This window comes from Mycobacterium europaeum (assembly GCF_034555895.2).
Taxonomy (GTDB): domain Bacteria; phylum Actinomycetota; class Actinomycetes; order Mycobacteriales; family Mycobacteriaceae; genus Mycobacterium; species Mycobacterium europaeum.
In genome coordinates, this window is the sequence record NZ_CP157315.1 from 1140674 (window position 1) to 1599196 (window position 458523).

General features: G+C 68.8%; 420 protein-coding genes, 4 tRNA genes, 1 other RNA gene and 9 pseudogenes (2 of these 434 only partly in view). 236 read left to right on the forward strand and 198 right to left on the reverse strand.

Annotated elements, in window-relative coordinates; all coding sequences use genetic code 11:
• The 3 genes in view from U8D42_RS05410 to holA are tightly spaced (at most 44 nt apart) and all read left to right on the forward strand, a layout consistent with a single transcriptional unit that may run on beyond the window.
• Positions 1 to 653, forward strand: the 3' portion of a protein-coding gene (locus U8D42_RS05410) for a ComEA family DNA-binding protein (protein WP_322858974.1). It extends 193 nt beyond the left edge of the window; the window shows 653 of its 846 coding nt (coding positions 194-846); its start codon lies off the left edge, out of view; it ends in the stop codon at positions 651 to 653.
• A gap of 5 nt (positions 654 to 658) precedes the next feature.
• Complete coding sequence (locus U8D42_RS05415; RefSeq protein ID WP_322858973.1) at positions 659 to 2254, forward strand: ComEC/Rec2 family competence protein; 1596 nt, start codon at positions 659 to 661, stop codon at positions 2252 to 2254.
• Positions 2255 to 2298: 44 nt separating this feature from the next.
• Positions 2299 to 3258, forward strand: a complete 960-nt coding sequence (holA, locus tag U8D42_RS05420) for a DNA polymerase III subunit delta (protein WP_322859466.1) — start codon at positions 2299 to 2301, stop codon at positions 3256 to 3258.
• A gap of 13 nt (positions 3259 to 3271) precedes the next feature.
• Here the strand turns inward: holA and rpsT are convergent, their stop codons facing one another.
• Entirely contained in the window at positions 3272 to 3532 is a 261-nt protein-coding gene (rpsT, locus tag U8D42_RS05425) for a 30S ribosomal protein S20 (RefSeq protein ID WP_067918734.1), read from the reverse strand.
• Between the two features lie 147 nt (positions 3533 to 3679).
• On the opposite strand from rpsT, the gene U8D42_RS05430 reads away from it, so the two are divergent.
• The 3 genes from U8D42_RS05430 to U8D42_RS05440 are packed head-to-tail and all read left to right on the forward strand — an operon-like array spanning position 3680 to position 7169.
• A complete protein-coding gene (locus U8D42_RS05430; RefSeq protein ID WP_322858972.1) occupies positions 3680 to 5353 on the forward strand; it encodes a circularly permuted type 2 ATP-grasp protein in 1674 nt (557 codons plus the stop codon).
• Positions 5353 to 6330, forward strand: a complete 978-nt coding sequence (locus tag U8D42_RS05435) for an alpha-E domain-containing protein (protein WP_322858971.1) — start codon at positions 5353 to 5355, stop codon at positions 6328 to 6330. The genes U8D42_RS05430 and U8D42_RS05435 overlap by 1 nt, the downstream gene beginning before the upstream one ends.
• Positions 6330 to 7169 (forward strand): transglutaminase family protein, encoded by an 840-nt coding sequence (locus U8D42_RS05440; RefSeq protein WP_085240274.1) that lies wholly within the window; start codon positions 6330 to 6332, stop codon positions 7167 to 7169. The genes U8D42_RS05435 and U8D42_RS05440 overlap by 1 nt, the downstream gene beginning before the upstream one ends.
• A 41-nt stretch (positions 7170 to 7210) precedes the next feature.
• On the opposite strand, the gene U8D42_RS05445 is transcribed toward U8D42_RS05440, so the two are convergent.
• Entirely contained in the window at positions 7211 to 8050 is an 840-nt protein-coding gene (locus U8D42_RS05445) for a ribonuclease Z (protein ID WP_090420687.1), read from the reverse strand.
• A gap of 195 nt (positions 8051 to 8245) precedes the next feature.
• Between U8D42_RS05445 and U8D42_RS05450 the strand changes: the two genes are divergently transcribed.
• A complete protein-coding gene (locus U8D42_RS05450; RefSeq protein WP_085240276.1) occupies positions 8246 to 8674 on the forward strand; it encodes a CBS domain-containing protein in 429 nt (142 codons plus the stop codon).
• A 14-nt stretch (positions 8675 to 8688) separates the two neighbouring features.
• Here the strand turns inward: U8D42_RS05450 and U8D42_RS05455 are convergent, their stop codons facing one another.
• Positions 8689 to 9288, reverse strand: coding sequence for a type II toxin-antitoxin system PemK/MazF family toxin (locus tag U8D42_RS05455; RefSeq protein ID WP_322858970.1), 600 nt, complete (start codon positions 9286 to 9288; stop codon positions 8689 to 8691).
• Between U8D42_RS05455 and lepA the strand changes: the two are divergent.
• The 3 genes and pseudogenes from lepA (at position 9270) to U8D42_RS05470 (ending at position 12979) form a co-directional block, all read left to right on the forward strand.
• A pseudogene (lepA, locus tag U8D42_RS05460) lies at positions 9270 to 11279 on the forward strand (translation elongation factor 4). The gene U8D42_RS05455 and the pseudogene lepA overlap by 19 nt on opposite strands.
• An 11-nt stretch (positions 11280 to 11290) precedes the next feature.
• On the forward strand, positions 11291 to 12070 hold the full coding sequence (locus U8D42_RS05465) for a sensor domain-containing protein (RefSeq protein WP_322859465.1): 780 nt from the start codon (positions 11291 to 11293) through the stop codon (positions 12068 to 12070).
• A 192-nt stretch (positions 12071 to 12262) separates the two neighbouring features.
• A complete protein-coding gene (locus tag U8D42_RS05470; protein ID WP_322858969.1) occupies positions 12263 to 12979 on the forward strand; it encodes a sensor domain-containing protein in 717 nt (238 codons plus the stop codon).
• Positions 12980 to 13015: 36 nt separating this feature from the next.
• On the opposite strand, the gene U8D42_RS05475 is transcribed toward U8D42_RS05470, so the two are convergent.
• Both U8D42_RS05475 and U8D42_RS05480 read right to left on the reverse strand, forming a co-directional pair.
• Positions 13016 to 15052: a glycoside hydrolase family 15 protein gene (locus tag U8D42_RS05475; RefSeq protein ID WP_085240280.1), complete on the reverse strand. Its 2037-nt coding sequence runs from the start codon at positions 15050 to 15052 to the stop codon at positions 13016 to 13018.
• Positions 15053 to 15123: 71 nt separating this feature from the next.
• Positions 15124 to 16359, reverse strand: coding sequence for an FAD-dependent oxidoreductase (locus U8D42_RS05480; protein WP_322858968.1), 1236 nt, complete (start codon positions 16357 to 16359; stop codon positions 15124 to 15126).
• A gap of 56 nt (positions 16360 to 16415) precedes the next feature.
• Between U8D42_RS05480 and U8D42_RS05485 the strand changes: the two genes are divergently transcribed.
• The 5 genes from U8D42_RS05485 to U8D42_RS05505 all read left to right on the forward strand — a co-directional run bounded on the left by U8D42_RS05485 (position 16416) and on the right by U8D42_RS05505 (position 20731).
• A complete protein-coding gene (locus U8D42_RS05485) occupies positions 16416 to 16610 on the forward strand; it encodes a hypothetical protein (RefSeq protein WP_085240282.1) in 195 nt (64 codons plus the stop codon).
• Between the two features lie 277 nt (positions 16611 to 16887).
• The gene (locus U8D42_RS05490) at positions 16888 to 17934 is read left to right on the forward strand and encodes a sulfate ABC transporter substrate-binding protein (protein ID WP_322858967.1); all 1047 of its coding nucleotides are present in this window, start codon (positions 16888 to 16890) and stop codon (positions 17932 to 17934) included.
• Positions 17931 to 18812 carry a sulfate ABC transporter permease subunit CysT gene (cysT, locus tag U8D42_RS05495; protein WP_322858966.1) on the forward strand — a complete coding sequence of 294 codons (882 nt, stop codon included), beginning with the start codon at positions 17931 to 17933 and terminating at the stop codon, positions 18810 to 18812. The genes U8D42_RS05490 and cysT overlap by 4 nt, the downstream gene beginning before the upstream one ends.
• Entirely contained in the window at positions 18809 to 19621 is an 813-nt protein-coding gene (gene cysW / locus U8D42_RS05500) for a sulfate ABC transporter permease subunit CysW (RefSeq protein WP_322858965.1), read from the forward strand. Before cysT ends, cysW begins: the two co-directional genes overlap by 4 nt.
• Before the next feature lie 21 nt (positions 19622 to 19642).
• Positions 19643 to 20731 (forward strand): sulfate/molybdate ABC transporter ATP-binding protein, encoded by a 1089-nt coding sequence (locus tag U8D42_RS05505; RefSeq protein WP_322858964.1) that lies wholly within the window; start codon positions 19643 to 19645, stop codon positions 20729 to 20731.
• A gap of 15 nt (positions 20732 to 20746) precedes the next feature.
• Here the strand turns inward: U8D42_RS05505 and U8D42_RS05510 are convergent, their stop codons facing one another.
• The 3 genes from U8D42_RS05510 to U8D42_RS29340 all read right to left on the reverse strand — a co-directional run bounded on the left by U8D42_RS05510 (position 20747) and on the right by U8D42_RS29340 (position 23369).
• Positions 20747 to 21490 carry a phosphoadenylyl-sulfate reductase gene (locus U8D42_RS05510; RefSeq protein ID WP_322858963.1) on the reverse strand — a complete coding sequence of 248 codons (744 nt, stop codon included), beginning with the start codon at positions 21488 to 21490 and terminating at the stop codon, positions 20747 to 20749.
• Positions 21487 to 23166: a nitrite/sulfite reductase gene (locus U8D42_RS05515; RefSeq protein WP_322858962.1), complete on the reverse strand. Its 1680-nt coding sequence runs from the start codon at positions 23164 to 23166 to the stop codon at positions 21487 to 21489. Before U8D42_RS05515 ends, U8D42_RS05510 begins: the two co-directional genes overlap by 4 nt.
• Before the next feature lie 110 nt (positions 23167 to 23276).
• A complete protein-coding gene (locus U8D42_RS29340; protein ID WP_431523822.1) occupies positions 23277 to 23369 on the reverse strand; it encodes an Ms4527A family Cys-rich leader peptide in 93 nt (30 codons plus the stop codon).
• Positions 23370 to 23549: 180 nt separating this feature from the next.
• On the opposite strand from U8D42_RS29340, the gene hemW reads away from it, so the two are divergent.
• Positions 23550 to 24722, forward strand: coding sequence for a radical SAM family heme chaperone HemW (gene hemW / locus U8D42_RS05520; RefSeq protein ID WP_322858961.1), 1173 nt, complete (start codon positions 23550 to 23552; stop codon positions 24720 to 24722).
• Between the two features lie 3 nt (positions 24723 to 24725).
• On the opposite strand, the gene U8D42_RS05525 is transcribed toward hemW, so the two are convergent.
• The 3 genes from U8D42_RS05525 to U8D42_RS05535 form a co-directional block, all read right to left on the reverse strand.
• Positions 24726 to 25949 (reverse strand): sodium-dependent bicarbonate transport family permease, encoded by a 1224-nt coding sequence (locus U8D42_RS05525; RefSeq protein WP_322858960.1) that lies wholly within the window; start codon positions 25947 to 25949, stop codon positions 24726 to 24728.
• 219 nt (positions 25950 to 26168) lie between these two features.
• Positions 26169 to 27404 carry a sodium-dependent bicarbonate transport family permease gene (locus tag U8D42_RS05530; RefSeq protein WP_322858959.1) on the reverse strand — a complete coding sequence of 412 codons (1236 nt, stop codon included), beginning with the start codon at positions 27402 to 27404 and terminating at the stop codon, positions 26169 to 26171.
• A 286-nt stretch (positions 27405 to 27690) separates the two neighbouring features.
• Positions 27691 to 27903: a hypothetical protein gene (locus U8D42_RS05535; protein ID WP_085240293.1), complete on the reverse strand. Its 213-nt coding sequence runs from the start codon at positions 27901 to 27903 to the stop codon at positions 27691 to 27693.
• Between the two features lie 509 nt (positions 27904 to 28412).
• Between U8D42_RS05535 and U8D42_RS05540 the strand changes: the two genes are divergently transcribed.
• Together U8D42_RS05540 and U8D42_RS05545 are read left to right on the forward strand one after the other, a co-directional pair.
• Positions 28413 to 29765 (forward strand): salicylate synthase, encoded by a 1353-nt coding sequence (locus tag U8D42_RS05540; protein ID WP_322858958.1) that lies wholly within the window; start codon positions 28413 to 28415, stop codon positions 29763 to 29765.
• 168 nt (positions 29766 to 29933) lie between these two features.
• The gene (locus U8D42_RS05545; protein ID WP_322858957.1) at positions 29934 to 30950 is read left to right on the forward strand and encodes an acyl-ACP desaturase; all 1017 of its coding nucleotides are present in this window, start codon (positions 29934 to 29936) and stop codon (positions 30948 to 30950) included.
• 16 nt (positions 30951 to 30966) lie between these two features.
• Here the strand turns inward: U8D42_RS05545 and U8D42_RS05550 are convergent, their stop codons facing one another.
• From U8D42_RS05550 to U8D42_RS05570, 5 genes are all read right to left on the reverse strand, one after another.
• A complete protein-coding gene (locus U8D42_RS05550) occupies positions 30967 to 31893 on the reverse strand; it encodes a MerR family transcriptional regulator (RefSeq protein ID WP_090420675.1) in 927 nt (308 codons plus the stop codon).
• A gap of 3 nt (positions 31894 to 31896) precedes the next feature.
• Positions 31897 to 33387: a flavin-containing monooxygenase gene (locus U8D42_RS05555; RefSeq protein ID WP_431523823.1), complete on the reverse strand. Its 1491-nt coding sequence runs from the start codon at positions 33385 to 33387 to the stop codon at positions 31897 to 31899.
• A 2-nt stretch (positions 33388 to 33389) separates the two neighbouring features.
• Complete coding sequence (locus tag U8D42_RS05560) at positions 33390 to 34310, reverse strand: ferritin-like domain-containing protein (RefSeq protein WP_322858956.1); 921 nt, start codon at positions 34308 to 34310, stop codon at positions 33390 to 33392.
• Between the two features lie 25 nt (positions 34311 to 34335).
• A complete protein-coding gene (locus U8D42_RS05565; protein ID WP_322858955.1) occupies positions 34336 to 35193 on the reverse strand; it encodes an SDR family NAD(P)-dependent oxidoreductase in 858 nt (285 codons plus the stop codon).
• Between the two features lie 249 nt (positions 35194 to 35442).
• Positions 35443 to 36432, reverse strand: a complete 990-nt coding sequence (locus U8D42_RS05570; RefSeq protein ID WP_322859463.1) for an Acg family FMN-binding oxidoreductase — start codon at positions 36430 to 36432, stop codon at positions 35443 to 35445.
• Between the two features lie 562 nt (positions 36433 to 36994).
• On the opposite strand from U8D42_RS05570, the gene U8D42_RS05575 reads away from it, so the two are divergent.
• Positions 36995 to 37342, forward strand: coding sequence for a cupin domain-containing protein (locus U8D42_RS05575; protein ID WP_322858954.1), 348 nt, complete (start codon positions 36995 to 36997; stop codon positions 37340 to 37342).
• A gap of 30 nt (positions 37343 to 37372) precedes the next feature.
• On the opposite strand, the gene U8D42_RS05580 is transcribed toward U8D42_RS05575, so the two are convergent.
• The 3 genes from U8D42_RS05580 to U8D42_RS05590 are packed head-to-tail and all read right to left on the reverse strand — an operon-like array spanning position 37373 to position 41734.
• Positions 37373 to 39946 (reverse strand): multicopper oxidase domain-containing protein, encoded by a 2574-nt coding sequence (locus U8D42_RS05580; protein WP_322858953.1) that lies wholly within the window; start codon positions 39944 to 39946, stop codon positions 37373 to 37375.
• A complete protein-coding gene (locus tag U8D42_RS05585) occupies positions 39943 to 41034 on the reverse strand; it encodes a hypothetical protein (protein WP_322858952.1) in 1092 nt (363 codons plus the stop codon). The genes U8D42_RS05580 and U8D42_RS05585 overlap by 4 nt, the downstream gene beginning before the upstream one ends.
• On the reverse strand, positions 41024 to 41734 hold the full coding sequence (locus tag U8D42_RS05590; protein ID WP_322858951.1) for a helix-turn-helix transcriptional regulator: 711 nt from the start codon (positions 41732 to 41734) through the stop codon (positions 41024 to 41026). The genes U8D42_RS05585 and U8D42_RS05590 overlap by 11 nt, the downstream gene beginning before the upstream one ends.
• A 94-nt stretch (positions 41735 to 41828) precedes the next feature.
• On the opposite strand from U8D42_RS05590, the gene U8D42_RS05595 reads away from it, so the two are divergent.
• Positions 41829 to 42596, forward strand: a complete 768-nt coding sequence (locus tag U8D42_RS05595; protein WP_322858950.1) for a DUF2249 domain-containing protein — start codon at positions 41829 to 41831, stop codon at positions 42594 to 42596.
• 73 nt (positions 42597 to 42669) lie between these two features.
• Here the strand turns inward: U8D42_RS05595 and U8D42_RS05600 are convergent, their stop codons facing one another.
• Complete coding sequence (locus U8D42_RS05600) at positions 42670 to 42861, reverse strand: ferredoxin (protein ID WP_322858949.1); 192 nt, start codon at positions 42859 to 42861, stop codon at positions 42670 to 42672.
• Between the two features lie 396 nt (positions 42862 to 43257).
• Here U8D42_RS05600 and U8D42_RS05605 point away from each other — a divergent pair, with 396 nt between their 5' ends.
• Complete coding sequence (locus tag U8D42_RS05605; RefSeq protein ID WP_322858948.1) at positions 43258 to 44010, forward strand: helix-turn-helix transcriptional regulator; 753 nt, start codon at positions 43258 to 43260, stop codon at positions 44008 to 44010.
• An 84-nt stretch (positions 44011 to 44094) separates the two neighbouring features.
• Here U8D42_RS05605 and U8D42_RS05610 read toward each other — a convergent pair whose 3' ends face one another.
• The 4 genes from U8D42_RS05610 to U8D42_RS05625 form a co-directional block, all read right to left on the reverse strand.
• Positions 44095 to 45342 (reverse strand): hypothetical protein, encoded by a 1248-nt coding sequence (locus U8D42_RS05610; protein ID WP_322858947.1) that lies wholly within the window; start codon positions 45340 to 45342, stop codon positions 44095 to 44097.
• Entirely contained in the window at positions 45339 to 46676 is a 1338-nt protein-coding gene (locus tag U8D42_RS05615; protein ID WP_322858946.1) for a hypothetical protein, read from the reverse strand. The genes U8D42_RS05610 and U8D42_RS05615 overlap by 4 nt, the downstream gene beginning before the upstream one ends.
• Before the next feature lie 88 nt (positions 46677 to 46764).
• Positions 46765 to 48156, reverse strand: coding sequence for a condensation domain-containing protein (locus tag U8D42_RS05620; RefSeq protein WP_322858945.1), 1392 nt, complete (start codon positions 48154 to 48156; stop codon positions 46765 to 46767).
• Between the two features lie 524 nt (positions 48157 to 48680).
• The gene (locus U8D42_RS05625; RefSeq protein ID WP_322858944.1) at positions 48681 to 48839 is read right to left on the reverse strand and encodes a hypothetical protein; all 159 of its coding nucleotides are present in this window, start codon (positions 48837 to 48839) and stop codon (positions 48681 to 48683) included.
• A gap of 457 nt (positions 48840 to 49296) precedes the next feature.
• On the opposite strand from U8D42_RS05625, the gene U8D42_RS05630 reads away from it, so the two are divergent.
• Both U8D42_RS05630 and U8D42_RS05635 read left to right on the forward strand, forming a co-directional pair.
• Positions 49297 to 49980, forward strand: coding sequence for a maleylpyruvate isomerase family mycothiol-dependent enzyme (locus U8D42_RS05630; RefSeq protein WP_348636959.1), 684 nt, complete (start codon positions 49297 to 49299; stop codon positions 49978 to 49980).
• An 80-nt stretch (positions 49981 to 50060) separates the two neighbouring features.
• Positions 50061 to 50678, forward strand: coding sequence for a TetR/AcrR family transcriptional regulator (locus U8D42_RS05635; RefSeq protein WP_322858942.1), 618 nt, complete (start codon positions 50061 to 50063; stop codon positions 50676 to 50678).
• A 7-nt stretch (positions 50679 to 50685) separates the two neighbouring features.
• On the opposite strand, the gene U8D42_RS05640 is transcribed toward U8D42_RS05635, so the two are convergent.
• Positions 50686 to 52347, reverse strand: a complete 1662-nt coding sequence (locus U8D42_RS05640) for a (2,3-dihydroxybenzoyl)adenylate synthase (protein ID WP_322858941.1) — start codon at positions 52345 to 52347, stop codon at positions 50686 to 50688.
• A gap of 96 nt (positions 52348 to 52443) precedes the next feature.
• On the opposite strand from U8D42_RS05640, the gene U8D42_RS05645 reads away from it, so the two are divergent.
• The 10 genes from U8D42_RS05645 to U8D42_RS05690 all read left to right on the forward strand — a co-directional run bounded on the left by U8D42_RS05645 (position 52444) and on the right by U8D42_RS05690 (position 74832).
• Positions 52444 to 55953 (forward strand): amino acid adenylation domain-containing protein, encoded by a 3510-nt coding sequence (locus tag U8D42_RS05645; protein ID WP_322858940.1) that lies wholly within the window; start codon positions 52444 to 52446, stop codon positions 55951 to 55953.
• The gene (locus U8D42_RS05650) at positions 55950 to 56714 is read left to right on the forward strand and encodes a thioesterase II family protein (protein WP_090420646.1); all 765 of its coding nucleotides are present in this window, start codon (positions 55950 to 55952) and stop codon (positions 56712 to 56714) included. Before U8D42_RS05645 ends, U8D42_RS05650 begins: the two co-directional genes overlap by 4 nt.
• Positions 56707 to 58023: a polyketide synthase gene (locus tag U8D42_RS05655; protein ID WP_322858939.1), complete on the forward strand. Its 1317-nt coding sequence runs from the start codon at positions 56707 to 56709 to the stop codon at positions 58021 to 58023. Before U8D42_RS05650 ends, U8D42_RS05655 begins: the two co-directional genes overlap by 8 nt.
• A complete protein-coding gene (gene mbtD, locus U8D42_RS05660) occupies positions 58023 to 61028 on the forward strand; it encodes a mycobactin polyketide synthase MbtD (protein ID WP_322858938.1) in 3006 nt (1001 codons plus the stop codon). The genes U8D42_RS05655 and mbtD overlap by 1 nt, the downstream gene beginning before the upstream one ends.
• Complete coding sequence (locus U8D42_RS05665; RefSeq protein ID WP_322858937.1) at positions 61025 to 67570, forward strand: non-ribosomal peptide synthetase; 6546 nt, start codon at positions 61025 to 61027, stop codon at positions 67568 to 67570. The genes mbtD and U8D42_RS05665 overlap by 4 nt, the downstream gene beginning before the upstream one ends.
• The gene (locus U8D42_RS05670; RefSeq protein ID WP_322858936.1) at positions 67567 to 71973 is read left to right on the forward strand and encodes an amino acid adenylation domain-containing protein; all 4407 of its coding nucleotides are present in this window, start codon (positions 67567 to 67569) and stop codon (positions 71971 to 71973) included. Before U8D42_RS05665 ends, U8D42_RS05670 begins: the two co-directional genes overlap by 4 nt.
• Positions 71970 to 73265 (forward strand): NADPH-dependent L-lysine N(6)-monooxygenase MbtG, encoded by a 1296-nt coding sequence (mbtG, locus tag U8D42_RS05675; RefSeq protein ID WP_322858935.1) that lies wholly within the window; start codon positions 71970 to 71972, stop codon positions 73263 to 73265. Before U8D42_RS05670 ends, mbtG begins: the two co-directional genes overlap by 4 nt.
• Positions 73243 to 73458: an MbtH family protein gene (locus U8D42_RS05680; RefSeq protein WP_322858934.1), complete on the forward strand. Its 216-nt coding sequence runs from the start codon at positions 73243 to 73245 to the stop codon at positions 73456 to 73458. Before mbtG ends, U8D42_RS05680 begins: the two co-directional genes overlap by 23 nt.
• A gap of 179 nt (positions 73459 to 73637) precedes the next feature.
• The gene (locus U8D42_RS05685) at positions 73638 to 74153 is read left to right on the forward strand and encodes a hypothetical protein (protein ID WP_322859462.1); all 516 of its coding nucleotides are present in this window, start codon (positions 73638 to 73640) and stop codon (positions 74151 to 74153) included.
• Between the two features lie 178 nt (positions 74154 to 74331).
• Positions 74332 to 74832 (forward strand): hypothetical protein, encoded by a 501-nt coding sequence (locus tag U8D42_RS05690; RefSeq protein WP_322858933.1) that lies wholly within the window; start codon positions 74332 to 74334, stop codon positions 74830 to 74832.
• Here the strand turns inward: U8D42_RS05690 and U8D42_RS05695 are convergent.
• The 3 genes from U8D42_RS05695 to U8D42_RS05705 form a co-directional block, all read right to left on the reverse strand.
• Positions 74826 to 75710: a sigma-70 family RNA polymerase sigma factor gene (locus U8D42_RS05695; RefSeq protein ID WP_322858932.1), complete on the reverse strand. Its 885-nt coding sequence runs from the start codon at positions 75708 to 75710 to the stop codon at positions 74826 to 74828. The genes U8D42_RS05690 and U8D42_RS05695 overlap by 7 nt on opposite strands.
• On the reverse strand, positions 75707 to 76306 hold the full coding sequence (locus U8D42_RS05700; protein ID WP_322858931.1) for a carboxymuconolactone decarboxylase family protein: 600 nt from the start codon (positions 76304 to 76306) through the stop codon (positions 75707 to 75709). The genes U8D42_RS05695 and U8D42_RS05700 overlap by 4 nt, the downstream gene beginning before the upstream one ends.
• Positions 76307 to 76384: 78 nt before the next feature.
• Positions 76385 to 76699 carry a type II toxin-antitoxin system VapB family antitoxin gene (locus U8D42_RS05705; protein ID WP_067918923.1) on the reverse strand — a complete coding sequence of 105 codons (315 nt, stop codon included), beginning with the start codon at positions 76697 to 76699 and terminating at the stop codon, positions 76385 to 76387.
• Positions 76700 to 76915: 216 nt separating this feature from the next.
• On the opposite strand from U8D42_RS05705, the gene hrcA reads away from it, so the two are divergent.
• The 8 genes from hrcA (at position 76916) to era (ending at position 85157) form a co-directional block, all read left to right on the forward strand.
• Positions 76916 to 77947 carry a heat-inducible transcriptional repressor HrcA gene (gene hrcA / locus U8D42_RS05710; protein WP_085240317.1) on the forward strand — a complete coding sequence of 344 codons (1032 nt, stop codon included), beginning with the start codon at positions 76916 to 76918 and terminating at the stop codon, positions 77945 to 77947.
• Between the two features lie 58 nt (positions 77948 to 78005).
• Positions 78006 to 79151 (forward strand): molecular chaperone DnaJ, encoded by a 1146-nt coding sequence (gene dnaJ / locus U8D42_RS05715; RefSeq protein ID WP_085240318.1) that lies wholly within the window; start codon positions 78006 to 78008, stop codon positions 79149 to 79151.
• A gap of 18 nt (positions 79152 to 79169) precedes the next feature.
• Positions 79170 to 79931 (forward strand): 16S rRNA (uracil(1498)-N(3))-methyltransferase, encoded by a 762-nt coding sequence (locus U8D42_RS05720; protein WP_085240319.1) that lies wholly within the window; start codon positions 79170 to 79172, stop codon positions 79929 to 79931.
• A 97-nt stretch (positions 79932 to 80028) separates the two neighbouring features.
• Positions 80029 to 81087, forward strand: coding sequence for a PhoH family protein (locus U8D42_RS05725; RefSeq protein ID WP_085240320.1), 1059 nt, complete (start codon positions 80029 to 80031; stop codon positions 81085 to 81087).
• Positions 81088 to 81106: 19 nt separating this feature from the next.
• Positions 81107 to 81640 (forward strand): rRNA maturation RNase YbeY, encoded by a 534-nt coding sequence (gene ybeY, locus U8D42_RS05730; RefSeq protein ID WP_085240321.1) that lies wholly within the window; start codon positions 81107 to 81109, stop codon positions 81638 to 81640.
• A complete protein-coding gene (locus tag U8D42_RS05735; RefSeq protein ID WP_322858930.1) occupies positions 81637 to 82929 on the forward strand; it encodes a hypothetical protein in 1293 nt (430 codons plus the stop codon). The genes ybeY and U8D42_RS05735 overlap by 4 nt, the downstream gene beginning before the upstream one ends.
• A complete protein-coding gene (locus tag U8D42_RS05740; RefSeq protein ID WP_090420626.1) occupies positions 82926 to 84239 on the forward strand; it encodes a hemolysin family protein in 1314 nt (437 codons plus the stop codon). Before U8D42_RS05735 ends, U8D42_RS05740 begins: the two co-directional genes overlap by 4 nt.
• A gap of 18 nt (positions 84240 to 84257) precedes the next feature.
• Positions 84258 to 85157, forward strand: a complete 900-nt coding sequence (gene era / locus U8D42_RS05745) for a GTPase Era (protein WP_322858929.1) — start codon at positions 84258 to 84260, stop codon at positions 85155 to 85157.
• Between the two features lie 96 nt (positions 85158 to 85253).
• On the opposite strand, the gene U8D42_RS05750 is transcribed toward era, so the two are convergent.
• Positions 85254 to 86753 carry an amidase gene (locus U8D42_RS05750; RefSeq protein WP_322858928.1) on the reverse strand — a complete coding sequence of 500 codons (1500 nt, stop codon included), beginning with the start codon at positions 86751 to 86753 and terminating at the stop codon, positions 85254 to 85256.
• Positions 86754 to 86815: 62 nt separating this feature from the next.
• On the opposite strand from U8D42_RS05750, the gene recO reads away from it, so the two are divergent.
• The 3 genes from recO to U8D42_RS05765 are packed head-to-tail and all read left to right on the forward strand — an operon-like array spanning position 86816 to position 89002.
• On the forward strand, positions 86816 to 87607 hold the full coding sequence (gene recO, locus U8D42_RS05755) for a DNA repair protein RecO (RefSeq protein ID WP_085240327.1): 792 nt from the start codon (positions 86816 to 86818) through the stop codon (positions 87605 to 87607).
• Entirely contained in the window at positions 87600 to 88517 is a 918-nt protein-coding gene (locus U8D42_RS05760) for a decaprenyl diphosphate synthase (RefSeq protein WP_322858927.1), read from the forward strand. The genes recO and U8D42_RS05760 overlap by 8 nt, the downstream gene beginning before the upstream one ends.
• A 56-nt stretch (positions 88518 to 88573) precedes the next feature.
• Positions 88574 to 89002, forward strand: a complete 429-nt coding sequence (locus U8D42_RS05765; RefSeq protein WP_322858926.1) for a hypothetical protein — start codon at positions 88574 to 88576, stop codon at positions 89000 to 89002.
• 19 nt (positions 89003 to 89021) lie between these two features.
• On the opposite strand, the gene U8D42_RS05770 is transcribed toward U8D42_RS05765, so the two are convergent.
• The gene (locus U8D42_RS05770) at positions 89022 to 89411 is read right to left on the reverse strand and encodes a Fur family transcriptional regulator (RefSeq protein ID WP_322858925.1); all 390 of its coding nucleotides are present in this window, start codon (positions 89409 to 89411) and stop codon (positions 89022 to 89024) included.
• Positions 89408 to 89785, reverse strand: a complete 378-nt coding sequence (locus U8D42_RS05775) for an ArsR/SmtB family transcription factor (RefSeq protein WP_420845660.1) — start codon at positions 89783 to 89785, stop codon at positions 89408 to 89410. The genes U8D42_RS05770 and U8D42_RS05775 overlap by 4 nt, the downstream gene beginning before the upstream one ends.
• A 246-nt stretch (positions 89786 to 90031) precedes the next feature.
• On the opposite strand from U8D42_RS05775, the gene U8D42_RS05780 reads away from it, so the two are divergent.
• From U8D42_RS05780 to U8D42_RS05790, 3 genes are all read left to right on the forward strand, one after another.
• A complete protein-coding gene (locus U8D42_RS05780; RefSeq protein WP_322859461.1) occupies positions 90032 to 91429 on the forward strand; it encodes a glycine--tRNA ligase in 1398 nt (465 codons plus the stop codon).
• Between the two features lie 219 nt (positions 91430 to 91648).
• A complete protein-coding gene (locus tag U8D42_RS05785; protein WP_322858924.1) occupies positions 91649 to 92848 on the forward strand; it encodes a PPE family protein in 1200 nt (399 codons plus the stop codon).
• Positions 92849 to 93002: 154 nt separating this feature from the next.
• The gene (locus tag U8D42_RS05790; RefSeq protein ID WP_431523824.1) at positions 93003 to 93329 is read left to right on the forward strand and encodes a hypothetical protein; all 327 of its coding nucleotides are present in this window, start codon (positions 93003 to 93005) and stop codon (positions 93327 to 93329) included.
• A 23-nt stretch (positions 93330 to 93352) separates the two neighbouring features.
• Here U8D42_RS05790 and U8D42_RS05795 read toward each other — a convergent pair whose 3' ends face one another.
• Positions 93353 to 95332, reverse strand: a complete 1980-nt coding sequence (locus U8D42_RS05795) for a TPM domain-containing protein (protein ID WP_322859459.1) — start codon at positions 95330 to 95332, stop codon at positions 93353 to 93355.
• 95 nt (positions 95333 to 95427) lie between these two features.
• On the opposite strand from U8D42_RS05795, the gene U8D42_RS05800 reads away from it, so the two are divergent.
• The 3 genes from U8D42_RS05800 to dnaG all read left to right on the forward strand — a co-directional run bounded on the left by U8D42_RS05800 (position 95428) and on the right by dnaG (position 99412).
• Positions 95428 to 96717 (forward strand): deoxyguanosinetriphosphate triphosphohydrolase, encoded by a 1290-nt coding sequence (locus U8D42_RS05800; RefSeq protein WP_322858923.1) that lies wholly within the window; start codon positions 95428 to 95430, stop codon positions 96715 to 96717.
• 64 nt (positions 96718 to 96781) lie between these two features.
• Positions 96782 to 97393, forward strand: a complete 612-nt coding sequence (sodC, locus tag U8D42_RS05805; RefSeq protein ID WP_322858922.1) for a superoxide dismutase[Cu-Zn] — start codon at positions 96782 to 96784, stop codon at positions 97391 to 97393.
• Positions 97394 to 97423: 30 nt separating this feature from the next.
• Entirely contained in the window at positions 97424 to 99412 is a 1989-nt protein-coding gene (gene dnaG / locus U8D42_RS05810; RefSeq protein ID WP_322858921.1) for a DNA primase, read from the forward strand.
• Here the strand turns inward: dnaG and U8D42_RS05815 are convergent.
• Positions 99387 to 99665, reverse strand: coding sequence for a hypothetical protein (locus U8D42_RS05815; protein ID WP_085240335.1), 279 nt, complete (start codon positions 99663 to 99665; stop codon positions 99387 to 99389). The two genes, dnaG and U8D42_RS05815, sit on opposite strands and share 26 nt — an antisense overlap.
• 130 nt (positions 99666 to 99795) lie before the next feature.
• On the opposite strand from U8D42_RS05815, the gene U8D42_RS05820 reads away from it, so the two are divergent.
• Positions 99796 to 99868: transfer RNA gene (locus tag U8D42_RS05820), tRNA-Asn, on the forward strand.
• Between the two features lie 12 nt (positions 99869 to 99880).
• Here U8D42_RS05820 and U8D42_RS05825 read toward each other — a convergent pair.
• From U8D42_RS05825 to U8D42_RS05855, 7 genes are all read right to left on the reverse strand, one after another.
• A complete protein-coding gene (locus U8D42_RS05825) occupies positions 99881 to 101527 on the reverse strand; it encodes an NAD-dependent malic enzyme (RefSeq protein ID WP_322858920.1) in 1647 nt (548 codons plus the stop codon).
• A 95-nt stretch (positions 101528 to 101622) separates the two neighbouring features.
• On the reverse strand, positions 101623 to 102042 hold the full coding sequence (locus U8D42_RS05830; RefSeq protein WP_322858919.1) for a thioredoxin family protein: 420 nt from the start codon (positions 102040 to 102042) through the stop codon (positions 101623 to 101625).
• A gap of 8 nt (positions 102043 to 102050) precedes the next feature.
• On the reverse strand, positions 102051 to 102734 hold the full coding sequence (gene cysE, locus U8D42_RS05835) for a serine O-acetyltransferase (RefSeq protein WP_322858918.1): 684 nt from the start codon (positions 102732 to 102734) through the stop codon (positions 102051 to 102053).
• Between the two features lie 2 nt (positions 102735 to 102736).
• On the reverse strand, positions 102737 to 103669 hold the full coding sequence (cysK, locus tag U8D42_RS05840) for a cysteine synthase A (RefSeq protein WP_322858917.1): 933 nt from the start codon (positions 103667 to 103669) through the stop codon (positions 102737 to 102739).
• A 357-nt stretch (positions 103670 to 104026) separates the two neighbouring features.
• Positions 104027 to 104830 (reverse strand): trehalose 2-sulfotransferase, encoded by an 804-nt coding sequence (gene stf0 / locus U8D42_RS05845; RefSeq protein WP_322858916.1) that lies wholly within the window; start codon positions 104828 to 104830, stop codon positions 104027 to 104029.
• Positions 104831 to 104937: 107 nt separating this feature from the next.
• Entirely contained in the window at positions 104938 to 105213 is a 276-nt protein-coding gene (locus tag U8D42_RS05850; RefSeq protein WP_431523825.1) for a hypothetical protein, read from the reverse strand.
• 109 nt (positions 105214 to 105322) lie between these two features.
• Positions 105323 to 109528, reverse strand: a complete 4206-nt coding sequence (locus U8D42_RS05855) for a bifunctional nitrate reductase/sulfite reductase flavoprotein subunit alpha (protein WP_322859457.1) — start codon at positions 109526 to 109528, stop codon at positions 105323 to 105325.
• A 311-nt stretch (positions 109529 to 109839) separates the two neighbouring features.
• Here U8D42_RS05855 and U8D42_RS05860 point away from each other — a divergent pair, with 311 nt between their 5' ends.
• A complete protein-coding gene (locus U8D42_RS05860; RefSeq protein ID WP_322859456.1) occupies positions 109840 to 110307 on the forward strand; it encodes an LppP/LprE family lipoprotein in 468 nt (155 codons plus the stop codon).
• Positions 110308 to 110490: 183 nt separating this feature from the next.
• Here the strand turns inward: U8D42_RS05860 and U8D42_RS05865 are convergent, their stop codons facing one another.
• Positions 110491 to 112443, reverse strand: a complete 1953-nt coding sequence (locus U8D42_RS05865) for an acyl-CoA dehydrogenase (protein WP_322858915.1) — start codon at positions 112441 to 112443, stop codon at positions 110491 to 110493.
• A 126-nt stretch (positions 112444 to 112569) separates the two neighbouring features.
• Here U8D42_RS05865 and U8D42_RS05870 point away from each other — a divergent pair, with 126 nt between their 5' ends.
• Positions 112570 to 113673 carry an esterase-like activity of phytase family protein gene (locus U8D42_RS05870; RefSeq protein ID WP_431523826.1) on the forward strand — a complete coding sequence of 368 codons (1104 nt, stop codon included), beginning with the start codon at positions 112570 to 112572 and terminating at the stop codon, positions 113671 to 113673.
• Here U8D42_RS05870 and U8D42_RS05875 read toward each other — a convergent pair.
• Together U8D42_RS05875 and U8D42_RS05880 are read right to left on the reverse strand one after the other, a co-directional pair.
• A complete protein-coding gene (locus tag U8D42_RS05875) occupies positions 113632 to 116040 on the reverse strand; it encodes an ATP-binding cassette domain-containing protein (RefSeq protein WP_322858914.1) in 2409 nt (802 codons plus the stop codon). The two genes, U8D42_RS05870 and U8D42_RS05875, sit on opposite strands and share 42 nt — an antisense overlap.
• A 78-nt stretch (positions 116041 to 116118) precedes the next feature.
• Positions 116119 to 116592 (reverse strand): MarR family winged helix-turn-helix transcriptional regulator, encoded by a 474-nt coding sequence (locus tag U8D42_RS05880; RefSeq protein WP_085241948.1) that lies wholly within the window; start codon positions 116590 to 116592, stop codon positions 116119 to 116121.
• Between the two features lie 193 nt (positions 116593 to 116785).
• Here U8D42_RS05880 and U8D42_RS05885 point away from each other — a divergent pair, with 193 nt between their 5' ends.
• From U8D42_RS05885 to U8D42_RS05900, 4 genes are read left to right on the forward strand one after another with little or no spacing between them, the layout of a single operon-like run.
• Positions 116786 to 118756: an ABC transporter ATP-binding protein gene (locus U8D42_RS05885; protein ID WP_142278424.1), complete on the forward strand. Its 1971-nt coding sequence runs from the start codon at positions 116786 to 116788 to the stop codon at positions 118754 to 118756.
• Positions 118753 to 119604 (forward strand): CbiQ family ECF transporter T component, encoded by an 852-nt coding sequence (locus tag U8D42_RS05890; protein ID WP_090420602.1) that lies wholly within the window; start codon positions 118753 to 118755, stop codon positions 119602 to 119604. The genes U8D42_RS05885 and U8D42_RS05890 overlap by 4 nt, the downstream gene beginning before the upstream one ends.
• Positions 119605 to 119634: 30 nt before the next feature.
• Complete coding sequence (locus tag U8D42_RS05895; protein WP_322859454.1) at positions 119635 to 120075, forward strand: SRPBCC family protein; 441 nt, start codon at positions 119635 to 119637, stop codon at positions 120073 to 120075.
• Positions 120068 to 121885 (forward strand): sulfatase-like hydrolase/transferase, encoded by a 1818-nt coding sequence (locus U8D42_RS05900; protein WP_322858913.1) that lies wholly within the window; start codon positions 120068 to 120070, stop codon positions 121883 to 121885. The genes U8D42_RS05895 and U8D42_RS05900 overlap by 8 nt, the downstream gene beginning before the upstream one ends.
• A 62-nt stretch (positions 121886 to 121947) precedes the next feature.
• Here the strand turns inward: U8D42_RS05900 and U8D42_RS05905 are convergent, their stop codons facing one another.
• The gene (locus U8D42_RS05905; protein ID WP_085241943.1) at positions 121948 to 122394 is read right to left on the reverse strand and encodes an Lrp/AsnC family transcriptional regulator; all 447 of its coding nucleotides are present in this window, start codon (positions 122392 to 122394) and stop codon (positions 121948 to 121950) included.
• 122 nt (positions 122395 to 122516) lie between these two features.
• Between U8D42_RS05905 and ddaH the strand changes: the two genes are divergently transcribed.
• Genes ddaH through U8D42_RS05925 form a run of 4 tightly spaced genes read left to right on the forward strand, consistent with a single transcriptional unit; the run spans position 122517 to position 126951 of the window.
• A complete protein-coding gene (gene ddaH, locus U8D42_RS05910; protein ID WP_322858912.1) occupies positions 122517 to 123374 on the forward strand; it encodes a dimethylargininase in 858 nt (285 codons plus the stop codon).
• Positions 123371 to 124606 (forward strand): ornithine--oxo-acid transaminase, encoded by a 1236-nt coding sequence (gene rocD / locus U8D42_RS05915; RefSeq protein WP_322858911.1) that lies wholly within the window; start codon positions 123371 to 123373, stop codon positions 124604 to 124606. The genes ddaH and rocD overlap by 4 nt, the downstream gene beginning before the upstream one ends.
• Positions 124607 to 124630: 24 nt before the next feature.
• Complete coding sequence (locus U8D42_RS05920) at positions 124631 to 126076, forward strand: amino acid permease (RefSeq protein WP_322858910.1); 1446 nt, start codon at positions 124631 to 124633, stop codon at positions 126074 to 126076.
• Entirely contained in the window at positions 126073 to 126951 is an 879-nt protein-coding gene (locus tag U8D42_RS05925) for a universal stress protein (protein ID WP_322858909.1), read from the forward strand. Before U8D42_RS05920 ends, U8D42_RS05925 begins: the two co-directional genes overlap by 4 nt.
• Here U8D42_RS05925 and U8D42_RS05930 read toward each other — a convergent pair.
• Genes U8D42_RS05930 through U8D42_RS05940 form a run of 3 tightly spaced genes read right to left on the reverse strand, consistent with a single transcriptional unit; the run spans position 126948 to position 129953 of the window.
• On the reverse strand, positions 126948 to 128285 hold the full coding sequence (locus U8D42_RS05930; protein WP_322858908.1) for an ABC transporter substrate-binding protein: 1338 nt from the start codon (positions 128283 to 128285) through the stop codon (positions 126948 to 126950). The two genes, U8D42_RS05925 and U8D42_RS05930, sit on opposite strands and share 4 nt — an antisense overlap.
• The gene (locus U8D42_RS05935; RefSeq protein WP_322858907.1) at positions 128282 to 129097 is read right to left on the reverse strand and encodes a carbohydrate ABC transporter permease; all 816 of its coding nucleotides are present in this window, start codon (positions 129095 to 129097) and stop codon (positions 128282 to 128284) included. The genes U8D42_RS05930 and U8D42_RS05935 overlap by 4 nt, the downstream gene beginning before the upstream one ends.
• Complete coding sequence (locus tag U8D42_RS05940; protein ID WP_322859453.1) at positions 129084 to 129953, reverse strand: carbohydrate ABC transporter permease; 870 nt, start codon at positions 129951 to 129953, stop codon at positions 129084 to 129086. Before U8D42_RS05940 ends, U8D42_RS05935 begins: the two co-directional genes overlap by 14 nt.
• Before the next feature lie 75 nt (positions 129954 to 130028).
• Here U8D42_RS05940 and U8D42_RS05945 point away from each other — a divergent pair, with 75 nt between their 5' ends.
• From U8D42_RS05945 to U8D42_RS05965, 5 genes are all read left to right on the forward strand, one after another.
• Positions 130029 to 131558 (forward strand): TldD/PmbA family protein, encoded by a 1530-nt coding sequence (locus U8D42_RS05945; protein WP_322858906.1) that lies wholly within the window; start codon positions 130029 to 130031, stop codon positions 131556 to 131558.
• Entirely contained in the window at positions 131555 to 132928 is a 1374-nt protein-coding gene (locus U8D42_RS05950; RefSeq protein ID WP_085241934.1) for a TldD/PmbA family protein, read from the forward strand. Before U8D42_RS05945 ends, U8D42_RS05950 begins: the two co-directional genes overlap by 4 nt.
• Positions 132929 to 132968: 40 nt before the next feature.
• Positions 132969 to 133835 (forward strand): carboxymuconolactone decarboxylase family protein, encoded by an 867-nt coding sequence (locus U8D42_RS05955; protein WP_322858905.1) that lies wholly within the window; start codon positions 132969 to 132971, stop codon positions 133833 to 133835.
• Between the two features lie 285 nt (positions 133836 to 134120).
• Entirely contained in the window at positions 134121 to 134543 is a 423-nt protein-coding gene (locus U8D42_RS05960) for a hypothetical protein (protein WP_322858904.1), read from the forward strand.
• Positions 134544 to 134617: 74 nt separating this feature from the next.
• Positions 134618 to 135043 (forward strand): hypothetical protein, encoded by a 426-nt coding sequence (locus tag U8D42_RS05965; protein WP_322858903.1) that lies wholly within the window; start codon positions 134618 to 134620, stop codon positions 135041 to 135043.
• A gap of 36 nt (positions 135044 to 135079) precedes the next feature.
• Here U8D42_RS05965 and U8D42_RS05970 read toward each other — a convergent pair whose 3' ends face one another.
• Complete coding sequence (locus tag U8D42_RS05970; protein WP_322858902.1) at positions 135080 to 136333, reverse strand: MgtC/SapB family protein; 1254 nt, start codon at positions 136331 to 136333, stop codon at positions 135080 to 135082.
• A gap of 210 nt (positions 136334 to 136543) precedes the next feature.
• Between U8D42_RS05970 and U8D42_RS05975 the strand changes: the two genes are divergently transcribed.
• Both U8D42_RS05975 and U8D42_RS05980 read left to right on the forward strand, forming a co-directional pair.
• Positions 136544 to 136617: transfer RNA gene (locus U8D42_RS05975), tRNA-Ile, on the forward strand.
• Between the two features lie 378 nt (positions 136618 to 136995).
• Entirely contained in the window at positions 136996 to 138096 is a 1101-nt protein-coding gene (locus U8D42_RS05980) for a cytochrome P450 (RefSeq protein ID WP_322858901.1), read from the forward strand.
• A 227-nt stretch (positions 138097 to 138323) separates the two neighbouring features.
• Here the strand turns inward: U8D42_RS05980 and U8D42_RS05985 are convergent, their stop codons facing one another.
• Positions 138324 to 139340, reverse strand: a complete 1017-nt coding sequence (locus U8D42_RS05985) for a class I SAM-dependent methyltransferase (protein ID WP_322858900.1) — start codon at positions 139338 to 139340, stop codon at positions 138324 to 138326.
• A 399-nt stretch (positions 139341 to 139739) separates the two neighbouring features.
• On the opposite strand from U8D42_RS05985, the gene U8D42_RS05990 reads away from it, so the two are divergent.
• On the forward strand, positions 139740 to 140390 hold the full coding sequence (locus tag U8D42_RS05990) for an HAD-IA family hydrolase (RefSeq protein WP_322858899.1): 651 nt from the start codon (positions 139740 to 139742) through the stop codon (positions 140388 to 140390).
• Here the strand turns inward: U8D42_RS05990 and U8D42_RS05995 are convergent.
• On the reverse strand, positions 140383 to 140580 hold the full coding sequence (locus tag U8D42_RS05995) for a LysR family transcriptional regulator (protein WP_322858898.1): 198 nt from the start codon (positions 140578 to 140580) through the stop codon (positions 140383 to 140385). The two genes, U8D42_RS05990 and U8D42_RS05995, sit on opposite strands and share 8 nt — an antisense overlap.
• 186 nt (positions 140581 to 140766) lie before the next feature.
• On the opposite strand from U8D42_RS05995, the gene U8D42_RS06000 reads away from it, so the two are divergent.
• The 3 genes from U8D42_RS06000 to U8D42_RS06010 all read left to right on the forward strand — a co-directional run bounded on the left by U8D42_RS06000 (position 140767) and on the right by U8D42_RS06010 (position 143735).
• Entirely contained in the window at positions 140767 to 141246 is a 480-nt protein-coding gene (locus U8D42_RS06000) for a hypothetical protein (protein ID WP_322859452.1), read from the forward strand.
• A gap of 556 nt (positions 141247 to 141802) precedes the next feature.
• Positions 141803 to 142789, forward strand: a complete 987-nt coding sequence (locus U8D42_RS06005) for a cytochrome P450 (protein WP_322858897.1) — start codon at positions 141803 to 141805, stop codon at positions 142787 to 142789.
• Positions 142790 to 142829: 40 nt separating this feature from the next.
• On the forward strand, positions 142830 to 143735 hold the full coding sequence (locus U8D42_RS06010; RefSeq protein ID WP_322858896.1) for a TPM domain-containing protein: 906 nt from the start codon (positions 142830 to 142832) through the stop codon (positions 143733 to 143735).
• A gap of 11 nt (positions 143736 to 143746) precedes the next feature.
• On the opposite strand, the gene U8D42_RS06015 is transcribed toward U8D42_RS06010, so the two are convergent.
• The 3 genes from U8D42_RS06015 to U8D42_RS06025 form a co-directional block, all read right to left on the reverse strand.
• Positions 143747 to 144040, reverse strand: a complete 294-nt coding sequence (locus U8D42_RS06015) for a hypothetical protein (protein ID WP_431523858.1) — start codon at positions 144038 to 144040, stop codon at positions 143747 to 143749.
• A 93-nt stretch (positions 144041 to 144133) separates the two neighbouring features.
• Entirely contained in the window at positions 144134 to 144514 is a 381-nt protein-coding gene (locus tag U8D42_RS06020; protein WP_322858894.1) for a heme-binding protein, read from the reverse strand.
• 200 nt (positions 144515 to 144714) lie between these two features.
• A complete protein-coding gene (locus U8D42_RS06025) occupies positions 144715 to 145410 on the reverse strand; it encodes a Type 1 glutamine amidotransferase-like domain-containing protein (protein WP_322858893.1) in 696 nt (231 codons plus the stop codon).
• 121 nt (positions 145411 to 145531) lie between these two features.
• Here U8D42_RS06025 and U8D42_RS06030 point away from each other — a divergent pair, with 121 nt between their 5' ends.
• Together U8D42_RS06030 and U8D42_RS06035 are read left to right on the forward strand one after the other, a co-directional pair.
• Positions 145532 to 148102 carry a SpoIIE family protein phosphatase gene (locus U8D42_RS06030; protein WP_322858892.1) on the forward strand — a complete coding sequence of 857 codons (2571 nt, stop codon included), beginning with the start codon at positions 145532 to 145534 and terminating at the stop codon, positions 148100 to 148102.
• Positions 148102 to 148416, forward strand: a complete 315-nt coding sequence (locus U8D42_RS06035) for an STAS domain-containing protein (protein ID WP_322858891.1) — start codon at positions 148102 to 148104, stop codon at positions 148414 to 148416. The genes U8D42_RS06030 and U8D42_RS06035 overlap by 1 nt, the downstream gene beginning before the upstream one ends.
• 18 nt (positions 148417 to 148434) lie before the next feature.
• On the opposite strand, the gene U8D42_RS06040 is transcribed toward U8D42_RS06035, so the two are convergent.
• Positions 148435 to 148938: a DUF2505 domain-containing protein gene (locus tag U8D42_RS06040; RefSeq protein WP_322858890.1), complete on the reverse strand. Its 504-nt coding sequence runs from the start codon at positions 148936 to 148938 to the stop codon at positions 148435 to 148437.
• A 111-nt stretch (positions 148939 to 149049) separates the two neighbouring features.
• On the opposite strand from U8D42_RS06040, the gene U8D42_RS06045 reads away from it, so the two are divergent.
• Positions 149050 to 149262, forward strand: coding sequence for a DUF3072 domain-containing protein (locus U8D42_RS06045; protein ID WP_090423337.1), 213 nt, complete (start codon positions 149050 to 149052; stop codon positions 149260 to 149262).
• On the opposite strand, the gene U8D42_RS06050 is transcribed toward U8D42_RS06045, so the two are convergent.
• Complete coding sequence (locus U8D42_RS06050; RefSeq protein ID WP_322858889.1) at positions 149263 to 150279, reverse strand: YihY/virulence factor BrkB family protein; 1017 nt, start codon at positions 150277 to 150279, stop codon at positions 149263 to 149265.
• 161 nt (positions 150280 to 150440) lie between these two features.
• On the opposite strand from U8D42_RS06050, the pseudogene U8D42_RS06055 reads away from it, so the two are divergent.
• The 4 genes and pseudogenes from U8D42_RS06055 to U8D42_RS06070 form a co-directional block, all read left to right on the forward strand.
• A pseudogene (locus tag U8D42_RS06055) lies at positions 150441 to 150569 on the forward strand (nitroreductase/quinone reductase family protein); the annotation flags it as partial.
• 93 nt (positions 150570 to 150662) lie between these two features.
• A complete protein-coding gene (locus U8D42_RS06060) occupies positions 150663 to 150956 on the forward strand; it encodes a hypothetical protein (RefSeq protein ID WP_322858888.1) in 294 nt (97 codons plus the stop codon).
• Between the two features lie 123 nt (positions 150957 to 151079).
• Complete coding sequence (locus tag U8D42_RS06065; RefSeq protein WP_322858887.1) at positions 151080 to 152012, forward strand: class I SAM-dependent methyltransferase; 933 nt, start codon at positions 151080 to 151082, stop codon at positions 152010 to 152012.
• The gene (locus U8D42_RS06070) at positions 152009 to 152644 is read left to right on the forward strand and encodes a class I SAM-dependent methyltransferase (protein WP_322858886.1); all 636 of its coding nucleotides are present in this window, start codon (positions 152009 to 152011) and stop codon (positions 152642 to 152644) included. The genes U8D42_RS06065 and U8D42_RS06070 overlap by 4 nt, the downstream gene beginning before the upstream one ends.
• 7 nt (positions 152645 to 152651) lie before the next feature.
• On the opposite strand, the gene U8D42_RS06075 is transcribed toward U8D42_RS06070, so the two are convergent.
• Positions 152652 to 152978, reverse strand: a complete 327-nt coding sequence (locus U8D42_RS06075; RefSeq protein ID WP_322858885.1) for a hypothetical protein — start codon at positions 152976 to 152978, stop codon at positions 152652 to 152654.
• A gap of 261 nt (positions 152979 to 153239) precedes the next feature.
• Positions 153240 to 153872, reverse strand: coding sequence for a chitin-binding protein (locus tag U8D42_RS06080; RefSeq protein WP_322858884.1), 633 nt, complete (start codon positions 153870 to 153872; stop codon positions 153240 to 153242).
• A gap of 302 nt (positions 153873 to 154174) precedes the next feature.
• On the opposite strand from U8D42_RS06080, the gene U8D42_RS06085 reads away from it, so the two are divergent.
• The 3 genes and pseudogenes from U8D42_RS06085 to U8D42_RS06095 all read left to right on the forward strand — a co-directional run bounded on the left by U8D42_RS06085 (position 154175) and on the right by U8D42_RS06095 (position 157423).
• Entirely contained in the window at positions 154175 to 154894 is a 720-nt protein-coding gene (locus U8D42_RS06085; protein ID WP_085241900.1) for a VIT1/CCC1 transporter family protein, read from the forward strand.
• A gap of 136 nt (positions 154895 to 155030) precedes the next feature.
• Positions 155031 to 155876, forward strand: coding sequence for a thioesterase family protein (locus U8D42_RS06090; RefSeq protein ID WP_431523827.1), 846 nt, complete (start codon positions 155031 to 155033; stop codon positions 155874 to 155876).
• Positions 155873 to 157423, forward strand: a pseudogene (locus tag U8D42_RS06095) (class I adenylate-forming enzyme family protein). The gene U8D42_RS06090 and the pseudogene U8D42_RS06095 overlap by 4 nt, the downstream one beginning before the upstream one ends.
• A gap of 9 nt (positions 157424 to 157432) precedes the next feature.
• Here U8D42_RS06095 and U8D42_RS06100 read toward each other — a convergent pair.
• Positions 157433 to 158050 (reverse strand): TIGR03085 family metal-binding protein, encoded by a 618-nt coding sequence (locus U8D42_RS06100; protein ID WP_085241897.1) that lies wholly within the window; start codon positions 158048 to 158050, stop codon positions 157433 to 157435.
• A gap of 121 nt (positions 158051 to 158171) precedes the next feature.
• On the opposite strand from U8D42_RS06100, the gene htpG reads away from it, so the two are divergent.
• Positions 158172 to 160118 (forward strand): molecular chaperone HtpG, encoded by a 1947-nt coding sequence (gene htpG, locus U8D42_RS06105; RefSeq protein ID WP_322858883.1) that lies wholly within the window; start codon positions 158172 to 158174, stop codon positions 160116 to 160118.
• Between the two features lie 104 nt (positions 160119 to 160222).
• Complete coding sequence (locus U8D42_RS06110) at positions 160223 to 160438, forward strand: hypothetical protein (protein WP_085241895.1); 216 nt, start codon at positions 160223 to 160225, stop codon at positions 160436 to 160438.
• Positions 160439 to 160458: 20 nt separating this feature from the next.
• On the opposite strand, the gene U8D42_RS06115 is transcribed toward U8D42_RS06110, so the two are convergent.
• Complete coding sequence (locus tag U8D42_RS06115; RefSeq protein ID WP_322858882.1) at positions 160459 to 161001, reverse strand: hypothetical protein; 543 nt, start codon at positions 160999 to 161001, stop codon at positions 160459 to 160461.
• Between the two features lie 200 nt (positions 161002 to 161201).
• Here U8D42_RS06115 and U8D42_RS06120 point away from each other — a divergent pair, with 200 nt between their 5' ends.
• The gene (locus tag U8D42_RS06120; RefSeq protein WP_322858881.1) at positions 161202 to 162227 is read left to right on the forward strand and encodes a TIGR03617 family F420-dependent LLM class oxidoreductase; all 1026 of its coding nucleotides are present in this window, start codon (positions 161202 to 161204) and stop codon (positions 162225 to 162227) included.
• On the opposite strand, the gene U8D42_RS06125 is transcribed toward U8D42_RS06120, so the two are convergent.
• From U8D42_RS06125 to U8D42_RS06140, 4 genes are all read right to left on the reverse strand, one after another.
• Positions 162217 to 163848 (reverse strand): Nramp family divalent metal transporter, encoded by a 1632-nt coding sequence (locus U8D42_RS06125; RefSeq protein WP_322858880.1) that lies wholly within the window; start codon positions 163846 to 163848, stop codon positions 162217 to 162219. The genes U8D42_RS06120 and U8D42_RS06125 overlap by 11 nt on opposite strands.
• A complete protein-coding gene (locus U8D42_RS06130) occupies positions 163845 to 165182 on the reverse strand; it encodes a magnesium transporter MgtE N-terminal domain-containing protein (RefSeq protein WP_322858879.1) in 1338 nt (445 codons plus the stop codon). Before U8D42_RS06130 ends, U8D42_RS06125 begins: the two co-directional genes overlap by 4 nt.
• A 225-nt stretch (positions 165183 to 165407) precedes the next feature.
• On the reverse strand, positions 165408 to 166160 hold the full coding sequence (locus U8D42_RS06135; protein ID WP_322858878.1) for a sensor domain-containing protein: 753 nt from the start codon (positions 166158 to 166160) through the stop codon (positions 165408 to 165410).
• Between the two features lie 216 nt (positions 166161 to 166376).
• Positions 166377 to 167264, reverse strand: coding sequence for a DMT family transporter (locus U8D42_RS06140; protein WP_322858877.1), 888 nt, complete (start codon positions 167262 to 167264; stop codon positions 166377 to 166379).
• A gap of 336 nt (positions 167265 to 167600) precedes the next feature.
• Between U8D42_RS06140 and U8D42_RS06145 the strand changes: the two genes are divergently transcribed.
• Entirely contained in the window at positions 167601 to 168194 is a 594-nt protein-coding gene (locus U8D42_RS06145) for a TIGR03086 family metal-binding protein (RefSeq protein ID WP_322858875.1), read from the forward strand.
• A gap of 186 nt (positions 168195 to 168380) precedes the next feature.
• On the opposite strand, the gene U8D42_RS06150 is transcribed toward U8D42_RS06145, so the two are convergent.
• Positions 168381 to 168773 carry a DoxX family protein gene (locus tag U8D42_RS06150; RefSeq protein WP_322858874.1) on the reverse strand — a complete coding sequence of 131 codons (393 nt, stop codon included), beginning with the start codon at positions 168771 to 168773 and terminating at the stop codon, positions 168381 to 168383.
• Positions 168774 to 168804: 31 nt separating this feature from the next.
• Complete coding sequence (locus U8D42_RS06155; RefSeq protein ID WP_322858873.1) at positions 168805 to 169935, reverse strand: NDMA-dependent alcohol dehydrogenase; 1131 nt, start codon at positions 169933 to 169935, stop codon at positions 168805 to 168807.
• A 141-nt stretch (positions 169936 to 170076) separates the two neighbouring features.
• On the opposite strand from U8D42_RS06155, the gene U8D42_RS06160 reads away from it, so the two are divergent.
• Positions 170077 to 171252, forward strand: a complete 1176-nt coding sequence (locus U8D42_RS06160; protein WP_322858872.1) for a thiolase family protein — start codon at positions 170077 to 170079, stop codon at positions 171250 to 171252.
• A gap of 56 nt (positions 171253 to 171308) precedes the next feature.
• Here the strand turns inward: U8D42_RS06160 and U8D42_RS06165 are convergent, their stop codons facing one another.
• On the reverse strand, positions 171309 to 171863 hold the full coding sequence (locus tag U8D42_RS06165; RefSeq protein WP_249025912.1) for a hypothetical protein: 555 nt from the start codon (positions 171861 to 171863) through the stop codon (positions 171309 to 171311).
• 158 nt (positions 171864 to 172021) lie between these two features.
• Between U8D42_RS06165 and U8D42_RS06170 the strand changes: the two genes are divergently transcribed.
• Positions 172022 to 172771 carry a 3'(2'),5'-bisphosphate nucleotidase CysQ gene (locus U8D42_RS06170; protein WP_322858871.1) on the forward strand — a complete coding sequence of 250 codons (750 nt, stop codon included), beginning with the start codon at positions 172022 to 172024 and terminating at the stop codon, positions 172769 to 172771.
• 136 nt (positions 172772 to 172907) lie between these two features.
• Here the strand turns inward: U8D42_RS06170 and U8D42_RS06175 are convergent, their stop codons facing one another.
• Positions 172908 to 173813 (reverse strand): haloalkane dehalogenase, encoded by a 906-nt coding sequence (locus U8D42_RS06175; RefSeq protein WP_322858870.1) that lies wholly within the window; start codon positions 173811 to 173813, stop codon positions 172908 to 172910.
• A 115-nt stretch (positions 173814 to 173928) separates the two neighbouring features.
• On the opposite strand from U8D42_RS06175, the gene U8D42_RS06180 reads away from it, so the two are divergent.
• Positions 173929 to 174657: a DUF2652 domain-containing protein gene (locus U8D42_RS06180; RefSeq protein WP_090422459.1), complete on the forward strand. Its 729-nt coding sequence runs from the start codon at positions 173929 to 173931 to the stop codon at positions 174655 to 174657.
• On the opposite strand, the gene U8D42_RS06185 is transcribed toward U8D42_RS06180, so the two are convergent.
• Both U8D42_RS06185 and U8D42_RS06190 read right to left on the reverse strand, forming a co-directional pair.
• Entirely contained in the window at positions 174654 to 175796 is a 1143-nt protein-coding gene (locus U8D42_RS06185) for a MalY/PatB family protein (protein WP_431523859.1), read from the reverse strand. The genes U8D42_RS06180 and U8D42_RS06185 overlap by 4 nt on opposite strands.
• A gap of 66 nt (positions 175797 to 175862) precedes the next feature.
• Complete coding sequence (locus tag U8D42_RS06190) at positions 175863 to 176957, reverse strand: NAD(P)H-dependent amine dehydrogenase family protein (protein ID WP_322858868.1); 1095 nt, start codon at positions 176955 to 176957, stop codon at positions 175863 to 175865.
• Between the two features lie 186 nt (positions 176958 to 177143).
• Between U8D42_RS06190 and U8D42_RS06195 the strand changes: the two genes are divergently transcribed.
• Genes U8D42_RS06195 through U8D42_RS06205 form a run of 3 tightly spaced genes read left to right on the forward strand, consistent with a single transcriptional unit; the run spans position 177144 to position 180220 of the window.
• Positions 177144 to 178121, forward strand: coding sequence for an LLM class flavin-dependent oxidoreductase (locus tag U8D42_RS06195; RefSeq protein WP_322858867.1), 978 nt, complete (start codon positions 177144 to 177146; stop codon positions 178119 to 178121).
• A 17-nt stretch (positions 178122 to 178138) separates the two neighbouring features.
• Positions 178139 to 179200 carry an NAD(P)H-dependent amine dehydrogenase family protein gene (locus tag U8D42_RS06200; protein WP_431523860.1) on the forward strand — a complete coding sequence of 354 codons (1062 nt, stop codon included), beginning with the start codon at positions 178139 to 178141 and terminating at the stop codon, positions 179198 to 179200.
• A 45-nt stretch (positions 179201 to 179245) separates the two neighbouring features.
• On the forward strand, positions 179246 to 180220 hold the full coding sequence (locus U8D42_RS06205) for an LLM class flavin-dependent oxidoreductase (protein WP_322858865.1): 975 nt from the start codon (positions 179246 to 179248) through the stop codon (positions 180218 to 180220).
• An 18-nt stretch (positions 180221 to 180238) separates the two neighbouring features.
• Here U8D42_RS06205 and U8D42_RS06210 read toward each other — a convergent pair whose 3' ends face one another.
• Complete coding sequence (locus U8D42_RS06210) at positions 180239 to 181024, reverse strand: spirocyclase AveC family protein (protein ID WP_322858864.1); 786 nt, start codon at positions 181022 to 181024, stop codon at positions 180239 to 180241.
• A gap of 197 nt (positions 181025 to 181221) precedes the next feature.
• On the opposite strand from U8D42_RS06210, the gene U8D42_RS06215 reads away from it, so the two are divergent.
• Together U8D42_RS06215 and U8D42_RS06220 are read left to right on the forward strand one after the other, a co-directional pair.
• Entirely contained in the window at positions 181222 to 181875 is a 654-nt protein-coding gene (locus U8D42_RS06215) for a TetR/AcrR family transcriptional regulator (protein WP_322858863.1), read from the forward strand.
• Positions 181876 to 181891: 16 nt separating this feature from the next.
• Positions 181892 to 183094, forward strand: a complete 1203-nt coding sequence (locus tag U8D42_RS06220) for a cytochrome P450 (RefSeq protein WP_322858862.1) — start codon at positions 181892 to 181894, stop codon at positions 183092 to 183094.
• A gap of 107 nt (positions 183095 to 183201) precedes the next feature.
• Here the strand turns inward: U8D42_RS06220 and U8D42_RS06225 are convergent, their stop codons facing one another.
• The 6 genes from U8D42_RS06225 to U8D42_RS06250 form a co-directional block, all read right to left on the reverse strand.
• Positions 183202 to 184191 (reverse strand): alpha/beta fold hydrolase, encoded by a 990-nt coding sequence (locus tag U8D42_RS06225; protein ID WP_322858861.1) that lies wholly within the window; start codon positions 184189 to 184191, stop codon positions 183202 to 183204.
• 74 nt (positions 184192 to 184265) lie between these two features.
• Complete coding sequence (locus tag U8D42_RS06230) at positions 184266 to 184760, reverse strand: lipoprotein LpqH (RefSeq protein WP_322858860.1); 495 nt, start codon at positions 184758 to 184760, stop codon at positions 184266 to 184268.
• An 83-nt stretch (positions 184761 to 184843) separates the two neighbouring features.
• Positions 184844 to 185575, reverse strand: a complete 732-nt coding sequence (locus U8D42_RS06235; RefSeq protein WP_322859450.1) for a hypothetical protein — start codon at positions 185573 to 185575, stop codon at positions 184844 to 184846.
• Positions 185575 to 186447, reverse strand: a complete 873-nt coding sequence (locus U8D42_RS06240; RefSeq protein WP_322858859.1) for a TIGR03619 family F420-dependent LLM class oxidoreductase — start codon at positions 186445 to 186447, stop codon at positions 185575 to 185577. The genes U8D42_RS06235 and U8D42_RS06240 overlap by 1 nt, the downstream gene beginning before the upstream one ends.
• On the reverse strand, positions 186444 to 187226 hold the full coding sequence (locus U8D42_RS06245; RefSeq protein ID WP_322858858.1) for an SDR family NAD(P)-dependent oxidoreductase: 783 nt from the start codon (positions 187224 to 187226) through the stop codon (positions 186444 to 186446). Before U8D42_RS06245 ends, U8D42_RS06240 begins: the two co-directional genes overlap by 4 nt.
• Before the next feature lie 7 nt (positions 187227 to 187233).
• The gene (locus tag U8D42_RS06250) at positions 187234 to 188031 is read right to left on the reverse strand and encodes an alpha/beta hydrolase (protein ID WP_322858857.1); all 798 of its coding nucleotides are present in this window, start codon (positions 188029 to 188031) and stop codon (positions 187234 to 187236) included.
• 133 nt (positions 188032 to 188164) lie between these two features.
• Here U8D42_RS06250 and U8D42_RS06255 point away from each other — a divergent pair, with 133 nt between their 5' ends.
• Entirely contained in the window at positions 188165 to 189043 is an 879-nt protein-coding gene (locus U8D42_RS06255) for a hypothetical protein (RefSeq protein ID WP_322858856.1), read from the forward strand.
• A gap of 3 nt (positions 189044 to 189046) precedes the next feature.
• On the opposite strand, the gene U8D42_RS06260 is transcribed toward U8D42_RS06255, so the two are convergent.
• Positions 189047 to 189901: a sulfurtransferase gene (locus U8D42_RS06260; RefSeq protein WP_322858855.1), complete on the reverse strand. Its 855-nt coding sequence runs from the start codon at positions 189899 to 189901 to the stop codon at positions 189047 to 189049.
• 152 nt (positions 189902 to 190053) lie between these two features.
• On the opposite strand from U8D42_RS06260, the gene U8D42_RS06265 reads away from it, so the two are divergent.
• The 3 genes from U8D42_RS06265 (at position 190054) to U8D42_RS06275 (ending at position 192209) form a co-directional block, all read left to right on the forward strand.
• The gene (locus U8D42_RS06265; RefSeq protein WP_322858854.1) at positions 190054 to 190485 is read left to right on the forward strand and encodes a hypothetical protein; all 432 of its coding nucleotides are present in this window, start codon (positions 190054 to 190056) and stop codon (positions 190483 to 190485) included.
• On the forward strand, positions 190469 to 191188 hold the full coding sequence (locus U8D42_RS06270; protein WP_322858853.1) for a TetR/AcrR family transcriptional regulator: 720 nt from the start codon (positions 190469 to 190471) through the stop codon (positions 191186 to 191188). The genes U8D42_RS06265 and U8D42_RS06270 overlap by 17 nt, the downstream gene beginning before the upstream one ends.
• A gap of 541 nt (positions 191189 to 191729) precedes the next feature.
• Positions 191730 to 192209: an MPT63 family protein gene (locus U8D42_RS06275; protein WP_085241866.1), complete on the forward strand. Its 480-nt coding sequence runs from the start codon at positions 191730 to 191732 to the stop codon at positions 192207 to 192209.
• A gap of 37 nt (positions 192210 to 192246) precedes the next feature.
• Here U8D42_RS06275 and U8D42_RS06280 read toward each other — a convergent pair whose 3' ends face one another.
• The 3 genes from U8D42_RS06280 to alsS form a co-directional block, all read right to left on the reverse strand.
• Entirely contained in the window at positions 192247 to 193392 is a 1146-nt protein-coding gene (locus U8D42_RS06280) for a glycosyltransferase (RefSeq protein WP_322858852.1), read from the reverse strand.
• A gap of 85 nt (positions 193393 to 193477) precedes the next feature.
• Positions 193478 to 194275, reverse strand: a complete 798-nt coding sequence (budA, locus tag U8D42_RS06285; protein WP_322858851.1) for an acetolactate decarboxylase — start codon at positions 194273 to 194275, stop codon at positions 193478 to 193480.
• 5 nt (positions 194276 to 194280) lie between these two features.
• Positions 194281 to 195963: an acetolactate synthase AlsS gene (gene alsS / locus U8D42_RS06290; RefSeq protein WP_322858850.1), complete on the reverse strand. Its 1683-nt coding sequence runs from the start codon at positions 195961 to 195963 to the stop codon at positions 194281 to 194283.
• Between the two features lie 82 nt (positions 195964 to 196045).
• On the opposite strand from alsS, the gene U8D42_RS06295 reads away from it, so the two are divergent.
• A complete protein-coding gene (locus U8D42_RS06295; protein ID WP_322858849.1) occupies positions 196046 to 197227 on the forward strand; it encodes an aromatic ring-hydroxylating oxygenase subunit alpha in 1182 nt (393 codons plus the stop codon).
• Positions 197228 to 197265: 38 nt separating this feature from the next.
• Positions 197266 to 197901 (forward strand): TetR/AcrR family transcriptional regulator, encoded by a 636-nt coding sequence (locus tag U8D42_RS06300; RefSeq protein ID WP_322858848.1) that lies wholly within the window; start codon positions 197266 to 197268, stop codon positions 197899 to 197901.
• A 68-nt stretch (positions 197902 to 197969) separates the two neighbouring features.
• Here the strand turns inward: U8D42_RS06300 and U8D42_RS06305 are convergent, their stop codons facing one another.
• The 4 genes from U8D42_RS06305 to U8D42_RS06320 all read right to left on the reverse strand — a co-directional run bounded on the left by U8D42_RS06305 (position 197970) and on the right by U8D42_RS06320 (position 203046).
• A complete protein-coding gene (locus tag U8D42_RS06305) occupies positions 197970 to 199496 on the reverse strand; it encodes an FAD-dependent monooxygenase (RefSeq protein ID WP_322858847.1) in 1527 nt (508 codons plus the stop codon).
• Positions 199489 to 200136 (reverse strand): TetR/AcrR family transcriptional regulator, encoded by a 648-nt coding sequence (locus tag U8D42_RS06310; RefSeq protein WP_322858846.1) that lies wholly within the window; start codon positions 200134 to 200136, stop codon positions 199489 to 199491. The genes U8D42_RS06305 and U8D42_RS06310 overlap by 8 nt, the downstream gene beginning before the upstream one ends.
• A 96-nt stretch (positions 200137 to 200232) precedes the next feature.
• The gene (locus tag U8D42_RS06315) at positions 200233 to 201423 is read right to left on the reverse strand and encodes an AAA family ATPase (RefSeq protein WP_322858845.1); all 1191 of its coding nucleotides are present in this window, start codon (positions 201421 to 201423) and stop codon (positions 200233 to 200235) included.
• A gap of 30 nt (positions 201424 to 201453) precedes the next feature.
• Entirely contained in the window at positions 201454 to 203046 is a 1593-nt protein-coding gene (locus tag U8D42_RS06320; protein ID WP_322858844.1) for a Na+/H+ antiporter, read from the reverse strand.
• A gap of 243 nt (positions 203047 to 203289) precedes the next feature.
• Here U8D42_RS06320 and U8D42_RS06325 point away from each other — a divergent pair, with 243 nt between their 5' ends.
• On the forward strand, positions 203290 to 203742 hold the full coding sequence (locus tag U8D42_RS06325) for a protease inhibitor I42 family protein (RefSeq protein ID WP_090422442.1): 453 nt from the start codon (positions 203290 to 203292) through the stop codon (positions 203740 to 203742).
• Positions 203743 to 203814: 72 nt separating this feature from the next.
• Here U8D42_RS06325 and U8D42_RS06330 read toward each other — a convergent pair whose 3' ends face one another.
• Complete coding sequence (locus U8D42_RS06330; protein ID WP_322858843.1) at positions 203815 to 204582, reverse strand: SDR family NAD(P)-dependent oxidoreductase; 768 nt, start codon at positions 204580 to 204582, stop codon at positions 203815 to 203817.
• 9 nt (positions 204583 to 204591) lie between these two features.
• Complete coding sequence (locus U8D42_RS06335; protein WP_322858842.1) at positions 204592 to 205020, reverse strand: DUF1707 domain-containing protein; 429 nt, start codon at positions 205018 to 205020, stop codon at positions 204592 to 204594.
• A 61-nt stretch (positions 205021 to 205081) separates the two neighbouring features.
• Here U8D42_RS06335 and U8D42_RS06340 point away from each other — a divergent pair, with 61 nt between their 5' ends.
• On the forward strand, positions 205082 to 205705 hold the full coding sequence (locus tag U8D42_RS06340) for a TetR/AcrR family transcriptional regulator (RefSeq protein WP_322858841.1): 624 nt from the start codon (positions 205082 to 205084) through the stop codon (positions 205703 to 205705).
• Positions 205706 to 205769: 64 nt separating this feature from the next.
• Positions 205770 to 205979: a hypothetical protein gene (locus tag U8D42_RS06345; protein WP_322858840.1), complete on the forward strand. Its 210-nt coding sequence runs from the start codon at positions 205770 to 205772 to the stop codon at positions 205977 to 205979.
• Positions 205980 to 206883: 904 nt separating this feature from the next.
• Here the strand turns inward: U8D42_RS06345 and istB (U8D42_RS06350) are convergent.
• Positions 206884 to 207696, reverse strand: coding sequence for an IS21-like element ISMyma9 family helper ATPase IstB (istB, locus tag U8D42_RS06350; protein WP_322861696.1), 813 nt, complete (start codon positions 207694 to 207696; stop codon positions 206884 to 206886).
• The gene (gene istA / locus U8D42_RS06355; RefSeq protein WP_322861695.1) at positions 207696 to 208913 is read right to left on the reverse strand and encodes an IS21 family transposase; all 1218 of its coding nucleotides are present in this window, start codon (positions 208911 to 208913) and stop codon (positions 207696 to 207698) included. Before istA (U8D42_RS06355) ends, istB (U8D42_RS06350) begins: the two co-directional genes overlap by 1 nt.
• Before the next feature lie 418 nt (positions 208914 to 209331).
• Here istA (U8D42_RS06355) and U8D42_RS06360 point away from each other — a divergent pair, with 418 nt between their 5' ends.
• A complete protein-coding gene (locus tag U8D42_RS06360; RefSeq protein WP_322861240.1) occupies positions 209332 to 210219 on the forward strand; it encodes a universal stress protein in 888 nt (295 codons plus the stop codon).
• Between the two features lie 758 nt (positions 210220 to 210977).
• Here the strand turns inward: U8D42_RS06360 and U8D42_RS06365 are convergent.
• From U8D42_RS06365 to U8D42_RS06385, 5 genes are all read right to left on the reverse strand, one after another.
• Positions 210978 to 211598, reverse strand: coding sequence for a DUF5134 domain-containing protein (locus U8D42_RS06365; protein WP_322861239.1), 621 nt, complete (start codon positions 211596 to 211598; stop codon positions 210978 to 210980).
• Positions 211599 to 211665: 67 nt separating this feature from the next.
• Positions 211666 to 213960 carry a copper-translocating P-type ATPase gene (locus tag U8D42_RS06370; RefSeq protein ID WP_322861249.1) on the reverse strand — a complete coding sequence of 765 codons (2295 nt, stop codon included), beginning with the start codon at positions 213958 to 213960 and terminating at the stop codon, positions 211666 to 211668.
• A gap of 61 nt (positions 213961 to 214021) precedes the next feature.
• Positions 214022 to 214327 (reverse strand): DUF1490 family protein, encoded by a 306-nt coding sequence (locus U8D42_RS06375; RefSeq protein WP_322861238.1) that lies wholly within the window; start codon positions 214325 to 214327, stop codon positions 214022 to 214024.
• Positions 214328 to 214839: 512 nt separating this feature from the next.
• Complete coding sequence (locus U8D42_RS06380; RefSeq protein WP_322861248.1) at positions 214840 to 215130, reverse strand: metal-sensitive transcriptional regulator; 291 nt, start codon at positions 215128 to 215130, stop codon at positions 214840 to 214842.
• A gap of 585 nt (positions 215131 to 215715) precedes the next feature.
• Positions 215716 to 216012: a hypothetical protein gene (locus tag U8D42_RS06385; protein WP_322861237.1), complete on the reverse strand. Its 297-nt coding sequence runs from the start codon at positions 216010 to 216012 to the stop codon at positions 215716 to 215718.
• Positions 216013 to 216380: 368 nt separating this feature from the next.
• Between U8D42_RS06385 and U8D42_RS06390 the strand changes: the two genes are divergently transcribed.
• From U8D42_RS06390 to U8D42_RS06410, 5 genes and pseudogenes are all read left to right on the forward strand, one after another.
• Complete coding sequence (locus tag U8D42_RS06390; RefSeq protein ID WP_431523861.1) at positions 216381 to 217847, forward strand: peptidase; 1467 nt, start codon at positions 216381 to 216383, stop codon at positions 217845 to 217847.
• Positions 217848 to 219202: 1355 nt separating this feature from the next.
• Positions 219203 to 219367: a hypothetical protein gene (locus tag U8D42_RS06395; RefSeq protein ID WP_322861235.1), complete on the forward strand. Its 165-nt coding sequence runs from the start codon at positions 219203 to 219205 to the stop codon at positions 219365 to 219367.
• 561 nt (positions 219368 to 219928) lie between these two features.
• Positions 219929 to 220855, forward strand: coding sequence for a hypothetical protein (locus tag U8D42_RS06400; RefSeq protein WP_322861234.1), 927 nt, complete (start codon positions 219929 to 219931; stop codon positions 220853 to 220855).
• Between the two features lie 916 nt (positions 220856 to 221771).
• Positions 221772 to 222140: pseudogene (locus tag U8D42_RS06405) on the forward strand (LysR substrate-binding domain-containing protein); the annotation flags it as partial.
• A 33-nt stretch (positions 222141 to 222173) separates the two neighbouring features.
• Positions 222174 to 222443, forward strand: a complete 270-nt coding sequence (locus U8D42_RS06410; RefSeq protein ID WP_348636960.1) for a TetR-like C-terminal domain-containing protein — start codon at positions 222174 to 222176, stop codon at positions 222441 to 222443.
• Here U8D42_RS06410 and U8D42_RS06415 read toward each other — a convergent pair.
• The 3 genes from U8D42_RS06415 to U8D42_RS06425 are packed head-to-tail and all read right to left on the reverse strand — an operon-like array spanning position 222440 to position 225785.
• The gene (locus U8D42_RS06415; protein ID WP_322861233.1) at positions 222440 to 223714 is read right to left on the reverse strand and encodes an alpha/beta hydrolase; all 1275 of its coding nucleotides are present in this window, start codon (positions 223712 to 223714) and stop codon (positions 222440 to 222442) included. The two genes, U8D42_RS06410 and U8D42_RS06415, sit on opposite strands and share 4 nt — an antisense overlap.
• 49 nt (positions 223715 to 223763) lie before the next feature.
• The gene (locus U8D42_RS06420) at positions 223764 to 224918 is read right to left on the reverse strand and encodes a PPE family protein (RefSeq protein ID WP_322861232.1); all 1155 of its coding nucleotides are present in this window, start codon (positions 224916 to 224918) and stop codon (positions 223764 to 223766) included.
• A 30-nt stretch (positions 224919 to 224948) separates the two neighbouring features.
• Entirely contained in the window at positions 224949 to 225785 is an 837-nt protein-coding gene (locus tag U8D42_RS06425) for a PPE family protein, SVP subgroup (RefSeq protein WP_322861231.1), read from the reverse strand.
• A gap of 152 nt (positions 225786 to 225937) precedes the next feature.
• Between U8D42_RS06425 and U8D42_RS06430 the strand changes: the two genes are divergently transcribed.
• A complete protein-coding gene (locus U8D42_RS06430; protein WP_322861246.1) occupies positions 225938 to 226603 on the forward strand; it encodes an esterase in 666 nt (221 codons plus the stop codon).
• Between the two features lie 2 nt (positions 226604 to 226605).
• Here U8D42_RS06430 and fdxA read toward each other — a convergent pair whose 3' ends face one another.
• Together fdxA and U8D42_RS06440 are read right to left on the reverse strand one after the other, a co-directional pair.
• Positions 226606 to 226932 (reverse strand): ferredoxin, encoded by a 327-nt coding sequence (gene fdxA, locus U8D42_RS06435; protein ID WP_322861230.1) that lies wholly within the window; start codon positions 226930 to 226932, stop codon positions 226606 to 226608.
• 32 nt (positions 226933 to 226964) lie between these two features.
• Positions 226965 to 228326, reverse strand: a complete 1362-nt coding sequence (locus U8D42_RS06440) for an FAD-dependent oxidoreductase (protein WP_322861229.1) — start codon at positions 228324 to 228326, stop codon at positions 226965 to 226967.
• A 102-nt stretch (positions 228327 to 228428) separates the two neighbouring features.
• On the opposite strand from U8D42_RS06440, the gene U8D42_RS06445 reads away from it, so the two are divergent.
• Positions 228429 to 229373 (forward strand): LysR family transcriptional regulator, encoded by a 945-nt coding sequence (locus U8D42_RS06445; protein WP_322861228.1) that lies wholly within the window; start codon positions 228429 to 228431, stop codon positions 229371 to 229373.
• Here the strand turns inward: U8D42_RS06445 and U8D42_RS06450 are convergent.
• From U8D42_RS06450 to U8D42_RS06460, 3 genes are read right to left on the reverse strand one after another with little or no spacing between them, the layout of a single operon-like run.
• Positions 229370 to 230086 carry a sirohydrochlorin chelatase gene (locus U8D42_RS06450; protein ID WP_085241849.1) on the reverse strand — a complete coding sequence of 239 codons (717 nt, stop codon included), beginning with the start codon at positions 230084 to 230086 and terminating at the stop codon, positions 229370 to 229372. The genes U8D42_RS06445 and U8D42_RS06450 overlap by 4 nt on opposite strands.
• Complete coding sequence (locus U8D42_RS06455; protein WP_085241848.1) at positions 230083 to 230826, reverse strand: phosphoadenylyl-sulfate reductase; 744 nt, start codon at positions 230824 to 230826, stop codon at positions 230083 to 230085. Before U8D42_RS06455 ends, U8D42_RS06450 begins: the two co-directional genes overlap by 4 nt.
• Before the next feature lie 55 nt (positions 230827 to 230881).
• The gene (locus U8D42_RS06460; RefSeq protein ID WP_085241847.1) at positions 230882 to 232549 is read right to left on the reverse strand and encodes a nitrite/sulfite reductase; all 1668 of its coding nucleotides are present in this window, start codon (positions 232547 to 232549) and stop codon (positions 230882 to 230884) included.
• A gap of 485 nt (positions 232550 to 233034) precedes the next feature.
• On the opposite strand from U8D42_RS06460, the gene trxB reads away from it, so the two are divergent.
• The 3 genes from trxB (at position 233035) to U8D42_RS06475 (ending at position 235660) form a co-directional block, all read left to right on the forward strand.
• Entirely contained in the window at positions 233035 to 234036 is a 1002-nt protein-coding gene (gene trxB, locus U8D42_RS06465; RefSeq protein WP_322861227.1) for a thioredoxin-disulfide reductase, read from the forward strand.
• A gap of 22 nt (positions 234037 to 234058) precedes the next feature.
• Positions 234059 to 234703 carry a TIGR03085 family metal-binding protein gene (locus U8D42_RS06470; protein WP_322861226.1) on the forward strand — a complete coding sequence of 215 codons (645 nt, stop codon included), beginning with the start codon at positions 234059 to 234061 and terminating at the stop codon, positions 234701 to 234703.
• A 141-nt stretch (positions 234704 to 234844) separates the two neighbouring features.
• Complete coding sequence (locus U8D42_RS06475) at positions 234845 to 235660, forward strand: 1-acyl-sn-glycerol-3-phosphate acyltransferase (protein ID WP_322861245.1); 816 nt, start codon at positions 234845 to 234847, stop codon at positions 235658 to 235660.
• Here the strand turns inward: U8D42_RS06475 and U8D42_RS06480 are convergent.
• Positions 235657 to 237027, reverse strand: coding sequence for an FAD-binding oxidoreductase (locus U8D42_RS06480; RefSeq protein WP_431523862.1), 1371 nt, complete (start codon positions 237025 to 237027; stop codon positions 235657 to 235659). The genes U8D42_RS06475 and U8D42_RS06480 overlap by 4 nt on opposite strands.
• Positions 237028 to 237168: 141 nt before the next feature.
• Between U8D42_RS06480 and U8D42_RS06485 the strand changes: the two genes are divergently transcribed.
• The 3 genes from U8D42_RS06485 (at position 237169) to U8D42_RS06495 (ending at position 241896) form a co-directional block, all read left to right on the forward strand.
• Complete coding sequence (locus tag U8D42_RS06485) at positions 237169 to 238593, forward strand: CehA/McbA family metallohydrolase (protein WP_322861224.1); 1425 nt, start codon at positions 237169 to 237171, stop codon at positions 238591 to 238593.
• Positions 238594 to 238741: 148 nt separating this feature from the next.
• The gene (locus tag U8D42_RS06490) at positions 238742 to 240172 is read left to right on the forward strand and encodes a serine/threonine-protein kinase (protein WP_322861223.1); all 1431 of its coding nucleotides are present in this window, start codon (positions 238742 to 238744) and stop codon (positions 240170 to 240172) included.
• A gap of 113 nt (positions 240173 to 240285) precedes the next feature.
• Positions 240286 to 241896: a WS/DGAT domain-containing protein gene (locus U8D42_RS06495; protein WP_322861222.1), complete on the forward strand. Its 1611-nt coding sequence runs from the start codon at positions 240286 to 240288 to the stop codon at positions 241894 to 241896.
• On the opposite strand, the gene U8D42_RS06500 is transcribed toward U8D42_RS06495, so the two are convergent.
• The 5 genes from U8D42_RS06500 to U8D42_RS06520 form a co-directional block, all read right to left on the reverse strand.
• The gene (locus U8D42_RS06500) at positions 241886 to 242890 is read right to left on the reverse strand and encodes an NAD-dependent epimerase/dehydratase family protein (RefSeq protein ID WP_322861221.1); all 1005 of its coding nucleotides are present in this window, start codon (positions 242888 to 242890) and stop codon (positions 241886 to 241888) included. The two genes, U8D42_RS06495 and U8D42_RS06500, sit on opposite strands and share 11 nt — an antisense overlap.
• Before the next feature lie 57 nt (positions 242891 to 242947).
• Positions 242948 to 244351: a phenylacetate--CoA ligase family protein gene (locus tag U8D42_RS06505; RefSeq protein WP_322861220.1), complete on the reverse strand. Its 1404-nt coding sequence runs from the start codon at positions 244349 to 244351 to the stop codon at positions 242948 to 242950.
• Between the two features lie 67 nt (positions 244352 to 244418).
• Positions 244419 to 245639 carry a threonine ammonia-lyase gene (ilvA, locus tag U8D42_RS06510; protein WP_322861219.1) on the reverse strand — a complete coding sequence of 407 codons (1221 nt, stop codon included), beginning with the start codon at positions 245637 to 245639 and terminating at the stop codon, positions 244419 to 244421.
• A 46-nt stretch (positions 245640 to 245685) separates the two neighbouring features.
• Positions 245686 to 246885, reverse strand: coding sequence for a hypothetical protein (locus tag U8D42_RS06515; RefSeq protein WP_322861218.1), 1200 nt, complete (start codon positions 246883 to 246885; stop codon positions 245686 to 245688).
• A complete protein-coding gene (locus tag U8D42_RS06520; RefSeq protein WP_322861217.1) occupies positions 246886 to 248139 on the reverse strand; it encodes a cytochrome P450 in 1254 nt (417 codons plus the stop codon).
• 88 nt (positions 248140 to 248227) lie between these two features.
• Between U8D42_RS06520 and U8D42_RS06525 the strand changes: the two genes are divergently transcribed.
• Positions 248228 to 248680 (forward strand): VOC family protein, encoded by a 453-nt coding sequence (locus tag U8D42_RS06525; RefSeq protein ID WP_322861216.1) that lies wholly within the window; start codon positions 248228 to 248230, stop codon positions 248678 to 248680.
• A 35-nt stretch (positions 248681 to 248715) separates the two neighbouring features.
• Here the strand turns inward: U8D42_RS06525 and U8D42_RS06530 are convergent, their stop codons facing one another.
• Positions 248716 to 249792 carry an HNH endonuclease gene (locus U8D42_RS06530; protein WP_322861215.1) on the reverse strand — a complete coding sequence of 359 codons (1077 nt, stop codon included), beginning with the start codon at positions 249790 to 249792 and terminating at the stop codon, positions 248716 to 248718.
• 70 nt (positions 249793 to 249862) lie between these two features.
• Here U8D42_RS06530 and U8D42_RS06535 point away from each other — a divergent pair, with 70 nt between their 5' ends.
• The 3 genes from U8D42_RS06535 (at position 249863) to U8D42_RS06545 (ending at position 252205) form a co-directional block, all read left to right on the forward strand.
• A complete protein-coding gene (locus tag U8D42_RS06535; protein WP_322861214.1) occupies positions 249863 to 250189 on the forward strand; it encodes a nucleoside triphosphate pyrophosphohydrolase in 327 nt (108 codons plus the stop codon).
• 141 nt (positions 250190 to 250330) lie between these two features.
• A complete protein-coding gene (locus U8D42_RS06540) occupies positions 250331 to 251089 on the forward strand; it encodes an SCO6745 family protein (RefSeq protein WP_322861213.1) in 759 nt (252 codons plus the stop codon).
• A gap of 165 nt (positions 251090 to 251254) precedes the next feature.
• On the forward strand, positions 251255 to 252205 hold the full coding sequence (locus U8D42_RS06545) for an SMP-30/gluconolactonase/LRE family protein (RefSeq protein ID WP_348636939.1): 951 nt from the start codon (positions 251255 to 251257) through the stop codon (positions 252203 to 252205).
• On the opposite strand, the gene U8D42_RS06550 is transcribed toward U8D42_RS06545, so the two are convergent.
• On the reverse strand, positions 252202 to 253047 hold the full coding sequence (locus U8D42_RS06550; protein WP_322861211.1) for an SDR family NAD(P)-dependent oxidoreductase: 846 nt from the start codon (positions 253045 to 253047) through the stop codon (positions 252202 to 252204). The genes U8D42_RS06545 and U8D42_RS06550 overlap by 4 nt on opposite strands.
• 123 nt (positions 253048 to 253170) lie before the next feature.
• Positions 253171 to 254430 carry a hypothetical protein gene (locus U8D42_RS06555; protein WP_431523863.1) on the reverse strand — a complete coding sequence of 420 codons (1260 nt, stop codon included), beginning with the start codon at positions 254428 to 254430 and terminating at the stop codon, positions 253171 to 253173.
• 248 nt (positions 254431 to 254678) lie between these two features.
• Between U8D42_RS06555 and U8D42_RS06560 the strand changes: the two genes are divergently transcribed.
• On the forward strand, positions 254679 to 255236 hold the full coding sequence (locus U8D42_RS06560; protein ID WP_322861209.1) for a TetR/AcrR family transcriptional regulator: 558 nt from the start codon (positions 254679 to 254681) through the stop codon (positions 255234 to 255236).
• Here the strand turns inward: U8D42_RS06560 and U8D42_RS06565 are convergent.
• The gene (locus U8D42_RS06565) at positions 255233 to 256402 is read right to left on the reverse strand and encodes an acyl-CoA dehydrogenase (RefSeq protein WP_322861208.1); all 1170 of its coding nucleotides are present in this window, start codon (positions 256400 to 256402) and stop codon (positions 255233 to 255235) included. The genes U8D42_RS06560 and U8D42_RS06565 overlap by 4 nt on opposite strands.
• Positions 256403 to 256474: 72 nt before the next feature.
• On the opposite strand from U8D42_RS06565, the gene U8D42_RS06570 reads away from it, so the two are divergent.
• Genes U8D42_RS06570 through U8D42_RS06585 form a run of 4 tightly spaced genes read left to right on the forward strand, consistent with a single transcriptional unit; the run spans position 256475 to position 259004 of the window.
• Positions 256475 to 256903 (forward strand): DUF6636 domain-containing protein, encoded by a 429-nt coding sequence (locus U8D42_RS06570; RefSeq protein WP_322861207.1) that lies wholly within the window; start codon positions 256475 to 256477, stop codon positions 256901 to 256903.
• Positions 256904 to 256933: 30 nt separating this feature from the next.
• Complete coding sequence (locus U8D42_RS06575; RefSeq protein ID WP_322861206.1) at positions 256934 to 257560, forward strand: TetR/AcrR family transcriptional regulator; 627 nt, start codon at positions 256934 to 256936, stop codon at positions 257558 to 257560.
• The gene (locus tag U8D42_RS06580) at positions 257557 to 258213 is read left to right on the forward strand and encodes an enoyl-CoA hydratase-related protein (RefSeq protein ID WP_322861205.1); all 657 of its coding nucleotides are present in this window, start codon (positions 257557 to 257559) and stop codon (positions 258211 to 258213) included. Before U8D42_RS06575 ends, U8D42_RS06580 begins: the two co-directional genes overlap by 4 nt.
• A gap of 38 nt (positions 258214 to 258251) precedes the next feature.
• Positions 258252 to 259004: an Rv3717 family N-acetylmuramoyl-L-alanine amidase gene (locus tag U8D42_RS06585; RefSeq protein ID WP_322861204.1), complete on the forward strand. Its 753-nt coding sequence runs from the start codon at positions 258252 to 258254 to the stop codon at positions 259002 to 259004.
• A 12-nt stretch (positions 259005 to 259016) separates the two neighbouring features.
• On the opposite strand, the gene U8D42_RS06590 is transcribed toward U8D42_RS06585, so the two are convergent.
• Entirely contained in the window at positions 259017 to 259769 is a 753-nt protein-coding gene (locus tag U8D42_RS06590; RefSeq protein WP_322861203.1) for a cutinase family protein, read from the reverse strand.
• Positions 259770 to 260003: 234 nt separating this feature from the next.
• On the opposite strand from U8D42_RS06590, the gene U8D42_RS06595 reads away from it, so the two are divergent.
• From U8D42_RS06595 to U8D42_RS06610, 4 genes are all read left to right on the forward strand, one after another.
• Positions 260004 to 260246, forward strand: coding sequence for an acyl carrier protein (locus U8D42_RS06595; RefSeq protein ID WP_322861202.1), 243 nt, complete (start codon positions 260004 to 260006; stop codon positions 260244 to 260246).
• A 319-nt stretch (positions 260247 to 260565) separates the two neighbouring features.
• Positions 260566 to 262053, forward strand: coding sequence for a flavin-containing monooxygenase (locus U8D42_RS06600; RefSeq protein ID WP_322861201.1), 1488 nt, complete (start codon positions 260566 to 260568; stop codon positions 262051 to 262053).
• Positions 262054 to 262239: 186 nt separating this feature from the next.
• A complete protein-coding gene (locus tag U8D42_RS06605; protein ID WP_158089981.1) occupies positions 262240 to 262389 on the forward strand; it encodes a hypothetical protein in 150 nt (49 codons plus the stop codon).
• Positions 262386 to 262622, forward strand: a complete 237-nt coding sequence (locus U8D42_RS06610; RefSeq protein WP_322861200.1) for a hypothetical protein — start codon at positions 262386 to 262388, stop codon at positions 262620 to 262622. The genes U8D42_RS06605 and U8D42_RS06610 overlap by 4 nt, the downstream gene beginning before the upstream one ends.
• An 8-nt stretch (positions 262623 to 262630) precedes the next feature.
• Here U8D42_RS06610 and U8D42_RS06615 read toward each other — a convergent pair.
• Both U8D42_RS06615 and U8D42_RS06620 read right to left on the reverse strand, forming a co-directional pair.
• Positions 262631 to 263509, reverse strand: a pseudogene (locus tag U8D42_RS06615) (lysophospholipid acyltransferase family protein); the annotation flags it as partial.
• Positions 263437 to 264333, reverse strand: coding sequence for a glycosyltransferase (locus U8D42_RS06620; protein WP_085242245.1), 897 nt, complete (start codon positions 264331 to 264333; stop codon positions 263437 to 263439). The pseudogene U8D42_RS06615 and the gene U8D42_RS06620, both read right to left, overlap by 73 nt.
• 597 nt (positions 264334 to 264930) lie before the next feature.
• Here U8D42_RS06620 and U8D42_RS06625 point away from each other — a divergent pair.
• Positions 264931 to 267807 carry an RND family transporter gene (locus U8D42_RS06625; protein ID WP_276327165.1) on the forward strand — a complete coding sequence of 959 codons (2877 nt, stop codon included), beginning with the start codon at positions 264931 to 264933 and terminating at the stop codon, positions 267805 to 267807.
• On the opposite strand, the gene U8D42_RS06630 is transcribed toward U8D42_RS06625, so the two are convergent.
• Complete coding sequence (locus tag U8D42_RS06630) at positions 267808 to 268128, reverse strand: DUF202 domain-containing protein (protein WP_322861199.1); 321 nt, start codon at positions 268126 to 268128, stop codon at positions 267808 to 267810. It lies immediately after the preceding gene.
• Positions 268125 to 268496: a YidH family protein gene (locus U8D42_RS06635; protein ID WP_431523828.1), complete on the reverse strand. Its 372-nt coding sequence runs from the start codon at positions 268494 to 268496 to the stop codon at positions 268125 to 268127. Before U8D42_RS06635 ends, U8D42_RS06630 begins: the two co-directional genes overlap by 4 nt.
• 6 nt (positions 268497 to 268502) lie before the next feature.
• Here U8D42_RS06635 and U8D42_RS06640 point away from each other — a divergent pair, with 6 nt between their 5' ends.
• Entirely contained in the window at positions 268503 to 269213 is a 711-nt protein-coding gene (locus U8D42_RS06640; RefSeq protein ID WP_322861197.1) for a haloacid dehalogenase type II, read from the forward strand.
• Here the strand turns inward: U8D42_RS06640 and U8D42_RS06645 are convergent.
• The 3 genes from U8D42_RS06645 to U8D42_RS06655 form a co-directional block, all read right to left on the reverse strand.
• Positions 269167 to 269742: an ester cyclase gene (locus U8D42_RS06645; protein ID WP_322861196.1), complete on the reverse strand. Its 576-nt coding sequence runs from the start codon at positions 269740 to 269742 to the stop codon at positions 269167 to 269169. The genes U8D42_RS06640 and U8D42_RS06645 overlap by 47 nt on opposite strands.
• 100 nt (positions 269743 to 269842) lie before the next feature.
• On the reverse strand, positions 269843 to 271141 hold the full coding sequence (locus U8D42_RS06650; protein WP_322861195.1) for a cytochrome P450: 1299 nt from the start codon (positions 271139 to 271141) through the stop codon (positions 269843 to 269845).
• 21 nt (positions 271142 to 271162) lie between these two features.
• Positions 271163 to 271504 carry an MmpS family transport accessory protein gene (locus U8D42_RS06655; RefSeq protein ID WP_322861194.1) on the reverse strand — a complete coding sequence of 114 codons (342 nt, stop codon included), beginning with the start codon at positions 271502 to 271504 and terminating at the stop codon, positions 271163 to 271165.
• 105 nt (positions 271505 to 271609) lie between these two features.
• On the opposite strand from U8D42_RS06655, the gene U8D42_RS06660 reads away from it, so the two are divergent.
• A complete protein-coding gene (locus tag U8D42_RS06660; RefSeq protein ID WP_322861193.1) occupies positions 271610 to 272695 on the forward strand; it encodes an NAD(P)H-dependent amine dehydrogenase family protein in 1086 nt (361 codons plus the stop codon).
• A gap of 111 nt (positions 272696 to 272806) precedes the next feature.
• Entirely contained in the window at positions 272807 to 274531 is a 1725-nt protein-coding gene (locus U8D42_RS06665; RefSeq protein WP_322861192.1) for an Hsp70 family protein, read from the forward strand.
• A 1-nt stretch (position 274532) separates the two neighbouring features.
• Here U8D42_RS06665 and U8D42_RS06670 read toward each other — a convergent pair whose 3' ends face one another.
• The 3 genes from U8D42_RS06670 to U8D42_RS06680 form a co-directional block, all read right to left on the reverse strand.
• Positions 274533 to 274898 carry a hypothetical protein gene (locus U8D42_RS06670; protein WP_322861191.1) on the reverse strand — a complete coding sequence of 122 codons (366 nt, stop codon included), beginning with the start codon at positions 274896 to 274898 and terminating at the stop codon, positions 274533 to 274535.
• A 75-nt stretch (positions 274899 to 274973) separates the two neighbouring features.
• The gene (locus U8D42_RS06675) at positions 274974 to 276068 is read right to left on the reverse strand and encodes an SAM-dependent methyltransferase (RefSeq protein ID WP_322861190.1); all 1095 of its coding nucleotides are present in this window, start codon (positions 276066 to 276068) and stop codon (positions 274974 to 274976) included.
• A 16-nt stretch (positions 276069 to 276084) separates the two neighbouring features.
• Positions 276085 to 277041, reverse strand: coding sequence for an SDR family oxidoreductase (locus U8D42_RS06680; protein ID WP_322861189.1), 957 nt, complete (start codon positions 277039 to 277041; stop codon positions 276085 to 276087).
• 86 nt (positions 277042 to 277127) lie between these two features.
• Here U8D42_RS06680 and lnt point away from each other — a divergent pair, with 86 nt between their 5' ends.
• Together lnt and U8D42_RS06690 are read left to right on the forward strand one after the other, a co-directional pair.
• Complete coding sequence (lnt, locus tag U8D42_RS06685; protein WP_322861244.1) at positions 277128 to 278573, forward strand: apolipoprotein N-acyltransferase; 1446 nt, start codon at positions 277128 to 277130, stop codon at positions 278571 to 278573.
• Positions 278570 to 279292: an SHOCT domain-containing protein gene (locus tag U8D42_RS06690; protein WP_322861188.1), complete on the forward strand. Its 723-nt coding sequence runs from the start codon at positions 278570 to 278572 to the stop codon at positions 279290 to 279292. The genes lnt and U8D42_RS06690 overlap by 4 nt, the downstream gene beginning before the upstream one ends.
• Before the next feature lie 243 nt (positions 279293 to 279535).
• On the opposite strand, the gene U8D42_RS06695 is transcribed toward U8D42_RS06690, so the two are convergent.
• The gene (locus tag U8D42_RS06695; protein WP_085242260.1) at positions 279536 to 280159 is read right to left on the reverse strand and encodes an MBL fold metallo-hydrolase; all 624 of its coding nucleotides are present in this window, start codon (positions 280157 to 280159) and stop codon (positions 279536 to 279538) included.
• Entirely contained in the window at positions 280159 to 281244 is a 1086-nt protein-coding gene (locus U8D42_RS06700) for an S-(hydroxymethyl)mycothiol dehydrogenase (protein ID WP_322861187.1), read from the reverse strand. The genes U8D42_RS06695 and U8D42_RS06700 overlap by 1 nt, the downstream gene beginning before the upstream one ends.
• Positions 281245 to 281276: 32 nt before the next feature.
• Here U8D42_RS06700 and U8D42_RS06705 point away from each other — a divergent pair, with 32 nt between their 5' ends.
• The 3 genes from U8D42_RS06705 (at position 281277) to U8D42_RS06715 (ending at position 283807) form a co-directional block, all read left to right on the forward strand.
• Positions 281277 to 282335 (forward strand): class I SAM-dependent methyltransferase, encoded by a 1059-nt coding sequence (locus U8D42_RS06705; RefSeq protein ID WP_322861186.1) that lies wholly within the window; start codon positions 281277 to 281279, stop codon positions 282333 to 282335.
• Complete coding sequence (locus U8D42_RS06710; RefSeq protein WP_322861185.1) at positions 282335 to 283153, forward strand: serine hydrolase domain-containing protein; 819 nt, start codon at positions 282335 to 282337, stop codon at positions 283151 to 283153. Before U8D42_RS06705 ends, U8D42_RS06710 begins: the two co-directional genes overlap by 1 nt.
• Positions 283154 to 283294: 141 nt before the next feature.
• A complete protein-coding gene (locus tag U8D42_RS06715; RefSeq protein WP_322861184.1) occupies positions 283295 to 283807 on the forward strand; it encodes a DUF3145 domain-containing protein in 513 nt (170 codons plus the stop codon).
• A gap of 17 nt (positions 283808 to 283824) precedes the next feature.
• Here the strand turns inward: U8D42_RS06715 and U8D42_RS06720 are convergent, their stop codons facing one another.
• Positions 283825 to 284307 carry a MarR family winged helix-turn-helix transcriptional regulator gene (locus tag U8D42_RS06720; protein ID WP_322861183.1) on the reverse strand — a complete coding sequence of 161 codons (483 nt, stop codon included), beginning with the start codon at positions 284305 to 284307 and terminating at the stop codon, positions 283825 to 283827.
• A gap of 92 nt (positions 284308 to 284399) precedes the next feature.
• Here U8D42_RS06720 and U8D42_RS06725 point away from each other — a divergent pair, with 92 nt between their 5' ends.
• From U8D42_RS06725 to U8D42_RS06735, 3 genes are all read left to right on the forward strand, one after another.
• Positions 284400 to 285023, forward strand: coding sequence for an NADPH-dependent F420 reductase (locus U8D42_RS06725; protein ID WP_322861182.1), 624 nt, complete (start codon positions 284400 to 284402; stop codon positions 285021 to 285023).
• Positions 285024 to 285094: 71 nt separating this feature from the next.
• On the forward strand, positions 285095 to 285994 hold the full coding sequence (locus tag U8D42_RS06730) for a TIGR03619 family F420-dependent LLM class oxidoreductase (RefSeq protein ID WP_322861181.1): 900 nt from the start codon (positions 285095 to 285097) through the stop codon (positions 285992 to 285994).
• On the forward strand, positions 285981 to 286715 hold the full coding sequence (locus tag U8D42_RS06735) for an SDR family NAD(P)-dependent oxidoreductase (protein WP_322861180.1): 735 nt from the start codon (positions 285981 to 285983) through the stop codon (positions 286713 to 286715). Before U8D42_RS06730 ends, U8D42_RS06735 begins: the two co-directional genes overlap by 14 nt.
• 15 nt (positions 286716 to 286730) lie before the next feature.
• On the opposite strand, the gene U8D42_RS06740 is transcribed toward U8D42_RS06735, so the two are convergent.
• A complete protein-coding gene (locus U8D42_RS06740) occupies positions 286731 to 287645 on the reverse strand; it encodes a diacylglycerol kinase (RefSeq protein WP_322861179.1) in 915 nt (304 codons plus the stop codon).
• On the reverse strand, positions 287642 to 289222 hold the full coding sequence (locus U8D42_RS06745; protein WP_348636961.1) for an FAD-binding oxidoreductase: 1581 nt from the start codon (positions 289220 to 289222) through the stop codon (positions 287642 to 287644). The genes U8D42_RS06740 and U8D42_RS06745 overlap by 4 nt, the downstream gene beginning before the upstream one ends.
• 47 nt (positions 289223 to 289269) lie before the next feature.
• Here U8D42_RS06745 and U8D42_RS06750 point away from each other — a divergent pair, with 47 nt between their 5' ends.
• Complete coding sequence (locus U8D42_RS06750; RefSeq protein ID WP_090422394.1) at positions 289270 to 289845, forward strand: TetR/AcrR family transcriptional regulator; 576 nt, start codon at positions 289270 to 289272, stop codon at positions 289843 to 289845.
• Positions 289845 to 291386 (forward strand): glycerol-3-phosphate dehydrogenase/oxidase, encoded by a 1542-nt coding sequence (locus tag U8D42_RS06755; protein WP_322861177.1) that lies wholly within the window; start codon positions 289845 to 289847, stop codon positions 291384 to 291386. The genes U8D42_RS06750 and U8D42_RS06755 overlap by 1 nt, the downstream gene beginning before the upstream one ends.
• On the opposite strand, the gene U8D42_RS06760 is transcribed toward U8D42_RS06755, so the two are convergent.
• Positions 291383 to 291814, reverse strand: a complete 432-nt coding sequence (locus U8D42_RS06760) for a nucleoside deaminase (RefSeq protein WP_085242269.1) — start codon at positions 291812 to 291814, stop codon at positions 291383 to 291385. The genes U8D42_RS06755 and U8D42_RS06760 overlap by 4 nt on opposite strands.
• Before the next feature lie 123 nt (positions 291815 to 291937).
• Between U8D42_RS06760 and U8D42_RS06765 the strand changes: the two genes are divergently transcribed.
• Entirely contained in the window at positions 291938 to 293485 is a 1548-nt protein-coding gene (locus tag U8D42_RS06765; RefSeq protein ID WP_322861176.1) for an FAD-dependent monooxygenase, read from the forward strand.
• Between the two features lie 71 nt (positions 293486 to 293556).
• On the opposite strand, the gene U8D42_RS06770 is transcribed toward U8D42_RS06765, so the two are convergent.
• The 8 genes from U8D42_RS06770 to aceE form a co-directional block, all read right to left on the reverse strand.
• A complete protein-coding gene (locus tag U8D42_RS06770; RefSeq protein ID WP_322861175.1) occupies positions 293557 to 294444 on the reverse strand; it encodes a hypothetical protein in 888 nt (295 codons plus the stop codon).
• Positions 294445 to 294575: 131 nt separating this feature from the next.
• Positions 294576 to 295997, reverse strand: a complete 1422-nt coding sequence (locus U8D42_RS06775; RefSeq protein ID WP_085242272.1) for an acyl-CoA carboxylase subunit beta — start codon at positions 295995 to 295997, stop codon at positions 294576 to 294578.
• A gap of 47 nt (positions 295998 to 296044) precedes the next feature.
• On the reverse strand, positions 296045 to 297304 hold the full coding sequence (gene kasB / locus U8D42_RS06780) for a 3-oxoacyl-ACP synthase KasB (RefSeq protein ID WP_322861174.1): 1260 nt from the start codon (positions 297302 to 297304) through the stop codon (positions 296045 to 296047).
• A gap of 80 nt (positions 297305 to 297384) precedes the next feature.
• Positions 297385 to 298635, reverse strand: coding sequence for a 3-oxoacyl-ACP synthase KasA (gene kasA, locus U8D42_RS06785; RefSeq protein ID WP_085242274.1), 1251 nt, complete (start codon positions 298633 to 298635; stop codon positions 297385 to 297387).
• A complete protein-coding gene (acpM, locus tag U8D42_RS06790) occupies positions 298632 to 298976 on the reverse strand; it encodes a meromycolate extension acyl carrier protein AcpM (RefSeq protein WP_067917886.1) in 345 nt (114 codons plus the stop codon). The genes kasA and acpM overlap by 4 nt, the downstream gene beginning before the upstream one ends.
• 82 nt (positions 298977 to 299058) lie before the next feature.
• Entirely contained in the window at positions 299059 to 299967 is a 909-nt protein-coding gene (locus U8D42_RS06795) for an ACP S-malonyltransferase (protein WP_085242275.1), read from the reverse strand.
• Between the two features lie 137 nt (positions 299968 to 300104).
• The gene (locus tag U8D42_RS06800; protein ID WP_085242276.1) at positions 300105 to 301433 is read right to left on the reverse strand and encodes a PucR family transcriptional regulator; all 1329 of its coding nucleotides are present in this window, start codon (positions 301431 to 301433) and stop codon (positions 300105 to 300107) included.
• A gap of 155 nt (positions 301434 to 301588) precedes the next feature.
• Positions 301589 to 304378, reverse strand: coding sequence for a pyruvate dehydrogenase (acetyl-transferring), homodimeric type (gene aceE / locus U8D42_RS06805; protein ID WP_322861173.1), 2790 nt, complete (start codon positions 304376 to 304378; stop codon positions 301589 to 301591).
• A 184-nt stretch (positions 304379 to 304562) separates the two neighbouring features.
• On the opposite strand from aceE, the gene U8D42_RS06810 reads away from it, so the two are divergent.
• From U8D42_RS06810 to U8D42_RS06830, 5 genes are all read left to right on the forward strand, one after another.
• Positions 304563 to 305144 (forward strand): hypothetical protein, encoded by a 582-nt coding sequence (locus U8D42_RS06810; protein WP_085242278.1) that lies wholly within the window; start codon positions 304563 to 304565, stop codon positions 305142 to 305144.
• 92 nt (positions 305145 to 305236) lie between these two features.
• Positions 305237 to 305659 carry a DUF3052 domain-containing protein gene (locus U8D42_RS06815; protein ID WP_085242279.1) on the forward strand — a complete coding sequence of 141 codons (423 nt, stop codon included), beginning with the start codon at positions 305237 to 305239 and terminating at the stop codon, positions 305657 to 305659.
• On the forward strand, positions 305659 to 306120 hold the full coding sequence (locus U8D42_RS06820) for a peroxiredoxin (RefSeq protein ID WP_322861172.1): 462 nt from the start codon (positions 305659 to 305661) through the stop codon (positions 306118 to 306120). The genes U8D42_RS06815 and U8D42_RS06820 overlap by 1 nt, the downstream gene beginning before the upstream one ends.
• 46 nt (positions 306121 to 306166) lie before the next feature.
• A tRNA-Val gene (locus U8D42_RS06825) sits at positions 306167 to 306238 on the forward strand.
• 97 nt (positions 306239 to 306335) lie between these two features.
• Complete coding sequence (locus tag U8D42_RS06830) at positions 306336 to 307457, forward strand: epoxide hydrolase family protein (RefSeq protein ID WP_322861243.1); 1122 nt, start codon at positions 306336 to 306338, stop codon at positions 307455 to 307457.
• Here U8D42_RS06830 and U8D42_RS06835 read toward each other — a convergent pair.
• Positions 307454 to 308269, reverse strand: a complete 816-nt coding sequence (locus U8D42_RS06835) for an oxygenase MpaB family protein (protein WP_322861171.1) — start codon at positions 308267 to 308269, stop codon at positions 307454 to 307456. The two genes, U8D42_RS06830 and U8D42_RS06835, sit on opposite strands and share 4 nt — an antisense overlap.
• A gap of 49 nt (positions 308270 to 308318) precedes the next feature.
• On the opposite strand from U8D42_RS06835, the gene U8D42_RS06840 reads away from it, so the two are divergent.
• On the forward strand, positions 308319 to 309266 hold the full coding sequence (locus U8D42_RS06840) for a cobalamin biosynthesis protein (RefSeq protein ID WP_322861170.1): 948 nt from the start codon (positions 308319 to 308321) through the stop codon (positions 309264 to 309266).
• Here the strand turns inward: U8D42_RS06840 and U8D42_RS06845 are convergent.
• Genes U8D42_RS06845 through U8D42_RS06855 form a run of 3 tightly spaced genes read right to left on the reverse strand, consistent with a single transcriptional unit; the run spans position 309248 to position 311250 of the window.
• Entirely contained in the window at positions 309248 to 310096 is an 849-nt protein-coding gene (locus tag U8D42_RS06845; RefSeq protein WP_322861169.1) for an SURF1 family cytochrome oxidase biogenesis protein, read from the reverse strand. The two genes, U8D42_RS06840 and U8D42_RS06845, sit on opposite strands and share 19 nt — an antisense overlap.
• A gap of 1 nt (position 310097) precedes the next feature.
• Positions 310098 to 310589, reverse strand: a complete 492-nt coding sequence (locus U8D42_RS06850; RefSeq protein ID WP_322861168.1) for a low molecular weight protein-tyrosine-phosphatase — start codon at positions 310587 to 310589, stop codon at positions 310098 to 310100.
• Complete coding sequence (locus U8D42_RS06855; RefSeq protein ID WP_420845683.1) at positions 310582 to 311250, reverse strand: HAD-IA family hydrolase; 669 nt, start codon at positions 311248 to 311250, stop codon at positions 310582 to 310584. The genes U8D42_RS06850 and U8D42_RS06855 overlap by 8 nt, the downstream gene beginning before the upstream one ends.
• A gap of 81 nt (positions 311251 to 311331) precedes the next feature.
• Here U8D42_RS06855 and cobC point away from each other — a divergent pair, with 81 nt between their 5' ends.
• Genes cobC through U8D42_RS06880 form a run of 5 tightly spaced genes read left to right on the forward strand, consistent with a single transcriptional unit; the run spans position 311332 to position 315959 of the window.
• Positions 311332 to 312360, forward strand: coding sequence for an Rv2231c family pyridoxal phosphate-dependent protein CobC (cobC, locus tag U8D42_RS06860; protein WP_322861167.1), 1029 nt, complete (start codon positions 311332 to 311334; stop codon positions 312358 to 312360).
• A complete protein-coding gene (locus tag U8D42_RS06865) occupies positions 312357 to 313511 on the forward strand; it encodes a Nif3-like dinuclear metal center hexameric protein (protein ID WP_322861166.1) in 1155 nt (384 codons plus the stop codon). The genes cobC and U8D42_RS06865 overlap by 4 nt, the downstream gene beginning before the upstream one ends.
• The gene (locus tag U8D42_RS06870) at positions 313511 to 314248 is read left to right on the forward strand and encodes a zinc ribbon domain-containing protein (protein ID WP_322861165.1); all 738 of its coding nucleotides are present in this window, start codon (positions 313511 to 313513) and stop codon (positions 314246 to 314248) included. Before U8D42_RS06865 ends, U8D42_RS06870 begins: the two co-directional genes overlap by 1 nt.
• Positions 314245 to 315354 carry a bifunctional RNase H/acid phosphatase gene (locus U8D42_RS06875; RefSeq protein ID WP_090422372.1) on the forward strand — a complete coding sequence of 370 codons (1110 nt, stop codon included), beginning with the start codon at positions 314245 to 314247 and terminating at the stop codon, positions 315352 to 315354. Before U8D42_RS06870 ends, U8D42_RS06875 begins: the two co-directional genes overlap by 4 nt.
• Positions 315355 to 315377: 23 nt before the next feature.
• The gene (locus U8D42_RS06880; RefSeq protein ID WP_322861164.1) at positions 315378 to 315959 is read left to right on the forward strand and encodes a TetR-like C-terminal domain-containing protein; all 582 of its coding nucleotides are present in this window, start codon (positions 315378 to 315380) and stop codon (positions 315957 to 315959) included.
• A 46-nt stretch (positions 315960 to 316005) separates the two neighbouring features.
• Here the strand turns inward: U8D42_RS06880 and U8D42_RS06885 are convergent, their stop codons facing one another.
• From U8D42_RS06885 to U8D42_RS06925, 9 genes are all read right to left on the reverse strand, one after another.
• On the reverse strand, positions 316006 to 316389 hold the full coding sequence (locus tag U8D42_RS06885; protein WP_322861163.1) for a YbaB/EbfC family nucleoid-associated protein: 384 nt from the start codon (positions 316387 to 316389) through the stop codon (positions 316006 to 316008).
• A 33-nt stretch (positions 316390 to 316422) separates the two neighbouring features.
• A complete protein-coding gene (locus U8D42_RS06890; RefSeq protein ID WP_322861162.1) occupies positions 316423 to 317073 on the reverse strand; it encodes a secretion protein EspD in 651 nt (216 codons plus the stop codon).
• 58 nt (positions 317074 to 317131) lie between these two features.
• A complete protein-coding gene (locus U8D42_RS06895) occupies positions 317132 to 317446 on the reverse strand; it encodes an ESX-1 secretion-associated protein (RefSeq protein WP_322861161.1) in 315 nt (104 codons plus the stop codon).
• 12 nt (positions 317447 to 317458) lie between these two features.
• Entirely contained in the window at positions 317459 to 318655 is a 1197-nt protein-coding gene (locus tag U8D42_RS06900) for an EspA/EspE family type VII secretion system effector (protein ID WP_322861160.1), read from the reverse strand.
• Between the two features lie 250 nt (positions 318656 to 318905).
• Positions 318906 to 320369 (reverse strand): PPE domain-containing protein, encoded by a 1464-nt coding sequence (locus U8D42_RS06905; RefSeq protein ID WP_322861159.1) that lies wholly within the window; start codon positions 320367 to 320369, stop codon positions 318906 to 318908.
• Between the two features lie 274 nt (positions 320370 to 320643).
• Positions 320644 to 321678, reverse strand: a complete 1035-nt coding sequence (locus U8D42_RS06910) for a glycosyltransferase family 9 protein (RefSeq protein WP_322861158.1) — start codon at positions 321676 to 321678, stop codon at positions 320644 to 320646.
• A 43-nt stretch (positions 321679 to 321721) separates the two neighbouring features.
• The gene (locus U8D42_RS06915; protein ID WP_322861157.1) at positions 321722 to 321916 is read right to left on the reverse strand and encodes a ferredoxin; all 195 of its coding nucleotides are present in this window, start codon (positions 321914 to 321916) and stop codon (positions 321722 to 321724) included.
• Positions 321913 to 323082, reverse strand: coding sequence for a cytochrome P450 (locus tag U8D42_RS06920; protein WP_085242296.1), 1170 nt, complete (start codon positions 323080 to 323082; stop codon positions 321913 to 321915). The genes U8D42_RS06915 and U8D42_RS06920 overlap by 4 nt, the downstream gene beginning before the upstream one ends.
• A 74-nt stretch (positions 323083 to 323156) precedes the next feature.
• Positions 323157 to 323732 (reverse strand): helix-turn-helix domain-containing protein, encoded by a 576-nt coding sequence (locus U8D42_RS06925; protein ID WP_085242297.1) that lies wholly within the window; start codon positions 323730 to 323732, stop codon positions 323157 to 323159.
• Positions 323733 to 323778: 46 nt separating this feature from the next.
• Between U8D42_RS06925 and U8D42_RS06930 the strand changes: the two genes are divergently transcribed.
• Positions 323779 to 324408: a class I SAM-dependent methyltransferase gene (locus U8D42_RS06930; protein WP_322861156.1), complete on the forward strand. Its 630-nt coding sequence runs from the start codon at positions 323779 to 323781 to the stop codon at positions 324406 to 324408.
• A gap of 3 nt (positions 324409 to 324411) precedes the next feature.
• On the opposite strand, the gene U8D42_RS06935 is transcribed toward U8D42_RS06930, so the two are convergent.
• The gene (locus tag U8D42_RS06935; RefSeq protein WP_322861155.1) at positions 324412 to 325122 is read right to left on the reverse strand and encodes a 2OG-Fe(II) oxygenase; all 711 of its coding nucleotides are present in this window, start codon (positions 325120 to 325122) and stop codon (positions 324412 to 324414) included.
• A 104-nt stretch (positions 325123 to 325226) separates the two neighbouring features.
• Between U8D42_RS06935 and rnpB the strand changes: the two genes are divergently transcribed.
• Positions 325227 to 325627: RNase P RNA component class A (rnpB, locus tag U8D42_RS06940), an RNA gene on the forward strand.
• Between the two features lie 93 nt (positions 325628 to 325720).
• On the opposite strand, the gene U8D42_RS06945 is transcribed toward rnpB, so the two are convergent.
• From U8D42_RS06945 to panB, 3 genes are all read right to left on the reverse strand, one after another.
• On the reverse strand, positions 325721 to 327262 hold the full coding sequence (locus U8D42_RS06945) for a CYTH and CHAD domain-containing protein (RefSeq protein ID WP_322861154.1): 1542 nt from the start codon (positions 327260 to 327262) through the stop codon (positions 325721 to 325723).
• A 127-nt stretch (positions 327263 to 327389) separates the two neighbouring features.
• Entirely contained in the window at positions 327390 to 328577 is a 1188-nt protein-coding gene (locus U8D42_RS06950) for a 1,4-beta-xylanase (RefSeq protein ID WP_322861153.1), read from the reverse strand.
• Between the two features lie 143 nt (positions 328578 to 328720).
• Positions 328721 to 329566, reverse strand: coding sequence for a 3-methyl-2-oxobutanoate hydroxymethyltransferase (panB, locus tag U8D42_RS06955; RefSeq protein WP_322861152.1), 846 nt, complete (start codon positions 329564 to 329566; stop codon positions 328721 to 328723).
• Positions 329567 to 329777: 211 nt separating this feature from the next.
• Here panB and U8D42_RS06960 point away from each other — a divergent pair, with 211 nt between their 5' ends.
• The 6 genes from U8D42_RS06960 to U8D42_RS06985 all read left to right on the forward strand — a co-directional run bounded on the left by U8D42_RS06960 (position 329778) and on the right by U8D42_RS06985 (position 338991).
• Entirely contained in the window at positions 329778 to 331334 is a 1557-nt protein-coding gene (locus U8D42_RS06960) for an alpha/beta hydrolase (RefSeq protein ID WP_322861151.1), read from the forward strand.
• 107 nt (positions 331335 to 331441) lie between these two features.
• The gene (locus U8D42_RS06965) at positions 331442 to 333004 is read left to right on the forward strand and encodes an alpha/beta hydrolase (RefSeq protein WP_322861150.1); all 1563 of its coding nucleotides are present in this window, start codon (positions 331442 to 331444) and stop codon (positions 333002 to 333004) included.
• 91 nt (positions 333005 to 333095) lie between these two features.
• The gene (locus U8D42_RS06970; protein WP_322861149.1) at positions 333096 to 334433 is read left to right on the forward strand and encodes a glutamine synthetase family protein; all 1338 of its coding nucleotides are present in this window, start codon (positions 333096 to 333098) and stop codon (positions 334431 to 334433) included.
• Positions 334434 to 334496: 63 nt separating this feature from the next.
• Complete coding sequence (locus tag U8D42_RS06975) at positions 334497 to 337493, forward strand: bifunctional [glutamine synthetase] adenylyltransferase/[glutamine synthetase]-adenylyl-L-tyrosine phosphorylase (protein WP_322861148.1); 2997 nt, start codon at positions 334497 to 334499, stop codon at positions 337491 to 337493.
• Entirely contained in the window at positions 337490 to 338134 is a 645-nt protein-coding gene (locus tag U8D42_RS06980; RefSeq protein WP_085242304.1) for a PaaI family thioesterase, read from the forward strand. Before U8D42_RS06975 ends, U8D42_RS06980 begins: the two co-directional genes overlap by 4 nt.
• Positions 338131 to 338991, forward strand: coding sequence for a TIGR03619 family F420-dependent LLM class oxidoreductase (locus U8D42_RS06985; RefSeq protein ID WP_322861147.1), 861 nt, complete (start codon positions 338131 to 338133; stop codon positions 338989 to 338991). Before U8D42_RS06980 ends, U8D42_RS06985 begins: the two co-directional genes overlap by 4 nt.
• Before the next feature lie 294 nt (positions 338992 to 339285).
• On the opposite strand, the gene glnA is transcribed toward U8D42_RS06985, so the two are convergent.
• The gene (gene glnA, locus U8D42_RS06990) at positions 339286 to 340722 is read right to left on the reverse strand and encodes a type I glutamate--ammonia ligase (protein WP_007170851.1); all 1437 of its coding nucleotides are present in this window, start codon (positions 340720 to 340722) and stop codon (positions 339286 to 339288) included.
• 220 nt (positions 340723 to 340942) lie between these two features.
• Here glnA and U8D42_RS06995 point away from each other — a divergent pair, with 220 nt between their 5' ends.
• Positions 340943 to 341371, forward strand: a complete 429-nt coding sequence (locus tag U8D42_RS06995; RefSeq protein WP_322861146.1) for an RDD family protein — start codon at positions 340943 to 340945, stop codon at positions 341369 to 341371.
• Positions 341372 to 341400: 29 nt separating this feature from the next.
• Here the strand turns inward: U8D42_RS06995 and U8D42_RS07000 are convergent, their stop codons facing one another.
• Genes U8D42_RS07000 through sucB form a run of 5 tightly spaced genes read right to left on the reverse strand, consistent with a single transcriptional unit; the run spans position 341401 to position 346617 of the window.
• Entirely contained in the window at positions 341401 to 342153 is a 753-nt protein-coding gene (locus U8D42_RS07000) for a DUF4191 domain-containing protein (RefSeq protein ID WP_322861145.1), read from the reverse strand.
• Between the two features lie 57 nt (positions 342154 to 342210).
• Positions 342211 to 343164, reverse strand: coding sequence for a lipoyl synthase (gene lipA / locus U8D42_RS07005; protein ID WP_322861144.1), 954 nt, complete (start codon positions 343162 to 343164; stop codon positions 342211 to 342213).
• Positions 343161 to 343859, reverse strand: coding sequence for a lipoyl(octanoyl) transferase LipB (lipB, locus tag U8D42_RS07010; protein WP_322861143.1), 699 nt, complete (start codon positions 343857 to 343859; stop codon positions 343161 to 343163). The genes lipA and lipB overlap by 4 nt, the downstream gene beginning before the upstream one ends.
• A gap of 19 nt (positions 343860 to 343878) precedes the next feature.
• Positions 343879 to 344790, reverse strand: a complete 912-nt coding sequence (locus tag U8D42_RS07015; RefSeq protein ID WP_322861142.1) for a TIGR01777 family oxidoreductase — start codon at positions 344788 to 344790, stop codon at positions 343879 to 343881.
• 15 nt (positions 344791 to 344805) lie between these two features.
• Complete coding sequence (sucB, locus tag U8D42_RS07020; protein WP_322861141.1) at positions 344806 to 346617, reverse strand: 2-oxoglutarate dehydrogenase, E2 component, dihydrolipoamide succinyltransferase; 1812 nt, start codon at positions 346615 to 346617, stop codon at positions 344806 to 344808.
• Between the two features lie 195 nt (positions 346618 to 346812).
• Between sucB and U8D42_RS07025 the strand changes: the two genes are divergently transcribed.
• Entirely contained in the window at positions 346813 to 348588 is a 1776-nt protein-coding gene (locus U8D42_RS07025; RefSeq protein ID WP_322861140.1) for an SDR family oxidoreductase, read from the forward strand.
• 7 nt (positions 348589 to 348595) lie between these two features.
• Here U8D42_RS07025 and U8D42_RS07030 read toward each other — a convergent pair whose 3' ends face one another.
• The gene (locus tag U8D42_RS07030; RefSeq protein WP_085242313.1) at positions 348596 to 348940 is read right to left on the reverse strand and encodes an aminopeptidase; all 345 of its coding nucleotides are present in this window, start codon (positions 348938 to 348940) and stop codon (positions 348596 to 348598) included.
• Between the two features lie 141 nt (positions 348941 to 349081).
• On the opposite strand from U8D42_RS07030, the gene U8D42_RS07035 reads away from it, so the two are divergent.
• Positions 349082 to 349531 carry an SRPBCC family protein gene (locus U8D42_RS07035; RefSeq protein WP_085242336.1) on the forward strand — a complete coding sequence of 150 codons (450 nt, stop codon included), beginning with the start codon at positions 349082 to 349084 and terminating at the stop codon, positions 349529 to 349531.
• Positions 349528 to 351129, forward strand: a complete 1602-nt coding sequence (locus U8D42_RS07040) for a phytoene desaturase family protein (RefSeq protein WP_322861139.1) — start codon at positions 349528 to 349530, stop codon at positions 351127 to 351129. The genes U8D42_RS07035 and U8D42_RS07040 overlap by 4 nt, the downstream gene beginning before the upstream one ends.
• 3 nt (positions 351130 to 351132) lie before the next feature.
• On the opposite strand, the gene U8D42_RS07045 is transcribed toward U8D42_RS07040, so the two are convergent.
• Together U8D42_RS07045 and U8D42_RS07050 are read right to left on the reverse strand one after the other, a co-directional pair.
• Positions 351133 to 352680, reverse strand: a complete 1548-nt coding sequence (locus tag U8D42_RS07045; protein ID WP_322861138.1) for a leucyl aminopeptidase — start codon at positions 352678 to 352680, stop codon at positions 351133 to 351135.
• 11 nt (positions 352681 to 352691) lie between these two features.
• A pseudogene (locus U8D42_RS07050) lies at positions 352692 to 352943 on the reverse strand (adenylate/guanylate cyclase domain-containing protein); the annotation flags it as partial.
• Positions 352944 to 353120: 177 nt separating this feature from the next.
• Here U8D42_RS07050 and gcvT point away from each other — a divergent pair.
• Positions 353121 to 354230: a glycine cleavage system aminomethyltransferase GcvT gene (gene gcvT / locus U8D42_RS07055; RefSeq protein ID WP_085242316.1), complete on the forward strand. Its 1110-nt coding sequence runs from the start codon at positions 353121 to 353123 to the stop codon at positions 354228 to 354230.
• Between the two features lie 53 nt (positions 354231 to 354283).
• Positions 354284 to 355390 (forward strand): branched-chain amino acid aminotransferase, encoded by a 1107-nt coding sequence (locus U8D42_RS07060; protein ID WP_322861137.1) that lies wholly within the window; start codon positions 354284 to 354286, stop codon positions 355388 to 355390.
• A gap of 111 nt (positions 355391 to 355501) precedes the next feature.
• On the opposite strand, the gene U8D42_RS07065 is transcribed toward U8D42_RS07060, so the two are convergent.
• From U8D42_RS07065 to U8D42_RS07080, 4 genes are read right to left on the reverse strand one after another with little or no spacing between them, the layout of a single operon-like run.
• A complete protein-coding gene (locus U8D42_RS07065; RefSeq protein ID WP_322861136.1) occupies positions 355502 to 356260 on the reverse strand; it encodes an adenosylcobinamide-GDP ribazoletransferase in 759 nt (252 codons plus the stop codon).
• Positions 356257 to 357315: a nicotinate-nucleotide--dimethylbenzimidazole phosphoribosyltransferase gene (gene cobT, locus U8D42_RS07070; protein ID WP_322861242.1), complete on the reverse strand. Its 1059-nt coding sequence runs from the start codon at positions 357313 to 357315 to the stop codon at positions 356257 to 356259. Before cobT ends, U8D42_RS07065 begins: the two co-directional genes overlap by 4 nt.
• Positions 357312 to 357860 carry a bifunctional adenosylcobinamide kinase/adenosylcobinamide-phosphate guanylyltransferase gene (locus U8D42_RS07075; protein WP_322861135.1) on the reverse strand — a complete coding sequence of 183 codons (549 nt, stop codon included), beginning with the start codon at positions 357858 to 357860 and terminating at the stop codon, positions 357312 to 357314. The genes cobT and U8D42_RS07075 overlap by 4 nt, the downstream gene beginning before the upstream one ends.
• A 26-nt stretch (positions 357861 to 357886) precedes the next feature.
• Positions 357887 to 358567 (reverse strand): DUF3043 domain-containing protein, encoded by a 681-nt coding sequence (locus U8D42_RS07080; RefSeq protein WP_322861134.1) that lies wholly within the window; start codon positions 358565 to 358567, stop codon positions 357887 to 357889.
• Positions 358568 to 358758: 191 nt separating this feature from the next.
• Between U8D42_RS07080 and U8D42_RS07085 the strand changes: the two genes are divergently transcribed.
• Positions 358759 to 359838, forward strand: a complete 1080-nt coding sequence (locus U8D42_RS07085) for a glycerate kinase family protein (protein WP_322861241.1) — start codon at positions 358759 to 358761, stop codon at positions 359836 to 359838.
• A 99-nt stretch (positions 359839 to 359937) separates the two neighbouring features.
• Complete coding sequence (locus U8D42_RS07090; protein ID WP_067281389.1) at positions 359938 to 360294, forward strand: HesB/IscA family protein; 357 nt, start codon at positions 359938 to 359940, stop codon at positions 360292 to 360294.
• A gap of 27 nt (positions 360295 to 360321) precedes the next feature.
• Here U8D42_RS07090 and U8D42_RS07095 read toward each other — a convergent pair whose 3' ends face one another.
• Positions 360322 to 360978 (reverse strand): hypothetical protein, encoded by a 657-nt coding sequence (locus U8D42_RS07095; protein WP_322861133.1) that lies wholly within the window; start codon positions 360976 to 360978, stop codon positions 360322 to 360324.
• Between the two features lie 184 nt (positions 360979 to 361162).
• On the opposite strand from U8D42_RS07095, the gene U8D42_RS07100 reads away from it, so the two are divergent.
• On the forward strand, positions 361163 to 362137 hold the full coding sequence (locus tag U8D42_RS07100; protein ID WP_085242323.1) for a carbohydrate kinase family protein: 975 nt from the start codon (positions 361163 to 361165) through the stop codon (positions 362135 to 362137).
• 22 nt (positions 362138 to 362159) lie between these two features.
• Here the strand turns inward: U8D42_RS07100 and asnB are convergent, their stop codons facing one another.
• Positions 362160 to 364112: an asparagine synthase (glutamine-hydrolyzing) gene (asnB, locus tag U8D42_RS07105; RefSeq protein WP_085242338.1), complete on the reverse strand. Its 1953-nt coding sequence runs from the start codon at positions 364110 to 364112 to the stop codon at positions 362160 to 362162.
• A gap of 132 nt (positions 364113 to 364244) precedes the next feature.
• On the opposite strand from asnB, the gene ctaC reads away from it, so the two are divergent.
• From ctaC to U8D42_RS07125, 4 genes are all read left to right on the forward strand, one after another.
• Entirely contained in the window at positions 364245 to 365357 is a 1113-nt protein-coding gene (ctaC, locus tag U8D42_RS07110; RefSeq protein ID WP_085242324.1) for an aa3-type cytochrome oxidase subunit II, read from the forward strand.
• A 13-nt stretch (positions 365358 to 365370) separates the two neighbouring features.
• Positions 365371 to 365790 (forward strand): cytochrome c oxidase subunit 4, encoded by a 420-nt coding sequence (locus U8D42_RS07115; RefSeq protein ID WP_085242325.1) that lies wholly within the window; start codon positions 365371 to 365373, stop codon positions 365788 to 365790.
• Positions 365791 to 365971: 181 nt separating this feature from the next.
• Positions 365972 to 366916, forward strand: coding sequence for an MmpS family transport accessory protein (locus U8D42_RS07120; protein WP_322861132.1), 945 nt, complete (start codon positions 365972 to 365974; stop codon positions 366914 to 366916).
• A complete protein-coding gene (locus tag U8D42_RS07125) occupies positions 366916 to 367560 on the forward strand; it encodes a DUF2561 family protein (RefSeq protein WP_322861131.1) in 645 nt (214 codons plus the stop codon). Before U8D42_RS07120 ends, U8D42_RS07125 begins: the two co-directional genes overlap by 1 nt.
• A gap of 7 nt (positions 367561 to 367567) precedes the next feature.
• Here the strand turns inward: U8D42_RS07125 and U8D42_RS07130 are convergent, their stop codons facing one another.
• Complete coding sequence (locus U8D42_RS07130) at positions 367568 to 367801, reverse strand: hypothetical protein (RefSeq protein WP_085243148.1); 234 nt, start codon at positions 367799 to 367801, stop codon at positions 367568 to 367570.
• 325 nt (positions 367802 to 368126) lie between these two features.
• Between U8D42_RS07130 and U8D42_RS07135 the strand changes: the two genes are divergently transcribed.
• Positions 368127 to 368588 carry a DUF5994 family protein gene (locus tag U8D42_RS07135; protein WP_085243149.1) on the forward strand — a complete coding sequence of 154 codons (462 nt, stop codon included), beginning with the start codon at positions 368127 to 368129 and terminating at the stop codon, positions 368586 to 368588.
• Here the strand turns inward: U8D42_RS07135 and qcrB are convergent.
• The 4 genes from qcrB to ctaE are packed head-to-tail and all read right to left on the reverse strand — an operon-like array spanning position 368585 to position 372985.
• Positions 368585 to 370285: a cytochrome bc1 complex cytochrome b subunit gene (qcrB, locus tag U8D42_RS07140; RefSeq protein WP_085243150.1), complete on the reverse strand. Its 1701-nt coding sequence runs from the start codon at positions 370283 to 370285 to the stop codon at positions 368585 to 368587. The genes U8D42_RS07135 and qcrB overlap by 4 nt on opposite strands.
• Complete coding sequence (gene qcrA, locus U8D42_RS07145) at positions 370282 to 371481, reverse strand: cytochrome bc1 complex Rieske iron-sulfur subunit (protein WP_322861130.1); 1200 nt, start codon at positions 371479 to 371481, stop codon at positions 370282 to 370284. The genes qcrB and qcrA overlap by 4 nt, the downstream gene beginning before the upstream one ends.
• Entirely contained in the window at positions 371478 to 372344 is an 867-nt protein-coding gene (qcrC, locus tag U8D42_RS07150) for a cytochrome bc1 complex diheme cytochrome c subunit (protein ID WP_085243152.1), read from the reverse strand. Before qcrC ends, qcrA begins: the two co-directional genes overlap by 4 nt.
• Before the next feature lie 29 nt (positions 372345 to 372373).
• Complete coding sequence (gene ctaE / locus U8D42_RS07155; protein WP_085243153.1) at positions 372374 to 372985, reverse strand: aa3-type cytochrome oxidase subunit III; 612 nt, start codon at positions 372983 to 372985, stop codon at positions 372374 to 372376.
• Positions 372986 to 373123: 138 nt separating this feature from the next.
• On the opposite strand from ctaE, the gene trpD reads away from it, so the two are divergent.
• The gene (trpD, locus tag U8D42_RS07160) at positions 373124 to 374218 is read left to right on the forward strand and encodes an anthranilate phosphoribosyltransferase (protein ID WP_322861129.1); all 1095 of its coding nucleotides are present in this window, start codon (positions 373124 to 373126) and stop codon (positions 374216 to 374218) included.
• Here trpD and U8D42_RS07165 read toward each other — a convergent pair.
• Together U8D42_RS07165 and U8D42_RS07170 are read right to left on the reverse strand one after the other, a co-directional pair.
• Positions 374156 to 375997 (reverse strand): annotated as a pseudogene (locus U8D42_RS07165) (DEDD exonuclease domain-containing protein); the annotation flags it as partial. The gene trpD and the pseudogene U8D42_RS07165 overlap by 63 nt on opposite strands.
• 14 nt (positions 375998 to 376011) lie before the next feature.
• Positions 376012 to 377082: an IS110 family transposase gene (locus U8D42_RS07170; protein WP_192579510.1), complete on the reverse strand. Its 1071-nt coding sequence runs from the start codon at positions 377080 to 377082 to the stop codon at positions 376012 to 376014.
• A 379-nt stretch (positions 377083 to 377461) separates the two neighbouring features.
• Here U8D42_RS07170 and U8D42_RS07175 point away from each other — a divergent pair, with 379 nt between their 5' ends.
• The 4 genes from U8D42_RS07175 (at position 377462) to pimB (ending at position 381133) form a co-directional block, all read left to right on the forward strand.
• Entirely contained in the window at positions 377462 to 377716 is a 255-nt protein-coding gene (locus tag U8D42_RS07175; protein WP_090422331.1) for a hypothetical protein, read from the forward strand.
• A gap of 182 nt (positions 377717 to 377898) precedes the next feature.
• Complete coding sequence (gene ripC / locus U8D42_RS07180) at positions 377899 to 379050, forward strand: peptidoglycan hydrolase RipC (protein ID WP_322861617.1); 1152 nt, start codon at positions 377899 to 377901, stop codon at positions 379048 to 379050.
• Positions 379051 to 379096: 46 nt separating this feature from the next.
• Positions 379097 to 379936, forward strand: a complete 840-nt coding sequence (locus U8D42_RS07185) for a hypothetical protein (protein ID WP_322861621.1) — start codon at positions 379097 to 379099, stop codon at positions 379934 to 379936.
• A gap of 48 nt (positions 379937 to 379984) precedes the next feature.
• Entirely contained in the window at positions 379985 to 381133 is a 1149-nt protein-coding gene (pimB, locus tag U8D42_RS07190) for a GDP-mannose-dependent alpha-(1-6)-phosphatidylinositol monomannoside mannosyltransferase (RefSeq protein WP_322861616.1), read from the forward strand.
• Between the two features lie 9 nt (positions 381134 to 381142).
• Here pimB and U8D42_RS07195 read toward each other — a convergent pair whose 3' ends face one another.
• On the reverse strand, positions 381143 to 382945 hold the full coding sequence (locus U8D42_RS07195; RefSeq protein ID WP_322861615.1) for an AMP-dependent synthetase/ligase: 1803 nt from the start codon (positions 382943 to 382945) through the stop codon (positions 381143 to 381145).
• 164 nt (positions 382946 to 383109) lie between these two features.
• On the opposite strand from U8D42_RS07195, the gene U8D42_RS07200 reads away from it, so the two are divergent.
• From U8D42_RS07200 to U8D42_RS07220, 5 genes are all read left to right on the forward strand, one after another.
• On the forward strand, positions 383110 to 383499 hold the full coding sequence (locus U8D42_RS07200) for a polyketide cyclase / dehydrase and lipid transport (RefSeq protein ID WP_085243197.1): 390 nt from the start codon (positions 383110 to 383112) through the stop codon (positions 383497 to 383499).
• A 112-nt stretch (positions 383500 to 383611) separates the two neighbouring features.
• Entirely contained in the window at positions 383612 to 384046 is a 435-nt protein-coding gene (locus tag U8D42_RS07205; RefSeq protein ID WP_085243161.1) for an SRPBCC family protein, read from the forward strand.
• Positions 384043 to 385311: an ArsA family ATPase gene (locus U8D42_RS07210; protein WP_090423317.1), complete on the forward strand. Its 1269-nt coding sequence runs from the start codon at positions 384043 to 384045 to the stop codon at positions 385309 to 385311. The genes U8D42_RS07205 and U8D42_RS07210 overlap by 4 nt, the downstream gene beginning before the upstream one ends.
• On the forward strand, positions 385308 to 385688 hold the full coding sequence (locus U8D42_RS07215; protein ID WP_322861614.1) for a hypothetical protein: 381 nt from the start codon (positions 385308 to 385310) through the stop codon (positions 385686 to 385688). Before U8D42_RS07210 ends, U8D42_RS07215 begins: the two co-directional genes overlap by 4 nt.
• A gap of 84 nt (positions 385689 to 385772) precedes the next feature.
• Positions 385773 to 386510: a lysophospholipid acyltransferase family protein gene (locus U8D42_RS07220; protein ID WP_322861613.1), complete on the forward strand. Its 738-nt coding sequence runs from the start codon at positions 385773 to 385775 to the stop codon at positions 386508 to 386510.
• A gap of 13 nt (positions 386511 to 386523) precedes the next feature.
• Here U8D42_RS07220 and U8D42_RS07225 read toward each other — a convergent pair whose 3' ends face one another.
• The gene (locus U8D42_RS07225; protein ID WP_322861612.1) at positions 386524 to 387819 is read right to left on the reverse strand and encodes a glycosyltransferase 87 family protein; all 1296 of its coding nucleotides are present in this window, start codon (positions 387817 to 387819) and stop codon (positions 386524 to 386526) included.
• A gap of 108 nt (positions 387820 to 387927) precedes the next feature.
• Here U8D42_RS07225 and U8D42_RS07230 point away from each other — a divergent pair, with 108 nt between their 5' ends.
• From U8D42_RS07230 to U8D42_RS07240, 3 genes are all read left to right on the forward strand, one after another.
• Complete coding sequence (locus U8D42_RS07230) at positions 387928 to 388794, forward strand: hypothetical protein (RefSeq protein ID WP_208859478.1); 867 nt, start codon at positions 387928 to 387930, stop codon at positions 388792 to 388794.
• Between the two features lie 83 nt (positions 388795 to 388877).
• The gene (locus U8D42_RS07235; protein ID WP_322861611.1) at positions 388878 to 389396 is read left to right on the forward strand and encodes a polyadenylate-specific 3'-exoribonuclease AS; all 519 of its coding nucleotides are present in this window, start codon (positions 388878 to 388880) and stop codon (positions 389394 to 389396) included.
• A 60-nt stretch (positions 389397 to 389456) separates the two neighbouring features.
• The gene (locus U8D42_RS07240; RefSeq protein ID WP_322861610.1) at positions 389457 to 390845 is read left to right on the forward strand and encodes a class II 3-deoxy-7-phosphoheptulonate synthase; all 1389 of its coding nucleotides are present in this window, start codon (positions 389457 to 389459) and stop codon (positions 390843 to 390845) included.
• A 34-nt stretch (positions 390846 to 390879) separates the two neighbouring features.
• On the opposite strand, the gene U8D42_RS07245 is transcribed toward U8D42_RS07240, so the two are convergent.
• Entirely contained in the window at positions 390880 to 392094 is a 1215-nt protein-coding gene (locus U8D42_RS07245; RefSeq protein WP_322861620.1) for a protein kinase domain-containing protein, read from the reverse strand.
• Positions 392095 to 392256: 162 nt separating this feature from the next.
• Between U8D42_RS07245 and U8D42_RS07250 the strand changes: the two genes are divergently transcribed.
• Positions 392257 to 392661 carry an Rv2175c family DNA-binding protein gene (locus U8D42_RS07250; protein WP_085243169.1) on the forward strand — a complete coding sequence of 135 codons (405 nt, stop codon included), beginning with the start codon at positions 392257 to 392259 and terminating at the stop codon, positions 392659 to 392661.
• Here the strand turns inward: U8D42_RS07250 and U8D42_RS07255 are convergent.
• Positions 392655 to 394217, reverse strand: a complete 1563-nt coding sequence (locus tag U8D42_RS07255) for an alpha-(1->6)-mannopyranosyltransferase A (RefSeq protein WP_322861609.1) — start codon at positions 394215 to 394217, stop codon at positions 392655 to 392657. The two genes, U8D42_RS07250 and U8D42_RS07255, sit on opposite strands and share 7 nt — an antisense overlap.
• Before the next feature lie 4 nt (positions 394218 to 394221).
• The gene (idsA2, locus tag U8D42_RS07260) at positions 394222 to 395271 is read right to left on the reverse strand and encodes a bifunctional (2E,6E)-farnesyl/geranyl diphosphate synthase (protein WP_322861619.1); all 1050 of its coding nucleotides are present in this window, start codon (positions 395269 to 395271) and stop codon (positions 394222 to 394224) included.
• 280 nt (positions 395272 to 395551) lie between these two features.
• Here idsA2 and U8D42_RS07265 point away from each other — a divergent pair, with 280 nt between their 5' ends.
• The gene (locus U8D42_RS07265) at positions 395552 to 396445 is read left to right on the forward strand and encodes a mycobacterial-type methylenetetrahydrofolate reductase (protein ID WP_322861608.1); all 894 of its coding nucleotides are present in this window, start codon (positions 395552 to 395554) and stop codon (positions 396443 to 396445) included.
• Positions 396446 to 396459: 14 nt separating this feature from the next.
• On the opposite strand, the gene U8D42_RS07270 is transcribed toward U8D42_RS07265, so the two are convergent.
• Together U8D42_RS07270 and U8D42_RS07275 are read right to left on the reverse strand one after the other, a co-directional pair.
• Positions 396460 to 397107 (reverse strand): LppM family (lipo)protein, encoded by a 648-nt coding sequence (locus U8D42_RS07270; RefSeq protein ID WP_085243199.1) that lies wholly within the window; start codon positions 397105 to 397107, stop codon positions 396460 to 396462.
• A gap of 140 nt (positions 397108 to 397247) precedes the next feature.
• Positions 397248 to 397865 (reverse strand): GNAT family N-acetyltransferase, encoded by a 618-nt coding sequence (locus U8D42_RS07275; RefSeq protein WP_085243173.1) that lies wholly within the window; start codon positions 397863 to 397865, stop codon positions 397248 to 397250.
• A 331-nt stretch (positions 397866 to 398196) separates the two neighbouring features.
• Here U8D42_RS07275 and U8D42_RS07280 point away from each other — a divergent pair, with 331 nt between their 5' ends.
• The 20 genes from U8D42_RS07280 (at position 398197) to U8D42_RS07375 (ending at position 420995) form a co-directional block, all read left to right on the forward strand.
• Positions 398197 to 398601 carry a DUF3040 domain-containing protein gene (locus U8D42_RS07280; protein WP_322861607.1) on the forward strand — a complete coding sequence of 135 codons (405 nt, stop codon included), beginning with the start codon at positions 398197 to 398199 and terminating at the stop codon, positions 398599 to 398601.
• 421 nt (positions 398602 to 399022) lie between these two features.
• A complete protein-coding gene (gene mraZ / locus U8D42_RS07285) occupies positions 399023 to 399454 on the forward strand; it encodes a division/cell wall cluster transcriptional repressor MraZ (protein WP_007170790.1) in 432 nt (143 codons plus the stop codon).
• On the forward strand, positions 399429 to 400619 hold the full coding sequence (gene rsmH, locus U8D42_RS07290) for a 16S rRNA (cytosine(1402)-N(4))-methyltransferase RsmH (RefSeq protein ID WP_322861606.1): 1191 nt from the start codon (positions 399429 to 399431) through the stop codon (positions 400617 to 400619). The genes mraZ and rsmH overlap by 26 nt, the downstream gene beginning before the upstream one ends.
• Complete coding sequence (locus U8D42_RS07295; RefSeq protein ID WP_322861605.1) at positions 400616 to 401797, forward strand: hypothetical protein; 1182 nt, start codon at positions 400616 to 400618, stop codon at positions 401795 to 401797. The genes rsmH and U8D42_RS07295 overlap by 4 nt, the downstream gene beginning before the upstream one ends.
• Before the next feature lie 14 nt (positions 401798 to 401811).
• Positions 401812 to 403860 (forward strand): peptidoglycan D,D-transpeptidase FtsI family protein, encoded by a 2049-nt coding sequence (locus U8D42_RS07300; protein WP_322861618.1) that lies wholly within the window; start codon positions 401812 to 401814, stop codon positions 403858 to 403860.
• Between the two features lie 471 nt (positions 403861 to 404331).
• On the forward strand, positions 404332 to 405864 hold the full coding sequence (locus U8D42_RS07305) for a UDP-N-acetylmuramoyl-L-alanyl-D-glutamate--2,6-diaminopimelate ligase (protein WP_322861604.1): 1533 nt from the start codon (positions 404332 to 404334) through the stop codon (positions 405862 to 405864).
• The gene (locus U8D42_RS07310; RefSeq protein WP_322861603.1) at positions 405861 to 407393 is read left to right on the forward strand and encodes a UDP-N-acetylmuramoyl-tripeptide--D-alanyl-D-alanine ligase; all 1533 of its coding nucleotides are present in this window, start codon (positions 405861 to 405863) and stop codon (positions 407391 to 407393) included. The genes U8D42_RS07305 and U8D42_RS07310 overlap by 4 nt, the downstream gene beginning before the upstream one ends.
• Positions 407390 to 408469, forward strand: coding sequence for a phospho-N-acetylmuramoyl-pentapeptide-transferase (gene mraY / locus U8D42_RS07315; protein WP_085243179.1), 1080 nt, complete (start codon positions 407390 to 407392; stop codon positions 408467 to 408469). Before U8D42_RS07310 ends, mraY begins: the two co-directional genes overlap by 4 nt.
• Before the next feature lies 1 nt (position 408470).
• Positions 408471 to 409928, forward strand: coding sequence for a UDP-N-acetylmuramoyl-L-alanine--D-glutamate ligase (murD, locus tag U8D42_RS07320; protein ID WP_322861602.1), 1458 nt, complete (start codon positions 408471 to 408473; stop codon positions 409926 to 409928).
• Between the two features lie 6 nt (positions 409929 to 409934).
• A complete protein-coding gene (ftsW, locus tag U8D42_RS07325; protein WP_322861601.1) occupies positions 409935 to 411620 on the forward strand; it encodes a putative lipid II flippase FtsW in 1686 nt (561 codons plus the stop codon).
• Positions 411617 to 412837, forward strand: coding sequence for an undecaprenyldiphospho-muramoylpentapeptide beta-N-acetylglucosaminyltransferase (murG, locus tag U8D42_RS07330; RefSeq protein ID WP_348636940.1), 1221 nt, complete (start codon positions 411617 to 411619; stop codon positions 412835 to 412837). The genes ftsW and murG overlap by 4 nt, the downstream gene beginning before the upstream one ends.
• Positions 412834 to 414306 carry a UDP-N-acetylmuramate--L-alanine ligase gene (gene murC / locus U8D42_RS07335; RefSeq protein ID WP_322861599.1) on the forward strand — a complete coding sequence of 491 codons (1473 nt, stop codon included), beginning with the start codon at positions 412834 to 412836 and terminating at the stop codon, positions 414304 to 414306. Before murG ends, murC begins: the two co-directional genes overlap by 4 nt.
• Entirely contained in the window at positions 414303 to 415247 is a 945-nt protein-coding gene (locus tag U8D42_RS07340) for a cell division protein FtsQ/DivIB (protein ID WP_322861598.1), read from the forward strand. The genes murC and U8D42_RS07340 overlap by 4 nt, the downstream gene beginning before the upstream one ends.
• Positions 415248 to 415483: 236 nt before the next feature.
• Entirely contained in the window at positions 415484 to 416638 is a 1155-nt protein-coding gene (ftsZ, locus tag U8D42_RS07345) for a cell division protein FtsZ (protein WP_085243185.1), read from the forward strand.
• 101 nt (positions 416639 to 416739) lie between these two features.
• Positions 416740 to 417456, forward strand: a complete 717-nt coding sequence (gene pgeF / locus U8D42_RS07350; protein WP_322861597.1) for a peptidoglycan editing factor PgeF — start codon at positions 416740 to 416742, stop codon at positions 417454 to 417456.
• Between the two features lie 5 nt (positions 417457 to 417461).
• Positions 417462 to 418250, forward strand: coding sequence for a YggS family pyridoxal phosphate-dependent enzyme (locus tag U8D42_RS07355; RefSeq protein ID WP_322861596.1), 789 nt, complete (start codon positions 417462 to 417464; stop codon positions 418248 to 418250).
• Positions 418251 to 418312: 62 nt separating this feature from the next.
• Positions 418313 to 418978, forward strand: coding sequence for a cell division protein SepF (locus U8D42_RS07360; RefSeq protein WP_322861595.1), 666 nt, complete (start codon positions 418313 to 418315; stop codon positions 418976 to 418978).
• Between the two features lie 157 nt (positions 418979 to 419135).
• A complete protein-coding gene (locus U8D42_RS07365; RefSeq protein WP_007170773.1) occupies positions 419136 to 419426 on the forward strand; it encodes a YggT family protein in 291 nt (96 codons plus the stop codon).
• 312 nt (positions 419427 to 419738) lie between these two features.
• Positions 419739 to 420533: a DivIVA-like cell division protein Wag31 gene (gene wag31, locus U8D42_RS07370; protein WP_322861594.1), complete on the forward strand. Its 795-nt coding sequence runs from the start codon at positions 419739 to 419741 to the stop codon at positions 420531 to 420533.
• Positions 420534 to 420629: 96 nt separating this feature from the next.
• Entirely contained in the window at positions 420630 to 420995 is a 366-nt protein-coding gene (locus tag U8D42_RS07375) for a hypothetical protein (RefSeq protein WP_085243189.1), read from the forward strand.
• 3 nt (positions 420996 to 420998) lie between these two features.
• On the opposite strand, the gene U8D42_RS07380 is transcribed toward U8D42_RS07375, so the two are convergent.
• From U8D42_RS07380 to U8D42_RS07405, 6 genes are all read right to left on the reverse strand, one after another.
• The gene (locus U8D42_RS07380) at positions 420999 to 421685 is read right to left on the reverse strand and encodes a phosphoribosyltransferase (RefSeq protein ID WP_431523829.1); all 687 of its coding nucleotides are present in this window, start codon (positions 421683 to 421685) and stop codon (positions 420999 to 421001) included.
• 44 nt (positions 421686 to 421729) lie between these two features.
• A complete protein-coding gene (locus U8D42_RS07385) occupies positions 421730 to 422095 on the reverse strand; it encodes an STAS domain-containing protein (protein WP_322861593.1) in 366 nt (121 codons plus the stop codon).
• Positions 422092 to 423186 carry a cobalamin B12-binding domain-containing protein gene (locus U8D42_RS07390; RefSeq protein WP_322861592.1) on the reverse strand — a complete coding sequence of 365 codons (1095 nt, stop codon included), beginning with the start codon at positions 423184 to 423186 and terminating at the stop codon, positions 422092 to 422094. The genes U8D42_RS07385 and U8D42_RS07390 overlap by 4 nt, the downstream gene beginning before the upstream one ends.
• Entirely contained in the window at positions 423183 to 424844 is a 1662-nt protein-coding gene (locus tag U8D42_RS07395) for a PP2C family protein-serine/threonine phosphatase (protein WP_322861591.1), read from the reverse strand. Before U8D42_RS07395 ends, U8D42_RS07390 begins: the two co-directional genes overlap by 4 nt.
• A gap of 268 nt (positions 424845 to 425112) precedes the next feature.
• Complete coding sequence (locus tag U8D42_RS07400; RefSeq protein WP_322861590.1) at positions 425113 to 425505, reverse strand: hypothetical protein; 393 nt, start codon at positions 425503 to 425505, stop codon at positions 425113 to 425115.
• A gap of 426 nt (positions 425506 to 425931) precedes the next feature.
• A complete protein-coding gene (locus U8D42_RS07405) occupies positions 425932 to 426651 on the reverse strand; it encodes a YcnI family copper-binding membrane protein (RefSeq protein WP_322861589.1) in 720 nt (239 codons plus the stop codon).
• A gap of 472 nt (positions 426652 to 427123) precedes the next feature.
• Between U8D42_RS07405 and U8D42_RS07410 the strand changes: the two genes are divergently transcribed.
• The 12 genes and pseudogenes from U8D42_RS07410 to U8D42_RS07465 all read left to right on the forward strand — a co-directional run bounded on the left by U8D42_RS07410 (position 427124) and on the right by U8D42_RS07465 (position 439725).
• Positions 427124 to 427663: a hypothetical protein gene (locus U8D42_RS07410; RefSeq protein ID WP_322861588.1), complete on the forward strand. Its 540-nt coding sequence runs from the start codon at positions 427124 to 427126 to the stop codon at positions 427661 to 427663.
• 339 nt (positions 427664 to 428002) lie between these two features.
• Positions 428003 to 428440 carry an amino acid aminotransferase gene (locus tag U8D42_RS07415; RefSeq protein ID WP_322861587.1) on the forward strand — a complete coding sequence of 146 codons (438 nt, stop codon included), beginning with the start codon at positions 428003 to 428005 and terminating at the stop codon, positions 428438 to 428440.
• A gap of 239 nt (positions 428441 to 428679) precedes the next feature.
• On the forward strand, positions 428680 to 429933 hold the full coding sequence (locus tag U8D42_RS07420) for a cytochrome P450 (RefSeq protein ID WP_322861586.1): 1254 nt from the start codon (positions 428680 to 428682) through the stop codon (positions 429931 to 429933).
• Positions 429926 to 430594 carry a TetR/AcrR family transcriptional regulator gene (locus U8D42_RS07425; protein WP_322861585.1) on the forward strand — a complete coding sequence of 223 codons (669 nt, stop codon included), beginning with the start codon at positions 429926 to 429928 and terminating at the stop codon, positions 430592 to 430594. The genes U8D42_RS07420 and U8D42_RS07425 overlap by 8 nt, the downstream gene beginning before the upstream one ends.
• Before the next feature lie 192 nt (positions 430595 to 430786).
• Positions 430787 to 431115: pseudogene (locus U8D42_RS07430) on the forward strand (tyrosine-type recombinase/integrase); the annotation flags it as partial.
• Between the two features lie 679 nt (positions 431116 to 431794).
• The gene (locus U8D42_RS07435) at positions 431795 to 432220 is read left to right on the forward strand and encodes a PAS domain-containing protein (RefSeq protein ID WP_051445881.1); all 426 of its coding nucleotides are present in this window, start codon (positions 431795 to 431797) and stop codon (positions 432218 to 432220) included.
• A gap of 347 nt (positions 432221 to 432567) precedes the next feature.
• Complete coding sequence (istA, locus tag U8D42_RS07440; protein WP_322861695.1) at positions 432568 to 433785, forward strand: IS21 family transposase; 1218 nt, start codon at positions 432568 to 432570, stop codon at positions 433783 to 433785.
• Complete coding sequence (gene istB, locus U8D42_RS07445; RefSeq protein ID WP_322861696.1) at positions 433785 to 434597, forward strand: IS21-like element ISMyma9 family helper ATPase IstB; 813 nt, start codon at positions 433785 to 433787, stop codon at positions 434595 to 434597. Before istA (U8D42_RS07440) ends, istB (U8D42_RS07445) begins: the two co-directional genes overlap by 1 nt.
• 140 nt (positions 434598 to 434737) lie before the next feature.
• Positions 434738 to 435274, forward strand: coding sequence for a hypothetical protein (locus U8D42_RS07450; RefSeq protein ID WP_322861679.1), 537 nt, complete (start codon positions 434738 to 434740; stop codon positions 435272 to 435274).
• A 167-nt stretch (positions 435275 to 435441) separates the two neighbouring features.
• Positions 435442 to 436212 (forward strand): MFS transporter, encoded by a 771-nt coding sequence (locus U8D42_RS07455; protein WP_322861678.1) that lies wholly within the window; start codon positions 435442 to 435444, stop codon positions 436210 to 436212.
• A gap of 208 nt (positions 436213 to 436420) precedes the next feature.
• Positions 436421 to 437599 carry a glycosyltransferase family 4 protein gene (locus U8D42_RS07460; RefSeq protein WP_431523830.1) on the forward strand — a complete coding sequence of 393 codons (1179 nt, stop codon included), beginning with the start codon at positions 436421 to 436423 and terminating at the stop codon, positions 437597 to 437599.
• Positions 437596 to 439725 carry an amylo-alpha-1,6-glucosidase gene (locus U8D42_RS07465; protein WP_322861677.1) on the forward strand — a complete coding sequence of 710 codons (2130 nt, stop codon included), beginning with the start codon at positions 437596 to 437598 and terminating at the stop codon, positions 439723 to 439725. Before U8D42_RS07460 ends, U8D42_RS07465 begins: the two co-directional genes overlap by 4 nt.
• Before the next feature lie 151 nt (positions 439726 to 439876).
• Here the strand turns inward: U8D42_RS07465 and U8D42_RS07470 are convergent, their stop codons facing one another.
• Both U8D42_RS07470 and U8D42_RS07475 read right to left on the reverse strand, forming a co-directional pair.
• On the reverse strand, positions 439877 to 440338 hold the full coding sequence (locus tag U8D42_RS07470; RefSeq protein ID WP_322861676.1) for an Hsp20/alpha crystallin family protein: 462 nt from the start codon (positions 440336 to 440338) through the stop codon (positions 439877 to 439879).
• Positions 440339 to 440754: 416 nt separating this feature from the next.
• The gene (locus tag U8D42_RS07475) at positions 440755 to 441990 is read right to left on the reverse strand and encodes an MFS transporter (protein ID WP_322861680.1); all 1236 of its coding nucleotides are present in this window, start codon (positions 441988 to 441990) and stop codon (positions 440755 to 440757) included.
• Between the two features lie 392 nt (positions 441991 to 442382).
• On the opposite strand from U8D42_RS07475, the gene U8D42_RS07480 reads away from it, so the two are divergent.
• Entirely contained in the window at positions 442383 to 442553 is a 171-nt protein-coding gene (locus U8D42_RS07480; RefSeq protein WP_322861675.1) for a hypothetical protein, read from the forward strand.
• On the opposite strand, the gene U8D42_RS07485 is transcribed toward U8D42_RS07480, so the two are convergent.
• A complete protein-coding gene (locus tag U8D42_RS07485) occupies positions 442544 to 442915 on the reverse strand; it encodes a MerR family transcriptional regulator (protein WP_322861674.1) in 372 nt (123 codons plus the stop codon). The genes U8D42_RS07480 and U8D42_RS07485 overlap by 10 nt on opposite strands.
• A 712-nt stretch (positions 442916 to 443627) precedes the next feature.
• Between U8D42_RS07485 and U8D42_RS07490 the strand changes: the two genes are divergently transcribed.
• Positions 443628 to 443948, forward strand: coding sequence for a helix-turn-helix domain-containing protein (locus U8D42_RS07490; RefSeq protein ID WP_322861673.1), 321 nt, complete (start codon positions 443628 to 443630; stop codon positions 443946 to 443948).
• An 876-nt stretch (positions 443949 to 444824) separates the two neighbouring features.
• Here U8D42_RS07490 and U8D42_RS07495 read toward each other — a convergent pair.
• Positions 444825 to 445406, reverse strand: coding sequence for a DUF6431 domain-containing protein (locus U8D42_RS07495; RefSeq protein ID WP_322861672.1), 582 nt, complete (start codon positions 445404 to 445406; stop codon positions 444825 to 444827).
• A 260-nt stretch (positions 445407 to 445666) separates the two neighbouring features.
• Between U8D42_RS07495 and U8D42_RS07500 the strand changes: the two genes are divergently transcribed.
• Both U8D42_RS07500 and U8D42_RS07505 read left to right on the forward strand, forming a co-directional pair.
• On the forward strand, positions 445667 to 445930 hold the full coding sequence (locus tag U8D42_RS07500; protein ID WP_322861671.1) for a hypothetical protein: 264 nt from the start codon (positions 445667 to 445669) through the stop codon (positions 445928 to 445930).
• 376 nt (positions 445931 to 446306) lie between these two features.
• On the forward strand, positions 446307 to 446843 hold the full coding sequence (locus U8D42_RS07505) for an HD domain-containing protein (protein ID WP_322861670.1): 537 nt from the start codon (positions 446307 to 446309) through the stop codon (positions 446841 to 446843).
• A gap of 10 nt (positions 446844 to 446853) precedes the next feature.
• Here U8D42_RS07505 and U8D42_RS07510 read toward each other — a convergent pair whose 3' ends face one another.
• Complete coding sequence (locus tag U8D42_RS07510) at positions 446854 to 447321, reverse strand: NUDIX hydrolase (RefSeq protein WP_322861669.1); 468 nt, start codon at positions 447319 to 447321, stop codon at positions 446854 to 446856.
• A gap of 6 nt (positions 447322 to 447327) precedes the next feature.
• Positions 447328 to 448128 (reverse strand): helix-turn-helix domain-containing protein, encoded by an 801-nt coding sequence (locus tag U8D42_RS07515; RefSeq protein WP_322861668.1) that lies wholly within the window; start codon positions 448126 to 448128, stop codon positions 447328 to 447330.
• Between the two features lie 254 nt (positions 448129 to 448382).
• Between U8D42_RS07515 and U8D42_RS07520 the strand changes: the two genes are divergently transcribed.
• The 4 genes from U8D42_RS07520 to U8D42_RS07535 all read left to right on the forward strand — a co-directional run bounded on the left by U8D42_RS07520 (position 448383) and on the right by U8D42_RS07535 (position 453585).
• Complete coding sequence (locus tag U8D42_RS07520) at positions 448383 to 448724, forward strand: hypothetical protein (RefSeq protein WP_322861667.1); 342 nt, start codon at positions 448383 to 448385, stop codon at positions 448722 to 448724.
• Positions 448725 to 448808: 84 nt separating this feature from the next.
• Positions 448809 to 450254, forward strand: coding sequence for an FtsK/SpoIIIE domain-containing protein (locus U8D42_RS07525; RefSeq protein ID WP_322861666.1), 1446 nt, complete (start codon positions 448809 to 448811; stop codon positions 450252 to 450254).
• Positions 450247 to 451752, forward strand: coding sequence for a replication initiator (locus U8D42_RS07530; RefSeq protein ID WP_322861665.1), 1506 nt, complete (start codon positions 450247 to 450249; stop codon positions 451750 to 451752). The genes U8D42_RS07525 and U8D42_RS07530 overlap by 8 nt, the downstream gene beginning before the upstream one ends.
• A 186-nt stretch (positions 451753 to 451938) precedes the next feature.
• Positions 451939 to 453585: a recombinase family protein gene (locus U8D42_RS07535; protein WP_322861664.1), complete on the forward strand. Its 1647-nt coding sequence runs from the start codon at positions 451939 to 451941 to the stop codon at positions 453583 to 453585.
• On the opposite strand, the gene U8D42_RS07540 is transcribed toward U8D42_RS07535, so the two are convergent.
• A tRNA-Leu gene (locus U8D42_RS07540) sits at positions 453567 to 453652 on the reverse strand. The two genes, U8D42_RS07535 and U8D42_RS07540, sit on opposite strands and share 19 nt — an antisense overlap.
• A gap of 98 nt (positions 453653 to 453750) precedes the next feature.
• Here U8D42_RS07540 and U8D42_RS07545 point away from each other — a divergent pair.
• The 3 genes from U8D42_RS07545 to U8D42_RS07555 are packed head-to-tail and all read left to right on the forward strand — an operon-like array spanning position 453751 to position 457133.
• Positions 453751 to 455115 carry a M20/M25/M40 family metallo-hydrolase gene (locus U8D42_RS07545; RefSeq protein WP_322861663.1) on the forward strand — a complete coding sequence of 455 codons (1365 nt, stop codon included), beginning with the start codon at positions 453751 to 453753 and terminating at the stop codon, positions 455113 to 455115.
• A 29-nt stretch (positions 455116 to 455144) separates the two neighbouring features.
• The gene (locus tag U8D42_RS07550; RefSeq protein ID WP_322861662.1) at positions 455145 to 455675 is read left to right on the forward strand and encodes a YbhB/YbcL family Raf kinase inhibitor-like protein; all 531 of its coding nucleotides are present in this window, start codon (positions 455145 to 455147) and stop codon (positions 455673 to 455675) included.
• A gap of 54 nt (positions 455676 to 455729) precedes the next feature.
• On the forward strand, positions 455730 to 457133 hold the full coding sequence (locus U8D42_RS07555) for an HNH endonuclease signature motif containing protein (protein WP_348636941.1): 1404 nt from the start codon (positions 455730 to 455732) through the stop codon (positions 457131 to 457133).
• Positions 457134 to 457143: 10 nt separating this feature from the next.
• Here U8D42_RS07555 and U8D42_RS07560 read toward each other — a convergent pair.
• The 3 genes and pseudogenes from U8D42_RS07560 to U8D42_RS07570 all read right to left on the reverse strand — a co-directional run.
• Positions 457144 to 458221, reverse strand: a pseudogene (locus tag U8D42_RS07560) (quinone-dependent dihydroorotate dehydrogenase); the annotation flags it as partial.
• A 26-nt stretch (positions 458222 to 458247) separates the two neighbouring features.
• A complete protein-coding gene (locus tag U8D42_RS07565; RefSeq protein WP_085239798.1) occupies positions 458248 to 458502 on the reverse strand; it encodes a DUF5703 family protein in 255 nt (84 codons plus the stop codon).
• Positions 458499 to 458523 carry the end of a YncE family protein gene (locus tag U8D42_RS07570; RefSeq protein ID WP_322860719.1) on the reverse strand. It continues 1034 nt past the right edge of the window, so 25 of the gene's 1059 nt are visible here — the last part of the coding sequence; the start codon falls outside the window, past its right edge; the stop codon is at positions 458499 to 458501. Before U8D42_RS07570 ends, U8D42_RS07565 begins: the two co-directional genes overlap by 4 nt.

The window sequence follows — 458523 nt, forward strand, 5'->3', positions numbered from 1 at the left end:
GCGCCGGGGCGATCGGGCTGGCGATCGTGGCCGCGCTGGCCGTGCTCGTCACGGTGTTCACGCTGCTGAGGGATCGGCCGGCGCCGGTGATGTCGGCCAAACTGCCGCCGGTCGAGAAGGCGTCGACGACGAGCCCCAGATCGTCGGCCAGCCCCGGCGCCGGCCCCGAGCGGCCCGTGGTGGTCAGCGTGGTGGGCCTGGTGCACAGCCCCGGACTGGTGACCCTGGCGCCCGGGGCGCGAGTCGCGGACGCGCTGCAGGCCGCGGGCGGCGCCGTCAGCGGGGCGGACACCATCGGACTGAACATGGCGCGCCCGCTCGGCGACGGGGAGCAGCTCGTCGTCGGGCTCGCCCCCGTCCCCGGGCAGCCGGCGGCGTTGGGCAGCTCGGTGGCGTCGGGCCCCACCGCGACGTCGAAGCCGCCGCGGGCGGGGGCCGGACCGGTGAAGCCGAAGGCGGGCGAGGTGCTCGACCTCAACACCGCCAGCGTGGAGGACTTGGACGGCCTGCCGGGCGTCGGGCCGGTCACGGCCGCCGCGATCGTCGCCTGGCGACAGGCGAACGGCAAGTTCACCAGCGTCGATCAGCTGGCCGACGTCGACGGCATCGGTCCGGCGCGGCTGGAGAAGTTGCGCGCACTGGTCCGTGTCTGACGCCCGTGCACGGTTCAGCCCTCGTCGAACCGGGCGCGCCGCGCGTCGACGCCCGCCTGGTGCCGGCCGCGGTCACCTGCTGGGTGGTGACCGCCGCCGGCATCTGGTGGCCGATCGGGCGGGCGGTGGCCGCCTGCTGCGTCGTGTTGGCCGCCGCCTCCGGCGCGCTGGCGTGGCACGCCGCGCGCAGTGGGCGGGGAGCCACCGGGCGGCTGCGAGCCGTCAGCACCGGCCTGGCCGCGGTCGGGGTCGTGGGCGCGGGTTTCGGGTTCGCGGTCGCACTGCGCGCCGAAGCGGTCGATCGCCACCCGATCACGGCGGCATTCGGGACCGCCGCCCCGGTGACGGTCACCCCCACCGAGAGCCCGGTGGCGTTGAGCCGCGGCCGGCTCATGTTTCGCGCCACGCTGCAGCGGCTGCGCGACGCTCCGCTGTCCGGTCGCGTCGTCGTCTTCGGCCGCGCGTCGGACATGGAATCGGACGCCGACGGACTGATGGTGGGCCGGCCGCTGCGATTCACCGCGCGGGTCGGCCGGCCCACCCGCCGCGACCTCACCGTCGCGGTGCTCAACGCGTCGGGCCGGCCGGCCCTGGGCACCGCCGGCGCCGTGCAGCGGGCCGCCCACACGGTGCGCGGCCGGTTCGCCGCCGCCGTTCGGGGCACGCTGTCGGTCGAGCAGGCGGCGATGCTGCCCGCCCTGGTCCTGGGGGACACCTCGGCGGTCACCCCCGAGACCGACCGCGACTTCCGCGCGGCGGGCATGACGCATCTGATGGCGGTGTCGGGCGCCAACGTGACGATCGTGTGTGCGGCCGTCCTGTTCTCGGCGCGGTTGATCGGCCCGCGACCGGCCGTCGTCCTCGCCGGGCTGACGCTCGTCGCGTTCGTCGTCCTCGTGCAGCCGACGGCGAGCGTGTTGCGCGCGGCCGTGATGGGCGCGATCGCGCTGGCCGGGATGCTGTTCTCGCGGCGGCGCCAAGCCATCCCCGCGGTCAGCGCCACGGTGCTGGGACTGCTGGCGATAGCCCCGCAGCTCGCCGTCGACGTGGGCTTCGCGCTGTCCGTGGCCGCGACGGCCGCGCTGGTCGTCATCGCCCCGGTCTGGTCGCGGCGCCTGGTGAGCCGGGGCTGCCCCAGGCCGCTCGCCGACGCCCTGGCGGTCGCCGCGACCGCGCACGTGGTGACCGCTCCGCTGGTGGCCGGCATCTCCGGGCGCGTCAGCCTGGTGGCGGTGGGCGCCAACCTCGCGGCAGCCCCGGTGATAGCGCCGATCACCGTGCTGGGCAGCGCGGCGGCGGTGTTGAGCGTGCCGTGGCCGGCCGGCGCCCAGCTGCTGATCCGTTTCACCGGCCCCGAACTGTGGTGGGTGGTGCGGGTGGCGCACTGGTCGGCCGGCGCGCCCGCGGCGACGGTGCCCGTCCCCGCCGGGGTGCCCGGAGTGCTGCTGGTCGCGGGCGCGACCGCGCTGATCGTCGTCGTGGTCACCCGGCTGCGCGGGCGCCGCCGGTTCGGCGCCGCGGTCGGCCTGGCCGCAGTGACGGTTGTGCTGTGCGCGCTGGCCTGGTGGTTGTCCGCGGCCCTGGATCCCCGGGCGGCGTAGTCGGTCCGTCGTGACACCATCGTGGGGTGAGCGAGGATTCGCCGTTGCACCTGGTCCTGGGTGACGAGGAGTTGCTGGTCGAGCGGGCGGTGGCCGACGTGTTGCGCGCGGCGCGCCGGCGGGCCGGCCCGCAAAACGAGGCCGACGTTCCGGTCAGCCGAATGCGGGCGGGCGACGTCAGCACCTACGAGCTCGCCGAACTGCTGAGCCCATCGCTGTTCGGCGACGAGCGCATCGTCGTGCTGGAGGCCGCCGGCGAAGCGGGCAAGGAAGCGGCCGCGGTGATCGCCTCCGCCGCCGCGGACGTGCCGTTGGGCACGATGCTGGTGGTCGTGCATTCCGGCGGCGGGCGCGCCAAGGCGCTGGCCACCGAGCTGCAATCACTGGGCGCGGTCGTGCATCCGTGCGCGCGGATCACCAAGGCCAGCGAGCGGGTAGATTTCGTGCGCAAGGAGTTTCGTGCGCTGCGGGTCAAGGTCGACGAGGACACCGTGGCCGCGATGCTGGACGCGGTCGGCTCCGACGTGCGGGAGCTGGCGGCCGCCTGTTCGCAGCTGGTCGCCGACACCGGCGGGGTCGTCGACGTCGCCGCCGTCCGCCGCTACCACAGCGGCAAAGCCGAGGTGAAGGGGTTCGACATCGCCGACAAGGCGGTGGCCGGCGACGTCGCGGGCGCCGCCGAGGCGCTGCGGTGGGCGATGATGCGGGGCGAGCCGCTGGTGGTGCTGGCCGACGCGCTCGCCGAAGCGGTCCACACGATCGGCCGGGTCGGGCCGCTGTCGGGCGATCCCTATCGGCTGGCCTCCCAGCTGGGGATGCCGCCGTGGCGGGTGCAGAAGGCCCAGAAGCAGGCGCGGTATTGGTCGCGCGACAGCGTGGCGGCGGCGATGAAGGTGGTGGCGACGCTCAACGCCAATGTCAAAGGGGCGGTGGCAGACGCCGACTACGCGTTGGAGTCGGCGGTACGGAAGGTGGCCGAGCTGGCCGCCCACCGGGGCCGGTGAGCGCGGGCCGGGCTCAGAGCTTGTTGAGCGCTCGCGCCAGGGCCGACTTCTTGTTGGCCGCCTGATTCTTGTGGATCACGCCCTTGCTGGCGGCCTTGTCCAGCTTGCGGGTGGTCGCCGCCAGCAACTCGGTGGCCTTCTCCTTGTCGCCGGCGTGAGTGGCCTCGCGGAACGCACGAACGGCGGTGCGAAGCGAAGACTTCACCGACTTGTTGCGCAGGCGAGCGCGCTCGTTGGTGCGGTTGCGCTTCTGCTGCGACTTGATGTTGGCCACGCTTCTTAGTTCCTTACTCCGCTTCGACGATTGTTGGGGCGCCGGAAATCACCACAGCGACTGCCCAGGTTATCAGTCGGTTACGTTTTCTCCCAAAACGGGAACCCGTGGCCTGCCATAACGCCAATTTGAGGCAGCATCTGAAAAGTGAGTCTTCCGAGCCAGCTTGAGGAAAACAGGCGGGGGTTGCGTGCTGCGCGCGCCGAGCGCATCTTCGGCGGGTACAACTCGTCGTCGGACGTCTATTCGATGGCCTTCGACGAAATGTTCGACGCGCACGGCGCCGTCCGGGGCCCCTACAAAGGCATCTACGCCGAGCTCGCGCCGTCGGACGCCTCGGAGCTCAAGGCGCGCGCCGAAGCCCTGGGCCGCGCCTTCCTCGACCAGGGCATCACCTTCTCGCTGTCGGGCCAGGAGCGGCCTTTCCCGCTCGACCTGGTCCCGCGGGTGATCTCCGCCGCGGAGTGGAGCCGGTTGGAGCGCGGCATCATCCAGCGCGTCAAGGCGCTCGAGATGTATCTCGACGACATCTACGGCGATCAGGAGATCCTGAACGACGACATCATCCCGCGCCGGCTGATCACGTCGTGCGAGCATTTCCACCGCCAGGCGATGGGCATCGTCCCGCCCAACGGCGTCCGCATCCACGTCGCCGGCATCGACCTGATCCGTGACGAGAAGGGCAACTTTCGCGTCCTCGAGGACAACCTGCGCTCGCCGTCAGGTGTGTCGTACGTCATGGAGAACCGGCGGACCATGGCGCGGGTCTTCCCGAACCTGTTCGCGACGCACCGGGTGCGTGCGGTCGACGACTACGCGTCGCACCTGCTGCGTGCCCTGCGCAATTCCGCGGCCACCAACGAGGCCGACCCGACGGTGGTGGTGCTGACCCCCGGGGTGTACAACTCCGCGTACTTCGAGCACTCGCTGCTCGCCCGCCAGATGGGTGTCGAGCTGGTCGAAGGCCGCGACCTGTTCTGCCGGGACAACCAGGTCTACATGCGCACCACGGACGGCGAGGTGCAGGTCGACGTCATCTACCGGCGTATCGATGACGCCTTTTTGGACCCGCTGCAGTTCCGCGCCGACTCGGTGCTGGGGGTGGCCGGCCTGGTCAACGCCGCACGGGCCGGGAATGTGGTCATCTCCAGCGCGATCGGCAACGGTGTGGGCGACGACAAGCTCGTCTACACCTATGTGCCGACGATGATCGAGTACTACCTGGGGGAGAAGCCGCTGCTGGCCAACGTCGAGACGTATCGGTGCTGGCTCGACGACGAACGCGAAGAGGTGCTGGACCGGATCGACGAATTGGTGCTCAAGCCGGTCGAGGGGTCCGGCGGCTACGGCATCGTGTTCGGGCCCGAAGCATCCGACAAAGAGTTGGCCACCATGGCCAAGAAGATCCACGAGGATCCGCGCAGCTGGATTGCCCAGCCGATGATGGAGCTCTCGACCGTGCCGACGCAGATCGGGAACACCCTGGCGCCGCGGTACGTCGACCTGCGGCCGTTCGCGGTGAACGACGGCGAGGAGGTGTGGGTGCTGCCCGGCGGGCTGACCCGGGTGGCCCTGGTGGAGGGCTCGCGGGTGGTCAACTCCAGTCAGGGCGGTGGCTCGAAGGACACCTGGGTGCTGGCATCGCGCGGGTCGGACAGCGACCGGGAGCTCGGCGCGGCCGAAGTTTTGCGCTCGCTGCCGGAATCCATTCCCGACCCGGCGCTCGACGGTGGGCAACGGTTGTCGCAAACCCAATCGCAGCCCACCGAGTCGCCCCAGGAACAGCAGCTGCAGCAGCAGCAACGCCGGGGGAAGCGCTGATGCTGGCCCGTAACGCCGAGGCGTTGTTCTGGATCGGGCGCTATGTCGAGCGCGCCGACGACACGGCGCGCATTCTCGACGTGGTCCTGCACCAGTTGCTCGAGGATTCCAGCGTCGACCCCGACCAGGCGTCCCGCCTGCTGCTGCGGGTGCTCGGCATCGATCCCCCCGCCCACGACCTCGACGTGTGGTCGTTGACCGACCTGGTGGCCTTCAGCACCAACGCTTCCGGGGGTTCGTCGATCGTCGACGCCGTCACGGCGGCGCGGGAAAACGCCAAGTCGGCCCGGGAGGTGACGTCCAGCGAGATCTGGGAGTGCCTGAACACCACCTACCACGCCCTGCCCGAACGCGAGCGGGCCGCCAAACGCCTTGGGCCGCACGAGTTCCTGTCGTACATCGAGGGCCGGGCGGCCATGTTCGCCGGGCTGGCCGACTCGACGCTGTCCCGCGACGATGGGTATCGCTTCATGGTGCTGGGCCGCGCGATCGAGCGGGTCGACATGACGGTGCGGTTGTTGCTGTCCCGGGTGGGCGACAGCGCGTCGTCACCGGCATGGGTGACGCTGTTGCGCTCCGCGGGCGCGCACGACACCTATCTGCGCACCTACCGCGGCGTACTGGATGCCGGCCGGGTCGTCGAGTTCATGATGCTGGACCGGCTTTTCCCGCGTTCCGTGTTCTATTCGCTGCGGCTGGCCGAACACAACCTCGACGAACTGCTGCATAACCGGCAGAGCCGGGTCGGCGCCACCGGGGAGGCGCAGCGGTTGCTCGGGCAGGCCCGCAGCGAACTGGAGTTCGTGCAGCCCGGGGTGCTGCTGGAGTCCTTGGAGTTCCGCCTGGCCGGGCTGCAGCGAACATGTCGCGAGGTGGGAGAAGCGTTGTCGGTCCAGTACTTTCACGTCACGCCATGGGTGGCGTGGTCGGACGCCGGTGATCGGGCCCGGCTGGTCGGCCGGCCGGGGGACAACTGATGTGGCGGCTGCGGGTGGTGCACACCACCGGTTACGCCTACCAGTCGCCGGTCACCGCCTCCTACAACGAAGCGCGGCTGACCCCGCGGTCGAACTCCAGGCAGAATGTCATCCTCAATCGCGTCGAAACCATCCCCGCGACCCGCTCATACCGCTACGTCGACTATTGGGGTACGGCCGTAACGGCTTTCGATCTGCACGCGCCGCACTCCGACCTCACGGTGACGTCGTCCTCGGTGGTCGAAACCGAGGGACCCGAATCGCCGGTGACCGACGTCGACTGGAGCGACCTGCGTTCGGAGGCGGTGATCGATCGGTTCGACGAATTGCTCCGCCCCACCGCGCACACCCCGGCGAGCAAGAAGGTCGGGTCCGTGGCGAAGAAGATCGCCAAGTCCCACCGGCCCGTCGAGGCCGTGGCCGCCGTGGCCCACTGGGTGCGCGGCGAGCTGGACTATCTCCCGGGAACCACCAGCGTGCGCTCGTCGGGGCTGGACGCGCTGAACGAGGGCAAGGGCGTCTGCCAGGACTTCGTGCACCTGTCGCTGATGGTGTTGCGGGCCATGGGGATTCCCGCGCGCTATGTGTCGGGTTACCTGCATCCCAAGCGCAACGCGGTCATCGGTGACACCGTGGACGGGCGCAGCCACGCCTGGATCCAGGCGTGGACGGGCGGCTGGTGGAGCTATGACGCGACCAACGAAACCGAGATCTCCGAGCAATACGTCAGCGTGGGAGCCGGTCGCGACTACACCGACGTGCCTCCGCTCAAAGGCATCTACTCCGGTCAGGGGGCGACCGATCTCGACGTCGTCGTGGAGGTCACCCGGCTGGCGTAGTTTTAGACCTAGCCATCGCGCGTCGACGTCCCGGATGATTCTCAGGGGCCGTCGATTTCGACGCGATGCAGATCGTCGCCCAGCTCGATCCGCCCGCTGAACTCCGAAGCGGCCAGCGCCCGCCACTGTTCTTCTTGGCCCGGCACCAGCGCCGGCACGTAGTGGGTCATCACGAGGGTGCCGACCCCCGCGCGGGCCGCCGTGGCCGCCGCTTCCTCAACCGACGAGTGGTAGTCGCAGATGTCCTGCAGCCGCTGTTGCGGGATGTTGCCGACGATGTCCTTGCGGATCACGGTGTGCACCAACGCGCCGGCGCCCGCCGCCAGCTGGTCGAGACCGGCGCACGGCACGGTGTCCCCGGCCAGCACCACCGAAGCCGTCCCGTAGTCGACTCGGAACCCGACGGTCGGCGCCACCGGCCGGTGATCGGTGGGGGCCACCCGGATCGACACCCCGTCGCGGTCCCACACCGTTCCCTCGGTGCATTCGTGGACCTCGACCGCCGGTGGGGCGTTCAGGTCGGCGTGGTGGGCGATCCGGTACTCGATGTCGTGGCGGAACGCGTGCAGCGTCGCCTCCACCGTCTCCGCGGTCCCGGGCGGTCCGATGATCGGCAGTGGTGCGGGGTCGGGTGCGAAGGTGCTGATCCACCGGGTGATGAGCAGGTCGCCCAGGTCCCCGATGTGGTCGCTGTGGAAATGGGTGATCAGCAGCGCCGACAACCCGGCGGCGCCCACTCCCACCGCCGCCGCGCGCTGCAGCACGCCACGCCCGCAGTCCACCAGGAACACCTGACCGCCGGCGCGCACCAGCGTCGATGGCCCGGCCCGGTTGGGGTCGGGGATCGGGCTTCCGGTCCCCAGCAGCGTGATCTCGATCATGGCCCCTATCTTGCAAGGCCCGGCCCCCGGCGGTGGCCCGATCGGCCGATCCCGGTCCGCGTGTCGCCGCTTGGTTTCGAACGAGGACGTCAGGGTATGGACACGGATCGGCTACCGGTTCTCGTCGCGGCTTTTGCGCCGCGCAAGTTCGCCGTAGCCTGATGTGAAGCGGATCACGATCGGCTGGAGGCCTTGATGCGGATTGCAGACGTCTTGCGGAACAAGGGCGCGGCGGTGGTCACCATCAACCCCGATGCGACGGTCAAAGAGCTGCTCGCCGGCCTCGCCGAGCAGAACATCGGGGCCATGGTGGTGGTCGGCGACGAGGGCGTCGTCGGCATCGTCTCCGAGCGCGACGTGGTGCGCCAGCTGCACACCCACGGCGCCAGCGTGCTGTCGCGGCCGGTCTCCAAGATCATGACCGCCACGGTCGCCACCTGCACGAAAGCCGACACGGTCGACTCCCTGAGCGTGCTGATGACCAAGAACCGGGTGCGCCATGTGCCGGTGCTCGACGGCAAGAAGCTGATCGGCATCGTCAGCATCGGCGACGTCGTGAAGACCCGCATGGAAGAACTCGAGGCCGAGCAGCAGCAGCTGCATTCCTACATCACCCAGGGCTGACGCCGGGCGCGCGCTCAGCTCCAGGAGTAATCCGCCCGCAACCGCTCGGCCACCAGGTCGAAGAGCTCACGGTCCAGGATCGCGCCCTCGCGGCGGATGCTCTCCTCGGGCACGTCGAGCACGCGGTCCAACCGGACCCAGCTCTGTCTGCCCTCGTAATCCCACGCGCCGGAACCGATCCCGACCCAGTCGCGGTCTTCGGCGTGGCGCTCCTGGCTGGACACCATCAGTCCGAGCAGGACGCGGCTGTCGCGACCGACCACCAGCACGGGGCGGTCCTTGCCGCGGGTGGGGTCGTCCTCGTAAACCACCCAGGTCCACACGATCTCGCCCGGATCGGCCCGGCCGTCGAGGTCGGGGGCGTAAACGAGCTTGCGCGCGCGCTGCGCGGTGGGGAAGCTCGTGCTGGTCACCGGGCGGCCCGCGGCGATCGTGGGCTGTTGCGGCGTGGCGGCCGCGATGACGTTCGCGGTGATCTTGACGGCCTGCTGCAGTTCCCGCAGCACGGACTGCGAGTTCTGCACGTGCCGGGCCAACCGCGGGGCCCGGTCGAACACCAGGTTTTCCGCTAACCGCTGGAACGTCTTCCACTGGGATTTGCGGGCAGACGCCATATTCGCAGCATAGACGCGCGGCGCGCGCCGCGATTGTGTCCAAGTAGGTCTCGGCGGCCGGCCCTGGATACCCTGGACCTACCCATGAGCCGCTGTTCGAGCGGCCGCACGCGTGTCCAGACCAGGAGATTCCCATCAGCAGTTTCGCCGACAAGACCTTCACCGCGCCGGCGCAGATTCGGAACTTCTGCATCATCGCCCACATCGATCACGGCAAGTCCACGCTGGCGGACCGGATGCTTCAGCTCACCGGCGTCGTCGATGAGCGGTCGATGCGCGCCCAATACCTGGACCGGATGGACATCGAGCGGGAGCGCGGGATCACCATCAAGGCGCAGAACGTGCGGCTGCCGTGGAAAGTATCCGGCGGCGAGCACGCCGGAGAAGAATTCGTCCTGCACCTGATCGACACCCCGGGCCACGTCGACTTCACCTACGAGGTGTCCCGTGCGCTGGAGGCTTGTGAGGGCGCGGTGCTGCTGGTCGACGCCGCCCAGGGCATCGAGGCGCAGACGCTGGCCAACCTGTACCTGGCGCTGGACCGCGACCTGCACATCATCCCGGTGCTCAACAAGATCGACCTGCCCGCGGCCGACCCCGAGCGCTACGCCGCCGAACTCGCCCACATCGTCGGCTGCGAACCCGGCGACGTGCTGCGGGTGTCCGGTAAAACCGGGGAGGGCGTCGCCGACCTGCTCGACCATGTGGTGCGCGAGGTGCCCCCGCCGCAGGGCGACGCCGACGCGCCCACCCGCGCGATGATCTTCGACTCCGTCTACGACATCTACCGCGGCGTGGTGACCTACGTCCGGGTGATGGACGGCAAGATCGTCCCGCGTGAGCGGATCAAGATGATGTCCACCGGCGCCACCCACGAGCTGCTCGAGGTGGGCATCGTCTCGCCCGAACCGAAGCCCAGCGAGGGGCTGGGAGTGGGTGAGGTGGGTTACCTGATCACCGGCGTGAAGGACGTCCGCCAGTCCAAGGTCGGCGACACGGTGACGACCGCCCGGCACGGCGCCACCGAGGCGCTGACGGGTTATCGCGAACCCAAGCCGATGGTCTACTCGGGCCTGTATCCCGTGGACGGCTCCGACTACCCGGACCTGCGCGATGCCCTGGACAAGCTGCAGCTCAACGACGCGGCCCTGACCTACGAGCCGGAAACGTCGGTGGCGCTGGGCTTCGGATTCCGGTGCGGCTTCCTGGGCCTGCTGCACATGGAGATCACCCGCGAACGCCTGGAACGCGAGTTCGATCTGGACCTGATCTCGACGTCACCCAATGTCGTCTACCGCGTCATCAAGGAAGACGACACAGAGATCATCGTGACCAACCCGTCCGACTGGCCCGAGGGCAAGGTCCGCACGGTTTACGAGCCCGTCGTCAAGACCACCATCATCGCGCCCAGCGAGTTCATCGGCACCATCATGGAGCTCTGCCAGTCGCGCCGTGGCGAGCTGGGTGGCATGGACTACCTGTCACCCGAGCGGGTCGAACTGCGCTACACCATGCCGCTCGGCGAGATCATCTTCGACTTCTTCGATTCGTTGAAGTCGCGGACCCGCGGCTACGCCAGCCTCGACTACGAGGAGGCCGGCGAGCAGGAGGCCCAACTGGTCAAGGTCGACATCCTGCTCCAGGGCGAGGCCGTCGACGCGTTCAGCGCGATCGTCCACAAAGACGGGGCATCGGCGTACGGCAACAAGATGACCACCAAGCTCAAAGAGCTGATCCCGCGCCAGCAGTTCGAGGTGCCGGTGCAGGCCGCCATCGGATCGAAAATCATTGCCCGCGAGAACATTCGGGCGATCCGCAAGGACGTGCTGTCCAAGTGCTACGGCGGGGACATCACCCGCAAGCGCAAACTGCTGGAGAAGCAGAAGGAGGGCAAGAAGCGGATGAAGACCATCGGGCGGGTCGACGTGCCGCAGGAGGCCTTCGTCGCGGCGCTGTCCACCGACGCCGCGAGTGACAAGGGCAAGAAGTAGCCGTGATGCCGATGCGGGCCGGTGCTGTGGTCGGTATCGGCCTGCTGGCCGCCGCTTTGGCCACCGGCTGCACCGTCGCCGGGACCGCGCGGCCCGCGCCGGGTTTGAAGCCCCACCCGGTCACCGGGCAGGCGGTCAAGAAGGTGCTCCTCGACGACGCTGAGCTGTCGAAGCTGCTCGGCCAGTCCTTCGGAGCCAAGGCCGAACTTCCGGCGCGGTTCGGCGGCCCCGAGGTGTTGCCTCCGGCCTTCGGCGCGGTCTCGCCGGCCAACTGCGTCGGCGTCACGTCAATGATGGTGAAGAACGCCTACCGATCCGCCGACGTCAAAAATGCGGCGCGGGCGACGTGGTGGAACGTGCGCGGGCCGGCGAAAGTGATCAGCGTGGCCGAGGGCGTGGTCGCCCTTTCCGGACCCGGCGGGGCCGCCGCGCTGTTCCAGCAATTCACCCAGCAATGGCGCGACTGCGACGGCACGACCGTGACCATCGGGCGTCCCAGCATCATCACCGACCGTCCTGCGATCGTCTTCTCCGACGCCATCTCCGACGTGCGCGTCACGGATTCGGTTGTGGCTGCGACCCTTTCGATCGACACCCAGCTGCCCGGCCTACCGTCCAGCGGACCGCGCCCCGAAGCGCGCGCGCTCGGCGTGCGGGGGAACTGCCTCGTCGAGGTCGATGTCGCGTTCTTCGGCGCGACAAATCCGGGGGACGAGGGGACCGGCGATGTGCACCGCAGCGCCGTCGACATCGCGCACGCGATGATGGACGAAGTCAGCGCGCTGAGCTGAGGCGACCCCGGGTCGGACACAAGCTGGGGTTTCGCTGCGGTTGGCCTGTGCTTGACCTGTGCTTTCGGTGCGGCTTTCGGCCGTTCCTGCACCGGCGAACGTAATATCCTGGGAAACAAGTTGAGCCAAGCGAGAAGTGTCCGTGGACAGATGAGAAGCCGTTGGTTACTCGTAGCTTTACTCGGGGTTGCGATGTTGGTCGCCGGCTGCTCGGCGACGGTCGGAGGCGTAGCGCAGCGCGCACCGGCCTCGACGCCGCGATCCGTCGGCGGCCAGACCATCCAGCGGGTGCTGCTCGGCAGGAGTGCGCTGTCGCGAATTGTCAAACAGCCGCTGACCCTTGATCCGGAGTCTCCGCCGCTCGTCGGCGGTCCCGAGAGTCTGCGCGGCAACGGATCGGCTTGGCCCGGCAATTGCATGGGCGTCGCCGTGATGCTGCAGGACGGTGCTTACCGGTCCAGCGACGTCAAAGGTGTCGCGCTTGAGACGTGGCGGCCCGCGGCCAAGTCCGCGCCGGTCACCAGGGTACAAGAGGGTGTGGTCAGCCTGGCCAAGGCTGCCGACGCCAACGCCCTCTTCGAGAAACTCTCGCAAGAGTGGCGAGCGTGCGACGGCAAGGTGTTGAACCCTTCGGGCGGGTCGTTCGGGCTCGAGGTGAAAATCAGCGACGTACAGGTCGCCAGTTCGGTTTCGGCGGCTACCGTTTCGATGGGGTTCAACCTCGCCAGTCCGCTCGCCGAGTCCATACCGGCGGGGCGGGCCCTTGGTGTCCGGGACAATTGCCTCATCGAAGTCGAGGTTGACTACATCAACACCTTCGGCCCGCTCTCTCAAGGGCCGGGCGATGTCAACAGCAGCGCGCTGGATATTGCGCAAGTCATGCGGGACAAGGTGACGGCGCTGAGCTGAGGCGCGCGGGTCGAGCGCAGTTGGGACCGGGACGCCCTACATCGGCGCGTTGGCGGGCTGGAACATCCCGGACCCGTCGGCCTCCTCCTCGGCGCGGATCACGTGCACCACGGCGTTGATCAGCGCCAGGTGGGTGAACGCCTGCGGGAAGTTACCCAGGTGCCGGCCGGTCCGCGGTTCGATCTCCTCGGCGTAGAGGTGCAACGGGCTGGCGTAGGCCAGCAGCCGCTCGCACAAGCGCTTGGCGCGCGCCACCTCGCCGATCTCCACCAGCGCCGACACCAGCCAGAACGAGCAGATCGTGAACGTGCCCTCCTCGCCGGACAGCCCGTCGTCGGTCTGTTCGACTCGGTAGCGCAGCACCAGGCCTTCCTGGGTGAGCTCGTCGGCGATGGCCAGCACCGTGTTGCGCACCCGGGGGTCGTCGGGCGGCAGGAAGCGGGTCAGCACCACGAGCAGCAGCGAGGCGTCCAGCGCGTCGCTGCCATAGCGCTGGGTGAACACCCCGCGGGAGTCCACCCCGTGTTGCAAGATGTCGGCCTTGATCTCCTCGGCGATGTCCCGCCACTGCTGGGCGTAGCTCTTCTCGCCCTGGCGCTCGGCCAGCTTCGCCCCGCGGTCGAGCGCGACCCAGCACATCACCTTCGACGAGGTGAAGTGCTGAGGCTCGCCGCGGACCTCCCAGATGCCCCGGTCGGGTTCCCGCCAGTGCTTGATGGCCTCTTCCACCTGCTTCTTCAGCACCGGCCACAGGCTCTCCGGGATCTGTTCGCGGGATTTGCAGTGCAGGTAGAACGAGTCGAGGATGGAGCCCCAGATGTCGTGCTGGACCTGGTCGTAGGCCCCGTTGCCGATGCGCACCGGCCGGGCATGGTCATAACCCGACAGGTGGTGCAGCTCCTCTTCGACCAGGCTGCGTTCGCCGCCCACGCCGTACATCACCTGCAACGGGTGGCGCTCGTTGCTGTTGGCGCCGGAGACGTCGGCGATGAACGCGAAGAAGTCGTCGGCCTCGCGGTCCAGTCCCAGCGTGTAGAGCCCCCACAATGCAAACGTCGAGTCACGCACCCACGCGTAGCGATAGTCCCAATTGCGTTCCCCCTGCGGGGTTTCCGGCAGCGACGTGGTGGCGGCCGCCAGCAGCGCGCCCGTGGGCGAGTACGTCAGCCCCTTCAACGTGAGGGCGCTGCGCTGCAGGTAGGCCCGCCACGGGTGGTCGGGGAAGTTGCCGATGTTGATCCACTGGCGCCAGCACTCGGTGGTCTGCCACATTCGTTCGGCGGCTTCCTCGTAGGTCTGCGGCGCCGGGTGCTTGGTCCAGCTCAGGGCGACGAACACGTCGTCACCTTCCTTCATCCGCGTGCGTGCCCGCGCTTCGCGGCCCTCCAGCCCGATCCGCAGGTTCGTGGTGAGCCGCAGGGTCGGATGGGCGTCGGGCTGTTTGGCGGCCCGCGCGATGGCCTCGCCGTACGCGTTGGCCGAGTATTCCCACGTGGCACCCACGCGGTGGTAGTCGAACGCGGGCTCGCAGCTCATCATCAGCTCGACGGTCCCGCTGACGCAGCGCACCGTGCGCAGCAGAATGTGCTCGGCATCCCAGTCCATCGGGGTGCGGCGGTGGGTCCGCGACCGGCGCTCGATGTCGTGCCACGGCCCCATCACCAGCGCGTCGCGCACGATCAACCACCCGGTGTGGGTTTGCCACGTGGTCTCCATGATCAGGCTGCCGGGCAGGTACCGGCGGGCCGAGGGCACCGAGACGCCGTAGGGCCCGAGCCGGAAGTGGCCGGCGCTGCGGTCCAGGATGGCGCCGAACACGCTGGGGGAGTCCGGCCGCGGCACACACAGCCATTCGACGGATCCCGCGGGGGAGATCAGGCAGGTCGTCTCCCAGTCCGACAGGAAGGCGTAGTCGGCGATCGGCGGAAACGGGTTCCGCAGTGCCCCGCTGGCGGCCAGCGGCGCCGGTGCGCTGAAGTCGATGGGCGAAGGCAAGACCGCCGGTGCCGCCTGGAACGCCTCCTCGGGCATGGCGTCGGCGGGCTGGTCATCAGGCTGGGCGTGCAGGACCATCCCGACATCATCATCTGTTGAGCGGCCCGGCGTCCATTTTTTGGGCCAGGTGTCGCGCGCCGGTACCCGGTTCAGTTCCGACGTTCGGCGTACCCGGGGGCGTGCTCGGGCAGCGGCCCGATGGCGATCAGGTACGCGGCCAGCCGCCGCAACGCCACCGACCGACTCACCAGGCGCACGGCGCGCGGCGCGCCCTGAGCGCTTCCGGACACCGCTCCCGCGATCACTTTCGCGTGGACAAAGCGTTGCGCGGCCTGCAGCAACGCTGTCGGGGGCCACCGCCTCAGCTGCACCCGGGCCAACTGGCGGGTCGACACCCGGCCCGCGCGGAGCGGGCCGGCGAGGATGCGGGCGGCGGCCACCGCGTCGGCCACCGCCAGGTTGATGCCGATGCCGCCCACCGGCGACATCGCGTGTGCCGCGTCGCCGATGAACAGCGCGCCGTCGGCGTACCACCGGGCCAGCCGGTTGAGCTGCACATCAAGCAATTTCACGTCGTCGAACGATGCCAGCGCGTCGACGCGGTCACCGAGCCAGGGCACCATGCTGATCAGCGCCTTGTGCAGCGCCTCGATGCCCTCGGCCCGCATCCGGGCGTCGGTTCCCTTCGGGATGATGTAGGCGATCTGGTAGTAGTCGCCGCGGTCGATCACGATCACCGCGTGGCCGGAGCGCAGGATGCCGGAAAGCCCGCGCGGGTCGCCGGACACCCGCGGTAGCCGGAACCACCACACGTCCATGGGGACGCCGTAACTTCGCGGGGTCAGGCCGACGGCCGAACGCACCGTCGAATACCGGCCGTCGCAGGCCACCGTCAATTGCGCGCGCATCTGCTTGGTTTCGCCCGACTGGTCGCGGTACGTGACGCCCGCCACGCGGCCACCCTCGCGGATCACGCCGACCACCTCGGTGCTCCGCATCAACCGGAAGCTCGGTTCGGCCTCGGCCGCGGTGGCCACCATCTCGAGGAAGTCCCATTGCGGTACCAGGGCGATGTGCCGGTGCGGCCCGGGCAGGCGGGTCAGGTCGAGATCTACCGGCGAGGTCTGTATCTCCATGCGGATGTTCTCGACCAGCCGGTGCGGAACCTTCTCGAACGCCGGCCCCAAACCGAGTTCGTCGAGCAGTCGCAGGGTGCTCGCGTGCACGGTGTCACCTCGGAAATCACGCAGGAAGTCGGCGTGTTTCTCCATCACCGTGACCCTTACGCCGGCGCGGGCCAACAGCAGACCGAGGATCATTCCCGCCGGTCCTCCTCCGGCGATCAGGCACGTCGTTTCCGCGGATTCGGTGGCTCCGGCTGGCATGCGCCGATCTTGACACACATTGGTTTCCCCGGGGAGGTGCGAATAGTCTGAGTCGGATGAACGCGTTCCTAAATTGGTGGGACGGCAACGAGCTGTGGCTTTCCGGGCTCGCCTTCGTGCTGCAGGCCATGGTGGTGATGCCCGTGGTCCTGGCAGTGGCCTACCTTGGGGCCGCCGTGTCGGACGGCCTGCTCGGTAAGGGCATCGAGCTGATGCGCCGCGCCCGGCACGCCGATGGGGCGGCCGGGTAATTCGTATGCCGCGCTCACACGTGACGCTGGTTCTCGTCGCGCTCGTGGTGCTGGTGGTCGTCGCCTGGCTACTGACGCACTGAGGCGCCGGTCCTGTTAGGCTTCGCGACATGCACGTGGCATCCGGTGTCCTGGAATGCTCTGCCGTCGTGCGCTGTTGTCGCTGACTCCCGATCCCGTGCGGTCTGGTATGGAGTCGTGAATTCTCCACACGCGTTATGCGCCTTTCCGCGTCAACGGGACTCGTAACCACAAGTCCTGCACGGAAAGGCCGCTCATGCTCATCGACGTCGGAAGTGCGCCGCGCCCACGGCCCGTCCGGTACGTCGGGGCGCTGGCGCTGATCGCCGGTGTGGTCGCGGCCTGTAGCGGCGGCCCCAGCGATGTCGTCGGCGGGGGCGGGCCCAGCAACGCACGCACGAGCATCACCCTGGTCGCCTATTCGGTCCCAGAACCCGGGTGGAGCAAGGTGATCCCGGCGTTCAATGCCGCCGAAGAGGGCAAGGGCGTGCAGGTGATCGCCTCCTACGGCGCCTCCGGTGACCAATCACGCGGCGTCCTCGACGGCAAGCCCGCCGACGTCGTGAACTTCTCCGTCGAACCGGACATCACCCGGCTGGTCAAAGCCGGGAAGATTTCCAAAGACTGGAATACCGACGCCACCAAGGGAATTCCGTTCGGGTCGGTGGTGACGTTGTTGGTGCGCAAGGGTAATCCGAAGAACATCAAGGATTGGGATGACCTGCTGCGGCCTGGGGTGGAGGTCATCACCCCCAGTCCGCTGAGTTCGGGTGCGGCCAAGTGGAATCTGCTGGCACCGTACGCGGTCAAGAGTGCAGGCGGCAGCAACCCCCAGGCCGGCGTCGACTTCATCAGCAAGCTGGTGCACGAACACATCAAGCTGCGCCCCGGGTCGGGGCGTGAGGCCACCGATGTTTTCGTCCAGGGCAGCGGGGACGTGTTGATCAGTTACGAGAACGAGGCGATCGCCACGGAGCGCGCGGGCAAGCCGGTCGAGCACATCAACCCCCCGCAGACCTTCAAGATCGAGAATCCGGTCGCGGTGGTGAGCACCAGCCCACACCTGGATGCCGCGGTCGCCTTCAAGAACTTCCAGTACACTGCCGCGGCGCAGGAGGTGTGGGCGCAGGCCGGCTTTCGGCCTGTCGACCCGGCCGTCGCGGCCGAATTCCGCGGCCAGTTTCCCGCGCCGGTGAAGCTGTGGACCATCGCCGACCTCGGTGGTTGGGAGACGACCGACCCGCAGTTGTTCGACAAGACCACCGGTAGCCTCACCAAGATCTACACGCAGGCCACGGGATGACGGCCGCGCTCAGGCCTGGTTCCCAGATCATCGGACCCGAGCCGGGCGGCGACGGGGACCGCCCGGCGGGTGGCGGGCGGGCTTCCCGGGGCAGCGTCACGTCCCTGCGGGTGGGGGTGGCGGCGGTGTGGCTTTCGGTGATCGTGCTGCTGCCGCTGGCCGCCATCGCATGGCAGGCCGCCGGCGGCGGCTGGCACACCTTTTGGTCGGCGGTCACATCGAATGCCGCGCTGGAGTCGTTCCGGGTGACACTGACGATCTCCGCCGGCGTCGCTTTGGTGAACCTGATCTTCGGGCTGGTTATCGCCTGGGTGCTGGTGCGGGACGACTTCGTCGGCAAACGGCTCGTCGATGCCATCATCGACCTGCCGTTCGCGTTGCCCACCATCGTCGCCAGCCTGGTGATGCTGGCCCTCTACGGGAACAACAGCCCGGTTCATCTGCATCTGCAGCACACGGCCTGGGGTGTGGCGGTGGCGCTGGCCTTCGTCACCCTGCCCTTCGTGGTACGCGCGGTGCAGCCGGTCCTACTGGAGATCGATCGAGAGACCGAGGAGGCGGCGGCGTCGTTGGGTGCCACCGCGCCGAAGATCTTCACCTCGGTCGTGCTGCCGTCGTTGACGCCTGCGCTGTTGTCCGGTGCGGGACTGGCGTTCTCGCGCGCGATCGGCGAGTTCGGGTCGGTGGTGTTGATCGGTGGTGCGGTGCCCGGCAAGACCGAAGTGTCCTCGCAATGGATCCGGACCCTCATCGAGAACGACGACCGCACCGGCGCAGCCGCGATATCCATCGTGCTGCTGTCGATCTCGTTCGTCGTGCTCTTCCTGCTGCGGATCGCAGGTGGGCGCGCGGCCAAGCGTGAGGAGCTGGCCCCGTGACCTTGTCGCCCAGGGTCCGGTACCTGATCCGATTCATCGGGCTCGCATACATTTTCGTTCTGCTGGTGGTGCCGGTCACCCTGATCCTGTGGCGCACCTTTCAACCCGGGATCGGCCAATTCGTCGACTGGGTGAGCACACCCGCGGCGATATCGGCGTTGAACCTGACGTTGCTGGTCATCGCCATCGTGGTGCCACTGAACGTGGTCTTCGGCATTCCCACCGCTTTGGTGCTGGCCCGCAACAGGTTTCGTGGCAAGGGTGTCCTGCAGGCGGCGATCGACCTGCCTTTCGCGGTGTCACCGGTCATCGTGGGTGTGGCCCTGATCCTGTTGTGGGGGTCCGCGGGGGCGTTCGGCTTCGTAGAGAGAGATCTCGGGTTCAAGATCATCTTCGGGCTGCCCGGCATCGTGCTTGCCAGCGTCTTCGTGACCCTGCCGTTCGTGGTGCGTGAGGTGGAACCGGTCCTGCACGAACTGGGGACCGACCAGGAGGAGGCGGCCTCGACCCTGGGATCGGGCTGGTGGCAGACCTTTTGGCGGATCACCCTGCCGTCCATCCGATGGGGTTTGACCTACGGAATCGTGCTGACCGTCGCGCGCACCCTCGGCGAATACGGGGCCGTCATCATCGTGTCGTCGAACCTGCCGGGTAAGTCGCAGACCCTGACGTTGCTGGTCTCGGATCGCTATAACCGCGGCGCCGAGTACGGGGCGTACGCGCTGTCGACGTTGCTGATGGGCGTCGCGGTGGTGGTCCTGATCGTCCAAGTGATCCTGGATGTCCGCCGGGCACGGGCGGTCAGGTAGGCCTGACATGGAGACTCGCAGATGACCGTCAACGACACCGGGCCCGTCGACCACGCCATCGTCGTGCGCAATGCCTTTAAGCGCTACGGCGACTTCGTGGCCTTGGACAACGTGGACTTCGTCGTGCCCTCCGGCTCGCTGACGGCATTGTTGGGCCCCAGCGGTTCCGGCAAGTCGACCCTGTTGCGTGCCATCGCCGGGCTCGACCAGCCCGACAGCGGAACGATCACGATCAACGGCTCGGACGTCACGCGGGTGCCGCCGCAGCGGCGCGGCATCGGGTTCGTGTTCCAGCACTACGCGGCGTTCAAACACTTGACCGTTCGTGACAACGTGGCCTACGGGTTGAAGATCCGCAAGCGACCCAAAGCCGAGGTCAAGGCCAAGGTCGACAACCTGCTGGAAGTGGTGGGGCTCAGCGGCTTTCAGAACCGCTACCCCAACCAGCTCTCCGGCGGGCAGCGGCAGCGCATGGCGCTCGCGCGGGCGCTGGCCGTCGACCCGCAGGTGCTGCTGCTCGACGAGCCGTTCGGCGCCCTGGACGCCAAGGTGCGTGAGGACCTGCGCGCGTGGTTGCGCCGCCTGCACGACGAGGTGCATGTGACCACGGTGCTGGTCACCCACGACCAGGCGGAGGCCCTGGACGTCGCCGACCGGATCGCCGTGCTCAATCACGGCCGCATCGAGCAGGTGGGATCGCCGACCGAGGTTTACGACGCGCCGGCGAGCGCCTTTGTGATGTCATTTCTCGGGGCGGTGTCCACCCTGAACGGCAATCTGGTTCGGCCACATGACATCCGGGTGGGCCGCAGCCCCGAGATGGCGATCGCGGGCGGGGACGGCACCGCGGAGTCGATCGGGGTGGTGCGCGCCACCGTCGACCGCGTGGTCGTGCTGGGCTTCGAGGTGCGGGTGGAATTGACCAGCGCCGCCACCGGAGGGCCCTTCACCGCGCAGATCACCCGCGGCGACGCCGAGGCGCTGGCCCTGCGCGAGGGCGACACTGTCTACGTGCGCGCGACCCGCACGCCGTTCATTGCCGCCAAGATGACGGCCGATGACGGCGACGGCCCCGCCGGCGAAGACCAAACCACGCTGACGTCGGCGTGAGGCCTCGGCCCTCCGTTACGAGGCGTGCAGCCCGCACTCGGTCTTCGACAACCCCTGCCAGCGCCCACTGCGCGGGTCGGCCCCGGCGAGGGGCTTGGCCGTGCAGGGCGCGCAGCCGATAGACGGGTACCCGTCGTAGACAAGGGGATTGACCAACACGCCGTGCTCGTCGATGTAGTTCTGCATGTCCTCGTCGGTCCACGTCACAAGCGGGTTGATCTTCACCAGCTTGAAGCCCTCGTCGAAGCCGACCACCGGGGCGTTGGCACGCGTTCTCGCCTCGCTGCGGCGTAGGCCGGTCACCCAGGCCGAGTAGCCATTGAGGGCCCGGCGCAGCGGCACGACCTTGCGCAGTCGGCAGCACTCGCCCGGGTCGCGGCCGAACAGGTTCTTCCCCAGCAGCCGGTCCTGGTCGGCCACCGTCTGCTCGGGGGTGATGTTCAGGACGTGGATGTCGTACACCGATTCGACCGCATCCCGGGTCCCGATGGTTTCGGCGAAGTGATAGCCGGTGTCCAGGAAGACCACCGGCACGCCCGGCCGGACCTTGGACGCCAGATCGATCAACACGGCCTCCTGCATGCTGGAAGTCAGCACGTAATTGCAGGTGGCCCAACCGCGCGGCCCGTTGAGTCCGCCGAAAGTCTCATCGGTCCAACGCAGGACCTCGGTGGCGCTGGCGCCCTCGAGCTCCGCGGCGCCACGCGCCGCCAGGTCCCGCAGTTGCGCCTCGGTCCGTTTCGTTGCCTGCCCGCTCATCGTAAATCGTCCTCATCCGCCCGAATCGCCCACTGCGCGAACCGCTCTCCCGCACTGCGGTGTTTGATGAAGTTGCGCACCACCCGATCGATGTAGTCACCCAACTCGTCACTGGTGACCTTGTGCTGGCGCAGCTTCCGCCCGAATCCGCTGTCCAGCCCGAGGCTGCCGCCCAGGTGCACCTGAAAGCCCTCGACCGAGCCCCCATGGCCGTCATCGACCATTTGGCCCTTGAAGCCGATGTCGGCCACCTGAATTCGCGCACAGGAGTTCGGACAACCGTTGATGTTGACCGTGATCGGCACGTCGAGCGCGGCGTTGACGTCCTCGAGCCGGCGTTCCAGCTCAGGTACCAAGACCTGCGCCCTGCCCCGGGTTTCGGCGAACGACAACTTGCAGTATTCGATCCCGCTGCAGGCCATCAGGTTTCGCCGCCAATGGGACGGTTTGGTCTGCAGGCCCAGCGCCGCCAGGCCGGCAAGCACCTCGTCGAGTCTGTCGTCGGCGATGTCGAGGATGACCAGCTTCTGGTAGGGGGTGAACCGGACCCGGTCCGAGCCCGCCCGCTCCATCAGGTCGGCGATCGCCGAGAGGATGGAGCCCGAGACACGGCCGGCGATCGGAGCGGCCCCGACCGCGTTGAGCCCGTTCTTGAGCCGTTGCACCCCGATGTGATCGATCGGATGCGTGAGCGGCTCGGGGGCCGGGCCGTCGATCAGCGGCCGCTTGAGGTACTCCGTTTCGAGCACTTCACGGAATTTTTCTACGCCCCAGTCCTTGATCAGAAACTTCAGCCGGGCCTTGGACCGCAGCCGCCGGTAGCCGTAGTCGCGGAATATCGACGTCACCGCCTCCCAGACCTCGGGCACCTCGTTCAGCGGCACCCACGCGCCGACCCGCTGGGCCAGCATCGGATTGGTGGACAGGCCGCCGCCGACCCAAAGGTCCAGCCCGGGCCCGTGCTCGGGGTGGTTGACCCCGATGAAGGCGATGTCGTTGATCTCGTGCGCGACATCCTGCAGACCCGAGATCGCGGTCTTGTACTTGCGCGGCAGGTCGGCGAAGTCCGGCTTGCCGATGTAGCGGCGCACGATCTCGTCGATCGCCCAGGTGGGGTCGAGCACCTCGTCGAGTGACTCGCCGGCCAGCGGTGACCCCAGGATGACGCGGGGGCAGTCGCCGCACGCTTCGGCGGTCTGCAGGCCGACGTCGGCGAGTCGCCGCCAGATCTCCGGGACGTCTTCGACCTGGATCCAGTGAATCTGCACGTTCTGCCGGTCGGAGATGTCGGCGGTGTCGCGGCCGAATTCGGTCGAAATCTGTCCGACCGTGCGTAACGCGGCGGCCGACAGCGCGCCGCCGTCGCAACGCACCCGCATCATGAAGTACTTGGCTTCGAGCAGATCGGCGTTCTCGTCCCCGGTGAACGTGCCGTCGTAGCCCTGTTCGCGCTGGGTGTAAAGCCCCCACCAGCGGAAGCGGCCGCGCAAGTCACTCTTGTCGATGCTGTCGAAGCCGGCCTTGGCGTAGACGTTCTCGATGCGCTCGCGCACCTCGAGGGGGGCGCCGGCGCGCTTCATCTCCTCGTTGGGGTTGAGCGGGTCGCGGTCTCCCAGCGCCCACTGGCCTTCGTTACGAGCCTTGTTCTGGGATCCGGCGGGTCGGGCTGTGGTCATTGGAAAAGGTCTCCTTGTGGACATCGCAGGCATAGAAGCACAGCTCACCGGTGGTATCGGCGGCGCAGATCCGATGCCAGCTGGACGTACAGGTGGGCGGGTCTACGACATCAAGGGAGACAGCAACAGCTGCAAACACGCTTGAGATCAATGTGCCGCCGCGCCACGAGCGCAATGCGAAGGCTTGCCTCAGCAACGGTCACGCCTCCATTGTGCCACGCCGATGAATGCCGTTGCCAACAGGTCAAAGATCCACTCGCGGTGAGCGGAATTCCCCGATTAAGTTGGCCGGGCCGGCCGGAACACCCGGGAATGTCCCGCCCGCCCGGTCCCCGGCTGATCGACGCGCCCTACCCGGCGGGCGCACCGTGGGATGATTTGGCATGGCACTTCGCGAGGAACGGGTCGAGCTGCCCGATCTGCAGCTCGTCCCCGGGCGGCCGTTCGGGCTGTACATCCATGTTCCGTTCTGCATAACCCGTTGCGGCTATTGCGATTTCAACACTTACACCCCGGCCGAGTTGGGTGGTGTCAACCCCGACGCCTGGCTGGCGGCGCTGCGGACGGAGCTGAAGCTGGCGGCCGAGCGGCTTCCGGGGCCGACGGTGAACACGGTTTTCGTCGGCGGAGGCACACCATCGCTGTTGGGTGGTACCCGGGTGGCGGCGGTGCTGGACATGGTCCGCGAGCATTTCACGCTGGCAAACGACGCCGAGATCACCACCGAGGCCAACCCCGAGTCGGCCTGGCCGGACTTCTTCGACGCCGTCCGCGCGGCCGGCTACACGCGGGTGTCGCTCGGCATGCAGTCGGTGTCACCGACCGTGCTGGGCGTCCTCGACCGCATTCACACCCCCAACCGGTCGGCGGCCGCCGCCCGCGAAGCATTGGAGGCGGGCTTCGAACACGTCAGCCTCGACCTGATCTATGGCACGCCGGGGGAGTCCGACGACGATCTGCTGCGCTCGGTCGACACGGCCGTCGACACCGGCGTCGACCACGTGTCGGCCTACGCGCTGGTCGTCGAGGAAGGCACCGCGCTGGCCCGGCGGGTTCGGCGCGGCGAGTTGGCGGCTCCCGACGACGACGTGCTGGCGCACCGCTATGAGTTGGTCGATGCCCGGCTGTCCGAGGCCGGCATGTCGTGGTACGAAGTGTCCAACTGGTCGCGGCCCGGCGGTGAATGCCGACACAACCTCGGCTACTGGGATGGCGGCCAGTGGTGGGGCGCGGGGCCGGGAGCCCATGGCCATGTCGGCTCCGTGCGGTGGTGGAACGTCAAGCATCCCAACGCCTATGCGGAGGCGCTGGCCGGTGCGGCATTGCCGGTGGGGGGATTCGAGCGGTTGGACGCCGATGCCCTGCACACCGAAGATGTGCTGCTGAAAACCCGACTGCGACAGGGTCTTCCGCGCGAGGTGTTGACTCCCGGCGAACGCGAGCGCGCCGAAGGCGCGGTCGCCGACGGGTTGCTGGTGTCCGACGCCGACCGGTTCGTCCTCACCCCGCGTGGACGGCTGCTGGCCGACGCTGTGGTGCGCACCGTCCTGGGGTAGCGCTCAGCTCGCCGGAAACCATTGCGCGAGTGCGCGATTCATCTCGACGTAGAGCGGGATCCCGATGGTCACGGTGTAGGAGAACGTCAAACCCAGCGCCGCCGCCAGCGGCAGGGTAGGGCTGGCCTCGGGGATGCCCAACCGCTGGACCGCGGGCAGCGTGATGTAGGACGCCGAACTGCACAATACCGCGAACAGGACATAGGTACCCGGCTGAAAGTGGGTGTCGGTGAGGTTCGCGTAGCAGTAGGCGCCAACGATCCCCAGCAACGCAAACACGTTGGGCGCCAACAAACCGAAGACGATGAATCCGCTGCCCGCGAGTTTGAGATCCCGCAACTTGCGCGACGCCGTCATGCCCATCTCGAGCAGGAAAAGGCAGAGCGCACCCTGAAACGCCGCGACGAAGAGCTCGTTCTGGTCGTGCACCACCTTCTGGCCCTGCAGCGCGCCGATGAACCCGATGGCGATACCACCGACGAGCAGGATGAGCCCGGGGTTGAGAAACACCTCCCGCAAGATGGCTCCCGACATCAGTGGCGCCTTGTTGCGCCCCGGGTTGTCCCCATACCACTCGGGATGCTCTTGCTTTTCCAGCGAGAGCTCCAGCTCCTCCTCGATCCCGCGCTCGAGGTCGTCAGCGCCCGGGGCCCCTTCCCGCTGCTCGGCCACCCCCGGCCCCACCGCCACCGGCGCCGTGTAGCCGTCCTCGTCCGGCATGAACCCGGCCTCGTCCATGCCCCGGTGCCGCAGCCGGGCCACCAGGTAGAGCGCGACCAGGCAACCGGGAATCTCCATGAACGCCAGCAGGACCGGCATGTAGGCGTCGAAGGCGATCCGCAGGCCGGTCAGGACGGCGACGCAGGTTGCGAAGGTGCCCGCCGAGTCCGACCCGTAGTAGCCGGCAACCGCCGCCCGGTCGACTCGACGCAGACTGGTCAGGTATCTGAGCAGTAAGTAGGTGAGCGCGCCCACGAGGACATTCAGCGCGAAGCCCAGAGCAACGAACCCGGCGATGTTGTCGATGTCGGCAGGTTTGACTTTCGCCAGTTCCTCACCGCCCTGCCAGCCGATAGCCACCAGCAGGTACATGGTCAGGCCCTGATAGATCACGTACGGGAACTCGAAGCGCACCTTCAGAATCGGGATGAGGAACCCGAAATAGAAGAACAGCAGCAGCGGCTTGAAGAGATTGTGGATGAAGTTCTGCCACAACTCGTAAAGCATGTGCGCCTCCCGGCGACGCAGTCGGGCCCTGCAGGGGGCGGCAACCGACGCGCGGCGTCAAGGAATTTAGTGGAACCCACCGACGCGGTGGACCCGACCCAACCCGTCGTTACGAACAATTAACAACGAGTGGAACCGGGCGCCGGCCGGCGACCCGCCGCAATCCGTGAACGAAGCCGCGGCCCACGATGACCCGGCGATCGCTCGGCCTGGGCGACCCTAGAACCAGTGTGAGATCAGGCGGTTGACCTCGATGTAGAGCGGGATCCCGATGGTGACGTTGTAGGAGAACGTGAGGCCGAGCGATGCCGCCAACGGCAGGGTGGGGCTGGCTTCGGGAATCGCCAGCCGCTGGACGGCGGGGACGGCGATGTAGGACGCGGCGCCACAGAGCACCGCGAAGAGTACGTAGGTTCCCGGCCGGAAATCGGCATGGGTGAGGGAAGAGTAGATGTGGGCGACCAGGATGCCCAGCGGCGCAAAGATGTTCGGGGCCAGCAGGCCGAAGAAGATGAAGCCGGGACCGGCCGTCCGCAGGTCCTTCAGCTTCCGGGAGGCGGTCATGCCCATCTCGAGCAGGAACAAGCAGAGCACGCCCTGGAACGCCAGGACGAAGAACCGGTCGTCGTCGGCGACCACCTTCTGGCCCTGCAACCCACTGACGAGGCCGATGATGATGCCGCCCATGAGCAGGACCAGCCCGGGGTTGAGGAAGACCTCTTGGAACAGCTCCCGCGAGAGGATGGGCGCCCTTTTGCGTGCGGTGTGCGGGCTCGAGTCGGGCTCCCAGTCCGGGTGGTCGAGTTTCTCCAGGGAGAATTCCAGTTCCTGCTCGATTCCGCGCTCGTGTTCGGCCTCCTCGAGGCTCTGTCCGTGCGGGGGCATCGCAGCGGCGCCGGGTCCGACTCCGACCGTGACCGGCGCGGTGTATCCCGGCTCGTCGGCCATGTTCCCGGCCGCGTCCATCCCGCGATGGCGAAGGCGCGCCACAAAGTACAGCGCCACCAGGCAGCCCGGAATCTCCATGACCGCCAACATGACCGGCATGTAGGCGTTGAACGCCATGCCGACCGCCGTCAGGACGGCCACGCAGGTGGCGAACGTGCCCGCCGAGTCCGACCCGTAATATCCGGCGACCGTCGCCCGGTCGATTCGGCGAAGGGAGGTCAGCCAATTCAGCAGCAGGTAGGCGATGCCGCCGATCAAGAAGTTGAGCACGAAGCCCAACACCATGAATCCGACGATCACTCCGACGCTGCCGGCGCTGATCTTGGCGAGTTCCTCGCCACCGTGCCAGCCGATGGCCAGCAGCAGGTACAGCGTCAGACCCTGATAGATCACATAGGGAAATTCGAAGCGCACCTTCAGGATCGGAATGAGGAATCCGAAGTAGAAGAAGAGCAGCAGCGGCTTGAACAGGTTGTGGGTGAAGTTTTGCCAAAACTCTTGCAGCATCCGATGCCTTCCTCCATGAGTGCGGTGATCAGGAAAGCACCGTCCGCAAGCGGAGCCACCACGAACATCCCGACGACCGTGAAAATTTATCCTCGCGGGTGTCAAACCGCCACTCGGATGTGCAGTACGGCGTTTGGGCGTGTCGGAGCGATCCGGGGCGGCCGAAGGCGGCGAAAGCGCTGGTCAGATGCCTACCCGTGGTGATTTCCGGGACGCGGGGCGGCCGCAAGATAGTGGTGGATTTGGCGTGAAAGTGCTGTGTATTTGCTGAGGAGCTGGCGCAGAGTCAGCGATTGGACGAAATCAGCGACGGCCTCACCCCGACGCCCTTTTTCCGGTGCGTCACCGAAAGCCACGCCATTGGCGAGTAATGGGTCGTGATTTCCTCGAAACCGTCGACCCGGGAAACCCTGAGCACACCCGTCTCTTGATTGATCTCGAGCTCGTCCCCGTCGCCGCCCTGGACCTCTTCGCCGTTCGCAAGGCGGATTACGAACATGGTGTTCCTCTCGGCATCGTTGGGCGGTATTCGTCGATCAAGCGGGTTGGTTCACGATGCGCCCGTCGCCCGACGCGGGCTCACGCAACCCTCGAACGTCCGCACTGGAGTTCACGACGCCACTCCTTTACCCGCGCCGACCGAGCTGGCCGACCACCGCACCCACAGGGTCCCGTGGCCAGCGGTTCACGCGGTTAGGCAGTGATTTTAGGAAACGCTCCGTGATCTAGGCGGGGCGCTGTGCGGCCATAACGTAAACGCTCGGGAAACGTTCGGTGTCGCCGATGCCGCCGCGGCGGGGGCTCTGAGGTTCGGCGACGCCCCTCCCCGCCCTCGCCATCTGCGAAAACGGCAGACCGAACCGGGCATCGAGGCTTTGGGGGTGCGCCGCGTGTCGGGGTGGCCCGCGCGTTGATCACAAGCCTCATTCGGGTGGACGGCGGGCCGTGACCGGCGGCGGCGGGGATCGGTTGCGCGCAGTTACATAGGTTAGGCTACATTTACTAATCGTGACCCAGGTCAGCGTTCAGACGAGTTCCGCCGGCTCCGCGTCGTCACCGATTCCGCTTCCCGCTCACGTCGACCCGGCCGACCTGGCCGCCGAGCTGGTCGCGCGGCTGCCCGAGCGGGTGGGCGAGGAATACGTGCTGTATGAGCGCCGTGGCCAATGGGTGCTGGCCAGCGGCGTGCGCGCGATGATCGAGCTGGACAGTGACGAGGTGCGCGTCATCCGAGACGGGGTGACCCGGCGGCAAGAGTGGTCGGGGCGGCCCGGTCCCGTCCTGGGCGAAGCCGTTGACAGGCTGTTGCTCGAGACCGACCATCTCTTCGGTTGGATCGCCTTCGAGTTCGGCGTCTACCGCTATGGGCTGCAGCAGCGGCTGGCGCCACGAACCCCGCTGGCGCGCGTGTTCTGGCCGCGCACTCGCATCGTGGTGACCCGGGAGGAGGTCCAGCTGTTTGGCGCGACGGCGGAGCATCGCGATGCGGTAATCGGCCTGCTGGGCGACGGTGTGCCCGACGCGCGCCAGGCTCGCGCCCTCGACGTTCTCGCCGACCCTTCGGGCTACCGCGATCGGGTGGCGTCGGCCGTCGGCGAGATCGCCGCCGGCCGCTACCACAAGGTGATCCTCTCGCGGCGTCTGGAAATCCCCTTCCCGCTGGACTTTCCGGCCACCTACCGGCTGGGTCGCCGACACAACACCCCGGTGCGGTCATTCTTGTTGCGGCTGGGCGGGATTCGGGTGGTCGGCTTCAGCCCCGAACTCGTCGCGGCCGTCCGTGAGGACGGGATGGTGGTGACTGAGCCCCTGGCGGGTACCCGGGCGCTGGGTCGCGGTGTGGCGCGCGACCGGCAGGCGCGAGACGATCTGGAATCGAATTCCAAGGAGATTGTCGAGCATGCGATTTCGGTGCGGAGCTCGCTTCAGGAGATGACCGAGATCGCCGAATCCGGCACGGTGGCGGTCACCGACTTCATGACGGTGCGGGAGCGCGGGAGTGTGCAGCACCTCGGGTCGACGGTCACCGGGCGGCTGGGTCCGGCGAACGACCGGATGGACGCGCTGGAAGCGCTTTTCCCGGCCGTCACCGCGTCGGGGATCCCGAAAGGTGACGGGGTGGAAGCGATCCTGCGTCTGGACGAGAGCCCGCGCGGGCTGTATTCCGGAGCGGTCGTGATGTTTTCGGCCGACGGCGCCCTGGACGCAGCCTTGACCCTGCGGGCGGCCTACGAACGCGACGGCAAGGCGTGGCTGCGAGCGGGGGCCGGCATCATCGAAGAGTCCACGCCCGAGCGGGAATTCGAAGAGACCTGCGAAAAGCTGTCCACCCTCGCGCCCTATCTGGTGGCGCGCCTTTAACTCGTCTGATCGGTGGCCGGCGAAGGCCTCCGCGGCGCGGTGAGCGCCCTTTTCCGGCATAGGGACCTTTGGCCCTAGTTCGCGTTTTCCCGGCGTGTCATCTTTATGTAACCGCATGACACAGATACATTGTGCGTTACTTGACGGCACACATAACTGGAGGGCTTTGTGTCCAAAGATCTGACAAACCTGCAGCTACTCCACGAGCTGGAGCCTGTGGTCGAGGGTCTGCTCAACCGCCACCTGTCGATGTTCAAAGAGTGGAATCCGCACGACTACGTCCCATGGTCCGACGGCAAGAATTTCTATGCGCTCGACGGTCAGGACTGGGAGCCCGGCGACACCCGACTGCCCGACGTCGCGCAGGTGGCGATGGTGCAAAACCTGCTGACAGAGGACAATTTGCCCGCGTATCACCGCGAGATCGCGATGAACTTCAGCATGGACGGCCCCTGGGGGCAGTGGGTCAACAGGTGGACGGCCGAGGAGGCCAGGCACAGCACGTCGCTGCGCGACTACCTGGTGGTCACCCGCGCCGTCGACCCGGTGGCGTTGGAGAAGCTGCGCATGGAGCAAATGACCCGCGGCTTCAGCCCGGGGCAGAATCAGCAGGGCGACATGTTTGCCGAGAGCCTGTTCGACTCGGTCATGTATGTGTCGTTCCAGGAGCTGGCCACCCGCGTTTCCCACCGCAACACCGGTAAGGCCTCTCAGGACCCCATCGCCGAGCGGCTGATGGCCAGGGTGTCCCACGACGAGAACCTGCACATGATCTTCTACCGGGACGTCAGTGCGGCGGGTCTGGACATCGCCCCGAACCAGGCGATGAAGTCGGTGCACCGGATCCTGCGCAACTTCAAGATGCCCGGGTTCACGGTGCCGGAGTTCCGGCGCAAGGCGGTGGTCATCGCCGTCGGCGGCGTCTACGACCCCCGCATCCATCTCGACGAAGTGGTGATGCCGGTGCTCAGAAACTGGCGCATCTTCGAACGCGAAGACTTCAGCGGCGATGCCGCGCGGATGCGCGACGACCTCGCGGTGCTGGTCAAGGAGCTCGAGCAGGCCTCCGACAAATTCGAGGAATCCAAGCATCGCTATCTCGAGCGCGAGGCCCGCAAGACCGAGAAGATCACCGCCAGGAAGGTGCTCGAAACGGAGGGGCGGCTGACCCTGAGCGGACACTGACGCCGGAGCCTCACGCTCAGGCCGACGAGCTGGACTCCAGGTAGTCGGAGAGGATGCGGCTCACCAGCGACTCGATGTTGGACTCGATCGACGACGCGAGTGTGGCGGTAACCGTGGCGACGGCTTGGGTCCGGAAACGCACCAGCATGGTGATCAACTCGGCGATCTCGGCATCCGCCGGAAGCGGTTCGCCGGGCTTGATGCGACCCAGCACGTGCTCGGCCCCGGCGCGCACCAGCAGGTCGCTGATCTTGTCGATCTCCGGCACGATCTGCTCGTGTAAGTCGATCAGCTTTTCCAATTCGACGCCGTAGCTGCGGATTTCGTTGAACGCTTCGATCAGCTTCGGGCGGGTCACGGTGGCGTTGCCCCCGTCGACCCGGACAACCTGCAGCGCCACCAGGCGATCGAAGGCCTCCGGGTCGTCGACGAGTCGCTGAGCGTCGACAAGCGGCATGGTCTCCGGTTTCTCGGTGGTCCAGGTGCCCACGATCGCCGTTTCCAGGCCGAGCACGTCACCCAGGTTCTTGCCTTCTTCCCAGGCGCTGAGCATTTCGCGTACGTGCGCGATGGTGTATCCGCGGTCCAGCATCGAGGTGATCAGCCGCAGCCGGGTCAGATGGGTGTCGTTGAACAGGGCGATGCGACCGACGCGCAACGGCGGGGGGAGCAGCCCGCGGTCGCGATAGACCCGGATGTTGCGGGTCGTGGTGCCGGCCAACCGGGCCAGGTCGTCGATCCGGTATTCACCGGATGCGGGGTCGCCGTGGGGATGGCGGACCGCCGCGTCGAAAAGTTGCGAGACCGCCGTCTCGATCAATTGCCGGTATTCCCGCGACTGGCGCCGGACGCGCTTGGGCGCGCGCCGCACGTTGTGCAGCACGCTGGCGATCGTGCCGGGTTCGGTTTTTGACGAACGGTCGAGCGGGCGGTCGGGTGCCATGTGTCAGCCCGACGAGACGGCAGACGCGCGCCGCGCCACCGCTTGGTAATCCTGGTAGCGGAAATCCCTCATCTGGCGAAGATACTGCGTCGCGAAACCCGGGTACATCGAGCCGTTGTATCCGTCCTCGGTGAGGTACCAACTGCGGCAGCCGGACATCCACGTCGTCTTCGTCAGGCGGCGCTGAATGTCGTCGTTGTGGCGGCGCTGGGCGTCTTCCCGCACGTCGAGATAGCGCAGGTCGTCGTCGAGGATGGCGGTGATGCCACGCACCGCGTACTCCAGCTGACCCTCGATGTAGACCAGCAAGGAGTTGTGGCCCGGCCCGGAGTTGGGTCCGGTCATCACGAACAGGTTCGGATACCCGTGCACGTTGATGCTCTTGTAAGCCTGTGCGCCGCCGGCCCATTCGTCGGCCAGGGACCGACCGCCGAGCCCGGTGATCGCCAACGGTGGTCCGGTCAGATGGACGTCGTAGCCGGTGGCGAACACGATGCAGTCGAGGTGGTGCTCGATGCCGTCGCTGGTGCGGATGCCGGCCGGACTCAGGGTGGCGATCGGCCAGTCGATCAGCTTGCAGTTGTCGCGCTGCAGGGCGGGGTAGTAGTCACTGGAGACCAGCATGCGCTTGCACCCCGGGCGGAAGTCCGGCGTCAGCTGGCGCCGCAGCCACGGGTCCTTCACCTGCGCCCGCAGGTGTGCCCGCCCCAGGCGCGCGGCCACCGAGGTCAGCGGCGTGTCCCACACCAGCGCGGTGGCGCTGGCCTCGTGTCCCCAGAACAGGGCCTGACGCGCAAGGTGCTGGGCGGCAGGGACTTTCGCGAACAGGGCCTGCACGGCCGGCGGGGTGGCGGTGTCCAGGCGCGGCAACACCCAGCAGGGCGTGCGCTGGAACACCTTGACGAACCCGGCTTGCTTCACCAACTCGGGGATGATCTGGATCGCGCTGGCGCCGGTGCCGATCACGGCCACCCGCTTGCCCGCGAAATCGTAGCCGTGGTCCCAGCGGGCGCTGTGCACCTTGTGTCCGCGATAGCTGTCCAGGCCGCGAATGTCGGGAAAGCTCACGTCCGACAGCGGGCCGGAGGCCAGCACGACGGTGCGCGCGCGGAATCGCTTGCGGCCCCTGGTGGTTGCGGTCCAGACCCCGGCAGCCTCGTCGAAGGCCAGGCCGCTGACCTCCTGGCCGAATCGGATGTGGCGGCGGATGTCGAATCTGGTCGCCATGTCCTCGAGGTGCCGGCAGATCTCCGGGGCGGGGGAGTAGGTGCGCGACCAGGCCGGGTTCTTGACGAACGAATACGAGTACAGCAGCGAGGGGACGTCGCAGCTGGCGCCGGGATAGGTTGTGTCGCGCCAGGTTCCGCCGACCCGGTCACCGCGTTCCAGGATCACGATGTCGTCGACCCCGGCGTCGGCCAATCGGATGGCCGCGCCCAGTCCGGTGAAGCCGGCCCCGATGATGAGCACCGCGTGGGCGCGGTCGGTTGTCATGGTCAGGCCGCCGGCTTGTAGGTGAGTTCCTTGAACCAGCTGGGCACGGGCCTCAGCAGCGTCTTGGGGTAACGGTCGGACAGCCAGACCATCGAACCGGCCAGGAGCTGATAGGGATGCCGCGGATTGACGACCATGGCGCCATGCCGCTTGAGGAGCTGGTAGGTGGGCACTCGCCAGGTGTGTTCCCCGCGCTCGCCGAGCTGCTTGAACCGCTTGACCGCGTTGTTCAGCCGCTCGGGCTCCAGTCCCATCTCGGCCATCTCGCCGTAGATGCGTTTGAGCAGCGGAACGTACATGAGCATGCCGATGATGAGGCCCGGGGATGCCGTGCGGCCGACGAGTTCGATGGCCAGTCGGCGCGCCCTGGCGTGTCCGATCAGGTCGAGCACCTCGAAATCGACTGCGATGTGCCGCGATTCATCGTTGTTGATCTTCTCGAACACCTGGTGGCACACCGGGTCTTCCACGGTGTCGAGCAAAAACTTCAGCAGCGCACCGTCGAGGGCCACCTCCAGCATCGGGATGACGGTGCCCAGCACGGACAGCGGCATGCTGTCGGCGAACACGTCGAGCCACTCGATGGACAGCCGGATGTTGACGTTCGGCTCGGGTAGTTCCCCGTCGTCGAGCATCCCCCAGCGCTTCATGAGCGCCATCTCGGCGTTGGCGTGGCGCTGCTCCTCGGCGTGGAAGTAGCGGTAAATCTCCGCCAGCGTGGGGTCGGGCGCCTTCTTGGCCAGCGCGGCGAATCCGCGGGCGCCGACGTTCTCGATCCAGCAGAGGTCGGCCATGAAGGCCTTGAGTTTGGGGCGGAATTCGTCCCGGATGGTCTCGGCGCCGGGCGCGCCCCAGTCGATGTCGGCGAGCGCCCATTGGCGATCCTTGATCTTGGCGAGCATGGCTTCCATGTCGATGGCCACCGGGAGCTCCTTTGCGTCGGGTGGATCAGGGCAGGTTGATGCGGGAGATCAGGCCGGCCGCACGCGTATAGGCCTGCGGGGCCATGCGTTTGACACTCCAGCCGATCTTGGCGTCGAGTTGCGGCATGCAGTACAGCTCGCCGCGGTCGTGGGCGTCCAGGCAGATCCGCGCGACCTTGTCCGCCGAGAATCCGGTCCAGCGCATCAGCTTGTTGGCCAGCTCGCTGGATTCCTCGCTGATGCGCCCGGACTCGATGATGTTGGTCTTCACGAAGGTCGGGCACAGCACGGTGACTCTCACCCGAGTGCCGGCCAGTTCGGCGGCCAGGGTCTCGGACAGGGAGAGCACCCCGGCCTTGCTGACGTTGTAGGCGGCCATGCCCGGGGCCGCACCGAACGCCGCCGCGGAGGCGACGTTGATGATGCCGCGGGGTGCCTGCGAGCGACCTGCTTCCCGCAGGATCGGGGTGAACACGTGGCAGCCGTGGATCGGACCCCACAAATTGATGCCCAGCGTCCACACCCAATCGTCCAGCGGCGCATCGCCGATGGCCGCGCCGCCGGCGCCGACCCCGGCGTTGTTGATCACCAGCGTGGGCGGCCCCGAAAACCACTCCTGTGACCGCTCGGCCAGCGCCTGGACGTCGTCGAATTTTGAGACGTCACACCGGATCGCGATGGCCCTGGCGCCCTGTTCGAGGATCGCGTCGGCTGTATCGTGGGCCGCGGTTTCGTCGATGTCACTGCAGACGACCGCGCCGCCGCGGCGCCCGAGCTCGACGGCGAACGCCGCACCGATGCCGCTTCCGGCGCCGGTCACCACCGCCGACGCGCCGCGGCTGGTCTTGGATCTGCCCAGCAGCCAGTCCACGGGTCCGACCATGTCAGTGGACCTCCTCGATGCCGCGGGACCGCAACGACCCGCGGGCCGGAACGCTGTGCGCCATGCCACGCAGTCAATACCAAATGGTGACATTAGTCAATGTCAGTTTTGAGGTGATCTGATGCCGACAGCGGCCCCGATCCGAGCCGCCCGGCGGCGGCGTCAGCGTCTACGAGTCCGGTGCTGCCGCACCGCGCGATTCCATCGTCGCTCGCCAATCAGCTTGGCTGTTCGGCGGTTACGCGGCCGTCAGAAGGTTCGACGGGACCACTGCACGACGTCGGAGAGCGCGCGTCGGGGTGTCGGCGGTAAGGGTGCCGCGCTGTCTGGTGCCCAGCCGAGCCGGAGCAGCATCTGGGGATACCCGCCCGCGCCCCACAGCTCGTCGCGGATAGCGTCGCGCGTTTCCGGGATCTCCAGTGGTTCGGTGATCGGACAGGTGGCCAGCCCCATCGCCGTCGCGGTCAGCAGCAGGGCGCTGGTCGCCTCGCCGACCCGCAGCTGACCCAGCCGGTCGTCCCGTTCGTTGCCGAGCATCAGGATGACGGCATTGTCATCGGCGGGTGAGGCGCCCGGGGGCTGCGCCAGGGCCGGCCCCGCGAAGATGCGGCCGGGTACCGGTGCGCCACAATCATGTTGGGTTGTGTTCCGGGCCGGGACACCGGCCCGGGATCCGTATCGCCCGCTCCACCTGGCGAGCTCGACAAGGTAATCGCGGTCGGTCGCGTGGGCCAGTGCGGCTCGCTTGACGATCTCGTGCAGCCTCTGCATGGCATCGACCTTGCGCAGCGTCACTCCCATTGGTGCGGCCACGGCACCCAGCGAGGCGATATCGCTCGCCGTAACCGGCCGAGCGCTGTAGACCCGCCGATCGGTTCGGCGCCGCGGAATTGCCGTCGCCAGCATCATGTCGGTGTGGTCGGGGGTGTGCGGGGACACCTCGATGGCGGCGAGATGGCTCGGGTCGGCCTGATCGGGTAGGCGTTGCACGTCGGCGCGCCAACCCATCGCCGCCAAAGCGATGACGCAATGGTTCAGCGCTGCACCGCAACTCAAGATCAGATCCCGGCCATCCGGGTCGGCGTTGGATAACTGCATGCGTGAATCGGTGTAGAGGTGCAGGCTCGTGCGATCTACTCGCCACCGCCACGGCTGGGTGTTCTCGATGGAAGGTGCCCGGGTGGCCAGGGTGAGGACCGCACCGACGACCTCGTCATCGGGGAAATGCCGGGCCTGCACCGCAACGGGACGACTCGCTGCTCCCGAGTCGGGGAGGGCGACCGCATCGCCGATACCCGACCATGAAGCGCCGCCACTTTCGTGATGATCGTGGTTCTCCCTCGTGTCGAACACGACGGCCTCCGGCTTGCTCTTCGCTCGAGGCCTTGCCGCCCCCGACCGGTCGGTGACTGCCGGCGGTGACCAAGCCGCTTGCGCTGAACCTATTTAAATGAATAATATCCTCTAAATAGGCGGCGGGCAACCGCGAGAAGGCGCTGGGGCGGACGGCCTCAACGGCCGCAAGACGGTCTTGGCGCACCTCGCCGGCCGCTGCAACTCCCGGGCCGGACGGGTGCTCAGTCTGTTTCCCGTGGAATCGAACTAGCGGTGGCGCGTCCGGTGACAATTGGCAAGCGGCGCAGGAAAATTACGTGGTCCTCGAGAATTGTCACTCGTCGTCGGCGTCTCGCCGGAGTTCGGCCGGGCAAAACCCCGCGAGTGCGTTGATTGCCCGCGCCTGCTCCGTCGCCAAGCCGTCGCGGTGCGGCATATGATTTGCGGCGAGGAAGGAGCCTGTCCGATGGATAAGATCTCGCTCACAGCACTCGCGCGCGAGCAGTTGGCGGCCGCGCACCGAGCCGCCAGTGGCCGTAGCGCACACACTGTTTACGGCGGTCACCAGCACACACTGCGGCAAACCATGGTTGCCTTGACCGCCGGAGCGGCGCTGCACGACCACGACAGCCCCGGCGAGGCTACCTTGCACGTATTGGAGGGACGCATCCGGCTGACGGCGCCCGAGACCAGCTGGGACGGCGCCCCGGGCGATCACCTGGTGATCCCGCCCAGCCGGCATGGGGTAGAGGCCGTCAAAGACTCCGTCATCCTGCTCACCGTCGCCAAAAGTGTTGAGCTGAAGCAGGATTGACGGTAGGGGTGATGCTCCCGTTGCGATGGGTTACCGTCCGGCCACCTCGATGATGCCGTGGGCGCCGCGTTCGGCGTCGACCATCGCGTGTGAGACGAACGGGTATCGACCGGGCTGGCCGAACGTCAATTCGACGAACCCGCCTTGGGCCGCAAACAATCCGAGCGTCTGCGCGCCGCCTGTGCCCGGCCCTCCCTTACCTCCCAGGCGGTAGTCACCCTCGGACCATACGGTGTCGAACTGGCCACCGACGACGTGGAACGACGTGCCTCGGTTCGGGCCCGCGGCGAGCACCCAGATGCGAACGCGCTCGCCCACCCGGGCGGCCAACGGCGCATGGTCGTATTGGCGGGCATAGCCGTTGAACACCACGAGGTCGGGCCTGTCCGCGGCGACCTTGTCGGGGTCGGCGTCTTGGCCGGGTGCGCCCAGGTACATCTCGGACTGGACCAGCACATACTCGCGGTCGACGCGCGGCAGGTCCGGAGGGTCGATGATCACCGCCCCGAACATGCCGTTGGCGATGTGCAATGACATCGGCATCGTCGAGCAGTGGTAGAGCCAGATACCCGCCCGCGTCGCGGTGAACCGGTACACCAGGCGCTGGCCGGGTTGGATGGTCCGCATCGGTTCGTCGGGCGCGAGCGCACCCGCGTGGAAGTCGATCGAATGGCCGGTGCCGGCGTCGTTGACGAGGGTGATCTCGAAGACGTCGCCGATCTTGCCCCGCAACGTGGGTCCGGGTGCGGTACCGCCAAACGTCCAGAGCCGCTGCATGATTCCGGGGGAGACCTCCCGCTCGATCTCGGTCACGGGCAGCGTCACGCGGTGCTCGGCCGTTGCCGGGGGCAGCGTGGCGTCGCGCGCGGTGAAGCCGGGAGCGGGATCTGCGCTGAGGCTGCGCGCGATATCGCCGGCGGAGATCGGCGCGGAGTGCATCGGTTCGTGGTGGCCGGGGTGTGTGACGGGGCCGGTCACCCGGACCGAAAACGTCATGCCCATCTGCCGGTGTCCGGCGACCGCGCACCAGCCGTCGAGGTTGGAGCCGATCACCCCGGCATTGAGGACGGCCGACTCGCCCGGCGCGATCCGTCCGGTGCGGGTGCCGTTGGACAGCACCAGGTCGTGTTGGTCGGTGCCGGTGTTGGCCAGGGTGATCTGTAGCCGGTCTCCGGCGGGAACCTCGACCGTGTCCGGTACGAAACGCATGCCCTCGATCCGGACCGACACCGTGGTGGTGTGGCCCGTGGCGGCGACGGCCAGCCGCGGCGAGGTGCCGATTCCCAGCGACGCGGGGTCCGCGGCCACGGCGGCCGCGGTGACCAGCACGACGACCGCGAGTCCGGCGGCGGCGGTGCCGAGCCGTCGCCGCGGTGGTGCCGGCTGTGGTGGGCCCGGAGGAGAGTGTTTGTCGTGATCGCGGTGTGCCCGCCATACCGCCCGAACCAGCAGTGGCAGGAAGGCCGCGAAAGAGACCAGCACCAGCATCGATGCCGCGACGCGCACCAGGCTGGGGGTCGGAAGAACGCAGAGCAGCAGCCCGGCGTTGGCCACGGTGACCCGCCACGGAGCGCCCCGCTCGAGCTCGGCTCCGGCCGCCCGCGTTGCCGCGCGCCCGCCCATCACGACGGGCGCCAGGTAGGTCAGTGACCCGAGTAGTACCTGCACCAGGAAGCCGGCCAGCACCGGCGCGGTGAGTTCGCCGGCCGCCGCGACCGTTGCCGTCCAGGTCGGCGATGTCGCCAGTGCGGCGGAGGCGACGGCCAGCGACCCGATCAGCCAGGCGACGCCGGCCAATACCGACAAGGTTGCAAAGTCGTTGGGTCGCTTGCGGCGGACCTCGTCGAGGTGCGGCCGCAGCACGATCCCGGCGGCGCACAGATAGCCGAGGGCGCCCAGGCCGGCGATCGGGGGCGATCCCGCCACCGCACCACCGGCGGTCAAGGCCAGGGCGGTCAGCAGCGCCGGCAGGCCGTGGCGAGCGGCCACTTCGACTCCGTCGGCCATCCGGGTGCGCAGCATCGTCGGCCACAGCGTGACCAGCGTGCCCAGCACCGTGAGTCCCACCCAGCCGAACAGATTCAGCGCCGCGTGTGCAATGACGAATCGCTCGTGAACATTGCCGGGCAGCGCCGGGTTCGCCATCGCCACCCCGAGTCCCGCGCCGATCGCCAGACACCCCGTCGCGGCGACGTAGTAACGCACGGTGACGCCGAAGCGGGCGGGCAACGCGGTCCGCAGTTGCCGCAGGAGTGTCGCCCCGTGCGCCAGGGCGACGACGCCGACCACGACACCGCCGGCTAATGTCACCGGCCACCATCGGCCCAGCATGCCGGTGACGACCGCGACGGCCCCGGCGTTGAAGGCCGTGAGGCGCAACACTTCCGCCGTCCGTGCCGGATCGGGCGGTCGTCGCAGCAGCGCATCGGCGAAATGCCGGCTCCAGATCAGGATGGCGTTGCCGGCCGCGCCGAGCCCCAAGAGGTGGACCAGTAGCCAGCCGGACAGCGGAAGGAATCGATGCCCGACGGCCACCACGACGAGCGCTGCGAGCCAGGTGAACACGACCGCCCCGACGCGCAGATGCCATCGCGAGCGATTCATGCCGGCACCCGACTGGCTGCGCGCGTCGCCGAATAGCCGGCCACGGCAATGAATCCCAGGACGGCGACGATGTTCAGCACACCGCCCGCCTGGAGTGCCCAGTGGACGCCGCGCGCGTCACCGACCGCCAGCCGCAGCAGCAGCGACAGGTGCAACAGCGCCGCCGGACCGTACATCAAATGGGTATAGGGCAGCGGGCGACGCAACACCGCGGGCAGGATCACGGGCGCGTGCGCCATGATCATCGACAGCACGAAGCCCAGCATCACCGCGTGCACCACCGCGTCATAGCCGGCGCCGGAATACATTTGGCCGATGAGCAGCCAGGTCAACGCCGGCACCAGTAACCACACGTAACCGGCGAGCAGGCACACCGCCATGTATCGGGTCAGGCCCGTCGCGCGCACGGTGTGGCGCGCGACGTCGAACCGGCCGAGCCATGCCACCGTCGCCAGCAGCGCCGCGCCGAGCAACGGGTAGCCGGGTACCGGCCACAACAAGGCGGCGACGGTGCCGGCGACCATCGCCGCCGCGACGGCGATCAGCAGGCTCTCGGCGGGGGTACCGAGCATCGTCACCCGGGCGAGTTCGAGGCGCTCCCCGACGATCGTGAGGATGAGGAAACCCGACAGCCAGGGCAACAGGTTGGGAACCGGCACGCCGCCCAGCCACAACAGCGCCGCGCCGGTCGCCAACACCGCGCCGGCCGCCTGGACCACAATCGCGACGTCGGCAGATCGCCGCCACAGCGACACGTATACGGCGACCGGCGTCGCGGAGCCGGCGAGTAGCAGCGCCCCGCCAAGGTTTCGGGGCGCCGGTCCGACCAGCAGCACCGCGCCGGCGCCGAGGAATGCCGGGCCCAGGTAGGCCCACCACCGGTGTGCCGCCACGGCTCGCTCCAGCGCGACCACGGTGCCGACGAACCCGAGCACCAGCAGCACGCCGTGCACTTCGGCCAGCCGTGCCGTCGTAATCGGCGCGGGCACACCGAGCAGCGCCAGCGCCGCATCGAGTCCGGCCAACAGCGCGAACCCGCCGGGCACCAGCAGCAGCGCCCGGGGTGGGATCCGTCGGTCAGTCGCCATGTCGCACAACGGGATCGGGCAGGAACAGCCGGCAGGCGCCGGGTTCGGCGAACGGAACGAGATCGAGTCCCCGGGCGCTGGGGGCGCCGAGGCGCTCCAGCATTCCCGCGACGATGCCGAGGTGGACCTGACAGACGACGGTGGGGTACCGGCGGGCCGCGTCGAGCAGCGGGCAGCGGCGCAGCGCGATGCCGCGGCTGGCTGCGGGCGCGTCGGGTTCGTCGTCCGGTGCGAAGCCCAGGCGCGCCAGCGCCCCGACCACGGACTGCCGCGGATCGCCGGCGGCCCGGCTGCGTTCATCGATGAGCTCACGTCCCCATTCGACTCCGGCGGCCCGCGCATCGCGCTCGGGGCGCGCGCTGGTGCGCGCCAGGTGGCCGGCCAGCGCGGTCGCGAGACCCGCGTAATCGCGGACCGCGACCGCGGGGTCGGCGGCCGAGACGCGATACACCGTGGCCGGACGTCCGCGTCCGACAGCGCTCGCCGTGGAGCGCTCCACGAGCCCGAGCCCCACGACCGCGTCGAGGTGTTCGCGAACGGTGTTGGGGTGCAGGTCAAGTGCGGTGGCCGCGTCGGCGACCCGGACGGGTGAGTGCGCGCGCACGTACTCGAGCACCCGCAGCCGCTGCCCGGACAGCGGCACCGGCGAGCGGAGCACCGGCGTCGGTTTGGGACCCAGAACGGCGAGGTCTTTTTTCACGGAATTTAGTGTAGTAAATTGGCGGTGATGCACATAGGGCAATGGGTCACATTCGCTCAGCGGAGCGTTCGGACTCCAAGGGAAGGGAACCAACATGTCAGCCAACGATGTGATCGTCGCGTCCACAGCGGCTGACGCCGAGGCCGTCGAAGCCATCAAGGCGCATCATGCGCAGCTCGCGGGGCGCCTTGCGGTGCTCACCGATGCGATGCTGTGGGCGGTCGAGCGCGGTGCGGACTTCGAGCCGGCGCGAGCCGCGGCCCTGGTCTTCCTGACCGGCGAGCTGCTGCCGCACGCCGCCGCCGAAGAGAAGAGCCTGTACCCGGCAGCCACGCGCATCGAGCGCGCGCGTCCGCTGGTCGAATCGATGATCGCGGTGCACCGCATCATCGGCGCACTCGTCGAGCGCATCCGCATAGAGCCACCGCTGCGCGCGGCCGTGTCCGGCCACGCCCTGCGGGTGCTGTTCGATGCGCACCTAACCGACGAGAACGAGCGGATCCTGCCGATCGTCGCCGGCGATCCGGAGGTCTCGCTGGTCGAAGTGACCGACGGCATGCACGAACTCCTCGGTCATCACCACGCCACCAACGGCGCCGAGCCGTCACACAGTTGCGGTTGTGGCGAAGCCGATGCCGACGATCCCGTGCTCGACGTCCGCGACGTGCCGCACTCGATACGGCATGCCACGGTGTTCGGTGCGTTCGACGCCGTTCCGGACGGCGGCACACTGGTGCTGGTGGCTCCCCATGACCCGATTCCCCTGCTGCGTCAACTCGACCACCGCGCTTCCGGCGGGCTCGAGGTCGAGTATGAGCACCGCGGGCCGGAAGCCTGGCGGCTGCGGCTGACCAAGCGGTAGGCGGGCGCTACTCGGGCCGGCAGCCCGAAATCCGCTGTGGCGAGGCAGGTTTGATTCGGGCGTCAGCCGAATATTAGTCTTCGCGGAATAGCGCCGCGCGGGGGCACGCTTCGATGGCCTGCTCGACAAGCGTCTCCTGCTCGGCGGGGACAGGGTCGGCGATCACGACGGCGTATTCGTCGTCGTCGAGTTGGAAAACCTTCGGGGCGATATTCACGCAGAAGGCGTTGCCCTCACAGCGATCACGGTCTACCACGACGCGCATGGGAATCCTCCTTCAGTCCGACTCGGGTCGTCGTATGGGCCGGATGAGCGATGGTCCACGGGCTGAACGGCTTACGCGTTCGCCTGCTGGCACACCCATCCATCGGGCAGGCCCGTTCCGCCATGCTCATACTCCTTGACCCCTTTCCGGGAGCGTTCAGGTTTTCACAGTACCAATTGTGTAAACCCTAGACGGCGCCACGGGCATTGGCCAGAGCGATTGCCGAAAGCGCGTACCCAGGCCAAGCCGCCGTCGCGAACCGTTGGTCCACGGCCGCAACCGATACCGTCTGCTGCCGCAATCGTTCGTCACGGAGTCGGCGCGGCAGCGAGTGCTATTATTAATGAATAACATCCTCTAAATTGCTGTACGGCAACCGGACGAGAGGGCGTAAGGGTGGGCGAGCGACGCGAGGTCGAGGCCGGACGGCCGCACCGAGCGGGGCGCAACCGGCAGCGCGAACGAGTCCTGGAGTTGGTGCGTCAGCACGATGAACCGGTCGACGCGACCGAACTCGCCGATCGGCTGGGACTGCACGCGACGACGGTCCGTTTCCACCTTGACGCGTTGTGCGGCGAGGGGCTTGTCGAGCGCACCCGGATCACGCGGTCCGGTGTGGGCCGTCCCCGCACCGGCTACCGTGCGGTGCGCGGGCGGCTGGACTACCGAATCCTGGCGGAGATTCTGGCGTTCGAGCTGGGGGATACCGCCGAGAAGCGCCGCAGCCGCGCCGAAGCCGCCGGGTGGCGCTGGGCTGGGCGGATCGCGGACGGCGTCCCGCAGGAAGAACATGCCGCGGAGCAAAGTGTTCCCGACGACGCTGAACCCCGCAAGGTCCTCGGGGCGCGATCGGCGATGATCAAGACGGTGTTCGACCGGATGGGGTTCGGTCCCGAGTTGGTCTCGGCCGAGGAGTCCGCGCCCGGTAACCAGTCGACCATTCGCCTGCACAGCTGCCCGGTCCGGGACCTTGCCCGCGATCGCCCGGAGGTCGTGTGCGCGCTGCATCGGGGGCTGCTGCGGGGCCTGGTCGCGAATTCGGCGGCAGGAAAGGGTAGTTCGGCTGGCTCGGGACGGCGGATGGATGCCGAGCTGCAGCCGTTCGTCGAACCCGAATTGTGTTTAGCCAGGGTGGTCGCGCGCGACTGAGCTAGCTGCGCCCGCGGGCCCAGTGGTCTGGCCGCCCGCGCGGATTTTGGGGCGCGGTGCGCCGCTGCTATGGCCCGGTGATGGTCAGCTCATCCGTGGTCCGCCGAAGCCCGGAACCGTGCCGACCGGGATCACGGCGAGCGCGATGGCGAGAAGAACGAACGAGCGCAACGCTTTCGGCGAGGGTTCCTGTTCGATCTCCGGCCGGCGTGCCGCGAAGAGGATGAACACCACCCCGACATCGAACGCCACGACCGTGAGCCAGCGGGTCCAGTCGTAGCCGGTCAGGAAAACCGGGCCGACCGACAGCAGCGCGGCGATGACCCAGGCGATCCGCCCGCGCAGCGCCGCGGCGAACGCGTGCAGCGGCACGCCCGAAGCGGCGCCGAGGCCCCACATCGTCGCCACGACGGCAGCCGCACCGAACAGCGCGGACATGGCCAGGCCGACTATTCCGATGTGACCGACGGTCCGGATGGCATCGCCGATTCCGCTGTCGTAGTTCGGCATCACATTGCGGCACACCCAGTCGTGGTAATCGGTCTGCCTCGTCCGTCCGTCGATGATGTAGCGCAGCAACGTGGTCGGCGACGTCACCGTGGCGAACGGGTTGGGCATCAGGTGATGGGGAACCGACCCGCACAGTTGCGCCCCGACGTCATGGCGTCCGAAGACCGCCACGGCGACCGACGTGACGACGCCGGGCACCACCGCCAGCAGCGCGCCCAGCCCCCGTTTCAGGGCGCCGCCCAGGACGATGACCGCCAGCACGGCGCCCAACGCGAATTGCAAACCTACCGCCTCGTGCACGAGCGTCAACGCCGCGGTCGCCGCGCCGTAGGCCGCGCACCACGCCGTCGCCACGGCGCGCGAACGTGCGACCAGCAGCGCGCAGGAAAACAGCGCCAGGGCCGCCGCACCGAACAGGTCCGGCCGGGCCGAATAGGCCGCAAACGGGATACCGAAGGGCAGCAACGGAATCAGCATGACGACCAGCAACCTGCGCCCGGACCAAGCTCGACCGGCGAGCACCACGCCCGCGACCGTCGCCAGAGCGCACAGGTACACCGCCGTCGACAGCCACCGCAGGCCCAGCGCGACCGCGAAGTAATGGCCCGGCGCCGCCCGCACCAGCTCGCCGGCGAGCCCCCGGCGCACGAAGCCGTGTGCGTAATCGGCCGCGTAGTAGGACATCCAGTACACGTCGAGCGGAACGACCTTGATGGCGAACCACAGCACCGCCACCGCCCAGGCCGCGATCCCGGCGCCGATACCCACGTACCTGAGGCGGGACGCGTGTTCGTCCGGCCCGAGGTCGACGTTCGCCGTCAAACCCGCCCCTCGTAGCCGGTGGTGGCGGACAGCCGCAGATCGGCCAGGGCGCTGCACGCGATCTCTCGGATGTTCGCCGCGCCGTTGCCAGTGTCGCCGCGGCCCGCGATGACGTTGAGAAACCGGCTGCCGTTGATTGTTCCCGTGCTGCAGAACAATTGGCCTTGCGTGTGCTCGACGCGGCCGGGGGTGATGCCCTGTTCGGCCAGGCGGATGCAGACCTCGGCGGCGTCCTCACCGTCGATGCGGCCAACGGCGGCGTCGAGGCTTCCGAGGTTGGAACAGCCGACCGGAAGCCGGCCGGTCGACATCGCAACCCCTTCGGCGGCCCGGACCAGCCGGCGCGGGGTGTACGGGACGAGCGGCAACGCCGCGAGCATCTCGTTGGGTTGCCGTTGCAGCGACGTCAGCAGCCGTTTCATTTCCGCACGCGCGCAGCTCAAGTCGTGGGTCACCGCCGTTGCGTCAACGGCGAAGGTGATCGAGGTCAGTGCGTTGGCGCGGTCGTCGTTGCCGGTGCGGTCGCTGACCGGGAGCACGACCGTCACCGACTTTCCCTCGGGGAGCACCCTGCCCATCCGGTGGGCCAGGCGGGCCGCGAACGCGACGAAGAGGGTGTTGGCGCTTCCGTTCAGACTGCGCGCTCGCGCATCCCACGCCGCGGCGTCGGTTTGCAACGTCACCGACTCCAGTGCCGTGCGGTCCTCGTCAGCGGGGGACAATGAGCCGGGCCGCCGCTCCCCACGGGGGCCTGCCGGGTTGTTGAGCATGATGACCAGCGTCGCGATCAGCGCACGGATGGCCGCCGGCAGGCCGCGTACGGCATCGGTCAGGTCCGCGGAAACGGCGCGCAGCCGGCCCCGCGAATGCGGCTGCGGGTAGCCGAAATCGCGTGTCTCCCCTTTGACCGCTTCGGTTACTGCCGTGATGAGCCCGAGTCCGTCGACGACGCAATGTGATGCCACCAAGGTGACGGCCGCACCGCCGTCGTCCAACGGCAAGAGGCCCAGGTGAAACACCGGCCCGCACTCGGGATCGACGCGAACCTGTGCGCGCCTTTCGACCCACGCGCCGATCTGCGACCGCGGTTGTCGTGGTTCCAGCGCGATGTCGGGTGAGCGGTTGTCGAGCACCCAGCGATGACGCCCGAACGGCACCGGCGAACGCTCGATGCGGCGGCCGAGCAGACCGGCACCGAGATCGTCGTTGAAGCTTCTCAGCGCATCGAGGTGCACGTCGCGGTCGTACACCCAGGTGCACTGCACCGTACTGCCTTGACCGGTGGCCCGCAGCCGCAAGAAGGCGGCCTGGTCCAGAAACGCCAGCCTGGTCATCGGCGCCCCGCTTCGACCGCTCGAGGCCGGCCCGCGAATGCCGCTGCGCCTTCGGCGCCGAGACCTCCGGCAGGAGAACGGAACTGCATCAGGCGTCGTCGTGCAGCCCGGCGTCCGCTACCCGCCTGAACTCGGCACGTATGGTCTCGACGTAGCGCAGGACGGACGTGCGGGCGACGTCGGTGCCCGGGTAGGCGACCACCAACTGCGTTCCGTCGTGCATGCGGTTGACCCACATACACACCGTCTCCGACAGCCGGTTGTCACCCCAGATCCCCGCCCGCAGGCCGTCGAAGTAGTCGCCGAACGGGAGCTTGCGGATGTCGATGTAGGACAGCATCGGGACCGGCCGGTCCGGAACCTCCAGACGGCCCCACGAGGCATCCGCCATCTCCAGCAAGTGGTAATAGGGCACGGTGCCGAGGGCCGTGTTCGCGTCGAACGATGCCTGGGCGGCGCTGACCACCTCGGCGAAGGAGGCGCCCGCCGTCGGGATCGCCAACGGGACGAAGCTGGCCAACCAACCCACCGTGGTGGCGTGGGCGGGGTCTCGCCGGTTGTCGAAGGGCGTGAGTCCGAAGTACGTGGGCGCGCCGGTCAACCGATGTTCGGCGAGCGCAGCGCAGGCGAACACGCCACCGCTGAACCGTGCTCCCGCGGCGCGGCACGTCGCCTCGAAACGTCGGGCCTGGTCGCCATCGATCAGGTCGAACACGTCGATGGCCCCCGGCGTATCCGCGGAAGCCTCGCCCAGTTCGAGCGGGAACCTCGGCAGCACACCGTTGTTGGCGTCGAGAAAGGAGCGCCAGCGCCGGATTTCGGGTGAATCCTCGTCGAGGGCGGCGGTGTGGGCACGCTGCTTTGCGCTGTATTCGCGGTGACTGGGTGCCGGTGGCAGCGCGGCTTGCCCCTGCTGCAGCGCGGTGAAATACGCCGTCTGGATGTCCAGGAAGATCACACCGGCCGACATGCCGTCGGCGCGGAGGTGGTCGACGGCGATGTAGATCGTGAAACGGTCCTCGCCCTGGATGATTCCGAAGCTGAAGCAATCCCATTGCAGCGGATCGGGCGTGTCCAGGATCAGTTTGCGGATCTCGAGAGGAGCCATTTGTCCGAGATCCGTTGGCGCCAGGGCGATGTTCTCCGGGTCGGCGATTACGTAGCGGAGGATGTCGTCCTTGCCGCGGAGGGCAAACCAGTCGTGGTAGGCGTCATGGCGCCGCACATGGCTATTCAGCGCCTGCGTCATGGCATCGATATCGCAGACACCTCTGATCTCCCAGGCCCCGATGCACAACCGCGGGATGTCACGGCCGAGGCTGACCTGGCGCCGGTAATACCGAAGATGCTGCGACTGCTGGTAACTGACCGGGGCGGAATGATATTGCGCTTCGGCGGCGCGCGCGTAAGTGTCCGCGGTGGGATACCAGGACACCACGGCGCCCTCGGCCGTCCAGTCGTCCACCGTGCCCAGGAACATGCGCTGACCCTTCTTCGTCAGTTGACGGCGTCAATTCCAAACGGCCTTGACGCAATTGCGCAGATGTTGCTGAACGACGTTGTCCTCGCCGCGGTTCGAGCCGATGCCCCCGCATGCTGGCGTAACCATAATGGGCCCCCTTGAACTCGGCAATCCGAGAGGATCTCTGAGCATCCGCCCAATTGCCGTCGTCTTTGCCGCACGCGGTAACAACAACGCGAATGCGCTGAATTCGCGCGCGGTCGATCCCCAAAACAGTGCTCTGACAAGCCTTTATCTCGGCGTCACGACCCGTTCGGTCGATGCCTCCCCGATATCGAGCGCTACCTCGATAAGCCATTCGTGCCGCTGGTGGGCCTGCGGAACGACGCCTCGATCACCGTATCCTAGGAACGGTTAGGGCGGAATAGTACCAGCCAAACTTTTTTGGCGCGCTTCGGCGGCCAAACGCTCAACCCGCCTCGACTTGGTCAGGGGGATATCCGGCGCTGTCGCCCCTGTCCGCGCGCGCTCAATCGCCGAAGTCAGGTAATGCCGACCGCCATTCGCTGACGCATGCGGATTGTTTCGCGTTGTGTGGCAGCGTGTTTCAGCGGACCTTCTTTCGATGCGCATTGTTGACGATGGAGATCCTGGAATGGGCTTTTGCTCAGCACCTCCCACTTCAGGTCGATGGCGCTCAATCGGAGCGCCGCCGGTTATGGGTATCCGGTCGTGGTGTGATCCTCACCACGTCTTCACCGGGAGTCAGACGTCGCTTGCGGCAACGCCTTTGGCCCTATTCGCCTGGCGTGCCGGCCGAAACGGCGCGAAAGTGCCGGAATGCTCGGCGAACTGGCTTGACATCGCGCCGATGAAGCGCTGCCGCTCCCGGAATTCGGCCAACGGTGAGGGCGCCACCGTCGCGGCGGCCAGTGACCCGGACCTGTGCCAGTTGTGGCGGTGTGGCAACCCGCGCCGTGGTGGTGCGGCAGGCAAGGCTCCCCTGGACCGGGGCCGGCCAGCCAGGATCACTTGACAACATACATACAGTAGGTATGTTAATACATATCGTATGTATCAAGGAGGTGAAGGTTCATGAGTGCCACGCTCGAAGCCATCGCGGCGGAACGCGCAATCGTGCTGGACGTGTGTTCCCGCCTGCCCGACGCGACTTGGGCGACCGAGAGCGGATGTCCGGGTTGGACTGTCCAGGACCTGGTATCGCACATGGCATGTAGCTACTGGTTGGCGGTCGACCCGTCGACGCTGCCTGACCCCGGTGGCCTGCCCGCCGAGCGCGCCGCGGACCTTTACGTCGCGTCGCGTCGCTCCATGACCCCGGCGGAAGTGCTCGCCGACTACGAGTCCGTCAGCGCGCGGGGTCTGGACGTGCTGGCCGCGGTCGAGGGCCAAGACGTCGACATACCGATAGGCGACGTCGGAACATATCCGGCCTCGGTCGTGCCCACGACCTTTGTCTTCGAGACCTTCGTGCACCTTCGCTACGACTTGTTCACTCCGGACGGTCCGTTGCGGTCGGATCCGCCGCCCGTCGACGAACTCCGGCTTGCGCCGACGCTGGACTGGATCGAGGCGGCGCTGCCGCAGCAGAACTCCCAGCTGCTCAACGGTTTACGCGGCGGTGTCGAGATCCGCCTCGACGGGATGTGCGCGCGGACGCTGCACCTCGGTGCCCCGGGGGATCCGGCCGCGGAGATCGCGAGCGATTCGCAGGCGTTCGTGCGGTGGGTCACCCAGCGCGGCACCTGGGAAGGACTTGGCGTTCAGGCCGAGGGTGACCCGTCGGCCCTGGACATCGTCCACCGGTTCCGGGTGTTCTGAACGACGCCGCGGCCGACCGTCCCGCGACTTTCACGCGGTGTGTATGACAATGCATACGGACGTGTGAAAGTGAGGGTGGCATGGCGCAAGACGGTCGCCGCACGCAGGCCGAGCGTGCCGCCGACACCCGGGGTGCGTTGATCAGCGCCGCCCGGCCCCTGTTCGCCGCGCGGGGATTCGCGGAGGTATCCCTGGAGACGATCGTGCGCGACGCGGGGGTGACGCGCGGCGCGTTGTACCACCACTTCGCCGACAAGACGGAGCTGTTCGCGGCGGTGTTCGAGCAGGTGGAGGGTGAGATGGCCGCCCGGATGGGGGAGGCCGTCGCGGCGGCGGGGCACTCCGATCCGGTCGAGATCATGCGGCTGTGCGCCGGCCTGTGGCTGGATGCGTGCGCCGAACCCGAGGTTCAGCGCATCGTCTTGCTGGAGGCGCTGGCGGTGTTGGGATGGGAACGCTGGAGCGATATCGGGCACCGATACAACATCGGCTTCGTGACGGCGCTGCTGACCGACGCCATTGAGTCCGGCAGCATCCCGCCCCAACCCGTGGAGGCAACGGCCCTCACGGTCATGGGGGCGCTGCGCGAGGCAACGCTCTACATCGCCCGCGCGGACGATCAGCGCCGGGCGCGCGCCGACGCCGGCGCCGTGATGGACCGGCTCCTCAATGCGTTGCGCGCCAAGGAGCCCGGCTGAACCTCGCTCAGCCCGACGAGCGGTCGTGCGCCGATAGCTGCCCGGCGATCGCCTTCTTGTCGACCTTGCCGATCGGTGTGGTCGGCAGCGTTGACATCGGGAACAACACATCGGGCCGCGCGTGAGCGGCCACCCCGCGCCGGTCCAGGTGCGCGTTCAACTCCGCCAGCGTGATCGGCGGACCGGTGAAAACCACAGCCGCACAGATTCTTTCGCCGAGGTAGGGATCGGGAAGCGGCACCGCGGCCGCCGCGAAGATCTCCGGGTGGCGCAGCATCTGCTCCTCGAGGTCGGCCGCGGAGATCGATTCACCGCCGCGGCAGATGACGTCCTTGACCCGCCCGGTGACCGTCAGATACCCGTCGCGCCGGAGCCGGACCAGGTCGCCGCTGCGGAAGAAGCCGTCGGGATCGAAGCACCGTTCGTTGTCGCGCTCGGCACGGTAATAGCCGTTGAGCGTGTACGGTCCGCGCACCAGCAGCTCGCCTTCCTCGCCCGGCTCGACCGGTTCTCCGTCGGTGTTCACCACGCGCAATTCGTCGGCCGCGCACAACGGCCGCCCCTGGGTGTGGTCGACGATCTCGGGCGGATCGCCCAGGCGGGTGTAGTTGAGCAGCCCCTCGGCCATCCCGAACACCTGCTGCAGCCCCGGGGTCAGGGTGGCACGAATCAGGCGGGCGTCGCCGGGCTCCAGCTTTGCGCCCCCAACCTGCAAAAGACGCAAGGACTTCGGCGTCACCGGCTCCCACTCGCAGGCCTGCGCCCACAGTTTGGCCAGCGCCGGCACCAGGGCGGTGACCGTGACGCCGTGCCGCTCGATGGCGGCGAAGGCGGCCTCCGGGCTGGGGTCGGTGGCGAAGACGGTGGTGGCGCCCACCGTCATGGCGCCGAGCAGGCCGGGGCAGGCCAACGGGAAGTTGTGCCCGGCCGAGAGCGTCACCAGATACACGTCGTCGCCGGTGAGCCGGCAGACCTGGGCGCTGGCGGTCGCGTTGAACACGTAATCCTCGTGGGTGCGGGGGATGAGTTTGGGAAGGCCGGTGGTGCCCCCCGAAACCAACAGCAGCGCAGGCGATCCCGGATCGTGCGGCGGCGCGGGGGACGCGGCGGCGTCCTGCCCGCAGAGTTGCGCCCACGAGGCGAACGGGCCCGGGTCGCCGTCGACGATGACGTGCGCGAGCCCGGGGTGGTCCGCGACGAGTTCGCGCGCCATCGCGCGGTAGTCGAAACCGCCTGCCGCATCGGCGATCACCAATCCCGTGGCCTCGCTGACGGCTGCGAAATGCCCCAATTCCGCCGCCCGGTGGCCGGGCAGACACATCACCGGGATGGCGCCCGCCCGTAACAAGCCGAACAGCGCCACCGCGAACTGGCATCCGTTCGGCAGCTGCAGCAGCACCCGGTCGCCCGGTGCGATGCCCAGGGCGCGCAGTCCCGCGGCGGCGCGGTCGGCGCTCTCGTCGAGCTGCGCATAACTCAAGCCGGCGCCGCCCACGGCGTCGAGCACGGCCGTCCGGCCGGGCCAGCGGTGCGCCGCGTCGCTCAGGATGGTGTCCAGCGTGCGCCCCGCCCAGTAGCCGGCCGCCCGGTAGGCGGCGGCCCGCTCGGCGGGGAACGGCACGAACCCTTCGATGGCCCCGGCCGGGGTTTGCCTTGTGTTCGCGGTCATTGGTCCTCGGATAAGGGGGGCGTAGTAGCGGCGATCCGTGAGTAAGGATAGGGTAACCACAACTTAGGGCAGCCTGTGCTAATTCAGGGAGGGTTCGTGGTGCGTGCCTCGGCGCGCTCGGAGGACGTCCGGGCGGAGGTGGCCGAACTGTTGGGCGTCGGCACCGACGACCTCGAGCCGGGCGCCAACCTCATCGGCCAGGGCCTGGACTCCATCCGCATGATGACCCTGGCGGGCCGCTGGCGGCGCCAGGGCATCGCGGTCGACTTCGCCACGCTGGCGGCCACCCCGACCATCGAGGCCTGGGCCGACCTGCTCGCCACCGATTCCCGGGACGGGGCCGTCGCGCCGCCGCCCGCCGAATCATCGGACGAGGCGGCCGGTGAGCCCTTCCCGCTGGCGCCGATGCAGCACGCGATGTGGGTCGGCCGCCAGGACGGCCAGCGGCTGGGCGGGGTGGCCGGACACCTCTACGTCGAATTCGACGGCGGCGCCATCGATCCCGAGCGCCTGCGGGTGGCGGCCACGGCGCTGGCCCGGCGCCATCCGATGTTGCGCGTGCAGTTCCTGCCGGACGGCACCCAGCGCATCCCCGCCGCCGGGGCGGGCGACGACTTCCCGGTCACGGTCGAAGACCTGCGCCACCTTGGCGGCGACCGAGTCGATCAGCGGCTCGCCGCTATCCGCGACGCCAAATCGCACCAACAACTCGACGGCGCGGTGTTCGAGCTGGCGCTGACCCGGCTGCCCGGCGAGCGCTCGCGCCTGCACGTCGACCTGGACATGCAGGCCGCCGATGCGATGAGCTATCGCACCCTGATGGCCGACCTGGCCGCGCTCTACCTCGGGCGCGAGCTGCCCGCACTGGGCTACACCTACCGGCAGTACCGGCAGGCCATCGAGGCGGAGGAGGCGGGCCCACAGCCGGCCCGCGACGCCGCCCGCGAGTGGTGGGCGCGGCGCCTCACCGAGCTGCCGGACCCGCCGGCGCTTCCCACCACCGGCGACCGCGGCTCGCGCCGCAGCACCCGGCTCTGGCACTGGCTGGACCCGGACACCCGCGACGCCCTGTTCGCGCGCGCGCAGGCCCGCGGGATCACCCCCGCCATGACGCTGGCCGCGTCGTTCGCCAACACCCTGGCGCGCTGGTCGACCACCTCGCGTTTCCTGCTGAACGTGCCGCTGTTCGGCCGCCAGCCCCTGCACCCCGACGTCGACTCGCTGGTCGGCGACTTCACCTCCTCGCTGCTCCTCGACGTCGACCTCACCGGCACCCGCACGCCGGCGGCGCGGGCACAGGCGGTGCAGGACGCGATGCGGACCGCCGCCGCGCACTCCACCTATCCCGGACTGTCGGTGCTGCGGGACCTCGGCCGGCAGCGCGGCACCCAGGTGCTGGCGCCGGTGGTGTTCACCAGTGCCCTGGGACTCGGCGCGCTGTTCAGCCGCGAAGTCACGGCCCAATTCGGCACGCCCGCTTGGATCATCTCCCAGGGTCCGCAGGTGCTGCTCGACGCTCAGGTCACCGAGTTCGACGGCGGGGTGCTGGTGAATTGGGATGTCCGCGAGGGCATCTTCGCCCCGGGTGCCGTCCAGGCGATGTTCGCCTACCACATCGACGAACTGCTCAGGCTCGCCGCCGCCGACGACGACTGGGACGCGCCGGGGCCGGCGCCGCTGCCGGACGCGCAGCGCGCGGTGCGCGACGCCGTCAACACCCGCACCGCCGCGCCCAGTGGAGAAGCGTTGCACGACGGATTCTTTCGGCAAGCCGAGCGGCGGCCCGACGCGCCCGCCGTGCTCGCCGGTTCCGGTGACCTCAGCTACGGGCAGCTGCGCGACCAGGCGCTGGCGGTGGCCGCCGCGCTGCACGCGGCCGGCGTCGGCGCCGGCGACACGGTCGCCGTGGTGGGCCCGAAAACCGCCGAGCAGGTCCCGGCGCTGCTGGGCATCCTGAGCATCGGCGCCGTGTACCTGCCGATCGGCGCCGACCAGCCGCGCGATCGCGCGGAACGCATCCTGCAGACCGGCGGGGTGCGCCTGGCCCTTATGTGTGGCGGGCAGCGGCTGGCGCTGCCGGTGCCCGAATTGATCCTCGCCGATGTGCTGCGCGACGCACCCCTTCGCGCCGACATGCGCTGCCCGAGAATCGATCCCGCCGATCTCGCCTACGTGTTGTTCACCTCCGGCTCGACAGGCGAGCCCAAGGGCGTCGAGGTGACGCACGACGCCGCGATGAACACCGTGGAGTTCATCGCCCGCCACTTCGAGATCGGTCCCGCGGACCGGTGCCTGGCCCTCTCCACGCTCGAAGGCGACATCTCGGTGATGGACATCTTCGTCACCCTGCGCACCGGCGGGTCGATCGTGGTCGTCGACGAGGCTCAGCGCCGCGACCCCGACGCCTGGGCCCGCCTCATCGACACCCACCGGGTCACGGTCTTGCACTTCATGCCGGGCTGGCTGGAGATGCTGCTCGAGGTCGGCCGCGGACGGCTGTCCTCGGTGCGGGTGATCCCCACCGGTGGGGACTGGGTGCGCCCCGAGGTGGCGCGCCGCCTGCGGGCCGAGGCGCCCGGCCTCCGGTTCGCAGGCTTGGGTGGAGCCACCGAAACCCCGGTCCACAACACCATTTTCGAGGTCATCGATCCCGACGAACTGCCGGCCGACTGGACCGCACTGCCCTACGGCGTCCCGCTTGCCAACAATGCCTGCCGCGTCGTCGACGACGCGGGTGACGACTGCCCCGACTGGGTCGCGGGCGAACTCTGGGTGTCCGGGCGGGGGATCGCCCGGGGTTATCGCGGGCGTCCGGACCTCACCGCGGAGCGCTTCGTCGAGCACGCGGGCCGGACCTGGTACCGCACCGGCGACCTCGCCCGCTACTGGCCCGACGGCACGCTGGAATTCGTGGGACGCGCCGACCACCGGGTCAAGATCAGCGGGTATCGCGTCGAACTCGGCGAAATCGAGGGCGCGCTGCGCCGGTTGCCGGGGATCGCGATCGCGGTCGCCGCGGTGGTGCCCGGATCCGGTGCCTCCGAGGTGCTGGCCGCCGCAGTCTGCCCGGAACGCGCCGGGTTGACCGCCGAGCGGATTCGGGAGCTGATGGGCGAACTCGTTCCCGCGCACATGGTTCCGCGTCACGTCGCGCTGGTCGAGCGCATCCCGTTCACCAACGCCGGCAAGATCGACCGCCGCGCCGTCGCGCGCGACCTGGCTGCCCTGGCCCCGCTGTCCGACCGGCCCGGCTACCGCGCCCCGTCGACGCCGCTCGAAGGAGCCCTCGCCGCGCTCCTCGGCGAGTTGCTCGGCGTGGAGCAGGTGGGTCGTGACGACGACTTCTTCGCCCTCGGCGGCGACTCGGTCCTGGCCACCCAGGCGGTGGGCCGCATCCGGACCTGGCTGGACACCCCCCGCCTCATGGTCGCCGACATCTTCGCCACCCGAACCGTCGCGGCGCTCGCCGACCTGCTTTCCGGCCGTGAGCCGGACGGCGCACGGCTGGATCAGGTGGCCGAGCTGTACCTCGAGGTCATCCACATGGACGCCGACGCAGTGCTGTCGGCTGCTCACCAAACCGGGGAATCCGGTAGGGCGCAATGACCTTCAACCCCGTGGTGAGCATGCCCACCGAGTTCGCATCCTGGATCAAGCGGGTGCCCGGCAGGAACGGCGGCCGGCGGCCCGGCGCGACCGTCGTGTTTCCGCATGCCGGGGCGGCCGCGGCGGGCTACCGCGCGCTGGCGACCGCACTGGCCGCCGGCGGCGACACATACATCGTGCAATACCCGCAGCGCGCGGACCGGCTGGACGATCCGGCCCCCGACACCGTGCACGACCTCGCCCACGGCCTGTTCGATGCCGGACCCTGGAGCCGGGTCGCGCCGCTGCGGCTGTTCGGCCACAGCATGGGCGCCGTCGTGGCGTTCGAGTTCGCCAGGATCGCCGAATCCCGCGACACGGCCGTGCAGCGCCTGTGGGTCTCGGCCGGGCCGGCGCCGTCCGCCGTGGCCGGCATGCCCGAACTCCCCACTACCGACGACGGATTGCTCGCCGACATCTCCGATCTCGGCGGCACCGATCCCGAGCTGCTCGCCGACGAAGAGTTCGCCGAGCTGCTGATCACCGCGGTGCGGACCGACTACCAGGCGGTCAACCGCTACCGGTGCGCCCCCGACGCCCGCATCGCTACCGACATCTCCGTGCTGGGGGCGCGCGACGACCACCGCGTCGATCCGGCCGCCTTGCGGCTCTGGCGGAACCACACCGCGGGCGGCTTCGAGATCTTCCTCTACGACGGCGGGCACTTTTATCTCAACGAACACCTCGACGCCGTCGCGGAGCGGGTGAACGCCCATGCCTGACAAAGGGTTCGACGGCGCGTCCGACCCGGTAGCGATCGTCGGGATGGCCCTGGAAGCGCCCGGCGGTGTCGACACCGCCGACAAGTACTGGGAACTGCTGTCACACGGGCGTGAGGCGCTGGGGCCGTTTCCCACCGACCGGGGCTGGCAAGTCGGCGAGCTGCTCGCCGGCTCGCGGCGCAGCGGGTTCAAGGAGATCCACGATCGCGGTGGCTTCCTCTCCGGTGCAACGACATTCGACCCCGAATTCTTCGGCATCTCCCCGCGGGAGGCCGTGGCCATGGACCCCCAGCAACGCGTCGTGCTCCGGGTGTCGTGGCGTGCCCTGGAAAACAGCGGCATCAATCCCGACGACCTGGCCGGACACGATGTGGGGTGCTTCGTCGGAGCCTCGGCCACCGGATACGGACCGCAGATGGCCAGCTTCTCCCGGCACAGCGGCCATTTGCTCGCCGGGACCGCGCTGAGCGTGATCAGCGGCCGGGTCGCCTACACGCTGGGGCTGGCCGGACCGGCGCTCACGGTGGACTCCTCGTGCGCGTCCGCGCTGGCCGCGTTCCACGTCGCCGTGCGCTCGGTGCAGAACGGGGACTGCGACCTGGCGCTGGCCGGCGGGGTCAACGTGCTGGGATCGCCCGGGTTTTTCGTCGAGTTCTCCAAGCAGCACGCCCTCTCCGACGATGGCCACTGCCGCCCCTACAGCGCGCAGGCCAGCGGAACGGTGTGGGCCGAGGGGGCGGCGATGTTTGTGCTGCAACGCAAATCGGCAGCGCTGCGCGCGGGTCGCCACGTCGTCGCCGAGGTGCGCGCCACCGCCGTCAACCAGGACGGCCGCAGCGCCGGGCTGAGCGCCCCCAGCGGGGACGCGCAGGTCCGCCTGTTCCGGCGCGCCATGACGCAGGCCGGGATCGGCCCCGAAGACGTCGGGATGGTCGAGGGCCACGGCACCGGCACCCGGCTCGGCGACCGCACCGAGCTGCGGTCGCTGGCGCAGACCTACGGCGACACGGCGCCCGGTGGCGGCGCACTGCTCGGTTCGGTCAAATCCAACGTCGGCCACGCCCTGGCCGCCAGCGGGGCGCTCGGGCTCGCCAAGGTGGTGGTCTCCGCCGAGCACGGGGCCATCCCGCCGACGCTGCATGCGTCGGCGGCCAGCCCGGAAATCGACTGGGACAGCCAGGGATTGCGCCTGGCGACGGCACTGACGCCGTGGCCCGCGATCGGCGGCCGACGGATCGCGGCGGCGTCGGCATTCGGCATTGCCGGCACCAACGCGCACGTGATCGTCTCCCTCCCCGAGGTCGCGTGATGCTGACCTCCCCGTTGCCCGACAGCCGCGTGCCGGTGGTGCTCTCGGCGCACGACGAAGGGCTGATCGGTCAGGATGCCCGCGCCATCCTGGACTACCTGGGCCGGACCGGCCCAGCCACCGACACCGCCGACGTCGCGTCCACCCTGCTGCGGCTGCGGCGGGTACGGCGGCACCGCGCGGTGGTGCGGGCGCGTGACCGCGGCGAGCTGCTCTCCGGCCTGTCCGCGCTGGCCCGCGACGAAGAGCACCCGCTGGTCACCCGGTCCTCACTCGGCGCCGCCCCGTGCATCGCCTTCGTGTTTCCCGGTCAGGGCAACCAATGGCACTCGATGGGAGCCGATGCCTACCAACGGCTTCCGGCGTACCGGGCCGAGGCCGACCGATGCGCTCAGGCCTTCCGCACCGCCGGGCTGCCCTCGCCGTTGCCCTACCTGACCGGCGGGCTCGACCGGAACTGGTCGCGCACCGAAATACAGGGAGCGCAGTTCACCCACGCGGTCAGCCTGGCCCGCCAATGGCAATCTCATGGCGCGCTGCCCGCCATCGCCATCGGTCACAGCCTCGGCGAGGTGGCGGCGGCGTATGTGGCCGAACGGATATCGTTGCCCGACGCGGCCGGACTGGTCGGCGCCCGCGCCACGATCGTCGACCACTTGGCGGGGCAGTACGCGATGGCGGTGCTCGGCGCCGGGGTCGACGAGGCCGAGCGCCTGATCGGCGAAACGGCGGGCTGGCTGGAAGTTTCGGCGGTCAACGGCCCGGCGTCGACCGTGGTGTCCGGCGACCGCGACGCCGTCGCGGCCGCCGTGCGGCTGGCCCGGCAGCGGGGCGTGTTCACCCACCAGCTCTCGGTGGATTACCCGGGACACACCAGCGTCCTGCGCCAATTGCGCGCCGCGTTGGCGGAGCGGGCGCCACGCTCGGCATTCCGGGACAGCCCGGTGCGGTTCATCGGCTCGACCTTTGGCGCCGAGGTGGGCAGCGACGCGGACTTCTCCCGGTACTGGTATGAAAACCTCTGCAGCACCGTTCGTTTTGACCGAGCCGTGGGGGCGGCCCAGCGGCTGGGCGCGAACGTGTTCGTCGAGATGTCCGCGCACCCCTCGCTGCTGTATCCGCTCGCGGACCTGATCGGCGAGGCGGCGGTGGCCGTCGGCTCCGGTCATCGCGACGGCGCGATCGTCGACACACTGGCGGCGAACATCGCGGCCGTGGCGACCGCCGACCCCGGCTGCCAATGGGCCCGCGCCGTCCCCGGCGGCCTGCGAGCACCGCTGCGGGGCTTCCCGAACGCGCCCATGCGGGCGGTACACCTGTGGGCGGCGCCGGAGCCGCTGACCGCGACCGCTCCGCCGGCCCCGGCACCCACCGTCGTCGTCGAGGACTGGGAGCAAGCGGCGCCATCGGCTGCGCCGGGTGCCGACGTCGGCGTCCTCGCCGTCGCGCCGACGGATGAGCCTCTGACGCGCCGGCTGCTCGACGCCGTTGGGGCGCACGGCGGTTGCCGGGTGGTGCCGCCGACCGACGCGGAGATCCTCGCGGTCATCGCGCCGCGGCTGGACGCGCCGGACCCCGCGGCCGCGGTCGAGCAGATCGGCGGCCGCCCGGACGCCGGCCTACCCGACTACGCCGCGCTGATCGGTCCGCGCTGCCGGACCGTGTGGCTGCTCACCGCGGGCGCCGAAACCGTCGAACAAAACGATTCCGATGCCGTCCCGGCGCAGGCGGCGCTGGCCGCGATGCATCGCAGCGTCGGGTTCGAGTTCCCCGAGCAGACCTTCGGACATCTCGACCTGCCGCACCGGGACGTCGACGCCGTAACGGCGCGCGCCGTCGTCGGCGCCCTGCTCGGCGAGGCGGCCGAGGTGGCGCTGCGGGGCGGCGAATCGCCGCAACCCTACGTCCGGACCTTCCGGGAATGCGCCGACTCGGCGGCCGCACGGCCGCTGACCGCCGACGCGCTGGACCACGTGGTCATCACCGGCGGCAGCGGCGCCATCGGCCTGCAGTATGCGCGATACTGCATCGAGCGCGGGGCGCGGACGGTCACGCTGTTGAGCCGCAACGGCATCGACGGGGACACGCTGCGCCGGCTCACCGAAGGCCACGGCGCCGACGTGCATGCCCCGCGCTGCGACATCACCGACCCCGCGGCTGTGGCGGACGTCGCGGCCCGCCACGCCGGCCCGGGCGCGTCGTTGCTGATCCACACCGCGGGCATCGCCGAGGCCCGCTCCCGGTCCGAGCTGACCGGCGCCCACGTGGCGGCGGTGTGCGGCGCCAAGGTTCGCGGCCTGGCGGTGCTGGCCGAGGTGTGGCCGCTGCGGCCGGATTGCCGAATCCTGGCGTGCTCTTCGGTGTTCGGGGTGTGGGGCGGCCACCATCACGCGGCGTATGCCGCCTCCAACCGGCTGCTCGACGTGTTGGTCGCCGGGCTGCGGCGCAGGGGACGCGACGGCATGGCGATTCGGTGGGGACTGTGGCAAACCGCCGGCGTGGTGGCGGCCGAGGAACTCACCCGCACCCAACGCTCCGGCCTGATCGCGATGGCTCCGGACCGGGCGATCCAGGCGAGCCTGCACCGCTACGACGGTGATCCGCTGATCTTCGACGCCGACCTCGACCGGCTCGGGGTCTTCTTCGAAAGCCAAGGCGTGCCAATGCCGTTCACGCCACCGGTGGAGGAAGCCGACGGTCCCGCCGCCCGATCGCTCGCTGCGGTGGTGCGCGCCGAACTCGTCGCGACGCTGCACCTGGCCGACTCCGTCTCGATCGACCCGGGCGCACCGCTCATCGACCTCGGGGTCGACTCGCTGCTCGCACTCGACCTGCGTAAGCGGCTGCGCCGGACGGTCGGAAGCTCGGTGCCGGTCGCCCGCATGCTCGGCGGTATCACCCTCGACGAATTGATCGACGCATTGAGTGCCGGCCCGGCCGGCGGGTCGCGGGACGGCGCAACGCTCGACGCTCCCGAAGGCAGAAAGGTTGGACTCCCAGCGTGACGGACACCACCGGGACCAGGGCCCGTCTCGACGACGAGCGCCTGGAGATATTGCGCCGCAAGATCACCGAGCGGGGCCTGGGCAGCCCGGCCACCCAGGCGGTCGCGACCGACACACGGCCGCGCATGTCCGCCGGCCAGCACCGGATGTGGTTCGTGCAGTCGGTGGACCCGGACAGCGCGCTGCTCAACGTCTGTGTCTCCTACCGCGTCACCGGCCCGGTCGACCCCGGGCGCCTGCGGCGCGCGGTCGACGCCGTGGCCGCGCGGCACTGCGTGCTGCACACGACCTACGCCATGGGCCCCGATGGCGACCCGTATCCGGTCCTCCGGGACGGGCTGCGGCCCGAGTGGGCGGAGCACGACCTGTCGGAGCTGACCGAGCAGGCCCGCCGGTTGCGGTTGGACGTGCTGGCGCAGCGGGACTTTCGCCGGCCCTTCGACCTGGCGAACGATTCACCGCTGCGGGTGACCGTGGCGCGCCTGTCGGCCGACGAGTTGATGTTGCTGATCACCGCCCACCACGTCGCCTGGGACGACGGCTCGTGGACACCGTTCTTCGCGGACCTGACCCGCGCCTACATCGACCCGGACGCCTTCGCGGGCGAACCCGCGTCGGCGGCCCCACCGCCCGACGACGCCGCGGATCCGGCGGCGGACATCGAGTACTGGCGGCCCCTGATGGCGAATCTGCCCGAACCGCTGGAACTTCCGGGGCCCAACGGGTCGGTGGTGCCCAGCACCTGGCGCGCACAACGCGCCACGAGGCGGTTGCCGGCGGCCACCGTCGACCGGGCTGCGGCGTTGGCGCGGGAAACGGGGGCCACTCCGTACATGGTGCTGATGGCCGCGTTCGCTGCGCTGGTGCACCGCTACACCCAGTCGACGGACTTCCTCGTCGCCGCCCCCGTGCTCAACCGCGGCGTCGGCACCGAATCGGCCATCGGGTACTACGGGAACACCGTGGTGCTTCGGCTGCGCCCGGAGCCCCACCAGACGTTCCGCGAGCTGCTGGCGCACACCCGGGACAGCGCGGTGGGCGCCTTCGCCCATTCGCGCGCCGACCTGGACTGGCTGGTGCGGGAGTCCAATCCCGATCGCCGGCACGGCGCCGACCGGATGACCCGGGTGAGCTTCGGGCAGCGGGAGCCCGACGGCGCCGGCTTCTGCCCGCCCGGCGTGGCGTGCGAGCGCGCGGAGCTGCGCGGCCAGTTCAACCAGCTGCCGTTGAGTGTCATGATCGAGCCGGCCCGCGCCGCTGACGGCTCGGGCGGCGCGCTGGTCGAAGCCGAGTACCTGGTCGAGGTGCTGGACCGGCAGCTGATCGATCAGCTGCTGCGGCACTACGCCGTGTTGCTGGACGACGCGCTGAGCAACCCCGACACCGCACTGTCGGCGTGCGCGCTGATGGACGCCGACGACGCCGAGTGGTTGCGCAGGGCCTCGACCGGTGACGACTTCGAAACGCCCGCCACCACGTTGCCCGCGCTGGTCACCCGCCGGGTGGCGCTGTCGCCCGACGCCGTCGCCGTCGTCTACGAGGGACGCGAGTACAGCTACCGCGAGATCGACGAAGAGTCGAATCGGCTGGCGCACTGGCTGATCGAGCAGGGCATCGGCACCGAAGACCGCGTCGCGGTGCTGCTGGACAAGTCGCCCGACTTGGTCATCACCGCGCTGGGCGTGCTCAAGGCCGGCGCGGTCTACCTGCCGGTGGACCCCACCTATCCGGCGGATCGGCTGGCCTTCATCCTCGGCGACGCCGACGCCAAACTGGTGCTGCGCGAACCGGTTACCGGGCTGTCGCGGTACCCGGCGACCGCGCCCGCCGAGTTGGTGCGGCCGCTCAGCCCGCAGAACACCGCGTACCTGATCTACACCTCGGGTTCGACCGGGCTGCCCAAGGGCGTCCCGGTGCCCCACGCGCCGATCGCCGAGTACTTCGTCTGGTTCGGCGACGAGTACCGCGTCGACGAAACCGACCGGCTGTTGCAGGTCGCATCGCCCAGCTTCGACGTCTCCATGGGCGAGATCTTCGGCACGTTGATCATGGGCGCCCGCCTGGTGATTCCGCGGCCCGACGGGCTGCGCGACATCGGCTACCTCACCGAACTTCTCGGCCGCGAAGGCATCACCTCGATGCATTTCGTGCCGTCGCTGCTCGGGCTCTTCCTGTCGCTGCCCGGCGTCGGCCAGTGGCGCAGCCTGCGGCGCGTCCCCATCGGCGGGGAGGCCTTGCCGGGTGAGATCGCCGACAAGTTCCACGCCACCTTCGACGCGCTGCTGTACAACTTCTACGGTCCGACCGAAACCGTCGTCAACTGCACGAGTTACCCGGTGGAAGGGGCCCAGGGCACCCGGGTGGTGCCCATCGGCCGTCCCAAGATCAACACGCAGGTGCACCTGCTCGACAACGCGCTGCGGCCCGTTCCCGCTGGCGTGATCGGCGAGATCTACATCGGTGGAACACATGTCGCGCACGGATACCACGGCAGGCCGGGGCTGACGGCCGAGCGTTTCGTCGCCGACCCGTTCACTCCGGGCCGCCGGTTGTACCGCTCGGGCGACCTCGCTCGCCGCAACGCCGAGGGGGACATCGAGTTCGTCGGCCGCGCCGACGAACAGGTCAAGATCCGCGGCTTCCGCATCGAACTGGGCGAGGTCGCGGCCGCCATCTCGGTCGATCCCAGCGTGGGACAGGCGGTCGTGCTCGCGATGGACCTGCCCCGGTTGGGCAAGAGCCTGGTGGGATACGTGACGCCGGCCGAGGGCGGGGGTCCGGAAACCGTTGAGGTCGAACGGATCCGCGCCCGGGTGGCCGCCGCGCTGCCGGACTACATGACCCCGGCGGCCTACGTGACGCTCGCGGAGATCCCCATCACGGCGCACGGCAAGATCGACCGCGCCGCGTTGCCCCAGCCGCAGATCGCGGCGGCCGCGCAATACCGCGACCCGACCACTGCCACCGAACGCCGCGTCGCGGCACTGTTTTCCGCGCTGCTCGGCCACGACCGGGTGGGTGCCGACGACTCGTTCTTCGACTTGGGTGGTCACTCGCTGGTGGCCACCAAACTGGTGACCGCGATTCGCTCGGAGTGCGGGGTGGAGCTCGGCATCCGCGACGTGTTCGAGCTGCCGACCGTGGGACTGCTGGCGGAGCGGGTCGATCAGCTCAGTGCCGGCGCGGTCCGCCCGTCGCGGCCCAGACTGGTGGCGACCGTCCACGACGAGCCCCTGCCGCTGTCGGCCTCGCAGCTGCGTAGCTGGTTCGCCTACCGCGTCGACGGGCCCGGCTGGGTCAACAACATTCCCTTCGCCGCGAAACTGACCGGGCCGTGGGACGTCGAGGCCCTGATCGCCGCGGTCGGTGACGTCGTCGCCCGCCACGAGATCCTGCGCACCTCCTACGTCGAGGTGGACGGCGTTCCCTACCAGGTGGTCGGGTCGGGCCAGGAGGTTTCCGTGCGCCGCGCCACCGGCCCCGACGACGCCTGGCTGCAACGGCAACTGGACGCCGAGCGCCGGCACTGCTTCGAGCTGGACCGCGAGGTGCCGGTCCGGGTCGCGGTGCTGCACACCGCCGACAACCCCGCCGAGCACGTGCTGTCGTTGGTGATCCACCACATCGCCTCCGACCACTGGTCGGCCGGCGTGCTGTTCGCCGACGTGATGACCGCCTACCGGGCGCGCCGCGCCGGGGAGGCCCCGTCCTGGGCGCCGCTGCGCGTGCAGTACGCCGACTACGCGGCGTGGCAGGGGGCTTTCCTGGGTGACGCGAGCGGCCAGGAGTCCGCCGTGGCCGCCGGGCAGCGCGAGTATTGGGCGCGGCAGCTGGCCGGACTGCCGGAGGACACCGGGCTGCGGCCCGACTTCCCCCGTCAACCCGTGCCCAGCGGCGCCGGTGAATCCGTCGACTTCCGCATCGACGCGGCGACGCGCGCCAAGCTCGCCGAGTTGTCCCGGGAGCTGGGCATCACCGAGTTCATGCTGCTGCAAACGGCCGTCGCCGTGGTGCTGCACAAGGCGGGCGGCGGCCTGGACGTTCCGCTCGGCACGCCGGTCGCCGGGCGCACCGAGGCCGAATTGGACCAACTGATCGGCTTTTTCGTCAACATCCTGGTACTGCGCAACGATCTGACCGGCAACCCGACGCTGCGCGAGCTGCTCACCCGCGCCCGCGAGACGGCGCTGGCCGCCTACGCCCACCAGGACCTGCCCTTCGACCGCGTGGTCGACAGCGTCAGCCCGGTCCGTTCCCTGTCACGCAACCCGCTGTTCCAGGTCGTCGTGCACGTGCGGGACCAGCTGCCCGCCGCCCGGGTGGTCGAGCAGACGGTCGACGGGGGACCGGACACGGTGTGCACCTCGCTGGACCCCGTATTCGACATGGCGCACGCCGACCTCAGCGTCAACTTCTTCGGCACCGACGGCTCGAACGGCATCGGGTACAACGGCACTCTCATCTTCCGCACGGAGCTGTATGCCAGGACCACCATCGAGCGGATGGCCGGCTGGCTCACCCGCGTGGTGGCCGAGTTTGCCGACAACGTCGATCAGACTTTGCGAGATGTGCAGTTGACCGACGCCGACGAGCGGCGCCGGATGCTGGAGGGCTGGAGCCGCGGTGAGCGCGCGCCGCGGGACCGGCCGCGCACCATCCCCGACCTGCTGCAGCCGAGCCGAACCTGGGGACCCGACCGGATCGCGGTGCGCTGCGGCGACGAGCAGATCGATTACCCTGCGCTGCACCGCCGTTCGGACAACCTGGCGGCGCTGCTCGCCACGCGCGGGGTCCGGCCCGGGACGCTGGTGGGCCTGTCGACGCGGCGGGGACTCGACCTGGTGGTGGCGCTGGTGGCCATCATGAAGGCCGGGGGCGGGTATTTCCCGATCGACCCCGGCTACCCGGGGGCGCGCAAGCTGTTCATGCTCGAGGACGTCCGCCCGCCGGTGGTGGTGGCCACCGCCGACGCGGCCGACAGCATCCCCGAAGCCGCTGGCGTCACCGTGATCTCGCTGGACGACCCGCGCGTCCGCGACGCGATGCAGAACGGGGAGGCCGACCACCGGGCACTGCCCCTGCCGCACCCCGACGACCCGATGTACCTGGTCTTCACGTCGGGATCGACGGGCACGCCGAAGGGCGCGGTGGGCACCCATCGGTCGATGGCCGCCCGGCTGGACTGGCAGCTGCGGCACTACCCGCCGAGAACGGACGACGTCCGGCTGGCGCAGGCCTCGATGACGTTCCTCGAGGGCGGCATGGAGATGCTGGCCGGCCTGGCGGCGGGGGCCACCATGATCCTCGCCGACGATGCCGAGCACCGCGACCCGGAAGCCCTCGGGGACTTGATGACCCGGCATTCGGTCGCCCAGGTGACCGCGGTGCCCAGCCTGGTCTCCGCCCTCGTCGACAGCCGGCCCGGCGCGGTGCGGGCACTGTCCCGGCTGGTGTGCGGCGGGGAACCGGTGAGCACCCCGCTGCTGCAGCGGCTTGTGTCGGTGTGCGCCGGGGCGGACGTCGAGCTGTTGAACAACATCGGCTCGACCGAAACCTCCGGCGCGGTTTGCCGCGGGCGGCTGGAGCCGCCGCATCCGCTGGTGGGCAAGCCGGTCCCGGGGGCCGACGCCTACCTGCTCGACGACGCCCTGCGGCCGGTGCCGGTCGGGGTGGTCGGGGAGCTGTATTACGCCGGCGATCAACTGGCCCGCGGCTACTGGAAGCGGCCCGGGCTGACCGCCGCTCGGTTCGTCGCCAATCCCTTTGCCCCCGAACCGGGTTCGCGCCTGTATCGCAGCGGCGACCTCGCCCGCTGGACCGAGTGCGGCCGGCTGGAATTCGTCGGGCGCTCCGACCACCAGGTGCAGGTGCGCGGTTTCCGGGTCGAATTGGGCGAGGTGGAGGCGGCGCTGGCCGGAGTCGACGGCGTCGCGGCCGCGGCCGCCCGCACCTGGGAGGTGCACGGGGGCACCTCGCTCGCGGGATACGTGGTGCCCCAACGGTCGATCGCCGACGACAGCGAGAAGGCCTCGTTCGCGGCACGGGTGCGCGCCGCGATCGGCACGACGCTGCCCGGCTACATGATGCCGTCGTCGTTGACCGTCCTCGACGCGATGCCCAAGACCGACTCGGGCAAGCTGAACCGGCCCGCTCTGCCGCGGCCGGTGGTCAGCACCCGCGGGCGCGTCGAACCGTCGCGCACCGACACCGAACGGGCACTGGCGAAGGTGTTCGCCGAGCTGCTCTCGACGCCCGAGGTGGGTCGCTTCGACGACTTCTTCGCGCTCGGCGGCGACAGCATCCTGTCCGTGCAGCTGGCCTCGCGGGCGCGCGCGGCCGGCCTGGCCGTCAGCCCGCGGATGATCTTCGAGAACCCGACGGTGCAGCAGCTGGCGGCCGCGCTGGATGCGTTGGGCGCGAACGGCAATGACGCCAACCCGGCCGACGCCCGATTCGAGCCGATGAGCGCGTCGGGGCTGTCGGCCGACGACCTCGCCACCGTGGCGCAGCTGTGGTCGTCGTCGCGCGAGGGTGCGACATGACGGCCACCAAGGACGTCGCGCCCGGCATCGAGGACGTGATGGCGCTGAGCCCGCTGCAAGAGGGCCTGTACTCGCTGACCACGCTGGCCGAATTCGGCGACCGGGAAACCGCCGACGATCCGTACGTGATCGGGATGGCCGCCGACATCTCCGGCGCGCTCGACGCGGCGCTGTTGCGTGATTGCGCGGCAAAGATGTTGGGCCGACACCCCAACCTGCGGGCCAGCTTCTTCAGCCGCGGCATCGCCCGCCCGGTGCAGATCGTCCCGGCGCGGGTCGACCTGCCATGGCGCACCGTCACCGCCACGCCCGAGGACGTGCCGGCGTTGGAGGCCGGCGAACGCCGCCGCCCGTTCGACCTCGAACACGGGCCGGCCATCCGCTTCCTGCTCATCGAACTGCCCGGCGCGCACTGGCGTTTGGTGCTCACCGCCCACCACATCGTGATCGACGGCTGGTCGTTGCCGGTGTTCGTCAACGAGATGATGATGCTGTACCGGTCGGGCGGCGACCTGGCGGCGCTGCCCGTCACCCCGCGGCCCTACCGCGACTACATCGGCTGGCTGGCCAGCCGCGATACCGAAGCCAGCCAACGGGTTTGGCGCCGGCACCTCGAACGCCTCCCGGGCCCCACCCTGCTGGCGGCGGCGCTGGGCTCGGCGGACGACAAGCGGACCGCGCTGCCCCGCCCCACCGAACTGCGGATGCCCGCCCCGGCCACCGCGCGCATGGTCGAGCAGACCCGTTCCCGAGGCATCACCGTCAGCACGCTGATGCAGATGGCGTGGGCGCTGGTGCTCTCGCGGCTGATCGACACCCAGGACGTGGTCTTCGGGGTCACGGTGTCGGGCAGGCCGCCCGAACTGGCCGGCGTGGAGACCATGATCGGTCTGTTCGTCAACACCGTGCCCATGCGGGTGCGACTCGACCCGGCCGCCCCCGTCGGCGAGCAATGCCGCACCGTGCAGCGCACCGCCGCGCTGCTGCGCGAGCACGGCTACCTCGGGCATGCCCAACTGCGCGCGCTCGGCGGGGTCGGGGAGATGTTCGACACCCTGCTGGTCTACGAGAACTTCCCGCTCGACGGGCTGACCGCCGGCACCGAATTGACCGCCGCCGGCGCGACATTCCGGCCGTCGGCGCTGCAAACCCTGTCGCATTTCCCGATCACCGTCGCGGCCCACCTGGCCGGCGGCGAACTGGTGCTGCTGGTCGAAGCGATCGACGGCGCGCTGGGCGACATCCCACCCGCCGCCCTCGGCCGGCGGGTGCTCGTCACCGCCGAGCGGCTGCTGCGGGACTGGGAGCGTCCGCTGCGCCAGGTCAGCGTCCTCTTCGAGGACGAGGCGCTCCCCCCGGGTGCCGCGGGCGGCCCCGCCGCGGCGCCGGTCGGCATCCACACGCGCTTCGCCGGGGTGGTCGGCAGGGCCCCGGACCGCCTCGCGGTCAGCTGGGCCGGCGGCGCGCTGAGCTACCGCGACCTGGACGCCCTGGCCAACGGCCTGGCCGCCCGGCTCGCGGACCGCGGCGTGCGGCCCGAAACCCCGGTCGCCATCCGGCTTTCCCGCGGCCCGCAGTACATCGTCGCGATGCTCGCGGTGCTCAAGGCCGGCGGTGTGTGCGTGCCGATGGAGCCGGGGACGCCTCCCGAACGGGTGGCCTCGATCCTGCGCCAAACCGGCGCGTCCATCGTGCTCGACGAGGAGTCGATGGCGAACCGCGAACCCGCCGGCAGCGACTTTCGGCCCGTCGATGTGCCGCCCGGCCAGGCCGCGTACGTCGTCTTCACGTCGGGCACGACGGGAGAACCGAAGGGCGTCATCGGAACTCACGCGGCGGTGGCGGCCTACGCCGACGATCACCTGGACAAGGTGTTGCGGCGGGCGGCCTCCCGACTCGGTCGACCGCTGCGCATCGCGCACGCGTGGTCGTTCGCGTTCGACGCCGCCTGGCAGCCGTTGGTCGGGCTGCTCGACGGCCACGGTGTGCACGTCGTGGACGAGCCCACCCAGACCGACGCCGAGGCGCTGGTCGCGGCGATCGCCCAACACCGTGTCGACATGATCGACACCACCCCATCGATGTTTGCCCAACTCAGCGCGAGCGGTTTGCTGGCGGCGGTTCCGCTGGCCGTTCTCGCGCTGGGCGGGGAGGCGCTCGGCGCAACCGCCTGGGACCTCATCCGCGCCGAGTGCGCCCGCACGGGCATGACGGCCTACAACTGCTACGGCCCCACCGAGACCACCGTCGAGGCGGTGGTCGCCGCCATCGCCGAGCACGACGAGCCGTCGATCGGGCGGCCGACGTTGCACACCCGCGGCTACGTGCTCGACTCGGCGCTGCGCCCGGTGCCGCGCGGCGCGACCGGTGAGCTCTACCTGGGCGGCGCCCAGCTGGCCCGCGGCTACCTCGGCCGGCCCGCCGAAACCGCCCAGCGGTTCGTGGCCAACCCGTTCGCGGCCGGCGAACGCATGTACCGCACCGGCGATTTGGTGCGTCGAGGCGCCGACGACGCGCTGCAGTACGTGGGCCGCGCCGACACGCAGGTGAAGATTCGCGGCTACCGCGTGGAACCCGGCGAGATCGCTGCCGCCCTCGAATCCCATCCCGGCGTCCGGCAGGCGCGCGTGCTGGTGCGCCGGCGGCGCGGCGCCGCGCTGCTGACCGCCTACGTGGTGGTCGCCGACACCCGCCGGCCACCGTCGCCGGCCGAGCTGCGCGGCACGCTCGGCCCCCGGTTGCCGCGCTACATGATTCCGCAGCGCATCGTCACGGTCGACCAAATCCCGCTCACGGTCAACGGCAAGCTGGACGAGGCCGCGCTGAGCGCCCTCGACGCCGTCGAGGCGGGTTCCGCCCGCGCCGAGCCCGAAACCCCCACCGAAGCCGCGCTGGCCGAACTGCTTTCGGGGCTGCTGGAGCAGCCCCGGGTGGACGTGGCCGCGGACTTCCTGCAGCTGGGCCTGGACAGCATCACGGCCCTGTCGGTGGTGCAGGCGGCCCGCGCGCGGGGGATCGCCCTGCGCGCCAGGCTGATCCTGGAGTGCGCCAACATCCGCGAGCTCGCCGAGGCGATCGACTCCGAAACCGCCACCGCCACGAGCGATGCCGACGACGCCACCGGACCCATGCCCGTGCTGCCCAACGGCCGCTGGCTCTACGAACACGGCGAGCCGCGGCGACTGGCGCAGACCGAGGCCATCCGGCTGCCCGACGGCGTCACCCGCGAGCAGTTGGACACCGCGCTGGCCGGCGTCGTGGCCGGCCACGAGGTGCTGCGCACCCGCCTGGACCGCCCCACCATGACCCTGGTCCCGGCGCAGACCACCGGGATCGACCTCCTCGAAATCGAGGGCGATGGCGACCTGCGGGCCGCGGTCCCCGGACACGTCGCACGGGCGGTCGAGCGCCTCGACCCGGAACGGGGAGCGCTGCTGGCCGCGGTGTGGCTTCGGCCCCCGGCCGGGCCGAGCGTCCTGCTGCTGACCGCCCACGTCCTCGCGATGGATCCGGCGTCCTGGCGCGTGGTCCTCGGCGAATTGCACGCCGCCCTCACGGCATTGGCCACCGGCCACCCACCCGCCCCGGTCCGGGAGCACACCAGCTACCGGCGTTGGGCCGGCGCGCTCGTCGAGCGCGCCCACCGGCTGGACACGGTGCAATTCTGGGCCGCCCAGTCCGGGGGCGCCGACCCCGACCTCGGCGCCCGGCGGATCGACCCGGGCCGTGACCGGGCCCGCGATCTGCAGGTCCGCATGATCGCCGCGGACGCCGACACCACCGGCCGCCTGCTGGACTCCGGGCTGCCGTTGCCGCACCTGTTGATCGCCGCCACCGCGGCGACGGTGACGCGGTGGCGGCAATCGCGCAACCAGGCCACGCCGCCGCCCCTGCTGGCCCTGGAAACACACGGCCGCGCCGACGGTCTCGTCGACGGGCCGGGCGCGCACACCGTCGACACCGGCGACACCGTCGGGCTGCTGAGTTCCATCTACCCGATGCGGGTGACGTCGGCCGACCCCCGCGAGGTGGGCGAGCAACTGGCGGCCATTCCCGGGGACGGCCTGGACTACGGGCTGCTGCGCTACCTGCGCGCCGACACCGCCGAACGCCTCGCCGGGTTGCCCGGCCCGCAGCTGTTGCTGAACTACCTGGGCGCCGCCCACGCCGGCGGGGGGACCGGACTCACCCTGGAGCGCGAGCTGCTCGCCGGGGTGTCGCCGCAACCGGAACCCGATCTGGCGGTACGGCACGAGCTGACCATCGTGGCCGCCATGCTCACGCTCGGCGGACAGCGCGTGCTGGGCGCGCAGTGGCGCACGCTGCCCGACATTCTCGGCGACGCCGATGTGGCCGAGCTGCAACGCCTTTGGATGGAATCGCTGCGGGAGACGGTGACATGAGCACACTTGCGATCCTGGGCGCGGGAGCCAAGGCCGTCGCCGTCGCGGCCAAGGCGTCCGTGCTGCGGGACATGGGCGTCGACGCCCCCGAGGTGATCGCGGTCGAACGCATCGGCGTCGCGGCCAACTGGCAGGCCAGCGGCGGCTGGACCGACGGCGCGCACCGGCTGGGCACCAGCCCGGAAAAGGATGTGGGGTTTCCCTACCGTTCCGCGCTGGTGCCCCGCCGCAACGCCGAACTCGACGAGCGGATGACCCGCTACAGCTGGCAGTCCTACCTGATCGCCACGGCGTCATTCGCCGAGTGGATCGACCGCGGCAGGCCGGCGCCGACGCATCGCAAGTGGAGTCAGTACCTGGGTTGGGTCGCCGAGCAGATCGGCCTCGACGTGGTGCACGGAGAGGTGGAACGGCTGGCCGTCAGCGGCAACCAATGGGCGCTGCACACCCGCGACACCACCGTGCACGCCGACGCCCTGATGATCACCGGACCCGGGCAGGCCGAAAAGTCGTTGCTGCCCGGCAACCCACGGATGCTGTCGATCGCCCAGTTCTGGCACCGCGCCGCCGGACACGACCGGATCAGCGCCGAGCGGGTGGCGGTGATCGGCGGCGGCGAGACGGCCGCGTCCATGCTCAACGAGCTGTTCCGGCACCGGGTTTCGACCATCACCGTCATTTCCCCGCAGGTGACGCTGTTCACCCGCGGGGAGAGCTTCTTCGAGAACTCGCTGTTCTCCGACCCCACCGACTGGAGCGCCCTGACGCTGGCCGAGCGCCGTGACGCGCTGGCCCGCACCGACCGCGGGGTGTTCTCGGCCAACGTGCAGGAGGCGCTGCTGGCCGACGACCGCATCCGCCACCTGCGGGGCCGGGTGGCCCATGCGGTGGGCCGCGACGGGCAGATCCGATTGACCCTGTCCACCAACCGGGGCAGCGAAAACCTCGAAACCGTGCACGGTTTCGATCTGGTCATCGACGGCTCCGGCGCCGACCCGCTGTGGTTCACGTCGTTGTTCGGCCAGGACGTGCTGGACCTGCTGGAGCTCGGGCTCGGCGGCCCGCTGACCGCCGACACCCTGCAGGAGGCCATCGGCTACGACCTGGCCGTCACCGACGTCACGCCCAAGTTGTTCCTGCCCAACCTGTCCGGGCTGACGCAGGGGCCCGGATTTCCCAACCTCAGCTGCCTGGGATTGTTGTCTGACCGGGTACTGGGATCCAGTGGCGGCTTGGTGGGCCCGTCCGCGCACACGACAAGGAGACGCGATGAGCATCAACCCCTTCGATGACGACAACGGCACCTTCTTCGTTCTGGTCAACGACGAGGACCAGCACAGCCTGTGGCCCAGCTTCGCCGACAAACCGGCGGGCTGGCGGGCGGTCTTCGGCGAAGCGGGCCGCGCGGAGTGCCTGGAGTACATCGAACAGAATTGGACCGACATCCGGCCGAAGAGTCTGCGGGAATCGATCGAGCGACGCTGACCCGAGGCGGTGCCCGCCGCCGTAGCGTCACCGTAACGTGACCGGCCCGAGACACAAATGCCGGTCGCACCAGGCACACTTACACCAACTACACCGTGGTTTCGCGTAACCATGTGGGGGACAACATCACTGACATCCCATCATGGTGCACGCGCGTCGAAGGGGGAACCGTGAACATCATGAAGACCTGGAAAACCGTTGCCACCGGCGTGGCGGCTTTCGCCGTCGTAGGGGGAGCCGCCGGTGGCGCATTCGTCACAGCACCGACCGATCAGGTGCAGCTGGCCGCGCTCGGCGCGCCCTTACCGCAGGACCCGCCACCGCCGCCGCCGGCCCCCGGAGCCCTGCCGACCGCGGCCCAGCTGTCGAGCCTGTGTGAGCAGGCCACCAATCCGGGCGTCTCGTACACGACCAAGAACAATCTGGTCGAAAACGGCATCAGCCCCGACGAGGGCCACGTCGCCGACCACGATCTGCGAAAGGCCTACCGCAACGGGAACTTCCCGGAGACCTTCGCGGTGACGAACATCGCCCCGGCCGGCCCGAACATGGCCCAGGCCGACGTGGCCATCTCGGGCCCGAAGTTCGCCGGGCCGGTGCAAAAGCACCTGGTGTTCGTCAACCAGGGCGGGAACTGGGTCCTCCAGCACGACGCCGCCATCGCCCTGATCCAGGCTGCGACGGCGACCAACTAGGCGGCCGGTATTCTGGGCGGCCACACAGTCAGCGCACAGGTTGTGCATGTTGTCTCCACATCGCCCGGCCGTAACGTAGCCGTGCCGACACGCGAAACAACAGGGGTAGCAGGCGCGTTGACACCACGCCAGATGTGTGGATCGTTTCGGATCATTCGTGCCCGTCGAAGGGGGAACCATGAAAACCGTTAAGTTGCTCGCCACCGGAGCGGCGGCCTTCGCCGTCATCGCGGGCGCGGCCGCCGGCGCGGCGTCGATCGCGGCGCCGGTGGATCAGGTGGGGCTCGTCGCGGTCGGCGCGCCCCAGCCGCAGGACCCGGCTCCGGTCGCCGCCGACGTCCCGACCGCCGACCAGCTGACCGGCGTGCTGAACAGCCTGGCCGACCCCAGCGTGTCGTTCGCCAGCAAGAGCAACCTGGTGCAGGGCGGCATCAGCGGGATCGAGGCGCACGTCGCCGACAAGAAGCTGCAGAAGGCCGCCAGGAACGGCGACCTGCCCCTGTCGTTCGACGTCACGAACATCCAGCCGGCCGCCGCCGGTTCGGCCACGGCCGACGTCGCGGTCTCCGGCCCGAAGCTGACGTCTCCCGTCACCCAGAACATCACGTTCGTCAACCAGGGCGGCTGGGTGCTGTCGCGGGCGTCGGCGATGGAGTTGCTGCAGGCCGCCGGTCAGTGACCTGCGCGCAGCACGCGCGGGTCTGATCGGGCGACGCGGGCGGGGTCGGCCAGGACGTCGACCGAGGCGACCAGGCCGTCGCGCACCACGAAGCCCATGATCGCCGTCGCCCGGCCGGCCACGAAGATCACCGCGCCCGCGGCGCCGTTGACGGTCGCGGCGCGCACCTCGCGGTCCGCACCCGCGTAGGCGCGGGCCAGCTTCGCCACGGCGGACGCCCCCTCGGCGCGGAAACCCGCGGTGCCGTGGCCGAAGTCGCCGCGCAACACCACGTCGGGATGCAGCACCGCCACCAGGCGGTCGAAGTCGCCGCTTCGGCCCGCCGCGAAGAAGGCGTCCACGGCCTCCCGCTGGGCGACCATGTCGGAGTCGGGCGTCGGGTCGGCCGCTGCGATGCGCCGGCGCGCCCGGCTGGCCAGCTTGCGGGTGGCCTCCGGCGTCCGGCCGACGACGGGTGCGATCCGGTCGAACGGCACGGCGAACGCGTCGTGCAGCACGAACGCCAGGCGCTGCTCGGGCGGCAAGGTGTCCAGCACCACGAACAGCGCCAGCCCCACCGCGTCGGCCAGCATCGCCCGGCGTTCGGGGTCGTATTCGCCTTCGGCTTCCACGATCGGATCCGGCAGGACCCGGTTGGGCTCCTCCCGCCCGCGGGCCCGGCGGTCGCGCAGCATGTTCAAGCAGATGCGGGCCACCACGGTGGTCAGCCAGGCGTCCAGGTTGGCGATGCCGTCATGCGCGGCGCCGTTGAGCCGCAGCCAGGTTTCCTGCACGGCGTCCTGGGCGTCGTCGATCGAGCCCAGCATGCGGTAGGCGATGGCGCCCAGCTGCGGCCGCGCCGCCTCGAAGCGCGCCGTCACCGACGCATCCGCGGTCACGTGCGGCCGCCGGTGTCGGGTAGGGCGCAGACCCGGTCGCCGGAAAAGCCGGACGAGCCGATCCCGAGGGCGAGGTTGAAGCGGGCCCGCAGATTGCCCAGCGTGATGACGTGGGTGAGACCGACGAGCTGGGCGGTGTCGAAATGGGCGCGCAGCGCGTCGAAGAGCTCGTCGCTGACCTCCACGGGGGTCAGGCTGACCGCGGTCGCGTACTCGAGGATCAGCTTGTCGACGGGGGAGAAGCACGCGGCGTTTCGATAGTCGGCCAGGGCGAGCAGTTCCTCGTCGGTGATGCCCCACTGCCGGGCGATCTGCGACCCCAGGTCGATGCAGTACTCGCAGCGCACGGTCGTCGCCGACTTGAGCTCCGCGAGCGCGCGGTGGCGGGGGCTGAGGATGTCCAGCTTCGACTCGGCCTGCTCGAGCCTCCCGTAGGCGTTGAGCAGCCGCGGGATGTGCGCGTACATCCGCAGCGGTTCCAGCATCCCGGCCGTTTCCAGACCGGTCATCTGCGCCAGCTTGCGCCTGGTGAAGAAGAAGGCGACCCGGGCGCCCAGGCCGGCGTCGCGGTCGGAGACCCCTGGCAACCGGGACATGGCATCCTCCTAGCGAGTTGCGGTGTGAACCAACGTCCTCACTGAGTCGACACCCGGGGCCGCACAAACGTGACCGGGTTACCGCGGCGGCCCCGGCGCCATGTCCATGTCGAACACCCGGGCGTGCAGCACGGTGCGGTTCCGCAGCGCCGCCCGGACCGCCCGGTGCAGCCCGTCTTCGAGATAGGTGACGCCCTTCCACCGCACCGCGTGCGGGAACAGGTCGCCGTAGAAGGTCGAGTCCTCCGACAGCAGGCGGTCCAGGGCGAGCACCGTCGTCGTGGTGACCAGTTCGTCGAGCCGGATCTGCTGCGGCGGGATCTGGGCCCAGTCCCGGTAGGACAGCCCGTGCTCGGGATACGGCTTGCCTTCGCGCACGCCCTTGAAAATCATGGGCCGATCTTCCGCGACCCGTTGTTCTCAGCGGACCGGTTCATGCTGGACAGGCTAGTCGGAAGACGCGGCGTCGGCGCCGACGCCGCCCGAATCGCGGCGGGCGCCGCCGATTGCCCGCCCGCCGGGCGCCGGCGAACGACCGCTGGTAACGGTTGGCGGGACTCGAGACCCGTAAAATGAACCGGTCAACGCGGTGCAGGGAGGTGACAGCGAGTGGGAAGTGCCGACGACCGTCGCTTCGAGGTGCTGCGTGCCATCGTCGCCGATTTCGTTGCCACCAAGGAACCCATCGGTTCCAAGAGCCTGGTGGAGCGTCACAACCTGGGCGTCTCGTCCGCGACCATCCGCAACGACATGGCGGTGCTGGAGGCCGAGGGCTACATCACCCAGCCGCACACCAGCTCCGGGCGCGTGCCCACGGAGAAGGGCTACCGCGAATTCGTCGACCGCCTCCACGACGTCAAGCCGCTGTCCTCGGCCGAGCGGAGCGCGATCCTGAGCTTCCTCGAGTCCGGCGTCGACCTGGACGACGTGCTGCGCCGGGCGGTGCGGCTGCTGGCCCAGCTGACCCGCCAGGTGGCCGTGGTGCAATACCCGACGCTGACGTCGTCCACCGTGCGCCACCTGGAAGTGATCGCGCTGACCCCGGCCCGGCTGCTGATGGTGGTCATCACCGACACGGGCCGGGTGGACCAGCGCATCGTCGAACTCGGCGACGTCATCGACGACCACCGGCTGTCCCAGCTCCGCGAATTGCTGGGCCAGGCGCTGGTCGGCAAGAAGCTTTCGGCGGCCTCGGTCGCGGTGGCCGACCTGGCCGGGCAGCTCCGCGCCCCGGACGGGCTGGGCGACGCCGTCGGCCGCTCGGCGACGGTGTTGCTGGAGTCGCTGGTCGAACACAGCGAAGAACGCTTGCTGATGGGCGGTACCGCCAACCTCACGCGCAATGCCGCCGACTTCGGTGGCTCGCTGCGCTCCATCCTGGAGGCGCTCGAGGAGCAGGTGGTGGTGCTGCGGTTGCTGGCGGCCCAGCAGGAAGCCGGTAAGGTGACGGTGCGCATCGGCCATGAGACGGCCGCCGAGGAGATGGCGGGCACCTCGATGGTCACCACCGCCTACGGCACCTCCGACACCGTCTTCGGCGGGATGGGTGTGCTGGGGCCCACCCGGATGGACTATCCGGGAACTATTGCCAGCGTCGCCGCGGTTGCCCTTTATATCGGCGAAGTCCTGGGTGCTCGATGAACGTGCACCCGCAGCATGCGCAGGCGCGGGATAAAGACCAGGTTTAGGAGAAGCAGGCGTGGCACGCGACTATTACGGGCTGCTCGGCGTGAGCAGAGACGCCAACGATGCGGAGATCAAGCGCGCGTACCGCAAGCTGGCGCGCGAACTGCATCCCGACGTCAACCCGGATGAGGCCGCGCAGGCGAAGTTCAAGGAGATCAGCGTCGCCTACGAGGTGCTGAGCGACCCGGAGAAACGGCGCATCGTCGACCTGGGTGGCGATCCGATGGAGAACGCCGCGGCGGGCGGCGGCTTCGGCGGCGGTTTCGGCGGTCTGGGCGACGTGTTCGAGGCGTTCTTCGGCGGCGGCTTCAGCGGCGGCGCGACCTCCCGCGGTCCGATGGGCCGGGTGCGGCCCGGCTCGGACTCGCTGCTGCGGATGCGGCTCGACCTGGAAGAGTGCGCGACCGGGGTGACCAAGCAGGTCACCGTAGACACCGCGGTGCTGTGCGACCGATGCCAGGGTAAGGGCACCAACGGCGATTCCGTGCCGGTCCCGTGCGACACCTGCGGCGGCCGCGGCGAGATCCAGACGGTGCAGCGTTCGCTGCTCGGCCAGGTGATGACCTCGCGGCCGTGCCCGACCTGCCGCGGCGTCGGCGTCGTCATCCCCGATCCGTGCCACCAGTGCATGGGTGACGGCCGGGTCAGGGCCCGCCGCGAGATCAGCGTCAAGATCCCCGCCGGGGTCGGCGACGGCATGCGGGTGCGGCTGGCCGCCCAGGGCGAGGTCGGACCCGGGGGAGGGCCGGCCGGCGACCTGTATGTCGAGGTTCACGAGCAGCCTCACGACGTCTTCGTGCGCGAAGGTGACGACCTGCACTGCACGGTGTCGGTGCCCATGGTCGACGCGGCCCTGGGCGCCACGATCACCGTCGACGCCATCCTGGACGGGCTCAGCGAGGTCACCATTCCGGCCGGCACGCAACCGAATTCGGTCATCACGCTGCGTGGCCACGGCATGCCGCACCTGCGCTCGGGCACCCGGGGCGACCTGCACGTCCACGTCGAGGTGCTGGTCCCCACCCGGCTGGACCACCACGACACCGAACTGCTGCGGGAGCTGAAGAGCCGGCGCAGCCGCGACGTGCCCGAGGTCCGGTCGACGCACGCGGGCGGTGGGCTGTTCAGCCGCCTGCGCGAGACCTTCACCGGCCGCTAGCCGCTGCAAGGCGGGCGCATGGTCGCGACCCTGTTCTACGTCGACGCGCTGCCCGATATCGGGGCACTGGCCCTCGTCGGGGGCGACGAGGGGTTCCACGCCGCCACCGTGCGGCGGATCCGCCCGGGCGAACAGCTGGTCCTCGGCGACGGCGCCGGTGGCCTGGCGCACTGCGAGGTCGAGCACGCCGGCCGCGACGGGCTGCGGGCGCGGGTGCTGAAGCGCTGGAGCGTCCCGCCCGGCCGGCCGCCGGTGACGGTGGTCCAGGCGCTGCCGAAGTCCGACCGCTCGGAGTTGGCCATCGAGTTGGCCACCGAAGCCGGCGCCGACGCGTTCCTGGCCTGGCAGGCGGCCCGCTGCGTGGCCGTCTGGCAGGGCGCCCGCGCGGACAAGGGACTGCGCCGGTGGCGTGCCGTAACCCGGTCCGCGGCCCGGCAATCCCGGCGGGCGCACATCCCGCCCGTCGACGGCGTGCTGTCCACCGCGGCACTGGCCCAGCGGATCCGCGACGACGTGGCCGCCGGGGCGGTGGTGCTGGCGTTACACGAGTCGGCGACCGACCCGCTGACCCACCTCGAGGTCGCCCGCGCGCAGTCGCTGGTTCTCGTCGTGGGCCCCGAAGGCGGCATCGCCCCCGACGAGATCGCCGCGTTGACCGGGGCGGGGGCGGCACCGGTGCGGCTGGGCCCGCAGGTGCTGCGCACGTCGACCGCCGCGGCGGTGGCGCTGGGCGCGCTCGGCGTGCTCACCGGGCGCTGGGACGACGCTTCGCCCCTCTAATTCCGCGGCTGAACGCTGACCAACGGGGGGCCCGGGCGTAGACTTAGGCAGCCGAGCAAACCACCGACAAGCCGAGAAAGCAGGCATCGAGAACCACGTGACGCCCCGCGAGACCAGCGCTGTTGACACAGCCGGAGGCCTCCAGGCCAACGCCCAAGTACGCAGCAGCATCGATGTCCAGCCCGATGTCGTCGTCGGCTTGTTGGGATCGGCAGACGAAAACCTCCGCGCGTTGGAACGCAGCCTCAATGCCGACCTGCACGTGCGTGGCAACGCCGTGACGGTCTCGGGTGCGCCGGCCGACGTCGCGCTCGCCGAGCGGGCGATCTCCGAGCTGGTCGCGATCGTCGCCAACGGTCAGCCGCTGACCCCGGAGGTGGTCCGCCACAGCGTCGCCATGCTGGCCGGCACCGACAACGAGTCGCCGGCCGAAGTGCTCACCCTGGACATCCTGTCGCGGCGCGGAAAGACCATCCGGCCCAAGACGCTCAACCAGAAGCGCTACGTCGACGCCATCGACGCCAACACCATCGTTTTCGGGGTCGGCCCGGCCGGCACCGGGAAGACGTATCTGGCGATGGCCAAGGCGGTCAGCGCCTTGCAGACCAAACAGGTCAACCGCATCATCCTGACCCGGCCGGCGGTGGAAGCCGGTGAGCGCCTTGGGTTTTTGCCGGGCACGCTGAGCGAGAAGATCGACCCGTATCTGCGGCCGCTGTACGACGCGCTGTACGACATGATGGATCCCGAGCTGATCCCCAAGCTGATGTCCGCCGGGGTCATCGAGGTGGCGCCGCTGGCGTATATGCGTGGCCGCACGCTGAATTCGGCCTTCATCGTCCTCGACGAGGCGCAGAACACCACCGCCGAGCAGATGAAGATGTTCCTGACCCGGCTCGGATTCGGCTCGAAGATGGTCATCACCGGGGACATCACCCAGGTGGATCTTCCCGGCGGCGCGAGGTCGGGCCTGCGGTCGGCGATCGAGATCCTGGACAGCGTCGAGGACATCCACATCGCGGAGCTGACCAGCGTGGACGTGGTGCGCCACCGGCTGGTCTCCGAAATCGTGGACGCCTACGCGAGGTTCGAAGAACCCGGGCTGGCGATGAACCGGGCGGCCCGGCGCGCGTCGGGCACCCGCGGGCGCCGGTGATGAGGGCCGTGACCGTTTCATGAGCATCGAGGTATCCAACGAGTCGGGCGTCGACGTCTCCGAAACCGAGTTGATCAGCGTCGCACGGTTTGTCATCGCCAAGATGGACGTCAACCCGGCAGCCGAGCTGTCGATGGTGCTGCTGGACACCGCGGCGATGGCCGACCTGCACATGCGCTGGATGGACCTGCCCGGGCCGACGGACGTGATGAGCTTCCCGATGGACGAGCTCGAGCCGGGTGGCAGGCCCGACGCGCCGGAGCCGGGACCGTCGATGCTGGGCGACATCGTGCTGTGCCCGGAATTCGCCGCCGGGCAGGCCGACGCGGCCGGCCACAGCCTGGGCCACGAGCTGGCGCTGCTGACCATCCACGGGGTGCTGCATCTGCTGGGATACGACCACGGCGAGCCGGACGAGGAGAAGGAAATGTTCGCGCTCCAGGACCGGTTGCTCGAAGAATGGGTCGCCGAGCAGGTCGAGGCCTACCAGCAACACCGCCAGCTGGAGCGGGATAGCCGGTTGCTGGACAAGTCGAGGTATTTCGACAATTGAGCCCACTTCGAATTCTCGGGATCGCGGCCGCAGCCGCCATCGCCCTGGCGCCGTTCTCGGTGGTAGCCACCACGACCGGCGTGGCCGAGGCGGCTCCGTGCGCCGGCGCCGGGTCCAACCCCGCCAGTTGTCAGTGGTGTCAATATCTGGTGGCGCAGTACCACACCTCCAACGTGTGCTCTCAGGCCGCGCCGCCCCGCCGGGCCCAGCCGCCGCCGAGCCCGGTGCAGGTTCCCGAGCTTCCGCCCTACGTGCCGCCGAGCCCGGAGCCGGTGCATGCGCCGCCGGTCATCCCGCCGAATCTGCCGCCCCCCAACGCGGTCCCGACGATCAGCCCGCCGGGGCCCGACGCCTCCAGAAACGTCTCGGTGGTGGCACCGCCGCGGGGGCTGGACGTTCCGCCGCAGGCCGTCGCGGCGGCCAAGGCCGCACCGCCGACGCGCGTCAATCCGGCCGACCCGCCGAAGCCGCCCACGCAGGTCGACTTCAACCAGCGGGTGCAGAACGTCGTCAACACCCACCGGGAGAACGTCGACGTCCTCAAGGTCGACAATCAGCGGCTGATCCGGCCCCGCCACTGGGACTACGTCGACTACGACGACGCCTATCGCCGGCCGGCTTTGTTCAACCCGCTGACTCAGGCGATGACCTTCCGCTACTTCTACAACGGCGCCGACCGGGAGCTTTACGTGCCGCCCGGCGCCCGGATGGTGCTCGACGCCGCCACCGTCGGCGTGGTGCCGTTCACCGCGGTCGGCGACGGCTGGGTGGCGTCGGGCAGTTTCTACGGCGGGGGCGTGGTGCCGCCCGACGGGTTCAACGGCCCGCCACCGCCGGACTTCCGGCAGCCGGCGCCGCCGAAGGTGTACCAGAACGTCCTGGTCGCCGTGCCCGCCGCCAACCAGATCGTGGAAGTCGGCCAGGTGGCGGTGGTCGGGGTGGACAACAGCCAACCCGCGGGCAGCCGGGACACCATGTTCCTGCTCGACGACTCGACCCTGGCGTGGGGCCAGGTCAACGACACCAGCAGCGCCAACTCCCAGATCAGGGTGACCAAGACTCAGTCGCTGCCCGGCGCGGGGCCGACCGACGACGGCAACTTCCTGGTGGTGCTGGCCGTCCGCCCGCACGAGGAGCCTCCCCAGCCCGCGCCGCCGTGGTGGCCCTCGGCCCTGGGCTACGGGGCGTTGGGGGTGGTCGTGGGTCTCACCGCCTGGGCCCTCAACCGCAAGCGCAGCGATGACGACGTCGGGCAGCCCGTCACCACATCAAGGTCTTCCGGCAGTTGACCGGCCTGTCCTGGCTGCTCGGCGCGATGGCGCTGATCGCCATCGGCGGGCTGTTCGCGGCGATGGACGCCGCCATCAGCACGGTCTCGCTGGCCCGGGTCCAGGAGTTGGTGCGCGAGGAGCGGCCCGGTGCCGTGTCGCTGTCCGAGGTGATGGCCGAGCGGCCGCGCTACATCAACCTGGTCGTGCTGCTGCGGATCACCTGCGAGATCACGGCGACCGTGCTGCTGGTGCTGTTCCTGTACGACAACTTCGGTCTGAATCGGGCGTTGTTCGGCGCAGCGGGCACCATGGTGGTGATGAGTTTCGTCGTCATCGGGGTCGGCCCGCGCACGCTCGGCCGCCAGCATGCGTATTCCATCTCGTTGACGACGGCGGTTCCGCTGCGCCTCATCTCGTGGCTGTTGATGCCGCTGAGCCGGTTGCTGGTGGTGCTGGGTAATGCGCTGACGCCCGGCCGCGGCCTGCGCAACGGCCCGTTCGCGTCCGAGATCGAGTTGCGCGAGGTGGTCGACCTGGCCCAGCAGCGCGGCGTGGTCGCCGCCGACGAACGGCGGATGATCGAGTCGGTGTTCGAGCTCGGCGACACCCCGGCCCGCGAGGTGATGGTGCCGCGCACCGAGATGATCTGGATCGAAAGCGACAAGCTCGCCAGCCAGGCGCTGAACCTGGCGGTGCGCAGCGGGCATTCCCGCCTCCCGGTGATCGGGGAGAACGTCGATGACATCGTCGGGGTGGTGTACCTCAAAGACCTTGTGCAGCAAAGCTTTTTGTCGGGTGACCGCGGGCGGGGCATCACCGTGGCGCAGGTGATGCGCCCGGCGGTGTTCGTGCCGGACTCCAAGCCCCTGGATACGCTGTTGCGCGAAATGCAGCGGGACCGCATCCACATGGCCCTCCTGGTCGACGAGTACGGCGCGATAGCCGGCCTGGTGAGCATCGAAGACGTGCTGGAGGAAATCGTCGGCGAGATCGCCGACGAGTACGACCTGACCGAGACGGCTCCGATAGAAGACCTGGGCGACAAACGCTTCCGCGTCTCGGCGCGGTTGCCGATCGAAGACCTCGGCGAGCTGTACGACGTGGAATTCGACGACGACCTCGACGTCGATACCGTCGGCGGCCTGCTCGCCCTGGAGCTGGGCCGGGTTCCCCTGCCCGGCGCCGAGGTGGTCTCGCACGGCTTGCGGCTGCAGGCCGAGGGCGGCACCGATCACCGCGGACGGGTGCGCGTCGGCACTGTCTTGTTGAGCCCGGCCGAGCCGCAGTCCAACGGCTCCGGCGACCGTGGGGCCGAACAGCATGGCTGAGCGTCGGGGCGCCGGGGCATGACCGAATTCCATTCGGGCTTCGTGTGTTTGGTCGGCAGGCCGAACACGGGCAAGTCGACGCTGACCAACGCGCTCGTCGGAACCAAGGTGGCGATCACCTCGACGCGGCCGCAGACCACCCGCCACACCATCCGCGGAATCGTGCACCGGAACGATTTCCAGATCATTCTCGTCGACACGCCCGGCTTGCACCGGCCGCGCACCCTGCTGGGCAAGCGGCTCAACGACCTGGTGCGCGATACCTACGCCGAAGTCGACGTGATCGGGTTGTGCATTCCGGCCGACGAGGCGATCGGCCCGGGGGACCGGTGGATCGTCGACCAGATCCGTTCCACCGCACCGAGAACCAAGCTGGTGGCCATCGTGACCAAGATCGACAAGGTGCCCAAGGATCGGGTGGCCGCCCAGTTGGTCGCGGTCAGTGAACTGGTCGGCGACTCGGCGGAGATCGTGCCCGTCTCGGCGGCAACCGGGCAGCAGGTGGACGTCCTGATCGACGTGCTGGCGGCGGCGCTGCCCGTCGGTCCAGCGTATTACCCCGACGGTGAGCTGACCGACGAACCTGAGGAGGTCCTGATGGCGGAGCTGATCCGCGAGGCCGCCCTGGAGGGGGTCCGCGACGAGCTGCCGCACTCGTTGGCGGTGGTCATCGACGAGGTCAACCCCCGGGAGGGCCGCGACGACCTGATCGACGTGCACGCGCTGCTCTACGTCGAGCGCGACAGCCAGAAGGGGATCATCATCGGCAAGGGTGGCGCCCGGCTGCGCGAGGTGGGCACCGCGGCGCGCGGCCAGATCGAAAAGCTGCTCGGCACAAAGGTGTATCTCGACCTGCGGGTGAAGGTCGCCAAGAATTGGCAGAGCGATCCCAAACAGCTTGGTCGGCTGGGCTTCTAGACCGCGGAGAAGGTCTTCACCGTCCGCGGGCCGCCTCACCGGGGACGGCCTCGAGGTCCAGATCGTCGGATCGGCGCAGCACGGCGAGGCGCCGCTTCACCTCCGCGCGGGCGGGCTGCCGGCCGCCGGCGGCGCGCCCGCTTCTGCGGTCCACCACATCGTGGGCTGCTTGGTCGACCACCCGCTGACGGCCTCCAACTCGGCGGCCAGCGAGATCAACGTGCCCTCGCTGTTGGCGGGCCCCATCAACTGCACGCCGATCGGCAGCCCCTCGGAGGTGAACCCGGCCGGCACGTTGATCGACGGCCAGCCCAACACGTTCCATGCGAACGTGGCCGGACACGCGGCGACCATGGCCCGATCGGTGCCGAAGCCGCTCAACCGGTCGAAGGCGCGCGCCAGCGGCGGCGGTTGGGCCGTGGTGGGGGCCAGCACGACGTCGACGATGTCGAAGATCGAGCCCACCCGCCGGTGCAGGGCGGCTTCGTGCCGGCGCGCGGTGCGCAGGATCGCCTGACCCAGGACATGCCCCACGCGCAGGTTCGCCGACGTGCGAGGGTCCAGGGTCACCCCGTCACCCAGTCGCTCCTCCCAATCCCGCAGCCCGGCGGTCGACCGTGCGAGGAAGTCCCACGACAACCGCAGACCGTAGTCGGGATTGCCTGGCACCACCGTGTGGCCGAGCAACTCGAGTTGCGTGGCGACGGCTCGCGTCGCGGCCAGGATCTCCGGATGCAGCTTGGACCGAAAACCCGTGTAGGGGAACCGGGTCGACAGCGCGATGTTGAGCGGACCGGGCGCGATACCGACATAGTCGGAGGCGGTGACCGGGGGAGGCCTGTGCCGGTCGCCCTCGACGTTGCCCGACGCCGCGTCGAGCACCAACGCCGCGTCGGCCACCGTGCGGGCCAGCACGCCGTTGACCGTGATGCCGTTGAACGCCTCGGGCAGCGGCCAGGTGGAGATGCGGCCACGCTGCGGCTTGATGCCTACCAGGTGCGTCCACGCGGCGGGGATCCGGACGCTGCCGGCGCCGTCGGAGCCGATCGCGGCGGTGACCAGCCCGGCGGCCACCGCGGCCGCGCTGCCGCCCGACGAGCCGCCCGGGGTGTGCCGGCGCGACCAGGGGTTGCGGGTATGCCCGAATCCGGGTCCGCTGGTGAACGGCCACTGGCCCAGTTCGCAGGTGTTGGTCTTGCCGACGATCACCGCGCCGGCCGCCTTCAGGCGGCGAACCACCTCGGCGTCGTGGGTAGCGGGCGCGACATATCCCTCGGTGCCGAACGCGGTCGGCACCCCGGCGATGTCGACGTCGTCCTTCACCGCGATCGGGATGCCCAGCAACGGCGCCGTGTCCCCGGCCGCGCGGCGTCGATCGGCCGCCGCCGCGTCGGCCAGCGCCGACTCGGTGAGCACCACGCGGAAGGCGTTCAACGTGGGCTGGCTCGCGTGGATGGCGTGCAGGGACCGGCGCACCAGTGTGACGGAGGTCACCGAGCGGCTGGCCAGCTGATAGAGCAGGTCAGTCAGGGTGGGCAGGCGCTGGTTGCCGGATCCGAAAACGGACCCGGTACTCGACTCGGAAGCGCCAATCACGGGGTACGAGACTAATCGGCGCGGATACCAGCATTGTCGCGGCGGGGTGCAAAACTGTTGTGATGCGGCTGTATCGAGACCGGGCGGTGGTGTTGCGTCAACACAAGCTCGGCGAGGCCGACCGGATCGTCACCCTGCTCACCCGTGATCACGGGCTGGTTCGGGCGGTGGCCAAGGGTGTCCGCCGCACCCGCAGCAAATTCGGGGCGCGGCTGGAACCGTTCGCGCACATCGACGCGCAGCTGCATCCCGGCCGCAACCTCGACATTGTCACCCAGGTTGTCTCGATCGACGCGTTCGCCACCGACATCGTCAGCGACTACGGCCGCTACACCTGCGGCTGCGCGATGCTGGAAACCGCCGAACGCCTCGCCGGTGAGGAGCGGGCCCCCGCCCCGGCCCTGCACCGGCTCACGGTGAGCGCGTTGCGGGCGGTGGCCGACGGCCGCCGGTCCCGGGACCTGCTGCTGGACGCCTACCTGCTGCGCGCCATGGGCATCGCCGGATGGGCGCCGGCGCTGACCGAGTGCGCCCGATGCGCCACCCCCGGGCCGCATCGCGCGTTTCACGTCGGCGCCGGGGGCAGCGTCTGCGCGCACTGCCGTCCAGCCGGCTCGACGACACCGCCGCCGGGCGTGCTGGATCTGATGTCCGCGTTGCACGACGGCGATTGGGAGTTCGCCGACAAGACCCCGCAATCGCACCGCAGCTACGTCAGCGGGCTGGTGGCCGCGCACCTGCAATGGCACCTGGAACGGCAGCTCAAAACGCTGCCATTGGTGGAACGGACGCATCACGTCGACCGCGCCATCGCCGAGCGGCGCGCTGCGCTGGCCGAGCGGGACTGTGGCTAGGGTCCGGGCCGGCGGCCCCGGCCGGACGCCCGGGCGCGCGCCGAGGCCCGCCGACTTCCCCCAGCTGCCGCCCGCGCCCGACGACTACCCCGTCTTTCCCGACCGGACGACCTGGCCGGTCGTGTTTCCCGAACTGCCGCCCGCCGCCGGCGGTGGGCCGTCCCGGCCCCCGCAGCACATCTCCAAGGCAGCCGCGCCCCGGATTCCGGCCGACCGGTTGCCGGTTCACGTTGCCATCGTGATGGACGGCAACGGCCGCTGGGCCACCCAACGCGGATTGACCCGTACCGACGGCCACAAGGCGGGTGAGGCGGTCGTCATCGACGTCGTCTGTGGCGCAATCGAAATCGGAATCAAATGGCTCAGCCTCTACGCCTTCTCTACCGAGAACTGGAAGCGTTCGCCCGAGGAGGTCCGCTTCCTGATGGGCTTCAACCGCGATGTGGTGCGCATGCGCCGGGTGAACCTCAAGACCATAGGGGTCAAGATCCGCTGGGTGGGCTCGCGTCCGCGGCTGTGGCGCAGCGTGATCAATGAATTGGCGATCGCCGAAGAGATGACGAAGGACAACGACGTCATCACCGTCAACTACTGCGTCAACTACGGGGGACGTGCCGAAATCGCCGACGCCACAAAAGAAATCGCGCGCCTGGCCGCCGCTGGCCGCCTGAACCCGGAGCGCATCACCGAGACGACGGTGGCGCAGCACCTGCAGCGGCCGGACATCCCCGACGTGGACCTCTTCCTGCGGAGCTCCGGGGAACAGCGATCCAGCAATTTCATGCTGTGGCAGGCGGCGTACGCCGAATACATCTTCCAGGACAAGCTGTGGCCCGACTACGACCGCCGCGACCTGTGGGCGGCCTGCGAGGAATACGCCGCGCGGAACCGAAGATTCGGGAGCGCGTAGTGGGGACCGGAAGCGCGGCGGAGCCGGGCGCGACGGGTCCGCACGGGGATGATCCGATGCCATCACTGCAGGAGCGGCTGGCGTCGGTGCTCGGCGAAGTCCTTCCCGTCCAGGAGGAGCCCGACGGCGCGCTGACCGTGCGCCACGCCGGGACCATCGCGTCGCTGCGGGTGGTCCACATCGCCGACGACCTCGACCTGGTGTCGCTCACCCAGGTCGTGGCCTGGGATCTGCCGTTGACCAAGAAGATCGGCGATCAGGTCGCCAGGCAGGCCCGCGACAGCAACTTCGGCAGCGTCACCCTCGTGGAGAAGGTCAACGAGAAGGCGGTGCAACGCAACGCGGGCAAGGGCGCCGCCAAGAGCGCCGACGTGATGCTGCGATACAACTTTCCCGGTGCCGGCCTGACCGACGACGCGCTGCGCACCCTGATCCTGCTGGTGCTCGATACCGGCGCCGGGATCCGGAGCGCCCTGACGTCGTGACGGTGTCACGTCCGCCGCGTTATTGACAGTCCTTGCAGGTGCCGAAGATCTCGATGGTGTGGCTGACGTCGGCATAGCCGTGTTTGGCCGCGACTTGCGCCGCCCACTCCTCGACCTCGTGGTCGCCGACTTCGATGGTGGAACCGCAGCCGCGGCAGACCAGGTGATGGTGGTGGTGTTCGGAGCACCTGCGGTAGACCGACTCGCCGGTGTCGGTGCGCAGCGTGTCGACCATGCCCGCCGCCGCCATCGACTGCAGCGTCCGGTAGACCGTGGTCAGCCCGATGTTCTCGCCGCGGCGGCGCAACTCGTCGTGCAACTCCTGCGCCGAGCGGAAGTCGTCGAGGGTGTCCATCAGTGTGGAGATCGCCGCCCGCTGGCGGGTCGACCGGACGCTCGCGCCCGTCACTGGGTGCCCTCGCCCGCGTGGGCCACCGCGTCCACCACGATGTGCGCCAGGTGATGGTCGGCCAGCCGGTAGAGCACCTCGCGGCCCGAGCGCTCCCCGGTGACGACGCCGGCCGCCTTGAGGATCTTCAGGTGCTGGCTGACCAGTGGCTGCGGGACGCCGAGCGCGTCGACCAGCTCGTGCACGCAGCGGTGGGATTCACGCAGCTGCAGCACGATGGCGATCCGCACCGGGGCCGCCAGCGCGCGCAGCAGCTCGCCGGCCGCGTCGAGGATCTCCCGCGACGGCGGGACGGGATAGTCGGCCAGCGCGCGGTGTCCGCCGGGCCCGGCGTCGACGTGCTCCTGGTCGACCACGCTCATGGCCGATCCCATGTCGCCACCGGCGGTGGTCGGCATGGAGGACGGCGGAGAGGGGGACATCGCCATGGGAGAGAGTCATCACCTCGAGAAGTGCCAGGTAGTGGGGAAGTCCCGCCGTGAGGTCCGGCGGGCGGCCGACTTCCACTGTCACATGCATGATGACGCATGTCAAAGACCGCGGCGCCGATCGCTACCATGACTGATGCTCTGCGCGCGGCGGCCGGCCGCCGCGCGCGCCCGTCCAAACCCGGAAAGGGAGTGCACCACCCCGTGGCCTCCGTCATCGACACCGTAGTGAACCTGGCCAAACGGCGCGGCTTCGTCTTTCCCTCGGGTGAGATCTACGGCGGCACCCGGTCGGCGTGGGACTACGGGCCGCTGGGCGTCGAGCTCAAGGAGAACATCAAACGGCAGTGGTGGCGCTCGGTGGTGACCGGGCGCGACGACGTGGTGGGCATCGATTCGTCGATCATCCTGCCGCGGCAGGTGTGGGTGGCCTCCGGCCACGTCGAGGTCTTCCACGACCCGCTGGTCGAGTGCCTGAACTGCCACCATCGGCATCGTCAGGACCACATGCAGGAGGCCTACGCGGTCAAGAAGGGCGTCGACGACCCCGCCACGGTGCCGATGACCGAGATCGTCTGCCCGGACTGCGGCACCAAGGGCCGGTGGACCGAGCCCCGCGAGTTCAACATGATGCTCAAGACCTACCTCGGGCCCATCGAAACCGAGGAGGGGCTGCACTACCTGCGTCCGGAGACCGCGCAGGGCATCTTCGTCAACTTCGCCAACGTCGCCACCACCGCGCGCAAGAAGCCGCCCTTCGGCATCGGCCAGATCGGCAAGAGCTTCCGGAACGAGATCACGCCGGGCAACTTCATTTTCCGAACCCGCGAGTTCGAACAAATGGAAATGGAGTTCTTCGTCGAACCGTCGACGGCGAAGGAATGGCACCAGTATTGGATTGACACCCGGCTGCAATGGTATGTCGAGCTGGGTATCGATCCGGAGAATCTGCGATTGTTCGAGCACCCGGCCGAGAAGCTCTCGCACTATTCGGACCGCACCGTCGACATCGAGTACAAGTTCGGTTTCGCCGGCAACCCGTGGGGTGAGCTGGAAGGCGTCGCCAACCGCACCGATTTCGACTTGTCCACCCACGCAAAGCATTCCGGGGCCGACCTGTCGTACTACGACCAGGCCACCGATAGGCGCTACACCCCGTATGTCATCGAACCCGCGGCCGGCCTCACCCGGTCGTTCATGGCGTTTCTGATCGATGCCTACACCGAGGACGAGGCGCCCAACGCCAAGGGCGTCATGGAGAAGCGCACGGTGCTGCGCCTGGACCCGCGGCTGGCGCCGGTCAAGGCCGCGGTGCTGCCGCTGTCCCGGCACGCCGACCTGAGCCCGAAGGCGCGCGACCTGGCCGCAGAATTGCGCACCTGCTGGAACATCGATTTCGACGACGCCGGCGCGATCGGGCGACGCTACCGGCGCCAGGACGAGGTGGGGACGCCGTTCTGTGTGACGGTGGACTTCGATTCGCTCGAAGACAACGCCGTCACGGTGCGCCGCCGTGACGACATGACGCAGGAGCGGGTCGCGATGAACGCGGTGGCCGACTATCTGGCCGCGCGGCTCAAGGGCTGCTGACCGGTACGGGCGCCGCCCCGTGCGGGCCCGGACTCGCCTGCTCGATCGGCCTGCGCATCCCTGCGCCGCGCAATTAAACGTTTCGTAAAAAACCGGTCTCGGGTGGCCGGTTGTCCTAGGCTTTTAAGGCGATGTTTCTCACGTGTTTAGTGGCCGGGGGTGGGTGTCGGTTCGTGTGAGTGTAGGTGCCGTTGACGCGGTCGGTGGGTTGGGGATGTGATGATTCCAGCTTTTCTTTTCTTCCCCCCCGAGATCAACTCTGCGCTGATGTATGGCGGCGCCGGGCCCGGCTCATTGTTTACGGCGGCCTCGGCCTGGCAGGCGCTGGCGGAGGATCTGGCGGCGGCCGCGGCGTCGTTCGAATCGGTTGTGACGGGGGTGGCCGCCGGCCCGTGGACCGGTCCGTCATCGGCGGCGATGGTCGCGGCGGCGACACCCTATCTGCAGTGGCTGATCTCGGCGGCCGGACAAGCCGAGATGGCGGCCGCCCAGGCGACGGCCGCGGCGACGGCATACGAGGCGGCATTCATGGCGACGGTGCCCACCCCGGACGTGCTCGCCAACCGCCTCCGGTTGCTGATGCTCATCGCGACGAACTTCTTCGGTCAGAACACCCCGGCGATCGCGATGACCGAGATCGAGTACATGGAGATGTGGGCCCAGGATGTGGCCGCGATGGTGGGCTATCACATCGGGGCGCAGACGGTGGCGTCGACGCTGCCGGCGTTCAGCGCACCCCCGGTGGGCCTGGGCGGACTGGCGGGGCTCGTGACGGCTCCGCTGAACTGGGCGTCCCAGGCTTTCGGAGCGTTTTCGTCGTTCGGCGCCTCGTTCTTCTCCGAGCTGCAGTCGGTGCTGGGGGCGTTTTTCCCCGGCCTCTCGTCGTTGCTGTCGTCGATGCCGGTGACGACGATGACCGCACTGGCGCCGATCGGGATGTATCCGGCGAGCGCGCTGATGTCGCCGATGATGGTGCTGGCCCACAGTGTGGGGCCCGCGGCGCCGGCGGCGGCCGGTGTCACCACCGTGTCCGCGGAGGTTCCACTCGCCCCCGCGGGCGGCGCCCACGGCCTGCAGTCGCTCGGCGGGTTCGGCGTGGCCACCGCCGGGCTGGGCACCGCGCGGTTCGTGGGCGCGATCACGGTGCCGCCGACCTGGCAGGGGTCGATGCCAATGCCGGCGGTCCTGACGAGTCTGGCGGTGCCGGCGCTGGGGACCCAGCTGCCGACCCCGATCGCGACCGGGGGATCGTCCTCCGCGTCGTCCGCACCGGCCGGGTCCACCCCGGCCGTGGCCATGGCGGTCGACGAGCGGGACACCGAGTCGGACAAGACCGACCGGAGGGGGCGCCGCGGCGGGGAGAACCCGCACGTGGTGCAGTCGCGGCCCAAGGTGGTGCCGCGGACCAAGGGCGGATAGGGGGCCGACGACCGCCATCCGGTTCGGCCATGCGCTTGCTGAAAGCAAATCCCCGTTTTTCGGGTATTTGTCTCGAGTTTGGCTTACGATGTGGCTGCTCGGTGTTAATTGGTTCGGCCACAGCGTCCGAAGATCGGCTGTGGAAGGGGGCAACATGCTTTTGCCTCTTGGTCCGCCGCTACCAGATGACTCGGTGGCCGCGGTTCGGGGTGAGTCGGGGATGCTCGGCGGCTTGTCCGTTCCGCTCAAATGGGGTGTGGCCGTGCCGCCCGACGACTACGACCACTGGGCGCCGAAGCCGGACGTGAGCGCCGACGTTCCGGACCCGTCCGCCGACGCCCCGGCCCCAGCGGCCGTGGTTGCCGACGCCGGCCAATTCGGCGAGTGGAACGAGTGGACGCGGTGGGAAGGCGAAGCCCAACCCCAGTTCGAAATGCCGCGCAGCGGGGGCGTGATCCCGCATTCACCGGCCGCCGGTTGACGGTGGAAGGCAGGACGGGCGGCTCAGAAGCGGCCGCCTCCGCCCATGAAGCCGCCGCCTGAGGAACCGCCGAAGGATGTCGGGCTCCAGCCGCCGAATCCGCCCCGCATACCGCCGCTGAGCACGTTGCCGATGATGATTCCGCCCAGCATCGCGCCCATGTCACCGCCCCCGCCACGGGTGAAGGCCCGCTGAGCCGACTCCACGTCGGCATTGGCCAGCGACTGCGCCTGGGCGGCCAGCGTCGATGCCGCGTTGGCGTGGGAAATCGCCTCGGCCGGGTGCGCCGCCCTCTTGTCGCGCGCGGCTTGCAAGTGCCGTTCGGCTTCGGCGAGCCGGGTGCGGGCCTCCGGGCCGACGCTGCCCCGGCGCGTGTCGATGTAGTCGGAGACCGCCCGCACCCGGGATTCCGCGGTGAACAACGCCTGCTCCAGCGACCGGTTGAGCTGCTCGGCGGCGGCCTGCTCCCGCGCCAGCGTGACCAGCAGCCCGTTGAGATCCGCATCCGCCTTGGCCAACTGCCCGAAGGCGCCCAGCGGGTCGGTGGATGCTCCTGCGCCCGCAGCGTCGACGGCCCGCGCGGCCGCATCGCGCGCCGCGATCAGATCGCCGCTACGCGCGGATTTGGTGGTCTGCGCGTTCTGCAGCAGCTCGTTGGCGCGCTTGATGTCCGCCTGGATGTCGGCCATGGTCGACGGCAGCCGGTCGATGGCGTGCCGAATGTCGGTGGCCGCGTTGTCCACCGCGTCGAGCAGTGCCCGCGCCTGCCCGAGCGCGGACTCGGCGGCACGGACGGCGTCCACCAAACCGGCCTGCCGGCCGCTGACCGCTTCGCCGGCCAGCTCCCGGGCGGTGCCGATGTTGCGGTCGGCGAATGCCAGCCGCTCCTTGGCCGCCGAGGCGTTGCCGGACACCGAAGTCAGTGCGGCGGCGTCGAATTGGTGGTGCAGCTCGGCCAGTCGCTGTTCGGCGGGGTCGATGCGGGCGGTCAGCTCGACGTACTGCTGGGTCAGCGCGTCCAGCCGCGACGGGGCGTTGATCACCAGATCGCGCAGGCTCTCGAAGGCTTCGGTCTGCGACTCCAGCTCGCGGTCGGCGCGTGCGGCGGACACCACGACCCGGGTGAGCGCCTCGCGGCGCTGGTCCGGGGTCTCCGGTGTGCTGTCGTCGAGCTGCTGGCGCACCGTGAACGCTTGGGACAGAGCGGCTTTGGCGTTGTTCACGGCCTGGGTGAACGGCCGGGTCCGCTCTTCGCCGAACTCGGCGACGGCCAGGTCGAGTTCGTTGGCGCTGGTCCGCACGGCGTTGTCGACCTCCACCACCAGCGCCCGGGACAAATCGTCGAGGGCCTGCAACGGCACGGCGGCCAGCGCATCGACGTCGGTGGGGTCGACGCGCCGGGCGGCGGCCAGTTGGGCCGCACGCCGCCGACGGCCGCGATAGCGCATGACCAACAGCAGGGCCGCCACCGCGGCGAGGATGAGCGCCAGCGTGACCAGCAGGGCCACCCGGCCCGACGAGCCCGGCGACGTGTTCAGCCCGTTGGCCGCCGCCACCGCGGCGCCGCTCCAGTCCCCGTTGTGCAGGGCGGGTTCGATTTTGTTGCGCCGCAAGTCATCGACCTGGCGCGCGTTGACGCTCGTGACGGTGGACGGCACCAGGAAGGCGTATGCACGGCTGTTGGTGGCGACGGCCAGCAGGGCGTCATAGCCGCCCAGATCGCTGGACCGCATCGTGCGCTGAGCCCAGCTCACCGCGTCGAGGCCGGAGAAGTCGTCGACGTAGACCACCCACAGCCGGATGTGGCGGTCCGTGTACAGCTTGCCCACCGCGGACGTGACCGCCGCCCGGCCGGGGTCCGTCAGCGCGCCCGCGTTGTCGGTGACGTAGTCCGCGAGCCGGAACGGGGGCTGCGCGCCCGCCGGGGGTGCGACCAGCAGCCCGCCGCCGAAACCGAGCGCGAGGATCGCCCCGATCAGGCCGAGCAGGCGAGCAGTGCGCATGCGCATGAGGCCAATTTAGCGCCGCACGGATGCGGGCAAATAGCCGCGCGCCGGGGCGGTACCACGTCCGGCAATCCCTGGCAGACTGTGCTGCGGTGATTGAGAAGGTGAACACGATTCGGCAAGACCCCTACGACGACTTCGACCGTCAACGGCGGGTGCGCGAGGCGCCGAAGACCGCGGGTCTGCCCGGTACGGAGGGTCAGCACCGTACCGACTTCGCGCGGGACCGGGCCCGGGTGTTGCACAGCGCCGCGCTGCGCCGGCTGGCCGACAAGACCCAGGTGGTCGGGCCCCGCGAAGGGGACACCCCGCGCACCCGGCTGACGCATTCGCTGGAGGTCGCCCAGATCGGGCGCGGCATGGCGGTCGGCCTGGGCTGCGACCTCGACCTGGTCGAGCTGGCGGGGCTGGCGCACGACATCGGCCACCCGCCGTATGGACACAACGGCGAGCGCGCCCTGGACGAGGTCGCAGCCGGCCACGGCGGTTTCGAGGGGAATGCGCAGAACTTCCGCATCCTGACCAGCCTCGAGCCCAAAGTCCTTGACGAACAAGGCAATAGCGCAGGGCTGAACCTGACTCGCGCTTCTTTGGACGCGGTCACCAAGTATCCGTGGTACCGAGGCAAGGGGCGCGGCAAAGAGAAGAGAAAGTTCGGTTTCTACGACGAGGACCGCGAGCCGGCGGACTGGGTGCGGGCCCGCGCGCCGGAAGGCCGGATGTGCCTGGAAGCGCAGGTGATGGACTGGGCCGACGATATCGCCTACTCCGTTCACGACGTCGAGGACGGCGTCGTCTCCCAACGCATCGACCTGCGGGTGCTCGCCGATGAGCACGAGGCGGCCGCGCTGGCCAAACTGGGCGAGAGTGAATTCTTCCGGGTCAGCGCCGACGACTTCATGGCGGCCGCAGGGCGGCTCTCGGCGTTGCCGGTGGTGGCAGCCGTCGGCAAGTACGACGCCACCTTGTCGGCGTCCGTCGCGCTCAAGCGACTGACCAGTGAACTGGTCGGCAGGTTCGCCTCGGCCGCCATCGCCACCACCCGCGCCGCGGCCGGTCCCGGGCCGCTGGTGCGCTACCGGGCCGACCTGCTGGTCCCCGACCTGGTGCGCGCCGAAGTCGCCCTGCTGAAAATCCTTGCGCTGCAGTTCATCATGTCCGACCCGCGCCATCTGGACGCCCAGGCCCTGCAACGCGAACGGATCCACCGGGTGGCGCAATGGCTGCATGCCGGGGCGCCCCACACGCTCGACCCGGTCTTCGCCGCGGCGTTCACCGTCGCGGCCGACGACCGCGCCCGGTTACGGGTCATCGTCGACCAGATCGCCTCGTATACCGAGGGCCGGCTGGAACGCATCGACGCGCGCCAGGCCACCGGTTAGCCGCGGCCCCGGCGCAGGTCATCCCTCGGCGGCGCCGTCGCCGCCGCGGACTAGGCTGCCCGGCATGACCAAATTCAGCGGCATCGCCACCCTCGCGGTGGGGCTTCCCGTCGTCGTCATGACCGCCTGCAGCTCGCCGCAACATGCGAGCACCCAGCCCGGCACCACCCCTCCGGTCAAGAGCGCCCCGCCGGCATCGTCGGGCGAAACGACCACCACGCCGGCGCCCAACGGCGAATCGCTCAGCGCGCAACTGAAGACACCGGACGGGCGGGCAGTCGCCACGGCGACGTTCGACTTCACCGGCGGGTACGTGACCGTCACCGTCAAGACGGTCGCCCCGGGCATCTTGACGCCGGGCTTCCACGGCATGCACGTCCACCAGATCGGCAAGTGCGAGCCGAACTCCGTCGCCCCGACCGGCGGTCCGCCCGGAAACTTCCTGTCGGCAGGCGGTCACTACAACGCGCCCGGCCACACCGGGAAGCCCGAAAGCGGCGACCTGACGTCGCTCGAGGTGCGCCAGGACGGGTCGGCCTACCTGGTGACCACCACCGACGCCTTCACCCGCGACGTCCTGGTGGGCGGCGACGGCAAGGCGTTGATGTTGCACGGTGCCGAATACAGCGACAACGCGATGGACCGGGTGGCGTGCGGCGTCATCGGAACCGGATAGCCGGCCGGCTCGGCGCTCTAGACTGAGCCGATGTCCAGCCCGGCAGGTTCGTGGGGGCGCCAACCGCGCGCGGGGGAGGACGACGCCCGGCCCAGGGGCCGCGGCCGGATCCCCGACCGCGACATCGCCGCCATCCGCGAGCGTGTCCGCATCGACGAAGTCGTCGGCGACTACGTCCAATTGCGGCGCGCCGGAGCCGATTCCCTCAAGGGCCTGTGCCCTTTCCACGACGAGAAATCGCCGTCGTTCCACGTTCGCCCCAACCACGGCCACTTCCACTGCTTCGGCTGCGGGGAAGGCGGCGACGTCTACGCCTTCATCCAGAAGATCGAACACGTCACCTTCGTCGAGGCCGTCGAACTGCTCGCCGACCGGATCGGCCACACGATCAGCTACACCGGCCCGGCGACCAGCGTGCAGCGGGACCGCGGGAGTCGCAGCCGGCTGGTCGCGGCCAACGCGGCCGCGGCGGAGTTCTACGCCGCGGCCCTGGAGTCCGCCGAGGCCGCGCCGGCCCGCCAGTACCTGACCGAGCGGAATTTCGACGCCGAGGCGGCCCGTCGCTTCGGCTGCGGCTTCGCGCCGTCGGGCTGGGACTCACTGACGAAACATCTGGTGCGCAAGGGTTTCGAGTTCAAGGAGCTGGAGGCGGCCGGCCTGTCGCGGCAGGGCCGGCGCGGCCCCATCGACCGCTTCCACCGCCGGCTGCTGTGGCCCATCCGCACCGCGGCCGGCGAGGTGATCGGGTTCGGCGCCCGCCGGCTCTTCGACGACGATCCGATGGAAGCCAAGTACATCAACACGCCCGAGACGCTGCTATACAAGAAGTCGTCGGTGATGTTCGGCATCGATCTGGCCAAGCGCGACATCGCCAAGGGGCACCAGGCCGTCGTCGTCGAGGGCTACACCGACGTGATGGCGATGCATCTGGCCGGCGTCACCACCGCGGTGGCGTCGTGCGGCACCGCGTTCGGCGACGAGCACCTGGCGATGCTGCGGCGACTGATGATGGACGACAGCTTCTTCCGCGGCGAGCTGATCTACGTCTTCGACGGCGACGAGGCCGGGCGGGCGGCCGCACTCAAGGCCTTCGGCGGCGAGCAGAACCTGGCGGGGCAGTCGTTCGTCGCGGTGGCCCCGGACGGCATGGATCCCTGCGACCTGCGGCTGAAATCCGGCGACGGCGCCCTGCGCGACCTGGTGGCGCGGCGTACCCCGTTGTTCGAGTTCGCGATCCGCACGGCGCTCGCCGAGATGGACCTCGACAGCGCCGAGGGCAGGGTCGCGGCGCTGCGCCGCTGCGTGCCGATGGTGGCCCAGATCAAAGACCCGACGCTGCGCGACGAGTACGCCCGCCAGCTGGCCGGCTGGGTCGGCTGGGACGACGTCGCGCAGGTCATCGACCGGGTGCGCAGTCAGGCCAAGCAGTCGCCGGCCGCCGCCCGGGGCGGCGCCGGTGCGAACGCCTCCCGCCGCGCCCCCCAGCCGGCCCGTGCGGCGGCCCCGGCGCGACCGGCCGGCACCCGCCCCGACCCGCGCGACCCTACCCTGCGGCTGCAGCGTGAGGCGCTCAAGTCGGCGCTGCAGTCGCCGGCGCTGGCCGGGCCGGTGTTCGACACGCTGACGGTCGAGAGCTTCACCCACCCCGGCTACGCCGCCGTGCGCGGGGCCATCGAGGCGGCCGGCGGCACGTCGAGCGGCGTCACGGGGGCGCAGTGGATCGACGCGGTGCGCCAGCGGGCCGGGTCGGACCTGACCGCGGGGTTGATCAACGAGCTGGGCGTGGAGGCCATCGAGGTCGACGACGAGAAGCTGCCCCGCTACATCGCCGGCGTGCTGGCCCGGCTGCAGGAAGTGTGGATGGGCCACCAGATCGCCGAGGTCAAGTCCAAGCTGCAGCGCATGTCGCCGATCGAGCAGGGCGACGAGTACCACGCGCTGTTCGGCGACCTGGTCGCGATGGAGGCCTACCGGCGCAGCCTGCTGGAGCAGGCTAGCGGCGACGATCTGACGATGTGAGGGCCTCGTCGGCGGCTCGGCCGCCGTCGCGCTCCATGATGGCCGTCCGATCGTCGATCTCGGCGACTGTCACGAACCCGGTGTCCGGGGAGATCCGGTTCGCGACCTTGCGGCGCCCCCCGTCGATCACCGACTTGGCCACGGGACTGCTGGTCAGCGCCCGATAGGTGCCGACGATCTGCTCGTATCGGCGGCGCCCCGCCTTCGAGCCCAGCACATACCCCAGCCCAAGCACCACGACATATCGGATCAAAACGTTCCTCCCGACTAGCGACGGTTCCATCCTGCCTCACCCGGACGGGTGCGTGCGCGCCCGATCCGTCCCGGCGTCTAGTTGGGTCCGGTTGTGCCAGTACGCTAGAGTCGTCCCGCGATCGTGTTGATCCCCTGTAGCTCAATTGGCAGAGCGTTCGGCTGTTAACCGATAGGTTCCTGGTTCGAGTCCAGGCGGGGGAGCAAGGCCGAGAACTAGTCGTATTCCGGGGTCCACACGGTGTCGAGCACGGCTTGGCGGGGGTCGGGGTGCGTCCGGGTGGCCACCCCATCGGCGACAGCGGCGCCATAAACGGCCTCGGCGACCTGTGTCGAGATGGCGCGCAAGTCCCGCATATCGGGCAGCAGCGAATCCCCGGTGGCTGACGGGCTAGCTTGTCGCACAATGGCTTTCGCCGCCGCCTGCAGCATCCCGCGGGTCACCAGCCGGGCGCCGGCGACGATGATGCCCAGCCCGATCCCGGGGAACACCAGCACGTTGTTGGCCTGGCCGACGGTGTAGGTGGTGCCGTCGTACTCGATCGGCGCGACGGGGGTTCCCGTGGTGATCAGCGCCTTGCCGTCGGACCACTGCAACAGGTCGGCGGGCACCGCCTCCATGCGTGAGGTCGGGTTGGACAACGGAAAGATCATCGGGTGCTCACAGGAGGCGACCATGGCCCGTACGACCTTCTCGGTGAAGGCGCCGAACACGGCCGAGGAGCCCAGCAGGACGGTGGGGGAGGCGAGCTTGATCGCGTCGACCAATCCCACCCGGTCCCCCCGGCCCACGCCCAGCCGGGCGCGGTTCTTGGCGTAGGGCGCCTGGAAGTCCCGCAGATCGTCCATGTCGTCGAACAGCAGGCCCTGCTTGTCGATCGGCCAGATCTGCGCCGCGGCCTGCTCGACGGTGGCGCCGTCGGAGACCATCGCGTCGCGGATCTGGTCGGCCACCCCGATCCCGGCGGTCCCGGCCCCGAAGACGACCACGTTCTGGTCGCGCATCGGCACACCGGTGACGTGGCATCCGCCGTACACGGCCGCGACCACCACCGCGCCGGTGCCCTGGATGTCGTCGTTGAACACGCAGTACTTGTCGCCGTACGCGTGCAGGATCCGGCGGGCGTTCAGGGGCCCGAAGTCCTCGAAATGCAGGATCGCCTTCGGGAACAGCCGGTGCGCGGTCTCGATGTAGCGATCGACGAAGGCGTCGTATTCGGCGCCGCGGCGCCGGGCGTGACGATTGCCCAGGTAGAACGGGTCCTGCAGGAGCTGCTCGTTGTCGGTGCCGACGTCCAGCGAGACCGCGATGCAGCGGCGCGGATCGATGCCGGCCCCGGCGGTGTACAGCGATAGCTTGCCCACCGCGATCTGGATGCCGCCCACGCCCCAGTCGCCGATGCCCAGAATCGCCTCGGCGTCGGTGCACACGATGAGGTCGACGTCGCCGGGTTCCAGCCCGAAGGTCGCGAAGGCCGCCTCGATGTCGTCGGGCTCGTCAATGCTCAGGAACAGCCCCCGCTGCCCGCGGTATTCGTCGGAGAACCGTTGAATGGCCTCGCCGACGGTGGGCGTGTAGACCACCGGCATCAGCTCGGGCAGATGGTCTTCGAGCACCTTGTAGTAGAGCAGTTCATGGCGGTAATGCAGCTGTTCCAGCAGCAGATTGCGGCCCAGATCGGTTGCCAGGCTTTGCAATTGATGCCATACCCGGTCGGCCTGTTCGTCGAGCGTGAGCACCGCCGAGGGCAGTCGTCCGGTCAGCCCCAACTGCCGCCGCTGCTCGTGGGTGAAGCCGACTCCCCGGTTCAGGCTCGGCGCGGCCAGCGCCGGCGGGATCCGCGGCGCGTGGGCGTCGCTCATCGCAATCTCCGTCCCCTACTTGGCCCTCCGGCCAACCGTAGCGTCGATCGCGGTGAACGCATCTTGAAGAGCGTCTGAAGCGCGGGCGGGGCCCGTCAAGCCAACAGCGGCTGCAGCGCCTGACGCAACTCCGCGGCCTTGGGCACGCCGGCGCTGCGGTATCGCTGCCGGCCCCCGGCGTCGAAGATGAACGTGGTCGGCAGCGACAGCACCGAAAGCCGTTTGGCGGCCGCGGGGTGGGCGTCGATGTCGACCTCGAGATGTGACACGTCGGGCAGATCCGTGCACACCTGCTCGACCACGCGGCGTACCGACGCGCAGGGACCACACCAGGCGGCAGTGAAGTGCACGACCGTCGGACCCACCTCGGACAAGCCGAGGTCCGCTGCGTCCTGCGGCGCGCCCGGCGCGGTCTCGCGCAGGATCCCCGAGCGTCGATTGACCAGCACGCCAGCCGCGCTGGCGGCTCCCAGGGTTGCGATCAGCGCCGTCACGACGACCACCACAGTGCTCACTTGGTCCCTCAGATCGAGAAGTCTTCGCCGTGCCACACCCCGGCTTCGGGTGGCCGGATGGCACTCGCGGATTGTTGCCCGTCGTTGGCGGCCTCCAGCTTGGCGACCCGGGTCAGCAGGGACTGCAGACTGACGCCGACGAGGTCGGGCATCATCGAGTCGTCCGGGCTGCTCCGGCCGTGCCTGCTGATCACCTGCCCGGGGACCCCGATGACCACGGCGCTGGACGGAACCTCTTTGACGACGACGGCGTTGGCGCCGATCCGGCTGTCGTCGCCGACTTTGATCGCGCCGAGCACCTTTGCGCCGGCCCCGATGACGACCCGGTCACCGATCGTCGGGTGGCGTTTGCCGGTATCCCGGCCGCTGCCGCCCAGGGTGACGCCGTGGTAGAGCGTGACGTCCTCGCCGACCTCCGCCGTTTCCCCGATCACGACGCCGGTCGCGTGGTCGATGAACAGGCCCGGGCCCAGGACGGCGCCGGGGTGGACCTCCACGCCGGTCAGGATGCGGGTCAGCTCCCCGAGCGTGCGGGCGGCCAGCCGCGCACCGCGAAGCCACAGCCAGTGGTTGATTCGATGCGCCCAGATGGCGTGCACGCCCGGATAGGCGAAGATCACCTCCAGCGTGGTGGGCCGGGCCGGGTCACGCTCCCTGGCCACCCGGATGTCACGTCGTATCGTCGCCAGCATGGCTATCCCGCCAGGTCGGCGAAGAGCGGCGTGCTCAGATACCGCTCGCCGAAGCTGGGCAGCAGGACCACGACGAGTTTGCCGGCGTTCTCCGGGCGACGGGCCACCTCGAGCGCGGCCACCACGGCCGCGCCCGAGGAGATGCCGACCAGCAGCCCCTCCTCCCGCGCCAACCGACGGGCCATTTCCAGCGACTCTTCGTTTCCGACCGTGATGACTTCGTCAACCAGATCCATATCGAGCACCGGCGGCACGAATCCGGCTCCGATGCCCTGGATGGGGTGGGGTCCCTTCTGCCCTCCGGACAGGACGGCCGAGGCGGCGGGTTCCACGGCCACGATCTGCGCCGACGGTTTGCGTTCCTTGACCACCTGGGCGACACCGGTGATGGTGCCGCCGGTGCCGACCCCGGCGACGAAGAAGTCGACCCTGCCGTCGGTGTCTCGCCATATCTCTTCGGCCGTGGTCGTGCGGTGGATCGCCGGATTGGCCGGGTTTTCGAACTGCTGCGGGATGAAGTACCGCTGGTCGTTCTTCGCCAACTGTTCCGCCTTGGCGATGGCACCCGCCATGCCGTCGGCGCCCGGCGTCAGCACGATCTCAGCACCGAAGGCGCGCAACAACATTCGGCGTTCGGTGCTCATGGTGTCCGGCATCGTCAGTACGCACCGGTAGCCCCGGGCCGCGCACACCATCGCCAGCGCGATGCCGGTGTTCCCGCTCGTCGGTTCCAGGATGATCGTGTCGGGTTTGATCAGGCCCGCTTGTTCGGCCGCGTCGAGCATGGCCACCCCGATGCGGTCCTTGACGCTGTTGGCCGGGTTGAAGAATTCCAGCTTGGCGACGACGTCGGCCACAGCGCCTTCGGTGACCCGGTTCAGCCGGACCAGCGGCGTATTGCCGATCAGTTGCGTGACGTTCTCTGCGATGCTCATCCGTCTTCCTCAGGCGATGTCAGTACAAGCTTCGTCGGCCCGCCGGGCGATGTCGAATTCGATGGCGGCGCGGTGACACGTGGATAACATGGTCATCGGTGGGTTGACTTCCTGGGATTGACTATCGCGCGTGGGCGGCCACGGGGTGTTACCTGTGCCGGCGCCCGCAAACCGGGATGAGCGCGAGGATTTCTGCGGCGTCAGGAATCAACAACAACGACAACAACAGCGCACGGTGCGGCGGCGCGTAATGGTGAGGCACGGCTGTGTGGCCTGTTGCATAGGCCCCACTATAGGACATCCGCGGATTTCGCCGTCTGCCTCGTCGTTTGCCGAAGCTCTCGCGGTCCAGCGCGGTCAGGTTGGCAGACCGTATTTCTCCGCATCGGCCCGGTACCGGTCGACCCACTCGTCGGAGCGGTGGTCGGCCTGACGCTCGAGCACCGGTTCGGGCGCCAGCCGCGGATCGAGCCCCAACGCCTCCAGGATGGCCGCCACCACTTGAGTCAGGTTGCGCCACAACACCGGATACGAAATCTCCATCGGCTTGACGTCTTCTTCGACGAACCAATTTCGCCAGCCCTCGTTCTGGGCGCGGAGCATCGTGACGACGTGCGCGATCGCGCCGGGGTGATAGGTGGCGCGAGCATCGCGAACGGGGTCGGGCTGCCCCCGCCACACCCGCGTCTGCACCGCCCGCCAGAACGAGACCGCCTGTGAAACGACGTCGGGCCGATGCACATAGATGAAGAGCGGCTCCTCGCCCACGACGTCCGTGATCGCCGCCAGCAGGCCGTCACCGCTGCGATTCGGCAGGTTCTTCGCGCGCTTCAACAACAGCGGCGTCTGATTCCACATCAGCTTGCCGCCCCATATCCCGTTCGGAGTCCTCCCGACCGTGCGGATGTAGTCGCGCCAGATCTCGGCGGGGGCGAGGTCCGGAGTCCCCGCGTCGAGCGGGTCGAGCAGGCGCAGGATGGACTCGTCCTCCACGCCTGCGAACCACTCGCGTGGCTGTGGGGCCTGGCTGGTGGCCGGCAGGTACTGGAAGAACTCCTGCGGCTCGCCGGCCACGCCGGTCGCGCGCAGCGACTCGACCAGCAGCGTGCTGCCGCTGCGTTGCGATGCCAACACCAGGTATGACGACGGATGATCGGCCACGTGGCCAGCGTATCCGGCCGGAATTACTTTCGCAGATAATGTTTTACGCTCGCGCCGAAGTCGGCCGCAGGCGTGAGCTCTTTTCCCGAAGCGCGCGGCGCGCGCGGCTAGGGGTGTTCGTCGCGGGCGTTTTCGTCGCAAACGCACTGGTGAGCACCCGACGGCAACCAGCGCCGAAGCTGCGTGCCGCGCTTGCGCATCAGGTGCTGCCGGTAGACCTTGTCGCGCTGCTGCGGGGAGAACGCCAGGTCCAAATTGATCGGCAACCCGGCCCAGTCGACCTGGTCACCGTCGCCGCCCGCGGCCGCCCGCCGCAGGCGGCACCGCAGCGGGCAGACGGCCTGCCCGGTGTCCTCGAGGGGCCCATCGAAGTCCAGAGCCACGCGTACGTCCCTCCTCGGCGCCACCAATGACTGAATGGTGCAGCGAGGTTGTTTCAGCGACAGGCGCGCGACGTTTCCGTCGTATTACGAGCCGGGTGGGGTCGCGGGCCTAGTACACGTCGCGGTGATAGCGCTTCTCGGCGCTCAACGAGCGGACGTACTCCTTCGCGCCGTCGGGATCGAGGCTGCCGTGCTCGGCCGCGATTTCGCAGAGCGCGCGGTCGACGTCCTTGGCCATGGGGTCCGCGGTGCCGCAAACGTACAGTTGCGCCCCGTCCTGCAGCCAGTGCCACAGCTGGGCGCCGCGCTGACGCATCAGGTGCTGCACGTACACCTTCTCGCGCTGGTCCCGCGAGAAGGCGAGGTCCAGCTCGGTGAGGAACCCGTCGCTGCGCATCTGCTCGAGCTCGTCGCGGTAGTAGTAGTCGGTGGCGGCGTGCTGTTCGCCGAAGAACAGCCAGTTGGGGCCGGTGTGGCCGAGCGCACGACGCTCCTGCAGGAAGCCGCGGAACGGGGCGATCCCGGTGCCCGGACCGACCATGATCATCGGGGTGTCGGGATCGCTGGGCGGCCGGAAGTTGCTCGATGGCTGCAGATAGACGGCGACCCGGTCGCCGGGGGAGCGGTCGGCCAGATACGTCGAACACACCCCGCGGCGCGGGACACCCTGGAAGTTGTAGCGCACCGGCGACACCGTCAGATGGACCTCGCCGGGGTGCTCCTTGGGGCTCGACGAGATCGAGTACAGCCGCGGCTGAAGGCGTTTGAGGACCCGCACCCATTCGTGGGCCGACGCCGAGACCGGCAGCCGCGCCAGCAGGTCGATGGATTGGCGGCCCCAGGCCCAATCGCTCAGGGCGGCTTTGTTGTCCGGCTTGAGCAGTTCGGCGAGCTTCGGGTCGCCGGTGCGCTCCTGCACGAAGCGCACCAGGTCCCGGCCGATGTGGGCGATCTCCAGGCGTTCGGTCAGCGCGGAGCGCAACGACATCAGGCCATGTTCGCCGACCTCGACCGGGGTCTGCCCGTCCAGTCCGGTGACCGACAGCCATTCGTCGACCAGTTGGTCGCTGTTGCGTGGCCACACCCCGAGCGCGTCGCCGGCCTCGTAGGTGACGGTTTCTTCCGGCAGGTCGAAAACCAGCTGCCGCACGTCTTTCGCGGATTCCGGCCGGCTCAGCACGGTGTTGCGGACCACGCCGGTGATCAGCGGGCGTTTCTTGCTGTAGGTGCCCGCTCCCGGCCGGGCGGCCCGGGATGGCGGCGCGACCGTGGACGTCGCGCGTGCCGGCGCGTGCTGATCGCGGCCGACCGGTGCGGCCGCGCTTGCCAGCGCCTGCACCACCTCGCCCAGCCACTTGGCCGCGGTGTCCTCGTAGTCGGGCTCGCAATCGGCCCGGTCGGCGATGCGGGTCGCGCCCAGTTCGGCGAGGCGCGCGTCGAGGCGGCGTCCGTGGCCGCAGAAATCGTCGTAGTTCGAGTCGCCGAGGGCGAGCACGGCATACCGGGTGTTGGTCAGTTCGGCAGCGCCGTCCGCCGTCACCGCCCGCCAGAAGCCGGCTCCGTTGTCCGGCGGTTCGCCGTCACCGGTCGTGCTGGTGATCAGCAGCAGCTCCCGCGTCGTGGCGAGCTCGGCCACCGGGAAGTCGTCCATCGCGTGCAGCGCGACCGGCAATTCGGCGTCGCTCAGCCGCGCGGCGACGTCGGCGGCCAGCTCTTCGGCGTTGCCGGTCTGCGACGCCCATAACACCACGACGGGCGCCCGTCGGGCGGGCTCGGTGCCGGGGTGCTTGTTCGTGGGTCCCTTGACCGCCGGCGCCGGTCGGGGCGCGTCGTCGCGCGAGAACAGGCCCGCGAGCAGACCATCCACCCACAGCCGGGTGCCGGAGTCGAAGGGAGCGCTCTGGGGCAGGGTCGGCACCCCCGCCGTGCGTCGACCGGCGTCCGACCGGAGTGCGGTCAACATCCCGGCCAGGTAGGAGCGGCCGTGTTCGTCGAATTCCGGCACGGGTGTGGTTGTGACACCGAGCAAGTCGGCCAGGGCATCGACCCGTGACACGCTGATTTCGGTGACCTCCGTGTGCGCGGGTTGTGATGCGTCGGCGTCCGCCGCCGGTTTGGCGGCCGGATCCGCCGCGGAGACAGCGACTTTCGCCAACGTGACGGCGCATGCTTTGAATTCCGGTTGGTTCGAGATGGGATCCACCGCGTCGTTGGTGACCGCGTTGATCGCCAGGTACTCGCCGAACACGTCGTTCCAGTGGAAGGGGGCGAAGCAGTTGCCGGGGCGCACCCGGTCGCTGATCGCGGCCGGCAGCACGGCGCGGCCGCGCCGGGAAGCGATTTCCACCGCGTCGCCGTCGGCGATCTGCAGTCGTGCGGCATCCTCGGGGTGGATTTCCACGAACGGGCCGGGATTGAGCTTGTTGAGCTTGGCGACCTTGCCTGTCTTGGTCATCGTGTGCCACTGGTGCGGCAGGCGGCCGGTGTTCAGTAGGAACGGGTAGTCGTTGTCCGGCATCTCTTCCGGTGGCAGATGCGGACGCGCGAAGAACACCGCGCGACCGTTCTCGGTGGGGAACGCCAGGCGGGGTGCGCTGCCGTCCTCGCGGACCAGCCTGGCCTGACTGACCCCGTCGTTGAGGTACCGGATGGGGTTGCGGTCGCTCGGGCCCTCCGGTGCGCACGGCCATTGCAGCGGGCCCCGGCGCAGCCGGTCGTAGCTGACCCCGCGCAGGTCGTAGCCCGTCTTCGGGTTGGAGAATCGCTTGATCTCTTCGAAGACTTCCTCGGCGGAGCCGTAGCTGAACGCGTCCGAAAAGCCCATCTCGCAGGCGATCCGGGCGATGATCTGCCAGTCGGGCAGCGCATCGCCCGGCGCCGCGCCGGCCGGCTGGAACAGCGTCATGTTGCGCTCGGAATTGACCATCACGCCATCGGTCTCCGACCACAGGGCCGCCGGCAGCAGCACGTCGGCGTATTCGTTGGTCTCGGTCTGCAGGAAGGCGTCCTGGGTGATGACCAATTCGGCGCGCTCCAGGCCGGCCAGCACCGTTCTCCGGTTGGCCACGGAGGCAACGGGATTGGTGCAGACGACCCAGCACGCCTTGATGTCGCCGTCGGCCATGCGGGAGAACATGTCGATGGTGCCGGTGCCGACGTCGGTGCGAAGCGTTCCGCGGGCAAGGCCCCACTGGTCCTCGGTGAAGGCCCGGTCGTCCGCCGACACGACGGAGCGCTGACCGGGCAATCCCGGCCCCATGTAACCCATTTCGCGACCGCCCATCGCGTTGGGCTGGCCGGTCAGCGAGAAGGGACCGCTGCCGGGTTTGCAGATCGCGCCGGTGGCCAGGTGCAGGTTGCACAGGGCGTTGGTGTTCCAGGTGCCGTGGGTGCTCTGGTTGAGGCCCATGGTCCAGCAGCTCACGAAGTTCCCGGCTTCGCCGATCATGCGGGCCGCGGCGCGGATGTCGGCCTCGGGGATCCCGGTGATCTCGCTGACCGTGCCCGGGGCGTACTCCTTGAGGAAGTCGGGCATCGCCTCCCACCCGTCGGTGAACTCGGCGATGAATTCGGGATCGGTGTGCCCGTTTTCGACGATCAGGTGCAGGAGCCCGTTGAGCAGTGCGAGATCCGAACCGGGGGCGATCTGAAGGAACAGGTCGGCCTTGTCCGCGGTCGCGGTGCGGCGCGGGTCGACGACGATCAGTTTCGCCCCGGCCTTGACGCGATCCATCATCCGCAGGAACAGGATGGGATGGCAGTCGGCCATGTTGGCGCCGATGACGAAGAAGACGTCGGCGTGTTCGAAGTCCTGGTACGAGCCGGGCGGGCCGTCGGCGCCCAGCGAGAGCTTGTAGCCCGAACCGGCGCTGGCCATGCACAGTCGCGAGTTGGACTCGATCTGGTTGGTGCCGATGAAGCCCTTGGTCAGCTTGTTCGCCAGATACTGCGCCTCGATCGACATCTGGCCCGACACGTACATGGCGAAGGAATCCGGGCCGTGCGCATCGATGATCGCTCGTAACCGGTTCGCGCACTGGGCGATCGCACCGTCCATGTCCACGGCCTCGATGGGTTCGCCGCGGTCGGCGCGCACGTATGCCGATTCCATCCGGCCGGGCGCATCCAGCATGTCCGACGTGGTGGCGCCTTTGGTGCACAACCGGCCGAAGTTAGCCGGATGTTGTTTGTCCCCAACCGACTTCGCGATGTGACGCCGGCCGCTCTCGGGGTCGGTTGTGACCTGCAACACCATTCCGCAGCCCACGCCGCAGTACGCGCACACGGTGTTCACGGCATCGTTGACGGACGCCATGGACTCCCTGGTCACGCACTTGCCTCCTTATGAGCGCAATGGGCTTACGGTGAATGGTGCGACGAGCATGTTTCGGCACCGGGTATCCGGAGTTTCCCCCGGTTTACGGCTTCCTCTCACCGGCCAATGCGTGGCCGTGAAGTTTAGGAAAAGCCGGGAACCCCCAGGTCAGCACGGGTCATCATCGACCCGCTGACTGCGCTCTAGGCTACCGGGGCGGATCGCGGCTTTAGCTGTCAGAACGGCGTCTCCGACCAAACAAACGGCACATTCACAGCCTTCGCTAAGCTCACCGCGTGCGTCGGCTGATGGTGATCCTCTTGGTCCTGCTGGCCTCCGGTTGCGGCGGTAACCACGCCGGTGCGCCACCGGCGCCGGCCGACAAATGCAAGGACTCCGACGGGCCGGCGCCCGACACCGTGCAGCGGGCCATCGCGGCGGTTCCCATCACCGTCCCGGGCACGACGTGGGTGGAAATCGCTCGCGGACATGCCAAGAAGTGCCGTCTGTACTGGGTGCAGATCATCCCGACCATTGCCGGCGAATCCACCGGCCAGCAGCTGCTGTTCTTCGACCACAACACGCCGCTGGGTACGGCGACCCCAAACCCGAAGCCGTACATCACCGTGCTGCCGCCCTCCGACGACACCGTTGCGGTTCAGTACCAATGGTTGAAAGGCAACGATCAGCCGTGTTGCCCCAGCGGCATCGGCACGGTGAAGTTCGCGATCGGCCCGGACGGCAAACTGCAAGCGCTCGGCAAGATCCCGAATCAATGATCCACACGGCCCACGCGCGTGGGGCCCGCGCGACCGCCGGGGCTTCCCGTCGCCGCCGGCGCGGAAGACGGCCTCACCCGCACCCCGGCGACCCGGTGGGGCGTTCACGACCACCGGCTACATGCGCACGGCCGCAACGGAAGACGGCACAGCCGGGCCGGGAGATGCTCGGCGGGCAGACCGTCAGCCCGTGACCGCGTCCGCCAAGTTCTCCGGGTGCAGCATCTCGGCATAGCGCAGCTGCTCGGGGATCCCGAAGCCGTCGACGAGCGTTTGCGCGTGCGGGCGCAGCGCGCGGCACCGGTCGTTGATACCCCGGGTGACGGCCTTGGCCCGCTCGGTGGACAGGTACCGATGCTCGATGTACCAGGCTTTGTCGTCCTCGATCACCGACAGCGCGTACAGGTCGCACACGATGCCCAGCAGCTCCCGGGCCTCCTCGTGCGGGCAGGCGTCGATGCCGGCGACGAACGCTTCGAGTATCACCCGGTCGATGTGCGCGGCCGCGGCGTGCAGCACGTGGTCCTGCACCGCGTTGAACGCGGCGAACTCCGACATCTCCTTGGACTTGGCCTGCAGCCGGCGAGCGACGGACGCGATCAGATACTCCTCCCGGTCCTCGAACATCTTGATCTGCGTGCCGCGGTTGAACAGGCTGCCCTCTTCCTCGCTGTCCTGCCGGGCGTCGACGATGGTTTGGATGATCGTCTCTGCCGCAGTGCGTTTCACGACGCGCTCGCCGACGGTGTTGGCGGCGAACCGGACCCATTCGACGGGGCTCATGCTGCGGATGTCGTCGGCGTAGGCCGTCAGCAGTTCCTTGGCCACCAGCTGCGTCAGGACGTGGTTGTCGCCCTCGAAGGTGGTGAACACGTCGGTGTCGCCGCGCAGGGCGACCAGCCGGTTCTCGGCCATGTAGCCCGCGCCGCCGCAAGCCTCCCGGGCCTCCTGGATCGCCCGCGACGCGTGCCAGGTGTTGGCCGCCTTCAAGCCGGCGGCGCGCGACTCCAACTCGCGCTGCTCGTCGGCGTCGACGGCGTCGGCGGTCTGGATGTCGTGACACTTACTGACCAGCTCGTTCTGCGCGAACTGCAGCGCGTAGGACTTGGCGATCAACGGGAACAGCCGCCGCTGATGCACCAGGTAGTCCATGATCAACACCTCGGACTCGTCGTCCGGCGCGCTGAATTGCCTGCGCTGCAAGGCGTATCGCGTGGCGATGTCCAATGCGACGCGACCGGCGGCGCCCGCGCTGCCGCCCACCGTGATCCGCCCGCGCACCAACGTGCCCAGCATGGTGAAGAACCGGCGGTTGGGGTTCTCGATCGGCGAGCTGTAGGTGCCGTCCGGCGCCACGTCGCCGTATTTGTTCAGCAGGTTCACCCGCGGGACCCGGACGTGGTCGAAGACGATGCGGCCGTTGTCGACGCCGGGCAGGCCGCCCTTGTACTCGCAGTCCGACGTCGTCACCCCGGGCAGGTCGTTGCCGTCGGCGTCGCGGATCGGCACCAGCAGGCAGTGCACGCCGTGGCCGACCGGCTCGCCGTTCTCGGTCGTGATCAGTTGCGCGAATACCGCTGCCATGGTGGCGGTTTCGGCCGCCCCGCCGATGTAGTCCTTCCGGGCCGTCGGCGTGGGGGAGTCGATGACGAACTCCTCCGTGGCGGGGTCATAGGTCGCGGTGGTCTCCAGCGACTGCACGTCGCTGCCGTGTCCGGTCTCGGTCATCGCGAAGCAGCCGCGCAATTCCAGGCTGATGATCTTCTTCACGTACGCCTCGTGGTGGCGTTCGGTGCCGAGGTTCTCCACCGCCCCGCCGAACAGCCCCCACTGAACGCCGGCCTTCACCATCAACGACAGATCCGACATCGCCAGCATCTCGATCATCGTGATCGCGGCGCCGATGTCACCGGTGCCGCCGTGCTCCTTGCGGAAGTTGTCGGCGGCGGCACCGAACGCGGCCATGATCCTCATCTGCTCGGCCACCTTGGTGCGCGCGATCACCGTGTTCGGGGTGTAGTGCGGCCGGAAGAGGTCCTCGCTCATGGTGGACCGCAGCTGGTTCTTGACGTCGCGCCACCGCCCGTCGAGGGCGTTGCGCAGTTGCTCGGCAATGGTTGTGCTATCTGGCGCCATAAACCGACCGTATCCCCCGGTTCGCGCGGCGTAAAACAACAACCCGATCTCACCGAGCGTGCATTCACTGCGAGGCCGGGCCGGATTTTCGCGCTCGGTGCACCCTCGAGCGCTACCTTCTCGGTTATGAGGCGGTGGGTGGCGGCGTGCATGTGTGTCGCGCTGGCCTTGGCGGGATGCGCGCCCCGGCGCCCGCCCGCGCCGCGGCCGATGCTGACGTATCTGGGCCAGTCGCAGGTCCCGTTCGACGCCACCTTCGACGGCACCGTCATCGGCGGGCTGTCGGCGCTGAGCTATGACCCCGGACGGCAGCTGTACTACGTGATCAGTGACGATCGCTCCAAGAAGAACCCGGCCCGGTTCTACACCGTGCAGTTGTCCTTGTCGGACAAAGGAATTGACAACGTCACGTTCACCGGCACGCACCCGCTGCTGGACCCGGCCGGCCGGCCGTTCCCGCCGCTCACACGGGATGCCACGCCGCCGATCGTTCCCCCCGACCCCGAGGGCATCGCGTTCGACGCCTTGCGGCAGCGGCTGTACTGGACCTCCGAAGGTGAGCGGCTCACCGCCGGCCCGGTGTTGCTCGACCCCTGGGTCCGGACCGCCGCGCTCGATGGCGCCTACCTGGGCCAGTTCACGTTGCCGGCCAATCTGGCGATGTCCGCCCAGCGGACCGGCCCGCGCCGGAACAAGGCGCTGGAGGGCCTGGCGCTGACGCCCGACGGCCGATCGCTGTTCGCCGCGATGGAGGACCCCGGCCACAACGACGGTCCGCTCACCGACGACGGCCACCGCATCCTCACCCGGGTCACCGATTTCGACGTCGCGGCCGGGGCGCCCACCGCCCAATACGCCTACCCGATGGAGCCGCCGGCGCCGCCGGCCGACGTCAACGGTGTCTCCGATCTGGTCGCCCTGTCGGACACGACCTTCCTGGTGATCGAGCGATCCTCGGCCCTGCCGCCGACGGTGCGGATCTACCGTGCCGAGATCGGTGCGGCCACAGACGTTTTGACGACCCCGTCGATGCGCGACGCGGCCGTGACACCCATGAGCAAAACCCTGGCGGTCGACTTGTCGTCCACGCCGGGTCTGTCGCCGCTGGACAATGTCGAGGGCATCACGCTGGGGCCGAAGCTGCCCGACGGTCGCCAGTCGGTGGTGCTGGTCAGCGACAACAACTTCTCAGCCCGCCAGGTCACGCAGTTCCTGTTGTTCGCGATGTGATGGCGCGGGGGCCTGGCCGGGCGGCGGCCGCAGCCGGTAGAGGGTGAAGCCCGCCGCCGCCACGCCGAAGAGCACCAGCAACGTCATGTCGAACACCCACCAACCGCTGTAGTGAGTCCACGTCTGGGCGTCGGCGGCCAGCGCGTCGACCCTGCGCAGGTTGACCGTGGACGCCGAGGCGGCGAAGCCCCACCGGGCGGGGACGAACCAGGAGAGCTCTTGGAAGCCCCACTTGCTCACCAGCTGAACGAGGCTCCCGTTGAACAGCGCGGACGCGAGGATCACCGGCAGTAGCAGCGGCAGCACCTCACGCAGGCGCGTGCCCAGCGCCGACAACGCGAGCCCGAGCATCGCGTACACGATGGCCGTCACCGCCACGCTCACATAGAGCTCGAGCGTGGCGTTGTGCAGCAGAGCGGCGTCGCGCGCGGGACCGCCCTTGTCGGCGACGACGATCGCGAACACGACGGCCGTCGAGACGGCCGCGGCGACGCCGAACACGAGCGTCTTCGCGGCCAGGTAGGCCACCGTCGACAGCCCCAGGGCCTGCTCGCGCCGGAAGATCCGCCGCTCGCCCACCACGGCACGGATCGGCAGCGCGGTGCCGATGATCACCGCGGCGAGGTTCAGGGCGGCCAGGATCTCGATGGCTTCGTGCGGGTGCGCGGCGCCCGCCGGGGGCCGCACCAGGCCGGAATCGCCCGGAATCAGCAGCGCCAGACCCGCCAGCACGAAGGGCAGGATCGCCGACAACACGAAGTAGGGGCGGTCGGCGAAGATCAGCTTGAGGTCGCGGCGGGCCAGCAGCCGGACTTGCCGCGACAGCGGGGGTTGGGCGGGCGGCGGCGACGGAGCGGCCACCTCCGGCGGCGCCGTCAACGCCGACGCCGACGGGCTGGCGCGGAACGCGCGGTGGGTTCCGCCGGGATCGGCGCCGACCCGGGCGAGCACCGTGGACCAGTCGGCGGTGCCCATCGCGGCCTCGACCTGCGCCGGCGGCCCGAGGAATGCCGTGGTACCGGCCGAGGTGAGCACCAGCACCTGGTCGCACAGGTTGAGGTCGGTCATGCGCGTCCGCGACGACACGGCCGCCACGACCACGCAGCCGATGTCGGCCTGACGCCGCAGCATCGCCATGACGTGGCGCTGTTGTTCGGCGTCCAGGCCGGCGCTCGGCTCGTCAACGACGAGCAGCGTCGGCCGGGTGACGAGCTCGACCGCCAGCGCCGCGCACCGGCGCACCTCGGGCGACAGCTTGCCGATCCGGGTGCCGCGGTGCGGCGTCAGCTCGAGTTCCTCGATCACCTGGCTGACCAGGCGGTCGCGATGCTCGGGTGAAACACCCTGCGGGAGGCGCATTTCGGTGACGTATCCCAAGGCCTGTTCGACGGTGAGCTGCCGGTGCAACCCGTCGCCGGGCGACACGATGCCGATGCGGGTGCGCATCGACGCCGGCTCGGCGTGCACGTCGTGGCCGTCGACGGTGACGCGTCCCGAGCTGAGTTGCCGGGTGCCGGCGAGCAGTCCGAGCAGCGCGGAGTTGCGGGCGGCCGAGGGCCCGACCACCGCGGTGAACACGCCCGGACGCGCCGCGAACGAGATGTCCGCGAGCGTCTCGCGCCCGTCGACGGTGAGTCCGAGCCGGTACGCGGCCAGCCCGACGGTGCGCGCGTCGGCGTTGAGCGGCAAGCGGTAGGTGGCGTTCGGCTCCGCGGTGCGAATCGAAGGACGCGCGACGCGCAGTTTCGAGGTGACCATCCGCTCGATCAGCCCCGGGCCGCCCTGCTGTGGGGCGTCGGCCGCGGGGATCGGCTGAGCGGGCGGTGCCGGGGCGGGCGGTGCCGGGGCGGGCGGCTCGGGCGCCGGCGGTTGCGGCGGCACCACCCGCATCCGTTGGGTGTCGCGCTGGGTCGGAGCCTGCAGTTCCGGAGCGTGCGGGCGGGGCGGCTGCGGTGCGACGGGCGGCGGCGGTGGCGGCGGGTGCGCCGGGGGGCGGGGCATCGGGCGAGGAGCCGGGCCCGGCGGACCGGCGGTGACGTGGAAGACCAGCCGCGGGCCCCGCTGCGGATCGCCGATGCTGATCGCCTGGCCGTCGCGGATGTTCACCGTCGCGGCCCGTGCGCCGTCGACGAAGATCCCGCGGTGGCTCAGGTCGATGGCCACCCACTGGGTGCCGGCGAACCGCAGCACCACCTCCGGGCGGGGCGGCGGTGGTGGCGCGCCCGGATTCCCGAGGCGCTCGAGGGCGATATCGCAGGCCGGGCCGTAGCCGACGATCACGTCGCGGCCCGGGGCGAAATCGAACCTCGCCGACCCGACCCACACGGTCAACGGGGAGGCCCTGAACGCGGAAGCCTCGGTCCGCATCGCCCGCCCCCTTTCGTCACCGTCAGCTCGACTTAGTGTCTACCCGCTGGCCGCGGTCTCTTCACCGGGGTCAGGCCCTCACAGTGTGTTGCGCCGCCCCCCTTGCGACGCGTTGTCGAGGAGCCGGCGCAACACCTCGACCGCGTCCGTCAGCACCCGGCGGTCTCCCGGCTCGAGCAGCGCGAGCTGGGGTTCGATCGCGGCGGCGCGGTCGGCGCGGACGGCGTTGAGCATGCGTTTGCCCTGCGGGGTGATGCGGATCCGGACGGCGCGCGCATCCCCGGGGTCGATGGTCCGGGCGACCAGCCCGGCGTCCTCGAGCCGGCGCACCTGCGTCGTCATCGTCGGTTGGGAGCAGTGGTCGACCGCCGCGAGGTCGCCGATCCGCGCTTCCCCGTGGGCCTCGATCGTGGCGAGCAGCCTGGCCTGCGCCGCGGGCAGGGGCATCTGGATGCGCTGGGTGGCCAGCCGGTTGAGCCGCGCCACCACGGCGAGCAGATCCGCCCCCAGCTGCTGGGCCTCGACGTGCGCGGTATCGACAACTCTGTCCATCTACCCATCGTTCCATAGCTTTGCTAACTGAGGCGAGAGGCGACCGCCCGAATCGGGCCGGAAGTCACGAAGCGTATGAGGCGACTTGGCGCTGCGGGCTGGCACAATCAGTGAAGTGAATGCCCGTCGCCCCGTCCGTTCGCGCCATCGGGGTGGGCCGTTACGACCGACCGAATTGGCACAGGCCTCCGTGATGGGGGCGCTCTGCGCGGTGATCTCGATCGTGGCCGGGGTCATCCCGTTCGCGCAGGGGCTGGCGCTGTTGGGCACCGTGCCCATGGGGCTGCTGACCTACCGTTACCGGCTCCGGGTGCTGATCGCCGCGACGTTTGCCGCCGGAACTCTCGCCTTCCTCATCTCCGGGCTGGGCAGCTTCTTGACCGTCGTCAACTGCGCCTACATCGGCGGGTTGACCGGAGTCGTGAAGCGCAAGGGCAGGGGCACACCCACCGTCACCCTCGCGTCGGTGATCGTCGGCTTCGTCGTCGCCGCCGCGACGGTCGGTTTGCTGGCGGTGCTGAATCGGCTGCGGCATCTGATATTCGAGGTGATGACCGCCAACGTCGACGGCGTGGTGGCGTTCCTCAGCCGGGTGAATCTGCGGTGGCTCGGGGTCGACGTCAAGCGGGTGTTCGAATTCGGGCTGCACTACTGGCCGTGGCTGATGCTGGGCTACGTCACCTACGGGGTCGTGGTCTCGTCGCTGATCGGTTGGTGGGCGCTCTCGCGCTTACTGGATCGGATGGGCAACGTCCCGGATGTGCACAAGCTCGACCCTCTCGACGAGCCGCCCGACGCCCCGATCGGGCCCGTGCCGGTGCGCCTCGACAACGTGCGGTTCCGCTACCCGCACGCGCAACAAGACGCGCTGCGTGAACTCAGCATGGAATTGCAAGTCGGAGAACACGTTGCGGTCATCGGCGCCAATGGTTCCGGCAAGACCACGCTGACGCTGATCCTGGCGGGCCGGCCGCCGACGGCGGGCACCGTGCAGCGCCCCGGCGCGGTGGGGCTGGGCATGGTGGGCGGCACGGCGCTGGTTCTGCAGCACCCGAAGAGCCAGGTGTTGGGCACCCGGGTCGCCGATGACGTGGTGTGGGGGCTGCCGCCGGGCACCGCGGTCGACGTTGAGCATTTGTTGCGCGAAGTCGGGCTCGAGGGGTTCGCCGAACGGGATACCGGGAGCCTGTCCGGCGGGGAATTGCAGCGCCTCGCCCTCGCCGCGGCGCTGGCCCGGGAGCCGGCGCTGCTGATCGCCGACGAATTCACCAGCATGATCGACCAGGAGGGCCGTAACGTCTTGCTGAACGTGCTGTCCGGCCTCCCGCAACGGCATCGGACCGCCCTGGTGCACATCACGCACTTCGACAACGAGGCCGCGTCCGCGGACCGGACGATCAACCTCAGCGATTCCCCGGACAACACCGGCATGGCCGAAACGGCCCCGGCCCCAGCCCCGGTCCCCGCGGTCAAGTGGGGCTCGACCAAGCCGGTCCTCGAAATCGTCGGTGTCGGCCACGAATACAACAGCGGGACCCCGTGGGCCAAGACCGCGCTGCGCGACATCAACCTGGTCGTGGAACAGGGTGACGGGATCCTGATCCACGGCGGCAACGGCTCGGGCAAGTCGACGCTGGCATGGATCATGGCCGGGCTGACCGTTCCCACGACGGGTGCCTGCCTGATCGACGGTGAGCCGATCCGCGAGCACGTCGGTGCGGTGGCGCTGTCGTTCCAGACGGCCCGACTGCAATTGATGCGCAGCCACGTCGGCTTGGAACTCGCTTCCGTGGCGGGCTTTTCGGAGCATGACGAGGCCCGGGTGGCCGCCGCTCTGGGCGCGGTGGGACTGGAACCCGCGATGGGCAAGCGGCGCATCGATCAGCTCAGCGGTGGCCAGATGCGGCGGGTGGTCCTGGCCGGCCTGCTGGCGTGTTCGCCACGGGTGCTGATCCTCGACGAGCCGCTGGCCGGGTTGGACATCGCCAGCCAGCGGGGCCTGCTGCGGCTGCTCGCGGATCTGCGCCGGCACCGGGGATTGACCGTCGTCGTCATTTCCCACGACTTCGTCGGTTTGGAGGCCGTGTGCACGCGGACCGTGCATCTGCAGAAGGGCGCGCTGCAAGCGGTGTCGGCGACCGCCGCGGCCGGGGGTGTGGCGTGACCGCAAGCTCGGCCGCCACGCCCGGGAGGGGCCGGCGCACCTCTCGGCCGGTGGTGCTGTTGGTTCCGGTGCCGGGCGGGTCGCCCATCCACAACCTGTGGGCCGGAACCAAACTGCTGGTGGTGTTCGGTGTTTCGGTGTTGCTGACCTTGTACCCGGGTTGGGTGACGATCGGGTCGGTGGCGGCGCTGGTGCTGGCGGCGGTCCGGATCGCTCACATTCCCCGGGGTGCGCTTCCGACGATTCCGCGGTGGCTGTGGATCCTGATGGGATTGGGTTTCGTGACCGCCGCGCTGGCCGGTGGCAGTCCGATGCTATCGATCAACGGGGCCCACATCTGGCTGGGCGGGGCGCTGAACTTCCTGCGTATCACCGCGCTATCGGTGGTTCTGCTCGGGCTGGGGGCGATGGTGTCCTGGACCACCAACGTCGCCGAAATCGCGCCGTCCCTGGCGGTTTTGGGCCGCCCGTTCAAGTTGCTGCGGATTCCGGTGGACGAGTGGGCGGTGGCCCTGGCCCTGGCGCTGCGCGCCTTCCCACTGCTGATCGAGGAATTTCAGGTGCTCTACGCCGCTCGCCGACTGCGGCCCAACCACATGCCGACGAGCCGCAAGGCCCGGGTCCGGCAGACGGCGGGCAACTCCATCGACTTGGTCGCCGCCGCCATCGTCGTGACCCTGCGCCGCGCCGATGAGATGGGCGACGCGATCACTGCTCGCGGCGGCACCGGTCAGCTCTCCGCCGATCCGGCACGGCCGAAACTGGGCGACTGGGTCACGCTCGCCGTCACCCTGGCGGTCAGCGGTGTCGCGGTGGCCATCGAGACGATCTTCCACCTGACCGCCTAGACCCTCGCGTAGCGTGAGCGGGTGGCCGACATGCACGGGACTCGCACGATCGCGGCACGTATCGGCGACGTCTGGGAGACACTCGCCGACTTCGGGTCGATCAGTTCGTGGGCCGGCAACGTCGACCACTCGTGCATCCTGTACTCCGGGCCCGACGGCGCCGACGTCGGCACCGCCCGCCGCGTGCAGGTCAAGCGCGACACCCTCGTCGAGCGCATCACCGAGTTCGACCCGCCCCGCGCCCTCGGCTACGACATCGAAGGCTTCCCGCGCCGCCTGCGCAGGGTGTCCAACCGCTGGACGCTGGCGCCGTCGGCCGCGATGACCCTGGTGACCCTCACCAGCACCGTCGAAGTCGGGCCGCACGCAACGCAAAAGGCGGCCGAACATCTCTTGTGCCGTCTCCTCGCGCGACAGTCCGAGGCGATGCTCGCCGGCCTTGCGAATCGATTGGAGCGCGCTCGTGTCTGATCGCCCCGACGTCGTCGTCATCATGACCGACGAGGAACGCGCGGTGCCGCCGTACGAGGCTCCCGACGTGCTGGCGTGGCGCGACCGGACGCTGACCGGCCGCAGATGGTTCGACGACCACGGCGTCAGCTTCACCCGGCACTACACCGGCTCGCTGGCCTGCGTGCCCAGCCGCCCAACCATTTTCACCGGGCACTACCCCGATCTGCACGGCGTCACCCAGACCGATGGCATCGGAAAGACCGCCCACGATTCGCGCATGCGCTGGCTACGCCGGGGCGAGGTGCCCACGCTGGGCAACTGGTTCCGCGCGGCCGGATACGACACCCATTACGACGGCAAGTGGCACATCTCGCACGCCGATATCACCGACCCGGCCACCGGCCGGCCGCTGGCCACCAACGACAACAACGGTGTCGTCGACGCCGCGGCGGTGCGGCGCTACCTGGCGGCAGACCCGCTGGGGCCGTTCGGTTTCTCCGGGTGGGTCGGTCCTGAGCCGCACGGGGCGGCGTTGGCCGACGCCGGCGTCCGACGCGACCCGCTGATCGCCGACCGGGTGGTCGCGTGGCTCGCCGATCGCTACGCGCGCCGCCGCGAGGGCGACCCTGCCGCGTTGCGTCCGTTCCTTCTGGTCGCCAGCTTCGTCAATCCCCACGACGTCGTGCTCTTCCCGGCCTGGTCGCGCCGGAGCCCGGTCAAGCCGTCACCGCTCGACCCGCCCGCGGTGCCCGCGCCGCCCACCGCGGAGGAAGACCTGTCCACCAAGCCGGCGGCGCAGATCGCCTTTCGCGAGGCCTACTACTCCGGCTACGGCCCCGCGCCCGCGGTCGACCGAACCTACGAGCGCAACGCGCAGCGGTACCGCGACCTCTACTACCGGCTGCACGCCGAGGTGGACGGCCCCATCGACCGCGTCCGGCGGGCGGTCACCGAAGGCGGTTCGGGCAACGCGGTATTGGTGCGCACCGCCGACCACGGCGACCTGCTGGGCGCCCACGGCGGCCTGCACCAAAAGTGGTTCAACCTGTACGACGAGGCTACCCGAGTTCCCTTCGTCGTCGCGCGCATCGGCGAGCGGGCGACGCGGCCACGGCGGGTCACCGCGCCGACCTCACACGTCGACCTGGTCCCCACCCTGCTGGCGGCGGCCGGCGTCGACGTCGCGGCGGTGGCCGCCACGCTGGCCGAGTCGTTCTCCGAGGTGCATCCGCTGCCCGGGCGGAACCTCATGCCGATCGTGGACGGCGCCGCGGCCGACGAGAGCCGCGCCGTCTATGTGATGACCCGCGACAACATGCTCGAAGGGGACAGCGGCGCATCGGGATTGGCGCGCCGGCTGAAGCGGACCGTCGATCCGCCCGCGCCGCTGCGCATCCGGGTCCCAGCCCACACCGCCTCCAACTTCGAGGGCTTGGTGGTCCGCGTCGACGAGACGACGGCCACCGGTGGCGCAGGCCATCTTTGGAAGCTGGTGCGTACCTTCGACGACCCGGGCACCTGGACGGAGCCGGGCGTGCGGCACCTGGCGGCCAACGGGTTCGGGGGAGACGCGTACCGCACGACGCCGCTCGACGACCAGTGGGAGCTGTACGACCTCACCGCCGATCCGATCGAAGCGATCAACCGGTGGACCGACCCGGACCTGCATGCCCTCCGCGCGCACCTGCGGATGCAGCTCAAACACGCCCGGGCCGATTCCGTGCCCGAGCGAAATGTGCCATGGCCCTACGCTTCTCGTCGACCCCCGACGCCGCGGCCCTCGATGCTGAAGCGGTTGGTCGGCAACGTCTTGACGCCGCGAGCCTAACCGCACTGCGAAAAAGCGACCGGCATTTCGCAGTGCGGTTAGGCTCGCGTGGCGAGCCCGCCTCAGGTCCGCATCCGGTCGATGAGGTTCGACAACACCACGATGCTCTCGCTGCGCTCGATGTCCGCGCTCGACCGGATACGCTCGAGGACGGCTTCCAGGTGGCGCATGTCGCGCGCCAGGACGTGCAGGATGGCGTCCGACGTTCCGGTCACCGTCGCGGCGCTGACCACCTCGGGCATGTCCACCCAGGCCGCCCGCAGCCGATCCGGCGCGATGGTGCCGTGGCAGAACACCTGCACGTAGGCTTCGGTGTTCCAGCCCAGCGCATTTCGGTCGACGACCGTGGTGAAGCCCTTGATGACGCCGGCATCCAGCATCCGGTCCACGCGCCGCTTGACCGCAGGGGCGGACAGATTGACCTTCTCGCCGATCTCGGCGAACGTGGCCCGCGCGTGCTCGGTCAGCTCGGCCAGGATGCGGGCGTCGGTGTCGTCGAGGCGCTCCATCACCGTTCCCTTCGATCGGCCGCAATAAATCGATGACGAGGCCACTCTAACGCAATAAATCGCGTATAGGCACGCAATGCATAGCGTTTGATTGTGTCAGGGCGGGCAAATACCGTTGATCTATGACGGAACACTACGTCGTGGCGGCCGGATCGGGCTCGTCACCCGCCGGCCGGGTCCGCACGCCCCGCGCCCGCCGGTACGCGATGACGCCGCCGGCATTCTTCGGGGTCGAGTACGCGATCAACCCCTGGATGGACGTCGCGACGCCCGTCGACGTCGCTCTCGCGCAGGCCCAGTGGGACGGCCTGCGCACCACCTACCTTCGGCTGGGCCACCAGGTTGAGGCGATCGCGCCCGCGCCCGGACTGCCGGACATGGTGTACGCCGCCAACGGCGGATTCATCGCGGGCGACGTCGCGATCGTCGCCAAGTTCCGATTCGCCGAGCGGGCCGGCGAGTCGCGTGCCTACGCCCAGTGGATGTCCTCGCTCGGGTACCGGCCCGTGTCCACCCGTCACGTCAACGAGGGGCAGGGCGACTTATTGATGGTCGGCGAAACGGTGTTGGCGGGCTACGGCTTTCGCACCGACCTGCGGGCGCACGCCGAGATCTCCGCGGCGCTGCGGACGCTCGTCGTCTCGCTGGAGTTGGTCGATCCGCGCTTCTACCACCTCGACACCGCGCTGGCCGTCCTCGACGACCACACCATCGCGTTCTATCCGCCGGCGTTCAGCGCGGCCGCTCAGGACCAACTGCGCGAGCTGTTTCCCGATGCGATCGTCGTCGGCAGCGCCGACGCGTTCGTGCTCGGCCTCAACGTCGTCTCGGACGGCCTGAACGTCGTCCTTCCTTCGGCCGCAACGGGTTTCGCCGCGCAACTGCGCGGCGCGGGATTCGAGCCCGTCGGCGTGGACCTGTCCGAACTCCTCAAGGGCGGCGGTTCGGTCAAGTGCTGCACCCTGGAGATGTTTCCATGACGATCCTTGACGCCCGGACGTCGACCCGGACCGAGGCCGCGATCGGCCTGGTCGAACGCCATGCCGCGCATAACTATTCGCCGTTGCCCGTGGTGGCGGCCAGCGCCGAGGGCGCCTGGATCACCGATGTGGAGGGCCGGCGCTACCTGGACTGCCTGGCCGCCTACTCGGCGGTCAACTTCGGCCACCGCAACCCCGAGATCACCGCGGCGGCCCACGCCCAGCTCGACACCGTCACGCTGGTCAGCCGCGCGTTCCATTCGGACACGCTCGGCCCGTTCTGCGCCGCGCTCGCGCGGCTGTGCGGCAAGGACCTGGTGCTGCCGATGAACTCGGGCGCCGAAGCCGTGGAGAGCGGCCTCAAGATCGCCCGCAAGTGGGGCGCCGACGTCAAGGGCGTGCCCGACGGCCGGGCGAACATCATCGTGGCGGACAACAACTTTCACGGCCGCACGATCAGCATCGTCAGCTTCTCCTCGGATCCCACCGCGCGGGCGGGATTCGCACCGTTCACCCCCGGCTTCCGCTCGGTGCCCTTCGGCGACGCCGCCGCGCTGGCCCGCGCGATCGACGACCACACGGTCGCGGTGCTGCTCGAACCGATCCAGGGCGAGGCGGGCATCGTCGTCCCGCCCGACGACTACCTGCCGGCCGTCCGCGCGCTGTGCAGCAGGCACAACGTGCTGATGATCGCCGACGAGATCCAGTCCGGGCTGGCGCGTGCGGGGCACACCTTCGCCTGCGACCACTGGGGCGTGGTGCCCGACGTCTACCTGCTCGGCAAAGCGCTGGGCGGCGGCGTGGTTCCGCTGTCGGCGGTCGTCGCCGACCGCGAGGTCCTGGGCGTCCTGCACCCCGGCGAACACGGCTCCACCTTCGGCGGCAACCCGTTGGCCGCCGCCATCGGCACCACCGTGGTCGCCATGCTGGGCCGCGGAGAGTTCCAGGCCCGCTCGGCAGAGCTGGGCGGGCGCCTGCACACGCGCCTGCGCGAACTGGTGGGACACGGTGTGCAGGCCGTGCGCGGCCTGGGCCTGTGGGCGGGCGTCGACATCGACCCGGCGCTCGGGACGGGCAAGCAGATGAGCCTTCGGCTCGCGGATCGCGGTGTGCTGGTCAAGGACACCCACTCCTCGACGCTGCGGTTCGCGCCCCCGCTGGTGATCACGGCGCAAGAAATCGACTGGGCGGTTGAGCAGTTCGCTACGGCGTTGCGGGAGGCTGGCCCATAATCAGCTGATCGAACAAGGAGGGGCATGCCACCCACGTCGATCAGCCTGAAAGAGCAGATGCTCCGGCGCCGTCCAGTCGTCGGCAACGTGGTCGCCTCCGGGGCCGCGAACCACCTCAAGCGGAGCATCGGAACTTTCCAGCTGACCATGTTCGGGGTCGGCTCCACGGTCGGGACGGGCATCTTCTTCGTCATGTCTCAGGCCGTTCCCGATGCCGGCCCCGGGGTGATCCTGTCGTTCCTCATCGCCGCGCTCGCGGCCGGGCTCGCGGCCATCTGCTACGCCGAATTGGCCTCGGCGGTACCGGTTTCCGGGTCGTCCTACTCGTACGCGTACACCACTTTGGGCGAGGCCGTCGCGATGGGCGTGGCCGCCTGCCTGCTGCTGGAATACGGGGTGTCGACCGCCGCGGTCGCGGTCAGCTGGAGCGGCTACCTCAACAAGCTGCTCAGCAATGTCCTCGGAATCCAATTCCCGCACGCGCTGTCCGCCGCGCCCTGGGACGCGCAACCTGGCTTCGTGAATCTGCCGGCGATCATCTTGCTCGCGATGTGCGCCGTGCTGCTCATCCGCGGCGCCAGCGAATCGGCGAAAGTCAACACGATCATGGTGCTGATCAAGCTGGGCGCGCTGCTGATCTTCGTCGTCGTCGCGTTCACCGCCTTCGACGAGAGCCACCTGCGCGACTTCGCGCCGTTCGGCGCCGCCGGCATCGGCTCGGCCGCGGGCACCATCTTCTTCTCGTACATCGGCCTCGACGCCGTGTCGACCGCGGGTGACGAGGTGAAGAACCCGCAGCACACCATGCCGCGCGCGCTGATCGCGGCGCTGCTCACCGTGACCAGCGTGTACCTGTTGGTCGCGCTGGCCGCGCTCGGGACCCAGCCGTGGCAGGAGTTCGCCGCGCAGCAGGAGGCCGGGCTGGCCACCATCCTCGACAACGTCACCCGCGGCAGCTGGGCCAGCACCATTCTGGCTGCGGGGGCGGTGATCTCGATCTTCTCGGTCACGCTGGTCACCATGTACGGGCAGACGCGCATCCTGTTCGCAATGGGCCGCGACGGGCTGCTGCCGTCGCGATTCGCGCGGGTGAACACGCGCACCATGACGCCGGTGAGCAACACGGTGATCGTGGCGATCGCGGCCTCGGCGTTGGCCGCCTTCATACCGCTGGAAAAGTTGGCGGACATGGTGTCCATCGGCACGCTCACCGCGTTCGTCGTCGTCTCCGTCGGGGTGATCATCCTGCGGGTGCGGGAGCCCGGCCTGCCACGGGCTTTCAAGGTCCCCGGGTATCCCGTGACGCCGGCCCTCTCGGTGTTGGCGTGCGGATACATCCTGGCCAGCCTGCATTGGTACACCTGGATCGCGTTCAGCGGCTGGGTCGCGCTCGCGTTAATCTTCTACTTCGTGTGGGGCCGCCATCACAGCGCGCTCAACAGCCAATCGCTTCAACGGGACGCGCTGTGACCGTCGTCGTCGGGTACCGGGCCGGCAAGGTCGGGCTCTCGGGATTGCACCTGGGTGTGCGCATCGCGCGCACCCGCGGCACCTCGCTGACGGTGGCGACCATCGTGCCCAGGCCGTGGCTCACGCCGTCACGCGCCCGGGTGGACGCCGAGTTCGAGCTGTGGGCCCACGCCCTGGCCGCGGAGTCGGCGCACGAGGCCGCCGGAATTCTGGCTGCGATGGCCGACGGGATCGAGGTCACCTACGTGCACCGCGCGCACGGATCGGTGTCGGGGGGACTCCTCGAGGTCATTCAGGAGGTCAACGCCGACGTGCTGGTGCTGGGCTCGTTGCCCAGCGGCGGCCGCGGTCAAGTGCTGATCGGTTCCACCGCGGACTGGCTGCTGCACGCCTCGACCGTGCCGGTGGCCATCAGCCCGCGTGAATACCGTTCGCACGAAGGCAAGTTGACCCGGCTCACCTGCGCCTACTCGGCCACCCCTGACGCGGTCGACGTGGTGAAACGCTGCTTCGACTTCGGGCGGCGATTCGGTGTGCCGGTGCGCGTCATCACGTTCGCGGTCCGCGGCAAGACGATGTATCCGCCGGAGGTCGGGCTCGAGGTCGAGGACCAGGTGCTGCAGGCCTGGGCGTCGCAAGTGCGGGACATCCTCCAGGAGCTCAAGACCGACGGGGTCGTCAGCGACGACGTTGCGCTGCAGGTGGTCACCGGTCGCAGCTGGAAAGAGGCACTGGCGAAGGCGGATTGGCAGGAGGGCGAGATCCTGGCGTTGGGCACCCGGCCGCGCGGCGACATCCGGCGCGTCTTCCTCGGTTCGCGCAGCACCAAGATCATCCGCGAGAGCCCGGTGCCGGTGCTGGTGCTGCCCGGCTAGCGTTGCGCGGCTGCGTTGGCGGCCGCTTGGGCCCGTTTCAGGGTCCCAGCGACATCGCCACGGCCCAGGAACATTTCGTCGAAGTAGGGCCGCAGGGCGTCGTTGCCGGCCGGAAAGCCGGCGCCTCCGGGTGCGGCGATGTGCGGGCCGTTGAGCACGCTGAAAAAGGGGGTGACATCCACGCCCCGGGCCGACCAGTAGTCGAAGTAGACCGGTTGAGCCGACCGGACCGCCGGGATCGCCGCGCCCTCGCGGCCCAAGAACTCGTTGCCTTCCCTGCTGCCCATCCACGCCAGGACCTGGCGCACCGCGCCGGGATGCCTTGTCGCGGAATTACCCGCCGCCGCAATGCCGTTGGTGACGCTGACCCGACCGACCGGGCCGGCCGGCATCATCGTCACACCCCAGTGGAAGCGCGCGTCGCGGGCCACCGGCGCCAGGCTGTAGGTGCCGGACTGGAAGAGCGCCATCCGGCCGGCCAGAAACTGGTTGCGGGAGAAGTCGCCGTTGTCGTTGGTGTCCGAGGCGGGCGGCGCGACGTGGTCGTCGTTGATCAGGCCCACCAGATAGCGGAACGCCTGCACCGCCCCCGGATTGTCGAAGGCGAATTCGTCGCCGCGCTGGAAGACGCCACCGGCCGAGCCGATGTAGTTGAGGTAGATCCCTTGCGGGTCGTTGGCGGCGTTGTAGCCCCACTGCCGAACCCGTCCGGCGTCGAAACCCGCGGCGTCACCGCGACGTCCGTCGGCGTCCACGGTGAGCCGGGCCAGCACTGGGCGTAGCGTGTCGCTGCCGTCGGTGCTCCACCGCACGCCGTTCAGCCGGGCGGGCTCGACGCCGGCCGCGCCGAGCAGGTCGGCGTTGTAATACAGCGCGATCCCGGCGTCGGTCAACTGCGGCACCCCCCATAGCGCGCCCCGGCGGGTGAACTGGTCCACCACCGCCGAGTCCCACGCCGAGGCGGTGCCCGGCCCGAGCGCCGCGCCGATGTCCATCAGCCGGCCGCTGTCGGCGTAGGCGGCCAGGTATGCGTTGGAGAGCCAGAAGATGTCGTCGGCGCTGCCGCCGGCGACATCGGTGCGCAGCGTGTCGAAGTACGTGGGATAGGCGACCACACTGGTGTGCACCGCGATATCGGGATGCGTGCGGTTGAACGCCTCGAACGACCGCCGGTAGGCGGCCGCGATCTGCTCGCCCCAGACCCGCACCGTGACGACGACCTTGCCGCCGGCGGGCCGACCGGAGTAGTCGAGCAGCACCGCGGTCGCGGCCAGCAGCGCCGCGACCAGCGCGAGCGCCAACGCCATCAGCGTCGAAACGCGGGGCCGGCTCACTTGAGCCCCGAGACGACGATCGAGGCGACGATGTGCCGCTGGAAGATCACGAAAAGCGCGATCAGCGGGACGATCGCCACGGTCGTCGCCGCCATGACCAGCGTCCACTGCGAGTTGAACCGCGACTGCAGATCGGCCGTCGCGACCGTGAGCACCCGCCACTTGTGCCCACTGGTGATCACCAACGGCCACATGAAGTTGTTCCACTGCGAGACCACCGTGATCAGCGTCAAGGCCGCCAGCACCGGCCGGCTCGACGGGATCACCACGTGCACGATCACGTCCAGGGTGTTGGCACCGTCCAGGTGGGCGGCGTTGACCAAGTCGTTCGGGATGATGCGAAAGTGCTCCCGCAGCAAGAAGATCGCATACGGCGAGCCGAACATGAACGGCAACACCAGCGCCCAGAACGTGTTACGCAGACCGAGCTGGGCCATCATCAGATACATCGGCACCACCGTGACCGTGCCGGGCACCATCAACGTCGCGATGTAGACCCAGAACAGCGCGTCGCGTCCGGGAAAGTCCAACCGCGCGAACGCGTATGCGGCCAGCACCGAAAAGGTCAACTGGCCCACCAGGATCACGGCCGTCATCAAGGCCGTCACGGCCGCCGCCCGGCCGAAGCCGGCCCCGCCGAGGTCGGCGTAGTTGGCCAGGGTGAACGGGCGGGGCAGCTGCAGGGGCGTCCCCGTGGCGAACTGGTGTGCCGAGGTGAACGAGGTCAATAGGCCAAGCGCGAAGGGCACCAACGTGATCAGCGCACCGAGAACGAGTCCCGCGTAGATGACGAGCCGGCTAGGTGAGGTCATAGCTGATCCGCCGGCGGAAGTAGAGGTGCTGGACCGCGGTGACGCCGATGAGGATGACGAACAACACCACCGCCATCACCGACGCGCGCCCGATGGCCGCCGAGCCGAAGGCCTCCGCGTAGATGCGGTGGGCCACCAGGTCGGTGCTGCCGCCGGGCCCGCCGCCGGTCAATGCGTAGACCATGTCGAAAACCTGTGCGGTGCTGACGATCCCGGTGACCACGACGAAGAATGTCGTCGGCCGCAGCATCGGCAGGGTGATGCTCCAGAACCGCTGCCAGGCGTTGGCCCCATCGGTGCGGGCGGCGGCCTGGACGTCCTCGGGGATCGCCAGCAAGCCCGCCAGAAACGACAGCGACACGTACCCGACGTTGGTCCACACGACCACCGCCGAGACGAGCGGCAACGCGAAGGTGGGGTCCGACAGCCATTCGATGCTGTGCCCCAACAGGGTGCTCACCGCACCGTCCGTCGGGGCCAGAATCCAGCGCCACAGCACCGCGATGGCCAGCGGCGCGCAGACCCACGGCAGCACATACAGGGTGCGGAACAGGCCGGTCCCGGGCAGCCGGCGGGCCAGCATGGACGCGGCGAGCAGCCCCAGCACCGTCTGCGCCGGAACAACGATCGCCACGAACAGCGCCGTCACGATCAACGAGTTGGCGAAGCCGTGATCCGCCAGCACCGACCGCCAGTTGGCCAGGCCCACATAGCGCAGCGGACCCAGCAGGTCCCAGCGGTACAGGCTCAGCCAGATCACCACCAGGATGGGCAGCAGCAAGAAGGCGACGACGCCGAACAGGCTCGGCGCCAGCAGGGCGTAGCCCAGCGCGGTGGAGCGGGGCTGTGTCCTCAGGGCGCCGCTGGCCATGGAGGTAATTAAAGCGGGCGGCGCCGGGGTTTGGCGTGAGCGGCCGTTACGGTGGGACCCGTGACACCGAATCGGGGGATCGATGCCGACTTCCTCAACCTCCCGCGGCACGAGTTGGCCGACGCCGCGTTGTCGTCGGCCACCGCGGCCGGCGCCAGCTACGCCGACCTGCGGGTTCACCGCGTCCTGACCGAGATCATCCAGCTGCGCGACGGCGAGCTGGAGACGGCGGTGGTCCATCGCGAGGTCGGGCTGGCGGTGCGGGTGATCGTCGATGGCACGTGGGGATTCGCCTCCCACGCGGAGCTGGCGCCCTCGGTGGCCGCCGAGACGGCGCGGCGCGCCGTGCAGGTGGCCACCACCCTGGCGACCCTGAACAGTGAGCGCGTGGAGTTGGCGCCCGAGCCGGTGTACGCCGACGCCACCTGGGTTTCTGATTACCGCATCGACCCGTTCAGCGTCCCAGCGACCGACAAGATCGGCGTGCTCGAGGAGTACTCCGGACGGCTGCTCAGCGCCGACGGCGTCGACCACGTGTCGGCCGTCCTGACCGCCGTCAAGGAGCAGACGTTCTACGCCGACACCTTCGGATCGTCGATCACCCAGCAGCGGGTCCGATTGCAGCCGTCGCTGGAGGCGGTGACCGTCGACCCCGCCGCGGGCAGTTTCGACTCGATGCGCACGCTGGCGCCGCCGATGGGACGCGGCTGGGAAGTGCTGGCCGGCGACGACGTGTGGAACTGGACCGACGAGCTGGCGCAGCTGCCGTCGCTGCTTTCCGAAAAGGTCAAGGCGCCCAGCGTCACCGCGGGTCGCACGGACCTGGTGATCGACCCCACCAACCTGTGGCTCACCATTCACGAATCCATCGGCCACGCAACCGAATACGACCGCGCCATCGGCTACGAGGCCGCCTACGCCGGAACGTCGTTCGCCACGCCCGACAAACTCGGCACCATGCGCTACGGCTCGCCGGTGATGCACGTGACCGCCGACCGCACCGTCGACCACGGGTTGGCCACCGTCGGCTACGACGACGAGGGGGTGGCGGCGCAGTGCTGGGATCTGGTGCGCGACGGCATCTTCGTCGGCTACCAGCTCGACCGCGTGTTCGCACTGAGGCTCGGGCAGGACCCGTCCCAGCCACGGTCCAACGGGTGCTCGTACGCCGACTCCCCGCATCACGTGCCGATTCAGCGGATGGCCAACGTGTCGCTGCAGCCCGCCCGTGAGGATGTCAGCACCGCCGACCTGATCGGGCGCGTCGAGGACGGCATCTACATCGTCGGCGACAAATCGTGGTCGATCGACATGCAGCGCTACAACTTTCAGTTCACCGGTCAGCGGTTCTTCCGCATCCGCGACGGCCGCCTGGACGGCCAATTGCGGGACGTCGCCTACCAGGCCACCACCACCGATTTCTGGAACTCGATGGAAGCGGTGGGCGGCCCGTCGACGTGGCGGCTGGGCGGCGCGTTCAACTGCGGCAAGGCCCAGCCCGGTCAGGTCGCGCCCGTCAGCCACGGCTGTCCGTCGGCGCTGTTCCGCGGGGTGAACGTGCTCAACACCCGCACCGAGGGCGGCCGATGATCACCCCGCAGCACGTCGTCAACCTCGTCCTGGACGAGGCCGCCAAGCTCGGCGGCGCCAGCGAGACCATGGTGCTCGTCACCGACAAGGTCGAGGCGACGCTGCGGTGGGCCGGCAATTCGATGACCACCAACGGGGTCTCGGTCAACCGCAGCATCACCGTGATCTCCATCGTCCGCGACGGTTCCGGCGCGCGCATCGGAACGATGGTCTCGGCCGAGGTGGATCCGCGCGTGATCCCCGAGCTGGTGGCGGCGTCCCAGCAGGCGGCCCGCACGGCGCCCGAAGCCGGCGACGCCGCGCCGCTGCTGGCCGACACCGGGGTGCCCGTCGACTGGGGTGCGCCGGTGCCCGGCACCGGGCCGTTGGTCTTCGCCGACGTCGCCGACTCCTTGAGCCGCGGCTTCCGCGGCACCGATCGCCTGTACGGCTTTGCGCACCACAGCGTTTCGACGACGTTCCTGGCGTCGTCGACGGGAGTGCGCCGACGCTACACCCAACCGGCCGGCGCGGTGGAGATCAACGGCAAGCGCGGCGACGCGAGCGCGTGGGCCGGAATCGGCACGCCCGACTTCGTCGACGTGCCCATGGATTCGTTGCTCGAGGAGCTGGCGATGCGTCTCGGGTGGGCCGAGCGCCGCGTCGAGCTGCCCGCGGGACGCTACGAGACGATCATGCCGCCCTCCACGGTCGCCGACATGATGCTTTACCTGGCCTGGTCGATGGCCGGCCGAGGGGCGCGGGAGGGCCGCACCGCCTTCTCGGCCCCCGGCGGCGGGACGCGCGTGGGGGAGCGGCTCACCGAGTTGCCGCTGACGCTGTTCTCCGACCCGATGGCGCCGGGCCTGACGTGCACGCCGTTCGTCGCGGTGAGCAGCTCGTCGGAGACGATGTCGGTGTTCGACAACGGCATGGAGATCGGCCAGGTGGACTGGATCCGCAACGGGGTGATCAACGCGCTGGCCTACCCGCGAGCGACGGCCGCCAAATTCGATGCGGAGGTCGCCGTCGCCGCCGACAATCTGGTGATGACCGGAGGGTCGGCCGAGCTTGCGGACATGATCGCGGCCACCGAACGCGGCCTGCTGCTGACCACGCTGTGGTACATCCGCGAGGTCGACCCGACCACGCTGCTGCTCACCGGGCTGACCCGCGACGGCGTCTACCTCATCGAGGACGGCGAGGTCACGGCCGCGGTCAACAACTTCCGCTTCAACGAGAGCCCGCTGGACCTGCTGCGGAGGGCCACCGAGGCCGGGGCGAGCGAGAAGACGCTGCCCCGGGAATGGGCCGACTGGGCCACCCGCGCGGCCATGCCGTCGCTGCGGATACCGGACTTCTACATGTCGTCGGTCAGCCAGGCCCAATAGGCGATTGCCGCCGGGCCCGCCGCGCTCTAGCGTGTGACGAATGGCGGCTCCGGTTTCGGTTCGACAGGACCAGCTGACGCGGTTGGTGGCCCTGGCTCCGGGCGCCCTGGCCGGCGCGCGCATCGCGGCGCTGGTTCGGCGGACGTGCGCCCAGACCCTGTCGTTGCCACCGCTGCCCAGTCCCGTCGAGGCCGGTGCGCCCGAGTCGGAGGCCGAAGTCGTCGCGGTCGAGTTCGCCGAACAGTTCAGCGCCGACGTCTCCGCGATCACCGGCGAGCAGCGGTCCCGGCTGATCAAGCACCTGGGCGACAGCGCCTTTGGCGTGGTGGTCCAGATGTACATCGCCGACTTCGTCCCACGGGTGCGGGCCGGCCTGGAGGCGCTCGGGGTCGGCACGGAGTACTTGGGCTGGGTCGACGGCACCGTCGCGTGGGATCACGCCACCGAGCCGTCGGGCCCGGTCTTCAACGACTTCCTGCCCGCGGTGGCCCGGATGCGCGCGCTCGACCCGATCACCTCCGAGCTGGTCCGGCTGCGCGGAGCGGCTCAGCACAACTGCCGGCTGTGCAGGTCGCTGCGGGAGGGCACCGCGCTGGATGCCGGCGGCTCCGAGGCGCTGTACGACGAGATCGATCGCTTCGAGTCGTCGCGTTTGCTCGACGACCGCGTGAAAACAGCGCTGCGCTACGTCGATGGGATAATTTGGACCCCTGCGCACCTCGCCGCCGACGATGCCGCCGAGGTGCGCTCCCGGTTCTCCGACGCCGAGGCCGTGGAGCTCACCTTCGACATCATGCGGAATGCGAGCAACAAAGTCGCCGTCGCGTTGGGCGCCGACGCGCCCCGGGTCGAGCAGGGCACGGAGCGATATCTGCTCGGTGCGGACGGTCAGACCGTATTCGGCTGACGGTCGCGTGGTCGTTCAGCCGGCCCGAAGCACGAAGTGTTAACCATCCGTACACGATCCCGCAAACAGAAGTTCGTCCCTCCGGCCGCTGGTACTGGCTAAATTTATCTCTCGGCACCGAAACCGATGCGTGACGGTGATCTCAGCTGGCAGCGCTGCCTGAGTGAGACAGTCGACCGCGACTGTTGGCCGCGGCCGTAATCGCAGTCTCGGCTAATTGTCGCCACACCAAAGCTTGGCTTGCGTCGGAGAGCAATGCGCTCCCGCGCAGAGGGAGGTCCGGAGATGACAACCACCCGTTCGCGCTCGCGCACGCGAGTGTCGTCGGTCTGGGCTGCCGGTATCGCGCTGGGGGCCTCGATGCTCGGCGGCGCCGTGCTGTCGGCACCGCAGGCTTCGGCGAATTGCACTCTGAGCCCGAAAGACGACCAGTACATCAACCTGCTGGCGCAGAACAAGATGGTGCACACCGCCGATACCAGCGATTGCACCGAGGCCGCCGAGGGGCGTTGGTTCGCCGACCAGGTACGGAATCACCCCAATCCCTTTGGGGAAGCCCAAGAGCTGGTCAACATGATCACCAACACCACGTCGATGAACCAGTCCCAGGCCGAGTGGGAGGTCGAGTCGGCGATCTACGTCTATGCGCCGGAAGTGATCCCCAAGATCAAGGATCAGGCCGCGCATTTCAACTGGCCGGCCGAATAGGCAGTCGGGTCGTTTCGGCTGGCGGCGTCAGCTAGCCGATAAGTAAGGCGATGGCACCGGGGGGTCTGGGGAGAATGGCGATTTCACGATCGCGTCCGCAAGTGCTGGCAGTCGGGGCAGCCGGTGTGGTGCTGGGGGCCGCGATGTTCGGTGGCGCCGTGCTGTCGGCACCGCAGGCGTCGGCGAATTGCACTCTGAGCCCGAAGGACGACCAGTACATCAACCTGCTGGCGCAGAACAAGATGGTGCACACCGCCGATACCAGCGATTGCACCGAGGCCGCCGAGGGGCAGTGGTTCGCCAGTCAGGTTCGCGCCAACCCGAACCCGTTCGGCGAGGCACAGGAGCTGGTCAACATGATCACCAACACCACGTCGATGAACCAGTCGCAGGCCGAGTGGGAGGTCGAGTCGGCGATCTACGTCTACGCGCCGGACTTGATCCCCCGGCTCAAGGATCAGGCCGCGCGGCAGGTTCCCGGGCAGCCCGCACCCATGTAGGGCTCGGCTCCGCCTAGGGGGGGTAGCCGGTCTGGCTCATACCGCGGTCGCGGTCACGGTCAGCGCGACGCCGAACACCAGGGCCGCCGCGGCCGTGGCGGCGAGGAACCCAAGCCCGAAGCGGCGCCCGCCCGCGGTGAAGGCCAGCACCATCTTGACGAGCAGGTTGGAGCCGAGTGCGGCGGCGATGGCGACCAGGGCCGTGTCGACGGTGACGTCACCCTTGGCCGCCAGGCTGGCGGCGGCGACCGCGCCGGCGTGAGCGTCGGCGAGACCCGCGGCGAAGGTGGCCAGCACCAGTCCCTGCGGGCCGAGCGCCTCGGCGCCCCACCGGCCGACGAGCAGCGCGAAGGTCAGCACCGCGGCCAGGACGAGGGCGGGCCGCAGGGTGAACGGCCGGGTTTCCCTGGTTTCTGCGGGGTCGTCCTGCGCGGCGTTCGGCTGCTGGACCCGGGTGCCGCCCCGGTAGACGAACGCGGCGACACCGATGAGGACGAGCGCCGAGGCGACCACCGGAGGCCACAGGCGGCGCAGCACCTCGACGTCGACGAGCCCGATCACGACGAGCAGTTGCACGAAGGTGGCGAGACTGGCCAACAGGGCGCTGGCCAACGGCGCACGCAAGCTCGGGGCGGTCCGGCCGAGCCGGCCCATCGACGCGGTCGTCGCGGTGGCCGAGACGAACCCGCCGGCCAAACCGGTGACGAGCAGGCCGCGTTCGGGCCCGAGCGCTCGAACGCCGATATAGCCGACCCAGCCGATACCGGTGAGCAGCACCACCAGCAGCCACACCTTCTCCGGATTCAGCACGCCGAAGGGTCCGAGCGGCCGATTGGGCAGCAGTGGCAGAATCACGAATGCCACGACGAAAAACTTGATGGCGTCCTCTAGTTCGACATCGCTGACGATTTCGCGGGCGAAGCGATGGAGGCGGGTCTTCGACACCAGCAGCCCGGCCACCACCACGGCGAGGGCCACGGCAACCGTCGGGCGGGTGTAAGCGAGCGCACCGAGCAGGTAGGCGATGACCGCGGCAAACAGTGTCGTGGTTCCCGGGTCTTTGGTGCTGGTGCGGAAGTACGCCAGGCCCAGTAGCACTCCGATCCCCACGAGACCGCCCAGCACGGTCCATTGGTTGAAGCTCGCGGAGATGGCCCCCACCAGTGACAGGAGCGCGAACGAACGCGACCCGGCGGGGAGCTTGCGGCTGTGACTGCGTTCGCGCTCCAACCCGAGCAGCAAGCCGATGGCCAGCGCCACGAGGAACGGTTGGATTTGCTGCCAGCTCACAACGACTCCTATCAGCGGGCCTGCCCGTCGACAATCTAGCCCGCACGCCACCGCATCGCTCGTGAGCAGTGCGGGCGCTAATGTCACAGTCGTGCCAAGGCTTCTGGGACCCGCGACAGCCGCCGGCGCGGTCTGGCCAGCAGAAGCGCCGCGGTATGCCTCGGCGGGTTCCGTTACGGTGGAGAGCGCATCCGCAGCTGGTTGGTAAAAGGGGCGGTAGCTCAGTTGGTTAGAGCCGCGGACTCATAATCCGTTGGTCGCGGGTTCGAGCCCCGCCCGCCCCACTTCGTTCCCGTGACGTCGGCTGATGGCTGACATTTCGTCGTCAGGTGACGCCTGACAGTGTTTCGGCTGATGCGTGACAGTTACTTCGGTTGATCCTTGACCCTCCCTGGATGAGGGAGTTGAGCGTGGCTGAACCCTCCGGTGAGTCCGGAGTCTCCGGACTCACCGGGCGGTTTACCAGCCGTTAAGCTTGAAACTTCCGGATCTCACCCGAGGTCCGACAACCGCCGAGAGGTCGACGGCGACATGTCCGGAGTGTTTCTATCGACTGCTGAGGCCCGCGCTGCGGCGCACGCGAAGGCTAACATCGCGCAGCAGGCGACGCGATCGTTGCGGACCCGCAACCGAACTACGTTGCGGCGCAATGGAGACGAAACGTGACGACACGGCTCATGTGGCAGTTGGGCCGCGCTCAGGAGCGCGTCGAGCAAATCGAGGCGCGTCGGACTGGCCCGCTGGTCGTTTCCCGCCGCGGCGCGATCTGCCCGACGCGACCCGAGGACATCGTGGCGCTTCTGCGCGACACGACCAGACTCACCCATCCGATGCGGGGCCACGACGACGCTCACCCCTGGGTACCCACCGGCGCGGCACCCGCCCAACACGCCAGGTACCGGGCGGTTCTCAACCCGCTGTTCAGGCCACGAGCGTTGGCGTGGCTCATGCCATCCATCCAGGAGCACGCCGCGGCACTCGTCGATGCGGTCGCTGCGAAGGGCCAGTGCGAGGCTGTCGGCGAGATCGGCCGCCGACTGGCGACCCAGACATTGCTGACGCTGCTCGGATTGCCGGCGGGAAGTCTTGAGGCGCTGCTGCGGTTACTGGCGCAGCAAGCGGAATTCCCCAGGAGCGCGCCCTTCCATGCCGACCTGATCGAATACGTCAGCCAAGCAATTTCCACAGCCAGGCCGCCGGGGATCATTGCCGCCCTCCGCGACGAATTCGAGGAAGTGGAAATACTGAGCTTCGTCTTGCTGCTGTTCGGTGCGGCAATCGAGACGACGACGGCGGGAATCGGTTTTGCCCTGTTCGAGCTGGCCACCGACCCGCAGTTACGGTCACTCCTCATCCGACACCCCGACCAAATCGGAACATTCATCAACGAGGTGGTGCGCCTTTACTCTCCGCTCGGCTATTGCCCGCGCGTCACCCTGGAGGAGATCACCATCGGTGGGGTAAGGGTGCCGCCGCTAACCGAACTGGAACTCTCATTGCGCACGTTGAATTTGGACGGCGGTTATCTCATCACGTACAGCGACGACAAAGTCCACGGCCGCCCGTACTACTCATTCGGAGCCGGGTCGCGCCGATGTCTCGGAATGCACGTTGCCCGAGTACAGCTGAGCGTCCTTGCCGCCGAGTTCGTGCGTTGTATCCCCAGATTCACGGTGGCACCGCCAGGCCGTGTCGAGTTGAACGTCGGCGACGATAGCACCCGACTCGGCCCGATCACCATGCCATTGCAGTGGCCGACGTGAGAAGCGAAGGTGCCGAGATTGCCGGTGCGCCTGACAGTGTTTCGGTTGATCCTTGACACTCCCCGAATGGGGAGTTGAGCGCGGTCGACGGCCCTGGCGGTCGCCGGGAAGCGCGTCGTGGTGACTTCGTAGACCAGGTCGCGCCCATCCTGTGGCGCGGGTGTCGATACCGAGTCCGCATCGCGGGATCACCGTGGGCTTGAATGACCGGCTAAACAGCCTGTTCCCTACAACTCCTCGCGATCGACAACGAAGCGAACCTGGCAGGCTTTGTGAATATTGCCCGGCCGGAAGCCCACGACGTCGGTATCGACGACTCGAAGACCCAGGCTCTTGAATATCGAGTGCCATTCGTCGACGCGCTTGAATTGGCAACCAAAATTCATATCGACCAGACCTTGAGCGACGGCGTTGCCAAAAAAATCGATAAGCACGAGCGTCCGAAATTGATCGCTTTCTTCCAGCTTAGCGAATTCCCTTAGCTCGATTTGCTCCGCCGCAATCCCTTGGGCCGCGACGGGGACGGCGTAGGTGTCTTCCTCGATGATCAACCGCCGTGCGACACGGCGCAAATTCTTAAGCAACGGAATCAAGTCGTGTTCGTCCACGTGATGCAGGACGGTCTTGACGATCGCACTGTCGAACATGTCGTCCGCATAGGGCACGTCGACGGGCGAAGCCATCTGCCGAAACGGCAGATGTGCGGCGTCGGCGCCGCGGTAGTCCATGACGTCGGTGGTGTAGCAGTCGTAGCCGGCACGTGCGATCAGCGCAGCTAAATGACCGCGGCCGCTGCCGAAATCGAGCACCGTGCTTCCGCTGATGGCATCGGCGAAATTCTTGAAGTCCTGCACCGGCTTGCGCTGTGACTTATACGCCGAGTAGCCCTCGCTGAACCACGACCCGTCTCCCTCGGATGTGAAGAATCGTGTGTGCACCTCTTCGGCCGCTTGGTAAAGTTCACGCCCATTATCGGCCGCCAGCAAGTACTTGGATACGTCTTCCAGGGTCGCTCGCACGTCGCCGGAATAATCGGGAAAATGGGATTTGTAACTGTGTTCCAACACCGACAAAGTAAAGTTCAGGGCGGTGGTTTCGTGCTGCAAAATCCCGTGAATAAACTCGTATTGAGCTCGTGTGGTGGCTGTCCGCACCAACAATCCTTCCGTCACGCACGCTTCAAAGCCTGGCGCGGCATCGTTGGGTAGCGGCAGGCGGAGGCCAAAGCAATTGACTGAACGCATGGTATCAGTGCATTGCGAATTGAGATATTTGGCGAAAGAGCCGTTAAATTTCCCTGGTTCGCCTTTACATCGTTGCTCAACGCGCGTAAAGCAAAGACGGCCAGCTGAATGGCGCGGCCGCGTCTCGTCACTTCGGCCGTCGACCGAAAGCCCGTGTGACATGCGGTTCTCACCGGTGACGACCCCACCAGCTTCGACCGGGGCGCCTCGAACACTGTCGAAAAGGGTCGTTGAGGGCAAACGATCGCGGACGCGTAGCACTCCGTCGTCAGCGTGCCCGCGGCGCCGACGCGGCAGCTCAATGAAGTGTCCTGTGAGCCAGCGCATTCCACGGGGGCGAATGTGGGCAGAGACACATCCCGCCGGTGCGCGGGCCCACCCCCCGTTAGGGTGCAGCCTATGGCGGTGCTGCACGGTAAGAGGATCTTGTTAGACATCGATGGCACCCTGGTCGACTCGACCGCCACCGTCGAACGGTCCTGGGGCACCTGGGCCGACGAGTACGGCGTCGACTACCAAGAGGTGCTCAAGGTGTGTCATGGCAGGCGGACCGAGGACACCGTCGCGCAATTCGTCGCACCACACGACCGCGTCGCTGCGACGGCCCGGCTACTGGCTCTGCAAGAGCTCGCTGACGTCGATGGTGTCGTGGCGCTACCGGGAGCACGCCGACTGCTTGACGCCCTGCCGCATAGTCACTGGGCTGCAGTGACTTCGGGGCCGCGCTCGTTGATGGCTGCCCGACTGGCGGCGGCGCAGCTGCCCGCCCCGAAATTGCTGATCGGTGCAGAGGACGTGTCGGACGGCAAGCCAAACCCCGAGAGTTACCTCAAAGCGGCCGCCGCGCTGGGCCTCGACGCCCAGGAGTGCGTAGTCGTCGAGGATGCGCCCGCGGGGGTCGGCGCTGGGCGGGCCGCGGGGGCGCAAGTGCTCGCCGTCACGACCACCCACCGCGCGTCCGAATTGGCAGACGCCAACGTCGTCGTGGCCGATCTGTCCTGCGTGGACGTCGAGGTCACCGACACTGGTGTCGCCTTGCTGATCAACTAACGCGGCAACCCACGAGCAGTTTGTCGAACTGTTCCACCGAGTCGGAGACGACCGGGACAACCAGGTGCGTTTCCAGCGCTTGGATTTTTCCGGACAGCGCTGGCTGGCTGATGTGCAACCGACGTGCAGCCGCAGAGAACCCGCCGTATTCCACCACGGCGACGAACGCGCGCATCTGCGAGATCTCCACGTCGTCGACGCGGCATCGCCGGCGTTCTCGTGGGTGGTCGTGCCGGTCCGCACCGATCGGTCGCGTCGGTGTCACGCGCAACTGTGACGGCACCGCCTCCTAGAAGGGCGATATCGTTCACGAGTGGCCATTCCTTCCCCGGTGCGCGCAGGTCTTGCGCCCTTGCTGGCAACTGCGGCGTGCGCGATGGCGCCCCACGCGGCCGCCGACCCGACACCGCAACAGGCGCCGTTCCCGACCGGCAAATCCGGCACCACCATCCATGTCACCGAGTACAGCGCGGCGACCGCCGACGTCACCGTGAACAACGTGACCTGGATTTCGTCGGGGTGCTCCGGCAGCGGGGGATGCAACGTCATCGAGGTGACCATCGTCGGCAAGTCCGACACGCCCTTCACCTACAGCGAAAGAACGCTGACCGCCGCGTCCTCGCCGTGGCGGCAAGACCCCTACCGGGATACCGAGGGCGGTTCGTCACTGGTGCACTACCAACAGATCAACAAGATGCCCCCGCTGCGCTCGGGCTCGGTCACCAACGGTCAAACCGCCCACGGCTACGTCGCCTACGACGGCAGCGTGAAGCAGGGCGACGTCTACATCGAGTTCAACGACCCCAACGCGGCGGCGGCACCCACCCCGCTGGCGGGCTGGAAGGTTCACACCTAGGCGTCCTACCCGCCGCCACCGCCGCCCCGCCAGAATCGGGTATGACAGCGGCTGCTGCGGTCTCCGACCAAGAGGCGACTCTCGCATCTGATATCGCGGGCGATATCGAGTTCGGTGGTCGCATGGTGGTACCGAGACAGGTACTGGTGTGGCCGATGTGACTGAGGGCCGCCCCCGCGCGACGAACCCGATGTGCGCCCTCGTCTCGCCGGGTAGCTAATTCGAGTTGACATGCCCGGAAAAGCTCCTGGAATTCGACATTGTTGGTCGGGTACAACGATCAGCGTGGTCGCGCGATAAACCCTGGATAAGTCCGCTGATCGGCCGTCTCGCCGCGCCGTGTGGTCGATCTTGAGAATAAACTGGCGGCGTCGGAATTCGAGGTGGCGCCCTTAATGCGTAGTTCGCAGCGACCGCCGAACGCGAGAGTCGGTAGTGCGTGGTGATCGAGTCTGGCGGCGAGGCCGCTGCCGCGCAAGAAGTCATGCGGTCCGACGAGGAAGCGGCCGCGGGCTATCGGGAGTGGCTGGCCGCCGCACAGCGGGCCGGCCAACGAGTGCTGCGGGAGCCCGACGGCACGTACGTGTTGTGGCGGCGCGACGACGTCCTCGCCGCCGTGCGTGATGGCGAGGTTTTCGCCAGCCGCCAAGGCGAGCTGATGCTCGGCAATCCGCCATTCGGGCCGTACCGGAAAATCATGGTCGACCTGTTGTTCAATCCGGCCAATTCGCGGGAAATGCTGAAGCCCGTGCGCGGGATCATCGAAAACTGCGTCCGTTCTGTGGCGAGAGAACTCGACTGCTGCGATGGTGCGGACGTCGCCGAGGTGGTTTGGCGTGCCGCATTCGTTGCGGCATGCGGGCTGCCCACGGATACCCCCCTCGAAGCGCTCGAGCCGAAACTGGTGGGCCAGATCCGGCGCGCGCCGCGGGGTGGCCCCGATGTGATCAGCCGCCTCGCCGCCGAACCGCTGTCCGACGAAGAAGTGCTCGGAATGATCGGGTCCGTGCTCCGCGGTCTCATTTTCGCGTCCTTCCCGATGAAGGCCGGACTGGCGGTCCTGGCGCGGAAGCCGATGCTTCAGCGGGAGCTGCGCGAAAATCCAGACCGGCAACGCCGGTTCATCGAGGAGCTGCTGCGGTTGGATGGCGGGGCGAAGACTGTTTCACGACGCACGAGTCGCAGCGTGACGATCGGAGAAACAACGATCCCAGCCGGGGCGCCCGTCCAGTTGTGTGTCGGACTGGTTCACCGTGACGAGGCCGACGACATGTCCGGCCACAGCATCGAATTGGACGGCCCGCAGCGACATTGGAGCTTTGGTGGAGGCCCGCACCGGTGTCCGGCATCGCACCTGGCCCGGGATCTGCTGCTCGCGTTCTTCGAGGTGTGGCTCGCCGAGGTTCCGTTCTTCTGGTTCGACTGGGACGCCGGCGATGTCCCCAAAGCGTGGTATCCCAAGCCCTACAGCCCGTTGCCGAGCGACATCTTCGAGGGCTGGTTTCCGGGGCCCGTGCCGCTCAGGTGGCGACCGAAGCGGTGACCACGGACGGATCAGGCGGAATGACGGCTAAGTTACCCGTATGCGCGTTGCTCGCCTGATCGGTGCAGTCCTGGCGATTCTCACCACGGGACTGCTGGTGCCCGCCTCCGCCGGCGCGCAACCGCCGGCCAAGCTCACGGACCACGTCACCGATAGCGTCGCGGCGTTGACGGATCCGGGCCGGGCGGCGGTCGTCGCGGCCATCGACCGGCTCTACCGCAATCGGCACATTCAACTGTGGGTGGTCTACGTCGACAACTTCTCCAGGTTCAAGCCCGACAACTGGGCCGAGCGGACCCGCGGCGCCAGCGCAATGGGCGACCACGACGCGCTGCTGGCGGTGGCCACGAACACGAAGCTGTACGCGTTCTCGGTGCCGCCCAACACGCAGGGCGTCACGGTGGCCGAGCTGGACGGTCTGCGCAACAACCAGATTGGGCCCGCGGTCGCCGTCAAGGACTGGAGCGGTGCGGCCGTCGCCGCGGCAGATGGGTTGAACAAGTCGGCGAGCACCTCAAAGCCGATGTGGCTGCCGATCGCGATCGGCGTCGGCGTCTTGGTATTGATGGTCGTGCTGTTTCTCGTGCTCAACCGCGTGCGCCACCGCCGGCGTGCCGCGCGGCGGGTCGCCCCCGCCGACGGCCAGGCAAGCGTGGACGATTCGTCGGGGCAGGCGTTGTCCACCGCGGACACCAGACTGCGGCAAATCTCCGACTACGTCACCCGGCATCACGACAGCGTGGGCGCCGCGGCGCTGGCCCGATTCGACGAGGCGAAAAGGCATTTGGCGGCGGCGCGCGGCAAGGAAGCAAGCAACCCCGCCGAAGCAATCGCCCACGCCAACCGGGCGTCGACGCTGGCCGCCCAGGCGCAAACGCTGGCCAACACCGACGTGCTGGCGGTGCACCGCCCAACGCGAGGCCGAGGTACCGGGTCTCCCCGATAGAGAACGCGATCTCAGAAGCAGCCGCTCACATGAACGCGCCGGCCCCCGCCCACGCAGACATTGACCGGCGGCGGCGGTGGCGGTGGGGGCGGGAAGTCCTGCGGCAGCGGCGCATACGCGTCCGGTGGGGGAACATTGGCGTTGACCGTATCGGCGATGTTCGTGCACCCGCTCACGGAAACGCGCCTGCCGACACTCGCGCAGACGTCCGCGTTGGCCACCCCGGTGGGCTGCACGACGGCATAGATCTCAGGAATCGCGGCAAGGGACAACGCTGCCAGCGCCCCTGCGGTCCAAGACCGCACCTTCATCGTGATTTCCTTCCCATCGCGGCTGCGCTTATGCGGGCCCGAGGCGCATCCAGGGCGCGTGCGGGACATGGTCGCCTGACCCGGGGGTCAGGGCGTCGCACCGACCTGACCCAGTAGCGGTGCCCACTGGCAACGTTGCCTGATGTCAACCAGCGGTTGTCGGATGTTCTCAAGGTCGGCCTGCTCCTGCGGGTTGGCGGTGAAATATTGCTGCACGTCCTCGCGAATCTGATCTTTGGGCCGATCCTGCAGGTCGGTGTAGAAGCCGTTCAGGTCCGGATGGGTGAACAGGTAGGCCGAGAGTGCCGCCGCCACCCCGGACGCTACGCCGGCCATGTCGGCGGCCGTGCAGTTGGCGGGCCGGGGCGGCGGATCGGCCACGGCCGTCCCCGCGGTAGCACCCAGAAGCGCGCCGGCGCCGATCGCCCCGACCAGTAGCCGGCGCGTGAACAGACCTGCGAGGGACATGACTGGCTCCTTTATCCGGCGATGAACCTGGCCGGGACCGATGTCGGTTGCCGCCGGGTTCCAGCAAAGTCGAGCGGCAGTTGGCATGGTTAACTCTGGACACCGAACGAGGGGCATTACTCGGGCCGAAAGTCACTACTCCGACGGCCAACCGTCACCACCGGATGCGACGGACCTTACTTGCAGTGCAAGTAGATTGCCTATTCCGCGCGCACCAGTGAGTGCACGACGCGGATGCCGTCGAAAACGAGTTTGTGGGCGGGCCGGCGCAGGGGTTCGATCATGCCATCCGTGTGCGCGACGACTCCGCCGCCCGAAGGAATCCCGAGCCCGATGGCCGCGCCGCGCAGCGATTCGATGGCCCGCGCCAGCCGCGCCCACCCGGCTCGCTCGTCGTGCGCGTCGATGACCAGGGGGACCAGATCGAACACGTCGAACAACCCCGACTCGGGGGAGTCCGGCGCCTCGACGACCCCGTAACGCCCGAGTTGGACCGCGCCGGCCGAGATGCCCACCAGGACAGCGCCCTGGGCGTACCGGCCCAGGATGACGTCCTTCATGCCGGTTTGCTCGAACGTGTCCCAGCCGCGGCGCACGTCGCCGCCCGCGAGGACCACCACCTGGGCGCCCTCCAGGAAGGCGCGGTCGGCGCGGCCGAACGACGAGTCGATCATGCGACGGTCGGCGATCCCGACGGCGTCCACCGCCGCCTCGAAGATGTCGTAGAACTCCGGACGATCTCCGTTGGAGGCGCCGATGTAGGCCGCGCTGATCGGGGTGGCACCGGCCAACCTATCGATGGCTTCTTCGAGGAGCAGGCGGCCCTGCCGTCTCCAGAACAGCAGCTGACTGTCCGCCAGTAGATACAGCGGTTGGAGCTCCGGGACAATCCTCATAACGGCCATCGTCGGTGGGTCGATTCAAAGCATGGTCACGGTCGAGTAAACCCGCAATTTCCGGCCCGGACATCACCGCCGCCTGTGGGGGTTGCTCAGGTGAGCGGTTACGTTTGTATCCATGGGCAACGAAGGGGGTGGATCGGCGTTCACTTGGCAGGGCCGGCGCGAGCTGGTGAGCCAGATTCACGAGCAACTCGACGAGCTGGTGGCGGCTCGCGACCAGATGGAACAACTGGTGCGGGTCATCAGCGAAGTCGGTTCCGATCTCGACCTGGACGTGACGCTGCACCGCATCGTCAAGGGTGCGATGGAGCTGACCGGCTGCCGCTACGCAGCCCTGGGGATCCGCGCCGCCGACGGCGCGCTGGCCGCTTTCGTCCGCGCCGGCATCGATGAGCAAACGGCGCGGCAGCTCGGCGATCTGCCGGTGGGCGAGGGTCTGCGCCTCGACGATGTGAGCGCCCATCCGCAGGCCGGTGAGCTGCAGGCCCACGATCCGCCGCTGCGGGCGCTCCTCGGGTTGCCGATCACAGTGCGTGCGGCCGACTTCGGCAGCCTCTACCTGGTCGACGATCGCCCCGGCCGGGTGTTCACCGACTCCCAGGCGGCCGCCGTGCGGGCGCTGGCGATCGCGGCGGCCGCGGCCATCGACAACGCGCGGCTGTTCGAACGCGAACGTGAGTCGGCGAAGTGGACGAAGGCCAGCCGCGAGATCACCACCGCGCTGCTGTCCGGCGACCCGCAGACCGGGCCGTTGCAGCTGATCGTGAACCGGGCGCTGGAGTTGGCCGGCGCCGAGCAGGCGATCCTGCTGGTTCCCAAGGAGCCGGACCTGCCCGCCGATCAGGTCAACACCCTCGTCGTCGCCGCGACGGCGGGGCGGTACTCCTCGGAGGTGATCGGTCGCCAGGTGCCGATGGACGGCTCCACCACGGGCGGTGTCGCGCGGCGCGGCCTGCCGCTGATCACCGAGTCCTTCCAATACCCGATCGAGGGGTTCACCGACGTCGGTGAACGTTCGGCGATCGTCATGCCGCTGATCGCCGACGGCGCGGTGCTCGGCGTCATCGCCGTCGCCCGCGACCCGCAGCAGTCTCCGTTCGGCAACGACTACCTCGAGCTGGTCAGCGACTTCGCCCGGCACGCGGCCATCGCGCTGGCGCTGGCGGCGGGCCGCGAACACGCGCTCAACCAGGAACTCGCCGAGGCGGACACGGTCGAGGCGGCGGTCAACGCCGCGGCCGAGGAACTGCGCCGACTGTGGCGGGCCCGCCGCGTCGTGGCCGTCACCTTCCCGGCCCACAGTTCCTCGAACGGAAACGCTTATGGCGCACCGCAAGTGGTGTCGGTCGGCGAGCCCGCGCAATGGAGCGACCTGCCGCCCCGCACCCAACAGACCCTCAACTCGTTGCGCGACGGCGACCTGCTCACCCCGAGCGTCGGGGAAGCCGGGACGGCGGGCATCGCGCTGCAGCATCCCGAGGGCGTGCTCGTCGTCTGGATCGATCTGGCCGAGCGGCGGGCGTTCACCCTCGAGGACCAGACCCTGCTGACGGTCCTCGCGGGCCGGCTGGGGCAGGGTTTGCAGCGGGTCCATCAGGTTGACCAGCAGCGCGAAACCGCCCTGGCGCTGCAGCACGCGATCCTCGGCCCCGCCGATCTGCCGCACGGCTTCGCGGTGCGTTACCAGGCCGCCAGCCGGCCCCTGCAGGTGGGCGGCGACTGGTACGACATCGTGGACCTGGACGACGGGCGCATCGCTATGGTCGTAGGCGACTGCGTTGGGCATGGCCTCGCCGCGGCCACCGTGATGGGCCAGGTGCGCAGCGCGTGCCGCGCGCTGCTATTCGAAAACCCCAGTCCCGGCGCCGCTCTGGCGGGGATGGATCGCTTCGCGGCGCGGTTGCCGGGCGCCCAGTGCACCACCGCGGTCTGCGCGGTGCTCGACCCCGAGACGGGTGAGCTGGTGTACTCCAGCGCCGGGCACCCGCCGCCCATCCTGGTCCACGCGGACGGCACCACGCAGATGCTCGACGACGGCCACACCATCGCGTTGGGCGTGCGAGCGGACTGGTCCCGCCCGGAGGGGCGCGTGACCCTGCCGGCGCGGGCGACCCTGCTGCTCTACACCGACGGATTGGTCGAACGCCGCCGCACCGCACTGGGGCAGGGCATCACCCGCGCCGCCGCGCTGGTGCAGGACGGGCGGGGGTCCACCCTCGACGACTTGGCGAACCACATCATGTCCGCTCTGGCCCCCGAGGGCGGTTACCAGGACGACGTCGTCCTGCTGCTCTATCGCCATCCCGCGCCGCTGGAGCTGACCTTCCCCGCCGATGTCAGCCACCTAGCCCCAGCGCGAAAGGCGTTGCGCCACTGGCTGACTCGCACTCGTCTGGATCCGGAACAAGCAATGAACGTGCTCGTCGCCGCGGGCGAAGCCGTCGCCAACGCCATCGAGCACGGCCATCGCGACAAACCCGAGGGCACGATCAGCCTGGGCGCGACCGCACTGGTGGACCAGGTGCAGTTGACGATCACCGACACCGGCTCGTGGAAGCCCCCGCAGCCGGCCAGCTATCCGCGTCGGGGCCGGGGTATCGCCCTCATGCGGGGGCTCATGCACGACGTCACCATCAACCCCGACGCCGCCGGAACCACAGTCCGTCTATCCGCGAGGATCACATGATGCCCACGTCGCTCACCCTCGACACCGCGCGCCGCAGCGACGGGGAACTGATGCTGGTCGCGGCGGGGGAGATCGACCTGAGCAATATCGACGCCTTCGTTCAAGCCCTCACCGCCGCCAGCGGCGAGGCCGCCCCGGGCGGTCCGCTCACGGTCGACCTCAGCGGTGTCGAGTACCTGGATAGCGCCGCCATCAACGCCTTGTTCACCCACGCCAACCGCATCCACCTCATCGCCCACCCGATCCTGATGCCCATCCTCACCATCAGCGGGCTCACCGAACTCGTCGCCGTCGAGCCGGCACCGGAACACTGACGAGCCGCCGCCGCGAGGTCAGGTGTTTTCGGCGATCCAACTGGTGGTGAAGCGCTGCAGCTCCGGGATGCTCTTGGATAGGTCGGCTTGCATCGATTTCTCGAGCTTGCGGCCCACCAGCGGGATTTTGACCGCCACCTCCACGGCGAAGCGCAGGCGGGCGCCGTCGCCCGCGGGTGCCAGCCAGGCTTCCGCCCGCCCGGATCCCACCCCGCCGGAACTGACGACGCTGATCTGCCCGCGCACCTCGCCGTCGCCGGCCGGCCGCCACGTCTCGCTGTGCACGATCTTCAGCTCGCCGGGGACCGCCTTGGCGATGAGCGTCGGCAGGACCTGGCGGGACACGTGCTGGGTGGCGCGGACGGACACCGTGCCGTCATCGCCGACGACCAGCGAATCCAGCGTCGTGGGGACGTTGCCGGCTCGAAGGCGGGCCAGCCAGTAGTCCTCGCGGCCGAACGTCGTGTGGATCTGGCCCACGCTGGCGGGCGATTCGATCAGGATGTCGAAGGAACGCGCCATGGCATCGATTGTTCCAAACCGCGGGCCGTGCCGGCTGCGACGTCCGCCACACGCCGAGCCATGTTTCGAACCTATGTGCGATGGCTATCCCCCTGCGCGGAGGTGGAAGACATGACTGACGACACCCGGCCGGCGCCCAGCGAAAATCCCGAGAAGGACCCGTCCCAGTGGGTGACGGGCGACGAGCCGATGACCGGTCCGCAGCGCAGCTACGTGCACACCCTGGCCCAGGAGGCCGGGCGCGACGTTCCCGACGACATGACGAAGGCCCAAGCGTCGGAGCTCATCGACGAGCTGCAGCAGCAGACGGGCCGCGGCAACTGACTAGCCTGCGGGTTGGCTGGGGATGGTCGGCGGCGCCTGCGTCCGGGGGCGGCTCGCCTTGCGGGCCAGGTCGCCGAACCGGACGCTGACGCGCTGAAAGCCCTTGACCCGCTCGGCTTTTGCCTTCTTGGTGTAGGTCTTGCGGTCGGCCGGTGTGAGTTCGGCGTCATCGGTGAACGGAGTGAGCAAGGCGCGGGGGTAAAGCCGTTCCACGAGAACGACGTTGATCTCGGCGCACAGAACCAGCGTGGACGACACCAGGAACAGGAAGGCCAGCAGCCCCAGCACCAAGGCGAAGACGCTGTTGGTGGCGCTGGCCGATTTGACCGTGTGCCGAATGTATCCGGCACCGCCCCACTGCAGTATCTGCCAAATCACTGCTGCCGCAAGCGCTCCCGGCAGCACCTGGCGATAGGTGAGGTCCCGCGCGGTGGTCACCCGAAACGCCACCAGGCAAATCAACGCATTGATCCCCACGGCAACCAGTGCGACGCCGATCTTTCCGAAGATGCCCAGCGCCCCGGTGGCCTGGCCCGCCGCGGACAGGGCGGTGGCGGCCAGGGCCGCCGAGCCGAGGACCAACAACAACATCAAGCTGCGCAGGCGCGAGCGGATCGGGTCGGGTCGCTTGTTCCGCGGGACGGCCCACACCGAGTCCATCGCATTCTGCACCGCCTGACCGACGCCCAGACCGCCGTAGAGCGCTCCCGCAATGCCGACCACCACGGCGACGGTGCCTCCGCTGAGCCCCGCGGGCTGATGCAGCTGGCTGCCGATGACCGGGAATTGGCTCAAGGTGCTGTGCAGCACCTGCTCCTGCAGATCGGGGCGTCCGGCCAGGACCAGGCCGAGTCCCGTGGTCAACAGCAGCAGGAGCGGGAACAGCGACACGAAGCCGTAATAGGTGATCAGGGCGGACAGGTACCCGCCTTGATCGTCGAGGTATTTGTAAATGACGCCGATCACCACACCGGCAGTGCGGTTTCGTCGCTGCAGCCTGTCCAGCCAGCCGACCATCTCGTGCTCACTTCGTCGCAGCGGAAGCGGATCCCCCCCGATGGGATTGCCAGGTGATACCCGAATCCGGCGACGGTCAACCGTGGAGCCGCTCGCCGGCGGGATACCCATGCCGGGATGGGTCGATGGCCGATGATGCACAAGCCCCCAGGCCGGCCGCCGTGCGTGAATTGCCGCGCGACGAGCGCGATTCCGTCTACCGTATCGTCGTCGAGCGAGCACCCGGGTTCGGTGAGTACCAGGAGCGCACGGATCGGGTCATCCCGGTCTTCGAACTGGTTACCGAATAACAGCACCGCCGCCGGGTGACGTGGCGCAAAATTGATGTACACGCGGTCGGCCACTGGTCCGCGCCGAGTATCGCCGGCCTGGAGGGGACCGACATGAGAATCGCAGCGATGACGCATCTGCGACGAGGCTGGGCATTCGGCGCCTTCGCGCTCGCTTTGACAGCATTGCCGGCAATCGCGATCTCGGCGCCGGCGATCGGCCGGGCCGACCCCAATTGCGGCGAGGGCTTTGTGTGGAGCGTGGACTTGCATCAATGCGTGCCCGCGGTCCCCGCCGTGAACGGGCCGGGCGGACCCGGTGGGCCGAGCGAACCCGGGGGACTGGGCGGACCCGGTGGGCTGGGCGGGCCGGGTGGACCCGGCGGTCCCGGCGGTCCTGGCCCGTAGGACCGCGCGCGACCCAACCCCTCTCCCCGCGCGGCGGCCCACGACAAATCGCCGGGAACCATCCAGCCCGGACGGTCGTTATACTGGCTAAGTATCGCTTTCACTCCGAGGGGGAACCGGCGCATGCCACGCACAGACAACGACACCTGGGATTTGGCCACCAGTGTGGGCGCGACGGCCACCATGGTGGCCGCGGCCCGGGCGATCGCGACCAAGGCCGACGATCCGCTGATCGAGGACCGGTTCGCCGAACCGCTGGTTCGCGCCGTCGGCGTGGACTTCTTCACGCGATGGGTCGACGGCGACCTCGACGCCGCCGACGTCGACGACCACGAATCCGGCTGGAAACTCGAACACATGCCCGCGGCCATGGCCGCCCGCACCCGGTTCTTCGACACCTTCTTTCACGACGCGGCGCAGGCGGGGATCCGTCAGGCCGTCATCCTGGCGTCCGGCCTCGACGCGCGCGCCTACCGGCTGCCATGGCCTGCCGACATGACCGTGTTCGAAATCGACCAGCCGGAGGTGATCGAGTTCAAGACCACCACCCTGGCAGGGCTGGGCGCCGCCCCTCGGGCCGACCTGCGCACGGTCGCCATTGACTTGCGGCGCGACTGGCCGAAAGCGTTGGCGGACGCGGGCTTTGACAAGACCCGCCCTACCGCGTGGATCGCGGAAGGTCTCTTCGGGTACCTGCCGCCCGACGCGCAGGACCGCTTGCTGGACAACATCTCCGCGCTGAGCGCCGAGGGCAGCAGGCTGGCCGTCGAAGCGATCCCGGACCGGCCGCAGCAAGATGTCGATAAGGCGCGGGAGATGATGCGCAGGGCCACCGCCAAGTGGCGCGACCACGGCTTCGAGCTGGATTGGGAGGAACTGGGTTTCGAGGGTGAGCGTAACGACGTTGCCGAGTACCTGAAGAACCTGGGGTGGCAGACGGCCGGCACCAAGATGAGCGAGTTGTTGGCCGACAGCGGGCTTGCCGCGATTCCGCAAACCAACGACTCGGTGTCGGTCGCCGACACCATCTACTACAGCTCCGTGCTGGGCAAATGACGGCACCGAGCCGGCGAGGGCTCAACGACGCGGTCACGCGGCTGTGGGGCTTGGTGGCCCCGGCGTACGACCTGCCGTTCCTCCAGCGCTGGGTATACCGCCCGCCGCACGACGAGGTGATCGCGCAGCTACGTGCTCATGCGGCCCGCAAGGTCGCTGATATCGCCTGCGGCACAGGCATTCTCAGTGATCGGATTGGCCGCGAGCTGCAGCCCGACGCGATCTACGGTGTCGACATGTCCGACGGCATGCTCGCCCGCGCCCGTGCCAGAACCGACCGGGTGCAGTGGCTGCGCGCCCCCGCCGAACAACTGCCGTTCGACGACGGCGCGCTCGACGCGGTGGTGACCACGTCGGCGTTCCACTTCTTCGACCAGCCGGCGGCACTGCGCGAATTCCACCGCGTGCTGGCGCCGGGCGGGTTGGTGGCCGTCGCGGCCCTGAGCGCCCGGCAACCGCTGCTGCAGGCGCCGTCGGTCAACAGGTGGAAGCCGCAGCACAACGCGTCGCCGGGGGAGATGCGCGCGTTGTTCGAGGGCGCGGGTTTTGCGATCAGCGATCAGCATCGCATTCGTCGACCGGTGTGGACGCAGGTCATCTCCGACCTCATTACGGTCGGCACCAAGAGCTGATCGATCGTCAGGCGGCGAACTTGCTCACGACCGGCGGTGCCGGTCGCGAGAAGTGCTCACAGTGACCGGCGTACACGACGCGAGAGGGTCGATAGGCGGGGACCGGGCGCGCGACGGTGACGTCGCATCGACGGGTGAAACGCTGCTGCCCGGGGTCAAGTGTGCGTTGGATGAAGTCGGCGGCGATCCACCCGGCGCCGAATAGCGCCAGCGCGACGCCGAACTGAAGCGGCGAGCCGGCGGCAAGCGCGGCCAACGCGCAGATTCCCGATACCACGGTGGTGACCACCATCCCCGCGTAGAGCGGGCTCACGCGAAGGTCTTGCGTGGTCATCGCGCCTCCTGTTCGGTCAATCGGTCAGCTCCGGCAGGTGCGGACACCCCAAACCGTGACCTCGATGTTTCGCTATCGAGACACACCAAACGAGGGCCATACGACATCTGTGGCATGGCGTAGGGCCCACGCCCAAAGGTCAAAGGTCCCAACGACGCAACGCCCGCAGGTTCGTCCAGACGGCTTCGGCTCGTCGCCGGGGGTGACAGCGCGACGCCCGCCTCGCCGAGTGGCGAAGCGGGCGCCGTGCTCACTGCTGGTTTACAGCGGAATCCAGACTCCGAAGAACCAGAACCCCCATTGGTGGAATCCGGGATCCCACACGGGCGTCTCCTGGTAGCCCCAGTAGTTGATCGGGCCGTATCCCCATTGCCCGCCAGGCGGGGGGAGTGGCCTGTCCCAGTTGGGTCGCGGCGGTTCGCCAGGTCCCCAAGGCGCCGGCCCGTCACCCCAGGGCGCCCCGCGGAAGTAGCCTCGCTGCGGGTCTCCGTGCCACGGACCGCCGGGCCCACCGGGTCCACCGGGATGGTCGGGTCCGCCGGGACCGCCGGGTCCACCGGGATGGTCGGGTCCGCCGGGACCGCCGGGTCCACCCGGGCCGCCGGGTCCACCGGGATGGTCGGGTCCGCCCGGACCGCCGGGGCCGCCGGGGGGCCCACCCGGGCCGCCGGGGCCGCCAGGTCCACCCGGGCCGCCCGGCCCACCAGGTCCGCCCGGATCACCGGGTGCGTTCGGTGGATGGATACCTGCGGGCGCGGGCCCGCCGTGACTGCCGGCCGGGCCGGGCGGAGGCCCGCCCGGAGCGGCGTTGGCCGCTCCGGCGCCCATACCCAATGCCGCGGCGCTCAGCGCGCCGGCGACGGTGATCCCCCCAAGTAATTGCTTAAAGTTCATATTCCTTCACCTGTCTATCGGCTGGTGAACTCCTCGGAATCCCCCTTACCCGACCGACCCTAGATAGCTTCCCTATGCAACGGCTGTGCGCGGCCCATGCAGAACTTCTGGGGCGCTGACCGGCGTGTCGACGCAGCGGACGGCGGACGACCGGCTCGCGGATCGACGCCGGCCCAACGCGGGATCGACGCCGGCTCGACGCGAGTGACCTTCGGGCAAAATGCCGAGGCCGAGAGGCCCCACCACTTTGGCAAGGCTATGTATGCTGGCCCGGCGGGTTGCCGCCGTATATCGTTGCGGCCGTGTCGAGCCCGTCGCATCCGCATCCTGCCGAACCGCATCAGGGCTCGGTCTCATCGAAGTTGAACTGGCTGCGCGCCGGAGTGCTGGGCGCCAACGATGGGATCGTCTCAACGGCGGGCATCGTGGTCGGCGTTGCCGCGGCGACCATGGAACGCGCCCCGATATTGACCGCCGGCAGCGCCGGACTGGTTGCCGGAGCGGTGTCCATGGCGCTGGGCGAATACGTGTCGGTGAGCACCCAGCGTGATACCGAGAAGGCGCTGTTGCACAAGGAGCGCCAAGAGCTGCGCGACGATCCGGCCGCCGAGTTGGACGAGCTTGCCGCCCTGTACGAAGCGAAGGGCCTGAGCGCGGCGACCGCCCGCACCGTCGCCGAGGAGCTCACCGACCACAACCCGCTGCTCGCCCATGCCGAGGTCGAACTGGGCATCAATCCCGAGGAGCTGACCAACCCGTGGCAGGCGGCGTCGTCGTCGGCGCTGTCGTTCGCGGTCGGCGCCCTGTTGCCGCTGATCGCGATCTTGGCGCCGCCGACGGCGTGGCGGATCCCGGTCACCGTCGCAGCCGTACTCGTCGCCCTGGTGATCACCGGTGCGGTGTCGGCCGGTTTGGGCGGGGCGCCCAAGGTCCCGGCCGTGCTGCGCAACGTCATCGGGGGTGGCCTCGCGCTGGCGATCACCTACGCGATCGGCCACCTGGTGGGCGCCGCGGTAGCCTGACGCGCGCGAACGCCCTTGCTCGGCTACCGAATTGACCGGCCACCGGTCGGCCCGTTGAGACTGGCGATCAAACTGTAATATCTACTGTTGCCATCCTCACACGAGGGAATCCCATCTCTGGGCGGAGCGTCGCGCATTGACCGAGACGAATGTCGTGCCGGATGACGTTGCCGCGGCGGCACAGGCGCCGTACTTCTCGCGCGACGGACACCGTTTCGTGCCGCATCAGATCGCCCGCGGTGGGTGGGGCCCGTCGCTCAGCGGGCATGTGGTCGGTGGACTGCTGGGCTGGGCGCTCGAACGCGCGGTCGACGACCCGCAACTGCTACCCGCTCGGCTGACCGTCGACCTTCCGGCGCCGGTCGCGATGGAACCCATCGAGGTGCACACCACCGTGCACCATGACCGGCGGCGGCTGCGGCTCGTCGAGGCCGTCCTCACCCAGCGCGACACACCGGTCGCGCGGGGGAGCGCGCTGTTCCTGCGGCGCGGCCCCCAGCCGGAGGGGGACGTCTGGTCCCAGCATCCGCAGATGCCGCCGCTGCCCATCGAGGATGGCGCCCAACCCACGCTCTTCATGCGCACCTATGGTTGGGGCACCGAACTGCAGAACCGCGACCCCGACTGGGCCGGCAGCTCCGGCCCGAAATACACCTGGCTACATGAGACACGCTCGCTCATCGACGGCGAACCGCTCAGCCCCTTCACCCGTGCGGCGATGGCGGCCGATATCACGGCTTCCCTTGCCAATTGGGGAACGAACGGCTTGCAGTTCATCAACGCCGACTACACCCTCACGCTGAGCCGGCTGCCGGAAGGGCCGCACATCGGCATGGCCTCCCTGACCCATTACAGCCACGACGGGGTGGCCACCGGATCGGCCGTGCTCGTCGACCGCACAGGTCCCATCGGCAGTGGCGCGTCGGTCGCGATCGCGCACTCCGGATTCCGACCGACCCTGGGCAATCCGACGGACGAATGAGCATCGGAAGCGACGTCACCTACTGGACGTTGATCGCCGACGCGGCGCGGGCGGCGCCGGCCCGGCCGTTGCTCGCCGACGACCAGGGGCGCCGCCTGACCGCACGCCAGTTCCACGACGCCGCCTGTGCGACGGCCGCCGCGTTCGCCGAACGCGGCATAGGGGCGGGCACCGTCGTGTCCTGGCAGCTGCCGACCACGCTGGAAACCATGGTCGTCATGGCGGCGCTGGCCCGGCTCGGCGCGGTGCAAAACCCGATCATCCCGCTACTGCGGGAACGCGAGGTCGGCTTCATCACCGAGCAGCTTTCGTCGGAATACCTTGTCGTGCCGGAGATTTGGCGCGGCTTCGAGCACGGTGCGCTGGCGCGTTCGCTGGCCGCGACCCGAGGCTTCCAGGTGATCACCGTCGACTTGGCGACCCCGCCGGCCAGCGGCGGGCTTCGGCTGCCCCGCGCAGGAACCGATGCGCTCGCGCCCCCGCCAGCGTCGGCCGGCGACCCGCGATGGATCTACTACTCGTCGGGAACCACCGCGGCGCCCAAAGGGATCCGCCATACCGACGCATCGGTGATCGCCGGCGCAACGGGTCTGGTCGGCGCGGTCGGAATCACCGACAGCGACGTCGATCCCATCGCCTTTCCGGTCGCGCACATCGGCGGGGCGGTGATGCTGGCGGCCGCGCTGCAGACCGGCATGCGGTTGGCGTTGTTCGAGGTATTCGACCCGGCGACCACCCCGTTTTCCATCGCGGCGCACAACCCGACGTTTCTGGGCACGGCTACCCCGTTTTTCGTCGGATTCCTCGAAGCCCAGTGAGCCCACGGCGAGCGGCCCCTGTTCCCCTTCCTCCGCGGTTGCCTGGCCGGCGGCGCGCCGATCACCGCCGAACTGGGCCGCCAGATCCGGGAAGCCTTCGGGCTGCCCGGCATCGCCAACGCCTGGGGCCTCACCGAGTTCCCCGTGGCGGCTTCACCCTCGCTCACCGCCTCACCCGAGTCCCTCGACCACACCGTCGGCACGCCGACTCCAGGGGTCAGCGTCCGGGTGGTCGGCACCGACGAAACCGAACTGGCCGCCGGGCAGGAGGGCGAGTTGCGGCTCAAGGGACCCCAATGCTTTCTCGGCTACGCCGACCCCGCGCTCGACGTCGACGCGTTCGACCGGGAGGGCTGGCTTCGCACAGGCGATCTCGGCCTGGTCGACCAGGACGGCAACGTCCGTGTCACCGGGCGCATCAAGGACGCGATCATTCGCAATGCGGAGAACGTCTCGGCCCTCGAAGTCGAGAATGTGCTGGCCACCCACCCCTCGGTCGCCGACGTCGCGGTCATCGGCGTCCCCGACCCGCGGACCGGCGAACGTGTATGCGCGGTGGTAGTACCGGCCTCCGCCGCGGACGTGTCACTGGAATCGCTCGTGCGGCACTGCCGTTCGAGCGGGTTGAGCCGCTACAAGCATCCGGAGCGCCTGGTGATCGTCGATGCGCTGCCGCGCAACCAGTTCGGCAAGGTCATCAAGAAAGACCTCCGCCAAGCCTTCGGCTGACGTCGGGGCTTACAGCCCCTTGGGCGCCTCGCGGACGGCCTGCACCGCCGCGGCGTCGCCGTCGAATTCGACTTGCGCGGACCGGCCGACCGCGAACAGCAGCAGTTCCTCCGGGGCGCCGGTGACCGTGACCGCGGGGCCGCGTCCCGCGGTCAGCAGCGTTTTGCCCTCCGGGGTACGCAGCGCCACCCGCCCCGGCACCTTGGCGAGCGTAAGCCGCGCCATCAGCGGCAGGGTGCGGCGCAGCCGGGCGCTCAGCTCCGGTTCCAGGGCGCGCGGCTGCCAGCCCGGCTGCGCCCGCCGCACGTCCTCGTGGTGGATGAACATCTCGGCAACGTTGGCCACCGGATCGAGCAGCTTGAACGGTGAATAGACCGGCGGACCGGACGCCACCTTGTCGACCAGCTCGTCCCATCCCTGCTCGGCCACCTGGTTCTGCACCTTCTCGGTGTGCGACGCGAAGAACGGGATCAGGATGCCCGGAGCGGCGTCGGGCCGATACTCCCGGATCACGAGGTGGGCGGCCAGGTCGCGCGTCTTCCACCCTTCGCACAGCGTGGGCGCCTCCGGGCCCACGGCGCGCATGGTCTCCACGAGGGCGGCTCGTTCGCGTTGAGCAACAGACATGTCCCCAGCCTAGAGCCCGGCACGACGAGGGCGAACCCGCGAGCGCGAGCGCTCCGCAACTCGGTAAATTTGACACGTCAATGTCCGTCACAAGGACCTGGGAAGAGACGTAGGGAAACTCATGAACGCGCGTGTCGAGCAGCTGGAGTTTCAGGCGGAAGCACGGCAACTGCTGGACCTGATGGTCCACTCCGTCTACTCCAACAAGGATTCGTTTCTGCGGGAGCTGATCTCGAACGCTTCCGACGCACTGGACAAGCTGCGGCTGGAAGCCTTCCGCAACAAAGACCTCAACGTCGACACCTCCGACCTGCACATCGACATCGAGGTCGACAAAGACGCAAGGACGCTCACCATCCGCGACAACGGCATCGGGATGACGCGCGACGAGGTGGTGAGCCTGATCGGCACGCTGGCCAAGTCGGGCACCGCCGAGCTGCGGCAGCAACTGAGGGAGGCCAAGAACGAGGCCGCCTCGGAGGAACTGATCGGCCAGTTCGGCATCGGCTTCTACTCGAGCTTCATGGTCGCCGACAAGGTCGAGCTGCTCACCCGCAAGGCCGGCGAGAGCGAAGCCACCCGATGGGAATCCAGCGGCGAGGGCACCTACACCATCGAAGCCGTCGAGGGCGCCCCACAGGGAACGTCGGTCACCTTGCACCTCAAGCCCGAGGACACCGAGGACGAGCTGCACGACTACACCTCGGAGTGGAAGATCCGGGGCCTGGTCAAGAAGTACTCCGACTTCATCGCCTGGCCCATCCGGATGGAGGTGGAACGACGGGCGCCGGCGGCCTCGGACGAGGAAGGGGAGGGCGGCGAGGAGACCGTCACCAAAGAGGTCGAGACGCTCAACTCGATGAAGGCGCTGTGGGCTCGGCCCAAGGAAGAGGTCTCCGAGGAGGAGTACAAGGAGTTCTACAAGCACATCGCGCACGCCTGGGACGACCCGCTCGAGGTCATCGCGATGAAGGCCGAGGGCACCTTCGAATACCAGGCCCTGTTGTTCATCCCGTCGCACGCCCCGTTCGACCTGTTCAACCGCGACGCCCAGACCGGAATCCAGCTGTACGTCAAGCGGGTGTTCATCATGGGCGACTGCGACCAGCTCATGCCCGAATACCTGCGATTCGTCAAGGGCGTCGTCGACGCGGCGGACATGTCGCTCAACGTGTCGCGCGAAATCCTGCAGCAGGACCGGCAGATCAAGGCCATCCGCCGGCGGCTCACCAAGAAGGTCCTCTCCACCATCAAGGAGCTGCAGTCCGAGCGGCCCGACGACTACCGCACGTTCTGGACCCAATTCGGCCGAGTCGTCAAAGAGGGGCTGCTGTCGGACTTCGACAACCGGGAAACCCTGCTGCAGATCGCGTCCTTCGCGTCCACGCACAGCGAGGAGGAACCGACCACTCTCGCCGAGTACGTGGAGCGCATGAAGGAGGGCCAGGAGCAGATCTTCTTCGCGACGGGGGAGACGCGCCAACAGATCCTGAAATCGCCGCACCTGGAGGCCTTCAAAGCCAAGGGCTACGAAGTCTTGTTGCTCACCGACCCGGTCGACGAGGTCTGGGTGGGGACGGTGACCGAGTTCGAGGGCAAACCGCTGCAGTCGGTCGCCAAGGGCGAGGTGGACCTCAGTTCCGAGGGCGACGAGAGCGAAGCCGAGCGGGAGGAGCAGCAGAAGGAATTCGCCGACCTCCTGAACTGGATGAAGGAGACGCTGAGCGAACACGTCAAGGAGGTACGGCTTTCCAGCCGCTTGACCGACTCGCCGGCCTGCCTGATCACCGACGCCTTCGGCATCACCCCCGCCCTCGCGCGGCTCTACCGTGCCTCCGGGCAGGACATCCCGGTCGGCAAGCGGATACTCGAGCTCAATCCCAACCATCCGCTGGTGACCGGGCTGCGTGCGGCGCAACAGAAGGCGAAGGACGACGCGGAACTCGCTCAAGTTGCCGAGACGGCCGAATTGCTCTACGGCACGGCGCTTCTCGCCGAAGGCGGTGCGCTCGACGACCCGGCCAGGTTCGCCGAGCTGCTCGCCGACCGGTTGGCCCGCACCGTCTAGCCCGGGATTTGCCAGCGTTGCCGTAGAGGCGTTCGCGCCCGGCTTTTCCCGCAAATCGGCGATTAGCTCGATTGAAAAGTCGCTGGCAGGGATAATCACATCCCATGGTTGAGTTTCGCGTTATCGACCCACGTGGCCGGGTCGTCGCGACGAAGGATTTTGCCAGCGCAGAGTCCGCGCACGCTTGGTTCATCCATTCGATCGGCGGCAACACCGAGCTGGGTTGGCGCATGGAAGTCAACGACGACGGCCAGTGGGCGCACTTCGACGACACCCAGGGTTTCACCGCACCGGTGAGCCACCGTCCCCAAGAGCGCTGATCGTCACCGGGGCCCGCGCTTCAGCCCGGCCCGATCACGAAGCAGCGGCCGGTCGGGCCGCTGAACAGGACCTCTTGAACCGTCGACGGCGCGGCGTTGGGGAACCCGAAGCGATGCACCTGCTGCCCGGGTTCGATGTCGGCGTCCTGCGACTCGGTGGTGCCGTCCTTTTTGCGCACGATCGCCGTGACCTTTTCCGGACCGGACGGGTTCTTGGGATCGCGGAAATACCAGGCCTCGATGCCGGCCCCGGTGTCGTCGGCGCGCCAGCCGTCGGCGTAGTAGCAGGCCGGATTCCCCTCGGCATCGGGCGGCGGTGGCGGGCATATCGACAACCCGACGCACGTCGGCGTGGTCGTGGTTGCCGGGGATTCCCCCGGGCTACCGGGCGCGGTCGCCGGGGCGCTTGAGCTGGTAGACGCCACCGGCTTCGTCACGCTCGAGCTGGCGGGAGTGGGCGGAGCGGCGTGCTGCGACCCGCAGGCCAGGAGCCCGGCACACCCCACCGAGACGACGGCGACCAATCGCACGGTTGGCGCGGACATCGAGTGCGCCGACGTCATTGGGTCGTCGTGGTCGACGGGGCGGCCCGAACCGGGGGAGCGAGGGCAATTCCCCCGGCGATTGCTCCCGCCGTCAACAATCCACGAAGCATGTTCGCGAGCCTCCTGTTAGCGAAACGGCGGCGGTTGCTGCTGACTACAGAGCTAACACCGTGGAGTGCCCGCGCAGCAAGGGCCAGGGCGCACGTAGGCTCCCAGGAATGCACGTCGACGCGATGACGTTCCCGCAGCCGCTCCACGAGATCGGCGACCTGGCTCGGCGAACGCAATCCGCGGGGTTCTCCGGCCTGTTGTTCACCGAGACGGGCCGCACGGCCTACCTCAACGCCGCCGTCGCGTCGCAGGCCGCGCCGGGCCTCGAGCTGTCCACCGGGGTGGCCGTGGCCTTTCCGCGCAGTCCGTTCGTCACGGCCGCCACCGCCTGGGAGCTTCAGGAGGCGACCGGCGGGAACTTCCGGCTGGGCCTGGGCACCCAGGTTCGCACGCACGTCGTCCGGCGCTACGGGGTGGCGTTCGAGCGGCCGGGCCCGCGGCTGCGGGACTACCTGTTCGCCGTCAAGGCGTGCTTTGCGGCCTTTCGCAGCGGGACGCTCGATCACCACGGCGACTTCTACGACCTCGACTTCATCACCCCGCAATGGAGCCCGGGCCCGATCGCGGCGCCCGATCCGAAAGTCGATATCGCGGCGGTCAACCCGTGGATGCTGCGGATGGCCGGCGAAGTGGCCGACGGGGTGCACGTGCATCCGATCGGGGAGCCCGGCTACATCGCCCGGCACGTCCTGCCCAGCATTGCCGAAGGGGCGGCGAAAGCCGGCCGCTCGCCGTCGGACCTCGCAGTGATCGTGCCGGTGATGACCATCGTCGGCGACAGCGACGAAGAGCGCGACAAACAACGAGAAGCGGTGCGCGCCAGCATGGCTTTCTACGGCAGCACACCCAACTACGCGTTCATCTGGGACCAGGCGGGGTTCGAAGGCACGACCGCCCGGATCCGGGAGAAGCAGAAGGCCGGCGACATGGCCGGGATGGCGGCCCAGGTCAGCGACGAGCACATCGCCGTCTTCGCCACCGAGTCGACGTGGGACGGGCTGGCTGACGCGCTGGGGAAGAAATATGCCGGAAAGGCCACGCGCCTGGTCCTTTACAACGCCGTGGGCGATCCGGAGCGTTTCGAGCGGTACGGCGAGGTGGCCCGCCGGATTCGCGAAGCGGTCAGTGGCTGAGCTGTATTGCCTTGACCACCAAGAGCAGTGCGCCGATGACCAGGTAGCCGCGCAGCGCGATCATGCCGAGCCGGGTGCCCGGCGACCAGACGACCGGCTCCAGCAGGGTCAACGGCGGCATGCGCCAGGTGTTGCGGTCCACGCCGCGGGCCGGTAGTCGGGGCGTGGGAGGCGGCGGTTGGCGGCGGGCCATGAAGCGCAGCACCGGCATGGCCGCAACGGCGAGGATCACCAGGGCCAAAGCCAGGTAGCCGGCCACCGCGACGACGTCGAGTTTGGGAAACAGCGTGGTGGCCATCAGGATTCCCGACAGCAGCAACAGCGTGCCGACGATCAGCCCGGCAATCCAGTTGAGCCAGGGCCGATTGACCCATGGGCCCAGCACTTCCCGATCGTTGCACAACAGCAGCAAGAAGACGCTGGCGCTCGGCAGCAGCAGGCCGGCCAGGGCCTGCACGGCGGTGGTGATCAGCCCGAGCGGGGCCCCGGGGATGAGCACGATGGCCGCGGCCAACACCACCATCGCGGTGTAGGACAGGTAGAACTGTTTGGCGTCGGCGAATCCGCGGTGCAGCGAGTGCTTCAGGCCGAAGACGTCGCCGAAGGCGTAGCTGGTGGCCAGCGTCACGGCCGCGGCGCCGATGATCGAGGCGTCCATCAAGACGATCGCGAAGATCGAGCCAAGGGTGCCGCGCTGTTGGCCGAGGAGGTGCGCGGTTGCGCCGGCATCGGTGAAAGCGCCGATGGTGTTGGTGGAGCGGGCCGCCCACTCGCCGGTCATGACCAAGGCCGCGGCACCGATGACGACGACGAAGGCGCCCAGCACGGTGTCGGCGCGCTCGTAGCCGATGAATCGTGGGGTGATGCGTTTGTCGACGACGTTGGACTGCTGGAAGAACAGCTGCCACGGGGCCACCGTGGTACCGACGATGGCGATGATGAGCAGCACTGCATCCGAACTCACCCCACCCGAAATGCTGGGCATCACAAAGGATTTTGCCGCCTGGCCCCACTGTGGATGGGACATCAGCAGCATCGGGACCTGCAGCAGTGTGACGGCGATGAAGATGAACATGGCGCGCTCCCAGCGCCGGAAGCTGCCGGTCGCCATGATCGTCACCAGCGCCACCGCCGAGATCGGCACCGCAACGTACTTGGAGACGCCGATGTATTCGGCGGCCAGCGAGATGCCGATGAACTCGGTGACGATCGTCAAGAAGTTGAGCAGGAACAGGTCGCCGACCGAGAACCAGCCCCAGCCCCGGCCGAACCGCTCGTTGATCAGCCGGGCGTGCCCGACGCCGGTGACCGCCCCGAGCCGGACCACCATTTCCTGATTGACGATCAGCACCGGGACCAGCAGCAGCAGCACCCACAACAGGGAGTAGCCGTAGTTCTGACCCGCCTGGGCGTAGGTGGCCACGCCACCGGCGTCGTTGTCGCCGACCATGACGATGATTCCCGGGCCGACGATCGCGAGCAGGGTGAGCAGCCGCGTCTTCCAGGTGCGGGGGTGCTCGGTTTCGCCGACGCTGATCCGTCCGAACGCCCCCTCGATGTCACCCAGGTGCGCGGTGTCGAGCACCGCGCTGGGGGCCGTCTCCTCGCGCCCCGTGGTCACAGCGCGTTACCTCCCGGCACGCGCGTGTGGTGGTCGCCGGGCTGGGTGGGTTCGCGGACGGGACGCGGCGCGGGTTCACGCCGCCGCCAGTCCTCGGGGATGGTGGCCTCCAGCACGTCGTCGACGGTGACCACCCCGAGCACGCGGTCCTGGTCGTCGACGACCGGGATGGAATAGAGATTGAAGTCGGCCATCAACAGCGCGATGTCCGTCAGGTCGGCATCGGCGGTGACCCGCACGGGATCTGAATCCATCAGCCCCTCAAGGGTTTCACCGGCGTGCGCCTGTAGCAGCGTGATCACCGAGACCACACCGTCGAGCCGCCCGTCCTCGTCGAGAACGTGCACTTTGATGAGCGCCTCCGGCTGGATCGTGTGGGCGGTGGCGAGCAGCCGCAACGCTTCGGCGGCTGTGCTGGTGGCGGCGCAGGCGACGAAGTCGACGTTCATCAGCCCGCCGGCGCTCTCGGGGTTGAAGCCCATCAAGGTGATGACCTTGGTGCGCTCAGGGGCGGGCATCAATTCCAGCACCCGCCGCCGCCGCGACTGGCGCAGATCGGCGATCGCGTCGGCGGCGTCGTCGGCCCGCATCCGGCCGAGCAGCGCGGCCACCTCGCGGTCGGGCATGTCGTCGAGAAGGCGGCTCGCCTTTTCGGGCTCCAGTTCTTCGAACACGTCGGCTTCCAGTTCGGGGTCGCTGCGCACCCGGTCGAGGATCTCGCCGCCCTCGGCCTTGTCCGCCTCCTCGAGGAGGTCGGCGATCTCGGCGGCTTTGAACTCGCCGAACCGATCCGACAAGCGCCGCACGGCGTCTGAGCGAGCGTCGCCGATCAGCGGTTCGAACGCCTTCCAGTCGCGGGCGGCGTGCCCGCCGGACTGCTTGATCAGCCCGAACAACCGTGGCGGCCGTCGGGTGTCCACGCGGGTCAACATCCAGCCGTCGCCGGTATCTTCGAGTTCCACGTCGTAGGCCCGGATCAGCTCCACGTTGGCCACGTCGATCAGCCGGTGGCCCAGCACGTCGGCGCGCAACAGCACCTCGCCGTCGCGGCGCTCGAAGCCGCGGAGGTCAACCTTGTTCTTGGTCAACAAGACTCGGTCGGCGTTGTATTCGTCGATGGATTTGTCGCCGATGAAAACCCGCCGACCGCCGACCCCGGCAACGATCCCGGTCACCAGGGGATACTCGTCGGTGCCGCGCAGCCGCACGATCACGTCCTCGACCCGGCCGACGGTCTCGCCGGCGCGGGCCAGCACCGGGGCGCGCAGCAACTGCGAGAGGTGAATCACCGGCCGCTCCCCGCCACTTTCGGCCGACGTCTCCGTTGCGTTCATTCGTTTCCTTTCGACACCCGCGACCAACCGTTCGAGCAGACCGCCCGAAACGATTTCGCGACAACGTGTGCAGCTACGGCTTACCGCGAGGATCGGTAGCGGCGCAAGTGTCATCGTGTGATCGGTTCGGCCGCAAGATCGTACGCCGCGGACGCCGCCGGTAGCTACTGCAGGTGGGTGAACGCGGGGCGGACATCGGGCTTCGGGGGCGCCCAGGACGGCACCCTATTGCTTGGCGACCTTTGCCGCGATCTGGTTGGCGATGTTGACGCCGAGGTCTCCGACGTCCCTGCGGCAAGCGTCGACGTCGATGACGACGTTGTTGCGGACGGTCAGTGCCCGCTGACACGGCATGGTGACGTTCCCGCCGTCTTTGACGACGGTCACGGTCACGGGGGCGCGCAGCACTCCGTCGGCGTTGGCAACCGCCCCCACCTTCCACTGCAGTTCCGGTTGACCGCCCTCGGCGGGAACGGTGTCCTGACGGTTGGCGCAGGCCGGCCACCGCTGGGCCGAGGCAGTGAAAAACGCGCTCGCCTGATCCGGCGAAGGAAACAGCACCACGAACTGATCTACGTCGGGCCTTTCCACTTCGCTCGCACCCGGGGGAGCGGGCGCGACGTCGTGGTAGCCGTAAACCGCGCTGCTCCCGCTGTCGGCATAAACGGTTTCCAGGGCCGCCCGCATGGCGTAACTGCATTCGGCCGGAACGGTGTAGTCACTGCGCTTGACCGGGTCTTCTCCCAGAGCGGTTTTCGGCGGGTCGCTGTAAGTGCCCGTGACGCCGAGCGCGGTGTCCAGCTCGGTCGGGCTGAGCATGAGATCGGCCAACTGGTCTTTTGTCAGCGGGCCTTTCGGCGACGCCGCGGTGGAGGTGGTGGATGGCGAGGCGGTGCCGCCCCCGTCGTTGTGGCCGCAACCGGAGACCAGTATTCCGACCGAGGCGGCAACGGCGACTGCAGTTTTGAGCTGGCGCATGTCGAGGCCCTTCCTGCTCGAGTCCCCTCTCAAGCATTTCGCGCGCCCCCAGCGCGTCGCGTATTCACAAGTTGCTCGCCAATGAAGCCTACGACAGTGGCCTTTCCCGCGGGGACAATCCGAGCCAAGCGATGTGTTCGCCGGGTCTCACCTCGGTGGCGCCGACCACGACCCGTCGCCGACCCATCGCGCACCGGGTGGGCTCGCGCGGCCGAATCAGGTTGATTGCGTGATCTTTTCGCCGGCGGGCGGAGTAGCGGTGGCCTGGCTGTGGGCCAGCGCCACCGTCGCTGCGGCCATGACCGCGACCGACACGCCCAGTGCCACCAGGCCGACATCGTTGGTCCGTAGCGTCTCGCCCAGCACGGTGACACCCAGCACCGATCCCACGACGGGCTCGGCGACGGTCACCGCGGGGAGCGATGCGGTGAGCGGGCCCGCTCGAAACGCCGACTGCTCCCAGGCGGTGGCCGCGATCGCCACCACCACCCACACGTACACCTCGGGTATGCGGAGCAGGGCCGGGATGCCGTGGTCGAGCTGGTCGACCACGCCCTTGGTCAAGACCGAGAACAATCCCCACAGCGCGCCGGACATCAGGCCCAGCGACAACGCCGCGACCGCGCCCGGGAACATGCGCGCGCCGATCACGCACAGGATGAGCGCCGGGCCCATCACCAACGCCACGATCGTCCACGTGTGCAGCGACCCGCGCGGGGTTCCCTCCTGAGGGTCGCCGACCGTCACCACCACTGCCACCGCGGCGGCCAGCAATACCGCCCAAAGCGCTTGCCAGGCAGTAATTCTGCGGTGATTCACCCGGGCGCTGATGAGCAACGCGAACAGCAACGAGGTCACCAACAGCGCTTGCACGAGCACCACCGAGCCGAAGCCCAGCGCCGCGGCCTGGAACCCGAACCCGGCGCCGGCCACCAGGCTGCCCGTCCACCACTGCCGGTCGCGCAGCAGCCGGCGAAACAGGGCAAGGGTGCCCACCGGTTGGTCGGTGACCTGTTGGGCGGAGCGCTGCTGGATGACGTCTCCGATGCCAACCATCAGGGCGGCCGCGACCGCAAGAACCGCGGCGATGTCTGCTTTGCCCACCAAGACCTCCTGTCGAGTCCGCCGACGTAGAGTCTCGCCTTTCAAACGGCGCGGGCTCAACCCGGCGACCGGCGGGGCGGCAGATCCGAGGACTTGTGACCCTAGGCCGTCGGGCGGCAGGAGCTGCGCGTGCTGGCGATGCCGGTTGCCGTCGTCCTGGCGGTGCCGTATCCGATGCTGGTCAGGCCATCCCTGGCCGGTGCCGCCGGGCAGAACAAGTTTGTGTGGCCCCATCGCGCCGGCAGGACAGAAAGCACACCGGGGCAAGGTGATTCAACCGTGACGAAAGTGCCCGCGGCGGTCCGGTGAGACCGGGTCGAAGTCATAATCAGATACATGGCAATGGACGAAACGACTTCCCGGATCGGCGTGCTGGCTACCGAGGCGTTCGGTCTGCTCATCGACGCCGTCGACCACGTCGCGACGGAGAGCTGGGACCAACCGTCCAACCTCGAGGGTTGGAGCGTGCGCGACCTGGTGGGTCACGTCACCGGAAGCGCCGCCAAAGTCGTGACGCTGGTGGAGGACGGTGAAGTCTGGAACGCCCCCTCCGAGCCGGCCGACTGGATATGCGACGACCCGGCGGCGCGGCTTCGCGAGTTGGCCGGACGATTGCGGGACGCCCTGCCCGGCGCCGATCTCGACGCCATGCGGGTGTCACCGGCGGGCAATGTTCCGTTAGGCCGGGCGCTGACGTTCCCCGTCTCGGACCTGGCCCTGCACAGCTGGGACCTCTACCGCTCCCAGGGACGGCTGATCGAGCTGCCCGACGACCTGCTCGCGCTGTGTCGTGGGCTGGTGGAGTCGGTGCCCGAGGACATGTTGCGCCGACCGGGCGGTTTCGGACCGGCGCAAGCCGCGCCGGATGATTCGACACCGACTGCTCGCCTCATGGCCTACCTGGGACGCTCGGTCGATCTCCGCTCTTGACGTGGCCTGCTGCACAACCGGTTTGCATACAGTCCCGACGCACCGGTCACAAGTGCATCGCCAGTCTCCGAGCCGGCCGGCGGCGCCCCTTCGAGGCACGTCTACTCAGTTGCCGCTGCGAGGCGGGCTCTCGCGCGTCCCCTGGCCGCCGGGGACGCCTGTGGCGGGCGTGTCGGCTGTGGCACGTCAGCTGTTGCGGCTGATCTGGAGTGCGGTGGTGATCATTGGAATCTGCAGCGGTAGCCGGGCCAGGGCGACGATCCGCATCGGCCAGGGCTTGCCCCACCACAAGCGGCACATGTTGAGATTCGCCGGGAATACCGCGACGAATAGGACGGCGGCCGCGAGCGCGGCCAGTCGTCGGGTTGGTCGCGGCAGCAGCGCGGCGCCGACGCTCACCTCGGCCACCCCGGAGGCGTAGGTGTAGAACCGCGCGTTTCCCGGCAACTCGGCGGGAACGATCGTGTCGAACGGTTTGGGTGCCAGGAAGTGGAGCGTCCCCACGCCGAGGAGCAGCGCGGCGAGTCGGTATGCGGCGAGCTCGGTGGTGTCGCGCACGGGGGCTGGTCCGGTTGTCATGGATCCATTGTGTCTTCTGCCCTGCGCCCGCTCAGACGCGGTCGGCGTCGGTATAGCGGATGATTCCGCGGACGTTGCGCCCCTCGAGCATGTCCCGGTAGCCATCGTTGATCTGCTCGAGCGTGTACTCGCGCGTGACCATGTCGTCGAGGTTGAGCTGGCCGAGCTTGTACAGCTCGAGAATGGCGGGGATGTCGTGCTGGGGGTTGCCGCCGCCAAACAGGCTGCCCCGCAAGCTCTTCTGCAGCAAGGTCAACCCGGCCAGGTTGAGGGTGACCTCGGTGGCCATCACGTTGCCCATGGCCGTCAGGACGCACACGCCGCCCTTGGCGGTCAGCCCTAGCCACGCCTCCACCTCGTTGCCGTCGCAGTGGCCGACCGTGACGATGACCTTGCCGCACATCGCTCCCCACGTCGCCTCGGCGATGGCGCCGGCCGCACTGGCCACATTCGCGAAAGCCTCGGTCGCGCCGAACTTCAGCGCCCGTTCGCGTTGCGACTCGAACGGATCGATCGCGAAGATGCGGCGCGCTCCGGCCAGCCGAGCGCCTTGGATCGCGGCGACACCGACCCCGCCGACACCGATGACCGCGACGTCGTCGCCGGGCCCGACCGCGGCGCTGCGCACCGCTGAGCCGTAGCCGGTGGTCACTCCGCAGCCGACCAAACAGGCCACGTCGAAGGGGATCGCCGGGTCGACCTTGACCACCGAGGTCTGGTGCACCACCACATAGGGGGCGAACGTCCCGAGCAGCGACATCGGGATGACATCCCGTCCCCTGGCGCTCACCCGGAACGAACCATCGCTGACTGATGCGCCCGAGAGCAGACCCATCCCCAGGTCGCACAGATTGCGCATCCCGACCTGGCATGGCGTGCATTTGCCGCAGGACGGGATGAACGACATGACCACGTGATCGCCCACGGCCAGGTTCTCGGCGCCCTCGCCGACCGCGGTGACGATTCCGGCGCCCTCGTGGCCGCCCAGAACCGGATAACTGGGAATCGGAAAGTCGCCCGTCATCAGGTGATGGTCGGAATGGCATAGGCCCGCGGTCTCGAGTTGCACCGCTACCTCCCCGCGGCGGGGTTCACCGATCTCGATCTCCTCCACCGACCATGGTTGGTTGAGCTCCCAGGCCAGAGCGCCTTTGGTTTTCACGGCCGGTCTCCTGTTCCTCGTACACCCCGCTCCAGGTGAACTTAGGCCATTTACTATTGCCCATACGGTATTTGTTACGATTCGCGTCATCTGCTGACACCCACGCTGCCGACCGCAGCCAGACCGTTCGAGGTTGAGAACATGGCTACACCCGTCATTGTCGGAGCGGTGAGGACGGCGATCGGCCGCTCCTTCAAGGGCACGCTCGTCAACACGCCGCCCGAGACGCTGATCACCACGGTGCTTCCGGAGGTGGTGCGCAGGTCCGGCGTCGACCCGTCCGCCATCGACGACATCATCTTCGCCGAATCCCATTACGGTGGTGGGGATTTAGCGCGTTACGCGGCGACCGCGACCGGCATGGAGGACATCCCCGGCCAGTCGGTGAACCGGCACTGCGCGGGCAGCCTGACCGCCATCGGCAACGCCGCGGCGCAGATCGGCTCCGGGATGGAACGCGTCCTCATCGCCGGCGGCGTGCAGTCGTTGTCGATGACGCCACTGACCAACTGGCGAATCCCCGGTCCCGAGCTGAAGTTCCAGGAGCAGTGGATGCCGCCGACACACGTGGAGACGCCCGACGCGCCCAGCCGGGACATGTCGATCACCGTGGGCTGGAACACGGCGCAGGCGGTCGGCATCACCCGCGAGGAGATGGACGCCTGGGCCGCCCGGTCGCATCAGCGCGCCATCGCCGCCATCGATGCTGGCAAGTTCGTCGACGAGATCGTCCCCTTGAAGGTCACGCAGCTCGACGGTTCGGTGATCGATTTCTCCGTCGACGAACATCCTCGCCGGGACACCACCGTCGAGAAACTCGCCGGGCTCAAAGTGCTGCACCCCGAGATCGAGGGATTCTCCATCACCGCGGGCAACAGCAGCGGCACCAACGACGCCGCCGCGGCGGTCGCCCTCGTCGGTCGCGACTATGCCGCCGCCGAGAACCTCAACGTGATGGGCACGGTGCGGGCGTGGGCCGCCGCCGGCGTCGCCCCCAGGGACACCGGGCTGGGTGCCGTCAAGGTCATCGGCAAGGTGCTGCAGCGGGCCGGTCTGTCGGTCGGCGACGTGGCGCTGTGGGAGATCAACGAAGCGTTCGCCTCGGTGCCGATCGCCGCGTGCCGGGAGTACGGCATCGACGAGGAGAAGGTGAACTTCTCGGGCAGCGGGTGCAGCCTCGGGCACCCCATCGCGGCGTCGGGCGCGCGCATGGTGACCACGCTGGCCTATGAGCTGGCCCGCCGGGGCGGTGGCATCGGCGTCGCGGCCATGTGCGCGGGCGGCGGCCAGGGCGGCGCCGTGGTGATCGAGGTCTAGCGGCGATCGCGAGCGCGGCGAAGCCGGGCGAAGCGGGTCGCCGCCATCGGGGCTAGCTAGTTACAGAACGTGTAGCCGATGAACTGGGTGCCGCGCGTGTCGCCGCTCGAGTAGTTGGCGAAGTGCACCGCCGGCTGCCCGTTGTACTGGGCGTTCATCTTCTGCACGCTCGGCGGGGGGACGCCTTTGGGGAAGGCCAGGATCATGTCGGCGAAGATCTCCAGGCCCACCTGGCAGATGGCCTCGCGCCGCGGCGGCTGCGGATTCCACGCGTGTACGACTACCGGTTCGCGGAGTTGATACCCCGCCGCGCAATTCGGGTCGCAGACCTTGAACACGGCGGTGCCGGTCCCGTCCGCGCCCTGGGGTCCCCACGAGCTCCACGACATGTCTTGCAGCGCAACGGCGACGCTCGCGCAGCCCAGCACGTTGAGCCGCTTCGGACGCTCGACCGGCGGAACGGACAGGTTGTAGCAGCCCGGGATGGCGAAGCTCTGCGGAGGCGGCGGCTGCGTGGTGGGGGACCCGGCGGTGTGATTGCCCTGGGCCAGCTTCACCCCCACGAAGGCGAGCACGCCGCCCACCGCGACCGCCGAGACGATGCCGATCACGATCAGACGCCCCCGTGGAATGCGTCCCAACCGGCCCAACAAAGGAACGTTGCCCCCGCTCACGCTCAACACATTACGGCCGAATCGTGCCTCCGGGGGTGGTGCCCACCGCCTCGACATGGGCCGGGGTAAAGTTGGTCAACACTACCAACTTAGGGATGGTGAGGGCTTTGCAACTGACGGATGACCACGAACTGGCGGCCAGGTTGGCGACGGAGGCCGGGCAGCTGTTGCTCAGGGTAAGGGAAGAGTTCGCCGACGCGGACGCAAGCGAGCGGAAAGCCGCGGGGGACAAGCAATCCCACGAGTTCCTGATGGCGGCCCTGGCCCAGGAGCGGCCCGGGGACGCGGTGCTCTCCGAGGAGGGTGCCGACGACCCGGTCCGGCTGCGCTCGGAGCGAGTGTGGATCGTCGATCCGCTGGACGGGACGCGGGAATTCTCCGAGCTCGGGCGCACAGACTGGGCGGTCCACGTCGCGCTGTGGGAGGCGGGCGAGCTGGTGGCCGGTGCCGTGGCACTGCCTGCGCAGGGCGTCACGCTGGCCACCCCGGAGGTCGATTCGCCCCCCGCGGCGCCGGGCAAGCCGCGCATCGTGGTGTCCCGCACCCGCCCGCCCGCCATCGCGCTGGCCGTCCGCGACGCGCTGGACGGGGTGCTGGTGGAAATGGGCTCCGCCGGGGCCAAGGTCGCGTCGCTCGTCCAGGGGCTGTCCGACGTCTACGTGCACGCCGGCGGCCAGTTCGAGTGGGATTCGGCCGCCCCGGTGGCCGTGGCCCGCGCCGCCGGTCTGCACACCTCGCGCATCGACGGGTCCCCCCTGGCCTACAACCAGCCGGATCCCAAGCTGCCCGATCTGGTGGTCTGCCGGCCCGAGCTGGCCGAGGCCGTGCTGGCGGTCACCCGCTAGGTGTTCCCGTCGGCTTCGCCGTCGACGGACCTTACGCCGCAAGGGATTTGCGTGCGACAGGTTGTCGGGATCGACGCTGGCTCGAAGAAGTGCGGGTGAGCTACGCGCTGGCGTCGATTTCGGCGCCCGACGGCGGTCAGCGCAGGGCCTGCTGCCAGGACAGAATGCGTTCGGCCAGTTCGGGTCCGGAGTCTTCCTGGATGAAGTGACTGGCGTTGATGCGGGCGTGCGGTTGGCCCGCGGCGCCGGGGATGTGCTGGATCAGGGGACGGTCGGCCCGCCCGAGGATGGGGTCGCGGGCTCCGAAGATGGCGAGCAAGGGCTTCTCCCATTGGCCCAGGGCTTTCCATGCGGCGCGATTGGCCGGGATCGCGGGATCGTTCGGTGAGGTGGGCACCAACTGGGGGAAGGCGCGGGCTCCGGCCTGATACGACTTGTCGGGGAACGGAGCGTCGTATCCGGCCCGCACCCGGGCCGGCACCCGCCGGACGGTCCCGACCGAGACGATGCGGCCGGCGGGCAGCACGGGGGAGTAGCGGGCGAACGCCCGCCACGCGTAGAAGGCGGGCGGGGTGGGCCGCTGCGCGGTGGGCAGAAAGCCATTCGCGACCACCAGTCGCGCGACGCGGTCACCTTGCTCGGCGGCGATGCGCAGCCCGATCAGCGACCCCCAGTCCTGCACGAACAGGGTCACATCTTTCAGGTTCAGCCGCTCGAACCACGAGGTCACCCATTCGACGTGCCGCTGATAGGTGTAATCACCGATTCGGGTGGGCTTGTCGGAGCGGCCAAAGCCGATCAGGTCGGGCGCGAGCACGCGGTTCCCGGCGTCGGCGAGCGGCTGGATCATCGTCCGGTAGAGGTAGCTCCAGGTAGGCTCGCCGTGCAGCAGCACGATCGGCGGCCCGTCCGCCGGGCCCTCGTCGAGGAAGTGCATGCGCAGCGGCTGCGTATCGCTCGCCGCCACGTCGAGGTAGTTCGCTACGAACGGATAGCCTTCCAAGTTTTCGAATCGCGCATCCGGGGTTCGTAGCACATGCATATTCAGCTCCTCCGGTGGGCGGGCGCCTTGAGTTAGCCTCTCGCGGCAACGGGAGTTCGTCTAGTGGGAGATTTCGTTGGGCTATCCGTCGACTGGACATTAAACTGGTCTGTTCATGGCGATTCGGCGTGCGGTCCTGCTCATTGCCGACATCAGCGGCTATACCCACTACATGCGGTGGAACCGCACCCACCTGGCCCATGCCCAGTTGACGGTGGCGGGCCTGCTGGAGTCGGTGATCGACGCCGGCAGGGGCCTGAAGCTGGCGAAGCTGGAGGGTGACGCCGCCTTCTTCTGGGCGCCCGACGGCGACGCCAAAGTGCTGGTGTGTGACCGGCTGTCCCGGATGCGGGAGGCGTTCATCGCGCGGCGTGAGCGCTTCAAGAAGGATGTGGCCTGCGAGTGTGCGAGTTGCGCGCAACTGGACAAGCTGTCGTTGAAGTTCGTCGTCCACCAGGGTGAGGTGGCCGAACAGCGGGTGAAGCGCCACGTGGAGCTCGCGGGCTTCGACGTGATCCTGGTGCATCGCATGCTGAAAAACCTGGTGCCAGTGGTCGAATACGTGTTGATGACCGATCCCGTCGCAGCGTGCCTCGATGAATCCGTGCGCTCGCAGTGCACACCGCTGACTCACGTGTTCGACGACATCGGGGAGACGTCGACGCACTACCTCGACCTTGCGACGGCGCAGGTTGCCCTCGCGCCGGTCCAGTCCACCTTTCTCCGCCGGTTCGGGGCGACGATGAAGCTGGAATTGACCTCGCTGCCGTTCGTGCTCGGGTTCAAGGAGCCCGCGGCGGGATTCCGCAACCTGGGTCGCGGGCCCGGGGAGATCCCGGCCTAACCCGCATCGGCGAGCGCCCGGCCCATCCGGGACACGGCCTCGGTGAGAATGGCCGCGGAGGTGGCGAAGTTCAGTCGGACGTGCCCCGCCCCGCCGGTTCCGAAAACGTGGCCGGAGCTGAGGGCCACCCGGGCGTGGTCGAGGAACCAGCGGGCGGGCCCGGACAGGGCGGCAACCACCGCGAGGCCGCCGGCGGGGTCCTCGACGAACCCGAGCTCCCGGCAATCGAGCCACGCGAGGTAAGTCCCTTGCGGCGATTGACATTTCACCGTTGGCAGGTGTTCGGCGACCAGCTCGCCCAGCAGCGTCCGGTTTCGGTCGAGGCCGCGCAGCAGGGCGTCGAGCCAGTCGCCACCGGTCCGGAAGGCTTCGGCGTGGGCGATGACGCCCAGATGACTCGGCCCGTGGCTGACCTCCTCCGGCATCCGGTGCAGATCCGCGACCGCATCCGGGCCGGCGATGGCCACCGCCGCCTTCAGGCCGGACAGGTTCCACGCCTTGGACGCGGACGTCAGGGCAAAGGCGTTCTCGGCGCCGGGGACCGTCAGGTACGGGGTGAAACGCGACCCCGGCAGGATGACGGGCGCGTGGATCTCATCCGAGACCACCCGGACGCCGAACCGGCGGGCGAGTTCGGCGACGGCGCGCAGTTCGTCGACCGTGTGCACCGACCCGGTGGGGTTGTGCGGGTTGCACAGCAAGTACGCAACCTTGCCGCCCGAAGCGCCGGCACGCGCGAACGCGTCCGCCAAGACCTCCAAGTCGATTCGGCCGCCTGCGTCAAGCGGTGCTTCGACGATCCGGCGGCCGTCGTGCGTGACGAACGCGTAGAACGGGGCATACACGGGCGGGTTGACGACCACGGCGTCACCACGGTCGGTGACCAGACGTAACAACTCGACGACGCCGAGCATGACGTCGGGAACGATCGCGGTGCGGTCGACCTCCAGGTCGTGCCATTGCCAACGCCGCGAGGCGAATTCACTGACCGCTTCGGCAAACGCAGTGCCGCAAGGGTATCCGGTGTCGCCGATGTCGATCGCCCGGCGCAGTGCGGCGGCCACCGTCGGCGCCAGGCTGACGTCCATCTCAGCAACCCAGAGCGGCAACACGTCGTCCGCGTGCGCGCGCCACTTCATGCTGGTGCGCAGCCGCAGTTGGGGCAGGGTGAGTTCCTCGAGCGGGTTAAACGTCACCCCGGCAGACTAGGTGGCGAACGCGTGCTTTGGAATCGTCAGCGGGAGGTCGACCGAACTCAGCAGCCCCGGTTCTGCGGCAACGACATACGGCACGGCATTGACGACGCGCATCGCGGTGGCGACCATCGCGCCCGCCCCGGACGTCATGCCGCCGACTCCAGCCTTGCGCGGATCCTTCAGCGTCGCCGCCAGGGTGCAGTCGATGTCCGGGTCGCCGCTGATCATCACGCGATAGGACAGATCGCCGATCCCGGTGGGCCAGTCCGGCGCGACGTCGTGGGCGAGTCGGGTGACGTGCTCGATGACGATGGCCTCGCGGCTGTCGACCACGCCGATCGCCCGCATCCGCAGCGCACCACACGTCCCGGCCTCGACGGTGCCCATGGCCACCTCCAGCGTCCGGTGGGTGACCGCGCGGTCGAAATATTCGCGGACTTCCTGGACTTCGACGCCGAGCGCGCCGGCAACCAACCGGATCTGCCCCTGCCACTCACCGGCGATCGCGCCCGGGAAGCCGATCCAGGGTTGGTAGTCGAGCGGCCGGCCGAAGCCCAACGCGTCGCCCATGATGTCGGGGACGCCGTAGTCGTCGTACAGGCCGATCTCGAACGCGTGGATTTTGTCGATCGACGACGACTGGGTGGACAACACGAGCGGCAGATAGTCCGCGGCGAAGCCCGGCTCGATCCCCGACGCGTACAGCGACACCTGCCCCCGCTTGGCCGCGGCGAGGAGTTGGTCGCGCCACTCGGCGGGTTCGTAGGCGTGCGGGTTGACCAGTCGGGTGGTGCTGGTCGTGACGACGTTGATGCCGGCCCCGAGCAGCCTGACGTAATCCGGGATGGCCAGCGCGTCGCGCTCCGGGCCGCTGGCGGCGTAGATCACGCAGTCGGGCTTGAGCGCGATCAGTGCGTCGGCGTCGTTGGTGGCGGCCAAACCGATCGGCTCGCCGTTGGCGAGTTCGCCGGCGTCCTTGCCGTCCTTTTCCGGTGAGTGCACCCACACCCCGACCAATTCCAGGTCGGGACGACGCTGAATTGTGCGGATGGCGATCGACCCGATTCCGCCCGTCGCCCACACCACCACGCGATGAGTCGTCATCTGGTTCCTCCTCGGGTGCGTGATGAAAGCTGGGGCGGCCGTTGCCCTTACGCGGCAGGCACCCACGTTCCGATTCGGAAGCTAACAGCCGCGGGCAGGCCGGGTCAAGGGTTTAAGAGAGCAAGTACTATCCTAGTGAACAAATTTTAGGTTAGTCTGCAGCGGTGAGGACGACGCCGGCCGCCGATGTTCACCCTTAGGTTCGACATGCGGAGCCCGGGGTGGGCCGGGCCGGCCGCAAAGCTGTACCCGGCGGCAATCGAGATGTGCGCCTGGTCGGAGGCTCGGGGCGCGGTCTTGGTGGTGCTCTCCGAGCATCACGGCACCGACGACGGCCACCTACCCGCGCCGCTGACGTTGGCGTCCGCGATCGCGGCGAGGACGCGCAGTCTGGCGATCCTGCTTGCCGCCGTGCCCATTCCGTTGTGGGATCCCGTCCGGCTCGCCGAAGAGATGAGTGTGCTCGACCTCATCAGCGCGGGACGGGTGTCGTATGCGTTCGGTGTCGGACATCGACGCGAGGAGTACGACCACTTCGGCGTCGACATGGCCACCCGCGGCCGCACGGCGGACGAAATCCTCGCCGTGCTCGGACCGCTGGTGCGGGGTGAATCCGTCGGATATCGCGGCCGCACAATCCGTGTCACGCCGGCGTGCGCTTCACCCGGTGGGCCGACGATGCTGATCGCCGGCGGCAGCAAGGCCGCCGCGGGGCGGGCGGGGCGCTACGGCCTCGGGTTCGTTTCCCAAACGGAGTGGCCCGGGTTGAAGGAATTCTACGAAGCGCAGTGCCGCGCTCACGGGCATGAACCGGGAATGGTCCAGTTTCCCGCCCCGGGCGTCCCCACAGCGGTTTTCGTCGCCGACGATATCGATGCGGCGTGGGACGAACTGGGGCCCCACCTGTTGCACGACGCGGTGACGGCGGCCTCGTACCGACCCCATGACGATTCCGTCGCCAGCATCACTCGCGCCGGCAGCGTGGCAGCGCTGCGCGAAGACGGCGGCCCGTACCGCATTTTGACCCCGGGCGAGGCGATTGACTACGTGCGCGGTGGACGGCGGCTGCCGCTGCACCCGCTGTGTGGCGGCCTCGCGCCGGACGTTGCGTGGCCGTACCTGGAACGCGCGGCGGCCGCCGCCGCGCATCCGCACATCGAGTGAGGGGATTGCCGGTGGCTATTCGTACCGTGGTGTGGTCGACCGGGGGAGTCGGGGCGATCGCGATCGACGCCGTCGCCCGCCGACCCGACCTGGAACTGGTTGGTGTCTGGGTGCATTCGCCGGACAAGGTCGGCAAAGATGCCGGCGAGTTGGCCGGCGGCGAGCCGCTGGGCGTGGTGGCCACCGACGATGCCGACGCGCTGATCGCCCTGTCGCCCGACTGCGTGGTGTACGCGGCCAGCGGTCCCGAGCGCGACGGGGCCGCGGTTCCCGACTATGTGCGCCTGCTGGCTGCCGGCATCAACGTCGTGTCGACGTCGTCGACCAGCCTGGTGTACCCGCCGTCGTATTTCGCCCCGGAATGGCGCGACCAGCTCGAGGCGGCGGCCGAGGCCGGCGGCGCGTCGTTCTACGTCTCGGGCGTCTTCCCCGGGTTCGCCTCCGACCAGCTCGCCCTGCTGATGACCACGCAGTCCAAGAGCATCCGGCGAATCACCGCGAGCGAGGTCGCGCTCAACGACCACTACCCGGTGGCCGACGTGATGATGAACGGGATGGGCTTCGGCCGGCCGCTGGATTTCGAGCCGATGCTCAAGACGCCCGGATTCATCGAGATGGCCTGGAAGGCACCGATATTCCTGATGGCCGACGGCCTCGGGGTGGAAGTCGCGGAGGTGCGCGGGTCGCTCGACCGCGAGTTGACCGATCGCGACATCGAGGTGGCGTTCGGCACCATCAAGGCGGGCACCTGCGGCGCCGTGCGGACCCGCGCGGCGGGGGTGGTCGACGGTCGCGAGGCCATCGTGATCGAACACGTGATTCGAATGGCCCGCGACGTCGCGCCCGACTGGCCGACCTCGGACTCCGACGCGACCTATCGCGTCGACATCGATGGCGATCCCGACATCCACTGCGTGATGACGTTGGGCAGGGCCGAAGGCCATGCGGCCGGGCGGGCCGCGATGACATCCACGGCGATGCGGGTGGTCAACGCGATCCCGTACGTCGTCGCGGCGCCGTCCGGCCTGCTGAGCTCGCTGGACATCCCGACGACTCTGCCGCGTTACGCCTTCGGCTGATCATGTAACGTGCACCACAAAGACGGGGCCAGCGAGGAGTCTGCCGTGTACACACTGCGCTTCGACATGCGCGATCCTGAATGGGCCGCGCCGGCAAGTGATCTGTACGCGGCGGCACCGGAAATGTGCGCCTGGGCCGAGGAGCACGGCGGTCTGGCCGCCGTGCTCTGTGAGCACCACGGGTCCGAGGACGGCTACCTGCCGTCACCGCTTCTGCTGGCCTCGGCGGTGGCCGCGCGAACGCAGCGTCTGGCGCTGAGCCTGATCCTGATCCTGCCGTTCTACGAAACCGTGCGTCTGGCCGAGGACATGGCCGTCCTCGACATCATCAGCAACGGGCGGGCGTCCTACATCCTGGCTTTGGGTTACCGGCCCGAGGAGTTCGAGCACTTCGGCGTCCCGATGAAGACCCGCGGCCGCCTCTGCGACGAGAAACTCGCGCTGCTCCGGCGACTGCTTGCCGGTGAAACCGTCGTCGACGAGGGGCGGCGGATCACCGTGACGCCGCGCCCGCTGACGCCCGGCGGGCCCGGGCTGATGTGGGGCGGCGGAACTTTGGCGGCCGCCCGTCGGGCCGGCAGGTACGGCCTGGGCATGCTGGGCAACGCCAATGCGCCGGGCATCCAGGAGGCCTACGAAGAGGCCTGCCGCGAGCACGGCCACCAGCCCGGGCCGACGATGTTTCCCAGCCGCGATACGCCCTCGGTCGTGTTCGTCGCCGACGACGTGGACCAGGCCTGGAAGGAGCTCGGCGAGCATCTGCTGCACGACGTGCGAACCTATGCCGCGTGGAATCCCGGGGACGAGACGACGGCCGGTTTCTCGCACGTGAACACCGTCGACGAGCTGCGCGCCACGCCCGGCTCGCACATCATCATCTCGGTGCCGGAAGCGGTTTCGCGGGTGCGCAATGGCCAGGTGCTCAACCTGTCCCCGTTGTGCGGCGGGCTGCCACCGGACGTCGCGTGGCCGTACCTGCGGCGCGTGGGCGAAGTCGTGCTGCCCGAGGCGCTCGGGTGACTGCGCTGGCGCACTTGACTAACCGGGTTGGTTCGGTACGCCCGGGAACAGTTGTTCCGTCGGCCCGGCGGTCACCCAGCCGCCGAGCTTGGTGACCAGGTGGGGCGCGAAAACCGCGGCGTAGAGGACGTTTCCGATCACGACCACGGCGGCGACCGACAGCAGTGATGCGCCGAGGTGACTCTTCGACCTGTGCTCGGCCCACATCTCGATGACGTTGCGGCCCTGCGCGTCGGTGCGGCCCAGCAGATAGGTGAACACCATCATCTGGATGGCCATCGCAAGGGAGTCATAGAGCGGGTACTGATGCACCGTCCCCTCGCGGATCGCCAGCCCCGGAATCACCCGGCCGTAGTAGAACACGCCGAGCTTGGCGCCCAGGTACCCGTTGAAGAAGAGCGCCCAGCAGAAGCCGACCACGAGACCGACCACCAATAACGTTGGCGGCCTGCGCCATCCGAATCGGTCGCTCAGCCACCGTCCGAGCGCCGTGCCCGTCACGGCCGGCAGCACGAAGTAGGAGATGTAGCCGACGGGAACGAAGAGGGGCAGGCCGCCCCAGGTCACGTTCAGCGGCCACCACGACGGCATGCGTGGGATGGCAGGCGGGAACTGCGCGTACATCGCCCAGTCGTAGGGCGCCTCGATCCACGAGAACGAGATCGCCGAGATGCACAGCAGCAGGAGTGGGTGCAGGCGTCGCCGGCGAACGCTCAGGTACACGCCGAGGGCGGTGAACCCGATGCCCCCGACGAGCGCGAAGTCGCTGGCCGCCTGCATCACGGGCGTCATCTGGGAGCTCACTGGTCGTGTCCTGGAGTCCGACGGGCCTGCGGGTCGAAACGCAGCACCAGCCCGAAGATCAGGACGATCAGGCCGAACAATGTGCCCAGCATGATGACAGCGCCCACGGCCGCACCCCATTCCCATCCGAGCTCGACTCTTGAGATAGTGCACACTACTCTAAAGGCAAGTCAACCATCGGCAAGGAGCGAACGTCAGTGGCGCAACGGCCTTCCCCGAAGACGAGCACCACGGTTGCGGCCACCCGCCGGCCCCGTGGCGCCCCACGCGGGCTGCTGCTCGAAGCCGCGCGGACGCTCTTTGCGCGCCGCGACTACCGCAGCACGACCACCCGCGAAATCGCCCAGGCCGCAGGGGTCACCGAACACCTGCTGTTCCGTCACTTCGGTTCGAAGGCGGCGCTGTTCCGCGAGGCGCTGGTCTTGCCCTTCACGAGCTTCGTCGACGAATTCGGCCGGACCTGGCAGGCCGTGGTCCCCGAGGAAACCGACGAGGACGAACTCGCGCGGCATTTCGTCGGGCAACTCTACGACGTGTTCGTCGAACACCAGGGTCTGCTGTTGACGCTGATGGCGTCCGAAGCGCTCAGCGACGAGGAAGCGGCCGACGCCGGCATCCCGGAGGTCCGGCGGGCGGTCGGGGCGCTCGGCCGGATCAGCGCGGAGGGCATGAACCTGCGGGGATTGCGGGCGGACCATCCGGACCTGCCGGCCCACTCGACGGTGGCGATGATCGCCGGGATGGCCGCGTTGCGCTCCACCTATTTCGGTGCCAGGCCGCCGTCGAGACAGGTGATCGTCGAGGAACTCACCCAGGCCGTTCTGCACGGCTTCCTGCACCGAAACGACTGAGCGAAGGGGACTGAGCATGACGGGCACCAGCACGATCGACCTGTACTACGACCCGTTCGACTCCGGCATCGACGACAACCCGTACCCGGTGTGGAAGCGCATGCGCGAAGAGGCGCCGCTGTACTACAACGAGAAATACAACTTCTACGCGCTGAGCCGCTACGAGGACGTGGCGCGCGAACTGCACAACTGGCACACCTACCGATCGGGCCGCGGGACCACCGCCGACATCTTGTTCGCCAATATCGAAGTGCCGCCGGGCATTCTGCTGTTCGAGGACCCGCCGCTGCACGACCTGCACCGGCGCCTGCTGTCGCGGGTCTTCACGCCGCGGCGCATGCTGGCCGTCGAGGACCTCGTCCGCGGGTTCTGCGTCCGCGAGTTGGATCCGCTGATCGGCGCGGGCGGATTCGACTTCATCGCCGATCTCGGTGCCATGATGCCGATGCGGACCATCGGTTACCTACTGGGCATTCCCGAACAGGACCAGGCCACGATTCGCGATCGCGGCGGGGCCTACATCGAGTTGTCCGACGAGCGCGACCCCGCCGCGGTCAACGCCAAGCTGTTCGAGGAAAGCATCGTCGTGTTCGCCGAGTACATCGAATGGCGGGCCGATCACCCGTCCGATGACCTGATGACGGACCTGCTGCAAGCCGAGATCGAAGAACCCGACGGCACGCGGCGGCCCTTGTCCCGGACCGAGGTGCTGGCCTACACCGCCATGATCGCCGGCGCGGGGAACGAAACCACGGCCCGGCTGATCGGCTTCATGGGTCAGCTGCTGTCCGATCACCCGGATCAACGCCGCGAACTGGTCGCCGACCCGTCGTTGATCCCCGGCGCGGTCGAGGAGACGCTGCGCTACGAGGCACCCTCGCCGGTGCAGGCCCGGTACGTGGCCGAGGACGCCGAACTCTACGGTCGCGTCGTGCCGGAGGGCTCATACATGTTGTTGCTCAACGGTTCCGCCAACCGGGACGACCGCCGGTTCGCCGACCCGGACCGCTATGACATCCACCGCGAGGGCGGCCACCTGAGTTTCGGCCAGGGGCTGCACTTCTGCCTCGGCTCGGCGCTGGCCCGGATGGAAGGCCGGGTGGCACTCGAGGAGGTCCTCAAACGCTGGCCCGACTGGGACGTCGACTATGCCAACGCGCAACGGGCACACACCGCCAGCGTGCGCGGGTGGGCCCGCCTGCCGGTCGTGACCGGGTAAACGGGGCTCGCCCCGCCGAGTGTGAAGTTAGTTTCACGCTGGCCCTCGAGCGTGAAGTTAGTTTCACGTTCGGGCAGGTGAATAACGACTGCGATAGGCCAGCCGAGCTAGGAAGCGCTTTGGTCCACCAGCACCGCGCCGTCGGGTTGGTTGCCGAGCGTCTGCAGCGCAATGTCCCCACCCTGGGCCGTCAGCCGGACGATCTGGGCCAGCTGCCCCGGCGCGTCGCATTGCAGGTAGTGGTCCGCGCCCGGCACCACCCAGTAGCGGTTGCGGCCGGGCTTGGTCTTCAGATACGTGTGCCAGACGTGGTTGGGGACGCGCAGCGGCGCGACGTTGTCGTGTAGCCCCCACACCACCGTGGTGTTGACCGGGCTGGTGGAAAGCGCCTCCAGCCAACCCGTTTCGTCGGCGGCGCGCTCGTGCAGGTATTGGATGGTGTCGGGCAACACGCGGATCCCGTCGTTGTGGGCGAAGCACTTCGCCAACGCGGCGATCTCGGGGTCATCGAGCGTGCGCCGCGGCATGAACGTGCTGGCGCCCAGGCCGGCCGCCAGCATCTCCGGCGTCGTCGCCGCGGCGGTGGGCCGCCCGGTGTCGGGGTCGAGCAGCGCGGTCTGGAAGGCGGTGAGGTTGGACAGCGGCAGGTAGATGTTGGCGTTGGTCACAATGAGGTCGACGGGCACGACGGGCGGATCCAGCGCCGCCAGCATCTCCAGCGCGATCATGCCGACACTGCTGCCGCGATCGTGGGTGAGCATGCGGAATTCGGTCAGCTTCCATACCTGGGTGATCGCGTAGACGAGCAGCCGCGCGTCGTCGTAGAGCGAATACACATACGGCTCAGTGGGTTTGTCGGACAGGCCGTAGCCGGGAAAGTCCAGCAGGTGGATGTCGAACTCCGAGCCCAATTCGCCGGCGAGGGCGAAATAGTCGATGCTCGACGTGGGAAAGCCGTGCACGAGCACCAGGGCGGGGGCGCCTGGGGTGCCGCAGCGGCGACTGAACACCGCGACCTCGTGCGCATCGTTGGCGGCGGTCGTCGACCGCCACCGCAGTTCCGTACCGCCGGTTTGCCAATCCTCGAAGATGTCCAAGCTGCCAGCATCGCAGAGCTCAGAGCGATAGACAACCATGCCGCTACCGCAAGCCCGCGGCGGGGGCGCCGCGGTTACGGACAGGTGACGTGGATCCCGAAAGTCACCGCGCGCGTGCCATTTTGGCCGGGGGTGGTCGCCTGGCCCGTCCCCGTCACGGTGTAGCTCTTGCCCTGCTTGGTTGCCTGCACCTGGGTTGCGGACCTGGTTGCCTGGTAGGGCAGCTGATACTGACCGGTGCTCAGCGCGAGCGAGACGGCGAATCCGTCCACCATGGGCGGTTTCTCGTCCGACAGGGCCAGCGAAACGGACGCCGTGTCGTCGTGCACGCTGATGTGGGTGGTGAGGTCCCCGGATTCCGGCGGCGACGCGTCCGGTTGGGCCGCCGAACTGGTGCAGGTGACCTCCGCGGTCATCGTGTGCTTGTTGCCGTCGATCATGACCGTGGTGCTCGGGGGAGTCGGACTCGAACTCGGGGCCGACGCATGCTGGCTTCCTTTGCCGGAGCAGCCGGACAGACCGGCGGCCAGCACCAGCCCGGCCACCGCGAGGATGTACGGATTCTTCATCTCACCTCCTTGCCAGCGGCGACTATAGATCCCCTTCGTTTCGGGAAAGTCTCATTTCTCTGGCGACCAGTCAACCGCAGGGTTTACCGCCAGGCTTCCCAGCTGACCATGCTGCGTAGCGGCCCGGCGAACAGCGGCCGTACGGCCGATGACCGCCACCGCTGTTCGATGACGGGGGCCAGCGCGTCGGTCGTGGTCAGCGGGTCCTCATCGAGGTAGATGACGGTGATGTACTGGTGGTCGGTGCGCCATCCCCGGGGCAGGTGGCTCCAGCCCGCGCTGGAACCGAAGGTCCACGCGCCGGCCGTGCCGCGCACGGCGAGCAGCGCGGGGTGGTGCTCGGCATGCAGCCATTGCAGCCACTCGTCGGGGCGGCGCCCGTCGACGGGTTCCTCGACGATCAGCACGACGCCGCGGTGCGGCCGAAACGGCACCACCTCGGCGGAAACCAACGCCCGCGGCGCGGATTGCCACTGCAGCAGGCGCAGACCGGCCACCTGTAAGGAGGGCCGGACGACGGGAAACCGACCGTTCTCGCGCAGCGCGCGGCCGAGCGTGACGAAGTCGTCGAAGGTCTCTTCCACGGGGTCACCGACGAGGTAGTGCACCGCGTTGCCGATCTCGCCCAGGGCACCGTTGGCCGCCAGGCGGTGCGCGGGGTAGTCGCCGTCGGCGATCCAGCGCAGCCCGTACACGATGCCGGGCAGTTGGTATTGCTCCGGCATGTGATCGAGCAGGTGCCAGCGCAGGTAGCTGCCGTCGTCATCGGCCGGCGCGGCGGCGGTGAGGCTGAAGATGCCTGCCCTGACGCGTATCACGGGCCGCCGCCGGGGGAGTGCAGCTCGGCGAGCGCGTGCAGATGGTCCAGGTAATGCTGCAGCGACGTATGCCGGAAGACGGCGGGCACGATGGTGGCGCCGTGCGCGGCGGCCTCACCGATGGCATCGCGGGTGCGCTCCGGCTCGTCGATGGGGTCCAGCGGTGCCGGCGGTGGCAGGACCACCTCGAACCCGGGCCGAAGGTCGAAGCGGCTCAACCAGTCTCGCGCTTCGCGCAGGCTCACGCTGAAGGGCGCCCAACCGTCGGCCAGGCTCGCGGCGCGGCGCAGCGACCGCAGGGTCCGGCCGCCGACCCAGATGGGAATTCGCTCCTGCACGGCGCACGGGTCGACGACCATGCCGCCGAACGAATAGAACTCGCCGCGGTAGCCGGGTTCGGGCACCGACAGCGAGGCGCGCAGCGCCCTCAGCGCGTCGTCGCCTCGCGGTCCGCGGTCGTCGAACGGTGCGCCGATGAGGTCGAACTCCTGTTTGAGGCTGCCGACGCCGACCCCCAGGACGAGCCTGCCGCCGCTGACCTTGTCCAGCGTGCCGTAGCGCTTGGCGATCTCGAGCGGATGATGGTATCCGAGCACCAGCACGTTGGTGGCCAACCGGATTCGCCGGGTGCGGGCGGCCAGGTAGCCGAAGGTCGCCAGTGGATCCCAATAGCGGGTGCCGCGGCGGTGCGTCTCGGCGGCGGGCAGGGCGATGTGTTCGCTGCAGGTCAGGTGGTGGTAGCCGAGCCGATCGGCGGCTTCGGCGACCCGCGTCAGGTCCTCGATGGATGCGGTTTTCTCCCAGTCGCCGCTGGCGTTCGGAAACATCGTCACCACGGGGGTGGCCACCGAGAGTCGTGGGGCGCTCATCCCTGCATGTATCCTCCGGCGTCGACGGGGATCGATTGCCCGGTGATGGTCCGGCTTTCGTCGCTGGCCAAAAACAGCGCCAGGTTGGCGACGTCGTCGGGTGTGGAGATGTCCTGCAGAGCAACACCTTTGACGGACTTATCGCGTTGGGTTGCAAAGTCGACGCCGCGTTCGTCGGCGGTGCGCTGCACCCATCGGCGCCACAGCTCGGTGTCGATCGAGCCGGGCACGATGCAGTTGCACCGGATCCCGTATGGGCCGACCTCCAGCGCCACGGTCTTGGTGAACGCCCGCAGTGACGCCTTCGCGGTGACGTAGTGGCTCTTGCGGACGATGCCGGAATAGCCCGCCGTGGAGGAGAAGTTCAGGATGACGCCGCGACGGCGCGCCAACATCGACTGGTTGAGCACTTCCCGGGTGCACAGCATCGCCGCGGTGACATCGACGGCGATGGTGGCGTTCCAGTTGTCCAGGGTTTGCTCCCAGATCCAGCGGTCCTCTCCGGGCGTCGCGGCGTTGTTGCACAAGACGTCGACGTGGCCGAATTCGTCGACGGCGCGGGCCACCATGGCCGCGACGTCGTGCTCGTCGGTCACGTCGGCGCGCATCGCGATCGCACCGGGGCCGGCCGCGTCGGCGGCGGCGCGCACGAGTTCTTCGCGGCGCGCGGCCAGCAACACCTTGGCGCCTTCACCGACGAACCGCGAGCCCAGCACGGGTCCCAGACCGGTGCTCGCCCCGGTGATGATCGCCACCTTGCCGTCGAGGCGGCCCGTCATGGCGCAGTCACCTTGCGGGCACACATGTCTCGAGCCACGCGTGGATTCGTTCGGCGACGGCACGCCACCCGGGGTCGAGCATCATGTCGTGGCTCATCTTAGGCAAGAACTCGGCTTGGGTGCCGTAGGCGGCCGCGGTGGCCCGAACTTCCCGCACGGTGAAACAGACGTCATCCTCGGCTCCCAGCACCAGCAGCGGTGTTTTCGCGAGATCTGGCTGGGGAAGCTTGCGCCACAACATGTCGATCGCGATCCTCAGCGCGAACTCTTCGTCGAGTGCCGCGGCGTAGCGCGCCACATCGGCATCGGCGGCCCACTGCGAGAAGAAGGTTTCGCGAGCCAATTCCGGTGTGCCGCCGACGCCCCGCAACGACCTGGTCCTGGCCAGGCCGCTCGCGGTGTACCACGGGTGGCGCTTGAGCCTGCGCGCCAGGAAGCCCAGGATCCCGCTGGGGGGAACCGAGGCGAGCAGCACGGCCGCGGCCGCCTCGTGTGTTTCCAGGTATTTCTGCACCACGAAGCCGCCCATGGAGTGGCCCACCACCACCGGCCGACCGGGCAGCCCGTCGGCGACCGCGGCGACGTCCGCGACGAAGTCCGTGATCGAGCAGAACCGCATCGACCGCGGCGCCGGGCTGTTTCCGTGACCCCGCAGGCTCACCGCGAGCGCTCGGTGGCCCTTGTCCGCGAAGAAGTCCAGGAAATGCTCGTCCCAGCACCAGGCGCCGTGCCAGGCGCCGTGCACGAATAACACCGGCGGCTTGCGGGATTCGCCGCGCGGCGGTCGTTCGATCACTTCGAGCATGAGCGTGACTCCTCCGTGGGCCGCGCCCCGGGTCGGCTGCACCGCCGCTGAGACTAGCCGCTGGCCCACCCATGCAGGGCGGGAATCAGCAAAGGTGCGCCGAAGGACGCCCGGACGGGCGTTTACTGGGCCGATGGGTGCTGACGCGGATCGCGGCACGACGCGCGTGCTGGTGTTGTCGGCCTTACCGGCCGAGGCCGACGCGGTGTTGTGCCACACCGCGCTCGATCCCGACCCGGTGGTGGTCGCCGACCGCCGGCACTTCTATCGCGGCTCGATCGCCGGTACGAGGGTGATCGTGGCGATGACCGGCATCGGCCTGGTGAACGCGGGGGAGGCCACCGCGGCCGCCTTCGCCCGCTTCCCGCGCGGGGGCCCCGATGCGATTGGCGCGGTGGTGTTTTCGGGTGTCGCCGGCGGGGCGGGCCGCACCAGGATCGCCGACGTCGCCGTGCCGGCCCGCTGGACCCTGGACCATGGCGAAACGTTTCGCCCGGTCGACCCCGGCATGCTGGCCACGGCCGAAAGGCTCTCCGTGGCACTGGACGGCGCGATCGGCCGGATCGATCTGCGGCGCAGGCCGCGCGTCATCGTCGGCGGTGACGGTTGCAGTTGGGACAACAACAACGGGGTGGCGTTTCCCTGTATCCCGAACGGCGGCGACGTTTTCGGCTGCCAGCCCCGCACTGTGCCCGACCGGTCCCTGCGGTACACCGGCAATTTCCGGCAGGCGGCGGGCCGCTGGCTGAGGAGCGCCCTGATCAGCAACCTGCACCTCGTCTCGACGTCGGACCCGGCCTTCGAGGCGACGGACATGGAGACCGCGGCCGCGCAGGCCGTGGCCGACGCGCACGGGGTCCCCTTCCTCGGCATCCGGGGCATCACCGACGGGCCGGGCGATCCGCTGCACCTGCCGGGCTTTCCGTTTCAGTTCTTCTGCTACAAGGGAATCGCGGCGACCAACGCGGCCCGGGTCACCGCGGCCTTCCTGGAGAGCTGGCCCGGTGTCTGATCGTTACCGTGGGCCGCGGGCGACCGCGCGGCCCGGGTCCGAGCACCACTCGGACCACGACCCGGGAAACAGCGCCGCCTCCCGGCCCACGGCTGCGAGCGCGGCGACCGTGACGCTGGCGGTGATGCCCGACCCGCAATAGGCACCCACCGGGCCGTCATGGTCGATCCCGCGGTCGGCCAGCAGCCGGGTGAGCGCGGGGCCGCCGGCGAACGTGCCGTCGTCGGCCAGGACGGCGGTGCTGGGCAGGTTGTGGGCGCCGGGGATGTGGCCGGCGGCGGGGTCGAGTGGTTCGACCTCTCCGCGAAAGCGTTCGGGTGCGCGCGCATCGAGGAGCGTCATGGTGCCGGCGCCGGCCTGTTCGGCGGTGAGGGTCGGCAGGGCACCGGCATACAGATCACCGTGCGGCACAGTCACATTCCCGGGGTGCGGGGTCACCTCGCCGGTTTCCAGGTTCCGCCCGGCCTTTCGCCAGGCGGCCAGGCCGCCGTCCAGGATGCGGACGTCGGGCAGCCCGGCCGTCCTCAGCACCCACCAGGCGCGCGCCGAACCGGCGCGATTCCAGTCGTCGTAGACCACCACCGGTGAATCCTGTCGGACTCCCCATCGGCGCGCGGCGGCCTGCAGCCTGCCTCCCGACGGCAGCGGATGGCGGCCGCGGTCCGGGATCGTGTGATCGCTGAGTTCCTCCTCGAGGGACGCGTACACCGCGCCCGGTAGGTGGCCCTGCAGGTAGGCGGGCCGCCCGTCCGGTTCGTCGAGCCGCCACCGCACGTCGAGGATGGCCACCGGCTCGCCGGCCTCGATGAGCGCGGCGAGCCGCGCGACGCTGATCAACACCTGGTCCCGGGCTGTCACCGCTTCGCCTCCCGATCGTCTGCACCGAGCCTAGCGGCCGCGTGAAATGCGGCCTCGCTCCGCAAAAGCGTCCGACTGGTTAATTTACCGACCAGCGGTCTGGTATACCGACCAGCGGTCGGTTATGCTGTCGAGACTATGGAGGAGGCGCAATGAGCACATCCGGGCAACCGCAGACCCGTACCCGCATGTTCGCCCGGGTGTTGGGCCCGTACCTCACGATCGTGCCCACCACGGTCGCGGTCCGGGGCTCATACATGCAGGAACTGTTCACGGAGTTCAAGGCAAATCCGATGTGGCCCTGGCTCTATGGGGCCATTCTGTTGATGGGCGGCATCTTCATCATCGCCTTTCACCAGTATTGGCGCGGCCCTGCGGCGATCATCGTGTCCGCCGTGGGCTGGTTTTTCTCGATACGTGGAGTGCTGCTATTGACCGTGCCAAGGGCGTACGACGCGGCCGGCAACGCCATTTACAGCTCGGGTGCGACGGTGGCGATATGGGTGCTGTTCATCTGCCTCGCCTCCACCGGGCTCTACCTGACGTACGTCGGATGGAAGCCAGAGCGTGCCGCGGGTAGTTAAGCATCCCGACGTCCGGCGCGTGGAGCTGCTTGACCGGGCGACAGCGCTTTTTCTGCGTGATGGTTATGACAACGTCAGCCTCAACGATCTGATCGCCGACGCTGGGGTCTCCAAAGGTGCCTTCTACCATTGGTTTCCGTCGAAGGACGCGTTGATCGCCGCATTGGCCGAGCGCAGCGCGCGCGACGCGTTTGCCGGTGTCGAGGCCGCCGTCGCCGCCTGTGGTGGTGACGCGCTGGCCCGGCTGAACGCGGCGCTACGGGCCGGGTTCGACGTCAAGATGGAGATGGGTGTGCCGGAGCATCTGGCCGCAATGGCGTCGTTGCTGCGCCCGGACAACGCCCACCTCTACGGACGAATACTGGCCGTCGAAGAAGCGCTAGTCCTGCCGTTGCTGACCCGCCTGATCAACGATGGGGTCGCCGACGGTGTCTTCGGCACCTTCGACCCCGAAGGCGTCGCCGACATGATCTACGGGCTCGCCGCGCGCACCAACTCCGCGATCCTCAAGGTGTTGCAGGCACCTGACGAGGCCGCCCGTGAACGCGAGATCGACAGCATGGCAAAACGTTTCAAGCTGCACGGGCTCGCGACCGATCGCATCCTCGGACTGCCGGACGGCAGCGTCACCACACTCACGCGAGCGCAGGTCGAAGCGCTGGTGTCCGCGCTGCCAGGCAACTGGTCGCAGGCCAAACCATGACCTTGCAGCTTCCGGCCCTCACGCCCGCGCAAGAGAGCCTGGTTCTCACCCTCGGGGGGCAGCGCCCTCGACTGCCGCTTGCCGCGGCCCTGTCTGGGCGACACCATGGCCGACGAGGTTCTGACGGAAGCGGGCTACGGCCTGGCCCGGTTTCCCACGCTGACAACCAAGTTCCTTGACCCGCCCCCCTTCAGCCGGAGCGATGGGTCGGCAGCATCAAACTGGTTGACGAAATTTTCCTCACCCGGGCCCCGGGGTTGCGCAGCTTCCACCCTTGCTGCGCGCGACGGCACGGCTGGCGGCTCCCAGCGCGCGCATTTCCCGGCTGGTCGGCACCGTAGTGGTTGTCTACCGATTCTGAGTTCGCGACCATTTCCCATTTCCACCGTGGGCGGCGAATGCCGGGCCATTAGGTTGGGCGGAGGTCCCTGAACTAATGGGTCAAATGGCCCTAGCGAAAAGAAAATGTGCGAGACACGGTGAATTCTTCGGAGTCGATTAGCGGCAAATGGTTTTGCCGCTCGAACGAGGAGGAATACCGGTGAAGATCAGCAGGACGATCATGGCGGTAGCAGCCGTCGTAATGACCGCCATTGGTCTGAGCAGCGCACCGAGCGCATCGGCCACCACCTATCCGGTGGTCGGCAAACTGGGCAGCGAACTGACGATGACCGACACCGTTGGACAGGTTGTCTTTGCATGGACGGTCAGCAACCTCCAGCCCAGCACCGACCCCACCCCCGGCTACACCCCGGCCGGCAAGCTGTGGGAAGCCACGGCTACCGTCAGGTCAATTCGGGGCACCGTCACTCCAGCGATTTCCCAGTTCAACGCCGTCGCCCCGAATGAGGCCGCCTATCGGGTTCTGTGGTACGTCGCGAGCCCGACGAACATCAGCGGGGCAACCATTCCTGACGGTGCGCAGGCGACCGGCAAAATCCACTTTGACGTTACGGGTCCAGCGCCGACCATGGTGACGATGAACAACGGGATGGAAGACCTGCTCATTTGGGGGCCGTAAGCCCTCGGCCCCGCGGCGAGACCGCGCGCGGGTGACGTTATGCGGTGTTCTCGGATTCGGGGCGTGGATCCTGCAGCGCCGGCGCCCCCAACGAGGCCAGCATGCCCGTCGCCGCCCGGTGCCAGGTGAAGTCCTCGGCGCGGCGGCGGGCCGAGACGCGGCGGTAGTGCTCGGGACGGCTGGTGACCGCGCCGACCGCCCGCGCGATCGCGGCCGGGTGGTTGTCCGCCGAAGCGCCGCTGTCCGGGGTGATGATCTCGGTCAACGCCGAGGTCCGGGATACCACCGCCGGTGTGCCGCAGGCCAGTGACTCCAGCGCGGCCAGCCCGAACGTCTCGTGCGGCCCCGGGGCCAGCGACACGTCGGCGGAGGCCAGCAGCCCGGCCACCGTGTGACGATCGGAGACGAATCCGGTGAAGTCCACCGGCAGCCGGGCGGCCTGCCGTTCCAGCCTGGCCCGCAACGGGCCCTCGCCCACGACGACGAGCCGGGCGTCGACGCCGGCATGGCACAACTCGCCGAGCGCGTCGATGCTGCGGTCGACGCGCTTTTCCACGGACAGCCGGCCACAGTGAACCAGCAGCAACTGGCCCGGCGCGGCCCAGCGGCGCCGCACCAGGTACGAGTGTCGGCGCGGGTGGAACGTCTGCAGATCCACGCCCAGCGGGACGGTCACGGTGTTCGTCGCGCCGATGCGGTCGAATTCCTCACGCGCGAAACCGGTCGTGCACACCACCGTGTCGTAATCGGCCGCCGTGCGCGCGTTGGCCAGGTCGGCGAACTTGACCGCGGTGCGACGCGGAAGTACCTGTCCCACAAGGCGATCCAGCCGTTCGTGGGAGATCATGACCGTCGTGGCGCCGTGGTTGCGGCCCCACCGGCCCAGCGACCGCAGCGTGAGCCGGTCGGACACCTCCAACGCGTCGGGCCGCAACGCCTCCAGCAGCGACTTGACCGGGCGGGGCAAGACCGCGCGGTAGCCACCGGTGAGCGGAATCAGCCGCGCCGGCAGGGTGATTCGCACGACGCCGGTGTGCAGCTGACTGCGCTCGGCGCGCTGGCCGGGGACGATCAGAAACACCTCGTGCCCGTTGGCGCAGTATTCGGCGCCCAGCCGGTCCACCGCGGTGCGAAGGCCGCCGGAGCGAGGGCCATAGAAGTTGGCGACCTGTACTACGCGCATACCGTGAGGACACGCGGTGCGCGTGTGCGTTCAACAATGTGGACTTGACGCTGGCCTGAACAGTCCATGAATTCCGCCGATCGGGCTACGTTCGCTCACCCCTCGGGCCTTCGGCTTTGTCGATTCGGTCGGCGATGTCGGCGCCGGACAGCCGCGCGTCGAGGAAGTCGCCGGAGGTGGGCAGGCTCAGATGCAGTTGTGACGCCCCACTGATCGCGACCTCTCCCCGCTCGAGGGTGAAGTCGAGGATGTGTCCCCCGCCGGTGCGGTCGGCGTTGAGGAAGTGCAGGTGATAACCGGCGACGGAGATGCCTTGCTCGAAGTCGGGGGTGCGGAACCCGACCACCGTGCCCGTGACGTCGGTGAAGACGGTCTCGGCCTGTTCCTCGGTGGCTTGGGTCAGCGGGGGGTAGGGCGGCTTCTGCGCCATCACGGTGCGGGTGTGCAGCTCGGCGAAGCGCCCGGTGATCCGGACGGCGTAAATGAGGTTGGGGCTGGTGATTTGGCGGTCGATGGCGGCCGTCAGCTCGGTCCGGGTGGTGCGGCCGTGGATCGCGATCTCGAAGTCGTTGTGGAATCGGGTGACCGCCGCGAACGGGCTGCGGTCGGTCGGCGCTGCCCGGCTGGCGGAGCCGTCGGCGCGCAACCGGTAGCAGACGCCGTCGAGAATGACCATTTCGCCGTCGAGGTGATTGAAGGTGCCCAGCCCGAAGTCGCCGTGGCTCAGGATCTCGGCCACGGTGACGTCGCCGTCGTAGACGCCCTCCAGTAGGGCCCCGATGGTCGAGAACTGGTACACCTCGGCGTCGTTCGCGCGTTGATGGGTGAGCAACGTTGTCGCCCAATGGCGGAAGCGTTCGTAGGCGCCGGTAGGGGTGTCCATGGTCCTCATTCGAAGGGGTCGTCGTGCAGGTGTGCGGCGAGGTCGGTGTTGCGGCTGTAGTCCACCGGGACGTCGATCAGGGAAGGGCCGTCCTCGGCCAGCGCCTGGCGCAGGGTGGTGGTGAATTCGTCCAGCGTCGTCACCCGATAGCCGCGCGCGCCGAAGGCCGTCGCGTAGGAGACCAGGTCGTAGTCGCTGAGCTCCACACCGGACTTGCGGTCGTACTTGAGCACCTCCTGGAAGCCGACCATGTCATAACTGTTGTCGCGGAACACGATGTGGGTGAAGGTCAGCCCCAGATGCGTGGCGGTCGCGAGTTCCTGGGCGGAGAACAGGAATCCGCCGTCGCCGGAGACGGACACCACCTGCGTGCCGGGACGCACCAGACAGGCCGCCATGGCCCACGGCAGCGCCACGCCCAGGGTCTGTTGCCCGTTGGAGAACAGCAGCCGCCGCGGCTCATACACGCGAAAATGGCGGGCCATGTAGATGTAGACCGAGCCGATGTCGCAGGTGATGGTGGCGGTGTCGTCGAGTTCTTCGCGCAGCCGCAACAGGACGGCGACGGGGTTGAGGGCCGGGCCTTCGGGCGCGGCCTGCGCGGCCGCTAGGTCGATGTCGGTCAACGCTTTTCGCTGCGCGGCGATCTCGCTCCGGTAGTCGCCGGTCAGGGTCAGGCCGGCGAGCTGGCCGGTCAACGAGGTGAGGGTGGCGGCGATGTCGCCCCGCAGTTCGAGGGTGGGTTGATAGTGGTTGTCGATGTCGGCCGGAACCGAGTCGACGTGCACGACGGTGCGGTGCACGTCGGTGTTCCACAGCACGGGGTCGTATTCGACGGAGTCGTATCCGATGGTGACCAGGACGTCGGCGTGGGCGAGGACGACGTCGCCGGGCTGATTGCGGAACAGCCCCACCCGGCCCAGGAAGTTGTCCTCGAGCGCGCGGGAGATCACCCCCGCGGCCTGAAAGGTTTCGACGACGGGCAACCCCGTGGTGGCGACCAGGGCACGCAATGCCAGGCAGCTGTCGGGGTCGGCGCCGCGTATGCCGACCAACAACGCCGGCCGGCGCGCGGCGCGGATCAGCTCGGCCGCCTTCGCGACGGCCGCTGTCGGGGCGGCCGCCAACGGCGGGATCGGTTGCGGCCCAGGGATGTTCGCCGCGGTAGGGGCGGCCAGGACGTCGGCGGGCAGCACCACGGCGGCGGCTCCGCGCGGTTCGCTGAGTGCGGCGCGAAACGCACCGATGGTGGCCTCGGCGGCGTTGCCGGGGTCGTTGACCTCGCCGGTGAATTTGGTGACCGTCCTGAGCATCGCGGCGGCGTCCATGGACTGGTGCGTGCGTTTGAGCCGGTCCTCCCGGCGCACCGCGCCGCACAGCGCGACCACCGGATCCTGTTCGGTGTTGGCGGTCAGCAGGCCGGTGGCCAGGTTGGTGGTACCGGGGCCCGACGTCACGAGCACCACGCCGGGGATCCCGGTCAGGCGGCCGATCGCCCCGGCCATGAAGGCGGCGTTCTGTTCGTGGCGGCACACCACCAGCGGCGGCCCGGAGTCCAGCAGGGCGTCGTAGACGGCGTCGATCTTCGCGCCCGGCACGCCGAAGACGTACTGCACTCCCTGCGCCGACAAGACGTCCACGATCTTCTGCGCGCTGCGCACGGGCTCACCGGGGTTCGAGGGGGCCATGCACCCAGCCAAGCACGGGTTGGGGCGTGTTGCAGAACGGCCAGGTCGAGAAAGTCTTGACCATCCACGGTCGGTGTAGTGTATGGTCCGAGTTGTGACGATCGAGAGCGTGCGACCGGTTGAGCTCAACGAGGATCTGACGCGGCGAGCGTTGCGGCTGGTGAGGGACAAGACGACCGACCTGGCCGCCGACGTGTTGAGGGTGCCGCTGCACTACTACCGCGACGCCAAGGTCGCCGAGGTCGAGGAATCGCAGATCCTGCGGCAGACCCCGTTGGCGATCCTGCCCAGTGTGCAGATCCCGAACCCGAACGACTTCGAAGTCCGCTCGGTGCTGGGCAGTTCGCTGCTGGTGACCCGCGACCGCTCCGGGGTCAGCCACGTCTTCTTGAACTATTGCCGCCACCGCGGCGCGATGCCCGCCTGCGGAGCGGGCAACGCTTCCCGGTTCACCTGTCCCTACCACGCGTGGACCTACCGAAACACCGGTGAATTGTTCAGCATCCCAGGCAAATCCGGGTTCACCGGTATCGACACCGACGATTACGGGCTGGTGGAGTTGCCCAGTCAGGAGGCGTACGGCTTCATCTGGGCGGTGCTCGCCGCCGAGGGGTCCATCGACGTCGACGCCCACCTGGGGCCGCTGCGTTCCCAGCTGGCCGAACTCGACTACGGATCCTTCGGGTATCACGACCACCGCGAATTCACCTCCGAGGTGTCGTGGAAGGGCGCTCTGGAGGCGTTCGCGGAGGGCTACCATTTCCCGTTTGTCCACGGGGAGAGCCTGATTGGGCAGAACGCGCTGGCGAACGTGGCGATCTACGACGAATACGGCAAGCACCACCGGCTCGGATTTCCGTTCAACTGGATCGCCAACCTGGACGCCGACCCCAGCGGGTCGTGGGACGTCCGGGACAACATGGGACTGATCTACTGGATCTACCCGAACCTGATCCTCGCCAACAGCAACGTCGGGGTGGAGGTCATCGACATCCTGCCCGCCGGCGCCCCCACCCGCTGCACCGTGCGGCACAGCTGGTTGGCGCGGGTCCCGGCGACCACCGACGACCAGCGGCGTGGCTACGACATGATCTACGACGCGGTACACGCGGCGGTGCGCGACGAGGATTTCGCGATGCTGCCGCAGTGCGGCGAGGGTGTGCGCCGGGGCCAACATGACCATATGGTCATCGGCCGCAACGAGATCGGCGTTCAGCACATGATCAAGGTGTTCGCGGGCGAAACCGGGATCGCGTTGATTTAAGCTCTCATGCGAACATGTTCGACGTGAGGGCACCGTAGATGCGCAGACATGGCTGGGCCGGCGCGCTGCCATCGAGCGACGACGAAGCCATCGCCCGCATCGTCGCGGCGGCGAGCCGCGCGATCGCGCAGTCGGGCCCGGACATCACCATCAGCGACATCGCACGCGAGCTGGGGGTCACCCGGCAAACCGTGTACCGCTATTTCCCGAGTACCGATGCGTTGCTGGTGGCGACCGCGTTGTCGGAGGCGGGCCCCGCCCTCGACCGGTTGGCCGCGCACGTGGCGGACATCCGCGACCCCGCCGAGGCGGTGGTCGAGGGGATTGCGCACACTCTGGAACTGATTCCCCAGGACAAGTACCTCGGGCTGCTTCTGACCTCCGAGAAGGCAGTGTTCTACTCGGCGAGCGTGACCTCCGATGTCGCACTGGCGCTCGGCCGCTCCATCATCGACCGCTTCAACGTCGACTGGGACAGCGTCGGCATCACCGGCGACAGGCGCGACGGCCTGGTCGAATTCATGCTCCGGATTCTGCAGTCCTTCATCGTCGACCCCGGACGACCGCCTCGGTCGGGCGCCGAGCTGCGGGAGTACCTGCGCCAATGGGTCGCTCCGGCGATCGCCCACTTCCAGCCCGTCGACGGAGATTCGAGTGTGCGCTCGGGGCCTTGAGTGTGCGCTCAGGGCGGCGACACGCCGAGCGACGCCGCCATAGGCGCACACTCGGCGAATTTTTCCACCTAACCGCTGGACCGCGGCCCGAACCAGCGCCGCAGCGCCGCGTGCAGGCGGGCTTCGTCGGCCGCCCCGAATTCGCTCGCGGCCCAGGCGACGTACCCGTCGGGCCGAATCAGCAGTGCGGCCGCGGGCGGTTCGTCGAGCGTCGCGGCCACGATGTTCACCCGATCGCCCCACCCTGACGCCGTGGCCGCGGCGCCGCCGTCGAAATCGAGCAGCACCGGGCGCGCGCTGTGCAGCAGTTCGGTGACCCGCCGGCCATCCGCGAGAGTCAGCTCGGGTACGGGCCAACCCGACAACGGGTGGTCGTCGCCTACCTCGTATCGCACGTCGGTGCCGGCCAGCAACGCTGCCATGTGCCTGGCGACGTCGGGGAGGGTGAACAGTTCGCCCAGCAGCGTGCGGAGCGCGCCGACTCCGGGGCCCGGGTACATCAGCGCGGTCTGCGCCTGCGAGTGCATCATCACGCGTTCGCCGACGGGATGCCGTTCGGATTCATAGGTGTCGAGCAGGCCGGCCGGCGCCCGCCCGCCGAGGTGGGCGGCGAGCTTCCAGCCCAGGTTCATGGCGTCTTGCAGGCCCAGGTTCAGGCCGGGGCCGCCCATGGCGCTGTGGACGTGGGCGGCGTCGCCCAGCAACAGGACCCGGCCTTCGCGGTAGCGCTCGGCGTGGCGGGTGTTCTGCCCGTCTATCCGGCGAAGCGCATGTGGCCCAGCGTCTTTCGGCTCGTCGAAGGGAACCTCGACACCCAGGACACGACGGCCACTTGCGAGCACTTCGGCCACGCTCATCGGCGTGTCCTCGACCGGCTGCCCGAACTCCAATGTGCCGAACAGGGATCGACCGGGTTCGAACTCGGCGTAGATCACCCCGCCGCGGTCCAACCGCGTGTGGCCCAGGGGGAGTCGGCCGAACCCGGGAATGTCCACGCTGCCGTCGGAGCGGCGGAGGTGGTCAGGAACGTGCACGTGGGCGAGCCGGCCCACCACGCCTTCCAGCGTGGTACCGGGGAAGTCGATTCCCACCGTCTTGCGCACCAGGCTGCGTCCGCCATCGGCGCCCACCAGATGTCCGGCGTCGATGCGATAGTCGCGTTCGGGGGAGGACACCTGCAGCACCACCGCGTGCTCCTCCTGCTGCAGACCCGTCAGTTCGTGTCCCCAGCGCAGGTCGACTCCGAGATCGCGGGCCCGCTTCTCCAGCGATCGCACCAGCCGGGGCTGGGGCATGACCATCGCGTACATCGGATTGTCTTCCAGGCCCAGGAAGTTCAGCGTCATCGCGGCGAACATCCAGCCGTAGCTGGGCCGCGGCGGCTCGGCGTCCCCGGTCAACTCCCGGTACATGCCGCGCATGTCGAGAGTCCGGACCACCTGCCCCACAAGGCCGTTCGCCTTCGGCTCGTCGCTCGGGCCGGGCAGGCCGTCCAGCACGACGGGTCGGACGCCGGCGAGCGCGAGCTCGCAGGCCAGCATGAGCCCGTTGGGGCCGGCGCCGGAGATGACGATGCCGGCCTGTTCGTCAGCCATGGGATGTCTCCATGTGCTTGGCGGGTTCGGGCAGGCCCGCGCTGACCGCGGCGAAGCCGGAACGGATCAGGTCGGTGATCGGGACCGGCGGGTCGGCCCGTACATAGGCCTCCGCCGCGGCGTCGCCGACGGCCCGCACGATGGCCACGACCAGCCGCGGGTACAGGTCGTGTTCGGGATCGGTGCCGGTGCGCTCGGCGATCACCGCGAGCCATTCGTCGAATAGGTCCTGCGGGAACGCGTTACGCACCTGTGGGTTCATCAAGATCTTGCGTACCTCGACGAGTTCCTGGCGGCTGGGCATCTGGTTCTCCTGCCCGTAGACCTCGCCGAAGTCGGCTTCCAAGGGTTCGAGCACGGCGTGTGCGACCGCCGTCCACAGCGGCTCGTCGGCGGCGCGTTCCCGCAACGCGGAAATGCTGCGGCGCAGGCGCTCGGTCTGCCGGTAGGCCAGTGCCTCGTACTTGCCGCCGAAGTAATTGTTGAAGGTGCGCACCGAAACTCCGGCCAGGCCGGCGATGTCCTCGCGCGTCACGTTGTCCAGTCCGCGTTCGAAGGCCAGGTGGAGCGCGGCGTCACTGAGCGCACGTCGGGTGTCGGCCTTCTTGCGCTCGCGCAACCCGCGCGGTGGTTCGGTCATGACGACCACCCTACGGAAAACGTGCCCGGTGGGCAATATTACCTACTGGGCAATATTTCGGTGTGCGGTCCGGGCGCACGCTCAACGGCGTCCGCGTTACCGTTTGCCCCAGTCCCACGGCGGCGTGGTCAGCAGGCCCTGACCGGCGACGCGCGTTTCGCCCCACTCCTTGTACAGCTCGATCTCGACGGCCCGGTCGCAGGTTTCGCCCTCGGCCACCGGCACGGTGTCGAGGAATTCGAGCAGTGCACGGGAGTGGGTGACCACCACGACCTGTGTCCGCGCGGCGGCGGTGCGGATCAGCCCGGCGAGTGGACGCACCAACTCCGGATGCAGCGACGTCTCCGGTTCGTTGAGCACCATCAGCGACGGCGCCTGCGGGCTCGACAACGCGGCGGCCCACAGCAGGAATCGCAGTGTGCCGTCGGACAATTCGGCTGAGCGCAGCGGTCGCAGCATGCCGCGCTGCCGCAGCTGCAGGTCGAACAACCCGTCGTTCACGGCGACCGACACCGTGGCGCCGTCGAAGGCGTCGGCGACGGCGCGGCTCACATCGTCGAAGCCGGCCTCGATGCTCGTCTGGATTGCGGCGGCCAGGTCGCTGCCGTCGTCGGAGAGCACCGGCGTGCGCGTGCCCACCTGCGGGTAACGCGCGGGCGCCCCCGCATCCACCCGGAAGCCGTCGTAAAACCGCCACCCACGCAGCCGTTCCCGCACGGCGGCGAGTTCGGGGAGCGCGTGCGGGTGCGCGTACTCGGCCAGCACGCTGCGATACAACGGCAGCGACCGGGACAGCTCGTCGAATCCGCGGCCGGTGTCGGCGCTGACCTCGACCAGGCTCGCGGCGCGGCGCACCAGCGTCGTGCCGGTGCGCAACGCCGGCCCGGCGAACAACGCCTCGCGTTTGATCTCGGGGTCGCGGGCGAAGGCCGAGACCGCTCGGCCCGCTGACACCGGGATGCCCAGGTCGACGAGGTAACCGAAATCGTCTGCGGCAAAACCTAATTCGAGGGACACCGGCCGAGTGCGCACCGTGCCCTGGGCCTTGCCGGTCCGGCGGGCGCCCGTCAGCTCCTCGGGTCCGGCCCACAGCGCGGACTGCAGACCGCCCTCGCGCGCCAGCGACGCGATCACCTCGCCGCGGCCGCAGTCGGCCAGCAGCCGCAACGCGCGGTACAGCGACGACTTCCCGGCACCGTTGGCGCCGGTGACCACCGAGAGCCGGCCCAGCGGCAGGATCACCTCGCGCAGCGAGCGATATCCGCGGATCGCCACCGTCTGCAACATGGAGCCGACTGTACGGTCGAGGGCCGACGGCTATTCGTTGTCGGCGGCGTTGAGCAGTTGCACTTCCTCGAGGTCCATCTCGTTCTGCAGCTCGCGCAGGACGATGTCGTCGATGAGGTTCTGGTTGCGCAGCGCGGTGATCTCGCGTCGCTTGCTGTCCAGGACGCCCAGCCGCACCCGGCGCACCAGCTCCTTCTTCTTGACGAGGTGGTTGTCCGTCGACCCGTTCTCGGTGGCGACGGCCACCGCGGCCTTCTCCTCGTACTCCTTCTGCAGCCGGCGCCGCAGGTCGTCGCCGATGCCGACCTCGTCGGCGACGGCCGGCAACGCGTCGAGGGCGGCCCGCATGCCCCGCGTGCGGGCCAACTGCAGTTCCTCGGCGTGGGCGACGTCCTCGGGCATCTTCGCCCAGCGCACCACGGCGGGCAACGTGCTGCCCTGGACCAGGACGGTGGTCAGGATCACGACGACCACGATGAAGATGAGCAGGCTGCGGTCGGGGAACGGCGCGCCGCTGAGCGTGGTGGCCGGGACGGCCAGCGCCGCGGCCAGCGACACCGCCCCGCGGAATCCGGCCCAGGCGGTGACGAAGCGTTGCCGCCAGCTGACCCGACGTTCGCGTTGCGCGTCTCGGCGGTCGATCAGCCGGATCAAGACCACGGTGAGCTCGCCCCAGAAGATGCGCGAGACGATCACCACGCCGGTGACGGCGAGCGCGATGAACAGCGCGCGGCGAATGCCGCCGTCCACCCCGGCGATGCCGTGCAGGGCCCCGGGGATCTGCACACCGACGAACACCCACAGCGAGCCGTTGAGCAGGAAGGTGATGCTGTCCCAGAACGAGTAGGACTGCAGGCGGGATCGCGCGCGGATCACCACCGGCCCGGCGTAGGCGAGCACCAACGCCGCGACCATCACCGCCACCACCCCGCTGCAGTCCATGCTCTGGGCCAGTAGGAACGCCGCGAACGGCGTCAGCAGGCTCAACGCCATTTCCTCTTGCGGGGCGTCGATCCTCTTGCGCACCAGCGTGACCGCTCCGCCGACCAGGAGTCCGGCGGCGATGCCGCCCAAATACGAGCCGACGAAACGGCCCACCAGGTCGGCCGGGGTGATCGCCGATCCGCCGATCGCGACGTGGACCGTGACGGCGAACAGCACCAGCGCGGTGCCGTCGTTGATCAAACTCTCGGCCTTGAGCACGGTGACCGACCGGCGCGGCAACTTCTTCGCCAGGCCGGCCACGGCGGCGGCGTCGGTGGGGGAGAGCACGGCGCCCAGCACGGCCGCCGTGTGTGAGTCCATGCCCAGCGCCCGCGCCGTCCACGACACCGCCACGGCCGTGGCGATCACCAGCCCGACACTGAGGAAGACGATGATGCGCGCGTTCGCCCGGATCTCGCGGAAGCTGGTGTTCAGGCCCTCCCAGTAGAGAATGCCCGGCAGGAACAGCAGCAGCACGATCTCGCCGTTGACGTGGACGTGACCGAAGTGGGGGATCAGACCCAGCAGGGTGCCGAGCACGATGAGCAGCACCGGCGGGCCCACCCGGTAGCGCCGGCCGACGACCGTCCCGACGATGACGGTGGAGACGAGCGCGACGATCAGGACGAGGCCAAACACCAGCCCATCCTGCCGGACCGGCGCGGGTCGCGCCGAGCTGGGGCGTCCGCGGAGCGCCGTCACTCGAGTCACTTCAGCCCCGTCGGCGGGGTGGTGTGTGCCTCTCGAAAGTGATAGCGCCCGCGATATCAAGTTTGCGAGTCACGTCATGGTTGAAGGATCCGCGCCCACGCGACGCCGCGGGCGAGGTGGCTGGCACCCGTCGCTTCCCGCCGCGGCACGCCCCTCGGGCGTCAGGACATAATGGGCTCGATGACTGTCGGGAAGATCAGGCTCTTGGTGACCGTCGCGATGCTCGTTTGGCCGCTGTTGGTGGGCTGCCACTTCGCGTCCAGGAACCCGCCGTCGACCAAGACGTTGCAGGTACCCATGACCGACGTCCTCACCCAAGACGTGATCACGCAGAGCATCACCCTGGCCGTCGGCAACACGCTGGTCGTGAAGCTGGGGTCGAACTACACCACCCCGTACCGGTGGGCGCCGGAGACGAAGATCGGCGACCCGACGATCATTCAGCAAACCAGCCACCAGTTCGTGCCACCGAGCTCCGACGCATTGGGGGCGCCCGGCACCGAGGTGTGGACGTTCACGGCGTTGAAGCCGGGGACGACCACGATCGGCACGTCCTACACCAGTTTTGTCGCCAAGGATCCCAAACCGGCGTGCACCTATACGGCCACCGTCACGGTGCAGTAAGCCCCTCCGGCAAACGGGTACCGCGCCGCCGGTTCGCGTCCCTGGACGTAGCCTGCGGCACAGGGATTTTGGTTACGACGCCGCGGCGGGCCGCAGCATCCGCGCGCTGACGAGCGACGAGACCCACCCCGGCATCAGTCGTGCGCCCGTGGCCATCGCCCGATAGCGCCACCCCGGCACGATGACGGCGCGGCCGCGGTCCAGCGCGCGCAGCCCGGCGGCCACGACGGGTTCGGGCGCCGCGAGCCGACGATAGACCGCGGTGTGTGAGACGTCCGACCCCAAGGCGTCGACGAATCCGGTCCGGGTGGGGCCGGGGCGCAACGCCGTGACGGTGACCCCCGAACCGCGAGTCTCCGCCCACAGCGCTTGGGACAGCGACAACACGAACGCCTTGGACGCGCCATAGGTGGCCTGATACGGCCCGGGCTGAAAGGCGATGGTGGACACGACATTCAGGACGCCGCCCCGGCCGCGGGCCAGCATGCCGGGAAGCACCGCGTGGCTCAGCCGCACGAGCGCGTCGACGTTGACTGCGACCAGCTCACGCTCACGCTCGGCGTCGAGCTCGGCGAACGGGCCGTAGGTGCCGAAGCCGGCGTTGTTGACCAGCACGTCGACCTCTCGCCCGTCCAGGCGGGTGACGAGGGCATCGACACTTTCCCGAGTGCCAAGGTCGCCGACGAAAACTTCGACCTGCTGCTCGACCCGCTCCGCCACCGCGCGCAGCCTGGTCTCGTCGCGCCCGGCGAGCAACAATGACCTGCCCCGCTGCGCCAACTGGTCGGCGAAAATTGCGCCCAGCCCGGAGCTGGCGCCGGTGATGACTGCCCACGACATGACTGCTCCTTACTTCGCAACCGTTTTCACGGCGGGGTGGACGCCCAGCGCGTGGCTGAGCAGGCCGATTCCGGCTCCTAGGATGGGCCAGACCGGCCAGAAGTACGCGGCACCGGTGGTGGCGGCGACGGCCGCCCACACGGCGAGCACGATGACGGTCATCGCCAGGTAGGCGGCCAGGTGAAGGCGCACGCCGCGCCGGGCGGCCTCGACGCGGGCGGCGCGCCGGCGCGGGTCCGCGCGCCGGATCCGCTCGAGCGGCAGGTCGGCGAGGAGCCGGTCGAGCTCACCGGTGGTGTGCGCGCCGAACACCACCTGCAACCGTTGCTCGTACTCGTCCAGTGGCAGGTAACCCTGCGCGAATGCCTGGCCCAGGCGGTCGGCCGCCACCTCCCGGTCGCGGTCGCCGGCGCGGGGGGCCATGAGTTGCTGGTCCATTTCGTCCCCTTCCGAAGATGTGAATGGCTTTAACATACCCGCTAATGTTAATATCGTCAACATGGCGGCCGCACGGAAACCCCCGGGGGGAGCGAAGCGTCGGGACAGCTACCACCACGGCGACCTGAAACGCGCCCTGACCAGCGCCGCCCTGTCGCTGGTGGCCGAAAAGGGGCCGAAAGGTTTCACCCTCACCGAGGCGGCGCGGCGGGCGGGGGTCAGCGCCGCCGCCCCGTACCGGCACTTCGCCGACAAGGCCGCGCTACTGGCGACAGTGGCCGAACAGGGCTTCCGCGAGCTGCACGCCGCGCTGAACGCGGCCGCCGAAGCGGCGCCCGGCCCACGGGACCGGGTGGCCGAACTCGGCCGCGCGTATGTGCGCTGGGCCGTCGCCCACCCGGATCACTACCGGGTGATGTTCGGTGCCGAGCTCTCCAAGGCCGACCATCCCGACCTCGCGACCGCCGGGGAGCAGGCGTTCGGTGACCTGCTCGGCGCGATCGCGGCGTGCCAGCAGGCGGGCATCGTCGGCGGTGAGGACCCGCGCGAACTCGCCGCGCCGCTGTGGTCGCTGGTGCACGGTGTCGCGTCGCTCGCGATCGACGGCGACCTGCGTGCGGTCGGCATCGAGCAGGACCCGGACGCCATCGTCGCCGGCGTGGTGGCCCAAATGCTCAGCGGTTAGGCCACATTGGCCTGCCGGCGAGCCGCGTAGACCTCGGCCAGGAACTGCTCGACGGCGACCGCGTGTGCTGCTGATCGGCACGGGGAACGGTATGACCCGCTTATTACCCATCGGGGATGGTGTGTTTCCGTTGGTGGCGGCAGCAGAAGGCAAAGACGGGCGCGCGTTCGGACTGGTGCGCACGGCCGGTGGCGTCGCGCCGGCGGCCACGGCAGCACCACCGCAGCTGGCTGGCGGCGCGCTGACGGTGGCTGACCTGAGCGCTGCGCCGTAGGGGCGCCTGCCCGCCAAATCCATCGACACATCGTTACGCGGCGGGCTGACCCGGGCCGTCGTGGCAGCCTGCGCGACGGTGTGCAAGTCGTGCGGCGACATGTGTGCCAACACGGCAGCCGTTACGAGCACTGCCGGGTGTGCGCAGAACTGTGCCGACGCTGTGAAGGCGCGTGCCGGCAGCCAGTGAAATCACTGGGTTGACACCGGCTGCAATGGCCGTGGACCCGCTGACAGCGCTGGCGGTCCACGGCGCGCAAGCGTAATACCCCAGCCAGCTCTGATATACCGGACGATTGCGAACCAAAGGCGTGATGCACAAGTCTGCCGTGTGTTGGACGTTTGCACGGAGCCCGGTGCCGAAACACCGGGCCCGTCACGCCGTTCGCTCCCGCGTCGGGGCGAACGCGCCGGTCATTGCCAGATTGACATCTTCTACTTGCCCAGATCGATCTCACCGCCGCACTGCAGGGTTAGACATGCACCGCGCATGTCACCCGGGGCCGGGAACGTGCGCATTCCAGGCGGATGAATGCAACGAGATCCGGACGTCATCGATCGAGGTCGGCACTGCTTTGCGGGACGGTAAACGAAAGGTTTCCGAAGGTTCCGTTGTCGCGGCGAGATCGGGTTGGCAGCAAGCGCGGCCTAGCAGAAGGAGACCTGGGGCCTTTGGTTACCAAGCGCCGAGGACCTTGGCCTCTACGCCACTACATCGGACATGGACACGATGACAGGTACGGGCAAATAAACCTGACAGGAATAACGAGTCCGATGAAGCCGAAAGCTACACGATCACGCTGCTTGGTGGCGCAGCCGTACTTGGACCAGCGATCGGTTGCGGCCGTGTCGGCCCCGGTCGAATTTTGAGCAGTTTCTTCCGGTCGAAAACTGAGCAGGTTTGTTTACGGGGTTGAGTCTGCCTGACGGTCGGCTTCGACGGAGGGCAGGGACTCGATTGCGGTGTGTTTGATGCGGTAGCTGGCCCCTTTGAGGGCGATGACGTCGGCGTGGTGCACGATGCGGTCGATCATCGCTGAGGCGATGGTGGCCTCGCCGAAGACCTGGCCCCACCGGGAAAACGGCAGGTTAGAGGTCAAGATGATCGAGGATTTCTCGTATCGGGTGGACACCAGTTGGAAGAACAGGTTGGCCGCTTCGGTGTCGAAGGGTATGTAGCCGACTTCATCGATGACGATCAGCCCGATGCGCGAGATTTTGCGCAGCTCGGAATCGAGGCGCCCGATGCGGTGGGCTTCGGCCAGCCGGGTGACCCAGCCGGTGGCCGCCGCGAAGGCGACCCGGTGCCCGGCCTGGGCGGCTGCGATCGCTAACGCGGTCGCCAAGTGTGTTTTGCCGGTGCCCGGTGGTCCTAGCAGCACGATGTTGCGGGCTTCGGCCAGCCAGCCGCCGGCTTCTAGGCGGGCGATCTGTGCGCGGTCGACGTGGGGTTGGGCGGTGAAGTCGAAGTCGTTGATCGTTTTGATCGCCGGGAACCCCGCATAGCGGATGCGTTGCCGGGCACCAGATTCGGCCCGGGCATTGGATTCCACGGCTAGCACGGCAGCCAGGTAGTCCTCGAGTGACCAGCCCGCAGCGCGGCCTTGTTCGGCCAGCCGCCCGTAGTGGGCGGCGATCCGCGGGGCTTTGAGCAGCCGGGATTGGTGGGCGATCAGCTTGTCCGCCTCCCCGGGAACGGGAGCGCGTTTGGTGGCCATCAGGCGACCTCCCCGGTCCCAAACAGCGCGTCATAGGCCCCTAGATCGGCGACTTGGACCTCCACGTCCATGTGAGCACCCGCCGTCGGGCGGTCCCGGAAGTTCTCCCGCATGATCGCCGCCGCGGCCAGATGCTCAGGATCACCAACCAATCCCGCGGTGCCCCAGAGCCGTTGGTGGTCAGCGACCACCCGCTCACCACAGCGGGCCATCACCCGATCCAGCGATACGGACACGGTGATCATCCGACCGATCGCCTCGGGATGCACCGAATAGGCGTTGCCGCCGATGCTGACGTAGTAGTCGCGACCCAGCCGCGTGGTGATCATGGTGCCGGTGGCCGGGGCCACCGGCGGCAGCGCGGCCATCGCCTGCAGATCGGTGCCCAGCGCCTGGGCGGGGATCATCGTGGTCGTAGCGTGCCGGCGTGGGTTGGCCACCTGCGCCAGCCACTGCGCGAGCTGGGTGTTGAAGTCCGCAGGCGAGCAAAACCGCCGACCCGGCAGAAACGACGACCTCAAATAGCCGTTGGCCCGCTCGACGAGCCCCTTGGTCTCCGGATCATAGGGGCGGGCCTGGATGAGCCGGGTGCCCAAGACTCCGCAGAACCCGGCCACCCCGTCGGCAAGCCGACCGCGTTGACCAATCCCGGCCTCGTTGTCCCACAACAATGTTCGCGGCACCGCGCCGATGCACCCCGAGAGCAGCTGCCACATGCCGCCCAGCAGATCCCCGGTGACCCGCGACGGGATCATCATCGCGGCGATAAACCGCGAGTAGGCGGCCACCATCACCAATACGGGAAACGATCGCAGCACTCCGGCATGGTCGGGCACCACCCGGCCGGGCAGCCACAGATCGCACTGCACCTGCTCACCGGGCAGATGCACCAGCCGGTCGCACGGATCAGCCGGGGCGTACTCCGGGCGAATCCGGGCAACGTTTTCCCCAAACCACGAGTGCCCACCCGTCCAACCCACTCGCTCGGCGATCACCGTCGCCGGCATCCTCGGATACGCGCTGAGCACCGCTCGCACGGCTGGCTCGATCTGCGCCCACGCCGAGGTCGTCACCGGCGCCCGCTCATAGCGCGGCGGACTATCCGAACCCAGCGCCTTGGCCACAGTGTTGCGTGACAGACCCAGCCGTCGGGCGATCGCAGCCTGCGACAACTTCTCCGACCGATACAGCCGGCGGATCTCAGCCCAATCCTCCACAGTGATCACTCTCCAATCGAAGGGTGCTCACTTTTCGACCGGAATCACCTGCTCACTTTTCGACCGGAACCGACAGGCCGTGAGTTGTCAAGCAGTACAACCACGTCGATGGCGACACGGACGTCTAGTGTGCCTCCACGCCCCGGCTACGGCCCCTCCCGGCAATCCCGGCGGACCCATCATCGATGAGATCTCTCCGACGGGAGCACAGGCTGCATCCCCGGGGCGAACTATGGCCCTGTTCACCCGGTTCATCCCATGCCGAATCGGTGACCACCCAGAACCATTGGGCTAGTTGCGTTACAGCCTCCTCGATGCGGCTGTGGGCGCAGTGGGTCGATTGCCTGCGTGAGAGTTGAGGCGGCTGAACGTGCTAGTGACTGTCCACCGGACTTGGGCCGAAGAGGAAACAGGTCTAATGGCTAACGATAAACACCGTTTTGGTGTCATGGTGGGAGTTGACGGGTCAGGGCCTTCTGATACGGCGGTGCGGTGGGCTGCCCATGATGCACTGTTGCGTAAATGCCCGCTCACGCTTGTGCATGCTGTGGCCCCACCACTGCTCCCGTGGTCGGCTTCCCAAATGCCTGCAGAGTTGCGCCAACGGCAGGAACGCGATGCGCAGGCTGTCCTCGACGACGCGGTCCGGATCGCCAACGACACGACCGGCGACGACAGCTCCGTTGACATCGACAGGCAAGTGTTCGTTTCGCCGCCGGTGCCGACGTTGGTCGATTTGTCGAACGAGGCCGACATGGTGGTGGTCGGTAGCCACGGGTTGGGGGCGGTGCATCGCATGTTGCTGGGATCCGTCAGCAGCGGGCTGCTCCATCAGGCACGCTGTCCTGTTGCGGTCGTCCACTCGGACGCTCAGGCGCAAGCGCGGCCTGTCCATGATGCGGTGTTGTTGGGAATCGACGGATCACCGGCATCTGAGTTGGCCACCGCGATCGCGTTCGAAGAAGCCTCGTTACGAGCGACGAGTTTGGTGGCCCTACACGTGTGGAGCGATACCGACAGGACCAGCACATCGAGCATCGAAGAGTCGGCCCTGCGCGCGGCGGCTGAGGAAACTCTGGCTGAGCGGCTAGCTGGCTGGGAGGAGCGTTACCCCGACGTCAGTGTCACGCGCATCGTCGAGTACGACCACCCGGCCACCCACCTTCTGGAGCGTTCCAAGTTGGCCCAGCTGGTCGTTGTCGGCAGTCATGGCCGCGGCGGGTTCACGGGCATGCTGCTGGGATCGGTCAGCGCCGCAGTGGCGCAAGCGGCCCGCGTGCCGGTTGTGGTCGCGCGCAGCCATTAGCGGGGGTCCGCTGAGCAGCACACCGCCGCTGACGCCGGCACGCGAACGCAACTGGAACTGCGCCACCGACGACCGCGTTCTTGGCCTTGCTTCAGATGTCATCAACTCTTCACTCGTCTCGAGTTGTATTCGGACCCTGATCATTACGACCAGGTACGCCACCGGGGTAAGGTCGATAGACCATTGAATATGGGGAAGCCATTCGCCCATCGCCGAGGGACGGCGGCATTACGCATTATGGTCTCGCGAGCGGCCCGTTGCACGGCCGCCATCTATGCCGACGATCACCGACCAGGGCTACTGAATGTGTTTGTGGCATTGGCTGTTCCGTCGTTTTCACTTGATCGGCGTGACCGCCGGGCGGCCAAGGCATTGGTCGGGGGCGTATGTCAAGCGATTTTTCGTCACCCTAGGAATGGAGTCTGAGCTTGCCAGGCGGTAAGCCGTCGTCCCGATAACGCTGGCTATCCGGCCACTCAAGGTGCTCACCAAGTCAGCATTGAAACGCACCGACTCCGCCGGGGCGGGATTTCCAGGGCGTTTCAATCGGGGTCTACGTCGATAGCCGCTCAACTTCGCAACAAAGGAACCTCTGCCGCAAGGCTTCTCTCGTCGCGCATCTCACACGAGGCCGAGTGCCGCCAACCGCAACGTAGCTAGCGTTCGATCTAAGAGTGCCATTGGCGGCATTCCTCGCACGAGCAGGGCTGTGTTGCGCCACTGCGTCGCCCCGTATGGATGACGTAGATGTTGCGGGCTCAGATCTCGAACAGTGCCGCGAGAAACAGGACGGCCATGCCGGCCGCCATCATTGCTTGAGCGATGTTCCCTAGCGACCTGGCTCGGGTGGTGCCGCGCAGTTGGCTGGTGACGTACCTGCGTGTCCAGAAAATCGTTGCGATCGCGAAGGCAGTGGTACCGAACCAATTTACTGCGCTGAACCATGTGGGTGATTCGCTGCTTGCCGACATGTTCATTGCAGCCATGTCCATGCCGGGCGTCGTCGCGCCCGCCTGGGGATGTGATTGGGCGGAGGGCAGGGGACTGTTCATGCCGGCATACATCCACGCCGTCGCCAGCATCATCAGGCTGTGATAGCCAAACAACCCGCGCTGGGCGGCTGGGCGGGCCGCAACGAGACCCATCGTCGCAAACCACAGGGCAGCCAGCAGGAAAAAGACCGCAGGCATCATCGTCGGCAATCGCATGCTCCACGGCCAAGCCATAACGGCCATTGAGACTGCCATCAAGAAATGCAGACTGTGACCGACGACCACTGTCCACGGCCGGCGTTGGGTGAGAATCGGCAGGGCACATTCGAGCGCGCCCAACGCAAAAAATCCTGTGACCAGCCACCGAAGTAGTGGGTCGTGGATCATGTCAGCGCGAGCCGCTCGGCGCCAGTGATGATGTGCAGTTGTGAATCGACGCTGCGAGGAGATCCTGTCATGTGTCGCGGCCGAAGCGACGTAGGCGTAGCGAGTTTGTCACCACGCTGACCGAGGACAGTCCCATCGCCGCGCCGGCCACGACCGGGTTGAGCAGTCCGAGCGCGGCCAGGGGGATGGCGGCGGTGTTGTAGCCGAAGGCCCAGCCCAGGTTTTGGTGGATCGTGCGCAGGGTTTGGCGTGAGAGCTGGATGGAGCGCACGACGCCGTCGAGGCGACCCGACATCAGAGTGATGTCGGAGGCCTCGATGGCCACGTCGGTGCCTGTGCCGATCGCTATCCCCAGATCGGCCTGGACCAGCGCGGGGGCGTCATTGACGCCGTCGCCGACCATGGCGACCATCCAGCCTTCGTCTTGGAGGCGGCGGATCTCGTTGACCTTGTCTTCGGGCAACACTTCGGCGAGTACCCGGTCGATGCCGACCTGCTCGGCGATGGCGGCGGCGGTGCGGGCGTTGTCACCGGTGATCATGGCGACTTGTAATCCCATGGCGTGCAGTTGGCGGACCACGTCGATGGCGTCATCTTTGATCGTGTCGGCCACGGCGAGCACGCCGACGACGCGGTCGTCGCGGCCGACGAACACCGCGGTGCGGCCCTGTTCTTCGAGTTCGGCGGCCGCGGCGGCGAGCTGCTCGGGCAGGTGCAGGTCATTTTCGTCGACGAGCTTGCGTCGCCCGACCAACACGGCCCGGCCGTCAACCTCGGCGCGCACGCCGTGGCCGGCCAGGTTGGTAAACGCTGTCGCCGCTGGGATTTCGAGGTTGTGCTCGCGGGCGCCGGCGACGATGGCCGCGCCGATGGGGTGCTCGGAGCCGGACTCGACCGCGGCGGCGATGCGGAGCACCAGGTCGCTGTTTTGCCGCTTGTCGGGGATCACATCGGTGAGTTGCATCTGGCCGCGGGTGAGGGTGCCGGTCTTGTCGAATACCACGGTGTCGATCTTCTTCGACGCCTCCAGCACCTCGCCGCCTTTGACCAGGATCCCCATCTCCGCGCCGCGGCCGGTGCCGGCGATGATCGCGGTCGGGGTGGCCAGGCCCAGCGCGCACGGGCAGGCGATGATCAGCACCGAGACCGCGGCGGTCATGCCGGCGATCGGGTTGGCCGCGATCAGCGTCCACCCGGCGAACGTCAGCGCGGCCACGCCAAGGACGGCGGGCACGAACACCGCCGACACCCGGTCGGCCAACCGCTGCACCGGCGCCTTGCCACCCTGGGCCTGCTCAACGAGGCGCACGATCTGGGCCAGCGCGGTGTCCGCGCCCACGGCGGTGGCCCGCACGGTCAACCGCCCGTCGGTATTGACGGTGGCCCCGGCAACCCGGTCGCCCACCGCTTTCTCGACGGGCACCGATTCGCCAGTCAGCATCGACTCGTCGACGGCGGCGCGCCCATCGACGATCTCGCCATCAACGGGAATTTTCTCGCCGGGCCGCACCAGCAGCAGGTCTCCGACCTGCACCTGCTCCACCGGCACGAGAATCTCTTGGCCATCGACGAGCAGGCAGGCTTCCTTGGCGCCCATCTCCAGCAGCGTGCTGATCGCTTCGCGGGTCTTACCGGTGGCGCGGGCCTCGAAATAGCGGCCCAACACCACGAACGCGATGATCAACGCCGCGGTGTCAAAGAACAGCGGCCCGCCGGCGAACAGTTGATAGGTGGAGTAGGCGAACGCGGTCAGCGTGCCCAGGCTGATCAGCGTGTCCATATTCGCGGTGCGTGCCCGCGCCTGCTGCACGGCCCCGACCAGGAACGGCCAGCCGGCCACGAACTGCACCGGCACCGTCGCCGCGAAGGCCACCCACCCCGCCCACGCGCCGCCGAACACCATCGGCGCCGCCATCGACAACAGTCCCAACGGCGCGGCCAGCCACACCCGCCGCAACCACTTGCGCTGCTCGCCCTTGGCGTCGGCAACCGGCGCCCCATGACACGACGGCGCCGGCTGATGACAACTGCCTCCGTTGGCGACCGCTGGGGTACCGGCATCAGACGACAAGCCCAGCGCGCGCAAGATTCCACCGGCGACCCTTGCCACCACACCGGTTTCGCCCACACTCGCCGAGTATGGGGCACGCACGGGCACCGAATCTGCGGGGATGTCTTGGGCCGCAACGATCGCCGACAACACCGCAGCGGTGTCGCAATCATCGGGCAGATACCAGATCACCACCGATTCCGTCCGGGGATAGGCCTGCACGGCGCGCACCCCAGCCACCTTGGCGACCGTTTCCTCGATCGCCACAGCCCGCACCGTGTCCATCGCAAACCCGCTGGCGCGCACCCGCATCCGTCCGCCCCCTCGGGAAAGGATCGTGAGCGTGGCGCCACCGTCGGCGTTGACGGGAGTGTCAATGGCAAGCATTGCCGGCCTCATGGATCGACGTTGGAGCGGTGTCGGCCGCCTCCGGTGCGGGCACTCGTTCTCCAATGCGCTCAGCCGCCTCGGCGAGCACATCAGCGGTCGCCAAGCGCGCTTTCTCGGCGGCCGACTTGGTCATGCGTCCGGTGGCGCGCGCACCGCGCAGACCCAAAGCAGTTGCGCCAACCGTCATCGTGCGCCACGGCGCCTTGGCCAATGCCTCATACGCCGCTACGCCCACCACCCCGGTCACCACGGTGGGCACTGCTTTTCCTAAAAGTGCATGCCAAGCCATTGTGAACACTTCCTTTCCACCGTTGATCCATCACCGGTTGTAGACACTCAACCGTGGCTCATCGCTACATCACCGCTGGCAGGCCGCCTGCGGTAGCTCGTCATCAAGAGGTTTGCCGACGGCACCGCGTAGTCGTGCCTGCGCCCGATCAGGCTGCCGTGCATTTGACCGCATCGATCAGCTCGGCAAAAGCCTAGCGAAACAAGACATTTCGAGATTCCGTCGACATTTCGGCTCTGCGAGACGGGTTGTCGTAGTTGCCAGGGGCGCGCCCTTGACATCAACCAACGCATCGACCGAGCCATGGCCTAAGGGGATCAGTCGTTGCACGTGCACTCGGGATGACCGCAACGGCAGCCAGTCGCTTGAGTGCAAGCGGAATCACCACAGGTGCAGCCGGTTGATTTGCAACAGCAGTTGTGACTTTCATTCATATCTAAACGATACCGGGGTATGGTACCCGGGTCAAGCAGAGACGTTGCGGCGGCTCTGTCGCCGGCCGATCCTGTTGGTCAGGAGCGAACGAGTCGCGCGATAGCCGCGGAGGCCTCGGCCAGTTTGAGGTCAGCTTCGTCTCCGCCCTGAGCGACCGCTTGGCTTACGCAGTTGTCAAGGTGGTCATCGAGAAGGTTTAACGCCACCGACCGCAAACCACTGCTGGCCGCGCTGATTTGGGTAAGGATGTCAATGCAGTACTTGTCGTCGTCGATCATCTTCGCTATACCGCGAATTTGGCCCTCGATTCGGCGCAGTCGCTTTGCGTACGCGTCCTTCTGCGCTACATACCCACGTGCGGTTTCCATTCGGCCTCCCAGCAGTTCATCATCAGATCGTTTTCGGCGTTGCCGCGCGGTGACGAGACGGTCGGCCGCCAAAGACATTTCCGCTAGTCACTGTACCCCATAGGGGTACACGGAATGCTGCTACAGCCGCGGCGCGAATCGAGCATCGCGGCTTCTGCGGCTAATTCGACAATCCCTATGATGCGGCGACTTTGCATTATCGGCGGTTCATGACTGAGACGGTAATCGTCCTGAGCGGCTGTCCGGACGAATGGATGCCGCCACCTATCGAACACGGATGGAAGACCTTGTTTCGGGCGGTCGTTGTTAACGAGCCTAGCCGCCGCAGTGTCTGCCTGTGTATAGCTCGTGATATCCCGGGTGGGTGCAGCTGTTCCGGACGGCGCGGAGTAACCAATCGCTGGGTTGGCCGGACGCGCCCTTTTGTCAAAGCCATCACTACACCTAATCTGCCGGCGTTTCCGGCCTGCCAACCCGTGTGCTGCTACCTGACGCCCCGCCGTAGATACCCCCTTGCGGTATGAGGCATTCCAGCGCGGAACGCGTTGAAGCAGTGTAATTTTCGGCAGGCACCGCCCGGTGTCCTCAGCTATATGGGTTCTCGTGACCTGCCATTGACCCAGTGGCGAACCGGCCATCGGTTTGGAGCTGCGGTGCGCGCTGGGCGGCGAGGCCTTCCTGGATTCCCTGCACGATCTGCTGAGCATCAGGGCCATGCTGCCCGAGCACCGGGTGGGGGCACGAGCAATTGAGGCCGCCGAACGGGTTGTCGGGGTCGGCGCTGACTGGGGCGGCCGCACCGAATGCGAAGGTGACACCGGCGAGCAGAGCCATGAAACGCTGACGGCGCTTGCCCGAGATGATCATCGTGCCGACCAGCATGTTGCTGCGGGATGCGTGTGCAGGGGAACCATACCTACCCCCGGATGCATCGGCGCAGGACATATCACCGCGATTGCAGCTCGTAAATGCGTACCGCAAGATGACGGACACACATCTACGTACACTACCCCTGTAGGGTATAACCGTCAATGGTGTGGTTGGTACTCCTGCCGCCATATCGCGCGGGCGCAGCGTCGCCCCTCAGGGCCAGGGTGGCCATCGAGCTTCAACGCTGTCGATGATTCGTATTGGTCGGCGCGGACTCCGCTTGGCGACGGTCCTAAAATGAGGAGTCCTTAGGGCTGCTGTTGAGGCGCGGTCGAGGACGAGGTTGCCGAATGGATGATCATCGTTGGAGGCGAAGTTGGTTGCGCCGTGGTCGTTCCCGGAGCTCTATTACGCCGGCGAGGGCAGCGATTGTCTGTGTGTGGGTGGCGCTGTTGGTGGCAGGTTGCACAACCGTCGTCGACGGGCGAGGCGTATCTATCCTCGACGACCCGTTTCGGGTAGCGGGTCTGCCCGCGGTCGACGGTCCCAGCGGGCCCCGGCCGAACGGCCCGAAGCCGACCGGCACAGTGGACAACACCGATGGCGGTGCGATCGACGCGCTGGGGTTGTTGTCGATCAACGACATCGAGGAGTACTGGAAGCAAGCCTATGGCCAACCTCTACAAGGCAGCTTCATTCCGGTCCAAGGGCTGGTTTCGTATGACTCCGACAGTCAGGGCAGTCCGGCGGTGTGCGGCAGCGCGACCTATCGAAACGTCAACGCGTTTTTCACCTCTCGTTGCGATCTCATTGCCTGGGATCGTGGGGTGTTCCTGCCGGTGGGGCGAGACAATTTCGGCGATATGTTCATTACGGGGGTGTTGGCACACGAGTACGGGCACGCCCTGCAGCAGATGGCGAAACTAGTTACGAGAAAAGATCCCACCATCGTCCGCGAGCAGCAAGCCGATTGTTTTGCCGGGGCCTATTTGTGGTGGGTTGCCGCGGGTAAGTCGCCGCGCTTCACGCTGAGCACCGGCGAGGGGCTTGACCATGTGCTCGCCGGCATGATCACCACTCGTGACCCGGTTATGGACTCAGATGTCGAGAACGATGACGAACACGGATCGGCGTTAGATCGGATCAGCGCCTTCCAGGTGGGCTTCATCACCGGCACCCCGGCGTGCGCAGCAATCGATATGAACGAAATCCTGCAGCGCCGCGGTGACCTGCCGACGACCTTGCGGGTCGGTCGCGACGGGGTGCCGCAGACGGGTGAGGTCGCGATCAACCAAGACACGTTGTCGACGCTGATGGAGGTGATGGGAAAGATCTTCGTCCTCGCGCGCCCGCCAACGTTGTCCTACAACCCGCCAGATTGCTCCACTGCGAAAGCCAGCCCACCGGCGTCCTACTGTCCGGACACCAACACCATCATTGTCGACCTGCCAGCCTTGCAGAAGATCGCACAGGTGGCCAACGAGAAGGAACACAGCCTTCCGCAGGGCGATGACACCGCCTTATCGATCGTCATGTCGCGATACGTGCTGGCGGCGCAGCGCGAACGCGGCCTACCACTGCACACCCCGTGGACGGCCCTGCGGACCGCGTGCCTGACCGGAGTTGCACACCGCAAGATGGCCGAACCCATCGAGTTGCCATCCCGCCACCACCTGCTGCTCACTGCCGGCGATCTCGACAAGGCCGTCGCGGGATTGCTCACCAACCATCTGGTCGCCAGCGACGTTGACGGTGTCCCCGTGCCCGCCGGTTTCACCCGGATAGCGGCGTTCCGCGTCGGCTTGGGCGGCGATGAGGATTTGTGCTACAAGCGGTTTCGCGGATAGTGGCACCTGAGTTGATCTAGGCGGACTTAGTCGGCCTGGAGTTCGCGAAAGGCGGCGGTCGCGGTCGGACCTAGCAGTTCATGTGGGGAATGCAACCGCCGGGAGCACTGGGTACGTTAGCTGTGGTGGAAGGTGAACTGGAGGAGGGACTTTCGGGAGTACTTGATGGTGCGGACGAAGGCGTCACGCCGGACGACATCGTAGTCGGTGATGTCGTGGTCGTGCTTGTCGATTTAGTACTACCGCCGCATCCAGCGGCTAAAACGACCACAGCTGCACCACCAAATAGAGCGACCGCTGTCCTGGCTTGAGATATCACAGACTCTCCATTCCTATCGTGCCTTTTGTGCCCATGATCGAATGGAGAGCCCATACGGGGTAGGGGCTTAGGTCCCTTCCTGTAGGACCGACAGGAGCACTCGGCCGTGCGCTGCGATGCGGCTGACTCCCCATGGCCGAAGATAGTCCGGAGCGCAGCAAGGGTTGTGTCCTGACCCGTTCCGGACCGAATGCCTAGCCAGAGAGCCGGTCTGATTGCCCGAGGATGCCCCACCGGACAGCCATGCCCTGCCAGATTGCACCTGCGAAAGATCGGGCGAAGGTCATGAGCCAGCCGGTCGGAACGCCCGCGCCGGAAGGACAATGTCGAGCAGACAGCGCACCTTTGTCGGTGGCGCCAATCAGCGTGGTGGCGGGTTCAACAAGACACCGCAGTAGGGTTCGACGCAATTAGGCGGATTATTACCGATTGCGCCATCACGGTCCTGGTTGATGGGAGCAACCGGTGATGGGGGGGTCGGCGCCACGCTGGAGGTGGGAGCCGCGATCGGCGCGGGTGTCACGTTGCTGAACAACCCGCCTGCCAATGTAACTACGACCGCGCCACCGGCCAGCGCGACCCAGGCTTTGACGTGAGGTGGCATCGTAAGGTACTCCTTCGGAATGAGGTGATCGTGCGATCATCAGCCTGCCGCGCGATACCCCTACGGCGTAGGGCCCTTCGTCCCGTCTGTGCAGGGCAAAGCGGCCCTTACACGGCGCGGGATTGATTCGGCGGCCGGGTAGCCCCGGGTAGTCATAACCGCCGTCTGATCTAACTACGCCAAGAGGCAACCCTGCGACGCGATGCGCAACGAGGCCGCCCGCAGCTAGCGGTCACCAGGGTGGGGAATCGGCACGAGTCGACAAACGGCGGGCGCCCGGCGACCTCATGGAACTGCCCCCTGCCGGGTATAGGCATGGCATCCTTCGAGGTATGACAGAAACACCCGAACCCGCCCTTAAACCGACAACCATGCCTGGTGAATCCCCGCTACGACGACCGGCGCGACAGGCGTAGTCGCCTAGGTCAAGTGATGGCGTGGATAGGCATCATCACCGGAGTCGTCCTCGTCGTGGCAATGATCTTCTTCGCCTGGTTCTTCTTGGGCTGGTCCTCAGACGCCGACGACAGCTGGAACCGTGGGCATGACCACGGACGTGACTGCCGCTGCCAGATGATGGGGCCGGTGGAATGGTAGGAAACCCGGACGATGGCACTTGGTGGGATATTAGTGCCCGTTCGGATGAGGGGACCTCAGACGCCCACGACGACGACGTTGATCTTGCCGCGGGCCTTAAGACTTTGATGTCCGTGGAGGCAGGGCCAAAGCGGTTGCGACCATCGCTACAGCTATTGCGCGGAAACTAGGTACGGGGAATACCCTCAGCCGCACAGTGCCTTTCATCCCCGCGCCGGACGATCGCTGGAGGTTGCCGTGCCTGACTCATCTGATGAACGCTTCGAGGGCCCTAACTTGGGCAGTGAAATCGATTTAAATCTGGACGCGCCCGACGGCATTGGGCTGTACCAGCCCGATCCGACGGAACCCGGCGCTGGTAGGTGGACGCCGCAGGCACCACCCATACTTCGGGCGCGGGATGTCCCGGCGCCTGCCGTGGGCCGTTTGCGGCGTCGACCACGGCCGGCTCGGGGAGGTGGGTGCCCGCCCACGGTGCCATCTGGGTCTGGGCGGCTGCCAATCGCAGGGGTACACAAGCGCCGTAGATGGACGTTGGTCGGGTTAGCGGCCGTTGGCGCGATGCTGCTGGTGGCGGCCGTTGCGGTGATCACTGTGGCCGAGAGGGACCGCAATCAGGCCGGCGGGTGGGCCGGCGATGCGGTCAAAAGCTACTTAGGGGCGCTCGCCCGTGGGGACGCCGGGACCGCGCTGTCCTACGGCACTGACCAACCCGCCACCACGAAGTTCCTGACTGATGACATCTTGCACAAGCAGCTCGCGCAGTGGCCGATCCGCGATATCAAGATCCTGCACGACAATTCGAGTGCACCCGACGCGGCGTTGAGCATGGCTCATGTGCATGTGGTCGCAACCTTCGGTGACCAAACGTCTGATGCGGTCTTGCATTTGAGGTTGGATCACAGCCGCTGGAAGTTGGGTTCGGCGGCGATCAAGTTCGCGCCGGGGCTGGGTGCGTCGATGGGCAATGCCGCCGCGAAGACGGTGACACTGTTCGGGAATCCGATCAGCGATGCCACAGTTTATGTGTTTCCCGGGTGGGTTGACATCGGCACCACCAACCCCTACTTGACGGTGACGATCCCACCGCTTCTGCTCGACCAACTCACGCCGGCGGCACCATATTGGGTGCATCCCAACTTTGCCGTATCGGAAAAGGGACGCAATGCGGTCGAGACACAGGTAGCCGCAGCGATGGCAAACTGCCAAAAGTCCAACCTTTTGGCACCTCCGAACTGCCCGGTGCATCTCGAGCCCGGTGGCCTGGCAGAGGGCACCGTCAGTTGGGGGCGTGCCGACCTACGCGGAGTCAAACTCGACGACCTCGACCCCTACCACCTCACGGAGACCTTTTCCGGCGAGATCAGCGTCCCGGTCAGCGTTCAAACCTCCGGCGGGACAACCAAACTGCAGCGCGTCGTCAGATTCGTGGCGGGGACTGCCGACATGGCTACATCCCCGCCCACGCTAACATTTCGGTATCCATGAACAGCCCGCCGGTGCCGAATGATTCTTTGGACCCAAGACCCCGTCGTCGAGCAGAAATGCCGGCAAGGTCGAGACCGCGCTGGCAAAGCTGTGGCTCTCTATCTTTCCGGTGAGGACATCAAGGTGCTCATGACCAACGGGAGCGCACGGCCAAACGCTGGTGGTAGTTGTCCTGACGATCAGCGGCGACGGCACCAAGAAGCCGCTCGTGCTCTGGGATAGCTTCACGGAGAACAAGACCGGCCCGATGGCTAGGGACGGTGAAGCCCGGCCTGCGGTGCAGCACAGGTGTGGGCACGAGTTCGGTGCCTGGTAGAGCTCGACCGCGACTACGCGCTGGCCAAGCATGCTCCGCCATTATGACATCGGGTGTATTCGATTACCCGAACAGCCGTGTGCGGTCAGGGCGTTGGGTGTGTGCGCGGTGTAGGGTGCGGCGACACGATTATGCCACTCGGTGGTCCTGCTCCGTCGTTACCACCGGGAGCCTCAAAGTCCGTGGTGGACTGATCGGGACCGACTGTGGCGGGGGCCGCCGGCGTCACGCTGGAGGTAGGGGTTGCACTCGGTGTGGTCGTGCTGCTCGCCAATCCACTGCCGCCGAATCCGACCGCCAAGAGCAACGTTGCTGCTCCGCCGAACAGCGCGATCGCCGTTTTTCTTTGCGCTTTCATCATCAAACTCTCCGATCTTGGCGATGTTGTCCTTGCGACCCCCAATAATGCTATGCCAATACCCCCAGGGGGTAGGGACTTAGGTCCCACGCGTATAGGGCAACCAGGCCTCTAAGTGGCGGTGGAATTCGCGACGTCGGCCGCTACGCGTCGCCGCCTGATCGGGCGACAAGTTCGCGAAGGATCAGATCCGCTCTGTTGCCGAACCGACCCAGCTACAGATGCGATTGGCAGCCAATGCAGCGTCGCAAGCCGTCGTGTCCGTTGACACGGGAAATATTTCTGACCACTGGCTGTTGTCGCTGCAGACCGAGGTGGCGCGACGCGGCGCCACCTCGCCGCAAGTCAGCTTTACCGCCACCGAGAGCGAGCACGCCATCGCCGCGGTTCCCGACGGCAGCGTCGATCTCGGTTTCGTCGAAAACCCCGTTACTCCAACGGGATTAGGGACCTGTCGTGGTGGGTCGGGACGAGCTGGTGATCGTGGTGCCGCCGGGTCACAGGTGGACTCGACGGGCGCGGGGCGTGGCCGCCCATGACTCCCGGAGACGCCGCTGGTTGCTCGCGAACCCCATTCGGGCATCCGGGATTCACTGACGGTGGCGCTGCGCTGGGCCGTCGCCCACCCGGATCACTACCGGGTGATGTTCGGTGCCGAGCTCTCCAAGGCCGACCATCCCGACCTCGCGACCGCCGGGGAGCAGGCGTTCGGTGACCTGCTCGGCGCGATCGCGGCGTGCCAGCAGGCGGGCATCGTCGGCGGTGAGGACCCGCGCGAACTCGCCGCGCCGCTGTGGTCGCTGGTGCACGGTGTCGCGTCGCTGGCGATCGACGGCGACCTGCGTGCGGTCGGCATCGAGCAGGTCCCGGACGCCATCGTCGCCGGCGTGCTGGCCCAAATGCTCAGCGGCTAGGCCACATTGGCCTGCCGGCGGGTCGCATAGACCTCGGCCAGGAACTGCTCGACGGCGACCGCGGTGTGGGCCGCGCGCGCCGAACCGAAGATGTCGAACGCGTGCTGGGTGTACGGCAATTCGGCGTACACGACGGGCTGGGTGCTGACCTGTCGCAGCCGCTCGACGAAACCGCGCGCCTGCTCCACGGGCACCAACGAGTCGTTGCGGCCGTGCAGGACGAAGAACGGGGGAGCGTCGGGCGAGACGTGGTTGACCGGCGACGCGCTGATGAACGGCTGCATGTTGGTCGACGGGCGTTCCTTGACAACGGATTTGACGAGCAGCGCCGGCATCATCGGGTGCATCGCGTCGCTGAACCGGGTGAAGTCGTAGACGCCGTAGAACGGCACGGCCGCCTGCACCCGGGTGTCGGCGTCCTCGAAGCCGGGCTGGAACTCCGGATCGTTGGGCGTGAGTGCGGCCAGCGACGAGAGGTGGCCGCCGGCCGAACCGCCCGTGATGGCGATGAATTCGGGATCGCCGCCGTATTCGGCGATGTGCGCCTTGACCCAGGCCAGCGCGCGCTTGACGTCGACGATGTGCGCGGGCCAGGTGTTGCGGGGGCTGTGCCGGTAGTTGATCGCGACGCAGACCCAGCCCAGCTCGGCGAGGTGGCTCATCAGCGGATGCGCTTGTCCGCGTTTGTTTCCCGTCGTCCAGGCCCCGCCCGGGATCTGGAAGAGCACCGGCGCCTTGCCGGTCGGGTCCAGATCCGGGCGGCGCCAGATGTCCAGGTGGTTGGCGCTGCCGAATTCGCCGTAGCTGATGTTGGAGTCGTGGGCATAGTCGCGGTAGATGCGCATCATCCGCAGCAGCCCCGGCGCCTTCGCGGTGCCGCTGCCGGCCGGCCGGCGCCACAGATCCCGCGATTCGGTGAGCCGGGAGGCGCCCAACCCGTTGTCCAGGGCCTCGGTCAGCGGCACGTTGGCCCGGTGACCGGCGCGGCTGAAGTTCAGCAGCCCCAGCGCCGACACGCCCGCCACCGCCCAGGCCGCGATCCGCACCGGCCGCGTCAGGCGGCGGGCCGTCAACGCCAGACCGCCGAGCTGGCTGACCAGGGTCTGCAGCGGCAACTCGGTGACGACCAGCCCGAACATCCAGGAGAAGAGCGAAAGGTACCCACTGCGCGCCAACGGCCGGTACGCGTTGAGCGTGGAGAGGGCGGTCACCGTGGTGACCGCGAGCGACCCGATCTGCCGGCTGACGTGGATGACTCGAGCTGTCCGCATGGGCTCACCTTATTAAAAGGCCCCGCGGGGTCGAGCACGAGCAGTTGTCTCAGGCGAACACCGTCTTGGGCATCACCGTGGGCTTGACCCCGTACCGCGGCGTATTGAAGCCGAGACCCCGTCCGGCCGTGGCCAGTGCCGGCATCCCCGCCGGCACCGCGGTCACCGGCGCCGTCTCCTCCGGCGTCACCGCCCAACCGGAGCCGGCTGACGCCGAAGCGGCCGGATCCAGCGCCGGGGTGGCCGCCGACCAGCCCGCCGGCACCGACAAACGACCCACCGTGGATGCCTGGCCCACGCCGGCCAGTACGGGCGCCTGGGCCATTGCGGTCGATCCGCCCTGTGTCACCGACCCCGCCAGCATCGGGCCGACGAAGGGGCCGGCGGTGCCGAGCATGACCGACGGGGCGCCGTTCATGGTGTGTGACAGCAACGTCGAGTTCGGGATGGTGTTCATCGTCCACCATGCCGCGGTATTGATCGCACCGTTGATGGTGTTCTGCACGATCGGGATCTGGAAGAAGGGTGTGGCGGCGGGAGGGTCGGCCCCGAGGCTCGGGGCGGCGAATCCCGCCACCGTGTTCTGGAACGTGTTGACCGTCTGCATGAGCCCGGCCTGCGTATTGGTGGCGGCGCCGGCGCCGGACACCACCGCGGCCTGACGGGCGATCCCGCCGGGGCTGGTCGTCGGTGTCGGCGAGGTCAGCGGGTTCAGCTTTCCGGCGGCCGCCGACGAGGCCGCATAGCCGTACATGGCCGCGGCGTCCTGGGCCCACATCGCCGAGTACTGCGCCTCGGTGGCCATGATCGCCGGCGTGTTCTGGCCCAGCACGTTGCCGGCGACCAGCGCCGCCAACTGGGCTCTGTTGGCCTCGATCACCGGAGGCGGAACCGTCATGGCGAAGGCCGCCTCATAGGCGGCCGCGGACGCCATGGCCTGGGCGCCGGCGTGCTGAACGGCCGCCGCGGTGGTATTCAGCCACGTCACGAAGGGCTGGACGGCGGTTTCCGCCGATACCGCCGCCGGACCCATCCACTGCTCGCCCGTGAGCTCCGAGATCACCGACTCGTATCCCGCCGCGATGGTGCTCAGCTCGGCGGACAGAGTGTTCCACGCGGCCGCCGCGGCCATCATCGGGCCGGCGCCGGCTCCGGCGTACATGCGTGCCGAGTTGACTTCTGGGGGAAGTGCTCCGAAATCCATTGTTCTCCACTCCTTTTCACTCGAAAGTTTCTAGACGCCGGCCGGGCGCCGCATCACCGTGGGCTTGACGCCGTAGCGGGGCGCGCCCAGGCCGCCGGATTTCCCGGCGGTGGCCACCGCGGGCGTACCGGCCGGCACGCCGGTCACGGTCGGGCCCTGGGGCGCGGGAGTCGTCCAGCCGGTCAACGTTGGGGCCGGGGGAGGCGCGGCCGGCGCACCGGCCCCCGCCGCCCAGCTGGGGGGCACCGATAGGCGGCCGACCAAGGCCGCCTGCCCGGGACCCGACACCATCGGGACCCCGACGGGTGCCGTCGCGCCCGCCAGTGTTGTCCCGGGCGAGGTGGACGACGCCAAGGCGGTCGCTGCCGACGGGGCCGCCGCGACCGGGGCCGCCCCGTCGGGTCTGACGAGCAGGCCACCACCTGTCATCCCCAGCAGGTCGGAGCTCGCCGAGCCCCAGTTGCCGATCCCGATGTCGCCGATGTTGAGCAGGCCACTGCCGGGCGGCGGGTCGGCCGCGGCCGCCGGGCTTGCCGTACTTCCGATCGCCGGGGCGGCCGCGAACGGCGACGCGGTCGCCGCGGAGTTGGTGGCCTCGGTGGTTCGATACGAGCCGGCGCTGGTGTCCAGGGTTTTGACGAACTGCTGGTGGATGCCTGCGGCTTGATCGCTGACCGACTGGTAGAGGGTGCCGTATGCGTCGAAGATCGCCGCTTGCAGGGCCGATATCTCATCGGCGGCCGCGGGCGCCAGGCCGGTGGTCGGGCCCGCGGCGGCGGCGTTTTCCGCCGCCATCTCGGCGCCGAGCGTTTCCAGCTTGGCGGCCGCGTAGGTCAAGGCGTCCGGATTGGTAATCACAAAGGACATCGGTGTCTCCTCATAATTTGTTGCGGGGATAGTTGAGTGCCCCCACTTTTGGCAGGTAAAAACCTGCGAATTCGACCGAGTCCTACGATTTGTGCTAAAGCGGCGCGAGTCAATCAGGCTCGCCAGAAGGCAGCGAGAAGATGGCTACCAAGATGCGCGTACTGTGGCGAGCGGCCGCGGCCGTCTGCGCTTGGGTGAACTGTTCGATCGCCCCGATCGCCGGCGCGCAATCGGCGTGCGCCGCCCTCGGTGGAACCGTCGACGAAAACCAGGTCTGCCACGGCCACATCGCCACGGCCCACTACACGCTCGACCTGAGCTTCCCGGTCAGCTATCCCGACCAGCAGGCCATGACCGACTACCTCATCCACACCCGAGACACCTGGGCCGACGATGCCCGGACGTACCCCCCGCACGATCGGCCGCCCTACCTGCTGACCATCACCGGAACGGCATATCGGTCGACCACGCCCGGCTCGAATACCCAAAGCGTGGTGCTGGACATGAACCAGGACATGGGTGCCCATCCCGTGACGTTCTTCAAGGCGTTCAACTACGACCTCGGCAAGCGCGCCCCGATCACCTTCGACACGTTGTTCAAGCCGGGCACCAAACCGCTGGACGTCCTGAACCCGATCGTGACGCGCCAATTAGGCTCGCTGCCGTTCGGCGATCCCGGCGTCGACGCGTATCAGAATTTCGCGATCACTAATGACGCCGTCATTTTCTTTTTCGGCCAGGGGCAGGTGCAGCCGGCGGTCGACGGGCCGCAGCAAGTCTCGGTACCCCGTACCGAACTCGCTGCACTGATGACGTAGTCCTACGTCGCCTCGGCCCGGCTGGGGAGCTCCTTGACGACGGCGGGGTCGTTTTCGGTCATCCCGACCTTCGACGCGCCACCGGGCGAGCCGAGCTCGGCGAAGAAGTCGGCGTTGATCTGCGTGTACTGGCTGTATTCAGCCGGCAGATCGTCTTCGTAGTAGATGGACTCGACGGGGCACACCGGCTCGCAGGCGCCGCAGTCGACGCACTCGTCGGGGTGGATGTAGAGCATCCGCGCGCCCTCGTAGATGCAGTCGACGGGGCATTCCTCGATGCACGCCTTGTCCTTGATGTCGACGCAGGGTTCGCCGATTACGTACGCCATGGATGTTGTCCTTCCCTATCAGCTATCGGAGATTAACCGTGCCCGATTCGCAGCAGCTCGGCGAGGCTGGCCACTTTGGCGCGCGGGCGCCCATGCGGCTCGCCGGCCTCACGCTCGAAGCGGTCGATGGCCCGCCACTGGGCCGCGGTGACCAGCTGCGGCTGGCGCGAGGTGAGCCACTCGGCGAGCTCGTCGCCGTAGTCGCCCGGACGGTCCGCCGATCCGGCGGCCAGGTCGCCCAGCACCGTGTCGACGGTGTCCTGTGAGCACTTCTTGTTGGTGCCGATGACGCCGGACGGGCCGCGTTTGATCCAGCCGGCCACGTATTCGTTGCGGCTGCCTTCGATCCTGCCGTCGGTGTGGGGGATCGTCCCGGTCTTCTCGTCGAACGCCACACCCGGTATGGCCACGCCCCGGTACCCGACCGCGCGCACCACCAACTGCGCGGGCAGTTCCTCGCGCTCGCCGGTGTCTTTGGCGACCAGCCGCCCGCTGGCGTCGGTCACCAGCTCGTTGCGCCCGAGGACGATGCTCTCCACCCGCTCGGAGCCTTTGATCTCGATGGGGGAGGTGAAGAACCGCAACACGATTCGGCGGTGCCCGGGCCGGGGCGCGCGGGTGGCGTACTCACGCAGCACCTTGATGTTGTTCTTGGTGACCTTGCCGGCGGCGGCCGCGGCCTCGTCGGTGACACCCTCGAGATCGGCGGGTTCGACCACCACGTCGACACCGTCGAGCTCGCCGAGCTCACGCAATTCCAGCGTGGTGAAGGCGCTTTGCAGTGGACCGCGCCGCCCGAGCAGCACCACTTCCTCAACGCCGCAGGGCCGCAACGACTCCAGCGCGTGGTCGGCGATGTCGGTGAGCGCCAGCACCTCGGGGTCGGTGACCAGCATGCGGGCCACGTCGACGGCCACGTTGCCGTTGCCGACCACGACGGCGCGGGCACCCGACAGGTCGGGCGCCATCTGCTCGAAGTGCGGGTGCGCGTTGTACCAGCCGACGAAGTCGACCGCGGCCACGCTGCCGGGCAGGTCTTCGCCGGGGATGTTGAGGGCGCGGTCGGACTGGGCGCCGACGGCGTAGATCACCGCGTCGTAGCGCTCGGCGAGTTCACCGGCCGACACGTGCTCGCCCACCTTGATGTTGCCGAAGAAGCGGAAGCGGGGGTCTTCGGCGGTCTTCTCGAACTGTTGGCTGACCGACTTGATCTTCGGGTGATCCGGCGCCACGCCCGACCGCACCAGCCCCCAAGGGGTGGGCAGCATTTCGAGCATGTCGACGGCGATGCCGAACTCGGAGGCGTCGGCGGCCTTGAGCAGTGACGCGGCCGCGAAGAACCCCGAAGGGCCGGAACCCACGATCGCGACGTGGTAAGGGGCTGTGCGGGTCATGGTTCCCATGGTGCTCGCCCGGCCGAAGCGCGAGTAGAGGTTCCGGTGTTGTGGAGTCACAAGCTATGGTTGTGTCAAGCCGACAGATTGTGACCGACCCCCATGCCGCTCAGCCCCCGCATGCCCGAACTTGCCTCGTTCGAGGTGTTTTTGGCGATCGCCGAGACGGGCAGCCTCGGGCGCGCCGCCCGCGAGCTCGGAATCACCCAGCAGGCCGTGTCCCGGCGGCTCGCATCGATGGAGGCCCAGGTCGGCGTAACGCTGGCCGTGCGGACAACGCGGGGTTCGGAATTGACGCCCGCGGGGCTGATCGTGGCGGAGTGGGCCGCGCGCTTGCTCGAGGTCGCCAACGAGATCGACGCGGGGTTGGGCGGGCTGCGCAAGGAGGGCCGCGAACGCATCAGGGTGGCTGCCAGCCAGACGATTTCCGAACAGCTGATGCCGCATTGGCTGCTGTCTCTGCAGACCGAGGCGGCCCGGCGGGGGGTGGCAGCGCCGCACGTCATCCTGACCGCCACCAACAGCGAGCAGGCCATCGCCTACGTTCGCGACGGCACCGTCGATCTGGGGTTTGTCGAAAACCCCGGCCAGCCCAAGGGATTGGGCAGCTGCGTGGTGGGGCAGGACGAGTTGGTGATCGTGGTGCCACCGGGGCATAAGTGGGCTCGACGCTCGCGGGTGGTGACCGCCCGCGAACTGGCCGAAACACGCTTGGTGGCGCGTGAACCCCATTCGGGCATCCGCGATTCGCTGACCGTGGCGCTGCGTCAGGTGCTGGGCGAGGACATGCAGCAGGCGCCGCCCGTGATGGAGCTGACGTCGGCGGCGGCGATGCGCGCCGCCGTGCTCGCCGGTGCGGGACCGGCGGCGATGAGCCGGCTGGCGGTCGCCGACGACCTGGCGGTCGGCCGGCTGCAGGCGGTCAGCATCCGGGACTTGGACCTGAGGCGCAAGTTTCATGCCATCTGGGTCGGCGGCCGCACGCCGCCCGCGGGAGCGATCCGGGACATGCTGAGCCACATCAGCAGTCGCGCATCGAAGCCCTAAGCGGCGACGTGGTCGGCCCGCGCCTGGTCGAAGCGGTCCAGCACGGTCTCGGCCACCAGGGGATGCGCGCCCAGCGGCGCCGCCATCGGAATCCCGTTGTCCCGCGCGTAGGTTGACACGCCGTCGGTGATGAGCCCGGGGGCCAGGAACCACGGCGCGATGACCAACCGGCTTGCGCCGCGGCGGCGCAACCGGCGCGCGGCGTCGGCCACCGACGCCTCGGGCCGGGTGGCGAAGGCCATCGCGGTTGCGGCCCAACGGGTCCCGGTGGACAGCCGGGCGGCGACCTTGGCGGTGCGCGCGTTGGCGGCGGTGTTCGATGACCCGATCGCGACCACCATCACCCCGACTTCCTCGTCGTGCGGGGACACCCCGACCTCAGCGAGGCGTTCACGCAGGACCGTCAGGAGCCGATCGTCTTCGCCCAGAACGTCGGCCTGCCGGACGCCGTAGGCGCCGGCCCGCGCGATCTGCTCGGGAAGGTCGCGGCGCGCGTGGTAGGCGCTGGCCAGCAGCAGCGGGGTGACCACGGCGGCACGTTTGTCGGGCAGTCCGGAGAGGACGTCGACGAAGTTCGGTGCGCTGAGCTCCAGGAACGCCAGCCGCACGTCGAGGTCGGGCCGCATGCCGCGCAGCCGCTCGGCCACCGCCCGGGCGTTGGCGCCCGAGCGCGGATCGCGGCTGCCGTGCGCGGTCAGCACGAGTGTGCTCATGAGCTGTGCAACCCGCATTCGGTCTTGTTGCGGCCCGCCCAGCGGCCGCTGCGCGGGTCCTCGCCGGGGGCCGGCTTCCGGGTGCAGGGGGCGCAGCCGATGGACGGATAGCCCTCCTCCACGAGGGGATTGACCAGCACGCCGTTCTGCTGGATGTACTCTTCGACGTCCTCGTCGGTCCAGGCCACGATGGGGTTGACCTTCACCAGCCCGAACGACTCGTCGTAGCCGACCACCGGCGCGTTGGCGCGGGTGGGCGATTCCACCCGGCGCAGCCCGGTGACCCACGCCGCGTAGCCGCTCAGCGCCCGTCGCAGCGGGACGACCTTGCGCAGCCGGCAGCATTCGTTGGGGTCACGGGCGAACAGGTCCTTGCCCATCAGCTCGTCCTGCTCGGCCACGGTGTGGTCCGGGGTGACGTTCAGCAGGTGGATGTCGTAGACCGACTCGACGGCGTCGCGCGTGCCCAGCGTTTCGGCGAAGTGGTAGCCGGTGTCCAGGAAGATGACGGGCACCCCCGGCCGCACATCCGCGGCCAGGGACACCGTCAGCGCTTCCTGCATGTTGCACGCCACGACCCACTTGCAGGTCGCCCAGTCACGCGGGCCGTCGGGGCCGCCGAAGTGCTTGTCGGCCCAGCGCAGGATGTCTTTGGCGTCCGCGCCTTCCAGCTCGGCCGCCCCGCGCTCGGCCAACTCACGCAGCTCTTCCTCGGTGAAGTTGGTCACCACTTCGCTCATCTCGTTCGTCCTCGGTTCGTAACGTCAGCGCTCGGTGTGGCGGTGTTGGTGGGGGCTAGCGCAAGTCGGCCTCGTCGGCGCGCAGCGCCCAGTTGGCGAAACGCTCTCCGCTCTCCCGTTGTTCCAGGAACTTGCGTGTCACCCGGTCGATGTAGTCGCCGAGCTCGGCGCTGGTGACCTTGTGCTGACGCAGCTTTCGTCCAAAGCCGCTCTCCTCGCCGAGGCCGCCGCCGAGGTGGACCTGGAAGCCCTCCACCGACGTGCCGTCGCCGTTGTCGATCCACTGGCCCTTGAACCCGATGTCGGCCACCTGAATTCGGGCGCAGGAGTTCGGGCAGCCGTTGAGGTGCACGCTGATCGGCACGTCGAGCTTGTCGTTGACGTCGGCCAGTCGTTCTTCCAGTTCGGGCACCAAAGTCTGTGCACGGACGCGGGTTTCGGCGAACGACAGCTTGCAGAACTCGATGCCGGTGCAGCCCATCGTGCTCTTGCGCCAATTCGACGGGTTCGACGGCAGGCCCAGCTTGTCCAATTCGGCGACCAGGAAGTCGACCTGGTCGTCGGGCACGTCGAGGATGATCAGCTTCTGGAAGGGGCTGAACCGGGCCCGGTCGGAGCCGACCTTCTCCATCAGGTCGGCCACCGCCTGCAGGGTGGTGCCCGAGACGCGGCCGGCGATCGCGGCGACGCCGACGGCGTTCTTGCCGTTCTTGATCTTCTGCACGCCGACGTGGTCGATCGGGTGCTTGGCCGGGTCGGGGGCCGGGCCGTCGATCATCTTGCGGCCGAGGTACTCGGTCTCCATGACCTCGCGGAACTTCTCCACGCCCCAGTCCTTGACCAGGAACTTGATCCGGGCCTTGGCGCGCAGCCGCCGGTAACCGTAGTCGCGGAACACCTTGGTGACCGCTTCCCACACGTCGGGCACCTCGTCGAGCGGCACCCACACGCCCACCCGCTGGGCCATCATCGGGTTGGTCGACAGGCCGCCACCCACCCACAGGTCCATGCCGGGCCCGTGCTCGGGGTGGTTGACGCCGACGAACGCGACGTCGTGGGTCTCGTGGGAGACGTCCTGCAGGCCCGAGATCGCGGTCTTGTACTTGCGCGGGAGGTTGGCGTAGTCGGGGTTGTTCATGAACCGCCGGATGATCTCGTCGATCGCGGGGGAGGGGTCGAGCACCTCGTCGACCGAGTCGCCGGCCAGCGGGCTTCCGTGGATGCCGCGGGGGCAGTCGCCGCAGGCTTCGATGCTGGTCAGGCCGACGGTGTCCAGCCGGCGCCACACCTCGGGGATGTCCTCGATCTTGAGCCAGTGGAACTGGACGTTCTCCCGGTCGCCGATGTCGGCGGTGTCGCGGGCGAACTCCGAGGAGACCTGGCCCAGGACGCGCATCGTCTGCGCCGACATCGGCTTGCCGTCGGAGCGCACGCGCATCATGAAGTACTTCGCTTCGAGCTTGTCGATGTTCTCGTCGCCGGTCCAGCTGCCGTCGTAGCCCTCCTCGCGCTGGGTGTACAGGCCCATCCACTTGAACCGCATACGCAGATCGGACTTTTCGATGCTCTCGAAGCCTTCTTTGGCGTATTTGTTGATGATTCGGTCGCGCACGTTCAGCGGCCCGTCATCGTGCTTGACCTGCTCGGTGTCGTTGAGCGGTTCGCGATTGCCCAGCGCCCACTGGCCCTCGTTGCGAGTCTTGGCGGGAGGTGCTGTGGTCATGTGATGTTCTCCTTCGCGAACAATGCTGGCCTGCTGTGCCGGCCGGGGCTGTGGCGGCTGAGGCTCGACGTCGGGGGCCGGGCGGTTCCGGGCTGGTTGCCGGGCCCTGGCGTCGACGGTGACGTTTATGGTTCCCGTGGGTACGCCGTCGGACCCACGGGCCACTACTTCATGGTGCATTTCCCCCGGCGACAGTAGTAGAGGTGCAGAGGTTGTGAGCACACAACCTCTGGTTGTGTGCTCCGCTTCACTTTAAATGCCTTACCCGCCATCGTGATTCCCGCTTTTGCAAGATTGGTAATCCTGGGTTGTCTGGCAAACATAGTCCGACTGCGCGGTCTGAACGACAGTGTGCTGCAAGGGATCTCATGGGCCAGCGTCCTAGAATCCATGCGTCATAAGGCCGATCGTGTCGACGGTCACATAAAACGGCCGGCGATCACCAGTAGGGTGGGCCCCTGTCGACACTGGCTGAAAGGTTCCTCATGACTACCTCCGATGTCCGCGACGTCATCGTCATTGGTTCGGGTCCCGCGGGGTACACCGCGGCGTTGTATGCCGCGCGGGCGCAGCTGGCGCCGGTGGTGTTCGAGGGGACGTCCTTTGGTGGAGCGTTGATGACCACGACCGAGGTGGAGAACTTCCCCGGTTTCCGCGAGGGCATCACGGGCCCGGAGTTGATGGATCAGATGCGCGAGCAGGCGCTGCGGTTCGGGGCCGACCTGCGGATGGAAGACGTCGAGTCGGTGTCGCTGGACGGGCCGGTGAAGTCGGTGACGACGGCCGAGGGCGAGACGGTGCGCGGCCGGTCGGTGATCTTGGCCATGGGCGCAGCGGCCCGCTACCTGGGGGTGCCGGGTGAGCAGGAGCTGCTGGGCCGCGGGGTCAGCTCGTGTGCGACCTGTGACGGGTTCTTCTTCCGGGACCAGGACATCGCGGTCATCGGCGGTGGGGATTCGGCGATGGAGGAAGCCACCTTCCTGACCCGGTTCGCCCGCAGCGTCACCCTGGTGCACCGCCGCGACGAATTCCGCGCCTCGCGGATCATGCTCGAACGGGCGCGGGCCGACGAGAAGATCACGATCCTGACGAACACGGCCGTGGTGGCCGTGGAGGGTGCCGACACCGTCACCGGGTTGCGGGTGCGCGACACGGTCACCGGGGAGGAATCCACGCTGCCGGTCACGGGGGTGTTCGTGGCGATCGGGCACGACCCGCGCTCGGAGTTGGTGCGCGGTGTCGTGGACACCGACCCCGACGGCTACGTCCTGGTGCAGGGCCGCACCACGGCCACCTCGCTCGAGGGCGTGTTCGCCGCGGGCGATCTGGTGGACCGCACCTACCGCCAGGCCATCACGGCCGCGGGCAGCGGGTGCTCGGCGGCCATCGACGCCGAACGCTGGCTGGCCGAACACGAAGCCTCCAGCGCCGCCGCACAAGGCGACGCCACCGAGATTCCCGGAAGCGATACCGATTCCGCCGCTTAGGCTTTGGGCTTACCCTTGAGCGATGTCCCGCGGGGTGCTGGACACCCGGGAGCGCCTTGGCTTGTGCTCCCTGTTCGACGAGCTGGGGCCCGCCGCGCCCACCCTGCTCGGTGACTGGACGGCGCATGATCTTGCTGCCCATCTCGTGCTGCGCGAACACGATCTCGTGGCCGGCCCGTGCCTGGTGCTGCCGGGCCGCTTTCAGCGGTTCGCCGAGCGGCGCCGGGCCGCGCTGGCGGAGCGCACGGACTTCGCGTCGCTCGTCACGACGATCCGCTCCGGCCCGCCCGTCGGGTTGTTCCGCATCGGCTGGGTGCGCGCGCTGGCGAACCTCAACGAGTTCTTCGTTCATCACGAGGACCTGCGCCGGGCGAATGGGCTGGGTCCACGCGCTCTGACGCCCGAGCTGGACGCCGCGTTGTGGCGCAACGTGCGGCGCGGCGGTCGCTACCTGAGTCGGCGGCTCAGGGGTTGCGGTCTCGCGGTCGAGTGGGCCGACGCCGGCGAGTGCGCGCCGGTGCGGCCGGGTTCGCCGGTGGCGGTGCTCAGCGGGCCACCGGGTGAGCTGCTGCTGTACCTGTTCGGCCGCGTCGGCGTCGCGGACGTCGCCGTGAGCGGACCGCCCGACGCCGTCGCGGCGGTGCGTCGCGCACACTTCGGGATGTGAGTCCGCCGGCCTCTTGGGTCACAGGCGGGCACATCGGCTAATCCTTCCAAATCGCCGGGAGAAACCCGGGCGGCGAAACTGTGTTCGCTCCACAGCGGCGGGCGTAGCATCAGCTCACGCTCAACGGTGAGCGAGGACGACATGACCCACACCCACACCAACTCGACCGACGTCGACAGATGGGACCGCGGTCTGACCGAGCACGTCATCGCGCTGAGCCGCCCGGTCGTCAAGCACTATTTCCGCTCCGAGGTGCGGGGCCTGGACAACATCCCGGACGGGCCGTCGCTGGTGGTGGGGAACCATTCCGGCGGCCTGATGACGTTCGATCTCTCGGTGTTCGCCGTCGGCTACTACGACAGGTTCGGCTACGACCGCCCGCTCTACGCGCTGGGGTTCGACACCATCTTCGCCGGGCCCGCCGGTGACTTCTTCCGGCGCACCGGCGTGATCCGGGCGACGCGCGAGAACGCCGCCAAGGCGCTGGCCGCCGGGGCCGTCGTGCTGGTCTTTCCGGGCGGCGATTTCGACGTCTACCGCTCAACCCTGCAGGAGAACACCATCGACTTCGACGGCCGAACCGGTTACATCACCACGGCCCTGGAGGCGAATGTGCCGATCGTTCCCGCGGTCTCCGTGGGCGGGCAGGAAAGCCAGTTCTTCTTGACGCGCGGCCGGTGGCTGTCGCGGATGCTTCGGCTCGACAAGCTGGAGCGCAAGCTACTGCGAACGGACCTGGTGCCGATGACGTTCGGGTTTCCCTTCGGGTTCAGTATCCTCGCCCCCGTGAACGTGCCGCTGCCCACCAAGATCGTCACCGAGGTGTTGCCGCCGATCAATCTCGCCGAATTCGGCGAAAGTCCTGATATCAAAAGGCTTGACGCGCATGTGCGCTTGAAGATGCAGAAGGCACTGAAAGCTCTTGCCGCCCAACGCCGTTACCCGATTATCGGTTAAGTCGCCGCGAAGACCACGTCGGGATTGAGGATGCCCGCCGGGTCGAAACTCTGCTTGATGCGGCGCATGAGGTCAACCTTGACCGGGTCTTCCAGCTCGAGAAAGTACGGGGTCTTCGCGCGGCCCAGCCCGTGCTCGCCGGAGATTGCGCCGCCCAATTCCATTGCCAGCGCGAAGATGTCGGTCATCAGCTGCTTGCGGATGTCGGGGTCCTTGCAGAAGATGGCCAGGTGCACGTTGCCGTCGCCGGCGTGCCCGCAGCCCGCCGAGGCGCCACCGGCGGCCGCGGCCAGACCGCGCGCGGCGGACAGGAACTTCGGCATCGCGGAGCGGGGCACCACGGTGTCGATGATGTCGTCGGCGCCGATCGCCTTCGCCGTCCAGAACGCCTTCTCGCGCGCCTCGATCAGCTTGCGCGCCGAACCCCCTTCCAGCACATAGGCGTCCACGGCGCCCAGCTCGGCCAGCAGTTCGCCGGCCTTCTCGACGTCCTCGTCCAGCCGGTCTGCGGTCCGGTTTTCCAGCGCCACAACCAGATAGGCGTCGCAGCTGTCGCGGACGCTGTCCGGAATGCCCAACTCCAGGTTCTGGGTGTGGACCAGCGCGGCCATCGTCACGTTGTCGATGTACTCCAGGATGTAGGGCGCCAGGCCGCTGCCCACGACCTTGGGCACCGCGGCCATGACCTGGTCGAAGTCGGCGAACGGGGCGAGCACCGAGGCGGTGTGGTCCAGCCGCGGGTGCAGCTTGACGATCACCTCGGTGGCCAGGGCCAGGGTGCCCTCGGAGCCGACGATCAGCTGGGTCAGGTCGTAGCCGGTGGAGATCTTGGCGATCTTGCCGCCGGTGCGGATGAGTTCGCCGGTCGGCAGCGCCGCCTGCAGCCCGAGCACGTTCTGGCGGGCGATGCCGTATTTGACCGCGTTCATGCCGCCGGCGTTGGTGCCGACGTTGCCGCCGACGCTGGAGGACAGCTCGCCCGGGTGGACCATGTAGCGCAGGCCGGTGTCGGCGGTGGCGGCGTCCAGCTCGGTGAGCGTCACCCCGGGCTGCACGACGGCGACCTGGTTGGTGGTGTCGACCTCCAGGACGGCGTTCATGCGCTCGAAGGTGATCAGCAGCCCGTCGGCCCGGGGGATCGCCGCGCCGGACAGGCCGGTTCCCGATCCGCGGGCCGTCACCGGGATCTTGTTGTCCGAGGCGGCTTTCAGCAACTGCGAAACCGCCTCCGCGGTGTCCGGTTTGGCGACGTAGGCCGGCCGTTGCGGCGGCTTGGTCAACACCTCGTCGTGCCAGTAGTCCTCGGGGATGGCGTCGCCGGTCAGCAGATTGTGCTGGCCGACGATCTCGGCGAACCGCGCTTTCATCTCGCTCACAGTGATTCACTGTATGCCGACGCGGCACCACACGAACATGACAGTGGCCCGACGCACGGTGTTCGTGTCGATGTAACGGGTCGTCACTCCTTGGTGCCGAATGCTGGTGGTGTACCGATAGGAAGGACTGCCATGAGTGTCGCGATGGTCGCCCCCGGTGCCATCACCCAGCAGCGCGAGGGCGCAACGATCCACATAGCGTTTTCAGGGCGATTCGGGTTTGGAATCGACCAGTGGGCGTACCTGCCATTCGAGGTGCCGGCGGGAGTGCACCGAATCCGTGTCAACACCGCGCATGACGGCTTCGCGGTGGGCGGGCCGATCCGAAACGTGTTGGATCTTGGGGTCTTTGGACCAGCCGGCCACGACGTGGGCAATGCGGCCGGGTTCCGGGGGTGGTCAGGGGGAGCCCGCGACGGCTTCGTGATCTCCGGCACGCACGCGACGCCGGGCTATCTTGCCGGCCCGATCGAGCCGGGTCGATGGGCGGTGGCGCTCGGGCCGGTGGTCCTGAGCCCGTGGGGGATGGCATGGGACGCGCGCGTCATCCTCGAGCGTGGGCGGCCCGCCCCGGCAGGTGACACCGTCCTTGCCGGTCCGGCGCCGTCGGCCCGCGGTGCCGGGTGGTACCGGGGGGATCTGCATCTGCACACCGTTCACTCCGACGGCCAGCGCCATCCCGGTGAGCTGGTCGAGGCCGCGCACTCGGGCGGGCTGGACTTCATCGTGTCCACCGACCACAACACGAACTCCGCGAACCGGGTGTGGCCCGCATGCCGCACCGGTGGTCTGTTGGTGATTCCCGGCGAGGAGGTCACCACCAGGCATGGGCACTGGCTCGCGGTCGGCCTGCCGCCGCACGCCTGGGTCGACTGGCGATACGCGCCGCGTGACCGGGTGTTCGGGCGTTTCGCCGCCGACGTGCGCGACGCCGGCGGCCTGGTGGTCGCCGCCCATCCAGCCGCGCCGGTGCCCGGGTCGTTGTGGGAGTTCGGTTTTGGCGAGGTGGACGCACTCGAGGTATGGAACGGCCGGTGGAACCTCGACGATGAAGCTTCGCTTCGCATTTGGCAGCGGCTGCTGTCCGCGGGCCGGCGCGTCGCGGCGGTCGCCGGCAGTGACTCCCACACCCACGAGCAGCCGGTGGGTTCACCGCAGACCGTCGTGCATGCGCGTGAGTTGTCGGTGCCCGCGATCATCGAGGGGCTGCGCCGCGGCCGCTCGTACATCGCCCGATCACGCGCCGTCACTGTGGAGTTCACCGCGTCCAGCCCGGACGCCGCCGACGTCGCCGGTCCCGGCCAGACACTGGAGGTTTCGCGCGAGACCCCGGTCACCGTCACGGCAATGGTCACGGGAGCCGCCGGCGCAACTGCCACCCTGATCACCGCGGCCGGTTGTGTGGGGCGCGCGAGGGTCGGCGGTCCGGCTCGGACCATGCTGCGGTGGGAACTCGACGCCGAGTCCGCGCGCTTCGCGCGGCTGGAGCTGCGCGACGCACAACGGCGTCCGCTCGGCGCGATGGTCGCGTTCACCAACCCGATCTGGCTGGCATGAGCCGCGCGTGGCCGCGCTGCTGACCGGCCGGCATCTGCGTCCTCTGGTGCCGGTGCCCGCGCACGCGTGAGCCGGCCCACGTTAGGCCGGCGGCGGATTGGGGAACCCCGCGGGCTGGACTTGTTCGACGCATCGAAAGGACTGCCCGTTGACCTCGCGGCTTGGCACCCGGTTCGGGCCCTACGAGCTGCGATCGCTGATCGGGACGGACGCGACGGGGGAGGTCTACCGGGCGTACGACACCGCTAAGGACCGCACGGTCGCCCTGAAGCTGCTGCCTGCCTCGATGTCCGCGGAAACCGGCTTCCAGCAACGCTTTCGGCGCGAGTTGGCGATCGCGTCGCGGCTGCGGGAGCCCCACGTCATCCCGGTGCACGACCATGGCGAGATCGACGGGGTTTTCTTCGTCGACATGCACCCGGTCGAGGGTGGCAGCCTCAGGGACCTGCTGCGCGAGCGGGGGCCGCTGGAGCCGCCGCGGGCGGCGTCGATCGTCGGGCAGGTGGCGCGGGCGCTGGATGCCGCGCACGCCGCCGGGCTGGTGCACCTGGGTGTGCGGCCGGAGCACGTGCTGCTCACCCCGGATCACTTCGCGTACCTCGTCGACTTCGGGGTCGGCCACGCCGACGCCTCGCGCGTGTATATGGCGCCCGAGCGGTTCACCACCGGCCGGGTGGGACCGCAGACCGACGTGTACTCGCTGGCCTGCCTGCTCTACGAATGCCTCACCGGCCAGCCGCCGTTCGAGGGCGCGGGCCCGGCCGAGCTGAAGAGCGCGCACCTGTTGTCGCCGGCGCCGCGGCCCAGCATCATGCGCCGCGGTATCGGCCGGGCCTTCGATGACGTGATCGCCCGCGGTATGGCCAAACAGCGGACGGCGCGGTTCGGATCCGCGGGCGAACTGGCCCGGGCGGCCGGCGAGGCTGTGTCCGAGGTGTACCAGCCGGCGGCGGTCGGCGCCGCTGGTGGGCCCCTGGGGACCCGGCCCTTCGCGACGGTCTATCCGAATCCCGACGACACCGGCTCCAGCCCGTATCCACCCGCGGAAGCGCCTCCGCCGACGGCGCATCGGCCTCTTGGCGGGCGGTTGCCGCTGGTGGTGGCCGGGGCCGCGGTGCTGCTGGTGATCGCGGGCCTGATCGTGGCGCTGGTGTCGGCGTTTGTCGACCACGGCGCGCCGCCGCCGCAGGCTTCGAACGTCTCGCCCGCTCCGTCGAGTTCGCCGCCGCCGAAGACACCGACGCTGTCGGCCCCGGTGCGGGGCGCCGACGGGCTGGGGTTCGTCGGCGAGCCGGCCCGCTGCGACCCGGGCAATCCGCCGGCGGCCGTGGTGCGGACCGCCCAGTCGCTGGCCGTGGTGTGCGAAAACCTCAGCGGCAGTTACTACTATCGCGGCGAACGGATCCGCGACGGGGCGCACATCGAGCTGTCCAACGCCGAGCGCGCCGGGGACGGGTTCGACGTCACCAACCCGGTGAACGGCGTGCGCTATGAGGTGCGCCCGAACCGGCTGCGGATCATCAGCTTCGGCCACGTCGATTCGTCGGAACCGGTGTTGCAGTACGCGACGGCGTCGTAAACACCAGGGACGACTCGCGATTGCACAGTCCTCCCGAGAAGGGGACCTTGTCCTCTGGCCGTATCCCGGCCGTGGATGGAGACTCGGGTACCTGCAGGTCGTGGAGGTGCAAGGTGGCAGAGCGACGCCGGCTCGGCATCCAGGACGCCCTGTGGCTGGAGATGGACCGCCCCATCAACCTCATGGTCGTCGACACGGTGGTCTGGACGGCCGATCCGCTCGACTGGAACCGGGTGCGCCGGGTCATCGAGGAGCGCCTCACCAACCGCTACCCCGTGTTCCGCAGCCTGGCGGTCAAGGACTCCGACGGCTCGTGGTGGTGGGAAATCGACGACGACTTCGACTTCGGGCAGCACGTCACGGTCGTGGACCTCACCGACCCCGACGACCGCCGCGAGTTGCAGGCACTGGTGGCAAGTCACCACACCGAAATGCTCGACCGCAAAAAGCCGCTCTGGAAAAGCATTTGGGTGAACCGCTACCGGGAGGGTAGCGCCATGATCATGCGGACCCACCACGCCGTCGCCGACGGCATGCGCATGGTCGAGCTGGCGATGAGCCTGTTCGACGCGTCGCCCGAGGGAGGGCCCATCCGTGGTCCCGACGTGGTGCAGCACGCGGTGCGGCCCCACCCGCCGGGGCGGCCGATGAAGGACCGGTTGCGGACCGCGGCGGTGCGGGCGGCGGGCACGGCGCGGCGCGCGAGGTCGATCGTCGATGAGATGCTGGGCGACCCGGTCGGACGGGCGACGGGCATGGCGGCAGGCGCCGTGACGACCGCGGCCGGACTGCCTCGAATGCTCGCTCGTGCCAACGACTTCGGTCGCTTGGCGGCGGAGAACCCGGTGGGCGCCGGCCACACGATCACGATGTCGGCGCGGGCGGCGGTGTCCGACATCGCCGAATCCGTCCGCGCGACCCTGCGGGCGGCGGTGCCCGGCAGCGGCGCGCTGGTCGACGTATTCTCGTCGGCGCCCGGTGACCTGGACACGGTCCGCAAACTGCTGGTCGGCACCCGCAACGACGCGACCCTGTGGACCGGTACCGCGGGCCTCGACAAAGCGGTGGCATGGTCGGAGCCGATCCCGCTGGCCAAGGTGAAGGCCGTCGCCAGGGCGAACCGGTGCACGGTCAACGATGTGCTGGTGACGTGTGTGGCCGGGGCGTTGCACCATTACCTCGAGGCCCAACACGCCCGGTGCTCCGCGGTGACCTTCATGGTCCCGGTCAACCTCAAGCCGGTCGACGTGACGCTGCCCGACAATCTCGGAAACGAGTTCGCCCTCGTGCAACTCGAACTGCCGACCGATCAGCCCGATCCCCTGCGGGTGCTGGCCGTGGCCAAACGGCGGATGAACCGGATCAAGCACGGCCACGAGGCGGCCGTGGCGTTTCGCCTGCAGGAGACCATCGCCGGGTTCAACAGGCAGATCTATGAAGCGTCGGTGGACCTGTTCACCAACCGCACGATCGGCACGCTCACCAATGTGCCCGGCCCGCCGATGCCGGTGTACCTGGCCGGCAGCAAGGTGGAGGGCATCGTCGGGTGGGCACCCGTGTCGGGCAACCAGCCCATGAGCTTCGGCATCTTCACCTACAACGGTGACGTGACCGTGGGCATCGCCTGCGACAAAACCCTTGTGCCCGAACATGAGGCGATCGTCGACGGCTTCGCCGACACGTTCGACCGGTTGCTGGCGGCGACTCCCGGCGTTACGGCCTGAACGAGGCTTCTTCTCCGCTGCGGGGCGCGAACGTCGCGATGATCGCCTCGCGCGGCGAGCGCCAGGTCACCCCGAGTTCGGCCAGGGTGCGGGAGTCGTCGGTCGGTGTCGCCGCGGTGAGCAGTTGTGCCGCTTCGAAACTGAATCCGGCCCCCAGTGGCAGTAGGTCCCCGACGGCGTCGGCGATCCTGCCCAGGGCCCGAAACATTCCGCCGGTCACCGGAATTCGCCTGATGTGACGTCCGGAGCCGGCCTCGAGCGCGCCGATCATCTCGTCGAAGCTCAGCATCACGCCGCCGCACACGTACCGCTTGGGGCCGTGGCCCGGCCGCATCGACGCGACATGCACATCGGCGACGTCACGCACGTCAACCATCATCATTCCGGCGTGCCGCAGTCGCGGCGCCACACCCGCGCGGATGATCGGCGCCCAGCCCTGTTCGGTGATACCGGGGGCTGTCATCAAGGCCGGACCGACCACGCTGGACGGATAGGTGATGACAACGGGCGCCCCCTCGTCTTGCAGCCGCCGGGCCGCGCGATCGGCGTAGCCCTTCGTCTTGGCGTAGGACGACCTGCCCGCCGCGGTGGGAGTGTCGGGCCCGATCACCGGCACCGCCGGCGAGAACAGGGAGCTGTAGCTGTTGATCGTGACGATCGGGTCCAGGCCGCGGTCGTGGGCCTGACGCAGGACCGACTCGGTCGCGAACGCGTTGATCTCCCACATCAGCTTCTCGCGCCGGTTGTCGGTCCCGACCACGCTAGCCGCGTGCAGCACGGCGTCACAGTCCTCCAGGAGCGTGGCCACGGTGTCGGACTCGCGAACATCGGCGGTGAGCACGGTTATCGAGCCGACTTCGGAAAACCTGCGCAGCAGTTCGGGATTGTCCCAGCCGGGTTCGGCCAAGAGCCGCACCTGATGGCCGGCATTCAGTAGGCCACGGACGACGTGCGCACCCAGATATCCGGTGCCACCTGTCACTGCGATCTGCACGAGTTCGTGACTCTACCGGGCGGTGGGAGGCGGTACGGGACCGGGCGGGAGCCGTTATCAGGCTGAGCACACCTGCCGAAACTTGCCGGTTCTAGGGTCGGCGGCGGGCGGCTCGGGCGCGTGTTCCACGGCTACCGGTGCGGCTCCCTGTGTCGTGAAGAACGCTTCCAGCCGCTGGTCGACGGCATGCCGGACCTGCACCGGGTCGGCGTCAGGCCACATCTCCAATCGCACGGTCACAGCCAATGGGCTGGTGCGGATCACCTGAAACCGGCGCACGCCGGGGGTTTCCTCGACGACAGTCCCGAGCGCGAGCGGCAGCACGGTGACCGACGTCCCGTCTGGTGCATCGAACGAGAGCAGGTCGCCGGTGCGTCCCTCTACCGTGATCCCCGGCAGCCGATTGCCGCACGCACACGGGGTAGCGGTCAGCTTCACCCGGTCACCGAGGTCGTAGCGGATCAGCGGCTGCACCCGGTTAGCCAAGTTGGTGACCAGAACGGTATGGGAGACAACGCCCGGCGCGACGGGACGATAATCTTCATCGACCGGCTCGAGGACATACCAATCACTGTTGACGTGGAACAGGCCGTGCGCGCATTCCATTGACAATCCCGGACATTCAGCTGACGCATAGCGATTCTGGACCGGACAGCCGAACGTCGACTCGATGTCGGCGCGCAGCGTGGCAGTCAGGTGCTCCCCCGAGGTGATGGCCAGCAGTGGTCGAATCGTCAGTCGGCCCGCCCGTTGTTCGCTCGCCATCAGTGCCAACGCGCTCGGGTAGCCTTCGAGCACCGTCGGTTGGAAAGCGTTGATCTCTGCGACCAATTCCGAAACTGGCCGCAGCACTGAGAACATCCGAGCACGTTCCGCCAGGAATCGGCTGCGGCGCCGGGCAGACTCCAGCGCGGCGGATGCGCCGATGTGCCCGTCGGTGACAAACAACGCGGCGGCGCGCACTCCGCGCCGCAGGACCCCGAACAGAAGGTCCCGGCGAGCGATGAATCGCAGTTCTCCACGCCGGCCCACGAAGTGAAACAGCGCCCACGAGGCGTCATCGTGAATCAGGATGGCCGGGTCGCCGCTCGTTCCCGATGTCGTCGCCACGTGATAGCGCCCCAGGTAACGGGCGCCGACCAGCGAGTGGTCCGCGAGAAAGTCGCGCCGCAGCGATTCGAGGCTGATGGCCGGGTCGGTGACCCAGTCATCGAAATGCGCCATGAGGTCGCGCTTCGTCACGATCGGCAGTGATGCCAGTTTGACCGGCCCGGGCTCGAGGTGTCGGTACAGATTCCGGTAGTACGGTGACGCGATTCGAGCATGCCGGACGATATCTTCGAGTCGGGCCTGCTGGCGGCGCGAGATGCTTTTGTCATCGCCCCGGCGGAAATGCCAAGCCTCCCAAGCGATCTTGAGCAAGCCTAACTTCGCAGGGATGACCTGCAATTTTGCTCGCATGCATGATCCTCCTGGCAACTGGATTCGGCGGGCCGGCAACTAGTCACGCTAGTGATCGTCACGCTCGCTAATTGTCCTCGACGGAGACGACGAATCCGGCTCCGGCCAGGGCGGCCAACACCTCCTCGCGGTGTGCCTGACCCCGGGTCTCGAGGGTAAGCCTCACCTCGACTTCGTCCAGTGCCAGCTTGCGTGCCGTACGCGAGTGCACCACGTCGAGCACGCTGGCGCCACTCGCGCTGAGCACGTCGAGTAGCCTGCTGAGCCCGCCGGGGCGGTCCGGGATGGTGACCTCGACCGCGAGATAGCGCCCGGCCGCGCGCAGGCCGTGAGTGATCACGTGGGTCAACACCAGTGGGTCGATATTGCCGCCGGACAAGACCGCGCAAACGGGGCCGTGCAAGCCGAGTTCGGGTGCCCGGGTCAGCAGCGCCGCCACGGCCGCCGCCCCGGCCGGTTCGACGATGAGTTTCACGCGTTCCATGCACAGCAACAGCGCGCGCGAGAGCGCCTCTTCGCTGACCGTCTGAATCGAGGTGCCGAATGCGTGGACATGGGCGAAAGGGATGGCTCCGGGCAAGGCCACGGCGATGCCGTCGGCCATGGTCGACATCGACTCCAACCGCACGGGATGTCCGGCGGCCAACGAAGCCGGCCAAGCGGCCGCGTTGGCGGCCTGCACTCCGATGACCTGGACGTGTGGCGCCAGAAAGTGTGCCGCAGTGGCAATTCCGGCCAGGAGGCCTCCGCCGCCAGTCGGAACGACGATGGTTGCAACATCGGGAATCTGCTCGAGGATCTCTAGCCCGACGGTGGCCTGGCCGGCGACGACGTCGGCGTGATCGAACGGGTGGATGAAGACCGCGTCGTGACGCTCCGAATATTCACGCGCCGCGACCAGTGCGTCGTCGACCGTGTCGCCGATCAGGTGAACTTGCGCACCATAAGCCTTGGTGGCCGCCAGTTTTGGGAGCGGGACGGTGATCGGCATGAATACCGTCGATGCGATCCCCAGCTGGGTCGCGGCCCACGCGACGCCCTGCGCGTGGTTGCCTGCGCTGGCCGCTACCACACCGCGGGCCCGCTCCTCGGCGCTGAGATTGGCGATCCGGTTGTAGGCCCCGCGGGTCTTGAACGACCCAGTGAGTTGCAGGTTCTCGCATTTGAGCCACACCTGTTCGCCCGTGTGATGCGACAGCATTCGCGACGCGATGACCGGCGTTTGGCGCACTACCGCGCTCAGCCGACTTGCCGCCGTGTAGATCTGATCGAGCGTCAGCAACTCCACAGCTAGACTCGCAGCTTGCGGGTCGGCGCCCGGATTATCCACTGGCTCAGTACCTTTTGCGTTGTGACCGTGGCGGGTCGACAAGCCCCGACTGCACTAGCGCGTCGTCGATGAAGCGCTGCACCGGTCGCGAGCGGAAGAATCCGGTGTGACCGCCTGGGTACCATTGGATTTCGGGTTTGCCCCAGTGCTCCCAGAGTCGGGTGATCTGGTCGCGTGGGTGTACCAGCCGGTCGGCGATGCCGGCGTAGATGAAGCGGCCCTCTTTCGGTACGCGCGGGGTCAGTGCCAGCGGCGAGATCATCCGGCCTAGGGGTTGGGCCGAGTTCATCGTGCGGCGCAGGGCTGCGTGGCCGCTGAGCCCGGCGTGGCGGCCGACCAGGTTCACCAGGTCGACGGCCGGCACGCCCAGGATGGCGCAGGTGAGGCCATCGTCGAGGCTGGCGACCAGCGACGAGATCAGGCCGCCGAGGGAGATGCCGTTGACCCCGATCGGGGCGTCGGGCTGCTGCGCGCGGATCCACGTGAGCAGCCGTCGGATGTCCCAGACCGCCTGGGCGGCGCCGTGGACGTCGTCGAGCACGTCCTCGCTGGGGAACTTCGGTCCGCCGCTTGCGCGGGGGCCGTGCAGGGGGAGTACCGGTAGCACGACGTTGAGGTCGAGATCCCGGTAGAGGTGCCAGGCATGAAACAGCATCGGGTCGAGTGCGGCGCGGCCCATCTCGGCGCCGTGGATGCAGACCAGCCAGGACCGCGGCCGGCGATGCCGGAACAGCAGGGCGTACTCGCGGTTGTTCCCCGTGTAGCTTTGCCAGCGTTCCCGGCCGGGTTCGCCCGCATGAGGCTCGTAGTCGCTGTCGAAGGACAGCCGCTCGTAGTTGCGTCCCATGCTGCTCACCCGCTTGATCGTCACGTCGGTGGGCGGTGGGGGCGGGGCGAAGAATCCCTCGGAATTGTCGAGCCAGCCCTTTTCTTTGTAGAAGCCTTGTGCGGCAATCACTTCTGTGTTGATTCGTTCGAGCGTTTCGGCGTCGGGGGCTCGGCGCAGCAGGCTGAAGCCGCTCAGCAGGATTTCGTCGCGGAATGCCTGCGCGGCGAGCGCGATGGTGGGTCGGGCCACCGGTAGCTCGTCGGGCTGACGATCCAGGTAGGTGCCCCAGGAGCGGGCGTAGAAGCCGCCGGTGCGGGTGAATGGCCCGAGTAGTTGCGTGATGGGGTTGGCGGGTCTGCGAGCGCTGTCTGGCATCTAGCCTCGCTTCGCTCCGGGGGTGAAGGTGACGGGCAGCTTGCCCAGCCCGGTCATGCTGGGGTTGCCCAGGTACTGGTGGACGTTGTCGACGTCGACTTGGTAGCCGGGGATGCGGTCGAGGACGGCTTTGACCATCACTTCGGCCATCAGCCTTGCTAGGTGGGATCCGATGCAGCGGTGCGGCCCGAGCCCGAAGGCGACGTGCCGGTTGGGGGTCCGGTCCAGGATGATCTCGTCGGGCTCTGGGAATTCCTTTTCGTCGTGGTTGGCCGAGAGCCAGCTGATGACGACTCTGTCGTTCTTGCGCAGGCGTTGGCCGTTGAGTTCGACATCGTGAGTGACTGTGCGGCTGAGGGTTTGGTTGACCGAGAAGTAGCGCAGGAATTCGTCGGTGGCGGTGCGGTAGAGCTCGGGGCGGTCGATGAGTTGTTGTCTGAGCGCCGAGTGGGTGCCCAGGTGGTGCAGCGTCAGCGCGGTTTGGGAGGTGGTGGTGTCGACGCCGCCGCCGATGAGGTTCCACAGGATGTTGAGCAGCTGTTCGTCGGTGAGGCGCCGGCCGTCGAACTCGAACTGGAGGAGGAAGCTGGTCAGGTCGTCTTCCGGTTTGGCTCGTCTGCCGGCCGCGTACTCGAGGACTTCTTCCATCATGTTGGGGACTTTGGCGATGGCGTCGAGGTACTCCGGGCTGTCCTGCGGCACGGCCATGACGGAGTGGAAGAGGTTGGCGTAGAGGTGCCAGTTGTCGAGGGGCAGGCCCATCAGCTTCATCGTGAGGATGGCCGGGACCGGGCTCGCGTAGTCCAGGACGAGGTCCATCCGCCCGTCCTCGATCTTTTGGTCGAGGAACTCATGCGCCTTTTGTTCCATGAAGGGCTTGAGCTTCTGGACGGCGCCGGGGGAGAAGAACGGGGCCAGCGCGTGCCGGAGGGCTTGGTGGTAGGGGCCGTCGACCTCGCCGATGCCCAGGGCCGGCTGCCCTTCGGGCCGCGGGACGCCCATCTCGCCCTGGTAGTCGACGCCGTCTGCGGCGTGGGGCTCGTACTTGTGGGCGAAGGTGTCGCCGTCCCTGGCCGTGCGGCTGACGGCGTCGTAGCTGCTGAGGTACCAGAATCCGTCGTAGTTGGTGTTCCAGGCGACGGGGCATCTCTGGCGCAGCTCGGTGTTGACGGCGTTTTCGTTCAGGTTGAAGGCGTCGGAGTGGTGGTCGAAGTCGACGATGGCGTCTTCGGTGACGTCGGGACGGGTTGTCATCTGGTCGGGCCTCCACCATTCCGGGCGCTCGGCTATCTGCACTATCTTTGCATTATTACGCTCGTGGGTTCCGTCGAGAAAGGCCACGATGAGTAGTCACCGGACGACCTTCAACCACGTCGGATTGTGTGTCTCCGATCGCGAGCGGTCGCGGCGGTTCTACGAGAACGTGCTCGGGTTCCAATTCTGGTGGGAGCTGGATCCGCCCGACGGCCCCACCGCCAAGCTTGTCCAGCTTCCCGAGCCGCTCGGGGTGCACGCGACGTATCTGGTGCGCGACGGGTTCGTGCTCGAGCTCATGGACTACTCGAAACGTCAGGTTCATGCCGGGTCGGAACGCGTCATGGATCAGATTGGGCTGACACACATCTCGTTTTCGGTGTCCGATCTTCCTGGTGCGTTAGAACGGGTTGTGGAGTTCGGGGGAGCGGTCGTCGACGCGACCGTGACCGAGGCGATGGCGATGATCCGGGATCCCGACGGGCAGCTGCTGGAACTGCTTTCGGATGGGTGGTTGTCGGCGTTGCCGCCTCGGCCGTAAACCGGGTGGCGAGACGCGCGGCGGGAAGTACATGTTTACGCCCACGACAGCGGAAAGGCGATATCGAGGAGCTCGGTCCGCTTATATCCCGCCCACGTCGGCACACCTGCGGGCTGCACGCGGAAAATGCCGTGCGCCGCGGCCACGACCCGGTCATGCTGCGTCGGCCACTCAATCTGGGCGGCGATGCGCTCGAGGACATCTCGGTTGCGGCCCAGGACACGGTCCACGATCGACACCGCAGGCAATGCACCACTCTTGTCGCCGTTGCAGCGCGCGCATGCCAACACCAGGTTGGCCAAACCATCGATGCCCACCAGCGACCACGGAAGCACATGGTCCACCGGATTGTTCGGCGGCAGGTGCGTGCTGCAGTAGAAACAGTGCGGGCCGAAGGCTTCTTTGAGTGGCTGGCGGACGGCGGCCAGGGCGGTGCGTTCACGACCGAACAGGTGGCCCGCGACGTCGGGAACTTTGTCGTAGAGAAATTTATTCATTCGGCGCACGTCGTCGACCCACATGATCTCCAGTGCGGGCTTGAGCAGCCCGGCGAGCCGAGCGAGGCTGTGTGCTACTCCGGGTTTCAGTTCGATGGCGTCGCCATGCGCCCGCAGCGCCGATCGTGATACCTGATCGTGCAGAAAAGAGTCGTCGTAGAGGAAAGGATCGCTCGTTGAAGAGCCAGGCAGTTTTTGCAGCCGATGCAACGGTTGCTGCGCGAGACACAGGGTGATCTCGTCGACGGCGCTTCGATACGCGACAGGCACGCGCGACATGGCGACGTCCACCGACGCGCCAGTGTGAGCGAACCCGGCCGCCTGACGCAACGAATTTGTGGCGGCGAGGATTCGAGCGCGTGGCTGGGTGGACTGGCGCAGCTCTTGGCCGTCGAACGGCCGCACTTGCTGCCAGTAGATCTCCAGCACACGATGCGCCAGATCGGGGAGCGGCACCCGCAGCGCATCGCCTGGTCGGTCGGGCATGTTCTCGATGCAGTGGTCGATCAAGGTCATCAGCGTGGCGAGCTTGTAGGTTGCAGTGCGCAGACCGGTCTCGAGGATCGCGACCACTCGTTGCCCGAGTAGCAGCGGATCGACCGCGTCACCGTCCATGGCCAAACCTCGATGTCAGCCTTGGGAGGTAGAACGGCACCACCACATTATTGCGAGGGAGAGGGATAGCGTGGGCAAACTCGTCCGGGACAAGATTCCCGACATCATCCGCGCGTCCGGACGCACACCCCACGTCATCACGCTTACCGAGGGCGCATACCGCCGGGCGCTGTACGACAAACTGCGCGAAGAGGTCGACGAACTCATCGCCGCGACGGCCACCGACGCCCTCATGGAAGAAGCCGCCGACGTCCTCGAAGTCGTCGCGGCGATTGCCGCCGAACGGCACGTCACGTTCGCGGGCATCGTCGATGCCGCGCGGCAGAAGCGCGCGGAGAAGGGAGGCTTCGGCATGCGGCTGTGGCTGGACGGCGTCGAGCCGAACCCGGAGGGATAGCGGCTGCTGACGAAGTGCCGGTGCCTGGCGGTCGGAGAGCCGCTGGTGCCAGCGTGGTCACTGTCGAGCGCCAGGTGTAGCGTGCGACCCACGCCGCATGGGACACCGGCATGAACCGATTGCCTGATGAGGAGAAAAGCCATGAGTCACAACGACGTGCTCGACGCCGCCGTCGCCGCGGGTCCGCCCATCGAACAAGCGGTCGCGGTGTTCATGCTGCACCCCGAGACGTTCGCCGAAAGCATCGCGGCCGGTTACCAGAACCCGCTCGCCGGATACGTTGCCGGCCGCGGCGGGGTGCTGGGCGAGGCCACCGGGGTCGCGGTCAGTTCGGTGTTCGTGGCGTTCGAGCCCGCCTTCCTGCGGGGCATGTGGGAGGAAGGCGTCGCGGTCCGCGGTGCGAGCGGCGCGGCCGAGGTGTACTGGGAGCAGTTCGCCGGCTTCGGCCGCAGGCACCTGGCCGGCGCTGAAGGGCTGGACCGCATCGCGGCGCTGGGGGAAAAGATCATCGCGGTGACACCGGACGGGGGCCTGCCGCTGTATGCGGGCTGGCGCACCATGCCGTTGGCCGACGACGCGCCCGCGCGGGCGCTGCAGGTCATGCAGATCCTGCGTGAGCTGCGCGGCGGTGTGCATTTCAATGCCCTCACGATTTCCGGTATCACCCCCATCGAAGCGCACATGCTGAACAAGGGGCACCAGTACGCCGCGATGTTCGGCTGGCCCGAGCCGTTCGCCGACGGCGCGGACAAGAAGGAGCGGTACGCCGAGGTCGAGGAGGCGACCAACCGCCGGATGGCCGAGATTTTCGCGACCGCCCTCACCCCGGATGAGGCCGGTGAACTCGCGCGGCTCAGCGCCGGTGCCCTGGAGGCGCTAAAGGCCTCTGCCGCGACCTGAACGGCCGGCAGCGATCATCGCCGCTGGCGTGTCGCTGAAAAGTCGCTCAGAGGTGGGCATTTCGCCTAATCGTTGACAGCGGCGATCGCTGTGACAGGTGTGATGCCAACGCACTACCCTGACAGTCGGCTTTCCACACGCCCAGGCGAGGCAACGATGAGCGAAATGGCAAAGACCCCGATCGAGCTGACCGGTCTAAAGCCCGTCGGGCGCGGCGTAGATCGCCCAGAACACGTTCTGGTGGCCGGCGACGGTCGAGTGTTCGCCTCCGACAAGGCCTCAGCCGTCGCCGAACTCATTGACGAGCACACCGTCCGGCACATCGGCCGGGCCGGCGGTGAGCCGAACGGCATCGCGGTCGACCACAACGGCCACTTCCTGATCGCAAACTGGGGCCTGGGCGTGCTGCAGGACCTCGACCCAGTGACCGGCGAGATCACGGCGATATTGACCGGACAACTCGATGGACACCGTTTGCGATGGCTGAACTTTGTGTGCGTGGATTCGACTGGCGCCCTGTGGTGTTCGGTGAGCACGATGGCGGACGACCTGTTGGATACCATCGCGCGCGGGACAGCCGACGGGTTCATCTTTCGCGTCGCGCCGGACCGCCAGTCAGCGCAAGTGGTCGCCGAGGCGGTGAACTTCCCGAACTGTATGGCGCTCGACCGCAACGAGGACTTCTTGTACGTGGTCCGCACGCTGGCCGCCGACGTGGTGCGGTTTCCCATCGAAGGCGAAACACTCGGGGCACCAGAGCAATACAGCCCCCCGCTGGGTGAGAGGCGCCCCGACGAGTACGGCCCCGACGCCAGCCGGTTCCTGGCCGACCCGGAGGTCGGCCGCCGGTGGGGGATGGCCGACGGCTGCGCGTTCGACGCCGAGGGAAACCTCTGGGTCACACTGGTTCTCGCCAACAGCATCGTTGCGATCCGCCCGGACGGCCAGGTGGCAACCGTCATCGAAGACCCCGACGGAGCACTCCTAAACGGCCCCACCAGCATCGCCTGGGGCGGCAAAGACATGCGCGACATCTACATCGGCTCGATCACGGCCCCGTACGTCCTCAAGGGCAGAAGCTCGGTGCCCGGCCTGCCGCTAATCCACCAGCGCTAGCCCGACGGCCCGGGCCTCATGAAGTCCGGCAGCGCCGCGCCCGGGTCCGAAGGGATCATCGACTCGCCCAACCCCCACAGCTGCCGAATGGTGGCACCGCCGTCGACGACCAGGGTCTGGCCGGTGATGCGGGCGGCCAGCTCAGAAGACAGGAACAGCGCGGCGTTGGCGACGTCATGCGCGCGCGGCGCCGCCAGCGGATTGATCCCATTGACGGCGTACTCGTTCGGCGGCTGATCCTCGTTGCCGGAGCCCACATTGCCCGGCGCGACCGCGTTGGCGCGAATGCCGTACCGGCCCAGCTCGTCGGCGAACGTCTTGACCAGCGAGATGACGCCGGCCTTGGCGGCGCCGTAGGCGGCGTGGTAGGTCGCCGAGGCGATGCCGTCCACCGAGGCAATCGCCACCAGCGATCCACCGCTGCCCTGGGCGATCATGTACCGTGCCGCGGCCTGGAAAAGGTAGAACACCTGGGTCAGGTTGTAGTGGATTGCCGCGTCCCACAATTCGGTGGTGAAGTCCTCGACCTTCGACCAGGTCGCGCCGCCGATGATGTCGACGCACACGTCGATACCGCCCAGCGCTGCCTCGACGTCGTCGATCGCCCGGCCGACCTGCTCGGGATCGGTCATGTCGGCGACGATCGGGACGGCAGTGCCGCCCCGGGCGACGATCTCGCCGGCGACCTGCTCCGCGCGCTGCTCGTCGATGTCGATGCAGGCCACCGCGGCGCCCGCTTCGGCCAGGGCCAACGACGTGAACCAGCCGTGGCCCGCGCGCTCGGGGATGTAGCCCGCACCGGAGACCACCGCACGCTTACCCGAGAGCCCCAAATCGATCACGCCGACCTCCTTTGCGCCCCAACCGGTTCAGCCGCGGAACGGCCGTACTGGTGGAGTATCAAGGCGGCCTTGCCCGCAGTCAACGACGACTCATCGCGCCCGCCCGAAAGCGTCGCCGCCCGGTCAGGATGCCGACTGATGTTCCTCGAGTACAGAACTGCTGGTCTGAGGCGGTTCCTCGGTGGCTTTGCCCCGGAACGGCTCGACGACGTGCGAGCCCAACCACACGAGCCCCCGGCCCACGCCAACCAGCGCCTGGCCGGTAATGGAACCGGCGGCTTCCAAGGTGGCGATGGCGGCGTCGAAGAAGCTCGGAATGTGGAAGTCCTCCCAGGTCTCGACCTGATGCCGGCGGGCCTCCGCGAAACGGTCGAGCTCGTCGCGCAGGGCGTCGCGCTGCTTGGCCAGCTCGCGCACCGACCGGATGCGAAAACCGTCGACCGCATGGGACTTCGCGAATCGGTCGAGGATTTCCTTCGCCTTCTGGTAGATCTCGATGTCCTCGCGCAGGTGATGGTCGACGAGCTCGCGCGCTTCGTCGATCGCCCGCAGCAGGTGCTCGGGCTGCGTCGACTCGATGCGGGCGAGGTGCAGCCGCTGCCACTTGTGCAGCGATTCCTCGGTGATCACCAGCAGGCTCAGCGCGTCGCCAAGCCGGTTGTCCTCGAACGCATTCCGCAGCCGCTCGGCGCGCTGCTGCACGGGCAGCCCGGGGTCGAAGGACGCCAGCATGCGGCTGACGTGGTTGCGCAGCTGCTCGACGGTGACGTTGAGCGCCGGGCCCAGGACGGCCACCGAATCCCAGTACGCCTCGGGCAGCGACCCATACTTCTCCAGCGAGTCCACCATCCGCGAAATGGTCAGGTGGTTGCCCAGCACATCGCCGGCGCGCTGGGCGCGGGCGACGTCGAGCACCGCGTCGACCTTGTCCTCCACCCGGCGGACCGCGTCCTCCACCTGCGCGACCGCCGACTTCAGCGCCACCTGCACGGCGATCATCTGCGCCGACATCATCGCCTCGGCACCCAGCACCGCGGGCTGCCACTGCAGCGAGGCCAGCAGCTCCCCGGCGTCGACGCCCGTCGCCAGCCGGAAGAACCCCTCGCCGAGGGGAACCAGGTTGCCTTCCTTCAGCGCGTCCACGGCGTCGCGATGCAGCTGCACGTACTTGCCGCAGTCGGCCAGCAGGGCGGCCACCCCGACGAGCCCGCTCGCCAGCGAGGCGGCGTCGATCCCGGCGACCCGCATGCCCGGCCCGGCGATGGAACGCAGCCGCGTCAGGTAGGACTCGACGGCGGCGGGATCCCCGCCCAGCAGCAGCGCCTCGTCGTGCAGCGCGACCACGACCTCGTCGGCATCGGTCCCGGCCGACACGTCGAACATGTCGGTCGTGCTCACGGCGCCCCCTGATCCTTCGGCCTGGCAAATGCGGCCAACAGTTAACAGGAATTTGTCGGCTAGCAAATCGGGACGTTACACCCCTGTGCCGGGCACACCGCTTCCCTTCGCCGTGTGTTTGGCAGGAATTCACCGACGCCGGGAGCCGGCCTGCAGCGACGGCCGCGAGCAAACCCTAGACCCCGCCGGATAACCCACCCTGCGAGCGATCAAATCACCCGTAACCTTCAGGTGTGCCCGCGAGTAAGACCCCCCGCCTGTCCGTGGAGGACTGGCTGCAGGCGGGCTACACGCTGCTCGCCGAGCAGGGGGTGCGCGCGCTGAAGATCGAGCGCCTTTGCCAGCAGGCCGGGGTCACCCGCGGGAGCTTCTACTGGCACTTCGACGACATGGACAGCTACCGCGCCGCGCTGGTCGACTCGTGGAACACCTTCCTGGAACAGGACCGGCAGTCGCTGGCCGAGCTGGACGCGCTGCCGCCGCGGGAACGCCTGTCGGCCATGATGGCGGCGCTGACCAGTCCGGGGCATTGGACGCTGGAACGCGCGATGCGCGAATGGGCCCGCACCGACCCGGCCGCCGCCGCCAACGTCCGCGCGGCCGACCGGCGCCTGCTGCGCGCCGTGACGAAGGCGTACAGCGACTACGGCTTCAGCCCCGACGACGCCAGGCTGCGCGCCCAGCTGACCTTCGCCGCCGGCATCGGGCTGCTGCACCTGGCCGACTCGGCCCAGCAGGCACAAAAGGCGGCGCAGCGGGAGGAATTCCTCGAGCTGATGCTCAAGGATTAGACCATCGCGATCGGGGAGATCTTGGCGCCAATCGCCAACGCCCCGGCCAACTCTCGGCTCACGTCGTAGTCGAACACCACATGCCCGGCCGCGATGTCCACGTCGCGCTTGAAGCGCTGCATCGGATTCGACAGGAACTGCGCGCTGGCGCCGGAGGCCTCCACCAGGTCGGCGATGATCGCCTTGCTCTCGTGCACCGTGTGCGCGGCCGCCAGCCGCGCGTCGGCCCGCACCGCCCGGCTCACCCGTTCGCCGCGGACCACCAGGTCCTCGATGCCGCCGGCGGTCTCGTCGACCAGCGCCCGCAACGCGCGCAGCCGCACGCGCGCGCTCGCGAGCCGGATCTGGGCGGCCGGCTGATCCTTCTGCGCCGCACCGCTGTACGCCAGGACCCGGCCGCCCAGCCGTTCGGCGAACAGCTCGGCGACCCGTTCGGCGGCGCCGAGCACCGGCATCGACGCGACCAGCGCCAGGGCCGGCACCATCGGCCACCGATACGTCGGGGCGTCATGGGCCCGCGCGCCCGGCGCCGTCCCGGCGTAGATGTCGGCCACCGAGACCAGGTGGTGCTCGGGGACGAGCACGTCGGTGACGACGACGTCGTGGGAGCCGGTGCCCCGCATGCCCGCGGTGTGCCAGGTGTCGGCGACCTCGACCTGGTCGGCGGGCACCAGCACCAGCGCCGGGTCGATCCGGTCCGGCCGCTCCACGAGCGCCCCGACCATCACCCAGTCGGCGTCCATCGCGCCGGTGGCCCACGACCACCGGCCGGTCAGGCGCACGCCGCCGTCGGCCGGGGTGCCGCGGCCGGTGGGGGCCAGGGGAGCGGGCGCCAGCACCGGCCCCGAGGCGAACACCTGCTCCTGGGCCCGCAGGTCGAACAGCGAGAGCATCCAGTTGTGCAGGGCGTAGAAGCCCAGTGTCCAGGCGCTGGACGCACAGCCGTGCGCCATGCGCCGAATCGGTTGCAGCAGTTCGGGAAACGACGCCTGGATGCCGTCGAAGCGGGCCGGCAGCAGCAGCCGGAACAGGTCGGTCCGCCGGAACTCGTCGACGGTCGCCGCCGGTAGCCGGCGCAGCCGCTCGGCCTCCTCGGCGCGCTCGCCCAGCCGGGCGACGAAGTCGTCGGTGATGCCGTGCAGCTGCCGGTCGTCGACCACGGACATGGCGCCGACCGTACCATACTTTTTTGTACGGTCCAGGTACCGTTGTCGGCTGAAAAGGGCTACAACTGCAGCATGAAAGCCAAGCGCCTGGCGGCGACCGTGGTCGCGGTCGCGGTGGGGCCGGTGGCCGTCGCGCACGCGGATCCGTTCGAGCAGTTCCAGTCGCCCTCGGGCGACGTCACGTGCGTGATGGCGGCGTTCGGAGGCGACGCGCCCCGCGCGTCCTGCGGGGTGGCGGACCCCAGCTACGTGATGCCGCCCCGCCCGCGGTCCTGCGTCGGGGCGTTTGGTGACCAGATCGACCTGGTGCAGGGCAGCTCACCGGCCATGGTCTGCCACACGGACACCACGCGCGGGATCGGGCTGCCGACGCTCCCGGTCGGTGAGACGCGGTCCGTGGCCGCGCTCAGCTGCACGAGCGAGGCCGCCGCCGTCACCTGCACCGACTCCTCAACCGGCCACTTCTTCCGGATTTCGCGCACGTCGTACACCACGAAGTAACAGAGCAACCGCTCTGTTACTGTGGTGGGCGTGCCGCGTCCCCGGGTTCACGACCAGGATCAGATCCTGGATGCCGTCGAACGGCTGGCCGTGCAGGCCGGGCCCGCCGCGGTGACGATCAGGGCCGTCGGCGACGCGACCGGCGTGTCCAACGGCGCGCTGTATCACGCGTTCGGCTCGCGAGCCGGGCTCGTCGGGCGGGCGTGGCTGCGGGCCGGGCACCGATTCCTGGGCGTGCAAGCCGAATTGATCGACGCCGCACCGCAGGGCGACGCCGTGGCCGCCGTGGTGGCCGCGGCCGAGGCCCCGGCGGTCTTCGCCCACGACCACCCGGCATCGTCGCGCCTGCTGCTGACCGTGCGGCGCGAGGAGCTGCTGGGCCCGCAGACGCCGCCCGACATCGCCGCACAGTTGCGTGACCTGGACCGGCTGCTGGTGGAGTCGATGATCCGGCTGGCCCGCCTGTTGTGGGACCGCAAGGACGCGGCGGCCGTCGACGTCGTCACCATGTGCCTTGTCGACCTGCCGACAGCGATCCTGTTGCGCCGCAACCGAATCGACGACCCCGACGCGCGCGCACGGTTGCGCGCCGCGGTCACCGCCGTGCTCGGCGCCGGGGAACCCCGGCGCCACACCAGAGGAAAGGACGGGACATGACACCGACGTTGGGTTGGGATGACAAGATCGCGGTGCTGCACCTCGGCGAGGACGAGAATCGGTTCTCCCCAGGGTTTCTCGACGCGGTCACCGAGCGCCTCGACGAGATCGAGAAGGCCGGCGCCCAGGGGCTGGTCACCACCGCGGGTGGCAAGTTCTACACCAACGGGCTGGATCTGGACTGGCTGGGCGCGCACGCCGAGCAGACCCAGGACTACGTCGCGCGGGTGCAGGCGCTGCTGGCCCGCGTCCTGACCTTCCCCATGCCGACCGCCGCCGCGATCACCGGGCACGCCTTCGGCGCCGGCGCCATGCTGGCCATGGCCCACGACGTGCGGGTCATGCGCGCCGACCGGGGATTCTTCTGCTTCCCCGAGGTCGACATCCGCATCCCGTTCACCGATGGCATGGCCGCGCTGATTCAGGCCAAGCTCACGCCCCGCGCCGCGGTCGCCTCGATGACGACCGGCCGGCGGTTCGGTGGGGACGAGGCGGCCGAGTTCGGCATCGTCGACGCGACCGCCGCGGAGGGCGAGGTGACCGAGGCGGCGACCGGCCTGCTGCGCCCGCTGGGCGGCAAGGACCCCGGCACGCTCGGCGCGATCAAACAGACGATGTTCCGCGCCGCGGCGCGGGCGCTCACCGACGTCTGAGCGGTCGGTGACGCCGCGCCGATTGCTACCATCGCGCGGTGAGTCTCGGACCCGTTTCGCGCCGCGACGTGCTGAGATTCGCGCCGGCGCTGCTCGGTGCCGGCGCGCTGCTGAGCGCACCCCGCGCCCACGCCGGCCTGACCGGGGCGGCCGTCTTCCTCGACCCCGGGCACAACGGCGTCAACGACGCCTCGATCAACCAGCAGGTCCCCAACGGGCGCGGCGGGACCAAGGCCTGCCAGACCTCTGGCGCCGCCACCGCCGACGGCTACCCCGAGCACGCGTTCACCTGGGCCGTCGTGACGCTGATCAGCGAGTCGCTGAACCAGATGGGCGTGCGTACCCAACTCTCCCGCGACAACGACAACTCCGTCGGCCCGTGCGTGGACCAACGCGCGGCGGCCGCCAACGCGATGCGCCCGGACGCGATCGTGAGCATCCACGCCGACGGGGGACCGGCCTCGGGCAGCGGATTCCACGTGAACTATTCCAGCCCGCCGCTGAACGACGTCCAGGCCGGCCCGGCCGTGCAGCTGGCCACCACCATGCGGGATGCGCTGTCGCAGGCCGGTTTCCAGCCCGCCAACTACATCGGGTCGGGCGGCCTGTACGGCCGCGACGACCTGGCGGGGCTGAACCTGGCCCAGTACCCGGCCGTCCTGGTCGAACTCGGCAACATGAAGAACGCCGCCGACGCCGCGCGCATGCAAAGCCCCGACGGCCGGGCGAGGTACGCCGCCGCGGTCACCCAGGGGATCGTCAACTTTCTGAACGCCAAAGGCGCCCAGTAGCCGAGCGGTCGCTCAGCCGCTGAAGCCCCGGACCGGGGGCGCCCCGGCGCCGCTGGTGCCCGCGTCGAGGTGGCTGGAGGCGAAGGCGACGCCTTTGTCGATCATGGCGCCGTCGTCGGCGTAGGTGTTGTGGGCGGCGAAGTTCATGCCGTCGGAGCAGACCGGGTCTTCGGTGGCGCAGACCTTGATGGTCTTGTCCTGATACGCCGGGCCGATGACCACCGGCGGCTCGCCGAGGAAGTTCATGGCGCGCACGTTGGGCATGCCGAACAGCACGACCGAGGAGACGTGGCTGGCCACCGAGGGGTCCAGGGGCTTGGGCACGGTGTTGGGGTCGACGCCGTCGGGCACCGAGGGTGAGGTGACGAAGCCCATCACGGCCGCGCCCTGGGAGTAGCCGCCGAGCACCATTCTGGTGTTGGGGCAGTCGTGGGCCATCGAATTGACATGAGCCGCGGCGTCTCTGATGCCGTCGACGCCGGTGTCCCATTGGTCGCTGGCGGGGTAGTTGACCGGGTAGACGTCGAAGGACTTGGCGCCCACGCGGGAGTGCAGCGCGTCGACGAAGGCTTGTCCGGTGGGGCCGACGCCGGGGGCTTCGCCGGTGCCGCGGGCGAAGACCACCTGGACGTCCGGGCATTGGGCGGCGGCGGTGGGCAGGGCGGAACCGACGAGGGCCGAGGCGCCGAGGCCGGAGGCGGCGGCGACTGCTGGAGCTAGGGAACGGACGAAGTGACGTGCGATCATGCCGCGACTGATGCCCATGCGGACCCCTCCCAAACTGTCAACCTGGCGAACAATCGTCATTGTTTCCTGTATACCTAGGCGCCGCAACAAGCGTCGGATGAGCGCCGCGTGTCGGGCCACCGATTACGTCGTCCAGCGAACGGTCCGGGGGACAAACGCCATCTAACGAAGCTGCCCCGGGCCGCCGTTTGGTGTCGGCTTCCGAGGGTAGCCGGTCCGGCGGACACGCTGACGAGACGGATAGGTGATGACATGGCTACGGATGAAACGGGTTTCGACGACGTGACGTTCGATCTTATCTCCGTGCAGTACCACTCGCTGAAGGCGGGACACGACTACGGCCAATACGTGCGCGACGCGAAAAACGCAGGCATGGACGACGTCGCATCGTTCTTCAGCGAGATGATGGCCCAGGATTCCGAGCGTGCCCGGCGCTGCCACGAGTTCCTGGGCCACCTGCAGACGACGGCCCCGGCCGGGCCGGCCGCACGGTGAGACACCGGCAACGCGCCGCGTCGCAGGTTCGCCCCTGCGGCAAGAACTTTAGTCGGAGGGCGGTCATGCGCTCCGCCATCCGCACGACCGTCCTCCCAAACGGCCGTCTTCCCTGCGTCAGCTGCATGGCATGGCGGTCGTTGTGCGGCACGATCGCGACGCGATCGCCGATTGCCAGGCTCGCACATTGATGTCGGCAAGGTCACATGCCGGCAAACACGCACGCGCCCTACGCACAGCTCTATTAGAATTTCGTAAGATAAATGAAAGTTCTTTGTGGGTAAGCGCGGAGCAAGAGCAAGTGAGCACGGAGCAGGGTGTGAACACGAACCTTTTTGACGCCGTCATCGTCGGCGCGGGCTTTGGGGGCATCGGTGCCGCGATCCAGCTCAAGCGCCTCGGATACGACAACTTCGTCATCGTCGAGCGCGAGGACGACCTGGGCGGTACCTGGCACGTCAACCACTACCCGGGGATCGCCGTCGACATCCCGTCGACCACCTACTCCTACTGGTTCGAGCCCAACCCCGACTGGTCGCGGCTGTTCGCGCCGGGCGCCGAGGTGAAGAAGTACGCCGAGGACGTCGCCGACAAGTACGACGTGCGCAACAAGATGCGGTTCAACACCACGGTGGAAGGCGCCCAGTGGGACGAGGACGCCGCGGTGTGGCGGGTGGCGCTGGCCGGCGGGGAGACCCTGACGGCCCGTTTTCTGATCACCGCCACGGGCTTCCTGTCCCAGCCGCGCATGCCGGACATCCCGGGCGTCGCCAGCTTCGAGGGCAAGGTGGTCCACACCACCGCGTGGGACCACGGCCACCGCTATCGGGGACAGCGCATCGCGGTCATCGGGACCGGGGCGTCGGCGGTGCAGGTCATCCCGGAGCTGGCCAAAAAGGCCGCGGAGCTGACCGTCTACCAGCGCACGGCCACCCACGTGCTGCCGAAGTTGGACTTCGGGTTCTCCCCGGGGGTGCGGCGGCTGTTCGCCCGGGTGCCGGCGGCCCAGCGTGCGCTGCGGTGGGTGACCGACGTCCTGCTCGAGATCATCATGGTCGTCGGGGCGCTGCACTTCAAAGAGTCCCACGGACGGGGCAACATCTCCGCCTCCGACCTGGCCAAGATCAACCGGTTCCGGTGGATCCGCGACAAGGAACTGCGCAAGAAGTTCACGCCGGACTACGACTTGGGCTGCAAGCGGCCGACCTTTTCCAACGCCTTCTACCGCGCATTCACCCAGCCCAACGTGCACCTGGAGACCAACTCGATCGCGCGGATCGAGGCGGACGGCGTCGTCACCACCGACGGGCGCAAGACCGTCGTGGACACCCTGGTCCTGGCCACCGGCTTCGACCTGTGGGAGGCCAACTTCCCGGCCATCGAGGTGGTCGGCCGCAAGGGCCGCAACCTCGGCAAGTGGTGGCGGGAGACCCGGTTCCAGGCCTACCAGGGCGTCACCATGCCGTTCTTCCCCAACTTCCTGAGCCTGGCCAGCCCGTTCGCCTTCTCCGGACTGTCCTTCTTCCACACCATCGAATACCAGATGCGGCACATGGACCGGCTGCTCGGCGAGGTCAAGCGCCGCGGCGCGACGACCTTCGAGGTGACCGAGGAGGCCAACGACCGGTTCATGGCGCGGATGACCAAACGGCTGGACAACACGGTGTTCTACTCCGGCAACTGCGCCACGTCGCGGTCCTACTACTTCAGCCCCAGCGGTGAGGCATCGCTGCTGCGGCCGACGTCGACGCTGAACTCGGTGCGGGAAGCCGCGACGTTCCCGCTCAGCGACTACGTGATCGCGTAACGCCACACCCGTCACACAGCCCCTGGCGGAGGCGGCCGGTCCAGTGACGCGTGTCGCCGATGGGACGTCGGCGATTCGGTGAAAACACCCCCGGTCCCGTTTGCGCGCGCCGGAGCGGGGTAATCGGGCCTGAAGCAGCAACGCGGACTCTCCGTCCGCTACCGATGCGAAAGCCGATGGGGCCCAATGGAAACACTGTGCCGGGGATGTGCCTTCCTGGCGATCACCTTCGCCTTCGCGCTGGGTGGCATCGATGCGCCCGCGCATTCGGTGGCCGACTCGACCACACAGCAACTGCTGCCCACGCACGCCCAACCGCCGGAAGGAACACATTGACCATCGCCACGGGGCCCAGCCAGCCCAACACGTTGTCGGCCCTCTTGCGGCTGCTGGGCGTCCAGAACGCGTCCGCCTACCAGCACCGCCCCGCCCTGGCCCAGTGGTTCGAGCAGAACACGCCGAGCGCGGACCTGCGAGTCAGCTTGCGCGCCAACGGCTATGGAGTGATGTTCCTGTCGTCGCTGCGCCCGATGCGCTCGACGGTTTCCGGGCTGCCGGCCACCGCCTAGGGCCCGGCCGGCCAATCGGCCAGCGTGTCCAGATACAGCCCGCGCACCTCGGCGATGCGATCGGGCAACGCGTCGAGCGTCCAGTCGTCGACCGGGATCGGCGGAAGGACCGCGACGTCGACGGTGCCCGGGTGAATCTCCATGGACTCGCGCGCGGCGATGATCTCCGCGTTGCGGATCACGATCGGCACGATCGGAACCCCCGCCGCCATCGCGATCCGGAACGCGCCCTTCTTGAACGGCCCCACCCCGGTGGTCTCCAGCGACGTGCCCTCCGGGGCGATCAGGATCGACAGCCCCTCCTTCGCGCGCTCCTCGACCTGGTGCAGGGTTTCCACCGCCGCGGCGGTGTCGTCGCGGTCGAGGAACACCCCGTCGTTCAACTTCAGCAGCGTGCCGATGATCGGGTCGCGCGCCAGCTCCTTCTTGGCGATCTTGATCCAGTTGTCGCGCATCAGCGCGGCGGCGACGAACGGGTCGACCCGGTTGCGGTGGTTGTAGAGGAACACGGCCGGGCGCTCCGCCGTGAGGTTGTGTGCGCCAACGACATTGATGCGGATGCCGTTGGTGGCGAGCAGTACCTTGGGCCAGGTGGAGGTGAAGAAGTTGACCCCGTGCCGGCGGCTCCGGCTCAGCAGGCCCACCCCCAGCGCGCCCGCGGCGAGCGGGAGGGCCAACCCGAATCCCGCGACCATCGACACCTGCCTGCGGAGGCCGGCGATCGGCCCGCCGGAGCGCGGGACATCCCAGGCGCCCGGGTCGGCGGGTGGCGGGTTGCCGGCCGGGGCCGGATCCGCCAGCTCGCCTCCGGCGGTCATCGCCGCGACGCGCCGGGCCAGCGAACCGGGCGCCGCCCGGCGCGCATCGCGCGCAGCTTGTCGCGGGCCTTCGCCGAGGTGAAGTGCAGGTTGTCGGGGTCGTAGAAGAACCGCATCGTCCGGAACGGGAAGTACAGCAGCAGCAGCGTGGTGATCGCCGTGTAGCCCGCCGGACTCCTGACGCCGTGCAGGTCGGTCGTCCTGGTATAGCGCGTGACATACCGGTAGAACTCTCGCGGTGACGATTCCACCCGGCGGGCAGACATGGCGACGACCATGCCCGGCTCGTAGGCGATCTCGAAGTCGTTCTTGAACAAGGTCAGCGCGAGATCCACGTCCTCGTGCAGGCGGTCTTCGAGGTCCAGCTGCGTCAGATGGCGCACCGACTTCCACGCCTGGGCGCGAATCGCCATGTTGGCGCCGATGAGGAACCGCTCGTTCTTCGCGTACTTGTGCACCTTGCCGCGCAGGGTGGCGTCGGTCCAGAACAGGAACCCCCGCAGCGGCATGTCGTGAAAGCCGATGGGGCCGCTGGCCGCGTCGACGTCGGGATCCTCGAACCGGCGGCGAATGGTCTCGACCCAGTCCCTGGCGATGACGGAGTCGGCGTCGGTCCGGGCGATGATGTCGCTTCGCGCGTGATCGAAGCCCTGGTTGCGCGTCGGGGCAATGCCCTGATGGTCGTTTTGCTCGATCAGCTGAATGTCGATGTGCGGGTTCTCGGCTTGATACCGGCGCACGATTGCCGCGGTGTTGTCGGTCGACTTGTTGTCGACGACGATGATCTCCTCGGGTGCCGACGTCTGGTCGAGGCACGATGCCAGGCATTTCCCGATATAACGTTCCTCGTTATAGGCCGGAATGACGATCGCGACGGACGGCTGTTGGGCCATTGCTCAGAGACCAATCTGCGAAGGCGCAGAAACGGAATCTGGCATTGGCCCCGACCCTGCGCCGGTGGAACGTGCGCGCCGAATTACTCACCGCAAGAATTCGCCACGCTCATTGATTCGGACCCTATGGCAACCGCGGCCCGGTCTGCCTCCGAATATCGCTTCTTTTCTCGAAACCTTAACCCCGGAAGGGCGACTTGTTCAACACGTGTCTACGTTGACCACGTGAGAGTGCAGTTTACTGCCGGTCGTGGCATTCCGCTCGGCTCCGACGGCCATGCGCCCCGGCCTCTGCTCGACAGTCCAGAAAACGAAAAGCCCCGCCGCGCATGGGGACTGGCAACTTTGGGCAGGCTAACCTGCACGGTACGCGGCGCCGGTGTGTCGCCGGTCACCGGCCCGCCGGATCCTCCTGCTCGGCCGCCGGATGCGGCCGGCGGCCGAGCAGCCGGCAATTATTCGATTTCGCAGTCGTCACCGCCCGCCGTAGCGTACGTTTACCGCGTAACGCGCCATCTCCAAAGTCGGCGTCCGTGCTGAGCTGCACCGTGTACGTTACGAGAAACCTCGGGGCAAAGGGTAATAATTGAAATCCGCGTGACCAAGAATCGCACGGCCACCGCACATCCGGAACAGCCATTCATCGCACGCGCCATCCGCCGACTTTCGATCCCGATCATCTTCGGGTGGCTGGCAATCACGGTCGTCGTTACCCTCGGCGTCCCATCGCTGGAAAAAGTCGGACAAGAACACTCCGTGTCCATGACGCCCGAAGAAGCGCCGTCGATCCAGGCGATGAAGCGGATGGGCAAGGTTTTCGCCGAATCCGACTCCGACAACGCGGCGATGATCGTCCTCGAGGGCGACCGCCCGCTCGGCGACGAGGCGCACACGTTCTACGCCGCCCTGATCCGCAAGCTCAGAGACGATCCGCGACACGTCCAGCACATCCAGGATTTCTGGGGCGACCCGCTCACCGCCGCGGGCGCGCAAAGCGCCGACGGCAAGGCCACCTACGTGCAACTGGACCTCGCCGGTAACCAGGGCGAGGCCCTGGCGGCCGAATCGATCGACGCCGTCCGGGGCATCGTCGCCCGAACGCCCCCGCCCGCCGGGCTCAAGGTCTATCTGACCGGGCCGTCGGTGCTGATCGCGGACATGCACGCCAGCGGCGACAAGTCGCTCGTCTTGATCACCGCGACGACCATTCTGGTGATCTTCGTCGTGTTGCTCGCGGTGTACCGCTCGATCGTCACCGTCGTGCTGCTGCTGCTCTTGGTGGGTGTGGAGTTCGTGGCCGCGCGCGGAACCGTGGCGTTGCTCGGCGACCTGGGCGTCATCGGGCTTTCCACCTTCGCCATCAACCTGCTCACCTCGCTGAGCCTCGCGGCCGGAACGGACTACGGGATCTTCCTGCTGGGCCGCTACCAAGAGGCACGTCAGGCCGGCGAGGACCGGGAGACCGCCTACTACACCACCTACCACGGGGTCGCCCACGTCATCCTGGGGTCCGGCTTGACGATCGCGGGCGCGACGTACTGCCTGAGCTTCACCCGGCTGCCCTATTTCCAATCCCTCGGCATACCCTGCGCGGCCGGCATGCTCGTCGCAGTGGCGGCGGCGCTCACGCTGGGGCCCGCGGTTCTCACCGTCGGCAGTCGCTACGGCCTCTTCGACCCCAAGCGGATGATCAAGGTTCGCGGCTGGCGACGGATGGGCACGGTGGTCACCCGCTGGCCCGCGCCGGTTCTGGCGGCGACGTGCGGTGTCGCCCTCGTCGGGCTGCTCGGATTGCCCGGGTACAAGACCAGCTACAACGACCGGCAATACGTTCCCGCGGACCTGCCGGCCAACGCGGGATACGCCGCGGCGGACCGCCACTTCTCCCAGGCGCGGATGAAGCCGGAGATCTTGTTGGTCGAGGCCGACCACGATCTGCGCGACCCGGCGGACATGCTGGTATTGAACAAGTTAGCCAAAGGCGTGCTCGCCGTGCCGGGCGTTTCCCGGGTGCAGGCGATAACCCGGCCCGACGGGACCACGCTCCCGCACACCACGCTGCCGTTCATGATCGGCGCGCAAAATGCCGTCCTGGCCGAAAACAGCGCCTTCCAGAGGCAACGCATGGACGACCTGCTCAGGCAGGCCGACGAGCTGGCGAAGATGATCGCCATCATGCGGCGCATGCACGAGCTGATGTCGCAGCTCGCCGCCACGACCCACCACCTGACCGGCGAAACCCACGACATGCAAGCGATCACGGCCGAATTGCGGGACCGCATCTCGGATTTCGAGGACTTCTGGCGCCCCATGCGCAGCTATTTCTACTGGGAACGGCACTGTTACGACATCCCCGTCTGCTGGTCGCTGCGATCCATCTTCGACGCGATCGACGGCGTGGACGAAATCACCGACAGGCTGGGCGATTTGGTCGCCGACCTGGACAAGATCGACGCGCTGCTGCCCGAGCTGATCGCCCAGCTCCCCCCGATGATCGACGCCATGGAAAGCATGCGCACGATGATGCTGACGATGCACAGCACCATGTCCGGGGTGCTCGGCCAGCTGGACGAGAACGGCAAGGACCCCGGCGCCATGGGCCAGGCCTTCGACGCAGCCAAGAACGACGACTCCTTCTACCTGCCACCGGAAGTCTTCGACAACCGAGACTTCAAGCGGGGCATGGAGATGTTCTTGTCGCCGGACGGCAAAGCCGCGCGCCTGTTCATCCTGCACCGCGGCGACCCGGCGACACCCGAGGGTTTCGCGCGGGTCGAGGCGATCAAGAGCGCGGCCGAGGAGGCGCTGAAGACCACCCCGCTGGAAAACGCCAGAATCTCCCTCGGCGGCACCGCGGCGGTGTTCAAGGACATCTCCGACGGCGCCACCTACGACCTGATGATCGCGGCGATCTCCTCGCTGTGCCTCATCTTCATCATCATGCTGGTGATCACCCGGAGCCTGGCCGCGGCCGTGGTGATCGTGGGGACGGTGGCGCTGTCACTGGGCGCCTCGTTCGGGCTCTCAGTGTTGTTGTGGCAGTATCTCATCCGGATGGAGCTGCACTGGCTGGTGCTCGCGATGTCGGTGATCATCCTGCTGGCCGTGGGGTCGGACTACAACCTGCTACTGGTCGCCCGGTTCAAGCAGGAGATCGGCGCCGGGCTGAACACCGGCATCATCCGGGCGGTCGGGGGTACCGGCAAGGTGGTGACGAACGCGGGCCTGGTGTTCGCCTTCACCATGGCCTCCATGGCGGTCAGCGACCTTCGGGTGCTCGGCCAGGTGGGCACGACCATCGGCCTGGGCCTGCTGTTCGACACCCTGGTGGTGCGCGCGTTCATGACCCCGTCCATCGCCGCCCTGCTGGGCCGCTGGTTCTGGTGGCCGCTGACGGTGCGGCCGCGCCCCGCCAGCGCGCTGCTGCGGCCGACGGGGCCCCGGCCGGCGGTGCGCGCCCTGCTGGGCGAGTAGCTAGGTCAGCTGGGCGAGCGTGGTGACGACGATGAGGGCCAGCACGGCCACGCCGATGACGTGCACCTGGCGCCGGGGCGTCAATCGCTTCGGCAGGGGCCGCTGCTGCAGGGTGTGCTGGCGGCGTACGGCGATCAGGAACGTCCCCAACGCCACGGCGCCGGCCAGCCCGGCGGGGACCAAGTCGGCCGGGCGGACGGAACCGTGCAGGTTCCTGATCATCAGCAGGGCGCCGTTGGCCAGGAACGCGAACGAGGTCCGGGTCCAGGCCAGCGTCGTCCGCTCGGCCTGGCCCCCGCGGTCCGCCGTCGAGTCGCTCAAGCCATGACCGCCTTCGCGATCACCAACGCGAGCGCGATGAGCCCGACGGCCGTCAGACCCACCGCCAGGTAGGTCGGCGAGGGATGCCGTGGCAGCGGGGTCCCGCGGCGCATGGCGCGATCCGACTGCTGCCAACGCAGCAACCCCATCCCGCTGGTCAGAATGGCCAGCAGCGCAAGCCCCCCACCGAGCACCCGGCGCGCACCGGGGACCCCCAGTTCCGGGACCAACTGCACGAGCGCCACCGCCGCCGCGAGCAGGCCCAGCGCCGTGCGCTGCCACGCCAGAAAAGTCCGCTCATTGGCGAAGGTGAACCGGTAGTCGGGCTCGTGCTCTTCGGCGCTGTCGGTGTCGGCCACGAGGCACATCGTTGCATGATGAAGGCTGTGGTCAAGGCGCTGCTGTTCGACGTGCAAGGCACGGCGACGGATTTTCATTCGACGGTGTGCGAGCAGGCGCGGCGGATCAGCGCCGGGCGTCACCCGGAAGCCGACTGGCCCGAGGTGGTACGGCGTTGGCGCGCAGGCTACTTCGCGACGCTGGCCGGTGCGGAGCGTCGGGGCGCCGCGTGGGTGTCGGTGCACTCGGTGTATCGGCGGGCCCTCGACGCCGTCCTGGACGAGCGCGGCATCACCCTCTCCGGCGCCGAGCGCGACGAGTTGACCCTGGCCTGGCAGCGGCTCGAGCCCTGGCCCGACGCGGTGCCCGGGCTGACCCGGCTTCGCGCCGCCCACACCCTGGCCACCCTGTCGAACGCCGACGTGTCGGCCGTCATCGGCATCTGCAAGCGGGCGGGGTTGCCCTTCGACGCGATCTTCGCCGCGGAGATGGCCGGGGCGTTCAAGCCCGACCCGGCGGTCTATCGGATGGCCGCGACGTATCTGGGTCTGGACGCCGGCGAGATCATGATGGTGGCCAGCCACAAGTACGACCTCCGCGCCGCGGCCGGGCTTGGGTTCCGGACCGCCTTCGTCGCCCGCCCGCTGGAGTTCGGTGCCGACGGCGACGCCGACGTGAGCTATTCCGACGAGTTCGACGTCAACGCGTCCGACTTCCTTGACCTGGCAACGCAACTCGGCTGCTGACCAGCGACGGGTCCGGCTTCTCCGACGACATCGACAGGAAGCCGCGCGCGCAGCGCGCGGCCAGCAGCCAATTGGCGGGCTTCTTCATGTCCAGCCCGCCCAGCAGCTGTTTGATCATGGTCAGTGTGTCGAAATAAATGCGTTCGCAGACAAGCGTTTCGGTGTCGTCGAAGACGAAGTAGGCGGTCATGCGGACCCGGAACCGGCTGCCCGTCGGCGGAACCTTGCCCAGGTAACCCAGATGCGTGCCCATCAACCAGAACTCGACGATCACCGCGTCGGCGCTGTGCCGCAGCGCGATGATCTCGTGGTCCTGGTCGGGAAACGCGGTGCGGGTGTAGGCGTAGTAGTCGCGCACCGCCCGATCGCCGTCGTGGACGATCATCTGCGGGATCAGCTCGTAGCGCGGATGCGGGAAGGTCGACAACACGTCGTCCCAGGCCTGGCGGACCTCGTCGTGGAAGTGGTCGAGCACGAGCTTCTGGCGGGCGGCAAGCACGTCCGCGGAGGGGAACGCGGGGATCGTCATGCAGGTAACGATAAACCCGGCGAGCAGACGCAAAGTCGCACAATTTGGCGCCTTGCTGTGCGATTTTGTGTCTGCTCGCGACATCCCGCGCGGGTGCGCGCTACCCCCGGGGCGGGGTCCAGGCGACCGGCAGCGCCTTGATGCCGTGGATGAACTGCGACAGCAGCCGGGCGGGCTCGTCGACCGCGACGATGTCGGGTATCTCGCGGCGCAACTCATCGAAGATGACCCGAATCTCGCGGCGGGCGAGGTTGGCGCCGAGGCAGAAGTGCGCACCGCCGCCACCGAAACCGAAGTGCGGGTTGGGGGTTCGCGCCAGGTCGAAGAGCCACGGGTTGGCGAACGTCGCCTCGTCGCGGTTGGCCGAGTTGTACCACAACACGACCTTGTCGCCCTCCGCCATCTTGGTGCCGCTCAGCTTGAAGTCGCGGGTCAGCGTCCGCCGCATGTAGACCACCGGCGAGGCCCACCGCACGATCTCCTCGACCGCCGTGGGCGCCAGGCGGTCGAAGTTGGCCCACCACTTGTCCCGTTCGTCGGGATAGCGCGAGAGGGCCAGCACGCCGTGGCTGATCGCGTTGCGCGTCGTCTCGTTGCCGGCCACCACCAGCAGGATGAAGAACGACGCGATCTCCGCCGACGACAGCCGTTCGCCGTCGACCTCGGCTTCCACCAGGCTGGTGGTCAGGTCGTCGTGGTGGTTGACGCGGCGGTCCTCCGCCAGGGCGGAGGCGTAGGCGCCGATGTCCATCGAGATCTTCAGGAATTCGTCGAAGTCGGTCGTCAGGTCGGGGTCGCCGAACCCGAGAATCACGTTGGTCCAGTGGAAGATTCGCTGATGGTCCTCCTCGGGGATCCCCATCATGTCGCAGATGATCTGCAGCGGCAGCGGGCCGGCGAGCTCGGTGACCAGGTCGGCTTCCCCGTTGGGATGGTTGGCGATCAGCGACGCGACCAGCCGGCGGGCCCGCTCGCGCACCGACGCCTCGATGCGCGCCACCACCTTGGGGGTGAACGCGCGGCTGACGATCGAGCGCAGCCGCTGGTGCCGCGGGTCGTCGAGCACGATCATCGAGCCGAAGTATTCGGCGATCTCCGGCGCGTTGTCGTTGACCGTGATGTTGGGGCTGGAGCTGAAGATCTCCGGATGACGGCTGGCGAAGTGCACGTCGTCGTGCTTGGTGAGCGACCAATAGCCCTCGCCGGCCTCGAATCCCTCCATCTCGATCGCGGGCCAGAACGAGATGGGCGCCTCGCGGCGCAGGGTGGTGAAGGCGCCGTCGCGGAAGTCGTCGTCTTGCCCCCAGAAGTCCAGCGAGTCGAGGTGGATGTCGGAGAGGGGGACCTCGGGTGGTGGCGCCCCATTCGTCCGTGTCGCGATACCCGTCTTCAGACTCACCGAGAACCTCCTGCGAAACCGTTAGTGGGCACAGACCGTCCTGCCGCCCGCCGCCTGCGCGTCGGCGACCACGTTGCCGTCGAGCAGGATCCGGCAGCGCAGGGGGCCGGCGCCCTGCGCGCTGATCACGTACACCTGCCCGCCGAAGGCGGTGAACTCCGTCGACCACGGCAGCGGCACGTTGACCTGGTGCAGCTGACCGGCGTCGGTCTGGTACGAGATGTACTGCGCGACGGGGCCCCCGGTGATCTCGTAGCGGGCGTGGGGCATCTGCGGGATGGCATGGGCCACCCCCGGGACCGTCGCGGCCCAGCCGACTCCGACGGCGAACAGGATCTTCAGGCCGCGCCGATGCTTCGTCATGATTTGCATCGTGTCACCACACGCGGTGCTACGGAAGCTTTCCGCCCAGACGAAGCGGCGCCGCTCTAGGGTGAGTCCCACGGGGGCTGGCACGGGAAGGTGAGTATGTCGGAACACGGCGCAAAACGTGTGGTGGTTTGGGGCACCGGCTTCGTCGGCAAGATGGTGATCGCCGAGATCGTCAAGCATCCGCTGTTCGAATTGGTGGGCGTGGGCGTCAGCAACCCCGACAAGGTCGGGCGCGACGTCGGCGAGATCTGCGGGCTGCCCGAGCCGATCGGCATCATCGCCACCGACGACGTCGACGCGCTGATCGCGCTGAAGCCCGACGCACTGGTGCACTACGGCCCCACGGCGATGCACGCCCAGGACAACATCGCCCTGATGACCCGCTTCCTGCGGGCCGGGATCGACGTCTGCTCGACCGCGATGACCCCGTGGGTGTGGCCGACGATGCACCTCAACCCGCCGCAGTGGATCCAGCCCATCACCGAGGCGTGCGAGCTGGGGGGATCGTCCTGCTTCACCACCGGCATCGACCCCGGATTCGCCAACGACCTGTTCCCGATGACGCTGATGGGCCTGTGCTCGGAGGTGCGCCGGGTGCGCGCCTCCGAGCTGCTCGACTACACCAACTACGAGGGCGATTACGAGGTCGAGATGGGCATCGGCCGCGAGCCCGAATACCGCCCGCTGCTGGAAGACTCCAACATGTTGATCTTCGCGTGGGGCGCCACGGTCCCGATGATCGCCCACGCGGCCGGCATCATGCTCGACGAGATCACCACCACCTGGGACAAGTGGGTGACGCCGACCGAGCGCAACACCGTCAAGGGCGTGATCAAGCCCGGCCACGTCGCCGCGGTCCGATTCACCATCAACGGGATCTACAAGGGCGAGACCAGGATTCAGCTCGAACACGTCAACCGCATCGGCGTCGACGCCGCGCCCGACTGGCCCTCCGGGCACGACAACGACGTCTACCGGGTGGAGATCGAGGGCACGCCGAGCGTCTTCCAGGAGACCGCGTTCCGGTTCACCGACGGATCGGGCCGCGACGCCGCCACGGCCGGGTGCCTGGCGACCGGAATGCGGGCCCTCAACGCCGTGCCCGCCGTCAACGACCTGCGGCCGGGCTGGGTCACGCCGCTCGACCTGCCGCTGATCGCCGGCGCCGGCAACATCCGCTGACCGGCCGGCGCACAGCCGGCACCTAGGTTCCCCTGAGACGCGGTACAGGATTCTTCGGCACAATAACGGCTAGCCTGGGATGCGAGTTGGGTGAAGCTGGGGTAGGGACACATGGCCAATGGAGCTGGAACCGCGCTGGGTCTGTCGATCGGTGCCACCAACCTGGCGGCGATGTCCGCCGGCCGGGCCCTCACCCGCAAGGCCGTCCTGACGCTCTACCCCGAGCGCGCGCCGGAGGTGGGCATCCCCGCAGAGAACCCGCGGCTCGACCAGCCCGGGCTGGTGCTGACCGGGTTCGTGAACCGGGTCTCCGACCCGCGGGGAGTGGTGGCGGCCGACGGCTCGGCGCACCGCGGCGAGGAACTGATCGCCGACGCCGTGCGCGCGCTGGCCTACGCCCTCGCCGGCGGGCGGCCCCTGCCCGACAGCGTCGCCGTGACCTACCCCGCCCACTGGGCCTCCCCGGCGGTCGACGCCGTGGGCGCCGCGCTGAGCTCGGTCGCCGAATGGTCCAACCGCACGCGGCCGCTGCTGCTGATCCCCGACGCCGCGGCCGCGCTGCTCGCCGTGCGGAGCGGCCCTGGCATACCGCGCAGGGGGACCGTGGCGGTATGCGACTTCGGCGGCACCGGCACCAGCGTCACCTTTATGCGCGCCGACGGCGACTACCAGGCGCTGGCCCCCACCGTGCGGCTGAACGACTTCTCCGGTGACGTGATCGATCAGGCGCTGCTGAGCGCCGTCATCTCCAACATGTCCGCCGCCCCCTCCTTCGACCAGGCGGGCACCGTGACGATCGGCTCACTGAGCCGGCTGCGGACCGCGTGCCGGGGCGCCAAGGAGGAGCTGTCGTCGAGCACGGCCACCACCGTGATCGACGGGCTGACGGGCGAAATCCGGGTCACCCGCGCCGAGCTCGACGAGGCGATCCGCACGCCGCTGGACCGGTTCGTGGCCGTCCTGGAAAACACCCTGGCGCGCAACGGGATCCAGGACCTGGCGGCGGTCGTCTCGGTCGGCGGCGGGGCGAACATCCCCGCGATCACCACCACGCTGTCGCAGTATTTCCGCGTCCCCGTCATCACCACGCCGCGTCCACACCTGACGGCCGCCGCCGGCGCCGCGCTGCGGGCCGCGCACGGTCCCGGCGAGATGCCTGCGGCGGCGACGGCGTCGGCGCCCGCCGCGCCCGTCACGGCGACCGCGCAGGCCGCCCCGGCGGCGGCGATCACCGGCGTCGCCGCCGTGCGGGCCTGGTCGCAGACCGGTAAGCAACCGCAGGTCACGCCCGCCCCCGCCGCGGAAGAGGCCGGCGAAGGGGCCGCCGACGAGCCCACGTCCGACAAGCGCAAGAGCCACCTGTTCCGGCTGCCGGTCCTGGCCGCGATCGTCGGCGCGGCGGCGGCGGTGGCGCTGGTGGGGACGGCCGTCACGATCGGGCTGACCTCGGCGAACAAGTCGGCGACGACACCGACGCCGGGCGTGATCAGCAGCCGGGCTCCCGCGCCGCCCGCGCACACCGCGACCGCGCAGCCGCCCCCGCCCGCCGAAGAGGCTCCCGCTCCGTCGACCACGGGCACCAACCCGCCCGTCAACACCGAGACGCCGTCGACCAGCGTCCCGTCAGCCAAACCGCAGCAGGGCCCGCCGCTGGCGGCCGCGCCGCGCCCGGCGGTCCCGCGGGTACCGGAGGTCCCGCCCATTCCGGCGGTGCCCGGTGTCAACGAACCGATCCCCGGCATCGACCGGGTCAACCAGATCATTCAGGGCATCGGGGGAGACTTGGGCATCAGCGGCATCCCCCAATTGGATCCTCAGCTGGGAACGACCCGATAGGTCAATCCTTTTCGCCCTTGTTCTCCGCCAACGCGGCCTCTTTGAGTTGCTTGTTGAGGGCCTTGTCCTTTTCGATCTGGTCCTGCAGGGCCTGCTCGTCGCGCGAATCGTCGTCGGCTTTCGCCTGGCCGCCGGCATCGGCACCCTCGGGGACCTCGTGCTTGGGGTTGCCGTCCTCGTCCAACCAGTCGTTGACCGCGGTGCCCGACACGCTGCCCCCGGTGCCGGGCAGCACGATGGTGGGCTTTTCTTTGTAGGCCTCCATCATCTCGGCGGCCTTCTTCTTGTCGCCCTCGTCCGGCTCGGGCTTCTCCGTCAGTTTTTGATCGGTGTCCTGATCATCCGACTTATCGTCTTGGACGCTCATGCATCAAACCCCCTCGCAATTGCATGTCGCGATGTTCGGGGGGTTACCCGTTGCGGCGTTGTGTCGAAACTCTCATCACCACGATCGTTCGCGTTTGACCAGCTCCACCAGCGCCAGCGGGATCCGCATCGGCTCGGGAGCGCTTGACAGCTGCTCCGCGACCGCCCGCTCGAGCCGGTCGACGAACTCCGCGGCCCGTGCGTCGCGGAGGCTGCCGTCCAGCCCGCGCACCAGGGCGGGGAACAGCGCCGCGCGGGCGAAGGCCGCCCACTGCGCCCCGAAGGCCTCGGCGTCGTGGTCCACCTGGAACCGGGCCCAGAATCGGTCCTCGGCGGTGAACAAGTCGAGCCGGTCGATCGACAGGCCCTCGAAGCGGCCGCTGGGCGAGAACGGGGCCCGAAAGTCCTTCTCGCTGCGGGCAAATGTGGGAATGGTCATGCGCCGGGCCTCGTCCTGGCGCAGCAGGCCGTCGCGCACCTGCTCACGCAGCGCCGCGAGCATCGCGTCGAGCAGCGTCGGAAAACCCGGCGTGCCGTCCTCGTCGAGGGCGATCGTCATCACCACCAGCCGCCCGTCGGGGGCCATTTCGCGGCCGCGGAACGCCACGAAGTTGTGCCAGTCCAGGGCCGCCTGTCGGGCGTAGGCCGCGCGCGCCGTGTCGTCGGTGCTGCAGGCGACGTGCACGTGGTCGTGCACCTCGCCCGGCATCGTGCTCAGCCACTGCGTCGCCCACGATGACCAGCCGAGGTTGACCGTCTGCGACGGCACGATCTGGTTGTAGAAGGACCGGCCGATCGACGACGCGAACGTCGCCGAGTCCAGGTGCAGGTAGCTTTCGGGGTCGTCGGACAGGGTGTGGAACAGCGCCGAGAAGTCGTTGTCCGGGATGTCGGTGTGCGCCACCAGGATTGCGTGGTCATGACGGGTGCGGCGACGCAGGGCCGTGATCGCCGCGCACAGCGGCTTGAGCGAATTGTGCCCGTTGGCGGTGCCGTAGTCGGCGATGACGATGGGCTGCGGGGGCTTGGGTAGCGCCACCTGCTCGGCGGCCCGCTCGAACAGCGCGATGGCCGGGGCCAACCCGGCGGCCTGCAGCCGCGACGACTGCGTGTACATGGGTTCGGGCCGGACCACAATGCTCGATTCGGGCATCCGAGGTTCAGGCCGCATGGCCCAACGATAGTCGTCAGCTGGGCTTCGGGTAGCTGACGCCGGTGAGCTGCTCGGAGAGTTCCCAAAGCCGTTGGCAGTCAGCCTCGTTGCGGGCCCGCTCGGGGACCTTGGCCGGGCGGACCCCGCCGCCGGCGGCCTCGTAGAAGCCGCGGGGCCCGTAGTACGCGCCGCCCTGGGCGTGCGGCGCGGCCGCGGCGTAGAGCGCCGGCAGGATGCCCTCGTCGATCTCCTGCCACAGGAACGGCGTGAACCGCCAGGACGCCTTGTACAACCGTGCCATCAGCGAGGGCGTGTCGCGGCCGTGCGACGGCCCCGCGATCTGCAGGTTGGTCTTGGTCAGTCCCGGGTGCGCGGCGTTGGACATGACGCCCCAGCCTGCCGCGCGGCTGCGCCGGTCCAACTCGAGGGCGAACATCAACACCGCCAGCTTCGACTGGCCGTACGCCGACATCGCCGCGTAGGACTTCTCGAACTGCGGGTCGTCGAAGTGGATCTTGGCGCCCTGGCGGGCCGCCAGGCTGCTCAGCGAGACAACGCGCGCCTTGCCGGCGGCGCGCAGCAGCGGCAGCAGGTGGCCGGTGAGGGCGAAGTGCCCGAGATGATTGCTGCCGAACTGCAATTCGAAGCCGTCGGCGGTGGTGTCGCGTTCGGGCGGCGTCATGACGCCGGCGTTGTTGATCAGGATGTCGACGGGGCGGCCCTCGGCGTTGAGTTGCTCGCCCAGCGCGGCGACCGCGGCCAGCGACGACAGGTCCAGCGACTTGATGGTCAGCTTGGCGTCGGGCACCGTGGTGCGGATCTCGTCGATCGCCTTTTCGCCCTTGGCGCGATTGCGGATCGCCATGACGACGTCGGCGCCGGCGGCCGCGAGCCGCCGGGCCAGGCCGAAGCCCAGGCCGCTGTTGGCGCCGGTGACGATCGCCAGCTTGCCCGACAGGTCGGGCACCGTGGCGACGAGATCGTTGGCCATGCGTATCACTCCCTTCGTGTGCGCCCCGTCATAGTGTGCTCTTTGTGCCGGTTCGTCGACAGCGCACCCGTGGCTGGGCGGCCGCGTTGGCCGTCGGCGCGCTGCCCGCGCTCGCCTTTCCCGCGCCGTCGTGGTGGTGGCTGGCCTGGTTCGGCCTGGTGCCGCTGCTCCTGGTGGTGCGGGCGGCGCCGACCCCGTGGGAGGCGTCCGCGCGGGCCTGGCTCGGCGTCGCCGGATTCGTACTGGCCACGCAGTACTGGCTGGTGACGTTCGTCGGCCCGTTGCTGGCGGTGATGGCCGCCGGCTTCGGTGCGCTCTGGTTGCCCTGGGGGTGGTTGGCGCATCGGTTGCTGTCGGCGCCGGCCGGGCTGGGCCGGACGGTCGCCGCCATGGTGGTGTTGCCCAGCGCGTGGGTGGCGGCCGACGCCGTGCGGTCCTGGCCGCCGCTCGGCGGGTCATGGGCGGCGCTGGGCGCGTCGCAATCCGCCCAGCCCGTCACCCTGGCGTCGGCCGCGCTGGGAGGGGTGTGGCTGACGAGTTTCCTTGTGGTAGCGGTCAATACGGCTCTGGCGGGCGCTGTCGTGCACCGCGGCGCGTCCGGCCGGCTCGTCGCGCTGGGGTGCGCGGCGGCCTTCGCGGCGGTCGGCCCGGCCTGGTATTTGTTGGGCCCGCCACCCGCGGGCGGTCCCACGGTGCGGGTGGCGCTGGTGCAGCCCGGCGACATCACCGATTCCGGCGCGCGGCAGGCCGCCAGCGAGGAACTCACCGCTTCGGTTGCCGGTCAGCGCCCGGACCTGGTGGTCTGGGGGGAAAGCAGCGTGGGATCCGATCTGGGCAGCCACCCGGAGGTGTCGGCGCGGCTCGCCGCATTGTCCCGGCGGGTGGGCGCGGACCTGTTGGTCAACGTCGACGCTCCCGCGCCCGGCGGCGGGATCTACAAGTCTGCGGTGCTCATCGGGCCGGGCGGATCCGCGGGCACGTACCAGAAGACCCGGCTGGTGCCGTTCGGCGAATACGTCCCGCTGCGACCGCTTTTCGGCTGGCTCACCCGCCACAGCAGGGCCGCCGCCGAGGACCGGCAGCGCGGGACCGGGCCCGTCGTGTTGCATGCCGGCGCCCTGGCGATCGGGCCGTTGGTCAGCTACGAGACCCTGTTCTCCGACCTCGCCCGCCGGGAGGCGCAACTCGGGGCGGAGCTGTTGGTGTATCAGAGCTCCACGTCGTCCTACCAGGGGAGCTGGGCGCAGCCGCAGCTGGCCGCGCAGCCGGCGGTGCGCGCCGTGGAGGCGGGCCGCCCGGCCGTGCACGCCGGACTGTCCGGCGACAGCTCGGCCTTCGACGCGCAAGGCCACCGGCTGGCGTGGTTGCCGTCGAACGTTCGGGGCGTCACCGTGGTGAGCGTGCCGCTGGGGGCGCGCGTCACGCCCTACCAACGGCTGGGGGACTGGGTACCGGTGCTGGCCTTCGTCGTCCTCGGCTTCGCGCTCGTGCGCTGGCAGCGTCCCGCCCGCGGTGCCACACTGCCTGGATGAGCAGCCGGCGGGTCGCGAAGATCTCGCTGGCCGCTGCCATCGCGGTGATGGTCGTGTCGGTGGGCGGCTTCATCCTCGCCCTGGTGCTCGACGCGTTCGTCCTGGACAGGTACAACGCCTACGGCGAGGTGCCCGTCCCGGGCTCGGGCAGCCTCCACCTGCCCGCCGGTGACGTCACGGTCAGCCTGCACACCGCCGTCATCAGCGGTCCCGACCGCGGACTGCCGGTGCCGCCGCTGGGTGTCACGATCGCGCCGCCCGACGGCGTGGCGCAGCCCGTGCTGACCGAAAGCATCGGGACCACGACGACGGTGAACAACGACGCGCACGTGCGGGTGTGGGTCGCCCGCATCGCGGCCGACGGCACCTACACCATCACCACCGACGGGCAGGTCAGCGGGTATATCAACCCGCGACTGGCCTTCGGGCACAAGAGCTCCGCCGGCGTCGTGGTGTGGCTGTTCGTAGCCACGTTCGTGGTGGGGCTGATCGGTGCGCTGTTGTCGGGCCGATGGCTGGCGCGCACCCGCCGCAGGGCGGTGGCGGCGGCCGCGGCGAACCCCTACCCGCGGGCGCCCCCCGCCGCCGCGGCGCACGAACCGACCGACGAGGGTGTCCGACTGGAGCGGCTGAAAACCATTGCCGCGCTGCGGGACTCGGGGGCCTTGACGCAGGAGGAATTCGAGGCCGAGAAGCGCCGGATCCTCGAGGGGCGTTAGGTCGCGGCGGCCCCGGGCCGCCGACGAAACTCAGCCGATCAACCTCTGCCGACGCAACTCAGCCGATCAACCTCTGCCGACGCAACTCAGCCGATCAACCTCTGCCGATCAACCTCTGCCCACCAATAGGCGACCCTCGAATTCGATATCACCGGCGATATCAAATTCCACGGTCACATGGTGGTACCCAGACAGGCACCCGTGTGGCCCCTGCGACTGGGCACCGTGGAACGCGACGGGCCGTCAGTGCCCGCGGGCCACCCACTCCTCGTAGTGCACGATCTCGTCGCCGATCGTGGTGCTGTCGCCGTGGCCGGTGTGCACCACCGTCTCGCCGGGCAGCTTGCCCAGCCGCTCGGAGATGGACTGCAGGATGGTCGGGAAATCCGAATACGAGCGGCCGGTCGCGCCCGGGCCGCCGGAGAACAGGGTGTCCCCGCTGAACACCACGCCCAGGTCGTGCGAATACCAGCACACCGACCCCGGGGAGTGGCCAGGGGTGTGCATCGCCCGCAGCTCCGTGCCGCCCACGCTGAGCGTCTCGCCGTCGGAAATCGGGCGAAAGTCGCTGCCGGGGTGCGTCATCCGCCAGAGCACCTCGTCGGCCGGATGCAACAACACCGGCGCGTCGAGCGTCTTGCCGAGTTCCGGCGCGACCGTCACGTGGTCGTTGTGCCCGTGCGTGCACACCACCGCCACCACATGGCGGCCGGCCACGGCCTCGACGATCGGCGCCGCGTCATGGGCGGCGTCGAACACCACCACATTGGAGTTGTCGCCGATCAGCCAGATGTTGTTGTCGACTTCCCAACTGCCGCCGTCGAGTTCGAAGGTGCCGTGGGTCACCACCCGCTCGATGTTCACCATCAGAGCATCACCACCGAACGCAACACCTTGCCCCCGTGCATCTTGTGGAAGGCCTCCTCGACGTCGCCCAGCCCGATGCGCTCGGAGACAAACTGCTCCAGGGGCAGCCGGCCCTGCAGGTAGAGGTCGATCAAAGTGGGGAAGTCGCGTTCGGGCAGGCAGTCGCCGTACCACGACGACTTCAGCGACCCGCCGTGGCTGAAGAAGTCGATCAGCGGCATCTCGAGCTTCATGTCGGGCGTCGGAACCCCCACCAGCACAACGGTTCCCGCGAGGTCGCGGGCGTAGAAGGCCTGCTTCCAGGTTTCGGGCCGTCCGACGGCGTCGATCGCGACGTTGACGCCGAACCCGTCGGTGAGGTCCTGAATGGCCTCGACGACGTCGGCCTGGCGGGCGTTGACGGTGTGGGTGGCGCCGAACTTGCGGGCCCAATCCAGCTTGGTGTCGTCGGTGTCCACCGCGATGATGCGCCGTGCCCCGACGAGCGCGGCGCCGGCGATCGCGGCGTCCCCGACGCCGCCGCAGCCGATCACCGCGACGGTGTCGTCGCGCGTCACCGCGCCGGTGTTGATCGCCGCGCCGATGCCCGCCATCACCCCGCAGCCGAGCAGGCCCGCGACGGCCGGGTCGGCGGCGGGATCGACCTTGGTGCACTGGCGCGCGTGCACCAGCGTCTTGTCGGCGAACGCCCCGATGCCCAGCGCGGGCGTCAGCTCCGTGCCGTCGGTCAGCGTCATCTTCTGCGCGGCGTTGAAGGTGTCGAAACACAGGTGCGGGCGGCCGCGCTTGCAGGCCCGGCACTCGCCGCAGACGGCCCGCCAGTTCAGGACCACGAAGTCACCGGGCTCGACCGCGGTGACACCGGGCCCGACCGCCTCCACCCGGCCGGCGGCCTCGTGCCCCAGCAGGAAGGGGTATTCGTCGTTGATGCCGCCCTCGCGGTAGGTCAGGTCGGTGTGGCACACCCCGCAGGCGATGACGTCGACCAGCGCCTCGCCGGGCCCGGGATCCGGGACGACGATGTCCACCAATTCGACGGGTTCGCCCTTCTTTCGCGAAATGACGCCGCGCACTGTCTGACTCATGGCCACCAACCTACGGTGTACCGTCGCTGACCATGACGGCACCCGAGACCGGTAAAGAATTCGCCGGACGAATCGCCGCGGCCATCGACGGCGCCAGCCTGACCCTGCTGCTGAGCATCGGCCACCAGACCGGCCTGCTGGACACGATGGCCGGGCTCCCGCCCTCCACCAGCGCGCAGATTGCCGACGCGGCCGGCCTCAACGAACGCTACGTGCGCGAGTGGCTGGCCGGCATGACGACCGGACGCGTCGTCGACTACGACGCCGCCACCGCCACCTACTCGCTGCCCGCGCACCGCGCCGCCATGCTCACCCGGGCGGCCGGGCCGGACAACCTCGCCCTGGTGGCCCTGTTCGTGCCGCAGCTCGCCGAGGTCGAACAGAAGATCATCGACTGCTTCCGCGACGGCGGCGGCCTGCACTACGCCGAGTTCCCCCGGTTCCACGCGCTGATGGCCGAGCAGAGCGGCGTCGTGTACGACAAAGCGTTGGTCGACGTCGTGCTGCCGCTGGTCGACGGGCTCGTCGAGCGCCTGCGCTCCGGAGCCGACGTGGCGGACTTCGGCTGCGGCAGCGGCCATGCGATCAACGTGATGGCCCAGGCGTTCCCGGCCAGCCGCTTCACCGGCATCGACTTCTCCGACGAGGCCATCGCCGTCGGCGCCCGCGAGGCCGCCGGCCTCGGCCTGGCGAACGCGACCTTCGAGAGTCACAACCTGGCGCAGCTGGACAAGCGGGACGCCTACGACGTCATCACCGTCTTCGACGCCATCCACGACCAGGCCCAGCCGGACCGGGTGCTGGAGAACATCCACCGCGCGCTGCGGCCCGGTGGCGTCCTGCTGATGGCCGACATCAAGGCGTCCAGCCAGCTCGAGGACAACGTCGGCGTGCCGATGAGCACCTACCTGTACACCACCTCGCTGATGCACTGCATGACGGTGTCGCTGGCTATGGAGGGCGCCGGGCTGGGCGCGGCGTGGGGGACACAGCTGGCCACGGCGATGCTGAGTGACGCCGGATTCGGCGACGTTCAGGTGACGGAGATCGAGTCCGACCCGATCAACAACTACTACATCGCCAGAAAGTGATGGCGGCCCTCGACGCTCTGAACGAGTGGCCGGTCGAGGCCGCCGCCGCGGCGGTGATCGGGCCCGACGGGGTGCTGGCCAGCCACGGCGACACCCGGCGGGTGTTCGCGCTGGCGTCGGTGACCAAGCCGCTGGCGGCCCGCGCCGTGCAGGTGGCCGTCGAAGAAGGGGTCGTCGACCTGGACACCGCCGCCGGGCCGCCGGGCGCCACCATCCGGCACCTGCTGGCGCACGCGTCGGGGTTGACCATGCACAATGATCACGTGCTGGCCGCTCCCGGCGCGCGGCGCATCTACTCCAACTACGGCTTCACCGTGCTGGCCCAGACGGTGGAACGCGAGTCGGGGATCGACTTCGGCCGCTACCTGGCCGAGGCCGTCTGCGAACCCCTGGGCATGGCGGCCACCCGGCTGGACGGCGGCGCCCCCGCAGCCGGGTTCGGGGCGACGTCGACGGTGGCCGACCTGGTGGCCTTCGCCGGTGACCTGCTGCGCCCGGAGACGGTCTCGGCCCAGTTGCACGCCGAGGCGACGACCGTGCAATTTGCCGGCCTGGACGGCGTGTTGCCCGGTTACGGGGTCCAGCGGCCCAACGACTGGGGGCTGGGGTTCGAGATCAGGGACGCGAAATCGCCGCACTGGACGGGCTCGCGCAACTCGCCGCGAACGTACGGCCATTTCGGCCAGGCGGGGGGCTTCATCTGGGCCGATCCCGAACGGGACCTGGCGCTGGTGGCCTTGACCAACCGCGATTTCGGGGACTGGGCGCGGCGGCCGTGGCCGGCGCTTTCCGACGCCGTACTGGCCGAATACGCCTAAACGAAAATGCACACTAGCGCAACACGGGCATCACAAGGCACAATAGACACGCACGACACACAAAATAGTTAGACATCCTGCTTGCCGGGTCCCGCCAGGTCGTTGGGGAAGACGTCCCTCGCGGAACCGAAGGAGCAGGAAATGCGTTCGTCGAATCAATTCGCCGACGTGACGACTGGCGTGGTGTACGTGCACGCCTCGCCGGCGGCGGTGTGCCCGCATGTCGAGTGGGCGTTGTCGTCGACCCTTGGGGCGAAGGCGAACCTCACGTGGACCCCGCAGCCGGCCATGCCCGGACAGCTGCGGGCGGTCACCAACTGGGTCGGGCCGGTGGGCACCGGCGCCCGGCTGGCCAACGCCCTGCGCTCCTGGTCGGTGCTGCGGTTCGAGGTCACCGAGGACCCCAGCCCCGGAGTGGACGGCCAGCGGTTCAGCCACACCCCGCAGCTCGGGCTGTGGAGCGGGGCGATGAGCGCCAACGGCGACGTCATGGTCGGGGAGATGCGGCTGCGGGCGCTGATGGCGCAGGGCGCCGACACCCTGGCGGCCGAACTCGACACGGTGCTGGGAACGGCATGGGACGACGCCCTCGAGGCGTACCGCGACGGTGGCGAGGTCGGCGAGGTGACCTGGCTCAGCCGCGGCGTCGGCTAGCCGCGCGCACCTGAAGGCTATGCGGGCTCATCTTCGGTGGGGGAGTCGCCGTCTTCAGCCAGGTGGCGCAGCACTCGTTCGTTGAGTGCGGCGAGCATGTCAAGCTCCGCCGGGGTGAGCAGGTCGATGAAGTTCCGGCGGACGTCCTCCACGTGCCCGGGTGCCGCCTTCTCGATGGCCGCGCGACCAGCCGGTAGCAGGCAGACCATGGTGCTGCGGGCGTCGTTGGGGTTGGGCTCGCGGCAGATCAGCCCGTCCTTCTGCATGCGCCGCACCTGGTGGGAGACGCGGCTCTTCTCCCACCCCAGCGTGTTGCACAGGTCGTGCGCGGGCATGCGGTCCCCGTCGTGACTTGAGAGCACCGCCAAGATCTCGTAGTCGGCCCCGGACAGACCCGATTTCTGCAGGCCCCGGTTCAGGTGCACGTCGAGCTGATGATGCGCGTGCTGGAAGGCCCGCCAGGCGCGGTCCTCACGAGGGTCCAGCCACTTCGGTTCCATCAGCCTCCATGCTACGCGATTGGTTGACGCATCAACAAATAGGACTAAGGTTGAGTAGTCAACCTTTCCAACCAGTTCAGACGGGACACCTCATGAGTATCATCAGCATCATCGGCACCGGCAACATGGCCCGCACCATCGGCGCGCTGGCGGTAGCGGGCGGCAACACCGTCGAGGTCATCGGCCGCGATCGGTCCAAGGCCGCCGACCTCGCCAAGGCTCTGGGCGGCAGCGCCACGACGGGAGAATTCGGCGCCGTCCCGACGGGCGACATCGTCATCGTGGCCCTGTTGTACGCCGACGTCGCTCCGGTCGTCGCCCATTACGGCGACGCCCTCGCGGGCAAGGTCATCGTCGACATCAGCAACCCCTTCAATGCCGCGGCCAACGGGCTGGCCATCCCCGATGACACCTCGGTCGCGCAGGAAGTTGCCAAGGCCGCCCCGGCCAGCGCCAGCGTGGTGAAGGCTTTCAACACCATCTTCGGCGTGGTTCTGGACCAGGGCCGGCCGCTCGACGTCTTCTTCGCCGGCGACGACGCGCGCGCCAAGGAGCGGGTGGAGGCGTTCATCGCCAGCCTCGGACTGCGTCCGCTGGACGTCGGCGGCTTGAGCATGGCGCACTGGCTGGAAGGAACGGGGCTGGTCATGATGGGTCTCGCCCGCCACGGGATGGGGAACTTCGACTTCGCCCTCGGCGCGACGGTTCCCGCCTGAGCCGGGCCACGAACGACACGGGCGCACTGCGCCCTGGCAATGGTTGACAGATCACCGAAAGGACTTTCGCGATGAAGCTTGGTTTCGCACTTCCCATAGTCGGGCCCGCTGTCAGTAGCGCCGCTGGCCTGAGCGCGTTCTGCCGCGAACTCGAGGACCTCGGCTACGACACGCTGTGGGTCGGCGATCGGCTGGTCACCCCGGTTGATATGCACAGCACCTACCCGGGCAAAGAACAGCCGTACCCGCCGCAGATGACCCGTTACCTTGATCCGGTGTTGCTGTGGACGGTCGCCGCGACGGCGACCAGCCGGGTGCGGCTCAACGCCAGCACGCTCAGCACGTTCTACTACGAGCCGGTGCACCTGGCCCGGTTGCTGACCACGCTCGACGTGCTGAGTGAAGGCCGTCTCGATGTTGGCGTGGGAATCGGGTGGATGAAGGACGAACACGACATCGCTCGCAGCGCGAACTGGGGCCGGCGCGGGCGGATGCTCGATGACCTGCTGGCGTTCCTGCACGAGTGGTGGACGACCACCCCGGTGTCCTGGGAGAGCGAGTTCTTCTCGCTGCCGCCGGTCCATGCCGACTTGCGCCCGGTCCAGGCCGGCGGTCCGCCCATCTGGATCGGCGGTGTCAGCGAGGCCGCGATGCGTCGGGTCGGCCGCAGCGGCACCGGCTGGCTCGGAGTCGAGGGGCTGCAGGACGAGATCACCGACCACCTCTGGTCAATTGCGCGCGGTGCGGCGAAGGACGCCGGCCGCGATCCTGACGCGCTGAAGACGGCCATGCGGATCAACCTCGAACCGGGCACGTCCGTCGACTCGGTTGCCGTCAGGATCGAGCGCCTCGCCGGTTCCGGGGCTGATGAGGCGATCGTGGATGCCTTCGCAATGTTCCCTACCCTTGACCAGATGCTCGAATTCGCCGGCCAGGTAATCGATCGATGGAGTGGTCATGGGAAAGCTTGACGGCAAGGTAGCGGTGATCACGGGTGGATCAAGCGGTATGGCGCTGGCCGGCGCCAAGTTGTTCGTCGAAGAAGGAGCTCACGTCTTCATCTCGGGCCGGCGCCAGGAGGCGCTGGACGAAGCCGTCGAGCTGATCGGCCGGAATGTGACCGGCGTGCAGGCGGATTCGGCCAACCTGGACGATCTGGACCGGTTGTTCGACGCGGTCAGGCAGGAAAAGGGCACCGTCGACGTGTTGTGGTCGAGTGCGGGAATGGGCGAGGAGGGCAAGCTCGGCGAGATCACGGAGCAGCACTTCGACGCGACTTTCGGGCTGAACGCGCGCGGCACGCTCTTCACGGTGCAGAAGGCATTGCCGCTTTTCAACGAAGGTGGCTCGATCTTCATGACCGGGTCGATCGCTTCGGTCAAGGGTTTTCCTTCCTGGAGTGTGTACGCGGCCAGCAAGGCCGTGCTGCACGCGTACGCCCGCGTGTGGTTGAACGAGTTGAAGGACAGGAGGATTCGGGTCAACGTGCTGACCCCGGGCCAGGTCGCCACGCCGATACAGGAGCAGTTGTTCGACGAGGAGACGAAGGCGCAATTTGAGGCAATGATCCCGCGGGGAAAGATGGGCCGCCCCGAGGAGATTGCGACGGTCGCGTTGTTCCTCGCCTCGGACGACTCGAGCTATGTCAATGGAAGGGAGTTGATCGTCGACGGCGGCACCACGGCAGTCTGACTGATCTGCCCAAATTTAGGGCCGGGCCGGTCGCAGGATCTGCAATGCCCCGGGTACCGCGGAGATCTCGGCGGGCAGCGGGCAGGCGAAGTCGCCGTCGGCGTAGACGTTGATACCGGGGCACTCGACGTGGATCGATCGGGCCCGGGTGGTGCTCACCTCGTCGAGGTTGACGTGGGTGCCCTTCATCACGGTGGGGAACAGGCGCACCAATTTCGTCCGCGACGCCGAGTGCACCATCGTGATGTCGAGCAGGCCGTCGGTGGGATCGGCGTGCGGGCAGATCAGCATGCCCCCGCCGTAACTGCGGGTGTTGCCGAAGGCGGCCAGCGTGATGTCGGCGTCGATCTCCCGCGCGCCGTCGAGCACCATGCGAAACGGCAAGAGCCGCAGCTGCGATAGTTCGGCGAGCATCGCCAGGTAATAGCGCAGCCGCCCGTGCGGCCAGGTCATCCGGTTGGCCCGGTCGGTCACCAGGGAGTCGAATCCGGTGGCGGCCACGGTGCCGAACCATTTGTCGGACCCGTTGCTGTCGCGAATCTTCCCCAGGTCGACGGTTTCGGTGAAGCCGTCGACGATGATGTCCGCCGCGGCTTCCGGATCCTTTGTGGGGAGACCGAATTCACGGGCGTGGTCGTTGCCCGTGCCCGCCGCGACGATGCCGATCGGGACGTCGGTGCCCGCCAGCAGCTGCAGCGCGTTCGACACGACGCCGTCGCCGCCGGTCACCATGACCGCGTCGGCCCCCTTCTCCAGCGCCGCGCTCACCAGATAGCGCGCGTCCTGCGCGTCGTCGCCGATGATCTCGACCACCTCCACGCCGCGGTGGTGCAGCCGAGTGATGGCCAGCTGTGCCGCCCGGATCGCCGCGCCATGCCCCGAGACGGGATTGGTCAGCGCGATCACCTTCGCGATCTCGCGGCGGTTCATGGAATCAGCTTGCCGGGGTTCAGGATTCCGGCCGGGTCCAGGGTCGCCTTGACCGCGCGCAGGACCTGCACCCCCAGCTCGCCGACCTCGTCACGCATCCACGGCCGGTGGTCGGCGCCCACCGCATGGTGGTGGGTGATCGTCCCGCCGGTGGCCATGATCGCGTCGCAGGCGGCCCTCTTCGCGGCCTGCCATTGTTCGATCGGGTTGCCGCGCTGCCCGGCGACGACGGTGAAGTACAGCGACGCCCCGGTGGGGTAGACGTGCGAGATGTGGCACATCACCAGCGCCGGCGTGCCGGTCTGGGCCAGCGCATCGGTGAGAGCTTGTGTGACAGCGGCTTTGAGCGCGGGGATGTTGGACCAGTCGGTCGCGGTCTCGAGCGTCTCGCAGAGCGCGCCGGCCGACAGCAGCGAATCGCGCAGGTACGGCGCGGCGAACCGGCCGTGCTCCCAGGCCCGCGCCGGCGCTTCGCCCAGCGACGTTCCGCCCCGCGCCGCCAGCAGCGCGCTGGTCTCGGCGTGCCGGCTTTCGACGTGCTCCGCGCTGCCCTCGAACACCGTGATGCCCAGGCAGCCGCCGGTGATCTGGCTTTCGCCGATCGACTCGGTGGTCGCCAGGTTGACCCCGGTCTCGGCCTCGTCGGAAAGCCGGATGACGGTGGGGCCGGTGGCGGTCTGCGTGACGGCGCGCAGGGCCGCGGCGCCGGTTTGGAAGTCGGGAAACGACCACGCCTCGTAGCGGACGGCTTCCGGGGTCCGGTGCACGCGCAGCCGCACCCGGGTGATGACCCCGAAGACCCCCTCCGAGCCGATGATCAGCTGACGCAGGTCGGGTCCCGCCGCGGATTCCGGGGCGCGGCCCAGGTCCATGGTGCCCACCGGGGTGACCACCCGCAGCCCCCGCACCATGTCGTTGAACCGGCCGTAGCCCGCCGAGTCCTGCCCGGACGAGCGGGTCGCGGCGAAGCCGCCGATGGTGGCGTATTCGAAGCTCTGCGGGAAATGCCCGAGCGAAAAGCCTTGGGCGCCAAGCAAACGCTCGGCTTCCGGGCCGGTGACGCCGGCCCCGAAGACGGCCTGGCCGGACACCTCGTCGAGGGAGATCAGCTGGTCGAGGCGGCGCAGGTCGAGCGCCACGACGGCTTGGAACTCCCCGCGGATGGGATCCAGGCCGCCGACCACGCTGGTGCCGCCGCCGAACGGGACGACGGCGATGCGGTGGTGCGAGCAGTAGCGCAGGATCGTGGCGACGGCGTCCTCGTCGCCGGGCAGCAGGATGGCGTCGGGCGCGTCCTGCACCCCGGCGTCCTTGCGGCGCAGCAGGTCGAGCGTGGACTTGCCGCCCGCGTGCAGCAGCCGGTCCCGGTCGTCGGTGCGGCAATAGGTCGCGCCGACGAGTTCGGCCAGCGCGTCGCGATGCGCCTGCGGCAACGCCGACGGGCGCAGGCGCACCTGCTCGGGCGCGAGTTCGGCCCCGGCGGAATCCTCCACGCCCACAGCCTGTTTCAGCAGCGCCCGGATACCTTCCGAGAGCGGCTTGGCCGCCGCGGGGTCGCCCCAGGCGTTCCATTTCATCGGGGGGAGGAGGCCCTCGGGTCGCGTCATGCGTTACAGTATTACACATGCTGTCAATCAGTAACGCAAGCGCGGCGGCGGACACGGGGGAGCGCATCCTCGCGGCGGCGGCCAGCTGTGTGGTCGACTTCGGGGTGGCCCGGGTCACCCTGGCCGAAATCGCCCGGCGCGCCGGCGTCAGCAGGCCCACGGTGTACCGGCGCTGGCCGGATACCCGATCGATCGTGGCGGCGCTGTTGACCCGGCACGTCACCGAGGCGATGCGGGCCGCGCCACTGCTCGGTGACGACCGGGAATCGCTTGTGCGCCAGATAGTTACGGTGGCCGACTTGCTGCGACGGGACCGGCTCGTCATGTCGGTGCTGCACTCCGAGCTCGCACCGATCTACATCACCGAGCGCCTGGGGACCAGCCAGCACATGTTGATCGAGGCCCTGGCCGCCCGGCTCGAGGTCGCCCAGCGCACCGGCAGCGTCCGCGCCGGGGACCCCCTGAAGATGGCCACGATGGTGTTGCTGATCGCGCAGTCGACCATTCAGTCGGCCCAGATCGTCGAACCGATCCTGGACGCCGACACGCTGGCCGGCGAACTCGCCTACTCGCTGAACGGATACCTGTCGTGATGCCCGACCCCACCGCGCTGAACGCCGCCCGCCGCGCCGCCGACCTCGCGGCACTCGCCGAGGGCGAGCCGCTGGACGTCGTCGTGATCGGCGGCGGCATCACCGGCGCCGGCATCGCCCTCGATGCCGCCTCGCGGGGCCTGCGGGTGGCGTTGGTGGAAAAGCACGACCTGGCCTTCGGCACCAGCCGCTGGAGTTCCAAGCTGGTCCACGGCGGGCTGCGCTACCTGGCGAGCGGCAACGTGGGCATCGCCCGGCGCAGCGCCGTCGAGCGCGGAATCCTGATGAGCCGCAACGCTCCCCATCTCGTTCACGCGATGCCGCAACTGGTTCCGCTGCTGCCGTCCATGAGCCGGGGCAAACGTGCCCTGGTGCGGGCCGGGTTCCTGGCCGGCGACGCGCTGCGGATGCTGGCGGGGACGCCGTCGTCGATCCTGCCGCGGTCGCGCCGGGTCGGCCCCGAGCGCGTCGTGCAGATGGCGCCGACCGTGCGGCGCGAAGGCCTGGACGGGGGCCTGCTGGCCTACGACGGGCAGCTGATCGACGACGCCCGGCTGGTCACCGCGGTCGCCCGCACCGCCGCGCAGCACGGCGCCCGGATCCTGACCTACGTCGCGGCGTCGAAGGCGACCGGCACCGCGGTGCGGTTGACCGACCAGCGCACCGGGGAGTCGTTCGACGTCTCGGCCCGGGCGGTCATCAACGCGGCCGGGGTGTGGGCGGCCGAGATCGACGACGTGTTGCGGCTGCGGCCCAGCCGCGGGACGCATCTGGTGTTCGATGCCGCCGCCTTCGGCAATCCCACTGCGGCGCTGACCATTCCGATTCCCGGCGAGCTCAACCGATTCGTCTTCGCCATGCCCGAACAGCTGGGCCGGGTCTATTTGGGGCTGACCGACGAAGCGGCTCCCGGCCCGATCCCGGACGTGCCCACGCCGTCGGGCGACGAGGTCGCGTTCCTGCTCGACGCGGTCAACACCGCGCTCGGGGTGGCGCTCGGGCCGGCCGACGTCATCGGCGCCTACGCGGGCCTGCGGCCGCTGATCGATACCGGCGAGGGCCGCACCGCCGACGTCTCGCGCGAGCACGCGGTCGTGGAGTCGTCGTCCGGGATCATCAGCGTGATCGGCGGCAAGCTCACCGAATATCGCTACATGGCGCAGGACGTGCTGGATCGCGCCGTCAGCGTCCGGCACCTGCGCGCCGCGCGGTGCCGGACGCACAACCTGCCGCTGATCGGGGCGCCCGGCAACCCCGGGGCCGCCGGTACGGGTCCCGTCGGCGGATTGCCGGCGTCGCTGGTACGCCGGTACGGCGCCGAGGCGGCCAAGGTCGTCGCCACCGCCACCTGCAAGCGCCCGACGGAACCGGTCGGCGAGGGCGTCGACGTCATCCGGGCGGAATTCGAGTATGCGATCACCCATGAGGGCGCCCTGGACGCCTCCGACGTCCTGGACCGGCGCACCCGGATCGGGTTGGTGGAGTCCGACCGCGAACGGGTGGCCGCGGTGGCGGAGGAGTTCGTGGAGCGGTTCGGCTAGGGCGCCACGCCGATGTCCTCGTGCCACACGTCGGGGTGCTCGGCGATGAAGGCCGACAGCATCGCCACGCAGCGGTCGTCGTCGAGCACCGTGACCCTGACCCCGTTGGCGGCCAGCCAGTCGTGCCCGCCGCTGAAGGTCCGGCATTCGCCGACGAGGAGCGAACCGATGTTGAACTGGCGCACCAGGCCACTGCAGAACCAGCACGGCGAGAGCGTCGTCACCATGACGGTGGCGCGATAGTCCCGCTGTCGGCCGGCCGCCCGGAACGCGTCGACCTCGGCGTGCAACGACGGATCGCCCTGTTGCACACGGCGGTTGCGGCCGCGTCCGAGCAGCACCCCGTCCGCGGTGAACAGCGCGGCCCCGATCGGGATGCCGCCCTCGGCGAGGCCCGTCCGCGCCTCGTCGAACGCGACGTCCATCATCGCCGCCGGGGGAAGGGCCACGACGTCATCTTCCGGTACGGGGCGGCGTTCCACCACGCCCAGTGCCCCACCGCCTCGGATTGTGGTTGTAAATATCGAATGGCAGTTACTATCATTTTGTCCATGACGACCATGCGCGTTCCCGTGCTCATCGCCGGCGCCGGCGCCGGCGGCCTCGCCACCTCCGCGCTGCTCGCCCGGCACGGGGTGCGCTCCCTACTGGTCGAGAAGCGGAATGAGGTCTTCATCTATCCGAAGGCCCGCAACCTGAGCTTCCGCAGTCTGGAGATTCTGCGCGGCCTCGGTCTCCGCGACGAGGTGCACGCGGTGGCCGACCACGTCTCGGCCTTGATGGTCAGGCCCGCGCTCAACAGCCCCGAGGAAAAACCGGCCATCGATGTCAACGCGGTCTTCGCGGGACTCGACGCGCTGAGCCCCGAGCCCGCGGCGCAGTACTGCCCGCAGAGCAGGCTGGAGCCAATCCTGCTCGCCGAGACCCGCCGACGGGGCGGCGAGGTGCGCTACGGGACGGAGCTCGCGTCGCTCCAGCAGGACGAAACGGGCGTCACCGCGGTGGTGCGCGACCGGGGCTCGGGGAAGTCCGAGACCGTCCGCGCTGACTACCTCGTCGGCGCCGACGGGGTGCACAGCCCGGTCCGCAACCGGTTGGGCATCACCACGTCCGGTCATGGCGCACTGCCGATCTACGTGGTCTTCATCTACTTCCGGGCGCCCTGGACCAAGTTCGTCTCGCAGCTGGCCGACGGTGACGGCGTGCAGGTCAAGAACGCCGACGTCGACGGCATCTTTCTGCTGGTCGACGGCGACCTGGGGATGTTCATCACCATGTATTTCCCGGGCAGGGGCGAGACGGCCGACCAGTTCACGCCGCAACGGTGCCGCGACCTGCTCACCAAGGCGATCGGCGAGCCGATCGACATCGACGTCATCGAGGTCGCGGCGTGGCAGCCCTACGAGCAGGTGGCCGACCAATTCCAGTGCGGGCGGGTCTTTCTCGTCGGCGACTCGGCGCACACCATGCCGCCGTTCAAGGCCGGGGGAGCCAACACCGCGATCCAGAGCGCGCACAACCTGGCGTGGAAGCTCGCCGCGGTGCTGGACGGGACCGCGGATCCGGCGTTGTTGCAGACCTACCACGCCGAACGCCACCCGGTGGGGCGGTTCGCGGCCCGGCAGTCGCTGACGGGCCCGACGCTTGCCGTGCTGCCGCTGAGCGACGACCGGCCGCAGCTGCCGGCCGGGGAAGAGTGCTCGATGTTCGAGTTGCTCATCGGATACCGCTACCACTCGCCCGCCATCGTGAACGGCTCGACCGAGCCGGACGCGGTGCAACTGGTCTCGGAGTTGCGCGCCCAACCCGGCACCCGGGTTCCGCACGTGTGGGTGCGCGACGGTGTTTCGACGCTGGACCTGCTGGGCCCGGGATTCACGGTGCTCTCCGGTGACGAACGCTGGTGTGCCGCCGCGGCTTCGGCGTCGGTGACCGCGCATCGCGTCTACAGCGACGAGTGGGCGGCGGCCACCGGGCTCGCGCCCGAGGGGGCGCTGCTGATCCGCCCGGACGACTTCGTCGGCTGGCGCTGTGATGCGCCGCCGGCGGACGCGGAAGGCCAACTCCGGCAAGCGCTCGCGACGATCCTCGGTCGCTAGGCTGATCCGCGAGCAGACACATAATCGCACTGCGAAGCCTTCCTGGATGCGATTATGTGTCTGCTCGCGGATCAGCTGGCCAGTCGCGGGCGGTTCAGGTGGGTCGCGATGCGGTCGGCGAGGCGGTCGGGTTCTCGCCGAACGTCATCGACGACGATAGGGATGATCGTCCACCCGAGTTCCTGGATCTTGGCCCACCGGGTTTTGTCGCGGAGCATCGCCTCGCGGCCCACATGCCAGTCGATGCTCTCGTATTCTGCTGCCAAACGCGTTGTCGGCCAGGCGAAGTCGACGCGCCACAACTCGCCGTCGCGTCCGACGATAGGATGCTGCAGCTCGGGGAGCGGTAGCCCCCGGTCGATCATGACGAGCCGAGCCTCGCTCTCCATGGCCGATTCCGCACGGCCGTCCGCGAAAGGCAGCAGAGCCCGCACGGCAACGATCCCTCGCCGCCCTCGCTGCTCGGCCACGGCATCACCAATGTCATTGCGACTGCATCGCATCGACCGTAATGCGGCGTCGAGTGTTGCCAGGGCTCGTGGTCGGGGCAGCTGCCTTGCGACCTCCACTGCAGTCCATCCCGGCGCCGTTGCGAGTCGACCCTCGATTCGTTGGAGCAGGGCACCGGTGCGTTGATGCACCATCAGACCGACTGTAGGACGCATGCGGACGCCCGGATCGAGAACGTGGATCGCGGTGGTGTTCTCCGTGTCGAACCCGTATAAGGCCGCGGCGGTGCCCATACAGGCCACCGCATGCCGATTCATGAAGAGATCCAATGCAGCCAAGCGCCCGAGAAGGTTTGGCTGTGTGACCCCGTAGACCCCATGCCACACGCGGATAAGCCCACCGCGTCGGACTTGAACGTCGAGTTGCTGACGGGTCATGACTGTCAGCAGTTGTGCGGTTGTCGCGAACCCGCCGGATTGGTGTAGCAGCTCTCGCGCGTCGGTCTGCACGGCAAGAGCATGCGGAGACCGGACTCAGATCGGCCAGTCACCCCTGGGGATTAGCCCGGTGAGCAGACGCAAAATCGCAGCGCGCGGGCACCGCGCGTGCGATTTTGCGTCTGCTCACCCTAGAAGGCGGATTACAGCGGGATGTTCTTGTGGCGGCCGCGGCGCGTCGGCGCCTGGGCCAGCGCCTCGGTGAGCTTGCTGCGGGTGTGCGACGGGTCGATCTTCTCGTCGACCACACCGATCTCGATGGCGCTGTCCACACCGCCGGCGATCTTCTCGTGCTCGGCCGCCAACTCGTCGTGCAGCGCCTCGCGCTCGTGGTCCGCCGCGGCGGCCAGCTTCTTCTTGTGCAGGATCCCGACGGCGGCCTTGGCGCCCATCACGGCCACCTCGGCGTCCGGCCAGGCGTACACCTTGGTCGCGTTGAGCGACCGGGAGTTCATCGCGATGTAAGCCCCGCCGTAGGTCTTCCGGGTGACCAGCGTGACCCGCGGAACCGTGCACTCGCCGAAGGCGTGCAACAGCTTCGCGCCGCGGCGCACCACGCCGCCCCACTCCTGGTCCACACCCGGCAGGTAGCCCGGCACGTCGACGACCACCACCAGCGGGATGCCGAACGCGTCGCAGAGCCGCACGAAACGTGCTGCCTTCTCGGCGCTTTCGGAGTTCAGGCAGCCGCCCAGCCGCAGCGGGTTGTTCGCCAGCACGCCGACCGTCCGGCCGGACAGTCGGCCCAGCCCGATCACCATCGACGGCGCCCAGTTGGCCTGGAACTCGTCGAACGGGGTCTCGTCGTCCAGGATCGCGGTCACGATCGGACGCACGTCGTAGGCCCGCCGCGATGATTCCGGCAGCAGCGCGTGGATGTCGGTGTCACCCGCTTCGGCCTTGGTGCGGTCGAAATGCCCTTGCTGGCAGAACAATCCGACCAGGCGACGGCCGCGCTCGTAGGCGTCGAGCTCGTCGTCGGCGACGATGTGGCAGACCCCGGACTTCTTGTGGTGGGTCTCCGGGCCGCCGAGGGACGCCATGTCGACGTCCTCACCGGTGACACTGCGCACCACGTCCGGCCCGGTGACGAACACCCGGCTCTCGGGCGCCATCACGATGACGTCGGTGAGCGCGGGGCCGTAGGCGGCGCCGCCGGCCGCGAAACCGACGACCACCGAGATCTGCGGGACGTACCCGGACGCGCGGATCATCGCCTCGAACACCGTGCCGACCGCGTGCAGCGCCTTGACGCCCTCGGCCAGCCGGGCCCCGCCGGAGTGCCAGATGCCCACGATCGGGCTCTGTTCCTCGATGGCGGTGTCGTAGGCGTTGACGATGTGCGCGCAGCCCTCGACGCCCATCGCGCCGCCCATCACCGTTCCGTCGGTGCAGAAGGCGATGGTGCGCACACCGTTCACCGTTCCCGCCGCCGACAGCACACCCGAGCGGTCACGCTCGTGCAGCAGCTCGACGCTGCCCTCGTCGAAGAAGTTGCTCAGACGCAGCAACGGGTCCCTGGGGTCGAGCGACTCGCCAACCGACGCGGGGGCCATGATTGTCATCGCAAGGTCTCCTGTTCTCCGGTGTGCTCTCGGTTGAGAAGCGGTGATCAGTACCGCCCGAACGCGATCGCGACGTTGTGCCCGCCGAATCCGAACGAGTTGTTGATGGCGTACTCGTAGTTGCCCGGCCGCGGCTTACCCGACACCACGTCCAGGTCGACCTCCGGGTCGAGGTTTTCCAGGTTCAGCGTGGGCGGAACGACCTGGTCCCGTAATGCGAGGATCGTCAGGATCGACTCGACCGCGCCCACCGCACCGACCGAGTGTCCCAGCGCGGCTTTCGGCGCGTAGACCGCGGCGTTTCCACCGTGGGCGCCGAGCGCGTTGTTGATCGCCTTGCTCTCGGCGACGTCACCCACCGAGGTGCCGGTGGCGTGGGCGTTCACGTGGTGGATGTCGCCGGGCGTCAGGCCGGCGAGCTGGATCGCCCGGCTCATCGCGTGCCCGGCCCGCAGGCCGTTGGGGTCCGGCGCCACCATGTGGTAGCCGTCCGAGGTGATGGCGGCCCCCATGATCCGGGCCAGGATGTTGGCACCGCGAGCCTTGGCGTGCTCCTCGGTCTCGATCACCATGAGCGCCCCCGCCTCGCCGAACACGAAGCCGGTGCGGTCCCGGTCGAACGGGCGGCAGGCGCCCGCCGGGTCGTCGTTCTTCGTCGACATCACGATGCGCATCTGGGCGAACGCCGCGATCGGCACGGCTTCGATCTTGGTCTCCACACCACCGCAGATGGCGATGTCGGCCTCGCCGAAGACGATGTTGCGCCACGCCTGGGCGACGCCCTCGGAGCCGGACGCACACGCCGACACGGGAGTGATCACACCCGCCTTGGCGTGCCGCTCCAGGCCCACCGCCGCGGCGGCGCCGTTGGGCATGTACTTCTGCACCCCGAGCGGGGAGACCGCCTTCATGCCGCGAGCGCGCATGTCGTCGTAGCTGAAGACCATCTCCTCCGAGGAGCCCAGGCCGGTGCCGATGGACACCATCAAGCGGTCGGAGTCGACCTCGGGCGAGCCGGCGTTCTCCCAGACCCGTCGGCTCAAGATGGTGGACATCCGCTGCAGGTAACCCGTGCGGCGCAGCTCGACGCGGGTCATCTGGCTGTCGAATTCCTCCAGCAGGTGCCCACCGATCTTCACCGGCAGGTCGAACTCCTCGACGAACGGGTCCTCGAGGCGGCGGATACCACTTTGGCTGTCCAACAACAGCTTCCAGGTGGTTTCGGCATCAGTTGCCAGAGCGGTCGTCATGGCGATGCCAGTGACGACCACGTTCGGGAGCGTTTTCCCGGTAACCAGCTCTGTCATGGGTCTTGCGAACGTTCCTTTCGTACTTGTCCGGTTCCGCCCCGGGCCGATTGCGGCCGAGGCGGAACCGGATGCCGTGCTCAGTACCGCCCGAAGGCGAGTGCCACGTTGTGGCCACCGAATCCGAACGAGTTGTTGATGGCGTAACGGAAATCGCCGTAGCGAGGTTCGCCCGCGACAACATCAAGGTCGATCTCGGGATCGGGGGTTTCGTAATTGAGTGTTGGCGGTATCACGCCGTCCCGAAGGCTCAATACCGTGAGAACAGATTCCAGCGCACCGACCGCTCCGATGGAGTGGCCCAGTGCGGATTTGGGTGCGTACACCGCGGCTTGCTCGCAGCCGGCGACCCGGATGGCGTTGGCCTCGGCCGTGTCGCCGATCGGTGTCGCCGTCCCGTGAGCGTTGACGTGGTCAATGTCCTTGGGGGACAAGCCCGCCAACTCGAGCGCCCGCGTCATCGCCCGGCCGGCGCGCACGCCGTCGGCCGCGGGGGCCACCATGTGGAAGGCGTCCGAGGTGATGCCGGCGCCCATCAAGCGGGCCAGCGGCTTGGCGCCGCGGGCCTTGGCGTGCTCCTCGGTCTCGATGAGCATCATGGCCCCGGCCTCGCCGAACACGAAGCCGTCGCGGTCCTTGTCGAAGGGCCGCGATGCGCGTTCGGGCTCGTCGTTGCGAGTGGACATGGCCCGCATCATGGAGAACGCCGCGATGGGCAGCGCCTCGATGGGACCCTCGACGCCACCGCACACGGCCACGTCGGCGTCACCCATGACGATCTGACGCCACGCGTGGGCGATCGCTTCGGAGCCCGACGAACAGGCCGACACCGGGGTGATCACCCCGGCGCGCGCCCCGAGCTGCAGGCCCACCACCGCCGCGGCGCCGTTGGGCATGATCATCTGAACGGCGAGTGGCGACACCTTGCGGGGGCCGCCCTCGTTCATCAGGTCGTAGCTCTCCACGATCCGTTCGGCGCCGCCGAGCCCGGTGCCGACCACGACCGAGAACCGGTCGGGGTCGAGCTCCGGGTTGCCGGCGGTCTCCCACAGCTGAGTGCTCAGCAACTTGGCCAGCCGTTGCACGTAGGACATCCGCCGCAAGTCGAGCCTGCTCATGTGCTCGTCGATGGGCTCCTTGAGGTGGCCACCGATCTTGACGGGCAGGTCCCACTTGGTGACGAACTCGTCTTCGAGCACGCGGATGCCGCTTTCGCCGGCCAGCAATCCCTTCCACGTGCTCTCGATGTCCGGCGCGATCGAGGTCGTCGCCGTGACGGCGGTTACCACAACGCTGGGGTAACCGCCATTAGCAGTGGAAGGCTTGCTCACTTGTCCGCGTCCATCCTTGCCTTGACGTTGGCGACGGCGTCGGGGTTCTCGGTCTCCAGCTTGGCGCGCAGCGCCTCGGCGGCCTCGGGGTTCTCTTCCTCGAGCTTCTGGATGTAGGAGACGACGTCACCGACGGTGCGCAGGCCGGCGAGGTCCTCGTCCGGGATCTTCACGCCGTACTTGTCCTCGGTCTGCACGGCGATCTCGACCATCGACAGCGAGTCGATGTCCAGGTCGTCGACGAACGACTTCTCCGGGGTGACCTCGGACGGCTCGATACCGGTGACCTCTTCGATGATCTCCGCGATACCGGCGATGATTTCTTCCTGGCTGACGGCCACAGCGTCTTCCCTTCGTGATGTGTTGTGTTGATCGAACAGAGCGTGCTTATAGAGCGTTATGTGGTTGTACTGGAAGCGGCTTTCAGAGTTCGGCCAGTGCGTCCAGGTCTGCGGGTGCCTTGACGGCGCGGGTCGTGACCCCCCGAAGTTCTCGTTTGGCGATGCCCGTGAGGGTGCCCGCGGGCGGGAACTCCACGGCCGCCGTGATCTCCCGGTCACGCATGGTGGCCGTGCACAGATCCCAGCGCACCGGCTGGGTCAGCTGGGCGACCAGCGCCTCCATCGCCGCCGCCGCCGAGGCGACGGGCTGCCCGTCGCGGTTCGACAGCAGCGTGGCGGTGGGCTCGGCGGTCGCGACGGCGGCCGCGGCGGCGGCGTAGCGGTCGAGGGCCGGAGCCATGTACTTGGTGTGGAACGCCCCGGCCACCCCGAGCGCGCGGACCCGGGCCTTGGCCGGCGGGTCCTCGGCCAGCTTCTCCAGCGCCGTCAGCGGGCCGGCGGCCACGATCTGGCCGGCGGCGTTGCGGTTGGCGGGGAACAGGTCGAGCTGCTCGAGACGGGTCAGCACCTCGGCCTCGTCGCCGCCGAGCACCGCGGACATGCCGGTCGGCTCGATGGCGCACGCCTTGGCCATTTCGGCGCCGCGGGTGGCGGCCAGCGCGACGGCGTCATCGGCGGCCATCACACCGGCGATCGCGTACGCCGCGATCTCGCCGACGGAGTGGCCGGCCACGAGCAGGTCCGCGTCGGAGAGCAACCCGCGCTTGGTGAGCTCCTGGTGGGCCAGCAGGGTGGCTGCGACGACCAGGGGCTGGGTGACCGCGGTGTCGGTGATCTCCTCGGTCGACGCGGTGGTGCCCAACCGGACCAGGTCGAGGCCGCTGGCCTTCGACCACAGGTCGAGCTGGTCCGCCGCGCCCGGCAGGTCGAGCCACGGCGAGAGCATCCCCTCGGTCTGCGAACCCTGTCCGGGCGCAAGCAATGCAATCACGTGTTTAAGAGAACACTGTGGAAACGGTTTTGGCGGGTGTAACAGATTATGAACCTGGTCTTAGGTTTTTGTGTAGTCCCTACAAAATAGCTCCGTAAGCTACGTGTTCGATACCGTGCCGCGACCTGTTGCCTGGATCACTCCGACTCGGAATTTCCCACGATAGCGGCTCTGACCGGCAGCGGAACGGGAGGCATCGGTTTACTGGCGACGCCGGCGGGCGCGGTGGGGTAGTTGAGCTGGCCGACTGTCGCCGCCACTCGCAGCACGTATGCGTCGCGGGGCTGGGTGGGATCGCGTCCGGTGAAGTCGGTGATCCGCTTGAGCCGGTAGCGCACCGTGTTTGGATGAACGAACAACTTTCTGGCACAGGCCTCAATCGCGCCGCCACAATCTAAGTAAGCGTCAAGAGTCTCGATGAGGGTGGGCCCCGCGTCGGCCAGCGGCCCCATGACGTCGGTGTGCAGCGCCACGATGGCCGAGGCGTCCCCCATCAGGGCGCGTTCGGGGAGGAGTTCCCGGGCCAGCACCGGCCGGGGCGCCCCCCGCCAGCCGCCGACGGCGTTCATCCCGGAGATCGCCTCGCTGGCGCTGTGGTAGGCCGCGGTCAGCATGGGCGCCGTCGGCCCGATGACCACCGGGCCGTCGGAGAAGGCGGTCAGCAATTCCCCGAGGAATTTGTCGGTAGGCGACAGTTGGCCCGACACGATGGCCACCAGCCAGGTGCCGTGCACGTCGGTGAGGGCCGCACGCCCGTGCCGGGCGGCGATGTCGCGGACGTGCTGGCTGGCCCGCTGGCTGTCGCCCGGCCCGGTGGTGCCGTCGCGGCCCGGCGCGGGGGCCCCGACCACGACGGTGGCCGGGGCGGTGGTGTCCCAGTTCAGCGCCGCGGCCCGGGACAGCAGCTCGGGGCCGGTGTCGCCGCGGACCACCGCGTCGACCACGCTGGCCTCCATCCGGCTGTCCCAGGTGCCGCGCGCCTCGGCCGCGTTCGCGTAGGCCGACGCCGCGGTGAACGCCAGGTCGCGGCTGTACTTCAGCACGCCCACGGTCAGCGCGGTCAACTGGTCCTCGGAGCGGGCCACCAGCGGCAGCACCTCTTCGAAGAACTCCATGGTGACGCGCACCATGTCGACGCTGTGCCGCAGCGCGATCCGGCGGGCCAGATCCTGGGGGACCAGCTCGAAGGCCTGGGCGGTGTAGCTGACGTTGCTGTGCGGGTCCTGCATCCACTCGACGAAGTTGTTGATGGCCGTCTGCACCACCAACGCCACGCTCGCCCGCTGCGAGGCTTCCAGGTCGGCGAAGAACGGCAGCCGGTCCTGCATCACCGAGACCGCTTCGGTGGCCAGCCGGCCGGAGTACTGCTTGAGCCGGCGCAGCACCGAATCCGGCACCGTGTCCAGCAGCTCGAGCGGCGAGCGGGGCTGCTTGGCGAACGGACCGGCGAACGGGTTGTCATTCACCCCTAAAACCTACGCCACTTTTCTGGAAGGATCCGCTAAAGGGCGCGGGTGCGTAAGGGGCTGAGGCCGCGAGCGTGAAGCCAGTTTCACGCTCGGCGACCAACGTGAAGGCAGCTTCACGCTCGGCGAGCGCGCGGCCGTCGTCGGCGGGGGCTTCAGGCCACGCCGGGGTCGGACGTCTGCTCGGGCGCGGCCAGCACGTCGTCGATCTTGTACTGGCGCGCGGCCGCAACCGGAACCGAGGGGTCGATCTCGCCGTCGCGCGCCAATGCCTCCAGCACCGCGACCACCTGCGACTCGGCGTCGGTGTTGAAGTAGCGCCGGGCGGCCGGCCGGGTGTCGGAGAAGCCGAAACCGTCGGTGCCCAGGGTGACGAACGTGTTGGGTACCCACGGCCGGATCTGCTCCGGGACGGCGCGCATCCAGTCCGAGACGGCGATCACCGGGCCGCTGGCGTTGGCCAGGGCCTGCGTCACGTAGGCGGTGCCGGCCGGCCGGTCGGGGTGGCGCAGCTTCGCCCTCTCGACGGCGATGCCGTCCCGGTTGAGTTCGCCCCAGCTGGTCACCGACCAGACGTCGGCGGCGACGTCCCACTCGGCGGCCAGCATCTCGGCCGCCTGCAGCGCCGACGGCATCGCCACGCCGGAGGCCAGGATGTGCGCCGTGTTCGCGCGCTGCTCGGTGGCGCGACGGTAGCGGTAGATGCCCCGCAGCAGGCCCTCGGGTTCGAAGTTCTCCGGCTCCGGCGGCTGCACGTACGGCTCGTTGTAGATGGTGATGTAGAAGTACACGTTCTCGGGGTCGTCGCCGAACATCCGCGCCAGCCCGCTTTCGACGATGTAGGCGATCTCGTAGGCGAACGCCGGGTCGTAGGCCACCACGGCCGGATTGGTGGCTGCCAGCAGCAGCGAGTGGCCGTCGGCGTGCTGCAGGCCCTCGCCGGTCAGCGTGGTGCGCCCCGCGGTGGCTCCCAGCAGGAAGCCGCGGGCCATCTGGTCGGCGGCGGCCCACAGGCCGTCACCGGTGCGCTGGAAGCCGAACATCGAGTAGAAGATGTAGATCGGGATCATCGGCTCGTTATGCGTGGCGTACGACGTGCCGGCCGCGGTGAACGAGCCCACCGAACCCGCCTCGCTGATGCCCTCGTGCAGGATCTGGCCGACTTCGCTTTCCTTGTACGCCAGCATCAGCTCGGCGTCGACGGCGGTATAGAGCTGGCCCAGGCGGTTGTAGATCTTCAGCGACGGGAACCAGGAGTCCATGCCGAACGTGCGCGCCTCGTCGGGAATGATCGGCACGATCCGCGGGCCGACCTCCTTGTCGCGCAACACTTCCTTGAAGGTGCGCACGGTCGCCATGGTGGTGGCGACCTCCTGGTTGCCCGAGCCCTTCTTCAACGCGGCGTAGGTGTCGCGGCCGGGCAGCTTGAGCGCCTTGGCCTTCGTGCGGCGCTCGGGCAGGAAGCCGCCCAGGGTGCGGCGCCGGTCGAGCATGTACCGGATCTCCGGGGCGTCGGGGCCCGGGTGGTAGTAGGGCGGCAGGTAGGGGTTCTCGTCCAGCTGGGCGTCGCTGATCGGGATCCGCATCGAGTCGCGGAAGCGCTTAAGGTCTTCCAGCGCAAGCTTTTTCATCTGGTGGGTGGCGTTGCGGCCCTGGAAGTGCGCGCCCAGCGAGTAGCCCTTGATGGTCTTGGCCAGGATGACCGTCGGCTGGCCCTTGTGGTCGACGGCGGCGCGGTAGGCGGCGTACACCTTGCGGTAGTCGTGGCCGCCGCGCTTGAGGTTCCAGATCTCGGCGTCGGTCATGTTCTGCACCAGCGCCTTGGTGCGCGGGTCGCGGCCGAAGAAGTGGTCGCGCACGTAGGCGCCGTCGTTGGCCTTGTACGTCTGGTAGTCGCCGTCGCAGGTGGTGTTCATCAGGTTGACCAGCGCGCCGTCGCGGTCGGCGTGCAGCAGGGCGTCCCACTCGCGGCCCCAGACCACCTTGATGACGTTCCAGCCGGCCCCGCGGAAGAACGACTCCAGCTCCTGGATGATCTTGCCGTTGCCGCGCACCGGGCCGTCGAGCCGCTGCAGGTTGCAGTTGATCACGAAGGTCAGGTTGTCCAGACCCTCGAGCGCCCCGACATGCGCCATTCCCCGGCTCTCCGGCTCGTCCATCTCGCCGTCGCCCAAAAAGCACCAAACATGCTGGTCGGAGGTGTCCTTGATGCCGCGGTCGTGCAGGTAGTGGTTGAACCGCGCCTGGTAGATGGCGTTCAGCGGGCCCAGTCCCATCGACACCGTGGGGAATTCCCAGAAGTCGGGCATCAGCCGCGGGTGCGGGTAGGACGGCAACCCGCCCCCGGCGTGGCTGTGCTCCTGGCGGAAGCCGTCCAGCCGGTCCTCGCTGAGCCTTCCTTCGAGGAAGGCGCGCGCGTAGATCCCCGGGGACGCGTGGCCCTGGATGAAAACCTGGTCGCCGCCGCCGGGGTGCGATTTGCCCCGGAAGAAGTGGTTGAAGCCGACCTCGTACAGCGCCGCCGACGACGCGTAGGTCGAAATGTGGCCACCCACGCCGACTCCCGGCCGCTGGGCGCGGTGCACCATGATGGCGGCGTTCCACCGGATCCACGCCCGGAAGCGCCGTTCGACGTCCTCGTCGCCGGGGAACCACGGCTCCAGTTCGGTCGGGATCGTGTTGACGTAATCGGTTGACGTCAGCGACGGAATGGCGACACGCTGCTCGCCGGCCCGCTCCAGCAACCGCAGCATCAGATACCGCGCCCGCGCCGGTCCGGAGCGCTCCAGCAGATCGTCGAACGACTCCAGCCACTCCGAGGTCTCTTCGGGGTCGATGTCGGGCAGGTAGGACGCGACGCCTTCGCGGATCACCCGAACGCGGTCGGGTTCGCTTGCGCTGGTGGGGGTTTTGGCCAGATCGTGGCGCGCGAACTCGGTTGTCAACGCACTGCTCCTGTAGTTGGCGGCGGATGTGCCCTCGGGTGCTGTGCACCGTCTGCCTCTATCGTGCCGCACCGGCCTTTCGGGGGGCCAGCCGACGTCCGGTAGCCGGCGCGGGTTCGCACGGGCGACACGAACGCGTGCGTGGCGGGACTTTCGGGAAAGGCACCCGGTAACGTCATGAACCGTGGTCATCGGATGGCGTGCCGTCCTTGCGGGAAGCTTCCCCAGGCGAGGCGCTCTGGCGCTCGGATGCATCGCGGCGACGCTGATGGGGATCGTGGGGTGTACCACCGTCACCAACGGCACGGCCACGCCCGACACCCAGGTGGCCCCGGCCTATCGGCAGTCGGTGTCCGCGTCGGTGTCCGCATCGTCGGCGACGTCGCGGGTCCGCGAATCGCAGCGGCAACAATCGCTGACCACCCGGGCGGTGCGCACGTCGTGCGACAACCTGGCCACCTCCAGCAAGGACGCGATCGACAAGGTCAACGTGTTCGTCGGCGCGTTCAACGCGGGCCGCGGCACCGGACCCACCGAAGGGCCGGCCATCGACGCGCTGAACGCCAGCGCCGACACGGTGGCCAACAGCTTCAACGACGCGCTCTCGCAGCAGCTGAAGGACGCATTCAACGCGTACATCGACGCGGCCCACGGGGTGGCCAACGCGATCGGCACCCACGCACCGACGGGGGAGTTCAACCGGCGGGTGGACCGGCTCAACGACGCCAAGACGAAGGCGCTGAAACTCTGCCTGGCATCCTTCTGAGGCGCCTGGTGAGGCGCAAGTGTCGACGTGGTTGCGGCTGTGCGACGATAATTCCCATCGCACAGCCCGGGACGGTTTAAGGAGGCTCCACGGTGGTCGCGGCGGATCACGCCCCGAGCTACGCTCGCAAACTGGGCATCCAACGAGACCAAGTTGTCCAGGAATGGGGCTGGGACGAGGACACCGACGACGAAATCCGCGTTGACGTCGAGGAGGCGTGCGGCGGTGAGTTGCTCGATGAGGACACCGACGAGGTGGTCGACGTGGTGCTGCTGTGGTGGCGCGACGGCGACGGCGACCTGGTGGACACCCTGATGGACGCGATCGGCCCGCTCGCCGAGGACGGCGTGATCTGGGTGTTGACGCCCAAGACCGGCAAGCCCGGCCACGTGTTGCCGGCCGAGATCGCCGAGGCCGCGCCCACCGCAGGCCTGATGCCGACCTCCTCGGTGAACCTGGGCGACTGGAGCGCCAGCCGGCTGGTCCAGCCGAAATCCCGAACAGGGAAGCGTTGATGCTGCCCGTCGGCGCCACCGCCCCGGACTTCACACTGCGCGACCAGAACCAACAGCGGGTCACCCTGAGCGCCTATCGCGGCGCCAAGAACGTCCTGCTGGTGTTCTTCCCGCTCGCCTTCACCGGCATCTGCCAGGGCGAGCTGGATCAGCTGCGCGATCACCTGCCCGACTTCGAGAACGACGACAGCGCGGCGCTGGCCATCTCCGTGGGCCCGCCGCCCACCCACCGGATCTGGTCGCTGGAGAGCGGGTTCACCTTCCCGGTGCTGTCGGACTTCTGGCCGCACGGCGAGGTCAGCCAGGCCTACGGCGTGTTCAACGACGAGGCCGGCTACCCCAACCGCGGCACGTTCGTCATCGACCGCTCCGGGATCATCCGGTTTGCGGAGTGCAAACAGCCCGGCGAATCCCGCAACCAGCGGCTGTGGACCGACGCGCTGGCGGCTTTGCGGGAGTGAAAGTTTTGAGTAGCGGCCCTTCGGGCGTGTAGCCTCCCCGGGGCACGGGCGCGTAGCTCAGTGGTAGAGCTCTGGTTTTACACACCAGCGGTCGGCGGTTCGATACCGTCCGCGCCCACTCAATCTGGGTTCGGGACTCGCGGGCGTAACCCCATGGCGACTTTCGGCCCCGATTTTCGCCATGGCGTTACGCTCGCGGCGTGAATGGTGAATCCGTGGAACCGTTTCGCATCGACGTCCCCGAGGACGTCCTGGACGACCTGCGGTCGCGGCTGGCGCGCACCCGCTGGCCGGACGCCGAATGCGTCGACGACTGGAGCCAGGGGATGCCGCTGGCCTACACCCGCGAGCTGGCCGGCTATTGGGCCGACGACTACGACTGGCGCTCACGCGAGGCCGCGCTCAACCGCTTCGACCAGTTCATCACCGAGATCGACGGGCTGGACCTCCATTTCATCCACCAGCGGTCACCGCACGACGGCGCGTTCCCGCTGCTGATCACCCACGGCTGGCCCGGCTCGGTCGTGGAGTTCCACAAGGTGATCGAGCCGCTGACCAACCCGGCGTCCGGGCGCGCCGAGGATGCCTTCCACGTGGTGTGCCCGTCGCTGCCGGGATACGGGTTTTCCGGCAAACCGACCCGCACCGGCTGGGGCGTGGAAAAGATCGCCGAGGCCTGGGAGACGCTGATGCTGCGCCTTGGCTACGACCGCTACGGCGCGCAGGGCGGCGACTGGGGCGCCGCCGTGACGACGCAGATCGGCCGGAACCGGGGCCACTGCGCGGCGATCCACCTCAACATGCCGATCGGGCGGCCCACCCCGGAGTCCCTGAAGAACCCGACGGAAGAAGAGCAGCGGGCGCTGGCCGCGCTGGCCGAGCACCGCAAGTGGGGCACCGGCTATTCCAAGCAGCAGTCCACCCGGCCGCAGACGCTGGGCTACGGGCTGGCCGATTCGCCGGTGGGGCAGCTGGCGTGGATCGTCGAGAAGTTCTGGGCGTGGGCCGATTGCGACGGTCACCCGGAGAACGTGTTCACCCGCGACGAGCTCCTCGACAACGTCATGGTCTATTGGGTGACCGACACCGGCGCGTCCTCGGCCCGGTTGTACTGGCAGAGCTTCCGGGTCTGGGGGCAGCTGGATCGGGTCGAATTGCCCACCGGCGTCGCGGCTTTCCCTAAAGAGATCCTGGGCGCCCCGCGGTCGTGGTGCGAGCCGGCCTACAACATCACCCATTGGACGACCATGGAGCGCGGCGGCCACTTCGCCGCATTCGAGCAACCCGAGCTGTTCGTCGACGACGTCCGCGCGTTCTTCGCGACGGTGCGGCCCTAGACGATCCGCCGGCCGCGGCGCGCACGAAACCGCATGTCCCACAGGTAAAGCCGGTAACCGAACACCCACGCGTCGTGCAGGATGAACATGTCGGCCAGCCGCAGCGCCGACAGCAGCCACTCGAACCGGCGTTGTTGGCGCCGCGACCAGTCCAGCCGCATCATCGCGCGAAACTCCGGGGCCAGGAACCCCGTCGTCGCGAACAGGTTGAACGGGCCGGCCAGCACGCGCAACGGCCACGGCAAAAACGCCAGCGACGCCACGCCGCGCAGGTGCTCGCGCACCGGCGGATCGATGCGCAGCTCGTCGAGCGAGCGCTTCCAGTACTCGTCGAACGCCGCCCGGTTCGGTGGCCACATGCGCTCGGGCACCTGCAGCGTGGTGGCCAGCCGGCTGGCGTCGAGATAGACCGCGTCGGCGGACGCGTCGTCGAGGGGGCCGTGGAGGAACTCGTGTTGGTCGACGAAATAGCGGTACAGGCACGCCGCCACCCAGAGCTGCAGCTTGGGGTCGAACGCGTTGTAGGGCACGGGGCTTGACGGCGTGGAACGAACCTGGCGGTGCACCGCGTCGACCGCGCCGCGGATCAACGCGCGGTCGGACTCGGTCCCGATGGTGGCGACCGCCAGGTAGGTGCCGGTGGTGCGGGCCCGCTTGAACGGATGCTTGTAGACGTTGCCGCTGTCCACCGGGCTCTCCAGCACGCCATAGCCGACGCCGGGCAGGGACAGCTGCATGATCACGTTCGCGGCGGGCAACAGCGTCGCCGCCGGGTTGAGCAGGTCGGCGACGCGGGTCGCGGGCCGCTTCATCGCGGGCTCCTCATGGGATCGAGTACACCACGTGTGAGACGCTGCCGAAGTGGTTGCGACGCGGACCCGGCTGGCCGGCGTGCTGGCCGGTTACCTGGCCGATGTCGCGCTGGGCGACCCGGCAAGGGGACATCCGGTCGCGGCGTTCGGTCGAGTCGCCGCCGGGTTGGAACAGTTGACCTACCGCGACAGCCGGGCCGCCGGCGTAATGCACGTCGGCGTCCTGGTCGGGGCCGTGGCCTTGCTCGGTGCCGCGCTGCAGCGCGCCGCCGACCGCGCCGGCCGGCCCGCCTCGATCGCGGCCACCGCCGCGGCCACCTGGGTCTCGGTGGGGGGAACCACGTTGGCGCGCACCGGTCGGGAAATGTCGGAACTGCTGGCACGCGGGGACATCGACGCGGCGCGCCTGCTGCTGCCGGCGCTGTGCGGGCGCGACCCGGCCTGGCTGGACGGCCCCGGCCTGACCCGGGCGTCGCTGGAATCGGTCGCGGAAAACACGTCGGACGCCGAGGTGGCGCCGCTGCTGTGCGCGGCCGTCGGCGGGGCGCCAGGGGTGCTGGCGTACCGCAGCATCAACACGTTGGACTCGATGATCGGCTATCGATCGGCGCGTTACGCCCGGTTCGGTTGGGCCGCAGCGAAATTGGATGACGCGGCCAACTATGTGGCCGCGCGGGTGACGGCCGCGCTGGTGGTGGCGTTCGCACCCTTCGTCAGCGGGTCGCCCTCGGGTGCGGTGCGGGCCTGGCGGCGCGACGCCGCGCGTCACCCCAGCCCCAACGCCGGTGTCGTCGAGGCGGCCTTCGCCGGGGCGCTCGGGGTGCGCCTCGGCGGGCCCACCCAATACCGCCACGAACTGCAGATCCGGCCCACGCTGGGCGACGGCCACGACCCGACGGTGGCCGACCTGCGCCGGGCGGTGGCGCTGTCGCGCATGGTGCAGGCCGGCGCGGCGCTGCTGGCGGGGCTGTTGAGCGACTACCGGCGGCGGCCGTAGCGGTCGGCGAGTTTGGCCTCCACGGTCGTCGGCGCCGGTGGGGCCTCCGGGGCCGCTGCGGCCTCTTTGGTCGTCGCCGCTCGCTGCTCCCTTTCGCGGCGGCGGGCGCGGATCTCTGAGTACGCGAAATACCCCAACCCGAGCGGGGCGACGATGCCGAAGGAAATCCACTGGATGCCATAGGACAGGAACGGCCCGGCGTCCAGGTGCGGCACGCCGATGACACCGAGCCCGCCGGGCTGGTCCTCGGTCAACTGCAGATACGACCCGGCGAGCGGGACCTTGGTGAGCGCCGACACCTGCCCGGTGTTGATCGAATACACCTGCAGCGCGCCCTCTTCGGCGAGGGGGGCCCTGCCCGTGACGACCGCCTCGGAATCGCGCAGCCGCGCGGTGACGGTGACGGTGTCCCCGGGCGGGCGGGGGATCGGCGGGACGTGGGATCCCTGCTCGGGCCGGACGTACCCCCGGTCGACCAGGACGGTGGGCCCGCCGTCGACGACGAAGGGCGCCAGCACCTCATACGCCGGCTTGCCCTCGATCACCCGCAACCGGGCCAGCACCTGGACATCCGGCAGGTAGTGCCCGGTGGCCGTGACGCGGCGCCACTGCGCGTTCGGAGCCGACGAATCCTGCTGCGGCAACAGCGTTTTCAGGGGAACGGGCTCGGTGTTGAGGGAGTATTCGATCTGGCGGTTCTCCCGCGACGTCCGGTTGTGCTTGCCCAGCTGCCAGGGTGCCAGCACCGTGAAGCACAGGTACGTGAACGCGACGACCACCAGGATCAGCGCGATCCAGCCCGGCCGCAGCAGGAATGCCAGCCGACGCATGTCAACCGGACCCGTTGCCGGCGAGTCGATCGTCGACCCAGGCGTGCAGGCCGGGCAGCGAGGCGTCGATGACGGTGAAGACGTCCTCGAAGTCCTGCGCGTCCCCGTAGTAAGGGTCCTCGACATCGAGGGCGTGCGCGCCCGAACGCGGATCGAAGGACCGCAGCATGCGCACCCGCTCCCCGTCGACGCCCAGCTCGCGCAGCATCCGCAGGTGATTGCGGCCCAGGGCCACCACCAGGTCGGCCGCCAGATGGTTGGTGTCGACCTGGGTGGCGCGGTGCTCGGTGGGGTAGCCGTGGGCGCGCAGGACCTCGCTCGCCCGCTCGTCGGCGCATTCCCCGACGTGCCAGTTGCCGGTGCCCGCGCTGGTCACGCGGACGGCGTCGGCCAGGCCGCGGCGGCGCAGCTGGTCGGCGAACATCTTCTCGGCCATCACCGACCGGCAGATGTTGCCCGTGCAGACGAACGTGACGTGCAGCGGCTCAGACACCGAGCACCGCCCGCAGCTCGTCGACGGTTGCGGCGTGCGTCACCACCGTGGGCCCGGCGGCCGTCGCACCGTCGGGGAAATCGTCGCGCCCGTAACCCCAGCCCACCACCACGGTGTCGATGCCGTGGGCCGCCGCGCCGTGCACGTCGTGGCTGCGGTCGCCGACCATGAGCACCCGCTCGGGCAGCGGCCGCAGCTGGTCGAGCGCGTGCTCGAGCACCTCGACCTTGGTCTTGCGGGAGCCGTCCGGGCTCGCCCCGGCGATCACCTCGAAATGCTGGTCGAGCCCGAAATGGGCGAGGATCCGCCGGGCCGTCGGCTCCAGCTTCGAGGTGGCCACCGCCAGCCGGACACCGGCGGCCTTCAGGTCGGCCAGCAGCGGCTCGATGCCCTCGAACAGGGTGTTCATCGCCCAGCCCCGGCTGCCGTATTCGGCGCGGAAGGCGGCGATCGCCGGCTCGGCGTCCTCGCCCAGCATGGAGCGGAAGGTGTCGTCCATCGGCGGCCCCACGATCCGTCCCACCAGGTCGCCGTCGGGCACCGCGACGCCGACGTGGTCGAGGGCGTGCAGGAAGCTGGCCACGATGCCCTCCGCGGAGTCGGTGAGCGTGCCGTCGAGGTCGAAGATCACCAGCTGGGCCGTCAAGGTCGTGCCTGTCACCTCACCATTGTCCTCGATGGGCCGGGGTGGGTGCGACGGTGTCGCTGCCACGCGCGAAAGCGGCCCACTAGTGTTTCTCGGATGGCGAGTCTGAACCTGACCCCGCCTGCGGTGCGCTACCACGGTGATCAGGCCGTCGCACCCGGGATGCTGGATTTCGCCGTCAACGTCCGTCACGCCCAACCGACCGAGTGGCTGATGCGGCGGCTGGCCGCCCGGTTGACCGATCTGGCGCGCTACCCCGGCGCCCAGGACGTGCAGGCGGCGCAGGACGCGGTCGCCGAGCGGCACGCCCGCGCCCGCGACGAGGTGCTCCCGCTGGCCGGCGCGGCGGAGGGGTTCGCATTGTTGCCCAACCTGCGTCCGGCGCGGGCGGCGATCGTCGCGCCCTCGTTCACCGAGCCGGCGGACGCGCTGAGCGCCGCCGGGGTGCGCGTGCACCACGTCGTGCTCGAGCCGCCCTTCGCCCTGGACGGTGTGACCGTCCCCGAGGACGCCGACCTCGTGGTGGTGGGCAACCCGACCAACCCGACGTCGGTGCTGCACAGCCGCGAGCAGCTCCTCGCGTTGCGCCGGCCGGGGCGGATCCTGGTGATCGACGAGGCGTTCGCGGATTCCATTCCGGGCGAACCCGAGTCGCTCGCCGATGTGTCGCTGCCCGACGTGCTGGTGCTGCGCAGCCTGACCAAGACGTGGGCGCTGGCCGGGCTGCGGGTGGGCTACGCTCTGGGCTCGCCGGAGGTGTTGGCCCGCTTGACTGCTCAGCGCGCCCACTGGCCGGTGGGGACGCTGCAGCTGACGGCCATCGCGGCATGTTGCGGCCGGCAGGCCGTCACCGAAGCGGCGGCCGGTGCGGTGCGGTTGGCCGAGCTGCGCGCCGAGATGGTGGCCGGGCTGACCTCGGTGGGAGCCGAGGTGGTCGACGGCCGGGCCCCGTTCGTGTTGTTCCGCATGCCGGACGCAGCGCTGATTCGAAAGAGACTGCAAGACAAGGGGATTGCTATCCGTCGCTGTGATACGTTCGTCGGCCTGGACGAGCGCTACCTGCGGGCCGCGGTGCGCCGCGAGTGGCCGCTGCTGGTTGAGGCGATTGCGGAGGTGCGCCGGTGAGCGTGCGGCTGGCCGACGTCATCGGGGTGCTGGACGAGGCCTACCCACCTCGGCTGGCCGAATCGTGGGACTCGGTGGGCCTGGTGTGCGGCGACCCCGACGACGCGCTGGAGTCGGTGACCGTTGCGGTGGACGCGACGCCGGCGGTCGTCGCCGAGGTTCCCGAGGGCGGCCTGTTGCTGGCCCATCACCCGCTGTTGCTGCGGGGGGTCGACACGGTGGCGGCCAGCACCCCCAAGGGCGCGCTGGTGCACCGCCTGATCCGCACGGGTCGTTCGCTGTTCACCGCGCACACCAACGCCGACTCGGCCTCACCGGGCGTGTCCGACGCGCTGGCGCAGGCCCTCGGCCTGACCGTGGAAGCGGCCCTGGAGCCGCGAACGGCGGCCCCCGACCTCGACAAGTGGGTGATCTACGTGCCGCGCGAGAACGCGGACGCGGTGCGGGCGGCCGTGTTCGAGGCCGGCGCCGGGCACATCGGCGACTATTCGCACTGCAGCTGGACCGTCACCGGCATCGGGCAGTTCCTGCCGCACGAAGGCGCCTCACCCGCGGTGGGCAGCGTCGGAACCGTCGAGACGGTGGCCGAGGACCGGTTCGAGGTCATCGCGCCCGCGCGGATCCGGGCGGCCGTGCTGGCGGCGATGCGCGCCGCCCACCCCTACGAGGAGCCGGCATTCGACATCTTCGCGTTGCTGCCCACGCCCGGCGACACCGGCCTGGGCCGCATCGGCACCCTGCCCCGCCCCGAACCGCTGCGCGACTTCGTGTCCCGCGTCGGCGCCGCCCTGCCCCCGACGGCGTGGGGCGTCCGCGCGGCGGGCGACCCCGACATGCCGGTCTCCCGGGTCGCCGTCTGCGGCGGCGCGGGGGATTCGCTGCTGGCGACCGCGGACCGCGCCGGTGTGCACGCCTACGTCACGGCCGACCTGCGGCACCATCCGGCCGACGAGCATCGGCGGGCCTCCGGGGTGGCGCTGGTCGACGTGGCGCACTGGGCCAGCGAATTTCCCTGGTGCGACCAGGCCGCCGACCTGCTGCGGTCCCGTTTCGGTGCGGCCCTGTCGGTGCGGGTGTGCACCATCCGCACCGACCCCTGGAACATGGGGCATACGGCGGAGCCCGCCGACGAGACCGGGAGTGAACAGTGATGAAGGCCGAAATCGCGCAGCAGCGTTCGCTGCTCGAGCTGTCGAAGCTGGACGCCGAGCTGGCCCGCATCTCGCACCGGGCCAGCCACCTGGCGGAGCAACAGGCCTGCGAACGGCTGCAGGGCGAGCTCGACGCCGCCGGTGACCGGGTGGGCGCCATTCGAATCGCGTTGGAGGACATCGACGTCCAGGTGTCGCGGCTGGAATCCGAGATCGAGGCGGTCCGGCAGCGCGAAGACCGCGACCGGTCCTTGCTGCAGTCCGGTGCCACCGACGCCAAGCAGCTGTCGGATCTGCAGCACGAGCTGGAGACCCTGACCCGGCGCCAGGCCAGCCTGGAGGATTCGCTGTTGGAGGTGATGGAACGCCGCGAAGAGCTGCAGGCCCAGCTCGATGCGGCGCACGGCACCGTCGAGGCGCTGGAGGCCGAATTGGCGGACGCCCGGCAGGCTCTCGACGCCGCGGTCGCCGAGATCAGCGAGGCCCGTCAGGCGCATTCCGCGCGACGCGACGCCCTGACCGCGGCGCTGGACCCCGCCCTGTCCGCGCTCTACGAACGGCAGCGCGCCGGGGGAGGGCCGGGCGCCGGGCCGCTGCTGGGGCGCCGCTGCGGTGCGTGCCGGCTCGAGATCGACCGCGGCGAGATGTCCCGCATCTCCGCCGCCGCCGAGGACGACGTGGTGCGCTGCCCGGAGTGTGGCGCGATCCTGTTGCGGGTCAAGGGGCTCGACCAGTGAAAGTGGTGATCGAGGCCGACGGCGGGTCGCGCGGCAACCCCGGCCCGGCCGGCTACGGCGCCGTGGTCTGGACCGCGGACCGCTCGACCGTGCTGGCGGAGACCAAGCAGGCCATCGGCCGGGCCACCAACAACGTGGCCGAATACCGCGGCCTGCTGGCCGGTTTGGGCGACGCCCTCGAGCTCGGCGCCACCGAGGCCGCGGTCTTCCTGGACTCCAAGCTGTTGGTCGAGCAGATGTCGGGCCGGTGGAAGGTCAAGCACCCCGACCTCATCGAACTGCACGGGCAGGCCCGCAAGCTGGCGGCGCGGTTCGACCGGATCGCCTACACGTGGATTCCGCGGGACCGCAACTCCTACGCCGATCGGCTGGCCAACGAGGCGATGGACGCCGCCGCCGGCGACCCGGTGCAGGAACCCCGGCAGCCCGCGGCCGAGCCCGCGAAAACCGCTGCGCCGCAATCGCCGCAGGCTCCCGGCTGGACCGGTGCGCGCGGCACCCCGACCCGGCTGCTGTTGCTGCGACACGGCCAGACCGAGCTGTCGGCGCAGCGCCGCTATTCGGGCCGCGGCAACCCGGCCCTCACCGAGGTGGGTCGCCGGCAGGCCGACGCCGCGGCGCGTTACCTGGCGCAGCGCGGGGGGATCTCCGCGGTGTTCGCCTCGCCGCTGCAGCGGGCCTACGACACCGCGGCCAGGGCCGCCAAAGCGCTCGGCCAGGACGTGACCGTCGACGACGATTTGATCGAGACCGACTTCGGCGCCTGGGAGGGACTGACCTTTGGCGAGGCCGCCGAGCGCGACCCGGAACTGCACGGCCGCTGGCTGCGCGACACCGGCACCACGCCACCGGGCGGGGAAAGCTTCGACGACGTGCTCGAGCGGGTCGTCCGGGCGCGCGAACGCATCATCGCCACGCACCCGGGCACGACGGTGCTGGTGGTCTCGCACGTGACGCCGATCAAGATGCTGCTGCGGCTGGCGCTGGAGGCCGGGCCGGGCATCCTGTACCGGCTGCACCTCGACCTGGCGTCGCTGAGCATCGCCGAGTTCTATCCCGACGGTGCGTCCTCCGTGCGGCTGGTGAACCAGACCGGATACCTTTAACCACCAGGTATGAGGAGACGTCGATGCAGCCGTCCGAGCCGACCCGTGTAGCCGTTCCCGCGGATGTCCGGGCGCGGGTGATGCCGGCGGTGCTCGACGAGCTGACCCGTTGGGGCGTCGAGCGGTTCAGCATCGAGGCCCTGGCCGAGCGCCATCACCTCGATGCGGCGATGGTCTACCGGTACTGGGGAGATCGACGTCAGCTCATCGTCGATGCGGTGCTCTCCGATGTCGAGACGGTGAGTTCCGGGATCGATACCGGCTCCTTGCGCGGGGATCTGCGGGCCTTCGTCGGCAAGGTGACCGGTCGGATCAACAGCGAGGTCGGCCGCACACTGATGCGCGCGCTGGTGATGGACCGGCGCGGTGGGCACGACGAAGCCACCCGGTTGAGGTTCTTCAGGGCGCATTTCGCGGCGATGCGCGGGGTGGTGGACCGGGCCAGGGAGCGGGGCGAACTGCGCGACGCCGTCAACACCCTGGCGGCGGTCCAGATCGTGTTGTCACCGCTCTACATTCGGGTCCTGTACTCCGACGTTCCCGTCGACGACGAGTATTGTGCGGCCATCGTCGACATGGCGTGGCACGCGCTCGCGCGGAAATAGCCCGCCCCGAGCCGGGTGGACGGACTCCCCGCCCGGGTCGTTGCCGCTACCGCGATTCCGTCTCCGTAGCCGGCATCTTGTCCCTCACCGGCCGCATCGCTTCTTCGAGCGAATCGGCAAAACCGGCCAGCGATTCCATGAACCGCTGCTGCTGCGCTTCGACGGCGGCCGCGGCGAGGGCCTGCGCCTCGCGCACTGCTTCGTTGACACGCTGAGCCACGGTTTCGGCGCCCAGTCGCAGCAAGCCATCTTCGATATGCAGGCCGGTCAGCCACTGGCGTCCATCGACGGTGACCCGTACGGTGTTGGCCTCGTCGGTGCCCCTGAAGGTTTGCGCCCTGAGGTTGTGCGCCTCTTCGTCCACCATCGACTGGATCTGTTGTGTCTGGCGCATGACTTCGGCCACTTGCGGGTGCGTCTCGGTGCTCACTGGGCGTCCTCGCTGCCTGGGTTACTCGGGCGGTCAGGCCTCATCGCTGAGGTACCGGGTGGCGAACACTTCCGCCTGTGCGGCCGCGGCCTGTTGCGGCGACGGCAATTCCGTCACGCCGCCGCGCAGCGCCTCGGCGATGAATCCTTCGTCGTCGATTCCCAGCTCGTGAAAGCAATCGAGCACGAAGCTCTGCTGAATGGCGAGCGCCCGTTGTCGAGCCAGGTCCGCGATGGCAAGGATTTCGTCTGCCAGCCCAGACTCGGACATGTTGGTCACCGCCGGTGACAACTCGATCCGCAGCACCTTGCCGTCCATGGTCGCCGTCACCGAAACCGTCTCGGGGGGGTTGACCACCGTGGCCGTCGGGCCGGCTTCCACGTCGTCCGCGGCGGGGGCCGACTCGGCGACGCCGGCGTCGGTGGGCAGCACATCGATGAGGTCCGGCGCGGATCCGGTGCCGGCGGGCGGGGCAGGTTCGGAGGTGACCAGTGCGTCAATGGCCGACCGGCCCGTCGCGCCCTGACCGGCCTGGTCGCCGAAATCCAGGAATGCGCCGCTGTCTTGGCCGTACCCATCGCCGAAAGCCGAGCCGGCACCGTTGTCGGGACCGGCCTGGTCACCGAAGTCCAGAAATGCGAAACCCTGGTCGTTGTCGCCGGGCCGGTTCGGTGTGGTGCCCAATGTCGTACCTCTCTGGCGCTTCAACGGTCAGGTGGGAGTTCGCCGACGGCCGGCCATGTCATTCGTAAAGCATCTGCCGGTCCAGGTTTGCGCCCGACTGCTTGTCGACGCCGGTGTACGCATCCGCCCCGGCGCGCAGTTTTTCGGATGCGTCGTTGCACACCGCAATCATGTTGTTGCAAGCGGATTCGCGTTCCTGCTCCGCCGCCTGCATGGCCAGGACGGAGTTGAAGGAGATGAAACCGTGGTCGTACCAAAGCTTTCCGGCTCGTCCGGCGACCGCGGTGATCGCTTCGTCAAGCCGGCCCGCCGCCTCCTCCTGCTCGGCCGCCAACTGTCCCAGGTACTCGGGCGTGACTTGTAGCTTGGCCATCGATTTCACTCCTCACCGCTCGCTGAGCCGTTGCGGGCCGCCGGCCGCGCCGGTCACCTTGTCGATGGGCGCCCGCTCTCCCTCTGCGGCCCCGCTCGCCGCACCGTCGAAGTCCGTCGCGGCCACGTTCTCCCCGTTGGCAGCCAACGCCCCGTCGGCGTCCGCCGCGGGGGCCGGGCGCGGCCTTGGCGAGGCTTTTGCGTCCGGCGCCCCGCCGGCCACTCGACTCGCCGCGGGCATGTTGTAGGCCGGTGCGACGCCCGCCGGCGCCAAGGCGCGTTCGGTTGGCCCTGTCGCCGGATACCCTCCGGACTCCGCGGTTTCGCCGGTGCCCGGTGCACCGGCGGATGGGGCGGCATGCCGCCCTCCGGGCGCCGGGGCGGGTGCCGCGCCGTCACCGCTGACTTCGTCGAACGGGCTCACCGTCGATCGCGGCGCGGGCGCGGCGGTCGACGGCGCGAAGGCGGAACCCGAGACGACCGCACTGTCGGCCACCTCTCGGTATCGAGCGCTGATGCCGTCAATCTTCCGCTTATTCTGCAGCGATTCGTCCATCGACGCCGCGGTGATGAAGATGGCGACCGGCATGACTGCCGCGAAGGTCGCGAGCTGGAAGAGCAAGGATGCCTGCGGGCCCGAGACCCATCTCAGGGTGCTGGCTATCGGGATAGCCGCGGTGAAAACCGCCCGGCACGCGGTCAGGGTGACTTTCGCGTTCTTGAGCCAGTCGGCTTCGTCGGCCAGGATCGCCGCGATCTGCAGGTCGAGGTCGGACATCGCTGTCGCCCAATCCATTTGGGCGGCGTTGAGCGCGTTGTAGGCCTCGGCGGCATCGCCGGTCCACGAATCGCTCTCAGCGGTCGCGTCCTTGAGGCTTTCCCACGCCAACTGGAACTTGTCGGAGCCCATCTGATAGTACTGGCCCTTGTCCGTACCGCTGCCGTGCAACAGCGTCAGCGCCGTCATGATCTGTATCCCGCGCTCAAGGATCACGCACTCTTTGCCGAAGGCGTCTTTGAGCGATTCCCCGCCCTCACGTCGCGGGCCGAATTTGTCCCCGGGGATCTTGTATTTGCCGCCGGCATAGCCCAGCTGCCCGAGTGCCAAGACAGCGTTGAAGGTGGCATCCCACGGGTTGCCCGAGACACCGGCTTTGATCGACGCGGCCACACTGAAGCCGGGCTTCCAATAGTCTGAGACCTTCGGCATCGCTACCCACTTTCCGCGCCGTCGAGCCGGGACCGCTTGCCGGTTATTCGACTTGAGCTTAACAATGCTCGCGTACCGCCGCGTTCGCGAACGCCAAACTGCGCCAATCGTTTTGACCCCTCGACACTTCTACGCAACTGCGGTGTCGGCCGTTGTTCATCGACGGGTCACTCACGATGGCACCGCCGGTGACCGTTCGGAAAGTCTTTGGTGGGCCGCCCGTTCCGCGTTGCTCGGTGCCGGCGTTGGGTCATCGGTGGGTTTCCTCTGGCGCGTCGTTGCGCGGGCGGATGCCGATGACGGACGACGTCCATGGGCGCTCTTCGGTGTAGAGCTCCTCGTCGTCTTGCGTGCGTTTGGCCTTCTTGTCCTGGCCCTGGCCCTGACCGGCTCCCGCCCCCATGGGCGCCATGCCCATGCCGCCGCGGCCGCCCATCGCGCCGCCCGAACCCGGGGCCGCACCGCCCGGACCGGGGCCGCGGCCCGGACCGGTTTGCGCCGACCCGGCGTCCACCGGGGGTTGCAGCGGCGGCGACGGCACATCGCCGCCGCCCCCGAACGATGCCGGTTTCACCCCGCCCATCGACGGGCCGGCGGCCGCCAGCGGGGCGCCCGCCGACGCGGCGGGCGCGTCGGCGTAGGGGTCGGCGGTGGTGTCGGTCAGTCCGGAAACCATGTCGTTGATGCCGCTGACCCGGTCGGCGACGTTCGCCGAAGCCAGTTGCCCGCCCGTTGCCGCGTCGCTCCATACACCGCCACCGCCGTACGTCCCGCCGCCTCCGCCGACATTGCCGCGCAGATCGGAGAACCTGATGGCGGGGGGCGCGATAACCGTGGCGGCGGGCGGGGCCGACGGATAAATCGGAGCCAGCGGCGCACTGGCCAGCTGCCGGTACTGCGCCAGCACCTCTTCCGACTTGTTCTGCAGTTCCTGGTACCAGTCGACCTGTTGTGCCCGGCGGGCCAGGTCATTTCGTTTCGTGTACTCGATGATCCAGAATTCGGTGACGTAGATCTCGTAGCTCGAGGGGTGCTCGGTGATGGCCCATTTGTGTGCGGAGACCACCTGCCTGGCCTGCGCGGCGATCTGATTGCAGTCATCCGCCAGCCCGATCACGTAGCGTTTCTGCTTCTCGAAATTGTCCTCGGCCGCTTTCGCCGCCGGACCTTGCCAGTAAGCGAACGGGCGAAACCGCGGAAGGACGTCTTGCTGCAAGGTCAGCGCGTAGGTATCCCAGTCGTCCGCGAACTTGCCGAAGGAGGGGCCCTGATCGGGGGCTTCGATGTGCTGGGCCGCTTGTTTGACCGGGTAATAGCCGAGGTCCGAGGTTGGTGCCGGGGTGGCTGGCGGCGAGTAGGGCTGCACCGCGGCGGATTTGGCCGTCGCTTGTTCGCTGCCGCCGACGGGACCCCGGGTCACGGACGAACCCGAAGAGTCGCCCGTCATTGCCTCGGCGGCCGCCGCGTCGAGTTCCTCGTAGGCCTTGGCCGCGTTCCGCAGAGATTGCGCCAGAATCTGATATTGCCGTTCGCAGTATGCGACGCAATCACGCATCGCCGCGGAGGAGAGCGCGAGTTGCGTGGCGGAGTCGACGATGAATCCGATGTCGCACGGCGGCGCGGCGTCGCCGGCCGGCGGGGACGGCAACGGCGCCTCGAGTTCGGCGGCCCTGGCCAGCAGTTCGTCGTGCTGGACCTTCAGCGGCTCCGTCATGGGGGTGCTCTCCTCTGGGCGCTCGGGCCGTCATCGAGATCGACGGTGTGACGGACCCGGTCCGGCGGGCGCACGATTGCGCCGGCACCGAAACAAGGAGCGAGACGGATGCCACCCCCGGGGCATCCTTCCTCTGCCGGGACACACGGCGGGGCGCGGCGGCAGGCCGGGCCCAACCGAGGGTCATCCTAAGGCCGCGAGATCGCCGTCGCATCACCAATTTTCGACCGAGCTCGCGCCAATGACGGGTGGGTGAATGCCAACCGAACGCCGGTCATCGTGCTGCCGTCGCGCCGTCCGACGCCGGCACCGCGATCGCGGCAAGGCTTTCCATCGCGCTCAGCACCTCTTCGGCGGTGATATCGGCCATGGTCCTGCGATCGATGTGCCGGTGCGGTCCGAACCGGAAGCCCCACGTGGCCGACCGCGTCGGCCCGAACAGCCCGACGCCGGGAACGCGCGCCAGGTCGGCGGCATGCAGCATGCTCGAATCGATCCCCAGGAAGACGTCGGCCTCGGCGACCAAACCCATGGCGAGATCGAGCGGTAGGCCGAGATGGGGAATCACCCGCGCGCCCTCACGCCCGACGTTGAGTTCCTCGTGACCCATCCCCACGATCCAGGCCACGAAGTCGCGATGGCGCGACAAGAACCGGTCCAGCACGTCGATGAACCGGGTCGCGGGCCAACGCTTTTCCGGCCAGTCGGTGTCGGCGTGGACGACGAGCACGTGGTACCCGCGGGGCAGCGCGGCGCGCATCGACCTGGCCTGCTCCCGCACGGCCGGCGGAATGGGCAATGGCTGGGCATACGCTTCGATCCGCGCCGACGGATCGAACACGTGCGCCAGCTTGAACATCTGGTCGGCCGAGTGACACGCCCCTTTTGCGATCGCGATGTCATAGGAGTCGTAGTCGTTCTTGAACCCGACGCTCGTGGGGGGAGCGAGCCGTCGCCGAAGGGCGCGGAAAGTCTCCGAGGGGATGGCGAACGACAGGGTGTTGATCAGCAGGTCGACGGCGCCGACTTGCGCTGCCAGCGCGTCGTAATCGCCACTTCGGTCCGAGGGTAGGTCGCCGGAGTGGAATGCCGTCGTGTCGATCAGGAGCGGACTGACCTCCCGGAAGCACAGATCGAACGGCACTTTCGGGCAGATGAGCGTCAACGGCGCGGCGAAGATCTCGCCCAGCGCCCGCATGGCCGGCAGCGTCAGGACGGCGTCGCCGATCTTGGCCTCGAAATAGACGGCGGCCCGGGCGGTCGACAGGGGGCCGCCCGGCGCGCCGCATTCAGGGCTTTGCGAGTCCAACACCATCCTCCGCGCGGAGCTTAGACCGTGAGCCCGGCCGTGCTCAGCGCGTCAGCGTGATCGCGCTCTCCGGGCAGTTCTTCTCGGCGGTGTCGGCCTGTGCCTCGAGTTCGCCGGGGACGTCGGCGACGAGCACGACGCAGTGGCCGGCCTCGTCGGCGTCGAAGACGTCGGGTGCCAGGGTGTAGCAGCGCCCGTGCCCGGTGCAGCGGTCGGCGTCGACGGCAATGCGGGTCATGGCACCGAAAAGACCAGCGGCAACGACTCCACCGAGCGCAAGGCGGCGGTGTAGGTCAGCTGGGTGCCCGGCTTGATCTCGTAGTCGGGTATGCGCCGGTGGAATTCGCGTAACGCCACCCTCAGCTCCATGCGGGCCAGGTGAGAGCCGAGGCAGCGGTGGGGACCGCCCCCGAACGCGCGGTGCCGGTTGGGGTTGCGGGTGAAGTCCACCAGCTCGGGATCGGCGAACTCGGCCGGGTCGGTGTTGGCCGCGCCCAGCAACGGGCTGACCCGCTCACCCTTGCTGATGGGACAACCGCCCACCTCGACGTCCTGGACCGCGACCCGTGCGACGCCGGGCACCGGCGTCTCCCAGCGCAATAACTCCTCCACGGCGCCGGGCAGGATGTCGGGCTGATCGACCAGCTGACGGCGGTGTTCGGGGTGGCGCGCCAGGTACACGAAGAAGCAGTCGAGCGAGTCGGTCACCGTGTCCAGGCCCGCGATCAGAAACAGGAAGCAGATGTCGAGCAGTTCTTCGCGGGACAGCGGCCGGCCGGCGACGTCGGCGGCGATCATCGCCGAGAGCACGTCGTCGCGGGGGCGGGCGATGTGGTCGTCGATGGCGCGGTCGAAGTAGTCGTAGATCTGTTGCGCCACCCCGGCGGAGCTCTCGTGTCGCCGGTCGAAGCCGGAGTCGCCGTCCGGGCGGATCACCCCGTCCTTCCACTCCAGAAACCTTTCGAGGTCTTCCAGCGGCAACCCGAGCAGCTGCAGGAAGACGGTGCACGGCAGCGGCACCGCGAACTCGGTGTGGAAGTCGCACTCGCCGCGATCCGCGAAGCCGTCGATCATCTCGTTCACCAGCTCGGTGACGCGAGGCTCGCGCCGGGCCATCTCCCGCGGCGTGAACAACGGGTCGAGGATGCGGCGGTACTTCGCATGCTCGGGCGGGTCGATCTGCAGGGGGATCAGCGGCCGCACGTTGCCGAGGTCGACCGCGTCCATGTTCGACGAGAACACTTCGGTGTGTTTGAGGGCCATCTCGATGTCGGCCAGCCGGCTGAGCACCACCGCCTGCGGCGACCGGAACACCGGGCTCGATTCGCGCAACGCCTTGTACATCGGCTGCGGGTCCGCCAGACCGGTCACCGTCTGGTCGACGAACCCCTCGGTATCTGTCATCTGGTCAGACTGGCACCAACGTCCCCGCCGGGCAATGGTCAATGCTAAGCGGTCGCACAATCGCCGCGCGGCGCTCAACTTTGCAGGTGAATCCGTTCGCCGTGCGGCCCGAGGATCATGATGGCCTCCACCGGGCCGTCGGACGCCCCGAACCAGTGCGGTGTCCACGTGGAGAACTCGACCGCTTCACCCGGTGCGATGGTGAAGTCGCGGTCGCCCAGCAGCAGCCGCAGCCGGCCGGATAGGACGTACATCCAGTCCTGGCCCTCGTGCACCGGCAACTCCGCGGGCGGGGTGCGACGCCGGGTGCTGACCCGGACCTTGAAGGCGTGCAGGCCACCGGCCGGGCCCTGGCGCGTCAGCGGCCAATACGTCACCCCGTGGTGGGTGTGCGCGGCGCCGCGCACCCGCGGATCGTGGGCTTCGGGGGGCTGCAACAACTCGTCGGTGCTGACCGACAGCGCCCGCGCCAGGCGCGGCAGGTGATCGAGGGCGAGCCGGCGCTTTCCCGACTCGAGGCGGCTGAGCGTCGAGACGTCGATGCCGGCGCGCGCACCCACCTCTTGCAGCGTCATGCCCCGCTGCGAGCGCAGCTCCCGCAGCCGGCGGCGCACCTGAAGATCGATATCGGGGGCGGTCTTTGCCTGCATGGCAAATAAGCTTGGCAAGCGCGACGCGACTGGGCAAGCTCGCGGTATGGAAACTTCGTGCAATTCCGATGACGCCCGGCGGTTCTGGGAAGAGCGGTACGGATCGACGGATCGGGTGTGGAGCGGACAAGTCAATCCGCGCCTTCTCGAGGTGGCTGCCGATCTGCCTGCGGGCCGGGCCCTCGACTTGGGCTGCGGGGAGGGCGCCGACGCGTTGTGGCTCGCCGAGCGCGGGTGGCAGGTCGTTGCGGTCGACGTCTCGGCCACCGCGCTGCAACGAGCGGCGGAGGCCGCGTCCACGCGAAACATGGCTGATCGCATCGACTTTCAGCGGCACGACCTGAACGAGACCTTCCCCGAAGGGACGTTCGACCTGGTGTCGGCCCAGTACTTCCATTCCCCGGCCCGATTGGAACGCGAGGCCGTGCTGCGGCGCGCGGCCGGCCAGGTGAATCCCGGTGGGGTGCTGCTGATCGTTGACCACGGGGCGGCCCCGCCGTGGGCGCAGCACCACGAGCACTCCTTCCCCGGCATCGAGGAGGTGATCGCGTCGTTGCAGCTGAACCCGGCCGACTGGACCCGGGTGCGGGCCGAAACAGTCGACCGGGAGTTGGTCGCCGACGGCCAAAAGGCCACGGTGCCCGACAATGTCATCGTCCTGCGACGCACGGGGTAGCTCTCAGGCCGCGTCGTGGAAGATCAGCCCCAGCGCGTAGCGTTCCCCGGAACGCACCACCGACACCCCGTGGCGCACCGGCGCCGCGGACCAGCCGCGACTGGAGGGCACCGGCCGCTCCCGCGTGGTGAACACGAATCCGTGGCCCTGCGGCAATTGCGTTGCCATACCCCGGGATTGGGCCCGCGGCCGCTGCTCGACGAGCAGGAATTCGCCGCCGGTGTAGTCGGTGCCGGGCTCGCTGAGGTTGATCACCACCTGCAGCGGAAACACCAAGTCGCCGTAGAGGTCTCGGTGCAGCGCGTTCCAGTCGCCCGCGCCGTACTTCAGCATCAGCGCGGTGGACCTGGTTTGGCCGGCGGCGTGGCAGATCGCCAGCCAATCGTCCAGCCTGTCCGGCCAGGGCGCGTCGCGGCCGAGTTTGCCCCACCAGTCGCGGGCGATCGGCAGCAGCCGCGGGTAGAGCGCCTGCTTGAGTTCGTCGAGGGGGGCGGGGTAGGGCGCCTGGAAGTAGCGATACTGCCCGGCGCCGTACCGCCTGGGCGCCATGTCGATGGTCGAACGGAACAGGGCGTCGTCGGAGTAGAGCTTGCGGAGCCGCGCCGCCTCGCTGGTGGTGACCAGCCTCGGCAGTAGCGCCCCGCCGTCTTCGTTGACCGCGCCGGCGATGGCGTCCCAGTCGCCGGAGTCGACGCGCTTCTTCCACCGCGACATCTGGCGCCCTTTCGTGTGCCTGCCTGCCAGGTCCACGATAGAGCCGCGCACGCGATGGTTGCTGGCCCCGGCTTCGGGCAGGGAGTACCGTGGATCGTCGCGGACGAGTTGGCCGGGCGGCCGCGGACCGTCGCAAGGCGGTCCGAGGAAAGTCCGGACTTCGCAGAGCAGGGTGATTGCTAACGGCAATCCGAGGTGACTCGCGGGACAGTGCCACAGAAAGCAGACCGCCACCCTCGCGGTGGTAAGGGTGAAACGGTGCGGTAAGAGCGCACCAGCATCCCGGGTGACCGGGGTGGCTCGGCAAACCCCACCCGAAGCAAGGCCAAGAAGGCCGCACCGAAAGGTGCGGCCGCGCAGGCGTTCGAGGGTTGCTCGCCCGAGCCTGCGGGTAGGCCGCTCGAGGCACCCGGTGACGGTGTGCCCAGATGGATGGTCGCCGCCGCGCATCTCCGGTCGCCGGAGGTGCGTGGAACAGAATCCGGCTTACAGGCCAACTCGTCCGCCCCGCCTCAGGCGTCCGCGAAACTGTATTCCGCGACGCGTTCGCCGAGTGAACCCGTCGCCAGTTACAGCCTCGCGGGGCGGAGCGCCCCGCTCAGCCGACCTTGTGCACCGCCTTGGCGAGCTTGCGCAACGCGTCGTCGAGCTGCCGTTCGCACCGCTCGGCCAAGTCGGCCTCCTGCTGGTACAGCACGCCGTAGGTGAAGGTGTCCTCGCCGGCGGCGTGCGCGGTTTCGGATTCGTGGCGCAGGTGTTCGCGGCTGACCACGCTGTCCTGATGGTCGCCGAGCAGCGACTGAACGGCCTTCGCCTGCTCGGACACCCTGTCGGCGCCGGTGGCGGCGGCGGTATACCGAAGGCGCTTGGCCCGCTTGCGAATCCGGTGGACCGCTTCGTCGCGCGCGTGCTGGTCCCCGGGTTGTTCGCCGGCCACCTGGGCGGCGGCCTTGGCGGCCTTGCGGACCTTCTTGTAGGCGGCGTCGATGGTGACCGGCGCGTGTTCTTCGCCCGGGGCGCTGCCCGGGGGTTGCGCCGCGATCGCATCGAGGGCGTCGAGCAGACGGAAGTAGCGCTGCGACCGCATGGCGATCAGCGACCGGCGCAGCCCGGTCTGGTAGCGCCGCTGCGCGCCGCCGACCAGACGCTCGTGCACTGGCCCGCGCACCAAATCCGGTGTGAGGCCGTCCAGTTGACGCTCGTAGCGCTCCGCGAGGACCTCGGCGTCGCGCGCGATGCCGAGGATGCCGGCGAGCTCGCGCAGTTCGTCGAGCACCCACCCGTCGTCGTCGGGCAGCCCGAACGACTCCTGGTAGTCACGCAGCAGGCTGCGCAGCTTGCGGGTGGTGACCCGCATCTGGTGAATGGAGTCGAACGCGTCGGCCCGCACCGCGCGGTCCCACACCAACAGTTCGCGAATCTGCTCGTCCACCGCCCGCTGCAGCGGGTTCTCGGCGGCCGGCGCGCCGTCGGGTTGGGGCGTCGTGCCGAGTACGCGGGCCAGCTTGGAGGCGTGACCGGCCGGCGCGGCGCCGGCGTCGAGCAGTCGATTGCCCAACCGGTTCAACAGCTCGGTGTCCGGGGCCCCAGTCGTTTCGACCAGTTCGAGTTCCCACTCGCGCCACTCCTGCTGGGTGGGCTCCACGTCGGCGTCCTCGGAAGCGCGGGCCGACCAAGCGGTGACGTGGTCGTTGCAGAACTCAGCGAGCGGTGTGTCGTCGGCCGCATACAACACCTGGGTGTCGCGCCGGGTGGTGATGCGGGCGACCGGTTCGAGCGGGCGGTCGCGCACGATCGCCAGCACTACGTCCACCAGCTCCTCCGGCACGGTGTCGGGGCCGCCCGGGCCCGAGGCGTCCAGCGGCGCCCGGACTTCGGTGCGGGCCTCCGGCCCGGCCGGCAGCTTCAGGTGCCATCCCGCGTCCGCGCCCCCGGTGCGGCGGCGCAGGGTGATCTTGTTGCGGGCGAGGTCCTGTGCGGGGGTGTCGAAGTACGTCGCGTCCAGTGTCTGAGTGGGCGACTTCTCGACGTGCGCCACCGCGGCAATGCCTTCGAACGATGGGGACACGGTGGACTCGCCGACGTCGAACTTGCGTTCCACCTCGCGATGGCGCGAGGTTTGCGGCGCTTTTCCAGGCATTTTCGGCTCCGTTGAGGGCGCGTCGCCGCGGCCATGAAGGGACGATGATGAAGGGTTCCCATAGCCTGCCATACCGCGGTGGGGCGGATGGCGGCACCGGCCGCTGACCGGCGCGGCGGCCGCGGCGTCACGGGGGCGGCGGCGGCGGGTCTTCGCGCAGATGCATTGCCAGGCCGCTCAGTTCGCGGATCGTCTCGATTTCGGGATCGCGGTACGGCCGTCCGTCGGGCACCAGCACATCGTGGAACCACTCGGCCGGCATGGCCGTGTACGGGTGCTCCCAGGAGTCCCACGGATAGAACGTCTGTGTCTTCCCGGCGACCAGCCCCCAGTGGAACGCGCCGACGTTGTAGCGCTTGGCGACGGGCAGCACACCCGGGATGGTGCTGCCCAACGTCCGCGCCAGGTATTCGGTGCACAGGATCGGTCGCCCCTGGGGTGTGAGCTCGCCGATGCGGCTTTCGAACTCCGCCGGCGGGCCATAGCAGTGGAAGGTGATCACGTCGGAGTTGTCCAGCTGGATGCCGCTGAACACGCTGCGCCGCCCGGGGTCCGCCCACTCGCCGTCCCAGACCCCGCTGGTCAGCGGCTGAGACGGATCGACCGAACGCGCCCAGCCGAACACCTGCGGCAGCAGGTCGGCGACCAGATGCAGCTTGTCGGGCCGCTCGACCGCGCGGTAGTGCTTCGAGGGATTGTCGGGTTCGTTCCACAGGTCCCACCCGAGCACGCGGTCATCGGTGCGGAATTGGGTCAGCACGCCGGTGACGTAGCTGCGCAGGGTCTCGACGTAGCCCGGGTCACCGAGGTGTTCGGCGCCCGGGCTCTGCACCCAACCCGAGTTGTGCACGCCGGGCCTCGGCGGGCGTTGCGGGCCCGCCGCGGGATGAGGATCCCAACAGGAGTCGAACAGGACGAACAACGGCTTGATGTCGTGGCGCGCCGTGATGTCGACGAACTGGGCGAGGCGGGTCTGGAACCCCCGACGGTCCTGCGCCCACAACAGGTCGTGCAGGAACACCCGCACCGCGTTGAGGCCGTCGGCCCGCGCCCAGCCCAGCTCGGTGTCGATGCGTCGCGGGTCGAACGTCTCGGCCTGGAACATCTCCAGCTGGTTGATCGCGTTCGACGTGATGTAGTTCGCCCCGACCAACCAGCCCTGCGCCTGATACCACCGGTTGGCGCGCTCGGGGGACCAGCGGCTTGCCTGCGGCGAGGTGCCAGGCGCGGGTTGCGCGGCCGCGCGAGGTGCTCGGGCCAGTGCAGCGCCTCCTGCCAGTGCCAGCGGTACCTTCAGCACCGTTCGACGGTGCACCAGGCCACCACGAATCCCCGGTTCGATGTGTTCACCCTCGCTCTCGGAGTAGAGACTTCATCCGAGAACAATCGTACCCGCCTGCCACACAACGATTTTCGGAATTGACAGGATCGGGCGGGCGAAACGTGTGGTTGCCTCCGTCAGAAGCAGTGCTCGTCGGCGGGGAAGGTCCCCTCGGCCACCTCTCGCGCATATTGCGTCGCGGCCCGGCGCAATTCCCCGCCGACGTCGCCGAACCGCTTGACGAAGCGGGCGGCCTTGCCGCTGTTGACCCCGGCCATGTCCTGCCAGACCAAAACCTGGCCGTCGCAGTTCGGGCCGGCGCCGATCCCGACGGTCGGGATGGTCAGCTTGCCGGTGATCTGGGTGGCCAATTCGGCGGGCACCATCTCCATGACGACGGAGAACGCCCCGGCTTCGGCGACGGCGATCGCGTCGGCGACGGTCTGTTCCGCGGCGTCACCGCGGCCCTGCACCCGGAAGCCGCCCAGGCTGTTCACGCTCTGCGGCGTGAACCCGATGTGCGCCATCACCGGGATGCCCGCCGCGGTCAGGCAGGCGATCTGCTCGGCCACCCGCTCGCCGCCCTCGAGCTTGACGGCGTGGGCGCCGCCCTCCTTCATGAACCGGGTGGCCGACGCGAGTGCCTGGCTCGGCCCCGCCTCATAGCTGCCGAACGGCAGGTCCGCCACGACCAGGGCGTGACGCGCACCGCGCACCACGCCGCGGACCAGCGGAATCATTTCGTCGATCGAGACCGGCACCGTGGTGTCGTAGCCGTACACGACGTTGGCGGCCGAGTCGCCGACCAGCAAGACCGGGATGCCCGCCTCGTCGAAGATGCGGGCGGTCGAGTAGTCGTAGGCCGTGAGCATGGCCCACTTGTGCCCCTCGGCCTTCATCCTCTGCAGGTGGTGCGTGCGGATCTTGGTGAGCGGCTGCGCCTGTTCTGACGTGCCCGCACCATAGACGTTCTGCTCAGACATCGTTGTCCCTGTGGGTGGTCGGGTCGATCCTCGTGGCCCTGAACGGGTCCCCGGGTTCGTCTGACGGTGTCATTCTGCCATCTCTTGTGCGCAGTTGCACCGGGCCTGTGATGTGAGACATACCATGCTCGGCCGCTCGCAGGGCGGCCGATAACCGCACGGTGGTGCCGCTCACGAGAATCTCAGCTTTCCTCTGGCAGCATATGTTGGCATGGGTCTGTCTCGCCGCGGCAAGTTCGCGCGCACGCTGCTGGTTTCGACAACGGTCGCTGCCGTCGCGCTCCTGCTCGCGGGCTGTGTGCGCGTCGTCGGCGGGCGCGCGCTCCTGGCCGAACCCAAGCTGGGGCAGGCCGTGGAGTGGACGCCGTGCCGGTCATCGAACCCGAAGGCCAAGATCCCCGCGGGCGCGCTGTGCGGCAAGCTGGCGGTGCCCGTGGACTACGACCACCTCGACGGCGACGTCGCGACGCTGGCGATGATCCGGTTCCCCGCCACCGGCGACAAGATCGGCTCGCTGGTGATCAACCCCGGCGGGCCCGGCGAGTCGGGTATCGAGGCCGCGCTCGGTGTCGTTCAGTCGCTGCCGAAGCGGGTCCGCGAACGATTCGACCTGGTGGGCTTCGACCCCCGCGGGGTGGGATCGTCGCGGCCGTCCATCTGGTGCAACTCCGACGCCGACAACGACCGGCTGCGTACCGAGCCGAACGTCGACTACAGTCCCGCCGGGGTGGCCCACATCGAGGACGAGACCAAGCAGTTCGTCGGCCGCTGCGTCGACAAGATGGGCAAGAACTTCCTGGCCAACGTCGGCACGGTCAACGTCGCCAGGGACCTGGATGCGATCCGCGCGGCGCTGGGCGACGACAAGCTGACCTACCTCGGCTACTCGTACGGCACGCGGATCGGCTCCGCCTACGCCGAGGCGTACCCGGAGAGGGTGCGGGCGATGATCCTCGACGGCGCCGTCGACCCCAACGCCGACCCCATCGAGGCGGACCTGCGCCAGGCCAAGGGTTTTCAGGACGCGTTCGACGACTACGCCACGGACTGCGCGAAGCAATCGAGTTGCCCGTTGGGCACCGACCCGGCCAAGGCCGTCGACGTCTACCACAGCCTGGTCGACCCGCTGGTCGACCCGAACAACCCGATGGTCGGCAGGCCGGTCCCCACGAATGACCCGCGGGGACTGAGCTACAGCGACGCCATCGTGGGCACCATCATGGCGCTGTACTCGCCGACGTTGTGGCATCACCTGACCGACGGGCTGAGCGAACTGGTCAACCACCGCGGGGACACGCTGCTGGCGCTGGCCGACATGTACATGCGCCGCGACGCGCACGGCCACTACACCAACGCCACCGACGCGCGGGTCGCCATCAACTGCGTCGACCAACCGCCGATCACCGACCGCGCCAAGGTGATCGACGAGGACCGCCGCTCGCGGGAGATCGCGCCGTTCATGAGCTACGGCACCTTCACCGGCGACGCCCCGCTGGGCACCTGCGCGTTCTGGCCGGTGCCGCCGACGAGCAAGCCGCACACCATCTCCGCGCCCGGGCTGGCCCCGACCGTGGTGGTGTCGACGACCCACGACCCGGCGACCCCCTACAAGGCCGGCGTCGATCTGGCCAACCAGCTGCGCAGTTCGCTGCTCACCTACGACGGCACCCAGCACACGGTGGTGTTCCAGGGCGACAGCTGTATCGACAACTACGTCACTGCGTATCTGGTCGGCGGTTCGACGCCGCCCAGCGGCGCAAAGTGCTAGGGCGCGTAGGGGTCTGACGTCCAGCGCAACCGCACACCCGGTGCGCGGCGCAGACGAGATCAAGGCGTAATCGTTTCGCGCCGCTTCGGGAACCCGCGGCTGACACGATGACTGCCATGTCGCGCCTGAGACCGTTGAGTTCGGCGCTGGTGTCGTTCGGGCTGTTGGCCGCGCAATCGGTGGGAGGACCGGCGGTCGCGGGCGCCACCCCCGAACCCGGTGCCGGGCAGACCGCGGCCCCGAGGCCGTCGGCGGCGACGCCGCAGACATGGGGGAGTTGCGGTCAATTCGCCACGGACACAACCGGTGTCCCCACCGCGCAGTGCACCACGGTCCCCGTCCCGGTCGACTACGACAACCCGGGAGCCGGGCAGGCCAGGCTGGCGGTGATCCGCGTGCCGGCCACCGGCCAGCGCATCGGCTCCCTGCTGGTCAATCCGGGCGGCCCCGGCGGGTCCGCGGTGGACATGGTGGCCAACATGGCAGCGGATCTGGACGGCACCCCCATCAGGCGCAACTTCGACCTCGTCGGCTTCGACCCGCGGGGGGTGGGCCACTCGACCCCGGCCCTGCGCTGTCGCTCGGACGCCGAGTTCGACGCCTACCGGCGCGAGCCGATGGTGGACTACAGCGCGGCCGGCGTGACGCACATCGAACAGCTCTACCAACAGCTGGCCCAGCAGTGCATGAGCCGCATGGGGCCCGGCTTCCTGGCCAACGCCGGCACCGCGTCCGTGGCGCGCGACATGGACATGGTCCGCCAGACGCTGGGCGACGACCAGATCAACTACCTCGGCTACAGCTACGGCACCGAGCTGGGCACCGCGTACCTGGAGAAGTTCGGGTCCCACGTCCGGGCGATGGTGCTCGACGGCGCGATCGACCCGACCGTCGGCCCGGTCGACCAGAACGTTGCGCAAATGGCGGGATTCCAAACCGCGTTCAACGACTACGCCGCGGACTGCGCCCGCTCGGCGGGCTGCCCGCTGGGCACCGACCCGGCCCAATTCGTCAACCGCTACCACGCGCTGGTCGACCCGTTGGTGACCAAGCCCGGCCGCACGTCGGACCCGCGCGGCCTGAGCTACGCCGACGCGACCACCGGCACCATCAACGCGCTCTACACCCCGGCGCACTGGAAGTATCTGACCAGCGGCCTCCTCGGCCTGCAGCGCGGGACCGACGCGGGAGACCTGCTGCTGCTCGCCGACGACTACGAGGGCCGCGACCGCGGCGGGCACTACACCAACGATCAGGACGCCTTCAACGCGATCCGGTGCGTCGACGCGCCCGCGCCGAAGGATCAGGCGAGCTGGGTCTCCGCCGATCAGCGCATCCGCCAGGCGGCGCCGTTCCTCAGCTATGGGCAGTTCACCGGGAACGCGCCCCGCGATCTGTGCGCGCTGTGGCCGGTGCCGGCGACGTCGACACCGCACATCCCGGCGCCCGCGGCGCCGGGCAAGGTCGTCGTCGTCTCCACCACGCACGATCCGGCCACCCCGTATCAGGCCGGGGTCAACCTGGCCCGCGAGCTGGGCGGCCCGCTGATCACCTACGACGGGACGCAGCACACCGCGGTGTTCAACGGAGACCAGTGCGTGGACGCCGCCGTGATGCGTTACCTCGTCGCGGGCACGTTGCCGCCCCCGGCCTACCGATGCCGATCCTGACCGCACTGAGCAGCCTGTTTGCAATGTTCGCAATTGTTCCGATCGCGCGTCGGTAACACAGAATTAACAGCTGTTGCCTACTGTTTCGGTTATGGATCGCCAGAAGGAATTCGTCCTCCGAACGCTGGAGGAACGGGATATCCGCTTCGTTCGGCTGTGGTTCACCGACGTGCTCGGTTTTCTTAAATCAGTCGCCATCGCCCCGGCCGAACTCGAAGGCGCCTTCGAGGAGGGCATCGGCTTCGACGGATCCTCGATCGAGGGCTTCTCGCGGGTCTCGGAGTCCGACACCGTGGCCAACCCGGACCCGTCGACCTTCCAGGTGCTGCCGTGGGCGTCCGGCGGCCACCACCACTCGGCGCGAATGTTCTGCGACATCACCATGCCGGACGGCTCGCCGTCCTGGGCGGACCCGCGGCACGTGCTGCGCCGCCAGCTGCAGAAGGCCAACGACCTGGGATTCTCCTGCTACGTCCACCCCGAAATCGAGTTCTTCCTGCTGAAACCCGGCCCCGACGACGGCTCGGTGCCCGTCCCGGTCGACAACGCGGGCTACTTCGACCAGGCCATCCACGACTCCGCATCGAACTTTCGCCGCCACGCGATCGAGTCACTGGAATTCATGGGCATTTCGGTGGAGTTCAGCCACCACGAGGGCGCGCCCGGCCAGCAGGAGATCGACCTGCGCTTCGCCGACGCCCTGTCGATGGCCGACAACGTGATGACGTTCCGCTACGTCATCAAGGAGGTCGCGATCGAGAACGGCGCCCGCGCGTCGTTCATGCCCAAGCCGTTCGGGCAACACCCCGGCTCGGCGATGCACACCCACATGAGCCTGTTCGAGGGCGACGTCAACGCGTTCCACAGCCCCGACGACCCGCTGCAGCTGTCCGACGTGGGCAAGTCATTCATCGCCGGCATCCTGGAGCACGCCTCGGAGATCAGCGCGGTCACCAATCAATGGGTCAACTCCTACAAGCGGCTGGTGCAGGGCGGCGAGGCGCCCACCGCGGCGTCGTGGGGGGCGGCCAACCGGTCGGCGCTGGTGCGGGTGCCCATGTACACGCCGCACAAGACGTCGTCGCGACGCATCGAGGTGCGCAGCCCCGACTCGGCCTGCAACCCCTACCTGACGTTCGCGGTGCTGCTGGCCGCCGGCCTGCGCGGGGTGGAGAAGGGCTACGTGCTGGGGCCCCAGGCCGAGGACAACGTGTGGGATCTGACGCCCGAGGAGCGGATCGCGATGGGCTACCGGGAGCTGCCGACCAGCCTGGACAGCGCGCTGCGGGCCATGGAGTCCTCCGAGCTGGTCGCGGAGACGTTGGGGGAGCACGTTTTTGACTTCTTCCTGCGCAACAAGCGCACGGAGTGGGCCAACTACCGCAGCCACGTCACGCAGTACGAGCTGAGCACCTACCTGTCGCTGTAGCCGGCGGCGCGGTCGACGGGGTGCCCGCCTTGCCCCTGACCGCAGGTGGGTTGCGATACCGTCGTGGTCGTGACCAAACCCGCGACGCAGCGTCCCCGGCTGCCCAGCGTGGGCCGGCTCGGCCTGGTCGACCCGAGGGCGACCGATCGCCTGACGCAGCTGGGTTGGTATGACCACGACGACCAGGCCCACGTCGACCTGCTGTGGTCGCTGTCGCGAGCACCCGACGCCGACGCCGCCCTGCGCGCCCTCATCCGGCTGGCGGAAAACCCCGACACCGACTGGGACGAGCTCAACGCCGCGCTGCTCACCGAACGGCCGCTGCGCGGGCGGCTGTTCGCCGTGCTCGGCTCGTCGCTGGCCCTGGGCGATCACCTGGCCGTCCATCCGGAGTCGTGGAAACTGTTGCAGGGCAAGGCCAAACTCCCCACACACGACGAGCTGCGTGCGGTGTTCACCGAGTGTGTCGACGCGGCGTCGGACGCGCCCGGTTCGGTGGTGACGCGCCTGCAGAACCTCTACCGCGACCGGCTGCTGGTGCTGGCCGCGCTCGACCTGGCCGCGACGGTGGAAGACGAACCGGTGCTGCCGTTCACCTTGGTGGGCGCGCACCTGTCGGACTTGGCGGACGCCGCGCTGGCCGCCGCGCTGCGGGTGGCCGAGGCCAGCGTGTGCGGCGACCGCACGCCACCGCGGCTGGCGGTCATCGCGATGGGCAAATGCGGTGCCCGCGAACTGAATTACGTCAGCGACGTCGACGTCATCTTCGTCAGTGAGCGCGCCGATGCGCTCGCCACCCGGCTGGCCGGCGAGATGATGCGGGTCGCGTCGGAGGCCTTCTTCCAGGTCGACGCCGGGCTGCGGCCCGAGGGCCGCAGCGGTGAGCTGGTCCGCACCGTCGAGTCGCACATCGCCTACTACCAGCGCTGGGCGAAGACCTGGGAGTTCCAGGCGTTGCTGAAAGCCCGCGCGGCCGTGGGCGACGCTGAGCTCGGTGAGCGCTACCTGACCGCGTTGATGCCGATGGTGTGGGTGGCCTGCGAGCGCGAGGACTTCGTCGTCGAGGTGCAGGCCATGCGCCGCCGGGTCGAGCAGCTGGTGCCCGCCGACGTGCGCGGCCGCGAGATCAAACTGGGCAGCGGCGGGCTGCGCGACGTGGAGTTCGCGGTGCAGCTGCTGCAGCTGGTGCACGGCCGCAGCGACGAATCGCTGCACGTGGCGTCCACGGTGGACGCGCTGGACGCCTTGGGCCAGGGCGGCTACATCGGGCGCGAGGACGCGGCGAACCTCACCGCGTCCTACGAGTTCCTCCGGCTGCTCGAGCACCGGCTGCAGCTGCAGCGGCTCAAGCGCACCCACCTGTTGCCGGAGGCCGAGGACGAGGAGGCCGTGCGCTGGCTGGCGCGCGCCGCCCACATCCGGCCCGACGGGCGCCACGACGCCGCGGGCGTGCTTCGCGAGGAGCTGCGGCACCAGAACCTGCGGGTCTCCCAGCTGCACGCCAAGCTCTTCTACCAGCCGCTGCTGGAGTCGATCGGCCCGGCCGGTTTGGAGATCAGGCACGGCATGACGTCGGAGGCCGCCGAGCGGCAGCTGGCCGCGCTCGGCTACGAGGGCCCGCAGACCGCGCTCAAACACATGTCGGCGCTGGTCAACCAGAGCGGCCGGCGCGGTCGCGTGCAGTCGGTGCTGCTGCCCAGGCTGCTGCACTGGATGTCCTACGCCCCCGATCCCGACGGTGGCCTGCTCGCCTACCGCCGCCTGAGTGAGGCGCTGGCCGGGGAGAACTGGTATCTGGCCACGCTGCGCGACAAGCCCGCCGTGGCCAGGCGGCTCATGCACGTGCTGGGCACCTCCGCCTACGTGCCGGACCTGTTGATGCGCGCCCCGAGGGTGATCCAGGACTACAGCGACGGTGCGGCCGGGCCGAAGCTTCTCGAGGCGGACCCGGCCGCGGTGGCCGGGGCGCTGATCGCGTCGGCCGGCCGCCACCACGACGCGGTGCGCGCGATCGCCGCGGCCCGCACGCTGCGCCGTCGGGAACTGGCCCGCATCGGCTCGGCCGATCTGCTGGGTTTCTTGGAGGTCACCGACGTCTGCCGGGCCCTGACCTCGGTATGGGTGGCCGTGCTGCAGGCCGCGCTGGACGCGATCATCCGCGCCAACCTTCCCAGGGACGGCTCCGAAAAAGGAAGAGCGCCGGCCGCGATCGCGGTGATCGGCATGGGCAGGCTGGGCGGCGCCGAGCTGGGCTACGGGTCCGACGCCGACGTGATGTTCGTGTGCGAGGCGGCGACCGGTGTCGAGGACTCGGTGGCGATCCGGTGGTCCACGACGGTCGCCGAGCAGGTGCGCACCCTGCTGGGCACGCCCAGCGTCGACCCCCCGCTGGAGGTCGACGCCAACCTGCGGCCCGAGGGTCGGCAGGGCCCGCTGGTGCGCACGCTGGGCTCCTACGCCTCCTACTACGAGCAGTGGGCGCAACCGTGGGAGATCCAGGCCCTGTTGCGCGCCCACGCGGTCGCCGGCGACGCGGAGCTGGGCCAGCGGTTCCTGGTGATCGCCGACAAGACCCGCTATCCGGCCGACGGGGTGTCGTCGGACGCGGTGCGCGAGATTCGCCGCATCAAGGCCCGCGTGGACGCCGAGCGGCTGCCGCGCGGCGCCGACCCCAACACCCACACCAAGCTGGGCCGCGGGGGACTGGCCGACATCGAATGGACCGTGCAGCTGGTGCAGTTGCTCCACGCCCACGACATGCCCACCCTGCACAACACCTCGACGCTGGGGTCGCTGGACGCGATCGAGGCGGCCGGCCTGGTTCCCGCCGACGAGGTCGACCTGCTGCGGCAGGCGTGGCTGACCGCCACCCGGGCCCGCAACGCGCTGGTGCTGGTCCGCGGCAAGCCGACCGATCAGCTGCCGGGGCCGGGACGCCAGCTCAACGCGGTCGCGGTGGCCGCGGGTTGGCCGTCCGACGACGGCGGGGAGTTCTTGGACAACTATCTACGGGTGACGCGGCGGGCAAAAGCCGTGGTGCGGAAGGTGTTTGGAAGTTGAGTCAGGAGGCCGGCGCGTTGGACGCCATATTCGAGGTGCTCGACGCGGCGGAGGCTGATCGAGTCAAAGCCCTGTATGCCCCGTTGGCCGAGGCGGTGCGCGAACTCGTCGACGCCACCATCCGCACCGAAGTCGACGACGACGTCGTCGCCCAGGCGCGCTCCGCCATCGAGGCCGTCACCGCGTCGCTGCGGCAACGGACCCGGCCGGTCGGGGTGACCTACCGCGTCAACGGCCGCCCGCTGCCGCTGGGCAACGCCGCGATCGGCGTGTGCAATCCGATCGCGCCGCCGATCGTCGTCCACCACGACGGTGGCGGCCGCTGCTGGAGCGAGTTCGTCCTCGGCTCGGCGTACGAGGGTCCGCCCAAACTGGTGCACGGCGGCGTCAGCGCCCTGGTGCTCGACCACATGCTGGGCGAGGCGGCCAGCGAGGGGCTGTCCAAGGCGCGGTTCACCGGAACCATCACCGTGAAATACCTGCGCGGCACCCCGCTGGGCCCGCTGCGCTGCGAGGCGTGGGTGGAGGGCAAGGAGGGCCGCAAAGTCTTTGCGCGCGGGACGATCTCGGACGCCGCCGGCGTCACGGTCGAGGCCGAGGGCGTGTTCATCGAGCCGGCGTGGGCGCGGGAAGGCCAATGAAGTTCTATATCAGCAGTGCCTTCCTGAACACCCGGGAGATCATCGAACTCGCCAAGGCCGCCGACGAACTCGGCTACGACGGCATCGGGATTCCCGACCACGTCGTCAACCTGGAGACCTTGGACACCCCGTACCCCTACACCAAGGATGGGCAACGGCGGTGGCAGCCGTTCACCGACTGGCCCGACCCGTGGGTCCTCATCGGGGCGCTGGCTCAGGTCGCCACGCGCCTGCGGTTCGTCAACACCGTCTACATCCCCGCGATGCGCAACCCGTACTCGGCGGCCAAAGCCATTGGCACCGCGGCGGTTCTGGCCGAGGGCCGGGTGGAGCTGGGCATCGGTGTCGGCTGGTGCCGCGAGGAATTCGCGTTGATGGGCGAACAATTCGAGGCTCGTGGGAAGCGGACCGACGAGATCATCGACCTGATGCGGGCGTTGTGGCGGCCCGGATGGACGGAGTTCGAGGGCGAGTTCTACCGGGCGCCGCGGCTGGAGATGGAGCCGACGCCGCCGCCGATCCCGGTGTATGTCGGCGGGCTCAGCGACATCGCGCTGCGCCGTGCGGCCCGCAACGACGGCTGGATCGGTGACCTGATCAAGACCGAACGCGCCATCGAGGCCGTGGGCCGGCTGCGGGAGTTGCGCGCCGAAAGCGGGCTTTCCATGGACGATTTCACCGTCCTGACGCCGCTGACCGACGCCTTCACCACCGCCGACTATCGGCGTGCCGCCGACGCCGGCATTAGCGGCATCATCACCATGCCGTGGATGTTCTACGCCGGGCCGGACGCCTCGTTGGCAGACAAGATCGACGGCATGCAGCGCTTCCGCAAGGACCTCGCCCTCGACGGGTGAGTTGCCTTCTCGGGGTTTTCGCCGCGACACGTACCTGTTGCGACGACACGCCGACGCGTTCGCAGTGGTTTATGTCTAGCGGATGCGAGACCGGGCGGATGCTGGGCCAAAGGCTCGCGCCGGCGAGCCGGCTCCGCACGGTGATGGCATGAGCCGGCAACGGCGGCACGCTCGGCTCCCGGTCGGCGAGGCGCGGAGGGATTGGCGGGGGATCCGCAGAGACGAAGCCGCCCGCGCGGCAATCGGCAATGCGATCGCGGCGCGGGCGGCGTCGTCAGGCGAATAACCCTCGACTCAGACGTCGTAGTAGAGCGCGAACTCGTACGGGTGCGGCCGGATCTGGACCGGCAGGATCTCGTTCTCGCGCTTGAAGCTGATCCACGTCTCGATCAGGTCCGGCGTGAAAACGCCGCCCTCGGTGAGGTATTCGTGGTCCTCTTCCAGCCGGTCGATCACCGCGGACAGCTGGGTGGGCGCCTGCGGGATGTTGGCGGCCTCCTCCGGCGGCAACTCGTAGAGGTCCTTGTCGACCGGGGCCTGCGGCTCGATCTTGTTCTTGATGCCGTCGAGCCCGGCCATCAGCATCGCCGAGAACGCCAGGTACGGGTTGCCCGACGAGTCGGGGCAACGGAACTCCAGCCGCTTGGCCTTCGGGTTGCTGCCGGTGATCGGGATGCGCACGCAGGCCGAACGGTTGCGCTGGCTGTAGACCAGGTTGATCGGCGCCTCGTAACCCGGGACCAGTCGCTTGTAGGAGTTGACGGTCGGGTTGGTGAAGGCCAGCAGCGACGGGGCGTGGTGCAACAGGCCGCCGATGTAGTGCCGCGCGGTGTCCGACAGGCCGGCGTACCCGGTCTCGTCGTACATCAGCGGGCTGCCGTCCTTCCACAGCGACTGGTGGGTGTGCATGCCGGAACCGTTGTCGCCGAACAGCGGCTTGGGCATGAACGTGACGGTCTTGCCCGCTTGCCACGCCGTGTTCTTGACGATGTACTTGTACAACTGCATGTCGTCGGCCGCGTGCAGCAGCGTGTTGAACTTGTAGTTGATCTCGGCCTGCCCGCCGGTGCCCACCTCGTGGTGGCCCTTCTCCAGGCTGAAGCCGGCCTTGATGAGGTTCGACAGCATGTCGGCGCGCAGGTCGACGTAGTGGTCGACGGGCGCGACCGGGAAGTACCCGCCCTTGGGGCGGACCTTGTAGCCGCGGTTGGGGCTGCCGTCGTTCTCGGTCGGCTCGCCGGTGTTCCACCACCCCGAGATCGCGTCGACCTCGTAGAACGACCCGTTGGTGCGCGAGTCGAAGCTCACCGAGTCGAAGATGTAGAACTCGGCCTCGGCGCCGAAGTAGGCGGTGTCGGCGACGCCGGTGCTGATCAGGTAGTTCTCCGCCTTGCGGGCGATGTTGCGCGGGTCGCGCGAGTACGGCTCGAGCGTGAACGGGTCGTGCACGAAGAAGTTCAGGTTCAGCGTCTTGTGTTCGGTGAACAGGTCGATCTGCGCTGTCGCGGGGTCGGGCAGGAGCAACATGTCGGATTCGTGGATGGACTGGAATCCGCGAATCGACGAGCCGTCGAAGGCCAGGCCGTCCTCGAAGACGCTCTCATCGAAGAACGAAACCGGAATCGTGAAGTGCTGCATGATGCCTGGCAAGTCACAGAACCGGACGTCGACAAACTCGACGTTCTCGTCCTTGACGAGTTTGAAGACGTCGTCGGGCGTCGTTTCCGTCACAGAAAAGCTCCTTTACTCGTGAGATCCGCGGCCTGACGCTATGGAGCAGATGTTGCCCGCCAGTCAACCCCGTGTTGCGCGCAGGTTACGCGACCGATGTCGTGCGCGAAACAGGTGGGGTCTGGGGCGGGTTCTATTGTGGGGCCATGGATCGCAAGATCGTATCTGGTTGTTCTCCCGAGCGCAGCGTTCCCTGTCTGCCGAGCGCCGGGCTCGGCCGATGACGCCGGAATCGCGATCCACCTACCCCGGTGAGAGGTTGGGCCTGCCGGAGAGCGGGCCCGGATCCCTGGCCCCGATGGGCCGCCGCCTGGGCGCGCTGATGATCGACTGGCTGATCTCCTACGGCCTGGCGGCGCTGGCCATGCGCTTCGGCGTCTTCTCCGAACACACCCTGGCGACGGCGGTGCTGGTCATCTGGTTCGTGCTCGGCGTCGTCTCGGTGCGGCTGTTCGGCTTCACGCTCGGGCAGCTGGTGCTGGGGCTGCAGGTGGTGACGCTCGATGGTCACGCGGCGGTCGGCATCGTCCGCGCGGTGGTGCGGGGCGTGCTCGTCGGCACCGTCGTCCCGGCGTTGTTCACCGACTGGGATGGCCGCGGCCTGCAGGATCGGTTGACCGCAACGGCGGTCGTGCGCCGCCGAAGCTGATCGCGGCGCCCGCCCGCGCGTTCTTGGGGCTACTTGCGGCGCACGGAGCGTTGCACGCCGCGCATCTTGCCGGCGTTGGGCAGCGGCCCCTTGGGCAGGACCGCGGCGCCGGCGCGCGTCCCCAGCGCGGCCAGGCGGGACTCCAGCGCGTCCATCTGCTTGACCGTGATGTTGGCCGGTAGTCGGGTGAGGTGGCGCTCCAACTTGGACAGCGGAACCTCGTCGTCGCCGTTGCCGACGACGAGGTCGTAGATCGGCACGTCGCCGACCAGCCGTGCGGTGCGCTTCTTCTCCTGGGCCAGCAGGGGACGGACCCGGGCCGAGGAACCTTCGGCCACCAAGATGACGCCGGGCCGGCCGATGACCCGGTGCACCGCGTCGAGGTGGCCGGTCGCGGCCACGCCGGGCGTCACCCGCCACTTGCCGCGCAGGTTGTCCAAAGCCCATGCGGCCGCGCCGGTTTGGCCTTCGGCCTTGCTGTAGACGCTCTTCTGGGCGCGACGGCCGAAGACGATGAAGGCCGCCAGCGCGCCCAGCACCACGCCCAGCGGGATCAAGGTGATCATCGTCAGCCCGCCGGCCCACAGGCCGACGCCCACCGAGACGCCCACGATCAGCACGAAGGCACCGATCATGTAGGGCAGCAGCCGCTTGTCCTCGCGGCGCTGCAGGTTGAACGCCTGCCACAACTGGACGCGGCGCTCCTTCGCCGCGGCCTTGCGCGCGGCCTGCGCCTGTGCGCGGGCGGCCTTGTTCTCAGCGGCGTTGCGGGGTTTAGCCATAGTCAAAGAATACGTACCGGCATCGCGGGCAACTGCGCCCACGTTGCCGGAGCCCACTCAGGCGCGGGTGCGTGCGGCTTGCTCGTACAGCCGGCCCGCCCGGTACGACGACCGCACCAGCGGCCCGGCCAGCACCCCGGAGAACCCCAGGCCCTCGGCGTGCCGGGCGAACTCGACGAACTCCTCCGGGCGCACCCAGCGCTCGACGGGGTGGTGACGCGTCGACGGGCGCAGGTATTGGGTGATGGTGACGATGTCGCAGCCGGCGCCGCGCAGGTCGGCGAGCGCGGTGCGCACCTCGTCGGGGGTTTCGCCCAGCCCGAGGATCAAGTTGCTCTTGGTGACCAGGCCGGCGCCGCGCGCCGCGGTGATGACGTCCAGGCTGCGCTGGTAGCTGAAGGCGGGCCGGATCCGCTTGAAGATGCGCGGCACGGTTTCGACGTTGTGCGCCAACACCTCCGGGCGCGATCCGAACACCTCGGCGAGCCGTGCGGGCTCGCCGTTGAAGTCGGGGATCAACAGCTCGACGCCGGTCGACGGGTTGAGCTCCTTGATCGCGCGCACCGTCTCGGCGTACAGCCAGGCCCCGCCGTCGGGCAGGTCGTCGCGGGCCACCCCGGTGATGGTGGCGTAGCGCAGGCCCATGGTGCGCACGCTGTCGGCGACGCGCCTGGGCTCGTCGCGGTCCAGCGCGGCGGGCTTTCCGGTGTCGATCTGGCAGAAGTCGCAGCGCCGGGTGCACTGGTCACCACCGATGAGGAAGGTGGCTTCCCGGTCCTCCCAGCACTCGAAGATGTTGGGGCAGCCGGCCTCTTCGCAGACCGTGTGCAGCCCCTCGCGCTGGACCAGTCCCTTCAGCTGGGTGTATTCGGGGCCCATCCGGGCCCGGACCTTGATCCACGGCGGCTTGCGCTCGATCGGGGTTTGCGCGTTGCGCACCTCCAGACGCAGCAGCTTGCGGCCTGGCGGAGCCGCGGCAGCGGCGACATCAGGCTCGGGTGCGGCAGTCACATCGCCGATGCTACGCGGGTGCCGGGGTGTTCCCGGACCGGCAGGGCGCCGTCGAGGGCGTCGCAGACGGCGTGGGCGACGGCGGCGCGGACGTCGTCGACGACCACCGGACGCCGCAGCTCGGCGGACAACGACGTCACACCGGCGTCGGTGATGCCGCACGGCACGATCGTGGTGAACGCGTCGAGGTCGCAGTCGCAGTTGAGCGCGAACCCGTGCAGCGTGGTGGCGCGCGACACCCGGACGCCGATGGCGGCGACCTTGCGGTCGGGCCGGCCGCCACCGCCCGGCACCCACACGCCGGACCGGCCGTGCACCCGGCAGGTCTCCAAGCCCAACTCGCCGCACACCTTGATCAGCGCCTCTTCGAGGCGCCGGACGTAGTTGACCACGTCGAGCGGTTCGCCCAGGCCGATGATCGGGTAGCCGACGAGTTGCCCCGGGCCGTGCCAGGTGATCTTGCCGCCGCGGTCGGTGTCGACGACGGGGGTGCCGTTCATCGGGCGCTCGTGCGGCTCGGTGCGCCGCCCCGCGGTGTAGACCGGTGGGTGCTCGAGCAGCAGCAGGGTGTCGCTGCCGCCGGCGACCCTGGCGTCGGCCAGCTCACGTTGCAGCTGCCAGGCGGTGCGGTAATCGACGCTTCCGAGCTGGCGAACGTCGATCGCGGCACGGCTCGACCGGATGGAATCGATCACGTTCGCGACGGTACTCGCCCTAGTCGTGGTCGCGCCGGGCGGTGGCGTAGCCGAGCGCCTCACCAATGGTGTTGTGGTGGAATTGGAAACCCGCCCGCTCCAGCGCCGACGGGATGGCGCGCTGGCCGATGAGCACGGCCTCGTCGGCGAACTCGCCGAGCGCGGCCCGCACCGCGAAGCCGGGAAGCATCAAAGGGGTCGGACGGTTCACCGCCCGGCCGAACGCGGTGGTGAATTCGGCGTTGGTCACCGGGGCGGGCCCGGTCATGTTCACCGGGCCGGACAACGCGGTGTTGGAGATGGCGAACAGCAGCGCTCGCACCTCGTCCTCCAGCGTGATCCAGGACATGTACTGACGGCCGCTGCCCAGCCGAGCTCCCAGACCCGTCCGGAACAACGGCCGCAACCGCCCCAACGCACCGCCGGCGGGGGAGAAGACCAAGCCGGTGCGGGCCAGCACCACGCGGGCGCCGCCGTATTGAGCCGGCAGCGTGGCGGCCTCCCAGTCTTCGCACAGGTGGGCCAGGAAACCCTTTCCCGCCCGGTCGTTTTCGTCGACCACGCGGTCCCTGGTGTTGCCGTAGTAGCCCACCGCGCTGGCGTTGACCAGGGTCGGCACCCCGGCCTCGGCCACGGCGTGCGCCAGGACCTCGGTGGGGGCGATGCGACTGTCCCGCAGACCCTGCTTGAAGGCGCCCGACCAGCGACGCTGGCCGACGTTGACACCGCACAGGTTGACGACGGCGTCGACGTCGCTGATCGCGTCGACGTCGAATTCACCGCTGTCGGGGTTCCAGTGCAACTCGTCGGAATTCGACGGCGCCCGGCGCACGATGCGCAGCACCCGGTGGTCGGCCGCCCGCAGCGCCGCGGTCAAGGCGGATCCGATCAGCCCGGAGGAACCCGCGATGGCGATGACGGGCTTGCGCACGGTTCGGCGGTCCTCCTAAAGACCCAAGTCGGCCTCGAACGCTCCCTCTTCGAGCCGGTGCTTGATCGTGGTGAGGAAGCGGCCCGCATCAGCGCCGTCGATGAGCCGGTGGTCATAGGTCAGCGGCAGATAGCAGATGGAGCGGACGCCGATGGACTCGTTGCCGAATTCGTCGACGATCACCCGGGGCCGCTTCACGATGGCCCCGGTGCCCAGCATGGCGGCCTGCGGCGGAACCAGGATGGGGGTGTCGAACAGCGCGCCCTGGCTGCCGATGTTGGTGATGGTGAAGGTGCCACCGGACAGCTCGTCGGGTTTGAGGTCGCCCGAGCGGGCGCGCGCGGCGATGTCGGCGATCGCCCGGGCCAGTCCGGCCAGCGACAGGTCGCCGGCGTTGTGGATGACGGGGGAGAGCAACCCCTGCTCGGTGTCGACGGCGAAGCCGAGATGTTCGGCGTCGTAGTAGGTGATCTCTTTGGTCTCTTCGTTGTAGCTGGCGTTGATGTTGGGGTGGATCTTCAGCGCGTCGATCACCGCCCTGGCGATGAACGGCAGGAAGGTCAGGTTCACTCCCTCCCGTTCGGCGAACGCCGACTTCGCCCGGGCCCGCAGCCCGACGATCCGGGTCATGTCGACCTCGTGCGTCTGGGTGAGCTGGGCGGTGGCCTGCAGGGATTCGCGCGTCTTGTTCGCGGTGAGCTGGCGGATCCGGCTGGCCTTCTGCGTGGTGCCGCGCAGGTGCGCCAGCGCCGGCGCCGGGGTCGGCGCTGCCGCCGGGGCCACCCTGCCGTCAGCCGCCGGCGCGGCCGCCGGTGCCTGCGCCGCCGCGGGCGCCTTCTGGGCCTGCTGCTTCTGGCGCTGCTTTTCCTCCGCCGCGGCGAGCACGTCCTGCTTGCGGATGCGGCCACCGACACCGGTGCCGGTGATCCCGGCCAGGTCGATGTCGTTCTCGGTGGCCAGCTTGCGCACCAGCGGGGTCACGTAGGGCGCGCCGTTCGGACCGGGGCCGCCGGGCTCGGCGGCCGGTTGCGCCTGCGCGGGTTGCGGTTTCGGCGCCGGCTCGGGCTGCGAAACCGGCTGGGGCTCGGGCTTCGCCTCGGCCTTGGGTGGTTCGGGTGCGGGCTCCGGCTTGGGTTCCGGTTTCGGAGCGGGCGGCGGGGTGGGAGCGGACGCGGCCTGGGAACTGCTGCCGATCCGGGCCAGCTCGCCGCCGACCGGCACGGTGGCGTCCTCCTCGGCGGTGATGCTGATCAGGACGCCGGCCACCGGGGAGGGGATCTCGGTGTCCACCTTGTCGGTCGACACCTCCACCAGCGCATCGTCGACTCCGACCGAGTCGCCGACCTTCTTCAGCCAGCGGGTCACCGTGCCCTCGGTAACCGACTCGCCGAGTTCGGGCATCAGCACCGGGGTCGCCTCGCCGCCACCGGAACTCGGCTGGGCGGGCTCGGGTTCGGGCTCCGGCTGGGCCGGCGCCGCCTCGGGTTCGGGCTCCGGCTGGGCCGGCGGGGCGGATTCGGCCTGCGGCTCCGGCTGGCTCGGCGCCTGCGGCGGCGCCTCCGATCCGCCGCCCTGCGAGCCGCCCTCCGCCGCGTCGCCGATGACGGCCAGCTCGCCGCCCACCTCCACGGTGTCGTCCTCCTGGGCGACGATCTTGGTCAGCACACCGGCCGCGGGCGACGGGATTTCGGTGTCCACCTTGTCGGTGGACACCTCGACGAGGGGTTCGTCGACTTCGACCGTGTCGCCTTCCTGCTTGAGCCAGCGGGTGACCGTCCCCTCGGTGACGCTTTCACCGAGTGCCGGCATCTGGACGGAGAAGGCCATCGTTTTGACTCCTCGATCGCTCGTGGGTCGGGGCGGGTCGAACAACTCGCTAGCCGTTCAAAGCAGCTAACCAAAACTATCCTGTCACTCCGTCCACACCGGCACACATCCAGGGCGGACCGCGCGCGGCTGCCGGGACGGCCGGAACACCCTTGCTACGGTGTGTGGCCACTGCAGTTGAAGCGGGAGGTCCCGGTGCCGGCACCACAACAGCGAGCCCAGCATTTCGTCGTCAGCGCCGACGGCACGCGAATCGCGGTCTTCGAAGAGGGCAACGCCGACGGCCCCACCGTCGTGCTGGTGCACGGCTTCCCCGACTCGCACGTCCTGTGGGACGGCGTCGTGCCGCTGCTGGCCGACCGGTTTCGCATCCTTCGGTACGACAACCGCGGCGTCGGTGAGTCGTCGGCGCCCAAGCCGGTGTCGGCGTACACCATGGACCGGTTCGCCGACGACTTCGCCGCTGTGACCGGCGAGCTGAGCCCCGGCCGGCCCGTGCACGTGCTCGCCCACGACTGGGGCTCGGTCGGGGTGTGGCACTACCTGAAGCGGCCCGGCGCCGGTGACCGGGTCGCGACGTTCACCTCGGTGTCCGGCCCGAGTCAGGACCAACTGGTCGACTACATCTTCACCGGTCTGCGGGCGCCCTGGCGCCCGCGCACCTTCGTCCGCGCCGTCAGCCAGGCGCTGCGGCTGACCTACATGATCTTCTTCTCGATCCCGGTGCTCGCGCCGCTGTTGTTGCGCCTGACGCTGTCGATCCCGGCGCTTCGGCGCAACGCGGTGGACAACATCCCCGCCGAGCAGATCCACCACTCGCCGCACCTGGCCCGCGACGCCGCCCGTTCGGTGAAAACGTATCCCGCCAACTACTTTCGCTCGTTCGCCGGCCGCGGCCAGGGCATCCACGTCGTCGACGTGCCGGTGCAGTTGATCGTCAACACCAAGGACAAGTACGTGCGCCCGTACGGCTACGACCACACACCCCGCTTCGTGCCGCGGCTGTGGCGGCGCGACATCCGGGCCGGGCACTTCTCGCCCATGTCCCACCCGCAGGTGATGGCCGCGGCCGTGCACGACTTCGCCGACCTGGCCGAGGGCAACCCCCCGAGCCGCGCGCTGCTGCGCGCGCAGGTCGGACGCCCCCGCAGGGCCTTCGGCGACACCCTGGTGTCGGTCACGGGCGCCGGCAGCGGAATCGGCCGCGAGACGGCGTTCGCCTTCGCGCGTGAGGGCGCCGAGCTGGTCGTCAGCGACATCGACGAGGCGGCCGTCAAGGCCACCGCCGCGGAGATCGCCACCCGCGGCGGCGTCGCGCACGCCTACGTGCTGGACGTGTCCGACGCCCAGGCCGTGGAGGCGTTCGCCGAGCGGGTGAGCGCCGAACACGGCGTGCCCGACGTCGTGGTCAACAACGCGGGCATCGGACAGGCGGGCGGATTCCTGGACACCCCGGCCGAGCAGTTCGACCGGGTGCTCGACGTCAACCTGGGCGGCGTGGTCAACGGGTGCCGGTCCTTCGCGCGGCGGCTCGTCGAGCGGGGCACCGGCGGGTACATCGTCAACGTGTCGTCGATGGCGGCCTACGCGCCGCTGCAGTCGCTGAGCGCCTACTGCACGTCCAAGGCGGCGACCTACATGTTCTCCGACTGCCTGCGCGCCGAACTCGACGCCGCCGGGGTGGGGCTGACCACGGTCTGCCCGGGTGTCATCGACACCAACATCATCAACACCACCCGCTTCGACGCGCCCACGGGCAAGGTGGACCGCGTCGACGACCGGCGCGGCCAGCTGCAGAAGATGTTCGCGCTGCGCCACTACGGCCCGGAGAAGGTCGCCAACGCCATCCTGTCGTCGGTGCAGAAAAAGAAGCCGATTCGCCCGGTGGCGCCGGAAGCCTATGCGCTATACGGGGTTTCGCGTGTGGCGCCGCAAGGCCTGCGCAACTTCGCGCGGATGCGGGTGATCTGACGCGGGCCTACGTGCCCGACCGCGCGGCACCCTGGCGGCCCGTCAGCAGCGTTCCGCCGACCGCGACGAGCCCGACGATGGCCAGCGGGATCGACCACATCCGTCGGCTGCCCACCGACGACTGGCACTGCGCCACGTAGTCGGTGTGCGGAACGACCTGATTGAGGATCGGGATGTTCGCCACGCTGTTGTTGTTCGCGCTCCTGGCCGCGGACAGGTCCGTGGCGACGGCGTTGCCGCACCCGATCGAATGCCCGTTGCCGTCGGAAATCGACACCGGCGCCAGCAGCCCGATCACGCCGGCCAGCAGCAGCACGGCGCCTACACCCAGGATCAACCGTCGCACCGTCACGATCTCGCCTTTCTTCGTACGGGTTTTCGACCGACTGGGAGTTTAACCGCTGCACGAGGCCGGTAAACCCGAATTCCGGCTGGATATGGCGCCCGATTCGTGGGTATCCCGCCGCGATAGCCGAGAGGGGAGTGCAACGTGGTGCTGAGTGCGACGCGGGACGTGTCCGCGCCTTGCGAGCGGGTGTGGGAGGTGCTGGCCCAGGGGTGGACCTACACCCAGTGGGTGGTGGGCAACAGCCGCATGCGGGCCGTCGATCCGCACTGGCCCGAGCCCGGCTCCTCGATCAGGCACTCCATCGGGATCTGGCCCATGGTGATCAACGACGCGACGGTGGTGGAGGTGTGCGAACCGCCGCACAAGCTGGTGCTGTGCGCCCGCCTGGGTCCGTTAGGCGCCGCGCGGATCACCATGCTGCTGCACGAAACACCGCAGGGCTGCCGGGTGGAGATGATCGAAGTGCCCGTCGAAGGCCCGATGGCGGTGGTTCCCAACTCGTTGGCGCTGGCCGCGGCCTACCCGCGCAACAAGGAGTGCCTGTGGCGGCTGGCGTCCCTGGCCGAGCGCCTGGAGCCGAGCCAGGTCAAATGAGCGTGCGGGACACCGCCGACGCCGTCGTCATCGGAGCGGGGCACCACGGGCTGGTCGCCGCCTCGATGCTCGCCGACGCCGGATGGGACGTCCTGGTGCTGGAAGCCCAGCCGGAACCGGGCGGCGCGGTCCGCAGCGCCGAGCTGACGCCGGGCTACATCACCGACCTGTTCAGCTCCTACTACCCGATGACGGTGGCCTCGCCCGCGATCGCGGCGCTGGGGCTGGAGGACCACGGCCTGCGGTGGGCACACGCGCCCGCGGTGGTCGGTCATCCGCGCGACCCGGACGATGAAGACCCGCCCATCGTCTACCACGACCCCGCCCGCACGGCAACGGAATTCGCGCGCCGGGAACCGGCCGACGGCGACAACTGGTGGCGGCTGGTGGAGTTGTGGCAGCGGATCAAGGCGCCGCTGCTCGACGCCATGCTGTCGCCATTTCCTCCGGTGCGCCCGATGCTGCGGCTGCTGACCAGGCTCGGCACCTCCGAGGCACTCCGGGTGGCGCGCCTGCTGGTGCAGCCGGCCAACACCATGGCCGGCGAGCTGTTCGCCGGCGAGGCGCCGCGGGTCCTGCTGCTGGGCAACGCGATGCACGCCGACGTCCCACCGGACGCGCCGATCAGCGGCGCCATGGGATTCCTGATGACGATGCTGGCCCAGGACTGCGGCTGGCCGGTGCCGGTCGGGGGCTCCGGACAGCTGACGGCCGCCCTGGTCAACCGGGCCTGCTCCGCGGGCGCGCGAATCGAGTGCAACCAGAACGTGTCCCGCATTCAGGTGCGGGGCGGCCGCGCGGTGGGGGTGACGACGGCCGAGGGGCGCACGGTCGCGGCGCGGCGGGCGATCGTCGCCGACGTGACGGCGCCGCGGCTGTTCTGCGAGATGCTGCCCGCGGATGCGCTGCCGCCCAAGCTGTTACGCGACCTCGAGCACTTCGTGTGGGATCCGCCCGTGGTGAAGGTCAACTATGCGCTCGGCCGGCCGGTGCCCTGGCGGGCGAAGAGCCTGCAGGGCGTGGGCACCGTCCACCTGGGCGCCGACGGCGACGGGCTGGTCCGCTGGATGGCCGATCTCAACACCCGGGTGGTGCCCGAGCATCCGTTCATGTTGTTGGGGCAGACCACCACGGCCGATCCCACCAGTTCGCCCGAGGGAACCGAAAGCGTGTGGGCCTACACGCATCTGCCGCGCAACGTCGCCGACGACGCGTCGGCCGACCGGCTCGCCGAAGCCGTGGACCGGGTGATCGAGGAACACGCGCCGGGCTTCGGATCGGCGGTCGTCGGCCGGTTCGTACAACGGCCGTCGGACCTGGAGGCCAGCGACGCCAACCTGCACATGGGTGCGCTCAACGGCGGCACCGCGCAATTGCAGCAGATGCTGATCTTCCGCCCGGCGCCCGGCATGGGCCGCGCCGAAACCCCGGTGCAGGGGCTCTATCTGGGCAGTGCCTCGGCGACCCCGGGCGGCTCTGTGCACGGCGCCTGCGGGCGCAACGCGGCAAACGCCGCGCTGGCCGCCGATGGCGCGACCGGCTGGCCCCGCCGCCAGGTCAAGCGCGCCGTCTTCTCGCTGCTGACCGGTAAGCGCTGACCGCTAGCCGTTTTCCGCGATGTCTTCGAGCACCGCGAACATGGTGCGGGTCGGCACACCGGTGCCGCCCTTGGGCGTGTAGCCCCACGGGCCGCTGGTGTTGTACGCGGGGCCGGCCACGTCGATGTGCGCCCAGCCCACGCCGTCGGCGACGAACTCGCGCAGGAACACGCCGGCCACCAGCATGCCGGCGAACCGCTGGCCGCTGATGTTGGACAGGTCGGCCACGGTGGATTTCAGGTCGTCCTTGAGCTCGTCGGGCAGCGGCATCGGCCAGCCGTTCTCGCCCACCCGCTGCGAGATCGCCGCGACGCGGTCGCGGAACTCGTCGCTGCCCATCACCCCGGGGATCCGGGCGCCCAACGCGACCGTCTGCGCGCCCGTCAGCGTGGACGTCTCGATCAGGTAGTCCGGGTTGTCCTCGCACGCCCGCACGATGGCGTCGGCCAGGATCAGCCGGCCCTCGGCGTCGGTGTTCTGCACCTCGACGGTGATGCCGCCGTATTGCGTCAGCACGTCGCCCGGCCGCTGCGCCGTGCCCGACGGCATGTTCTCGGCCATCGGCACGGTGGCGATCACGTCGATCGGCAACCGCAACTGCGCGGCCAGCGCCACCGTGGCGATGACCGCGGCCGCGCCGCCCATGTCCGAGGTCATGTGGTGCATCGATGCCGCCGGCTTGATGGAGATGCCGCCGGTGTCGAACGTGATGCCTTTGCCGACCAACGCGACCCGCTTTGCCTGCTTGGGCTTCTTGGCCAGCTTGGCACCGCGGTGGGTCAGCCGCACCAGCCGCGGCGGCCGCGACGAGCCCTGGCCGACGCCGATCACGCCGCCGTAGCCCGCCTTCTGCAGCGCCTTCTCGTCGAGCACCTCCACCTCGAGGCCCACAGATTCACCCAAAGCCTTTGCGCGCCTGGCGAATTCGGCGGGAAACAGGTGGCTCGGCGGCGTGTTGACGAAGTCGCGGGCGGTGGCCACCGCGATCGCCACGGCCGCGCCGTGCGCGCTGGCGGCTTTGGCGTCCTTCGCGGTCGACAGCACGGTGACCTTGCGCAGCCCCTTGTCTTTCGGGGCGGTCTTGCCGCTGCGGAACTCGGTGAAGCGGTAGCTGCCGAGGATGAGTCCCTCGACGGCCGCCGAGCAGACATCGGCGCCCGGCAACCCGGCCAGCGTGGTGATCACCGTCTCGGCCGTGCCCAGCGACCGCGCCGCCACCCCGGCGGCCCGGCGGATCGTGTCGGCGGGCCATTCGGTTCGCGGCTTACCCAGTCCGACCGCCAGCACGCTGGACACCGGCAGCGACGGCACCACCAGGCGGTGGACCTGCTCGCTGCCGCCGGTGGCGTCCAGGGCCCGCAGGCCGGATTCGATGTCGGCGACCGCGTCGGCCGGCAGCGGCGACTCGCCCTGGGCAACCACCGCGCCGGGCCTGTCCTCGTCGCCGGTCGAGACGACCGGCACGACCAATACCGAAGAGCCCGCCGCGCGTTTGGGCAGCGACGCGGCGACGTTGACGGCGGGGCCTTGATAGCTCAATTCGGTGGTCACGGGCATTCACCCTAATCGGCGGGGGCCGCGCCGACACCGGCGGCGCGCCCCCCGTGCAGCTCGAAGGCGATCACGGGGTCGTCGAAACCCTTGAGGTCAAAAGGGCCACGGGCGGTCGCCGGCCAGTCCGGCAATTGCTCCCGCAGCGCCGAGTCGGCCAGGACCTGGCACGGGGCCGCGGCCCCGACCAGACGCGCCGCCAGGTTGACCGGGCTGCCGAAGTAGTCCCCGTTGATCGCCAGCACGGTGCCGTAGGCAAGGCCGTCCGCGCTGCTCGGACTCCACCATTTCGTCGACGGTGAGGCCGAGTCCGTCGAGGTACTTGATCAGGTCGGTCCGCTCGCGCCCACGGGCGACCCCGGCCGCCTCGACCGCCGCGAAGTCCGGGGAATCGACCACCAACCCGAGTGCGCCAGGATCCGGGATTAGGGTGAATCGTCGTGACCGATGACTTACTGCATGGCCCGTTGGAAGACCGCCACCGCGACTTGGGGGCCAGTTTCGCCGAGTTCAGTGGCTGGCTGATGCCGGTGTCGTACGCCGGCACCGTCAGCGAGCACAACGCCACCCGCAACGCGGTCGGTCTGTTCGACGTCAGCCACCTCGGTAAGGCGTTGGTCCGCGGGCCGGGTGCGGCCGCGTTCGTCAACTCGACGCTCACCAACGACTTGAGCCGCATCGGGCCGGGCAAGGCGCAATACACGTTGTGCTGCACCGAATCCGGCGGCGTCATCGACGACCTGATCGCCTACTACGTCGACGACGACGAGATCTTCTTGGTGCCCAACGCGGCCAACACCGCCGCGGTGGTCGAGGCGCTGCGGGCGGCCGCTGAGGCCGGTTTGGGGCCCGGCCTGACCATCACCAACGAGCATCGCTCCTACGCGGTGCTGGCGGTGCAGGGCCCGCGCTCGGCCGAGGTGCTCGACGGGCTGGGCCTGCCGACCGGCATGGATTACATGGGCTACGCCGACGCCTCCTACGCGGGGGTGCCGGTGCGGGTGTGCCGGACCGGATACACCGGAGAGCACGGCTACGAGCTGCTGCCGCCGTGGGAGTCCTCGGGGGAGGTGTTCGACGCGCTGGCCGCGGCGGTCGCCGCCGCCGGCGGCGAGCCCGCGGGCCTGGGCGCCCGCGACACGCTGCGCACCGAGATGGGCTACCCCCTGCACGGGCATGAACTGGCGCTGGACATTTCGCCGCTGCAGGCCCGATGCGGGTGGGCGATCGGCTGGAAGAAGGACGCGTTCTTCGGCCGCGACGCGCTGCTGGCGGAGAAGGCGGCGGGCCCGCGGCGGCTGCTGCGCGGGCTGCGGATGGTCGGCCGCGGTGTGCTGCGGCCCGGGCTGACGGTGCTGGCCGGCGAGACGCCGGTCGGGGTCACCACGTCGGGAACCTTCTCCCCGACGCTGCAAGCCGGCATCGGGCTGGCGCTGATCGACACCGACGCCGGGATCGAGGACGGCCGGCGCATCACCGTGGACATCCGTGGGCGCGCCGCCGAGTGCGAAGTGGTGCGGACGCCCTTCGTCGAAGCGAAAACCCGTTAGTGCCCCAGGTTCAGGTGAAAAGCCCGGTCGCAGGCGGATATACAATCAGCGCCATGACCAGCGGCTCCCTCGAGTTCACGGTTTCACGTTCGGCCCACCCCACGACCGACGCCGACCGTGAATCCATCCTGGCCGAGCCCGGTTTCGGCAAGTACTTCACCGACCACATGGTGTCGATCGACTACGACGAGGAGCGGGGCTGGCACAACGCCCGCGTCATCCCGTACGGCCCGATCGAGTTGGACCCGTCGGCGATAGTCCTGCATTACGCGCAGGAGATCTTCGAAGGGCTCAAGGCCTACCGCTGGGCGGACGACTCGGTCGTGTCGTTCCGCGCCGAGGCCAACGCCGCGCGGTTGCGGTCGTCGGCGCGCCGGCTCGCGATGCCCGAGCTGCCCGAAGAACTGTTCATGGGCTCGCTGTGCCAGCTCATCGCCGTCGACAAGCCCTGGGTGCCCGCCGCCGGCGGCGAGTCGGCGTTGTATCTGCGGCCGTTCATGATCGCGACCGAGCCCGGACTGGGCGTGCGGCCTTCCAAGCAGTACCGGTATCTGCTGATCGCGTCCCCGGCCGGGGCCTATTTCAAGGGCGGCATCAGTCCCGTCACCGTCTGGGTGTCGACGGACTACGTGCGGGCCAGCCCCGGCGGCACCGGCGCGGCCAAGTTCGGCGGCAATTACGCCGCCTCGTTGGTGGCGCAGGCCGAGGCCGCCGCGCACGGGTGCGACCAGGTGGTGTGGCTGGACGCCGTCGAACGGCGCTTCGTCGAGGAGATGGGCGGCATGAACATCTTCTTCGTGTTCGGCAGCGGCGGATCGGCGCGGTTGGTCACCCCGGAGCTGTCCGGCTCGCTGTTGCCGGGAATCACCCGGGATTCATTGCTGCAGTTGGCGATTGACGCTGGATTCTCCGTCGAGGAACGCAAGATCGACATCGACGAGTGGCAGAAGAAGGCCGCCGCCGGCGAGATCACCGAGGTGTTCGCCTGCGGCACGGCCGCCGTCATCACCCCGGTCTCGAACGTGAAGTACGGCGATACCGAGTTCACCGTCGCCGACGGCCAGCCCGGCGAGGTGACGATGGCGCTGCGCGACACGCTGACCGGGATCCAGCGGGGGACCTTCGCCGACACCCACGGTTGGATGGCCCGGCTGGGCTGAGCCCGGCCGTCGAACGTGAAGTTCGTTTCACGCTCAGCCGTGAGCGTGAAGTTGATTTCACGCTCGCGGCTGGAACTCGCGTGAGCGCCCGGCCAGCCGGGCAGTCGCGCGTCACAACCGCACCAACCCGGCGAGCGTCACCGCGCCCACCGTCGTCGTCAGCTCGATGGCGGCCCCCAGCACGTCACCGGTGATGCCGCCGAACCGGCGCACGCAGTGCCACACCAGCACCGCGCCGCAGCACAGGCCCGCCAGCACCGCGGCCGGCCCCTGCCACGGCCGCGGTCCCCCCGCCGACGAGACGGCGAGCAGCACCGCCACCCAGGCCGCCACCACGATCGCCGGCTGGCTGCCGGCGACGCGCACCCCCAGGGCGCTGCCGGCGGCCGCCGGCACCGGCCGGCGGCCGGCCAGCACCGCGGCGACCCGGCCGGCGAAAACCACCACGGCGACGCCCACGATCCCCGGCCTGCCCGCCGCCCCGAGCGCCGCGAACGCCAGACCCTGCAGCGCGATCACCAAGGCGACGGCCGCCGCGCCGAAGGGGCCGGTCGACCCGTCGCGCATCACCGCCAGCGCGCGCTCCGGCGGCCCGTAACAGCCCAGCCCGTCGGCCGTGTCGGCCACCCCGTCAACGTGCAGGCCACGCGTGGCCAGCAGCAGCGTCGCGACCGCGAGCAGCCCCGACAGCGGGCTGGCCGCTCCGAAGGCCCAGGCCCCGCCCCACGTCACGATCGCGGCCAAGGCGCCCAAGGCGGCGCCCACCACCGGCAGCGCCGTCATGGCGCCGCGGCCCATCGGGGCGTCCCACCCACGGGGCACCGGCAGCACCGTGCCGAACGCGAAAGCCGTTGCCAGCGAACGCATCACGACGGGGGAGCGGCCTTTGAATCGGACACCCCCGCCTGCACGAAGGTGGTCATCGACGCCAGCGTGGCCACCGCGGCGCGCAGCACGGGCAGCGCCAGCGCGGCGCCGCTTCCCTCGCCGAGCCGCATCCGCAGGTCCAGGATCGGCTCCAGGCCGAGCTCGGTCAGCGCCAGGGCATGACCGGGCTCGGTGGACCGATGACCGGCCTGCCACCACAGCCGCGCGCCGGGAGCCAGCCGCTCGGCGACCAACGCGGCCGCCGTCACCGCCATCCCGTCGAGCAGCAGCGGGGTGCGCCGCGCCGCGGCCTGCGCGCAGAACCCCGCCATCGCGGCCAGGTCGGCGCCGCCGGCGCAGCGCAGCAACCCGACCGGGTCGGGCAGCACCGGCCGCGTCCGGAACAGGGCGTCGCGCACCGCCGCCGTCTTGCGTGCCCATCCGGCGTCGTCGATGCCGGTGCCGAAGCCCACCACCGCGACGGGTTCGGCGTTGGTCAGCGCCGCCACCAGCACCGCGGCCGGGGTGGTGTTGCCGATCCCCATGTCGCCGGCGATGAGCAGATCGGCGCCGGAGTCGACCTCCTCGTCGGCGATGGCCCGGCCCGCGGCGATCGCCGTGACGGTCTCGTCCTGGGTCAGGGCGTCCTCGACGGCGATGTCGCCGCTGCCGCGCCGCACCTTGTGCGCACCGATCCGCTCGGCGGGCGCATCGCCGGCCACCGCCAGGTCCGCGACGCGCACCGTCGCGCCGGCGAGATCGGCCAGCACGTTGATCGCCGCCCCGCCGGCCTCGAAGTTGGCAACCATCTGGGCGGTCACCTCCGGCGGGTAGGCCGACACCCCGGACCGCGCGACCCCGTGGTCACCGGCGAACACCACCACCCGGGCACGCTCGAATTGCCTTGGCGGACAATGCCCCTGGCACGACGCGATCCACACCGAAAGGTCCTCGAGGCGGCCCAGCGCGCCCCTGGGCTTGGTCAGCGTGTCCTGGCGGGCGCGGGCCGCAGCGGCGACGCCCGCATCGGGCGGCGATACCGGGGCGAAGTCCATCAGGTCCCCGACGGCTTGATCGGCACCGCCTGCCCGGCCACCACCAGCACCACCCGGTCGCAGAGCTCGGCGACCCGCTGGTTGAGGGTGCCCAGCTCGTCGGCGAACCGGCGCCCGGACGCGGTGGCCGGGAGGACGGCGAGCCCGACCTCGGGGCTGACCAGCACCAACGTGGACTCGAAGTCGCCGACGGCGGCGAGCATGGCGTCGATCGTGTCGCGGACCGGAGCCGCCACCGACCCGCCGTCCCACCCGTCGAGCCGGTCCAGCGTGCCGGTCAACCAGGTGCCCAGGTCGTCGACCAGCGTCGGGGTGTCCGGCGACCCGCGCAAGTGGCCTGCGATGTCGTCGGTTTCGACCGTCGACCAATGCCCGGGCCGGCGGCCGCGGTGCTCGGCGACGCGGTCCGCCCAGGCCGCGTCCCCCGCACCGGTCGGGCCGGGGGCCAGGTAACACACCGGCTGTCCGGCCGGCACCGCGCCGGCGATGGCGTCCTCCGCCCACCGGGATTTGCCCGACCGGATCCCGCCGAGGACCAGCGTGCGCACCCGTTCAGGCGGCTTTCCGGCGGCGTCTAACCGACATCGCTGCCGCGCTCGACTTGGGGCCGCGGCGTGCGCAGGCGGCGCATCTGCGACGCCCGGCTGGCGGCATAGAGGCCCAGCTTCCACCGGCTCTCGGTGTTGTCCGGGAACTTCGCGTCCACTAGCCTGCTCACCTTGCGGCCCAGCAGCAGCCCGTCGACCATCATCACGGCCATCAGCAGCAGCATCGCCGGGGAGACGTAGAGCTGCAGCTGCGGGGTGGTGAACATGGCGAACATCAGGAACAGGGTCGCCGGCATGAACAGGCCCAGCAGGTTGCGCCGGGCGTCCACCACGTCGCGCACGTAGCGCCGGACCGGGCCCTGGTCGCGCGGCAGCAGGTAGGCCTCGTCACCGGCCATCATGCGCTCCCGGCGGTTCGCCATCCGGGCGCGGTTGGCGGTCCGGTCGGCCTTGCGCTCCTCGCGGCTGAGCTTGGGGCCGGCCAGCGACTTGCGGCGGGCCCGCGCCTCCGACGCGGTCATCGGTGCGGGCGCGACCGGCCCCTTGCGCGCGGTGCGCCTGGCCTCGTTGCGCTTGGGCGTCGGGCGGCCCTTCGGGGTGGTGCCGCGCGATCCGCGAGAGGCGGTCGCGGGGGAACCGGCGGCGTCGACTGCGGCCGCGCCTTCGTCAAGATCGTCTTGGCCCTTCTTACGGCCCATCAGCTTCACAGAGGCCAGGTTACTTCGCGGACGGCCCGTCCCGGAATTGGCTTGGAATGCCTTGCTATTAGACCTGCGTCAGCCCCTCACTTGGCCCTACTCTTACCAGTGATGAACGGCTTCCTGTGATGGACGACGGGTCGATGGCCTCGGATGATGCTGGCTTTGGCCTCGCTCCCGGCCGTCTGCAGCTGCCCGCCATGCTCGTCCTGGTGGCTCCGGACTGTTACGGCGACAGCATGACGGCCGTGGAGGCCGCGGCGGCCATCGCGACCGGGTGGACCCGATGCCGCCCGCGCGACCGTTTCATCGTCGCCCCGCAGTCCGACGGCGGTCCCGGCTTCGTCGAGGTGCTCGCCAGCCGGCTGGGGGGCAAGAAGCGCCGCCTGCGGGTATCCGGGCCGCTGTCCACCATGGTCGAGGCGCAGTGGGTGTTCGACCCCGCCACGACCACCGCCTACCTGGAATGCGCGCAGGCGTGTGGCCTGGCCCTGCTGGGCGGCCCGCCCACCCCGGAGACCGCGATGGCGGCCCACAGCAGGGGAGTGGGACAGCTGATCGCCGAGGCGATGCGGGCCGGTGCGACGCGGATCGTGGTCGGGCTCGGCGGCAGCGCGTGCACCGATGGCGGGCAGGGCATGATCGCCGAGCTCGGCGGCCTGGATTCCGCCCGCCGCCAACTGGCCAACGTCGAGCTCATCGCCGCCTCCGACACCGAATACCCGCTGCTCGGCCCGTGGGGGGCCGCCAGGGTGTTCGGGCCGCAGAAGGGCGCCGACACGGTCACGGTCGCGGCGCTGGAGGTCCGCCTGCAGGCATGGGCGCTCATCCTGGAAGCGGTGGCCGGGCGCGACGTCAGCGCCGAACCGGGCGCGGCGGCCGCCGGCGGCATCGGCGCCGGGCTGCTGGCGCTCGGCGGCCGGTGCGAGTCCGGCGCGGCCATCATCGCCCATCACACCCGGCTGGAGGCCGATCTGGACATCGCGGAGCTCATCATCACCGGGGAGGGGCGCTTCGACGAACAGTCGCTGCACGGCAAGGTGGTGGGTTTTCTCGCGGACGCGGCCCGCCCGCGCGGAGTGCCGGTGATCGTGCTGGCGGGCCAGGTCGGCCTGGACAACGCCACGGTGCGCTCGGCGGGCATCATGGCCGCCCTGTCCATCGCCGATCACGCCGGGTCGGCGCGGCTGGCGCAGGCCGACGCGGCCAATCAGCTCATGGGATTGGCATCGGTGGTGGCGGCGCGACTCGGGAATAGCGGTTCTGCAAGGTACCGTTGATCCAGTGGGCTTCCGCCGGGCGGATCGGGCGCCTAACGCGAGACCAGCGGGCTCGAACCTGAACGAAGCCACCCAACGATGAGGCATGTAGGAGAAGCAATGACGGTGCAAAACGAGTCGAACGCCAAGACGCACGGCGTGATCCTGACCGAGGCCGCCGCCACCAAGGCAAAGTCCCTGCTCGATCAGGAGGGGCGGGACGACCTGGCGTTGCGTATCGCGGTCCAGCCGGGCGGGTGCGCAGGACTCCGCTACAACCTCTTCTTCGACGACCGGACGCTGGACGGCGACCTGACCGCCGACTTCGGCGGCGTGACGCTGACCGTGGACCGGATGAGCGCGCCCTACGTGGAAGGCGCCTCCATCGATTTCGTCGACACCATCGAGAAGCAGGGCTTCACGATCGACAACCCCAACGCCACCGGCTCGTGCGCCTGCGGCGACTCGTTCAACTGACGCGGTAAGCCCGCACGCCGGGCGCGCTCAGTACGAGCCGCCGGTGCGCAACACGTACGAGCACACCATGATCTCGCCCCGCTGGAAGAGCAGCTGGGCGATGCCCTGCAGGTCGCCGCGCAGCGGGCCCCCGCCCGCCGGGGACACCCGCATGGTGAACAGCGCCTGGGCCTGGTACTGCGACAGGTAGACGATCTTGTCGATCGAGGTCACCTCGACCTGGGAGAACTGCTTCCGGAACGCGTCGCTGCTGAGCTTGGCCAGCGCCTGGTCGGACCGCTTGTCGCGGACGCCGTCGTACATGCCGCACAGCGCGTTGCGTTCGATCTCCTCGATGTCGCGGTGGTCGAGGGCGTCCAGGTAGCCCTGGATGGCGGTCTTGGCGGCCCCCTCGGAGAAGGTCGCGCCGGTGTTGGCCCCGTTGGTGCGCACGCCGTAGACGATCGCCACGGTCAGGGCGGCCATCAGCGCGAGGGCGACCAGGATTCCGACGATCAGCCGCCGCTTGGACCGGCGCTGCGGGTAGGGCATCGGCGGCGGCTGCTGCCCGGCATAATTGGCGGGTGCGGCGTCGCCGGCGCGGCGGTCGTCGGGGTAATCGAGCGGCGGGGCCTGGGCCGGACGCTCGGGGCCGCTGGGTCCGCTACCGCCGACGGTGTGGTTCGGCGACTGCGGACCTGCCATCGTGGTCTCCTACCGTGGTAGACGGGACTACTGCGGGATTACCCCGACCGGGCATCGCGTCCCGGCGACTTGAGCGAGTTCCCTAGGGAGGCTAGCGCACCGCCTCGCGCCGACGGTGGACACGACGACGGCGAGGACCCGTGCGTAAGCTAGATAACCTTACTAACGAAGGGCGGAGACATTCGTGACGATCGCGGTGACAGGTTCGATTGCGACCGACAATTTGATGCGGTTCCCCGGCAAGTTCTCCGAGCACCTGCTGGCTGAACACCTGCAGAAGGTATCGCTCAGTTTTCTGGTCGACGACCTGGTGATTCACCGCGGTGGGGTGGCGGGCAACATCGCCTACGCCATCGGCGTGCTCGGCGGCGACGTCGCGCTGGTGGGCGCGGCCGGCAACGACTTCGACGACTACCGGCAGTGGCTGCAGTCGCACGGCGTCAACTGCGACAACGTCCTGATCTCGAAGACGGCGCACACGGCGCGGTTCACCTGCACCACCGACGTCGACATGGCCCAGATCGCCTCGTTCTACCCGGGCGCCATGTCCGAGGCCCGCACCATCAAGCTCGCCGACGTGGTCGCGTCCATCGGCGAGCCGGACCTGGTCATCGTCGGGGCCAACGACCCGGACGCGATGGTGGTGCACACCGAGGAGTGCCGCAAGCTGGGCCTGCCCTTCGCCGCCGACCCGTCCCAGCAGCTGCCCCGCCTGTCCGGTGCGGAGATCGAGAAGCTCGTCGCCGGCGCGGCCTACCTGTTCACCAACGACTACGAGTGGGAGCTGCTGCTCAACAAGACCGGCTGGTCGGAGGCCGACGTGCAGGGCAAGGTCGGCCTGCGGGTGACCACACTGGGCCCCAAGGGCGTCGACATCGTCGAGCCCGACGGCACCACCACCCACGTGGGCGTGGTGCCCGAAACCAGCCAGACCGACCCCACCGGCGTCGGCGACGCGTTCCGCGCCGGTTTCCTCACCGGCCGCAGCGCCGGCCTGAGCCTGGAGCGCTCGGCGCAGCTGGGTTCGCTGGTCGCCGTGCTGGTCCTGGAATCGACCGGGACCCAGAACTGGGACTGGGACCGCGAGACCGCGGTCAGCCGGTTGGCCGGCGCCTACGGCGACGACGCGGCCAACGAGATCGCCGCGGTGCTGGCCTGACCTCGACGCCGGAGAGCCTCGGCTAGAGCTGCACGGGGTAGTGCGGCTCGCTGATCTGCGGCACCACGCTGTGCTCGACGAAGATCGCGTGCCAGAGCATGAAGATGAGCAGCGTCCACAGCCGGCGGCTGTGGTCGCTTGCGCCGTTGCGGTGCTCGTCGAGCATCCGCCGGACGGCGGCCAGGTCGACGAGGTGGCCGGCCTGTGAGGACGCCACCAGCCCGTACGCCCAGTCCAGCAGCTCGCCCGCGCGCAACCAGTGCCGGATGGGCACCGGGAACCCCAGCTTGGGCCGGTGCAGCACGTGCGCGGGAACGATCGGCTCCAGGGCCCGGCGCAGCGCGTACTTCGTGGTGGTGCGGGTGATCTTGGCGTCGACCGGCAGTCGCGAGGCGACGGCGAACACCTCGGGATCCAGAAAGGGCACCCGCAGCTCCAGCGAGTTGGCCATCGTCATCTTGTCCGCCTTGACCAGGATGTCGCCCCGCAGCCAGGTGAACAGGTCGACGTGCTGCATGCGGGCCACCGGGTCCCAGCCGGCCGACTGCGCGTACACCGAGGCGGTGACGTCGGTGTGGGTCCATTCGGGGCGGAAGCCGGGCAGCACGTCGCGCAGCTGGGCGTCGGAGAAGCTGCGCGCGTTGCCGTAGTAGCGCTCCTCGAGCGTCAGCGAGCCGCGGTGCAGCAGGCTCTTGCCGCGCATGCCCTCCGGCAGCGGCTTGGACACCTTGCCCATCGACCGCCGCAGTGGCCGCGGCAGGTAGTCGAATGGCTTGAGCGACAACGGTTCCCGGTAGATCGTGTAGCCGCCGAACAGCTCGTCGGCGCCCTCCCCGGACAGCACCACCTTGACGTGTTTGCGGGCCTCCCGGGCGACGAAGAACAGGGGTACCAGCGCGGGGTCGGCCACCGGCTCGTCGAGGTACCAGACGATTTCGGGCAGGGCGGCCACGAACTCGTCCGGGTGGACCACCTTGGCGACGTGGCGCGCGCCGATCGCCTCGGCGGAGGCCACCGCGACGTCGATCTCGGAGAAGCCCTCGCGCTCGAACCCGGTGGTGAACGTGATCAGCTTCGGGTTGTGCCGGATGGCCAGCGCCGCGATGGCGGTGGAGTCGATGCCCCCGGACAGGAACGCCCCGACGGTGACGTCGGCGCGCATGTGCTTGGCCACCGAGTCCTCGAGCACCGCGGTGATCTCGTCGTAGCGGGCCTGCTCGCCGCCGCGAGTGATCGGCGTGGCGGCGAAGCGCGGCACGAAGTAGCGGGTGACCTCCGGCTGCCCCCCGGGCCGGATCCGCGCGTAGCAGCCCGATTCCAGCCGGCGCACCCCGCGGTGCAGCGTCTCGGGCTCGGGCACGTACTGCAGCACGGTGTAGTGCTGCACCGCCCGCTCGTCGATCCGGGTGTCGAAGCCGACCAAATCCGCCAGGTCCAGCAGGCACTTCTTCTCGCTGGCCACCGCCGTGCCGCCGGTACCGGTCGCCATGAACAGCGGCTTGATGCCGAACGGGTCTCGGGCGCAGAACAATTCGAGGGTGGCGGTGTCCCACAGGGCGAAGGCGAACATGCCGCGCAGCCGGGTCAGGACGTCGGCGCCCCAGTAGTGGTAGCCGGCGACGATCGCCTCGCCGTCACCGTCGGTGGCGAAGACCGCGCCGTGCGCGGTGGCCAGCTCGTCGCGCAGCTCGAGGTAGTTGTAGATCTCCCCGTTGAACACCAGGACGTAGCGGCCGGGCGACTCCGGCGGGCCCCACCGCAGTGGCTGGTGCGAATGCGCGATGTCGATGATCGACAGCCGGTTGAAGCCGAACACGACGTTTCCGTCGGCGCCCGGGTCGGTCCAGGTGCCCGGTTCGTCGGGACCCCGATGGCGCATCAGGTGCGACGCGCGCGCGATGGCATCGTCGGCGCGGGCGGCAGCGTCGTCAGTGGCACCGTCCGGGGCAGCGACGAACGCCAGCAGACCACACACGGCGCCCCAGTATGCCGCACTCGGCCGCCGCTCGTGCCGCCGCACACCCCTGCCGGGCCGGGGTTTCGTCGCTCGGGTCAGCCGCGTGGTCTACGCTGCGTAGTATTCGATATCCGAGCAGGAGGCGCCGACGTGACACCTCGCGAGCAGGTCCGTTCGCAACGTTTGTCGCAGGGCAGGTTTCAGGGCCGTTTTGGCAGCCGGTCCGGCATCGTCCGGCGGGGTCTGTCCCGTCGTCTGCGGCCGCTGGCGCTGGCCGCGACGTTCGGCGTGCTGGCGTTGACCCTGAGCGGGTGCAGCTGGGAGGACGTGCTGGGCCTGGGCTGGCCCAAGGGCATCACCCCGCAGGCCCACTACAACCGCGAACTGTGGCTCGGCGCGGTGATCGCCTCGCTGGTCGTCGGGGTCATCGTGTGGGGCCTGATCTTCTGGGCCACCGCCTTCCACCGCAAGAAGGCCACCGACACCGAGCTGCCCCGCCAGTTCGGTTACAACATGCCGCTCGAGCTGGTGCTGACGGTCACGCCGTTCCTGATCATCTCGGTGTTGTTCTACTTCACCGTGGTGGTCCAGGAGAAGATGCTGCACCTCGACAAGGACCCCGAGGTGGTGGTCGACGTCACCGCCTTCCAGTGGAACTGGAAGTTCGGCTACCAGCGCGTCGACTTCAAGGACGGCACGCTGACCTATGACGGCGCCGATCAGGCGCGCAAGAACGCGATGGTCTCCAGGCCCGAAGGCAAGGACGCCCACGGCGAGGAACTCGTCGGGCCGGTGCGCGGGCTCAACACCTCCGACCGCACGTACCTGAACTTCGACAAGGTCGAAACCCTGGGAACCAGCGACCAGATCCCGGTGCTGGTGCTGCCGACCGGCAAGCGCATCCAGTTCCGCCTGGCGTCCGCGGACGTCGTCCACACGTTCTGGGTGCCGGAGTTCCTCTTCAAGCGTGACGTGATCCCCAACGCCGAGGCGAACAACTCGATCAACGTCTTCCAGGTCGACGACATCAGCAAAACCGGGGCCTTCGTCGGGCACTGCGCCGAGTTCTGTGGCACCTATCACTCGATGATGAACTTCGAGGTTCGGGTGGTGCCGCCCAACGACTTCAAGGCTTACTTGCAGCAGCGGATCGACGGAAAGAGCAACTCCCAGGCATTGCAGTCGATCGGTCAGGCACCGCTGGCGGTGTCCACCCACCCGTTCGACACCCGCCGGGGCCAGTTGGCCGGAAGCCAGCAGTAGGTTAGGACACCAAATGCATATCGAAGCCAGGGTTTTCGAATTCGTCGCCGCGTTTTTCATTGTGGTTTCGGTGCTTTACGGGGTGCTGACCGCGCTTTTCGCCACCGGCGGTGAGGAGTGGGCGGGCACGACCGCGCTGGCGCTGACCGGCGGACTGGCGTTGATCGTGGCCACCTTCTTCCGGTTCGTCGCGCGCCGCATCGATACCCGGCCCGAGGACTACGAGGGCGCCGAGATCAGCGACGGAGCAGGCGAATTGGGCTTCTTCAGCCCGCACAGCTGGTGGCCGATCCTGATCGCGCTGTCGGGTTCGGTGACCGCGGTCGGCATCGCGCTGTGGCTGCCCTGGCTGATCGCCGCGGGCGTGATGTTCATCCTGGCATCGGTTGCGGGACTGGTCTTCGAGTACTACATCGGACCCGAGAAACACTGATCCGCACGCGTTAAGGTCACAATCCGATCACGTGATCTGTGGCCGCTTCGCCAGGACTTCTTTGCCCCTCTCGGTTCGGTAATGTTTTGCCCAGGCAAATGACAATTTCTCAAGCGCGCGCGCAACAATACGGCCGCCGGGCCCCGCGCGCTGGTGAGGCAGTCGGACAGGGCAGGCAAAGATGAGCGGGCCGAAACCCCCGGAATGGGATCCTGAGGAACCCGATTCCGTGAGCGAGGCCCCCCACCAACCCGATTCCGACGGCGAGCCCGCGGACGCCCCCGAACCCCTGGGCGAACCCGGTCCCGTCGACGAACTCGAGCCTTTCGACAGCAGCGCCGAACCGGCGGCCGACCAGACGGGTCAGACCGACGTCTATTCGCGGGCCTATTCGGCCCCGGAGTCCGAGCACTTCATCAGCGGGCCCTACCTGCCGGCCGACCTCAGGCTCTACGACTACGACACCTTCGACGAGTCGACCGACGCCGACGACGAGCACGGCGCACCGCGCTGGCCGTGGGTGGTCGGGATCGCCGCCATCGTGGCCGCGATCGCGCTCGTCGTCTCGGTGTCGCTGTTGTTCGCGCGCACCGACACCACCAAGCTGGCCACCCCGAACACCACCACCGTCCCGTCGACGCCGCCGATGCAGGACGAGATCACGACCACCAAGCCGCCGCCCCCGCCGCCACCACCGCCCACGACCGAACCGCCGCCCCCGACAGCAACGGAGACCCAGACCGTGACGGTGACGCCCGCCCCGCCGCCGCCACCGCCGGCGCCCGCTCCCGCGCCGCCCCCGGCCACCTCGACGGCGGCGGCGCCACCGCCACCCCCGCCGACCACCCCGACGGGGCCGCGCCAGGTGACCTATTCGGTGACCGGCACCAAGGCGCCCGGTGACATCATCTCGGTGACCTACGTCGACGCCTCGGGGCGGCGGCGCACGCAGCACAACGTGTACATCCCGTGGTCGATGACCGTCACGCCGATCTCACAGTCCGACGTGGGCTCCGTCGAGGCGTCCAGCCTGTTCCGGGTCAGCCGGCTCAACTGCTCGATCACGACGAGCGACGGGACCGTCCTGTCGGCGAACACCAACGACGCGCCCCAGACGAGCTGCTGATGGTCAGCAGGTATTCGGCGTACCGCCGTGGGTTGGGCGACGAAACCATCTCGCCCGACGTCGTCGACCGCATACTGATCGGTGCGTGTGCCGCCGTCTGGCTGGTGTTGCTGGGCGTGAGCGTGGCCGCGGCCGTTGCCCTGACGGACCTGGGGCGGGGCTTTCACAAGGCGGCCGGTGGCACGCATACCACCTCGTGGGTGCTCTACGCCGTGATCGTGGTGTCCGCGTTGATCATCGCGGGGGCGATCCCGATGCTGTTGCGGGCGCGGCGGATGGCGCAGACCGAGCCGGCCGCCCGGGGGACGACGTCCAACCGGCCCCCGGTGCGCCTGATGTCCCAGGCGCCGCGCACCGCGGCGGAATGGGCGCGTCAACCGAGGGCGCAGGTCCCGGCTCAGGAGGCCGATTCCGACTGGTCGGGGGAGGCGGTCGATCGGGCCTGGTTGCGCGGCACCGTGCTGCTGGTGGGCGCGATGGGCCTGGCGCTGGTCGCGGTGGCCACCGCGACCTACCTGATGGCCGTGGGCCACGACGGCCCGTCCTGGATCGCGTACGGCGTCGCCGCGGTCGTCACCGCCGGGATGCCGGTGATCGAGTGGCTGCACGTTCGCCAGCTGCGCCGCGCCGTCGACGCGCAGTAGGCCCGCGTCACGACGCCTTGGCGTACCTGCGAACCAGTTCGTCCTCGCCGAAGGTGCCCGTGTGTTGCGTGCCGTTGGCATCGCGGCCGAAGAATGTCCAGCGCCGGGGAGTGGTCTGCGGCCCGCTGATCATCTTGACGGTGTAACGCAGCGTCGTGGGACGCAAGGTGCCGATGACGTCGCCGACCCGGATCTTCGACGGATGGATCTCCGGGGCATCGCCCCAGTCCTGTATCGCCATTTGCGCCCATCCTCACCGTGTCGGCCCCCCGCAACTGTAGTGCACGAACGCGGTCGGGGCGGTCGGCCCCGCGAAGGCGCCGCCGCGGCCGCCGGGTGGGTAGAGCCGGCGTCGTCGGCGCCCTGGCCGCCCCCGGTGGGGTGCCGTGGCGTAGCGTTCACCCCGAGCCGTTTCGTTGTCAGCGGTGTTCGGTTGCCACCGAGCCACCCAAGGGCAATGCGATTCCTCCGTCCGCCCCGCGCTCGCCGGGGCGAACGACGCCGACGTGAAGGGATCCGCCCATGGTTGTCGTGAATCTGGCCGGCTGGGACCGCCAGGTCTCCAGATGACCGCATCGTTTGCCAGCCGCCGCCGCGCCAATCCGGTCCGGCTCTCGGTGGCCCGTGAACTCGGCCGCGCCATCGACGGCGCGTGGTGGCCGCGCGCGGACCGCATCACCAACGAACTGCCCGAGCTGGTCGCCGTCCTGACTCCTTTGCTGGGCGAAGTCAGCGCCATCAACGTCAACTGGCCGCCGCTGCAACGACCCCCCGACCTGAACTGGTCGGGATGGGAACGAAAGCGTCAGCACGTGATGACCGTCGTCGGGGGCGACGCACGGGTCAACCTGCTCGTCATCCCGTACGCGACCTACAGCGCGCTCGCCCTGATGGTGTTGCGCTGCGCGGCCGACCTGCCGGTCGAGGCCCGCGACCAGATGAAGCCGGCCTTCCTGACCGCCGGCTCCATCGTGCGGGCCGCGCACCAACAGTGCGGCGCGGGCGTCACCGAACCAGCACGAGGCTAGTGGTGCTCGCCGTTCTTCCCGTTGGTCGAACCGGCGACGCTTTCCTGGTGCTCGCGCAGCGCGGTCAGCGCACGTTGCTCGGAAGCGTGCGCCGCCTCCCGCAGGGCCGCATCCTCGGACACCGGGTCGGCGAACAGGAAGCTGCCACTACCGGGTGAACCGGCCGAGCCCAGCTTGTTCATCCGCTTGGGCAGCGCCGCACCCTGGTACTCGAGCGGGATCGGGTGGCCGTGGTCGTCGACGGGGCCGAGCGGCTGATGCAGCTCGACGTACGCCCCGTGCGGCAGCCGCTTGATGATGCCGGTCTCGATCCCGTGTGCCAGCACCTCCCGGTCGCTGCGCTGCAGCGCAATGCACCAACGGTAGGTGACGAAGTAGACGATCGGCGGGAGGACGACCATCCCGATGCGGCCGATCCACGTCGTCGCGTTCAGCGAGATCTGGAACTTGAACGCGATGATGTCGTTCATCGCGCTCAGCGTCAGCACCATGTAGAACGCGATCGCCATGGCACCGATGGCGGTGCGTACCGGGGCGTCACGGGGCCGTTGCAGCAAATTGTGGTGGGCGTAGTCGCCGCTGAACCGCTTCTCCAGGAAGGGGTAGATGATCAGCAGGACGAAGATCAGGCCCATGAGGATGGCGACCCAGACCACCGCGGGAATGGTGTGGTGCCAGAAGTAGAACTCCCACGGCGGCCAGATGCGGGCAAGGCCTTCGGTCCACATCATGTAGAAGTCGGGCTGCGAGCCGGCCGAGACGTGAGATGGCTTGTAGGGACCCAGGTTCCAGATGGGGTTGATCTGTAGCAGGCCACCCATCAGGCCGAGCACACCCACGATCGCGGCGAAGAACGCGCCGGACTTGACCGCGAAGATCGGCATGACCCGCACGCCGACCACGTTGTGTTCGGTGCGGCCCGGGCCGGGGAACTGGGTGTGCTTCTGGAACCAGACCATCGCCAGGTGCAGGCCGATCAGGGCCAGAATGATCCCGGGCAGCAGCAAAATGTGCAGCGCGTACATGCGCGGGATGATGTAGCCCGCAGTCGCGCACTCGTTACCCACACCGCCGCAAGGGAAGTCGCCGCCGAACAGGGCCCAGTGCAGCCAGGTGCCGATCACCGGCATCCCCAACGTGATCGAGGACAGGGCGGCGCGCAGCCCGATGCCGGACAACAGGTCGTCGGGCAGCGAGTAGCCGAAATAGCCCTCGAACATGGCCAATATCAGCAGCAGCGAACCGATGACCCAGTTCGCCTCGCGGGGCCGCCGGAATGCTCCGGTGAAGAAGATGCGCGCCAGGTGCACCATGATCGCCGCGGAGAAGATCAGCGCGGCCCAGTGGTGAACCTGACGGACGAACAACCCACCGCGCACCTCGAACGAGATGTCGAGGGTCGACGCGAAGGCCTTGGACATGTCGACACCGCGCAGCGGCTGATAGGCCCCGTTGTAGGTGACCTCGGCCATGGACGGGTCGAAGAACAGCGTCAGGTAGACGCCGGTGAGCAGCAGCACGATGAAGCTGTACATCGCGATCTCGCCCAGCAGGAAGGACCAGTGGGTCGGGAAGACCTTGTTGAGCTGCCGGCGCACCGCCGCCGACGGGTGATAGCGCGTGTCGATGTCTTCACCCTGACGCGCCAGGACATCGCCGATCTTGGGCGGTTTGGGGGGACTCAGCTTCGGGCTCATGAGGTCGTCCTTTCCCAGAATGCCGGTCCGACGGGCTCGATGAAGTCGCCGTTGGCGACCAGATACCCGTTGGTGTCGATCGTGATGGGCAGTTGCGCCAGCGCGCGCGCCGCCGGGCCGAAGATCGGCTTGGCGAAGTGCAGGGCGTCGAACTGCGACTGGTGACACGGGCACAAGATTCGGTAGGACTGCTCCTCGTACAGCGACGCGGGGCAACCCAGGTGCGAGCAGACCTTGGTGTAGGCGAACAACTCGCCGTAGTTGAAGCTCTCCTGGCCCTGGCGCTTGACCACCCGGGGCATGTCCGACGGCCGGACCCGGATGAGCATCACGGGGTTGCGCACGCCCTGGTTGATCGCCCGCAGCTTTTCCTGGGATTCCGGGGTGGTGCCGTCACCGTCGGACTCCCGCCACGGGAAGACGGTCTCCATGCCGCCGGCGTCGAGGTCTTCGGGGCGCATCTTGATGAACGGTGACGTCCCCGCGGAGCCCGTGGCCCGCGCGAGGAAGATGGTCTCGCCCGCATACCGCGGTGTCCAACCGGACGTCCACAGCACGGCCTTCTTGCCGTTCGCGGTGGGCACCACCGGCTTCCAGGGGTTCTTGATCAGGCCGCCGGCAAACGCCACCAACGTCGACAGACCGAACGCGCCGAGGCCCAGCCCCAGCGACATCCCGACCACCTTGCGCCGCCGGACGGTCGAGCCTTCCAGGGCGTCGGTCAGGTTGGCCACGACCGTCTTGCGGTCGATCTCCCGGGAGGCGCCGTCATGCCGCTCCTGGATCGAAATCTCTTCCGGGATAAACCTTTTCTGGTACAGGATGGTGCCGATGGCGATCGACAGGATCGACATCCCGAAGGTCAGCCCGTACAGCGGGGTGGCCAGGTCGTACAACAGGCTGCCCGCGGCCGCCTTCGGCTTGTACTCCCACGGCCAGAACAGGAACACCAGCAGCAGCGCCAGCCCGAAGATGCCGCCCAGCAACAGCCACAGGGCGACTCCGCGCTCGGCACGCTTTTCGGCCTTGGTGCCCTCGACGGGCCAGCGGGGATCCTTGACGAGCGTTTCGACGCCGTCGAGCTTGCCGCCCAGCGCGACGAGCTCCTCGCGCGACATGGCGGACAGGGCCGCCTCGTCGGGTTCGTTCGGCGCGGCGCCCTTGTCGGTGTCAGAGCCGCGAAAGTCTTCGCTCATGATGCTCGTGCCCCAATCCACAGTGCCAAACCGATGGCGGCGACCATCCCGATAATCCACGCGGCCATGCCCTCGGGTGCGGGCCCGAATCCACCCAGGCCGTAGCCGCCGGGCTGGCGTTCTTCGGTGACCGCCTTGATGTAGCCGATGATGTCCTTCTTGGCTTCGAAGGACAGCTGACGGTCGGAGAACTTCGGCATGTTCTGCGGACCGGTCCGCATCGCCGCCAGGATCTGCTGCTCGTTGGCTGGTTCGAGGGGCGGCGCGTACTTACCCGACGACAGCGCCCCACCCTTGCCGGTGAAGTTGTGGCACGACGAGCAGTTCAGCCGGAACAGGTCCCCGCCGCGGCCCAGGTCGTCGCCGCGCAGCGACTTCATGGCCAGGCTGCCGTCCGGGTTGCGCACGGTGGTCGGACCGCCGCCGTTGGCCTGGACGTACGCGCCCAGCGCGTCGATCTGCCCCTCGTCGAAGATCGGCTCCTTGCGCGGCGCCTGGGCCTCGCCGGTCATCGCCGGCATCCGGCCGGTCGAGACCTGGAAGTAGACGGCCTCCTCGCCGACGCCGATCAGGCTGGGCCCGCGGTCGGCCACACCCTGCAGGTTGGCGCCGTGGCACGACACGCACGACGTGTCGAACAGTTGCTTGCCCGTCCGCAGCAGCGCCGAGGACGACTCGTCGGCGACCGCCACCTGCGGGCGCGGAGTCAGCACGGCGGCCAGGCCGCCGGCGATCGTCAGCGCGATCAGCAGCAGCAACCCGCCCGACAACCGGCGGCGCAGCCGCCGCCGCGAGCGATCACTGGCCGCTTTTCGCGACCGTCCGGGCCGCGCACCGGATCGGATGGACCCCAGTTTCTTCAACCCAGCACTCCTGTTCGTCCAGCGTCGGCTCATCGGATGAAATAGATCACGGTGAACAGCGCGATCCACACGATGTCGACGAAATGCCAGTAGTAGGAGACGACGATGCTCGCGGTGGCCTGCGCCGGGGTGAACTTGCTCATTCCGGTGCGCGCCAGCAAGAAGATGAAGGCGATCAGACCGCCGGTGACGTGCAGCCCGTGGAATCCGGTCGTCAGGTAGAACACGCTGCCGTAGGCGCTGCCGTGGATCGTGGTGCCATGAGTCACCAGGTGGTAGTACTCGTAGCCCTGCCCGCAAACGAAGAACAGGCCCATCAGGAAGGTGATCACATACCAGCGGCGTAGCCCGAAGACATCGCCGCGTTCGGCCGCGAACACCCCCATCTGGCAGGTGAACGACGACGCGATCAGCACGAGCGTCACCGGTACGGCCTGATAGAGGTTCAGTTCGGTCGGCGGGGGCGGCCATTTTCCGCCCGACTGCGCACGCGCGGTGAAGTACATCGCGAACAGGCCGGCAAAGAACATCAGCTCGCTCGAGAGCCAGACGATGGTGCCGACACTGACCATGTTGGGTCGATTCAACGAATGAACCCGCGACGTGATTGCAGTACCCGAGGTCCCTACAGCGCTGGTCACATCCGCAAGTATGACGCTTTGTAGTTGTTTAACTCCACCCGGGGCGGCATTTGATGTTTTCGCGTCGCGGCCGGGCCCGGAACGGGCGGCTTTCGCCGCCGGTTGGGGGAGGTCCGGTCCGCGTGGGACCATCGGCGCGTGGCTGCGTCATCTGAGGCTTCGCCCCCCGCCGGTTCCGTCGCGGTCCCCGGGGCGGCGCCGTCGTGGCCGCAGGTGCTGGCCCGGTTGACGGCCCGCCGGGAGCTGTCGCGCGGCCAGGCGGCCTGGGCCATGGAACAGGTCATGGCCGGCGACGCCAGCCCGGCCCAGGTCGCCGCGTTCGCGGTGGCGATGAAGATGAAGGGCCCCAGCTCGGCCGAGGTCAGCGAGCTCGCCGAGGTGATGCTCAGCCACGCGCGCCCGATGCCCGCCATGCGCGACGACGCCGTCGACATCGTCGGGACGGGTGGTGACGGCGTCAACACCGTCAACCTGTCCACCATGGCGGCGATCGTGGTCGCGGCCGCGGGCGTGCCGGTGGTCAAACACGGTAACCGCGCGGCGTCGTCGTTGTCCGGGGGTGCCGACACGCTGGAGGCGCTCGGGGTGCGCATCGAGCTCGAACCCGAGCAGGTCGCGCGCAGCCTGGCCGAGGTGGGCATCGGGTTCTGCTTCGCGCCGCTGTTTCATCCCTCCTACCGGCACGCGTCGGCGGTGCGCCGCGAGATCGGTGTCCCGACGGTGTTCAATCTGCTTGGGCCGCTTACCAATCCGGCCAGACCGCGGGCCGGGCTGATCGGCTGCGCGTTCGCCGACCTGGCGGAGGTGATGGCGGGGGTGTTCGCCGCGCGCCGGTCGAGCGTCTTGGTGGTGCACGGTGACGACGGGCTCGACGAGTTGACGACGACCACCACCAGCACGATCTGGCGAGTGCAGGCGGGAACGGTGGACAAGCTGACGTTCGATCCGGCCGGATTCGGTTTCGCCCGAGCCGATCTCGACGATCTGCTGGGCGGCGACGCGCAAGCCAACGCGGCCGAGGTGCGTGCGGTGCTGGCCGGCGCCGACGGCCCGGTCCGGGACGCCGTGGTGCTCAACGCCGCCGGGGCCCTCGTCGCCCACGCCGGTCTATCCAGCCGCGCTGAATGGTTGCCGGCGTGGGAGGACGGGCTGCGGCGCGCCGGCGCGGCGATCGACTCCGGTGCGGCCGAACAGCTGCTCGCGCGATGGGTGCGGTTCGGCCAACAGCTCTGAATCGTATTGCGCCGCTTGGTCATAGGCCAGTCGCGCCGAGCGGGCCGATGCCGCCCAGGCCGCCCACGCGCCGGCGGAGCGCACCGGCGAAGCCCAACCCGCGGCGTCGGGGGCGTCGTCGACGCGGACGATGCGCACCCCCGGGGCGGCCAGCCAGCGCGCGATGAGGGCGGATTCCTCCACCAGCGCGCCGCCCAACGGGGCCGCGGTGGGCAGAATCGCCTGTGCGCCAGCCGTGATCGCGTCGACGACCGGCATCGGGGGCACCCCTCGCGGCGCGGTGCCGGCCGCCGCGAGCTGGCCGTGCCGGACGACGGCGAGGTGATAGCCGCCCTGACCGTCGGGTGCGGCCGCGATCAGCTCGGGCAGCGCGGCCAGCGCGCGCAACCGCTGGCCGCGCCACAGGATCTCCACGGCGGTGGCGGTGCGGTCACGCAGGCGCGCGGCGCTCTCGAAATGCCGTCGCTCGGCCAGCGCCAGGACCTGATCCACGGCGTCCGACAGGGCGGCGTTGTCCATCCCGTCGATCAGCGCCGCGCCGCGCGCCACGGCCGCGGCGTACTGCGTGGCCGTGACGCCGCGCGCCGCGGGGCAGGGCGAGATCTCCGCCTCGGCGCAGGCCGGGCCGTGCAGGACCGACCGTCCCAGCCGCGTCGTGCAGGTCCTCAGCCCGGTGAAGCGCGACAGCAGCGCGGCGGTGTCGGCGGCGTCGGCGCGCGAGCGGAATGGGCCGACCGCGCGGTCGTGACGGGGCGCTCGCACCACCGCGAGCCGCGGGAACGCCTCGTCGGTGAGCGCAACCCACCACCACCGGTGCGGAAACTTCGACCGGCGGTTGTAGGGCGGTGCGTGCGCGGCCAGCAGCCGCAGCTCGCGGACGCCGGCCTCCAGCGCGTGGGCGCACTCGACGTGGTCGACCGCGGTGGCCAGATTGACCATTTCCTTCATCCGGCCGCGCGGGTCGGCGCCGGTGAAGTACTGACCGACCCGGCGGCGCAGGTCGACCGCGGTGCCGACGTAGAGCACCTCGCCCGACGGTCCGCGAAACAGATAGACGCCGGGCCGCCGGGGCAGGCCCTCGGCGAGGACCCGCTTGCGTCGCTGGGCCGGGGTCACGTCCGGCAGGTAGGAGCGCAGGTCGGCGTAGGTGTGCACGCCCTGGTTGCCGACCCGCTCGATGAGGGCGTGCAGCACGTCGACGGTGGCGCGGGCGTCGTCGAGGGCGCGGTGGGTGGGCTGGGTGGCCACGGCGAACAGCCGCGCCAGCGAGGCCAGCCGCACGCTGGGGGCTTCCTCCCGGCTGAGCACGCGGCGGGCCAGTCGCACCGTGCACAGCACCCGCGGGCGCGGCCACACCACGTCGCACCGCGCCGCCGCGGCACGCAGGAACCCGACGTCGAACCCGGCGTTGTGAGCGACCAGCACCGCCCCGTGGTCCAGGCCGGCGAACTCGAGAAACATCGGCAGCACGGCGTCGATCCGGGGGGCGTCGGACACCATCGCGGTGGTGATCCCGGTCAGCCGCACGATCTGCGGCGGGATGCTGCGCTGTGGGTCGACGAGCGTGGCGAACTCGCCGAGCACGGCGCCGCCGCGGACCTTGACGGCGCCGATCTCGGTGATGGCGTCGGGGCCGTTGCCGCCGGTGCTTTTCGTGCGCCCGCCGGTGGTCTCGAGGTCCACCACGACGAAGGTGGTGTCGCGCAGCGAGACGTCGGGAGCTTCGAAGGACGACCCCAAGTCGGCGAAGCTGAGCTGAGTCGCACCACCGGCACCCATGCGTTTCTCCTATGTCAAGCCGCTGCCGGGTGGCAAGGCTGTTGACGGTTTTGTTCGTCGGTTCGCAGGTGATGAAAGACGACGCGGCTAATGCGGTGTTTGAGGCAACGTAAAGCTTCAGCGGTGGAATCACGCTCGGTGAGCCGCTTGCGGTAGTAGGCCTGTCCGAGGCCGTCGAGGCGGATCTGGGTGACGGCGATCCGGTGCAGGGCGGCGTTGAGTTGGCGGTTGCCCGATCGGGTCATCCGGACCCGGCCGGCAGTGTTTCCCGACCACACCGGGACAGGCGCCACTCCGGCATGACGTGCGAAGGCAGCCGCGCTTTTAAACCGGGTCACGCCGGCGGTCTCGCCGACTAGTTTGGCCGCGGTCAGCTCCCCGCAGCCCGGAAGAGAAAGCAGCACCGGGGCGACGTGGCGAACTCGCTGTCCGATCCGCTTGGCCAAGGCGTTGATCGTTTCGGTGAGCCGGCTGATATCAGCCAGCTCGTCACGAGCCAACTCGGCTACCAACCCGGGCACGGTGTCTAGCCAGTCACCCAGGATGCGGCGGTGCTTGGCCAGATCCAACGAACGCGACTTCGGGGCGCGTTCGGGATCAAGTTCGTGCACCCGCCACAACAACCGGTTAATCGTCGCCGTGCGTTGCGCCACAAGGACTTCCCGGCGATCCACTAATAACTTCAACTCACGTGACACCTCGTCATGCGAGGCGACCGGCAGATCGGGTTCACGCAAGAATCCCCGCGCAACGGCAAGCGCATCGATCGGGTCAGACTTGCCCCGCGTACGCGCGCTAGCCCGAGTTTGGGCCATCAGCTTCGGCGGCACCCGCACCACCGACTGACCAAAGCCCATCAGGTCACGCTCCAACCGGGCCGACAGATGCCGGCAATCCTCGATCGCCCACACCACATCGGCGCCGAAGCGCTCCCGAGCCCACATCACCGCCTCGCCATGGCCCGCGGTCACGGCTTTGACGACCTTCTCGCCGATCTTGCGCCCGACCTCGTCGACCGCGACAAACGTGTGGGTGCGCTTGTGTACATCGGCTCCAACAACAACCATGGTGGTTGCCTCCTTCACTGTGAGGTGACGGTTGGGCCGGTCGGCGGACAAACCTCAGTGGGGGCGGATGCCACGCTCCTATCAAGTCACGCCGGCCGGTCCTTCACACCTGATGCCGACAAAACGTATGCACGCCAACCCGAAGGCGGCACCGACGGTACGAGCCAAACATCAGGTGATCAGGATCCAACCACCGCAACAAGCGGCACCTCACCCTGACACTGACGCGACGGTAAGCGTGGCCACCGACACCCGGGCGGCTCCCACGCCGGACCGCCCCCGCCCGTTTGCGGTCTTTCCGGGGCAAAACCGGTGCCGGGGGGTTGTCGGTGGCCGCGGTTACGGTTCGGACGGTCGACCTGACGTCGCCCACACCTGACCGAGAGGACCGATCCCGATGGCACGAACCAGTAGGCCCGACAGCAACGGCACGACGGTGCCCGAAACGGGGGCGCCGGTGGTGATCGACTGCGACGACTGCGCGGTCCGCGGGCCGGGTTGCCGCGATTGCGTAGTCAGCGTGTTACTCGGGGTACCGGAGACTTTGTTGGCGGACGAATGCGCGGCGTTGGCGGTGCTCGCCGATGTCGGCCTGGCGCCGCGATTGCGGTTGGTGCCCATCCGCCGCGAGCGCGATTCGGGCGTGGCCTAGGATGCTTTGCGTGCCAAAGGCTTACGAGGGGGTCGGCGTCGCTCACACGATAATGACAGAAATCTTGCCAATTTCTTAACCGCTCGCTTTGGACAAACGTCGATATCGTTTCGTAACCTGTTTGAGACCTGAACCAGCTCGACGGCGCATGGTCGTCTATGGCCGTTTAAGGAAGCAAAATCTTGAGGCTTGACTCTAGATACCCGTTTGCGCGTGTCCTCACACGAACTGCCATCGGGACGCTAGCGGGCTTCACAGTGTTATCGGGTGTCCTCGCCGCGCACGCGTCGGCCGACCCGGCCGACGACGCGCTGGCCAAGCTCAACCAGTTGTCCCGCCAGGCTGAGCAGACCACCGAGGCGATGCACAGCGCGCAGCTCGACCTGAACGAAAAATTGGTGGCCCAGCGCGCGGCGGACAAGAAGCACGACGACGCCCAGGCGTCCGTCGACGCCGCCAAGGCCCGCTTGGCCTCCTACCAGGGCGCGGTCAACAAGCTCGCCGCCGCGACCTACATGGGCGGTCGCGTCGACGGCATGACGGCCATGTTGACCGCCGGATCGCCGCAAGGCCTGATCGACAAGCTGGCCATGCAGCGGCAGATGGCGACGCAGATGGCCGACCAGATGAAGAACTTCCGGGTCGCCAGCGAGCAGGCCGCCAAGGCCGAGCGGGAGGCCGCCAAGTCCGCCGCAGACGCGAAGAGCGCGGCCGAGCAGGCGGCCGCGGTGCGGGCGAGCCTGCAGTCCAAGCAAAGTCAGCTGCAGGTGCAGATCGCGGTCGTCAAGTCGCAATACGTTTCCCTGACCCCCGAGCAGCGCACCGCGCTCGCCGATCCCGGCCCCGTACCCGCCGGTCTCCCGGCACCGGGCGCCCCCGCGCCGGAGGCCGCTCCGCCGGGCGCGCCGCCGCCCGCCGGGCAGGCACCCGGTGAGGCGCCGCCTCCCGGCGGAATGCCCGGCCCCTTCGGCGGCGGGGTCGGCGGTGGTGACCGCGCGACCGTGGTGCAGGCCGCGCTGACCCAGGTCGGTTCGCCCTATGTCTGGGGTGGCGCCGCTCCCGGCGGGTTCGACTGCTCCGGGTTGGTGATGTGGGCCTTCCAACAGGCCGGCATCGCGCTGCCGCACTCCAGCCAGGCGCTGGCGCACGGCGGTCAGCCGGTGTCCCTGTCGGACCTGCAGCCCGGCGACGTGCTGACCTTTTATTCGGACGCGTCCCACACCGGCATCTACGTCGGTGACGGGATGATGATCCATTCCTCCACCTACGGCCAGCCGGTGCGGGTGGTGCCGATGGGCGCAGGTGGCCCGATCTACGACGCCCGCCGCTACTAGGGGCCCCGGCCCGCGGCGCCGGCGGCTCGGGCTGCTGCTGGCCTGGGTGTTTGTCGTCGAGATCATCGTGGCGGCGGCCGTGCCGTTCGACGCGGCCCTCGACCGCACCACCCGACCCGCGCAGCTGGTCGTTCCCGTCCGCAGCCAGGTCAGCGTCGCGGCGAAGTCGCTGGTCGTCGGCGACCGCACAGTTCGGCTGCTCGGCCTCGGTGGCCAGGCCGGTGACCGGCTGCTGTCGCGGGTGGCGTCCGGCGCCGAAGTCGCGATCAACGCGGTCGAGGCGTTCTGGGGCATCGACTGGTCGCGCGAGGTCTCGGTGGTCGCGGCCGCCACGGACGAGGAGTTCCGCGCCGCCGCCGGCGGGGGACCGGCGGCGCAGTGGGCTGACATCGCGGCCGTGACGGTCGTCGACCGTGTCGATCCCGCGCGCCGGACGGCCGTCGGCCAGCGGATCGTCTTCGCGCCCGGCGCGGCCAACATGACCGCGGGGGCGCTGCGAATCGTGTTGACGCACGAGCTTTTTCACTATGCCGCGCGCGTGGACACCGCCCCCGACGCGCCCCGGTGGCTGACCGAAGGCGTGGCCGATTTCGTTGCCCGGCCCCGCAACCCGGTGCCCGCCGACGCGTTGCCGGTGCCACTGACGCTGCCCTCGGACGCCGACCTGGACGCCCCGGGGCCGCAGCGCTCGCTGGCCTACGACCGCGCGTGGTGGTTCGCGCGCTTCGTCGCGGACACCTACGGGACGGCCAAGCTGCGCGACCTGTATCTGGCCGCCTGCGGTCCGGGGCACTCCGACGTGGCCTCCGCCGTCCACGACGTCCTGGCCACCGATTCGCCCGGTCTGCTCGTGCGCTGGCACCAGTGGCTGGCCCACTCGGGGTGACGGGCGCCCTGCGGCGGGCCCGGTGCACCGCCAGGCTAGCCTGACGCAGTGAGTCGGGTCCTGCTGGTAACCAACGACTTTCCGCCCCGGCCGGGCGGCATCCAGTCCTACTTGAGCGACTTCGTCGGCCGGCTGGTCGACGCCCGGTTGCATTCGGTCACGGTGTACGCGCCGCAATGGAAGGGCGCAGACGCGTTCGACGAGGCGGCCGGTTATCGGGTGGTCCGGCATCCGGGCACCCTGATGCTGCCCGGCCCGGCGGTGGACGCCCGGATGCGCCGGCTGATCGCCGAACACGACATCGACACCGTCTGGTTCGGCGCGGCCGCACCGCTGGCGCTGCTGGCCCAGCGGGCCCGCCAGGCGGGGGCCGGCCGCGTCGTGGCCAGCACGCACGGCCACGAGGTCGGGTGGTCGATGCTTCCGGTCGCCCGGTCGGTGCTGCGCCGCATCGGCGATACCACCGACGTCGTGACGTTCGTCAGCCGCTACACCCGGGGGCGGTTCGCGCCCGCCTTCGGCCCCCACGCCTCGCTGGAATACCTGCCGCCCGGGGTGAACACCGACCGGTTCCGACCCGATCCGGCGGCCGGTGCCGAGCTGCGCGACCGGTATGGGCTGGGTGCGCGGCCCACGGTCGTGTGCGTGTCCCGACTGGTCCCGCGCAAGGGCCAGGACATGCTGATCAAGGCCCTGCCGTCGATCCGGCAACGCGTCGACGGCGCCGCCCTGGTCATCGTCGGCGGCGGTCCCTACCTGGAATCGCTGCGCAAGCTGGCCCGCGACTGCGGGGTGGCCGAGCACGTGACGTTCACCGGGGGCGTGCCGGCCGCCGAACTGCCCGCACACCATGCGCTGGCCGATGTCTTCGCGATGCCGTGCCGCACCCGCGGCGCCGGCATGGACGTCGAGGGCTTGGGCATCGTGTTCCTCGAGGCGTCCGCGACCGGCAAGCCGGTGATCGCCGGCGACTCCGGCGGCGCGCCGGAAGCCGTGCAGCACAACAAGACTGGATTGGTGGTCGACGGGCGCTCGCTGACGGCGGTCGGCGGCGCCGTCGCCGAGTTGCTCGGCGACCCCGACCGGGCCGCGGCCATGGGCGCCGCCGGTCGCGAGTGGGTGATGGCCCAGTGGCGGTGGGACACGCTGGCCGCCCGGCTGGCCGATATCCTGCGCGGCGACGATGCGGGCCGCTGAGGCCGGCCGCTACTCCTTCTCGTAGATCGAGTCGATGTCGGAGGCGAACTTCTCGGCGACCACGTTGCGCTTGACCTTCATCGTCGGCGTCAGCTCACCGGTGTCCTCGGTGAAGTCCACCGGCAAGATGCGGAACTTGCGGATCGACTCGGCGTGCGACACCGCCTGGTTGGCGTGCTTGACCGCCGCGTCCACCTCGGCGACCAGGTCCGGGTCGGTGGCCAGGTCGGCCACCGAAGCGCCGGCCGCCTTGTGGTTGCGTTCCTTCCAGGCTACGAACGCCTCCGGGTCGATGGTGATCAGCGCGCCGATGAACGGCTTGGCGTCGCCCACCACCATGGCCTGGCTGATCAGCGCGTGCGCCCGCAGCTGGTCCTCGAGCACGGCCGGGGCGACGTTCTTGCCGCCCGCGGTCACGATGATCTCCTTCTTGCGACCGGTGATCTTCAGGAAGCCGTCCTCGTCGAGCGCACCAAGATCACCGGTTTTGAACCAGCCGTCGGTGAACGCGTCGTCGGTGGCCTGCTCGTTGTGCCAGTAGCCGCTGAACACCACGCCGCCGCGCACCAGCAGCTCACCGTCCTCGGCGATGCGCATGCTGTTGCCCGGCAACAACGTTCCGACCGTGCCGATCCTGACGTTGCCGACCTGGTTGACGGTGATGGCCGAGCTGGTCTCCGTCAGGCCGTAGCCCTCGTGGATGGTCAGGCCGACGCCCCGGTAGAAATGGCCCAGCCGCGCGCCGAGCGGGGCGCCGCCCGAAACCGACGCGTGGCATTCGCCGCCCAGCGCGGCGCGCAGCTTGTGGTACACCAGCCGGTCGAACAGCGCGTGCTTGGCGCGCAGCACCAGCCCCGCCCGCCCGCGGTCCTGGGCCTGGCTCCAGTCGACCGCGGTTTGCACGGCGGCCGCGAAGATCCGCCCCTTGCCGTCGTTGACCGCGTTCTGCTCGGCGGTGTTGTAGACCTTTTCGAACACCCGCGGCACCGACACCACCACCGTCGGCTTGAACACGGCGAACATCGGCAGCAGGTTCTTGATGTCGCTGGTGAACCCGACGGTCACCTTGTTGGCGAACGCCGACAGCGTCAGCGAACGCGCCAGCACATGGGCCAGCGGCAGGAAGACCAGCAGCCGCTGCCCCTCGTCGAGCAGCGTGGGCAGGCATTCCTTGGCGCCCCGGGTCTCGTACAGCAGGTTGGAATGGGTGAGCTGGCAGCCCTTGGGGCGTCCGGTGGTTCCCGAGGTGTAGATGAGCGTCGCCGGGTCGGCGGAGCGCAGCGCCTCCTGGCGGGCGGTGAGTTCGGCGGGTTCGACCGACGCCCCAGCCTCGGCGAGCTGATCGAGCGCCTTGGGGCCCGAGCCGTCGATGTGCAGCACCCGGCGCAGGGCGGGCAGCTCGGTGGTGAGTTCGGTGACCATCGCGGCGTGGGCGTCGGTTTCGGCGAAGGCCAACACCGCCTCGGAGTCCTGCAGCACCCAGCGCACCTGCTCGGCCGACGAGGTCTCGTAGATCGGTACGGTGACCGCGCCGACGGACAGGATCGCCAGGTCGATGATCGCCCACTCGTAGCGGGTGGCCGAGAAGATCGACACCCGGTCGCCGGCCTGCACCCCGAGCGCGATCAGGCCGAGCGCCGCGGAGCGCACCTGTTCGGCGACCTCCGCGCAGGTGACGTCGGTCCACACGCCGTCGACCTGACGCCGGAAGATGACGAAGCTGGGGTCCTCGCGCTCGTGTTCGAAGACCATGGCCGCGATGTTGTCGTGCTCGCCGATGGAAAAGCGGGCGGGGACACTGTACTCACGCACTCTTGCTGACCTCGTTTTGGCTTGGTGACGGTCCCGGGGGACGGCTTGTTGTGGTCCAGCCTAATCCGCGCATTCGTGCAGGAACGGTGGCACTCTGCCGCTCGGGGCCGGAAATCCCGCCGCCCTCGGCGTGGCCGACCCGATAGATATGTGAAGCTGAGGTGGTGAACAGCATCCAGATCGCGGACGAGACGTTCGTGGCCGCCGACGGCGCGCGGGTCGGTGCCGCGGTCGCCGACCCGTCCCGCTGGCGTCGCTGGTGGCCGGACCTGCGGTTGCGGGTCATCGAGGATCGCGCCGACAAGGGCATCCGGTGGTCGGTCACCGGGGCGCTGACCGGCACCATGGAAATCTGGCTGGAGCCATCGCTGGACGGGGTGGTGCTGCACTATTTCCTGCACGCCGAACCGACGGGCGTGGCGGCCTGGCAGCTGGCCAAGCTCAATCTGGCGAAAATGACACACCGCCGTCGGGTGGCGGGCAAGAAAATGGCCTTCGAGGTCAAGACGACACTGGAACGGACACGTCCGGTCGGAGTTTCTCCGGTAGTTTAGCCGGGTCAGGTTTGCGGGGAGAGTACCGTTTCGGACCGAAGGCCCGGGGGTTGGACCCGCACGGTAGTTTCCCCCCGGCGTCGACCGCCGGCGGCAGAGAGGGCAGCACCAGGTGGCGGAGAAGACGTCGCAGACCATCTACATCGACGCCGACCCGAGCACGGTGATGGGCGTCATCGCGGACATCGATTCCTATCCTGAGTGGATCTCGGAATACCGCGAGGCCGAGGTGCAGGAGACGGACGCCGACGGCTACCCGAAAGTCGCGCGGGTGGTGCTGGACGCCGCCGTCCTCAAGGACACGCTGGTCATGTCCTACCAGTGGCCCAAGGACCGGCGATCGGTCAGTTGGACGCTGGTCTCCAGTTCGCTGCTGCGTTCCCTGGAAGGCACATACCGCTTGGCGCCCAAGGGATCTGGCACAGAGGTCACCTACGAGCTCACGGTCGATCTCGCCGTCCCGATGATCGGCTTGCTCAAGCGCAAGGCCGAGCGCCGGTTGACCGACACCGCGCTGAAGGATCTGAAGAAACGAGTCGAGGGCTGAGTGAGTCCGGCCAGTCGCGGGCTCCCACCCCGGCCCGGATCAGTCTCTTCGTTGGCAAGGGCGGGGTAGGCAAGTCCACGCTGGCATGTGCCACGGCGGTCAGCGCCGCGAGCGCGGGGCTGCGGGTGCTGGTGGTGTCCACCGACCAGGCGCACTCACTCGGGGACGTGCTCGGCCTGCCCATCCCGCCGAGCCAGGGTGATCTGGTTCGGGTCCTCGCCGATGACGAGCAGGCCGGCGGTGGCTTTCTCGACGCGCTGGCGCTGGACACATTGGCCCTGCTCGAGGCCCGCTGGCGCCACGTGGTGGACACGTTGGATCGGCGGTTCCCCGATTCCGAGCTGAGTACCATTGCGCCCGAAGAACTTTCGGCACTGCCCGGCGTTCAGGAGGTGCTCGGGCTGCACGCCGTCGGCGAGCTGGCCGTGTCCGGGCGCTGGGACAGCGTCGTCGTCGACTGCGCCTCGACCGCGGACGCGCTGCGGATGCTGACCCTGCCCGCCACCTTCGCCCTCTACGTCGAGCGCGCCTGGCCGCGTCATCGCCGGCTGTCGGTCAGCGCCGACGACGCGCGGTCGGCGGCGGTGGTGGAACTGCTCGAGCGCATCAGCGCCAGCGTCGAGGGCCTGGGCGCCCTGCTGACCGACGGCGAATTGGTCAGCGCGCATTTGGTGTTGACGCCGGAGCGGGTGGTCGCGGCCGAAGCGGCCCGCACGCTGGGCTCGCTGGCGTTGATGGGTGTGCGCGTCGAGGAACTGATCGTCAACCAGGTGCTGGCCGAAGACGAGTCCTACGAATACCGCAACCTGCCGGAACACCCCGCGTTCTACTGGTACGCCGAACGCATCTCCGAACAGCGTGGCGTTCTCGACGAACTCGACGCCACCATCGGTGAGGTGGCCCTGGTGATGACTCCGCACCTGTCCGGGGAGCCGATCGGCCCCAAGGCGCTGGGCGCGTTGCTGGACAGCGCGCGCCGCCGGGGCGGGACGGCCCCGCCCGGACCGCTGCGGCCGACGGTGGACCTGGAATCCGGCACGGGACTTGGCTCCATTTACCGGATGCGGCTAGCGTTGCCGCAACTCGATCCGTCGGGGCTGACGCTGGGGCGCGTCGACGACGACCTCATCATCAGCGTGGGCGGATTGCGGCGCAGGGTCCGGTTGGCGTCCGTACTCCGGCGGTGCACGGTGCTCGACGCGCACCTGCGGGGTACCGAGCTGACCGTACGTTTTCGACCAGATCCGGAGGTGTGGCCTAAGTGAGTGGGGCTCATCCCGAAGTCGGTCCGGAGTTGCGCCGGCTCGCCCAGGCGATCCTGGACGGGATCGACCCGGCGATGCGGGCGGCCGCCGCGCTGACGGCGGGCCGGGGCGTCGGGACCGGCAAATGTCAGCAGGTGTGGTGCCCGGTGTGTGCGCTGGCCGCGTTGGCGACCGGTGATCAGCACCCGCTGATCACCGTGATCGCCGACCACAGCATCGCGTTGCTCGAGGTGGTGCGCGCCATGCTCGACGACATCGACGGTGCGGCGAAACCCCCACCCGATGGTCCCCCGGGCGACGGCGCTTCCGCGCCGGAGGCGCCGGACGCCGCGACCAGGACCCGCTATCAGCCCATCCCGGTCACCGTCGAGGAATGACCGTCCCGCGCCGAAGGTGGTCCCGTGCGGATGCGGTGGGTACAGTTGGCGCAGAACACCGGCGGGCGGGCGAGAGGGAGGGCCATGTGGTACTGGCTATTCAAGTACGTACTCCTCGGCCCGTTGCTGTACTTCCTCGCTCGGCCAAAAGTTGAAGGCCAGGAACACATTCCGAGTTCCGGCCCGGCGATCCTGGCCAGTAATCACCTGGCGGTGATGGACAGCTTCTATCTGCCGTTGGTGGTGCGTCGCCGGATCACCTTCCTGGCGAAGTCGGAATACTTCACCGGAACCGGCTTGAAGGGCTGGTTCCAGCGCTGGTTTTTCACCGCCGTCGGCCAGGTGCCGATCGACCGGACCGATGCCGACAGCGCGCAGGCGGCGCTGACCACCGCCGAACGGCTGCTGTCGGCGGGCAAGTTGTTGGGGATGTACCCCGAAGGCACCCGCTCTCCGGACGGCCGGCTGTACAAGGGCAAGACCGGGCTGGCGCGGCTGGCGCTGCACACCGGGGTGCCGGTGATCCCGGTGGCGATGGTCGGCACGAACGTGGTCAACCCGCCCGGGACCAACATGTTGCGCTTCGGGCGGGTCACCGTCCGCTTCGGCAAGCCGATGGACTTCTCCCGCTTCGAGGGGCTGGCCGGCAACCGCTTCATCGAGCGGGCCGTCACCGACGAGGTGATCTACGAGCTGATGGAGCTTTCCGGGCAGGAGTACGTGGACATCTACGCCGCCAGCCTCAAGGAGAACCGCAACGGCTCGAACGGTCAGGGATCGACGAGCGAGGCCGCGCGGATTCCCGAAACCGCCGCCGGGTGATCCGCGGCGTCGACTAGCCGATCGCAGTCGCCGGCGTCAAGTGCTGCGGCGCCGAATCCCGAGAGGGGTTGCGGGCGGTGACCGTCAGCCCCGCCGCGACGAGAACCGCCAGCGCCCACCACACGTAGGACATCCCGGCGAGCTGGCGCCACCAGACCGCCGTCGTCTCGTGATGCTTGGGCAGCAGGTCGATCGGCGACCATCTCATCAGCGCCACCCCCGCGGCGCCGACCACGGCCAGCGCCGCGTTGCGCCGCCGCCAGGCCAGCACGGCCAGCACCACGACGGTCGGCAGCCCCCACACCCAGTGGTGTGACCACGAGACCGGCGAGACCACCAACCCGAACAGCGCGACGCACACGACGGCCAGCACGGGCTCGTCGGCCCGCAGCACCCTGCGCATCGTCCATACCGTCAGCGCGAGCACGAGCAGCGAGGCCGCCATCCACAGCAGGGAGCGCGGCTGCTCAGCGAGCCCGAGCCGGGCCAGCGCCCCGGCGATGTTCTGATCGGTGTTCAGGGCCGCCTCGCCGATCCGATCGGTGTGCGCCAGGGTGTGCGTCCAGTACTCCCACGAATCGCTCCACGCGAGAACGAAACCCACCGCCGTCGCACCCACGAACGACGCCAGCGCCGTCAGCGCCGCCCGGTTGTCGCGGCGGAGCAGGAAGTACAGCAGGAACACCGCCGGCGTGAGTTTGAGCGCTATCCCCACACCCAGCAGCAGGCCCCGCGGCCACGGGGTACGGCGCGGCACGCAGTCGGCGATCACCAGCGTCATCAGCACGACGTTGATCTGGCCGAAGGCGAAGTTCGAGGTGACCGGTTCCAGCCAGGTCGTCGCCGCGAGGCTGATGACGACGGCCAGCCACCAGCGGCGCAGCCACGCCGGTCCCGGCAGCGCGGTAGAGGCGGCCCAGACGTCGAGGCGGGTCAGCACGATCACCGTCGAGACGACCAGCAGCACCAACGTCAACGCCGTGATCGCGACGCTGGCGGCCGGCATCTGCAGCCAGGCGAACGGGCAGAACATGATTGCCGCCAGCGGGGGATAGGTGAACGGCAGATTGAGCCCGATCGGTGTGTGGAACAACACATCGCCGCGGTACAGCGAATGCCCGTGCATCCAGGCCTGCGCGCCCATCTGATACACGTCGATGTCGATGCGATACGGCGTGTGCCCGAACAGTTGCCAGACCACATAGCCCAGGCCCGCCGCCGCCAGCAGCCAAAGACCGCACCACAACAGGATTTGCCCGGGGCCCGGTCTGCCTGCGAAGCCCACGCCGGGCGCCCGCCATCTACTCATGTCACATAACAGCGTAATCGGTCTGCGCGCGTGGCACGCGGCCCAGCGCGGCTCACGCGGCGTCGACGCGCACAGGCGTACGTTTCAAGAGTGCTCCACTGGTTCGTGCTGCGGGTGACCCGTTGGTTCGCACACGACATCCTCGACGGCGGCCGGTTGCCACTGCTGTGCTGCCTGTTGGCGTTCATCATGACCTTTTTCGTCACCCGCACGTTCGTGCGCTTCATCCGGCACCGGGCCGCCACCGGGCGCGCGACCAGGTGGTGGCACCCGCGCAACGTGCACATCGGTGGCGTGCACATCCACCACGTGACCTTCGGTGTGGTCCTGGTGCTGCTCTCCGGGTTGACCCTGGTCACCCTGTCCATCGACGGGCACGAACCCGAATTCACTTTGTCGGCAATCTTTTTCGGGATCGGCGCCGCCCTGGTGCTCGACGAGTACGCGCTGATCCTGCACCTGTCCGACGTCTACTGGGAAGAGGACGGGCGCACATCGGTGGACGCGGTGTTCGCCGCGGCGGGAGTAGCCGGCCTGTTGATCATGGGACTGCACCCGCTGATGTTCTTCCTTCCGATCTGGGAAGGCGCCGACTCCTGGCCGCTGCGGGCCGCGGTTGCCGGCGCGCTGGTGCTGACGCTGCCGCTGGCCGTGGTGGTGGTGCTCAAGGGCAAGGTGTGGACCGGTCTGCTCGGGATGTTCATCGTCGTCCTGCTGGTGATCGGCGCCGTCCGGTTGTCCCGGCCCCACGCGCCGTGGGCCCGCTGGCGATACACCAGGCAGCCGGAGAAGATGCGTCGCGCGCTGCAGCGGGAACGCAGGCTGCGCCGCCCGGTCGTGCGGGCCAAGCTGTGGGTCCAGTGCGCGATCGCCGGCACCCCCGGCCTGCCCGACGAACGCGCGGTCGACGCCCAACTCGACCACGACGTGCACGCCGCGCCGCCGCCGACGGAGCCCATCCTGATCGCCCGGTAGCCCGATGCGCGTTGGCGTGCTGATGGGCCACTCCTCACTCGCGCCGTTCCGGCGCTCGCCGTCGCCGGCCGTAGGCTGGCCGGGTGCGGTACTTCTACGACACCGAATTCATCGAGGACGGCCGCACCATCGAGTTGATCTCCATCGGCGTGGTCGCCGAGGACGGCCGCGAATACTACGCGGTCTCCACGGAATTCGATCCTGAGCGCGCCGGGGGCTGGGTGCGCGCCAACGTGCTGCCCAAGCTGCCGTCCCCGGCGTCGCAGCTGTGGCGTTCGCGCAGGCAGATCCGCCTGGACCTGGAGGACTTCTTCGACGTCCAGGGCGGCGACCCCATCGAACTGTGGGCGTGGATCGGCGCCTACGACCACGTGGCGCTGTGCCAGCTGTGGGGCACCATGCCCGAGCTGCCGCGGGCGCTGCCCCGCTTCACCCGGGACCTGCGGCAACTGTGGGAGGACCGGGGGTGCCCGCCGATGCCGCCGCGGTCGCGCGATGCCCACGACGCGCTGGTCGACGCCCGCGACCAGCTGCGGCGTTTCCGGCTGATCACCTCGGTCGAGGCAACCGGACGCGATCGGAACGGGGGAGCGCCGGGCTGAGGCCGCCCGAACGACGTTCGCGCTGATCAGTCACCATCGCGCCCCGGTTACCATGGACCGATGAACTGGACCGTCGACATTCCGATCGACCAGCTGCCGTCGCTGCCCCCGCTGCCGGCCGACCTGCGGGCGCGTCTCGACGCGGCGCTGGCCAAGCCGGCCGCCCAGCAGCCCAGCTGGCCCGCCGAACAGGCGACGGCCATGCGCACTGTCCTCGAGAGCGTGCCGCCGGTGACGGTCCCCTCCGAGATCGTCCGGCTGCAGGAACAGCTGGCCCAGGTCGCCAGGGGTGAGGCGTTCCTGCTGCAGGGCGGTGACTGCGCGGAGACGTTCACCGACAACACCGAACCCCACATCCGGGGCAACATCCGCGCCCTGCTGCAGATGGCCGTGGTGTTGACCTACGGCGCCAGCATGCCGGTCGTCAAGGTGGCCCGCATCGCCGGCCAGTACGCCAAGCCGCGCTCGGCCGACATCGACGCCCTGGGGTTGCGGTCCTACCGCGGGGACATGATCAACGGCTTCGCCCCGGATGCCGCCGCGCGCGAGCACGACCCCTCGCGGCTGGTGCGCGCCTACGCCAACGCCAGTGCGGCGATGAACCTGGTGCGGGCGCTGACGTCCTCGGGGCTGGCGTCGCTGCACCTGGTCCACGACTGGAACCGGGAATTCGTCCGGACGTCGCCCGCCGGCGCGCGCTACGAGGCGCTGGCCACCGAGATCGACCGGGCTCTGCGCTTCATGAGCGCCTGCGGCGTGGCCGACCGCAACCTGCAGACCGCCGAAATCTACGCCAGCCATGAGGCTTTGGTGCTCGACTACGAGCGGGCCATGCTGCGGCTGTCGGAGAGCGAGGACGGGGAGCCGCAGCTGTTCGACCTGTCGGCGCACACCGTCTGGATCGGCGAGCGCACCCGCCAGCTCGACGGCGCCCACATCGCGTTCGCTGAGGTCATCGCCAACCCGATCGGCGTGAAGATCGGCCCGACGATGACCCCGGAACTGGCCGTCGAATACGTGGAACGCCTTGACCCGCACAACAAGCCCGGCCGGTTGACGTTGGTGAGCCGGATGGGCAACCACAAGGTCCGCGACCTGCTGCCTCCGATCGTCGAGAAGGTCCAGGCCACCGGCCACCAGGTGATCTGGCAGTGCGACCCCATGCACGGCAACACCCACGAGTCGTCCAACGGCTACAAGACCCGGCACTTCGACCGCGTCGTCGACGAGGTGCAGGGCTTCTTCGAGGTGCACCGTGCGCTGGGCACCCACCCGGGCGGCATCCACGTCGAGATCACCGGCGAGAACGTCACGGAATGCCTCGGTGGCGCGCAAGACATCTCGGACCTGGACCTGGCCGGGCGCTACGAGACCGCGTGCGACCCGCGGCTGAACACCCAGCAGTCGCTGGAGCTGGCGTTCCTGGTCGCCGAGATGCTGCGCGACTGAGTTCCTCCAACGGTGTTCGCCGGGCCCTGACCGGCTACAGCAGACCGTTCAGGTTGTTCCCGATCGTCCACGCCGCGGTGGCGACCAACCCGGTCAGCGCCATCACCAGCGCCACCCAGATCAGCACCATGCGCCGGCCGTGCTGCCGGGCGAACACGAATTCACTGATCGGGATGCCCGCGAATTCCCCTGCGACAGGCTGGTATTCGTAGTCGTCGGGCTCGTCGTCGGACCGTGGGTGGCGCTCAGGCTCCGACCAGTCCCCGGCGCCGCGGGTCAACTGGCGGGTGGGTTGGCGAATCGGTGCGGCCGCGGGGGGCGGGGGCTGTTGCGGCGTCTCCGGGTGCCGGCTCATGCCGCCGGGCTGCAGGGCCGCCGAGCGGTGTTGCGCCGAGTTGCGCGGTGCCGGCACCCGAAAGTCCGGCAGCGCAAGCTCTTCCGCGATCGCGTCGAGTTCGGCGCCCATCTCGATCGCGTCGGCGTACCGGTCGGCGGGGTCGCGCGCGGTCGCGCGCTCCACGAACTCGTCGAACTGTGCGGGCACGCCGTCGATCTGGGTGCTGGGCGGCGGCACGTCGGTGTCCAGCCGCTGGTAGGCGATCGACAGCGCCGAGTCGCCGGTGAACGGGGTGCGCCCGGTGAGCAGCTCGTAGGTGAGGATCCCGGCGGAGTAGACGTCGCCGCGGGGACTGGCGTCACCGTGACGCACCTGCTCGGGCGAGAGGTAGGCCGCCGTCCCCAAAATCACGCTGGTGGAGGTGATTCCGGCGGCCGCCACGGCGCGGACCAAGCCGAAGTCGGCGATCTTCACGTCGCCGTCGTCGGAGATCAGCACGTTCTCCGGCTTGACGTCGCGGTGGACCAGACCGGCCCGGTGCGCCGCGGCCAGGCCGCCCAGCACCGGGCGCAGCACCGCGGCCACGGCGTAGGGCGGCATCGGCCCCCGCTCGGCCAGCAGCTCGCGCAGCGTGCCGCCCTCGATGAGCTCCATCACCAGGAAGGGGTGACGGGCGTCCAAGCCCTGGTCGTAGACGGCGACCAGGCCCGGGTCCTTGAGCCGGGCGACGGTGCGGGCCTCGCGCTGAAACCGGGTCAGGAACTGGTCGTCGCCCGCGTAGCGGGTATCCATCACCTTCACCGCCACCGGGCGGTCGAGCCGGGTGTCGAGGCCGCGGTACACCGTCGACGTTCCGCCGCTGGCGATCCTGGACTGCAGCAGGTAACGGCCATCCAGCAACGCGCCCTCCAGGGGGTCTCCCGTCGCGGCCCGGGCCCGGCGGGGATGCGGGCCGGGACGCCCCGAGGCAGCGGCGGGGGATTCAGCTTCGGCCACGGGGCCATCGTAGGTGTGGCCCCCCGCTCGGGCGGAAAACGCCGGTTCGATCCGCGTGGCAAGGCCTACACTGGCGCCGTGAGCAGCATTCCTGCCGGCGACGACGTTTTGGATCCCGACGAGCCAACCTACGACCTGCCGCGGGTCGCCGAATTGCTCAGGATTTCGGTCAGCAAGGTGCAGCAGCAACTCCGCGAGGGTCACCTGGTCGGGGTGAAGCGGGACGGCGGCGTGGTGGTGCCGCAGGTGTTCTTCACCAAGTCCGGTGAGGTGGTCAAGAGCTTGCCGGGTCTGTTGACGATCCTGCACGACGGCGGCTACCACGAAACCGAGATCGTGCGATGGTTGTTCACCCCCGACCCCTCGCTGACGATCACCCACGACGGCAGCCGGGATGCCATCAGCAACGCCCGCCCCGTCGACGCCCTGCACGCGCACCAGGCCCGGGAAGTGGTGCGCCGGGCGCAGGCCATGGCCTACTGAGCGGCGACTTCGCCCGTTCTCGCCTCGTCGCACCCGTTGGCGGTCCGCCGGTCGGGGGCACGGTAGAGGCTGTACCAGGCGATCAGCGCGCAGGCGGTGGCCAGCGAGACGTGCAGCCACGAGTACATCCCGTGCGAGCCGTCCGGCTTGAAGATCACCATCACCCATGTCGAGAGGCCGGCGATGACCGCGATCGCCCGTCGTGACTGCGCGAGCGGGGCCGCCACCGCCAACGGCCAGGAGTAGTACCACGGCAAGGCCGCGGGGACGAACAGCACCACGACCAGCATCGAGACCGCGATGCCGGTCAGCGCGTCGCGGTCGTCACGCCGGAACCGCCACCACGACAGCGGCAGCGACACTGCGATGATCGCGATCCCGATGAACCGGGTGATGCGCAGCAGCGGGTAGAAGTGCACCGCGAACACCCCGCTGAACAGGGCGTGGATGAGGTTGGCGGCCGCGGTCGGCACGGTGAGCCAGTTGATGATCTTCACCGACCCGGCCAGCGCCGTCAGCCAGCCCAGGCCCACGTGCGCCACGACCGACAGGATGCCGAACACGACGGCGAAGATCAGCAGCGACACCGCGGTGGCCGCCACGAACGCCCAGGCCGGCCGGTACCCGCGGCGGGCACACAGATGCCGCGTCCACACCCAGACCATGAACGGCAGGGCGATGCCGGCGGTGGCCTTGACCGCGATCGCCACGGTGATCAGCGCCGTGCCCAGGACGTGCCGGCCGGCGAAACTGAGCGCGATGCCGGCGGCCATCAGTCCCACCATCAGCATCTCGTTGTGCACCCCGCCCATCAGGTGGATGAGCACCAGCGGGTTGAGGACACAGATCCACAACGCCGTCGGCCCGTCGGTGCCCAGGTGGCGGGTCAATCGCGGGGTGGCCCAGATCAGCAGTGCCAGCCCCGGCAGCATGCACAGCCGCAGCAGCGCCGTCCCGGCCACCACGTTGTTGCCGACGGCCATGGTGACGAACTTCGCCACCAAGATGAACGCCGGGCCATAGGGGGCCGTGGTGATCGTCCAGATCGGACTGACGTTGTCCAGCAGGCTGTTCGGGTTGGCGACCGGCCCCACCGCATAGGGATCGAGGCCGTCGCGGAGCAGCGCGCCCTGCGCCAGATACGAATAGGTGTCCCGGCTGAACACCGGCACCGACAGCAGCAACGGCGCCAGCCAGAAGCCCGTGGTGGCCTTCATCGTGAACTCGGTCATCTCGCCGGCCAGGACGCGCCGGCCCAACCCCAGCCAGGCGATCAGCATGAGGCCGACACCCGTCCACAGGACCACCGACGACAGCACCAGCCCGTGGCCGAATCGCAGCCACGACATGTGGATCGACTCCAGCAGCGGGTCGTGTTGGCGGATGCTGCCCGCGCCCAGGCCGCCCAGGCTGATCAACAGCGAACCGAGCATGCCGAGCTTGGCCGGCCGGGACTGCTCGGCGGCGGCGAACGCGCGCAGCTGCGAAATCCGCCCGCCACCCGTCGGTTCCGTGGCCGGGGTATCGGACGGGGGGACGTGCGTCGGGGTCGTCATCGGCTCAGGCGGACCGGTCGGTGGCCATTCGGGCCAAATCGGTCAGCGCCGCTTTGGCCGTCGGGTCGATGGGCGCGGCGGCCAACGCGCCCAGCGCCCGCCGGGTCAGCTCGGCGATGCGCCGCTCGGCCGCGGCCAGGGCGCCCACCGACTCGATGACCGCGCGCAGCCGGTCCACCTCCGCATCGCTCAGCTGCCCCCCGATGGAATCGCGTAACAGCTTGGCGCCCAACGGGTCCGACTCGTCCGCCAGCTCCAGCGCCTCGGCCAGCAGCACGGTGCGCTTGCCCGACCGCAGATCGTCACCCGACGGCTTGCCGGTCACGTCCGGGTCCCCGAACACCCCCAGCACGTCGTCACGCAGCTGGAACGCCACCCCGAGGTCAGTCCCGAATCGGCCGAAGACGTCCTGCACGTCGGGTCGGTCGGCGGCGGCGGCCGACCCCAACTGCAGCGGTCGCGACACCGTGTAACAGGCGGTCTTGTAGGTGTCGACGTTCATCGCCGACGCGATCGACTCGGCGGCGCTGGCTTCGGCGACGATGTCCAGGTATTGACCGCCCAGCACCTCGGTGCGGATGTCGGCCCACACCCGCTGGACACGCCGCGCCGCCTCGGGGGACAGGTCGGCGCGAAAGACGATGTCGTCGGCCCAGGACAGCGCGAGGTCGCCGAGCAGGATGGCGGCTGAGATGCCGAACCGCTCCGGCGAGCCGCGCCACCGCCGGTCGCGGTGCAGCTCGGCGAACTTGACATGAGCCGTCGGGCGGCCGCGGCGGGTGGAGGAGTCGTCGATCACGTCGTCGTGCACCAGCGCGCAGGCGTGCAGCAACTCCAGCGCGGAAAACAGCAGCAGCACTTCGGAAGTGGGCTCTTCGGTCGCTACCGCGCGCCAGCCCCAGTAGGCGAAGGCGGGCCGCAGCCGTTTGCCCCCGTTGAGCACGAAATCCTCGAGGGCGGCGACCAAGACCTCGTAGTCGCTGCCGATGTGGGCCGTGTCGGCGCGCCGGTCGTGCAGATACCGCCGCAGTCGATCGGTGATGGCGCCGGTCAACTCGACGGTTGCCGCTGCTGCTGGGGCTTTCGGGCTCAGCGCGGCGCCCCTTTCTCGACGTGGCTCGGTGTGTGGCAGGCCCGACCAGTGTATTCGGCGCGGCACCGGAGGTCTTTCCCACACGGCGAGCGCGGGACGCCGCGATTGCTTCGACTGCCTCACTATTCCGCCGGAAGGGGGCGTTACCCCCACGCCTATGCTGGCGGAGGTGTCGGGGCCGTCCGCTGCTGTGCGGCCGGAGACGCCCCGGGCCACAAGTCGTCGGATGGAGAGAAGCCGCGTGACACTCAACACCATTGCGCTCGAGCTGGTGCCGCCCAACGCCGATGAAGGCCGGGAGCGGGCGCTCGAAGACGCGCGAAAGGTGGTGCAGTTCTCGGCGGAATACGGTCTGACCGGCCGGCTCCGGCACGTGATGATTCCGGGCATCATCGCCGAGGACGACGACCGTCCCATAGCGATGAAACCCAAGCTGGACGTGCTGGACTTCTGGTCGATCGTCAAGCCCGAGCTGGCGGGGATGCACGGTCTGTGCACGCAGGTCACCGCATTCTCCGACGAGCCGACGTTGCGCAAGCGGCTCACCGAGCTGCGCGAGGCCGGGATGGAGGGCGTGGTCTTCGTCGGCGTGCCGCGCACCATGAACGACGGCGAGGGCTCCGGCGTCGCGCCGACCGATGCCCTGTCGATCTATCGCGAGCTGGTGCCCAACCGCGGCGTGATCCTGATCCCCACCCGCGAGGGGGAACACGGCCGGTTCAACTTCAAGTGCGATCAGGGCGCCACCTACGGGATGACCCAGCTGTTGTACTCCGACGCGATCGTCGGATTCCTGCGCGACTTCGCCCAGAGCACCGATCACCGGCCGGAGATCCTGCTGTCGTTCGGCTTCGTCCCGAAGATGGAGAGCCGGGTCGGCCTGATCAACTGGCTGATTCAGGACCCGGGCAACGCGGCGGTGGCCGCCGAGCAGGAGTTCGTCAGGCGATTGGCCGCCAGCGAACCGCCGCAGAAGCGCCGCCTCATGGTCGACCTGTACAAAAGCGTGATCGACGGCGTCGCCGAGCTGGGCTTCCCGCTGAGCATCCACCTCGAGGCGACCTACGGGGTGTCGGCGCCCGCCTTCCAGACGTTCGCGGAGATGCTGGCGTACTGGTCACCCGCGCAGGGCTAGCGGGGCTAGCAGTGCTAGCTGGGCGGCTGGTCGCGGGGTGCGGTCACCCGCGGCGAGCGGTCGCGGTTCATCCAGGCCAGCAGCGCGACGACGCCGGCGGCGGCGAAGGAGGCGATGCCCAGCCACACGCCCGCCCCGGTGAAGGAGCGCGTGTTCGGGTCGGTGTAGCGGGCCTGGGCGGTCATGGCGCTCACGACGCCGGGTTTGAGCTTCCAGGACACCACCGTGGACTCGACCCGGTCGCCGTTGGTCGAGGTCACCACGCCGGGGAAGGCGACGGTCAGCTCGACGTCGGCTTCGGGATCGGTGAGCGAGGTGAGGTCGGCGCGGCCCTCGAGGATCACCAGGTTGCCGTTTCGGCGCAGCGACAGGTTGACGCCCTGGGCGTCGGAGTTCATGTTGGCCAGCTGCGGCAACTCGGCGAAGGTCAGGTCGGAGAACACCGCCTGTGACCCCACGTAACCGTCGCTGTCGTAGTTCGACACCGCCACCTTCTGGCTGAACGGCAGGTTGTTGCTGTCGAGCTGGGGGCCGGTGTCCTTGGGCGTCTTGGGCTTAGCGGCGGCGACGATCTCGCCCGAGACCAGGTCGTCGGGCGAAACGGTGAGCGACGCCCTGACCCGCAGGCAGCCCGTGGCGAGCGGCACCAGCATGAGCAGCATCGCGATGGCCACCAGGCGGCGCCGCCGCGTGGTGAATCCGCGGGGCCGGGGCGGGGCAGGGGTGGCGCGCACCAGGTCATCGTGCCAGATGAGGCGTGCCGCCTCGGCGGGTCCGCCCGGGCGCGCCCGGCGGCCGGCGGTCACAGCGGCAGCTTGCGGCCCAGGATCGCGAAGGCCCGCGGGTCACCGGCGAAGTGGTAACGGCGGATGACGTCGGTGAACCCCAGGCGTCGATACAACCGCCAGGCCCGGTTCGGCTCGCCGTTGGTCTCCGGCGTGGACAGCAGCACGTTCTCCTCGGCCCGACCCTCGAGCAGCCGGCGGGCCAGCGCCTCACCGAGGCCGCGGCCCTGTGCGCGCGGATGGATGTGCAGCTCGGTCAGCTCGAAGTAGCTGTTCATCAGGCCGGCGATCTCCTGGGGCGGCCGGCCGCCGCGTTGCAGGCCGAGGATGACCTGCTGCTGCCACCACTGCCCGGGCGCCCCGGGGTAGCCGTAGGCGACGCCGAGCAACGGCGCGTTGCTCAGTTCGGCGGCGGGCGGGATCGGCGCGTCCGCGCCGTCGGCCGGCACGGCTGCTTCGGTCTCCACGACGCCCACGCCGCGCCACCCGGGCCGGCGGATGTGCTCGAGCCACATGGCGGCACGCTGGTTTTCGGTGCCCCGCGGGTACCGCATCGCGTCGACGTACACCTTGAGGGCGTCGCCGAGACGGCGCTCCATGTCCGTGGGCGGGAGATCGATGAGGAAGATCGCCAACTCGCGGTGTCCTCCTCGTCTTGTGCCCGTGTCCCGTGCCCGTGTGTCCGGCCGCTCAGCCCGCCCTCGCCACCGCCATTATCGGACCCGGGGAAGGCCGGTTGGCGAGCGGTCGCGGCAACGAACCCGCGGACCGTCCCGGTCGGGGAAGCCGGTTGTAGCGCACGGCCGTTCCGGCTCGGATGAGGGCCCGGGCGCGGCGGGGATAGAATCGCCACCGAACCAGTGGTATGGCGCAGACTGACCTCGTATCATTTCAATTAGTTGCCCGCGCAACGGGCATCCGCGTGCTATCGATAGTTACGCGCCAACTGTCGGCAAGGAGGGACGAATGCCACTCTCCGATCATGAGCAGCGGATGCTCGATCAGATCGAGAGCGCTCTCTACGCCGAAGATCCCAAATTCGTGTCGAGCGTCCGCGGCGGAGGGTTCCGTGCACCCACCGCGCGCCGCCGCCTGCAGGGCGCGGCGTTGTTCGTTATCGGCCTGGCGATGCTGGTTTCCGGCGTGGCCTTCAAGGCGACCATGATCGGGAACTTCCCGATTCTCAGCGTCTTCGGATTCATCGTGATGTTCGGCGGCGTGGTGTTTGCCATCACCGGTCCCCGGCTCTCCGGCCGGCCCGACCACCCCGGCTCGGCGCCCGGGTCGCCGCGCCAGCGCCGCAACAAGGGTGGCGGAGGCTCGTTCACGAGCCGCATGGAGGACCGCTTCCGCCGCCGCTTCGACAACTAGCGGCATCGCCGACGCATCGGGGTAGCCATCGGCTACCCCGTTTTCATGCGCGTACCGGCCCGGTGCCGCCATCGTCGCAGACGCACCCCGACGGGCCCGCGATCGCCGAACCGACGATGCCGTTTTGACGCCGAACCGAGCCCTAACCGAGCTTCGGGCCAGGACGTGCGCCCCACCGGCCCCCACCGACGCCCCCCACTACGCCCCACTTGCCCTTCCTCAGCGCCCTGAACTGCGGCTTTCTCTCGCCCGGCGGGGAGGACCACGTACCCGTCGACGCCACGACCTGCTGGCCTGAGCGGGTCCGGGTGGCGGATAACTCGGAAAACCGCGCCACGACACCCCAACAATGGGGCGAAGTGGGGGATTGTGGGGTATGGTGGCTGCAGTGTTTGGGTGACCCCGAGCGGGAGGTGAGCTGGTGTTTCTCGGCACCTACACGCCCAAACTCGACGACAAGGGGCGGCTGACGTTGCCCGCCAAGTTCCGCGACGCGCTGGCAGGGGGGTTGATGGTCACCAAGAGCCAAGACCACAGCCTCGCCGTCTACCCGCGGGGCGAATTCGAGCAGCTCGCGCGCCGGGCGAGCAAGGCCTCGCGCAGCAATCCCGACGCCCGTGCATTCCTGCGCAACCTCGCCGCCGGCACGGACGAGCAGCACCCCGACGCGCAGGGGCGCATCACGTTGTCGGCCGATCACCGCCGCTACGCGAACCTCTCCAAGGACTGCGTGGTGATCGGGGCGGTCGACTACCTGGAGATCTGGGATGCGCAAGCGTGGCAGGACTACCAGCAGACTCACGAAGAGAACTTCTCCGCGGCCAGCGATGAAGCACTCGGCGACATCATCTGAGGCGCGTGCCCGTGCAACGTGGCCTCTGCCCGAACCGACCCTGGCGTACTTCCCCAACGCCAGGTTCGTGCCTTCGGACAGGGACCTCGATGCAGGGGTGCGGGCCCTCCGGGTCGCCGAGCGGTCAGGGGCGTCCCGCCCGACCCGGGAAGGTGTTGCCGTGGTTGACGATTCAGCGGACTTCGGACATGTGCCCGTCCTGCTGCACCGCTGCGTCGAGCTGCTCACCCCGGCGCTGACCCGGCACCACGCCGACGGTTCGGGCGCGGTCCTCCTCGACGCCACCCTCGGCGCGGGCGGGCACGCCGAGCGGTTCCTCACCGACCTGCCGGGGTTGCGGCTGATCGGACTGGACCGCGACCCGAGCGCGCTGGACATCGCCCGGGCCCGGCTGGCGCCATTCGCCGACCGGGTCACGCTGGTGCACACGCGCTACGACGGCCTCGCGGCGGCTCTGACCAAATCCGGCTACGGCACCGCCGAATCGGTCGACGGGATGCTGTTCGACCTCGGTGTGTCATCCATGCAGCTCGACCGCGCCGAGCGCGGCTTCGCCTACGCTCAGGACGCACCGCTGGACATGCGGATGGATCCGCGGTCACCGTTGACGGCGGCCGACATCGTCAACACCTACGACGAAGCCGCGCTGGCGGACATCCTGCACCGCTACGGCGAGGAGCGGTTCGCGCGCCGCATCGCCGCGCAGATCGTGCGCCGGCGCGCCCGCACCCCCTTCACGTCGACCGCGGAGCTGGTAGCCCTGCTCTACCAAGCGATTCCGGCCCCGGCCCGGCGCACCGGGGGGCATCCGGCCAAGCGGACCTTCCAGGCCCTGCGGATCGCGGTCAACGACGAGCTGGACTCGCTGCGCAGCGCGATCCCCGCCGGGCTGGAGGCGCTCAGGGTCGGCGGGCGCATGGTGGTGCTGGCCTACCAGTCGCTGGAAGACCGGATCGTCAAACGCCTGTTCGCCGATGCGGTCGCCTCCCGCACACCGGTGGACCTGCCGGTCGAACTGCCCGGCCACGAGCCGCGGTTCCGGTCGCTGACGCACGGCGCCGAACGTGCGGATGCCGATGAGGTGGAACGCAATCCGCGCAGCGCCGCGGTACGACTACGCGCTGTCGAACGGGTCCAGCAGGCAACCGGGAAGGGCCACGCATGAAAGCAAAGCGCGAAACGCCGAATCGCCGCGGCGGACGCGACGGTTCCGCCCGGCGCAGCAGGCGGTCGACGGCCGATCCCGGCGCGGCCCGCCGCACCCGGCCCGGGCGTAGCTCGGCGCCCACCCGCGAGAGCCGCGCACCCAAGTCCGGGCCGCACACCAGTCCCATCGCCCGGCCGGTAGAGCGGCCCGCGCGGCCCAAAAACACCAGTCAGGCCAAGGCGCGAGCCAAGGCGCGGAAAGCCAAGGCGCCCAAAGTCGTTCGTCCTCGCCTCAGTGAGCGTCTGGCGGCCCGGCTGGCCGCGATCGACCTGCGCCCCCGCACCCTGGCGAGCAAGGTCCCGTTCGTCGTGTTGGTCATCGGCGCGCTCGGCCTCGGGCTGGGCCTGACGCTGTGGTTGTCGACGGACTCCGCCGAGCGTTCCTACAAGTTGAGCCACGCTCGCGAGAAGACCCGGCTGCTGCAGCAGCAGAAAGAGGCGCTGGAACGCGATGTGCGCGAGGCGGAATCCGCGCCGGCACTGGCGGAGGCGGCCCGCAAGCTGGGGATGATCCCGACCCGGGACACCGCGCACCTGGTGCAGGACCCGTCCGGGAACTGGGTCGTGGTGGGCACACCGAAGCCGGCCGACGGCGTGCCGCCGCCACCGTTGAACAGCAAGCTGCCCGAACAGGGTCCGCCGCAACCCCCGGCGCCGCCGGCGCCGCCGGCGGAGGTCCCGGTCCGCGTGCAACCCGACCCCGCGGGCGCCCCGCCCGCGCGGTCCGGGCCCGAGGCGCTGTTGCGCGCACCGGACGGAGCGTCGACGCTGGGCGGGCAGCACCTGGCGCCCGCGAGTCCCCAGCTGCCGGGCATGCCGCCCGCGCCGGTACCCGGTGCGCTGCCCGCGCCGGGTGTGCCGGTGCCGGGACTGCCCGCGCCGGCGGCGGGCCCCGCCCTCGCGCCGGTGCCCGCCGAGGTGCCGATCCCGTTGGCCGGCCTGCCCGTTCCGCCGCCCGGGCAGGTGCCCGCGCCGCTACCCGCTGAGGTTCCGGTGCCCGTGCAGCGGGGGACGCCGCCGGCGGTTCCCCAGGCGATCGCCCCCGTCGTTCCCCAGGGGATTGCCCCCGCCGCCCCGGTGCTCGTGCCGGCGCCCGCGGCGCCGGGACCCGTTGTGATGCCGGGTGCGCCCCGGTGAGCCGCGGCGACTCCATGCGCGCCCGGCGGTCGCAGCCCACCCGCGGTCCTCGTAAAGCCCAGGAGGTCAAGGGGATTCGTCAGCCGAACCGGCGGGCGAAGCAGCAGCCGGCCAAGGACGTCAGGGAGCCCAGGAGGTTCTGGAAGCCCAAGGGGGGCAAGGCCGCCGCGACGGCCCGCCCGGCCGACCGGCAGGACGCGGCGGCGACCGGGCACTCGGCGCGGGAGCGGCGCACCCGGCAGCTCGTGCAGGCGGGCGGTCGCGGCGCGTCGTTCGTGTTCCGGCATCGGGCGGGAAACCTGGCCATCGGCTTCTTGATCGTGGTGGCGGCGGCCCAGTTGTTCGTCCTGCAGGTCACCAACGCGCCCTCGCTGCGCGCGCAGGCCGCGGGCCAGCTCAAGGTCACCGACGTCGAAAAGGCGGTGCGGGGCAGCATCGTCGACCGCCACAAGGATCAGCTGGCGTTCACCACCGAGTCGCGCGCGTTGACCTTCCAGCCCAAGAGGATTCGCAAGCAACTGGAAGAGGCCAAGACCAAGAACTCGGTGGCCCCCGATCCCCAGCAGCGGCTGCGGGACATCGCCCAGGAGGTCGCCACCCGGCTGGGCAACAAGCCCGATTCGGCGACCGTGCTGAAGAAGCTGCAAAGCGACGAGAACTTCGTCTATCTGGCCCGCGCCGTCGACCCGGCCGTCGCCAGCGCCATCTCGGACAAGTACCCCGAAGTCGGCTCGGAGCGGCAAGACCTGCGGCAGTACCCCGGCGGGTCCCTGGCGGCCAACATCGTCGGCGGCATCGACTGGGACGGCCACGGGCTGCTGGGGCTGGAGGAGTCCCTGGACTCGGTGCTGTCGGGAACGGACGGCTCGGTCACCTACGACCGCGGATCCGACGGTGTCGTGATCCCGGGCAGCTACCGCAACCGGCATCGGGCGGTCAACGGTTCGACGGTCCAGCTGACGCTCGACGACGACATCCAGTTCTACGTGCAGCAGCAGGTCCAGCAGGCCAAGAACCTCTCCGGCGCGCACGACGTGTCGGCGGTGGTGCTGGACTCGAAGACCGGCGAAGTGCTGGCCATGGCCAACGACAACACCTTCGACCCCTCGCAGGACATCGGGCGTCAGGGTGACAAACAGCTGGGCAACCTGGCGGTGTCCTCGCCGTTCGAGCCCGGCTCGGTGAACAAGGTCATCACCGCGTCGTCGGTGATCGAGTACGGCCTGTCCAATCCCGACGAGGTGCTGCAGGTGCCCGGGACGATCCAGATGGGCGGGGTGTCCATCCACGACGCGTGGGACCACGGCGTCATGCCCTACACCACCACCGGCGTGTTCGGAAAGTCCTCCAACGTCGGCACTTTGATGCTCGCCCAGCGGGTCGGCCCGGAACGCTTCTACGACATGGTCCGAAAATTCGGCCTCGGGCAACGCACCAACGTCGGGCTGCCCGGTGAGAGCGCCGGGCTGGTGCCGCCCATCGACCAGTGGTCGGGCAGCACGTTCTCGAACCTGCCGATCGGCCAAGGCCTTTCGATGACGCTGCTGCAGATGGCCGGCATGTACCAGACCATCGCCAACGACGGGGTGCGCATACCGCCGCGGATCGTGAAGGCCACCATCGCGCCCGACGGGACCCGGACGGAAGAACCGCGTCCCGAAGGGGTGCGGGTGGTTTCGGCGCAGACGGCCCAGACCGTGCGCAACATGCTGCGCGCCGTCGTGCAACGCGACCCGATGGGCTACCAGCAGGGCACCGGGCCCGCCGCCGCGGTGACGGGCTACCAGATGGCCGGCAAGACGGGCACCGCCCAGCAGATCAACCCCGCGTGCGGCTGCTACTTCGACAACGTCTACTGGATCACCTTCGCGGGAATGGCCACCGTGGACAATCCGCGCTACGTCATCGGCATCATGATGGACAACCCGGACCGCAACGCGGACGGCACCCCCGGCCACTCGGCGGCCCCGCTGTTCCACAACATCGCCGGGTGGCTCATGCAGCGCGAGAACGTGCCGCTGTCGCCAGATCCCGGCCCGCCGCTGACGTTGCAGGCCACCTAGCGGCGATCGCTAGGGCGGCGTAGCCGGGCGCGGCGGGTCGCCGCCATCGGGTGTAGCGGCGATCGCTAGGGCGGCGTAGCCGGGCGCGGCGGGTCGCCGCCATCGGGTGTAGCGGCGATCGCTAGGGCGGCCTAGCCGGGCGCGGCGGGTCGCCGCCATCGGGTGTAGCGGCGATCGCTAGGGCGGCGTAGCCGGGCGCGGCGGGTCGCCGCCATCGGGCATAGCGGGCGGGCGGTCCGTCGATCGTGCGGTGACGGCGTCCGTGCGGTGACGGCGTCCGTGCGGTGACGGCGTCGCGGGTGCGCTCAGGGCGGAATTCGGGCGCAAACCACGCCTTCAGCGCACACCGAAGGCCCTCATCGCACACTCAAATTGACGAGCCACGTGCGTGGCAGGTGCCTCTCGGTAGGGTGTCATGGCCGATCATGAGGATCACGCGCGTCTGCAGGGAGGTGTGAACAGGTGGTGCCGATGCCCACGGGGTTGCGGCCCAGCGCGGGCGCGGGATCGCGCCTGCCCGCGCTGGCGGCCCAGGTAGGCGCGGTGCCCGCGGACGGGGGCGCCGCGGTGCCCGACGTGGCGGTCACCGGAGTGACGCTGCGCGCCCAGGACGTCCGGCCCGGCGACCTGTTCGCCGCGCTACCCGGCGCCACCACGCACGGGGCCCGGTTCGCGGCCGAGGCGATCGAGCGCGGCGCCGTCGCGGTCCTCACCGATGCCGCCGGGGTGACGGAAATGGGCGCGCCGGGTCCGGCCGTGCCGACGCTGGTGCACCCGGCGCCCCGTACCGTGCTCGGCGCCCTGGCCGCCACCGTGTACGGCAACCCGTCGGAGCGGGTGACGGTGGTCGGGATCACCGGCACCTCCGGAAAGACCACCACGACCTATCTCGTCGAATCGGGCCTGCGCGCCGCGGGCCGGACGGCCGGCCTGATCGGCACCATCGGCATCCGCATCGACGGCATCGACGTTCCCAGCGCGCTGACCACCCCGGAGGCGCCCGCGCTGCAGGCGATGTTCGCCGCGATGGCCGAGCGCGGCGTGGACACCGTCGTCATGGAGGTGTCCAGCCACGCGCTGGCGCTGGGCCGGGTGGACGGCACCGGGTTCGCGGTGGGCGGTTTCACCAACCTGTCCCGTGACCACCTCGATTTTCACCCCACCATGGCCGACTACTTCGAGGCCAAGGCGAAGCTGTTCGATCCCGCGTCGCCGCTGCGGGCCCGCCGGGTCGTGGTCTGCGTCGACGACGACGCGGGGCGCGCCATGGCCGCCCGGGCCGGCGACGCGATCACCGTCAGCGCCGCCGACCAACCCGCGCACTGGCGCGCCATGGACGTGATTCCGGTGGGCGCCGGGGGACAGCAGTTCACCGCGGTCGACCCCGCCGGCGTGCGCCATCGCGTCGGTATCCGGCTGCCGGGGCATTACAACGTCGCCAATTGCCTTGTCGCCCTGGCCCTTCTGGATGCGGTGGGGGTGTCGCCGGAGCAGGCGGCGCCGGGGCTGCTGGCGACCCGGGTGCCCGGCCGCATGGAAGAGATCGACTGTGGCCAGGATTTCCTCGCGCTGGTCGACTACGCCCACAAACCCGAAGCGCTCCGCGCCGTGCTGGCCACCCTGCGGCGCCCGGGTCGCCGGCTGGCGGTGGTGTTCGGCGCGGGCGGTGACCGGGACCCGGGCAAGCGGCGGCAGATGGGTGAGATCGCCGCCGAGCTGGCCGATTTGATCGTCGTCACCGACGACAACCCCCGCCGCGAGGACCCCGCCGCGATCCGCGGCGAGATCCTGGCCGGGGCGCGCGGCGGTTCGGCCGAGGTCGTCGAGATCGGCGACCGGCGCGCGGCCATCCGGCACGCCGCCGCCTGGGCCCGATCCGGGGACGCGGTGCTGATCGCCGGAAAGGGGCACGAGACGGGGCAGCGCGGCGCCACGGAGACCCGCCCGTTCGACGATCGGGTGGAGCTGACCGAGGCCCTGAACGCCCTGAGGGCCCGATCATGATCGACCTGACCGTCGCGCAGATCGCCGACATCGTGGGCGGCACGCTGGCCGACATCTCGCCGGAGGCCGCCGCGGCGCTCCGCGTCACCGGCACCGTCGAATTCGACTCGCGCGCCGTCGGCCCCGGCGGGCTGTTCCTCGCGCTGCCGGGCGCGCACGCCGACGGGCATGACTACGCGGGCGCGGCGGCCACGGCCGGCGCGGTCGCCGTGCTGGCCGCGCGGCCGGTGGGGGTGCCGGCCATCGTGGTGCCCCCCGAACCGCGGGCCGGCGGCGGCCTGGCCGGGGTGCTCGAACACGACACCGACGGTTCGGGTGCGGCGGTGCTGGCGGCGCTGTCCAAGCTGGCCAAGGTGGTGGCCGCCGAGCTGGTGGCGGGCGGGCTGACCATCGTCGGGATCACCGGCTCGTCGGGCAAGACGTCGACCAAGGACCTGGTGGCCGCCGTGCTCGAGCCGCTGGGCGAGGTGGTGGCCCCGCCCGGGTCGTTCAACAACGAGCTGGGGCACCCCTGGACGGTGTTGCGCGCGACGCGGAGCACCGACTATCTCGTTCTCGAGATGTCGGCGCGCCACCCGGGCAACATCGCCGCGCTGGCCGACATCGCCACGCCCTCGATCGGGGTGGTCCTCAACGTCGGCACCGCCCACCTCGGCGAGTTCGGCTCGCGGGAAGCCATCGCGCGCACCAAATCCGAACTGCCCCAATCCGTTCCGTCGTCCGGCGTGGTGATCCTCAACGTTGACGACCCGGCCGTCGCGGCGATGGCCCGCGTCACCGACGCGCGGGTGGTACGCGTCAGCCGGTTCAGCCACACCGACTCCGGGCCAAGCGACGTCTGGGCGGACGGAGTGTCGCTGGACGAACTGGCCAGGCCCCGCTTTACCCTGCACGCGAGGGACACCCGAGGTCCGTTGGAGGTCGACGTGCAGCTGGGTGTCTCCGGCGACCACCAGGTCGCCAATGCGTTGTGCGCGAGCGCCGTCGCGCTGCAATGCGGGGCGACCGTCGAGCAGGTCGCCGCCGCGCTCGCCCAGTCCGGGCCGGTGTCGCGGCACCGGATGCACGTGACGACCCGCGCGGACGGGGTCACGGTGATCGACGACGCCTACAACGCCAACCCCGACTCGATGCGGGCCGGGCTGCAGGCGCTGGCCTGGATCGCCCACGGCCAAGGCGGCGACGCCGCCGAAAAGCGCAGGAGTTGGGCGGTGCTGGGCGAAATGGCCGAGCTCGGCGAGGACTCGGTGGCCGAGCACGATCGCATCGGCCGGCTGGCGGTGCGCTTAGATGTGTCTCGACTCGTCGTCGTGGGAACTGGGAGGTCAATGAGCGCCATGCACCACGGAGCGGTCATGGAAGGCTCGTGGGACACGGAAGCCGTCAACGTGCCCGACGCCGAGGCCGCCCTGGCGTTGCTGCGGGCCGAACTCCGCCCCGGCGACGTGGTCCTGGTCAAGGCCTCCAACGCCGCCGGACTGGGCGCGCTGGCCGACGCCCTGGCCGCCGGGCAGGGAGCGGCCCAGTGAGGCAGATCCTCATCGCGGTGGCCGTCGCGCTCGCCGTGTCAATCCTGTTGACCCCGGCGCTGATTCGGCTGTTCACCCGGCAAGGTTTCGGCCATCACACGCGCGAGGACGGCCCGCCCAGCCACCACACCAAGCGCGGCACGCCGTCGATGGGCGGGGTGGCCATCCTGGCCGGCATCTGGGCGGGATACCTGGGGACGCACCTGGCCGGGCTGGCGTTCGACGGGGAGGGCGTTTCCGCGTCGGGCCTGCTGGTGCTGGGCCTGGCCACCGCGCTGGGGGGCGTCGGTTTCCTCGACGACCTGATCAAGATCCGCCGATCGCGCAACCTCGGGCTGAACAAGACCGCCAAGACCATCGGGCAGGTCTCCGCCGCCGTGCTGTTCGGGGTGCTGGTGTTGCAGTTCCGCAATGCCAACGGGTTGAAACCGGCCAGCGCGGACCTGTCCTACGTGCGCGAGATCGCGACCGTCACGTTGGCTCCCGGGCTGTTCGTGTTGTTCTGCGTGGTCGTCGTCAGCGCCTGGTCCAACGCCGTCAACTTCACCGACGGCCTGGACGGGCTGGCCGCCGGGTGCATGGCGATGGTCACCGCCGCCTACGTGTTGATCACCTTCTGGCAGTACCGCAATGCCTGCGTCACCGCGCCGGGCCTGGGCTGCTACAACGTGCGCGACCCGCTGGACCTGGCACTCGTCGCGGCCGCCACCGCGGGCGCCTGCATCGGCTTCCTGTGGTGGAATGCGGCCCCGGCCAAGATCTTCATGGGGGACACCGGATCGCTGGCGCTGGGCGGCATCATCGCGGGCCTGTCGGTCACCAGCCGCACCGAGATCCTCGCCGTCGTGCTGGGGTCGCTGTTCGTCGCCGAGGTGACCTCGGTGGTGCTGCAGATCCTGGCGTTTCGGACCACCGGGCGCCGGGTGTTCCGGATGGCGCCCTTCCACCATCATTTCGAGCTGTCCGGCTGGGCCGAGACCACGGTGATCATCCGCTTCTGGCTGCTCACGGCGATCACCTGCGGCCTGGGCGTGGCCCTCTTCTACGGTGAGTGGCTGGGCGCGATCGGTGCCTGACATGCCCGGGCTCGACCCTCTGGCGCCGGGCGCGCCCGTCCTGGTGGCCGGCGGCGGCATCACCGGCAAGGCGGTGCTGGCGGCGCTGGCCCGGTTCGGCGCCGCGCCGACCCTGTGCGACGACGATCCCGCCACGCTGCGGCGCTACGCCGAAAGCGGCATGCCGGGCGTGACCACGTCCGCGGCCACGCCGCGCGTCGCCGACTACGCCCTGGTGGTCACCAGCCCGGGGTTCTCCCCGGACACACCGCTGCTGGTCGCCGCCGCCGCCGCGGGCGTGCCGGTCTGGGGCGACGTGGAGCTGGCCTGGCGGCTCGACGCCGCGGGCCGGTACGGTCCGCCGCGGCGCTGGCTGGTGGTCACCGGCACCAACGGCAAGACGACCACGACGTCGATGCTGCACGCCATGCTGACCGCCGCGGGCCGGCGCAGCGTGTTGTGCGGCAACATCGGCGATCCGGTCCTGGATGTGCTCGAAGCGCCCGCCGACCTGCTGGCCGTCGAGCTGTCCAGCTTCCAGCTGCACTGGGCGCCCTCGGTCCGGCCCGCGGCGGGTGCCGTCCTCAACATCGCCGAAGACCACCTGGACTGGCACTCCACCATGGCCGAGTACACCGCCGCCAAGGCGCGGGCGCTCGACGGCGGGGTGGCGGTGGTGGGGCTCGACGACGCCCGGGCGGCCGCGTTGCTCGGCACCGCCGCGGCGCCGGTGCGCGTCGGCTTCCGGCTCGGCGAACCGGCGGCGGGCGAGCTGGGTGTGCGGGACGGCCACTTGGTCGACCGCGCCTTCGCCGACGACCTCCCGCTGCTGCCGGTCGACTCGATCCCGGTGCCGGGACCCGTCGGCATCCTCGACGCCCTGGCCGCGGCGGCGCTGGCCCGCAGCGTCGGCGTGCCGGCCGAGGCGATCGCGCGGGCGATCGCCTCCTTCCGGGTGGGCCGGCACCGGGCCGAGGTGGTCGCCGTCGCCGACGGCATCACCTACGTCGACGATTCCAAGGCCACCAACCCGCACGCCGCCCAGGCGTCCGTGCTGGCCTACCCGCGGGTGGTCTGGGTGGCCGGCGGTCTGCTCAAGGGCGCCTCGGTGGACGCCGAGGTGGCCCGGATCGCCCCCCGGCTGGCCGGCGCGGTGCTCATCGGCCGAGATCGCCAAGAGGTTGCAGAGGCGTTATCGCGACACGCGCCGGATGTCCCCGTCGTCCAGGTTGTGACAGGCGAGGATGCTGATATGAATGCGACGGCTGTGGTTGTTGGGTCAGATGTGACAGAAGTGAAATATTCGGTCGGGAATCTCGGCGCTTCCGTCATGACCGCGGCGGTGGCCGCGGCCCGCGACCTGGCCCGGCCCGGCGACACCGTACTACTGGCACCGGCCGGCGCGTCGTTCGACCAGTTCAGCGGGTACGCCGACCGTGGTGACGCCTTCGCCGCCGCCGTCCGCGCGGCCACCCGGTAGGCGGGCGTGGGTAACCCGCTGACCCGGCTGCGACGCCGGGCCAAAGACGCTTCGGACGCCGCCGCCGCCGACACCGCCGCGGCCGATCCGGCCGACGCCGACACCGACGCCGAGACCGGACCGGTGAGCGCCGCCGGCACGTCGGAGTCCAAGCCGACGAAACCCCAGGTCGCCGGGGAGGGGCGGAACCGGTTCGGCGCCTGGCTGGGCCGGCCCATGACCTCGTTTCATCTGATCATCGCGGTGGCCGGGCTGCTGACGACCCTCGGCCTGATCATGGTGCTGTCGGCGTCGGGTGTGCGGTCCTACGACGCCGACGGGTCGGCCTGGGTGATCTTCGGCAAGCAGGTGCTGTGGACGGTGATCGGCCTGATCGCCTGCTACGCGTCGCTGCGGATGTCGGTGCGGTTCATCCGCCGCGTCGCCTTCACCGGCTACGTCGTCACCGTCATCCTGCTGGTGCTGGTGCTCGTTCCGGGCATCGGAAACCTGGCCAACGGCTCGCGGAAGTGGTTCGTCGTCGCCGGCTTCTCCATGCAGCCGTCCGAACTGGCCAAGATCGCGTTCGCCATCTGGGGCGCGCACCTGCTTGCCGCCCGCCGGCTGGAGCGCGCCTCGCTGCGCGAGATGCTGATCCCCCTGGTGCCGGCCGCGGTCATCGCGCTGGCGCTGATCGTGGCGCAGCCCGACCTCGGGCAGACGGTGTCGCTGGGCATCATCCTGCTGGCGCTGTTGTGGTACGCCGGGCTGCCGCTGCGCGTCTTCGCCACCTCGCTGCTGGCGGTCGTCATGGCCGGCGCCGTGCTGGCCATGTCGGCGGGCTACCGCTCCGACCGGGTGAAGTCGTGGATGAACCCCGAGAACGACCCCATGGACACCGGATACCAGGCCCGCCAGGCCAAGTTCGCCCTGGCGCACGGCGGCATCTTCGGCGACGGCCTGGGGCAGGGCGTCGCCAAATGGAACTACCTGCCCAACGCCCACAACGACTTCATCTTCGCGATCATCGGCGAGGAACTGGGCTTTGTCGGCGCCTTCGGGCTACTGGTCCTGTTCGGGCTGTTCGCCTACACCGGGATGCGCATCGCGCGCCGGTCGGCCGACCCCTTCCTGCGGCTGCTGACCGCCACCACGACGATGTGGGTGCTGGGCCAGGCGTTCATCAACATCGGCTACGTGATCGGCATCCTGCCGGTTACCGGCATCCAGCTTCCGCTCATCTCCGCGGGCGGAACCTCCACGGCGGCAACGCTTTTCATGATCGGCATCATGGCGAACGCGGCCCGGCACGAACCCGAGGCGGTGGCCGCGCTGCGCGCCGGCCGCGACGACAAGGTGAACCGGTTCCTGCGGCTGCCGCTGCCCCAGCCGTACGTGCCGACCCGGCTCGAGTCCTTCCGCGACCGCAAGCGCGGCGGCAAGCCGCCGGCCAACGGCGCCCCTCCCCGCAAGGGCGCGCGGAAGGCCGCCCAGGCACCCGCCGGCAAGGCCTCCCGCAACACCTCCCGCACGGCCTCCCGCACGGCCTCCCGCAAGGCCGAGGAACCGCTGCGGCCGGCGTTCCCGCGCACAGCCGCCCGCCCGGCCCGCAGGGCAGTGCATCATGGATCTGGCCAGCGCTCCGCCAGTCGCGGAGCCGGCCAGCGTCAGGCACGACGCGCTCGCACACTGGAAGGTCAGCGTTACGGGTGAACGACACGGTCAGCAAGCCGGCCGGCGGGCTGGGGGCAAGCCCCCAGCCCGCCGGTGCCGCGTTGTCGTCTTTTCGGCCGCTCAGGCCACTGTCGGTGGTGCTGGCCGGCGGCGGCACCGCCGGCCATGTCGAGCCCGCGATGGCCGTGGCCGACGCGCTGAGCGCGCTGGATCCGCAGGTGCGCATCACCGCGCTGGGCACCCACCGGGGGCTCGAGACCCGGCTGGTGCCCCAGCGCGGCTACCACCTCGAGCTGATCACGCCGGTGCCGCTGCCGCGTAAGCCCAGCGGCGACCTGGCGCGGCTGCCCCCGCGGGTGTGGCGCGCGGTCCGGGAGACCCGCGCCGTGCTCGACGCGGTGGAGGCCGACGTCGTCGTCGGTTTCGGCGGATACGTGGCGCTGCCGGCGTACCTGGCCGCCCGCGGGATCCCGCGCGGGCTCAGCCGCCGGCGCCGCGTCCCGGTGCTGATCCACGAAGCCAACGCAAGCGCCGGGCTGGCCAACCGGGTGGGCGCCCGCGGCGCCGACCGGGTGCTGTCGGCGGTGCCCGACTGCGGGCTGCCGCGCGCCGAGGTGGTGGGCGTGCCGGTGCGGGCCGCCATCACCTCGCTGGACCGTGCGGCCCTGCGCGCCGAGGCGCGCAGGCATTTCGGGTTCGCCGACGACGCGCGGGTGCTGCTGGTGTTCGGCGGTTCGCAGGGTGCCGTGTCGCTGAACCGGGCGGTGTCCGGGGCCGCGGCGGACCTGGCCGCCGCGGGCGTGTCGGTGCTGCACGCGCACGGCCCGAAGAACACCCTGGAGCTGCCGGAGCGCCGGCCCGGTGATCCGCCCTACGTGGCGGTGCCCTACGTAGATCGGATGGATCTGGCCTACGCCGCGGCCGACCTGGCGATCTGCCGGTCCGGCGCGATGACCGTCGCCGAGGTCTCTGCGGTCGGCCTGCCCGCCATCTACGTGCCGCTGCCGATCGGCAACGGCGAGCAGCGGCTCAACGCGCTGCCGGTGGTCAACGCCGGCGGCGGCATGGTGGTCGCCGACGCCGCCCTGACGCCGGAGCTGGTGGCCCGCGAGGTGGCGGGGCTGCTCAACGACGCGCCGCGGCTGGCGGCGATGACGAAGGCCGCCGCGCGGGTGGGGCACCCCGACGCGGCGCGCCGGGTGGCCCAGGCGGCGCTCGACATCGCCAGGAAGGCAGCGGCGGGAGGGCGACGGTGAACGCCGAACAGCTGCCGCCCGAGCTGCACCGGGTGCACATGGTGGGCATCGGGGGAGCCGGCATGTCGGGCATCGCCCGCATCCTGCTGGACCGCGGCGCGCTGGTGTCCGGCTCGGACGCCAAGGAGTCCCGCGGCGTGCACGCCTTGCGGGCCCGGGGCGCGTCGATCCGCATCGGCCACGACGCGTCGTCGCTCGACCTGTTGCCCGACGGCCCGACCGCGGTCATCACCACCCACGCCGCCATCCCGAAGACCAACCCCGAGCTCGTCGAGGCCCGGCGGCGCGGCATCCCGGTGATCCTGCGGCCCGCGGTCTTGGCCAGGCTGATGGACGGGCGCACCACGCTGATGGTCACCGGGACCCACGGCAAGACCACGACCACGTCGATGTTGATCGTGGCGCTGCAGCATTGCGGGCGCGACCCGTCCTTCGCGGTCGGCGGCGAGATGGGGGAGGCCGGAACCAACGCGCACCACGGCAGCGGCGACTGCTTCGTCGCCGAGGCGGACGAAAGCGACGGCTCGCTGCTGGAATACACGCCCAACGTCGCGGTGGTCACCAACATCGAGACCGATCACCTGGACTTCTACGGCACCGCCGAGGCCTACGTCGGGGTGTTCGACGCCTTCGTGGAGCGACTCGCGCCCGGGGGAGCGCTGGTGGTGTGTGTCGACGACCCGGGCGCGGCCGCACTGGCCGACCGCACGGCCGAGCTGGGAATCCGGGTGCTGCGCTACGGATCCGCGCCGGAGCAGGGGCTCGCGGCCGCGCTGTTGTCCTGGGAGCAGCAGGGCACCGAAGCGGTCGCGCACATCCAGCTGACCCCGGAATCGGGCCCCGAACCGTATCCCCGCGTGATGCGGCTGTCGGTGCCCGGTCGGCACATGGCGCTCAACGCGCTGGGTGCGCTGCTGGCGGCGATCGAGATCGGCGCCCCGGTCGACGCGGTGCTCGACGGGCTGGCCGGGTTCGAGGGGGTGCGGCGGCGGTTCGAACTGGTCGGCAACGCCGGGTCGGTGCGCGTCTTCGACGACTACGCCCACCATCCCACCGAGATCAGCGCCACGCTGGCCGCGGTCCGCACGGTGCTCGAGCAGAGCGGCGGCGGGCGCAGCCTTGTGGTGTTTCAGCCTCATTTGTATTCGCGCACAAAGGAATTCGCCGTGGAATTCGGTCGTGCGCTCGATGCCGCCGACGAGGTGTTCGTCCTCGACGTCTACGGTGCGCGCGAGCAACCGCTGGCCGGCGTCAGCGGCGCGAGCGTCGCCGAGCACGTCACCGTGCCGGTGCGCTACCTGCCCGACTTCTCCGCGGTCGCCGAACAGGTGGCCGCGGCCGCCGGCCCGGGCGACGTCATCGTCACGATGGGCGCGGGCGACGTGACGCTGCTGGGGCCGGAGATCGTGACCGCGCTGCGGATCAGGGACAACCGCAGTGCGCCCGGCCGCCCGGGGGTCCTGCAATGACCCAGCCGAACGACGCGACGCCGGTGGTCGGCGAGCCCGGCGACGCCCACGCGGCCGCCGACGACCTCACCGAGCCGCTCTTCGTCGGAGGGCCGGCGGCCGAATCGCCGGCGGACCCGGAGGAATTCGAGGGCCCGCGCCGGCGGGCCCGTCGGGAACGAGCGGAACGCCGCGCCGCGCAGGCGCGCGCCACCGCGATCGAAGAGGCACGCCGCGAGGCCAAACGCCGGGCCAGCGGGCGCCCGCTCGACGAGCCCAAACCCGTCGCCCGGGGCGTGGTTCGCGGCCTGAAGATGCTGCTGGTGACCGTGCTGCTGGTCGTCCTCGGCATCGGGCTGGCGTTGATCCTGTATTTCACCCCCGCGATGTCGGCCCGCAACATCGTCGTGGTCGGCACGGGCGAGGTGACCCGGGAAGAGGTGCTGGACGCGGCGCGGGTGCGGCCCGGGACCCCGCTGCTGCAGATCAACACCAACCAGGTCGCCGACCGGGTGGCGGCGATCCGGCGGGTGGCCAGCGCGCGGGTGCAGCGTCAATACCCGTCGGCGTTGCGCATCACCATCGTCGAGCGGGTTCCGGTGGCCGTGAAGGACTTTCCGGACGGCCCGCATCTCTTCGACCGGGACGGCGTCGATTTCGCGACCGGGCCGCCGCCGCCGGCGCTGCCGTATCTCGACGTCGCCAACCCCGGTCCCAACGACCCGGCGACCAAGGCCGCGCTGCAGGTGCTGACCGCGCTGCGGCCCGAGGTCGCTGGCCAGGTGGGCCGGATCGCGGCGCCGTCGGTGGCGTCGATCACGCTCACGTTGGGCGACGGCCGGGTGGTGATCTGGGGGACGACCGATCGCACCGACGAGAAGGCCGAGAAGCTGGCGGCGCTGCTGACGCAGCCGGGGCGGACCTACGACGTGTCCAGCCCCGACCTGCCGACGGTGAAGTAAAAAAGCCCGTCGACCCCGGCGGGTGTGACGGCGGCAACAGAAAAAATTTGCGAGCCGCGCCTCGGCGCGCCTGCGGGGTTAGGGCGCGCCATGCCCATACCGTTCTGGTTGCGCGGAACTACTTGACATAACTCTAACTCTATGGTTGAGGTTGAGGGTTTGCCAGGGCGGGCCGCACACGTTCGGGAGGAATCCCGTCGCGAAGAACTTGAGCCCATCAGGGAGGAAACCGAATGATGACCCCCCCGCATAACTACCTGGCCGTCATCAAGGTCGTCGGCATCGGTGGCGGCGGTGTCAACGCCGTGAACCGCATGATCGAGCAGGGCCTCAAGGGCGTGGAGTTCATCGCGATCAACACCGACGCGCAGGCGCTGTTGATGAGCGATGCCGACGTCAAACTCGACGTCGGCCGCGACTCCACCCGCGGGTTGGGCGCCGGCGCGGACCCGGAGGTCGGCCGCAAGGCCGCCGAGGACGCCAAGGACGAGATCGAGGAGCTGCTGCGCGGCGCGGACATGGTGTTCGTCACCGCCGGTGAGGGCGGCGGGACGGGCACCGGCGGCGCGCCGGTGGTCGCCAGCATCGCCCGCAAGCTCGGCGCGCTGACCGTCGGCGTGGTCACCCGGCCGTTCTCCTTCGAGGGCAAGCGCCGCGGTTCGCAGGCCGAAGGCGGCATCAACACGCTGCGGGAAAGCTGCGACACGCTGATCGTCATCCCCAACGACCGGTTGTTGCAGATGGGGGATGCCGCGGTCTCCCTGATGGACGCGTTCCGCAGCGCCGACGAGGTGCTGCTCAACGGCGTGCAGGGCATCACCGACCTGATCACCACGCCAGGGTTGATCAACGTCGACTTCGCCGACGTCAAGGGCATCATGTCCGGCGCGGGCACCGCGTTGATGGGCATCGGGTCGGCGCGCGGCGAGGGCCGGTCGCTGAAGGCCGCCGAGATCGCGATCAACTCGCCGCTGCTGGAGCAATCCATGGAGGGTGCCCAGGGCGTGCTGATGTCCATCGCGGGCGGCAGCGACCTGGGCCTGTTCGAGATCAACGAGGCGGCCTCGCTGGTGCAGGACGCCGCCCACCAGGACGCCAACATCATCTTCGGCACCGTCATCGACGACTCGCTGGGCGACGAGGTGCGCGTCACCGTTATCGCCGCGGGCTTCAGTGCGGCCGGACCCGGCCGCAGGCCCGTGGTCGGAGACAGTGCAGGCGAAAAGGGTGGGGCACACCGGATCGAATCGGCGAAGGCCGGCAAGCTCACCTCGACGCTGTTCGAACCCGTCGACGCGGTCAGCGTGCCGCTGCAAACCAACGGCGCCACGCTGAACATCGGCGGTGGCGACGACGACGACGTCGACGTGCCGCCGTTCATGCGCCGCTGAGGGTCTCGATTTGCTTGCCAGTGCGCGACAAACCGGCCAAGAAACATAGGGGTCGGATGGTGGTGCCGTCAGGCAGGCAGTGCGCTCCGGATACTGGACGGGTGAGCGTGCGCATCCGGCGGGTGACCACCACCCGCGCGGGCGGTGTATCCGAAGCACCGTTCGACTCCTTCAATCTGGGCGACCACGTCGGCGACGACCCGGCGGCGGTGGCCGCCAACCGAAACCGGCTCGCCACCGCGATCGGACTCGGGCCCGACCGCGTGGTGTGGATGAACCAGGTCCACGGTGACAACGTCGAGGTGGTCGATAGGCCTCAGATTGCCGCCGTCGGCGGCAAGGTGGGCACCGACGCCCTGGTCACCAGCACCCCGCGGCTGGCCCTGGCGGTGGTGACCGCCGACTGCGTGCCGGTGCTGCTGGCCGACGCGCGCGCCGGTGTGGCCGCGGCGGTGCATGCCGGTCGCGTCGGCGCCCAGCTCGGGGTGGTGGCCCGCACCGTGGAGGCGATGCTCGCCCTCGGCGCGCACGCCGAGGACATCTCGGCCCTGCTCGGCCCGGCGGTCAGCGGGCGAAACTACGAGGTGCCCGCGGCCATGGCCGCCGAGGTGGAGGCCACGCTGCCCGGCAGCCGCACCACCACCGCGGCCGGCACCCCCGGACTCGACCTTCGTGCCGGAATCGCTTGCCAGCTCAAGAATTTGGGCGTCACGGCCATCGACATCGATCCGCGGTGCACGGTGGCCGACCCGACCTTGTTCAGCCATCGCCGGGACGCGCCGACGGGGCGGCTGGCGTCGTTGGTGTGGATGGAGTGACCACGATGGGGGATAGGACGCCGGCCCCGACAGGTCCCGGCGACCGTGAAACGGAATTGATGCACGCATTAGCTTCCGTGCGCTCGCGCCTTGCGGCGGCCGCCGAAGCGGCGGGTCGCAATGTCGGTGAAATCGAACTCCTGCCGATTACCAAATTCTTTCCAGCAACCGATGTCGTGACTTTGTCCCGATTAGGTTGCCGGGCCGTCGGCGAATCGCGGGATCAGGAAGCGTCGGTAAAAGTGAGCGAAGTCACCAAACTGATGGCGGCCTCTTCGCGGGCGGACACGCCGCCCCTGCGCTGGCACATGGTGGGCCACATTCAGCGGAACAAGGCCCGCTCGGTTGCCCGCTGGGCGCACACCGCCCACTCGGTCGACAGCTCACAGCTGATCGGCGCCCTCGACCGGGGCGTGTCGGCGGCGTTGGGCGAGGGCCGCCGCGCCGACCCGATGCGGATCTACGTTCAGCTCAGCCTCGACGGCGACGAGTCGCGCGGCGGTGTCGACATCTCGGCGCCCGGGGCGGTCGACCAGCTGTGCGACCAGGTCGAGGAGTCCAAGCACCTGGAACTGGTAGGGCTGATGGCGATCCCGCCGCTGGGCTCGGAGCCCGATGCGGCCTTCGAGCGCCTGCGAACCGAGCACCTGCGGGTCCTCGCGTCCCATCCGAACGCCGTCGGGCTGTCCGCGGGGATGTCCGACGATTTCGAAGTTGCCGTCAAACACGGTTCCACATGTGTGCGTGTCGGTACCGCGCTATTGGGCCCGCGGCCGCTACCGTCACCGTATTAAGTCACTGTAGTCACATCTTCATCACTGACACCAAGCATCAGGGGCTAGAAGGGGTCAACGCAATGAGCACACTGCACAAAGTCAAGGCCTATTTCGGTATGGCCCCGATGGACGACTACGACGACGAGTATTACGACGACCACGCACCCTCCCGCGGTTTCCCGCGGCCGCGTTTCGACGACGGCTACGGACGCCTGGAAGGGCGCCTGGAAGGACGCTACGAGGGCCGCGACTACGACGACCCGCGTGAGCCCGCTGACTACCCGCCGCCGGGCGGCTACCGCGGCGGCTACGGGGAGGAGTCCCGCTACGGCGCCGTCCATCCCCGCGAGTTCGAACGGTCGGAGATGGGCAGGCCCCGCTTCGGGTCCTGGCTGCGCAACTCCACCCGCGGTGCGCTGGCGATGGACCCGCGCCGGATGGCGATGATGTTCGAGGAGGGCCACCCGCTCTCGAAGATCACCACGCTGCGGCCGAAGGACTACAGCGAGGCCCGCACCATCGGCGAGCGGTTCCGCGACGGCACGCCGGTGATCATGGACCTGGTGTCGATGGACAACGCCGACGCCAAGCGCCTCGTAGACTTCGCGGCCGGACTCGCCTTCGCGTTGCGGGGCTCCTTCGACAAGGTGGCGACCAAGGTGTTCCTGCTGTCGCCCGCCGACGTCGATGTGTCCCCTGAGGAGCGCCGGCGGATCGCCGAAACCGGCTTCTACGCCTACCAATAACGCCCACCGAGCACCCCGGCCCGGCACCGCCGGTCTCGTCGCCGCCCTCGGTCGCGGCCGACTGAGATGTGGCCGGGGTCCGGGAGTCGGTACGCTGGCATTCGCCGCGCAAGCCCGCGGCGCTTGACATCTCATCGGTAAGGTCGGGGCTCTTCAGTTGGTGCTGTTCTTTCAGATCCTTGGGTTTGCGCTGTTCATCTTCTGGCTGCTGCTCATCGCCCGGGTCGTCGTCGAGTTCATCCGCTCGTTCAGCCGGGACTGGCATCCCACCGGCATCACGGTGGTGATCCTCGAGATCATCATGTCGATCACCGATCCGCCGGTGAAGCTGCTGCGCCGGCTGATCCCGCAACTCACCATCGGGGCGGTCCGGTTCGACCTGTCCATCATGGTGCTGTTGCTGGTCGCGTTCATCGGCATGCAACTGGCCTTCGGCGCCGCCGCCTGAGCCGTTCCGGCTCCGAGGCGCAAGCCACCTTCCTGGCCCGTGGCGTGGAGCCACCTTCCGGCGCCGTGGCGTAAGCCACCTTCCGGCCTGGAGACGGTTTGGCCACATTTTTGCGTCGGTTTGACGCCTGCGATTTAAAAATTCTAAGGATTCGGATTTTATGGCACTCAGTGTTTGAAATTGGTTCTTATTTATTGGGCTAAACAGCAACGGTCGCGCCTGGTGTGACAGGATGGACGGCAGTTGCACGACGGCTACCACTGCGTTCTACACTTTCCAGAACGTTAGACAGGAACTTGAGGGGACGAAACAATGCCGCTTACACCAGCCGACGTCCACAATGTGGCGTTCAGTAAGCCACCGATCGGCAAGCGGGGCTACAACGAAGACGAGGTCGACGCCTTCCTCGATCTGGTGGAGGCCGAGCTGACGCGGCTCATCGAAGAGAACAGCGATCTGCGTCAGCGGATCGAGGAGCTGGACCAGGAGCTGGCCGCCGGCGGCGGCGCTCCGGCCGCCGCGGCCGCCCCCACTCAGGCGATTCCCGTCCCCGAGCCGGAGCCGGCGCCCAAGGCGGCACCGGTGGCCGCGCCCGCCGCCGCGTCCAGCAACGAGGAACAGGCCATGAAGGCCGCTCGGGTGCTGAGCCTGGCGCAGGACACCGCCGACCGGCTGACCAGCACCGCCAAGGCGGAGTCGGAGAAGATGCTGGCCGACGCCCGCGCCAACGCCGACCAGATCCTCACCGAGGCCCGCCAGACCGCCGAGACCACGGTCACCGAGGCCCGGCAGCGCGCCGACGCGATGCTCGCGGATGCGCAGACCCGTTCCGAGACCCAGCTGCGTCAGGCCCAGGAGAAGGCCGACGCCCTGCAGGCCGACGCCGAGCGCAAGCACTCCGAGATCATGGGCACAATCAACCAGCAGCGCACCGTCCTGGAAGGCCGCCTCGAGCAGCTGCGCACCTTCGAACGCGAGTACCGCACCCGGCTCAAGACCTACCTGGAATCGCAGCTGGAGGAGCTCGGGCAGCGCGGGTCGGCGGCACCCGTCGACTCCAGCGCAGACGCCGGCGGGTTCGACCAATTCAACCGGGGTAACAACTAACCTCACAGGCGTGCCGGACACTCGCCAAGCCGGGCGGTGGGCACACTGGACCTGCACACGAACCGGCTGGCCCGCTGGCCGCTTGGAGGATGACCCATGTTGATCATTGCGCTGGTACTGGCCCTGGTCGGGCTTGTGGCGTTGGTGTTCGCCGTGGTCACGAGCAACGAGTTGGTCGCCTGGGTGTGCATCGGCGCCAGCGTCCTCGGCGTCGTGCTGCTGATCGTCGATGCGCTGCAGGAGCGGCAGCGGCGCGACGCGGGCGGCGCAGACCAACACCAGGACGAGGCGGAGGTCCAGGACCAGGAAGGGGCCGGCGGGGAGGCCGTCGACTACCCCGAGGACGCCCTGGACAAGGGCGGCTACGAATCGTCGGAGGAAACCGCCACGCGGCCGGCGCCGGAGGCGACGGAACAGTCGGCGGTATCCGCGGAGGGCCCCGGCGACGAGGCCGCCAAGTAGCAGTCAGCCGGTGGGCGTGGCGAGCGCCTGAAGCACCTCGTCGTCGCTGACCTGGTGAAAATCGGCGTACACCTGCCCCACGGCTTCGAACCCGGGCGGGATCGACACGCACACCACCTCGTCGGCCTCCTGCGCGAGTTCACGGCAGGTGGACGCGGGCCCGACCGGGACCGCGACGATTATTTTCTCGGGTGTCGAGCCGGGCCTGCCGGCCCGCACCGCCCGGACGGCGGCCAGCATGCTGGCGCCGGTGGCGATCCCGTCGTCGACCAAGAGCACGACCTTGCCGGCCGGGTCGGCCGCCGGGCGCCCGCCTCGGTATGCGCTCTCGCGGCGGGCGAGTTCGGCCGCCTCGCTCTCGATCACCCCGCGCACCTGCTCGTCGGTGATCCGCAGGCTGGACACCACGTCGTCGTTCATCACGACGCCGCCGCCGCTGGCCAGCGCGCCCATCGCGAGCTCCGTCCAGTTCGGGACCCCGAGCTTGCGGACCAGGAACACATCCAGCGGCGCGTGCAACGCCGCGGCGACCTCCCAGGCCACCGGTACGCCGCCGCGAGCCAGACCGAAAACCAGCACGTCGTCCCGGTCTCGGTAGGACATCAGCTGTTCGGCCAGGGCGCGCCCCGCCTCGCGACGGTCGAGGAACGTGCGCGAGGCAGTGTGGCGAAGGAATCCGTGGGGTGTCATCGGTTGCGACCCAGCCTACGGGCTGCGTGGCGGCCGGGCGCCGGTCAGCGAACCCGGGTCTCACCCGGAGCGCTGTGTGACCCCGCGTCGCCGTGCGGCGCGGTGACCAGGTGCTCGAACGTCCCCGTGAGGTCGAGGATGCGATCGAGGAACCGCGGTCGATGGTCCAGGTGCAGCTGCACGCCCGCCTGACGGCTCCGGCGATGGACCAGGAGCAGTCCGGAAAGGCCGGCCGAATCGCAGAAGGCCAGCTCCGAGAGGTCGAGATGGAGGTGTGCGGGGGCGGGCACCGCGCTGAGTAGCCGGCCGGCGGCGTCGACCATGGCGTCCACCGTTTCGTAGACCAGGTCGCCGGACACCTGCACGCAGGCGGACTGCCCGGTCACGGCGACGTTCAGCGAAAGGTTCATGCGGACGCTCCCGGGCCGGCGACGGTGGTGAGGGCATCGTTTGCTGCACGCAGGAGGCGCTGGCTGCGGGGGAACTCATTGAGCTGCACCGTCAGCAAATCCAGGGCCGGGTGCAGCGAGGCCGCAGGGACGCCGCGCGCGACGAGGATCTCGGCGGTCCAGGTGATGAAATCGGTGAACAACGCGTCGTCGTCGATGTACAGGCTCACGGTGAGGAAGTCGACGATGTGACCGATGTCCTCGGCGGTGTGCTGCTGCTGTTGCGTGGAGTAGGCGCGCATGGTGGGATAGCGGTCCTCCAGGTCGGCGACGGTGGACTTGACCAGTTGCGCCGCGCTCCGGCTCACCAGGGTGTACTCCTGGTCAACCAGATGCGGTAGGTCATCGATCGGCTGGCGGTTGCGAACTCGCCTGACGGCGGGGAAGCCACGGTTCAGGCGTTCATCGGCGGTCCGCGCATCGGGCGCCCAGGCGTCGGCGCCCAGCCGGCGGGCGAAGCGGCCGTCGCGGCCGAACGCGGCGCCGCCGGCCAGGACCGGAAACCCGGCGGACTGGCACGCGACGATCGCGGCGTGCGCGGTGGGCAGGCGGGTCGGGATCGAGCAGGAGAGCGCCACGACGTCGGGGCCGTGCTGGTGCAGGTGCGCGATCAGGTGGGGGGTCGGAACCTGCGCGCCGAGGAAGTCGACCTGCCAGCCGCGCAACCGCAGGACCTCCGAAAGCAGCCGCGGGGGCAAAGCGTGCCACTCGCCGTCCACGCACGCCACAGCGACGCGGCCGCCGTGGGTCTGGGCTTTGCCGGCGGGGTGATGAGCCAGCGCGGCGATGACGCGATCGTTGATGGCCGTGGCCGCGTGTTCCTGCGCGACGGTGATGCGGTTGGCGGCCCATTCGGTGCCCACCTTGTGCTGGACGGGAGCGATCACCTCCAGCAGCACGTCCTCCGCCGTCATGCCGGCATCCATCGCGGCGAACACAGTGGCCGCCGCGGCGAATTCGTCACGGTCGGTAAGCGCGCTCCAAAGCCGTTCGCGGACAACGAGTTCGTCGGTCGCCCGGGAGGCGGCCACACCGGTGTCGTTGGGCCTCACGCCACGTACCTGCCGCGGGTGTGGCCGTCGACGGCGCTGAGATGGGTGCGCTGCGGGGCGGTGATGGCCACGACAGCGATGTCGTCGTGCACCCGCTGACCCACCCATTGCGTGGCCAGCATCAGGACACGTTCGACGATCGCTTCGGCCGGCATGCCGGCGCACCCGGTGAGCGAGTCCGCCAGCCGCTGTTCGCCGAAGAAGTCGTGCCCGAGCGGTCCGCCGCGCGCCTCGGTGATTCCATCGGTGTAGAGCAGGCACGTTTCCCCGGGCGCCAGGAACGTCTCGAACGATTGCACGGTGATGCGCTCCAGGGCGCCCACCAGGGTGCCCTTGGTGTCGGCCTCTTCCACCTGCCCGTTGTCGCGCACGATCAACGGGGGTGGATGCCCGGCGCAGGTCAACCGCAGCACCACCTGGCCGTCGCGGTAGGCGACCGAGGCCAGCACCAACGTGGCGAACCGGGTGTGATCCGAGCTCAACATGGCGCGGTTGAGCAGCGTGAGCACCCCCTCATGGTCCTGGGCCAGCGGCGTCAGGGCCTGCAGCGTGTTCCGGATCTTGCCGGTCATCACGGCGGCCTCCAGGCCCTTGCCGCAGACGTCGCCGAGGACCACCAGCGTCTCGTCCTCCGGGCGCGCCGCGGGGTGGAAGTCGTAGAAATCGCCGCCCACGACCTCGTAATCCTTCGAGGCCCGGTAGCCGCCGGCGAATTCGATGCCGTGCAACCCGTGCAGCGGCGGGGGCAACAGGTCACGCATCAGCGTGCGGGTGATGGCGGCCTGCTCGGCGTAGAGCCGCGCGGCGGACAGCGCTGCCCCGGCCCGGGCGGCGAACAAGCCGGCGAACAGCTCGTCGTCCGCGCTGTAGACCGCCCGATCCGCGCGCCGCAGCAACACCAACGCCCCGGCCGAGACGCCGTGGCCCGGCAGCGTCAGAATCATCACGGACCCGGGTGGGCCCGAGAAGTGCTGGGGCACAAGCCAATCCGGTATCGTCATCGGGTCGATCCAGCCGGAGGAGACCGGCGGGAACCCGTGTAGCGCCTCGCTCAAACCCGCCACCACCGCGGGATCGGCGTCGACACTGCACTGCTCCACGACCTCGTCTGCCCCGCTGTAGAAGACCGGTAGCCGCCTGCCGCGGCCCGCGGGGGCCACCAGCACCGCCGCGTCGGACAGGTGCCGCGCGGCCATCTGCACGGTCGCCTCCCGGCAGCGGTCCACGTTCAGCGACGCCGTCAACACCGAAGACGCCTCGAGCAGGATCGCCGTGCGTTCCTGCTCCCGCGCAAGCGCCTCCTGCGCCTGGCGCAACAGCTGGGCGGTGTCCTCGACCAGCGACCACGCCACCTCACCGGTGGGCAGCACCGCGGCGTGCGCGTCGAATTTGCGGCCGGCCACGCTTCCCGAGACGACGGATACGTCCCGGTCGAGCGCAGCAGGGGCGACCTGGACGAGACGGTCGTGCGCGCGCCAGAGCCAATCGACCGAGTCGTCGATCCGGCTGCCCGGCAGTGCGCCCGGCATCAGCGATTCGGCGGACCCGCTCAGCGCCCGCACGATCCCCTCGCGATCGATGACCAGCGTGGGGCACGGCACGGCCGCCCACAAAGCGTCAAGGTCGATCTCGACGCCTATGTGGGCACCATCATGCATGCAATTGACCTGTCGACGGGAAAATGCGAATTCGGCTGACGCTACTCCGACTGTACGCGGACGGGATTGGGAGAGGGCTTCGTTGCGCCACCGCCGCCGTCCGGTCGCCGCCCAGCGGGCCACTCGGTCGGTTAGACAGTCGCCTGCCCGGCCGGCCGGTCACTGGGGTTGGTTCGTCATGCCGCGGCTTACCCACGTCGGCAGGCGCGGTTGCGCTAAGTGAAGTGTAGGCGGCCACCTCAACGCCCACCGAGCGCTCGGGTTTGGCTTATATCTGCTTGTTTTGTAGGAGCGCCCCGGACGTGGCATTGATGATGACTTTGTGCTCGACCAAGTTTGTGTCCCATACGTCGGCTTCCCACGCGGTCGCTCCGCTGGTGTCGGCGAGGCTCAAATAAGTGATGGATCCACTGCGCACAACCTCAAGTATTTTTTGGACGGCGGCCCGATAGTCCAGGTGCGCGGCCGCCACCCGGGCCCGGCGGGCTGCGGTGTCGGCGTCACTGTTGTTTCGGGGAGTTGGACCTACTAATACCGTCGTCCCGCCTGAATCGATATCCATCTGCTGTTCGGTGCCGTCGGCTGCTACCACGCGCACCCGCCACGATTGGCTTTGTTCGGTCTCGATGAAGCTCAGCACGCTCTGCGGGACTTGCGCCACAGCTGCGGCGCCGGCGCTGAGCAAGGTCCGGGGGTCGGGCGGAGCTACCGGCGGCGGCGACCACGACGCTTGCGTCGTCGTCGGGGTCACCGCCGGCGCCCCGGAACCGCCACCATGACCGCATCCCGCAAGTACGCCGACCGCCATGAACAGTGCCCAGCCTCGAATCCGATGCCGGCACAACGCAGCAATCATTCACTCACCCCACTCGCAAACCGCTCCGGATACGGCCCACCCGCCGCATTTGCAAGCTGGAGCTCTCGAGCAACGCAACCATGCATGTCAATTCCGATATTGAGATTCGAGCTTCCGCGGCGTCATCGACGATCGACGAATGCCAGCCGGGCGAGGGCCGGCGCATGGCGACTGCTGGCACGAGGGCCGGCGGCGGCGCGGGATTTCAGCAGCGTCCCGGGCATGTCCGCATTACCCTTGCGGCGCAACGATATTCTCGTCTTTCTTCTTATCTTTACGACGCATCAGGATGACGGCCGCGCCCGCAATCAGCAGCGACACAGCCGCGACAACCAGCGCGACGATGGCGGGCCATAGCGGCGTGTTGTTCTGGACCGTTTCGGTAGTGGTGAAGATATCCAGGTCGGAGGCTCCCGAGCCGAGCTTGAGCACCGGAGCCGGGTGCCCGGGCTGGGGCGGACCGGCGAACGGGTCGTCATTCCAATTCACGATGCGGCCGTCACTGTAAGTTTGTTCCGCAGGCAGCGGCAACGCGTTGCGGTTCGGCAGCGGGCCGGCATACATCGAGAATTGGCCGAACTGCTTGGGCCCGATCGCCGCCTGGGGGTTATCGGGAATCCAATGCACTTCCGACACAAAGCTGTTGTGCACTGTGCCGTTATTGTCCGTTTGCGGTGACGGCAGTGGCTTCTCGGTCAGGATCGCTGTCCAGCCCGGGTTGGGTGCGGTGTCCACGACATAGATAGGCGTGTCCTGCGGGAGGAACACCCGCAACCCGACGACTGCGGCCGAATCCGACTCATTGGGCACGCTAAACGTCAAGACTCCATAACCACCCTGTCTGGCGTTGGTGCCAGAGACCTTGACATGCGCCAGCGCAGGCGACGCGAACAAAATAGCGGCCAGAGCGACTACCGCAGCAAGCGATGCGGCGCGTGCCGGATTTCTCATATAGTCAGATCCTTCATTGACTGATTTGTTGCCAATTCATATTCGGAGATGGCGCCCGAAATCCACTGCAGGTCAACTGCAGTCAGCGCGCGGAGCTTGCAAGCTTCCGGGCTGATGCTACGCGATGAACGCGGCCGGCTCGATGATCCTGTGCGCCGAGTCCGCCCCACGGAGTCGCAGTCGTTGGGGGCAGCCATCATTGCCCAGACCGTGACCTGCAAGTACGACGGCCACGTCCAGGCGTCGCGCATCTGACAGAAGCAGCAGTGCACCCATATTCACAGTAGCTTCCCAGGAGTCGTTCAAGGACATGGGCGAGTCGCGGTAGCGATGATGTTGCGAGACAGAGTGGTTCGAGAGGTTGGCCGCACCGCCGCACGACGACGCTGGTCGATCGATCGGGTAAGAGCACCGCCCGCCGTTGCGCTGCTTTAGCGATTACCACCACTGTTCCGGCCGAGAGGGGCAGACGATGAACACAGCCACGAATTGGCGAGGCTGGGCTCCTACCGGGCTGCGGATCGCATTCGGGATTATCTTCGGCGTCAATGCCTGGCTGAAGTGGCAACCCGGGTTCCGCGCGACCTTCCTGCCGAACATGATAAGCACCGCGGCCGCCGAGCCGCACTGGCTCGCTTGGTGGTTCGATTTCGTGCTCGCGCTGGAACGGCCCGCGCCGGCGGTGTTCGTGTATATCGGCGCGGTTACCGAGACGTTGCTTGCGTTCACGTTGGTTCTCGGAGTCGCCCGTCGCGTTGTCTTCGTGGGCGGTGCCCTCTACGCCATGGCGATATGGTGCACGGCCGACGGTTTCGGCGCACCGTACGGCCCAGGAGCTACCGACATCGGACCGGGCATCATCTATGCACTGGTGTTTTCCGCCCTGCTGGTATTACTTGAGCACGGCCACCCCAGTCATCTCACCCTGGATGCCGCGATCGTTCACCGGTTCCCACGATGGTCGCGGGTCTCCGGGCCGCTGGATCATGGCGGCGTCGTACCGCGGCCATAACGACACCCAACAACGACGATCCGGCGGCTCCCACTGAGGCAAACGCCGACCAGTTCGTCGCGCGGATGACGGCGTGTCGACAGCGCCCACCTTGATTACGATCCGCACCTGCGACAAGTCAAGGCGACGGCCGACTTGAGTCGTGTCGCCGGATGTGTCCGAGGGGTGTGTGAGTTCACGACATAGGTGACACATGAGTCGCGTCATAGGTGACAGTCATGACGGTGGTTCACGCGGGTTGCCCCGATTTCAGAAGATTTTGTGTCCGTGTCCAGAGCGAACGGCGAACCGCCGGTTACTTCACGGATTGGCCGGCGACATATGCGCCCGTCGCGACATATGCCCGATTCCGGCATTTGCGCTGGTAGCGATAAATGTACGACTTTCGTTGTACCCCTTCATATTTCGATTGTTTATGCGTTAGCTTCACCGCATGACGATCACGTTGACGCCCTGCCCACCGATCCCGAAAACGCCGCGTTGGACCTGCTGGTCGACGCTGCGGAAGCTGCTACTGGCAGCGCTGCATTCCGCGCCGTGCTGCAAGACCTTGCCGGCGCTCTGCACGCCGAACGCGCGCTCGCCAACCTCGCGTGGGTTGACGCTCGACTGGTCGCTGCCGCAGTGTCGTTTGATGCCTGCACTGCGGCGGATCTGGCCGGATCGCTTCGCCGTCGGGCCGCCGCGGTCCGCGCTGGCCGCGGTCCTCGCTGCGCCGACCCGGCCGGCAACGCTGGTGCGCCCGACGTCGCCGCGAACGTCCTGAAGCCGATGTGACAGCGCGCATCGGGCAGTGTCAGGCGAACCGGCGGCCCACCGAAGGTTGATCCCGATGGATCACGGTCTATGCCAGGGCACGGACGTTAGATAACAATTCGTATGACCACAAGGGGCGATATGCCCTCTCAAATGGGAAAACATCGTTCGTCATTGACGATCGAGATGCCATGGTCATACGCTATTGTTCAATATGTCCGTAACCCGTCTGTTGGGCGGCATTGGAAGGTGGGAGATCGATGAACGCGAACAGCGCCGCTCCCAACGTCTTCGGCGCCGGCCTACCCACGTTCAGCTACGACCTCAACGCCACTCCGCATGACGTCCTCGAAGACGTCCGAATCGCGCAATCGCGTTCGCCTATCGCAATCGGGCCGCTCGGTCCGGAGGTGCTGTCCTACGAGATGGCTCGCGACCTATTGCGCGACAACAGATTCCGCCTGCCACCCGGTGTCACCCTGGCGGCGCAAGGCATCACGTCGGGGCCGTTGTTCGACAAGATGGCGAACAGTCTCCTGGGCCTGGACGGTGCATCACATGCCCGGTTGCGCAAGCTGGTGTCCAGGGCGTTCACTCCCCGTGCGACATTACGTCTGCAAGACACGATCCGCGAGGTGGTCAACGGGCTGATCGACCGGGTCGCGGATGTCGGGCGGTGCGACGTCGTGACCGACATCGCGTATCAGTACCCGACCCCGATCATCTGCGCGCTGCTCGGCGCGCCCCGCGAGGATTGGCAGTCGTTTGCGGACTGGACTGAGGAAATCTTCAAGGCCCTTAACTTTCAGCCCGATGTCACCTTCGATGAGACCGCGATCATGCGGGCATGGGGCGAACTCGACGCCTACGTGGACGACATGGTGGCGGCGCGCCGAGACCACCTCACCGATGACCTGCTTTCGGAGCTCATTCGCGCGGAAAGCGACGGCGACCGGCTCAACCTCGAGGAACTCCGCATGCTGGTGGCCGGGTTCCTGATGGCGGGAACGGACACGACGCGAAACCAACTGTCGGCGTCGGTACAGGTGCTCTGCGAGCATCCGGACCAGTGGGCGAAGTTGCGCGACCAACCAGAGCTTGCGATGCAGGCGGTCGAGGAGAGCATGCGCCACTCGCCCGCAGCCTGCATCGTGCCGCGAGCCGCCGTTGACGATGTCAAATTCGGTGGCTACATGTTCCCGGCAGGAACCCTCGTAGTCGTCAACACCTTTGCCGCCAACCGAGACCCGGTGGTATACGACGATGCAGACCGCTTCGATATCGCGCGCAATGACGTTCCCGCAATTCTGACGTTCGGTGGTGGCGCGCATTACTGCCTCGGGGCGAACCTCGCACGCCGCGAACTGGCGGAAGCGCTAACAGTCCTCACCCGCCGCCTTCCGGACGCTCATCGCGTCGGTCCGGCTCCGTGGAAGCCGTTGCTGGGGATGACTGGTCCGTCGACTCTTTCGATTGAGTTCACCAGCGAAAGGGTGGTGACGGCGAGTGCGTAGTCGTGGTTGGGCGGGTTCGACGCCCTCTTCGGACGAAGAGGCTATTTCGCGCATCCTGAGTGCGGTAGACGAGGAGGTCGCCGAACATGGAGCGGCGATACGCCTCGCCGACGTAGCCCGCAGGCTCGGGGTGACTCGCCAGACGGTGTACCGCTACTTTCCCAATGCCGACGCGCTGCTCATGGCCAGCGGGATGCGTGCCGTCAACGGTTTCATCGACCAGGTTGCACATCACGTCAGCGGCCTCAAAGACCCGGTCGCTGTGGTGGTCGAGTGTGTTGCCTTCGGAGTCGAGAACCTCTCTGGCGATCCGCAGCTGGAAAGTTTACTGACCGCGCGGAACGACGGCGAAGCCGTCACCTCGTTATCCTCCGACACGGCAATCTCGTTCTGCTTGTCCGCTTTTCACCAATTCGATGTCGATTGGGAGCTTCACGGCTTCGATACACCCGGCCTCCGCGAACTTGCCGAGATGACCTTGCGCACGGTGCAGTCCATGCTGACCGATCCTGGCCAGGAGCCGCGTGAGGGGCTCGCGTTACGCCGCTTCGTTGCTCGATGGCTCGGTCCAGCGATCGTTTATCCGCGGATGACGTCGCTGTCGATCCGCGAACGACAAGCATCACCGGATCGGCAGATCGAAGCAGAAAGAAGCACCTAGCCTCGATTGCGATTAAGAACGGCGAACCTCCCAGGGCGAGCGCTGGCGAGTACGCTGCGGCGCGCCCGGGATGTCGAGGAGAGTTCCACTGCGGCACGCGCGGCAAAGTGGTTCTGCATTGCCGGCCCAGTGTTGATCCGGACGAGCAGCATGCGGCGATAGCCGCGCATCCACAGTTTCGCGGGGACCCGCGGCGGCGGGTACTTGAAGCGTCCCAGCTACGACTCGACGGGATGGTTCAACAGGGCGGTCGAGCGCGCGGAAGTGCAGACGATCACGCCGCACGACCTCCGGCATACGTGCGCGAGCTTGGCTGTCAGTTCGGGGGCGAATGTCCTTGCCGTGTCGCGGATGCTGGGCCACAAAGACGCGAGCGTCACGCTGAGGATCTACGCCGATCTGTTCGCAGCGACCTCGACGCTGTGGCCGTCAATCTGGACGCGAAGATCGCGGACAGTGTCCAAACCGTGTCCAAAGCACCTGCTGAGCGTCGCCGGAAACGCCGCATTTCTGCCGTCTAGCTGCGCCGATGCGCTGTAGTGACGTTGTGTCCGAGGGGGGACTTGGCCACGTGCGACACGGGTCGAGACCTTTCAACTGAGTCTGACCTGACCAGTCGAGTTTGCGACGTGAGTCATCGGGCGTGCAGTGGATGCAAGCGTAGCGATCTCTGGTGCTGTTGCAGAGGCGGCGCACCGCTGCCACAACCGTGAGCATGGGCGTAGCTTCCCGAACCAGGGCGCCGACGCCGGTCCTTGATCAGACAAATGGACTTCAGATCGTCCTCGGGAAGGCCCGCCCATTCCGCCTCGCCGAGGCTCATCTACAGACCTCTAATCATTGCTCAGCATTAGTAATCATTGCTCAGCATCAGGCGGTCTGACGGGTCACGTCAGGTCGGTTCGGGGTCGAAAAGATCAGGAGGTGGGGCCACACCCGTTTACGGACATAGACATGTCGGCTCGGTGAGCTACGAAGAATCATGCATTTGACATGAATTATCTCTGTTGCTAGGAACAGATTATCGCGACCAGCCAGATCACACTCGGAGCGCAAAGCCAGTGTCGAAAAGTGCAAACTATGTCGGGAGCTCGACAAAGATGGTGACGATTCCGATGTGCTACGTGACCCCGGAGGCTTCGCCGCGCCCACACGCCAGCCCAGTCAGAGGCTTCTGCGGTGCGGGCAGGAGGTTGTGAAGTGGTTGACGACTTCGATGACGCCGCTGTGGTGGCTGGCACGGCGCAGCGGGTCGGTCGGTTCCGGTTTTTCCTTGATGGCCAGCGCTGGGAGTGGTCAAAGGCGGTTGCCCGGATGCATGGCTATGAGCCGAGAACGGTGACACCGACCACCGAGCTGCTCCTGCTGCACAAACATCCCGACGATCGCCAGCAAGTCACGGCTGTTTTGGATCGGGTGCTGCAGGGGGAACCCTTTAACAGTCGGCACCGCATCATTGACACGGCCGGGCATACCCGCTTTGTGGTCGTGGTGGGTGACAGCATGGTCGACGAGTCGGGTTCGGTCATCGGCACTTCGGGGTTTTACCTGGATGTCACCACGGGCGATTCGGGAGGACATCACCACGACGATCTCGGAGACGGCGGTTGCGCGGGGGCAGATTAATCAGGCCCACACGGGTGTTCATCGTCGCCTACGGCACTCGGGCCGCGCGCCTTCGATATCTTGGTGGCTGTTCCCAGGCGACCAACATCAAATTTCGACAATGGCGTGACCCTGCCCGATCGACTGGCCCGAGTCGATCACGCACTGTTCAGCATCGACTTGCACCACCTGCGGCCCGTCCGACGCTTGCAGGGCCGTTCGACGTAGCCAGGTTCTCGGGAGACGACCGCCTACCGGCCCAGGCCGTGCTTTCAGCGCAAACCTGCCCTTACTGTCGGTTCCGGTCGAAAAGTGAGCAGGTGATTCCGGTCGAAAAGTGAGCACCCTTCGATTGGAGAGTGATCACTGTGGAGGATTGGGCTGAGATCCGCCGGCTGTATCGGTCGGAGAAGTTGTCGCAGGCTGCGATCGCCCGACGGCTGGGTCTGTCACGCAACACTGTGGCCAAGGCGCTGGGTTCGGATAGTCCGCCGCGCTATGAGCGGGCGCCGGTGACGACCTCGGCGTGGGCGCAGATCGAGCCAGCCGTGCGAGCGGTGCTCAGCGCGTATCCGAGGATGCCGGCGACGGTGATCGCCGAGCGAGTGGGTTGGACGGGTGGGCACTCGTGGTTTGGGGAAAACGTTGCCCGGATTCGCCCGGAGTACGCCCCGGCTGATCCGTGCGACCGGCTGGTGCATCTGCCCGGTGAGCAGGTGCAGTGCGATCTGTGGCTGCCCGGCCGGGTGGTGCCCGACCATGCCGGAGTGCTGCGATCGTTTCCCGTATTGGTGATGGTGGCCGCCTACTCGCGGTTTATCGCCGCGATGATGATCCCGTCGCGGGTCACCGGGGATCTGCTGGGCGGCATGTGGCAGCTGCTCTCGGGGTGCATCGGCGCGGTGCCGCGAACATTGTTGTGGGACAACGAGGCCGGGATTGGTCAACGCGGTCGGCTTGCCGACGGGGTGGCCGGGTTCTGCGGAGTCTTGGGCACCCGGCTCATCCAGGCCCGCCCCTATGATCCGGAGACCAAGGGGCTCGTCGAGCGGGCCAACGGCTATTTGAGGTCGTCGTTTCTGCCGGGTCGGCGGTTTTGCTCGCCTGCGGACTTCAACACCCAGCTCGCGCAGTGGCTGGCGCAGGTGGCCAACCCACGCCGGCACGCTACGACCACGATGATCCCCGCCCAGGCGCTGGGCACCGATCTGCAGGCGATGGCCGCGCTGCCGCCGGTGGCCCCGGCCACCGGCACCATGATCACCACGCGGCTGGGTCGCGACTACTACGTCAGCATCGGCGGCAACGCCTATTCGGTGCATCCCGAGGCGATCGGTCGGATGATCACCGTGTCCGTATCGCTGGATCGGGTGATGGCCCGCTGTGGTGAGCGGGTGGTCGCTGACCACCAACGGCTCTGGGGCACCGCGGGATTGGTTGGTGATCCTGAGCATCTGGCCGCGGCGGCGATCATGCGGGAGAACTTCCGGGACCGCCCGACGGCGGGTGCTCACATGGACGTGGAGGTCCAAGTCGCCGATCTAGGGGCCTATGACGCGCTGTTTGGGACCGGGGAGGTCGCCTGATGGCCACCAAACGCGCTCCCGTTCCCGGGGAGGCGGACAAGCTGATCGCCCACCAATCCCGGCTGCTCAAAGCCCCGCGGATCGCCGCCCACTACGGGCGGCTGGCCGAACAAGGCCGCGCTGCGGGCTGGTCACTCGAGGACTACCTGGCTGCCGTGCTAGCCGTGGAATCCAATGCCCGGGCCGAATCTGGTGCCCGGCAACGCATCCGCTATGCGGGGTTCCCGGCGATCAAAACGATCAACGACTTCGACTTCACCGCCCAACCCCACGTCGACCGCGCACAGATCGCCCGCCTAGAAGCCGGCGGCTGGCTGGCCGAAGCCCGCAACATCGTGCTGCTAGGACCACCGGGCACCGGCAAAACACACTTGGCGACCGCGTTAGCGATCGCAGCCGCCCAGGCCGGGCACCGGGTCGCCTTCGCGGCGGCCACCGGCTGGGTCACCCGGCTGGCCGAAGCCCACCGCATCGGGCGCCTCGATTCCGAGCTGCGCAAAATCTCGCGCATCGGGCTGATCGTCATCGATGAAGTCGGCTACATACCCTTCGACACCGAAGCGGCCAACCTGTTCTTCCAACTGGTGTCCACCCGATACGAGAAATCCTCGATCATCTTGACCTCTAACCTGCCGTTTTCCCGGTGGGGCCAGGTCTTCGGCGAGGCCACCATCGCCTCAGCGATGATCGACCGCATCGTGCACCACGCCGACGTCATCGCCCTCAAAGGGGCCAGCTACCGCATCAAACACACCGCAATCGAGTCCCTGCCCTCCGTCGAAGCCGACCGTCAGGCAGACTCAACCCCGTAAACAAACCTGCTCAGTTTTCGACCGGAAGAAACTGCTCAAAATTCGACCGGGGCCGACACCTTACAGCTTGTGGAAGTTTCCCCGCTTGTGTTATCAGAAATATATGTCTGCAGCCATCGATCGTTATCCCTGATCGGGAGGTGGAGTCCCAACACCGCAGTAACGGTGAACTGGCGTCGGCAGCGACGGCCTGGGGCGAAGATCTGCCCGCGGCGGCTCGCGCGGCAACAGAGGCTTTTGTTTATTTGATGCGCCAATACCGGGTGCGCCCCTATGACATCGCCACGACTTGTAGTTCACGATTCGCGGATCGCGACGCGCCGCCCGCAGGGCGCTCTCACTTTGAGATCGTGTGCCATTTCGACGTGGCGGCACCATTTTGGCCCTTGACCGCCGACGCCGATCAGGTCTGCGGTTACGCCATTAGCTCCGATGGGCACTGCATCCGGTATGAGCGAACGTCCTTCTCAATAAGCCGGTATGCCTTCGGGTTTATTGAGCAGCGGGCTGAATTCGCCCCCGCCTGCCGAGAAGTGATCCGCCGCGCGACAGCAAGCAACCCTGCCTTCGTGTGCAAGGTGCTGCCTGCCCGCTCCGCTGTTCATGTTATCGCGAACTATCTGATTGATGCAGCAGTGACACTAATCGAACGCCGCGGGCCCTTGGCGGTCGAGTAAATTATCGGGTGGGGTGCAGTGGGGCCAATGACCAGGCCGATTGGGTCGAGATGTGATCGGACAGCCTTACTTGCCGTCAACTTCTTTATGGCCGACATGTCGGCCGGCATGGGCCCGTTTTTGGTGTGGTGTTGCAGAGTCGTGGTTGGGGCACCGCCGCTACCGGTATGGTGGTTACCCTGGGTGCCATTGTTGGCATGGTCGCGGTCGCACCGGCGGGAGCGCTGGTTGATGCGACCACGCGCAAGCGGGCCTGTGTCGTCGCCGTCGGCGCGTGCACGGTGACGGCCTCTGCGCTGATCCTCTCGGCGCGACAGTTTTGGGTCATCGGTGCTGCGCAGGCCGCCATGTGTATTGCTGGGGCGACGATCGCCCCGACAGTGATTGGCATCACCCTTGGTGTGGTGGGCCAGGCCGGGTTCACCGGCCAGAACGGTCGCAACCAGGCCTGGAATCACGCTGGCAATATGGCCGGTGCTGCGCTGTCGGGGCTGCTGGGCTGGCAGTTCGGGTACCCCGCGGTGTTTTGGTTGGCGGCGGCCGGCCACAGGCAGGTCGGTCAATGGCCGCGTCACGGTGTCGCGAGACCTGCCGTCGCGCCCACAGTCCGGACAACGCGGATTCCTCACCACGGGGGTGCAGAAGATCGTGGTCTGGGTGTCGTCGACGGCGGCGTCGGTGATCGTCACCCCCAACTCGATCGTGCGCATGATCGTGTCGGCAACAACAGAGCGCGGGCAGGCAGTAGCCTCGGGCAACGGGTCCCCTCGGTGGTGTTGGTGGAGCTTGGTGTAGGAACCCGCATCGTCACCCACCGAGGGCCCGCCTCAGCTCACCGACACGACACCCTTCCCCAGCGTTCCGCTAACCACCGGTGCACGCTCGATCACGAAGAGCCGGTTTGGCCGCGGCGCCAGCTCGTGAGTGGTGCTGGCTAACGCTGATTCGTCTCGCGATCGGTGGTGATCGCGCTCGGCTTTTAGGCACTCAGCAACGGGCCTCGTTGCGGCCGTCGTCGTGTGTGTGGCGGGCGGGGTGTCGGTGACGGTTGGGGTGTGTGGCGGGCGCGTGCACAGCGGGCCATAATTAGCACTCAAGGAATCGAAGTGCTAATGCGTGTAGTGGTTGGGGAAGGAGGAAATCCGAGTGCGCAGCATCGATTTCGTGCAGGGTGTGTCGGCGCATTCTCGGCCTGATGGGCGGGCTCGGCGGTTGCGGATTGTGCAGGTGGCGCCGCCGTATTTCGACGTTCCGCCGAAGGGCTATGGGGGTGTGGAGGCGGTGCTTGCTGATCTTGTGGATGCTTTGGTTGCTCGTGGGCATGAGGTGACGGTGTTCGGGGCTGGTGAGTCGGGCACGGCGGCGCGGTTTGTGTCGTTGTGGGATCGCACGATTCCGGATCGGCTTGGTGAGCCCTATCCGGAGGTCATGCATGCATTGAAGGTTCGTAACGCCGTTGTGGACCTCGCGGCGGATCAGGGCGTCGATATCGTGCACGATCACACCTTTGCCGGTGTGCTCAACGTGCCCGTCTACCGGGAGCTGGGGTTGACGACGGTGGTGACGGTGCACGGCCCCATTGATGCCGATCTGTATCCGTACTATCGCGGGCTGGGTGCAGACGTGGCGTTGGTGGCGATCAGTGATCGCCAGCGCGAATTGGCCCCGGACCTGAATTGGGTTGGGCGCGTGCATAACGCGCTGGAGGTCGAGCAGTGGCCGTTTGAAACCGACAAGGGCGAGTATGCGTTGTTCTTGGGCCGTTTCGCCCCGTACAAGGGTGCGCACCTGGCGGTGCAGGCCGCCCATGAGGCGGGCGTGCCGCTGGTGTTGGCGGGTAAGTGCTCGGAGGCGTCGGAGAAGGCCTACTTCGATCAGCGGGTTCGTCCGCTGCTGACCGGCAGCGATCACGTGTTCGGTGAGGCTGACGCGGTCAGCAAGCGCAAGCTGCTCGCCGGTGCGCGGTGTTTGCTGTTTCCGGTTCAGTGGGAGGAACCGTTTGGGATTGTGATGATCGAGGCGATGGCCTGCGGCACGCCAGTGGTGGCGTTGCGCGGCGGAGCGGTGGCTGAGGTCCTCGTCGATGGAGTCACCGGTGTGATTTGTGAGCAGCCGGCCGAGCTGCCGGCCGCGATCGAGCGGGCGGATAATCTTGACCCGCACGCGTGTCGTCGGCACGTGGCGGCGAACTTCGGTGTGGCGCAGTTTGGTTCGGGCTACGAGCGGATCTATCACCGGCTGCTGTACGGCGAAGAGATTACTCGGGCGGCGAGCAACCCGATTTCCCGGCGGCGTGAGTCGCCGGATGAGAAGGTCACCGCATGAGTGACGCGCCCGCGGCGTTCAACACCAGTGCGCTGGCGCGTCTGGGGGCCGGCGCTGACACCGTCACCCTGGTGGAGGGGTCGACGTTTTGCCTGTCCGATTGTCTCGGCGACGTGGTCGCGGGCCGCGCGCATGGGTTGTTCTTCCGCGACGCGCGGGTGTTGTCTCGGTGGGAGCTTCGGGTCGACGGCCAGCCGCCCGAACCGCTGTCGGTGCAGCCGTCGGCGGGGTTTGCCGCGCAATTCGTGTTGCGCCGCGCCCCGCGCGGCGGCCAGGCCGACAGCACACTTCTGCTGGTTCGGGAGCGACTGGTGGCCGACGGGTTGCGCGAGACCATCTCGGTGGAAAACCTCGACCACGAACCCACCGTGGTGGTGCTGCAGTTGCACGTCGACGCCGATTTCGCGGACCTATTCGCCGTCAAGGAGGGCCGCGCGGCGCGCGGCGGCGCCGAGGTGGCCGCCATCGACGGTGAACTGGTGCTGTTGGAGTGGGGCGATCGGGTGCGCGGCCTGCGGGTGACCGCCTCGGGGGAGCCGGTGGTGGCACCGGGGTGGCTGACCTGGCGGGTGGTGGTGGCTGCCGGCCAGCGCTGGCACACCGAGATCCTCGCCGAGCCGACGTGGGCCAACAACACCGTCCGAACCCGATTCCGTCGCGGCGAGAACCTGCAGTCCAGTGCCCCGGCGCGCAAACTGGAGGCCTGGCGGGACACCGCGACCACCGTTGAGGCGGGTCATCGCGTGCTCACCGAGGTGCTGCGGCAAACCGAAAGCGACCTGGGCGCGCTGCTGATGCATGACGAGAGCGGTCAGGGTCGTTCGTTCGTGGCCGCCGGAGCGCCCTGGTTCATGACGTTGTTCGGCCGCGACAGCCTGCTGACCGCGTGGATGGCGTTGCCGCTGGACGTCGGATTGTCGGTGGGCACCTTGCAGCAGCTTGCCGCGGTGCAGGGCCGGCGGGTGGATCTGATCACCGAGGAAGAGCCGGGGCGGATCATGCATGAGATCCGCCGCGGCCCGGCCAGCACCGACGTGCTGGGTGGCGCCGTCTACTACGGGTCGGTCGACGCCACCGTGCTGTTTGTGATGCTGTTGGCCGAAGCGTGGCGGTGGGGCGCCGACCCGTCAGTGGTGCGCTCGCTGCTGCCGGCCGCTGATGCGGCGCTGTCGTGGGCCCAGCGTTACGGCGATCGTGATGGTGACGGGTTTATCGAGTACCAGCGCGCCACCGACCGTGGCCTGATCAACCAGGGCTGGAAAGACAGCTTCGATGGCATCAACGACGCCAGCGGCCGCACCGCCGAGCCGCCGATCGCGTTGTGCGAGGTGCAGGGCTATCACTACGCGGCCCTGCTGGCGCGCGCCGAGCTGGCCGAGGCATTCGACGACCCCACGGGAGCCGAGCAGCTGCGCGAGCGCGCCCAGGCGTTGCGCACGCGGTTCCTCGAGGCGTTCTGGTTGCCGCAGCGCGGCTGGTACGCGGTGGCCCTGGACCGGCGCAAACAGCCCGTCGATGCGTTGACCAGCAACGTCGCGCACTGCCTATGGACCGGTATCGCCACCGATGAGCACGCCGCAACGCTGGTCAAACACCTGGCATCCGGTGAGATGGATAGCGGGTTCGGGCTGCGCACCCTGGCCACCACGATGGGCGCTTACAACCCGATGAGCTACCACAACGGCGCCATCTGGCCGCACGACACCGCGATCGCGGTGGCCGGGCTGCTGCGCTACCCGCATGTGCGCGAAGCCCACGTCCTAGCCCACCGGTTGGCTAACGGCCTGCTGGATGCCGCCGACGCGTTCGGCGCCCGGCTGCCCGAGCTGTACTGCGGATTTCCCCGGTCGCAGTTCGGTTCACCGATCCCGTACCCCACCTCGTGCTCACCGCAAGCCTGGTCCAGCGCCGCGCCGGTCCTGCTGCTCAGATCGTTGCTGGGACTCGAACCGCACGTGCCGGCGAGCCAGATAGCGGTCACACCGCATCTGCCCGAGGCGTGGGGCCGCGTCGTGCTGACCGACCTGCGCCTGGGAGACGCCAGCATCGATCTGGAAGCCGAGGGTGACACGGTCAAAATACATCGGATGCCCGAGGACTGGCAGCTGCTCAGCTCCTCAGCATGACCCAGGTATCGCCGCGCTCGCTCCGCGCGCGGCACCGCCTGATCCGTAATCATCTGGTGGTGTGGATTCGCTGCTGCCACAACGCCGCCCCCGACATGCCCACACAGACCCGCAGCGGGTATTGCCCGCCGCGGGTGCCGCAACCAGAGTCCTAGGCGGTTTCTGTGGGTGATTGCACGACTTGGCCTTCGATGACGTGTGGTGCCGCGCCGTGGGCGACCTCGATGCGGCGCGGCTTGGCCCCTTCGGCCAGCGGGATGCTGACGGTGAGCACCCCGTTTTCGTACGTCGCGCTGATCGCTGAGGCGTCGATGCCCTCTCCCAGCCACAGATGCCGACGGTATTCGCCGAAGAACCGTTCGGCGGTCAGCCACTGCACCGATTCCTCGGAGCGGGCGGTGCGCCGCGCCGACACCGTCAGGGTGCCGTTGTCCACGCTGACGTCGATCGACCCCGGATCAACTCCGGGCAAATCGGCGGTCAGCACATAGTGGTCGTCGATCTTGCACAAGTCCATCGGCATGAACCGAGGACCGCGGCTCGACCCGACCGGCCCGGCCAGCACGTCACGGACCAGAGCGTCGAAATCAGTGAACGGATCGAAACGCAACACAGCAATCCACCTCCTGTCACACTCGGTGCCCGCCACCCTGGCGGGCAGCAAAATTACTGTGCGCCACCAACTTTAGCGCTCTCACCGGCCCGCTGCCAGACGCCGCCAGGCCCGCCGGCGCGCGGCCCTGCACCGGATACGGGCAACGACCGGTGTGCCAGAGCGGAACTCCATCGCAGCGCCCCGCAGCAGAGCTTTCACCGCCCCGACACGGGACCGGATGGGATGGTGGATGAGAACTGGTCGGGATTAGGGATGTGACGCGGCGGGAAACGGTGTTGTCCCGGAAGGCTTTCTCGGCTTCCCCTCCACCGCACACTGGGTGTCACCTCCATGGCAGTGCCCGCGAGCCCCGTGGGGCCCCCTGACCATATCGCCGGGCACGTACCTTCCCCGTGACGGGTTGGATCCCTCGCTCACGTCGCCTCGACGGGGGCAGAGGCCACTGAGATGTGGTTGCCGGTGCGACGCAGCATGGGCGCGAACCCGAGCCAGATGGCCAGCGATCCCAACGACAATCCGCCAAGCATCACGAAAGCCGCTGAAAAACCAAATATTTGGGCGGTGAACCCGCCGAGCACCGGGCTGAGAGCTCCCCCAAGTCCTTGGGCGGCCATGATCGCGCCTTGGCCGACGTTGATGTGGCCGGTGCCGTCGAGGATGCGGGCCACCAGCCCGGGCACCGCTACGGACAACATGCCCGCCCCGACGCCGTCGAGGATTTGCACCGGTATCACTCCCCAGGTCGTGATGACTCCGGCGGCGACGAGCGCGCGGACGGGTAAGGCGCTGAACGCGATCAGAATGGCTAGCCAGTAGCCATGAGTTTGCACAATCCTCATGGCCGCCAGGGATGCCGGGATCATCACGGCCTGTGCCACCACGACGGTGCTGGCCACGGTGGTGAACGCGTTGGCGTGGGTGGCGACCACGGCTAGCCCGTAGAGCGGCAGCATCGCCGCATTACCCAGCCAAAACAGCATCACGGCGGCGGCCAGCGCCAACAGCGGCCGGGACTTTACCAACACCCGTAGTCGTTTGACCGGGGGCTGCTCGCCGGCCAAGATCTCGCCGCGCGCGACATGATGGTTGATGCGACCGGCGGGGATTCTCAACACCGCGAGGACGGTGACCACCGCAAAGGCTGCGGCAAGCCAGAACACTCCGGCGTATCCGAATACCCAGCCCAGCAGACCTCCAATCGCGGCGCCGGCCATGTTGCCGGCGTGGTTGTACGCCTGATTGCGACCGTTTTGGCTGATAAACCCGGCCTGGCCCACCAGGCCCAGTGTGATGCCAATCACCGCCGGGGCGATCATCGCCCCGGAAACGCACATAACAGACTGCGCGGCGGCGACCACCCAAAACTGCCGCGACGTCAAAATCACCGCCGAAGCCGCCACGGCCGCTAGACCGACTACGATCACACAGGCGCGTTTGCGGGTGGTGGCATCAACCAGCGCCCCCGCGGGCGCCACCGTGCACATGCCGACAATCGCACCCAAGGTGATAACGGTGCCAATCGCCCCGGTGGTCCAGCCGCGGCTCGCGAGCAAGACACCCAGGAACGGGCCCATGCCGGCTTCCATGTCCGCCATGAAAAAATTGACCGCCTGCAGCGCGGCGCGATCCCGGATCGGCACCGTGAGCATCGACGTGGCTTGGCTGGCCATCCCCTGAATACTCAGGCATCGAGTCGGATCTTCGCAATGCGACCGCACCGGTTCACGGCCGGGTGGGAAACGGTAACTTGACCGACCACGGGCGCTTCGCTTTTGGCACATCGGGCACCAGGGGGCCCAGAGCCACAGCATCGCCGGCGGCTTACCCACCAGGCTTTGCCGGTGGAAGTCCTGCTTGTCCAGCGGTAATCCGCAAGCTCGCCAGCGTCCACGCTAACCTGCTCGGCAACGTCGCTCATCCCATCGGCGCCCCGACTAGCGGAGAAAGAGATTTCATCCAGTCCCCCCGACACGGGGCTAGCCGCAGGCTAGCCAGTGGTGCCGGCGTCGCGGTCGTCGTCGGGCCAGGGAACGATGATGGCTTGATCGCTGACGTCGATGGGGTTGGCATCACGCTACAGCGGGTCGGCGAGGTGGTCACGATCGAGGCCGTCCTCGGTATCGGCGTCGACGGGCTGCTGCTGTTCGACGGCGTCGCCGATGGGCACATCGTCGGGCAGTTGACAGTTTTCGACGTTGATCCTCATCGCTGACGGGTTCCCCTTCCTCGAGTCGCCACCAGGTGTTCATTGCCCGGGCCGGTGCGGCGCAGGCGGGCGTTTTCGGACCTGAGGTGGCTGAGGTCGGACTCGAGTTCACCGTTGAGGTCTTGCAACGCCAGGATCTGGGCGATTCCGGCGATGTTGACGCCCCCGGCGACCAGGGCACTGATGCGCTGCAGGCGCACCACGTCGTCGTCGCTGTAGCGGCGGGTGCCCCCGCCGGTCCGTGCCGGGGTGAGCAACCCGCGCCGCTCGTAGAGACGCAGGGTCTGCGGATCCAGGCCGGTGAGCTCGGCGGCGACCGAGATCGCGTACACCCCGCGCCCTGGACGTGGCCGCTGGTCGTTGGGCAATGAGCGCTCCCTTTCGGTCGATACTCCGCTCTTGCCTCAACCTAACACCAGTGCTATATGAAAGCTATGTTGGCTCGCATAGATCACCCACGGTAATGATCGGGAACGATGGGGCCGCGGTTCACCCTCCCGGCCTGCGTAGCGCTACAGCTGAGCTGGCGGTAATGGTGGGGCAGTCAGGGGTCGGGGGCGGTCGGGCATCGCTTCACGTCGCCATCGGAGCACGCTGGGACGCGCGTCCTATCGCTGCACAACGCGTCGCAGCGCGCAATTTAGGCCATTCACCCGCGGCGGCTCCCGGTTGCCGTCATGGCCCGGGAGCCACCGCATTCACCGTCGGGCAGGTGCCGGGGCGGGCACCCGGCAATGCTGATCCGCAGCACGGCGGGGTTATCTGCGGAGCGCCCCGGCGCGGATTCGCAGGGTTGATGCTCCTCGCTGCCTGGGCGGGCTGGCCCGCGCCGGCTGCTATCGATGCTGTGCCATCGAGCACCACCTCCGCAGGCACCACCTCCGCAGGCCTTGGAGAACCGGTGAGCAGCACGGCGCACACGGTGCGCGCGGCCATCGGGCACCGCCTGCCCGCAGGCGCGCTGACACGCTCGGGCAAGCGCAGCACCCGATGACCACGGATCTTGTGGGTGACCCGCCAGCCCACACCTTGCGTGCCGACGCCGGCGCTGCGGGCAACACCTCGGGCTCGGGGGCGGCAGTGGACTCACCCGACGACCTGAGCGAGACGCCGGGCACACAACCCCATCGCGTCAATCGTGGTGTCGATGGGGGCCGCGGGGCTGACCCGGCCAGCGGGGGTGTTGACGCCGCCCGCTGCGCACTGATCAGCGCGATCACCAGCCGCATCAGCGAAAAACGCTTGAGTGCAGCACAAGCCGCCCTCATCTTGGGGCTCACCGGGCCCCGAGTGACCGCTCTGTTCAACGGGTATGTCGACACTTTCAGCCTCGACGAGCTGATCAATCTGCTGCCCGCACTTGAACTGACCATTGAGGTGGTGCCCCAACCGCTGCAATGACTCGTCGCGATCACCTGCCGGCCCGGTGCCGGCGTTGCTCAGCCGCGCGAGGTGATCACACTTCGAATCATCGGGCGCGGCGCAGGCATCGGCGGGCTTGCTCGTCGGCCCGGCCGGCGACGAGCGTCACAGCGTCCAAGCCACCCCGCAGGGCAACACAGCCCCGACCTGCCGAACACCCTGAGAGGCACCACGATTCGATGGCTAGTACATGCGATTGCAGCAGCCAAAGCGTACCGGCAGCCGGTGTGGCTGTACGGGCTGCTACCCGCAAGCGTTACCTGCGACACTCAGCAGGGCATCGTCGCTTGACCCGCGAAACACCGATTGGAGGAACGTGAGCACCGATCACAGCACGCCAAATCCGCGCCGCAGGGCCGACCGGATCCTCGACACCGCCGAGGGCGTACTGATCACGCTGCGCCGATACCACCTTAACCAGGCCTTCATCGAGTTAGCGCGAACATCCAGACGCCACGCGATCCCCCTAACCAGCTTGGCTGATGCGCTGGTCGCCCCTGGCCCAAGGCCAATCCACGGCTGATTGCGAAAAGCGCGCGGTGCACATCACCCGGGCGACGTGGGGCGCACTGCTCGACGGCAACGAGCGCTATCACCCGGTAGAACGCGACGCAGCGCCGTGTGACCTCCAACCAACCCGCTCTGGGCAGCCATCCACCTCGACTGTTGCCCGGCACTCAAAATGAACACGATGGCGGCACTGTCGGTGAGGACGAACGGCGGCAGTTGGTGTGCAAGCTGACGCGGTGGTGTTCACTGTGACTCCGTGGCGACGGCGTTCGTGTTCACGGTGACAGAGGCAGGCGGGTACGCAGGAGCGTGGGCCCGGCCCTGTGGGCCGGGCCGCAAGGCGAATCAGCCCGGCGCCGCCAGAAGCCTGCCGTGGGTGTGCAGCCCGATGAGGGTCCACAGAGGTTCGTTGATGCCCAGCCGCTGGTGTGTCCACCAAGCCGCGGCGGCCAGCATGGTGAGTGCGTCGCGCAGCAAGTTGCCCGTTCCGGTCAGCTGGTTGAAGGTGTCGGCGTCGAGGCGGATGAGTTCTTGGGCGCCGCGCTGCCACAGCCGAGTCAGATGAGCGTGGTCACGGGCGCGCCGCAGCCAGCGACGCACAGTCGACGGTGATCGGCTCAGCGCGACGGCGATCCGCCGGTGCCCAACACCTGTGGACTTGCTGGCCAGTGCGGTGCCGATCACTTCGGTGGCATCGGCCTGGCGTGGCTGCAGTGCAGCTGGCAGGAGGACATGGGTGGTTTCGCATCTGCGGCAGCGCACCCGCCGGGGTCGCACGTCGATCACCTCTGCGCCGAAGCTGCGGACGTGCCGGCGGCGGCCGTATCCCCACCGCTGCAGGGTGTCGCCGCATCCGCGGCGGGGGCAGACCAGCTGGCCCGCGGTCAGGGCCTGCTCGGCCGATTCGGCGGTACAGACGACGATCATCGGGTGCTCCGGCGCGCATCAGCCACCAGCGTGGTCTATCACGTCGTGGCCGGGAAGGGGCCAACTGGTGTTGGTGTCAGACGGTTCGGAATCGGTTCTGCCCCAGCAGGTCCCTTCTGGCTGCCACCGTCACCATGACCACCGACGCGGCACCAGCCAGGCACCGGTTCCTCGGCGGATCCTGATCGTGGTCATCATGCCGCCGCATACGACCCGACTGCTCGTCCTCACCCACAGTGGCGCGGTGAGCCCCATACCGAGTGCCGTTCAACACTCGACACGGCGCCACCGGATCGTCGGTGATGTGCGCTGAGCCGCTGCTGACTGAGCTGGGCCAACGGTTCCAGGGCTTGTTGAACGCCGCGCTCACCAAGGGTATCGCTCCCCCCGGTCGATCTGGTCTTGGTCCCCGCACGATGGACGCGGTGGCCGTGGTGGCCTGTGAGCATCCCGAAGCCACCCCCGAACACATTGCCCACGCCTACGACATGTTCTTGACCGAACATGGCACAGGCCACCGTTGAGCGCGGGATTCGCTTGATACCAGTAAAGAAAGTTCTCACATTGCAGGTCAGAGGCAGTCGATGCGCGTTGATACGTCCGCTGTCCGTGGCGGCGCGATGCGGCGGCGTCGCGATGGGCGGCTTCGGCTTGTCGTAGTGCGAGGTGCTGAGGCTGCTGAGATGGGGGCGCTGATTGTCGTGGGCAGGCCTGGTGTGGCAGTAGACGGCGGGCGCAGCGTAGCGACCGGCGCGGACGGGAGCGCCAGCGGACGGAAGCAGAGGGAGCGTAGCGAAGCCCGCAGGTAGTCGCCGCATTCCTGCGGCCGTGCGTTCACGGGTGCGCTGGGCATCAGCTGTGGGTCTGCGCCGCGACGGTGCGACTCGTAGGCTGGCTAGTGTGAGCGGGGTTCTGGCGCAGCGTGCGCAAGGGGAGGCCGAGGCGCGATTGGCGGGGCAGCCTCGGCGGTTGGCGCATGTGCGGGGCGTGGTGATAGCAGCGCAACAGCTCGATCGGCATTTTGACGCAGAGACTGCTGATTGTTTGGTGGCCGCGGCGTGGTTACACGATATCGGCTACGCACCCTCGGTGTGCCGGGCGGGTTTTCATCCGCTCGATGGCGCGGTGTTTGCGCGGTCGGCGGGCTTCGGGGAGCTAGTTGCGTCGTTGGTGGCGTTTCATAGCGGAGCGCGCTTGGAGGCGTCTGAGCGCGGTCTAAAGGGGTTGTCGGAGTTCAGTGATCCGCCCAGCGACGTTCTGGATGCGTTAACGTTCTGTGATTTGACGACCGGCCCGGATGGGACGCCGGTGTCGGCTGATGATCGACTAAGCGACGTGTTGGCTCGGTATGGGCCTGAGGATCCGGTGCATCGCGCGGTCGACGCGGGCCGCGAGGAGCTGTTAGCCGCGGTTCGGCGAGTGCGCGACTGGCTGTGACCGACGTGGGTTAGCCGAGGTAGGGTCTGTCGCGGTGTTGTAGGTAGTGGTCGATGCGCAGCCGCATTGAGGGGTGCATATCCAGTGTGGGGATGTCGTCAGGGTGGGTCCAGGCGATGTCGGTGCTTTCATGGTCTATGGCCAGATCACCGCCGATTAGGGTGGTGGTGAAGCACAGGGAGAATTGTTGGCGGACTTCGCCGTCGGTGAACGCCACGACGTGGTGCGGGTTGGTGTAGACGCCGACCAGGCCGGTGACTTCGACGTCGAGGCCAGTTTCTTCTTTGACTTCGCGCACGGCGGTACGTGCGATCGTTTCGCCGATGTCGTGCCCACCACCGGGTAACGCCCACAGGGTGTTGTCACGGCGTTTAACCAACAGAATGCGGCCTTGTTCGTCGGTAACGATGGCCGAGGCGGACGGGACCACACTGTTGGGCTCGGGAGCGTCGGGGTCGTTGTAATAGTCGGTGCGCATTGGTGGTCAGCCTTTCGCTGGCAGCGGGGTGGCGTTGTCCCAGACACGGGCAAATGCTTGTTCCAGGGTGGCCCAGAGTCGAGGGTCGTGGTGGCGGGACAGCACGAGCACGGGATTGTTGCGTCCCGGTGAGCCGTAGATGTGGAAGTTGACGATCATGGTGTCGTCGACCCGGAAGGTTGACGTGTACAGCGTGGTGTCGTGGGTGCGGATGTGCAGCCCCGGTGTAGCGGCGTGCGGAGTGAGCAGTTCGACGGAGGTGCGGCAGCGTGCGATGACGGCTTCACCGATGCCTTCTTCCTCACCGCGCAGGATCGTGGTGGCGGTGTCGGGGTCACCGATGAGGAATCGCACCTGAACACCACGGGCGGCTGCAGAGAGCAGGGTGTCGAGAAATCCGTCGAGCGTGTCGAACAGGAACGTGGCTGCCAGGACGAGGATGTCGATACCGGTGGTGGCGTCAGCGAAATGCTGTTGCCAGGCGGTGATCGGTAACTGCGTGCGGCTGGCGTAGAGCGTCGCGGTGAATGGCCCGCCCGGGTTTGTCGTCAGCGCGCGTGCAGTAGAGGGTTGGAACTGGTTGGGCCACAGGTCGTGCGGGGTGCAGCCGAGTACGTCGGCGGCGCGGCGTGCGTTGTCGTCGCGGACTTTGTAGTTGGTGTTGGCTAGCCACCGGCGCACTGTTTTTACATCCACGCCCACGGCAGTGGCGAACCGCCCATGGGACAGGCCCTTGGCGTGCAGTCGTTGCGTGAGGCGATCGTTGGGGATCACTGCGGTGTCGATGTAACCGTCCTGATCGTCCATCGTCTCAGCACATGTCTTTCGGTGTTGATCCTGTCCATCACTAGCTGGTGGTTCCTAGTTTGCCATGGGACTGCCGCGTCCCCGGAGCCGTGATGTCTGCCTGATGTCGGCAGTGATGTCCCTGTCGTGTCCGAAATGTCTGGCGCCGTGTCGGAAACGCCTGCAAAAGTCGCTCGCAAGGTCCGCGGTGTCCGCGTGAACTGATTCCTGCGCCTCGCCGGGCGCATTCAGATCACGAAAGGAACAGCAGGACAATGCGATTAAGAATTGATACATCGGGGACGCGGTTCATCGTCACCAGGGCGGCCGAGCCGCGGCTGAACTTCGAGACCGGCAGCCCAAAAGTCGACACCGCGACCGGAGTGCCGTTGTATGCAGCGCAGTTGCTCGCGTTGGACGACACCGGCGGCGAAGTGCTCAACGTGACGGTGGCCGGGGATCCGAAAGTGTCAGTGACACAGGCGGTGTCGGTGTCAGGTCTGGTGGCCATTCCGTGGGCTCAAGGTGATCGGAGCGGTGTGGCCTTCCGCGCTGATGCCATCACCCACACCACACCTGCCGCTACACCAAGCGAACAGGCCCGCCCGCAGAAATAACCGGAGTGTTGGGGCGGGCCGTCCCTTTGGTCGCGCCCCAACACGGGCCTGCTATTGGCGAAACACTCACGGAAAGCATCGGTCATGGCATCAAACAACAAGCACACCAACAACACTGGGTCGGATCATGACGACTGGTTCGAAGACCTCGTCCTATCCCTGGCCAAAGCCGCAGGGTACCTGCTGTGGTGGTCGATTCTGTTCCCCGCCTTCAGCATCCCCATCATCGTCAGCCTGGCGGTCGCCACCACCCACGGCCCACGCCCGGGCTTGATCACCGCCATCGCGTGCGGTGCTGCCTATGCAGGGTGGGCCTGGCTAGACCCACGGTTATTTCAAGCCTGGGTGACCGAACCGGTGCGGCACCGCTGGCTGACCTGGTCGCGCTACACCCGCAGCTGGGAATCGGTGTGCACCCTGCACGGACTCACCGCCCGCCTGGGTGAGCGCACCCTCGTGCCGACCCTGCAGTCGGTACAGATCGGCAAGACGACCGATGTACTGCAGCTGCGCATCGTAACCGGCCAATCCCTGACTGATTGGCACAAACAAGCCGACGGGCTGGCCGCCGCTTGGCGCGCCGACAGGATCACCATCCGCTCGATCGCGCCTGGAGAGGTACGCATCACCCTCATGCGAGGCGACGTGTTGGCTAACCCCGTCGACTTACCCATGCCCACATCGACGGCCGCAGTGGATTTACGGGCGGTGCGGATCGGGATCACCGAAAACCGTCACTGGTGGCATGTGCCGCTGCTGGGCCACCACGTGCTGATCGCCGGAGCCACCGGGGCCGGCAAAGGCAGCGTGTTGTGGTCACTGATCGCCGGGATCGCCCCTGAGGTGAAAACCGGCCTTGTACGGCTGTGTGTCATCGACCCCAAAGGCGGCATGGAACTGGGCGCCGGCGCACCCATGTTCACCGTGTTCACTCACGATGCCGCCGACAACACGGTGCACATGCTGCGCCAACTGGTGACGGTGATGCACGCCAGGGCGAACCGGCTGCGCGGCCACACACGCCTGCACACCCCCACGCCATCCGAACCGCTATTCGTGGTGGTTATCGATGAGATCGCCGCGCTCACAAGCTACGTCACCGACCGCAAAAGCCGCACCGAAATCGAACAACTCCTAGGCCTGCTGCTTTCCCAGGGTCGGGCGGTCGGAATCAGCGTGGTCGCCGCGGTGCAAGACCCAGCAAAAGACACCCTGCCCGTGCGGCAACTGTTTACCGTCCGCATCGGGCTGCGTCTGACCGAAGCCAGCCAAACCACCATGGTTCTCGGCCAAGGTGCACGCGACGCCGGTGCGGAATGCGACCGCATCGCTGACGCCACTCCGGGCGTTGGCTACATGCTCGTCGACGGCGGCGCCCAACCAGTACGAGCGCGGGCCTTCCATGTCACCGACCACGACATCACCACCCTCGCCACCCGGTTCCGCCGGCCTACCGGCCGGCCGAGCAGCAACAGGCAGCCGAGAAACGATGACAGTGGCCAGGCATCGGGTGAGGGCAGCCGTGAATAGCGCCGAGACACCCGCGCACCTCGCCCTGCCCGGGGTTCCTGACACCGTCGACGCCGCCAGCGTGGTGGAGCAGATGGTGCGCCGCGCGTCCTCAATGGGATTCGAATCGTGGTGGCGGCGCGCGGAATCCGTTGGCTTCTGCGCCCACCCCATTCAGCTCACGGGTACAGACGAGTTCGGCCGCGATCGGGTGGTGTGGACACGGTGCAATAACCGCCGCGCCCAGATCTGCCCGTCTTGCTCAGACCTGTATGCGCGCGACACGTGGCAACTCGTGCACGCTGGCACCGCCGGCGGGCACCACGACATCCCCGAAGCAGTGGCGGATCGCCCGCAGGTGTTCGTCACTCTGACCGCACCTAGCTACGGGCCGGTCCACAGCACCTCACGTGCAGGCGGCAAGCGTCTCCGGGTGTGCCGCGACCAGCCTGTGGCTGGCGGCTGCCGCCGCTGCCCGCATGGAAAACCACTGTGGTGCAGCACAACGCACGGAGAAGGTGACATCCATGTCGGCCAGCCGCTGTGCGTCGACTGCTACGACTACGTCGGGCACGTCCTGTTCACCTGGCATCTGCCCGAACTGTGGCGACGCTTCACCATCGCCCTGCGACGCACGCTGCGCCGCGAGCTACGCGCCTCGGGCGCCGACCCGGACGCGGTGCGGGTCAGCTTCATCAAAGTCGTCGAGCTGCAAGCCCGGCTCGTCCCGCATATTCATGCCCTGATCCGCCTCGACCCGCACGACAGCGATAACTGCGTTGGTCAGGAGTGGCAAGCGCCCCTCACAGCCACCGAACTGGCGACCATCATCCAACAGGCCGCTCGAACCGTAGCCGTGACGGTCACCGATTCATCCGCAGATACCGCGACACGGGTGATCAGGTTCGGTACACAAGTCGACACCCAACCCATCGAGAACCGGCATGCTGGCACGGACAGCCTTGCTGTGCAGGAGGATTCACCACACGGCCGGGTGCTGCCGGGCCGCCGCGTAGCTCGCTACCTCGCGAAATATGTCACCAAATCCCTAGCTGACGTCGGGATCAGCGCGCGACGCATCTCCACCGAGGCCATCGCCGACCTGGATGTGTCCGATCACGTCCGGGCGATCCTGACCACCATCAGCCAGCTCGCCGATAGGGGACTGGCCGGTATCGGCCGGTGGCTGCACACCCTGGGTTACCGGGGCCACATCACCAGCAAATCCCGCCGCTACTCCACGACGATGACCGCGCTACGCGAACATCGCGCCACCTGGACACGTGAACAACATCTGAAAAGCACTGCACACCAACATGATTTCGGCTTCAACTCCAACAATGGCAATGATCTGGCGGTGTGGGATTTTGACCGTGGCGCCGTCACCAGCCTCGGCGACCGCACACTCGTGAACTCCGCGGCTCTTCGACGCATACAAACCCGCCGGATCGGACTGATGGAAGTCCGTGGCCAAGCCCGCAACCAACGATGGGATTCGCCAGGGGACTGCGATGGCTGACAGATCCCGAACAGCACATGCCCGGTCCGAGCGTGACGCCCGAATCGATGCGCCGACGATGTCAGAGGAGGGTGTTGAAATTGTCGTGCCCGACCACTATCGACTTCCGCGCGAAGCCAACAGCGCGCTGGTACACGTGATAATGGCTGTGCGGGAGCGGATGCTCGGATCAGGGAGGGGAGTGGCGTGAGCCTGAGGTTCGCCTTCTATGGCCGAGTGAGTACGGAGGACGCTCAAGACCCGGAGGCGAGCCGCAGCTGGCAGAAGCGGCGTGCCATGGACCTGATCGCCCCGCACGGTGGAGTCCTCGCCGCGGACTACTTCGATGTGGGACAGAGCCGTTCGCTGCCGTGGAAGCGCAGGCCGGAGGCATCACGTCTCCTTGGCGATGTCGCTCGTAGGGACCGTAGCTTTGATGCCGTAGTGATCGGGGAACCCGCCCGTGCGTTCTACGGGCCGCAGTTTGCGCTCACCTTCCCTGTCCTCACGCATTACGGCGTCGGACTGTGGGTGCCCGAGGTCGGCGGAGCAGTCGATCCCGGCTCCGAGGCACACGACTTGGTGATGACTCTGTTCGGCGGCATGAGCAAGGGAGAGCGCGCGCGAATCCAGATCCGCGTCCGTACGGCGATGTCAGCACTCGCGCAGGACACGTCGAGATACCTCGGTGGTCGACCACCCTACGGTTACCGGCTCGTCGATGCCGGCCCGCACCCAAACCCTGCCAAGGCAAGTCTCGGGCAGCGGCTTCACCGCCTCGAACCTGACCCTGCGACATCTTCGGTCGTCGAGCGGATCTACCGCATGTACGCCGAGGGAGCGGGCCTGCGCTACATTGCGCAACAGCTCACCGACGATGGCGTGCCGTCACCGAGCCAATACGACCCGGCGCGGAATCGTCATCGTGACCCGCGAGGATGGTCCCATTCGGCGATCCGCGCGATACTCGACAACCCGGCGTACCGCGGTATCCGTGTTTGGGGCAAGCAGGAGAAATACGAGGTCCTGGTAAACCCCGACGATGTCGCGGCAGGGTATGAGACCCGGATGCGGTGGCGTGATGAGGCCGACTGGATCGCACCAGACCGCCGCACGCACGAAGCGCTGATTCCCGATGAACTGGTGCAGGCTGTTCGTCTTCGGACGCAGGCACGGCGTGGTCCGGGTCTCGAGTGCAGCAGAGAATCGACGGTGCCGTATGCGCTGCGCGGGCTGCTGTTCTGTGCCGCGTGTGGCCGGCGGATGCAGGGCGCTGCTCGCGTTGGGAAACGAACAACCCGCATCCTCTATCGCTGCGAGCTGGGCAAGTCGCGTTCTGTACCTGTGGACCTGAGTCACCATCCGCGCACCGTCTATCTCCGTGAAGAGGAGGTGACAGTGCGACTTGACGAATGGATCGCCACCCTGGCCGATCCGGAAGACCTCGCACGCGGGCAGGACGTGGACCCGGCAGCCGGTACTGGCCACGCCGCTCTGCAGCGCCAGCTTCGCGAGGCGAATGCCAAGGTTGCTGCTTTGATTACTGCCGTGGAGTCTGGCGTGGCCGTGGAGGACTTGACCGCTGCATTGCGTCGCCGCACCGCCGAGCGCGACGAGCTGAAGGCTCGCCTTGAGCGAGCCGAAAGACCGCGCGCCATGTCTGCGGCGCAGATCAGCGAATTGGTCGAGGAGTTGGGCGGGCTGTCGGCCGTGCTTGGTCAGGCATCCGGGGCGGAACGCGCACAGGTGTACGCAAGCCTGGGTTTGCGTCTTGACTACGACCCATATTCCCGACGAGTCAAGGCGACGGCCGACTTGAGTCGTGTCGCCGGCTGTGTCCGAGGGGGGACTTGAACCCCCACGCCCATTAGTAGGGCACTAGCACCTCAAGCTAGCGCGTCTGCCATTCCGCCACTCGGACAAGACCAACCGCATGGGTTGGCAGCTAAGGCTATCGGATTCTCTCACGCGGACCCAATCCAGCCGGGCCGCTCGGCGCCGAGCCGCGTGGCGTCGGCAATGGTAGGAAAGGTGGTTGTGACCGCCCAGACCGAGTTCCCGGCCCACCCACGAGACGACGTGGTCGAGGTCGTCAGCAGGTTGATCCGGTTCGACACCACCAACACCGGCGAACCCGAGACGACGCGGGGCGAGGCCGAGTGTGCGCAGTGGGTGGCCGAACAGCTCGCCGAGGTCGGCTACTCACCTCAGTACGTCGAGTCCGGCGCCCCCGGTCGCGGCAATGTGATCGCCCGCCTCCCGGGGGCCGACCGCTCGCGCGGGGCGCTACTCATCCACGGGCATCTCGACGTGGTGCCGGCCGAGCCAGCCGAGTGGAGCGTTCACCCGTTCTCCGGCGCGGTCAAGGACGGCTTCGTCTGGGGACGCGGCGCGGTCGACATGAAGGACATGGTGGGCATGATGATCGTGGTGGCGCGGCACCTGAAGCGGGCCGGGATCGTGCCGCCGCGCGATCTGGTGTTCGCCTTCCTTGCCGACGAGGAACACGGCGGCAGTTTCGGGGCGCAGTGGCTGGTCGACAATCGGCCCGACCTGTTCGACGGAGTCACCGAGGCGATCGGCGAGGTGGGCGGGTTCTCGCTGACCGTGCCGCGCCGCGACGGGGGCGAACGCCGGCTCTATCTGATCGAAACGGCCGAGAAGGGTTTGTCCTGGATGCGGCTGACCGCCCGCGGCCCGGCCGGACACGGGTCGATGGTGCATGACCAGAACGCCGTAACCGCCCTCGCCGAGGCGGTAGCCCGCCTCGGCCGGCATCAGTTCCCGCTCGTGCTGACCGACACCGTCGCCCAGTTCCTGGCCGCGGTCAGCGAGGAGACCGGGCTGACGTTCGACGTCGAGTCGGGCGACCTGGCGGGAGCGATCGACAAGCTCGGGCCCATGGCCCGCATGCTCAAGGCCGTGCTGCACGACACCGCGAACCCGACCATGCTCAAGGCCGGGTACAAGGCCAACGTCGTCCCGGCGGTCGCCGAAGCGGTGATCGACTGCCGGATCTTGCCGGGCCGCAAGGCGGCGTTCGAGGCCGAGGTCGACGAACTGCTCGGCCCGGACGTGACCCGAGAGTGGATCAAGGACTTCTCGTCGTATGAGACCAGCTTCGACGGAGATCTCGTGGATGCGATGAACGCCGCCGTGCTGGCCCTGGACCCGGATGGCCGCACGGTGCCCTACATGCTGTCCGGTGGCACCGACGCAAAAGCCTTCGCGCGCTTGGGTATTCGCTGTTTCGGCTTCAGCCCGCTGCGGTTGCCGCCGGACCTCGACTTCACCGCGTTGTTCCACGGGGTCGACGAGCGGGTACCCGTGGATGCGCTGAGGTTCGGCACCGATGTGCTGGCACACTTCCTGACACACTGCTGAAGACACGACACGCAACGAGAGGATCGCCCATGAGCACCGCGCCCGACCCGTACGCCGCGCTGCCGCAGCTGCCGTCGTTCACCCTGACGTCGGAATCGATCACCGACGGCCAGTCGCTGGCCATGCCACAGGTCAGCGGAATCATGGGCGCGGGCGGGGAAGACGTCAGCCCGCAGTTGAGCTGGTCGGGATTCCCGGCGGAGACGCGCAGCTTCGCCGTCACGGTCTACGACCCCGACGCGCCGACGGCCTCGGGATTCTGGCATTGGGCGGTGGCGAACCTGCCGGCTGGCGTCACCGAACTGCCCGCGGGAGCCGGCGACGGGAGCAACCTGCCCGGTGACGCGCTGACCCTGGTGAACGACGCCGGGATGCGTCGCTACATCGGCGCCGCGCCGCCGCCCGGGCACGGGCCGCACCGGTACTACGTCGCCGTGCACGCCGTCGGCGTCGACAAGCTGGACCTCGGCGAGGACGCCAGCCCCGCTTACCTGGGCTTCAACCTGTTCCAGCACGCGATCGCCCGCGCCGTCATTCACGGCATCTACGAACAGAAGTAGGCGCGTAACCGGAGCCGCCGCGGTTGGTCGGTCCGCCGGCCGTAGCATTCGAACATGCGTTCGAGTGACCGTGAGGAGATCCAGCACGACGTCGCGGCGTTGCGTGCCGCGGTGTCCCGCTTTCAGGGGCATTCATATGCGGCGTTGACGAATCCGGAACGGTTGGCGTTGTTGGAGATCCTGGAGTGTGAGGCGCGCCGGCTGCAGACACCCAGTCATCAGCTGATCAATCAGGTTGGGGAGCAGGCTGATTCAACCGAGTTGGGTGGGAAGCTGTCGTGGGCATTGGCCGATCGGCTGCACATCACCCGCAGTGAGGCCAGCCGCCGCATCGCTGAGGCCGCCGAGCTGGGGCCGCGCCGGGCGCTTTCTGGTGAGCCGTTGGCGCCGGTGCTGCCCGCAACCGCGGCGGCCCAGCGCGACGGGGCCATCGGGGCCGAGCAGGTGGCGGTGATCCGGAGGTTTTTCCGCCAGCTGCCGGACTGCGTCGACCTCGACACGCGTGAGCACGCCGAGAAACACCTGGCGTGCGAGGCCACCCACTATCGCCCGGATGAACTCGTCAAGCTCGCCCGCCACCTGATGGACTGCCTCAATCCCGACGGTAACTACACCGATGCCGACCGGGCGCGGGCTCGCGGCCTGGTGCTGGGCCATCAGCAGGCCGACGGCATGTCGCGGTTGAGCGGCTGGCTCACCCCCGAGGCGCGGGCCACGTGGGAGGCGGTGTTGGCCAAGCTGGCCGCACCGGGCATGTGCAACCCCGATGACCAGACCCCGGTCGTCGACGGCGCCCCTGGCGAGGACGCGATCCAGCGCGACACCCGCAGCCCGGCCCAGCGCAACCACGACGGCCTCAACGCCGCCCTGCGGGCGGTGCTGGCTTCGGGCGAGTTGGGTCAGCACAACGGGATGCCGGCGACCATCGTCGTCACCACCACGCTCAAAGACCTCGAATCCGCCACCGGCAAGGCGCTCACCGGTGGGGGCACCGTCCTGCCGATGTCCGACGTGATCCGCCTGGCCCGCCACGCCCACCACTATGCCCCCGCAAGCGGGAGGTACCCCCAGGCCGTCTTCGACAAGGGCAAGGCGGTGGCGCTGTATCACGGCAAGCGGCTGGCCTCACCGGGTCAGCGAATCGTGTTGTACGCCAAGGACCGCGGTTGTTCGCATCCGGGTTGTGATGTGGCCGGCTATTACTGCGAGGTGCACCACGTCGAGGACTGGGCCAGCACCTACCGCACCGACATCGACCAACTCACCCTGGCCTGCGGGCCCCACCACCGCCTCCTCGACGAGGGCTGGACCACCCGAAAACGCGCCAACGGCGACACCGAATGGATCCCACCGCCGCACCTGGACCGCGGGCAACCACGCACCAACACCTTCCACCACCCCGAAAAGATCCTCGCCGAAGAGGATGACGAAGAAGCCGACGAAGCAGGGGCGGCTTAGCCCGCCGGCCCTCCGGCCTTCGGCGCCGCCGAGCCGACCGCATCACTGAGCGAGGCGAACCCGCCGTCGCGCAGCCGGCGCGCGATGCCGTCGTGAATGCGCTTGGCCCACAGGCCTCCTCCGTAGATGAAGCCGGTGTAGCCCTGCAGCAGCGACGCGCCCGCGGTGATCCGCTCCCACGCGTCGTCGGCGGTCTCGATGCCCCCGACGCTGATCAGCGCCAGGCGATCGCCCACCCGCCCGTAGAGCCGGCGCAGCACCTCGGCGGACCGGCGCGCCACCGGCGGCCCGGAGATGCCGCCGGGGCCCAGCGCGTCGACCCCCGGCGTCTTCAGACCCTCGCGCGACACGGTGGTGTTGGTGGCGACGATCCCGGCCAGGCCCAGCTCGACCGCCAGGTCGGCGACGTCGTCGAGATCGGCGTCGGAAAGGTCCGGCGCGATCTTCACCAGGACCGGTGTGGAGGTGACGGCGGCCTCGGCGAGGACGGCGGACAGGATGGGCCGCAGCGACTCGACGGCCTGCAGGTCGCGCAGGCTGGGCGTGTTCGGCGAGCTGACGTTGACCACCAGATACGACGCCAGCGGCCCGACCAGGCGGGCGCTGGCCCGGTAGTCGTCGACGGCGTCGGCGGCCGGCGTGGACTTGGTCTTGCCGATGTTGACCCCGATCGGGATGTCGGGACGGTGACGCGCGAGTTCGATCGCCAGCGCCCCGGCGCCGAGGTTGTTGAAGCCCATCCGATTCAGCAGGGCGCGGTCGGCGGGCAGCCGGAACATGCGCGGGGGCGGGTTGCCGGGCTGCGCGTTCGCGGTGACGGTCCCGACCTCCGCGTACCCGAAGCCCAACGCGCCCCAGGTCATCAACCCCTTGCCGTCTTTGTCGAAGCCGGCGGCCAGCCCGAGTGGCCCCGGGAAGCGCACCCCGAACACGGTGCTCGCCAGCGCCGGATCGGTGGGCCCGAGCAGGCGGTGCAACACCCGCCGGGCGACGGCGACGGCGGTGGCGCCGCGCAGCACCGCGAAGACCAGCGTGTGGATGCGCTCGGGCGGAATCAGGAAAAAGAGCCGTCGCACCAGGCCGTACACGATGCCTTCGCGAGGTAGGGTCACCGTCACAGTTGCGGCTGGTCGGGTCGCCGGTTGTCCAGTCGAGACTTCTTGCGGCGCAACAACACTCGCCTGCTGCCGTCGGTGTAGAGGCGCACCCGGGTCAGCTCCCAGCCCCGGTATTCGGCCTCGATGGACAGCCGGATGGACGCGCTGAGCCGGGTCACCTCGGGCGGCAGGCGCAGTGGCACCCACTCGTATTCGTCGGACAGTTCGGTGTCCCAGCCCGCGGGCAACTGGCTTCGGTGCGACGCCGTCAACGCCCACCCGCCGCGTGTTCG

Excerpts from the sequence above, each read along its gene's own strand:
- U8D42_RS06775 (WP_085242272.1), bottom strand. The coding sequence starts at position 295,997 with ATGACAATCATGGCCCCCGCGTCGGTTGGCGAGTCGCTCGACCCCAGG.
- U8D42_RS06670 (WP_322861191.1), bottom strand. The coding sequence starts at position 274,898 with ATGAGCGTCCAAGACGATAAGTCGGATGATCAGGACACCGATCAAAAA.
- U8D42_RS06960 (WP_322861151.1), top strand. The coding sequence starts at position 329,778 with ATGGGTCTGTCTCGCCGCGGCAAGTTCGCGCGCACGCTGCTGGTTTCG.
- U8D42_RS05875 (WP_322858914.1), bottom strand. The coding sequence starts at position 116,040 with ATGCGGACCGAGGCTTCCGCGTTCAGGGCCTCCCCGTTGACCGTGTGG.
- budA (WP_322858851.1), bottom strand. The coding sequence starts at position 194,275 with ATGGACACCCCTACCGGCGCCTACGAACGCTTCCGCCATTGGGCGACA.
- U8D42_RS06595 (WP_322861202.1), top strand. The coding sequence starts at position 260,004 with ATGGCTACGGATGAAACGGGTTTCGACGACGTGACGTTCGATCTTATC.
- U8D42_RS06985 (WP_322861147.1), top strand. The coding sequence starts at position 338,131 with ATGAAGTTCTATATCAGCAGTGCCTTCCTGAACACCCGGGAGATCATC.
- U8D42_RS07385 (WP_322861593.1), bottom strand. The coding sequence starts at position 422,095 with ATGAACCTTTCGCTGAACGTCGCCGTGACCGGGCAGTCCGCCTGCGTG.
- U8D42_RS07090 (WP_067281389.1), top strand. The coding sequence starts at position 359,938 with ATGACGGTGCAAAACGAGTCGAACGCCAAGACGCACGGCGTGATCCTG.
- U8D42_RS06240 (WP_322858859.1), bottom strand. The coding sequence starts at position 186,447 with ATGAGCGCCCCACGACTCTCGGTGGCCACCCCCGTGGTGACGATGTTT.
- U8D42_RS07305 (WP_322861604.1), top strand. The coding sequence starts at position 404,332 with ATGCCCACGGGGTTGCGGCCCAGCGCGGGCGCGGGATCGCGCCTGCCC.
- U8D42_RS07550 (WP_322861662.1), top strand. The coding sequence starts at position 455,145 with ATGAGCACCGCGCCCGACCCGTACGCCGCGCTGCCGCAGCTGCCGTCG.
- U8D42_RS06300 (WP_322858848.1), top strand. The coding sequence starts at position 197,266 with ATGCGCAGACATGGCTGGGCCGGCGCGCTGCCATCGAGCGACGACGAA.
- U8D42_RS05595 (WP_322858950.1), top strand. The coding sequence starts at position 41,829 with ATGTCAGCCAACGATGTGATCGTCGCGTCCACAGCGGCTGACGCCGAG.
- U8D42_RS06035 (WP_322858891.1), top strand. The coding sequence starts at position 148,102 with ATGCCCACGTCGCTCACCCTCGACACCGCGCGCCGCAGCGACGGGGAA.
- U8D42_RS07360 (WP_322861595.1), top strand. The coding sequence starts at position 418,313 with ATGAGCACACTGCACAAAGTCAAGGCCTATTTCGGTATGGCCCCGATG.
- U8D42_RS05960 (WP_322858904.1), top strand. The coding sequence starts at position 134,121 with ATGACAACCACCCGTTCGCGCTCGCGCACGCGAGTGTCGTCGGTCTGG.
- U8D42_RS05690 (WP_322858933.1), top strand. The coding sequence starts at position 74,332 with ATGAAAACCGTTAAGTTGCTCGCCACCGGAGCGGCGGCCTTCGCCGTC.
- U8D42_RS06370 (WP_322861249.1), bottom strand. The coding sequence starts at position 213,960 with ATGCGGGTGCGCGCCAGCGGGTTTGCGATGGACACGGTGCGGGCTGTG.
- U8D42_RS06120 (WP_322858881.1), top strand. The coding sequence starts at position 161,202 with ATGCACGTCGACGCGATGACGTTCCCGCAGCCGCTCCACGAGATCGGC.
- rocD (WP_322858911.1), top strand. The coding sequence starts at position 123,371 with ATGACGATCCTTGACGCCCGGACGTCGACCCGGACCGAGGCCGCGATC.
- U8D42_RS06925 (WP_085242297.1), bottom strand. The coding sequence starts at position 323,732 with ATGCAGGCAAAGACCGCCCCCGATATCGATCTTCAGGTGCGCCGCCGG.
- U8D42_RS07405 (WP_322861589.1), bottom strand. The coding sequence starts at position 426,651 with ATGAGAAATCCGGCACGCGCCGCATCGCTTGCTGCGGTAGTCGCTCTG.
- era (WP_322858929.1), top strand. The coding sequence starts at position 84,258 with ATGACCGAATTCCATTCGGGCTTCGTGTGTTTGGTCGGCAGGCCGAAC.
- U8D42_RS06065 (WP_322858887.1), top strand. The coding sequence starts at position 151,080 with ATGCCACGCACAGACAACGACACCTGGGATTTGGCCACCAGTGTGGGC.
- U8D42_RS06760 (WP_085242269.1), bottom strand. The coding sequence starts at position 291,814 with ATGATGGACGTCGCGTTCGACGAGGCGCGGACGGGCCTCGCCGAGGGC.
- U8D42_RS05515 (WP_322858962.1), bottom strand. The coding sequence starts at position 23,166 with ATGACCACAGCCCGACCCGCCGGATCCCAGAACAAGGCTCGTAACGAA.
- U8D42_RS07380 (WP_431523829.1), bottom strand. The coding sequence starts at position 421,685 with ATGACACCCCACGGATTCCTTCGCCACACTGCCTCGCGCACGTTCCTC.
- U8D42_RS05855 (WP_322859457.1), bottom strand. The coding sequence starts at position 109,528 with ATGGCGTCCGTCAACGATGCCGTGAACACCGTGTGCGCGTACTGCGGC.
- sodC (WP_322858922.1), top strand. The coding sequence starts at position 96,782 with ATGACCAAATTCAGCGGCATCGCCACCCTCGCGGTGGGGCTTCCCGTC.
- istB (WP_322861696.1), bottom strand. The coding sequence starts at position 207,696 with ATGGCCACCAAACGCGCTCCCGTTCCCGGGGAGGCGGACAAGCTGATC.
- U8D42_RS06000 (WP_322859452.1), top strand. The coding sequence starts at position 140,767 with ATGGCGCCCCACGCGGCCGCCGACCCGACACCGCAACAGGCGCCGTTC.
- hemW (WP_322858961.1), top strand. The coding sequence starts at position 23,550 with ATGGCACTTCGCGAGGAACGGGTCGAGCTGCCCGATCTGCAGCTCGTC.
- qcrB (WP_085243150.1), bottom strand. The coding sequence starts at position 370,285 with ATGAGCCCGAAGCTGAGTCCCCCCAAACCGCCCAAGATCGGCGATGTC.
- U8D42_RS06145 (WP_322858875.1), top strand. The coding sequence starts at position 167,601 with ATGGCAATGGACGAAACGACTTCCCGGATCGGCGTGCTGGCTACCGAG.
- U8D42_RS06335 (WP_322858842.1), bottom strand. The coding sequence starts at position 205,020 with ATGGACCAGCAACTCATGGCCCCCCGCGCCGGCGACCGCGACCGGGAG.
- U8D42_RS06030 (WP_322858892.1), top strand. The coding sequence starts at position 145,532 with ATGGGCAACGAAGGGGGTGGATCGGCGTTCACTTGGCAGGGCCGGCGC.
- U8D42_RS05870 (WP_431523826.1), top strand. The coding sequence starts at position 112,570 with ATGAGGCGGTGGGTGGCGGCGTGCATGTGTGTCGCGCTGGCCTTGGCG.
- U8D42_RS06515 (WP_322861218.1), bottom strand. The coding sequence starts at position 246,885 with ATGCCAGACAGCGCTCGCAGACCCGCCAACCCCATCACGCAACTACTC.
- U8D42_RS06340 (WP_322858841.1), top strand. The coding sequence starts at position 205,082 with ATGGCGGCCGCACGGAAACCCCCGGGGGGAGCGAAGCGTCGGGACAGC.
- U8D42_RS06740 (WP_322861179.1), bottom strand. The coding sequence starts at position 287,645 with ATGAACCGCCGCGAGATCGCGAAGGTGATCGCGCTGACCAATCCCGTC.
- U8D42_RS06680 (WP_322861189.1), bottom strand. The coding sequence starts at position 277,041 with ATGGCCAACGATCTCGTCGCCACGGTGCCCGACCTGTCGGGCAAGCTG.
- panB (WP_322861152.1), bottom strand. The coding sequence starts at position 329,566 with ATGTCTGAGCAGAACGTCTATGGTGCGGGCACGTCAGAACAGGCGCAG.
- U8D42_RS05440 (WP_085240274.1), top strand. The coding sequence starts at position 6,330 with ATGTGGCGGCTGCGGGTGGTGCACACCACCGGTTACGCCTACCAGTCG.
- U8D42_RS06445 (WP_322861228.1), top strand. The coding sequence starts at position 228,429 with ATGCCGCTCAGCCCCCGCATGCCCGAACTTGCCTCGTTCGAGGTGTTT.
- U8D42_RS06440 (WP_322861229.1), bottom strand. The coding sequence starts at position 228,326 with ATGACCCGCACAGCCCCTTACCACGTCGCGATCGTGGGTTCCGGCCCT.
- U8D42_RS06645 (WP_322861196.1), bottom strand. The coding sequence starts at position 269,742 with ATGACGATCCCCGCGTTCCCCTCCGCGGACGTGCTTGCCGCCCGCCAG.
- U8D42_RS06025 (WP_322858893.1), bottom strand. The coding sequence starts at position 145,410 with ATGAGGATTGTCCCGGAGCTCCAACCGCTGTATCTACTGGCGGACAGT.
- U8D42_RS05475 (WP_085240280.1), bottom strand. The coding sequence starts at position 15,052 with ATGGTCCTGCACGCCCAGCCTGATGACCAGCCCGCCGACGCCATGCCC.
- U8D42_RS06100 (WP_085241897.1), bottom strand. The coding sequence starts at position 158,050 with ATGTCTGTTGCTCAACGCGAACGAGCCGCCCTCGTGGAGACCATGCGC.
- U8D42_RS06965 (WP_322861150.1), top strand. The coding sequence starts at position 331,442 with ATGACTGCCATGTCGCGCCTGAGACCGTTGAGTTCGGCGCTGGTGTCG.
- U8D42_RS07135 (WP_085243149.1), top strand. The coding sequence starts at position 368,127 with ATGACCGCATCGTTTGCCAGCCGCCGCCGCGCCAATCCGGTCCGGCTC.
- sucB (WP_322861141.1), bottom strand. The coding sequence starts at position 346,617 with ATGGCCTTCTCCGTCCAGATGCCGGCACTCGGTGAAAGCGTCACCGAG.
- U8D42_RS07280 (WP_322861607.1), top strand. The coding sequence starts at position 398,197 with ATGCCACTCTCCGATCATGAGCAGCGGATGCTCGATCAGATCGAGAGC.
- U8D42_RS07000 (WP_322861145.1), bottom strand. The coding sequence starts at position 342,153 with ATGGCTAAACCCCGCAACGCCGCTGAGAACAAGGCCGCCCGCGCACAG.
- U8D42_RS05580 (WP_322858953.1), bottom strand. The coding sequence starts at position 39,946 with ATGAATCGCTCGCGATGGCATCTGCGCGTCGGGGCGGTCGTGTTCACC.
- cysE (WP_322858918.1), bottom strand. The coding sequence starts at position 102,734 with ATGCTGGCGACGATACGACGTGACATCCGGGTGGCCAGGGAGCGTGAC.
- U8D42_RS06605 (WP_158089981.1), top strand. The coding sequence starts at position 262,240 with ATGGAAACACTGTGCCGGGGATGTGCCTTCCTGGCGATCACCTTCGCC.
- U8D42_RS05705 (WP_067918923.1), bottom strand. The coding sequence starts at position 76,699 with ATGATTTTCAAGGGCGTGCGCGAAGGCAAGCCGTATCCCGAGCACGGG.
- U8D42_RS06480 (WP_431523862.1), bottom strand. The coding sequence starts at position 237,027 with ATGAAAGCGCGGTTCGCCGAGATCGTCGGCCAGCACAATCTGCTGACC.
- U8D42_RS06920 (WP_085242296.1), bottom strand. The coding sequence starts at position 323,082 with ATGACAGATACCGAGGGGTTCGTCGACCAGACGGTGACCGGTCTGGCG.
- U8D42_RS06395 (WP_322861235.1), top strand. The coding sequence starts at position 219,203 with ATGGCGTGGATAGGCATCATCACCGGAGTCGTCCTCGTCGTGGCAATG.
- U8D42_RS05535 (WP_085240293.1), bottom strand. The coding sequence starts at position 27,903 with ATGTTCGTAATCCGCCTTGCGAACGGCGAAGAGGTCCAGGGCGGCGAC.
- U8D42_RS06895 (WP_322861161.1), bottom strand. The coding sequence starts at position 317,446 with ATGGCCAAGCTACAAGTCACGCCCGAGTACCTGGGACAGTTGGCGGCC.
- U8D42_RS05490 (WP_322858967.1), top strand. The coding sequence starts at position 16,888 with ATGCTCATCGACGTCGGAAGTGCGCCGCGCCCACGGCCCGTCCGGTAC.
- U8D42_RS06835 (WP_322861171.1), bottom strand. The coding sequence starts at position 308,269 with ATGAAGCGGCCCGCGACCCGCGTCGCCGACCTGCTCAACCCGGCGGCG.
- U8D42_RS07085 (WP_322861241.1), top strand. The coding sequence starts at position 358,759 with ATGCTCGTCCTGGTGGCTCCGGACTGTTACGGCGACAGCATGACGGCC.
- U8D42_RS06280 (WP_322858852.1), bottom strand. The coding sequence starts at position 193,392 with ATGCGCGTAGTACAGGTCGCCAACTTCTATGGCCCTCGCTCCGGCGGC.
- U8D42_RS05985 (WP_322858900.1), bottom strand. The coding sequence starts at position 139,340 with ATGCGTTCAGTCAATTGCTTTGGCCTCCGCCTGCCGCTACCCAACGAT.
- U8D42_RS06130 (WP_322858879.1), bottom strand. The coding sequence starts at position 165,182 with ATGAACGCAACGGAGACGTCGGCCGAAAGTGGCGGGGAGCGGCCGGTG.
- U8D42_RS06245 (WP_322858858.1), bottom strand. The coding sequence starts at position 187,226 with ATGACGGGCCGCCTCGACGGCAAGGTGGCGATCATCACCGGGGCGAGC.
- U8D42_RS07095 (WP_322861133.1), bottom strand. The coding sequence starts at position 360,978 with ATGGCAGGTCCGCAGTCGCCGAACCACACCGTCGGCGGTAGCGGACCC.
- U8D42_RS05565 (WP_322858955.1), bottom strand. The coding sequence starts at position 35,193 with ATGGTCGGACCCGTGGACTGGCTGCTGGGCAGATCCAAGACCAGCCGC.
- U8D42_RS07395 (WP_322861591.1), bottom strand. The coding sequence starts at position 424,844 with ATGCATGATGGTGCCCACATAGGCGTCGAGATCGACCTTGACGCTTTG.
- U8D42_RS05485 (WP_085240282.1), top strand. The coding sequence starts at position 16,416 with ATGAACGCGTTCCTAAATTGGTGGGACGGCAACGAGCTGTGGCTTTCC.
- U8D42_RS06455 (WP_085241848.1), bottom strand. The coding sequence starts at position 230,826 with ATGAGCGAAGTGGTGACCAACTTCACCGAGGAAGAGCTGCGTGAGTTG.
- U8D42_RS06525 (WP_322861216.1), top strand. The coding sequence starts at position 248,228 with ATGAGTAGTCACCGGACGACCTTCAACCACGTCGGATTGTGTGTCTCC.
- U8D42_RS06945 (WP_322861154.1), bottom strand. The coding sequence starts at position 327,262 with ATGCCTGGAAAAGCGCCGCAAACCTCGCGCCATCGCGAGGTGGAACGC.
- U8D42_RS05785 (WP_322858924.1), top strand. The coding sequence starts at position 91,649 with ATGATTCCAGCTTTTCTTTTCTTCCCCCCCGAGATCAACTCTGCGCTG.
- U8D42_RS05950 (WP_085241934.1), top strand. The coding sequence starts at position 131,555 with ATGATCACCCCGCAGCACGTCGTCAACCTCGTCCTGGACGAGGCCGCC.
- U8D42_RS05435 (WP_322858971.1), top strand. The coding sequence starts at position 5,353 with ATGCTGGCCCGTAACGCCGAGGCGTTGTTCTGGATCGGGCGCTATGTC.
- U8D42_RS06555 (WP_431523863.1), bottom strand. The coding sequence starts at position 254,430 with ATGTTCGACGTGTCGGCCGGGACCGATGCCGACGAGGTCGTGGTCGCG.
- U8D42_RS06170 (WP_322858871.1), top strand. The coding sequence starts at position 172,022 with ATGGTGAGGGCTTTGCAACTGACGGATGACCACGAACTGGCGGCCAGG.
- U8D42_RS06735 (WP_322861180.1), top strand. The coding sequence starts at position 285,981 with ATGGGAAAGCTTGACGGCAAGGTAGCGGTGATCACGGGTGGATCAAGC.
- U8D42_RS06110 (WP_085241895.1), top strand. The coding sequence starts at position 160,223 with ATGGTTGAGTTTCGCGTTATCGACCCACGTGGCCGGGTCGTCGCGACG.
- U8D42_RS06375 (WP_322861238.1), bottom strand. The coding sequence starts at position 214,327 with ATGGCTTGGCATGCACTTTTAGGAAAAGCAGTGCCCACCGTGGTGACC.
- ybeY (WP_085240321.1), top strand. The coding sequence starts at position 81,107 with ATGAGCATCGAGGTATCCAACGAGTCGGGCGTCGACGTCTCCGAAACC.
- U8D42_RS06930 (WP_322861156.1), top strand. The coding sequence starts at position 323,779 with ATGGAAACTTCGTGCAATTCCGATGACGCCCGGCGGTTCTGGGAAGAG.
- U8D42_RS06695 (WP_085242260.1), bottom strand. The coding sequence starts at position 280,159 with ATGGTGAACATCGAGCGGGTGGTGACCCACGGCACCTTCGAACTCGAC.
- mbtD (WP_322858938.1), top strand. The coding sequence starts at position 58,023 with ATGCTGACCTCCCCGTTGCCCGACAGCCGCGTGCCGGTGGTGCTCTCG.
- fdxA (WP_322861230.1), bottom strand. The coding sequence starts at position 226,932 with ATGGCGTACGTAATCGGCGAACCCTGCGTCGACATCAAGGACAAGGCG.
- U8D42_RS06415 (WP_322861233.1), bottom strand. The coding sequence starts at position 223,714 with ATGCGGACAGCTCGAGTCATCCACGTCAGCCGGCAGATCGGGTCGCTC.
- U8D42_RS07520 (WP_322861667.1), top strand. The coding sequence starts at position 448,383 with ATGCGATTAAGAATTGATACATCGGGGACGCGGTTCATCGTCACCAGG.
- U8D42_RS05640 (WP_322858941.1), bottom strand. The coding sequence starts at position 52,347 with ATGACCGCGAACACAAGGCAAACCCCGGCCGGGGCCATCGAAGGGTTC.
- U8D42_RS07465 (WP_322861677.1), top strand. The coding sequence starts at position 437,596 with ATGAGTGACGCGCCCGCGGCGTTCAACACCAGTGCGCTGGCGCGTCTG.
- U8D42_RS06590 (WP_322861203.1), bottom strand. The coding sequence starts at position 259,769 with ATGGGCATCAGTCGCGGCATGATCGCACGTCACTTCGTCCGTTCCCTA.
- cysT (WP_322858966.1), top strand. The coding sequence starts at position 17,931 with ATGACGGCCGCGCTCAGGCCTGGTTCCCAGATCATCGGACCCGAGCCG.
- U8D42_RS05530 (WP_322858959.1), bottom strand. The coding sequence starts at position 27,404 with ATGCTGCAAGAGTTTTGGCAAAACTTCACCCACAACCTGTTCAAGCCG.
- U8D42_RS05920 (WP_322858910.1), top strand. The coding sequence starts at position 124,631 with ATGCCACCCACGTCGATCAGCCTGAAAGAGCAGATGCTCCGGCGCCGT.
- istB (WP_322861696.1), top strand. The coding sequence starts at position 433,785 with ATGGCCACCAAACGCGCTCCCGTTCCCGGGGAGGCGGACAAGCTGATC.
- ftsZ (WP_085243185.1), top strand. The coding sequence starts at position 415,484 with ATGACCCCCCCGCATAACTACCTGGCCGTCATCAAGGTCGTCGGCATC.
- dnaG (WP_322858921.1), top strand. The coding sequence starts at position 97,424 with ATGTCCAGCCCGGCAGGTTCGTGGGGGCGCCAACCGCGCGCGGGGGAG.
- U8D42_RS06115 (WP_322858882.1), bottom strand. The coding sequence starts at position 161,001 with ATGACGTCGGCGCACTCGATGTCCGCGCCAACCGTGCGATTGGTCGCC.
- U8D42_RS05825 (WP_322858920.1), bottom strand. The coding sequence starts at position 101,527 with ATGAGCGACGCCCACGCGCCGCGGATCCCGCCGGCGCTGGCCGCGCCG.
- U8D42_RS06565 (WP_322861208.1), bottom strand. The coding sequence starts at position 256,402 with ATGTCCGTGGTCGACGACCGGCAGCTGCACGGCATCACCGACGACTTC.
- U8D42_RS06660 (WP_322861193.1), top strand. The coding sequence starts at position 271,610 with ATGTCGGAACACGGCGCAAAACGTGTGGTGGTTTGGGGCACCGGCTTC.
- qcrA (WP_322861130.1), bottom strand. The coding sequence starts at position 371,481 with ATGAGCGAAGACTTTCGCGGCTCTGACACCGACAAGGGCGCCGCGCCG.
- U8D42_RS06425 (WP_322861231.1), bottom strand. The coding sequence starts at position 225,785 with ATGTCCTTTGTGATTACCAATCCGGACGCCTTGACCTACGCGGCCGCC.
- U8D42_RS06570 (WP_322861207.1), top strand. The coding sequence starts at position 256,475 with ATGAAAGCCAAGCGCCTGGCGGCGACCGTGGTCGCGGTCGCGGTGGGG.
- U8D42_RS06905 (WP_322861159.1), bottom strand. The coding sequence starts at position 320,369 with ATGACGGAGCCGCTGAAGGTCCAGCACGACGAACTGCTGGCCAGGGCC.
- U8D42_RS07125 (WP_322861131.1), top strand. The coding sequence starts at position 366,916 with ATGGTCAGCAGGTATTCGGCGTACCGCCGTGGGTTGGGCGACGAAACC.
- U8D42_RS07040 (WP_322861139.1), top strand. The coding sequence starts at position 349,528 with ATGAGCGTGCGGGACACCGCCGACGCCGTCGTCATCGGAGCGGGGCAC.
- U8D42_RS06180 (WP_090422459.1), top strand. The coding sequence starts at position 173,929 with ATGGCGATTCGGCGTGCGGTCCTGCTCATTGCCGACATCAGCGGCTAT.
- U8D42_RS06530 (WP_322861215.1), bottom strand. The coding sequence starts at position 249,792 with ATGGACGGTGACGCGGTCGATCCGCTGCTACTCGGGCAACGAGTGGTC.
- U8D42_RS06995 (WP_322861146.1), top strand. The coding sequence starts at position 340,943 with ATGACGCCGGAATCGCGATCCACCTACCCCGGTGAGAGGTTGGGCCTG.
- U8D42_RS06150 (WP_322858874.1), bottom strand. The coding sequence starts at position 168,773 with ATGACAACCGGACCAGCCCCCGTGCGCGACACCACCGAGCTCGCCGCA.
- U8D42_RS06580 (WP_322861205.1), top strand. The coding sequence starts at position 257,557 with ATGACACCGACGTTGGGTTGGGATGACAAGATCGCGGTGCTGCACCTC.
- U8D42_RS06880 (WP_322861164.1), top strand. The coding sequence starts at position 315,378 with ATGCAGCCGTCCGAGCCGACCCGTGTAGCCGTTCCCGCGGATGTCCGG.
- U8D42_RS06295 (WP_322858849.1), top strand. The coding sequence starts at position 196,046 with ATGGTCCGAGTTGTGACGATCGAGAGCGTGCGACCGGTTGAGCTCAAC.
- U8D42_RS06250 (WP_322858857.1), bottom strand. The coding sequence starts at position 188,031 with ATGCTCGAAGTGATCGAACGACCGCCGCGCGGCGAATCCCGCAAGCCG.
- U8D42_RS07220 (WP_322861613.1), top strand. The coding sequence starts at position 385,773 with ATGTGGTACTGGCTATTCAAGTACGTACTCCTCGGCCCGTTGCTGTAC.
- U8D42_RS06460 (WP_085241847.1), bottom strand. The coding sequence starts at position 232,549 with ATGACCACAGCACCTCCCGCCAAGACTCGCAACGAGGGCCAGTGGGCG.
- U8D42_RS06470 (WP_322861226.1), top strand. The coding sequence starts at position 234,059 with ATGTCCCGCGGGGTGCTGGACACCCGGGAGCGCCTTGGCTTGTGCTCC.
- U8D42_RS06185 (WP_431523859.1), bottom strand. The coding sequence starts at position 175,796 with ATGAAGTGGCGCGCGCACGCGGACGACGTGTTGCCGCTCTGGGTTGCT.
- U8D42_RS06765 (WP_322861176.1), top strand. The coding sequence starts at position 291,938 with ATGACGACCATGCGCGTTCCCGTGCTCATCGCCGGCGCCGGCGCCGGC.
- U8D42_RS06640 (WP_322861197.1), top strand. The coding sequence starts at position 268,503 with ATGATGAAGGCTGTGGTCAAGGCGCTGCTGTTCGACGTGCAAGGCACG.
- U8D42_RS06915 (WP_322861157.1), bottom strand. The coding sequence starts at position 321,916 with ATGACCCGCATTGCCGTCGACGCCGACCGCTGCACCGGGCACGGGCGC.
- U8D42_RS07375 (WP_085243189.1), top strand. The coding sequence starts at position 420,630 with ATGTTGATCATTGCGCTGGTACTGGCCCTGGTCGGGCTTGTGGCGTTG.
- U8D42_RS05720 (WP_085240319.1), top strand. The coding sequence starts at position 79,170 with ATGGTCGCGACCCTGTTCTACGTCGACGCGCTGCCCGATATCGGGGCA.
- U8D42_RS06845 (WP_322861169.1), bottom strand. The coding sequence starts at position 310,096 with ATGCGTCGGCTGGCATTCCTGCTGCGGCCGGGCTGGATCGCGCTGATC.
- U8D42_RS06635 (WP_431523828.1), bottom strand. The coding sequence starts at position 268,496 with ATGTGCCTCGTGGCCGACACCGACAGCGCCGAAGAGCACGAGCCCGAC.
- U8D42_RS06675 (WP_322861190.1), bottom strand. The coding sequence starts at position 276,068 with ATGCGGCCTGAACCTCGGATGCCCGAATCGAGCATTGTGGTCCGGCCC.
- U8D42_RS06755 (WP_322861177.1), top strand. The coding sequence starts at position 289,845 with ATGCCCGACCCCACCGCGCTGAACGCCGCCCGCCGCGCCGCCGACCTC.
- U8D42_RS06175 (WP_322858870.1), bottom strand. The coding sequence starts at position 173,813 with ATGCATGTGCTACGAACCCCGGATGCGCGATTCGAAAACTTGGAAGGC.
- U8D42_RS07300 (WP_322861618.1), top strand. The coding sequence starts at position 401,812 with ATGCGCGCCCGGCGGTCGCAGCCCACCCGCGGTCCTCGTAAAGCCCAG.
- U8D42_RS07455 (WP_322861678.1), top strand. The coding sequence starts at position 435,442 with ATGGTGGTTACCCTGGGTGCCATTGTTGGCATGGTCGCGGTCGCACCG.
- U8D42_RS06050 (WP_322858889.1), bottom strand. The coding sequence starts at position 150,279 with ATGGTCGGCTGGCTGGACAGGCTGCAGCGACGAAACCGCACTGCCGGT.
- U8D42_RS06365 (WP_322861239.1), bottom strand. The coding sequence starts at position 211,598 with ATGATCCACGACCCACTACTTCGGTGGCTGGTCACAGGATTTTTTGCG.
- U8D42_RS06080 (WP_322858884.1), bottom strand. The coding sequence starts at position 153,872 with ATGAACTTTAAGCAATTACTTGGGGGGATCACCGTCGCCGGCGCGCTG.
- U8D42_RS05525 (WP_322858960.1), bottom strand. The coding sequence starts at position 25,949 with ATGCTTTACGAGTTGTGGCAGAACTTCATCCACAATCTCTTCAAGCCG.
- U8D42_RS06075 (WP_322858885.1), bottom strand. The coding sequence starts at position 152,978 with ATGACCACGCAAGACCTTCGCGTGAGCCCGCTCTACGCGGGGATGGTG.
- U8D42_RS07340 (WP_322861598.1), top strand. The coding sequence starts at position 414,303 with ATGACCCAGCCGAACGACGCGACGCCGGTGGTCGGCGAGCCCGGCGAC.
- U8D42_RS06020 (WP_322858894.1), bottom strand. The coding sequence starts at position 144,514 with ATGTCCCTCGCAGGTCTGTTCACGCGCCGGCTACTGGTCGGGGCGATC.
- U8D42_RS06360 (WP_322861240.1), top strand. The coding sequence starts at position 209,332 with ATGGCTAACGATAAACACCGTTTTGGTGTCATGGTGGGAGTTGACGGG.
- recO (WP_085240327.1), top strand. The coding sequence starts at position 86,816 with ATGCGGCTGTATCGAGACCGGGCGGTGGTGTTGCGTCAACACAAGCTC.
- U8D42_RS06310 (WP_322858846.1), bottom strand. The coding sequence starts at position 200,136 with ATGACCGAACCACCGCGCGGGTTGCGCGAGCGCAAGAAGGCCGACACC.
- U8D42_RS05955 (WP_322858905.1), top strand. The coding sequence starts at position 132,969 with ATGGCGGCTCCGGTTTCGGTTCGACAGGACCAGCTGACGCGGTTGGTG.
- U8D42_RS06820 (WP_322861172.1), top strand. The coding sequence starts at position 305,659 with ATGCTGCCCGTCGGCGCCACCGCCCCGGACTTCACACTGCGCGACCAG.
- U8D42_RS07295 (WP_322861605.1), top strand. The coding sequence starts at position 400,616 with ATGAAAGCAAAGCGCGAAACGCCGAATCGCCGCGGCGGACGCGACGGT.
- U8D42_RS05455 (WP_322858970.1), bottom strand. The coding sequence starts at position 9,288 with ATGGCGTCTGCCCGCAAATCCCAGTGGAAGACGTTCCAGCGGTTAGCG.
- U8D42_RS07510 (WP_322861669.1), bottom strand. The coding sequence starts at position 447,321 with ATGCGCACCGACTATTACAACGACCCCGACGCTCCCGAGCCCAACAGT.
- U8D42_RS05650 (WP_090420646.1), top strand. The coding sequence starts at position 55,950 with ATGACCTTCAACCCCGTGGTGAGCATGCCCACCGAGTTCGCATCCTGG.
- trxB (WP_322861227.1), top strand. The coding sequence starts at position 233,035 with ATGACTACCTCCGATGTCCGCGACGTCATCGTCATTGGTTCGGGTCCC.
- U8D42_RS07415 (WP_322861587.1), top strand. The coding sequence starts at position 428,003 with ATGCCCGATTCCGGCATTTGCGCTGGTAGCGATAAATGTACGACTTTC.
- U8D42_RS07525 (WP_322861666.1), top strand. The coding sequence starts at position 448,809 with ATGGCATCAAACAACAAGCACACCAACAACACTGGGTCGGATCATGAC.
- cobC (WP_322861167.1), top strand. The coding sequence starts at position 311,332 with ATGGCGAGTCTGAACCTGACCCCGCCTGCGGTGCGCTACCACGGTGAT.
- U8D42_RS06230 (WP_322858860.1), bottom strand. The coding sequence starts at position 184,760 with ATGAAGAATCCGTACATCCTCGCGGTGGCCGGGCTGGTGCTGGCCGCC.
- murD (WP_322861602.1), top strand. The coding sequence starts at position 408,471 with ATGCCCGGGCTCGACCCTCTGGCGCCGGGCGCGCCCGTCCTGGTGGCC.
- U8D42_RS06655 (WP_322861194.1), bottom strand. The coding sequence starts at position 271,504 with ATGACGAAGCATCGGCGCGGCCTGAAGATCCTGTTCGCCGTCGGAGTC.
- U8D42_RS06690 (WP_322861188.1), top strand. The coding sequence starts at position 278,570 with ATGAGCAGCCGGCGGGTCGCGAAGATCTCGCTGGCCGCTGCCATCGCG.
- U8D42_RS06380 (WP_322861248.1), bottom strand. The coding sequence starts at position 215,130 with ATGGAAACCGCACGTGGGTATGTAGCGCAGAAGGACGCGTACGCAAAG.
- U8D42_RS06195 (WP_322858867.1), top strand. The coding sequence starts at position 177,144 with ATGTTCACCCTTAGGTTCGACATGCGGAGCCCGGGGTGGGCCGGGCCG.
- U8D42_RS05880 (WP_085241948.1), bottom strand. The coding sequence starts at position 116,592 with ATGGACAGAGTTGTCGATACCGCGCACGTCGAGGCCCAGCAGCTGGGG.
- U8D42_RS05795 (WP_322859459.1), bottom strand. The coding sequence starts at position 95,332 with ATGCGCACTGCTCGCCTGCTCGGCCTGATCGGGGCGATCCTCGCGCTC.
- rsmH (WP_322861606.1), top strand. The coding sequence starts at position 399,429 with ATGAAGCACTCGGCGACATCATCTGAGGCGCGTGCCCGTGCAACGTGG.
- wag31 (WP_322861594.1), top strand. The coding sequence starts at position 419,739 with ATGCCGCTTACACCAGCCGACGTCCACAATGTGGCGTTCAGTAAGCCA.
- U8D42_RS06305 (WP_322858847.1), bottom strand. The coding sequence starts at position 199,496 with ATGGCTGACGAACAGGCCGGCATCGTCATCTCCGGCGCCGGCCCCAAC.
- U8D42_RS06070 (WP_322858886.1), top strand. The coding sequence starts at position 152,009 with ATGACGGCACCGAGCCGGCGAGGGCTCAACGACGCGGTCACGCGGCTG.
- U8D42_RS06725 (WP_322861182.1), top strand. The coding sequence starts at position 284,400 with ATGAGTATCATCAGCATCATCGGCACCGGCAACATGGCCCGCACCATC.
- htpG (WP_322858883.1), top strand. The coding sequence starts at position 158,172 with ATGAACGCGCGTGTCGAGCAGCTGGAGTTTCAGGCGGAAGCACGGCAA.
- U8D42_RS06010 (WP_322858896.1), top strand. The coding sequence starts at position 142,830 with ATGCGCGTTGCTCGCCTGATCGGTGCAGTCCTGGCGATTCTCACCACG.
- U8D42_RS05505 (WP_322858964.1), top strand. The coding sequence starts at position 19,643 with ATGACCGTCAACGACACCGGGCCCGTCGACCACGCCATCGTCGTGCGC.
- U8D42_RS07545 (WP_322861663.1), top strand. The coding sequence starts at position 453,751 with ATGGTAGGAAAGGTGGTTGTGACCGCCCAGACCGAGTTCCCGGCCCAC.
- U8D42_RS06045 (WP_090423337.1), top strand. The coding sequence starts at position 149,050 with ATGACTGACGACACCCGGCCGGCGCCCAGCGAAAATCCCGAGAAGGAC.
- U8D42_RS07515 (WP_322861668.1), bottom strand. The coding sequence starts at position 448,128 with ATGGACGATCAGGACGGTTACATCGACACCGCAGTGATCCCCAACGAT.
- U8D42_RS07475 (WP_322861680.1), bottom strand. The coding sequence starts at position 441,990 with ATGCTCACGGTGCCGATCCGGGATCGCGCCGCGCTGCAGGCGGTCAAT.
- U8D42_RS06400 (WP_322861234.1), top strand. The coding sequence starts at position 219,929 with ATGCTGCTGGTGGCGGCCGTTGCGGTGATCACTGTGGCCGAGAGGGAC.
- U8D42_RS05510 (WP_322858963.1), bottom strand. The coding sequence starts at position 21,490 with ATGAGCGGGCAGGCAACGAAACGGACCGAGGCGCAACTGCGGGACCTG.
- U8D42_RS07355 (WP_322861596.1), top strand. The coding sequence starts at position 417,462 with ATGGGGGATAGGACGCCGGCCCCGACAGGTCCCGGCGACCGTGAAACG.
- cysK (WP_322858917.1), bottom strand. The coding sequence starts at position 103,669 with ATGAGCATCGCAGAGAACGTCACGCAACTGATCGGCAATACGCCGCTG.
- U8D42_RS07115 (WP_085242325.1), top strand. The coding sequence starts at position 365,371 with ATGCATATCGAAGCCAGGGTTTTCGAATTCGTCGCCGCGTTTTTCATT.
- U8D42_RS06620 (WP_085242245.1), bottom strand. The coding sequence starts at position 264,333 with ATGGCCCAACAGCCGTCCGTCGCGATCGTCATTCCGGCCTATAACGAG.
- U8D42_RS05465 (WP_322859465.1), top strand. The coding sequence starts at position 11,291 with ATGCGGGCCGGTGCTGTGGTCGGTATCGGCCTGCTGGCCGCCGCTTTG.
- U8D42_RS06870 (WP_322861165.1), top strand. The coding sequence starts at position 313,511 with ATGAAGGCCGAAATCGCGCAGCAGCGTTCGCTGCTCGAGCTGTCGAAG.
- U8D42_RS07420 (WP_322861586.1), top strand. The coding sequence starts at position 428,680 with ATGAACGCGAACAGCGCCGCTCCCAACGTCTTCGGCGCCGGCCTACCC.
- U8D42_RS06720 (WP_322861183.1), bottom strand. The coding sequence starts at position 284,307 with ATGGAACCGAAGTGGCTGGACCCTCGTGAGGACCGCGCCTGGCGGGCC.
- U8D42_RS06520 (WP_322861217.1), bottom strand. The coding sequence starts at position 248,139 with ATGACAACCCGTCCCGACGTCACCGAAGACGCCATCGTCGACTTCGAC.
- U8D42_RS07060 (WP_322861137.1), top strand. The coding sequence starts at position 354,284 with ATGACCAGCGGCTCCCTCGAGTTCACGGTTTCACGTTCGGCCCACCCC.
- U8D42_RS06315 (WP_322858845.1), bottom strand. The coding sequence starts at position 201,423 with ATGTTGCAGACGGTGGCGATCCGCGGATATCGCTCGCTGCGCGAGGTG.
- U8D42_RS06265 (WP_322858854.1), top strand. The coding sequence starts at position 190,054 with ATGAGCACATCCGGGCAACCGCAGACCCGTACCCGCATGTTCGCCCGG.
- U8D42_RS05905 (WP_085241943.1), bottom strand. The coding sequence starts at position 122,394 with ATGGAGCGCCTCGACGACACCGACGCCCGCATCCTGGCCGAGCTGACC.
- U8D42_RS06060 (WP_322858888.1), top strand. The coding sequence starts at position 150,663 with ATGAGAATCGCAGCGATGACGCATCTGCGACGAGGCTGGGCATTCGGC.
- U8D42_RS05700 (WP_322858931.1), bottom strand. The coding sequence starts at position 76,306 with ATGTCCCGGTTGCCAGGGGTCTCCGACCGCGACGCCGGCCTGGGCGCC.
- U8D42_RS05615 (WP_322858946.1), bottom strand. The coding sequence starts at position 46,676 with ATGACCAGGCTGGCGTTTCTGGACCAGGCCGCCTTCTTGCGGCTGCGG.
- U8D42_RS05480 (WP_322858968.1), bottom strand. The coding sequence starts at position 16,359 with ATGCCAGCCGGAGCCACCGAATCCGCGGAAACGACGTGCCTGATCGCC.
- U8D42_RS05450 (WP_085240276.1), top strand. The coding sequence starts at position 8,246 with ATGCGGATTGCAGACGTCTTGCGGAACAAGGGCGCGGCGGTGGTCACC.
- U8D42_RS06475 (WP_322861245.1), top strand. The coding sequence starts at position 234,845 with ATGACCCACACCCACACCAACTCGACCGACGTCGACAGATGGGACCGC.
- U8D42_RS05670 (WP_322858936.1), top strand. The coding sequence starts at position 67,567 with ATGACGGCCACCAAGGACGTCGCGCCCGGCATCGAGGACGTGATGGCG.
- U8D42_RS06970 (WP_322861149.1), top strand. The coding sequence starts at position 333,096 with ATGGATCGCCAGAAGGAATTCGTCCTCCGAACGCTGGAGGAACGGGAT.
- U8D42_RS06750 (WP_090422394.1), top strand. The coding sequence starts at position 289,270 with ATGCTGTCAATCAGTAACGCAAGCGCGGCGGCGGACACGGGGGAGCGC.
- U8D42_RS05680 (WP_322858934.1), top strand. The coding sequence starts at position 73,243 with ATGAGCATCAACCCCTTCGATGACGACAACGGCACCTTCTTCGTTCTG.
- U8D42_RS05965 (WP_322858903.1), top strand. The coding sequence starts at position 134,618 with ATGGCGATTTCACGATCGCGTCCGCAAGTGCTGGCAGTCGGGGCAGCC.
- U8D42_RS06325 (WP_090422442.1), top strand. The coding sequence starts at position 203,290 with ATGGGCTCGATGACTGTCGGGAAGATCAGGCTCTTGGTGACCGTCGCG.
- U8D42_RS06220 (WP_322858862.1), top strand. The coding sequence starts at position 181,892 with ATGACGGGCACCAGCACGATCGACCTGTACTACGACCCGTTCGACTCC.
- U8D42_RS05775 (WP_420845660.1), bottom strand. The coding sequence starts at position 89,785 with ATGGGATCGGCCATGAGCGTGGTCGACCAGGAGCACGTCGACGCCGGG.
- mbtG (WP_322858935.1), top strand. The coding sequence starts at position 71,970 with ATGAGCACACTTGCGATCCTGGGCGCGGGAGCCAAGGCCGTCGCCGTC.
- U8D42_RS06040 (WP_322858890.1), bottom strand. The coding sequence starts at position 148,938 with ATGGCGCGTTCCTTCGACATCCTGATCGAATCGCCCGCCAGCGTGGGC.
- U8D42_RS06710 (WP_322861185.1), top strand. The coding sequence starts at position 282,335 with ATGGCGGCCCTCGACGCTCTGAACGAGTGGCCGGTCGAGGCCGCCGCC.
- U8D42_RS06900 (WP_322861160.1), bottom strand. The coding sequence starts at position 318,655 with ATGCCGAAGGTCTCAGACTATTGGAAGCCCGGCTTCAGTGTGGCCGCG.
- U8D42_RS06545 (WP_348636939.1), top strand. The coding sequence starts at position 251,255 with ATGGCAAAGACCCCGATCGAGCTGACCGGTCTAAAGCCCGTCGGGCGC.
- U8D42_RS05990 (WP_322858899.1), top strand. The coding sequence starts at position 139,740 with ATGGCGGTGCTGCACGGTAAGAGGATCTTGTTAGACATCGATGGCACC.
- U8D42_RS05935 (WP_322858907.1), bottom strand. The coding sequence starts at position 129,097 with ATGACCTCACCTAGCCGGCTCGTCATCTACGCGGGACTCGTTCTCGGT.
- U8D42_RS05895 (WP_322859454.1), top strand. The coding sequence starts at position 119,635 with ATGCACGGGACTCGCACGATCGCGGCACGTATCGGCGACGTCTGGGAG.
- U8D42_RS06705 (WP_322861186.1), top strand. The coding sequence starts at position 281,277 with ATGACGGCACCCGAGACCGGTAAAGAATTCGCCGGACGAATCGCCGCG.
- U8D42_RS06730 (WP_322861181.1), top strand. The coding sequence starts at position 285,095 with ATGAAGCTTGGTTTCGCACTTCCCATAGTCGGGCCCGCTGTCAGTAGC.
- U8D42_RS07225 (WP_322861612.1), bottom strand. The coding sequence starts at position 387,819 with ATGAGTAGATGGCGGGCGCCCGGCGTGGGCTTCGCAGGCAGACCGGGC.
- U8D42_RS06430 (WP_322861246.1), top strand. The coding sequence starts at position 225,938 with ATGCGCGTACTGTGGCGAGCGGCCGCGGCCGTCTGCGCTTGGGTGAAC.
- U8D42_RS07310 (WP_322861603.1), top strand. The coding sequence starts at position 405,861 with ATGATCGACCTGACCGTCGCGCAGATCGCCGACATCGTGGGCGGCACG.
- U8D42_RS05655 (WP_322858939.1), top strand. The coding sequence starts at position 56,707 with ATGCCTGACAAAGGGTTCGACGGCGCGTCCGACCCGGTAGCGATCGTC.
- ddaH (WP_322858912.1), top strand. The coding sequence starts at position 122,517 with ATGACGGAACACTACGTCGTGGCGGCCGGATCGGGCTCGTCACCCGCC.
- alsS (WP_322858850.1), bottom strand. The coding sequence starts at position 195,963 with ATGGCCCCCTCGAACCCCGGTGAGCCCGTGCGCAGCGCGCAGAAGATC.
- U8D42_RS07240 (WP_322861610.1), top strand. The coding sequence starts at position 389,457 with ATGAACTGGACCGTCGACATTCCGATCGACCAGCTGCCGTCGCTGCCC.
- U8D42_RS07495 (WP_322861672.1), bottom strand. The coding sequence starts at position 445,406 with ATGATCGTCGTCTGTACCGCCGAATCGGCCGAGCAGGCCCTGACCGCG.
- U8D42_RS07130 (WP_085243148.1), bottom strand. The coding sequence starts at position 367,801 with ATGGCGATACAGGACTGGGGCGATGCCCCGGAGATCCATCCGTCGAAG.
- U8D42_RS06745 (WP_348636961.1), bottom strand. The coding sequence starts at position 289,222 with ATGAAATGGAACGCCTGGGGCGACCCCGCGGCGGCCAAGCCGCTCTCG.
- U8D42_RS06160 (WP_322858872.1), top strand. The coding sequence starts at position 170,077 with ATGGCTACACCCGTCATTGTCGGAGCGGTGAGGACGGCGATCGGCCGC.
- U8D42_RS05555 (WP_431523823.1), bottom strand. The coding sequence starts at position 33,387 with ATGACAACCGACCGCGCCCACGCGGTGCTCATCATCGGGGCCGGCTTC.
- U8D42_RS05620 (WP_322858945.1), bottom strand. The coding sequence starts at position 48,156 with ATGTTCCTGGGCACGGTGGACGACTGGACGGCCGAGGGCGCCGTGGTG.
- U8D42_RS07255 (WP_322861609.1), bottom strand. The coding sequence starts at position 394,217 with ATGACGACCCCGACGCACGTCCCCCCGTCCGATACCCCGGCCACGGAA.
- U8D42_RS06450 (WP_085241849.1), bottom strand. The coding sequence starts at position 230,086 with ATGAGCACACTCGTGCTGACCGCGCACGGCAGCCGCGATCCGCGCTCG.
- U8D42_RS06715 (WP_322861184.1), top strand. The coding sequence starts at position 283,295 with ATGCGTTCGTCGAATCAATTCGCCGACGTGACGACTGGCGTGGTGTAC.
- U8D42_RS05790 (WP_431523824.1), top strand. The coding sequence starts at position 93,003 with ATGCTTTTGCCTCTTGGTCCGCCGCTACCAGATGACTCGGTGGCCGCG.
- U8D42_RS07120 (WP_322861132.1), top strand. The coding sequence starts at position 365,972 with ATGAGCGGGCCGAAACCCCCGGAATGGGATCCTGAGGAACCCGATTCC.
- U8D42_RS06665 (WP_322861192.1), top strand. The coding sequence starts at position 272,807 with ATGGCCAATGGAGCTGGAACCGCGCTGGGTCTGTCGATCGGTGCCACC.
- U8D42_RS05470 (WP_322858969.1), top strand. The coding sequence starts at position 12,263 with ATGTTGGTCGCCGGCTGCTCGGCGACGGTCGGAGGCGTAGCGCAGCGC.
- U8D42_RS06255 (WP_322858856.1), top strand. The coding sequence starts at position 188,165 with ATGGGTGCTGACGCGGATCGCGGCACGACGCGCGTGCTGGTGTTGTCG.
- U8D42_RS05885 (WP_142278424.1), top strand. The coding sequence starts at position 116,786 with ATGGGGGCGCTCTGCGCGGTGATCTCGATCGTGGCCGGGGTCATCCCG.
- U8D42_RS06700 (WP_322861187.1), bottom strand. The coding sequence starts at position 281,244 with ATGAGTCAGACAGTGCGCGGCGTCATTTCGCGAAAGAAGGGCGAACCC.
- U8D42_RS07175 (WP_090422331.1), top strand. The coding sequence starts at position 377,462 with ATGGCACGAACCAGTAGGCCCGACAGCAACGGCACGACGGTGCCCGAA.
- U8D42_RS06420 (WP_322861232.1), bottom strand. The coding sequence starts at position 224,918 with ATGGATTTCGGAGCACTTCCCCCAGAAGTCAACTCGGCACGCATGTAC.
- U8D42_RS05550 (WP_090420675.1), bottom strand. The coding sequence starts at position 31,893 with ATGGCACCCGACCGCCCGCTCGACCGTTCGTCAAAAACCGAACCCGGC.
- U8D42_RS07410 (WP_322861588.1), top strand. The coding sequence starts at position 427,124 with ATGAACACAGCCACGAATTGGCGAGGCTGGGCTCCTACCGGGCTGCGG.
- U8D42_RS06505 (WP_322861220.1), bottom strand. The coding sequence starts at position 244,351 with ATGCGAGCAAAATTGCAGGTCATCCCTGCGAAGTTAGGCTTGCTCAAG.
- U8D42_RS05600 (WP_322858949.1), bottom strand. The coding sequence starts at position 42,861 with ATGCGCGTCGTGGTAGACCGTGATCGCTGTGAGGGCAACGCCTTCTGC.
- U8D42_RS05865 (WP_322858915.1), bottom strand. The coding sequence starts at position 112,443 with ATGGCGCCAGATAGCACAACCATTGCCGAGCAACTGCGCAACGCCCTC.
- U8D42_RS06485 (WP_322861224.1), top strand. The coding sequence starts at position 237,169 with ATGAGTGTCGCGATGGTCGCCCCCGGTGCCATCACCCAGCAGCGCGAG.
- U8D42_RS05685 (WP_322859462.1), top strand. The coding sequence starts at position 73,638 with ATGAAGACCTGGAAAACCGTTGCCACCGGCGTGGCGGCTTTCGCCGTC.
- U8D42_RS06330 (WP_322858843.1), bottom strand. The coding sequence starts at position 204,582 with ATGTCGTGGGCAGTCATCACCGGCGCCAGCTCCGGGCTGGGCGCAATT.
- U8D42_RS06540 (WP_322861213.1), top strand. The coding sequence starts at position 250,331 with ATGAGTCACAACGACGTGCTCGACGCCGCCGTCGCCGCGGGTCCGCCC.
- U8D42_RS07270 (WP_085243199.1), bottom strand. The coding sequence starts at position 397,107 with ATGCTGCTCATGCTGGTGCCGCTCGCCACGGGCTGCCTGCGGGTCAGG.
- U8D42_RS06935 (WP_322861155.1), bottom strand. The coding sequence starts at position 325,122 with ATGTCGCGGTGGAAGAAGCGCGTCGACTCCGGCGACTGGGACGCCATC.
- U8D42_RS05445 (WP_090420687.1), bottom strand. The coding sequence starts at position 8,050 with ATGATCGAGATCACGCTGCTGGGGACCGGAAGCCCGATCCCCGACCCC.
- U8D42_RS06135 (WP_322858878.1), bottom strand. The coding sequence starts at position 166,160 with ATGCGCCAGCTCAAAACTGCAGTCGCCGTTGCCGCCTCGGTCGGAATA.
- kasB (WP_322861174.1), bottom strand. The coding sequence starts at position 297,304 with ATGACAGAGCTGGTTACCGGGAAAACGCTCCCGAACGTGGTCGTCACT.
- U8D42_RS06410 (WP_348636960.1), top strand. The coding sequence starts at position 222,174 with ATGTTCGGTGCCGAGCTCTCCAAGGCCGACCATCCCGACCTCGCGACC.
- U8D42_RS06190 (WP_322858868.1), bottom strand. The coding sequence starts at position 176,957 with ATGACGACTCATCGCGTGGTGGTGTGGGCGACGGGCGGAATCGGGTCG.
- U8D42_RS05575 (WP_322858954.1), top strand. The coding sequence starts at position 36,995 with ATGGATAAGATCTCGCTCACAGCACTCGCGCGCGAGCAGTTGGCGGCC.
- U8D42_RS06385 (WP_322861237.1), bottom strand. The coding sequence starts at position 216,012 with ATGCTGGTCGGCACGATGATCATCTCGGGCAAGCGCCGTCAGCGTTTC.
- U8D42_RS05765 (WP_322858926.1), top strand. The coding sequence starts at position 88,574 with ATGCCATCACTGCAGGAGCGGCTGGCGTCGGTGCTCGGCGAAGTCCTT.
- U8D42_RS05635 (WP_322858942.1), top strand. The coding sequence starts at position 50,061 with ATGGCGCAAGACGGTCGCCGCACGCAGGCCGAGCGTGCCGCCGACACC.
- U8D42_RS07555 (WP_348636941.1), top strand. The coding sequence starts at position 455,730 with ATGCGTTCGAGTGACCGTGAGGAGATCCAGCACGACGTCGCGGCGTTG.
- U8D42_RS05585 (WP_322858952.1), bottom strand. The coding sequence starts at position 41,034 with ATGGCGACTGACCGACGGATCCCACCCCGGGCGCTGCTGCTGGTGCCC.